At 29.7% G+C, this 461,373-nt stretch carries 374 protein-coding genes, 3 tRNA genes and 1 other RNA gene (2 of these 378 running past the window's edge); 167 read left to right on the top strand and 211 right to left on the bottom strand.

From position 1 onward, the window contains the following. Window positions 1-1,477: the 5' portion of a replicative DNA helicase gene (gene dnaB / locus H0I27_RS08940; protein ID WP_218733826.1), read on the bottom strand. The gene continues 41 nt to the left of window position 1, outside the view; only the first 1,477 of its 1,518 coding nucleotides appear in the window; the start codon lies at window positions 1,475-1,477; its stop codon lies off the left edge, out of view. Window positions 1,478-1,691: 214 nt separating this feature from the next. Between dnaB and H0I27_RS08935 the strand changes: the two genes are divergently transcribed. From H0I27_RS08935 to H0I27_RS08925, 3 genes are all read left to right on the top strand, one after another. Beyond that, a complete protein-coding gene (locus H0I27_RS08935; RefSeq protein ID WP_218730379.1) occupies window positions 1,692-2,768 on the top strand; it encodes a DUF3810 domain-containing protein in 1,077 nt (358 codons plus the stop codon). 95 nt (window positions 2,769-2,863) lie between these two features. Next, a complete protein-coding gene (locus tag H0I27_RS08930) occupies window positions 2,864-5,821 on the top strand; it encodes an amidohydrolase family protein (protein ID WP_218730378.1) in 2,958 nt (985 codons plus the stop codon). Window positions 5,822-5,833: 12 nt separating this feature from the next. Continuing rightward, entirely contained in the window at window positions 5,834-7,129 is a 1,296-nt protein-coding gene (locus H0I27_RS08925; protein ID WP_218730377.1) for an amidohydrolase family protein, read from the top strand. A gap of 147 nt (window positions 7,130-7,276) precedes the next feature. On the opposite strand, the gene H0I27_RS08920 is transcribed toward H0I27_RS08925, so the two are convergent. The 5 genes from H0I27_RS08920 to H0I27_RS08900 form a co-directional block, all read right to left on the bottom strand. Continuing rightward, window positions 7,277-7,468, bottom strand: coding sequence for a cold-shock protein (locus H0I27_RS08920; RefSeq protein WP_068448022.1), 192 nt, complete (start codon window positions 7,466-7,468; stop codon window positions 7,277-7,279). 154 nt (window positions 7,469-7,622) lie between these two features. Beyond that, entirely contained in the window at window positions 7,623-7,889 is a 267-nt protein-coding gene (locus H0I27_RS08915; protein ID WP_218730376.1) for a hypothetical protein, read from the bottom strand. A gap of 185 nt (window positions 7,890-8,074) precedes the next feature. Further along, the gene (locus tag H0I27_RS08910) at window positions 8,075-9,610 is read right to left on the bottom strand and encodes an SDR family NAD(P)-dependent oxidoreductase (protein WP_218730375.1); all 1,536 of its coding nucleotides are present in this window, start codon (window positions 9,608-9,610) and stop codon (window positions 8,075-8,077) included. A gap of 4 nt (window positions 9,611-9,614) precedes the next feature. Then, on the bottom strand, window positions 9,615-10,922 hold the full coding sequence (locus tag H0I27_RS08905; protein ID WP_218730374.1) for a DEAD/DEAH box helicase: 1,308 nt from the start codon (window positions 10,920-10,922) through the stop codon (window positions 9,615-9,617). 2 nt (window positions 10,923-10,924) lie between these two features. Beyond that, window positions 10,925-12,265, bottom strand: coding sequence for a DEAD/DEAH box helicase (locus H0I27_RS08900; protein ID WP_218730373.1), 1,341 nt, complete (start codon window positions 12,263-12,265; stop codon window positions 10,925-10,927). 174 nt (window positions 12,266-12,439) lie between these two features. On the opposite strand from H0I27_RS08900, the gene H0I27_RS08895 reads away from it, so the two are divergent. The 4 genes from H0I27_RS08895 (at window position 12,440) to H0I27_RS08880 (ending at window position 15,881) form a co-directional block, all read left to right on the top strand. Beyond that, window positions 12,440-13,009 (top strand): Crp/Fnr family transcriptional regulator, encoded by a 570-nt coding sequence (locus H0I27_RS08895; protein ID WP_218730372.1) that lies wholly within the window; start codon window positions 12,440-12,442, stop codon window positions 13,007-13,009. Between the two features lie 155 nt (window positions 13,010-13,164). Continuing rightward, window positions 13,165-13,905 (top strand): acyl-CoA desaturase, encoded by a 741-nt coding sequence (locus H0I27_RS08890; protein WP_218730371.1) that lies wholly within the window; start codon window positions 13,165-13,167, stop codon window positions 13,903-13,905. Window positions 13,906-14,085: 180 nt separating this feature from the next. Continuing rightward, a complete protein-coding gene (meaB, locus tag H0I27_RS08885) occupies window positions 14,086-15,099 on the top strand; it encodes a methylmalonyl Co-A mutase-associated GTPase MeaB (RefSeq protein WP_218730370.1) in 1,014 nt (337 codons plus the stop codon). Window positions 15,100-15,128: 29 nt separating this feature from the next. Continuing rightward, window positions 15,129-15,881 (top strand): acyl-[acyl-carrier-protein] thioesterase, encoded by a 753-nt coding sequence (locus tag H0I27_RS08880; protein WP_218730369.1) that lies wholly within the window; start codon window positions 15,129-15,131, stop codon window positions 15,879-15,881. 307 nt (window positions 15,882-16,188) lie between these two features. On the opposite strand, the gene scpA is transcribed toward H0I27_RS08880, so the two are convergent. The 8 genes from scpA to mce all read right to left on the bottom strand — a co-directional run bounded on the left by scpA (window position 16,189) and on the right by mce (window position 25,665). Continuing rightward, complete coding sequence (gene scpA, locus H0I27_RS08875; RefSeq protein WP_218730368.1) at window positions 16,189-18,321, bottom strand: methylmalonyl-CoA mutase; 2,133 nt, start codon at window positions 18,319-18,321, stop codon at window positions 16,189-16,191. Further along, on the bottom strand, window positions 18,318-20,117 hold the full coding sequence (locus H0I27_RS08870) for a methylmalonyl-CoA mutase family protein (RefSeq protein ID WP_218730367.1): 1,800 nt from the start codon (window positions 20,115-20,117) through the stop codon (window positions 18,318-18,320). The genes scpA and H0I27_RS08870 overlap by 4 nt, the downstream gene beginning before the upstream one ends. Before the next feature lie 77 nt (window positions 20,118-20,194). After that, window positions 20,195-21,481 (bottom strand): acetyl-CoA hydrolase/transferase family protein, encoded by a 1,287-nt coding sequence (locus H0I27_RS08865; RefSeq protein WP_218730366.1) that lies wholly within the window; start codon window positions 21,479-21,481, stop codon window positions 20,195-20,197. A gap of 66 nt (window positions 21,482-21,547) precedes the next feature. Then, complete coding sequence (locus H0I27_RS08860) at window positions 21,548-22,882, bottom strand: sodium ion-translocating decarboxylase subunit beta (protein WP_218730365.1); 1,335 nt, start codon at window positions 22,880-22,882, stop codon at window positions 21,548-21,550. Window positions 22,883-22,892: 10 nt separating this feature from the next. Beyond that, window positions 22,893-23,312: a biotin/lipoyl-containing protein gene (locus H0I27_RS08855; protein WP_218730364.1), complete on the bottom strand. Its 420-nt coding sequence runs from the start codon at window positions 23,310-23,312 to the stop codon at window positions 22,893-22,895. 3 nt (window positions 23,313-23,315) lie between these two features. Further along, the gene (locus H0I27_RS08850; protein WP_218730363.1) at window positions 23,316-23,675 is read right to left on the bottom strand and encodes an OadG family protein; all 360 of its coding nucleotides are present in this window, start codon (window positions 23,673-23,675) and stop codon (window positions 23,316-23,318) included. After that, window positions 23,675-25,234, bottom strand: a complete 1,560-nt coding sequence (locus H0I27_RS08845; RefSeq protein ID WP_218730362.1) for an acyl-CoA carboxylase subunit beta — start codon at window positions 25,232-25,234, stop codon at window positions 23,675-23,677. Before H0I27_RS08845 ends, H0I27_RS08850 begins: the two co-directional genes overlap by 1 nt. Window positions 25,235-25,260: 26 nt before the next feature. Next, entirely contained in the window at window positions 25,261-25,665 is a 405-nt protein-coding gene (mce, locus tag H0I27_RS08840) for a methylmalonyl-CoA epimerase (RefSeq protein ID WP_068448052.1), read from the bottom strand. A 511-nt stretch (window positions 25,666-26,176) separates the two neighbouring features. Between mce and H0I27_RS08835 the strand changes: the two genes are divergently transcribed. Genes H0I27_RS08835 through H0I27_RS08825 form a run of 3 tightly spaced genes read left to right on the top strand, consistent with a single transcriptional unit; the run spans window position 26,177 to window position 33,023 of the window. After that, window positions 26,177-29,509 carry a DUF2126 domain-containing protein gene (locus tag H0I27_RS08835; RefSeq protein ID WP_218730361.1) on the top strand — a complete coding sequence of 1,111 codons (3,333 nt, stop codon included), beginning with the start codon at window positions 26,177-26,179 and terminating at the stop codon, window positions 29,507-29,509. Between the two features lie 27 nt (window positions 29,510-29,536). Beyond that, complete coding sequence (locus H0I27_RS08830) at window positions 29,537-32,107, top strand: circularly permuted type 2 ATP-grasp protein (RefSeq protein WP_218730360.1); 2,571 nt, start codon at window positions 29,537-29,539, stop codon at window positions 32,105-32,107. A 1-nt stretch (window position 32,108) separates the two neighbouring features. Continuing rightward, window positions 32,109-33,023, top strand: coding sequence for a transglutaminase family protein (locus tag H0I27_RS08825; RefSeq protein WP_218730359.1), 915 nt, complete (start codon window positions 32,109-32,111; stop codon window positions 33,021-33,023). A 110-nt stretch (window positions 33,024-33,133) separates the two neighbouring features. Here the strand turns inward: H0I27_RS08825 and H0I27_RS08820 are convergent, their stop codons facing one another. Next, entirely contained in the window at window positions 33,134-34,147 is a 1,014-nt protein-coding gene (locus H0I27_RS08820; protein ID WP_218730358.1) for an alpha-E domain-containing protein, read from the bottom strand. Window positions 34,148-34,153: 6 nt separating this feature from the next. Beyond that, window positions 34,154-35,620, bottom strand: a complete 1,467-nt coding sequence (locus H0I27_RS08815; RefSeq protein ID WP_218730357.1) for a circularly permuted type 2 ATP-grasp protein — start codon at window positions 35,618-35,620, stop codon at window positions 34,154-34,156. Window positions 35,621-36,081: 461 nt separating this feature from the next. On the opposite strand from H0I27_RS08815, the gene H0I27_RS08810 reads away from it, so the two are divergent. Further along, a complete protein-coding gene (locus tag H0I27_RS08810) occupies window positions 36,082-36,981 on the top strand; it encodes an EamA family transporter (RefSeq protein WP_218730356.1) in 900 nt (299 codons plus the stop codon). Window positions 36,982-37,042: 61 nt separating this feature from the next. On the opposite strand, the gene H0I27_RS08805 is transcribed toward H0I27_RS08810, so the two are convergent. The 4 genes from H0I27_RS08805 to H0I27_RS08790 form a co-directional block, all read right to left on the bottom strand. Next, window positions 37,043-37,933, bottom strand: coding sequence for a carbohydrate kinase (locus H0I27_RS08805; RefSeq protein ID WP_218730355.1), 891 nt, complete (start codon window positions 37,931-37,933; stop codon window positions 37,043-37,045). After that, window positions 37,934-39,433 (bottom strand): mannitol dehydrogenase family protein, encoded by a 1,500-nt coding sequence (locus H0I27_RS08800; RefSeq protein WP_218730354.1) that lies wholly within the window; start codon window positions 39,431-39,433, stop codon window positions 37,934-37,936. A 7-nt stretch (window positions 39,434-39,440) separates the two neighbouring features. Further along, window positions 39,441-41,156, bottom strand: coding sequence for a cytosine permease (locus tag H0I27_RS08795; protein ID WP_218730353.1), 1,716 nt, complete (start codon window positions 41,154-41,156; stop codon window positions 39,441-39,443). Window positions 41,157-41,241: 85 nt separating this feature from the next. Further along, on the bottom strand, window positions 41,242-42,102 hold the full coding sequence (locus H0I27_RS08790) for a hypothetical protein (protein WP_254713063.1): 861 nt from the start codon (window positions 42,100-42,102) through the stop codon (window positions 41,242-41,244). 303 nt (window positions 42,103-42,405) lie between these two features. On the opposite strand from H0I27_RS08790, the gene H0I27_RS08785 reads away from it, so the two are divergent. Together H0I27_RS08785 and hxpB are read left to right on the top strand one after the other, a co-directional pair. Further along, the gene (locus H0I27_RS08785) at window positions 42,406-43,143 is read left to right on the top strand and encodes an NUDIX domain-containing protein (protein WP_218730352.1); all 738 of its coding nucleotides are present in this window, start codon (window positions 42,406-42,408) and stop codon (window positions 43,141-43,143) included. Continuing rightward, window positions 43,143-43,793: a hexitol phosphatase HxpB gene (gene hxpB, locus H0I27_RS08780; protein WP_218730351.1), complete on the top strand. Its 651-nt coding sequence runs from the start codon at window positions 43,143-43,145 to the stop codon at window positions 43,791-43,793. The genes H0I27_RS08785 and hxpB overlap by 1 nt, the downstream gene beginning before the upstream one ends. 99 nt (window positions 43,794-43,892) lie before the next feature. On the opposite strand, the gene fabG is transcribed toward hxpB, so the two are convergent. The 8 genes from fabG to H0I27_RS08740 all read right to left on the bottom strand — a co-directional run bounded on the left by fabG (window position 43,893) and on the right by H0I27_RS08740 (window position 51,956). Then, a complete protein-coding gene (gene fabG / locus H0I27_RS08775) occupies window positions 43,893-44,636 on the bottom strand; it encodes a 3-oxoacyl-[acyl-carrier-protein] reductase (protein ID WP_165731136.1) in 744 nt (247 codons plus the stop codon). 115 nt (window positions 44,637-44,751) lie between these two features. Further along, window positions 44,752-45,624: a succinate--CoA ligase subunit alpha gene (sucD, locus tag H0I27_RS08770; protein WP_218730350.1), complete on the bottom strand. Its 873-nt coding sequence runs from the start codon at window positions 45,622-45,624 to the stop codon at window positions 44,752-44,754. A 180-nt stretch (window positions 45,625-45,804) separates the two neighbouring features. Then, window positions 45,805-46,725 carry a UDP-3-O-(3-hydroxymyristoyl)glucosamine N-acyltransferase gene (locus tag H0I27_RS08765; protein ID WP_218730349.1) on the bottom strand — a complete coding sequence of 307 codons (921 nt, stop codon included), beginning with the start codon at window positions 46,723-46,725 and terminating at the stop codon, window positions 45,805-45,807. Between the two features lie 86 nt (window positions 46,726-46,811). After that, entirely contained in the window at window positions 46,812-47,378 is a 567-nt protein-coding gene (gene efp / locus H0I27_RS08760; RefSeq protein ID WP_218730348.1) for an elongation factor P, read from the bottom strand. A 92-nt stretch (window positions 47,379-47,470) separates the two neighbouring features. After that, window positions 47,471-48,256, bottom strand: coding sequence for an acyl-ACP--UDP-N-acetylglucosamine O-acyltransferase (lpxA, locus tag H0I27_RS08755; protein ID WP_218733708.1), 786 nt, complete (start codon window positions 48,254-48,256; stop codon window positions 47,471-47,473). A 3-nt stretch (window positions 48,257-48,259) separates the two neighbouring features. Further along, entirely contained in the window at window positions 48,260-49,651 is a 1,392-nt protein-coding gene (locus H0I27_RS08750) for a bifunctional UDP-3-O-[3-hydroxymyristoyl] N-acetylglucosamine deacetylase/3-hydroxyacyl-ACP dehydratase (RefSeq protein ID WP_218733706.1), read from the bottom strand. Next, on the bottom strand, window positions 49,644-50,687 hold the full coding sequence (gene lpxD, locus H0I27_RS08745; protein ID WP_218733704.1) for a UDP-3-O-(3-hydroxymyristoyl)glucosamine N-acyltransferase: 1,044 nt from the start codon (window positions 50,685-50,687) through the stop codon (window positions 49,644-49,646). Before lpxD ends, H0I27_RS08750 begins: the two co-directional genes overlap by 8 nt. A 45-nt stretch (window positions 50,688-50,732) precedes the next feature. After that, window positions 50,733-51,956: an HD domain-containing protein gene (locus H0I27_RS08740; protein ID WP_218733702.1), complete on the bottom strand. Its 1,224-nt coding sequence runs from the start codon at window positions 51,954-51,956 to the stop codon at window positions 50,733-50,735. 269 nt (window positions 51,957-52,225) lie between these two features. On the opposite strand from H0I27_RS08740, the gene H0I27_RS08735 reads away from it, so the two are divergent. From H0I27_RS08735 to H0I27_RS08715, 5 genes are all read left to right on the top strand, one after another. After that, window positions 52,226-53,779: a bifunctional response regulator/alkaline phosphatase family protein gene (locus tag H0I27_RS08735; RefSeq protein WP_218733700.1), complete on the top strand. Its 1,554-nt coding sequence runs from the start codon at window positions 52,226-52,228 to the stop codon at window positions 53,777-53,779. 308 nt (window positions 53,780-54,087) lie between these two features. Next, window positions 54,088-54,495 carry a tRNA (adenosine(37)-N6)-threonylcarbamoyltransferase complex ATPase subunit type 1 TsaE gene (gene tsaE / locus H0I27_RS08730; protein WP_218733699.1) on the top strand — a complete coding sequence of 136 codons (408 nt, stop codon included), beginning with the start codon at window positions 54,088-54,090 and terminating at the stop codon, window positions 54,493-54,495. 7 nt (window positions 54,496-54,502) lie between these two features. Beyond that, window positions 54,503-55,699, top strand: a complete 1,197-nt coding sequence (locus H0I27_RS08725) for an alanine dehydrogenase (protein WP_218733698.1) — start codon at window positions 54,503-54,505, stop codon at window positions 55,697-55,699. Between the two features lie 65 nt (window positions 55,700-55,764). Continuing rightward, on the top strand, window positions 55,765-59,658 hold the full coding sequence (locus H0I27_RS08720; protein WP_218733696.1) for a choice-of-anchor L domain-containing protein: 3,894 nt from the start codon (window positions 55,765-55,767) through the stop codon (window positions 59,656-59,658). 55 nt (window positions 59,659-59,713) lie between these two features. Beyond that, complete coding sequence (locus H0I27_RS08715) at window positions 59,714-60,082, top strand: DUF4258 domain-containing protein (protein ID WP_218733694.1); 369 nt, start codon at window positions 59,714-59,716, stop codon at window positions 60,080-60,082. An 87-nt stretch (window positions 60,083-60,169) separates the two neighbouring features. On the opposite strand, the gene H0I27_RS08710 is transcribed toward H0I27_RS08715, so the two are convergent. Further along, a complete protein-coding gene (locus H0I27_RS08710; protein WP_218733692.1) occupies window positions 60,170-60,847 on the bottom strand; it encodes an RNA methyltransferase in 678 nt (225 codons plus the stop codon). Between the two features lie 71 nt (window positions 60,848-60,918). Between H0I27_RS08710 and H0I27_RS08705 the strand changes: the two genes are divergently transcribed. After that, on the top strand, window positions 60,919-61,602 hold the full coding sequence (locus H0I27_RS08705; RefSeq protein WP_218733691.1) for an NAD-dependent deacylase: 684 nt from the start codon (window positions 60,919-60,921) through the stop codon (window positions 61,600-61,602). A gap of 339 nt (window positions 61,603-61,941) precedes the next feature. On the opposite strand, the gene H0I27_RS08700 is transcribed toward H0I27_RS08705, so the two are convergent. Both H0I27_RS08700 and H0I27_RS08695 read right to left on the bottom strand, forming a co-directional pair. Continuing rightward, a complete protein-coding gene (locus tag H0I27_RS08700; RefSeq protein WP_218733689.1) occupies window positions 61,942-62,163 on the bottom strand; it encodes a VF530 family DNA-binding protein in 222 nt (73 codons plus the stop codon). Between the two features lie 5 nt (window positions 62,164-62,168). Further along, entirely contained in the window at window positions 62,169-63,800 is a 1,632-nt protein-coding gene (locus tag H0I27_RS08695; protein WP_218733687.1) for an aminopeptidase P family protein, read from the bottom strand. 131 nt (window positions 63,801-63,931) lie between these two features. Here H0I27_RS08695 and gcvT point away from each other — a divergent pair, with 131 nt between their 5' ends. From gcvT to H0I27_RS08655, 9 genes are all read left to right on the top strand, one after another. Further along, on the top strand, window positions 63,932-65,017 hold the full coding sequence (gcvT, locus tag H0I27_RS08690) for a glycine cleavage system aminomethyltransferase GcvT (protein WP_218733685.1): 1,086 nt from the start codon (window positions 63,932-63,934) through the stop codon (window positions 65,015-65,017). Between the two features lie 137 nt (window positions 65,018-65,154). Further along, window positions 65,155-66,270, top strand: coding sequence for an SDR family oxidoreductase (locus H0I27_RS08685; protein ID WP_218733683.1), 1,116 nt, complete (start codon window positions 65,155-65,157; stop codon window positions 66,268-66,270). Window positions 66,271-66,292: 22 nt separating this feature from the next. Next, window positions 66,293-67,291, top strand: coding sequence for a metal-dependent hydrolase (locus H0I27_RS08680; RefSeq protein WP_218733681.1), 999 nt, complete (start codon window positions 66,293-66,295; stop codon window positions 67,289-67,291). 231 nt (window positions 67,292-67,522) lie between these two features. Beyond that, window positions 67,523-67,831 carry a hypothetical protein gene (locus H0I27_RS17630; protein ID WP_254713161.1) on the top strand — a complete coding sequence of 103 codons (309 nt, stop codon included), beginning with the start codon at window positions 67,523-67,525 and terminating at the stop codon, window positions 67,829-67,831. Beyond that, window positions 67,797-68,231, top strand: coding sequence for a YoaP domain-containing protein (locus tag H0I27_RS17625; protein WP_254713160.1), 435 nt, complete (start codon window positions 67,797-67,799; stop codon window positions 68,229-68,231). The genes H0I27_RS17630 and H0I27_RS17625 overlap by 35 nt, the downstream gene beginning before the upstream one ends. 190 nt (window positions 68,232-68,421) lie before the next feature. After that, window positions 68,422-69,615 carry a hypothetical protein gene (locus H0I27_RS08670; RefSeq protein WP_218733679.1) on the top strand — a complete coding sequence of 398 codons (1,194 nt, stop codon included), beginning with the start codon at window positions 68,422-68,424 and terminating at the stop codon, window positions 69,613-69,615. A gap of 27 nt (window positions 69,616-69,642) precedes the next feature. After that, a complete protein-coding gene (locus tag H0I27_RS08665) occupies window positions 69,643-70,659 on the top strand; it encodes a Gfo/Idh/MocA family oxidoreductase (RefSeq protein WP_218733677.1) in 1,017 nt (338 codons plus the stop codon). Window positions 70,660-70,860: 201 nt separating this feature from the next. Then, window positions 70,861-71,643 carry a YkgJ family cysteine cluster protein gene (locus tag H0I27_RS08660; protein ID WP_254713159.1) on the top strand — a complete coding sequence of 261 codons (783 nt, stop codon included), beginning with the start codon at window positions 70,861-70,863 and terminating at the stop codon, window positions 71,641-71,643. 132 nt (window positions 71,644-71,775) lie between these two features. Further along, window positions 71,776-72,570, top strand: coding sequence for a hypothetical protein (locus H0I27_RS08655; RefSeq protein ID WP_218733673.1), 795 nt, complete (start codon window positions 71,776-71,778; stop codon window positions 72,568-72,570). 48 nt (window positions 72,571-72,618) lie between these two features. Here H0I27_RS08655 and H0I27_RS08650 read toward each other — a convergent pair whose 3' ends face one another. Further along, window positions 72,619-73,806: a hypothetical protein gene (locus tag H0I27_RS08650; protein ID WP_218733671.1), complete on the bottom strand. Its 1,188-nt coding sequence runs from the start codon at window positions 73,804-73,806 to the stop codon at window positions 72,619-72,621. 194 nt (window positions 73,807-74,000) lie between these two features. On the opposite strand from H0I27_RS08650, the gene H0I27_RS08645 reads away from it, so the two are divergent. The 6 genes from H0I27_RS08645 (at window position 74,001) to H0I27_RS08620 (ending at window position 77,535) form a co-directional block, all read left to right on the top strand. Then, window positions 74,001-74,306 (top strand): helix-turn-helix transcriptional regulator, encoded by a 306-nt coding sequence (locus H0I27_RS08645; protein WP_218733669.1) that lies wholly within the window; start codon window positions 74,001-74,003, stop codon window positions 74,304-74,306. Window positions 74,307-74,357: 51 nt separating this feature from the next. Next, window positions 74,358-74,594 (top strand): thioredoxin family protein, encoded by a 237-nt coding sequence (locus tag H0I27_RS08640; protein ID WP_218733667.1) that lies wholly within the window; start codon window positions 74,358-74,360, stop codon window positions 74,592-74,594. Window positions 74,595-74,772: 178 nt separating this feature from the next. Then, complete coding sequence (locus tag H0I27_RS08635) at window positions 74,773-75,180, top strand: OsmC family protein (protein ID WP_218733665.1); 408 nt, start codon at window positions 74,773-74,775, stop codon at window positions 75,178-75,180. Further along, window positions 75,173-76,150: a permease gene (locus H0I27_RS08630; protein ID WP_218733663.1), complete on the top strand. Its 978-nt coding sequence runs from the start codon at window positions 75,173-75,175 to the stop codon at window positions 76,148-76,150. The genes H0I27_RS08635 and H0I27_RS08630 overlap by 8 nt, the downstream gene beginning before the upstream one ends. A gap of 236 nt (window positions 76,151-76,386) precedes the next feature. After that, entirely contained in the window at window positions 76,387-76,824 is a 438-nt protein-coding gene (locus tag H0I27_RS08625) for a nitrophenyl compound nitroreductase subunit ArsF family protein (RefSeq protein ID WP_218733662.1), read from the top strand. Beyond that, a complete protein-coding gene (locus H0I27_RS08620; RefSeq protein WP_218733660.1) occupies window positions 76,825-77,535 on the top strand; it encodes an aromatic aminobenezylarsenical efflux permease ArsG family transporter in 711 nt (236 codons plus the stop codon). A gap of 55 nt (window positions 77,536-77,590) precedes the next feature. Here H0I27_RS08620 and H0I27_RS08615 read toward each other — a convergent pair whose 3' ends face one another. Both H0I27_RS08615 and ychF read right to left on the bottom strand, forming a co-directional pair. Continuing rightward, window positions 77,591-78,379: a transglutaminase family protein gene (locus H0I27_RS08615; RefSeq protein WP_218733658.1), complete on the bottom strand. Its 789-nt coding sequence runs from the start codon at window positions 78,377-78,379 to the stop codon at window positions 77,591-77,593. Between the two features lie 399 nt (window positions 78,380-78,778). Then, window positions 78,779-79,870, bottom strand: a complete 1,092-nt coding sequence (gene ychF, locus H0I27_RS08610; protein ID WP_218733657.1) for a redox-regulated ATPase YchF — start codon at window positions 79,868-79,870, stop codon at window positions 78,779-78,781. A gap of 207 nt (window positions 79,871-80,077) precedes the next feature. On the opposite strand from ychF, the gene H0I27_RS08605 reads away from it, so the two are divergent. After that, complete coding sequence (locus tag H0I27_RS08605; protein ID WP_218733655.1) at window positions 80,078-81,541, top strand: carboxypeptidase-like regulatory domain-containing protein; 1,464 nt, start codon at window positions 80,078-80,080, stop codon at window positions 81,539-81,541. A gap of 280 nt (window positions 81,542-81,821) precedes the next feature. Here H0I27_RS08605 and H0I27_RS08600 read toward each other — a convergent pair whose 3' ends face one another. Next, complete coding sequence (locus H0I27_RS08600) at window positions 81,822-82,637, bottom strand: glycerophosphodiester phosphodiesterase family protein (protein WP_218733653.1); 816 nt, start codon at window positions 82,635-82,637, stop codon at window positions 81,822-81,824. A gap of 343 nt (window positions 82,638-82,980) precedes the next feature. Between H0I27_RS08600 and H0I27_RS08595 the strand changes: the two genes are divergently transcribed. Beyond that, window positions 82,981-86,340: a SusC/RagA family TonB-linked outer membrane protein gene (locus tag H0I27_RS08595; protein ID WP_218733651.1), complete on the top strand. Its 3,360-nt coding sequence runs from the start codon at window positions 82,981-82,983 to the stop codon at window positions 86,338-86,340. 22 nt (window positions 86,341-86,362) lie between these two features. Then, window positions 86,363-88,051, top strand: a complete 1,689-nt coding sequence (locus H0I27_RS08590; RefSeq protein ID WP_218733649.1) for a SusD/RagB family nutrient-binding outer membrane lipoprotein — start codon at window positions 86,363-86,365, stop codon at window positions 88,049-88,051. 94 nt (window positions 88,052-88,145) lie between these two features. Here the strand turns inward: H0I27_RS08590 and H0I27_RS08585 are convergent, their stop codons facing one another. Continuing rightward, on the bottom strand, window positions 88,146-89,033 hold the full coding sequence (locus H0I27_RS08585; protein ID WP_218733647.1) for an AraC family transcriptional regulator: 888 nt from the start codon (window positions 89,031-89,033) through the stop codon (window positions 88,146-88,148). 166 nt (window positions 89,034-89,199) lie between these two features. On the opposite strand from H0I27_RS08585, the gene H0I27_RS08580 reads away from it, so the two are divergent. The 3 genes from H0I27_RS08580 (at window position 89,200) to H0I27_RS08570 (ending at window position 92,761) form a co-directional block, all read left to right on the top strand. After that, window positions 89,200-90,591: a metallophosphoesterase family protein gene (locus H0I27_RS08580; RefSeq protein WP_218733645.1), complete on the top strand. Its 1,392-nt coding sequence runs from the start codon at window positions 89,200-89,202 to the stop codon at window positions 90,589-90,591. Window positions 90,592-90,626: 35 nt separating this feature from the next. After that, entirely contained in the window at window positions 90,627-91,523 is an 897-nt protein-coding gene (locus H0I27_RS08575) for a glycerophosphodiester phosphodiesterase family protein (protein WP_218733643.1), read from the top strand. A gap of 233 nt (window positions 91,524-91,756) precedes the next feature. Further along, window positions 91,757-92,761 (top strand): hypothetical protein, encoded by a 1,005-nt coding sequence (locus H0I27_RS08570; protein WP_218733641.1) that lies wholly within the window; start codon window positions 91,757-91,759, stop codon window positions 92,759-92,761. A 96-nt stretch (window positions 92,762-92,857) separates the two neighbouring features. Here the strand turns inward: H0I27_RS08570 and H0I27_RS08565 are convergent, their stop codons facing one another. Next, window positions 92,858-93,208 (bottom strand): 4Fe-4S dicluster domain-containing protein, encoded by a 351-nt coding sequence (locus tag H0I27_RS08565; protein WP_068448123.1) that lies wholly within the window; start codon window positions 93,206-93,208, stop codon window positions 92,858-92,860. Between the two features lie 70 nt (window positions 93,209-93,278). Between H0I27_RS08565 and H0I27_RS08560 the strand changes: the two genes are divergently transcribed. The 9 genes from H0I27_RS08560 (at window position 93,279) to H0I27_RS08520 (ending at window position 102,935) form a co-directional block, all read left to right on the top strand. Next, window positions 93,279-94,340, top strand: coding sequence for an acyl-CoA reductase (locus H0I27_RS08560; RefSeq protein ID WP_218733639.1), 1,062 nt, complete (start codon window positions 93,279-93,281; stop codon window positions 94,338-94,340). A gap of 108 nt (window positions 94,341-94,448) precedes the next feature. Beyond that, a complete protein-coding gene (gene serC, locus H0I27_RS08555) occupies window positions 94,449-95,516 on the top strand; it encodes a 3-phosphoserine/phosphohydroxythreonine transaminase (protein WP_218733637.1) in 1,068 nt (355 codons plus the stop codon). A gap of 87 nt (window positions 95,517-95,603) precedes the next feature. Beyond that, window positions 95,604-96,557, top strand: coding sequence for a D-2-hydroxyacid dehydrogenase (locus H0I27_RS08550; protein ID WP_218733635.1), 954 nt, complete (start codon window positions 95,604-95,606; stop codon window positions 96,555-96,557). Between the two features lie 161 nt (window positions 96,558-96,718). Beyond that, complete coding sequence (locus H0I27_RS08545) at window positions 96,719-97,378, top strand: YggS family pyridoxal phosphate-dependent enzyme (protein ID WP_218733633.1); 660 nt, start codon at window positions 96,719-96,721, stop codon at window positions 97,376-97,378. 23 nt (window positions 97,379-97,401) lie between these two features. Beyond that, complete coding sequence (locus tag H0I27_RS08540; RefSeq protein WP_218733631.1) at window positions 97,402-98,481, top strand: exonuclease domain-containing protein; 1,080 nt, start codon at window positions 97,402-97,404, stop codon at window positions 98,479-98,481. Continuing rightward, entirely contained in the window at window positions 98,482-100,428 is a 1,947-nt protein-coding gene (locus H0I27_RS08535; RefSeq protein WP_218733629.1) for a DUF3857 domain-containing protein, read from the top strand. Window positions 100,429-100,569: 141 nt separating this feature from the next. Further along, window positions 100,570-101,100: an RNA polymerase sigma factor gene (locus tag H0I27_RS08530; RefSeq protein WP_218733627.1), complete on the top strand. Its 531-nt coding sequence runs from the start codon at window positions 100,570-100,572 to the stop codon at window positions 101,098-101,100. A 3-nt stretch (window positions 101,101-101,103) separates the two neighbouring features. Further along, complete coding sequence (locus tag H0I27_RS08525; RefSeq protein ID WP_218733625.1) at window positions 101,104-101,886, top strand: anti-sigma factor; 783 nt, start codon at window positions 101,104-101,106, stop codon at window positions 101,884-101,886. 308 nt (window positions 101,887-102,194) lie between these two features. After that, on the top strand, window positions 102,195-102,935 hold the full coding sequence (locus H0I27_RS08520) for a YoaK family protein (RefSeq protein WP_218733623.1): 741 nt from the start codon (window positions 102,195-102,197) through the stop codon (window positions 102,933-102,935). Window positions 102,936-103,242: 307 nt separating this feature from the next. Here H0I27_RS08520 and H0I27_RS08515 read toward each other — a convergent pair whose 3' ends face one another. Next, window positions 103,243-103,602: a dihydroorotase gene (locus H0I27_RS08515; protein WP_218733622.1), complete on the bottom strand. Its 360-nt coding sequence runs from the start codon at window positions 103,600-103,602 to the stop codon at window positions 103,243-103,245. 334 nt (window positions 103,603-103,936) lie between these two features. On the opposite strand from H0I27_RS08515, the gene H0I27_RS08510 reads away from it, so the two are divergent. Then, window positions 103,937-104,743 carry an alpha/beta hydrolase gene (locus H0I27_RS08510; protein WP_218733620.1) on the top strand — a complete coding sequence of 269 codons (807 nt, stop codon included), beginning with the start codon at window positions 103,937-103,939 and terminating at the stop codon, window positions 104,741-104,743. 164 nt (window positions 104,744-104,907) lie between these two features. On the opposite strand, the gene H0I27_RS08505 is transcribed toward H0I27_RS08510, so the two are convergent. Continuing rightward, window positions 104,908-107,139 (bottom strand): TonB-dependent receptor, encoded by a 2,232-nt coding sequence (locus tag H0I27_RS08505; protein WP_218733618.1) that lies wholly within the window; start codon window positions 107,137-107,139, stop codon window positions 104,908-104,910. A gap of 420 nt (window positions 107,140-107,559) precedes the next feature. Here H0I27_RS08505 and H0I27_RS08500 point away from each other — a divergent pair, with 420 nt between their 5' ends. From H0I27_RS08500 to H0I27_RS08440, 13 genes are all read left to right on the top strand, one after another. Then, window positions 107,560-108,387 carry an ion transporter gene (locus tag H0I27_RS08500; RefSeq protein ID WP_218733616.1) on the top strand — a complete coding sequence of 276 codons (828 nt, stop codon included), beginning with the start codon at window positions 107,560-107,562 and terminating at the stop codon, window positions 108,385-108,387. Next, window positions 108,388-109,311, top strand: coding sequence for a tRNA (adenosine(37)-N6)-dimethylallyltransferase MiaA (miaA, locus tag H0I27_RS08495; RefSeq protein WP_218733614.1), 924 nt, complete (start codon window positions 108,388-108,390; stop codon window positions 109,309-109,311). Window positions 109,312-109,368: 57 nt separating this feature from the next. Then, on the top strand, window positions 109,369-109,890 hold the full coding sequence (locus H0I27_RS08490) for an OmpH family outer membrane protein (RefSeq protein ID WP_218733612.1): 522 nt from the start codon (window positions 109,369-109,371) through the stop codon (window positions 109,888-109,890). A 597-nt stretch (window positions 109,891-110,487) separates the two neighbouring features. Then, window positions 110,488-110,904 carry a hypothetical protein gene (locus tag H0I27_RS08485; protein ID WP_218733610.1) on the top strand — a complete coding sequence of 139 codons (417 nt, stop codon included), beginning with the start codon at window positions 110,488-110,490 and terminating at the stop codon, window positions 110,902-110,904. A 166-nt stretch (window positions 110,905-111,070) separates the two neighbouring features. Further along, window positions 111,071-111,574: an energy transducer TonB gene (locus H0I27_RS08480; protein ID WP_218733608.1), complete on the top strand. Its 504-nt coding sequence runs from the start codon at window positions 111,071-111,073 to the stop codon at window positions 111,572-111,574. Window positions 111,575-111,762: 188 nt separating this feature from the next. Beyond that, window positions 111,763-112,563 (top strand): DUF695 domain-containing protein, encoded by an 801-nt coding sequence (locus H0I27_RS08475; RefSeq protein WP_218733606.1) that lies wholly within the window; start codon window positions 111,763-111,765, stop codon window positions 112,561-112,563. 113 nt (window positions 112,564-112,676) lie between these two features. Further along, window positions 112,677-113,198, top strand: a complete 522-nt coding sequence (locus H0I27_RS08470) for a helix-turn-helix domain-containing protein (RefSeq protein ID WP_025562376.1) — start codon at window positions 112,677-112,679, stop codon at window positions 113,196-113,198. Further along, window positions 113,117-114,031, top strand: coding sequence for an IS3 family transposase (locus H0I27_RS08465; RefSeq protein ID WP_218733824.1), 915 nt, complete (start codon window positions 113,117-113,119; stop codon window positions 114,029-114,031). Before H0I27_RS08470 ends, H0I27_RS08465 begins: the two co-directional genes overlap by 82 nt. A gap of 117 nt (window positions 114,032-114,148) precedes the next feature. Continuing rightward, window positions 114,149-114,772, top strand: a complete 624-nt coding sequence (locus H0I27_RS08460; RefSeq protein ID WP_218733604.1) for a hypothetical protein — start codon at window positions 114,149-114,151, stop codon at window positions 114,770-114,772. A gap of 143 nt (window positions 114,773-114,915) precedes the next feature. Beyond that, window positions 114,916-116,112 carry a toll/interleukin-1 receptor domain-containing protein gene (locus H0I27_RS08455; protein ID WP_218733602.1) on the top strand — a complete coding sequence of 399 codons (1,197 nt, stop codon included), beginning with the start codon at window positions 114,916-114,918 and terminating at the stop codon, window positions 116,110-116,112. A gap of 150 nt (window positions 116,113-116,262) precedes the next feature. Continuing rightward, window positions 116,263-117,450 (top strand): WG repeat-containing protein, encoded by a 1,188-nt coding sequence (locus tag H0I27_RS08450; RefSeq protein WP_218733601.1) that lies wholly within the window; start codon window positions 116,263-116,265, stop codon window positions 117,448-117,450. Between the two features lie 150 nt (window positions 117,451-117,600). Beyond that, a complete protein-coding gene (locus H0I27_RS08445) occupies window positions 117,601-118,776 on the top strand; it encodes a hypothetical protein (RefSeq protein WP_218733599.1) in 1,176 nt (391 codons plus the stop codon). A gap of 93 nt (window positions 118,777-118,869) precedes the next feature. Next, a complete protein-coding gene (locus H0I27_RS08440) occupies window positions 118,870-119,430 on the top strand; it encodes a DUF1572 family protein (protein WP_218733598.1) in 561 nt (186 codons plus the stop codon). A gap of 1,007 nt (window positions 119,431-120,437) precedes the next feature. Here the strand turns inward: H0I27_RS08440 and msrA are convergent. Beyond that, window positions 120,438-121,097, bottom strand: a complete 660-nt coding sequence (gene msrA / locus H0I27_RS08435) for a peptide-methionine (S)-S-oxide reductase MsrA (protein WP_218733596.1) — start codon at window positions 121,095-121,097, stop codon at window positions 120,438-120,440. Window positions 121,098-121,520: 423 nt separating this feature from the next. On the opposite strand from msrA, the gene dnaX reads away from it, so the two are divergent. Continuing rightward, window positions 121,521-123,218: a DNA polymerase III subunit gamma/tau gene (gene dnaX / locus H0I27_RS08430; RefSeq protein WP_218733594.1), complete on the top strand. Its 1,698-nt coding sequence runs from the start codon at window positions 121,521-121,523 to the stop codon at window positions 123,216-123,218. A gap of 496 nt (window positions 123,219-123,714) precedes the next feature. Here dnaX and H0I27_RS08425 read toward each other — a convergent pair whose 3' ends face one another. After that, on the bottom strand, window positions 123,715-125,535 hold the full coding sequence (locus tag H0I27_RS08425) for a sodium:proton antiporter (RefSeq protein WP_218733592.1): 1,821 nt from the start codon (window positions 125,533-125,535) through the stop codon (window positions 123,715-123,717). A 792-nt stretch (window positions 125,536-126,327) separates the two neighbouring features. On the opposite strand from H0I27_RS08425, the gene H0I27_RS08420 reads away from it, so the two are divergent. Genes H0I27_RS08420 through H0I27_RS08410 form a run of 3 tightly spaced genes read left to right on the top strand, consistent with a single transcriptional unit; the run spans window position 126,328 to window position 127,767 of the window. Next, window positions 126,328-126,909, top strand: coding sequence for a tRNA-(ms[2]io[6]A)-hydroxylase (locus H0I27_RS08420; protein ID WP_165731051.1), 582 nt, complete (start codon window positions 126,328-126,330; stop codon window positions 126,907-126,909). 9 nt (window positions 126,910-126,918) lie between these two features. Then, window positions 126,919-127,332, top strand: a complete 414-nt coding sequence (locus tag H0I27_RS08415) for a hypothetical protein (RefSeq protein WP_218733590.1) — start codon at window positions 126,919-126,921, stop codon at window positions 127,330-127,332. 3 nt (window positions 127,333-127,335) lie between these two features. Continuing rightward, a complete protein-coding gene (locus H0I27_RS08410) occupies window positions 127,336-127,767 on the top strand; it encodes a DUF4268 domain-containing protein (protein WP_218733588.1) in 432 nt (143 codons plus the stop codon). A 404-nt stretch (window positions 127,768-128,171) separates the two neighbouring features. Here the strand turns inward: H0I27_RS08410 and H0I27_RS08405 are convergent, their stop codons facing one another. After that, the gene (locus H0I27_RS08405) at window positions 128,172-128,510 is read right to left on the bottom strand and encodes a DUF4870 domain-containing protein (protein WP_218733586.1); all 339 of its coding nucleotides are present in this window, start codon (window positions 128,508-128,510) and stop codon (window positions 128,172-128,174) included. Window positions 128,511-128,682: 172 nt separating this feature from the next. On the opposite strand from H0I27_RS08405, the gene H0I27_RS08400 reads away from it, so the two are divergent. From H0I27_RS08400 to H0I27_RS08365, 8 genes are all read left to right on the top strand, one after another. Further along, the gene (locus tag H0I27_RS08400) at window positions 128,683-129,183 is read left to right on the top strand and encodes a Dps family protein (RefSeq protein WP_218733584.1); all 501 of its coding nucleotides are present in this window, start codon (window positions 128,683-128,685) and stop codon (window positions 129,181-129,183) included. 49 nt (window positions 129,184-129,232) lie between these two features. Continuing rightward, entirely contained in the window at window positions 129,233-130,108 is an 876-nt protein-coding gene (locus H0I27_RS08395) for a mechanosensitive ion channel family protein (RefSeq protein ID WP_218733582.1), read from the top strand. A gap of 95 nt (window positions 130,109-130,203) precedes the next feature. Beyond that, window positions 130,204-131,598 (top strand): tRNA uridine-5-carboxymethylaminomethyl(34) synthesis GTPase MnmE, encoded by a 1,395-nt coding sequence (gene mnmE / locus H0I27_RS08390; RefSeq protein WP_218733580.1) that lies wholly within the window; start codon window positions 130,204-130,206, stop codon window positions 131,596-131,598. Window positions 131,599-131,838: 240 nt separating this feature from the next. Continuing rightward, entirely contained in the window at window positions 131,839-132,420 is a 582-nt protein-coding gene (locus tag H0I27_RS08385; protein ID WP_218733578.1) for a sigma-70 family RNA polymerase sigma factor, read from the top strand. Window positions 132,421-132,435: 15 nt separating this feature from the next. Next, window positions 132,436-132,717, top strand: coding sequence for a hypothetical protein (locus H0I27_RS08380; protein ID WP_218733576.1), 282 nt, complete (start codon window positions 132,436-132,438; stop codon window positions 132,715-132,717). A 73-nt stretch (window positions 132,718-132,790) separates the two neighbouring features. Beyond that, window positions 132,791-133,258, top strand: a complete 468-nt coding sequence (locus H0I27_RS08375) for an OB-fold putative lipoprotein (RefSeq protein WP_218733575.1) — start codon at window positions 132,791-132,793, stop codon at window positions 133,256-133,258. Between the two features lie 59 nt (window positions 133,259-133,317). Beyond that, complete coding sequence (locus H0I27_RS08370; RefSeq protein WP_218733573.1) at window positions 133,318-133,863, top strand: YceI family protein; 546 nt, start codon at window positions 133,318-133,320, stop codon at window positions 133,861-133,863. Between the two features lie 139 nt (window positions 133,864-134,002). Further along, entirely contained in the window at window positions 134,003-134,461 is a 459-nt protein-coding gene (locus H0I27_RS08365; RefSeq protein ID WP_218733571.1) for a DUF2062 domain-containing protein, read from the top strand. Window positions 134,462-134,693: 232 nt separating this feature from the next. Here H0I27_RS08365 and H0I27_RS08360 read toward each other — a convergent pair whose 3' ends face one another. Next, entirely contained in the window at window positions 134,694-135,944 is a 1,251-nt protein-coding gene (locus H0I27_RS08360; RefSeq protein WP_218733570.1) for an FAD-dependent oxidoreductase, read from the bottom strand. A gap of 103 nt (window positions 135,945-136,047) precedes the next feature. Here H0I27_RS08360 and H0I27_RS08355 point away from each other — a divergent pair, with 103 nt between their 5' ends. Further along, window positions 136,048-136,731: an SDR family NAD(P)-dependent oxidoreductase gene (locus H0I27_RS08355; protein WP_218733568.1), complete on the top strand. Its 684-nt coding sequence runs from the start codon at window positions 136,048-136,050 to the stop codon at window positions 136,729-136,731. Between the two features lie 37 nt (window positions 136,732-136,768). Here the strand turns inward: H0I27_RS08355 and H0I27_RS08350 are convergent, their stop codons facing one another. From H0I27_RS08350 to H0I27_RS08315, 8 genes are all read right to left on the bottom strand, one after another. Beyond that, a complete protein-coding gene (locus H0I27_RS08350) occupies window positions 136,769-137,260 on the bottom strand; it encodes a CIA30 family protein (protein ID WP_218733566.1) in 492 nt (163 codons plus the stop codon). A 121-nt stretch (window positions 137,261-137,381) separates the two neighbouring features. Then, window positions 137,382-138,863 carry a cryptochrome/photolyase family protein gene (locus H0I27_RS08345; protein WP_218733564.1) on the bottom strand — a complete coding sequence of 494 codons (1,482 nt, stop codon included), beginning with the start codon at window positions 138,861-138,863 and terminating at the stop codon, window positions 137,382-137,384. Continuing rightward, complete coding sequence (locus H0I27_RS08340; protein ID WP_218733562.1) at window positions 138,860-138,988, bottom strand: DUF2256 domain-containing protein; 129 nt, start codon at window positions 138,986-138,988, stop codon at window positions 138,860-138,862. The genes H0I27_RS08345 and H0I27_RS08340 overlap by 4 nt, the downstream gene beginning before the upstream one ends. Window positions 138,989-138,990: 2 nt before the next feature. Next, window positions 138,991-139,617 (bottom strand): flavin reductase family protein, encoded by a 627-nt coding sequence (locus H0I27_RS08335; RefSeq protein ID WP_218733560.1) that lies wholly within the window; start codon window positions 139,615-139,617, stop codon window positions 138,991-138,993. Continuing rightward, the gene (locus H0I27_RS08330) at window positions 139,617-141,074 is read right to left on the bottom strand and encodes a cryptochrome/deoxyribodipyrimidine photo-lyase family protein (RefSeq protein ID WP_218733558.1); all 1,458 of its coding nucleotides are present in this window, start codon (window positions 141,072-141,074) and stop codon (window positions 139,617-139,619) included. Before H0I27_RS08330 ends, H0I27_RS08335 begins: the two co-directional genes overlap by 1 nt. A gap of 109 nt (window positions 141,075-141,183) precedes the next feature. Next, window positions 141,184-141,474, bottom strand: coding sequence for a TIGR03643 family protein (locus tag H0I27_RS08325; RefSeq protein WP_218733556.1), 291 nt, complete (start codon window positions 141,472-141,474; stop codon window positions 141,184-141,186). A 1-nt stretch (window position 141,475) separates the two neighbouring features. After that, window positions 141,476-141,877, bottom strand: a complete 402-nt coding sequence (locus H0I27_RS08320; RefSeq protein ID WP_218733554.1) for a DUF2452 domain-containing protein — start codon at window positions 141,875-141,877, stop codon at window positions 141,476-141,478. 13 nt (window positions 141,878-141,890) lie between these two features. Beyond that, window positions 141,891-142,058, bottom strand: a complete 168-nt coding sequence (locus H0I27_RS08315) for a Lacal_2735 family protein (RefSeq protein WP_218733552.1) — start codon at window positions 142,056-142,058, stop codon at window positions 141,891-141,893. 252 nt (window positions 142,059-142,310) lie between these two features. Here H0I27_RS08315 and H0I27_RS08310 point away from each other — a divergent pair, with 252 nt between their 5' ends. Beyond that, on the top strand, window positions 142,311-142,712 hold the full coding sequence (locus H0I27_RS08310) for a hypothetical protein (RefSeq protein WP_218733550.1): 402 nt from the start codon (window positions 142,311-142,313) through the stop codon (window positions 142,710-142,712). A gap of 107 nt (window positions 142,713-142,819) precedes the next feature. Here the strand turns inward: H0I27_RS08310 and H0I27_RS08305 are convergent, their stop codons facing one another. Continuing rightward, window positions 142,820-143,215, bottom strand: a complete 396-nt coding sequence (locus H0I27_RS08305; RefSeq protein ID WP_218733548.1) for a hypothetical protein — start codon at window positions 143,213-143,215, stop codon at window positions 142,820-142,822. Window positions 143,216-143,365: 150 nt separating this feature from the next. Between H0I27_RS08305 and H0I27_RS08300 the strand changes: the two genes are divergently transcribed. Next, window positions 143,366-144,358 (top strand): hypothetical protein, encoded by a 993-nt coding sequence (locus tag H0I27_RS08300; protein ID WP_218733546.1) that lies wholly within the window; start codon window positions 143,366-143,368, stop codon window positions 144,356-144,358. Between the two features lie 63 nt (window positions 144,359-144,421). Here the strand turns inward: H0I27_RS08300 and H0I27_RS08295 are convergent, their stop codons facing one another. The 9 genes from H0I27_RS08295 to H0I27_RS08255 all read right to left on the bottom strand — a co-directional run bounded on the left by H0I27_RS08295 (window position 144,422) and on the right by H0I27_RS08255 (window position 156,017). Continuing rightward, a complete protein-coding gene (locus tag H0I27_RS08295) occupies window positions 144,422-145,057 on the bottom strand; it encodes a response regulator transcription factor (protein ID WP_218733545.1) in 636 nt (211 codons plus the stop codon). Window positions 145,058-145,062: 5 nt separating this feature from the next. Continuing rightward, the gene (locus H0I27_RS08290; protein ID WP_218733544.1) at window positions 145,063-147,030 is read right to left on the bottom strand and encodes a tetratricopeptide repeat protein; all 1,968 of its coding nucleotides are present in this window, start codon (window positions 147,028-147,030) and stop codon (window positions 145,063-145,065) included. 23 nt (window positions 147,031-147,053) lie between these two features. Beyond that, window positions 147,054-149,303 carry a hypothetical protein gene (locus H0I27_RS08285; RefSeq protein ID WP_218733542.1) on the bottom strand — a complete coding sequence of 750 codons (2,250 nt, stop codon included), beginning with the start codon at window positions 149,301-149,303 and terminating at the stop codon, window positions 147,054-147,056. Further along, window positions 149,300-149,959, bottom strand: a complete 660-nt coding sequence (locus H0I27_RS08280; protein ID WP_218733540.1) for a DUF1266 domain-containing protein — start codon at window positions 149,957-149,959, stop codon at window positions 149,300-149,302. Before H0I27_RS08280 ends, H0I27_RS08285 begins: the two co-directional genes overlap by 4 nt. A 3-nt stretch (window positions 149,960-149,962) precedes the next feature. Next, on the bottom strand, window positions 149,963-152,452 hold the full coding sequence (locus H0I27_RS08275) for a hypothetical protein (protein ID WP_218733538.1): 2,490 nt from the start codon (window positions 152,450-152,452) through the stop codon (window positions 149,963-149,965). Window positions 152,453-152,508: 56 nt separating this feature from the next. Continuing rightward, window positions 152,509-153,552 carry an SMI1/KNR4 family protein gene (locus H0I27_RS08270; RefSeq protein WP_218733536.1) on the bottom strand — a complete coding sequence of 348 codons (1,044 nt, stop codon included), beginning with the start codon at window positions 153,550-153,552 and terminating at the stop codon, window positions 152,509-152,511. A 111-nt stretch (window positions 153,553-153,663) separates the two neighbouring features. Next, window positions 153,664-154,800 (bottom strand): adenylosuccinate synthetase, encoded by a 1,137-nt coding sequence (locus H0I27_RS08265; protein ID WP_218733534.1) that lies wholly within the window; start codon window positions 154,798-154,800, stop codon window positions 153,664-153,666. After that, entirely contained in the window at window positions 154,801-155,664 is an 864-nt protein-coding gene (locus H0I27_RS08260) for a hypothetical protein (protein ID WP_218733532.1), read from the bottom strand. It lies immediately after the preceding gene. Between the two features lie 2 nt (window positions 155,665-155,666). Next, window positions 155,667-156,017, bottom strand: coding sequence for a hypothetical protein (locus tag H0I27_RS08255; RefSeq protein ID WP_218733530.1), 351 nt, complete (start codon window positions 156,015-156,017; stop codon window positions 155,667-155,669). A gap of 161 nt (window positions 156,018-156,178) precedes the next feature. On the opposite strand from H0I27_RS08255, the gene H0I27_RS08250 reads away from it, so the two are divergent. From H0I27_RS08250 to H0I27_RS08195, 12 genes are all read left to right on the top strand, one after another. Continuing rightward, window positions 156,179-157,087, top strand: coding sequence for a hypothetical protein (locus tag H0I27_RS08250; RefSeq protein ID WP_218733528.1), 909 nt, complete (start codon window positions 156,179-156,181; stop codon window positions 157,085-157,087). A 125-nt stretch (window positions 157,088-157,212) separates the two neighbouring features. Continuing rightward, complete coding sequence (locus H0I27_RS08245; protein WP_218733526.1) at window positions 157,213-157,860, top strand: hypothetical protein; 648 nt, start codon at window positions 157,213-157,215, stop codon at window positions 157,858-157,860. A gap of 54 nt (window positions 157,861-157,914) precedes the next feature. Further along, window positions 157,915-159,171, top strand: a complete 1,257-nt coding sequence (locus H0I27_RS08240; protein ID WP_218733524.1) for a hypothetical protein — start codon at window positions 157,915-157,917, stop codon at window positions 159,169-159,171. 177 nt (window positions 159,172-159,348) lie between these two features. Beyond that, window positions 159,349-160,080 (top strand): hypothetical protein, encoded by a 732-nt coding sequence (locus H0I27_RS08235; RefSeq protein ID WP_218733523.1) that lies wholly within the window; start codon window positions 159,349-159,351, stop codon window positions 160,078-160,080. 131 nt (window positions 160,081-160,211) lie between these two features. Beyond that, window positions 160,212-160,967: a DUF2314 domain-containing protein gene (locus H0I27_RS08230; RefSeq protein WP_218733521.1), complete on the top strand. Its 756-nt coding sequence runs from the start codon at window positions 160,212-160,214 to the stop codon at window positions 160,965-160,967. Between the two features lie 21 nt (window positions 160,968-160,988). Next, window positions 160,989-161,177 (top strand): hypothetical protein, encoded by a 189-nt coding sequence (locus H0I27_RS08225; RefSeq protein ID WP_218733519.1) that lies wholly within the window; start codon window positions 160,989-160,991, stop codon window positions 161,175-161,177. A 152-nt stretch (window positions 161,178-161,329) separates the two neighbouring features. After that, a complete protein-coding gene (locus H0I27_RS08220) occupies window positions 161,330-161,758 on the top strand; it encodes a hypothetical protein (RefSeq protein WP_218733517.1) in 429 nt (142 codons plus the stop codon). A gap of 32 nt (window positions 161,759-161,790) precedes the next feature. Beyond that, the gene (locus tag H0I27_RS08215) at window positions 161,791-162,246 is read left to right on the top strand and encodes a hypothetical protein (protein ID WP_218733515.1); all 456 of its coding nucleotides are present in this window, start codon (window positions 161,791-161,793) and stop codon (window positions 162,244-162,246) included. Next, window positions 162,246-163,469 (top strand): hypothetical protein, encoded by a 1,224-nt coding sequence (locus tag H0I27_RS08210; RefSeq protein ID WP_218733513.1) that lies wholly within the window; start codon window positions 162,246-162,248, stop codon window positions 163,467-163,469. The genes H0I27_RS08215 and H0I27_RS08210 overlap by 1 nt, the downstream gene beginning before the upstream one ends. An 18-nt stretch (window positions 163,470-163,487) precedes the next feature. Beyond that, a complete protein-coding gene (locus H0I27_RS08205; RefSeq protein WP_218733511.1) occupies window positions 163,488-164,312 on the top strand; it encodes an alpha-ketoglutarate-dependent dioxygenase AlkB in 825 nt (274 codons plus the stop codon). Beyond that, window positions 164,309-164,818, top strand: a complete 510-nt coding sequence (locus H0I27_RS08200; protein WP_218733509.1) for an endonuclease V — start codon at window positions 164,309-164,311, stop codon at window positions 164,816-164,818. Before H0I27_RS08205 ends, H0I27_RS08200 begins: the two co-directional genes overlap by 4 nt. Before the next feature lie 20 nt (window positions 164,819-164,838). Beyond that, window positions 164,839-165,270 (top strand): hypothetical protein, encoded by a 432-nt coding sequence (locus H0I27_RS08195; RefSeq protein ID WP_218733507.1) that lies wholly within the window; start codon window positions 164,839-164,841, stop codon window positions 165,268-165,270. A gap of 79 nt (window positions 165,271-165,349) precedes the next feature. On the opposite strand, the gene H0I27_RS08190 is transcribed toward H0I27_RS08195, so the two are convergent. The 9 genes from H0I27_RS08190 to H0I27_RS08150 form a co-directional block, all read right to left on the bottom strand. Then, window positions 165,350-166,120, bottom strand: a complete 771-nt coding sequence (locus tag H0I27_RS08190) for a hypothetical protein (protein WP_218733505.1) — start codon at window positions 166,118-166,120, stop codon at window positions 165,350-165,352. A 34-nt stretch (window positions 166,121-166,154) separates the two neighbouring features. Continuing rightward, on the bottom strand, window positions 166,155-168,530 hold the full coding sequence (locus H0I27_RS08185; protein ID WP_218733503.1) for a hypothetical protein: 2,376 nt from the start codon (window positions 168,528-168,530) through the stop codon (window positions 166,155-166,157). 77 nt (window positions 168,531-168,607) lie between these two features. Beyond that, the gene (locus H0I27_RS08180) at window positions 168,608-168,982 is read right to left on the bottom strand and encodes a hypothetical protein (protein WP_254713158.1); all 375 of its coding nucleotides are present in this window, start codon (window positions 168,980-168,982) and stop codon (window positions 168,608-168,610) included. A gap of 236 nt (window positions 168,983-169,218) precedes the next feature. After that, complete coding sequence (locus H0I27_RS08175) at window positions 169,219-169,854, bottom strand: DUF1444 family protein (RefSeq protein WP_218733501.1); 636 nt, start codon at window positions 169,852-169,854, stop codon at window positions 169,219-169,221. A 183-nt stretch (window positions 169,855-170,037) separates the two neighbouring features. Next, entirely contained in the window at window positions 170,038-170,649 is a 612-nt protein-coding gene (locus H0I27_RS08170) for a DUF1444 family protein (RefSeq protein ID WP_218733500.1), read from the bottom strand. A gap of 304 nt (window positions 170,650-170,953) precedes the next feature. Beyond that, entirely contained in the window at window positions 170,954-171,439 is a 486-nt protein-coding gene (locus H0I27_RS08165; protein WP_218733498.1) for a phosphoribosylaminoimidazolesuccinocarboxamide synthase, read from the bottom strand. Between the two features lie 58 nt (window positions 171,440-171,497). After that, entirely contained in the window at window positions 171,498-171,821 is a 324-nt protein-coding gene (locus tag H0I27_RS08160; RefSeq protein ID WP_218733496.1) for a hypothetical protein, read from the bottom strand. Between the two features lie 18 nt (window positions 171,822-171,839). Then, a complete protein-coding gene (locus tag H0I27_RS08155) occupies window positions 171,840-172,253 on the bottom strand; it encodes a hypothetical protein (protein ID WP_218733494.1) in 414 nt (137 codons plus the stop codon). A gap of 121 nt (window positions 172,254-172,374) precedes the next feature. Then, window positions 172,375-177,381: a DUF4132 domain-containing protein gene (locus H0I27_RS08150; protein ID WP_218733492.1), complete on the bottom strand. Its 5,007-nt coding sequence runs from the start codon at window positions 177,379-177,381 to the stop codon at window positions 172,375-172,377. Between the two features lie 237 nt (window positions 177,382-177,618). On the opposite strand from H0I27_RS08150, the gene H0I27_RS08145 reads away from it, so the two are divergent. The 4 genes from H0I27_RS08145 to H0I27_RS08130 all read left to right on the top strand — a co-directional run bounded on the left by H0I27_RS08145 (window position 177,619) and on the right by H0I27_RS08130 (window position 185,948). Beyond that, window positions 177,619-180,132, top strand: a complete 2,514-nt coding sequence (locus tag H0I27_RS08145) for a hypothetical protein (RefSeq protein WP_218733491.1) — start codon at window positions 177,619-177,621, stop codon at window positions 180,130-180,132. 78 nt (window positions 180,133-180,210) lie between these two features. Further along, complete coding sequence (locus H0I27_RS08140) at window positions 180,211-182,736, top strand: hypothetical protein (protein WP_218733489.1); 2,526 nt, start codon at window positions 180,211-180,213, stop codon at window positions 182,734-182,736. A gap of 81 nt (window positions 182,737-182,817) precedes the next feature. Continuing rightward, window positions 182,818-185,343, top strand: coding sequence for a hypothetical protein (locus tag H0I27_RS08135; RefSeq protein ID WP_218733487.1), 2,526 nt, complete (start codon window positions 182,818-182,820; stop codon window positions 185,341-185,343). A gap of 239 nt (window positions 185,344-185,582) precedes the next feature. Further along, entirely contained in the window at window positions 185,583-185,948 is a 366-nt protein-coding gene (locus H0I27_RS08130; RefSeq protein WP_218733485.1) for a YchJ family protein, read from the top strand. A 220-nt stretch (window positions 185,949-186,168) separates the two neighbouring features. Here H0I27_RS08130 and H0I27_RS08125 read toward each other — a convergent pair whose 3' ends face one another. The 20 genes from H0I27_RS08125 to H0I27_RS08030 all read right to left on the bottom strand — a co-directional run bounded on the left by H0I27_RS08125 (window position 186,169) and on the right by H0I27_RS08030 (window position 223,618). Further along, a complete protein-coding gene (locus H0I27_RS08125; protein ID WP_218733483.1) occupies window positions 186,169-186,810 on the bottom strand; it encodes a hypothetical protein in 642 nt (213 codons plus the stop codon). Window positions 186,811-186,895: 85 nt separating this feature from the next. Next, window positions 186,896-187,939: a DUF5018 domain-containing protein gene (locus tag H0I27_RS08120; RefSeq protein ID WP_218733481.1), complete on the bottom strand. Its 1,044-nt coding sequence runs from the start codon at window positions 187,937-187,939 to the stop codon at window positions 186,896-186,898. Window positions 187,940-188,025: 86 nt separating this feature from the next. After that, window positions 188,026-189,342, bottom strand: coding sequence for a RagB/SusD family nutrient uptake outer membrane protein (locus H0I27_RS08115; RefSeq protein ID WP_218733479.1), 1,317 nt, complete (start codon window positions 189,340-189,342; stop codon window positions 188,026-188,028). Window positions 189,343-189,352: 10 nt separating this feature from the next. After that, window positions 189,353-192,646 carry a SusC/RagA family TonB-linked outer membrane protein gene (locus tag H0I27_RS08110; protein ID WP_218733477.1) on the bottom strand — a complete coding sequence of 1,098 codons (3,294 nt, stop codon included), beginning with the start codon at window positions 192,644-192,646 and terminating at the stop codon, window positions 189,353-189,355. 3 nt (window positions 192,647-192,649) lie between these two features. Then, window positions 192,650-195,196, bottom strand: a complete 2,547-nt coding sequence (locus H0I27_RS08105) for a zinc-dependent metalloprotease (RefSeq protein WP_218733475.1) — start codon at window positions 195,194-195,196, stop codon at window positions 192,650-192,652. 96 nt (window positions 195,197-195,292) lie between these two features. Further along, window positions 195,293-196,930, bottom strand: a complete 1,638-nt coding sequence (locus H0I27_RS08100; protein ID WP_218733473.1) for a histidine kinase — start codon at window positions 196,928-196,930, stop codon at window positions 195,293-195,295. A 1-nt stretch (window position 196,931) separates the two neighbouring features. Continuing rightward, entirely contained in the window at window positions 196,932-197,702 is a 771-nt protein-coding gene (locus tag H0I27_RS08095; RefSeq protein ID WP_218733471.1) for a LytTR family DNA-binding domain-containing protein, read from the bottom strand. Between the two features lie 258 nt (window positions 197,703-197,960). Then, window positions 197,961-199,787: a T9SS type A sorting domain-containing protein gene (locus tag H0I27_RS08090; RefSeq protein ID WP_218733469.1), complete on the bottom strand. Its 1,827-nt coding sequence runs from the start codon at window positions 199,785-199,787 to the stop codon at window positions 197,961-197,963. A 640-nt stretch (window positions 199,788-200,427) separates the two neighbouring features. After that, window positions 200,428-201,843, bottom strand: a complete 1,416-nt coding sequence (locus H0I27_RS08085) for an MFS transporter (RefSeq protein ID WP_218733467.1) — start codon at window positions 201,841-201,843, stop codon at window positions 200,428-200,430. Between the two features lie 12 nt (window positions 201,844-201,855). After that, window positions 201,856-203,346 carry a glycoside hydrolase family 30 beta sandwich domain-containing protein gene (locus H0I27_RS08080; RefSeq protein ID WP_218733465.1) on the bottom strand — a complete coding sequence of 497 codons (1,491 nt, stop codon included), beginning with the start codon at window positions 203,344-203,346 and terminating at the stop codon, window positions 201,856-201,858. Window positions 203,347-203,357: 11 nt separating this feature from the next. Next, window positions 203,358-204,590 carry a glycosyl hydrolase family 17 gene (locus tag H0I27_RS08075; RefSeq protein WP_254713165.1) on the bottom strand — a complete coding sequence of 411 codons (1,233 nt, stop codon included), beginning with the start codon at window positions 204,588-204,590 and terminating at the stop codon, window positions 203,358-203,360. 149 nt (window positions 204,591-204,739) lie between these two features. Continuing rightward, window positions 204,740-206,371, bottom strand: coding sequence for a glycoside hydrolase family 30 beta sandwich domain-containing protein (locus tag H0I27_RS08070; RefSeq protein ID WP_218733461.1), 1,632 nt, complete (start codon window positions 206,369-206,371; stop codon window positions 204,740-204,742). 94 nt (window positions 206,372-206,465) lie between these two features. After that, window positions 206,466-209,924, bottom strand: a complete 3,459-nt coding sequence (locus tag H0I27_RS08065) for a hypothetical protein (RefSeq protein ID WP_218733459.1) — start codon at window positions 209,922-209,924, stop codon at window positions 206,466-206,468. Window positions 209,925-210,033: 109 nt separating this feature from the next. Continuing rightward, a complete protein-coding gene (locus H0I27_RS08060) occupies window positions 210,034-211,293 on the bottom strand; it encodes a glycoside hydrolase family 2 TIM barrel-domain containing protein (protein ID WP_218733457.1) in 1,260 nt (419 codons plus the stop codon). A 105-nt stretch (window positions 211,294-211,398) separates the two neighbouring features. After that, window positions 211,399-213,078, bottom strand: a complete 1,680-nt coding sequence (locus H0I27_RS08055; protein ID WP_218733455.1) for a family 16 glycosylhydrolase — start codon at window positions 213,076-213,078, stop codon at window positions 211,399-211,401. A gap of 10 nt (window positions 213,079-213,088) precedes the next feature. Beyond that, the gene (locus H0I27_RS08050) at window positions 213,089-215,110 is read right to left on the bottom strand and encodes a PKD domain protein (RefSeq protein ID WP_218733453.1); all 2,022 of its coding nucleotides are present in this window, start codon (window positions 215,108-215,110) and stop codon (window positions 213,089-213,091) included. Between the two features lie 5 nt (window positions 215,111-215,115). Next, window positions 215,116-216,558 carry a RagB/SusD family nutrient uptake outer membrane protein gene (locus H0I27_RS08045; protein ID WP_254713164.1) on the bottom strand — a complete coding sequence of 481 codons (1,443 nt, stop codon included), beginning with the start codon at window positions 216,556-216,558 and terminating at the stop codon, window positions 215,116-215,118. Window positions 216,559-216,610: 52 nt separating this feature from the next. Next, window positions 216,611-219,613, bottom strand: coding sequence for a TonB-dependent receptor (locus H0I27_RS08040; protein ID WP_218733449.1), 3,003 nt, complete (start codon window positions 219,611-219,613; stop codon window positions 216,611-216,613). Between the two features lie 221 nt (window positions 219,614-219,834). Continuing rightward, the gene (locus H0I27_RS08035; protein ID WP_218733447.1) at window positions 219,835-222,612 is read right to left on the bottom strand and encodes a triple tyrosine motif-containing protein; all 2,778 of its coding nucleotides are present in this window, start codon (window positions 222,610-222,612) and stop codon (window positions 219,835-219,837) included. Window positions 222,613-222,823: 211 nt separating this feature from the next. Beyond that, window positions 222,824-223,618, bottom strand: coding sequence for a gluconate 5-dehydrogenase (locus H0I27_RS08030; protein WP_218733446.1), 795 nt, complete (start codon window positions 223,616-223,618; stop codon window positions 222,824-222,826). 352 nt (window positions 223,619-223,970) lie between these two features. Here H0I27_RS08030 and H0I27_RS08025 point away from each other — a divergent pair, with 352 nt between their 5' ends. Beyond that, window positions 223,971-224,330: a hypothetical protein gene (locus H0I27_RS08025; protein ID WP_218733444.1), complete on the top strand. Its 360-nt coding sequence runs from the start codon at window positions 223,971-223,973 to the stop codon at window positions 224,328-224,330. A gap of 9 nt (window positions 224,331-224,339) precedes the next feature. Here H0I27_RS08025 and manA read toward each other — a convergent pair whose 3' ends face one another. From manA to H0I27_RS08010, 3 genes are read right to left on the bottom strand one after another with little or no spacing between them, the layout of a single operon-like run. Then, window positions 224,340-225,557 (bottom strand): mannose-6-phosphate isomerase, class I, encoded by a 1,218-nt coding sequence (manA, locus tag H0I27_RS08020; RefSeq protein WP_218733442.1) that lies wholly within the window; start codon window positions 225,555-225,557, stop codon window positions 224,340-224,342. 10 nt (window positions 225,558-225,567) lie between these two features. Next, complete coding sequence (locus H0I27_RS08015) at window positions 225,568-225,978, bottom strand: hypothetical protein (protein ID WP_218733440.1); 411 nt, start codon at window positions 225,976-225,978, stop codon at window positions 225,568-225,570. Between the two features lie 19 nt (window positions 225,979-225,997). Continuing rightward, on the bottom strand, window positions 225,998-227,170 hold the full coding sequence (locus H0I27_RS08010; protein WP_218733438.1) for a response regulator: 1,173 nt from the start codon (window positions 227,168-227,170) through the stop codon (window positions 225,998-226,000). A 177-nt stretch (window positions 227,171-227,347) separates the two neighbouring features. Here H0I27_RS08010 and H0I27_RS08005 point away from each other — a divergent pair, with 177 nt between their 5' ends. From H0I27_RS08005 to H0I27_RS07995, 3 genes are read left to right on the top strand one after another with little or no spacing between them, the layout of a single operon-like run. Then, a complete protein-coding gene (locus H0I27_RS08005) occupies window positions 227,348-230,437 on the top strand; it encodes a hypothetical protein (protein WP_218733436.1) in 3,090 nt (1,029 codons plus the stop codon). After that, the gene (locus H0I27_RS08000) at window positions 230,437-231,654 is read left to right on the top strand and encodes a hypothetical protein (RefSeq protein WP_218733434.1); all 1,218 of its coding nucleotides are present in this window, start codon (window positions 230,437-230,439) and stop codon (window positions 231,652-231,654) included. Before H0I27_RS08005 ends, H0I27_RS08000 begins: the two co-directional genes overlap by 1 nt. Continuing rightward, on the top strand, window positions 231,648-233,165 hold the full coding sequence (locus H0I27_RS07995) for a glycoside hydrolase family 2 TIM barrel-domain containing protein (protein ID WP_218733432.1): 1,518 nt from the start codon (window positions 231,648-231,650) through the stop codon (window positions 233,163-233,165). Before H0I27_RS08000 ends, H0I27_RS07995 begins: the two co-directional genes overlap by 7 nt. On the opposite strand, the gene H0I27_RS07990 is transcribed toward H0I27_RS07995, so the two are convergent. Together H0I27_RS07990 and H0I27_RS07985 are read right to left on the bottom strand one after the other, a co-directional pair. After that, a complete protein-coding gene (locus tag H0I27_RS07990; protein WP_218733430.1) occupies window positions 233,166-234,350 on the bottom strand; it encodes a glycosyltransferase in 1,185 nt (394 codons plus the stop codon). It abuts the gene before it with no gap. A 112-nt stretch (window positions 234,351-234,462) separates the two neighbouring features. Continuing rightward, window positions 234,463-235,728 carry an oligosaccharide flippase family protein gene (locus H0I27_RS07985; protein ID WP_218733428.1) on the bottom strand — a complete coding sequence of 422 codons (1,266 nt, stop codon included), beginning with the start codon at window positions 235,726-235,728 and terminating at the stop codon, window positions 234,463-234,465. 252 nt (window positions 235,729-235,980) lie between these two features. On the opposite strand from H0I27_RS07985, the gene H0I27_RS07980 reads away from it, so the two are divergent. After that, complete coding sequence (locus H0I27_RS07980; RefSeq protein WP_218733426.1) at window positions 235,981-238,056, top strand: lipopolysaccharide assembly protein LapB; 2,076 nt, start codon at window positions 235,981-235,983, stop codon at window positions 238,054-238,056. A gap of 51 nt (window positions 238,057-238,107) precedes the next feature. Here the strand turns inward: H0I27_RS07980 and H0I27_RS07975 are convergent, their stop codons facing one another. The 11 genes from H0I27_RS07975 to H0I27_RS07925 form a co-directional block, all read right to left on the bottom strand. Beyond that, on the bottom strand, window positions 238,108-239,778 hold the full coding sequence (locus H0I27_RS07975) for a T9SS type A sorting domain-containing protein (protein WP_218733424.1): 1,671 nt from the start codon (window positions 239,776-239,778) through the stop codon (window positions 238,108-238,110). A gap of 98 nt (window positions 239,779-239,876) precedes the next feature. Further along, window positions 239,877-240,587: a LytTR family DNA-binding domain-containing protein gene (locus H0I27_RS07970; RefSeq protein ID WP_218733422.1), complete on the bottom strand. Its 711-nt coding sequence runs from the start codon at window positions 240,585-240,587 to the stop codon at window positions 239,877-239,879. A 5-nt stretch (window positions 240,588-240,592) separates the two neighbouring features. Then, window positions 240,593-240,910 carry an Hpt domain-containing protein gene (locus H0I27_RS07965; RefSeq protein WP_218733420.1) on the bottom strand — a complete coding sequence of 106 codons (318 nt, stop codon included), beginning with the start codon at window positions 240,908-240,910 and terminating at the stop codon, window positions 240,593-240,595. Window positions 240,911-240,912: 2 nt separating this feature from the next. After that, window positions 240,913-241,956, bottom strand: coding sequence for an ATP-binding protein (locus H0I27_RS07960; protein ID WP_218733418.1), 1,044 nt, complete (start codon window positions 241,954-241,956; stop codon window positions 240,913-240,915). Beyond that, window positions 241,956-243,101 (bottom strand): FIST signal transduction protein, encoded by a 1,146-nt coding sequence (locus H0I27_RS07955; RefSeq protein ID WP_218733416.1) that lies wholly within the window; start codon window positions 243,099-243,101, stop codon window positions 241,956-241,958. The genes H0I27_RS07960 and H0I27_RS07955 overlap by 1 nt, the downstream gene beginning before the upstream one ends. Beyond that, a complete protein-coding gene (locus tag H0I27_RS07950) occupies window positions 243,102-245,465 on the bottom strand; it encodes a PAS domain S-box protein (protein WP_218733414.1) in 2,364 nt (787 codons plus the stop codon). A gap of 76 nt (window positions 245,466-245,541) precedes the next feature. Then, window positions 245,542-246,081, bottom strand: a complete 540-nt coding sequence (locus H0I27_RS07945) for a heme NO-binding domain-containing protein (protein ID WP_218733412.1) — start codon at window positions 246,079-246,081, stop codon at window positions 245,542-245,544. A 2-nt stretch (window positions 246,082-246,083) separates the two neighbouring features. Continuing rightward, complete coding sequence (locus tag H0I27_RS07940) at window positions 246,084-246,497, bottom strand: response regulator (protein WP_218733410.1); 414 nt, start codon at window positions 246,495-246,497, stop codon at window positions 246,084-246,086. Window positions 246,498-246,676: 179 nt separating this feature from the next. Further along, window positions 246,677-247,345: a bifunctional 4-hydroxy-2-oxoglutarate aldolase/2-dehydro-3-deoxy-phosphogluconate aldolase gene (locus H0I27_RS07935; RefSeq protein WP_218733408.1), complete on the bottom strand. Its 669-nt coding sequence runs from the start codon at window positions 247,343-247,345 to the stop codon at window positions 246,677-246,679. Between the two features lie 112 nt (window positions 247,346-247,457). Further along, on the bottom strand, window positions 247,458-248,675 hold the full coding sequence (locus tag H0I27_RS07930; protein ID WP_218733406.1) for a 6-phosphofructokinase: 1,218 nt from the start codon (window positions 248,673-248,675) through the stop codon (window positions 247,458-247,460). Between the two features lie 98 nt (window positions 248,676-248,773). After that, window positions 248,774-249,820, bottom strand: coding sequence for a sugar kinase (locus H0I27_RS07925; protein ID WP_218733404.1), 1,047 nt, complete (start codon window positions 249,818-249,820; stop codon window positions 248,774-248,776). A gap of 154 nt (window positions 249,821-249,974) precedes the next feature. On the opposite strand from H0I27_RS07925, the gene H0I27_RS07920 reads away from it, so the two are divergent. Further along, the gene (locus H0I27_RS07920; RefSeq protein ID WP_218733820.1) at window positions 249,975-251,003 is read left to right on the top strand and encodes a LacI family DNA-binding transcriptional regulator; all 1,029 of its coding nucleotides are present in this window, start codon (window positions 249,975-249,977) and stop codon (window positions 251,001-251,003) included. Window positions 251,004-251,055: 52 nt separating this feature from the next. Then, window positions 251,056-251,706 (top strand): peptidoglycan-binding protein, encoded by a 651-nt coding sequence (locus tag H0I27_RS07915; RefSeq protein ID WP_218733403.1) that lies wholly within the window; start codon window positions 251,056-251,058, stop codon window positions 251,704-251,706. Window positions 251,707-251,741: 35 nt separating this feature from the next. On the opposite strand, the gene H0I27_RS07910 is transcribed toward H0I27_RS07915, so the two are convergent. The 9 genes from H0I27_RS07910 to H0I27_RS07870 all read right to left on the bottom strand — a co-directional run bounded on the left by H0I27_RS07910 (window position 251,742) and on the right by H0I27_RS07870 (window position 266,548). Then, window positions 251,742-252,278, bottom strand: a complete 537-nt coding sequence (locus H0I27_RS07910) for a M48 family metallopeptidase (protein WP_218733401.1) — start codon at window positions 252,276-252,278, stop codon at window positions 251,742-251,744. A gap of 593 nt (window positions 252,279-252,871) precedes the next feature. Continuing rightward, on the bottom strand, window positions 252,872-254,524 hold the full coding sequence (locus H0I27_RS07905) for an alpha-amylase family glycosyl hydrolase (RefSeq protein ID WP_218733399.1): 1,653 nt from the start codon (window positions 254,522-254,524) through the stop codon (window positions 252,872-252,874). A 56-nt stretch (window positions 254,525-254,580) separates the two neighbouring features. Then, on the bottom strand, window positions 254,581-256,458 hold the full coding sequence (locus H0I27_RS07900; protein ID WP_218733398.1) for an alpha-amylase family protein: 1,878 nt from the start codon (window positions 256,456-256,458) through the stop codon (window positions 254,581-254,583). A gap of 10 nt (window positions 256,459-256,468) precedes the next feature. Beyond that, window positions 256,469-258,889: a TIM-barrel domain-containing protein gene (locus tag H0I27_RS07895; RefSeq protein ID WP_218733396.1), complete on the bottom strand. Its 2,421-nt coding sequence runs from the start codon at window positions 258,887-258,889 to the stop codon at window positions 256,469-256,471. A 41-nt stretch (window positions 258,890-258,930) separates the two neighbouring features. After that, complete coding sequence (locus H0I27_RS07890) at window positions 258,931-260,862, bottom strand: glycoside hydrolase family 13 protein (protein WP_218733394.1); 1,932 nt, start codon at window positions 260,860-260,862, stop codon at window positions 258,931-258,933. Between the two features lie 58 nt (window positions 260,863-260,920). Further along, window positions 260,921-263,215 (bottom strand): glycoside hydrolase family 65 protein, encoded by a 2,295-nt coding sequence (locus H0I27_RS07885; RefSeq protein ID WP_218733392.1) that lies wholly within the window; start codon window positions 263,213-263,215, stop codon window positions 260,921-260,923. 95 nt (window positions 263,216-263,310) lie between these two features. Then, the gene (gene pgmB, locus H0I27_RS07880) at window positions 263,311-263,964 is read right to left on the bottom strand and encodes a beta-phosphoglucomutase (protein WP_218733390.1); all 654 of its coding nucleotides are present in this window, start codon (window positions 263,962-263,964) and stop codon (window positions 263,311-263,313) included. A gap of 65 nt (window positions 263,965-264,029) precedes the next feature. Next, the gene (locus tag H0I27_RS07875) at window positions 264,030-265,379 is read right to left on the bottom strand and encodes an MFS transporter (RefSeq protein WP_218733388.1); all 1,350 of its coding nucleotides are present in this window, start codon (window positions 265,377-265,379) and stop codon (window positions 264,030-264,032) included. Window positions 265,380-265,525: 146 nt separating this feature from the next. Beyond that, the gene (locus H0I27_RS07870) at window positions 265,526-266,548 is read right to left on the bottom strand and encodes a LacI family DNA-binding transcriptional regulator (RefSeq protein ID WP_218733387.1); all 1,023 of its coding nucleotides are present in this window, start codon (window positions 266,546-266,548) and stop codon (window positions 265,526-265,528) included. Between the two features lie 199 nt (window positions 266,549-266,747). Here H0I27_RS07870 and H0I27_RS07865 point away from each other — a divergent pair, with 199 nt between their 5' ends. The 4 genes from H0I27_RS07865 (at window position 266,748) to H0I27_RS07850 (ending at window position 275,410) form a co-directional block, all read left to right on the top strand. Further along, on the top strand, window positions 266,748-269,660 hold the full coding sequence (locus H0I27_RS07865; RefSeq protein ID WP_218733385.1) for a SusC/RagA family TonB-linked outer membrane protein: 2,913 nt from the start codon (window positions 266,748-266,750) through the stop codon (window positions 269,658-269,660). Window positions 269,661-269,671: 11 nt separating this feature from the next. Further along, entirely contained in the window at window positions 269,672-271,246 is a 1,575-nt protein-coding gene (locus H0I27_RS07860; RefSeq protein WP_218733383.1) for a RagB/SusD family nutrient uptake outer membrane protein, read from the top strand. Between the two features lie 11 nt (window positions 271,247-271,257). Continuing rightward, on the top strand, window positions 271,258-272,577 hold the full coding sequence (locus H0I27_RS07855) for a SusE domain-containing protein (RefSeq protein ID WP_218733381.1): 1,320 nt from the start codon (window positions 271,258-271,260) through the stop codon (window positions 272,575-272,577). A gap of 67 nt (window positions 272,578-272,644) precedes the next feature. Further along, the gene (locus H0I27_RS07850) at window positions 272,645-275,410 is read left to right on the top strand and encodes an alpha-amylase family glycosyl hydrolase (protein ID WP_218733379.1); all 2,766 of its coding nucleotides are present in this window, start codon (window positions 272,645-272,647) and stop codon (window positions 275,408-275,410) included. Between the two features lie 83 nt (window positions 275,411-275,493). Here the strand turns inward: H0I27_RS07850 and H0I27_RS07845 are convergent, their stop codons facing one another. Then, a complete protein-coding gene (locus tag H0I27_RS07845; protein WP_218733377.1) occupies window positions 275,494-275,946 on the bottom strand; it encodes a DUF1569 domain-containing protein in 453 nt (150 codons plus the stop codon). 1 nt (window position 275,947) lies between these two features. Next, the gene (gene holA / locus H0I27_RS07840) at window positions 275,948-276,949 is read right to left on the bottom strand and encodes a DNA polymerase III subunit delta (protein ID WP_218733375.1); all 1,002 of its coding nucleotides are present in this window, start codon (window positions 276,947-276,949) and stop codon (window positions 275,948-275,950) included. 17 nt (window positions 276,950-276,966) lie between these two features. Here holA and H0I27_RS07835 point away from each other — a divergent pair, with 17 nt between their 5' ends. Beyond that, window positions 276,967-277,410 (top strand): type I restriction enzyme HsdR N-terminal domain-containing protein, encoded by a 444-nt coding sequence (locus H0I27_RS07835; protein WP_218733373.1) that lies wholly within the window; start codon window positions 276,967-276,969, stop codon window positions 277,408-277,410. A 152-nt stretch (window positions 277,411-277,562) separates the two neighbouring features. After that, window positions 277,563-278,561 (top strand): glycosyltransferase family 2 protein, encoded by a 999-nt coding sequence (locus H0I27_RS07830; protein WP_218733371.1) that lies wholly within the window; start codon window positions 277,563-277,565, stop codon window positions 278,559-278,561. Here the strand turns inward: H0I27_RS07830 and H0I27_RS07825 are convergent. From H0I27_RS07825 to nusB, 9 genes are all read right to left on the bottom strand, one after another. Beyond that, the gene (locus H0I27_RS07825; protein WP_218733370.1) at window positions 278,553-279,041 is read right to left on the bottom strand and encodes an SRPBCC family protein; all 489 of its coding nucleotides are present in this window, start codon (window positions 279,039-279,041) and stop codon (window positions 278,553-278,555) included. The genes H0I27_RS07830 and H0I27_RS07825 overlap by 9 nt on opposite strands. Then, the gene (locus tag H0I27_RS07820) at window positions 279,041-279,661 is read right to left on the bottom strand and encodes an L-threonylcarbamoyladenylate synthase (protein ID WP_218733369.1); all 621 of its coding nucleotides are present in this window, start codon (window positions 279,659-279,661) and stop codon (window positions 279,041-279,043) included. Before H0I27_RS07820 ends, H0I27_RS07825 begins: the two co-directional genes overlap by 1 nt. 74 nt (window positions 279,662-279,735) lie before the next feature. Further along, window positions 279,736-280,437 (bottom strand): response regulator transcription factor, encoded by a 702-nt coding sequence (locus H0I27_RS07815; protein WP_165730636.1) that lies wholly within the window; start codon window positions 280,435-280,437, stop codon window positions 279,736-279,738. A 10-nt stretch (window positions 280,438-280,447) separates the two neighbouring features. After that, entirely contained in the window at window positions 280,448-282,016 is a 1,569-nt protein-coding gene (locus H0I27_RS07810) for a sensor histidine kinase KdpD (RefSeq protein ID WP_218733367.1), read from the bottom strand. Between the two features lie 103 nt (window positions 282,017-282,119). Then, on the bottom strand, window positions 282,120-282,716 hold the full coding sequence (gene coaE, locus H0I27_RS07805; protein WP_218733365.1) for a dephospho-CoA kinase: 597 nt from the start codon (window positions 282,714-282,716) through the stop codon (window positions 282,120-282,122). 1 nt (window position 282,717) lies between these two features. Continuing rightward, window positions 282,718-283,596 (bottom strand): CdaR family protein, encoded by an 879-nt coding sequence (locus H0I27_RS07800; protein WP_254713157.1) that lies wholly within the window; start codon window positions 283,594-283,596, stop codon window positions 282,718-282,720. 165 nt (window positions 283,597-283,761) lie between these two features. Then, entirely contained in the window at window positions 283,762-284,082 is a 321-nt protein-coding gene (yajC, locus tag H0I27_RS07795; protein ID WP_165730628.1) for a preprotein translocase subunit YajC, read from the bottom strand. Between the two features lie 5 nt (window positions 284,083-284,087). After that, a complete protein-coding gene (locus tag H0I27_RS07790) occupies window positions 284,088-284,552 on the bottom strand; it encodes a DUF1573 domain-containing protein (RefSeq protein ID WP_218733361.1) in 465 nt (154 codons plus the stop codon). A 51-nt stretch (window positions 284,553-284,603) separates the two neighbouring features. Continuing rightward, a complete protein-coding gene (gene nusB / locus H0I27_RS07785) occupies window positions 284,604-285,542 on the bottom strand; it encodes a transcription antitermination factor NusB (RefSeq protein WP_218733359.1) in 939 nt (312 codons plus the stop codon). Between the two features lie 195 nt (window positions 285,543-285,737). Here nusB and H0I27_RS07780 point away from each other — a divergent pair, with 195 nt between their 5' ends. Both H0I27_RS07780 and H0I27_RS07775 read left to right on the top strand, forming a co-directional pair. Then, window positions 285,738-287,492: an ABC transporter ATP-binding protein gene (locus H0I27_RS07780; protein WP_218733357.1), complete on the top strand. Its 1,755-nt coding sequence runs from the start codon at window positions 285,738-285,740 to the stop codon at window positions 287,490-287,492. Between the two features lie 81 nt (window positions 287,493-287,573). Then, the gene (locus tag H0I27_RS07775; RefSeq protein WP_218733355.1) at window positions 287,574-287,951 is read left to right on the top strand and encodes a PUR family DNA/RNA-binding protein; all 378 of its coding nucleotides are present in this window, start codon (window positions 287,574-287,576) and stop codon (window positions 287,949-287,951) included. A 148-nt stretch (window positions 287,952-288,099) separates the two neighbouring features. Here the strand turns inward: H0I27_RS07775 and H0I27_RS07770 are convergent, their stop codons facing one another. Both H0I27_RS07770 and H0I27_RS07765 read right to left on the bottom strand, forming a co-directional pair. Next, a complete protein-coding gene (locus H0I27_RS07770; protein ID WP_254713156.1) occupies window positions 288,100-289,149 on the bottom strand; it encodes a chorismate-binding protein in 1,050 nt (349 codons plus the stop codon). Window positions 289,150-289,159: 10 nt separating this feature from the next. Continuing rightward, window positions 289,160-289,579, bottom strand: coding sequence for a PaaI family thioesterase (locus tag H0I27_RS07765; RefSeq protein WP_218733353.1), 420 nt, complete (start codon window positions 289,577-289,579; stop codon window positions 289,160-289,162). 71 nt (window positions 289,580-289,650) lie between these two features. Here H0I27_RS07765 and H0I27_RS07760 point away from each other — a divergent pair, with 71 nt between their 5' ends. From H0I27_RS07760 to H0I27_RS07730, 7 genes are all read left to right on the top strand, one after another. Next, entirely contained in the window at window positions 289,651-290,154 is a 504-nt protein-coding gene (locus H0I27_RS07760; RefSeq protein ID WP_218733351.1) for a plasmid pRiA4b ORF-3 family protein, read from the top strand. 182 nt (window positions 290,155-290,336) lie between these two features. After that, on the top strand, window positions 290,337-291,236 hold the full coding sequence (locus tag H0I27_RS07755; RefSeq protein ID WP_218733349.1) for an ABC transporter ATP-binding protein: 900 nt from the start codon (window positions 290,337-290,339) through the stop codon (window positions 291,234-291,236). A 22-nt stretch (window positions 291,237-291,258) separates the two neighbouring features. Continuing rightward, window positions 291,259-292,104: an ABC transporter permease gene (locus H0I27_RS07750; RefSeq protein WP_218733347.1), complete on the top strand. Its 846-nt coding sequence runs from the start codon at window positions 291,259-291,261 to the stop codon at window positions 292,102-292,104. 130 nt (window positions 292,105-292,234) lie between these two features. After that, window positions 292,235-296,803, top strand: coding sequence for a T9SS type B sorting domain-containing protein (locus H0I27_RS07745; protein ID WP_218733345.1), 4,569 nt, complete (start codon window positions 292,235-292,237; stop codon window positions 296,801-296,803). A gap of 218 nt (window positions 296,804-297,021) precedes the next feature. Beyond that, window positions 297,022-298,650: an acyl-CoA carboxylase subunit beta gene (locus H0I27_RS07740; protein WP_218733343.1), complete on the top strand. Its 1,629-nt coding sequence runs from the start codon at window positions 297,022-297,024 to the stop codon at window positions 298,648-298,650. Window positions 298,651-298,785: 135 nt separating this feature from the next. Then, the gene (gene pta, locus H0I27_RS07735) at window positions 298,786-300,879 is read left to right on the top strand and encodes a phosphate acetyltransferase (RefSeq protein WP_218733341.1); all 2,094 of its coding nucleotides are present in this window, start codon (window positions 298,786-298,788) and stop codon (window positions 300,877-300,879) included. Between the two features lies 1 nt (window position 300,880). Further along, window positions 300,881-302,065, top strand: coding sequence for an acetate/propionate family kinase (locus tag H0I27_RS07730; protein WP_218733339.1), 1,185 nt, complete (start codon window positions 300,881-300,883; stop codon window positions 302,063-302,065). 78 nt (window positions 302,066-302,143) lie between these two features. Here the strand turns inward: H0I27_RS07730 and H0I27_RS07725 are convergent, their stop codons facing one another. After that, a complete protein-coding gene (locus H0I27_RS07725) occupies window positions 302,144-303,319 on the bottom strand; it encodes a T9SS type A sorting domain-containing protein (RefSeq protein ID WP_218733337.1) in 1,176 nt (391 codons plus the stop codon). Window positions 303,320-303,483: 164 nt separating this feature from the next. On the opposite strand from H0I27_RS07725, the gene H0I27_RS07720 reads away from it, so the two are divergent. Next, window positions 303,484-304,200, top strand: coding sequence for a YebC/PmpR family DNA-binding transcriptional regulator (locus H0I27_RS07720; RefSeq protein WP_218733335.1), 717 nt, complete (start codon window positions 303,484-303,486; stop codon window positions 304,198-304,200). A 298-nt stretch (window positions 304,201-304,498) separates the two neighbouring features. Here H0I27_RS07720 and lpxK read toward each other — a convergent pair whose 3' ends face one another. Continuing rightward, window positions 304,499-305,512, bottom strand: a complete 1,014-nt coding sequence (lpxK, locus tag H0I27_RS07715; protein ID WP_218733334.1) for a tetraacyldisaccharide 4'-kinase — start codon at window positions 305,510-305,512, stop codon at window positions 304,499-304,501. A gap of 441 nt (window positions 305,513-305,953) precedes the next feature. On the opposite strand from lpxK, the gene H0I27_RS07710 reads away from it, so the two are divergent. Beyond that, complete coding sequence (locus H0I27_RS07710; protein WP_218733332.1) at window positions 305,954-307,048, top strand: Nif3-like dinuclear metal center hexameric protein; 1,095 nt, start codon at window positions 305,954-305,956, stop codon at window positions 307,046-307,048. Window positions 307,049-307,050: 2 nt separating this feature from the next. Continuing rightward, a complete protein-coding gene (locus tag H0I27_RS07705; RefSeq protein WP_218733330.1) occupies window positions 307,051-307,824 on the top strand; it encodes a zinc ribbon domain-containing protein in 774 nt (257 codons plus the stop codon). 537 nt (window positions 307,825-308,361) lie between these two features. On the opposite strand, the gene H0I27_RS07700 is transcribed toward H0I27_RS07705, so the two are convergent. The 11 genes from H0I27_RS07700 to H0I27_RS07650 form a co-directional block, all read right to left on the bottom strand. Next, window positions 308,362-310,251, bottom strand: a complete 1,890-nt coding sequence (locus tag H0I27_RS07700) for a DUF349 domain-containing protein (RefSeq protein WP_218733328.1) — start codon at window positions 310,249-310,251, stop codon at window positions 308,362-308,364. Window positions 310,252-310,506: 255 nt separating this feature from the next. After that, window positions 310,507-311,265: a shikimate dehydrogenase gene (locus H0I27_RS07695; RefSeq protein ID WP_218733326.1), complete on the bottom strand. Its 759-nt coding sequence runs from the start codon at window positions 311,263-311,265 to the stop codon at window positions 310,507-310,509. Further along, the gene (locus H0I27_RS07690; RefSeq protein ID WP_218733324.1) at window positions 311,246-312,253 is read right to left on the bottom strand and encodes a DUF368 domain-containing protein; all 1,008 of its coding nucleotides are present in this window, start codon (window positions 312,251-312,253) and stop codon (window positions 311,246-311,248) included. Before H0I27_RS07690 ends, H0I27_RS07695 begins: the two co-directional genes overlap by 20 nt. Continuing rightward, complete coding sequence (locus tag H0I27_RS07685; protein ID WP_218733322.1) at window positions 312,254-313,177, bottom strand: DUF368 domain-containing protein; 924 nt, start codon at window positions 313,175-313,177, stop codon at window positions 312,254-312,256. A gap of 267 nt (window positions 313,178-313,444) precedes the next feature. After that, on the bottom strand, window positions 313,445-314,668 hold the full coding sequence (locus H0I27_RS07680) for an ABC transporter permease (RefSeq protein WP_218733320.1): 1,224 nt from the start codon (window positions 314,666-314,668) through the stop codon (window positions 313,445-313,447). A 1-nt stretch (window position 314,669) separates the two neighbouring features. Continuing rightward, window positions 314,670-315,839 (bottom strand): ABC transporter permease, encoded by a 1,170-nt coding sequence (locus H0I27_RS07675; RefSeq protein WP_302849954.1) that lies wholly within the window; start codon window positions 315,837-315,839, stop codon window positions 314,670-314,672. A gap of 1 nt (window position 315,840) precedes the next feature. After that, a complete protein-coding gene (locus H0I27_RS07670) occupies window positions 315,841-316,833 on the bottom strand; it encodes an HlyD family secretion protein (RefSeq protein ID WP_218733317.1) in 993 nt (330 codons plus the stop codon). 13 nt (window positions 316,834-316,846) lie between these two features. After that, entirely contained in the window at window positions 316,847-318,202 is a 1,356-nt protein-coding gene (locus tag H0I27_RS07665; RefSeq protein WP_218733315.1) for a TolC family protein, read from the bottom strand. A gap of 27 nt (window positions 318,203-318,229) precedes the next feature. Further along, window positions 318,230-318,814, bottom strand: a complete 585-nt coding sequence (locus tag H0I27_RS07660) for a TetR/AcrR family transcriptional regulator (protein ID WP_218733313.1) — start codon at window positions 318,812-318,814, stop codon at window positions 318,230-318,232. A gap of 512 nt (window positions 318,815-319,326) precedes the next feature. Beyond that, on the bottom strand, window positions 319,327-320,013 hold the full coding sequence (locus H0I27_RS07655) for a class I SAM-dependent methyltransferase (protein WP_218733311.1): 687 nt from the start codon (window positions 320,011-320,013) through the stop codon (window positions 319,327-319,329). Between the two features lie 7 nt (window positions 320,014-320,020). Then, entirely contained in the window at window positions 320,021-320,359 is a 339-nt protein-coding gene (locus H0I27_RS07650; RefSeq protein WP_218733309.1) for a hypothetical protein, read from the bottom strand. A gap of 587 nt (window positions 320,360-320,946) precedes the next feature. On the opposite strand from H0I27_RS07650, the gene H0I27_RS07645 reads away from it, so the two are divergent. From H0I27_RS07645 to H0I27_RS07630, 4 genes are all read left to right on the top strand, one after another. After that, entirely contained in the window at window positions 320,947-323,571 is a 2,625-nt protein-coding gene (locus H0I27_RS07645) for a TonB-dependent receptor (RefSeq protein ID WP_218733307.1), read from the top strand. A 404-nt stretch (window positions 323,572-323,975) separates the two neighbouring features. Beyond that, on the top strand, window positions 323,976-324,278 hold the full coding sequence (locus H0I27_RS07640) for a hypothetical protein (RefSeq protein ID WP_218733305.1): 303 nt from the start codon (window positions 323,976-323,978) through the stop codon (window positions 324,276-324,278). Then, window positions 324,278-326,341: a PepSY domain-containing protein gene (locus tag H0I27_RS07635; protein ID WP_218733304.1), complete on the top strand. Its 2,064-nt coding sequence runs from the start codon at window positions 324,278-324,280 to the stop codon at window positions 326,339-326,341. Before H0I27_RS07640 ends, H0I27_RS07635 begins: the two co-directional genes overlap by 1 nt. After that, entirely contained in the window at window positions 326,329-326,859 is a 531-nt protein-coding gene (locus tag H0I27_RS07630) for a flavodoxin (RefSeq protein ID WP_254712633.1), read from the top strand. Before H0I27_RS07635 ends, H0I27_RS07630 begins: the two co-directional genes overlap by 13 nt. Window positions 326,860-326,999: 140 nt before the next feature. Here the strand turns inward: H0I27_RS07630 and carB are convergent, their stop codons facing one another. Further along, window positions 327,000-329,855, bottom strand: coding sequence for a carbamoyl-phosphate synthase large subunit (gene carB / locus H0I27_RS07625; protein ID WP_218733302.1), 2,856 nt, complete (start codon window positions 329,853-329,855; stop codon window positions 327,000-327,002). A gap of 107 nt (window positions 329,856-329,962) precedes the next feature. Beyond that, complete coding sequence (gene rpmH, locus H0I27_RS07620) at window positions 329,963-330,124, bottom strand: 50S ribosomal protein L34 (RefSeq protein WP_036820926.1); 162 nt, start codon at window positions 330,122-330,124, stop codon at window positions 329,963-329,965. Window positions 330,125-330,348: 224 nt separating this feature from the next. Here rpmH and H0I27_RS07615 point away from each other — a divergent pair, with 224 nt between their 5' ends. The 4 genes from H0I27_RS07615 (at window position 330,349) to H0I27_RS07600 (ending at window position 337,355) form a co-directional block, all read left to right on the top strand. Next, entirely contained in the window at window positions 330,349-331,962 is a 1,614-nt protein-coding gene (locus tag H0I27_RS07615; protein WP_218733300.1) for a CTP synthase, read from the top strand. Window positions 331,963-332,173: 211 nt separating this feature from the next. Then, complete coding sequence (gene yidC, locus H0I27_RS07610) at window positions 332,174-334,057, top strand: membrane protein insertase YidC (RefSeq protein ID WP_218733298.1); 1,884 nt, start codon at window positions 332,174-332,176, stop codon at window positions 334,055-334,057. Window positions 334,058-334,305: 248 nt separating this feature from the next. Next, on the top strand, window positions 334,306-336,615 hold the full coding sequence (locus H0I27_RS07605) for an AAA family ATPase (RefSeq protein WP_218733296.1): 2,310 nt from the start codon (window positions 334,306-334,308) through the stop codon (window positions 336,613-336,615). Between the two features lie 383 nt (window positions 336,616-336,998). Then, complete coding sequence (locus H0I27_RS07600; RefSeq protein ID WP_157603543.1) at window positions 336,999-337,355, top strand: DUF6567 family protein; 357 nt, start codon at window positions 336,999-337,001, stop codon at window positions 337,353-337,355. 336 nt (window positions 337,356-337,691) lie between these two features. On the opposite strand, the gene H0I27_RS07595 is transcribed toward H0I27_RS07600, so the two are convergent. Next, complete coding sequence (locus H0I27_RS07595) at window positions 337,692-338,888, bottom strand: class I SAM-dependent RNA methyltransferase (RefSeq protein ID WP_218733294.1); 1,197 nt, start codon at window positions 338,886-338,888, stop codon at window positions 337,692-337,694. A 180-nt stretch (window positions 338,889-339,068) separates the two neighbouring features. Between H0I27_RS07595 and H0I27_RS07590 the strand changes: the two genes are divergently transcribed. Further along, window positions 339,069-339,794, top strand: coding sequence for a class I SAM-dependent methyltransferase (locus H0I27_RS07590; protein WP_218733292.1), 726 nt, complete (start codon window positions 339,069-339,071; stop codon window positions 339,792-339,794). Then, a complete protein-coding gene (locus H0I27_RS07585; protein WP_218733290.1) occupies window positions 339,791-340,468 on the top strand; it encodes a ZIP family metal transporter in 678 nt (225 codons plus the stop codon). Before H0I27_RS07590 ends, H0I27_RS07585 begins: the two co-directional genes overlap by 4 nt. A 106-nt stretch (window positions 340,469-340,574) precedes the next feature. Here H0I27_RS07585 and H0I27_RS07580 read toward each other — a convergent pair whose 3' ends face one another. After that, window positions 340,575-342,758 (bottom strand): ATP-dependent DNA helicase RecQ, encoded by a 2,184-nt coding sequence (locus H0I27_RS07580; RefSeq protein ID WP_218733288.1) that lies wholly within the window; start codon window positions 342,756-342,758, stop codon window positions 340,575-340,577. Window positions 342,759-342,898: 140 nt separating this feature from the next. Between H0I27_RS07580 and H0I27_RS07575 the strand changes: the two genes are divergently transcribed. The 4 genes from H0I27_RS07575 to lptB all read left to right on the top strand — a co-directional run bounded on the left by H0I27_RS07575 (window position 342,899) and on the right by lptB (window position 345,885). Beyond that, window positions 342,899-343,867 (top strand): SIS domain-containing protein, encoded by a 969-nt coding sequence (locus H0I27_RS07575; protein WP_208889010.1) that lies wholly within the window; start codon window positions 342,899-342,901, stop codon window positions 343,865-343,867. Beyond that, window positions 343,867-344,694, top strand: coding sequence for a twin-arginine translocase subunit TatC (gene tatC / locus H0I27_RS07570; RefSeq protein ID WP_218733286.1), 828 nt, complete (start codon window positions 343,867-343,869; stop codon window positions 344,692-344,694). The genes H0I27_RS07575 and tatC overlap by 1 nt, the downstream gene beginning before the upstream one ends. Next, a complete protein-coding gene (locus tag H0I27_RS07565) occupies window positions 344,669-345,013 on the top strand; it encodes a carboxymuconolactone decarboxylase family protein (RefSeq protein ID WP_068448397.1) in 345 nt (114 codons plus the stop codon). Before tatC ends, H0I27_RS07565 begins: the two co-directional genes overlap by 26 nt. 134 nt (window positions 345,014-345,147) lie before the next feature. Further along, window positions 345,148-345,885 carry an LPS export ABC transporter ATP-binding protein gene (gene lptB / locus H0I27_RS07560; protein ID WP_218733284.1) on the top strand — a complete coding sequence of 246 codons (738 nt, stop codon included), beginning with the start codon at window positions 345,148-345,150 and terminating at the stop codon, window positions 345,883-345,885. On the opposite strand, the gene H0I27_RS07555 is transcribed toward lptB, so the two are convergent. Continuing rightward, window positions 345,882-347,114 carry an ATP-binding protein gene (locus tag H0I27_RS07555; protein WP_218733283.1) on the bottom strand — a complete coding sequence of 411 codons (1,233 nt, stop codon included), beginning with the start codon at window positions 347,112-347,114 and terminating at the stop codon, window positions 345,882-345,884. The genes lptB and H0I27_RS07555 overlap by 4 nt on opposite strands. Next, window positions 347,086-347,829, bottom strand: a complete 744-nt coding sequence (locus tag H0I27_RS07550) for a phosphatidylcholine/phosphatidylserine synthase (protein ID WP_218733281.1) — start codon at window positions 347,827-347,829, stop codon at window positions 347,086-347,088. The genes H0I27_RS07555 and H0I27_RS07550 overlap by 29 nt, the downstream gene beginning before the upstream one ends. 168 nt (window positions 347,830-347,997) lie before the next feature. Here H0I27_RS07550 and H0I27_RS07545 point away from each other — a divergent pair, with 168 nt between their 5' ends. The 3 genes from H0I27_RS07545 (at window position 347,998) to H0I27_RS07535 (ending at window position 351,294) form a co-directional block, all read left to right on the top strand. Continuing rightward, window positions 347,998-348,981: a YheT family hydrolase gene (locus H0I27_RS07545; protein ID WP_218733279.1), complete on the top strand. Its 984-nt coding sequence runs from the start codon at window positions 347,998-348,000 to the stop codon at window positions 348,979-348,981. 70 nt (window positions 348,982-349,051) lie between these two features. Beyond that, window positions 349,052-350,122, top strand: a complete 1,071-nt coding sequence (locus tag H0I27_RS07540; protein ID WP_218733277.1) for a PorV/PorQ family protein — start codon at window positions 349,052-349,054, stop codon at window positions 350,120-350,122. A 5-nt stretch (window positions 350,123-350,127) separates the two neighbouring features. Next, entirely contained in the window at window positions 350,128-351,294 is a 1,167-nt protein-coding gene (locus H0I27_RS07535) for a DUF4105 domain-containing protein (RefSeq protein WP_218733275.1), read from the top strand. On the opposite strand, the gene H0I27_RS07530 is transcribed toward H0I27_RS07535, so the two are convergent. From H0I27_RS07530 to H0I27_RS07385, 30 genes are all read right to left on the bottom strand, one after another. Beyond that, window positions 351,288-352,670, bottom strand: a complete 1,383-nt coding sequence (locus tag H0I27_RS07530) for an exopolysaccharide biosynthesis polyprenyl glycosylphosphotransferase (RefSeq protein WP_218733273.1) — start codon at window positions 352,668-352,670, stop codon at window positions 351,288-351,290. The two genes, H0I27_RS07535 and H0I27_RS07530, sit on opposite strands and share 7 nt — an antisense overlap. 106 nt (window positions 352,671-352,776) lie before the next feature. Next, window positions 352,777-353,682: a hypothetical protein gene (locus H0I27_RS07525; protein WP_218733271.1), complete on the bottom strand. Its 906-nt coding sequence runs from the start codon at window positions 353,680-353,682 to the stop codon at window positions 352,777-352,779. A 3-nt stretch (window positions 353,683-353,685) separates the two neighbouring features. Then, window positions 353,686-355,110 (bottom strand): MBOAT family protein, encoded by a 1,425-nt coding sequence (locus H0I27_RS07520; protein WP_218733269.1) that lies wholly within the window; start codon window positions 355,108-355,110, stop codon window positions 353,686-353,688. Between the two features lie 3 nt (window positions 355,111-355,113). Continuing rightward, on the bottom strand, window positions 355,114-356,295 hold the full coding sequence (locus H0I27_RS07515; protein ID WP_218733267.1) for a glycosyltransferase family 4 protein: 1,182 nt from the start codon (window positions 356,293-356,295) through the stop codon (window positions 355,114-355,116). 31 nt (window positions 356,296-356,326) lie between these two features. Beyond that, complete coding sequence (locus tag H0I27_RS07510; RefSeq protein ID WP_218733265.1) at window positions 356,327-357,655, bottom strand: hypothetical protein; 1,329 nt, start codon at window positions 357,653-357,655, stop codon at window positions 356,327-356,329. Further along, complete coding sequence (locus tag H0I27_RS07505; protein ID WP_218733263.1) at window positions 357,652-358,665, bottom strand: glycosyltransferase family 4 protein; 1,014 nt, start codon at window positions 358,663-358,665, stop codon at window positions 357,652-357,654. The genes H0I27_RS07510 and H0I27_RS07505 overlap by 4 nt, the downstream gene beginning before the upstream one ends. Continuing rightward, complete coding sequence (locus tag H0I27_RS07500) at window positions 358,655-359,998, bottom strand: O-antigen ligase family protein (RefSeq protein ID WP_218733261.1); 1,344 nt, start codon at window positions 359,996-359,998, stop codon at window positions 358,655-358,657. Before H0I27_RS07500 ends, H0I27_RS07505 begins: the two co-directional genes overlap by 11 nt. 1 nt (window position 359,999) lies before the next feature. Beyond that, entirely contained in the window at window positions 360,000-361,076 is a 1,077-nt protein-coding gene (locus H0I27_RS07495) for a glycosyltransferase (protein WP_218733259.1), read from the bottom strand. Then, window positions 361,069-362,196 carry a glycosyltransferase gene (locus tag H0I27_RS07490; protein ID WP_218733257.1) on the bottom strand — a complete coding sequence of 376 codons (1,128 nt, stop codon included), beginning with the start codon at window positions 362,194-362,196 and terminating at the stop codon, window positions 361,069-361,071. The genes H0I27_RS07495 and H0I27_RS07490 overlap by 8 nt, the downstream gene beginning before the upstream one ends. Beyond that, window positions 362,193-363,191, bottom strand: a complete 999-nt coding sequence (locus H0I27_RS07485; RefSeq protein ID WP_218733256.1) for a glycosyltransferase family 2 protein — start codon at window positions 363,189-363,191, stop codon at window positions 362,193-362,195. The genes H0I27_RS07490 and H0I27_RS07485 overlap by 4 nt, the downstream gene beginning before the upstream one ends. 3 nt (window positions 363,192-363,194) lie before the next feature. After that, window positions 363,195-364,334 (bottom strand): glycosyltransferase family 4 protein, encoded by a 1,140-nt coding sequence (locus tag H0I27_RS07480; protein WP_218733254.1) that lies wholly within the window; start codon window positions 364,332-364,334, stop codon window positions 363,195-363,197. A gap of 3 nt (window positions 364,335-364,337) precedes the next feature. After that, on the bottom strand, window positions 364,338-365,690 hold the full coding sequence (locus H0I27_RS07475) for a glycosyltransferase (RefSeq protein ID WP_218733252.1): 1,353 nt from the start codon (window positions 365,688-365,690) through the stop codon (window positions 364,338-364,340). Continuing rightward, window positions 365,680-367,257 carry a hypothetical protein gene (locus H0I27_RS07470; protein WP_218733250.1) on the bottom strand — a complete coding sequence of 526 codons (1,578 nt, stop codon included), beginning with the start codon at window positions 367,255-367,257 and terminating at the stop codon, window positions 365,680-365,682. The genes H0I27_RS07475 and H0I27_RS07470 overlap by 11 nt, the downstream gene beginning before the upstream one ends. 7 nt (window positions 367,258-367,264) lie before the next feature. Beyond that, window positions 367,265-367,957, bottom strand: a complete 693-nt coding sequence (locus H0I27_RS07465) for an acylneuraminate cytidylyltransferase family protein (RefSeq protein WP_218733248.1) — start codon at window positions 367,955-367,957, stop codon at window positions 367,265-367,267. Then, window positions 367,957-369,117 carry a UDP-N-acetylglucosamine 2-epimerase gene (gene neuC / locus H0I27_RS07460; RefSeq protein WP_218733246.1) on the bottom strand — a complete coding sequence of 387 codons (1,161 nt, stop codon included), beginning with the start codon at window positions 369,115-369,117 and terminating at the stop codon, window positions 367,957-367,959. The genes H0I27_RS07465 and neuC overlap by 1 nt, the downstream gene beginning before the upstream one ends. Window position 369,118: 1 nt before the next feature. Further along, complete coding sequence (locus tag H0I27_RS07455; protein ID WP_218733244.1) at window positions 369,119-370,126, bottom strand: N-acetylneuraminate synthase family protein; 1,008 nt, start codon at window positions 370,124-370,126, stop codon at window positions 369,119-369,121. Beyond that, window positions 370,126-371,319, bottom strand: coding sequence for a glycosyltransferase (locus H0I27_RS07450; RefSeq protein ID WP_218733242.1), 1,194 nt, complete (start codon window positions 371,317-371,319; stop codon window positions 370,126-370,128). Before H0I27_RS07450 ends, H0I27_RS07455 begins: the two co-directional genes overlap by 1 nt. A gap of 9 nt (window positions 371,320-371,328) precedes the next feature. Continuing rightward, window positions 371,329-372,477, bottom strand: coding sequence for a glycosyltransferase (locus H0I27_RS07445; protein WP_218733240.1), 1,149 nt, complete (start codon window positions 372,475-372,477; stop codon window positions 371,329-371,331). Next, window positions 372,474-373,379 carry a hypothetical protein gene (locus H0I27_RS07440; protein WP_218733238.1) on the bottom strand — a complete coding sequence of 302 codons (906 nt, stop codon included), beginning with the start codon at window positions 373,377-373,379 and terminating at the stop codon, window positions 372,474-372,476. Before H0I27_RS07440 ends, H0I27_RS07445 begins: the two co-directional genes overlap by 4 nt. Before the next feature lie 4 nt (window positions 373,380-373,383). Next, window positions 373,384-374,799 carry an MBOAT family protein gene (locus H0I27_RS07435; protein ID WP_218733236.1) on the bottom strand — a complete coding sequence of 472 codons (1,416 nt, stop codon included), beginning with the start codon at window positions 374,797-374,799 and terminating at the stop codon, window positions 373,384-373,386. 88 nt (window positions 374,800-374,887) lie between these two features. Then, a complete protein-coding gene (locus H0I27_RS07430; protein WP_218733234.1) occupies window positions 374,888-375,778 on the bottom strand; it encodes an alpha-1,2-fucosyltransferase in 891 nt (296 codons plus the stop codon). Window positions 375,779-375,880: 102 nt separating this feature from the next. Next, window positions 375,881-376,684 (bottom strand): glycosyltransferase, encoded by an 804-nt coding sequence (locus H0I27_RS07425; RefSeq protein ID WP_218733233.1) that lies wholly within the window; start codon window positions 376,682-376,684, stop codon window positions 375,881-375,883. Between the two features lie 53 nt (window positions 376,685-376,737). Then, window positions 376,738-378,009 carry an ABC transporter ATP-binding protein gene (locus tag H0I27_RS07420; protein WP_218733231.1) on the bottom strand — a complete coding sequence of 424 codons (1,272 nt, stop codon included), beginning with the start codon at window positions 378,007-378,009 and terminating at the stop codon, window positions 376,738-376,740. A 2-nt stretch (window positions 378,010-378,011) separates the two neighbouring features. Then, entirely contained in the window at window positions 378,012-378,884 is an 873-nt protein-coding gene (locus H0I27_RS07415; RefSeq protein WP_218733229.1) for an ABC transporter permease, read from the bottom strand. Window positions 378,885-379,218: 334 nt separating this feature from the next. After that, the gene (locus H0I27_RS07410; protein ID WP_218733227.1) at window positions 379,219-380,517 is read right to left on the bottom strand and encodes a hypothetical protein; all 1,299 of its coding nucleotides are present in this window, start codon (window positions 380,515-380,517) and stop codon (window positions 379,219-379,221) included. Further along, window positions 380,510-381,613: a dTDP-4-amino-4,6-dideoxygalactose transaminase gene (gene rffA, locus H0I27_RS07405; RefSeq protein ID WP_218733225.1), complete on the bottom strand. Its 1,104-nt coding sequence runs from the start codon at window positions 381,611-381,613 to the stop codon at window positions 380,510-380,512. Before rffA ends, H0I27_RS07410 begins: the two co-directional genes overlap by 8 nt. After that, window positions 381,604-382,275, bottom strand: coding sequence for an N-acetyltransferase (locus H0I27_RS07400; RefSeq protein WP_218733223.1), 672 nt, complete (start codon window positions 382,273-382,275; stop codon window positions 381,604-381,606). The genes rffA and H0I27_RS07400 overlap by 10 nt, the downstream gene beginning before the upstream one ends. Further along, complete coding sequence (locus tag H0I27_RS07395) at window positions 382,272-383,204, bottom strand: glycosyltransferase family 2 protein (protein WP_218733221.1); 933 nt, start codon at window positions 383,202-383,204, stop codon at window positions 382,272-382,274. Before H0I27_RS07395 ends, H0I27_RS07400 begins: the two co-directional genes overlap by 4 nt. After that, the gene (gene aroQ, locus H0I27_RS07390; RefSeq protein ID WP_218733219.1) at window positions 383,205-383,618 is read right to left on the bottom strand and encodes a type II 3-dehydroquinate dehydratase; all 414 of its coding nucleotides are present in this window, start codon (window positions 383,616-383,618) and stop codon (window positions 383,205-383,207) included. Window positions 383,619-383,696: 78 nt separating this feature from the next. Continuing rightward, on the bottom strand, window positions 383,697-384,200 hold the full coding sequence (locus H0I27_RS07385) for a transporter (protein ID WP_218733217.1): 504 nt from the start codon (window positions 384,198-384,200) through the stop codon (window positions 383,697-383,699). Between the two features lie 223 nt (window positions 384,201-384,423). Here H0I27_RS07385 and xerD point away from each other — a divergent pair, with 223 nt between their 5' ends. Continuing rightward, complete coding sequence (gene xerD, locus H0I27_RS07380; RefSeq protein WP_218733215.1) at window positions 384,424-385,320, top strand: site-specific tyrosine recombinase XerD; 897 nt, start codon at window positions 384,424-384,426, stop codon at window positions 385,318-385,320. Window positions 385,321-385,457: 137 nt separating this feature from the next. Here the strand turns inward: xerD and H0I27_RS07375 are convergent, their stop codons facing one another. From H0I27_RS07375 to H0I27_RS07340, 8 genes are all read right to left on the bottom strand, one after another. Then, window positions 385,458-386,567, bottom strand: coding sequence for an alkaline phosphatase family protein (locus H0I27_RS07375; RefSeq protein WP_254713155.1), 1,110 nt, complete (start codon window positions 386,565-386,567; stop codon window positions 385,458-385,460). Beyond that, entirely contained in the window at window positions 386,567-388,153 is a 1,587-nt protein-coding gene (locus tag H0I27_RS07370) for a fibronectin type III domain-containing protein (protein WP_218733213.1), read from the bottom strand. The genes H0I27_RS07375 and H0I27_RS07370 overlap by 1 nt, the downstream gene beginning before the upstream one ends. A gap of 63 nt (window positions 388,154-388,216) precedes the next feature. Then, a complete protein-coding gene (locus tag H0I27_RS07365; RefSeq protein ID WP_218733211.1) occupies window positions 388,217-389,695 on the bottom strand; it encodes a SusD/RagB family nutrient-binding outer membrane lipoprotein in 1,479 nt (492 codons plus the stop codon). A gap of 5 nt (window positions 389,696-389,700) precedes the next feature. Continuing rightward, window positions 389,701-392,862 (bottom strand): SusC/RagA family TonB-linked outer membrane protein, encoded by a 3,162-nt coding sequence (locus tag H0I27_RS07360; RefSeq protein ID WP_218733209.1) that lies wholly within the window; start codon window positions 392,860-392,862, stop codon window positions 389,701-389,703. Between the two features lie 498 nt (window positions 392,863-393,360). Next, complete coding sequence (gene rny / locus H0I27_RS07355; RefSeq protein ID WP_218733207.1) at window positions 393,361-394,929, bottom strand: ribonuclease Y; 1,569 nt, start codon at window positions 394,927-394,929, stop codon at window positions 393,361-393,363. Window positions 394,930-394,977: 48 nt separating this feature from the next. After that, window positions 394,978-395,086, bottom strand: a non-coding RNA gene (ssrS, locus tag H0I27_RS07350) — 6S RNA. A gap of 56 nt (window positions 395,087-395,142) precedes the next feature. Continuing rightward, window positions 395,143-395,433 carry a cell division protein ZapA gene (locus tag H0I27_RS07345; RefSeq protein ID WP_068448476.1) on the bottom strand — a complete coding sequence of 97 codons (291 nt, stop codon included), beginning with the start codon at window positions 395,431-395,433 and terminating at the stop codon, window positions 395,143-395,145. A gap of 13 nt (window positions 395,434-395,446) precedes the next feature. After that, window positions 395,447-395,737 (bottom strand): hypothetical protein, encoded by a 291-nt coding sequence (locus tag H0I27_RS07340; RefSeq protein ID WP_208888974.1) that lies wholly within the window; start codon window positions 395,735-395,737, stop codon window positions 395,447-395,449. A gap of 112 nt (window positions 395,738-395,849) precedes the next feature. Here H0I27_RS07340 and H0I27_RS07335 point away from each other — a divergent pair, with 112 nt between their 5' ends. Further along, window positions 395,850-397,589 (top strand): M23 family metallopeptidase, encoded by a 1,740-nt coding sequence (locus H0I27_RS07335; protein ID WP_218733205.1) that lies wholly within the window; start codon window positions 395,850-395,852, stop codon window positions 397,587-397,589. Window positions 397,590-397,596: 7 nt separating this feature from the next. Then, window positions 397,597-400,044 (top strand): carboxypeptidase-like regulatory domain-containing protein, encoded by a 2,448-nt coding sequence (locus tag H0I27_RS07330; RefSeq protein ID WP_218733203.1) that lies wholly within the window; start codon window positions 397,597-397,599, stop codon window positions 400,042-400,044. 59 nt (window positions 400,045-400,103) lie between these two features. On the opposite strand, the gene H0I27_RS07325 is transcribed toward H0I27_RS07330, so the two are convergent. The 3 genes from H0I27_RS07325 to H0I27_RS07315 all read right to left on the bottom strand — a co-directional run bounded on the left by H0I27_RS07325 (window position 400,104) and on the right by H0I27_RS07315 (window position 404,042). Next, window positions 400,104-402,890, bottom strand: coding sequence for a T9SS type A sorting domain-containing protein (locus H0I27_RS07325; protein WP_218733201.1), 2,787 nt, complete (start codon window positions 402,888-402,890; stop codon window positions 400,104-400,106). 250 nt (window positions 402,891-403,140) lie between these two features. After that, window positions 403,141-403,533 (bottom strand): hypothetical protein, encoded by a 393-nt coding sequence (locus tag H0I27_RS07320; protein WP_218733200.1) that lies wholly within the window; start codon window positions 403,531-403,533, stop codon window positions 403,141-403,143. 101 nt (window positions 403,534-403,634) lie between these two features. Continuing rightward, window positions 403,635-404,042: a helix-turn-helix transcriptional regulator gene (locus tag H0I27_RS07315; protein WP_218733198.1), complete on the bottom strand. Its 408-nt coding sequence runs from the start codon at window positions 404,040-404,042 to the stop codon at window positions 403,635-403,637. 81 nt (window positions 404,043-404,123) lie between these two features. Here H0I27_RS07315 and H0I27_RS07310 point away from each other — a divergent pair, with 81 nt between their 5' ends. Continuing rightward, window positions 404,124-405,950, top strand: a complete 1,827-nt coding sequence (locus tag H0I27_RS07310) for an ATP-binding protein (protein WP_218733196.1) — start codon at window positions 404,124-404,126, stop codon at window positions 405,948-405,950. Beyond that, the gene (locus H0I27_RS07305) at window positions 405,943-406,569 is read left to right on the top strand and encodes a response regulator transcription factor (RefSeq protein ID WP_218733194.1); all 627 of its coding nucleotides are present in this window, start codon (window positions 405,943-405,945) and stop codon (window positions 406,567-406,569) included. The genes H0I27_RS07310 and H0I27_RS07305 overlap by 8 nt, the downstream gene beginning before the upstream one ends. On the opposite strand, the gene bcp is transcribed toward H0I27_RS07305, so the two are convergent. Continuing rightward, window positions 406,566-407,018 (bottom strand): thioredoxin-dependent thiol peroxidase, encoded by a 453-nt coding sequence (bcp, locus tag H0I27_RS07300; protein ID WP_218733193.1) that lies wholly within the window; start codon window positions 407,016-407,018, stop codon window positions 406,566-406,568. The two genes, H0I27_RS07305 and bcp, sit on opposite strands and share 4 nt — an antisense overlap. A 251-nt stretch (window positions 407,019-407,269) precedes the next feature. Between bcp and nth the strand changes: the two genes are divergently transcribed. Beyond that, window positions 407,270-407,932 carry an endonuclease III gene (gene nth / locus H0I27_RS07295; RefSeq protein WP_208888968.1) on the top strand — a complete coding sequence of 221 codons (663 nt, stop codon included), beginning with the start codon at window positions 407,270-407,272 and terminating at the stop codon, window positions 407,930-407,932. Window positions 407,933-407,964: 32 nt separating this feature from the next. Here the strand turns inward: nth and H0I27_RS07290 are convergent, their stop codons facing one another. Continuing rightward, entirely contained in the window at window positions 407,965-408,591 is a 627-nt protein-coding gene (locus H0I27_RS07290; RefSeq protein WP_218733191.1) for an SDR family oxidoreductase, read from the bottom strand. A gap of 304 nt (window positions 408,592-408,895) precedes the next feature. Then, window positions 408,896-409,483, bottom strand: a complete 588-nt coding sequence (locus H0I27_RS07285) for an RNA polymerase sigma factor (protein ID WP_218733189.1) — start codon at window positions 409,481-409,483, stop codon at window positions 408,896-408,898. Between the two features lie 216 nt (window positions 409,484-409,699). Here H0I27_RS07285 and uvrA point away from each other — a divergent pair, with 216 nt between their 5' ends. Together uvrA and H0I27_RS07275 are read left to right on the top strand one after the other, a co-directional pair. Continuing rightward, the gene (gene uvrA / locus H0I27_RS07280; RefSeq protein ID WP_218733187.1) at window positions 409,700-412,492 is read left to right on the top strand and encodes an excinuclease ABC subunit UvrA; all 2,793 of its coding nucleotides are present in this window, start codon (window positions 409,700-409,702) and stop codon (window positions 412,490-412,492) included. A gap of 402 nt (window positions 412,493-412,894) precedes the next feature. Then, window positions 412,895-414,007 (top strand): HTTM domain-containing protein, encoded by a 1,113-nt coding sequence (locus H0I27_RS07275; RefSeq protein WP_218733186.1) that lies wholly within the window; start codon window positions 412,895-412,897, stop codon window positions 414,005-414,007. Between the two features lie 74 nt (window positions 414,008-414,081). Here H0I27_RS07275 and H0I27_RS07270 read toward each other — a convergent pair whose 3' ends face one another. After that, window positions 414,082-415,164 (bottom strand): HmuY family protein, encoded by a 1,083-nt coding sequence (locus H0I27_RS07270; protein WP_218733184.1) that lies wholly within the window; start codon window positions 415,162-415,164, stop codon window positions 414,082-414,084. A gap of 28 nt (window positions 415,165-415,192) precedes the next feature. Next, a complete protein-coding gene (locus H0I27_RS07265) occupies window positions 415,193-417,322 on the bottom strand; it encodes a TonB-dependent siderophore receptor (protein ID WP_218733182.1) in 2,130 nt (709 codons plus the stop codon). A 96-nt stretch (window positions 417,323-417,418) separates the two neighbouring features. Between H0I27_RS07265 and H0I27_RS07260 the strand changes: the two genes are divergently transcribed. The 5 genes from H0I27_RS07260 to H0I27_RS07240 are packed head-to-tail and all read left to right on the top strand — an operon-like array spanning window position 417,419 to window position 422,903. Then, window positions 417,419-418,321: a DUF6607 family protein gene (locus H0I27_RS07260; RefSeq protein WP_218733180.1), complete on the top strand. Its 903-nt coding sequence runs from the start codon at window positions 417,419-417,421 to the stop codon at window positions 418,319-418,321. A gap of 3 nt (window positions 418,322-418,324) precedes the next feature. Further along, window positions 418,325-419,833, top strand: a complete 1,509-nt coding sequence (locus H0I27_RS07255) for an ankyrin repeat domain-containing protein (RefSeq protein ID WP_218733178.1) — start codon at window positions 418,325-418,327, stop codon at window positions 419,831-419,833. 9 nt (window positions 419,834-419,842) lie between these two features. Then, window positions 419,843-420,334 (top strand): DUF2271 domain-containing protein, encoded by a 492-nt coding sequence (locus tag H0I27_RS07250; protein ID WP_218733176.1) that lies wholly within the window; start codon window positions 419,843-419,845, stop codon window positions 420,332-420,334. Between the two features lie 11 nt (window positions 420,335-420,345). After that, entirely contained in the window at window positions 420,346-422,538 is a 2,193-nt protein-coding gene (locus H0I27_RS07245; protein WP_218733175.1) for a PepSY domain-containing protein, read from the top strand. Window positions 422,539-422,549: 11 nt separating this feature from the next. Then, complete coding sequence (locus H0I27_RS07240; RefSeq protein WP_254712631.1) at window positions 422,550-422,903, top strand: DUF6686 family protein; 354 nt, start codon at window positions 422,550-422,552, stop codon at window positions 422,901-422,903. Between the two features lie 82 nt (window positions 422,904-422,985). On the opposite strand, the gene H0I27_RS07235 is transcribed toward H0I27_RS07240, so the two are convergent. Beyond that, entirely contained in the window at window positions 422,986-426,108 is a 3,123-nt protein-coding gene (locus H0I27_RS07235; RefSeq protein WP_218733173.1) for a S41 family peptidase, read from the bottom strand. Window positions 426,109-426,290: 182 nt separating this feature from the next. Here H0I27_RS07235 and H0I27_RS07230 point away from each other — a divergent pair, with 182 nt between their 5' ends. The 4 genes from H0I27_RS07230 to H0I27_RS07215 all read left to right on the top strand — a co-directional run bounded on the left by H0I27_RS07230 (window position 426,291) and on the right by H0I27_RS07215 (window position 431,091). Beyond that, a complete protein-coding gene (locus tag H0I27_RS07230) occupies window positions 426,291-427,385 on the top strand; it encodes a hypothetical protein (RefSeq protein WP_218733171.1) in 1,095 nt (364 codons plus the stop codon). An 83-nt stretch (window positions 427,386-427,468) separates the two neighbouring features. After that, window positions 427,469-429,490: a histidine kinase gene (locus H0I27_RS07225; protein ID WP_218733169.1), complete on the top strand. Its 2,022-nt coding sequence runs from the start codon at window positions 427,469-427,471 to the stop codon at window positions 429,488-429,490. A 4-nt stretch (window positions 429,491-429,494) separates the two neighbouring features. Further along, window positions 429,495-430,340 carry a metallophosphoesterase gene (locus H0I27_RS07220; protein WP_218733167.1) on the top strand — a complete coding sequence of 282 codons (846 nt, stop codon included), beginning with the start codon at window positions 429,495-429,497 and terminating at the stop codon, window positions 430,338-430,340. Then, window positions 430,327-431,091: a LytTR family DNA-binding domain-containing protein gene (locus H0I27_RS07215; RefSeq protein WP_254712825.1), complete on the top strand. Its 765-nt coding sequence runs from the start codon at window positions 430,327-430,329 to the stop codon at window positions 431,089-431,091. The genes H0I27_RS07220 and H0I27_RS07215 overlap by 14 nt, the downstream gene beginning before the upstream one ends. 99 nt (window positions 431,092-431,190) lie before the next feature. On the opposite strand, the gene H0I27_RS07210 is transcribed toward H0I27_RS07215, so the two are convergent. Continuing rightward, window positions 431,191-431,274: transfer RNA gene (locus H0I27_RS07210), tRNA-Leu, on the bottom strand. A 48-nt stretch (window positions 431,275-431,322) separates the two neighbouring features. After that, a tRNA-Lys gene (locus H0I27_RS07205) sits at window positions 431,323-431,395 on the bottom strand. A 97-nt stretch (window positions 431,396-431,492) separates the two neighbouring features. Between H0I27_RS07205 and H0I27_RS07200 the strand changes: the two genes are divergently transcribed. Next, window positions 431,493-432,008 (top strand): shikimate kinase, encoded by a 516-nt coding sequence (locus H0I27_RS07200; RefSeq protein WP_218733165.1) that lies wholly within the window; start codon window positions 431,493-431,495, stop codon window positions 432,006-432,008. Here H0I27_RS07200 and H0I27_RS07195 read toward each other — a convergent pair. Next, on the bottom strand, window positions 432,000-432,503 hold the full coding sequence (locus tag H0I27_RS07195; protein ID WP_218733163.1) for a phosphoribosyltransferase domain-containing protein: 504 nt from the start codon (window positions 432,501-432,503) through the stop codon (window positions 432,000-432,002). The two genes, H0I27_RS07200 and H0I27_RS07195, sit on opposite strands and share 9 nt — an antisense overlap. Further along, window positions 432,500-432,880, bottom strand: a complete 381-nt coding sequence (locus H0I27_RS07190; protein ID WP_218733161.1) for an RNA-binding S4 domain-containing protein — start codon at window positions 432,878-432,880, stop codon at window positions 432,500-432,502. The genes H0I27_RS07195 and H0I27_RS07190 overlap by 4 nt, the downstream gene beginning before the upstream one ends. 80 nt (window positions 432,881-432,960) lie before the next feature. Between H0I27_RS07190 and H0I27_RS07185 the strand changes: the two genes are divergently transcribed. Then, window positions 432,961-433,827, top strand: a complete 867-nt coding sequence (locus H0I27_RS07185; RefSeq protein ID WP_218733159.1) for an FKBP-type peptidyl-prolyl cis-trans isomerase — start codon at window positions 432,961-432,963, stop codon at window positions 433,825-433,827. A 517-nt stretch (window positions 433,828-434,344) separates the two neighbouring features. Here H0I27_RS07185 and H0I27_RS07180 read toward each other — a convergent pair. From H0I27_RS07180 to bshB1, 4 genes are all read right to left on the bottom strand, one after another. Next, entirely contained in the window at window positions 434,345-434,941 is a 597-nt protein-coding gene (locus H0I27_RS07180; protein ID WP_218733157.1) for an outer membrane beta-barrel protein, read from the bottom strand. A gap of 49 nt (window positions 434,942-434,990) precedes the next feature. Next, window positions 434,991-435,944, bottom strand: a complete 954-nt coding sequence (locus H0I27_RS07175; RefSeq protein ID WP_068451827.1) for a transketolase family protein — start codon at window positions 435,942-435,944, stop codon at window positions 434,991-434,993. 369 nt (window positions 435,945-436,313) lie between these two features. After that, window positions 436,314-436,389: transfer RNA gene (locus tag H0I27_RS07170), tRNA-His, on the bottom strand. 54 nt (window positions 436,390-436,443) lie between these two features. After that, window positions 436,444-437,160 (bottom strand): bacillithiol biosynthesis deacetylase BshB1, encoded by a 717-nt coding sequence (bshB1, locus tag H0I27_RS07165; protein ID WP_218733155.1) that lies wholly within the window; start codon window positions 437,158-437,160, stop codon window positions 436,444-436,446. Between the two features lie 379 nt (window positions 437,161-437,539). On the opposite strand from bshB1, the gene pckA reads away from it, so the two are divergent. Beyond that, window positions 437,540-439,150: a phosphoenolpyruvate carboxykinase (ATP) gene (gene pckA, locus H0I27_RS07160; protein ID WP_218733153.1), complete on the top strand. Its 1,611-nt coding sequence runs from the start codon at window positions 437,540-437,542 to the stop codon at window positions 439,148-439,150. A gap of 36 nt (window positions 439,151-439,186) precedes the next feature. Here the strand turns inward: pckA and H0I27_RS07155 are convergent, their stop codons facing one another. Continuing rightward, on the bottom strand, window positions 439,187-440,344 hold the full coding sequence (locus H0I27_RS07155) for a PLP-dependent aspartate aminotransferase family protein (RefSeq protein WP_218733151.1): 1,158 nt from the start codon (window positions 440,342-440,344) through the stop codon (window positions 439,187-439,189). Between the two features lie 171 nt (window positions 440,345-440,515). Here H0I27_RS07155 and H0I27_RS07150 point away from each other — a divergent pair, with 171 nt between their 5' ends. Then, window positions 440,516-441,529, top strand: coding sequence for a glycoside hydrolase family 5 protein (locus H0I27_RS07150; RefSeq protein WP_218733149.1), 1,014 nt, complete (start codon window positions 440,516-440,518; stop codon window positions 441,527-441,529). Here the strand turns inward: H0I27_RS07150 and H0I27_RS07145 are convergent, their stop codons facing one another. The 5 genes from H0I27_RS07145 to H0I27_RS07125 are packed head-to-tail and all read right to left on the bottom strand — an operon-like array spanning window position 441,530 to window position 449,158. Continuing rightward, window positions 441,530-443,110: a hypothetical protein gene (locus H0I27_RS07145; protein ID WP_218733147.1), complete on the bottom strand. Its 1,581-nt coding sequence runs from the start codon at window positions 443,108-443,110 to the stop codon at window positions 441,530-441,532. It abuts the gene before it with no gap. 9 nt (window positions 443,111-443,119) lie between these two features. Next, entirely contained in the window at window positions 443,120-444,970 is a 1,851-nt protein-coding gene (locus H0I27_RS07140; protein ID WP_218733145.1) for a glycosyltransferase family 2 protein, read from the bottom strand. A gap of 5 nt (window positions 444,971-444,975) precedes the next feature. Continuing rightward, on the bottom strand, window positions 444,976-445,803 hold the full coding sequence (locus tag H0I27_RS07135; RefSeq protein WP_218733143.1) for a hypothetical protein: 828 nt from the start codon (window positions 445,801-445,803) through the stop codon (window positions 444,976-444,978). Beyond that, the gene (locus H0I27_RS07130) at window positions 445,793-447,847 is read right to left on the bottom strand and encodes a cellulose biosynthesis cyclic di-GMP-binding regulatory protein BcsB (protein ID WP_218733141.1); all 2,055 of its coding nucleotides are present in this window, start codon (window positions 447,845-447,847) and stop codon (window positions 445,793-445,795) included. Before H0I27_RS07130 ends, H0I27_RS07135 begins: the two co-directional genes overlap by 11 nt. A 3-nt stretch (window positions 447,848-447,850) precedes the next feature. After that, on the bottom strand, window positions 447,851-449,158 hold the full coding sequence (locus tag H0I27_RS07125) for a HAMP domain-containing sensor histidine kinase (RefSeq protein ID WP_218733139.1): 1,308 nt from the start codon (window positions 449,156-449,158) through the stop codon (window positions 447,851-447,853). A gap of 548 nt (window positions 449,159-449,706) precedes the next feature. Here H0I27_RS07125 and H0I27_RS07120 point away from each other — a divergent pair. From H0I27_RS07120 to H0I27_RS07100, 5 genes are all read left to right on the top strand, one after another. After that, the gene (locus H0I27_RS07120) at window positions 449,707-450,063 is read left to right on the top strand and encodes a PleD family two-component system response regulator (protein ID WP_218733138.1); all 357 of its coding nucleotides are present in this window, start codon (window positions 449,707-449,709) and stop codon (window positions 450,061-450,063) included. Between the two features lie 64 nt (window positions 450,064-450,127). Continuing rightward, complete coding sequence (locus H0I27_RS07115; RefSeq protein ID WP_218733137.1) at window positions 450,128-450,826, top strand: Rossmann-like and DUF2520 domain-containing protein; 699 nt, start codon at window positions 450,128-450,130, stop codon at window positions 450,824-450,826. Between the two features lie 61 nt (window positions 450,827-450,887). Further along, window positions 450,888-451,415, top strand: a complete 528-nt coding sequence (locus H0I27_RS07110) for an HAD family hydrolase (RefSeq protein WP_218733136.1) — start codon at window positions 450,888-450,890, stop codon at window positions 451,413-451,415. A 92-nt stretch (window positions 451,416-451,507) separates the two neighbouring features. Continuing rightward, on the top strand, window positions 451,508-451,933 hold the full coding sequence (locus H0I27_RS07105; protein WP_218733135.1) for a DUF2147 domain-containing protein: 426 nt from the start codon (window positions 451,508-451,510) through the stop codon (window positions 451,931-451,933). Window positions 451,934-451,975: 42 nt separating this feature from the next. Further along, on the top strand, window positions 451,976-453,214 hold the full coding sequence (locus tag H0I27_RS07100) for an ATP-binding cassette domain-containing protein (RefSeq protein ID WP_218733134.1): 1,239 nt from the start codon (window positions 451,976-451,978) through the stop codon (window positions 453,212-453,214). Here the strand turns inward: H0I27_RS07100 and H0I27_RS07095 are convergent. Further along, window positions 453,211-453,852: a protein-L-isoaspartate(D-aspartate) O-methyltransferase gene (locus H0I27_RS07095; RefSeq protein ID WP_165730401.1), complete on the bottom strand. Its 642-nt coding sequence runs from the start codon at window positions 453,850-453,852 to the stop codon at window positions 453,211-453,213. The genes H0I27_RS07100 and H0I27_RS07095 overlap by 4 nt on opposite strands. A 209-nt stretch (window positions 453,853-454,061) precedes the next feature. On the opposite strand from H0I27_RS07095, the gene H0I27_RS07090 reads away from it, so the two are divergent. The 3 genes from H0I27_RS07090 (at window position 454,062) to H0I27_RS17620 (ending at window position 456,865) form a co-directional block, all read left to right on the top strand. Continuing rightward, window positions 454,062-455,021: a Gfo/Idh/MocA family protein gene (locus tag H0I27_RS07090; RefSeq protein WP_218733133.1), complete on the top strand. Its 960-nt coding sequence runs from the start codon at window positions 454,062-454,064 to the stop codon at window positions 455,019-455,021. Between the two features lie 278 nt (window positions 455,022-455,299). Next, complete coding sequence (locus tag H0I27_RS07085; protein WP_218733132.1) at window positions 455,300-456,187, top strand: 3-hydroxybutyryl-CoA dehydrogenase; 888 nt, start codon at window positions 455,300-455,302, stop codon at window positions 456,185-456,187. 33 nt (window positions 456,188-456,220) lie between these two features. Further along, the gene (locus H0I27_RS17620) at window positions 456,221-456,865 is read left to right on the top strand and encodes an acyloxyacyl hydrolase (RefSeq protein WP_254713154.1); all 645 of its coding nucleotides are present in this window, start codon (window positions 456,221-456,223) and stop codon (window positions 456,863-456,865) included. Between the two features lie 124 nt (window positions 456,866-456,989). On the opposite strand, the gene H0I27_RS07075 is transcribed toward H0I27_RS17620, so the two are convergent. After that, window positions 456,990-457,463, bottom strand: a complete 474-nt coding sequence (locus H0I27_RS07075; RefSeq protein ID WP_218733131.1) for a Dps family protein — start codon at window positions 457,461-457,463, stop codon at window positions 456,990-456,992. A gap of 104 nt (window positions 457,464-457,567) precedes the next feature. Between H0I27_RS07075 and H0I27_RS07070 the strand changes: the two genes are divergently transcribed. Beyond that, window positions 457,568-458,509, top strand: coding sequence for a hydrogen peroxide-inducible genes activator (locus H0I27_RS07070; protein WP_208888933.1), 942 nt, complete (start codon window positions 457,568-457,570; stop codon window positions 458,507-458,509). 173 nt (window positions 458,510-458,682) lie between these two features. On the opposite strand, the gene H0I27_RS07065 is transcribed toward H0I27_RS07070, so the two are convergent. Continuing rightward, the gene (locus tag H0I27_RS07065) at window positions 458,683-460,302 is read right to left on the bottom strand and encodes an ABC-F family ATP-binding cassette domain-containing protein (protein ID WP_218733130.1); all 1,620 of its coding nucleotides are present in this window, start codon (window positions 460,300-460,302) and stop codon (window positions 458,683-458,685) included. Between the two features lie 189 nt (window positions 460,303-460,491). Here H0I27_RS07065 and H0I27_RS07060 point away from each other — a divergent pair, with 189 nt between their 5' ends. Beyond that, a protein-coding gene (locus tag H0I27_RS07060) for a hypothetical protein (protein WP_218733129.1) crosses the window boundary here: on the top strand, window positions 460,492-461,373 show its 5' portion. The gene runs 507 nt beyond the window's last position; the window shows 882 of its 1,389 coding nt (coding positions 1-882); its start codon is at window positions 460,492-460,494; the stop codon falls past the right edge of the window.

Genomic DNA, 461,373 nt, shown 5'->3' with positions numbered 1-461,373 from the left:
GATCTACTCCACCTTGTCCTGCAAAAGGATCTTCAGGGAAATCTGCATTCATAGATGATTGGAATTCACTACTAAATCCTTCTTCTAAATCTGAGAATTTTGCCAAATGCCCCGTAAATTTTAATCGGATATTTTCTAAACCACCATTTCTGTGTTTTGCTACAATAAATTCTCCTTGTCCTTCACATGGTGAATGATCATCATCATCCCATTCTGTCATTCCGTAGTATTCCGGACGGAAAATAAACGATACAATATCGGCATCTTGCTCAATTGCTCCAGATTCACGTAAATCAGAAAGTAAAGGTCTTTTAGATCCTCCACGAGTTTCTACCGCACGAGATAACTGAGAAAGTGCAATTACTGGCACTTCTAATTCTTTTGCTAAAGCTTTTAAGTTTCTAGAAATCATAGAGATTTCTTGTTCACGATTTCCATTAGATTTTCCACCAGCAGTCATTAATTGTAAATAATCAATTACAATAATTCTAACTCCGTGTTGCGACACCAATCTTCGTGCTTTTGCTCGTAAATCAAATACAGAAAGAGACGGTGTATCATCAATAAAAATAGGCGCATCAGACAAACGTTTTACTTTTACGTTTAACTGTTCCCATTCGTGTGGTTCTAAGTTTCCTTTTCTTAATTTTTCTGATGTTAAGCCTGTTTCCGAAGAAATCATACGTGTAATTAACTGCACAGAAGACATCTCTAATGAGAACACAGCAACACCATGACCAAAATCAATCGCCATGTTTTTCGCCATCGAAATTACAAATGCTGTCTTCCCCATACCAGGACGTGCAGCTATAATAACTAAATCGGATGGTTGCCAACCAGAAGTTAATGCATCTAATTTGGTAAAACCAGTTGCCAAACCAGACATTCCTTCTTGATTACCAATTTCTTGAATCTTAGCTAAGGCTTGTTTTACTAAAGATCCTGCATCTTCAGAACTCTTTTTTAAATTTCCTTGGGTAACTTCAAACAGTTTTGCCTCTGCATCATCTAATAAGTCAAATACATCGGTACTTTCATCATACGCATTTTCTATAATTTCACTAGAAATTGAAATTAATCTACGCTGAATAAATTTTTGTAAAATAATTCTAGCATGGAACTCTATGTGTGCAGAAGATGCCACTTTTTGAGTTAAACGAATTAAAAAGAAATCTCCACCAACAAATTCTAATTTTCCATTCTTTTTTAACAAGTTAGATACAGTTAAAAGGTCAATTGGTTCAGAATTTTGAAATAATTCGTAAATAGTTGCGTAAATATCTTGGTGCTTCTGATCGTAAAAAGCATCGGCACTTAAGATGTCTATAACATCGTCAATACCTTTTTTATCAATCATCATTGCACCCAACACAGCTTCTTCTAATTCCACTGCCTGCGGCGGAATCTTCCCTTTCTCAAGTTGTACTAACCTTGATTTATCTATCTTTTTACCCGTAACAGGAGTCGTTTTTTCCATGGCTACAAATGTACTTTTTTTAGGTTGAAATTGGTCTGTTAAACTTTGCTTTAATTTGTAAACATTTATTGTAAACAAAATTGTTATTATCTTGTTAATAACCAGTCAACTTCCAAAATGAAATCTTATTTTTACAATTAAATTGGGCTTTTTTAAACTAGAACACCCTCTTATTTGAATATATATAAACGCATATTTACACAAAAAAGTATCCTTGAAGATTCAAAAAAAACATTTAATATTTACAGTTTTACTTCCAGTTCAGATTTTATTAATTCAATTGGCTGCAAAAAACGCTCCGTTTATAGAAAAATATTATTCAAACGGAATCTACCCTCCTATTTCATCATTTTTTAGAATTATTTTAGGTTGGATTCCTTTTTCTGTAGGTGATGTATTATTGGCTTTCGGACTCTTTATTTTAATTCGTTTTATAGTTAGGTTGATAAAAACGAGGTTTAAAAATTTAATTCAGAAACTACTTCATTTTACAGCGATTTTATCAGTAATTTATTTTTGTTTTTATCTTTTTTGGGGCTTGAATTATTACAGAGAACCTTTGGCTAAAAACTTACAGTATCAACAAACAAAATATACCACAGAGCAACTTAAAAAAGTAACAACACATGTAATTAAAAAACTAAATGAATATCATTATAAAATTACAAAAAATGATACTTTAAAGGTAGAAAATCCTTATTCTCAAAAAGAGATGTATACAATGGCAATTTCTGGTTATGATAATTTATCTAAAGATTTTCCACAGTTAGAATATCAACATAAATCTGTAAAAAGTTCTTTAATGAGTTTGTTGCAAACTTATAATGGAACCGCTGGATATCTGAATCCATTAACAGGTGAAGCTCAGGTAAACGACAAACTTCCAAAAACAAGTTATCCAACTACAACATGTCATGAAATGGCACATCAAATTGGTTTTGCTGCAGAAAACGAAGCTAATTTTGTTGGTTTTTTAGCAGCTAATTATAATGACGATCTTCATTTTAAATACGCGAGTTATAGAATGGCTTTGGGCTATTGTATTTCTGAATTAAGAAAACGTGACCAAAATTTATCCCAAGAACTTTGGAAAACTGTTCATAGAGGAATTCTAAAAGATTTTAGTGCGAGTTATACATTTTGGCAGCAATACAAAAACCCATTTGAGCCAATTGTTAAAAAAGGTTACAATGCCTATTTAAAAGCCAATAAACAAGATAAAGGTGTGCAATCTTATAATTATGTGGTAGATTTATTTATTTCTTATTTTAATGAAGCAAATCCTTCTTAATCTTCCTAAAATTATGTTAAAATAATTGGTTTTAACATTTTCTAAAAAGCTTCTAATTATTTTAGAAACTTAATTCATTAAAAAACCAAACTTATATGAGAAAATTACTCTTATTTTTCTCCTTATTTGTGGCTTATTCGATGCATTCGCAAGAATATTTCCCTACAGATAGCGGAGTAAAAACTACTGAAAACAGCAGTTTTGCATTTACAAATGCTACTATTTATGTAACGCATAAAAAGATTGTAAAAAAAGGAACTTTACTAATTAAAGACGGTAAAGTTGTTAGCATTGGTAAATCTGTTAAAATTCCGAATGGGACAAAAACAATCGATTTAGAAGGAAAAACGATCTACCCTTCATTTATTGATATTTATTCTGATTTTGGAATTTCTAAACCAGAAAGACAACCCAGATCTAGAAATAGAACAACACAATACGAGCCAACTCGTGAAGGGTATTATTGGAACGATCATATTAGACCAGAAACAAACCCAATTAGTAATTTTAAGTTTGATGACAAAAAAGCAAAGAGTTTAATTGATGCTGGTTTTGGAGTTGTAAACACACATTCTAATGACGGAATTGTACAAGGAAACGGATTATTAATAGCCTTAAACCCGAATACTTCTGATGCTTACCGAATTTTAAACACTAAATCTGCACAGTATTTATCATTTAATAAAAGTGCTAAATCTACACAAGCTTACCCTAGTTCTAGAATGGGTGCAATGGCTTTATTACGCCAAGTTTTTAATGATGCAGATTGGTATGCAAAAGGTAATATGAAAAATAAAGATTTATCTTTAGAGGCATTTAACGATAATAAAGGTTTACTTCAAATATTTGAAACTGCTACTGTTTTAGATGCATTAAGAGCAGATAAAGTTGGTGATGAATTTGGTGTGCAATACACAATTGTGGGTAGCGGAGACGAATTTGAAAGAATTCATGACATAAAAGCAACAAATGCCAACTTTATAATTCCTATTAATTTTAGTGATGCTTATGACGTTTCAGATCCTTTATTAGCACAACATATTTCTTTAAGAGACATGCGTATATGGAATCAAGCGCCTTCTAATTTAAGTGTACTTTCTAAAAACGGAATCAATTTTGCATTGACAACACACACTTTAAAATCTGTAAATACGTTTCATAAAAACCTACAGAAAGCTATAAAATACGGTTTTGATAAAGAAAAAGCTTTAGCTGCATTAACTACAATTCCTGCAACTATAATTGGTAACACCACAATTGGAAACTTAAATACAGGGAGTTATGCAAACTTTATTATTACGTCTGGCGATGTTTTTGATACTAAAACTACCATTTATGAAAACTGGGTTCAGGGAGCTAAAAATGTAGTTAACAACATGAATATTAAAGATATTACAGGTGATTATATGTTATCTGTAAATAACAAAAACTACAATTTATCAATTACAGGTAAAGGAGCTAAGCAAACAGGAACTATTAAAATTGATGATAAAAAAATTAAGTCTAAATTTTCATATAGTGATGATTGGATTTCTATCACATTAAACGATGACGAACATTTTACAAGAATGCTAGGTAAAATTGTTAATGCTTCTAACATAATGCAAGGTGATGCTTTTGATACTGAAGGAAATAAAACCTATTGGTCTGCCAGTAAAAAGGTTCAAAAAGAGGAAGTTTCAAAAAAAGAAAAAAACGAAGAAGAAAAAGCAATTACAGTAGTTCCAGTAAGTTATCCTAATATAGGATTCGGTAATTATATTCAACCTAAAACAGAGACAATCTTAGTTAAAAATGTAACTGTTTGGACCAGTGAAAAAGAAGGTATTTTAGAAAAAACAGATGTCCTTTTAAAAGACGGAAAAATAGAAAAGATTGGTTCTAATTTAAGTGCTAGAGGAGCTACAGAAATTGACGGAACAGGCAAGCATTTAACAGCTGGTATTGTAGATGAACATTCTCATATTGCAGCTTCTGCTGTAAACGAAGGTGCTCAAAACTCATCTGCAGAAGTTACAATGGAAGATGTAATTGATCCTAATGACATAAACATTTACAGAAACATTTCTGGAGGAACTACTACTTCTCAAATTTTACACGGTTCTGCAAACCCTATTGGTGGTCGTTCTGCAATTATCAAACTAAAATGGGGAGAAAATGCAGATGAGATGATTTATAAAAATTCTCCTAAATTTATAAAATTTGCTTTAGGTGAAAATGTAAAACAATCTCGTCATACAAATGGAACACGTTTTCCGCAAACAAGAATGGGTGTAGAACAAGTTTTTACAGATTATTTTACAAGAGCTCATGAATATGATGCTTTAAAGAAAAGTGGAAAACCGTATAGAATAGATACAGAAATGGAAACTTTGGTTGAGATTTTACACGGAGAACGTCATATTTCTTGTCACTCTTATGTACAATCTGAAATTAATATGTTAATGAATGTTGCCGATAAAATGGGCTTCAAAATAAATACATTTACACATATTTTAGAAGGTTATAAAGTTGCTGATAAGATGAAAGATCGCAATATTGGTGCTTCAACATTTTCAGATTGGTGGGCATATAAATACGAAGTAAACGACGCAATACCATACAATGCAGCAATTATGCACAATGAAGGTCTTACTGTTGCTATTAATTCTGATGACAGAGAAATGTCTAGAAGACTAAATCAAGAAGCAGCAAAAACAGTAAAGTATGGTGGAATGACAGAATTAGAAGCTTGGAATATGGTTACTATTAACCCTGCAAAATTATTACATATTGATGATCGTGTTGGTAGTATTAAAGTAGGTAAAGATGCAGATGTTGTTTTATGGAGCCATCACCCAATGTCTATTTATGCTAAAGTTGAAAAAACAATTATTGAAGGAAAAGTGTTTTTTGATAGAAATGAAGATATCAAAAAACGTGAAGCTATTAAGCAAGAAAAGAGCAAATTAATCAATATGATGTTGCAGGAAAAAATGGGAGGAGCAAAAACCCAAATTCCAGCAAAAAGAAAAGATAGAAATTTTCACTGCGATACATTAGAAGAAATATAAAACTAAATAATGATGAAAAAAATAATATATAGTTTGCTATTTTTCTTCTTAGTAGGAAATAGCATTGCGCAACAAACGCCCGCAGACAAACAAACTACAGATTATTCTATAGAAGGTGCAACAGCACATTTAGGAAATGGAAAAATTATAGAAAATGCTTTAGTAATGTTTAGCAATGGAAAAATTGTATTTGTTGGAAATGCAAATGCAAAAATAGCCAGAAGAGGAACCGTCATTAATGCCAAGGGTAAACATGTGTATCCTGGTTTTATTGCGACAAATGCCTCTATAGGTTTGGTAGAAATAGATGCTGTAAAAGCAAGTGATGATGAAGATGAGATTGGAGCAAATAACCCACATATTAGAAGTTTGGTTGCCTATAATGCAGAGAGTAAAGTGGTAGAATCTATGCGTCCAAATGGTGTTTTAATGGCCCAAATTACACCTAGAGGTGGTACAATTTCAGGTACATCTTCTGTGGTGCAATTAGATGCTTGGAATTGGGAAGATGCTAGTATAAAAACAGACGATGCAATTCACATAAACTGGCCAACTAGTTTTACAAGCGGAAGATGGTGGCTAGGAGAAGATCCTGCTTTAAGACCAGATAAAGAGTATCCTAAAAAAATAAATGATATTCAATCTTATTTTGCAAATGCTAAAACCTATTTAGCAAGTGATAAAAATAAAATGCATTTACCTTATGAAGCTACAAAAGGTTTATTTGAGGGAAGTAAGAAATTATTTATTCATGTAAACGGCCAAAAAGAAATTACAGATGCTATCACAATTATTAAAGAATTGGGCATCAAAAACATTGTAATTGTTCATGGTGATGAAGCTGATAAAGTAGCAGATTTATTAGTTAAAAATAACATAGCAGTTGTTTTAGAAAGACCACACAGAAATCCAGAAAATGAGGACGATGCTTATGATTATACGTACACAATTGCAAAAAACTTAACAGATAAAGGTGTTGTTGTTGCCCTTGGTATGGAAGGTCAAATGGAAAGAATGAATACTAGAAACCTTCCGTTTTACGCAGGTACATTTGCTGCTTTCGGATTAGATAAAGAAGTAGCATTGCAATTATTAACTTCTAATTCTGCAAAGATTTTAGGTATTGATGATATGGTTGGAACCTTAGAAGTTGGTAAAGATGCAACCTTATTTGTTTCTGAAGGTGATGCTTTAGACATGAGAGGAAACATTTTAACGGATGCTTTTATACAAGGTAGAAAAATTAGCCTAGAAACACACCAAACAAAACTTTGGAAACGCTATTCTAATAAATACAAAACCAAATAATTTAAAAAAGGCTCGCTAATTACGAGCCTTTTTTTTTAATCCTTAATAACTATCGTATATTTTATTAAAGGTCAATTCAAAAATAATGACACAAAAAAAAGCCCATCAATTAATTGATGGGCTTTTATAAAACTTTAAGTATATTTCTTAGATAACTTTTACGTTAACCGCGTTTAAACCTTTGTTTCCTTCTTGTAAATCGAATTCAACTTCGTCACCTTCTCTAATTTCATCAATTAAACCAGAAACGTGTACAAAATGATCTTTGCTTACTCCTTCTTCAGTGATAAAACCAAAACCTTTTGTGTCGTTGAAAAACTTTACTGTACCTTTACTCATAATAATGTTGTTAAATTTATAATACTAATTGTATTGCAAAGATGGTTCCATTTTTCTGATATACAACCTTATAATTGTTTTCTTTTCTGTTTTTTTATTAAATTTTTATTCCGAAGAATGATATACCTATAAATACAGTCTTTAAAAAGTAGTATTACACTATTATCTTCTCAAAATAAATACCTAAAAAAGTATCTACTTTTTCCTTTAAAGCGTTTATAGAGTGCTTTTCTTTTCTGTAAATCGTTACATTTTCTGCTACCCTATTTCTACTAAAACTTTCTTGTACTTCTACAATACGAACCCCTTTTATGTTTTCTAGGAGATTCTTTAATCCTACAACAAATGACGTATCGCTTAAATAAATTTTTAAAGTTTGTTCTCTTGGTGAGTTTCTAATTTCGGTTCTAAATGCTAACATAATTATAAGTTTTAATGGTTTATAAATAATGTTACAGAAAAGTAACTCTCCTAAGTTACTATTTTAGTTTGATATTTACAAAAAAAGATCTATAATCAATAATAAAAAAAAGGAATACTTATGATTTTAGACCATACGTATTCCTTTTTAAATTTTATTCTACTTGTTATTTTATAATATAAAAACTACCAATCTATCGGAAAATAATCTTTTAAGAATTTACCAGACCAATGTTTACCAGTATTAATTCCATCAATTAATGGGTCCATCACTCTTGCGGCACCATCTACAATATCTAATGGTGGCTGAAAATCGTGCGTTTCTACTTTATGCTTAGACAATTCTGCAGGATCTTCATCTGTAACCCAACCAGTATCAACTGCATTCATATAAATACCTTTCTTTGCAAATGTTGAAGCAGACGTATGTGTTAACATATTTAAGGCTGCTTTGGCCATATTTGTATGTGGATGTCTGTCTACCTTTTTAAATCGATGGAACTTCCCTTCCATCGCAGTTACATTGATAATATGCTTTTTACCCGTATTTTCTTTCATCATTAAATTAGACAAACGATTACATAACACAAACGGTGCAACAGCATTTACCAACTGTACTTCTACCATTTCTGTAGTTTCTATTTCGCCTAATTTTAAACGCCAACTATTGGTTTTTCTTAAATCTACTTGTTGTAAATCTGCATCTAATTCGCCTTCCGGAAAAACTTCTGCAGTTTGTAATGAATTGTCAAAACTATACGGAATTTGAGATAATTCTGCTGAATTTCTTAAACCAATTCCTGGTTCTGGTCCGTGCCAAGTAACTGGCAAAACATTATTTTTATCCGTTTTAGCAGTAGAGACACTTAAATCCGCCAATTCTTCTAAACAACTTTCGTGATCTTGTAATAAAGTCTGTGCCAATTTTGGTAATTGGTCAATTGGTTTCTTTTCATTTTCCATTAAATGGAAATAAAAACCAGACGGACGTCTTACCGTTTGTGCAGCATTGTTGATTAAAATATCTAATCGATCGTATTTTTGTTCTATATAATTACAGAAAATTTCTACACTTGGTATGTGTCTTAAATCTAAGCCATGAATGTGTAAACGATGACTCCAATCTTTATAATCTTCTTCTTTAGAAAAACGAATTGCAGAATCTGCAGGAAAACGTGTTGTTGCCACAACTGTTGCTCCAGAACGCAAACACATTAAGGTAATATGATATCCGATTTTTAAACGAGAACCTGTAATTACTGCTACTTGACCTTTTAAATCTGTCGTTTGAAACCGTTTTGCATAATTTAAATCTCCACATTCGGTACACATTGTGTCATAAAAATGATGCAATTTGGTAAAAACCGTTTTACAGACATAACAATTTCTTGGCGATTCTAATTCTGGTGTATCTTCATTTAATTCTGCTGCTCCTAATAATTTTGGTGCAACAAATAATGCAGCTTCTCTTGCAGAACGTATTCCGGTAGATTTTCTAGCGTGTTTATCGCTTTCAATCATTTTACGTTTTGCCGCTTTTTTAGCGTCTTTACGTCTACGCTGAAATTCATCTCTGTTTGGACGAGATAATTCGCCAGCAACTTTAAAAAGCGCGACTCTTTGCTCCTCAGGCAATTCAAAAAGTTGATTCGTATCCTCCAATAATTTTTGAAGGGTATTGATGCACGAATTTACTTCTGTATTTAATTCTTTATTACTCATATTTTTACACTTCGTAAATACGTACTTTTTTCTTTTTTAAACGAGAATTGTTTAATTTCTCAATTAATTCTGCAGTTAATGTTGATGGTACTGCTACAAAAGCACAATCTTGTTTTAACTCAATGGCCCCTAGCTGTTCTTTGCTTAATTTTCCTTGTTTTATAAACAAACCAGCAATATCTCCTTTCGAAATCTTGTCTTTTCTACCTCCAGAAATAAATAAGGTTTCCCAAAAAACAGGACTTCTTACTGCTTGTTTAGAAATGTCTTGTAAATCAGCATGCTTAATAAAATCTGGTAAACGTTCGTCTTTCCATTTTAAAACAAAGGCTGTTCCTTCTGCAGAAACTCTTGCTGTACGTCCATTTCTATGTGTAAATTCTTCTACTGCTTGTGGCAATTCATAATGAATGATGAAACTCATTTCTGGTACATCGATACCTCTTGCTGCTAAATCTGTAGCAATTAATAATTGATTGGTCCCATTTCTAAATTTAATTAAAGAACGTTCTCTATCTTTCTGCTCCATTCCACCACTAAAGCAACCATGTTTTATGTTCTTGCTTTCTAAAAATGTACTTACATTATTTATAGAATCTTTTAAATTACAAAAAACGATACCTTGCTTATTTCCTAAATGATTTAGTAAATGTAATAAGGTATTCAGTTTGTTTTTAGCAGGAGAAACTACTGTTCTTATTTCTAATTTAGAAGTTACTGCTTTTAAGTAATTAACTGTGTTTGGTTTACTTAAACCTACAAAATCAGGAATTTCAACTCCTTGCGTTGCAGAAGTTAATATGCGTTTATTTAAAGATAGTTGATTGATAATATTACGCATCTCATACTCAAAACCAACCTCTAAAGATTTGTCAAATTCATCTAAAATTAAAGTTTTTATATGCTCTTTAGAAAAACGATCGTTTGCAAAGTGGTCTGAAATTCGACCTGGTGTTCCTATTAAAATTGCAGGAATATGCTTTAATTCTATCTTATCTTTAGACATCGGTCTACCACCATACACCGCATTTACCTTAAAACCAGACCCCATAGAACGAATTACTTGTTCTATTTGAATTGCCAATTCTCTAGAAGGCACTAAAATTAATGCTTGTACTTCTTCTAAATTTGGATCTAAAAATTCTAATAAAGGTAGAGAAAAAGCCAATGTTTTTCCTGTTCCTGTTGGCGAAAGTAAAATTACATTATCATTTTTATGAATGGTAGCAATAGCTTCTTTTTGCATTTGATTTAACTCTTCAATCTGCAATTTTGATAATATATCTTGTTGAGTTTTTATAATATTTGCCATGCTTATTTCTTTTTCTTCTTTTTAATTACTGCTGTTTTTGTTTTTGCACTTGCTGTTTGTGCTAAATAATTAGCCAAAACTTTATCTACCAATTCTTCTTTGGTTAAATGATGAAAAATTGTTTTAATCTCTGCTTTTAAATCTTCTGAAATAGCACGATTTGGTTTTGTTTTAAACACTTTTTTAGCCCACAGAATTGTATTATTGTCTTCTATACTTTGTGCATCTGCTTTTATATATTCTTTAAAAGTCAAACCTAAATCTTCTTCAAATTCAGGAATTTCTTCTAATTCTTCTGGTTGTATCACACTTAAAGAAAGTCCGGTTGCTCCTGCCCTAGCTGTACGTCCACTTCTGTGTACATACGTATCATACCTGTCTGGTAAATGGTAATTTACTACGTAAGATATTTCTTTAACGTCAATACCACGAGCTGCTAAATCTGTAGCTACTAAAATATCGATAGTTCCTTCTCTAAATTGTCCCATTACACGATCACGAATCCCTTGGGTTAAACTACCGTGTAAAGCACCAGATGAAAATTTATTTATGGCTAAGTTTTTAGCTAATTTATTAACGGCTGCTTTTGTTTTACAGAAAATAATTCCGCGTTCTCCTTCTTTAGTCGATAAAAAATGCATTAAAACATTCAATTTTTCAATTGGTTCTACCACCACATATTGATGATCGATTCCTTTATGCCCAACAGAATCCATATCAGTTTCTATATGTTCTACGTGTTTAGACATATAGTTTTGTATCAATTGCTTGATAGTTCCAGGCATCGTTGCTGTAAACAACAACGTTCTTCTAACATTCGGAATTTCTTTTATAATAGCATCTACTTCTTCCTTTAAAGCGCTTACCATTTCATCAGCTTCATCTAAAACAAAATAGTTGATTTTTTTAATGTTGATTGCTTCACGTTTCATTAAATCTACCAATCTACCCGGAGTTGCAATTACAATACTTGGGTTCTTTTTAATGGCTTCAATTTGTGGTTTTATTGGGATTCCTCCGCAAATAGAGACTATTTTTTCCTTTTGTTCATCGGAAGAAAAAGAAAGTAAATTGTCATATATCTGATGACCTAATTCTCTTGTAGGTGCTAAAATTAAAACTTGAATATGTGTTTCATCAGCTTTAATTTTTTGTAATAAAGGCAAACCAAAAGCAGCTGTTTTTCCTGTTCCTGTTTTTGCCAAAACCACCATATCTTTCTTTTTATGTAAGATAAACGGAATGGTTTTTTCTTGAACTGCAGTAGGAACTGTAATTTCTAATTTTGCTAAACGTGCTTCTAGTTCTTTATGAATTCCTAAAGATGAAAAGGTTTTTGACATTAAATATATTTTTTGCAAAGGTAGCAATATCGTTCTTGTTAATTAAATAAATTATGGTTCGTGAATTTAAAATATTTTAATTGAAAATAAAATGATTAGGATACTAAAAAATAAGCCTAAAATAGGCTTTCAGAATCCGTATATTTGCAACTCTATTTTAGTTTAATTATACATTTGAAACAGATAAAAGCATACTTACAGCAAATAGCCAACATATCTCAAGAAGATTGGGACTTTTTTACGTCTAAATTGCAACCTCGTGTTATTAAAAAGAAAGCCGTTTTCTTAAAATTAAACGAAATTGAAAACTACATATCTTTTATAGAATCTGGCGTGGTACGTTTGTATATTCCTAAAGAAAATCCTGAAAAAGAAATCACCTTTGGTTTTAGTTTTAAAGATCAGTTTATTAGTGCGTACGATTCTTTTTTAACTAGAAAACCTTCTGCATACGAATTGCAAGCACTTACAGAAACTACCATTTTAAGTGTTTCGTACACCGATTTACAAGAAATTTATAAGAAAACTCAAATTGGTAATTTAATTGGTCGATTAACCGCAGAACGTTTATTTTTAATCAAATCTAGTAGAGAACAAAACCTTCTAAACCTTACTGCAGAAGAGCGTTATCTTAAGTTATTTAAAGATCGTCCAGAAATTTTAAAAGAAATTCCTTTAAAATATGTCAGTTCTTATATTGGTGTTACTGCACAAGCTTTAAGCCGAATTAGAAAACGTATTTAATAATATTAATACATTTTATAACAGTTTTAAGGTTTCCTTTTTATCAAAAAGATTAGTCTTGTTTCTTGGTTCTTTAAACTCAGCGATATTTTTTATTGATTTAGGTTCATTGTTTCACCTAAAACAGCAAACTATCTTTGTCAAAATTTTTAAATATGGCAGTAGTTATTTTTATTATAGTGCTTTGGTATGGAGGTTTGTTTTTTCAATCTTTCTTTTTACATCGTTATGCAGCACATCAAGTATTTACCATGTCTAAAACCATGGAGAAAATTACCTTTATTTTAACTTGGGTTTTTCAAGGGTCTAGTTATTTAAGTGCTTACGGATACGGAATTATGCACAGAATGCATCATGCATATACAGACACAGAAAAAGATCCACACTCTCCTTCTTACGATGCAAATATGTTTGCAATGATGTGGAAAACGAAAACTATTTATCAAGATATTAACGAGCAACGCATTGCTATTGATGACCGTTTTACTAAAAATGTACCGCAATGGAAATCGTTTGATTCTTTTGCTGGCTCTCGTTTTTCTCGTTTACTTTGGATTACCTTTTACATTTTATTCTTTGTCTTTTTCGTAACCGCTTGGTGGCAATGGTTATTATTACCAATCGCTTTTTTAATGGCGCCTATTCATGGAGTTATTATCAACTGGTTTGGTCATATTTATGGATATGTAAACTTCAAAATGAAGAACACCAGCAAGAATCTTTTTCATTTCGATTTTTTAATGATGGGAGAAGGTTACCACAACAATCACCACAAACATGCTAGTAGCCCTAATTTTGGAGTTAAATGGCATGAAATAGATATGACTTATGTAATTATTAAAGTTTTAGACTTTTTCGGTTTGATTAAGCTGAAAGCTATTAAAGTAAAAGAATAATACTGTGTAAAAAAGATATAGAAATCTGTTAAACATATTTAATAATTATCTTTTTGTAATTAAAAATTATAACTAGAAATATCATTTAAAAACACCCTTTAATAAGTGGTGTTTTTTTCATTTTTAGTATCTTTGTTAGACACAGAAATCTCACCATAAACCTAGCTTTCTAACTCTAAAATGAAAAACTACAAACCAAAAAAAAGATTACCTGCACAAGCTTATATAGATGGTGTTTTAAAAGGTGATAGAGTAATTCTTTCTAGAGCAATCACTATTATAGAAAGTAATTTAGAAAGCGATAAAAGTTTAGCTAAAGAAATCGTTCAAGAAATATTACCAAATTCAGGTAAATCTATACGTATTGGTATTACAGGTGTGCCTGGTGTTGGTAAAAGTACTTTTATTGAAGTCTTCGGGTTGCATTTGGTAAAACTGGGGCATAAAGTAGCTATATTATCAATAGACCCAAGTAGTCAACGTTCTCGTGGAAGTATTTTAGGTGATAAAACTAGAATGGATGAATTGTCTGTTTTACAAGAAGCGTATATTAGACCTTCCGCCTCTGGCGATACTTTAGGAGGTGTTTCTAACAAAACAGGAGAAACCATGCTGCTTTGTGAAGCCGCAGGTTACGATGTTATTCTAATTGAAACCGTTGGTGTTGGTCAGTCTGAAACAGCTGTACACGGCATGACAGATTTCTTTTTACTTTTAATGCTTGCTGGTGCTGGAGATGAGTTGCAGGGAATTAAAAAAGGGATTATGGAAATGGCCGATATGGTGGTTATTAATAAAGCCGATGGCGATAATATCACCATGAGTAAATTAGCTAAAAGACAATACCAAAATGCCCTTCATATTTTTCCAGCTTCTGAGTCTGGTTGGACTCCTGTGGCTAGTACCGCTTCAGCCATAAAAAATATTGGTATAGATAATGTTTGGAATGAAGTTTTAAAATTTAAAAAATTAGTTGATGAGAATGGTTATTTCCTAAAAAACAGAAACCATCAACAAATAAAATGGATGTATAATAATATCAATGAAGAATTGAAACACTTGTTTTATGGTTCAAAAAACATAAAAAGAGAGCTTTCATCATTAGAAAATGATATTGTTACATCTAAAATTTCACCTGTAAAAGCAGCACAACAAATTATAGAAGAATTTAAAAATTCCTTTCAATTGAGTTAATAATTCATGAACCTTAAAAATTGTATGAAATGATATTTAATAATTATTTTGATAAACTATTTGAATTAAGGTATTTTGAAATGAATAAGTTTGGACTTGCAACACCTACAATAATATTGGCTTTGTTAGAAGAAACAGCTGCAGATCATGCTCACTCTATAGGACACAGTATATTTGATCTATTACAAAAAAATGTAGGTTGGGTATTAGTTTCTGGTGTTTTACAAATGAATCGTTATCCCAATTATAAAGAAAAAATAACCATTAGAACTTGGCTATCCCACTACTCTTTTATCAAAGGATATAGAGAAAATATTATTTACGATGAAAAGAATAACATTATAGGTAGTGCAAAAGGTTTATGGGTTTTCTTTGACATAAATAAAAGAAAGCCGATTCCTATTTTTAATGAAATTAAAGAAAAATGGTCGTACTTTAACGAACACTCTATCAATAGAAATATCAAGAAAAAAATAATTGCTATAGACTCACCTCAACATACAAAACAATTTAGAGTAAACCGATACGATATTGATTCTAATAAACACGTGAATAATATTAGATACTTACAATGGTTAATTGAATCGATTCCAGAAGATATTGTTGATAATTATTTTTTGCATGAAATTGAAGGTCATTTTATAGCGGAAGCTCAATATGGAGATACCGTCTTATCTTTAACCAAAGAACTTAAAATAAAAAATACTTTTGCGCATACTATCAAAATTAAAGGAAATAATAAAGTTTGCGCCACAGCTAAAACTATTTGGAAAGCTTATTGACATTTACCGCACACTGTTTGTTTTATTGTTTTTTATGTAAATATTTTATCTAACATTCAACTTTCCATACAGTTTTGTCTTTTCGACCAAAGGGAGAAATCACATAAAGGTGCTCATTTTTGTGTTATCAGTATTATGAGACTTCTCTTCAAGTCGAAGTGACAAGTTCTTATGTTTTTTTTTACCCTTATAATACTGATAATTGCAAACACATAACAATCTAAAATCGTATTTATGTGGATGATAACAACAAAAAAAGCCCAAACAAGTATATATTCGGGCTTTTTTAAATAAATTAATATAGAGTTTATTCTTGCTCTAAGTATTTTTCCATTATCGTAATTGCAGATTCAGAAATTACAGTTCCAGGACCAAAAATAGCAACCACTTTTCTTTCCAATAAATAATCATAGTCTTGTGCAGGTATTACCCCACCTGCAAAAACCATAATATCTGGTCTACCTAATTTTTCTAATTCTTCTATTAATTGAGGAATTAACGTTTTATGTCCAGCCGCCAAACTAGATGCACCTACAAAATGCACATCGTTTTCAATAGCTTGTTTTGCTACTTCTTCTGGAGTTTGAAATAAAGACCCCATATCTACGTCAAAACCTAAATCGGCAAAACTAGAAGCAACTACTTTTGCTCCTCTATCGTGTCCGTCTTGCCCCATTTTAGCAATCATAACCCTTGGTCTACGACCTTCTATTTCTGCAAACTTATCCGTTAACTTTTGCGCTCTTGCAAATGTATCATCACTTTTTACTTCTTTTCCGTACACACCACTTATCAATTTAGTATCCGCTTTATGTCTTCCAAAATGAACCTCTAAAGCATCGGATATTTCACCTAATGTAGCAAAATTTTCTGCAGCTTCTACAGCCAAGGCTAATAAATTACCTTTTCCTGTTCCTGCACAATCCTCTAATGCTTTTAAATTGACTGCAACCACTTCAGAATTACGTTCAGTTTTCATTTTATTTAAACGAGCAATTTGAGAATCTCTTACAACCGTATTATCAACTTCTAAAATTTCAATATTTGATTTTTCTGTCGTTTTAAATTTATTTACTCCTACTAAAATATCTTGACCAGAATCTAAACGTGCTTGCTTACGAGCAGAAGCTTCTTCTATACGTAATTTAGGAACTCCAGTTTCAATAGCTTTTGCCATTCCTCCTAATTCTTCAACTTCTTCAATTAATTTCCACGCTTTCTTCGCAATTTCTTGCGTTAAATATTCTACATAATATGAACCTGCCCAAGGATCTACAGATTTTGTCATTTGAGTTTCATCTTGAATAAAAATCTGAGTATTACGTGCTATTCTTGCAGAAAAATCTGTTGGTAAAGCAATTGCTTCATCCAATGCATTGGTGTGTAAAGATTGCGTTCCTCCCAAAGTAGCTGCCATTGCTTCTACACAAGTACGAGCTACATTATTAAAAGGATCTTGCTCACTTAAACTCCAACCAGAAGTTTGACTATGCGTACGCAATGCCATCGATTTTGGGTTTGTTGGATTGAATGATTTTATAATTTTTGCCCAAAGCATACGTGCAGCACGCATTTTTGCAATTTCCATAAAATGATTCATTCCTACTGCCCAGAAGAAAGATAAACGAGGCGCGAATTCATCAATTTTTAAACCAGATTTTAATCCAGTTCTAATGTATTCCATTCCATCTGCTAAAGTATACGCTAATTCAATATCGGCGGTTGCACCCGCTTCTTGCATGTGATAACCAGAAATTGAAATTGAGTTAAACTTAGGCATATTTTTAGTGGTGTAATCAAAAATATCACCAATAATTTTCATGGAAGGTAATGGTGGATAAATGTATGTATTACGCACCATAAACTCCTTTAAAATATCATTCTGAATCGTTCCCGAAAGTTTATCTAAAGCAACGCCTTGTTTTTTTGCAGCAGCTATATAAAAAGCCATAATAGGTAACACAGCACCATTCATTGTCATAGAAACTGACATTTTATCTAACGGAATTTGATCAAACAAAATTTCCATATCTAAAATTGAATCTATGGCAACACCTGCTTTACCAACATCACCCGTTACACGTGGATGATCTGAATCGTAACCACGGTGCGTAGCTAAATCAAAAGCAACTGAAAGTCCTTTTTGACCTGCCGCTAAATTTCTTCTGTAAAAAGCATTTGATTCTTCTGCGGTAGAAAAACCTGCGTATTGACGAATCGTCCAAGGACGCATGGCATACATGGCACTATAAGGACCTCTTAAAAAAGGTGGTACACCAGCTGCAAAACCTAAATGTTCTGCTTCTGCAATATCTTCTTTTGTAAATTGTTTTTTTACAGGGATTCCTTCAGGAGTATTCCAAACATCTTGATTCTCTGAAGTTGCAACAGTTTGTTTGACTGCTGAGTTTATTTTTATATCTGAAAAATCTGGTTTCATACTTCTAAAGATTTAAAGGTTTTTTGAACTTTTTTCTGAATACTAGAAAGTGAGACAAGAACATCAGTTCTCATATTTACAACACCATCTAAACCAACAGCCGTTAATTCATCAATGTTTTTTGGTGCACCTGCTAGTAACAATACTTTATCTGTATCTATGGCTCTAAATGCTTTTACAAATTCTACAGCAGTTTCATCATAATCTTCATCAGAACTACAAATAACAACTACATTTGAAGTTGATTTAGCACTTTCAGTAGCTGCAACCAAAGCGTTTGCAAAACTTTCTTCTTGATGCACATCAAAACCACTTACACCTATAAAATCATAAGCAAAAGCAGCTCTCGCTTTACGCATTGTTAAATTTCCATAACTCGCTAATTGTACAATTGGGCGCACATTTGTTTCATCCACTAATTCTTCTGTAACCCTACGCATTGCCTCAATTTCTAAAGAAGCTCTTCTTGGAGTTAATACCTTCGGATTCTCACTAATTCCTTTAGAAAGTAGATTAGCAGATATTTTCTCCATTAAGTTAGGATACTTGTTAATTCCAACCATTGGAGTTCTACGTTGGCTAATTAATTTTAATTTTTGAAGACGAATTTCAGCAATTTGTTGTTGAATTATTTCTTTTTCAAAATTGATATAAAAACCACCATCAGCTTCAATTGCTTTAAACAACTCTAATGCTTTTTCTGCTATTTTAGAACTAACCTCTTCAATATAATAAGATCCATCAACAGGGTTTGATACTTTACCAAAATAAGATTCTTCTTTTAAAATAGTGGTAATATTACCTGCTATTCTGCTTGAAAAATCAGAAGAACTTTTAAATTCTTTGTCATAAGGATCAATTAAAACTCCGTCTACATTTCCTAAAATAGCAGCCATAGCTTCTGTAGTACAACGTAATAAGTTGGTTTCTGCATCTGTAATTGACTTACTCCAAATAGAAGTTTTAGCCGTTATCGTATTCGAGAAATCAGCAAGTTGATATTTGGCAGCTACCTCAGCTAATAAATTATTGAATGCTCTAAATTTTCCAATTTCAACAAAATACTCTAATCCAATTGCTAAATTAAAATTTAGGTTGTCGAAAATTTGTTGCACTGCAATCTCTTTTTCTTTCAATTTTTCCGTTAAAAAAACGAGAGAACTTAAAGTATATGCTATTTCTTGCACTTGGTTTGCTCCATTATCTAAATACTCCGTTCCAGAAATAGTGATTGCTTTAAAGTTAGGAAAATCTTTTGTTAACTTTATCAGTTCTGCTGTTACATCTACAAGGTTTTCATTAAAACTACCTGTTGTTACATAGCCAGAAATTAAATTTGCATCAATATATCCCTTTAAATTTTTGCCTTTTGCAAAAGCAACTAAATCTTTGGTAAAAGGAATAGAATTATTAAATAATTTAAACGAAACCGAGATAGTATTTAAGTCTATTCCATTTAAAAGTTCTTCTACAGATACATTGGTTATCATTTGAAAAATAATACCATTTATTCCTTCTTCAATTGCTTTTAAGGCCAAATCATTTCCAGATTTACCACAACAAGCAGCAACACTTCTATAGTTTACTAATGATTGTGAGTTTTCTCCTTTATTTTTTAGCTGTGTAATTGAATTTTCTATATTATAACAAGGCTGAAAATTGATACCAGTTAGGTTTTTCCACACTAGTTTTCTATCAAAATCAGCACCTTTTAAATCTGCGGTCACTCTTTCCATCCACTGTTCAGTAGAAACTGAAGAGAAATCTGAAAAAAGTATTTTATTTTTATCGCTCATTATATGTGAATTTATTTAATACAAAAGGTTACAGTTCTTAAAGTTACAAAATTTAAACCCTACCTTCCGTAAGTTTATTATATCATTAAACTACTTCCAAATCTTTCAAATATAGCTTTGTCCAATTCCTCTCTATGATTTGGGTGCGCAATATCTCTTAATGCTTGAGCTCGTTGTTTTAAATTTTTACCAAATAGTTCTGCTATCCCATATTCTGTAGCTATAAACCTAGCATGCGCACGGGTGGTAACAACTCCTGCTCCTACTTTTAACGCTGGAGTAATCTTAGAAACACCTTTAGAGGTTGTTGATGTAATTGCACATATTGGTTTCCCACCTTTTGATAAAGCAGCTCCACGCATAAAGTCCATTTGACCACCAACTCCAGAAAACATTCTCTGACCAATAGAATCTGCACAAATTTGACCTGTTAAATCTACTTCAATAGCAGAATTTATTGCTGTTACTTTTGGGTTTTTACGAATGATAGAAGTATCATTTACGTATGCAATGTCATTCATTTCAATTTCTGGATTATCATCTATAAAGTCATATAAACGTCTTGTTCCCATAGCAAAACCAGAAACAATTTTATAAGGGTTTGTTTTCTTTTTAGAACCGTTTACAACTCCGTTTCTCACTAAATCTATGACACCTTCAGAAAACATCTCTGTATGTATCCCTAAATTTTTATGGTTGTTTAAAAATGTTAAAACGGCATTTGGAATACCACCAATCCCCATTTGAAGCGTTGCACCATCATCAATAATTTCTGCAATATTTTTACCTATAGATTTCTCTATTTCAGATGGTTCTACAAAATTCATTTCGTAGATTTCTTCTTCTACTTCAACACAGGCATCAAAATGTTTTAAATGAATTTGAGCATCTCCAAATGTACGAGGCATGCGCGGGTTAATTTGAGCAATAATTATTTTACCTTGTTCTATACCAGAAATAACAATATCAACAGAAACACCTAAAGAACAAAAACCATGTTTATCCGGTGGCGATACATTTACCAGAACCACGTCCAACTTCATATATCCTTCACGAAATAAACTTGGTATTTCACTTAAAAAAACAGGAATATAATCTACCGTGTTTCCTACCATTTTACGAACGTTTCCACCAATAAAAAAAGCATTGGTATGAAAACTTTCTCTTAATTCTGGTGCAGTATATCCACAAGCTCCCTCGGTATGTAAATGAACAAGTTCAACATTTCTTAATTCTGACGCTCTTGCAACCATCGCTTTTATTAAAGCTTGTGGTGTTGCAGAACCTCCTTGGATTAAAACTCTATCGTTAGATTTGATTAATTTAACAGCTTCATCGGCTGTCATTTTATTTGGTATTTTCATATTATCAAATTTTAAAAATTGTTGTTTTTGTTCATTCACACACTAAAATGAACTTATAATTATCCTTTATCCTAAGAAACTTAAAATAATACCTGCAGCAATTGCAGAACCTATTACACCTGCAACATTTGGCGCCATTGCATGCATTAATAAATAGTTACTTGGATCTGATTTTAAACCTTCGTGATGCACAACACGTGCACTATCTGGAACAGCAGAAACTCCTGCAGCACCAATAAGCGGATTAATTTTATTATCTCCTTTTAAGAATCTATTCATAAATCTAGCGAATAATAAACCTCCACAAGTTGCAATCACAAATGAGATTGCTCCTAAACCAAATATCAATAATGAATCTTTAGTGATAAAAATATCTGCTTGCGTAGAAGCTCCTACTGTAACACCTAATAAAATAGTTACAATATCAATTAATTTGGTTCTTGCCGTATCTGCTAATCTTTCTGTTCTTCCTGACTCTTTTAATAAATTTCCGAAGAATAACATCCCTAATAATGGTAATGCACTAGGAGAGATAAAAAGAGTTAATAATAAAGCAACTACAGGGAAAATCATTTTTTCCTTTTGAGTAACGGCTCTTGGTGGTTTCATTTTTATTTTTCTATCCTCTTTAGAGATTAACAATCTCATTAATGGAGGCTGAATTACAGGAACCAATGCCATGTAAGAATAAGCAGCAATAGCAATAGGTCCAATTAAGTTTTTAACCGTTGTACCATCTGCCAAAATATTAACTCCGTTTGCTAATTTTGATGATAAGAAAATTGCAGTTGGTCCATCGGCTCCACCAATAATACCGATTGCACCTGCTTCTGGAAGGCTGAATCCTAGATAAAGCGCTCCCATAAAAGTTGCAAACACACCAATTTGAGCTGCTGCTCCTAAAAGCATTAATTTGGGATTTGCAATTAAAGATGAAAAATCTGTCATTGCTCCAATTCCTAAAAAAATTAGCGGCGGATAAATACCTTTTACCACTCCAAAATAGAGATAGTTTAATACAGATCCTGTCTCATAAATACCTGTTTGATTTCCGGCTACAAAAGGTATATTTCCTAATATAACACCGGTACCAATTGGTATCAATAGTAAGGGTTCGTAATCAAACTTAATACCTAGGTAAATGAATCCAATTCCGATGATAATCATTATTAAGTTTCCAGAAGTTGTATTTGCAAAACCGGTATAACTGTAAAACTTTTTAATTCCTTCAAAACCTCCTTCAAAAACACCCACATCTTTTTGAGGAGCTTTATCTACTTGTGTTGTAACAACCGTAGTATCGGTTATGGAATCTGGGCTAGCATCTGCGCTTAATCCTAAAACTGGTCTTATAAAGATCAATAAAGATAAAACACAGAATATTAAAATTACTTTTTTCATATTTAGTGTTTTATTCTAGTTCTATCATTAATTCATCATGCAAAACTTGTTGTCCTACACTTATTTTTATATCGGAAATAACACCTGCTTTTTCACAGACAATACTATTTTCCATTTTCATTGCTTCTAAAACAAGCATTCTATCCCCTACCTTTAGTGTATCTCCAACTTTTACATCAATAGACAAAACGACTCCAGGAATAGGAGCAACAATTCTTGTTTTTGCAGATTTTGGATTTACTTGTAAAGGTGCAGCTGGTTGTTTAGACGCAGATCTAATTAATGTAGGAGTCTTTGTTTTTTTAACCTCCTCTTGCATTTTTACCTCATAGGATGTACCATTAACTTCTAATTGAATAATATTATCTTCATGAGATTTTATATTAACGGTGTAGCCGTTTTCGTTTACTTTAAATTTATAGCTTTTCATTTGTTATAATCTATTTTGAATTCCGTAAATTTTAGAACTCCAAGGTGAATATGTTTTTTTAACTTGTTTAATTGTTAAAATTGCACTTTCATGATCATGTTGTTCATTTTTGTACATGTGTACGGCAGCTCCAATAACCGCAGAAATTTCACCAGTAAAATTGCTATCTCCTTTTACTTTAATTTCACTAATTTTCTTATCCTTCCCTTTTGTAATTATTTTATAGGTATAAAGCAATACTGGTAATCCGTAATTAAAGAAAAGTGCGAGTATAACTAATGCGCTAAAAACAATGAATAACCCGGTAATTAGAATAACATAACCTTCGCTTATTGGATCTGTGTATAATAGTATATTTGTCATTATAATGGAATGTTTGAGTGTTTCTTTGGGGGATTTACATCTTTTTTATTCTGAAGTAATTCTAAAGCTCTAATAATTCTAAAACGAGTATTTCTTGGCTCAATTACATCGTCTATAAAACCGTATTTTGCTGCCATGTATGGATTTGCGAACCTTGCAGTGTACTCATCCTCTTTTTTCTGAATGTACTCTTGCTTTTCATCTGCATCTTCTATTTTTCTAATATTAGATCCTTCTAAAACTTCAACAGCTCCTTTTGCTCCCATTACTGCAATTTCTGCCGTTGGCCATGCATAATTTACATCTCCACGTAGTTGCTTACAACTCATAACATCATGTGCACCTCCATAAGATTTACGTAAAGTAATCGTTACTTTTGGCACAGTTGCTTCACCATAGGCAAATAGTAATTTTGCTCCATGTAAAATAATTCCGCCATATTCTTGACCTGTTCCTGGCAAGAAACCTGGTACATCAACTAAGGTTACAATAGCTATATTAAAAGCATCACAAAAACGAACAAATCGAGCAGCTTTTCTAGAAGCATCAATATCTAAAACACCTGCATAATATTTTGGTTGATTGGCAACAATACCAACTGGACGTCCATTAAATCTAGCAAAACCAACACAAATATTTCTTGCATAATTTCTATGAACTTCCGTAAACTCGCCATTATCTGCAAGTATTGATATTACATCTACAATGTCATAAGGTTGATTTGGATTTTCTGGAATAATATCATTTAAAGCATCTTCTAACCTGTCAATTGGGTCATTACAAGGAAGTATTGGTGCTTCTTCTAAATTATTTGATGGCAAGTAACTTAATAATTTACGAACTAATAATAAGTTTTCTTCATCATTTTCTGCTAAGAAATGAGAAACGCCAGATCTAGTAGAGTGAATTTTAGCGCCACCTAATTCTTCTGCAGTTACAACTTCACCTGTTACGGTTTTTACCACTTTAGGACCTGTAACAAACATATAACTTGTTTGATCCGTCATAATTGTAAAATCTGTTAATGCCGGAGAATACACAGCACCACCAGCACAAGGACCTAAAATTGAGGAAATTTGAGGAATTACACCAGAAGCCATAATATTTCTTTGAAAAATTTCTGCATATCCAGCTAAAGACCTTACCCCTTCTTGAATACGTGCTCCACCAGAATCATTTAATCCAATTACGGGAACTCCAATTTTCATTGCCATATCCATCACTTTACATATTTTTAATGCATAAGTTTCAGATAAAGAACCTCCGAAAACGGTAAAATCTTGTGCAAACACATACACAATTCTTCCGTCTATAGTACCATGACCTGTAACAACACCATCAGAAAGATAAATTTGTTTATCCAATCCAAAAGATTTTGTTCTGTGTGTTACAAACATATCAAACTCTTCAAAACTATCATCGTCTAAAAGAATATCTATACGCTCGCGTGCAGTTAATTTACCTTTAGCATGCTGAGAATCGATACGTTTTTCTCCACCACCCATTTTCGCTTCCGCTCTCTTTTCAATGAGTTCGTTAATTTTATCTTGATTTGCCATTTTTATATAAGTATTTTCTTTTAAAATTATTCTTTAGAACAAAGTTCTGTAAGCACTCCTAATGTTGATTTTGGATGTAAGAAGCCAATATTTAACCCTTCAGCACCTTTTCTAGAAACCTTATCTACAAGTCTAACCCCTCGTTCTTCAGCAGTTTTTAAAGCTTCTGTTGCATTGGGGACAGCAAAGGCAATATGATGAATACCTTGTCCCTTTTTCTCTATAAATTTACCTATTGGACCATCCGGAGAAGTACTCTCTAATAATTCTATTTTTGTGTTACCCACCAAAAAAAAGGCTGTCTTCACTTTCTGATCGACAACCTCTTCTATAGAATAACATTTTAAACCTAAAACTTCTTCGTAATATTTTATTGAAACTTCTAAATTTTCAACGGCAATACCTAAATGCTCTATATGTGAAATATTCATAATTTTTATGTTTAAATTTCATCAAATTTAGCATACATCTTGTTTTTATTATATGATAGTTATCATATTCACAGATTATTACAACTTATATTAAATTATTTTGAGGAATCAAAAAAAGAATCTTTTAATTCATTTCTTTATTTAAAAATTATAAAGTTTACAAATTTTAAAGCAGTCTGTAGATATTACTTTTAAATCGACTAATTATCATTTTAACACTTTTATCATAGAAAAATTATTACAACACCAATAAATAGTATTAATATATATGTATTAATGAAGATATTCTGTACTTTTATTACTAAATTTATAAAAAATAAAAGTATTCTAAAACGATATTAAAAATAGATTTATTATGAAGCTGTAATGCTTTTTGAATCTCTTTTTTATTATGGATTTTAAGTTATTTAGAATAATAAATACTTAAATTTGCCGGCGTTTTTTTTCGCTTTATTTTGAAAGGTTAAGTAAAATTAACTAAGTAATTTGCACTCAAAACATATATGTATACATGGCATTAAAAATCGTAATATCTCACAAGACAACTTATAAATATGATAGAAAAGTATCTTTATCTCCTCATATTTTTAGGCTAAGACCAGCACCACACTCGAGAACACCTATAGAATCTTATTCTATTAAAATTACGCCAGAAGAACAATTCTTTAATTGGCAACAAGATCCTTTTGGAAATTATGTGGCTCGTTTGGTTTTTCCTGAGAAAACAGATGAAATGTCTATTGATGTTGAAATTATTGCCGATTTAAAAACTATAAACCCTTTTGATTTCTTTATTGAAGAGTATGCAGAAGAATATCCTTTTGTGTATACAGAAACTGTAAAGAAAGAATTACAACCTTATTTAGAAATTACTGATAAAGGAAAGTTATTAGAAGAGTTTATAAAAACGATAGATTATACGCCAAGAAAAACTATTTATTTTTTAATTGATATCAATCAAAAAATTTATGAGTTTTTAAATTATAACATAAGAATGGACCCAGGTGTTCAAACTTGTGAAGAAACTTTGAATCAAAAAAATGGTTCTTGTAGAGATTATGCATGGTTATTTGTACAAACTTTACGTCACTTAGGTTTTGGAGCACGTTTTGTTTCTGGGTATTTAGTACAATTAAAATCAGACGAAAAATCATTAGACGGTCCTTCTGGTCCTGAAGAAGATTTTACAGATTTACATGCTTGGGCAGAAGTATATTTACCGGGTGCTGGTTGGATTGGTTTTGATGCCACTTCTGGTCTTCTAGCAAGTGAAGGTCATATTCCGTTAGCGTGTACTCCTTCTTTTGAAAGTGCTGCCCCTGTTTCTGGAATGTCTGATAAATGTGAAACAGAATTCTTTTTTGAAAACAAAGTAACAAGAATTTTAGAATCTCCAAGAGTTACAAAACCGTATACAGAAGAACAATGGAAAGAAGTATACAAGCTTGGGAATAAAGTAGAAAAGCAATTAGAAAAAGGCGATGTTCGTTTAACAATGGGAGGCGAACCAACCTTTATATCTATTGATGATTTAGAGTCTCCAGAATGGAATACAACTGCAGATGGTCCTAATAAAAGAAAATTAGCAGGAGATTTAACCAAAGGTTTGTATGATAAATTTGGTAATGGAGCTGTTTTGCATCATGCACAAGGAAAATGGTATCCTGGAGAACCTTTACCAAGATGGCAAATAGAAATTTGTTGGCGTAAAGATGGTAGACCGATTTGGTTCAACAAAAAATATTTATCCAGCTATGCTGATAATCCTATTGTTCCAGAAAATTCTGATAAATTATTTTTAGAAACGCTTACTAAATATTTACGTGTTTCTGCAGAACATATTTTACCAAGTTTCGAAGATCCTTTTTATCATTTATGGGAACAAGGTAATTTACCGATAGACATAGATCCTGCAAAAGACAAAGACGGCTCTTTAGCACGTAAAAAATTACATGAAATTTATGAAAAAGGCGCATCTACACCTGTTGGCTATTTACTTCCTTTAAATAAAACGGAAGACAAATGGTTTAGTAGTGCTTGGACTTTTAGAAGACAACACATCTTTTTAACTCCAGGAAACTCTCCTATGGGATTAAGACTACCTTTAGATTCATTAATGGAAAAACCAGAACACGAGATTTTCCCAATTCATGAACCAGACTTATTTTCTAAAAAGAAACGTTTACCAAGTTTTAAAAATATTGTTAAAAAAAGACATCAAGAATTTTTAGACTTCGGATTAGAATTAAACCAACCTAACTATTTTGTACGTACCGCACTTTGTGCCGAAATTAGAGACCAAAAATTATATTTATTTCTACCACCTTTAGAAACGGCAGAAATGTTTTTAGATTTAATAGCTTCTATAGAACTTACGGCAAGAGAGTTAAACGTACCTGTTATAATGGAAGGTTATGAACCACCACATGATAACAGATTAGAATCTCTAAAAATAACACCAGATCCTGCGGTTATTGAAGTAAATGTACATCCTGTTACTAATTGGAAAGACTTGTGTAAAAACACATTTACTTTCTATGATGAAGCTAAAAAAGCAAGATTAGGTACAGAGAAGTTTATGTTAGATGGTAAACATACCGGAACTGGTGGTGGAAATCATGTAACTTTAGGTGGTACAACTCCTGCAGATAGTCCTTTATTACGTAAACCAAGCTTACTAAGAAGTTTATTAACTTTCTGGCAACATCACCCAGGTTTAACGTATTTATTTTCTGGCTCATTTGTTGGTCCAACGAGTCAGGCTCCAAGAGTAGATGAAGCTCGTTTAGACAACTTATACGAGTTAGAAATTGCCTTTAATCAAATTCCAAAAGATGGCGAAGTGCCTTTTTGGTTAACAGATAGATTGTTTAGACATTTATTAACCGATTTAACGGGAAATACACACAGAGCAGAATTTTGTATCGATAAATTATACTCTCCAGATTCTTCTACAGGAAGATTAGGTATTTTAGAATTACGTGGATTTGATATGCCTCCACACCCTAAAATGAGTTTAGTACAAATGTTACTTGTTAGAACTTTAGTTGCTTGGTTCTGGAAAAAACCTTACGAACATAATTTAGTGCGTTGGGGAACAGAATTACACGATAAATTCTTAATAGAACATTACGTAAGAGAAGATATTAAAGATATTGTAGACCAATTAAATAAAGCAGGTTACGAATTTAAAGAAGATTGGTTCGATCCATTTTTCGAATTTAGATTCCCATTACATGGGATGGTAGACATTAATAATATTCATTTAGAATTAAGAGCAGGTATTGAACCTTGGAATGTTTTAGGAGAAGAAATGACTGGTGGCGGAACTGCAAGATATGTAGATTCTTCATTAGAAAGATTACAAGTAAAAGTTTCTAATTTTAATGAAGACCGTTTTGTATTAAGTTGTAACGGCGTTAAAGTACAATTAAACAAGACAAGTGTTCATGGAGAATATGTAGCTGGTGTTCGTTATAAAGCATGGGATCCGTTTTCTGCTTTACACCCAACAATTCCAGTAGATACTCCACTTGTTTTTGATATTGTAGATACTTGGAACAAACGTTCTATTGGAGGTTGTACTTATTTTGTTGCACATCCAGGAGGAAGATCTTATGATGAATATCCAGTAAATAGCTATGAAGCAGAATCGAGACGAATTAATCGTTTCTGGGAATTTGGACATACACAAGGTGAAATTGACCCTGTGGAAAGTATCAACCCAAATACAGAAAGCACTAGTAGAAGTGTAGAAACCAACAGTAGTTCTAAGCGATTTAAGTTTAAAGAATTACCTGTTAATTTTGAATTTCCTTATACCTTAGATTTAAGAAAAAAGTAGGGAAATTTATTATAGGTAGCATGAAATATGACGATAGAAGAAAATCAAATTGAAAAAACAATCTTACACGATTATTTTTTAAATAAAAGTAAATATGATGAACTATTAATCTCTAAAATGGAAGACACATCAGATTGGAAAGTTTTATTAGACAATTTACAAAAAATTGGACCTAAAAAATTAGCTTCTAAACAAGTTGATATAGATTGGTTATTGGCAGAAAATGGTGTTACCTATAATGTATATAACGATCCTAAAGGATTAAATAGACCTTGGAATTTAAACGTAGTTCCGTTTATAATTCATCAAAAAGAATGGAGCGAAATTGAAAAGGGAATTCAACAAAGATCTGAAGTATTAAACCTTATTTTAAAAGATTTATACGGAAAACGTGAATTGCTTAAAAACGGAATTATTCCGCCAGAAGTAATTTACGCACATCGTGGTTTTTTACGTTCTTGTGATCAAATTGAATATAAAACAGCAAAACAATTACTGGTACATGCAGTAGATTTAGCTAGAGGTCCGGACGGACGTATGTGGGTTGTAAATGACAGAACACAAGCACCTTCTGGTATGGGATATGCTTTAGAAAATAGATTTTCTACAACTAAAATTATTCCTGAAATATATAAGCATATAAACGTTAGGCAGCCATCTACCTTTTTTAATGATTTTAATAAATTGTTATTAAGTGTAGCTCCGGCTAATAAAGAGAACCCAATGGTGGTTATTTTAACACCTGGTCCACATAATGAAACATATTTCGAACATTCTTATTTGTCTTCATTTTTAGGTCATCCTTTGGTAAAAGGAAATGATTTAGTAGTAAGACATGGCAAAGTTTGGCTAAAATCTTTAAAAGGTTTAAAACAAGTAGATGTTATTTTACGACGTGTAGATGACAGCTTTATGGATCCTTTAGAATTAAGAGAAGATTCTTATTTAGGAGTTGCAGGTTTATTAGAAGTTGTTCGCTTACAAAATGTTGCCATCGTAAACCCTATTGGAAGTGGTGTTTTAGAAAACCCTGCTTTAATTCCGTTTATGGAGAATATTTGCAAATTTTTCTTAAAAGAAAAGTTAATTCTACCTCAAATTGCTTCTTGGTGGTGCGGACAAGAAAAAGAGAGAAAACATGTTCTAGAAGACTTACCATCTTATGTAGTAAAAAGAATAGACAGATCGCATAGAGAACATATCTATTTCTGTGAGTTTTTAAGTAAAGAAGAATTAAAGGAACTAAAAGCTGAAATTTTAGAAAACCCAAATAGATTTGTAGCACAAGAAAAAATATCTTTTTCTACAGCTCCTAATTTTATTGATGATAAATTAGAACCTCGTAAAATTGTGTGCAGAACTTTTTCTATTGCAAAACAAGATAGTTATAGCGTTATGCCTGGTGGCTTAGTCAGAGTTGCCACAGAACGTGAAGAACTTTTTGTGTCTAATCAGCGAGGAGGAACTAGTAAAGATTTTTGGATTGTTAGTGATAAAAAACAAAATTACTTACAAAACTATTCTTGGAATAAGAGCGTTTCTAATCAGGCAGAAAGTATTAATGACGTACCAAGTAATACCGCCGAAAACCTATATTGGTCTGGTAGATACTTGGGGAGAACTTTATTTACAGCAAGGTATTTACGCATGGTTTTAAACCAAATGACCCATGTACAATATAATGATGAAAGAAAATCTGAATCTGAAAGTTTAAAAATATTATTTCAGTCTATTACAAACATTACTTCTACGTTTCCTGGTTTTACAGGAGAAAATGAAGAAGAAGCATTAAAGAATCCTCTTAAAGAATTAAAGTCGCTTACTCTAGATAATCAAAGAATTGGAGGTTTTGCTCAATCTATGCAGAGTTTTAACAATTCTTATTATTCTCTCAGAAATCTATGGTCTAAAGATATGTGGCGTGTTTTTGATGGAATTCAGAAACAACTTACAAAACTTAAAGAAGAAAAGGTTTACACTATTTCTACTTTATCTAAGTTCTTTGATAAAATAATTACAAGATTGATTGCTTTTATGGCTTTGTCAGAAGAAAGTATATTAGTAAGACAAGGACTTCTACTCTACTTTATTGGTTTGCAAATAGAACAAGCATCTATGACTATAGAGAAATTTAGGTCTTTAATTATTGTAAATTATAATGAGGAATTAGAGTATGAAGTTTTAGAATCACTTTTAAATAGTCACGAAAGTTTAAACATCTATAGATACAGTTACAAGTCTTATCTAAGTATAGAAAACGTCTTAAAGTTATTAGTTTTAGATAAAGAATACTCTAGATCTTTAATGTACCAAGTAAAAAGGATTAAGAAAGATATTGATAAGTTACCGAATACAAATACATCTGTAGAAATGACTATTTGTCAAAAAAACATCAATACGGTAATTCATAAAATTGAAAGTTTATCACTAGAAGAAATTCTAGAAATTGATGAAACATCTAATATGCGTAAAAAGTTAGACAATTTACTGTCTGATTTGAGTGATTTATTACACTTAACATCTTTATCTGTTTCAGATACTTACTTTAACCACTCTCAGCAACAAAAACAGTTGGTAGATAGAAAAATTTCTAATTAATATGATTTTTGACCTTTGGCACAAAACAAAATATAGTTATGAAAACGGTGCTTCCTTTTGTCATAATATAACCACCTTAAAACCTAAAAGTTTTAAAGGGCAGAATGTATTAGAATACGCTTTAGAAATTAGCCCAGAACCTACTGATATTTCAGAAAGACTCGATTTTTTTGGCAATACAGTTACTCGTTTTTCAATTCAACAAAGTCACGAAGAACTGGTTGTTATAGCACGTAGTAAAGTTTCTAGAGATTATGATTTACAAATAGAAGGACAAAATTTAACTGAAGGAAAAAAAGTTACCATAGAAGAAGCAATTAAATTATTAAAAGAAACCCAGCCAGACATTATTGAAGCTAGACAATTTGTTTTAGGTTCTCCTTTAATTTCTGATATGAGTACTGTTATTAAAGAATACGCATTGGTTTCCTTTAAACCAGAAAGATCTTTATATGAAGCTTCTTACGAATTAATGCAACGTATTTTTACAGATTTCGACTTCGTTTCTGGATTTACAAACATTGCAACACCATTAAAAGTAGTAATGAAAGAGAAAAAAGGTGTTTGTCAAGATTTTGCTCAAATAGCCATTGCTTGTGTAAGGTCTATGGGATTGCCTGCAAGATATGTAAGCGGCTATATAGAAACACTACCACCAGAAGGAAAAGAAAAGCTGATTGGTACAGATGCTTCTCATGCATGGTTTTCTGTATTTATCCCAACCCTAGGTTGGATAGATTTTGACCCAACCAACAACCAAATCCCAAAAAATCAACATATTGTTGTTGCTCATGGTAGAGATTATTATGATGTACCACCATTAAAAGGAGTTATTTACAGTACAGGTAAAAGTAAAATGGATGTGGCCGTAGATTTAAGACCTGCCAAAAATTATCAAAGCCAAAGTCAGTCTTAAACTTTTAAAGAAAATAAGGTGAAACAATAAACCTCAAAGTTTTAAAAACTTTGAGGTTTATTATTTTTTAAAATAATCGTTTAATAAGACAATTATTTTTACGTTAAATTTTATTGCTTTTGAGTTTGCTTTTTAACTTCAGTAGTAACTTTAACATCTGGTTTTATTGTACAATCAGAAATATTGAAATAATTATCTTCCAACTTATCAGCAATTAAAACTAAATGCTCAATTAAATCGGCAATAAACTCTTCTATATTATCTTCAATATCTGTTATCAGTTTATACTCAAAATCAGCTTTCATTTTACCTATCAAAAAAGCTGCCGAATCATCTGTGATTTGTCTGTTTTTAGAAATAATACAGATGTATTTGTATATTTGATACAAACAATTTTTAATAGATCTTGGACATTTTCCGTTTAAAATAATAAACTCTAATGTAGTTTTTCTAGAAGGCGTTTTTTTATAAAAACTACGCATCATATCATGTGTAGATACACATTTTAAAAGCGTAGACCACTGGTAACTACCATCAATAACATCTCCATAAATTTCTTTAGCTGCCGCAACATCACTTAATTTAGAATTAATAATTCTTGATACTTGTATTGCTCTTTCTAAATATACACCTAACATAATTATAGCATACACTTCATCATGCAAAAGCGTACTTTTAATTTTACTTCTTACCTCAGAAGCAGATTGGGTTACCATTGAAGTAAATTCGTATAAGCCACTTTTTACAAATTTATCTATCGGATATCCTTTATAACTATGGTTAATTCTATTGATACATTCAAATAATTCTGTTGAAATTAAATCTCTAGAGCTTCTTGCATTTTCATGCGCATTAATAAAAGTATTTACAATTGAATAGGGTTGCTCTAAATTTAGACCAACATTAAATAAAACAGCTTCTTCTTCTAATGTAATATCTGCGTCTATAATTTCATTAGCAGACATGTACATTACAGATCTTAATACAAATTGTCTAGATTGTGATAATTCATCTGGTGCGTCTAAAGATGAAAAATAATTTACGTTTAAAAACCTTGCTAAGTGCTCTGAACGTTCAATATATCTTCCCATCCAAAAAAGGTTATTGGCTACTCTTGCTAACATATTTTTTTATTTTTTTAAAACCCAAGTGTCTTTTGACCCTCCACCTTGAGATGAATTTACTATTAAATTTCCTTTTTTAAGTGCAACTCTAGACAAACCTCCTTTTAATACAAAATCGGTATCTTTACCTAATAGAGTAAACGTTCTTAAATCTACATGTCTAGATTCGAAAGACTCATTTTCATCTATATACGTTGGGTGAGTAGATAATGACATTATAGGTTGAGCAATATATTTTCTAGGTGCTGCCAAAATTGTTTTCTTAACAGTTTCTATTTCTTCTTTTGTTAGTTTACTTCCAATAGAAATACCATATCCTCCAGATTCATCCACTGGCTTTACAACCAATTTATCTATGTTTTCTATAACATATTTTAACTCATCTTTTCTACTACAATGATAGGTATGTACGTTATTTAGAATCGGTTCTTCATCTAAATAATATTTAATAATTTCTGGCATATAAGTATACACAGCTTTGTCATCTGCCACACCTGTACCAGGAGCATTTACCAAAGTAACATTTCCTTTTTGATACACAGAAAATAAACCAGGAACCCCTAACATAGAATCTTTTTTAAAGACTAAAGGATCTATAAATAAATCATCTACTCTTCTGTATATAACATCTACTTTTTCTGGTCCATAAATGGTTCTCATATACACAAAACCATTTTCTACAAATAAATCTCTTCCTTCCACTAAAACAACTCCCATTTGTTTTGCAAGAAATGAATGTTCGTAATAAGCAGAATTATAAACCCCAGGTGTAATTATAACACAAACAGGAGCATCTACCCCATTTGGTTTTACAGATTCCATAGTATCTAATAACTTAGAACCATAATCTACAACCGTGTGTGCATTATATTGATTAAAAACACCAAACAATGCATGCTTTACAGCATTTCTGTTGCCAATAACATAACTAACACCAGAAGGACATCTAATATTATCTTCTAGAACATAATACTTGCCATCAGCATGTTTTATTAAATCTGTACCCGAAATATGGTTATAAATGCCTCCAGGAGGATCTAATCCTATCATTTCTGGTAAAAAATTAACAGAAGACTTAATTAAATCTTCAGGTACAATACCTTGTTTTATAATTTTTTGATCATGATACACATCCCAAAGAAAAAGGTTTAAAGCTTTACTTCTTTGTAAAACACCTTTCTCTATTGTAGTCCATTCTTTATTATTAATAATTCTTGGAAATAAATCAAAAGGGAAAATTTTTTCTTTTACCTCCTTATCTCCATAAACTTGAAACGTAATTCCTAGATTAAAAAAAGAATCTTTTGCTTGTTTATTTAAACGATCAAATTCTGATACTGAGTAAGAACCAAATAAATTATATAAGGTTTTATACACCTCCCTAACTTCATTATTATCCTTAAGTAGTTCATCATAAAATCTAGAATCTAGTTCGTAAGTTGAAAATAGCGGTAGTGTTTTAGTTTCTTTCAAATCTTATAATTTTTTAGTAAATATAAATTACTTTTGTGAAAAAAGTAAGCATTTTTAAATTATACTGTGATTATTGTAACAATAATTTTATTTTATTTGATTTATTACATAAATCGTAAAAATTCATTATCATATTTTTAAATAAATAATTTCAAAAATAAGTTTTCTATCCAATTTCTACTAAAATCTTATAATCATTGATAAATAACAAGTACAGGCAATAGTAAAAAGGGCATTTACTTTTATTAAAAGCATCGTTGAAATACTTACAAAAGATAGTTATATTTTTCTTAAAATGATGATAAAAGAGGTAATTAAGAGAATAAACTTAAAACACTCTTATTTTAAAAACACCTAAAACACTACCTATCAATAAAATAAACTAAAAACCTGACTTTTAAAAAAAATAGTAACTATTAAAACTCTTCTATTTTTTTCATTCTATTATCTTCGCGCGCATTATGTGGATGTATTTAGGACTTTTAGCGGCTTTATTTTTAGGATTACATAATTTATGTAAAAAACATGCTGTACAAGGCAATGAAGTATTTCCTGTTTTGTTTGGAACAATTTCTGCTGGTTTTCTATTGATACTACCCTTCTATTTAGGATCTATTTGGAATCCCGATTATATGCAAAAAATAGGTTTCTACATTACAAGCATTCCTTGGAGTACGCACGGATTTATTTTTATAAAATCGATGATAATGGCAGCTTCCTGGGTTTTGGCATATCAAGCATTAAAGCATTTACCAATTACCATAGTAACTCCAATTCGCTCTGCAGGTCCCTTTTTTACATTTATAGGTGCTATCTTTATTTATAATGAAAAACCAAATTCATTACAATGGGTTGGTTTTTTTCTGATTATTCTTTCAGTTCTATTATATTCTAAAATTGGTAAAAAGGAGGGTATCAATTTTAAAAGAAATAAATGGATTTTTGCCATTATCGCAGCTACCTTTTTAGGTGCTTCTAGTGGCTTGTATGATAAATTTTTAATTCAGACTTTAACTTTAAACCCTCAAACATTACAATTTTGGTTTTGCTTTTATACCATTCTAATATTGTTAATTATTTTATCAATTACATGGTTTCCTTATGCTGATAAAAGAAAAGCTTTTAAGTTTAGATGGTCTATACCAGCTGTTGGAGTTTTATTACAAACAGCAGATTACTTTTATTTTAAAGCACTACAAGACCCTGATGCTTTAATTATGTTATTATCGGCTATAAAAAGAAGTCAGATTATAATTGCCGTTGTAGTTGGTGGATTGTTATTTAAGGAAAAAAATAAGCGTAAAAAATTGGTTCCTTTATTCGGAATTTTACTTGGGGTATTTTTAATCTTGTATTCTTAAACAAAAAAGTTTCGTAATAAATTACGAAACTTTTCAATATATATTAATGTGTAATTATATTTTACACAGTTTTTTGTTCCATAAAACCTAGAATCTCACTTTCTTTAATTTCTGGATTTGCACCTTCACTACTTGCCACTATTGCACCTACAGCACAAGCAAAATCTAATGCTTCTTGTGGCGCAACATCTTTTAATAGTTTATTAATTAAAGAAGCTAAAAAAGAATCTCCTGCTCCAACAGTGTCTACAACTTTTACTTTATAACCTTCATTATAATAGAATACATCATTATAATAAAGTATTGCTCCTGAACCTCCTTTTGTAACACAAATAGATTTTGTATTTGTAGTTTTTGCAATAAATTGAATGTTCTCTTCTAAAGAAGTTGAATTAAAATTTAATCCCTTTGAAATTTCAATAATTTCATCATCATTAAATTTAATAAAACTAGCCTCATTCATTAAATAACTCAAACGCGCGATGTTATAATAAGGTGCTCTAAGGTTTACATCAAAAATTTTATATTTTGCTATTTTTAAAAGTTCATATAATGTATTTCTTGACACTTCATCTCTAGCTACCAAACTACCATACACAAAAGCATCTGAAACTTTTACTATTTTCTTTGCACTTTCTGTTAATTCTATTTGATCCCAAGCTCTTGGAAACATAATATCATACGAAGCACAACCTTTGTCATCTAATAAAACTTTTACTTTTCCTGTTTTTAGTTCTTCATCTATTTGTAACGCTGCTTTATTAACGTTATTCTCCTTAATAAAGTCCTTAATTTTTTGACCATTATCATCTTCACCAACCTTAGTTATTATATATACATTATTTTCTAAAGATTGTAATCTTACTGCAACGTTTAAAGGAGCTCCTCCTATTTTTTTATGCGTTGGAAACACATCCCAAAGCACTTCGCCAAAACATGTAATATTTGCCATCTAAATTTCATTTAAAATAGTACTATTAATATCTTTCACAGACTTCTCTATTCCGTTTTTAACAATATTCTGATAAGCATCTGTATAAGCATCTAAAAAGGTTTTAGAGTTTTTAAGTTGACCAAAAATAGATTCTATTTCTAAAAAGGCTGCTGGATTATTTCTTGATAAAATTGCTTTCTCAGTTAAAACTGCTTCCATAGCATCTTTAATCATTAGTTGAGACCCATTTTCATTTACGCCAACACTATAAATTGCAAAAGCAGCAATGATAAAAGCAGCATGATTTATAATTCTATTATTTTCTAACTGATTATAAACTGTAGGTAAAATAAAAATTGGAATTTTAGCAGAACTCTCAGAACAGATTCTTTCAATTTGATCTTTTATATAAGTATTTCCAAATCTTTGGATTAATGAAAATTTATAATTTTTTAAATTCACTCCTTCTAAGTCTCCTAAAGTTGGTGTAACTTCATTCCCCATATAAATTCTTAAGAAAGAACTGATATCAGCATCATTTGCAGCTTCATCAATAGTAGAATAACCATATAATGCACCTAAAATTCCTAATACAGAATGACCTGCATTTAGTAAACTTAACTTCATTTTTTCATACGGCACCACATCTTTTACAAACTGAGCACCAACAGTTTCCCAAGCAGGTCTTCCTGCTGCAAAATTATCTTCAATTACCCATTGTTTAAAAGGTTCACAAACTACTGGCCAACCATCATCAATACCAGAAGTTTCTTTTAATTTTTCGATATCTAATGCAGATGTTGCTGGTGTAATTCTATCTACCATTGCATTCGGAAACGATACGTTTTCATCAATCCAAGAAACTAAGGTTGGTTCTGCTACTTTTACATAGCTTAACAACATTTTTTCTGTCATATGTCCGTTTCCTTGTATATTATCACAAGACTGAATAGTAACACCTTTTAAACCATTTTCTTTACGCAGTTTTAACGCTTGTGTTAAATATCCAAAAATAGTTTTAGGTGCACTTGGCGTTTCTAAATCGTGCTGAATTAAAGGATTCTCAAAATTGAATTCTCCTGTTGCTTCATTATAGTTATAACCTCCTTCTGTAATGGTTAAACTGATGATTTTTACATCTGAACTCGCCATTTTTTCAATGACTTTTATTGGACTCTCTGGCGCATATAAAACTTCTACCATAGAACCGATAATTTGTTTTGTTAACGAACCGTCTAATTCTTTTATAATTAACGTATATAAACCGTCTTGCTCTTTTAGTATATTATAAATTTTAGTATCAAAATCTAACAATGCAACACCACAGATACCCCAATCTTTCTGAGAATCATCGTTTAATAATAAGTCCGTATAAAACGCTTCATGTGATCTATGAAACCCACCAATACCAACATGTACAATACCTGTTTTAATTTCGCTTCTATTATAAGTAGGAGAAGTTATTTTAGTACTAATTTCTGCTAAATTCTTTTGATTTAATTTAATTATATTTTCCATGATTTTATTATTTATTTAAAGAATTACCTCTTTTAAGTGCCCAAATTGATGTTACAAAATATACTACAGTACATACAAATGCGTACGTATAAAATAGTTCTCTATTTTCTATATATACTTTTTCTGTTTCACTACCAAATAACACAATACAAGCCAACACAACTGTTATTGCCAATGCTAGTAATGAAATCCCTTTTAATACCTTTGTAAATAATGATGTATCTATTATAAGTACAACTTCTTTTTGTGCCTTTATTTCTTGAAATTCATCTATGTGCGTATTTCTTACTCTCTCTTTTTCTTCTTCTTCTGGATATTTATCTTTTGCTCCATAACGTCTTGCTAAAAAAGTATAAATAAGTATTGTAAAAATCCATGTTGGTATAAATAAATAGTAAAAAGACATTACATTTAAAATGTTTAAACCAAAACCAAATAACAATCCTAATGCCCAAGAAGCAATAGCAGGAGTACTAAAAGTTAAATTACGATAATGAGACCAATAACGTGTATACCCAATTTTAGGGAAAATTTGATGCTCTGCAAAAACAATACTACCAACTGGTACAACTAATAAACCTGCATACGTTAGTAACGGAAGCATTTGTGAAAACACAAACGGAAAACAAGCGACTACCATAGTAACTAAACCAACAATTATAGTTGTCTTTTTTCTTGAATTTTTAGTAAAAATAGCTTGTGCAGCTAAACCTGCTCTATAAAGATTTGCTACAGCGGTTGTCCAACCAGCAACAATAACAATTACAAAACCAGACCAACCTAAAGCGTAATAAGCTACATCTCCTGGATCTAATTCTACGATAGATTTACCAATAATAACAGCTGCACCAGCACCCATTATTCCTGCCGAGATCCAAGCAACAAAATGTCCGAACATCATTCCTGTACTTGTTGTTAATCCGTAAGATTTCTTTTTAGCAAAACGAAATAAAGCCATATCAATAAGACCAAAGTGGGTAATTGAATTCGCTGCCCAAGCAAAACCAATAACTTCAAGTAATCCAATTCCTGGTTCTCCATCACTGTTAAGACCTGTCCAAATGGATTGATCTCCTAAATTTATAAGTTCTGTCCATCCACTTGGCAATGTTTCACCTAAAACATCTAAAGAAAGTGCTGGTAAAAGTATAAATGCACCACTAATAAACATCACAAATAACCAAGGCGCACAAATTGCAGAGAATTTAGAAACCGCTGTAAAACCATATATAGCAATTGCAACCACAACAATACCAACGAGTAAAACGATTAAAACAAACCAAAGATTTGTTGGGTACCAATCTAGTTGTGCCGGAATATCAAAAGCAAACCGAACTGCTGTAGAAGATACGGTTATCATTGCCGCAGAAATGACTGTAAAAATAACAACATTTGCCCAATTATAGAGTTTTGTCATAGAATCTCCAGCTATTTTATTAAGATACGTGTACAAACTCAATCTAGTATCTACAGCAATTGGAGATGTAATTAACGTCCAACTTAAAACAGCTAATATATTACCAATCAATAATCCTAAAATAATATCTTTTGTAGTTGCACCTAAGGCAACAAACGTTGCTCCAATTACAAATTCTGTGGCGGCAACATGTTCTGCAGCGTACAAACCTGCAAAATGCGTCCAATTATGTAGTTTATTTTTAGCAATTGGTAATTGCTCTATTTCTAAGTCTTCGAACTGCTGATATTGATTGGGAGTTTCCATATGATGTTTATTTAAAGTTAGTTCTTTTTAATTTTAGTGATATTGTTATACATGCTGTAGTAAATATTTAGTAATTATATGTGTCTTAAAATAAAGTTAGATCTAATTGAAGTACCGTTTTTTCTTGTTCTGGATTCCACATTGCAGTAATTCCAATTGGTAAATTATAGTTGCCTATTTTAACATCTTTACTAAATGTTGCTCCTACATTTATAATATTAGCAGCACTTTCTGTATAAAAAGTTTTATCGGTAGTAAAAGACCAAGCACCACCTGCAAATAAAGATAAGCTAGCATCTCCTTTTTCCCAAACTTTACTATTTACTTCAAAATAATGCGTCCATGAATTCTTTAGAGAACCGTCCATTTGAACTTCATAATCTCCTGAACCTCCATTAATTATAGTTGCTAAATATAATAAAGTATTTGGAGATATATTGTATCCAAAATTAACATCTACAAAGTTATACCCTTGCGTTTTATCATAACTCCAAAATTGTAGTTTATCACCTCTTTCTTCTACTCCTGTGTAATTGTTATGTGACACTGCCTCAATAAAAAAACGATCAGAAAAACGATATTTGGTATAAATAGAAACTTCTTTATAAAAAGCACTTTCAGTTTTTCCTGTTGTAATATTATTTACATCTATCGTAGAAAAACTTGCGCCTCCCCAAAGACCAAAAGTAAATTTCTCATTTTTTGAATTGTATTCTAAACTAGTAGCAATCATTGCTCCGGGATGTACAACACTCCCGTGCCATAAATGCATATTTTTAACATGTGCTCCAACACTAAAAGCCTGATATTCATCATTAACTAAATCGATTTGAGCGATTGTATGCTGTACAGATATCAATAAAAATATATTTAAAAGTACGATAGAAACACTTCCCTTTTTAATATAATAACTTAGTGGTTTCATTTCTTTTGATAATTGTCTCATTACTTATCTTTTAAATAGTTATAAATCTTAATATGATATCTTTAAAATAAAACGTCATAATGACGTTTGATAAGCAAATGTAAATAAAAAACTTTTACAAAAACAATAAAAAAGAAAAATAAATATTCTATATTAGCTTTAATATATGTTAAATTGACAACCTAAATAGTCATTTAATCAGTAAAACCGCTATACTAGGAAGTTCTGAATCGTTTTCAAAATTTTAAAAAATATTATACGTAATAAATACGTTTATTTAAAGTAATTAAAAAAAAAGAGTAACTTTACGTTATAATTAAGAATATGAGCAACAAGAAAATATCAAATATATCGGTAGATTGTGTCGTTTTTGGATATGATACAGATACCAAATCTTTAAATGTTTTATTAATAAAACGATATTTAGAATCAAAATCTGAAAATAAAGTACTTGTTGATGATTATGTATTAACAGGATATCATGTCTATGAAGATGAAACTTTAGACGACTCTGCTTCTAGAGTATTAAAAGAATTAACCGGACTTACCAATTTATATAAAAAACAATTTAGAGCTTTTGGTGATCCAAATAGGTTGACGAATGAAAAAGACTTATTATGGATTCAAAATGAGGAATTCAACTTAAGAACTATTACAATTGCTTATTATTTTTTATTAAAAACAGAAGATGTTGCTATCGAAAATAACAAATATAAAGCACAATGGTTTTCAATAAATGACTTACCTGAATTAGGATTTGATCACAAACAAATCATTTTAGAAGCCTATGAAGATTTAAAAACAAAATGCCTACAAGAACCAATTATATTTGAGTTATTACCAGATAAATTTACCATAAATGATGTACAAGACTTGTATCAATCAATATTGGCAATAGAAATAGATAATCGGAATTTTAGAAGAAAATTAATCAATAAAAAATACTTGGTTCCTTTAGACGAAAAACAAGTTGGAGTTTCTAAAAAACCAGCACAGTTGTATATGTTTAGCAAAGATATTTACAATAAAATGTTTCAGAAAAATTACTTAATCAACATTTAATGATATTAAACACTTTTATTTTTGACATGGATGGAGTTATCATAGACTCCGAACCTTTTTGGCGACAAGCACAAATAAAAATTTTATCGACTTACAATGTAACCGTTACTGTAGAAGATTGTATAAAAAACACCATGGGTAAAAGGATAGATGATGTTGCTCTCACTTGGTGTCAATTACATCAATTATCTATAAATCCTAAAATTTTAGAAAAAGAAATTATTACAGCTGTAGTTCAATTAATTACTGAAAAAGGAAAAGCAAAAAAAGGCTTATTCGAGTTGTTAGATTTTTTAACTAAAAACAACTTTAATATTGCCCTTGCTACCTCTTCTAGCAAACCTATCATTAACGCGGTTTTTAACAAACTGAATATTACTCATTATTTTAAGGTAGTTTGTAGTGCAGACGATGAAGCATACGGAAAACCACATCCGGCTATTTATCTGAAAGCAGCAAAATTGTTAAAAGTACCTACTGGAAATTGCTTGGTATTAGAAGATAGTGTTACGGGGTTAATTGCCGCAAAAGCTGCTAGTATGCACACCTTAGTTATTCCTGAAGACAAAAATGATCCGAGATTTACATTAGCCAATAACATTTATACTTCAATGCTAGATGTTGTTAATTATTTAAAAACATTGCAATAATCTAATCATAAAAATAGAACTAAACATCCATATTTAATGACATAAAAAAAGCTTCAAGATAATATTGAAGCTTTTTTATAATTTATAAAGTGTTTAACTTTAGTTCATTCCTCCATCTACAGATAAAGTCTGCCCTGTAATATAAGCACTCATATCAGAAGCTAAAAACACACATGCATTTGCAATGTCTATTGGCTGTCCTCCTCTTTTTAAAGGAATACCATCTCTCCAACTTTGCACAGTAGCTTCATCTAATTTTTCTGTCATTTCTGTTTCTATAAAACCAGGAGCAACTACGTTACTTCTAATATTTCTAGACCCTAACTCTAAAGCAACCGATTTAGAAAAACCAACAATACCAGCTTTTGAAGCAGCATAATTAGTTTGACCAGCATTTCCTTTAATACCAACTACAGAACTCATATTGATAATAGAACCTGCTCTTTGTTTCATCATCGGACGAATTACAGCTTTGGTTAAATTAAAAACAGATTTTAAATTTACTTCAATTACTTTATCAAAATCGTCTTCAGAAATACGCATTAACAAGTTATCTTTTGTAATACCTGCGTTATTTACTAAAATATCTATAGCTCCAAATTCTTTTAAAACCTCCTTAGCTAATTCTTGAGCAGCATCAAAATCTGCAGCATTAGATTGGTATCCTTTTGCAGAAACTCCAAAAGCTTTTAATTCTTCTTCTAAAGCATTCGCTGCGTCTACAGAAGAACTATATGTAAATGCCACATTTGCTCCTTGCTTTGCAAATTCAATAGCAATTCCACGTCCAATACCTCTTGTTGCACCAGTAATGATAGCAGATTTATTTTCTAATAATTTCATATTAAGTCTTTATTTTTAAGATTGCAAAGATACTAAAAATAAAAAAACTCGTAAAACAAAAATGTCTTACGAGTTTATAATTATTATACCTGTGTATTACAGATAAAATTAGTTTTTATTTTAAAACTTTTGCAATCATTTCACCAATCTTAGCTGGAGAACTCACTACATGAATTCCGTTTTCTGCTAAAATTTTCATTTTTGCTTGTGCTGTATCATCAGCTCCACCAACAATTGCACCTGCGTGCCCCATTGTTCTTCCTGCTGGTGCAGTTTGACCTGCTATAAAACCAACAACTGGCTTTCTGTTTCCATCAGCTTTAATCCATTTTGCAGCTTCTGCTTCTAAATTACCACCAATTTCACCAATCATTACAATTGCTTCTGTTTCTGGGTCATTCATTAATAACTCAACAGCTTCTTTTGTTGTAGTTCCAATAATTGGATCTCCACCAATACCTATTGCAGTTGTAATTCCGTATCCTTGTTTTACAACCTGATCTGCTGCTTCATACGTTAAAGTTCCTGATTTAGAAACAATACCTACTTTACCTTTTTTAAAGATAAAACCTGGCATAATACCAACTTTAGCTTCGTCTGGCGTAATTACTCCTGGACAGTTTGGGCCTACTAATCTACAGTCTCTACCATCAATATAAGCTTTTACTTTTACCATATCTGCAGTAGGAATCCCTTCTGTAATACAGATAATTACTTTAATTCCTGCGTCTGCAGCTTCCATAATTGCATCAGCAGCAAATGCTGGTGGTACAAAAATAATTGAAGTATCGGCTCCTACTTCATCTACAGATTCTTTTACTGTATTAAAAACAGGCTTTCCTAAATGCTCTTGACCTCCTTTACCTGGAGTTACCCCTCCAACTACATTCGTTCCATAATCAATCATTTGACCAGCATGAAAAGTACCTTCACTACCTGTAAAACCTTGAACAATAATTTTTGAATTCTTATTTACTAAAACACTCATTGGTTTGATATTTTATTTTGTTACACAAAAATAGTTTATTGATAGTTTCTAAAAAAGGATTCAAACAAATTATTATCAATAAAAAAGTAATAATTATATGTTTTAAGCTCCTTTATTTTTTAGAACAAGACAGTCTTAATGTTTTTATGAGTTTTAATTCTCAAAAAAAAACAATCAAGATTACTTTCTATCTTTTAAAAAACGTTTTATTTCTGCCATTTCTTTTAATTTTTCTCTTGATTCTGAAACTGGAGTTCCGAAATAACTTTTTCCTCCCGCAACAGATTTTGTAACTCCTGTTTGACCAAGAATTATAGCACCTTTACCTATGGTAATTCCGCTATTTGTGCCAACTTGTCCCCAAATTGTTACTTCATCTTCAATAATTACACAACCAGCAATACCTGTTTGTGATGCTATTAAACATTTTTTTCCAATTTTCGTATCATGACCTACATGAACTTGATTGTCAATTTTTGTGCCTTTTCCAATAGTCGTATCTCCTGTTACACCTTTATCTATAGTACAAGATGCACCTAAATCTACATTATCTTCTAAAACTACCCTACCACCAGAAATCAATTTATCAAATCCTTCTGGTCTATTTTTATAATAAAATGCATCTGCTCCTAAAACCGTATTCGCATGTATAGTAACATTATTACCAATAAATGTATTATCGTAAATAGTTACGTTTGGATGAACTACACAGTTTTTACCAATTGTAACATTGTTTCCAATAAAAACATTAGGCTGTATTACTGTATCTTCTCCAATAATAGCGGTTGCAGCAATACTTACTTTAGATGCTATAAAAGGATTAAAATATTTTGTGATTTTATTAAAATCACGAAAAGGATCCTCGGAAATTAATAATGCCTTTCCAACTGGGCAATCAACTTTTTTGTTGATTAATATTGTGGTTGCAGCAGAATTTAATGCCTTGTCGTAGTACTTAGGATGATCTACAAAAACAATATCTCCTTTTTCTACAACATGAATTTCGTTGATTCCTAAAATCTCGAAATTTTCATCACCAATAAATGTAGTATCTATTAGTGTTGCTATTTGCTGAAGTGTTTGTGGTTTTTGGAATTTCATGTTTCAGTTTTCAGTCGCAATAATCAGTCACAGTTTCAGTATTGAGTAAGCACTGCAAACTGCTACTGAATACTGCTCACTAATTCTTACTCTTTAATACGTTCTTGATACGTTCCTTTTGTAGTTTCTACCTTAATTTTATCTCCTTCATTTATAAATAAGGGTACATTTACAGATGCTCCTGTTTCTACTGTAGCAGGTTTTGTTGCATTTGTAGCTGTGTTTCCTTTAACACCAGGTTCTGCATGGGTAACTTCTAAAATAACACTTGCAGGCATTTCAACAGAAAGAGGCATATTATCTTCAGAATTGATGATAATTGTAACAATCTCTCCTTCTTTCATTAATCCAGGATTGTCTAAAGCAGCTTCTAACAAACGAATTTGCGTATAATCTGCTTCATTCATAAAGTGATAAAATTCACCATCGTGATATAAAAACTGAAATTTATGAGTTTCTACACGTACATCGTCAATTTTTCTTCCTGCAGGAAAAGTATTATCTACTACTTTACCGTTACTAACACTTTTTAATTTTGTTCTTACAAATGCAGGCCCTTTACCAGGTTTAACATGTAAAAATTCTATAATTTTATATATATCGTTGTTGTATCTAATACACAATCCGTTTCTAATATCTGATGTTGTTGCCATATTTTATTGATGTTTGCCTTTAGTTATTTACTATAAGCAATAGTTGTTAATTTTATTTTTAAGCTTTATAAACGATACTTTACTATAAAAAGTTAGTTCGCTTTAGAGTAACCTTTCATAATTCCTCTATGAGATTCTTTTATAAATTGTATAATCTCATCGCGTTCTGGAGTTGCTTCCATTTCTGCTTCTATAATATCAATTGCTTGTGAATTGTTATAATTTCTTTGAAAAAGTATTCTATAAATATCCTGAATTTCTCTTATCTTTTCTGTTGAAAAGCCTCTTCTTCTTAATCCTACAGAATTAATACCTACATAAGCAAGAGGTTCTCTTGCTGCTTTTACAAACGGAGGAACATCTTTTCTTACCAAAGAACCACCTGTTACAAAAGCGTGGTTTCCTATTGATGCAAATTGATGCACTGCAACCATACCTGCTAAAACAACATTGTCTCCAATAGTAACATGACCTGCTAAGGTTGTATTATTAGAAAAGATACAATTATCACCAACAAAGGTATCATGTGCTATATGACAATACGCCATAATTAAACAATTGTCACCAATTTTGGTTTTCATTCTATCTGAAGTACCTCTGTTTATGGTAACACATTCTCTAATAGTTACGTTGTTACCTATTTCTACAGTAGTTTCCTCATCATTAAATTTTAAATCTTGTGGAATTGCTGAAATTACTGCTCCTGGAAAAATTCTACAATTTTCACCAATCTTAGCACCTTCCATAATAGTTACGTTAGATCCAATCCAAGTTCCAGAACCAATGGTTACATTATTATGAATGGTAGTAAAAGGTTCTATTACTACGTTTCTTGCTATTTTTGCTTGCGGATGTACATACGCTAAAGGTTGATTCATAGTTTATTTTTTTCTAGCAATTTGAGCCATTAATTCTGCTTCTGCAACTATTTTTCCGTTTGCATAAGCATACGCTTGCATGTGGCAAATACCTCTTCTTATTGGGGTAATTAACTCACATTTAAATGTTAAAGTATCTCCAGGTAAAACTTTTTGTTTAAATTTTACATTATCCATCTTCATAAAATAAGTTAGATAATTTTCTGGATCTGGTACCGTGTGTAAAACTAAAACACCACCACATTGTGCCATTGCCTCAACTTGTAAAACTCCTGGCATTACAGGTGCCCCTGGAAAATGTCCTACGAAAAAGTTCTCGTTCATGGTTACATTTTTCATACCAACAACGTGTGTATCAGAAAGCTCTAGAATCCTGTCAATCAATAAAAATGGAGGTCTATGAGGTAGCACATCCATAATCTGATGAATATCCATTAAAGGAGGTAAATTCAAATCGTATTGAGGAACGTTATTTCTTTTTTCTTGCTTAATAATTTTTGCTAATTTCTTTGCAAATGAAGTATTAATTAAGTGTCCTGGTTTATTAGCAATAACTTTACCTCTAATTCTAATACCCACTAAAGCTAAATCTCCAATTACGTCTAATAACTTATGTCTTGCAGCTTCATTAGCCCAATGTAAAGTAAGATTATCTAAAATACCGTTTGGTTTAACAGCTATATTATCTTTTTTAAATGCTGTTTTTAATTTTTCCATGGTTGCTGCAGACAATTCTTTGTCTACATATACAATAGCATTGTTTAAATCACCACCCTTAATAAGGTCATGCTCTAAAAGCATTTCTATTTCATGTAAAAAACTAAACGTTCTAGCATCTGCAATTTCTGTTTTAAAATCAGAAATCTTTTCTAGATTTGCGTTTTGCGTACCTAATATTTTAGTTCCAAAATCTACCATAGTTGTAACTTGGTATTCATCTGATGGCATTAAAATAATTTCGCTTCCTGTAACTTCATCTTTAAAAGAAATAATTTCTTTTACTACATATTCTTCTATATCTGCATCTTGCTCTTGTATACCCGCACTTTCTAATGCTTCTACAAAATATTTAGAAGAACCATCCATAATTGGTGGTTCTGAAGAATCTAATTCTATTAAAAGGTTGTCTATATCTAAACCTACAGCAGCAGCCAAAACATGCTCTGAAGTCTGAATTTGAACTCCATTGCGTTCTAAGTTAGTTCCTCTTTGTGTATTTACAACATACTCTGCTTTTGCCGCAATAATTGGCGCTCCCTCTAAATCTATTCTGCTAAAAGCAAAACCATGATTAACAGGTGCAGGTTTTATGGTCATATTTACAGTGTTACCAGTGTGTATACCTACGCCAGATAAACTTACCTCTTTCTGAATTGTCTTTTGCTTTTTACTCATTTATTATCAGTTTTTGAGACTTCAACTCTTTTTCTATATTGCTAATTTTCGATGCTATTTTAGGTAGATTCCTAAAATAAACCGAACTTTTATTAAAATCTTGTATTTTAAATGCAGGTGAACCATTTACCATCTCATTATCTTTTAAACTTTTAGAGATACCTGCTTGGGCTAATATTTTTACATTATTACCAATTGTTATATGACCTGCAAAACCTACTTGCCCCCCAATCATACAATTTTCACCAATTTTGGTGGAACCTGCAATACCTGTTTGAGCTGCAATTACGGTATTTTTTCCAATCTCTACATTATGGGCTACTTGTATTTGATTGTCTAACTTTACACCATCATGAATAATTGTAGATCCCATAGTGGCTCTATCAATTGTACAAGCAGAGCCAATATCTACATTGTCCTTTATAATAACATTACCTATTTGAGGTATGGCAGTATATACTCCGTTTTTATCTGGTGCAAAACCAAATCCATCTCCACCTATAATAGATCCAGAATGAATTTTGCAATTATTACCTATAATTGTTTCAGAATAAATTTTTACTCCAGAAAAAATGACGCAATTATTACCAATAATTGAATTATCACCAATATAAGCATTTGGATAAACCTTTACATTTTCTCCTAAAACCACATTTTCTCCTATATAAGAGAAGGCACCAATATACTCATCAACACCAATTTTTGCCGAGTCAGAAATAAAATGAGGGCTTTCTCTACCCATTTTATTATTTTTAACTTCATTGTAAAATGCTAATATTTTAGAAAAAGCTTCATAAGCACTTTCTACTTTTATTAGTGTTACATTCACTTCTTTTTCCGGAACAAAAGTATTGTTAACAATAACTACAGATGCATTTGTAGTATATAAAAAAGATTTATATTTCAGGTTAGAGAGAAAGGTTAAAGAACCTTTTTCTCCTTCTTCTATTTTAGATAATTTAGAAACTTCTACATCAGAATTACCTACGATGTCACCTTCTAAAATATCTGCTATTTGTTGTGCTGTAAATTTCATTAAGCGCAAAAATATAAAATTTATAGTGATTTGGCTAATCTCATTCTATTTTGGATAACAAATAAAGTATTTTATTACCGGATTTGTAAGCGCTTGTAAATTTAATTGATCCGATGCTTTGGCAATATCTCTTAGTTTTCCCTTTTTATTCAGAATAAAAATAGGTTTTTCTTGCTGATATGCTTGATTTTCGATTTTTTTGGTGAAAACAAAATATTTTGCTTCATTTTCTGAAAGCGTCAATTTTTTTGAAACTTTATTTATTTTTTTATTCAATTCTGACGTTTCAAACTCTTTTTGCTGAATTTCTATACGCAACAATTTTCTATTAACAATCATCATAGATAGTAAAGATAAAATTTTATCACTATGATTTGCCCATTCTTTTATGGCAGACATTACATCATAATCATCCAATTTAGAAAACATTTCTAAAGTTTCATCTGTAAAATTATCTTGCGATATTTTTTTATAAAGAAAATAACGTAAAGAAGTACTTGCAAACAATTCTACTCCATCATCCGCCAATTCTTTTGCTCTTTTTAAAACATTAACCAGCATATTTTCTGCGACTAAACCCGTTTTATGTAAATATACTTGCCAATACATTAATCGTCTAGCAATTAAAAAGTTTTCTACAGAGTAAATTCCTTTCCCTTCAATAACTAATTCATCATCCTTTACATTCATCATAGCAATTAACCGATCCGAAGAAATATTACCTTCTGTAACACCTGTATAAAAACTATCACGCTTTAAATAATCTAATCTATCTATATCTAATTGACTCGATATAAGCTTGCACAAAAACTTTCTAGGATATTTTCCCTCAAATATTTCGATAGCTATATCTAACCTTCCGTTAAATTCATCATTCAATTTTCTCATAAATTTTAATGAAATTTCTTCATGAGAAATGCCATTTACAATACTATGCTCTAAAGCATGCGAGAAAGCTCCATGACCAATATCGTGCAATAAAATTGCTATATACAAACCATTTTCTTCTTCCTCAGAAATTTTTACTTGCTTAAAACGTAAAACTCTTACTGCTTTTTGCATTAAATGCATACAACCAATGGCATGATGAAAACGCGTATGATTTGCACCTGGATATACCAAATTAGAAAAACCCATTTGGGTAATCCTTCTTAAACGTTGAAAATAACGATGTTCTATTAAATCAAAAACTAAAGTATTTGGTATTTGTATAAACCCATAAATAGGGTCGTTCAAAATCTTTAATTTATTATGTTTTTTATTCTTCAAATGAGTCTTTTTATCAATCTATGGCAAATTACAAATTAATGCCACGAACTAGCAAATTTAAAGTTTTAGTTTTTTCTGAAAGCAATTATATTTAGAAAAAAGAAACTTTGATAATAAAATATGATTAATAGCCTTATTTCTTTTTAAAAATAACGAATTCATTTATAAGTAGTATCCTCAAAATTGGCAATATTTTATCATTTTTAAAACCTAAAAAGTATAACTTTTAATTACTTTTATACTTAATTGTTAAAATGATAAACAAAAATATGAGCAGTATACAAATTTTATGGGTAGATGATGAAATAGAGTTATTAAAACCGCACATTCTTTTTTTGGAACGTAAAAATTACAAAGTAACTACTTCTACCAATGGTGCAGATGCTATTGATTTAGTAGGTGAAAAAAATTTTGATATCGTTTTTTTAGATGAAAATATGCCTGGATTAACAGGACTAGATACGCTTGCAGAAATTAAACAAATACATGCAAATTTGCCTGTTGTTATGATTACAAAAAGTGAAGAGGAATATATAATGGAAGAAGCAATTGGTTCTAAAATTGCAGATTATTTAATAAAACCTGTAAATCCAAGTCAGATTTTATTAAGTTTAAAAAAGAACTTAGATCATTCTCGTTTAATATCAGAAAAAACTACCTCTAACTACCAACAAGAATTTAGAAAAATTTCTATGGATTTAGCCATGGTAAATTCTTATGAAGAATGGATAGATCTATACAAAAAATTGGTGCATTGGGAATTAGAGCTAGAAAACATTAGCGACCCTGGAATGTTAGGTATTTTAGAAAGTCAAAAACAAGAAGCCAATAGTCAGTTTTTTAAATTCATCAAAAAAAATTATGAAGATTTTCTAACAGCACACGATAAACCTACCTTTTCTCACACACTTTTTAAAAACTACGTGGTACCAGAGTTAAGTAAAGACCAAGGAGTTTTATGGGTAGTTATAGATAATTTACGTTACGATCAATATAGAATTTTAGAACCTTTAATAAATAATCATTACAAAAAGGATCAAGAACATTCTTATTTTTCTATTCTACCAACAGCAACGCAGTACGCTAGAAATGCAATATTTTCTGGATTAATGCCTTCTGAAATGGAAAAACGTCATCCAAATTTCTGGAAAAATGACACCGATGAAGGCGGAATGAATCTGTTTGAAAACGATTTCTTAACGGCACAAATAAAGCGTTTAGGTTTAAATATTACACACGAATATTATAAAATCACCACCTTAAAAAACGGAAAAGAATTAGCCGATAACTATAACGGAACCAAACAAAACGATTTAACCGCTGTGGTGTATAATTTTGTTGATATGTTGTCACATTCTAAAACAGAAATGGAAGTAATTAAGGAGTTGGCAGGAGACGATAAAGCATACAGAAGCCTTACGTTAAGCTGGTTTAAAAACTCACCATTGTTCGAAATCATACAAAAAGCACAACAATTAGGTCAGAAATTAATTATTACCACAGACCACGGAACCATCAATTGTAAAAACCCAACAAAGGTAATTGGTGATAAAAATATTAGTGCCAATTTACGCTACAAAACAGGTAGAAGTCTTTCTTACGAAGATAAAGATGTCTATGCTGTCAGAAATCCAAAAGACATTTTTTTACCAACTGTAGCCATGAATAGTCCGTTTATTTTTGCCAAAGAAGACCTGTTTTTTGCGTATCCAAACAACTTTAATCACTTTGTTAAATACTACAAAAACACCTATCAACATGGAGGTATTTCTTTAGAAGAAGTTATTATTCCATGTGCCGTTTATAGTCCGAAGCAAAAGTAGTTTACTACAGCAGTAAAAGTTATATAGTTTTAATTATTAGAAGCTATTTCCTGCTTTCACTACTCGCTTTTATTGCTAAAAAAAAAGCAATAAAGAGCTCAAACAAACCTTTCAATCAGGGCTAAACTTGTTTGCTAACACAATTAATTATAAAAATAGTCTGACAGGTTTAAACTACTTGTTAGACTTTTTTAATTTAACAAATTGAGCATTAAAAACATAGCCTCTCCTCCTTCATTTATAAAGTTTAAAGATTATTGACTGTAAACAATTACTGTTTACTGAATACTTTTTATATTTTTGTCTTTATGAAAAAAAATTACTCTTTAGAAGATTTATCTGAAGTTGCAGCTGAGATTATTACATCCGCAGAAAATAGAACGTTATTATTTTACGGACAAATGGGCGTTGGTAAAACAACTCTTATAAAAGAGATCTGCAAACAATTAGGTGTTTTAGACAGCATCTCCTCTCCTACTTTTTCATTAGTTAATGAATATCAGACTACAAATAGTGAAAAAGTTTTTCATTTCGATTTTTACAGAATTACAGACGAGGAAGAAGCCCTAGACATGGGAATTGAAGAATATTTAGATAATAATAATTGGTGCTTAATAGAATGGCCAGAAAATATAGAAAATTTACTACCTTTAGAGGCTGTTCAAATTTATTTGACTATTTTAAATAACGAACAACGAAACATTCAACTAAAATAACCTAACTATGAGTTCATTTTCTCCTTTCAGTAAAGAAGAATTGCTTCCGCAAGAAGAAATGTTGGAAATTAAAAGGCAAAAAGGAGAACTTTTTATTGGTTTGCCAAAAGAAACCTATTTAGGTGAAAAACGTGTTTGCTTAACACCAGATGCCGTTTCCGCATTATGTGCTCACGGACATAGAGTTGTCTTAGAAACAGGTGCTGGAGATAACGCAAATTATGCAGATAGAGAATATTCTGAAGCAGGTGCAAAAATTTCTTATGATGTAGAAGAGGCTTTTAAATGTAATATTGTTTTAAAGGTTGCTCCGCCCACTGAAAGTGAAATCGAATACATGAATCCGCAAACAATTCTAATTTCTTCGCTACAATTAAAAACTCAAAATAAAAAATACTTTGAGTGTTTGTCTAAGAAAAGAATCACTGCCGTTGCTTTCGATTATATTAAAGACGATCATAATACCTATCCAATTGTAAAATCTTTAAGTGAAATTGCTGGTACCGCCTCTGTATTAATTGCTGCCGAACTAATGAGTGGAATTAACAAAGGAAACGGTCTATTATTAGGTAATATTGGTGGTGTTCCGCCTTCTAGCGTTGTTATTTTCGGTGCCGGAACGGTTGGTGAATACGCTGCAAAAACAGCTATCGGTTTAGGTGCAAGAGTAAAAGTTTTTGACAATTCTATTAGCAAATTACGCAAACTACAAGATTCTTTAAGCGCACCTATTTACACTTCTACACTACAGCCAAAATCGGTTGCAAAAGCATTAATGCGTGCAGATGTAGCAATTGGAGCCATAAGAGGTAAAAATAGATCGCCCATTTGTGCTACAGAAGAAATGGTAGAAACCATGAAAGAAGGAGCTGTTATTATAGATGTTAGTATAGATAGAGGTGGTTGCTTTGAAACCTCTAATGTTACTACGCACAAAACACCTACTTTTATAAAACACGGTGTTGTACATTACTGCGTACCAAATATCCCTGCTCGTTATGCAAGAACAGCTTCTTTATCTATAAGTAATATTTTTACCCCATATTTATTAAATATTGCAGAAGAAGGCGGTTTTGAAAATGCCGCTCGTTTTGATAAAAGTTTACGAAACGGAATGTATTTCTATCACGGAATTCTTACCAATAAAACAGTTGCCGATTGGTTTGATTTACCATTTAGAGATATTAATTTATTAATTATTTAACCTTCCCCCTAAAATTAACCTTCCCTCATAACATCAATATTTTTCTATTATAAATATTTATTAGTATGAAACATTTAAAATTTAAAACGAGTAACCTAAATAGATTTTTTAAATCTATATTTTTTGTTGCTGCGTTATTACTTACATTTTCTACCTTTTCTCAAACGGTAACGGTAGATGATACCAAAACAACAGAACAACTAGCTAATCAACTTATAGATAACTCTTGTATCAATCTCTCTAACGTAGATATTTCTTCAAGTAAATCTGTTGCCACTTTTAATAATAATGGTGGTGATTTCCCTATAAATAAAGGTATTATTATAAGAACAGGTAAGGCTAAAGATACAGAAGGACCTTTTACAGATACAAAGTTAAGTAGTGAAATTTCGTTAAGTGGAGATCCTGATTTACAAGACATTAGTGATAATGATGGAGGTAATAAAAACATTACCGATGTTGGTTCTCTAGAATTTAACTTCACACCTGTTAGCAAAAACTTTAGTTTTAATTACATATTTGCTTCTAATGAATATGGCGTTTTTCAATGTGATAGTAGAGATTTATTCGCTATTATACTAACCAACCTAGAAACTGGAATAAGTAACAACATAGCAACTATTACAGATATTAAACAAAATGTTTCTGTTAAAAATATAAGAGACATTAATAATAACGGTTTTTGCCCTTCTGTGAATGCAGAATTATTTAGTACTTATTATGTAGATAATAGTAATAACTCAACCATAAATATGAGAGGTTTTACAAAGACACTAAAAGCCGAAGCATCAGTAGTGCCAAATAATAAATACAAAATAAAATTTGTTATCGCAGATTATGATAATTCAGGTTTTGACTCTGCAGTATTTATAGAAGCAGGTAGTTTTAATAATTCTTTAGATTTAGAAGCAGATAAAGAACTTTGTAACGGGGATGATGTTATAATAGATTCTGGTTTTTATGAAACTGATGGTTTTAAGTTTGAGTGGACAAAAAACGGCACTCCATTAACTGATAATGGAACTAAAATTACGGTTAACACTATAGGTACATATGCATTAACAATTACATCTTTAACAGCCCCAAGTTGTCAATTAACCGATGAAATAGAAATTACATCTTTAAAAGCAACAACTCCAGACGATATTGATATTTGTACAGAAGATACAACACTTAATATTCCAGATAAAGTACAAAGTCAAATATTAAATGGAGCACCACTATCTAACTACACTATTGATTACTTTGAATCTATAGATGATGCTAACAATAGCAGAAATCCAATTACAAACCCTACAAATTATCCAATAACAACAAATGCATTTACGCTTTGGGCAAAATTATCTATTACTGATAAAGAGTGTTTTGATATTGTTAGTTTTAATGTAAGCATTACTTCTCCTCCTTTAGTAGACCAATTACCAGATGCTTATGCTTGTAACGAATATGCGTTGCCAAACCTAATACATGGAGAATATTATACAAAACCTGGTGGTGATGGTGATAAATTGGCTGTAGGTAAAAAAATCACAACAGAAAGTACAATTTATATTTACAATAAAAATGAGACTACAGGTTGCTACAGTCAAACAAGTTTTAAAGTATACTTTGCTGAAAATTATAGTATTGCTACAGATCATTGTGAATCTTTTACAATACCTGAGACTCCATTAGGTAAATTTTATACAAAAGAAAATGGAAAAGGAGAATTACTAGCAACTGGTGAAGTTTTGACAGAAGATACAACTATCTATTTTTATTCTGAGTTTAATGGGGAAGCATGTGTAAATAAACAATTTGAGATAGTTTTAAATACAATTCCGCCTGTAGATGATATTGACGACATTATTACTTGTGAATCGTATGTTTTAGACCCATTACCTAGTGGTGGTGCATATTATACAGGATATAATGGTACAGGTACAAAATACTTACCAGGAGATCTAATAGAATCTACAATTCGTTTATTTGTATATAATAAAGATGAAGCTACTGGCTGTACTTCTGGAGGGTTATTATCTAATAGATTATATGTTACCATTATAAAACGTAGTGAATTTCCAGATATCATAAAATGCGGTAGTTATACCATACCAACTACAAGTATAGGGAAATATTATACCGACAATACTTATGGAACAATAATACCAGCAGGAACTCCAATTACTTCAACACAAAAGATTTACTATTATGCAAATGAAATAACCACTACACCAAATTGTACTGGTTATGAGATCTCTGTAACCATTAACCCACTACCAAAAGTAGATGATATTGATGACATTGTAAGTTGTGAAGATGATTTACCTAAATTACCTTCATTAGAAAATGGAAGTTATTACACAAAATCTGGTGGTCCTGATGCCCCAGGACAAATTCTATTATCTGAAGGTGATGAAATAAATAGCTCACAAAAAATTTATATATACAATACTAACACAATTTGTACTTCAGAGACAGATTTTAATGTAATTATTAATAAAAAACCAATAATACCCGATTTTCCTGATGTTAAAAAATGTGACCCTTTTGAGTTACCAATATTAAGTTTTAGTGGAAGATATTTTACTGAATCTGGAGGACCAAACGGAACTGGGACAGAAATGTTTCCTGGAGATTTTATTGAAGAGGGTACACAAACTATTTTTATCTACAGCGAACACCCAGATTTAGAAACTTGCACTAATGAAAAAAGTTTTGAAGTAACTATTTTAGTCAAGGTAGTAGATGAATTAGATGATGTAATATTAGCTTGTGACTTTTTTAAACTCCCCGTTTTAGCCAATGGTAATTATTATAAAAATATTGATAAAACAGAACCTTTAACTGCTGGTGATATCATTAATTCAAACCAAACAATTTATATTATTGGAGAAAATTCTATTAGATATGAACCTTGTCAGAGTATTAGTTCTTTTGAAGTAAACATCTTTGCCAAACCAAATTTAGAAGATTTAGGAGTCATAAATGATATAAACCAATGCAGTTTCGCTACGTTACCTTCGATTACCGCCCCTGAAATTATAGTAGAATATTATAGCGATTTAAATAGAACTACTTTAATACCCCCTTCAGAATATACGATTACAAATAATAGTTCAGAAATTATTACTAATACTATTTATGTACGCGCATACTCTATAGGTTACCCAGGATGTTTTGCCGATGGTACCTTTTTAGTTACATTATATCCATTATTAAATATAGAGGCAAAAGGAGGAACTATTTGTGTTGATTATGACACAAACGAAACAAATAATCCTTTCTTAATAGAAACAGGAATAGATTCAAGTGCTTATGATATAAAATGGTATTTAAATGGCGATTTATTTGACAACTCTAGTGCTGAATGGGAAGCTGATAAAGTTGGTACATACCGAATAGAAGCTACACGAAAGATTGATATAAATAACCCTAATAGTAGTACTGACTGTAATTATCGCCCTACAGAAGTGGTAATAGAAAGTTCTACTCCTAAATTTGAAGTAAATATCTTATCAGAAAATTTCTCTAGTTCATACGAAATAGAAATAAACACAATCGAACAAGGTTTAGGTAATTATACATATTCTTTAAATGGTACAGATTTCTCTACAAACAATATATTTAGAAATATAAGTCGTGGCTCTTATATTGTTACAATTAGAGACCTTGACAATATTTGTAATGATATAGAACTTGAGTTTACTGCCTTAAATAATCCAGTTTATTTTAACCCAGATGAAGGTGATTATTGGAATATTACTGATTTAAAAGATGACCCAACAGCAACAATAGATATTTTTGACAGGTTTGGTATACTCATAAAAACTATAAAACCGAGTGGCCCTGGTTGGAATGGTTTAAGTAGTAACGGTAATAGGATGCCAAGTACAGATTATTGGTATGTATTAAAATACACAAATACAGATGGAGACCCTGCAATTTTTAGATCTCACTTTTCTTTAATAAGAAAATAAGTAATATTGTTTAAAACTGAATAAAAGACTTAAATTTGCACTTCAAAATTTTACAATGCTCATTAAACGAATAGGTTATTATTTAGTAGGTTTATCATTAGGTTCTATTGCTGTATATTTTTTCTGGCAAAAGAAACAAGCTACTTTTGATTATGGAATGGATGCTAGAACACTAAAATCAATCAGAATTAAAGAACGTTTATTTTCTGATGATGCTAGAAGTGCGATGCATAAATTTGATATTGATTCCTTAAAAATAAATACTATTTTATATACAGGTGATGTCAATTTTGGTAAAAGCAAACCAAGACAAGAACCTTGTCCTGAATATTATATTACAGGTACTAAAGACTTAGAAAAGGTAAGTTTATTAGTGAAACGTTGCGAATCTACCGCTACAATTGAGAAAATAATAGTAAAGTAATAATATTTTGTTTTTATCTATAAATTGATAAAACAATCTATACTTCATAAAAAAAGTCATTCCTGTTAAAGTAGGAATGACTTTTTTTTATTTTCCTTTTAAATTTTCATGATAATGTTTTTCTATTTTATCTACATTTTTAATCGTTTTGCGAACCCAATTAAAATACAAAACGTCTTTTTCTTCTTTAGATAATTTCCAATCAACAGAAGAATTTCTCAATTTTGTGGTTACATCTTGTAAAATAATTGCTGCGGCGACAGAAATATTTAAACTCTCGGTAAAACCTACCATTGGTATTTTTAAAAAGCCATCTGCTTGCTCTTTTACGTAATCAGAAACGCCCTCTGCTTCTACTCCAAATACAAATGCAGATTTTTTAGTAATATCAAAATCTTGTAATAAACAAGAATCATTATGTGGCGTTGTTGCTATAATTTGATATCCTTGTTCGCGCAGGTTCTCTAAACAAACTTTGGTATTATCACCGTCTTTTTTATATCTTTTAGAGGTAATCCATTTTTGTGAACCTTTTGCCACATGTCTAGACACTCTATTAGTGTATTTATTTTCTATGGCATGTACATCTTGCACACCAAAAATATCTGCGGTTCTAACCACAGCACTTGCATTATGAGGTTGAAAAATATCTTCTAAAACCACCGCAAAATGACGCGTTCTATCTTCTAAAACCTTTTTAAAAAGATTTTTCCTCTTATCTGTTAAATAAGTTTCGAAGTAATTTAATAGTTTATCATCAATCATAAATACAAACTTAATTTTATTATTTTTACCTTACATTAAGAATTTATAAAAATACAAAAACAGATTATCTAATGAAAAGATTAGTTGTTTTAACTGGAGCAGGAATTTCCGCCGAAAGCGGTATACAAACATTTAGAGATGCAGATGGTTTATGGGAAGGACATAATGTAATGGAAGTTGCTTCGCCTGAGGGTTATGCAGCCAATCCTGAATTGGTTTTAAACTTTTACAACGAACGCAGAAAGCAACTTTTAGAAGTTGCACCAAATAAAGGTCACGAAAATTTAGTGGCTTTAGAACAGAGTTTTAATGTTGAAATCATTACCCAAAATGTAGATGATTTACACGAACGTGCAGGAAGTAAAAAGGTAACGCATTTACATGGTGAACTTTTAAAAGTGAGAAGTTCTGTTGATGAAAATATGGTTATAGACTGGAAAAAAGACTTAGTTTTAGGAGATTTATGTCCTAATAAAAGTCAATTAAGACCTCACATTGTTTGGTTCGGAGAAATGGTACCCATGTTAAATAAAGCGATCGAAATTACTAAAAAAGCAGATATTTTAGTAATTATTGGTACCTCTATGCAAGTATATCCTGCAGCTGGTTTGGTAGATTTTATAAAACCTAATACACATATTTACTTTATAGATCCTAAACCTGCCGTTTCTAAGGGGCGTTTTAATAATTTAATGATTATTGAGGAAGTTGCAAGTGTTGGAACGGAAAAATTGTTGGAATTATTGAAAGGTTAAATTACCCATTTATTCTGTTTTATCTATAATTTTTTCATCACATCTCATTTAGAAGTGAGCTTTTTGGCCTTTCGACTTCGCTCAAGATAAACTAATGAGAGATCTCATAGTGCTTCTAGACTCCTCTTTATACCTCATTCAGAATGACATAGAACATGTTAATTAAAAATAGTCAGCAAACAACTCTAGCCCTGATTGAAGTGGTATCCTTTTTATAGCACTTAAAATTAGCTAATAAATTTCTAACAAAAGATTGCCGTTTCACACAGTAAAAGTACGATTCGCAATGACAGCTATAAAAAGATATAACGAAAAGCAGGAAATAGCTTCAAATAAAAATTAATCAATCATATTTTTTAAGTAAAACTGCTCTACTTTTTCTCTTGCCCAAGGTGTTGTTCTTAAAAACTTTAAAGAAGATTTGTACGTAGGATTGTTTTTAAAGGCATTTATATTTAAACTGTATCCTAATTCTTCCCAACCATATTCTAAGAAAAGTTCTTCTAACATGGTGGCTAATTTTATACCGTGTAACGGATTATTTGGTTGTTCTGTGCTCATAATTATTAATCTAAATTTGGCAATACAAAATCGTCTAAAACAGACTTTTTTGCCATCATTTTTTCTATTTCTTTTAGGGTTCTAGGTGCTTCTGCAGAAAGATTTACAGGACCTTTTTTAGTCACTAAAATATCGTCTTCGATTCGAATACCAATTCCCCAATATTTTTTATCACAATCACTACCTTCAGGAATGTAAATTCCGGGCTCCATAGTAACCACCATATTTTCTTCAAAGTTATTATAATTTCCTGGATCGTGCACGTCTAAACCAATATGATGCAAAACTCCGTGTGGTAAATAGTTGTGTCTTTCCGTAATAGATTTTATAATTCCGAGTTGAAATAAGCCTTCATTAATCACTTTTATCGCTGCCATGTTTGGCGCACTCATTGGTTCGCCTATTTTATACAAGGCAATTCCTGCTTCTTGTGCTTTATAGACAATATTGTAAATTTCTGCTTGTGCTTTTGTGAATTTTCCGTTAGCAGGAATTGTGCGCGTTACATCTGCCGTGTACCCTCTATATTCCGCTCCTAAATCCATTAAAACTAAATCGTTGCCAACTTTTGTTTTATTATTTTCGATATAATGCAAAATGCAACCGTTGTTTCCGGCACCTACAATAGACGGATATCCTTCGTATTCTGCACCATATTTTTTGTACACAAATTCATGGATTCCTTGTAACTCTGTTTCCGACATGTGTGGTTTCATTGCCTTCATTACCTCTATTTGTCCAACAGCAGAAATTCGCACTGCTTTGGTTAATAACTTAACTTCTTCTGCTGTTTTAACCTCCCTCATGGTTGCTAAAGTATTGGTTAAAAAGTAAAAATTGAAGTTATTATTCTTTTTAGCGATTAATCTTATGAAGATTTTTTTCTGATAATCTTTTAATTCATTATCACTTTTCGCTTTTGCAAAATTGGTAATCAATTGGTCGTTTTGTAACTCTGGAAAACGAGTAAGATCTTCATTTATCTTTTTAGAAAGCTCAATCATATTTTTATCAGGAACATTTGCAATCTGATTATATGCTTTCTCTATGTTTTTAGATAAAAATTGAATTTCATTAAAACCTGATTTTTCCTTAAAACTTGCTACTAAATCATAAATTTCAGCATTATTTCTAGATGAATTTCTATAATCATCCTTAAACTCTGTAATAAAAACCTTATTAAATTTCTTAAAATCAATTTGTGACGCTATAAAATCTTCTGCATTCATTGTGGTATTAAAACCTAACTCATCTGCTGCTTTTTCTGCCCCCAAGCGTTTTCCATACCACATTTCTGCTCTTGCATCCTTTTTTTGTACATATAAAACCTCGTTATAAGAATTTCCTTTTTCATCTATTTGAAACTCAGAAAACAATACTAAAACTGCATTTGGTTCTCTGTAACCGGTTAAATAATAAAAATTAGGATCTTGATGAAATACATAATCTACGTCATTTGCTCTGTTTCTTATAGGGTTTGCAAACACAACAGCCACCGAGTTGTTTGGCATTTTAGAACGTAAAATTGCACGTCTTTCTTTATGAAATTCTTTTGGTAAATAATCTGTAGGAGTTTGCGCAATACTATTTAAGGTAAATAGCAAAAAAGTGACAAATAAAAAGTTAAAAACTTTCATAAAGGTGGTTTTATAATTGAGAATTTCAAAAGTAACATTTATTATTTTCTAGGTAAAAATATTAACAAAGTATTCGTGATAGATAATTCCATTTTTTTCAATAATTTAGCTGAAATTTAAGAAATCTATACATGAAAAATATTGCATTAAATAATATTCACGTTGCTTTAGGTGCTAAAATGGTTCCTTTTGCTGGTTACAACATGCCTGTACAATACGAAGGAGTTACAGCAGAACATTTAACTGTTAGAAATGCCGTTGGTGTTTTTGATGTTAGCCATATGGGAGAATTTTTAGTAGAAGGTGAAAATGCCTTAGCTTTAATACAAAAAGTAACTTCTAATGATGCTTCTAAACTAGAGATTGGAGATGCACAATACAGCTGTTTTCCTAATGAAGATAATGGGATAGTAGATGATTTAATTTGTTATAAAATTAAGAAAAACACGTATTTACTAGTTGTAAATGCATCTAATATTGAAAAAGACTGGAATTGGATTTCTAAATACAATGAGGAGTTTAATGCTGATTTAAGAGACTTATCTGAGGGGTATTCATTATTAGCTATTCAAGGTCCTAAAGCTATAGAAGCAATGCAATCTTTAACTTCTGTAGATTTAGCAAGCATTCCTTTTTATAAATTTAAAATTAGTGATTTTGCCGGAATTGAGAATGTAATAATTTCTGCAACGGGTTATACTGGTTCTGGCGGATTTGAAATTTACTGTAAAAATGAAGAAGCTGAACAAATTTGGAATAAAGTTTTTGAAGCTGGAGCAGATTTTGGAATTAAGCCGATTGGTTTAGCTGCAAGAGATACTTTACGTTTAGAAATGGGCTATTGCTTGTACGGAAATGATATTAACGATACAACATCTCCTATTGAAGCAGGATTAGGTTGGATTACAAAATTTACCAAAGAATTTGTAAATGCAGAAGCTTTAGCAAAAGAAAAAGAACACAAACCAGAAAGAAAATTGGTTGCTTTTGAACTTGATGAAAGAGGAATTCCAAGACATGGTTATGATATTGTAGATGGTAGCGGAAACGTTATTGGAGAAGTTACTTCTGGTACTATGAGCCCTAGTTTACAAAAAGGAATTGGAATGGGTTATGTACCAAGAATTTTATCTAAAGTAGGTACACAAATACATATTCAGGTTCGTAAAAAAGCAATTCCTGCAACAATTGTAAAACTTCCTTTTTACAAAGGATAAAATAATATGTTCGTTAGAGCTCATTCAAAAATTTTATAATCAATAAAATTTAGACTGCACTCAAGCAGAAAATAGTTGTCTGTAATAAGACAACTATTTTTTTATTAAATCATCTATTGAAATTTCATCAAAAAAATATGAATTGCTTATTAACTGGAGGAACGGGAATTGTTGGAATTCATATTATTTTTGAATGGCTACACAAAGCCATTGTTCAAAAAACAGTAAATCATCTTTTTGTAGTGATTAGAGCTAATGATAAAACAGCAGAACAACGCTTACTAGCTGTCTTAGAAGATGCTTCTCGTCCTGAATTTTTAAATGACTTTACACTTGAAAATTGTCTAGAAAAAATCACAATAATTCCAAATGATTTAGCAACAATTAGCAGAGAAGTATTAGAAACTTATAATTTTGACACCGTAATTCATTGCGCTGGTTCTACTAATTTATCTAGTACAAGTGATTCTAAGAAAACCGTACACTCACAAAACTATTTGGTAACCAAGCAGCTTTTGGAGCAATTACCAGAGCGAGTAACACGTTTTTTATACATTAGTACGGCGTATTCTTTTGGTATCCAAAATGAAAAAGTATGTGATGCTATTGAAAACTACACCGTTACCAATTTTAGAAATCCCTATGAGCAATCTAAATATGAAAGTGAACGTTTTGTAAAAGAAACGTGCAAACTTAAAAATATAACTTCTCAAATTTTAAGACCTAGTATTATTTGCGGTCGTTTAATTGATAAACCTTTTTACGAAACTCCAAAATATGATGTTTTCTATTCTTGGGCCATCTTTTTAGCAAAGTATGCTACCAAATCTAAAGAAGCTTTCAGAATTTGGATTGACAAAAAAAGTGGTTTAAATATTGTGCCTGTAGATTTTGTATCCAAAGCTATTTTACACGCTTTTTTAAATCCACAAATAAAAGAATTGAATATTGTAAACCCTACACAGATTTTACACAAAGAGTATGTAGGCGATGTTTTAGAGTCTTTTGATGTAAATTCTTATGAATATGTTACAGCTAAACCTAAGAACTTAAATTCTTTTGAAACGCTGTATTACAAAACCATTGGCGATATTTTTCAAAATTATATTTCTATCCCAGATTTACAGTTTAATACTGAACAAATTTTAAACCTTATTCAGCAGTTAAAATTAGAAAATACTTTAGGAGTTCATGAAAACTTTATGAACTTGATTAATTATTCAGTTGAAAAAAAATTTAGAAAGAGTTATTAATTATTAGTAAAAAAATAATCTAATGGATTCATTAACACAAATAGTTTTAGGTGCCGCAGTTGGAGAAGCTGTTCTTGGTAGAAAAATTGGTAATAATGCCATGTTGTATGGTGCTATTGCAGGTACAATTCCGGATTTAGATATTTTCGCTAATTTTTTTGCAGATAAAGTTACTGCCTTAGAAATACATAGAGGTTTTACACATTCTATCTTTTTCTCGGTGCTCTTTGCTCCTATTTTAGCTTTTATTGTCACCCGATATGAAAAATATAAAAATGTAAAAGATTGGTCTTGGCTTTTCTTTTGGGCTTTTATAACGCATCCAATTTTAGATGCACAAACTACTTGGGGAACACAACTTTTTTGGCCTTTAGACATTCGTTTGGCTTTTAAAAATGTTTTTGTAATAGATCCGTTATATACAATACCTTTTTTGGTGCTTTTAATTTTGGCGATGTGTCAGAAAAAAGAAGCTAAAAAAAGACGTTTTTATAATAATTTAGCCCTTATTATTAGTAGTTCTTATTTAGTACTTACCTTTGTTCTAAAAGGTGTTTCTTATCAAACGTTTACTAAAGAATTAGTTGCACAAGATATTCAGTATAAAGAAATACAAACAAAACCAACACCTCTAAACACCCTTTTATGGACTGCTAATGTAGAAACAGAAAATGCTTTTTTAATTGGTCATTCTTCTTTTTTTGATAAAAACCCTGTTGAGTTTTCTAGTTATTCTAAAAATCATGAGTTATTAGGCAATTTAGTAAATCAACCAAAAATGCAACGTATGATTGCTATTTCTAAAGGTTGGTACACCGTCAATAAAGTAAATGGAGTATTGTATTTTAATGATTTACGTTTTGGGGCATTAAGCATGAAACCAAATGCTACAAATTTTGTTTTTAAATATAAAATTGAAATCGATGCTAATGGAGTTCCGTCTTTTATTGAAGAAGCTAAAGATAAAAAAGATGCTAAAAAACTATTATCGGAATTATGGGAAAGAATTAAAGGGAATTAACCTTTTAACTTATAATTTTACTTAAAGAGTTTGCCTAAAAATTAGATATTTTTGTTCAACTGAACTCGTTTCAGTTTCTTATTCTTATAGCTTATCAACTTATTGAGCTTCTGAAATAAATTCAGAATGACAGTCATTTCAGCTTTTCAGACGACCACTTTTTTTTTATTATTATCATTGGTTCTCTTCTTTTCTATTGATAAATTACTCACATTTTAATTCCTATTTAAAATGAGTGATTTTATAACTTTAGATTCAGAGAGCATAGAAAATGAGCATATTTGTTGTGCTATTTCTGATAAAAAATGTTTATCAAGTTATCATGCAAAAAAAGATTGGCTTAAAAATCAATTCGAAAAAGGCTATGTTTTTAGAAGAATAAATGAGAGAGCAAAAGTTTTTATTGAATATGCTGATGCGGAAGAATCTTGGGTTCCTATTACGGCTCCAAATTATTTAAATATCAATTGCTTTTGGGTTTCCGGAAAATATAAAAAACAAGGTCTTGCTAAAAAGCTTTTTACAGACTGCTATTGCTGATGCTAAAAAACAACATAAAAGTGGTTTGGTAACCGTTGTTGGTGCAAAGAAATTCCATTTTATGAGTGATACAAAATGGTTTCTAAAACAAGGTTTTGAAGAAGTAGAAAAAATAGGAAGCGGATTCTGTCTTTTAGCAAAGAAAATATATTTAGAAGCAGAAAATCCAAAATTTAATGATTCTGTAAAATCCGGAACTTGTTCAGAGAAAAACGGAATTGTGGTTTATTATTCTAATAGATGTCCCTTTGCTGGATTCCATGCCAGAAACTCAATTACCGAAACTGCGAAAAAGAGAAATCTACCTCTAAAAATAATCAAAATAAAAACCAACAAACAAGCTCAAAATGCACCAAGTCCTGCAACCATTTTCAGTCTTGTTTTAACGGAAATTTTATAACCACAGATATTAGTGTGTGCATGGATTCTAGATTTGATAAAATTGTAAACAACAATTAAAATAGTCATTTTTCAATTTGATATTTAAACCCAAAAAAGTTAATTTCGTTCGCTTGTTATTAAAGGCATGAATATTGCTTTGTATCAGAATTAATATTTTAAGAAATATGAAACCAAGAACAACGTATCTTATGAAAAAATTACTGACAATTATTACAATTATTTCAGCATCAATAGTAAGCGCACAAAACAATAAAGACTCTTTAAATGTAATTTATAAAAACTATTTTGAGCTTTTGAAAACAAAAGAAAAATTAGACACGATTGTTTTAAAAGTGAATAATTTTGAAGAATTAATGAAGTCTAATAACAAAATAATTAAAGAATTTTCTGATGCAGAGCTTTTTGGTTTAAAGAACCAATTAGAACAAAGAAGAAAAAAAATTATTAATACTACAGAATTTGTTTTTGCTTCAAACGCAAGTTTAAACGCCATAAAACAACTAGATGCAACTAGTGATTATCTTACTCAAATCTCTAGCTTAAACAATCCTGAAAATTCAGATTTAGGTTTTTCTTTATCCGAAGAAATTGCAGAAATTTTAGAGAATGAAATCATAAAAGGGAATCGAAAAATTAATGGCGTAAAAAAATCTAAATTTCTACTTTTTATTGATAACATTATAAAATCTCCTTTAACAGAAGAATTAACCAGTGCAATACCTGTGGTGAGTTCTATAAAGTCTGTTGTAGATTTGGTGATGGGCAATGCGCTAAAAGGAAACGATGTTTCCATAGATGATGTTATAGATTTAAAAAAATCATTAAATGTGTATTTGGTGCATTATGAGGGATTGGCAAAAGCACAAACAGAATTTGAACAAAACCTTGGCAATTTAGATATTAGAAAAGAAGGTTTGGTGCTACTTTTAACACAATACACTACAGAACGCTCTAATACTTTAAACCCAAATGCCATTTCTGAGCAGGATAAAAAATTAACCTTAACAAACGTTATAAATAAGCACTATACCAAAGGTATTGTACAGCAAAGTGTAGATAAAATAATTAGTGCTAAACCCTTAGATTACAACAATCATTTAACAAATAAAAAATTAATGTATCCTACGTATGCGTTAAACCAGGCGAAGTTTATAAGAGATGAAGTAGAGTCTTTAAGTAAAGAATATATATCGATTTTTAGCACTTATCAGTCTGCTTTAAAACAAGTTTTAGAAAAAAGTAAAGCTATTGGTGACAAAAATAAAATTGACAATAAAATATCTGAATTAGAAATAAAACTTTTGGCTGTTCAGGTTGCATTTGATGATAATTTAAATATTTATAACTTAAATAGTAAGTTTAATGCATTAATGGAATATTAAAAATATCTAAAGTTTTAAAATCAGTTTATGAATAAAAATGTATTAAAAACAGGTGTTTTTTCTTTTGGAATGTCAGGACAAATATTTCATGCTCCATTTATTAATGAACATCCTAATTTTGAATTAAGTGCAGTTGTAGAAAGATCTTCTAAAAAAGCACATCTTACCTACCCTACAATAAAAAGTTATGATAATATTGATGAACTTTTAGCAGATTCAGAAATAGAATTGGTTATTATCAATACTCCAAATACTACTCATTTTGAGTTTGCTTTAAAGGCTTTACAAGCAAACAAACATGTATTACTAGAAAAACCTTTTACAGTTAAATCATCCGAAGCAAAGAAATTATTTACAGCGGCAAAAAAATACAATCGTGCTGTTTTAGCATATCAAAACAGGCGTTATGATAGTGATTTTTTATCCGCAAAAAGTGTGTTAGATTCAGGTAAACTAGGGCAATTGGTAGAGTTTCACCTTCGTTATGATCGTTATAAATATGATATCGGTCCAAAAGCAACCAAAGAAACACCTGTTCCTGGAAGTGGCTTAGCATATGATTTAGGTCCGCATTTGTTAGATGCTGTAATCTCTATTTTTGGAATTCCGCTAGAATGGAAAAAACAATTAGGTAAATTTCGTCCGAATACTCAAGTAGATGATTATGCTCATTTTCATTTAATATATCCAAATGGACTGCAAATTTTTATAACTACAAGTTTATTGGTTACCGATCCACAACCTGCATTTATTTTACACGGAACTAAAGGTTCTTATATTAAACAACGTGCTGATGTACAAGAACAACAATTACAAAAAGGCATGAAACCTTCTAACTCTTTGTTTGGTTTAGAAGATATTAATAATAAAGGTGTATTAACCACAATTAATGATGAAGGGATAAAGAAACAAGAAAATATAGTTTCTGAAAAATCTTCTTATATGCAAGTATTTGATGATGTTTATAATACGATTAGGGAAGGAAAACCATATCCAGTAACAGAAGCTCAAATTATGCAACAGCTAGAGATTTTAGAAAGTTAAATAACAATTTCTTCTAAATTTAAAGTTGAAAAATAATATCTTTACAGCTCAATTCAATGATTCTTTTTTAGTTTATTGAATCGGTATGAAAACTAATTATTAAAACGACCAAAACGAATGCAAACTACTAAGCTGAGCACCGAAAGTATATTACCACTCACCTGCTCGCGAGCTGGAACTTGCTGTTTCGGAAAAGCGGTTATGCTAAATCCTTGGGAATTATTCAGTTTTAGTAAAGAGAAAAAAGTAAGTCCGAGAGATTTTCGAGATTTGTATACCGATTTTGGAGGTATTCGATTAACTTTTAACGGAAAACAAGATAAAAAAGGACAGAATGCTTGCAGTCAGTATATAGAAAATCACGGTTGTAGCGTGCACCAAGGTCGTCCGTTAGCCTGTCGCTTATATCCTCTAGGTCGTCAAATTCAATTTAAAAAAGCAGATTATATTTTTGAAGGAGCACAATTTCCGTGTTTAACAGATTGTGCAGAAGTTTTAAACTTACCAAAATTAAGTGTTGGAGATTATCTAAAAGGACAAGGTGCAGCTCCTTTTGAAAAAGCACAAGACGCCTATTTAAACGTAATGCAAAATATTGCTGACATTGCTTTTGAATTGTTATTAGACAGTGGTTTATCCGCCTCTGGCGATACAAAAACATTGACTTTATGGAGAGAAATGGGTAATGAACTTCCTGAGATCTTGGCAGAACGAATTGGAAAAGATTGGATAGACGCCTTAATGATTCCTGAAATAAAAGAAGTTGGAGATAATTCGATAGAATTTGCACAGAAACACAACGAGTTATTACTATTAAAAGCACAAAAACAATTTGATAGTTTGCAAACGCTAGACCAAGTGCATGAAGTTTGTTTGTTAATTATGGGCGTTGCATTGCATTTATCTAGAGGCTTGGGAGCAGACACAAAAGGAATTGCAGAACTCTGGATAGAAACAGCAAAAAGTCACGGAGCAAAAGAATAATCCTTTTACTTTCTTGTTTTATCCTAGTTTTAATTCACATTTTAAAAAAGAATCAAATTTCTGAATATAAAATGTAAGGTTTACATTTTTAAACCGATTACATCTAATTAACATCCATTTAAAACAAACCACATGAAAAAAACATTTATTACATTATTTGCTAGTTTACTACTTGTTGTAAGTTGTAAAAAAGATCCAGCTAAAACAAAACAAATAGAAGAAAAACCAGAACCTGTTGTAGAAAAAACTTTTGCTCAAAAAATAGAAGTAGCTCATAAAAAAGATGCTTTTTTAGCAAAAGAAGCAATACAATTTGATGCTTTTATAGAATTTGGAGGAAACGAGGTTTTTAATGCAAACGTAACTGTTTCAACAACTTCAGATATTGCAAAAATCACTTATAAAAATGGTGATGAAATTTATGTAAATAAAGAAAACATTTTTGTTTCTCCTAGTTTAGAAGCAAATCCAGGGGTACGTTTTCATGCCTATACTTGGAGTTATTTTTTCTTATTTCCTTATAAATTAAGCGATAATGGAACTATCTGGAATGATGCTTTTAAAACTAAAGAAGCTACTCAGAACTATGATACTGCAAAATTAAGTTTCGAAGCAAATACGGGTGATGCACCAGATGATTGGTACGTTGTGTATAAAGACAAAAAAACAGATCTTTTAGAAGATGTTGCTTATATTGTTACCGTTAATAAAAGTACAGAAGCTGCAGAAGCAGATCCGCATGCTATAAAATATATCGATTATACAGATGTTGATGGAGTTCCTTTTGCTGCAAATTGGGAGTTTTATGGTTGGAGTATTGATAAAGGTTTAACCGATAAAATTGGATTTGCAAAAATTACAAATATTAAATTTGTAGAAGGATTTAGAAATGACTTTGCTATTCCAGAAAACTATATTAAAAAATAATTTTTCTTTTTCATAAAAAAAGCCTCACAATAATTTGTGAGGCTTTTTTTAATTTCTAAACTTATTACTTGTAATAATATATTTTAGTTTTTCTTTTAAATCTTCTCCGGTATCATACACCATTTGCTCATTGCTAGGAAAAGGAGCTACTCTTAAAACTACCAAATCTAAATAAGATTTACTTAAAGCTCTTTTATCACCTTTATAATTTGCATAAATGTGTTCAAAAATAAACTCGCTTTCTATAGGATACGTTTCTATTAATTGATGAGAAGTTAAATCTACATATTTTACACGTCCAACAACTTTTGCTGTTTTTAATTGCGTAAATTGATATAAGTAACAACGAATATTTACCATTTTATCAACCTGAACTTTATTGCCTTCATTATCTAAAACATTTTTTCCGTTTTCATCCAAAAGATATTTTAAACCATCTTTAACCTGACTTTCTTTAATAATTTCTTTTTCTTTAACCTGTTCTGGAGAAATTGATATATTTCTAAGATTTAACTCTAAACTAAAATCATAGGTGATTTCTCTATTTTTTCTTCCGTGGTAAACAGTCCAAAAATCATTTAAACCATACGTATCAAAGTTTAATAAATCTTCTTCTAATTTTTTAGGAATTATTTTTTCTGATTCATTTTTCATAGAAACAATCACAAAATCTAATCCATTTTGATGCGCAATTTCCATTAAACTTCTAACATCTTTATAGTTCGGATTTATTTTTTCTAAATACTCTAATTCAGTATAAGCAGTTCTATAATCTAACTTATTATTACTATTAAATAGTTCTTTAGCTTTTTGATATAAATGATCTGATAATTGATTTTTTGTTGCTATAATTTCATTATCATAATTAACAAACTTAAAATCAGCATCTCTATCTTCATCTAAAATAGCTAGAGGTAACAGGGGGTTTATGATTTCTTGTCTATTTTTTAAATTTGCATAAAGTCCGTAAATAATTTCAATACTTTCTGGGTTATTGTCTTTCTTTAAGAAATTAATTTGTGCTAAATCTTTAGAATTTGCTTTTACAAAAGCCTGTTCTAACATAATAACATACGGCTGATTTCCTTTTTTAGTCTTATTTTTCTTTAAGTTTTCTAAAGCTATGTTTATAGCTCCATCATAATTTCCATTATTAATAGCTTCCTGTGTACTTTTAACACTACTGCAAGAAGTAAAAATTAAAAATGATAAAATAAATAGTAATTGTTTTTCCATAATAAGTAGTTTGTAACCTATTTTCAATAGTTGTGCCAAAAATATTATTTTTAAAACTATAATAACTAATTTGACACATGTACTTTATTGTAAAAGGATATTCAAAAAAATTAAAACTTTATTCAAAAAAATGCTATATGTGACAAATGTCACATTTCACCTTAAAAACCAATCGTAAATTTGCGATAGATATTATGAAAAGAAATTTAGACCCCATAGAATACAAAGAAAATACGGAAGCCTTAGCAAGATTTGCAAAAGCTTTGGCACATCCAACTCGTATTGCTATTTTAAAACATTTAGAAAATCAATCCTGTTGTTTTACAGGCGATTTAGTAGAAGTTTTTCCTTTGGCACAATCAACAATTTCTCAACATTTAAAAGAGTTAAAAAATGCAGGTTTAATTCAGGGAGAATTAAAACCACCCAAAATAAAGTATTGTATCAATCAAGAAAATTGGACTGTTGCTAAATCGTTATTTCAACAATTTTTTGAGTGATATTTTTTTAATAATCAAATCGCTTATAGGCGATAAACAAATAAAACTATTATGAGTAAAGTAATTAAAATTTTAGGAACTGGTTGTCCAAAATGTAAATCTATGACAGCCGTTGTTAGTGATGTAATTGCAGAAAACAACATTAATGCCACTGTAGAAAAAGTAGAAGATATTATGGAAATCATGAAATATAATGTAATGACGACTCCTGCATTAGTTATTGATGATGTCATTACCATTAAAGGAAGAGTTCCTTCTAAAGATGAAGTATTGGCACTTTTTAAATAATATAGTAGTAATTTAAATAAGTAATATGTTTGGTTGCTCGCAGTCGAAAACTGTTTATATGGTTTAATAGTTCTCGACTGCACTAGAACTGTTAATAGTAATATTACTATCATTATAAAACAACAAATTATTTAAACAAAAAGTCAGTATTTATTGACTGATCTTTAAATCTCAAGCTATGAATTATCAAATAAAAGCCTCTTCCCTATCAAAGGAAGATGCCGTTATTCATATAAAAAAATCGAATATTAATTTTGGTACAACTTTAAAAAATGCTGATACTTTACCGAATCCGGCTGAATTATTTTTAGGCTCGTTTGCTGCATGCATGCTAAAAAATGTAGAACGTTTTTCTAGTATGATGAATTTTACCTATTTAAAAGCTACCCTTGAAGTAAAAGCAACACGTTTAGAAAGTCCGCCAAGGATGGATAATATCATCTACAATTTAAACATTTACAGTAACGATAAAAAACTAAATGTAGATTTACTAAAAAAGAACATCGAAAAATTTGGTACTATTTACAATACCATAAAATTATCTTGTGCTATTTCTGGAACCATTAAAACTTTAGAAAATGTTTGATTGGATACAAAATTTTGCAGATTGGTTAATTTATTCCATTTTTAATATTGGTGCAGATACGCATTTAGGAACTGCCTTAAATTTCTTTGTGTATGACACCATTAAAATTCTAATTCTTTTATTTTTTATCGTTTTTATAATGGGAATTGTAAATGCATATTTTCCTATTGAACGATTAAAAGAGTATCTACATAGAAAAAAACTTTATGGTTTAGAATACTTTTTTGCATCTATTTTTGGAGCAATAACTCCCTTTTGCTCCTGCTCTTCAGTTCCGCTGTTTATTGGTTTTGTACAAGGTGGAATTCCGTTAGGAGTTACTTTTGCATTTCTAATTACTTCACCTTTGGTAAATGAAGTGGCTATAGCAATGTTTTTAGGATTATTTGGAGTAAAAGCTACCTTAATTTACGCTATTTCAGGTATTTTATTAGGGAGTATTGGTGGCTGGTTATTAGGTAAATTTAACCTAGAACCGTTGCTTTCTGATTGGGTAAAAAAGATTCTTGACAATAAAATAAATCATGCTAAATATGAAGAAGAAGAAAAACAAACTTTCTACCAACGATTACCAGAAATAACAAATGCCGCTTGGGATATTGTAAAAGGTGTTCTACTTTATATAATTATAGGAATTGCTATTGGTGCAGCAATGCATGGTTTTGTACCGGAAAACTTTTTTCATACTTATTTAGGTGGTGGGCAATGGTGGACAATTCCTCTTGCAGTTATCGTTGCAGTACCTATGTATGCAAATGCTGCTGGTATTGTACCAATAATTCAAGTTTTTGTTGCTAAAGGTGTTCCATTAGGTACAGCAATTGCTTTTATGATGGCAACTGTAGGCTTGTCTATTCCTGAAGCTACAATGCTTAAAAAAGTAATGTCATTAAAATTAATTGCTATCTTTTTTGGTGTAGTTACTATTGCAATCATTTTGTCAGGATTTCTATTCAATTTAATACTATAAAATTCTATATGTCACACATACATAATCAGACCTCAGCTTCATTAAGTGTTAAAGATATTAACCACTCTTTTTTTAATGGTATTGCGTTAAATCTTGTGTATGCATATTGTTCTGAAAACTTAAAGAAATAAAATAGAGACATAAAAGAGGAGATAATTAAACATAATAATACACTAGAGTTTGAAACAACAGATGAAAAAGTCTAGAGAAAAGAATAAATTATAAATATATATCAAATGAAAATAATTAAAATTTTATCAGTACTAACATTCGTCTTAATATTAAGCGCTTGCAGCGTAGAAAAGAAAAATAAAGAGCAATCTTTAGATCAATCAACTTCTAAAATAGAGGTTATAGATTTCCACTCTACTCACCGTTGTATGACTTGTAATGCCATTGAAAAAAATACTAAATATACTTTAAACACGTATTTTTCGAAAGAATTAAAAGAAAATAAAATTACCTTTCAAGTGATTAATGTTGATGAAAAAGAAAATGAAAAAGTAGCCGAAAAATTTGAAGCTGCCGGAACTGCATTAATTATAAATGTGATAAAAAACGGAAAAGAAACACAAATAAACTTAACTGATTTTGCTTTTATGAACGGAAATGACCAAGATGCTTTTTCTAAAGAACTAAAATCAAAATTAGACAAGCAACTAAAAATGTTATAAATGGAGTTTTTACAATCTCTTATAGAGAATTATAACATCCCAATTTTATCTGCTTTAATACTCGGATTAATGACTGCTATTAGTCCGTGTCCTTTGGCTACCAATATTACGGCAACCGCTTTTATTTCTAAAAATATAGCCAGTAAGCGAAAAGTTTTTTTAAGCGGATTATTATATTCCTTAGGACGTAGTTTTAGTTATACTGTTATTGGATTGATTTTATACTTTGGAGCAAGTAAATTCCATATTGCACGTTTTTTTAATCAGAATGGAGAAAAATATTTAGGTCCTTTATTAATCATTATCGGTTTGATTATGCTGAATATTATCAAACTAAATTTTTTAGGAAAATCTAATTTTCAAGAGAAATTATCTGATAAATTTAAAGATAAAGGTCTGTTAGGTTCTTTTTTAATTGGTGTTGTATTTGCATTGGCATTTTGCCCATATAGTGGCGCTTTATTTTTTGGAATGTTAATTCCAATGACAATAGCATCTGTAGATGGATTGTATTTACCCATAATATTTGCATTTGGCACAGGTTTACCTGTTATTCTTTTTACATATTTATTAGCTTTTACAGCAGGTAAAGTTGGTCTGTTTTACAACAAAATCACCAAAATAGAAAAAGTAATGCGTACTGTTGCTGGTGTGGTTTTTATATTGACGGGGCTGTATTATATTGCTATTTTTATAGGAATATTGAAGTAGTAAATACGAGTACATAATTGAAACAACATCCTAATAATATTACAATAAAAATTTATTAATTTTTAATTTGTACCACATTAATACGTTGTTCTAAAGAATGAACAACAGGTCCAAATTGATTAAAAATAGCAACATCTACTGCATCAAGACCATAACCTACAGTTACATACCCTCCTTTTTGTCCGATTTGAGTAGCATCAAAAGTATACCATCGCCCACCAACATAAGCCTCAAACCAAGCATGCATATCCATAGGTTGTAATTGGTGTAAATAACCAACGACCATACGAGCAGGAATACTTAAACTTCTGCATAATGCTATACCTAAATGGGCTAAATCTCTACAAACTCCAGAGCGTTTCTGATACACTTCTGTGGCAGAAATAGGGTAATCGCTACTTCCTGGAATATAACTTATATTAGTTCTCAGCCATTCTTCTATTGCAAATACTTGTTTATAACCAGCGGGTTTATCTAGAGTAATAGAATTTGCTAAATCATTAAAACGATCTGACTCACAGTACCTACTTGGTAATAAATAGCAAAGGACATCATTAGGTAGTTGCTCTATTTCTATAAAAGGTGCATCAAAATTGACATCTACAAATTCAGAAGTCTTTACATCTGAACTCGTATAAATAGATAATTTACCTACCGGAGCCACAAAACGCTGATACAAATTACCGTAATCGTCTGTAAATTCAAGGATTTTTATATTGGGTGTTATTTTAAATTCGTCACGCTCAATCCACTGTTCTGCTCCACTTCGAGGGCGTAATCTTAAAATAAAAGGAGTGGGTATATCTATATCAAAAGCCAAATTACAACTAACACGTAACCACATAATTAAATCTTATTAATAACAGTTGATATCGCCAAAATTGGCAATACTTAAATGTAGTGGATTCCTTGTTAAGAAGTGTTGCTTTATATGTTTTAATTACATCATAATTATATGTAAACAACAATAATTAGACCTATAATTAGTGAATTAAAAACTTTAATTATGCTTTGAAAACCCAAAATAGAGCTATAGATTCTAATTGCTGGATATAAAAAACAGGTGGATTCTATCCGCATCTAACAATAATAAAAAATTTGAAATAGAATAAAGTGATTTTATAAAAGGAGAAGTTATTGTAAAGTTTCTATTTAAAATTATCACAAAAAAAATCCAATGAAATTTCATTGGATTTTCTATATATGTAAAATTTTGAACCAAGTTCTGTATTTCGTTTTGTTATTACACGTTGAATCTAAAGTGCATAATATCACCGTCTTTAACAACGTACTCTTTACCTTCTACTTTCATCTTACCAGCTTCTTTTACTTTCGCTTCAGAACCATAAGTAGCAAAGTCTTCATAAGCAATTGTTTCTGCTCTAATAAACCCTTTTTCAAAATCTGTATGTATCACTCCTGCAGCTTGAGGCGCTGTAGAACCAATAGGAATTGTCCAAGCTCTAACTTCCTTTACACCTGCAGTAAAATAAGTCTGTAAGTTTAACAATTTATATGCAGAACGAACCAATCTAGAAACACCCGCTTCTTCTAAGCCAATATCTGCTAAAAACATTTGTCTTTCTTCATAATCGTCTAATTCTGTAATATCTGCTTCTGTACCAACTGCTAATACAATAACTTCTGCATTTTCATCTTTTACAGCCTCTCTAATTTTTTCTACATATGCATTTCCAGAAACGGCAGAACCTTCATCAACATTACAAACATATAACACTGGTTTTAAAGTGATAAACTGTAATGGTTGTACAAATTCCATTTCTTTTTCTGTAAAATCTAAAGTTCTTACAGAAACACCTTTTAATAAAGTTTCTTCAATTTTAAGTAAAACTACTAATTCTGCTTGCGCTTCTTTATTACCAGTTTTAGCTGTTCTCTTTACACGCTCTAAACGTTTTTCTACAGCTTCTAAATCTTTTAATTGCAGTTCAATATCTATTGTTTCTTTGTCTCTAACAGGATCTATAGAATTATCTACATGTATAATATTATCATTATCAAAACAACGAATTACATGTAAAAGAGCATCTGTTTCACGAATATTTGCTAAAAACTGATTTCCTAAACCTTCTCCTTTACTTGCTCCTTTTACCAAACCAGCAATATCTACAATCTCTACAGTAGCAGGCTGAACTCTTTCTGGAACAACTAATTCTTCTAATTTCTCTAAACGTGTATCTGGCACGTTTACAACTCCTAAATTTGGTTCTATGGTACAAAAAGGAAAGTTTGCACTTTGCGCTTTTGCATTTGATAAACAGTTAAATAAAGTTGATTTTCCTACGTTTGGTAATCCTACAATTCCGGCTTTCATCTAAATAATTTTTGCTTCAAAAGAAAGTTTTTTAACTTAAAATTAATAAACTCTCTTAAAGTTTTAAGAATGCAAATATAATACTTTGTTAAACTTAAAATGATTTTTATTTATAAATAAAGAATAACAATACATTTATAAAAAAATCAACATTTTATGACGAAAAAACTACTCTCTTTTTCATTACTATTTTTAAATATTATAGTAATGAACTCTCAAACAATTTCAGGTAAAATCATCAGTCTAAATTCTTCAAATCCAATTGAGAAAGCAGCACTTTTAACAGACAAAAAATCTGGTTCGACTTCAGATGAATTAGGTAATTATACTTTAAACTTAGATAACGTAAAAATTATTACTATTTCTTGCTTAGGCTATCAACCAAAAACCATTACAAAAAGGCAACTAATAAATAATCATTACGTAGTAAACTTACAAGAAGACGTAAATCTACTCGATGAATTTCAACTAAACTTAACCAAAGTTACTTTAGATAGCTTATTGATAAAAACAGCTAAAAACATGAAAGAAAACTATCTTTCATCACCTGTAAAACAAGATGTATATGCTATTGAAAATCAAAATTTAGATTTTAAAAAACTAGAATTCGAGTTAAATTCTAGTTCACTTTTAAGTAGAAAAAAAAGAAAATTAGCAGAAAAAGAATTAATGCAATTTGCTGATAATCTTCAAGAAAAAAATCCTGCTTTTGGTACAGAATTTAAAGCAACTGTTTTAAATAAAAAATTCTATTCTGAAGAACGAAAAAAAGAAGTAGATTCTTACGAAGTAACCGCTATTCAGGGGTTTAAAAAAATAGATATAGGAAACGGTGTAACCCTAGAAAACATAACGGAAAGGCTGCAAAACGTCGTTTTAAAACATTTGAATTCTAAAAACACATATAAAGTAAAATCTGGACTTTTTAAACTAGAAGACTCATTGTCTATGGCGGAAACAGCTAGAGTTACAGATTCAATATCAAAAGACAATACTTTTAGTGATTACAACCAAAGTTATCCACTTAGAAATATAAAATATAGAACTGTATTTTTTAAAGCTTCTAATCAAAAGAATTTTCTTGATCAGAAATATTATGAACATCAATTAGAAGAAAATGAAATATTAGGCACTAAAAAGTATTATGTTGTTTCATTTATTCCTAACAAATCAAAATCTAAATATTCGGGTAAAATGTATATTGATCCTGCAGATTTCTTTATCAAAAAAATAGCATACCAATATGCTGATGGAAAACGTGGACAACATTTGAATTTAAAGTTTTTATTTGGAATCAAATTTTCTGAAAACCAACATCATGTAACTGTTTTTTATGAAAAAAATAAAGATGATAAAATATACACTTCCTACATAAAAGAAACCAAAACGAACTACGCATACATAGATAGACCTATAAAATTTATAGAAAATGCCAAAGATAAAAACAAGGTAAAATTTAATGTTAAAGTAGAAATAAACGTCAGTGAAGACAGAGAAACCTTTGTAAATAATATCACCGATTTTGATGCTGATAGCTTTAAAAAGAAGACCAAAGAAGAAATTAAAGAAGCCTATAAAAAAAGAACTACTTATATGACTAAAGAAGCTTATGACGCTTCTAATTGGAAAAATAAAGTTTTAATTCGTCAATATTTAGAACAATATAATTAAGTATAAATCTACTTTAAAACGCTCTATTAAATAAATACCCAACGTAAACGAACGTTGGGTATTTACTTAAACAAAAACAGTATGCTTTTATGCCTTAAAATATAATTTTATCTAACTATTTTTTAATCACAAATTCATCTACAATTTTACAGAAGTCTTGTTAGGCTCAAATTCTTTTTTATTAGTAGAACAAGAAAAAACAAAAAAGGTTCCTAAAATGATTACATACTTTTTCATAAATTATAATGTTTTTTTTTAAGGTTACTATATATTTAAATACTTATTTTATTAAGGAAAAAGCTTCTAACATTTCTGCCAAATTATCAGTCAAAATAAAATCTACCCCAGCATCTAGTAATTCTTTCACTTGCTCTTTTTTTTCTGAATGAAAATAATTTACACGAACACCATTTTGCTTTAGTTTTTTTAGGTCGCGTAACATGTTTACATCATCTCTACTATTTTTTATTTGAAGAAATGCAAAGTTTTTTTTGATGGTTTGGTCGATATAAGAAACACGAGAAGTTGAACGTTCCATATTACAAATCTTCATGTTTTTACTTACGCTATTTACTCCTTTAGCCGCCTTTTTTCCACATGCAATTACAGATTGTTGAACTCTATTTTCTGCCATTACCATTTTAGCCGTTTCTACACCTACCCTTCTGTCTCCTTTTAAATGAATATTTAACCATATGTTTTGTGGCATTATTCTAAGAACTTCTTGTAGAGTTGGTACTTTTTCCCCATTAAACTTTTCAGCTTTCCAACTACCTCCATCTAATTCTCTAATTTCAGTTAAAGTTAACTCAGATACTTTTCCAAAACCATTTGTTGTTCTATTTACAGTAGCATCATGCATGATCACAAGTTTATTATCTTGTGTTAATTGTACATCAAACTCTATCATTTGAACTCCTAAACGTATGGCTTCTTTAAAAGCGGCAATTGTATTCTCTGGATGTGTCTTATTCGCTCCACGATGTGCACAAATACCTTTTAGAGGTAAACTATCTGCTTGTGCAAAAACAGATAGTTTCAACAAGAGTAATATCAAGAATAAAAAATTCTTATTTAATAGTATAACCTTCTTCATCTTTTATTTTTTTAAAAGAAAACATTCTTCTTATTATTGATTACAAATTAAGTTGAATAAAGAAGATTAAAATGATTAAATCTTATTCGTTTTGTATGATATTTAAACTGCTTTATCAAAAAAAACAGCTCATTTTAATTCAAAAATGAAACTTCAATTAATGCTCTTTTTTACGATGTAACATTATATTAACCTTGTCTGAACCTTAAAATAACAAAGAAAAAAAAAGAGACAAAATATAATCTATAACTAACAATATACATTAAGTTTTAACAAAATTTTTAGAATAGGTTTGTCCGAAATTAACATAACAAATCAACTATTTTATTAATTCATTCACAGTATGAAAAAAAGAAACTTAAGGCTTTTTACCTTCTTTTTAATATGCTTGTTATCTGCAAACATATATGCACAACAACAAGTTAAAGGAGTTATAAGCGACACTAATCAAATACTCTTACCAGGAGTATCTGTTGTTTTAAAAGGAACAACTACCGGAGTAACTTCCGATTTTGATGGTAATTATAATATTACTGTTCCTAACAACAATTCAATACTTGTATTTTCATATTTAGGTATGGCAACACAAGAAGTTAATGTTGGTAGTAAAACAAATATCAACGTTACCTTAGAAGAATCTTCAGAAGCGTTAGATGGTATTGTTGTTACCGCACTTGGAATTTCTAGAGAGAAAAAATCATTAGGGTATTCCGTTGCTGAAGTATCTGGAGATGATATGACAACTGTAACACAAGAAAATGCATTAAACGCATTAAATGGTAGAGTTGCAGGTGTGCAAATTAATGCTACCGGAGGTGCTGGTTCTACTGTAAGTGTAATTTTACGTGGTGCTTCTTCATTAACTACAGATAACCAACCTTTATATGTTGTAGATGGTGTTCCTTTAAGTAGTGGACTTACCAACATTGGAAGTATTGGTGGCGGTGTAGAGGTAGATTATGGTGGTGGTATTAGTGATATTAATCCTGATGATATTGCAAACGTATCTGTTTTAAAAGGGCCTAGTGCTGCTGCACTATATGGAGCAAGAGGTGGTAATGGTGTTATTTTAATTACTACAAAATCAGGTAAAAAAAATAAAGGTTTAGGCATTTCTTTTAGTTCTAGTAATGTCTACGAAATCCCTTATAAATTTATCGAAAAATCTACACTTTTTGCCAACGGTAGTAGACCAAACCCTAATACAACACAAATAGACGAAACTTCTTCTGGTTGGGTTGGTCCTGAATTAGACAAAGGTTTAAGTGCTATTCAATGGCCATATTCAGATCAAGAAATAGCTACGGGAGTTGGTGTAGCAAAACCATTAATTTCTAGAGGTGCCAACAATGCTAAAAATTTCTTTGAAAATTCATTTACTTCTACAAATACTGTTTCTATAGAAAATAGTACAGACAGAATGAATTATAGAATATCTTATACCAATATGCAACATGAAGGTTTTATTCCAAATTCTGATTTGTATAGACATAATTTTGGTATCAATAGTAGTTTTGATGTTAATGACAAATTAAAAATTAACTCAAGTATAAAATATACTATTTCTGGTGCAGATAATCGCCCTTCTACAACAGACAGAGGTGCAAACCCTTTACAAGCACTATATGATATTAATAGCCATATAGATATTCTTGACATGAAAGATTATTGGTTAGTAGAGGGCGTTAGCCAAAATGCACCCTATAATTTTGGGGATGATCCTTCTCAATTTGAATTTAACAACCCTTATTTTTTGGCCAATGAAATAAATAATGGGTTTAAAAGAAAAAGATTGATGGGTAATATTCAAGCCGATTATCAATTTACAGACAAACTTTCTTTAATGACTCGTTTTGCTTATAATGATACTCATGAAGTAAGAGAAACTAAAATATCTAGCGGTTTTAATGATGAACCTAATGGTGCTTACGGATTATCTAACATAAATGGTGTAGAAACAAATGTCGATTTTTTACTTACTTATCAAGATAAATTAAACGAAAATTTTGATTACAGCTTATCCGCTGGAGGTAACAGAAGAGATTTAAATAATAATTCATCATCTGCGCAAACTAAAAATGGAGGTTCTGGTTTAGTGGTTCCTAACTTATTTACATTATCTAATATAGCCTCAGATAATATTAGCTATGGTAGTTCTTCATCTAAAAAACGTGTAAATAGTTTGTATGCTTTAGGTAATATTAGTTTTAAAAATACTGTATTTATAGATGCGAGTGTTAGAAACGATTGGTCTAGCACTTTACCTGAAAATAATAATAGCTTTTTGTACCCTTCAGTTTCATCAAGTATTTTATTAGATAAGATTTTTAATATGGGTAACGATGTATCTTTATTTAAGCTGCGTGTAGGTTGGGCACAAGCAGGTAATGATACAAGTGCTTATAATTTATACTCTGTTTTAAGCAATTCTGGAGACTGGGGAGCTGCTTCACAATTATCTGTAAGTGCTGCTTTAAAAAATGATGAAATTAAACCAGAAATTAATACATCTACAGAATACGGTGTTGATCTATCACTTTTTAGAAATAAAATAACATTGGATTTCACGTATTATGAATCTGATAACAAAAACCAAATCTTTCAAAAATCATTACCAATTTCTTCTGGTGCTACAAGTAAACTATTTAATGCTGGTAATTTAAACAGTAAAGGGTTTGAGGCAAGCTTAGGAAGTGTTTTAGTTAAAAATGATGATCTACGTTGGAATATGAATTTAACATTTACGACCAACAAAACCATTATTACAGAATTAGCTCCAGGCACAGATTATGTTTCTTTTTGGTCTGAAGCAAGAAATGGTGCCTATACTTGGGTTGGTGAAGAAATTGGTCAGCTAGTAGATAGAGCATTTGTTCGTGTAGAAGATGAAAATTCGCCTTACTACGGATGGCCTTTGTTAGATGATGAAGGATGGGATAGTGACGATAGAACTTTATCTGATGCAGACGGAAATAGAGTGGCTCCTGTTACTGGTAATTATAATCCTGATTTTAAAATGGGATTACAAACTTCTATCACGTATAAAAACTGGAATTTATCAATGAATTTTGATTGGAGAAAAGGTGGACAATTTGTTTCTCAAACGTACCGTTATTCAGAATCTGATGTACAAACTTCAAGATGGCTAGATAAAGTTCATGACTTAAGCAACGTCAATGATATACCTGCTTACATTAGAGAAAATTCTGATATATTTTTATCACCAAACGGAGAATTCTATCCACTTGTTGGTGGACCTACTGCAGAGTATGGTGGTTTCCCTTATGATGGTTTAAATGATGGAGTATTTTTACCTGGAGTAATGGGGTATTATGATGACAGTGGTAATTTTGTAGCTACTCAAGAAAACCTAGGTGGAGAAGGTACACAATACCATTCTTATGGAGACAATTATCCTTGGAGCTATTCTAAAGCAGCAACTTTTGATGCAGATTACTTAAAACTTAGACAAATTTCTATTGGATATACTTTTCCTCGTGAAGTGTCAGAAAAAATGGGTATGAACAATTTATCGCTTTCATTATTTAGCCGTAATATTATTTTATGGACAAAAGCAGGCATCAATATAGATCCAGAAAGTGCTTTTCAAAGTTCAGGATCAGGAATGGCACAAGGTGTAGAACGATACAACATTCAACCATGGTCAATTCCTGTTGGTTTTAAACTAAACGCAAGTTTTTAAATTAAAATAAAAAATCAAGAATATGAAATTTATAAAAAATATAGTAATTTTATTTCTATTGATTCCAACTTTGCTTATCGTTTCTTGCGATAGTAATTTGGTAGAAATAAATGAGAATCCAAATGGAATTGAGCCTAATTTGGCAGACCCCAATTTATTAATGAGTACGGTAATGACAGGGCTTGCAACAAGTACAACTTCTAGAGGTTATGCTGGAGACACCGGAGCTGCATCACAGTTTATACAAAAAGATTCTTGGTCTGACAACAGATATGATTGGGCTACAGGATCTATTTGGTCTACTAATTACAACTTACTACGCACTAACAAAGTAGCCAATGACCAAGCTGTAGCATTAGGTTTAGATTTTCATGAAGGGGTAACTTTAATACTAAAATCGATGTTATTTGGTAATCTTACCGATTATTATGGAGACATTCCTTATTCAGATGCTTTACACGGAAATATTTTAAACGGAGAAAAACCAGCTTATGATACACAAGAAGCTGTTTACAAAGGCATTATTGCAGATTTAGAAACAGCGTCTACCCTTTTAGAAGGAAGTAATTTTGAAAATGTTGACGCATCTCAAGATGTTTTTTACGCTGGAGATGCTTCTAAATGGCAAAAATTAGCGAACTCCTTAGCACTACGTTATTATATGCGTTTATCAGAAAAATTACCAAGTTTTTCTCAAGATGGTGTAACAAAAACACTTTTAAAACCATTAATAAGTAGCATTGATAATGAATTATCTCTTAGCTATATTGGAGGTATTACGAGTCAATCTTGGCCAGAAAGCGGGCAATTTGGTTCTGCTTCAGAATTTTATAGAGTAAAGCCTTGCACTACGATTACAGACAAATTAAAAGAATTTAACGACCCTAGAATTGCCGTTTGGTTTGCTCCTGTTGTAACCCCTACTAAAGTTGTACCAGCAGATGAAATTCCTGGAGGTGGTGATATTGCAGAACAAGACGGTATCCGTTATATTAACGAAGATACCTTAGAAGAAAATGGTTATGCAATCTACTCATCAAACACTTATGCAGCAGATATAGAAGCAGGCAAAACACTTATTGATACAAGTAGCGTTTACGTAGGTTTACCAGTAGCTGTAAGTAATGCCGATCCATATACATACAATCTAAATACTGAAGGTTCTAGAGGAGGTACAAATAGTTACGTTTCTAGAATGAATGAAGTATTTAATCTAAAAGAAGATGGAGGAAACTTATTAAAAGCAAGGTTGTTTTCGTATGCAGAAATATCGTTTTTAAAAGCAGAAGCAGCCGTAAGAGGTTGGGGATCGGATGCCGAAACTAATTATTTAGAAGGAATAAAAGCTTCTTTAGAAGTGTGGGGACTCGCGGACAATTATAATGAATACATAACCAATTCAGGAGTTGCCTTTGATGGTAGTTTAGAAATAATTATGCAACAAAAATGGATTGCAAATATGTTTAATGGTGATGAAGCATATTTAGATTGGAGAAGAACAGGTTTTCCATCTTTAAATGCTGGTCCTTTAGCTAGAGAAGATGTCATGCCATTAAGGTTTGTGTATCCTAGTGATGAAATAAATAACAACACATCAAATAATGCTGTTGGAGTTGCTTCCTTAGAAGAAACTCCGTATAGCAATACCGATTCTAATGATAGCCCTTATGCTAAACCATGGATTGTACAAGATGTTACAAAACCTTGGTAATATTAAATACAAAAATAATTTTAAAATGCCTGAGTTTCCTCAGGCATTTTTTATTGTAAATAAAATAAGTCTTTTTTATACTAAAACAAAAACTCTAATGTCTAAAATATTTACGATAATTAGATGGTGTTTTCCCCATTTTTGCTTTAAAATAAAGGTTAAAATTAGCTAAATTATTATAGCCACTTTCATAACAGATTTCAGCTATTTGTTTATCCGTTTCAGCCAACAATTTTGTAGCAATACCAACTTTTACATTTTTTACATATTCCATAAAAGTAAGTCCTGTTTTCTTTTTAAAAAATCGACAAAAAGAACTTGGAGCCATATTTAAAACTGCAGATGCTTCATCCAAATTAATTCCTTCTTTAATATTTAAAAAAACATATTCGTATACCTTATCTATTTTATCTACATTTTTAGAAAAAGCAGTCTTTTTATTTGTAGGATTAGACAGTTGCTCTCTATCTTCTATTTTAATAAGATATTCAAATAATTTCAACAGTTTAATATAGTATTCTAAACCATCCGTTTTTACCATTTCTATTAAAGTTTTATGTATTTCTACATCATCTTTAACTTTAAAACGAATTCCATTACTTGCTTCTTTTAATAATAATTCCACTTGCTTTAATTCTGGGATTTTAAAAAAATCAAAATTAAAAACATTTTCAGAAAAATGCGTCACAATACAAGTTGGAGATTCGTTATGATCACTATTCTGTAAATCCCAACAATGAGGTAAATCAGATCCTATAAGTACGAGGTCTCCTTTTTCAAAATTAGAAATATGATCACCAATTATTCTTCTTCCTTTGCCAGAAGTAACATAATTTATTTCAAAGTTTTTATGTGAATGAATTTTCTTATTTGGCGATAAAGGCAACTCTCTTGATATAAAAGTATGGTTGCTTGGTACAAATATTTTTTCAAAAACAAAATGCATAGTATGGCTATTATTCCAGAATCCAATACTATGCAATTGTTTTAATCTTTAGTTTACTATAATGTAATTTCTTGTTTAATTATATGTAATTTATCTTAACAAATAAACCTAAAAATAATGAATCCTTAACGATTCTTTATTGAAAGGAAATCGCTTTTTACTTCATGATAAAATATTTTTGACTTCAATATAAATTTCAATAATGAAAACACAAAAAAGTTTAATTGTTTTAGTAATCACTATATTATTTAGCGCTCTACTACAAGCACAACACACGCATGATAATGAAAGTACACATACACATTATTCTGCATTCGACTCTATAGTTGCACATAAATTAATATTTCCGTCTAGTACACCAGATCGTATTATAGCAAATCTTACAGCAGATGCAGCGCATAGTTTAGCAGTAAATTGGAGAACAGATCAACAAGTGTCTAATGGAGTTATAGAAATAGCTTTAGCAACAGATGGACCCGAATTTTTATTACGAAATGTTGAAAAAATAAATGCAACCTCACAAAAATTTGAAAACCAAAACAGAAATGAACCTCTTGTAAAAGCGACCTATCATTCTGCAGTAGTTCATAATTTAAAACCAAATACCATTTATGTTTATCGTGTTGGAAATGGAAGTAAAGATAATGGTTATTGGAGTGAATGGTTTCAGTATAAAACAGCAAATGTTGGAAATGAAAAGCCTTTTAGTTTTATCTATTTTGGGGATGCTCAAAACAACGTAAAATCTTTATGGTCTAGAGTCATTCGTAATTCATATCGTCAATTTCCACAGGTCGATTTTATGTTACATGCTGGAGATTTAATTAACGATAGAGATGCCAATTTAGAATGGGGAGAATGGTTTTACGCAGGTAATTTTATTCATGCAACGGTACCAAGTATGATGACGCCTGGTAATCATGAATACCGAAATGGTGTTTTATCTTCGTTATGGAGACCACAGTTTACCTTGCCAGAAAATGGCCCAACAGAAGCTTTAAAAGAAACTTGTTTTGCTATAGATTACCAAGACATGAAAATAATTTCTTTAGATAGCGAAGGTTTTGATGAAAGTGAAGAATCAAAAGAAGCTCAAATACAATGGTTAGACTCTGTATTACAAGCAAATACAAAAAAATGGACAATTATCACAACCCACTACCCTATTTATTCTACCGCAAAAGGACGTGATAATAAAGAACTTAGAGAAGCTATAAAACCTTTAATTGATAAATATGGTGTGGATTTAGTTTTACAAGGTCATGATCATACATATGCAAGAGGATTTCCTAAAAATGAAGGAAAAGGTTTAACTGTAGTAGAAGATGCGGGTGCTGTTTATGCTGTTTCTGTAAGTGGACCAAAAATGTACGAATCTAAAGATCAAGAATGGATGGTAAGACGAGGTGAATACACGCAACTCTTTCAAATCATAACAGTATCTAAAGACACCATTAAGTATGGAGCCTACACACCTATTGGCACTCTTTATGACGCTTTTGAAATTATAAAAAAAGATGGAAAAAAAACATTGATTAATAAAGTTCCTGAAACACCTGTTAGATTAAAAAAAGATCTAGAAAAAGGAGAATAACTCCTCAACTAAAACAACGATAAAAATTGCAAAAAATGAAAATCACAAAACAACTAATTATTTTATTCGTCTTTTTTATAGGGTGGTCTTGTACAAAAGAAAATATACGTCAAAAAGAAACAACAGAAGTAATTGTAAAAGCTACAAATATAACTACAACACTTAAAGAGTTTAAAAATGCAACATCAAAATCAATCTTGGTTGCAGCTCATAGAGGTGCACACATGGGTAATTTTGAAAATTCTATAGAATCTTCATTAAAATCTATTGAATTAGGAGTAGATATAATAGAGGTTGATGTAAAAACAACAAAAGACGGACAACTAATTTTAATGCATGATAGCTCTATAGATCGCACAACTACAGGAACAGGTGAAGTTGAAGACTTAACATTAGCTGAGATTAAAGCTTTTAAACTAAAAGCACCTTATGGCAGAATAAGCAAAGAATCTGTACCAACTTTTGAAGAATTTTTAAAAGTAGTTAAAGGTAAAATAATGGTAGATGTAGATATGAAAACGGACAATGTAGAAGGATTAGTGAAAGCTGTAAATGAATTTGGAAATAAAAACGAGGTATTTTATTTTGATAATGATTACAACCAGTTAGAACGCATTAAAATTTTAGATAAATCCGCTCAATTAATGCCTAGAGCATATTCTTTAAAAATGGCAGATTCGGCTGTTGTAAAGTTTAACCCAGAAGTTGTACATATAGACACGGGCTTTAATACCAAAGAAGTTGGTGATTTGTTAAAAGAAAACAATGCTAGAATTTGGATAAATACCTTAGGAGAAAAAGATGCTGAAATTCGTTATGGAAGTGGAGAAAAAATAATTGAAGAATTGATTAAAGATGGAGCTAATATCATTCAGACTGATGAACCCGAAATGTTATTAGAATTATTAAGAAGCAAAGGTTTACATCAATAATTTGGTGCTATTATTTTTTTTTCATTAATAAACAGTAAATCTAATTAACAATCAGGTGAAATTAAAAAACATTTTATCACTATTACCTCTTCTTTTTTGTTTGATAATTTGCAAACAAGAATCATTTTCTGAAAAAAAGAAGGTACCCGAAATTTATGTAACACCTATTTATAAAGTTGATTATGGAGATGCCACAGCGGATAAATCTCAATCTAAATCATGGGCTACAGAGCATGGCCATTGGTTACTTTGTTGGTGATAAAGATGGACCTAAGTTATTAAAAAAAGATATTTCAGGATGGTCTCCTCAAACGGTAATTAATAAGCAGTTGACAAACTTACCCCGTAAAGCTGATGTTTTTAAGAAAGAGAATGATGTACATATTGTCTTAGTGGATGAATGTAATTTGAGTGTTGTTAAAATGACTTATTCAAAAGAGAAATACAAAATTCAATGGAAACAGACGCTTTCTATTCCTAAAAACTGTCATTCTATAGAAACTGCAACGATTACACAAGATTCTAAAAATGAATTTTGGGTTTGTGCAGATATGAATGAAACCATAATGGTTTGGCATTCTTTAGACGGAAAAAATTGGTCTACACCATTTACGATTGCTGATAATATAAATAAAGATGACATTTCTTTAATTGCGAAATTAGAAAACCAACTATCTGTAATTTGGTCTAATCAAAATACACAAACCATCTACGAACGAATTCATTATGACGGAAATAAATTAGATAAATGGTCTCAACCAATCATTATTCAACAAGGAAACAATAACGCAGATGATCACTTAAATGCGACAGTTTTAGAAAGTGGAGAAATGATGGTGGCTTCTAAAAATAGTGTTGATAAAATTAATCAACCTCAATTTGTATTAAGAATAAGAGATAAAAAAGGAAATTGGACAAACATTCCGTATGAGCCTCTTAAGAGGGGAAAAAGTCCCAGTAGACCAATTATTAATCATGTAACATCCGGAAAAATATTTGAAGCGCATTCTGTAAAAAACAAAGAAAATAATAGATATTATATTTCTGTAAATGAAATTACAAAAACGAAAAACAAATATATTTTTAAAGAACTCATTCGATTAAAAACAAAAATAAAAGGAAAAAATGGTGATGTTACTTCTAGTAAAGATCCTTTCTTTTCTAAAAAATCAAAATTTATCTTTTTCTCTGATGATTTCGGTAATATTTATTCGTTTGATCTAGATTTACTATTCTAGAGATATTTTCTAAACAACTACTATAAAGGTATTTATAAAGTAAAAGCCCCAAATCTGATTGATTTGGGGCTTTTATAATATTATAAAAATATTTTATTAGTCGTTATGCATAAAGCTTTGCTTAGCTAACAACTCTTCTTCTGTTTCTACAACGTCGTCATCTGGTACACAACAATCTACAGGACATACTGCAGCACATTGTGGCTCATCATGAAAACCTTTACATTCTGTACACTTATCTGGAACGATATAATAGATTTCATCAGAAACTGGTTCTTGAACATCGTCGGCATTTACCGATTTACCATTTGGTAAGACTGCATTTCCTTTCAAATCTGTTCCGTCTGAATATTTCCAATCATCTGCTCCTTCGTAAATTGCAGTGTTAGGACATTCTGGTTCACATGCCCCACAATTTATACATTCATCTGTTATTATAATTGCCATAATTTTCTGTTCTGTTTTTGTACCTTTGCAATTGCAAAAATAAAGCCAAAATAATAGACAACCAAAATAAATGGATAGTATTCAAAACAGAATTATTGCTTTCGCAAAATTAGGCGCCTTTTTAGGTCAGTTTTCTATCGATAAAATAAAAAAAATCGATAATATTGAACATAATGAAATCTTTTTTGATGGCTTTTTACATCAAATAAAACTAGCACAAGAAAAGAACTCTTGGTTTACAAAAGATAATGTTTTATTCTCCTTAAATAGCCTACATAAATCACTAACAGAAAAAAACTTAAATACATTTACCAAAAGTTTAGATTCAACTATAAAACCATCAAAAAAAGTTGCGATTGTAATGGCTGGAAACATACCTTTGGTAGGATTTCATGATTTTTTATCGGTATTAATATCTGGGCATTCAGTATTGGTTAAGCAATCTTCTAGTGATAAACACTTATTACCTTTTTTAGCGAAGTATTTAGAGTATGTAGAACCTACTTTTAAGGGAAAAATTACTTTTACAGAAGAAAAGTTGACAGATTTTGATGCTGTAATCGCTACCGGAAGCGATAATACAGCACGATATTTTGAGTATTATTTTAAAAATAAACCAAATATTATTAGAAAAAGTAGAAATTCCGTGGCAGTTATCACCGGAAAAGAAACCGAAGAAGATTTTATTAAATTATCGGATGATGTTTTTCAATACTTTGGTTTAGGTTGCAGATCTGTTTCTAAATTATATGTGCCTAAAGGCTATAATTTTGATGCTTTTTTTACAGGAATGTATGCTAAAAAAGACATGATTGAAAACGCAAAATATGCGAATAATTATGATTATAACAAAGCGGTGTATTTAATGAGCTTGTTTGATTTGTTAGAAAATGGTTTTCTAATGATTAAAGAAGACGAAAGCTATGCCTCTCCTATTGCTACTATTTTCTATGAATATTACGACAATGAAACAGATTTAAAAATAAAATTACATCAAGATAAAGATAAAATTCAATGTATTGTTGCCAAAGACTTTATAGAAAATGAAATCGCTTTTGGGCAAACACAACATCCTAAATTAACAGATTACGCAGATGGTGTAAATACATTAGAATTTTTATCAACAATATAAACCTTACAAAGGGATATTAAATTAAATCGCGAAGACGCTCAGTTTTTCGCAAAGTTCGCAAAGTGTTACAACTTTGAATCTAAAACATTAAATATTGAACTTAAGAGTATGAAAAAACATAATTTCAGTGCAGGTCCTTGTATTTTACCACAAGAAGTATTGCAAAAAGCTTCAGAAGCAATCTTAAACTTTAATGATGATAATTTATCATTAATAGAAATTTCTCACAGAAGTAAACCTTTTGTAGAAGTAATAGAAAAAGCACGTTCTTTAGCTTTAGAATTGTTAGGATTAGAAAATAAAGGTTACAAAGCTTTGTTTTTACAAGGTGGTGCAAGTTTAGAGTTTTTAATGGTTGCTTACAATTTGTTAGATAAAAAAGCAGCGTATTTAAATACGGGTACTTGGGCAGATAAAGCAATTAAAGAAGCAAAAGCTTTTGGAGAAGTTGTAGAAGTTGGTTCTTCTAAAGACAAAGGTTACAACTATATTCCTAAAGGATATACAATACCAGAAGATGCAGATTATTTTCACTGTACAAGTAACAATACCGTTGCTGGTACGCAGATGAAAGATTTTCCGGAAACCAATATTCCTTTGGTTTGTGATATGAGTTCAGACATTTTTTCTCGTCAGTTAGATTTCGAAAAATTCGATCTTATTTATGCAGGTGCTCAGAAAAATATGGGGCCAGCTGGTGCAACTTTAGTCATTATTAAAGAAGAAATTTTAGGTAAAGTAGAAAGACATATTCCTTCTATGTTAAACTATCAAATTCATATTGATAAAGATAGTATGTTTAATACACCTTCTGTATTTGCAATCTATGTTTCTATGTTAACCTTACAATGGTTAAAAGATTTAGGCGGAATTGAATTTATTGAAGAAGTAAATAATAAAAAAGCAGCCCTTTTATACTCTGAAATTGATAGAAACCCGTTGTTTAAAGGAATTGTAGCCAAAGAAGACAGAAGTACAATGAATGCTACTTTTACTTTAACAGATGATTCTTTAAAGGAGAAATTTGATACCATGTGTAAAGAAGCAGGAATTAGCGGAATAAATGGACACAGAAGTGTTGGTGGTTATAGAGCAAGTATGTACAACGCCTTACCTTTATATAGCGTACAAGTTTTGGTTGATGCGATGCAAGAGTTAGAAAGAATTCAAAAATAAAATAAAAATCGTCATTCCGATTGAAATGAAGGAATCTTACGTTAAGATTGCCACATTTCAACATTAAGAATGACCCCAATAGTTAGAATGAAAATATTAGCAAACGATGGAATTTCTAAAAGCGGAATAGATGCTTTAGAAAAAGGAGGATTTGAAGTACTAGACATAAAAGTAGCACAAAATCAGTTAGAAAGTTATATCAATGAAAACAATGTTGATGCAATTTTAGTAAGAAGCGCAACACAAGTAAGACAAGAATTAATGGAAGCTTGCCCAAGTCTAAAATTAATTGGACGTGGTGGTGTTGGCTTAGATAATATAGATGTAGAATATGCAGAAGACAACGGTTTACATGTAATTAACACACCAAAAGCTTCATCTGGCTCTGTGGCAGAATTGGTTTTTGCACACCTTTTTGGGATGGCTCGTTTTTTACATTCTTCAAATAGAGAAATGCCTTTAGAAGGAGATTCTCGTTTTAAAGAATTGAAAAAAGCCTACTCTGAGGGAATTGAATTAAGAGGAAAAACAATTGGTATTATCGGTTTTGGACGCATTGGTCAAGAAGTTGCAAAAATTGCTATTGGTGTTGGAATGAATGTTTTAGCAACTGATGATGAAGTTACAAGTGCACCAATTACTTTAGAGTTTTTTAACGGACAAAAAACTACCTTTATTATTGAAACTGTAGATAAAGAAGAACTTTTAAAAGAGTCGGACTTTATTACTTTACACACACCAGATCAAGAAGATTATATTATTACGGCATCAGAATTTGAAAAAATGAAAGACGGTGTAGGTATAATAAATACATCTAGAGGTGGTATTTTACACGAAGTAGATTTAGTAAAAGCTATAGAAAGCGGTAAAGTACAATTTGCAGGTTTAGATGTTTTTGAAACAGAACCTACTCCAGCAGTACAATTATTAATGAATCCAGAAATTTCTTTAACTCCGCATATTGGCGCTGCAACCAAAGAAGCACAAGATAGAATTGGAGTTGAATTAGCAAATCAGATTATTGCTTTGTTAAAGAATTAGAAAAAATTATTAATACAAGATTCTTAAAAAAATAATTTCATTCGAAATGACAGTTATTTTATAACAACAACTGTCATTTCGAAATTATTTTTTATGTGATTGTGAAATTTCATCCATACCTAATATTTAGAATCTTCGTCTGAATAACAAAAAAAGAAAACATGATTAAAGAAAATCTATTAGAAATAAAACAATCACTTCCAGAAAATGTAACTTTAGTAGCTGTTTCTAAAACCAAACCTTTAGAAGACTTGCAAGAAGCATATGCTGCTGGTCAGCGTATTTTTGGTGAGAATAAAATTCAGGAAATGGTGGATAAATATGATGCTTTACCAAAAGACATTCAGTGGCATATGATTGGTCATTTACAAAGTAATAAGGTAAAGTACATGGCACATTTTGTAGATTTGATTCATGGAGTTGATAAATTCTCTACTTTAAAGGAAATCAACAAGCAAGCAAAAAAACATGATAAAGTTATCAACTGTTTATTACAAGTAAAAATAGCCAAAGAAGACACCAAATTTGGTTTGTCTTTTGATGAAATAAATAAAATTTTAGCATCAGAAGCATTCGTAGAATTAAAGAACATAAAAATTACCGGTTTTATGGGAATGGCCACATTTACAGACAATAAGAAACAGTTACAAGAAGAATTTTCATCACTAAATACCTTTTTTAACGAACTTAAAACTCAATACCCATCACTAAAAACTTTATCAATGGGAATGAGTGGAGATTATATACTTGCTATAGAAAATGGAAGTAATATGGTAAGAGTTGGTAGTTCTATATTTGGTCAAAGAAATTATAATGCTTAATTTTATCATAAAAGAAAAAGACTTTGTACGCAATTTTAGATATTGAAACCACAGGAGGAAAATTTAATGAAGAAGGCATCACAGAAATTGCTATATATAAATTTGACGGCCACACAACAGTAGACCAATTCATTAGCTTAGTAAATCCGGAAAAGCCCATTCAAGAATTTGTGGTAAAACTTACGGGCATTAATAATAAAATGCTTAAAAATGCACCTAAATTCTATGAAGTTGCCAAACGGATTATAGAAATTACATCAGATTGTATTTTAGTTGCTCATAATACCACTTTCGATTACAGAATTTTAAGTACCGAATTTGATCGATTAGGGTACGACTTTAATAGAAATACCTTGTGTACTGTAGAATTAAGTCAGAAATTAATTTTAGACCAACCTTCTTACAGCTTAGGGAAACTTACCAAATCTTTAGGAATACCAATTACAGACAGACATAGAGCTTCTGGAGATGCTTTGGCAACCGTGCAATTGTTTAAATTACTCTTAGAAAAAGACACGAATAAAAGTATTATACAAAGTTCTATAAAGTATTTTGACAGAAGACATCAAAAGCAAAAATTAAGAAGTTTAATAGAGGAAATACCAACTGTACAAGGAGTTTTTTACATTCATGATAAAGAAGGTAGAGTTGTATTTATTGGAAAAGGAAAGAATATTAAATCGGAAGTAAATAACCTCTTTCTAAAGGTAACCAAAAGAGCAGTTAAAATTCAGGAAAGAGCACAATCTATTTCTTTTGACAAAACAGGAAATGAACTTTTTACCCGTTTAAAATATGCTATCGAATTAGATGCTTTAACTCCTAAATTTAATTTTAAGAAGAATCCGAAATTTATTACTCAAGATTTTAATAATGAAGATTTTATTATCATTGAAAAAGGGAGAGAAGTAGAAGAAAATGCCGTAATTTTAATAGAAAAGAACGAGGTATATGGTTGTGGTTACACAAACTTAAGCAATCAAGAAAGTAAGATAGATATTTTAAAAACGATCTTAACTCCTATTGAAAACAAGATTCAAGCAAAAAATATTATCAAAAATTACATCAACAAAAATAAAGTACAGAAAATTATTAGACTGTAAATGAAATCTTTAACCCTATTACTCCTACTCTCATCCACTTTAATTATTGCGCAAAAAAGTAAAACTACTAAAATGGGTAAAACCACTCTAGAAGAATTACAAATGACAATTTACGATAAAGACTCTACGGCAACCGCTGTTGTTTTATACGAACACGCAAATAGATATCCAGATAGAGATAATGATGAAATTCCTAGAACAGATTACTACTATCGAATTAAGATTTTAGATAAGGCTTCTTTTAATTTAGCCGATATTACAATTAACTTATACGAAAAACAGAAAGTTAAAGACATTAGTGCAGTTACTTATAATATTACCGAAAACGGTACTATGAGCAGCACATATCTTGATGATAAGGATATCTTTACTACTAAAGAACGAGATACCTGGACGGTTAAAAACTTTACGCTACCTAATATAAAAGAAGGCTCCGTTATAGAATACACCTACAGTATTTTATCTCCGTATTTAAGCATTAACGATTGGGAGTTTCAATCTGACATACCAAAAATAAAAAGTGAATTTGATGCATCTATCTTAGGGAATTATCAATATAATATAAAAAAAACAGGCTATTTACAATTAGATAAAGACGAACCTTCGATGGATAAAAAATGTGTCTATGTTGATGGTATAGGTGAAGGAGGATGTGCAACATATTCTTATGGGATGAATGATATTCCTGCTTTTAAAGAAGAAGATTATATGTTGAGCAAAAAAAATTACATCTCTAAAATTTCTTTTGATATAAAATCGATTACTAGTTATAGAGGTGTTGTAGACAACTTAACGACTACTTGGAAACAAGCCGATAAAAGCTTAAAAGATCGTTTTTTTAATAATCAGACCTCAAAAAAAACTTTTTTTAGAAAAAATATTTCTGAAGCTATTTTAGAAACTGAAAACAGTTTAGATAGAGCGCAAAAAATTTACACTTTTATTCAGAATCATTACACTTGGAATGAAAAGTATTGGACCAATGAAGATGCAAAAGTAAAAGAAGCTTTTCAGCAAAAATCTGGTGATGTTGGTGAAATAAACATTTCGTTATACAACAGTTTAAAAGCGGCGGATATAGATGCCAATTTAGTCGTTTTATCTACAAGAGAAAACGGAATTCCTACAAAAATATTTCCAGTTATTTATGACTATAATTATGTAATTGTTCAAGCTGTTATAGATGGTACATCTTATTTTTTAGACGCAACAGACAAATTTATTCCTTTTGGAGAAGTTCCGTATAGAGTATTAAATGGAGAAGCTAGAATAATCAACTTTAAAGAAGAAAGCTCTTGGGTAACTTTAAAGCCAAAATACAGATCATCCCTAAACATAAACTCTAGTCTTACGTTAGATGAAGAAGGCGTATTTACTGGATCTTTAATGATGATAAGAAACGGTCTTTTAGCAACAGAGCAAAGAAAAAAAATGTCGTTAACTAATGAAGATAGTTATTTAGAAAATTTTGAAGCTAAATATCCAAACCTAGAAGTTGATGAATATGAAAGAGACAATTTAGAAAACTTAGATAAAAAATTACAAGAAAAATTTACGATCCGATTAGAAATGGATGAAGTCTTAGGTAACAAAATAAGAATAAATCCGTTTCTATTTAATAGAATAAAACAAAATCCTTTTAAATTAAAAGAAAGAAATTACCCTGTAGATTTTGGGTATGCTAGACTGAATAATTTTTACTTAAGCTTAACAATTCCAGAAAATTACACCATTGTAAATTTACCTAAAGACAAAGCAATATCACTACCTAATAAAGGTGGTAGATTCATACTTAAAACAGTAAAAAAAGGAAATACAATTACTGTTTTAACAAGAATGCAAATCTCAAAAAAAATCTTTTCTGTAGCAGAATATTATACTTTAAAGGAGTTTTACAAACAAATTATTATTTCTGAGAGTGGTTATATAATTTTAGAAAAGAACTAATTTATTTTATATCTGTCATAAACATTCAAAAATACTTTTAATTAAGAGTAGTAATCGAGACAATCAAATTATTTTTATGATTGCTATCTTAAAATGACTGCATATCAATTTTATTTAATAGATTAGCGGCTGATACATTTTATGGATTTAGAGCTATTAATTTTACAATTTCAAAAAAAGGACGTTAAAGCCTATGAAAAACTATACAATATGTATTGTGATAGTATTTCTGGTGTTGTAAATAACATTGTTAAAAATGATGATGTTGCACAAGAAATAACGCAAGATGTCTTTATAAAAGCCTGGAATAAAGCAGATTCTTATTCTGCAAAAAAAGGCCGTTTTTTTACGTGGATACTAAACATAGCAAGAAATGCAGCTATCGATTATACACGTTCTAAAAAATTTAAACAGTCTAAACAAAACCATAACTCAGATTTTTTCGTAGATATATTAGAAACCAGTGATAGTTTAGATACTGCTACTGATACAATTGGCTTAAAAGAATTTGTTACCAAATTAGGAGACAAATGTAAAGCAGTAATTGAATTATTATATTTTAAAGGGTTTACACAAAAAGAAGCCTCTGAAGAATTAGAAATGCCAATTGGCACCATAAAAACAAGAAATAGAAATTGCATAGGCGAATTACGCACCATGCTTGGAGTTTAAATAATGAATATAAAAGAATACATAACATCTGGAATTTTAGAACTGTATGTTGCAGGCTCGCTTTCTGAAAAGGAAAACGAGGAAGTGCATGCTAAAATTAAAGAATATCCAGAAGTATTGGCCGAAGTTGTATCCATAGAAAAAGCAATTGCAAAATTAACAGCCGCTGCTAAAAAAGATGCTCCATATTCATTTTCAGAAATAAAAAATCAATTAAAAGTTGAAGAAACAAAAGTAATCTCTATTACAAAACCGAAAACAAATTGGTTACAATATAGTGGTTGGGCTGCTTCTTTATTAATAGGAAGTGTACTTATCTGGACACTTACACAAAACAAGCAACTTAAAGATCAGGTTGCTACAGAAAAACAACAATTAGAAGAACAAATAGACAAAGCTTCTAACAGCTTAGCAGAAGCAGAAAAATTAATTGATATCTTTAGAGATAAAGACATTGTTTCTGTGCCTCTGGCGGGTCAAAAAGTATCTCCAACATCTTATGCAAAGGTATATTGGGATAAAAAAACAAAGAGTATTTACTTAGATGCTAAAGGATTACCAACACCTCCAAAAGGAAAGGTATACCAAGTTTGGTCTTTAAAATTAAGTCCTTTAACGCCTACAAGTTTAGGTACAATAGACACTTTTATGGCAGATACAAATAAAATATTTACCATAGAAAATGCCAACGAATCTGAAGCATTTGGTATTACTTTAGAACCTGCAGGTGGTAGTGCATCTCCTAATTTAGAGCAACTGTATACTTTAGGAGCAGTAGCTTCTTAGGTTTATTATAATCATCATTTTTTTTACAATTTTATTGATTAAAAATATTTTTTTCATACTGAACTTTACTCCGTATCTAATCTACTGAAAGTCAATAATATTATCAAACTAAAAGAAATACAGCTTGATAAATTTTACTACCTTTAAATAACCTTATTCAATAAATTAAAGGACATTTAAAAGTATAATCATCTAAAAAAACTAACTTTGCCCACTACTTTATAATTCTGAACTTTATAGATTTTTAATACATCCGAATATGTATTAATATTACAAGTCTTTTATGAGTACAGGATAAACGAAAACAAATGTTTAGACATCAAGGTAAAAGCAGAACTTTAAAACATAATTTAAGAATTGCAACCATACTTTCTTTTGTAGCTGGTTTTGTAAATGTGAGTGGTTTTTTAGCTTTCAAACAATTAACTACAAATGTTACAGGTCATTTTGCATTGTTTATATATGACGTAGCTAATTTTGATTTTTGGAAAGGAACGATTTACTTCCTCTATATTTTTTCGTTTTTATTTGGTTCTTTTTTATCTAGCTTTCTAATAGAAAGATACAATGAGAACAAAAAACTAAATGTATTTGTATTGCCAACAGTTATTGAATGCCTTGTTTTAATTTCTATAGGGCTTGTTAGTAATTTTATGGAATTAGAATACGCAAACCTTATTACCTGTTTGTTACTTTTTGCTATGGGGTTACAAAACTCGTTTGTAACAAAAATTTCTAATGCAGTAGTAAGAACGACACATTTAACTGGTTTATTTACAGACTTAGGAATTGATCTTTCTTTATTATGTTTTCCTAAATTGGCACCACAAAAAAAATTACTGAAATCTAATATCAAACTTCGTGTTTACATTATTCTATTCTTTTTTGCAGGCGGATTAATAGGTGGGTTTTTCTATTCTAAATTAGATTTAAAATTAAACACTTTAATTCTAGCTGCACTGTTTTTATTAGCAAGCTTATTCTTTGATGATTTTAGGTATAAAGTTATAAAAACGAGGCGAAAATATTATCAAAAAAAGAAAGCCTAATAACGTATAAACTAAAGCATCCCTCCTATTAAATGAATTCTTTAGAAGGAATATAATTAACTGCATAGAATTTAGTTTAAAAATAACTGATATGTCTGGTTGAACTCAGTAGATACCTATTTAATAGTCTAATAGTTCTCGACTAAGCTCGAACTGACAATAATAAATTTAATCACTAAAAAAATATAATAAGTAGAATTAAATAAAGAGCATGTATTTACCTACTTCTAGACTTCTTTTTTTAAATCTTAAACAAAAAAAAAGGCTTCCTAAATAGAAAGCCCAAACTAAAGAAAAAAGAATACTATTAATTTCTTAATAGCTCTTTTTTTAAAATTGCTTCATTAATATTTACTTTAACGTATTTATGACTATTAAAAAATTTCTTTTTAGAAGCTAACTCAATTGTTGCTACTAGATTTCCATTTTTTTTCTCTTTGATTGATTTAATTTGAACTTTTTCTCCTTTTACATTTTTGTAATTTGCAAGCCCACCTTTTTTTATAATAAAGTTTGCTCTAGGAAAATCTATATGCTCATAATTATTATTACTCACCTCTCCAACAACAAAAACATCTCCTATTTTGATGTCTGAATTAGAATTTTGAGAATACATAATACTTGATAAAAAAACGAATAAAAAACTGAATAATAGGTTATACTTCATAAGAAAAAAAATTAATATTAGTAATAAATCAAAAATAACGAAAATCTATAAAATTACAATATCAATAAAATAAGAAATCTTTATTATTGAATAATTAAAAATTATCCTATAAAATAAACGATTTTAGCAATATTTAAGTTTTTTTTTAAACAATTAAATTTGCATAATTCTCAATTTATTTTTAAGAGGTAAGTGCTATTGAAAAGATGACACTTTTAAATATCATAACACACTGATAAATAGCTGTTACAATATTTGTTATAAAAAAAACTATATTAGCTAAAGAATCGTTTTACACCTAAAAACACCTTCACCCCATAAAAAAATCCTATAAATGAGAAATATAATCTTCTACTTTTTACTTGTAACAATTACAATCGGATGTAAAAAAGGTATTGTTTACAATGATACAGTTCCTAAACATGATAGTTTAACGATTGCTTCTAAATTTGTAAATGAAGACCGAATCATTAATATTTGGACGCCACCAAATTACAACCAAACATTAGATAGCTTACCTGTTTTGTATATGCCTGACGGCGGAATTAAAGAAGATTTTCCGCATGTAGCAAATACATTAGCTAAATTAATTAAAGCAAACAAAATACCTCCTTATATTTTAGTAGGAATAGAAAACACCAAACGTGGAAGAGATTTATGTGGCCCCACAAATATTGAATATGATTTAAGTTATATACCAAATGCTGGTGGTGCAAACAACTTTAGAAATTTTATTAAAAATGAATTATTTACAGCAATTGATAAAAAATATAGAACAGCTACTAAAAAAGCTATTATTGGTGAATCTTTAGCAGGATTATTTGTGGTTGAGACCTTCCTTTTAGACAACAACATGTTTGATGACTATATAGCAATAGATCCTTCTTTATGGTTTAATGAAAGCTACTTGGTGAATAATTTTGAGAACTTATCTAAAGACAATTATAATAACAAAAAAAAACTATGGTTTGCTGGTTCTGATGCTGTTGATATTTCTAAACATACTAAAACATTAAACAACAAATTAAAACAACCTGATAAGAACTTAATTTGGAAATATTCAGACGAACCAAACGAGCAACACAATACCATTTTTAGAGCTACCAAAGAAAAAGCATTAATCTGGGCGTTAAACAACTAAATAAACAACATAATTAGTATTTATTACAAACAACAAAAAATGTCTATCACATTGCTGTAATAGACATTTCATCAAACTAAAAATTAACTTATTAATTTTCGCTTTCGCGGAAGTACTAGTTTCTCTTATAAATACAAGAAAAAACCTTTATAAATTTCTTTCAATTAAAACGTATACGTTATGGTTGCTTTGGCAAAAAACGGTGTTCCTGGTGTAAAATGAATTTCTTCTACAGCATCTGTTTCATTTTGTAACCTGCTTTCTGTTGCAAACTGAGTTTCATTCCACTCAACATCAAAAATATTTTCTAAAGCAACACCAAAAGTAACATCTTGATTCACTTTATAATTAATGTTAAAATCACTTACTACATATCCTTCTGCAGTAATAGTGTTATCCTCATTTGCTGCTCTATCGGCTAAATAACGGTAACGCAATCCACCAGAAAACTTCCCTAAATCAGTAAAAGACAAACCACCTGCCATTGTAAAACTTGGTGCTAACGGAATGTAATCTTCTCCGTCTTCTGCTTCTAAACTTCTTGCATGTGTAACTGTTGCATCTGTATCAAAATAAATATGATCTGTTAATTGGTAACGGATTCCTACATCCAATCCAAAACGCTCAGATTCTCCAGATGGTTCAACAATACCAGCATCACCAACATACACAAATTCTTCTTCAGAAAACAAATACCAAGCAGCCGTATTTACCACTAAATTTTTAGTAGGTTTCCAGATATTTCCTAGGTCTGCTCCGTATGCTCTTGGCAAAACTTTATCTGCATTTTCTTGTAAAACAACTCTTGCATCGTTAGAATGAAAACCAATTCCTGATTTTAAAAACCATTGTAAATTATCATTCTGCGTGTATAAAAAGTTCAATTTAGGATTTACAATTGCTTTTGTTTTACTCAATGTTTCATACGTTGTACTTAAAGCATCATTGTATAAAAACTTAAAATAATCTAAACGAACAGAAGGTGCTATTTTAAATTTTCCAATCTCAAATTCTGAGTTAAAAAACGCATATAAATTGCTTTGTTTTACATCTCCTAATTGAATGTTATTTAACAATTCGCTTCTGTTTTTTGTGTGCGATAATTCGTTATCAGAAATTAAATCGTAACGCAAACCCATCCCTTTTGTAAACTTCGCCTCTACATTTCCATACTCTTTAGTACTAATGATCTTGGCATTCATTCCGTAGATACTTCTATCCTCAAATTGTTTAATTTGATCTCCGTTTACAGCATCCTCTAAAAAGAAAGTAAAGTTAGAATACAGTTCAAAATCATATTTAGAATAAAATGTGTTTGCTTCTAAAATAGCACCATTATCTAATGTCTTTTGTAATTGCGCATTTAAATTAGATCTAGAAGTAGAACCACCTTCTGTATCATCAATAGAACCAAAACGATTTATCAATCCGCTTTCTACAGCTCTAACGGGTACTTGACCAGAAGCATCCCAAGAACTTGTAAAGTGAGAAGCTGTTAGTGTTAACTTATCTCTTCCGTTTAAAAACGTATTGTATTTTGCAAAAAGATTTAATCTATTAAAGTTTTGCGGAGATTCATAAGCACCATCAAACTCTATATATTCTACAGCAACATACGCATCGTTGTTTTTAGAGTTTTCTAATAAATTAAACATACCAACGGTTCTTAAAGAATTAAAATCTCCATAACCAACAGATATCATACTTTTATCAATAGCTGTTTTTGTATCAAAATTTACATAACCAGCAGTATTAAAATCTCCTTGATTTGCATAATAAGGTCCTTTTCCAAAATCTATTTTTTGTATGGTTTCTGGTATTACAAAATGCAAATCAGAATATCCTTGTCCGTGTGCATGAGAAACCATGTTTATTGGCATGCCGTCTATAGAAAGCGCAATATCTGTTCCGTGATCTATATCAAAACCTCTTAAAAATATTTGTTCTGCTTTTCCTCCTCCAGCATGCTGACCTATAAATAAACCAGGAACTTTTCTTAAAATTTCTTGAGAATTATTTACTGGATTTACTTGTACATCTATATTTGTTAAGGTTTGTAACGCATTTATTTCTTTACGCAATACCAATTCTTCTAATTGAAAAATTTTTGTTTCTAGGTTTATGGTAATTCCGTTTTTTAAATCTTGTTCAGTTACTTTTAATGTCTTTGTACCAAAACCTAAAATACTTATCTGTAATATATTATTTACAGTTGTTTTTTCAAGAATAAAACTTCCAGCTTCATTTGTATGTGTATGTAAATTAGAATCTTGGTTGATTATATAAACGTTTTCTAAAGGTTCATTTAGCGGATTTAAAACAATCCCTTTTAACTGCTGACCGTAAGAATGTAAACAGCCTGTTATCACAAAAAATAGTAGTAATTTGTTCTTCATATTTTTAAAATTTTCGCGAATTTATATATTTTTTATGTTAATTTCTGTTAAAGGACCTAACTCTTATATAGCACTTATTAATTTAGTTTTTAATTTTTGGCTTCTTAAAAAAATCCATTCATTTTCATTTAAGGCAAGTGCATTTAAATAGGCTTTCTAAGGGCCTTAAATGCTACTTGCATGTCTATAACAATCAACCAAATTGGTATAAATCCACTCCCTTAAATAGATGTTGCTTGTAAATTTTGAAATCTTCAAAGAAGTTTCTAAATATATAGGACGAAAAGATTGTCACGCTTTTAACAAAAGATGTTTTATTTTAATTATTTTTGAAATCCTTTGTAAACAGAGAGAAAACAGTTGAAAAAATACTACATTATTAAAATAAGTGTAGTATTGTAAAAGAAATCTATATAAAATTTGAAGAATAACGATAAAAACACTTCTTGGAAACACCGTATTCATGAAATTATTTATGAAGCCGACACAAAAGCTGGTAAATTATTTGATGTTGTCTTATTAATAGCCATTCTTGCTAGTATTTTATTAGTGATGCTAGAAAGTATTGAAAGCTTCGACACAAGGTATCACACTTTTTTAAACATAGCTGAGTGGGTTATTACCATCCTTTTTTCAATTGAATATATATTAAGAATTATCTCCATAAATAAACCTTTTAAGTATATCTTTAGTTTCTATGGTATTATAGACCTACTTTCTACCATTCCAAAATACCTTTCATTATTTTTAGTGGGCTCTCATCATTTAGCGGCTTTAAGAGCTTTACGACTGTTAAGAGTATTTAGAATATTAAAACTAGCGAGATATGTTGGTGCTTCTAACAGATTATTAATCGCTTTAAAAATGAGTAGAACCAAAATTTCGGTCTTCTTATATTTTGTAGTGATACTATGTGTTATTTTAGGTACAATTATGTACATGATAGAAGGTCCCGAAAACGGATTTACAAGCATACCCACAAGTGTTTATTGGGCAATAGTTACCTTAACAACTGTAGGTTATGGAGACATTGCTCCACACACGCCTTTTGGTCAGTTTCTTGCAAGTATTATTATGATATTAGGATACGGTATTATAGCCATTCCTACAGGAATTGTTACAGCAGAAATGACAAAAAGCGCAAATAATAGCGTAGATACAAATACACAAGCTTGCCCAAATTGCTCAAAAGAAAACCATAAAGATGGTGCTCAATTTTGTTATAACTGTAGTAGTAAATTAAACTAAATGACTTCTAATAATTATTTAATTACCATTGTTGGTCCTACTGCAATTGGTAAAACAGCCTTAAGCATTCAATTAGCAAATCATTTTAAAAGTGCTATAATTTCTTGCGATTCTAGACAGTTTTATAAAGAAATGACCATTGGTACAGCAGTACCAGATGCAGATGAATTGGCAGCTGCAGAACATCACTTTATACAAAACAGAAGTATTTTTGAAGATTATAATGTAGGCTCTTTTGAAAGAGACGCCCTTGCAAAATTAAACGACCTTTTTAAAGAAAACCCAATTCAGATTATGGTTGGTGGTTCTGGTTTGTATGTAGATGCCGTTTTAAAAGGATTGGATTATTTCCCTGAAGTAGATTCTAAAATAAGAGAAGCCTTAACTCTTAAATTAGAAAAAGAAGGTGTAGCAGTATTGCAAGAACAATTAAAAGAATTAGACCCAGAAACTTACAATGTAATTGAATTACAAAACCCTAAACGGGTGATGAGAGCCTTAGAAGTTTGTATTGGTTCTGGCATTCCCTACTCCACTTTTAAAAACAAGCCCAAAGCACCTAGAAATTTTACTTCCATTAAAATAGGTTTAGACGCAGACAGAGAAATTATTTATAATCGTATTAATATGCGCGTAGATATCATGATAGAAAACGGCTTGCTAGAAGAAGCTAAAAACTTATATCCACATAAAAGTCTAAACGCATTACAAACGGTTGGCTATAGAGAATTGTTCTCTTATTTTGATGGTGATTTTACCAAAGAATTTGCCATTTCAGAAATTAAGAAAAATACCCGAAGGTTTGCAAAACGACAAGGCACTTGGTTTAAAAGAGATAAAACAACCTTGTGGTTTGATTATCAAACAGACATAAACACTATTATTGCTAAAATTTCTGATAAAATTAACATATCAAAACCGTAAAAACTTTTGTAATTCATTCGCTTTTATATCTTTGTTGCACAAAAAAATCAAAATAACATGAAATCAAAAATTATATGTATTGCCTTTGCTTTAATTAGTTCTATTTCTATTGCACAATCTAAAGTAGGTACAGTAGATAGTGAATATATTATTAACCTAATGCCTGAAACAAAAATTGTATCAGAAAGATCTCAAAATTACGGAGCAAAATTAGATTCTTCTTTTACCATAAAAGTAGAAACTTATAAAGCTAAAATAGAAGCTTTTAAAAAGAATGAAAAAACGCTTGGAGAATTAGCAAAACAAGCTGAATACAAAGAATTAGCAGAAATGGAAGCTGATATTAAAAAATACCAGCAAAACGGAAACCAATTAATGCAATTAAAGCAAGACGAATTAATGAGACCTTTATATAAAAAATTAAGTAATGCTATTGCTACTGTAGCTAAAGCTGAAGGGTACACTCAAATTTTAACCATGACTGGTAACGAATTTGCTTACATTGATACTAAATTTGATATTACAGAATTAGTCTTAAAAAACTTAGGAATTGCAATTCCTGTTGCAGAAGGGAAATAAATTTTTCTCTCAAAATATTTACTATAAAGCCTCACAGAAATGTGAGGCTTTTTTTGTTAAAAGAAATAAATATTTCTATGACTCTATTAAACTTAAGATAGCTTTACGTGAAATCTCATTAGTTAAATTTTATAAATGATGTTCCTATAAGTGATTTCTCTAAAAGGTCGAAATTATAGAAGTCATCTAATTCGTGGACTATTTTGATTAAATACAAAGGGCACTATACCGTTTATACTCTGATGTATCTTTTTTGGTTTTAATGGTACAAACCCTCACAATTAGAGCACTTTTCGAGAGGAGTCCCATAAAGTTGCTCTGGTTTTTGGTAATACTGTTATGCGACTTCTCTTAAAACCGAAATGACAAAAATGAAGTCTTTTTAAGGTTGATAATTAACAAATTACTGTTAATAAGTTAATCTATATAAACACCATATAAATTGTACTTTTATCATGAAAAATTCTTCCCTTATTTGCTATGAAAGAATTTCAAACAAAAAACTTAAATAATTGAGCATATTTCCCTAATAAAGGAAGATATGAGGAGTTAAAGTAAGTATATAAACAAGTTGTATGCAATGTGAACAGCACCTTTATGATTGACAAAAAGATTTATAGATATTCAAATGTCGAATTATTTGACATCATAAAAAACGGAACTGACAAAACTGAAATTAAAAAAGCAGAATCTGAATTTAATTCTCGGAATTTGACAAAGGAACAAAAAACTGAAATTGAATCTGATTACTTAAAATATAAGAAATTTCAAAATGACCGAAAAGACAAACCTCTAACAAATGAGGAAATGTTTTCTTTTTTCATTTTACCTTTTTTTACGACAAAACCGAGATGGAGAGAAGACCATTTTACGGAATCTGAAATGGAACGATTTGAAAAATATGGTTTTGAAAAAAAATATCGACAAGCACAAAAAATAAGAGCTTATGGTTATTTATTTTGGTTTTTGTTAATTATTTGTGCGACTCTGATTTTTATAAAACTGAATGAATAAAAAACACTGCATACAACATTGTATATAAAAAATTGCTATTTTGTGCTTAACCAATGTTAGTTGCTTTGTTTGCTAGCTTCTGATTTTCCTTCGGAAAATCCTCGCACACAAACACGCAACATTTCATATACGTAACCGTTGTGCATAATTTGAGAAAACTGACGAATTGAATAGAAAAATAGGAATTATATTGACCATTTTACTTCTGATTTCTTGTAAGAATTCGGAAAAAACAGAAACGGAAAACAATTCTGATTCTGAAAATGAAATCACTCAATCGGAATTTAAAAAAGTGGAATCGCAAAATTCGCTGAACTTGGAATACCAACTTTTAGACGAAAATGATGAGCAAATAAATTTTATGAGTTTAAAGAAAATGCCTGAATTTCCTGGCGGACTAGATTCTCTAACAATATTTATTCAAAATAACTTTGCTTTTAAACAAGGGTTTATTGAAAAAGTTGAGGGAAAAGTTAAAGCGACATTTGTTGTTGACACATTAGGAAAAGTTGTTGATATTGAAATTATAGAAGGATTTAAAAATCATATTGACAAATCTTGCTATGATGTAATTTCAAAGTTACCTGACTGGAAACCTGCTGAATTAACTAAAAATAAAAAAGTTAAAGTGAAATTCCTTTTACCATTTAAATTTGTACCGGAGAAATAAAAAACTATGCACAACACAGTATATAAAAAATTGCTGGTTTTGTGCTTAAACAAAGGTCGTTGCACGTTTGCTACATTTGATTTTCCTTCGGAAAATCCTCGCACACAAACACGCAACTTTCCATAGACTAACACGTTGCCCACAATTTGAAAAAACATCATCGAAACATATTAACCTTTATTTTATTTATGGGATTTTTAAGTAAAATCTTCGGACAATCTGAACCGAAAAATGAATATCAACCTGATTGGACATTTTACTTTTCGAATGTAAATGACAAATTAAGTTCAATTGCAACCGATTTGAATTTAATGAATGTTGCGCCAATAAAAGGACAAGAAATTGTAGTTTATGTTTCAATCAAAATGCCTAATCCGAAAGATAATGGATTGTCGAGTAACGAAGATGCGGATGAATTATCGAAAATTGAAGACGTAATAATAAGCGGATTTGACAAAAAAAATCTGAATTACACTTTTGCTGGTCGATTGACTTCTAATGGATTTCGAGATTTGTATTTTTTTGGAGAAAACACGATTTTAATGGAAAAAGAAGTCTCATCTGCAATGACCCAATTTCCGAATCACAAATTTGACTTTGGACATAATGAAGATAAAGAATGGAACGGATATTTTGACTTTCTATATCCTTTGCCAAGACAAATGCAAATAATCCAAAACAGAAGAGTTCTCGAACAATTAGAAAAAGGTGGAGACAAACTAACGAAAGAAAGAGAGGTTTTTCATTGGGTTTATTTTAAAACTCAAAATGAAATTGACCAATTTGAGAAATTTACAAATGATTTAGGTTTTAAGACAAAAAATAAAGGAAAAACAGAACAACCGAACGAATATAAGTTTGTTATTCAAATATCACGAATTGACAAAGTTGGTTATGACGAAATAGATGAATATACATTGGAATTATGGCAAAAAGCATCTGAATTAAATGGAGATTATGATGGTTGGGAAACATCAATTGAGGAATAAAAACTGTGGGCAACACCGTATATAATTTATTGCTTGGTTCTCGCCTACTTACGAAAATCCTCGCGGATTTTGAACTGCTCCCAAAAAGTTAGACACTATTTGAGGGTATTATTATGGGAAGAAAAGTCAAGTATGATTACGCATTTAAACTTCGATGTGTAAAGCAAGTTTTAAAAAATAACCAAACAGTTGAAGATGTGTCTAAGTTATATGGTTGTCATCATACAACCCTTCATGATTGGATTCGATTTTATGAAAAATATGGTAAAAAAGCACTATTACCAAGAAAAACAAAAGTGTATAGCATTCCTTTTAAACTTAAAGTTTTAAAAGCTATTGACAAAGATTCATTATCTTTCAGTCAAGCTTGTTTAGAATTTAATATTCCTACAAAATCTGTAATTATGAAGTGGCAACGTAATTATAAAAAAGAGGGTATTATAGGCTTAAACATTAAACCTAGAGGTAAACCAAAATCTATGCAATTTAAGAGGGCTAAAAAAAAGTCTAATAAACCTTTAACAAGAGAAGAGGAACTTTTATTAGAAAATGAATCATTACGTGCAGAACTGGACTTGCTAAAAAAGTTACAGGCCTTAATTCAACAAGAGCAAAACAAAAAGCAAAAGCCATAACAGAATTAAGGCATAAGTATGATTTAGATATTTTATTATATCATATGAACATGGCAAGAAGTAGTTATTATTATCATCATAAAAGAAGTCTTATAGTTGATAAATATAAAGAGATAAAACTATTGATTCATCAAATATATCATCGTCACAAAGGAAGATATGGTTATAGAAGAATCTCTTTAGAAATCAACAAAACAGGAACTCTAATAAATCATAAAACAGTACTCAAGTTAATGCGTGAATTAGGTTTAAAAAGTTTAGTCAGAGCTAAAAGATACAAGTCTTATAAAGGGCAAATAGGCGAAACAGCTCCTAATATATTACAACGAAATTTTAAAGCTATTAGGCCAAATAAAAAATGGGCTACCGATATTACAGAATTTAAAGTTTTAGGAAAAAAACTATATCTATCTCCAATAATTGATCTCTTTAATAGAGAAATAATAAATTATCAATTATCTGAAAAACCTGATTTTAAACAAGTAGCTATTATGCTGAAAAAGTCTTTTAAGAAAATACCAGATCAAACAAATTTAATATTACATTCAGATCAAGGATGGCAGTATCAAATGAAACAGTATCGAAGATTATTAACAGAAAAAGGAATTACTCAGAGTATGTCTCCTAAAGGAAATTGTTTAGATAACGCTGTGATAGAAAATTTCTTCGGTATTCTAAAATCTGAATTGTTTTATATAAATAAATACAAGTCGATATCTCAATTAAAAAAAGAGATTAAAGTGTATATAAAATATTATAATAATGAGAGAATTAAACAAAATTTAAAGGGAATGAGCCCGATTGAATATCGAGCTAATTATTATCAAAATTAATTATAAATTTGTCTAAACATTTGGGTGCACTTCACTTTCTATTCGGTTTTTATTTGCTAAATTACGTGCTAAACCACGCAACAAACCATATACAAACACGTTGGCATTAATTAAAAAATGAAAATATTTGAATATTACAGAAAAGCAATAATTTCATTTTCATCAATGTTATTGGTGTTTCTTTTTTCGTTTATAATATCAGGAAAATTTAATATAAATGGAATTATAAATATTACTTACTTAATATTTGGAGTTTCTATATTTTTAGGAACACTTTATTATATTTATGATGTTTTTTTTGGCCCAAAAAAGAGAGTAAATGAATTAAAAAAATATCCTTTTACGGAATTAATGAAAATTGGTTTTAAACACAAAAAAGATTATTTAATTGGAAAAATTAATGGATTTACAGTAATTGTTGGTTACAATTGGAGAAATGAAAAAGGATTTCCTTGTGTTTATGGAATTATTCTCTTTGACCCAAGAATAAATGGAAAACGCATGAATAATTACGATCTTAATAAATTACAAAATTCAATAAAAGATGAATATAATTTTTGGGAATATGGCAGATTAAAAACTGAATGGAACTTTACCAAAGAAAAACCAAATCACAAGTCAATAGTTACGAAACTGAAAAAGAATTCTAATCTGATTTTAAATAAAGGAATGAATAAAATTAACTTTGAAAATTGGAAAAATGAAATTGAAAGTAAATATTCTGAAAGTAAAAAAAACTAATGCCAACACCGTATAGTAAAAATTGCTAAATTAGTGCTTTACAAAACTAGTCGCATTTTTGTAAACATCCATTTTCCTTCGGAAAATAGCCGTTCACTTTAAACGCAACTTTCAATATACAACAACGTTGGGCAATATTAAATATGAAAAAGAAAATCTTTATAAGCCATTCATCTAAGGATATAAAAATAGTAAGACTTTTTGTAGAAAAAATTTTGCAACTAGGCTTGAACATTGAATACAATAGAATTTTTTGTACAAGTATAAAAGGCTATGATGTGAAAAGCGGAGAATATATTCCAGATAGATTAAAAACTGAAATTAATTCAGCTTCTATTTCATTACTCTTTATCTCTGAGAACTACAAAAAAAGTGAAGTATGTATAAATGAAATTGGAGCTTCTTGGGTAGCCTTAGAGAAAGATTGTACAATTCCTTTATTATTTCCAGATATAAGCTTCGATAAAATAGGATTTCTTAACTTAAACCGTTTAGGACTTAAAATATTAAATGAAAATGATTTAATTAAATTAATAGAAGATATTAAGAAAATTTTAAACATTGATTATGATTTAAATATTTTGAATGTACAAATAAAGTCATTTATAGAAGAAGCTGAGAAATTAACTAAAAATTTCAGAAACTCTAAAAATGAAAAGGAGATATTTTCGGAATGGGATAATTGCTTTAAAATGAGTTTATACCCTTTTAATGAAATTCTAGCAAAATCTTTTCCAACATTAAATTCTGGAATACATAAAATTAGTGATAAAAAAAGTCAAAATAGACTTTTATTTAATTTAAGCAATTCTGGAATGCTGGAAAATATGTGGTTTAGATTTTCGGGAGGAGATGACTATATAAAACACTTCACTAAATTAAAAAATGGAAATTGGACAACAACTGGCTACAATTGGGAGTTAAATATATCTGACATGTGGATTTCGTTTAATCCAACATTACAAAATGAATTTATATTAATAAAATCTGAAAGTTTAGAACCTTTTAATATAACCTCCGATATTGGAGGAAAAGAAAACTCTGTTGGAATATTAGATAATGGAATAATCGTTAGCCATAATGAAATGGTAAATGGTTATGCGGAAATTAACAACGAAATTATAAATTTAAAAGAATTTGGAGTACAAAGAAGAATGAGAGAAGAAAAATCTTTTTGGATAATTCTGGGAACTAATTACCACAAAGTTGGAAATAATCCAGATGAAACAATAGACTTCTGTGAAAATTTAGATAAAGGAAATATTGAAGTAAGTAGAAATACAATAAAATCATTTTTAAAAAATTTGAGAAGCCATAAAACAGTAGTTAAATATCAATAACATTGCCCAACACCTTGTATAAAAAATTGCTATATTTGGCTTAATCAAAGGTTTTTGCATTTTTGTCAACTCCTATTTTCCTTCGGAAAATAGCCGTCGACTTAAAACGCAAATTTCCATACAAAAACACGTTAGGTAAAATAAAAAAAAATGAAAATAGGAACTATTACAATTACTTTTTTATTATTAGTCAATTCTGTTTATTCTCAAAAAGAAGTTGTAGCAAATGATTTTGGGAAAAACTATAATGGAGTATCTTTTGGAATATTAAAAAATGATGGGTTTGCATTAGTTGATACTCTTGGAAACGTTACAGCTGAAAAGATCACATTTAAAAAATACGATAAGAATTTAACAACCTTCAGTTTTTATGAAGGTGTTACTTATGATTTTGACAATAATACGAAACTATATAGATTAATTGATTTTAACAAAAATCCAATTACCGAGTATAAATTTAAAGAAATAAAACCTTTCATTACTGATAATACTTGGGCAATTACGAATGACGATAAAGAAGTATTTATTGACTTAAAAGGAAACATAATATGTGATTACAACCAAAAGGAAATAAATAAACAATTAGGTTTAAATGAATTGTCTTCAAGTATGAAAGTCTTTGAAGCAATGAGCAGTAAGAACGTTGAAATGTTTTATGATGGATTAAAACAAATTAAGAATCGAAAAACTAAAAAAATAGGCTTTTTAAATAAATCTAATAAAATTGTAATTACACCAGAATATGACAAATCTTCAAATTTTTCTAATGGATTAGTTGCAGTTTGTAAATTATCAGGAAACTATTATTTATGGGGATTTATTGACTCAAAAAATAATGAAAAAATCTCTTTTAAATATACCCAAAAACCTGGTGATTTTCATTCTAACAGAGCTATTGTTACAAATAAAGAAAGGAAAAAAGGCTATATTGATAGTAATGGAGAATTAATTATTCCTGCAAAATATGATGATGTAACTGATTTTTATAAAGGCTTTGCTTTAGTGAAAGACAGTTATTATTCTTCAGATGTCAAATTAATTGACATAAATGGTAAAATTATCAATTCATTTGATAAAGAAATTGAAGTAAAAGCTACTAAATCAAATTTAATTTCTTTAGTTAATGAACAAAAAACGATTGCAGTATTAAGGTCTAATAGAAAAACAGTAATTATAAATTCTAAAAAGGAAATTGTAAGTAAACAGTTTGCCAAAATAATAAACTTAATAAATGGAAAAGCTTTTGCAATAAACTATGATTCTAAAGGAATTAGTGAAAAAGGGTTAATAAACACAAAAGGAGAATTTATAGTTAAAATAATAAAATCTGAATTCTAAAAATTACTTTACCAAACACCGTATAAACTTTATTGCTGGCTATTTGCTTACTTGCGAAATTCCTCGCAGACTTTCTTGGTCTGTAATTATTTAGTAACTTTACTGCTAAACCAACGCAACGAAATCATACACAACCACGTTGTCAATAATATGAAGCAAAGATTATCATTTACATATTTAATTTTTATTTTTATAAATACTCTTTTTGTAGTTAAATATGCTAGCAGAATAGATGTTTTAAATGGCTACGTTGTAGCCTTTATTTATACATTATTGATATCAATAATTAGTATTGTATACATTCGATTAAATTTAAAGAATTATTATAAACCTTTGTTTTATATTACTTCTATACTCTTCTTTGTTTTTACAATTTATATAAACATTAATGTAGATGGTAATTCGCTTATGGTGGACAGATGGTCAGCAATGGAAGTTGGTGTAAAAGCTCTTTTAAATGGTGAGTATCCTTATTCTGCAGTAGACCATTTGAATGGAAGAACTTCAAATTTACCTACCCTTCTTTTCATTGGAATTCCATTCTATTTTTTAGGTAATATTGGATTTTTACAATCCTTTGCATTTTTATTATTTATTTATATTATATCGAAAGTATTTAACACTTATAAGGAAAGGCTATTATGTTTATTACTTGTAATAGGCTCACCTTCATACCTTTGGGAAATATATGTTAAAAGTGATTTGATGTCTAATTTTATTATAATTTTAGCTGTTGTTGTTGTTATGCAAGATAGAATTTTTAGAAACATAAAAAACAACACACTATTAGAATCATTTTTATTGACATCCTTGGTAATGACCAGAATTACTGCTATTATCCCAATTTCAATATTATTTTTCAAGCACTTTTACAGATTTTCCGTACAAAAAAAGATAACTTTTATAGCAGTATCTTTAGCTACCATTATATTATTTTCATATATCTGTTTTAACAAAGTTAGCAGTTTGGAACACTTTTATAAACATAATCCTTTTGAACTTCAAAACAGACAATTACCTAGCATATTAAGTCTTATTTTAATCATAGCGCCAATGATATATTCTTTTCGAGCAAAAAACATAAAATCAATAATATATTTGATCGTTATTTTTCTATTACTACCTGTATCAATAGCATTCTTTACATCAATTTATTATAGTGGATTTAAGACAACTCTATTTGATTCAAGTTTTGATATTAGTTATTTTAATATGGTATTGCCCTTCTTGTTATTGTCTTTGACATTTGATTATAAAATACTATTGCCAACAATGGATAAAAATAATAGCGATTTAGTCGCTAAAACCAAAGTATTGAAAATATAAAAAAGGTCTTTGTTAATCCGGAAAGTTAGTGAATGAAAATCCGCTACTATTCTTATACATCAACGTAGCCAATTTGAAAAAAAGAAACGCTGAATGAAAACCGAATATATAAATAGTGTTAAAAAGCAATTTGAATATTACAAATCTGTCGGAGAAAAAACATTTGACCAATTAGAGGAAAAATACCTTTTTTGGCAGTTTAACGAAGACTCAAACTCAATTGCAATAATCGTAAACCACCTTTGGGGAAATATGAAATCTCGCTGGAACGATTTTTTGACCTCTGACGGAGAAAAAGAATGGCGGAAAAGAGATTTGGAATTTGAATCGGTGATAAAAACTAAAAATGAATTGCTTGAAAAATGGAATGACGGATGGAAATGTCTGTTCGATGCGTTAGACTCTGTGAACGAAGATAATTTTGAAACAAAAGTTTATATCAGAAATCAGGAACACTCAATTTTGGAAGCTATAAATCGACAATTTGCTCATTATCCTTATCATATCGGGCAGATTGTTTACATAGGAAAAATGATTAAAGGAAACGAATGGAAAAGTTTGACTATCCCGAAAGGAAAATCAAATGAATTTAACAAAGACAAATTTTCAAAAGGGAAACATAAGGGACATTTCTCTGATGACTTAAAAAATTAAAAAACTTGCTACAACAATGGCTATAATAAGCAATTGCTTGTTCTCGCCTACTTCTGAAAATCCTCACGGATTTTCAGTTTGGTGTGTACTTGCAAAGTTTAGTGCTAAACCACGCAACTACTAATCGCCGAGACCGTTAGCTGCAATTGCTCACTCATACTCAGAATTAACTCTATGATAAAAGAAATATTTGAAATTGAACCGATACAAAAAAACTCACTAATCATATTTTTAGGAATATTATTTTTAAGTTTTTACAATTATATATTTTTAAACATAATATTCTTGAAGAGGGAATTTTTATAACTGTCGGAGTTTCATTAGCAATTTCAATTTGTTGGGTCATACTTAATATTTTATCAGTTTTTATATTTTTTTACTTATTAGCCGGAAAGGAAAATAATTCTGAATTGTTTTATGATAGAATTGTTTTTTTTGTTGGAATATTAGTTCTTTTTTGGATTTCATTACTCACATATATTGGTTATGAATTTAAATTAAGTTTAAAAGAGTTTTTAAGAATGTCTATAATAGTGACTTTTGTAAGAACATTTTTATGGTTTATATTAAATTTATTTAGCGAAATAAAAGAAAAGAAAAAGACCAATTGAAATTAATTCTATAACAATAATTTTATAAAATATGTTTTTTTTCATTTTACTTGAATCTTAATTAATAATCTGAATTGAAAAAACTACAGCGAACAAAGTACTGTGGTAAAAAACAAGAAAAACTCATTAATTTTTCACTAAAACACTTCTATAATAATTATTATAAGTTAATCCCGATTTAGCGATAGCAAAAGCCTGTTTTAATAGCTTCTAAAAGAAGTTTGGAACTAATATTAAATTGTAACTGAAGATGAAATTAATTATTATTAAATAACTATATAATATTTTCTTCTCATTTACTTTAGTTCTTGAATCATTATATTTAAAGTATAACAGCTAAAAACAAAAAAAAAGCAACTCAATGAGTTGCTTTTTTCAATATATAAAACCTATTCTTTAATGTTTATTTGTCTTCAACAACGCTGGAAACCTTTTTTTAAATTTATTTAATCTTGGTATAGAAACCGCTTTTATATACCCTTGATTCGGATTTCTATGTTCAAAATCTTGGTGGTATTCTTCTGCTTTGTAGAATTTTTTAAGCTTGGTAACTTCGGTTGCTATTTTACCATTGTACACTTCTGCATTTAATTTTTCAATCATTTTTTCTATAATTGCCTTTTCTGCTGCCGTTTCATAAAAAGCAATAGACCTATATTGTGTTCCGTAATCTGGATGCTGTCCATTTTTTGTTGTTGGATCTTGAGAACCAAAAAACACGGTAACTAACGTTTCAAAAGAAACTTTTTCGGGGTTGTAATACACGGCTACAGTTTCTGAATGTCCTGTTTTACCGGTTCCAATACTTTTATATGTTGGGTCTAACGTATGTCCGCCAGCATAACCAGAAACAGCTTCTTCTACTCCACTTACACTTTCAAAAATAGCTTCTACACACCAAAAACAGCCACTTGCAAAATAGGCGACTTTGGTATTTTCTTTAGCAGTATAACTTGCTTTGGTTTCAGTTTGAGTTTCTTTTTTATCAGTAAAACCGAAACAAGAAATTAATAATATTGATAAACTTAGAAAGGTAACAGGCTTTAAAATATTCATTTTACTTACGGATTAGGGTTAAAAAGAAAATTGCACAAAAGACAGTTGGTTGATCTTTAGTACAATTTTCCGAACTTTTAATTAAAAAAATCCCAAGGGTTATATCTTTAAGATATCCTTAGAAACATTCAATCCCATTATTTGGGAATCAAATTTAATTTTAACTTACCTAAGTAGTCGTTATAAATATACATATTTTACACGTTGTTTACAACTTTAGGTTTTTATTAAGAAAATATCTTGTAAAAAATACCTGATACCCCTATTTTTGTTGAATAATTTAGTCACAAAATAAACCGGTCTCGTTAAGCGAAGCAGAAAGTTTACTAATTTTTTAAACTTATAATGCCTTTTTTAATCAAAATTTATTTTTGATTTATAAGAACACTTAAAAAGACTTTAACAATATACAATCTATTATACATGGAGCATTTTATAGTTTCTGCGCGTAAATATCGTCCACAAGTTTTTGCGGATGTTGTTGGGCAACAAGCCATTACAAACACGTTAGAAAAGGCTATAAAAAACAATCATCTGGCGCAAGCCTTGTTGTTTACAGGTCCACGTGGAGTTGGTAAAACTTCTTGTGCTAGAATATTGGCTAAAAACATTAATCAACAAGATGCAGAAGTTTCTGCAGATGAAGATTTTGCTTTTAATATTTTTGAGCTGGATGCTGCTTCTAACAACTCTGTTGATGATATTAGAAGTTTAACAGACCAAGTTCGTATTCCGCCACAAACCGGTAAATATAAAGTATATATTATAGATGAGGTACACATGTTATCTCAGGCAGCTTTTAATGCTTTTTTAAAGACGTTAGAAGAACCACCTGCACATGCTATTTTTATTTTAGCAACTACAGAAAAGCATAAAATTATACCGACAATTTTATCTCGTTGTCAGATTTTCGATTTTAAAAGAATTGGTGTTTTAGACGCTAAAAATTACCTAAAAGTAATTTGTGAAAAAGAAAATATTACGGCAGAAGATGATGCTTTGCATATTATCGCTCAAAAAGCGGATGGCGCAATGCGTGATGCTTTGTCTATTTTTGATAGAGTTGTTAGTTTTTCAGGAAACAATTTAACTCGTGAAGCTGTTACCGAAAACCTGAATGTATTAGACTACGAAACGTATTTTAATATGACAGATTTAATGTTAACCAACAAAATACCACAAGTATTAAATGCTTTTAATACTATTTTAGCAAAGGGTTTTGAAGGACATCATTTTATAAACGGATTGGCAAGTCATTTTAGAGATTTACTAGTTGCTAAAGACAAAGCTACTTTAGAATTGTTAGAAGTTGGTGATGCTGCTAAAAAGAAATACTTAGAACAAGCCACCAAGGCAAGCATTCCGTTTTTAATGCAATCTATAGAAAAAGCAAATCAGTGTGATTTGAATTATAGAGCAAGTAAAAATCAGCGACTGCTGGTAGAATTAACCATTATGCAAATTGCCTCTATCACTTTTGATGGAGAAAAAAAAAAAAAACCAGCTAACTACATAATTCCCGCTACATTTTTTCAGGCACTTTCTCCTGCTGTAAAAGAGGCTGCAAAACTGGTTGAGAAAAAAACTGAAAAACCTGTTATTGCACAAGCTCCAAAGGTTGAACCACCTAAACCTAGAATAAAACCAATATTAAAATCTGTTGGTAGACGTGCATCTTCGTTATCCTTAAAAAGTATTCACGAAAAAAAGGTAGAAAAGAAAGCGGTTGTAGAAGAAAATTTCGACAACCATCCAAAAGACTTTTTTACAGAAGAAGCTTTACAGACTCTATGGAAAGAGTATGTTGCGCTGTTAATTCAAAAAGGAGAGCGTAGTATGGCTTCTATTGTAGGAACAGACGCACCACAATTAGGTAAAAACTATAAAATATCTTTTTCGGTACCTAATAAGTTAATGGAAGAGCAATTTAAGAAAGGAAGATCTGAATTGATAAATTTCTTAAGAAAAAAACTTAACAATTATGGTATCAGTCTTGATGTTCGCTTAAACGAAACCATAGAAAAGAAGTTTGCCTACACTCCGCAAGAGAAATATAATAAGATGAAAGAAATAAACCCTCTTATAGACAAACTACGTCAGGCTTTTGAGTTAGACATGTAACAATACTTCGATTATTGTTACTTATAAATGTAATAATAACAACCTGTTTTTTGATCATCATTTAAAAGAAAGGAAACGAAAGACTAGAAATGCTCTTAAAATTTTAGAGTTGTAAAAATATACTTCTGAAATAATAAAAGATACTAAAGAGATTGAAGATAGTTATATTGTTTGAGTTTTTGTGTTTATTAAATAGTATTCTAATAAGTGAAAACTGGGCGGTTTTAAGCGTCTTAAACTGCACCCTTCGACAGACTCAAGAGGGCATCGTGAGTATATTGGTTTAGCATTTTTAGCTAAGTAAATATCTTTATTAAATTTAAAAAAAAACAATAAAATGCTAATATATTAACACTTACAAACAACTACTTAAACAAAAACTTTAATACTTATAGAATTAAGAATTAAAATAAAATCCTTCGACAAGCTCTGAAAAAAATTGTGAGCTTTCATTTAATTAGTGTTTATAGTTAAGCAAATTGTTTTCACTAAATTATTACACATTTTTACCTAAGTAAATTAAAGTACAACCCTCTTTGGTTAATTCTGTTTTTTCAAATTCAGGGATTAGGTATAATTTATCATCTTTTCTGATAAATAAAAGCACCGATTTAAATTCATTAAACAACCTAGAAACCATTGTTTTGTATTCTTCTTCTGTATTAATTTCTACTTCATAAATTTTAGGATTCTCTCTAAAAGCTTCACTTAAATTAATATAATCACCTTTTGGATTGAATAATATTTGTTGTTGCTCTATACTTAAATTTGGATTTTTTATTTCTTCGGAAGTTGCCAATCGATATGAACCTTGTTCTCCAAAATTATTAGAAAAACTTTCTATAGCATATTTGTTTACCGCTTCACTACCCGTCATAGCAATAAGATAACCTACATCATTTAACTCAATGTTATCCGTTAAGTCTTGGTTGTAAATATCTATTTCAATAGCTTCTAAACCTGCCTTTAATGATTTTTGAATAAAGTTTTTATTAGAGTCTATCAAAATAACCCTTTTGTCATTGTCTTTTAAATATTTTGCAATTAACCTTGCAGGACTAGAGGCTCCAATAATTAAAATAGCATCAGATCTTTTTAGAAAAACACCCACCATTTTTGCAAACAACCTTGCTGTAGTGGCATTAAATAAAACAGTACCTAAAACAATCATAAAAACCAAAGGCGTAATATACTCCGCTCCTTCTACACCTTGTTTTAATAGCTTACTCCCAAATAAAGAAGCAATACCTGCCGCTACAATTCCACGAGGTCCTACCCAACTGATAAATAGTTTTTCATTGAATTTTAATTTAGAATTTCTAGTACTTACAAAAACAGCTAAAGGTCTTATTACAAAGACAACAGCAGCAAAAAGAGTTACTGTTTTCCAGGTATATAACAAGAGTAAATCTTCCATGTTAATATTTGCAGCCAATAAAATAAATAGGATGGAAATTAACAAAACACTTAAAGATTCTTTAAAATAAAGCAATTCTTTTAAGTTGCTTAATTTTCCGTTTCCTAAAACCATTCCCATCACCACAACTGCCAATAAACCAGATTCATGTGCAAAAACTTCCGACTCTATAAACACCAGTAAAACGGTAGATAAAGAGACTACATTTAATAAGTAATGCGGTATCATTTTTTTATTGATAGCATACGCTAAAGCATGTGCAAACGTAAACCCAAAAGTGGTTCCGAAAAGTAATATTTTACCAAACTCTAATAAGGCTGTTTTAGTAAAACCACTTCCACCACCTACACTAATAAACTCAAAAACCAATACCGCCACTAAAGCACCTATTGGATCTATTAAAATTCCTTCCCACTTTAAAACCGTAGAAATATCTTTTTTTAGAGGAATGTTTCTTAAAATTGGCGTAATTACAGTAGGTCCTGTAACAATAATTAAACCCGAAAATAGAAAAGAAAGTTCCCAGCTTAAATCAAAAACATAATGCGCTACCATTCCTGCTCCAAAAAAAGTAATGGTAGAACCTATTGTTATTAGTTTTGTAATTACGGGTCCTACATTTTTAATTTCACTTCTTTTTAAGGTTAAGCCACCTTCAAAAAGGATAATACTAATAGCTAAAGACACAAAGTAGTACAAACTATCTCCAGGAAAAAGACCTTTTTTCCCATTCCAGACTGGCTCTATCCACTTTGTTCCATCTTCACTCAAAAACTCTGCAGCAATTGGTCCTACTAGTAAACCAATTAAAATTAAAGGTAATATTGCTGGGATTTTAAATTTCCATGCTACCCATTGTGCTAATATTCCTAAAATAATTATACCTGCTAATTCTATCATATATCAATCGTTCTATTAAATGTAAAAATAAGAATGTTTGCCTATCATAAAAATAAAATAAGCAGTTTTTTATAATATCTAAATTTTACATTATTCTACAGATAAATGAAACTATATATCTCTTTTTTACATAAAGTTTATAAAATTACAAATAAGGCTACGTTTTCTCAAAAATTTAAACTTATTATTCAACATAGATGTATATGAACTAATGGCTTTAAAAACGAATATATAGATTCAAAAACCTTTAAAAATAGATGCAATAATTAATTTTGAAGTTAAAGCATTAAAGCTAAGTAGTTAATTGGATAGCATTTAGTTAAAAACATATAAAAAGTCTGGTTGAATGCAACCTAAACCTATTTATTAATCTAATAACTCTCTACAGCGTTAGATATGACTATAGTAAGTTTAATAACTGAAAAAAAATATAACAAATTAACTTAAATTAAAAGCAGCTTTTTACCTATCTCCTCTATAATTCTTTTGTTTGAAGACAACTTTTATTGATTTCTAACGAAATACATTTACAAAACGAATATTTTTAAACATAGCACACCACAAGTAAATAAAAAATGTAAGGTACTTTTTAATGAAAATTGCACTATTTTTGACGTTCAATTTTTTTTGAAGGTACACTATTTTGTAAAACAGGTTATTATAGCAACCGTATTACCTAATTATAATACAAATGCTTGCCCTATTTTTAAAGTAGATAGAAAACCTTTGTAAATGCTAAAAAATTAAATCTCTAGCTTATTTGAGCTTTAGATTACAAAAAAATATAAAAGTATGTTAGGATTACAATTTGAAACCGAAACTTCTTGGGCAGAAATAGCCAAAGACAATTTACAGCAAATACTTACAGACCATGCATTTTTAGAGCAAAAAGCAGCTTCCAATGCCGTTTCTATTATTATTAATTATTCTGAAGAGACAGAGTTGGTAAAGGAAATGAGCAATATTGCTATTGAAGAAATGCAACACTTTAAAATGGTGCATTTATTAATGGTAAAACGCGGAATGGTTTTGGGACGTGAGCAAAAGAATGATTATGCTATCCGATTGCAAAAATTCTTTAAAAAGACAGGAGACAGAACCGATGCTTTAATTCAGCGTTTGTTAGTTGCTGCCCTAATTGAAGCAAGAAGTTGCGAGCGTTTTAAAGTCTTTTCTGAAAATATGGAAGATGAAGAATTGTCTAAATTCTACAATAACTTAATGATTTCTGAAGCAGGACATTATACTACTTTTTTACAGTTTGCACGTCAATACCAAGACAAAGAGATTGTTAACGAAAAATGGAATGCCTTATTAGCTTTTGAAGCAGAATTAATGAAAGAACGTGGTAATACAGCTAAAATACACGGATAAACACTAGATATGGATATAGATAATATTTCTAAAATTGAACATTTTTCTGCTTTTGTAGATGTGAGTTTAAAAGAGTTTTGTGAGCAATTTAGTTCGGTTTTATCATTACCTAAAATGACTTTTATTTCCGAAGATGAAACAGAAAGCGCAGAAATTAATTGTAACGGAATTGATTATCATATAAACAAACCTTATAAAGTTGGAGTCTTAAACGAATGGGATGATAATGTACCCAAAGAGCATAATTTTGGAATTGTTTTAAACATTGATAAATCGAATTCTGATTTTAACAACACCAAATTAGAAGCAATTGCCAATCTTATTGCTACTAATTTTAATACAGATCTTTTATATTATAGAACCTGGTTTTCTACTGGGTTTAGCACAGAAAAGGTCCACATATTTACACAGAATAAAAAATAACAAATGTTCTCTAAAGAAGAATCAGCACTTTTACGAAAAGATTTTTGGACTAGTTTTGGGAAATCTTTCCCTAGAAAATGGTTATTATACAACACTAAAATTAAAGGTTTCTCTTTTAAATTTGTTGCCGAAAGAAAACAAGCTATGGTTTGTTTAGACATTGAGCACCCAGATGAATTGGTAAACCTGCTGTATTATGACCAAATGTTATCTTTAAAAACGTTGCTAGAAACTGAATTACCAGAGGTGATTTTTAACGATGAATTTGAGCTAGAAAGTGGTAAAATAATTCATAGAATTTATGTTCCTTTTGAAGGAAAATTTAGCGTTTATAATAAAAATTCTTGGAGAGATTGTTTTGAATTTTACATGGAAACCATGCCTAAATTCGAGCTCTTTTTTTACGAATATGAAGATATTATAAAGAACATTTAATCTTATATATTTTTAAACTTTTACTCAAATAGTTACTTCTTATTTTGTGATTTAAATGGTGTTTTTATTGATCGTATTGTCGTTTACAATGTAATTATTGTGATAAAAAACGACTATAAACTAATAAAAATAAAGTTAAATTAAAACTTAAACGAATAACACTTAACTAATTGACTTTAAAATCCATAAAAATAAAAACAACTATTAAAAAGACAACTATCAATTTTTCTTATAGTCTATAATTTGTTTGCGTTAAGGATTGGAGCGGCATCCTTTTTGTTTTTACAAAAAGATATAGTGTAAAGCCTGACCTTTTTAGGGAACGCCCAACTTAGGAATCATATTTACAACAAAAAAAATCGTCCTAAAAATGGACGATTTTAATAAGCAAATTTCTTCTTTTTCTATTTTATAAATGTAATGCTCAAAGGATAATTTGGAGCTTCATTATTATTTACTTTTATGGCATTTATAATTGGAAAAATTAAATAGAAAATCCCGATTACAATGAACCCTAAAATTCCTAATCCGAAAAGAAAAATTAAGGGAATACAAATTAAGATATAAATAAACATAGAGATTCTAAAATTAAGAATTGCTTTTCCGTGTGCATCCATTCCAAAGATTTCATCCTTTTTTGTGATCCATAAAATTAAAGGAACTATAAAGCCTCCAATGCCGGTTACAAAATCTAATAATTGACTTAAATGTGTAAGTACTAATAGCTGTTTATCTTCTTTCATTTTTATATATAAAGTTTTAGTTGTGTACTTATTAGACTTAAAAAAGTTTGTTTTGTTACATATTTTGAGTTGTTATTTTATAAAAAAGTATTTGAGTTAATATGTATTCTATTTGAGCAAAGACAAACTATGCATTGATTGTAATTTTGTATGGAACTTAAAAACATATATTATGAATTACTTAAATATTGACAAAGACAAAGCATTACCAGTAGTATCAGAATTAAATGTACTGTTGGCAGATTACCAAGTGTATTATCAGAAATTAAGAAATTTTCATTGGAATGTTTTAGGTAAAAACTTTTTTGAATTACACAATCAATTTGAAGACATGTATAATGATACAAAACTTAAAATTGATGATATTGCAGAAAGAATAGTCACCTTAAAATACCACCCAATTAGTAAATTGTCTGATTACATAGAAGTTTCTAACGTTAAAGAATCTAGTCCATTATTAACTGATGTTGAAATGGTAAACATTTTAAAAAACGATCAAAATATAATTTTAACACAACTTTCTAAAGTAATAAAGAAAGCCAATGAGGTCGAAGATGAAGGTACGGCAGATTTAATTGGAGCATACATTAGAGAGCTAGAAAAATCTTCTTGGATGCTGAATGCATGGTCTAAAAACACGAGTGACGTATTGGACAGTAGTTTTGTAGAATAATAAAATTAGCTTACATTACTTCAAAATAATTTCATCACTTAATTAAAAAATGGATAAAATAACTGAAAAACTAGAGATCTGGAAAGATGTCTTTATCAAAAATATTCCCAATATTGCTATTGCAGTAGTTGTACTATTTGTAGCCTATTTTGCTTCAAGAGGAATGAATTCTATTGTAAACAAAACGATAGGAAAAAAAATAAGACAAAAATCTGTTAGAGATTTAGTTTCTAGATTTGCCTCTGCCCTAACTATTTTAGTAGGTCTATATTTGGCAATGACCGTATTAAAATTTGATGACACCCTAAAAGCCATTATTTCTGCTGCTGGTGTGTCTGGTATTGTAATTGGTTTGGCATTGCAAGGTACATTGTCTAACACCATTTCTGGTGTTGTTTTATCCTTTAGGCAAAACTTAAATATTGGTAACTGGGTAGAGACCAATGGCTATTCTGGCGAAGTAATAGATATTAATTTAAATTACTTTGTTATTAAAGAGGCAGATAATAATATGGTTGTTATACCCAATAAAACTATTTTAGAAAGCCCTTTTAAAAACTATTCTTTAACTACCAAAATGAGAATTTCTATAGAATGTGGTGTAGAATATGGTGCGGATTTAGAAAAAGTGCAAGCTTTAACAAAAGAAGTGATTGGCTCTAATTTTAGTCAGAATGAATTGGGTAAAAATGTAGAATTTTACTTCACTGAATTTGGAGACAGTTCTATTAATTTTTTATGTAGATTTTGGATAGATTCTACAAATGCATTAGAAAAACTAAAAGCCAAGAGCGACGCTATTATAAAAATTAAGCAAGCTTTTGATAAAGAAAATATTAGTATCCCGTTCCCTATGAGAACATTAGAGATATTACCAAATCAAAGGTTAGACATCAAGAATATTGTTGATAAAGAGCAATCTTAAACCTATAAACTTTATTCCCCCAATTACTTAAAAAGCTTAGCACATTTTGTGTTGAGCTTTTTATTTTTCTGTAAAATCTTGTGTATTTTTGCAATATGATTAAAAACGATACTATTATTGCTTTGGCAACTCCTGCTGGTGTTGGTGCAATTTCTGTGATTAGACTTTCTGGCGAAAATGCCATTACTATTGTTGATTCTTTTTTTAGATCGATTAAAAAAGGTAAAACACTGAAAAACCAGAAAACACATACCATTCATTTAGGGCATATTGTACAAAACGAAATCCTTATTGATGAAGTTTTAGTATCTGTTTTTAAGAATCCTAATTCTTATACAGGAGAGAATGTAGTTGAAATCTCTTGTCATGGTTCTAGCTTTATTCAGCAAGAAATTATTCAGTTATTTTTACAGAATGGTTGTAGAATGGCTGATAACGGTGAATTTACCATGCGTGCTTTTTTAAACGGTAAGATGGATTTAAGTCAGGCAGAAGCTGTTGCCGATGTTATTGCCTCTAACTCTGCTGCTAGCCATCAAATGGCAATTCAACAAATGCGAGGAGGAATTACAAATGAATTGAAAGACTTGCGTGTTCAGTTGTTAGATTTTGCTGCTTTAATTGAGTTAGAACTCGATTTTTCTGGTGAAGATGTAGAATTTGCTGATAGAACGAAGTTTAAAGAATTGGTTGCTAAAATCACTTTTGTTCTAAAGCGTTTAATTGATAGCTTTTCTTTTGGAAACGCCATGAAAAACGGAATTCCGGTTGCTATTATTGGAGAACCAAACGTAGGAAAATCTACTTTATTAAATACACTTTTAAACGAAGAAAAAGCCATTGTTTCTGATATTGCTGGTACAACACGTGATGCTATTGAAGATGAAATGATTATTGATGGTGTTGCTTTTAGGTTTATTGATACTGCAGGAATTAGAGAAACGGAAGATGTTGTAGAAAGTATCGGGATTAAAAAAGCGTACGAGAAAGCAGAGAATGCCCAATTGATTATTTTCTTAATTGACTCAAATAAATACGCGTATGCTAGTGAAGAGTTTTTAGAAGAAATAGAAACTATAAAAACACGCTTCCCTAACAAGCGCTTATTAGTGATTGCTAATAAAGTTGATACTTTATCTTGTAGCGATTCTTCTATTTTACAGTCTGAAATTGATAATTTAATTCTACTTTCTGCTAAAAACAAAACCGGAATTGAAGAACTAAAAAACGAACTAACTTCTTTGGTTAATATTGGTGCTTTAAGTAACAATGAAACGATTGTTACAAATTCGCGACATTTTGAGGCGCTGAACAATGCTTTAATCGCAATTTCTTCTGTGCAAGAAGGTATCGATCTAGAAATTTCTACTGATTTGTTTTCTATCGATATTAGAGAGTGTTTGCGTCACCTTGGCAATATTACCGGTGAATATGATGTTGATAAAGATATTTTAGGGCATATTTTCGGGAACTTTTGTATCGGGAAATAGATTTGTTATCTTTTAGCTTCCTTTAGTAGGATTTTGTTTGCCATATATCTTAAATATGGTTTCATTACTTAACTAACAGAATGAAATTACTTTCCGTTAGACCAATTTTAAAATGTAGATATATTTATAGCATTTTACTTTGTAAACCATACTAATTTTATTTAGCTGAAAATTAGATACCTTTACCTATAAATTTAAAATAGTATATTTGATTTATAAATAGTACTAACCAATATTTTAATGGAAGTTGAAACAGAAAAACCTAAAATTATTTTTGAAAATTGGGTTAATGAATATAGTGACACATTGTATTCTTGGGCATTATATAAAACTTCTGTAAAAGAAATTGCTGAAGATTTAGTGCAAGACACCTTTATGTCTGCTTATCATAAAATAGATAGTTTTAAAGGAAATAGCCAACCTAAAACATGGTTATTTACTATTTTAAATAACAAAATTATAGACTTTTATCGAAAAAATGCTAAAATTAAAAAGCATGAATTTAAAATTTCTGAAAAAGAAGGTTTTCAATTATCCGATGACTTATTTGATGAAACCAATAGTTGGAAAGATAGAAAAGTAGACCCAATTTGGGATAATGAGGAACATTTATTAGATAATGAAAATTTTAATGGAGTTTTTGCAAATTGCATTAGTGGTTTACCGAAAAAGTGGAATGTTGCCATCACTTCAAAATATTTAACGGGTAAAAAGACCGATGAAATTTGTCAGGATTTGGGTGTAACTGTGTCTAATTATTGGCAGATAATACACAGAGCCAAACTTTTGCTAAAAGAGTGTTTAGAAACTAATTGGGCTTGATAAAGAGATAATTAAATGAAGAATACAATACCCAGAATATTGAATAAATTAACCAACTCTTGTAAAAAGACAGTTGAGTTAATAGATAAAAAAACGTTTTCTAAATTATCGGTAATAGAAAAAACGAAATTAAAATTGCACAAATCTATCTGCAAAACATGCAAAGCTTATGAAGAACAATCAAAATTTTTAGACCAAGCTGTAGTTAAGTTATATAACCAAAAACAGCCTCATAACAAGGTTCAACTCTCAGCAGATAGGAAATCTAAAATCCTCGAAAAAATAAAAAAACAATAATTTTTAATTTTTTTTTGTCAGTAAATTAAAACTCAGAGTCTATTCTATTGTAACCCAAAAAATAGGATATAAAATGAGTATTAAGAAAAAAATAATTATCGCCTTAGGTCTAGGAATTGTAATTGCAGGTATAATAGCTGCAGTACTATTCTTTCAACCTCACAGAGATGTTCAAAACACTACTACAGATTTCAGCTATAATGCAAGTGAAATTGTAAATGAATATCTAACAGATTCACAAAAAGCAAACAATAAATACTTAGACGAAGAAGGCAACTCTAAAGTGCTTGAAATTAAAGGTATTGTTGCTAAAATTTCTGAAGACTTCAATAAACAAAAAGTTATTCTATTAAAATCTGACTCAGATAAAGCAGGTGTAAGTTGCACATTCACAGCAGAAACTAACTCACATACTTTAAACATTAAAATTGGTGACAAAATCACCGTAAAAGGTGTAATACGATCTGGAGCAGCATTTGATGCTGATTTAGATATGTACGAAAACGTGATACTTGAAAAGTGTGATGTTATCACAAAATAAATTAAGAGTAACTACAAAATAATTCAAACAAATAATAATTAAAATTAAATTCTAATAACATGAAAAAATCATTTTTAACAATCGTCGCAGTAATAGCCATTTCTTTAACTGCATTTGCTCAAAAACAAGTAAGTGCTAATACCCACATGAAATTTTTCTCTACAACACCAGCAGAAGATATTGAAGCCAATAATTATAAAGCCGTAAGCACCATAGATCCAAGTACTGGTGATATTGTATTTTCTGTACCAATGCAAAGTTTTGAATTTGAAAAATCTTTAATGCAAAAACATTTTAACAGTAAAAAATTTTTAAATACAAAAGCAAATCCTAAAGCAAAATTAATAGGAAAAGTAGTTAATGTTGAAGCTATAAAGTTTAGTAAAAATGGTACTTATACTGCCAAAGTAAAAGGCAACTTAACTATTAACGGTGTTAGTAAACCAATAACTGAAAATGTAAAATTTACAATAGCTGAAGGTAAAATTAATCTTACTTCTAAATTCAATATTACATTGGCAGATTATGAAGTGGCTTTTGAAAAAGGAAAACCTTCAACAAACATTTCTAAAACTGTGGAAGTAACTGTTGAAGCAAATTATTAATAACTTCCTAAGAAGATCGTATTATTAATTATAATTAAAACCAAGATATCGTATTTTATCTTGGTTTTTTTTTAACTAAAAAGTGTAAGTAATCTAAATAATTAAGTCTATATAATAAAACAATACTAAAATTTTTACAATGCAATTAAATTTTAAAAAGATCTTTCAAAAAATTAAAGCACCTTTTCAACAAGGGTTGCATTGGAAATCGATATTAAAAGCAATTATCATTAGTCTTCTTATTACTATTATTCCTTTTTATGGTATAACAACTATAATACTCACATATGTTTCAATTAAATTTAAATTGAATTTACCAATTATGATTGCAGTAAACTTTATAGCAACTCCATTACAGTTTATGTTATTCTTACCGTTTATACATATTGGTGAAAGCATTATGAATACCAATCATACTTTATTAACAGTAGAAGAAATTAAAACAGCTTTTAATGTCTCTTTTTTAGATACCATAAAGCGTTTATTTTTTGAATTGATTTGCGGCATTACCGGTTGGCTATTAATTGTACTTCCATTAGGCTTTATGACCATAATTTTATTAAAAACGAAAACGTTAAAACCAAATAATCAACTATAAAATCAAAAGAAATTTTCTTTGCAATTGCTATATATTTAATTATTATTATATTTTAAATCAGTCTTTTTTGAACTCCATCAAAAACCTTAATAGATTGATTATAATAGATTAAGATTCAGCAAGTGATCAAACAGGGATACTTCAATTTAGATATAAAGTTGATAACATTTAAGTCTAAATATTGTAGTTAAAAGATTAAACGTGGTTAATAAAATTATCACAGATATAAATATTAAGGCATGTTTGATATCGTTTCTATAACTCCTAGTGCAGCTTTTTCTCCGGAAATGATAGCTGCATTTAACGAACCGTTTAATAATGTGTCTCCGGCCAAAAAAACTCCTCGCGTTAATCTTGTTTCTGATGGTGCCATTTCGTATTTTAAATTGCTTAATTTTGGTAAAGCAAAAGGTATACTATATTGATTTATAAATCTTACAACATCAATATTGCAATATTTCTTTAATTCTATTTGTACACGCTCAAGAAGTACCTTCTTTGATAAATTTTGATTGTCAACCACAGTAACAGAAAGTAATTCTTTATTTGAATGCTTAGTTGTTTTTAAACTTGTATGATAAAAAATGTTATTTATCAAAGTGCCTTTTTTAGGAATAAGACCGATTAAAGGTTTTTTAATAGTTCGAGTTTCGATTTCAAAATAGAATGTATCGCAAGAGCTCCATGCCATTTTTTGATGTTTCATATTAGGAATTAAACCATGCGCTTCTGTAGCCAATATTGTAAAATTACTTTCTAATATTGTATTATTATCCAAAGTTATTTTCCTTTCTTTTATTGAAACTACTTTAGTATCAAACTTAAAAGTAGTTCTCTTTAAGTTTCTATATAATTGATTAGGAATTTCTCCAATACCCTTTTTGGGTAAAGCAGCATAACCTTCCTGAAACATTTTATAGACAAATTCGAACATTCTACTAGATGTCTCTAATTTGTTTTCAAGAAAAATCCCGCTAAAAAATGGGGTAAAGAAATCATTTATCATCCTAAAAGAAAAACCAAACTCTTCTAAATATGACCATGTAGATTGCTCTTTGCAAGAAAATATTTCTGACATCGTTTTTTGCTTCAGCTTCTTATTCAGTTTTAATATTTTAATTTTATCAGAAAAATTGCCTATACCAGAAAATAAAGTTGAAAAAAGTAACGATATATCTCTAAAAGGATCTCCTAAAGTGGTTTGCGTTCCGTTTTTAAAAATAGTGGCACCTGGTAAAAAATATTGTAATTCTAAAGATTTAAAATCAAGATATTTTTGAGCTGCAGGATACGCTGTAAGTAAGACTTGAAAACCATGATCTAATTGATAACCATCTATCAAATCTGTTTTCACCCTTCCTCCAACACTATCTGTAACTTCTATGATCGTAGGAGAATACCCATTTTGTTCAAGTACAGTAGCTGCTATTAAACCACTAATACCCGCACCAATGATATATATTTTATGATCTTCTTTCTTCATATCTTTATTTTGTTTAACTTTTAATAAAAAGTATTAAACAAAATTATGTATTTTTGTTGTAATACAAGAATAATTTATACGTATTTATTTAAAAAAAGAAATAATGAAAAATATATTAATAATAGGCGGAAGCAAAGGTATTGGCCACGAAATAGTAAATTCACTTTTGGATAAAAACAAGGTTATAAATATAAGTAGAACAAAACTCGAAGATGAACACCCTAATTTAACACATTTTAATTGCGATATACTTACTGACGAATTACCAGATTTGGCTAATGTTGACAGTCTTGTTTATTGCCCTGGTAGTATTAATTTAAAACCTATCTCTAGATTAAAATTAAGTGATTTTAGAGACGATTTTGAAATTAATGTTTTAGGAGCCGTAAAAGCGATTCAAAAATATTTACCACAATTAAAAAAAGGAATTAATCCATCCATATTATTATTTAGCACTGTTGCCTCTAAGTTAGGAATGCCATTTCACGCAAGTATTGCAACCTCTAAATCTGCGGTAGAAGGTTTGGTTAAATCATTAGGTGCTGAATTGGCTCCAACAATTAGAGTTAATGCAATTGCACCAACCATAACAGATACAGAATTGTCTTCTAAATTATTAAGAAATGATAAAATGATTGAAAAAATAACAGAAAGACATCCTTTAAAAAGATTTTTAAATCCCAAGGAAGTAGCTGCAACCGCTGAATTCTTATTATCTGACAATGCAGCTTCTTTTTCTGGTCAAATATTTGAAATGGATTGCGGTATTGTATCGTTTAAAATATAATTGAACCTCAACAAAACGATAAAAAATAAGGCTGTTATTATTCTAAAATAACAGCCTCTATTTCTAACTTAAAACCTTCAGCCTTTTTATTACCAATTAAAAAAGCTAATTCTTCTAGACTCTCTTTACTATAATTTGGTTTTTGTAATTTATTACCTCTAAAGGTAGGATACATATCTGATAACAATATTTCAATTTCTTCCCATTCATTAGACGTTTCAAAAAAAGCGATATAAACATGATCATCTGTTACTTTACTTCTTATTCTAAATTGATATCTTTTTCCGTCTCCTTTAACTCTAATAATAACTTTAGAATATTTGTTCGGTACTATTTTATCAAAACGATTCCTCAACAAAGAAAATCCGCCATTATTTTCTAAAGACACAGTTCCACTAAAAACACAATTACCATTTTCTTTTAAAGAAAATAATCCAGACGACTTACCCCCCATTACGGCATCATTAATAATCTTCCAATTATCAGCATTACGATTTGTATTACTATCAAAAATAACTAATTGTTCCATATTTTTTTTAAAATTAAATTATTGAGTATATTTATTTAGCATTCCTTAAAAAAAATAAACCTATACCAATATAACTATTACTATTGTAAGCAATATTTTTTCCTTTCTCTATATGACTTTTTTAAAGTTTTAAAAGATACCTCTCAGCATTTTTAATATGTAATTCTTGTTTTTCTAAAGGCATTTTATCAAACATACGCACTAACATCCCTAATCTTGGGTTCGACAAAAAGAAATCACGATGTGTATTCATAAAACGCCAAAAAAGACCATCCCAAGTTGCTTGCCATTCTCCCTTTTTATAATTACTCATTTTCATAAGATAATTACTACCACTTATATAAGGCTTCGTAGCTATTAAACCTCCATCTGCAAACTGACTCATTCCGTAAATATTAGTCACCATTACCCAATCATAAGCATCTATAAATAATTCCATAAACCATTTGTATACCTCATCTGGATCAAATTCACTTAACATCATAAAATTACCTAACACCATTAAACGTTCTATATGATTACAATATCCTGTTTTTAATACTTTTTTAATCGTCTGATCAATTGGAGCTATACCTGTAGTTCCGTCGTAAAACGATTTCGGAATCTTCTTTGTAAATTTCCAAAAATTGGTAGTCCTTTCTTCACTTCCTCTCGCTTCGTAAATACCTCTTATAAATTCTCGCCATCCGATAATTTGCCTTATAAACCCTTCTGTAGAATTAATAGGAATATTATTTTCTTCTGCAAATAACAAACAAGCATCAACTATATATTTAGGCGTTATTAAACCAACATTAAGCATTGGTGTTAACACGCTATGATTTAATATTGAATTTTCAGCAACAATAGCATCTTCATACACCCCAAACTCAATAAAGCGCTGTTCAAAAAACTGATGTAACCAATTTTTACTCGTTTTAAAATCAGTTGGATATAAAGCGTAATTTGTTAAATCCCCTAAATTCTTTGAAAAATGAGTATTCACATACTGCTGTGCTTCTTTAAAATATGCATCAACATTAGGAAACTGAATTGACGGTGGTGTTTTTTTAGCTGGATATTTCTTTCGGTTTTCGGTATCAAAAGTCCATTTTCCTCCTGTTGGTTTTCCATCGGGTTCTAAAAGAATATTTCGTTTTTTCCTTTGATCGGTATAAAAAGTTGTTTGATGGTATTTCTTTTTATCCTTTCTAAAGAAAACTTGCAACTCTTCTTTTGAGTTTAAAAACAGAGGAGAATCATAAATTGTAGAAGTTATATTATGTTCTAAGCACACTTTTTCTATTCTTTTATAAAGCCAATTATCTGTTGGGTCTATATAGTTAATATGCTCAATTCCTTTTTGCTTTAAAGCAGGAATCAATTCTCTAATATCGGAAGTATATGTTATTGCTTCAATATAATGTACATCAATATTTTTTTCTTTCTGAAGAAAATCAGCATACCGTTTCATGGTAGCTCTATGAAATGCTATTTTCTGTTTATGAAAAGAATACTCCTTAAAAAATAAATATTCTTCTATTAAATAGACAGGTGCATCTACTTGAAAAATTGGAGATTCTTCAAATAATTGATGCGGAAATATTAAATTGATTGTTTTCATTTATTTCTTCTACAACGTTCACTACAATACTTTACAGCTTCCCAATTCTTTTCCCATTTTTTACGCCATGTAAATGGTCGTTCACAAACGATACATATTTTTTCAGGAAGATGTTGTTTTTTCATTCTTATAATTCAGGAACTTCATCTATTCTTACATAAGGATGCTTTGCTATCTTTTTTAGGGAATAATAACTATTTAAGCCAGAAATACCAATACTTTCGGTAGCTTCTAAATCAATATCACCATCTACGATAGCATCATCTGGAAAAATTAACTGTTCTATTTCTCCTATAATTAATTTGGTGCCGTTATGTTTTATATCAATAGCTTCTACAAAGCGCATTCCTATTTTAAAGTTACTTTCTTTTACAAATGGCGCCTTAAAATCTTCCATATATTCTTCAGTAAGATTACAGCGTTTAAATTCAGACGTGTTTGTATCAAACTTTGCTGATGTATAATGCGCATTTTTTATAAAACCTTGATGGATATGATTGATTGTATAGACTTTATTCTCTTTAATATTAGCATACGTATGCCCTACTTCTGCTGTTTGTGGTCTTGTAATAAAACCTAACAATGCAGGACTACTACCTAAATGAACTATAGAACTAAAAATAGCTAAATTACTTTGGCCTTTATTATTTATAGTACCTATAAGGTTTGCTGGCTTTATACCTGTAACCGAATTAATGATTTTTAATTTAGTAACACGGTCAAATCCTTCTATATCTTGTTTATTGTAAATCATTATTTTCTATTTACGTGCATATTTAAAATGCGATTCTTTTCTTTTTCTACTGCAGGATGCTTTTTATGTCCCCATATTTTATCTCGAGCTAATTGCGCACTTTCTTGCAAATTAACAATGGGTAATGGATAATTTTCACCAATTATAACTCCACAAAACGTTTGCTCCATGATTGTCATTTTCCAAGGTTCGTGAATGTATGCTACTGGAACATTTCTTAATTCTGGAATCCATTTTTTTATAAAGACTCCCTCAGGGTCGTGCTCTTGAGAATTCTTTACAGGATTATATAAACGTATTGTATTAATACCTGTAGTGCCTGCTTGCATTTGAAACTGCGGATAATGTATCCCTGGGTCATAATCTAAAAATTGCCTTGCCAAATGGTAGGCTCCATCTCGCCAATCTTGGTCTAAATTGAGTGTTAAAAATGAAACTACCATTGCTCGCATTCTAAAATTAATCCATCCTGTTTGTTCAACGGCACGCATACAAGCATCAACTAAAGGCACACCTGTCATTCCTGTTTTCCATGCTTTAATAAAGGTTTCATTCTTTTGATGTGCTAATAATTCATAACCTTTATTTATACATGCCGTTTCATAACTGCATGCTACCTCAAACTTTTGAATAAAATGACAATGCCAGTGCAAACGTGTTAACATTGCAGAAAATGCTTTATCGTTTTTTGTTCCATTAGGATGCGTACCTACAAACTGAAAAGCTTGCTTTATTGTAATATTTCCCCAAGCAAGATATGGTGATAATCTACTACAAGAGACCCTACTTTCTGTTGGTTTTGAAATATGCTTTTGGTAATTTTTGCCTCTTTCTGCTGCAAACGATTTTAAATAATGCCAAGCATTTCGTTCTCCTGCAGGTTGAAATTGTTTTGGATATTCTTTCCATGCTTTTTCCAATGCTTCAGGTAACAAAAAAGGATGTTTCAGCGCTGCTTCTTTAGAAATTGAATACCTATTTTGAATTACCGGAGTATGCATGGTGATATGCCATTGCTTATTCCAATTATCTCTATTTTTAATACCTCGTAAAATACCGTCACGCTGAAATTCTTGCCAAACTATTTTATTTTGATTAAAGAAAGAGCTAACTGTTTTATCACGTTGCCAAGTTATTTGAATTCCACTTTCTTGATAACTAAAAACATTTTGTATATTGAATTCTTCATTCAAATGATGATATACCTCCATCGCTTCCGCATAAAAAACACTTACATTTCTGTTAAAAGGTTTAAGGGTATTGTTTAAAGCTTTAATAGAATTATAAATAAACTTTAAATGTCTTGGACTGGTATCTGGATATTCAATAATTGAAGGTTCAAACACATAAATTATTTTGTACGGAACACCTGATTTCTCTGCTTTATGCAAAGGTTCGTGATCTTGTGAACGAATATCTCGTTTTAACCAAACAATATTTATAGTTTGTTTTTTCAATAGTAATTTAAATAAATGACCTCGATGTAAACACGAGTTTTTTTTAGATATTATTTTATTTTTATCCTTATAAAATATGGAAAGTAATAACCTTGTTATCTCCCTCTTATTAACGTTTACTAATTCTATTACCCGAAATTTCTTTTTGACGAGAACACTTAAAACGTGTAATACTTGGATTGCGTTTTTTTAAGTGTTTTTGACTTACACCACTATGCACTCGTTTACGCCAACGTTTAAAACTTGATTCTTTTAAATTACCTCGCATTACAAGTATTACTTGCTTTTCTGGTAATCCGAATTGAAATTCAATAGCTTCAAAAGGAGTTCTATCTTCCCAAGCCATCTCTATAATACGATCTAATTCTCTTTCTGTAAATTGTTTTGTTTCTAATTTCATCTTATACCTTTTTCCAAATTTGATCCGCACTTAAATAAAAACTACCTAAAGAATTAAAACGACATTCATTTGGAGCTATAATTGACAAAAAAGTTTCTTCGTTATCTCTTTTGTACAAATGATATATTTCTCCAAGAATAGGTTCAAAAGTAAATTCCGCATCAAAAATCATTTTATTATACTCATACTCCTTCATCATATCTTCATATTCAGCTTTTAACTCTAAATACTTCGACTTCATTTTATGATTCACCTTATTAATACTTCTATTTTTCCAAGCAATACTATCAGAAGTTGTTATTACCGGAGCACCAACAGAAGTTGCATATGGTTTCAGCGATGCATCATACTTTTGAGTTTCTGTATTAAAAACTACATTGTCTGGTTTTTTATCTTCTTTCATATCTTTATAAAATCTATGCCTTAAGAGCTATTAATTGTTTCATCACTTCTTCTGCCTCACATGTCTTTTTATCACTCTTTTTTCTATCCGAAGTAGACAAAGAATAAGCTTCCTTCATAAGGTTTTCATATTTACTTTGTAATTTTTGTACTTCTGTTTTCTTTTTAAATATTCCGAACATCTCTATTTTTTGTGTAAATATACAAAATGTTTAACAATTACTTCTTTTGATTAAACAAAACTACATGTAAGAAGATTTAGTAATAAATAAGGTGATGCTTTTATAGCAGTTAAAAGTTAAGTTTTGTAAAAAAGCATATGCACAACACTCTATTCACACTTCTTATTGTTGATTATAAATATCACTGAAAACAGTTAGAAATATTTAAGTTAATTCCTTCAACTTTGTATTAAATAAAAAAACAATTATAATATGAAAGAATTAAATGTAATTCAGCGTATAGAGTTAAGAATTAAAAAAGACGAACATACAGAAAAGCTATTTAAGCTATCGCAATGTGATTATAATTTATCTTCTACTTTCTATCCAAACGAAGAACAAGACAGAGGTTTAGATGTAAATATATCTGGAGCAATGAATAATGATATTTGTACTTTCTTTTTAGAATGGTTATCTCGTAAACCAGGTGAATGGTCTGGTAGTTTAAAAATTTATCACCAAAACCAAGATGAACCTGTAATTAATTTTGTTTTTGATGATGCTATCATCCATAATTACAATCAATCTTTTTCAGAAAATAACGTACAGTCTCAAGGTACTTATTTTAGTGGAATTTTATCAGGTGTTGTTTTTAATGATGTAAAAATGAATTAAGAAATCTATAGTATAATTATCTAAAAGGCCTTTAAGATCTACATCTAAAAGGCCTTCTTATTCAATTTATAAATCCTATTTAAAACATAAAAAAATAATTAGCACATCTATAAATTACTTTCTAAATATTCGGTAATATCTAAGTCTGTATAATAACCACTTTGATGACCGCCCCAACATGCTGTTAAAGAAAATACACCACCACCTAATTTTAATTCTTTTTTAGTTTCCGCATCTTCATTAGGTACACAATATATTTCTATTGCGTTTATATTTGCTGCAATAACTTCTCTTAATTTATCGTTTCTACAAACTTCTTTTAAACCATCTGTAAGGCGTTGTAAACAGATACTTGGCACAAATTTAATAAAGTATATTTCAAAAGTATCCCAATTAATATTAATAGGGATTTCTTTACCTAGAATCTCATTTACTTCTTTCTGATAAGCTCCTAAATATTGGTCTTCTATTAATTTCACCGCTTTTTTTTCTTCTAATTTCATGATGCTTTTTTTTCATTTCTGTAATCTTTCAAAGATATTAGAAGAGATTCTTAAATTTGTACCATCATTAAGTGAAACTAAAAACTCACTGAATTCCGTGAGTACTTTACCAATAGATTCGTCTACATTTATTTTATAAAATAACAGCATATGAAAATTACAATTATGTCAGTAATTTGTTTAATAATTTTAATACTAATCGTTGTAGGTTGTTCTAATTATATCGGAATTTCTAAAAAGAAAGCTTCTTTAAATTTAGAAACCTATTTGCAAAGAGAATATAATGGTAAACTTGTTTTTAGTGATTTAAATCGTTTTTTTAATGCAGCAACAATGGATCCCAATATATTTGGTGTTCTTATTTATGATAAAGAAATACCAGAAATTGAATTCTATACTCATCTTGATGCTAAAAATATATTAGTAAATGATACTTTACCAATGTATGCTACTACAGATGTAATGACGGTAGATAACTTATACCAAGATGCATTAAAGCAATATGAAACTAGGCAAGAAGTTATTGATGATTTTAAAAATGAAATTTCTGAAGTAAAATTCTCTACAGAAACTATCGAATTAAAGTTTGATAAAAATATAACTCCAACAGCTTTAGAGAATGTAGTAGCACGTTTTACAGATCGATTAAACAATACTATAAAAGAGTTAAATACGGGGTTTCAATTTAGCTTAGTTATTAAAACACCTAAACACCCGGAAGGGTTTATAATAATTCCGTTAGTAATAGAAGATAGTAAATGGGAAAGAAGACCATATTTATTATCAGAATCTATCAATAATTTTGAAGTTTTAGAAACAATGATTCAAAAAAATATAGAAGATAAATTAGAAGTTTCTAATCCTTATTTTAAAATTACGGAGTATAGAAAAATTTATATGGACAAGTCTTCTTTATCTAAAGGTGCTTGGATTCAGTATTTAGACGACAAGAGAATTGTAAATGATGGAAAAGGGAAATGGGAAAACCCACAAACAGGACTTTATGTTCTCTATTTTGATTTAGATTCTAAATTTATTTATAAAGGAGAATTGCTAACAGAAGAAAGTGATAAAAATACTTATGTAAAAGAATTAAGACAAATTGTAGAAACAATAGAAAAAGAAGGAATTAGAACTAAATAATGATTTTTCCGTCAATTTTTAGATAAAAAAGAGGCTTTACAATATGTAAAGCCTCTTTTTTTATTAATCAAATAAACCAGATTCTATGGCGTATTTTACAGCTCCGGTTGTTGTTTTAGAGCCTGTTTTTAAAAGGATATTTTTTCGATGCGTTTCTACCGTATTTACAGAAATAAACAATTTTTCAGAAATTTCTTTAGACGTTAACTCTTCCGATAAAAGCGCTAATACTTCTTTTTCTCGAGGAGAAATTTCTATATTTTTATATTTTTTACGTTTAAAAACGCTTTCCATATAACGTTCTTTTATCAATTTAGAAAAATATTGTTCGTTACCTAAAACAGTACGTACCGCTTTTTGCAATTCGTCTTTACTTGTAAATTTTGGCACAAAACCATCAGCACCTTTTTGTATTACTTTATGTACCGTTCTATGGTTATCTAACATGCTTAACATAATAATTTTTACCTTACTATGCTTTTTCTTTATTTCGGTAAGTAACTCAATACCGTCCATTTTTGGCATGCTAATATCACTAATAATTAAGCCAACTTCAAACTGACTTAACAATCGAATTACTTGTTTACCTTCTGTTGCTATATGTATTTCACCAATTTCTTCCATATCACTTAATATGGTGTTTATGCCTTCTAAAAACATAAGGTGATCGTCTGCGATAATAATGTTTGTTTTTTTCACAATATTTATGTTGTTGGAATGTCTATTGTAATAGAAGTTCCATGATTAGAACTGCTATCTATATCTAAAGTTCCATTTATTTTTTGTAAACGTTCTTTAATATTACGTAGCCCAATTCCTTGTTTTTTATTCTTTACAAACCCTTTACCATTATCTGTAATTACAATATTTAAATGGTCTTCATGCTTGGTTAATTGTACATCTGCACTTGTTGCTTCTGCATGTTTTAGAATGTTATTTAATAATTCTTGTACAATTCTATAAGCATCTGCTAAAAGTGCTGCTGGTAATTTATCTATATCTTCTTCTGGGAAGAAATAGGTTTGAATATCTAGTTTAGATTTCTTTGTTATTTGATCAATAAAATCAGTTAAAAAGCTAGTAAATCCTATTTTAGAAAAAGAAAGCGGATGTAATTGATGAGAAAGACTACGCACATCTACACAAGCATTATTTATAGCATTTGCAATTCTTTTAGATTGTAACTCCTCTTTACTATTTTCTGTAAAGTGTTCAAAAGCTATTTTTATACCCGCCAAATCACTTCCAATTCCATCATGAATTTCACGTGCTAATCTAGAACGTTCTTCATCTTGCCCTTCTTGATAACGTTCTATTACAGATAATTTATGATCCTTCATCATATCTGTAATTTTTTGTTTTGCATTTTCTTCTTGTTGTAAATTTAATTCTTTCTGAATGCGTAAACGTTTAACGTAAGATAATCTAAGTATAATTAAAATGACTACTACAAGTACAAAACCAGCTATAAAAGCATTTCTAACAATACGTTGTCTTTTAACAGTTAATTCTACTTTTTGTAACTCAACTTCACTTATTTTTTGTTCCTTTTCTAAAAGCTGAATTCTAGCTTCTTTTAATTGTGTTTCATACCCTTCTTGAATTTTCGCTACATATTTTTCTTTATCTAATGTCTTTTGCTCTGCAACGGTAGCAACTCCTTTTTGATAAAACTCTAATGCTTTTTCATAGTTTTTTTCTTCTTCATAAAGTTGTGCTAAATTCTTGTAAATATCAGATTTGTAAACGGATAAAGATTGCTCATCTCCAATTGCCAATGCTTCTTTAAAGTAATTAATAGCTTCTTTTTTATGACCTAATTTAGCTTCACATAACCCCAAATCGTTTAAAACAATAGCAATATCAGAATAAAATTTTAGCTCTTTTAAAAGCCTTAATGTTTTCTTTAAAGCAATTACAGCAGCTTCACAACGTTCTTCTTCTACCAACATTTGAGAAAGATTAATGTTTACATAAGCAATAACTGCTTTATTTCCTTCTCTTTCTCTATAGTCTAAAATTGTTTTATAATGCTTACGCGCTTTATCAAACTTTCCTTCTTCTTTTAAAATATTAGCAAAATTAAATAAGGTAGTTAAAACGCCATCATTGTCACCTAATTCTCTGTAAATATTGGCTGCACGATCTAAATTTTCTGCAGATTTTTGATATTCTTTTTGAAGCAAATAAAGGGTTGCAATATTTTGATAAGCATTTGCCTCTTGTACTTTATCATTTGTTTTTTCTGAAAAACTTAAACATTGCATAAAGTTATCAATAGCTTTCGGGTATTCTCCTAAGTTTTTATAAGCAGATGCCATAATATTATAACAAGCTGCTAAACCTTTTTCTATATTTAATTTATGAAGTAAAGAGATTGCTTCATTTGTATACGTAATGGTACTCTTATAATCTCCAGTAATATTACCCAAATTACCTAAAGCATACAATGCACTAACTTCTTGAATATCAATTTTTAATTTTCTACTTTCTTTAAGCCATTCTGTAGCTGCTTTTTTTGCTACTTGCGGATTAGAATTAAGGTTCTTTTGATATTCTAAAGTAAGAGAATCTATACGAGGCGTATTATTTACCGCCTGTGCAAAAGTGAGATTAATTACGCCTAAGAAAAGGAGTATTACTAAAAGATGATGTTTTATAAGTAGCTTCATTAAGTTCTGTAAACATAGTACCTTTAAGCGAAATAAATGTTTCTAATTTTTGTTTTCAATTCTTTTAACATTTCAATTTCTCCGTTTTTAAATTCAATATTTAATTTAGAAACGCTTTCCAGTAAATTATGTTGCAAAAATACATCTTCTTTATAATTTGTGGTTGCAATTTCTAATTGTTCTAACAAAGCATCTTCAGACGGATTATCTTTACTTAGATACATCGCATTGTATTTTGTAAATCCCTCTACATTATTTAACTCTTTAGAAAAATGCTTAAAGACTCTTAACATTACATTATACTCATCTTTAGGGAAATTAAAAAACGATTCTTCCGGATAACGTTGTAATAAATTTTGATGTGCTAATAAAGCTTCTTCATGTTGGTTATCTTCTTTTAATAAGTTAGAATACTCAAAATCTAGTTTCCAATCTCTAGCTTCCGGAGCTTCTTTTTTAATGGTTTCACAAAGTGCTATAGCAGATGGCTTATCAAACCCTTCTGTTAAACACACTAATGCTAATTTTAAATAAGCACCTTTATTCGTAGAAAGTTCTGCTGCCTTTTTTAAAGATTCAGATCCATCCTTAGTATTTCTTAACATCCAAAAGATAAAACCGTTATTTCTGTAATCTATAAATGTAGTTGGGTTTTGTACTAAATCTGCTTCCGTAACTTTCTTTAAATCGTCTGGTTTTTTTAAAAAGGTGTAAAAACAGATCCATTGAAATACAGGATATAAGTCTGCCGATAATTTTCCTTGCTCATAATTATAGATTGCGTATTTATAACTTTCTTCACAATCTCCTTTTTCTATAAGTGCTTCAATACACATATTCATGGTACTACAATAATCGTCATCACCAATTTTATAAAAGTTAATTTCTTCTTGCATATCTTCAAAAAAGGCGGTGTAATTATGGTTTCTTTTATGAATAATCATACGTAAATTATACAACCAAGGTGCGTACGAATGTTGTGGTAACGGAAAATCTAGAAGTGCTTCATTAATAACTTTATAAGCTTCATTAAATCTGTTTAATTTAATAAGCGCACGCGCTTGAAAAAATAAGGTTTTAAGCGTTGGTGCTTTTCTTCTGTGAAATTGTACTACAATATCTAAAATACCTTGCCAACTTTCTATTCTACTATTCACTTCTAGTAAATAAAACAAATATTCACTCATTCTAAGTCCATTTTTAAAGGCCTCATGATAAGCTGCTCCCGTAGCGTTATAATCTTTTACAAAGAAAAAAGACTTCGCTTTTAAAACTAGTAGCAACGGATTTTTCGGGTTTATAGCTAAACCGCGTTCTACACAAATTTCTATGGTTTTTTTGTTTTTTGAATAATAGTATGATGAATTTCCTATTAACAAATATTGATGTTGTGCCAATTGCCAACCAGAGTTTGCTAAGGCTTTCATATAATTTTGATATTCTTGAAAATTGGTGTAATTTTCTTCTGGAAATATAGGTTTTTGTGGTGCTGCTAAAATTTGTGACACCATATCGTACATCATAAAAGATTTAGCATAATCTGCTAATAAAAAACGAGTAATATCTGTTAATTCTAAATGTCTCCATTCTGCAATCCATTGCTTTTTATTTTCGGAAGATTTATTGTCCCATAAGGCCACTTGAATACGTGCTAAATTTTGATCTGCTTGCTCTAAATTATCATCAAATTGTAAGCCTTTTAAAATTTCTTTACGATGAGTATCTGATGCTAAATTTAATAATTCATAAGAATCTATTACTTCCGTAGAAATACGTAATTGCTCTATACGAGCAGTTTCTACTTCCCAAAGTAAAAGTCGTGCTTCGGTTAACGCAGGATAACATTCTAAAATATATTTTAACGTAACAATTGCTTCTTCAAATCGGTTTTCTTCTTGCAGCTTTAAAGCAAAATGGATGTGTAAAGTTTCGTTATACGGATGTGCCATTAATGCCGTTTCATACACCCAATCTTTACATTGTTTATAATAACTACAAACGTATTCATAATCTGAAGGTAAAACTTCATTTATATTGATTAAAGCCTGTAAATAAGACTCTAAAACAGGCATATTTAGTTCTTCAAAAACACCAATATAAAGCATATACATACGATAATATCTGGCAGTATCTGCAGGATAACTCTCCCCTAATATTTCAATATTTTCTTGAATATTGGCCATAATAGGTTGCAAAGGAGCATAAAGATTTGCTTTATAAAGTTCTTCTGCACGCGCTATTTGTGTGATAACTTCTTGTCTTGTTAAACTCATTTTTTCCATGTTTTAAACCAATCGGCATGTTCTATATATAAGCGTTGGTAGCATTCCCAAAGTGTTTCCATACCAGGAAATTTACTAACATCTTGTTCTGTTGTTCCTAAAACATATTCATCTCCTAAACATACATTTCTATGAAATTCTCCCCAACTAGAAAAGGTAGATTTTATAGTTTCGTTCGCTTCTTCTAAACGTAAAATCATTTCTCTTGTATCAATAAAACCTAATACGTGCCCTAAGCGCATTTGAAAAATATAGTACGCCATTTCATACCCAAACAATTTTTGCTTTTTTAGACTAAAACGGTATTTCCAAACCATTTTATAAATGCCTTTCGTTTTTGGATTTTCTTCGGCATTGTATTTTGCATCAAAATCTTTTGTAGTACTCATTCGGAATTCTATTGCAAGTTTTTCGAATGTATTAGAAACCATTTCTCCGTTTTCGTAACGTTGCAAACTATTACGTAAATGCAAACCAGATTTTATGCCATATAAACTTAAAAGACGTTTTGCTTGCTTAACATCCATTTGATTTTCTAAATCGAAACCAGACCAACTTGTTAAGTCGGCACTTTTATAATTTTTCTTCAAAATCAAGGCCGATAAATTTAATTGGTCTTGTATTTTTGGTGTTATTTCTTGTGTCATTATCTAAGCTTTTAAATGGTCAACTACTTCTAATAAAGCCGTTGTTAAATCTTCTGAATAGGCTCCAGATTTTGCCATCGCTTTTAATCCCATTCCGTATGAAGGCGCCATTTTAGTTCCTTTTACCAAATGCACAAATAAACTTCTACAAAGTGTACCGTAGGTTTCTTGTTCCGTTTTTGGTGCTAAATTTGTATCAAGTAAAGTCATATAAAGCGCTTGAATAAGTTTAGCTTCAATTCCTGTTTTATCATTAGCTAACCAAACTTTAAATTCTTCTATTTTTTCATCTAAAGGCTCTAAGAGTTTAGTATCGTAACTTCCATTTTCCTTATAATTTTCTAGATTATAAAGTACAGCATCTACATATTTTTGGTTAATTTCTTTAACTTCCATTTCAACATTAATAGTTTGCAACTCTGCTGCAATACTTTCCATTTCTGTTTGAGGTTCTCCTTTAAAGTGAAAATGATAAAAACCATCAATAGCGGCTAATAATTCTTCTTGATATGTAAAACACGCTATAACACTTCTACTATAATCAGTAAGGTATTTTACCGTGTTTGCATTTAATTTCCTTTTATTTAATGTCGTTAGAAAATCGGTTAAATACGTATCAATTTGCATCGAAATGTAACCTAACATACCGTTGTCCTTTTCTTTGAGTTTGCATTTTCTATGAAAAGCGATAATTCTATTTATAGCTCTATCTAAAAAGTAACTCGCATCTTCTTCTAAGGTATTAAAATAGTTAGCTGTTCGGGTACCTTGCGTACTTAAAACATCTGAAATCCAAACGGCTTCTTGTCTAGAACTGTAATAAAAATCACCTAAATAATTAAACCAAGCTTGAATAATATGTAAGTTTAAAGGACGATCTTCATTAACGTAATGTCCTTTTGCAAAATCGTTACAAGGATCGGTAACGCAAGAATCAATGTTTTTTAGTGCCCAAATTTCATTTACACGCGTAAAATTACCAGGTTCTACACATAAAATAGCTAGTGTTTTTACAATAAAAGGTAAATTTTCTTTTCTAATTTCATCGCTAACATCTCTTGCGGAATAAGTAATTTCTAATAAATACAATTGTAAAATTTCTTGCTGAACTGCATTGTACAAAGTTGATAATTCTTCGCGAGCATCATAAAAAGTGCGAATTAGAAACTGATTTAAAGGATTTTTAATGCCTTCTTTTATAAAGTCTTCAAGAAAACCTTTTAAGTTGTCTTTATTCTGATAAACATTCTGAATTAAAAATGAACCCGTCATTTGAAAATCTTTGTGATCATAACGCATTACAGGAAATTTTCCTTTTCTGTCTTTAATTAATAAATTTGAAAATATAGTATTGAAGGTTTCTGTCTGATTTTTAACACCTGTTTTAGGGTGACATTTATCAAACCAAAACGGAATAAGTTGTAACGGAAGTGCTTCTGCCCTATTTTCAGTAAAAATTTGTTTTCCGTAATCTTTAAAAGTTTCTGAGTAAAAATTGCTTCCGCCATCGGCGTTTAACCAATCTACAAATCTTAAATAGCAAACATCTAATTGCTCTTGCGGAATATTTTTATCACGATTATTGAATAATAAAACATCGCCTGCATCCCATAATAATTTAGGTCCTAAAGCGGCAATTAACGGGTGGAAACCTTCAGTAGTTTTTAGGTTTAATAACTCTAAACTATTTGCTTCTACATAAATAATGCGCTCTTTAATTGCTTTATGCGCTTCAAATATTATTTGTAAATTATTGTAGTAATACGCAGCTAATTCTGTACTAAACCAAGGCAACATTAAATCGTATGCGCCTTTAACATAAACACGGCCTACAGGTAGTATTTGATGAAATTTTGTAATGAATTTTCGCCAATCATTATCAAAAAAATATTGAATAAAGTTGTTGTCTATTTTAAATGGAAACGTAGTTATAGTTTTGTCTGAATTGACGACAGAATAGGTTTCATTTAAAATATTATTTTTGATACAATGCTGAATTAAAAAATCGGAACTAAATACATCTCTAATGTCAAAAATTCTATGAACTAAAAAACGAGCTACAGAAAGAGAAGCCTTAGATTCACTTTTTACCAACATTTTTAAAACATTAAAAATTTGCATTTTCAAATCGTCAGAAATAGCATCGGTTTGTAAATAACTCAGACTAAAATATAAAAACTCAACAAGTTTATCACTACTTTTTTTATCCGGATAAAATCCGTTTTTTAACAACGGTAACCAAGATGCAATAAATTCTAATCCTTCTTTTTCGTTTGCAAAAACAGTAGGATGAAAGTAAATAAGTTGTGCTACTTTTTCTGTAAATTCTGCATGTACACCTTCTGTAGTAGTATTGTTTTTTGCCTTTAGATAAACATCGTTATCAGTAGCATTCATCAACTTTAAAACTTGAAGGATTGCTTTTATTTCAGAAGCCTCTAAAGATGACATCTCTAATTTCGGAACTATTTTCTCTTTAAATATCGTAGACATTTACTAAGTGTTATTCAAATTATATTCTAATATATTTTATTCTTTTTCAGAAGATTTTATTCGATGTAAAACCATTCATTTTCTTCAATTTCGCCTTCGTTACCCATTAAACTTTTTAAGAAAGTATTTAAATCTTCAGCTTCAATATATCCAATTTCTTGATCTGCACCATAACGAATAATTTGTCCGGCTGTACCTTTTGTATTCGGAGCAAAATCGAAGGCTAAAAAATTACCATTCTGTAAATCGAAAAACGGAATCCAATATGGTGTGGTGTACATTAATAATGCTTTTCCTTTGTTTGTCGAGTATGTGTCTAACAACTCTTCTTGCGTCCAATCATCATAACAATCTTTCCATTGTTTCCACTCTTTATAGATATCTTCGGCACTCATTATGGCGCATCGATCAATACCATTATGCAACGTTAAGTACTCTTTAATTATTGTTGGAAAAGGAAAACCCGCTTCTTTTTCAAACTTAACATATATGTCTTCATTGTTTTTTGGTGAATGCATTGTCAATCCTTTTTCTAAAATTAAAGCATTAAAAGATTGTTTTACTTCTTCTAAATTAATTTTAGATTCTAACTGAATAAAAGGGCTTATAAAATCTGTTTTTTCTTTGGCTAATTTTTCTGCTATAAATTGATTCGGAATAAATTCAGCAATAAAAGCACCTGTGTTTTCTTGAAAAGTAATATTCTTTAAATTAGAAACGGGTTGCGAGCTATAACCGTTATTACTAAAGGTATAAATTGTAGCGCTTTTGTGTTGTTCATCATGAATAACTGTAAACCATGCTTCAAATATTGGCGTCTGCTCTATTTCAACAGTAAAAAGCGTTTTGTCTTCTAAATACCCAATACCATAAAATTTATGAATGGTTTCATAATCTGGTGTAATAAATATGAGGTTTAATAAATTTTTTCCAGACGCTTTTTCTACAGCTTTTAAAAGCGCGTCTCTAAACGTAAAAGAATTCTTGTAATGTTCAGGATCTTCAAGAATTGGAAGTGTCTCTATTTTGATAGGTTCAAAATTAAAATCATCCCATTTTAATAATTTAAAATCTTCTGAATATGCAATGCTATTGTTCATTTTCTCTTATATTTTAATACTGCTAAGATACTTTGGATCAATATTTTTTTTATCACTGAAACTAATGATTTTAAATACTACAGAATATTTTTAGCAATAGATATGCAGTAATTATTTTGATAAAATCTGTGTAATACATTCTCGTTTTCGTCCGTAACTTTCGTAAACCATATTGAATTTTACATCTAAATTTTGAAGTAGATTTTTAGTAGAAAAACTAGGTAATTGATCGATGCAAGTTACCATTAGATTTTTCTTTAGTTTTAAATTCTGATGATGAATTGCATCAGCACTTAAAGCATAATTTAATAATTGTGTATCTAAAGCTTGTGTTCTAAATACACCTTGAAATTCGTTTGTAACATTTGCTTCATCTTCATTATTTTGAAGTGAAACAGGTTCTGTGTTAGCCATTGGTCCGTTTCCGTGTCTTGTTTGATAACAGCGTGTAACATAAAAAATAGCTATTTCTGCGTCAACTCCTAAATGAATTTTTATAAGCTGAATTGCATTTTTAGAAGTAGTGTAACTCCACGTGGTATGCGGATGAAAACCATGTTGTGTATCTAATAAAACACCTTGACTTCCTTCGAAAATAAAATTTTTAAAAGAGGTTGCTAAATCAGAAAGAGAGTTTAAATTATAAAATTTCTGAATAGAAAAACAGCTTTCTATAAAATACGCTTCGTTATAGTCCTTTAATTCGTTTTTGTAATATTCCTGAACGCTTTTTGGTTCCGTTTTTAACTTTGTTTCGTAATAGTTTTTTATACTAATCAAACGTTGCTTTAAAACCCAATGAAACTGCAAATCGTTTGCATACAAATAAACTTCTTCTTTATTTCTAGCAATAGTTGTTCCAAAACCCAAACCACAAGAACCATTATTTTGTTGCTTTTCTACCGCTCTATTAAAAGCAATATCATAAAAAGTTGTAATCATCGCAAGCGGATGAAAATACAATTTTGGATGGTATTTTTGTAAGAATACTCCTTCATCTAAAATAGCAGGCGGAAAAAGTGTAGTATGTTCTGAATAATACGTTGGAACGCCTAATAACGTACCAGAACCAAAATTACTAAACGTATGCGTAAGTGTTTCTGTACTTACAGTATGCCCTATTTGATGTCCTCCAGAAAACCGAACTACTAAACTTTCTTTAGAGTTTTGTGATGCTAAATAATCGGTAGTTAACCCTTTTCCAGCATCACCAAAACCTAAATCTATAACAATACTACATTTTGTCATTTATAACATATTTTCTACTTCTATATCATCAGAAGAAGTATTGGTATTTGTGGCTGCATTAAATGGTTTATGATTTTGAATTACCACATCTGCAATACGTTTTGCTACGGTTTTAAAATCTGCAATTTCTAAAAAATTATCTCCTAAAAGCGTTTTCCAATTTCCTTTTCGGTGTTCACTTTTAGACCATTCATTATGCTCTAAATGCATATGAAATACATTGTATTTTTCTTGAGCTTCCTTAATAATATTTTCCGTAGTAATTGTTTCTGCTTCTTCTGCGCTGGTGTATCTTTTTATAATTTCTGCTGGAATTGTAGGAAAAACAGGTTCATCACCAATGGTGAATAAAAAACCTTTTTGCTTTCTTTTTTCCCAACAATCAATCGAAGTATGGCGAGCAGCAAACAAATGTGCCAAGTTGTACCCTTCTTGGTTGTTTCCGCCACCACCGCTTTCTAAATAAACGCGCGTTAACCAACGGTCTAACAATTCTGCTGAAGACTCGAACTGACCAACTTGTAAAGGAGCAGCATCATAAATAAAATCTCCAATCCCTAAAAATAATACTTGCGGATCTTCTATTCCTGCTTCCATTAAAGAACCAATAAGATCTGGCAAAGCTTCCTTAACAATATGTTCTGGTACAAACCCCATACTTCCGGTAACATCTAATGCTACAATAATAGATACCGTTTCTGGATGTTCTTCAGAATCTCTAGATTCTCTTACAATTGCCTTTACAGGATCCATTTCTCCATCTATATTTCTAGCTGTAAATATCTCTTCTCTAGACTTGTTACTATAATCTTTCGTTTTTCTTAATCGTTTATAAGCGTCGTTACTAAATCTTCCTCCTCCCATAATTATAATTCATTTATGATTCCACCAAATAAATGCGTGTAACGCTTTTTGGCTAATTCTAATTTAATTTCTAAATTTCTAATCTTTACAGACATTTCTAAGTCTTTGGCTACATAATCTTTTGCATCAAAATCTGACGCTAAAACCAAACTATTTGTGTCTGTCGGACTCATGTCTAACATGTTTTCTTGCTCGCGTTTTAATCGTTTTAATGATAACGCTAAATCTTCTGTTTCGCGTTTATACATTAACTGTGCGTCTTCTGCAATAGCACTTGCACGATCGTCTCTTATTTTTTCGTTGTTGCGCTTTAATGAATCTAAAAAAGCAGCACTTTTAATTTTATCCTCCATAAAATATATTTTCAACAAAATTATAGGTAACTCTTCATTTTTTTATCCCCGAAAAGGGTGATTTATATTTTTATTTAAAAGATTTATAATTAAATATCACTGAAATCAGGCAGTACCATTTTTAAACGAGTAATTATCTTTGGCATTCTTAAAACGTACTTATGACAACAATACATTTATCTTCAACAGGTTTTTTAATTAATTCAGTTTCTATTCAATTTCCTATTTCTATAAACACTTTAAAGGAATGTTTAAATGATAATTACAGAACAACTAAAAGAAAAAGCAATACTATTTTTACTTGGGATGATTTAGGTCTTCTAGCATATTCTAAAAATGGTGAATGCATAGAATCTTTAACTTTAGAACTACAACTTGATACTTACAGTTTTTGTCCTAAGCATAAATTCTCTGGAGCGTTTTATTTTAATGATCAAGAGATTACCAATTATTATAAAACTAATAAAGAAGAACGTGTACAGCTTTTTAAAGATGATGATTCTGGCGCTTTAGTTCTAAATACTATTTGTGCTTGGTTTAGTGTTAATGAAGAAGAAACTATAAAGGCTATTGAAGTAAGTGCTTATCAACCTTATGTACGTTGGCAAGGTATACTAGACGATAAATATAATATTAAACCTTTAGATGAAGAAGAAATTACTTTTATAGATTTTGGCTTTAAACTGTCTATAATAGAAGAATTAATGTATATGAAAGGCTTACTAGAACCTAAATTCGACATTTATGAATTTGCAGATTGGTATAGAGAGCGTAAAATAGATATTAATGAAGAAGGTTATGAACCCATAGCAGAAGTGGTGCAATATTTTAAAGATTTACCAATTCCTAAACGTTTGGCTACAGAAATTACAGACATTTATCAAGATGGGGGAAACGATATTTATATGAACCTCTCCCCTTTTTCTGGTGGTGGTGAAGATGATTGGGATATGGAAACGACTGTTGATGCCAAACAATTTCCTAACCTTAAAAAAGCAACCTTATGTTATGCTAAAGATTGTGTTTATGATGAGTTTGAAAAAATGGGCATTGACGCAGAATCGTTATAAAAATAAAACCTTTATTTTTTTACTTAATAATGAAATGTATGATTTGATAATATCATTAATTTCAGTGATAAAAAAAAAGCACATTCCCTCTAATTTTGTCTAACAATATAAAAAACAAAATAGTTATGGGATTAACAATTTCTAGTGGAATATTAGTAGATTTTAAAGAAAATGAACCAGAAGGTTACGAGGCTTATAAAGTCATTTTTGATAATATAAATACAATATTAATAAAAAATGGTGTTGAAACTTACCAAGAACCAAATGAAATGGAAATAGAGCCATTACAATTTGGAGGTTTTCCTTATAGTTTTTTACATCATTTAAGACGTTTTGCAGCCCACGTTTGGGAGCATAAAGATAATGAGAATTGGGATTGGACACCAACTCCTTTTTCTTCGGAAGAAGAGCCAGAAGGTGATGCCATTTTAGAAGATCATTATTCTTATATGTCTAGCCATCTTTTAACACATTCAGACGCTGAAGGTTTTTATATTCCTGTAGCATTACCAGAAGTTCTTTTCGATACTGATAAAGCACCTGTACCTGGCGCAATGATTGGGTCTTCTTACGATCTTTTAAAAGAATTAAAAAGTATTACAAAGCATTTAGGTATTAGTTTAGATGAAAATAATGATGTTACCAATATTGACGAATTAAATAAAATTGTAGCAGATGAAGGTGATTTTTGGATTGAAATATTAGTTTGTGTTACTCTTTTAGATGCAGCTAAATTTAGTATCAATAATAAAACAGCTATCGCTTTTAATTAAATAATAACCTCTTTTAACTTTAGGTTCTCTCCAAAAAAGAAAAAAATAGTACAAATGAAATTCACAGACAAGAATACAAAAGATATCAAACAAGCTTGGAATTTATTAGGAAGCAAATATGCTTCTGACGTAAATAAAATGGTGCAGTTTGGTGAAACGAACGGATGGGAAAATTGGAAAGGAGAAGAACCTAAAGACGAAAGAGAGTATTTAGCAGATGCTGTTTATCAGCTTTTAAAAGAGGCTAATAAAAATAATACCATTACTCAATTTAGAGATGATTTTCCGCCTGCACACACGCCTTTCATCAAATTTATACAAGATAAAGGACAAAGTGTAGAGCAGTTACATTTTATAAATGAGCAGAAAATTGTGTTTTTAATAGGTACTGCTTATCAAAAAAGACAAGCATATATTCTTAAAAACGATACAATTATAGAACTTAAAACCTCTATTAATGCAATAGGAAAATCTAAACAAAATAATGTTTTTGCTATTGCATCAAACAATACTATTGTAACAACACAAGGTTGGGAAGGTACTGTTATAGCTGCATTTAATTTAGATAAAGCTAAAGATTTAAGGATTTCAGAATTAATTCCTTTTAACGACGGACATAAAGTTTTACTCACAACATCCGAAGGAATTTATATTATTTCTAAAGGTTCGGAAAACATGATACATCCAATTCCTGATTTAGAAGATGAAGAATGGGAATCTGATATAGATATGGAAAATGCTACTATTTCTAATGATAATAGATACATTGTTGTTGGCGACCAATGCAGCGACCATAGAATTTTAGATAATAATGGCGAAGAAATTGGAGAAGTTGATCCGCAATCTTCTTATCCAGATTTTTGTCTTTTCTCTAAAAATGACCATCAATTAATTACAAATTCTTGTCACTTTTATAATGGTGTAACTATTGGTGTAGATGCTACAAACTTAACAAATATCAATATAACAGCTTATGAAGAAAGCGAAGATTATACCGTTATAGATGACGGAATGAGGGTTTATTGTGGTGTAGCAACTTCTAAATATTATATTTTAGGTGATGCTTTCGGATATATTAAAGCCATTGATACCAAAGGAAATTGCATTTGGAAATACTTTTTAGGTTCTACAATTACTAGTATTACTATTTCTGATGATGAAAACAAATTATGGATAGGTTCTGCATCAGGAATGCTTCATAAACTACAGTTAGATAAAGGTCTTAGAGATAACCACACCATTGGAAATGGAAATCATTATGAAGAATTTAGGTTCATTTTTTGGAAAGAAGAATCCATTATGCAATGGTAATTCTATCAGAAACAAAAAATAGCAAAACACTTTTTGATATTTTAATATCACTGAAAACAGTTAGCTAAAAACATCACTAAAGTTTCATCTTTGTTCGTATAAAAAATCATTTAGAGATAAAACAATTCATTTTTTTAAAGACTTAATAGATGTTTTTTATACAGAAGCTACAATAACATGAAACAATCATTACTAATTATATTCAATTTAATTTATTTAACGGGTTATTGTCAATATCCTTTTGAAGAATTGCCTCAACCTGTTTATGAGGAATTTAATAACTGGACAGAAACCGAACAACAAGCAAATTATACAATTACAATTGATAATTTTTTCGAAACAGAATCTCTAACAATTCAATTAACATCTTATACAGATGATGTAGATCAAGAATCTTCCATAAGAATATTTAGAGGTAAAACTCAAATTCAGAAGCTTTCTGAGGATATGTTTTTTAGTACGTTAAATATTTTTGAACCAATTAGAATAACTGATTTTAATGCAGATAATCTAAAAGACATAAAACTTTTAATTCCGTATATGGGTAACGGAATAGCTGCTTTAAATGTTCGTGTAATATATCTGATACAAAATAAAAACAAAGGATTTTCAAAAATTTCTTATGATGATATGATGGATGGAAATCGTGAAGAAAGAGATTTTAATAAGGATGGAATCTTTGAAACGATTACGATGAAACTTGATTATTATGAAAATAACAATTATTGGACATTTAACATTTTTGAATTTACAGAATTGGGACTTACCAATGCTAATGAAAAAAATAATTACCCAATAATGACACAATACCTTTATAAAAAGAACTTTAAGGTCAGTAATAAAATAAGTCATTCTAAAATGAAGACGTATGCTTTAGAAAAACCTAAAGATTATAACTGGCAAAAATAAAATTGGTAATACAATATAAAGCAAATAAGCTGTTCTTTTTAATCTAAAGATTATTGCTATTTACAAAGTCATCAAATCTTTTGATTTGGTATTAAAATTTAAAAAAATAAATAATTAAAAACAAAGAAATTATGAGTCAAGAAAATAATATATTTTACACAGAACAAAACGAAAAAATGAAAGCTGCTTATCTTAAAGCGCAGTCTACCTTTAACTACTTTTGGCGCGAAATTTATTGGGAAGCTAAAAGAGTTGTTCCTGCTCACGATTTAGCTTTAGTAAAAATTCCTTTTCAACAAAAAATTGAAGGAAAAGAAGAACCTTTGGTAGAACACATGTGGATTAGTGAAATTGATTTTGATGGAGAATTTATTACAGGTATTTTACAAAACGCACCAAATAAATTGACTAATGTTACTGAAGGCGATACCGTAACCAGAAAAGTATCAGAAATATCAGATTGGATGTTGTCTATAGATCGTAAAACTTATGGCGGATATACCATTCAGGCACTGCGTTCTGATATGACAGATAAAGCCAGAGAAAACCATGATAATGCTTGGGGATTAAACTTTGGCGACTACAATACTATTCTGGTTGCACACTTACAAGAAGAGAAAAAAGAGAATCTTATTGAGCACCCAATGAGTAAAGTTATGGAAAAACCTGCAAGAGATTTCTTTACAGAAAACTTAGATGTGGTAGTTGCTGTAAATGAAAATGGAATGACAAGATTACACACAGAAACCATTGCAGGAAACAAAACTGCGGTAGATATTTTATTAGAATTAGGCGCAGATAAAACAGCAAAAACTAAAACAGGTAAAACAGCTTTAGATTTTGCTACCGCTTTAAACTGGTCTCACCTTATACCTGTATTAAAATAAAATAATAAGTCATCATTTTAAATGAAAGCAAAAATCAAATATATTTTTATTGGTCTTTTAGCCATTCTTACGCTTTCTTGGTTCTTTATTAATAACCAAGAAAGCGCTAATACGAATTCAATTTTTAATGAAAAAATTAAAGATGGTGATATTATTTTTAGTGCTCTAAATACTGATAACAGAGCAGTCCTTCAGAAAAAGGAAAAATAGGACAAGTGGTAAGGTTTCTTCACGATCCGAATGAGTTTGAAGTGATTGCAGATAGTTTTGAAGCATATTTACAAATGCTGATTGATACTGAATTCTCTTTTATAAGAGAAGGTTATTTAAGATAAAACACTACGTTAAATAAGTCTTTAAATATGAATAAAAAAGTAGCCTTACTTCTTCTAATACTTATTTCTTTACTAATAGGTATTGTAATTAATTACAGAAGTCTTGAAAAGTTTAAAGAACAAGAAAGTCATATTTCTCAATCTTTAGATGGTCGTTTAGCAATATACTTGGAGTCAGGGAGAATGCATGATGCTGATTATTGTAAAGTTTTTATTTTCGATACAGCGGTTTATCCAAATTTAAAAGAAGCAGGTGTATTTCCATCAAAATTACAGAAGAATAATCCTAAAGCTTTATTCTTTATCCCTATCAAATTTTATGCTCGAATTACAGATTTTGAATGGAATGATAAAAATAACAAAGTAAGTATTAAACAAGCGGCTGTTAACGACGAGAAAGCTTTAAACTACGAAATTGATTTGAATAGTTTTAGCTTTTACAAAAAGGACGAATAAACATATTTAGATTAAAAGTTAAAACGGATTAAATGAATTTAGATAACGCAATCACAAAAATTAAAAACTTCAACGTCAATGACGATATGGAAGATTATGAAATAAGTGAATTTTTTGATGTTATTGGAGATGAATTAACTGATGTAGGTGATTTTACAGATTTGCAAAAAGAACAATTAATTCAAACACTTTTTGATTTTCTAAAACGTCAAGATCCAGAATTAGATGAAGATTTTTCTTTTATCCATTTTATAGAACATATAGACAAGCCAAATTACAAAATTTATAATGCTGAGTTATTAAAGTTCAATACAGAAAACGGAACCATTATGGCTACCCTTTTATTGAATCGGTTTATTAATGGTTTAAAAGAAGAAGAACGTAAAAAACACATCGATTTATTAAAATCGATTTCTGAGAATAGGAATTATACCGATTTAGTGAGAGCGGAAGCATTGAGTTATTACGAACATCAAATAGAAAAATAATGAACATAGAAAATGTACTCTCAAAAACTAAAAATATTTTAATTGATTTAACTAATTCAGCAGATACTTCTGAAGCTTTAAATTATTTAAAAACCAATTTTAATGGTCGTATTGTAAACCATTTTTCTGAGATTAAAAACACAGAAAAAGCAACTAGAATATATGTTATTGGTGATATTAAATTACTAAATACTAATGCTAAAGATGTTTTAATTATTAAAGAATTTTCTTTTAATTATGATGACATTCATACTGATAAATATAAAATTATTGATGAAGGACAAATTCCTATAAATATCCATAATGCTGGTGTGTTTTATCGTCAGTTTTTTAAAGAAGATAATTACTTTTCTAAGGTAGAAAAAGAACATCAATTTCAGCATTTAACAGAATCTACAAAACAATCTGTCGCTTTAAGAAAAGGAATTTATCTAAGTAAAATAACCAAGAAAGAATCAGATAAAAACGAAGAGCAACTTCATTTTAAACTATTAAGATGTTCTAGTAATTTAACCGGACCAACAGATAATTTTAGAGCAACAGACACACATATTGTCAATACAATTAACGAAGCCGTACAATACGATTTTGATAAAAACACCGAATTAAACCACGTATTATCTCAAATTTACGAGAATAAAAAGAAAGACAAAGACCATCCAAAAGATGTAAAAGCGAAGATAAAAGCGCATTCTGATAAAACGAAAGACATGCCAAAAGAAGGTCTAATTGCCTTTTGTACGTTTTACGATACAACTAATTTTGATAAATTAAGTCCTTCTAAAACCAATAAATTTGATAGGGTTTATGGTAAATCTAGCGGCTTATCTAGATTACTTTTTAAATTAAAATCGTCTGTAAAAGATGTTACTTTAGTCAAAGAATTTTCGGTGACTTTGTATCCGAATTCTGTATTTTTAATTCCGTTGTCTACCAACAGATTATACACGCATGAAATTAGACCATCCGTTTTAGACATCGATTTAATTCCCATTAGAATGGGCTATGTAATTCGCTGTTCTAACTTAGAAGCAGTTTATACAAATAACCAAACCTATATAAAACAAGAGGATAAATTAGTACAATTAGAAGCTATGGATACTGAAAATCTTGTTGATTTAAGAACGTCTTATTACGAAGAAAACAAAACAGTAAAACGTGTCGATTATGGTAAAGTCCATTTTAGTATGAATACTGGAGATTATAAAAAACCAATCTATTAATTAGAAAATGTAACCGTTATGAATAACCATCCATTTTATAAAACGATACTTCCTTTAGAAACCAATCTTTTTGAATCTTTATCAAAAGAAATTGTCTTTGAAACTTTAGGAAAAGGACGCGTTGGTAATCATATCGTTAAGTATATGGATGCTATTCCAATAGTAAGAACAATCACTAAGTTTACAATTCTGTCGCATTATTTTACTGTACCTCATCTTAATATTTTAAACCAAATAAATAAGATTTTAGAACAAGAAAATCAACCAAAAACAGCTTTTAATTGTGGTCTTATTGAGATATATGACGATAATTACACAAAAATGGGTTACCATTCAGATTTAAGTTTAGATCTAAAAACGGACTCTTATATTGGTTTGTTTTCGTGCTATAAGCATCCAGAAAAGTTAACAGATACAACCACTCGTACTCTTAGAATTAAAGATAAATCTACCGAAGAAGAATTTGATATCACTCTAACTCATAATTCTCTTGTTTTATTTTCTGTTGAAACGAATGCTAAATATTCTCATAAAATAATACTAGAGAACCCAAACCGTGAAGCATTAAAATTAACAGACAATAAATGGTTGGGCATCACTTTTAGAACCTCTAAAACCTTGGTGAAATTCAATAATGATACTCCTTATTTTGAAGATAATACAATAATGGAACTTGCAAATGAAACGCAAGAAAAAGAATTTTATAAACAACGCGGTGAAGAAAATAGAAGTTTAAACTTTACATATCCAAAGATAAAATACACACTTAGTAAAGCAGATCTTATCGTTCCTAAATTAAAGGAGAACGATACATGCAATAACAAAAAAACACAACAATTATGATACTCGCTTTTGATACTTATTATTACAACGGAAAAGCTAAAACAATTGCGGTAAGCTTTAACGATTGGGAAGACGACGAACCAACAAAAATTTATACGGATATTATTGAAGGTATAGAACCATACGAACCTGGATCTTTTTACAAAAGAGAATTGCCATGTATTTTAAACTTGTTGAAACAAGTGAATTTAGATGAGATAGACTTAATTATAGTTGATGGTTACGTAATTTTAGAAGAAAAACATTTGGGCTTAGGTGGTTATTTGTACCAAGCTTTAGAAGCTAAAATTCCGGTTGTTGGTATCGCTAAATCTGAGTTTGTCTCTAAAACAGCTGTATTTAAAGAAGTGTTTCGTGGCGAAAGTAAAAAGCCATTGTATGTAACTGCTATTGGTACTGATAAAGATGAGATCTGTAACGCCATAAAACGAATGCACGGTAAATACCGAATGCCAACATTACTACAAATTGTAGATACTAAAACAAAAGAAAATATTAAGAACTAATACTTTAAAAAGTTAAAAATATGAATGAAGATTTAATCATAACCTCTGTAGATGAACTAAAACTGATGTTTAGAAAAAATTACAGAGAATTTATTGCGGAAAAACCAAGGGTAGTTGTATTTGAGGAAGAGGAATTTAAGTTATATAATTTTGAAAAAATGATGGAACTTACCAACATAGATAGTATGGAAGTAAGTAAGATTTACGCATTAAATCCGTATGTTAAAACGTTAAGTGAATTTATGAATCCGACATTTAAAGATTTAGATGGGTACAAGTGGAGTTTAGAAAAATTAGCTTTAGGTAAAGCTATTGGTGCTAATTCTGAAGGTGATTTATTGTTTTTTGGATGCTATGATAATACTAAAGTACATCTTTTTCGTCACGATGATGGTAGTATAAAGAGAACTAAATTAACCTTGTTTGAAATTATTAAACAATTTTCTGAGTAAATTTCAGGTATTCATCGTAAATAAAAAAAGCCCAATTATACATTTATAATTGGGCTTTTTAGTTCTTTTATGACTGAAATTATTCGGTGTATCTTAAAAATAAATGGTTTTTATTTTTAATAATCTCTGCTAATTTTTCAAATTCTGATGCTGTTGTATTATACAATTTTGCCAAGTCAGCTATCAATGCTTTTACTTTATTGTCTTCTAATTTTTCATTTTTAATAAATCCTAAAAAGGAAGCGCCAATTCCAAAAAGTTCAAAATTATAGGTTTCAAATAAGTACTTCGATAGCGCGTAATTTTCAAAAGGACTTAAGTCAGCATCAAAATATCCATTCGGAAATCCTGTAAGTCCTTCGTATGGCTTTTCAACGGGAAGAATTTTCAGTATAATTTGTTGGTCTAGAAAGGCTAATGGAGATTCATTAATGTTTTCTAAATCTAAAACTTCGTCTTCAGAAATGGTTAAATCTTTTTCACAAACCGTTTTAAAGTCAATCCCTTTTGTGCGTTTCAAAAAGTTTTCCTTTATAATGAAATATTCAGATGGTGTAGAAAGATGCCCCAAATGTTCGTTGTCTTCATCATAACAAGCTTCATCAAGTCCAGATAAATCATAGCCATCAGTATCTAGCAAAGAATTATAGTCACACGCATGACCACTAGTATATTCGGCTTGACCTAAATCATCAAGGGTTAAGATTATAGTCTTGTCAGGATGATTTTGTTTGTAGTTTTGATAAACCTCCATAAGTTCTTCGTACGATTTTATATTTTCGATTAAGAAACTGTCAAACAACATTTCGTGGTAAGGCGAACGATTATTAGTTAATTTTTCTATTTTCATCTATTTTGTTTTAGATAGCAGATAACCACAAAAGTTAGGCTATAGCTTCTTTGCTAAACTCTTTTTTCAATTGGGTGTAACCTTGCGTTATTAAGTTGTTATACTTATCTGGACTCATGTTATAACCACGAAAACCAGAAAGGTAATATTTTAGTTCTTTCAGCTTTAGTTTTGTAAAGTATTCTGGCACTGCATTTTCAAATGAGCAACCATCAATATCTAAGCGTTCTAATTGAGGTAAATCGGCTATCCAAGTTGGTAAATCTACAAAGTCATTTCCGCCTAAGGATAAGGTTTTTAAAGTTTTAATCTGCTGAATGTATTCTGGTAAAGCGTCGTACTTGTGACCTATTAAAAATTCGGTAAGCTTTAATTCCGTAATACTTTCAGGAATGCTGTTTACATCGCCACTAATTCCCATAAGGTTTAGTTTTTGTAAAGCTTTAAACTGATTTAATTTAGCATAAGCTTCCATTCCAAATTGGTAACTTAATGCGATATACAGAGATTCTAAAACAGGTGCCTCTAAAGTTTCAAGCGTTTCAAAAGACGTATAACTTACATTTAATTTTTTTAGATGTTGCAATTTAACTTTAGGAAATCTAGGTGTAACGTCATAATGGGCCATTTCTAAGGTTTCTAGATTTGGCATATTAGCAATAATATCCTCTAGGTTTTCAGCTTTATAAAAATCTAATTTTAAATATTTTAATTGAGGCGCAGGTTTAGGTGTTAAAGCCAAAAGGCTAGCTTCATTATTATCTAAATGTAAATACATTAAGTTGGTACAATAATGAAGTATATTTTGAAAATGCCCAGTATTAGTATAAGCCTTTAGAGTGGTCAATACTTCCGGTTTTGGCAAATATTGTATTAAGTCTTCTTCTGTGTTTTCACTTTTATTAATACCAGAAAAATGAAGCGATGTTGTAATTAAATTTCGAAATAAAACTAGAGGATCTTCAATCGCTAAATTCCCAAAATAAGCCTGTTCTGTTTCTAATAATTTTTCTGAAGCAATATATTCCTTAATGTCGAATAAATGTAATTCGTTAATTTTAGAAGGTAAATTTTTAGCCTCTAAAACTAAACTTCTACAACTGTTAAAGCATAAATAATCTAGGTGTTGCAAGTCTTTTAAACCTTCAGGAATGCTTTCTATGTTGGCACCGTATAATTTTAAATAGCGTAATTGTGTGCAGTTTTCAATATTTTGAAACAAGGTTTCCATTTGGCTTCCTTGATGAACATCAATAGCTTTAAGTGTTGTTAATTGTCCGAATCCGAGCGTTACATCAGAAAAATCTGTGATATATTGAATTTTTAGTTTTTCTAGATGTATAAAACGTTCCGGATGCGATAACACGTAATTTAAGATTTCGACATCATTAATTAATAATTCTGTATTTAGAATTGGCGAATTTCCTGGTACAATTTCTAAGTCATCATCTAAAGTGATGTTTTCACAATTTTTGGTAAAGATGTTAGTGTCTTCTATGGTTTTAATTAAAGGAATGGCATCTAACTTCAGTACAAATAAATTGTCTAATTGATTGAATCCGTTAGGTATTTCACTCAAATTAGGACACATGTACAAATCGAATTTCTTAAGGTTTTTAAGCATAGAAATATGCGCAGGAAGTTGAGTTAAATGTTTTAAACGAATAAAACTTATTTCCTTTAAACTTGTTGGTAATTGTAATTGAGAGGCATCTTTTAAATTGACTAAAATAAAATCTAATTCTTCTAGTTTTATAAGTTTTTCTAGCTGAAGCGATTCTTGAAAGTCTGTTTCTATGTCGCTTAATTCTAGTTCTTTTATGTTTTTTAAAGACCAAAACGATTCTGGAAATGAAGCGAGTTTTGGTAATTTTAAAGTAACACTTTCTAGCTGTTGTAAATTCCCTATAGAACCTGGTAATACTTGGTAATTGCCTTTAATTTCTAAAGACATTAAAGAGGTAATATCACAAATTTCCTTTGGCAAACCGTTACTAAACAGATCATCTATTTTTAGGTGGCTAATACCATTTAAACGCGAAATAAGATCAGGTTGCTTTTCTAGTGTTTCTGCAATCGTTTCCTCTCTAATAGAAAGTGATGAAAATTGAAAAGCATTGTAGATTTTACCAATAGGAAACAATGGATCTTTTAGTCCGTATTTAAGCAAGGCGTTTAAAACATTTGCTGAATTTTCACCGTTTTCAGGCAGTTTATTACGGGTGTTAAAAGCGCTAAGAAGTTCTGGCGTACCGTGCGCTTCTAAAGTTTTAGAAACCTCATCAATAATAATTGAATCTCTAGAAGTTTTACCAACTGCAAAAAGCTCATAGAGATAAGCTTTAGGGTAATTTTCTTTTTCTTTTAAATTGTTGTAATAACGTTGAAGGTTCGATAGATCTAATGTCATAATGTAATTTTTGAATACAAATCGTGGCTATTTATTAGGCAAATGGAATTATTAAGAATCGTAAATAATGTAAAAATTTATGCAAAAATGTGGTTAATTGCTTCCATACGTTTTAAAATAATAGGTACAAACAAAGCAAACTTAGCATTAAATTCTTCCTGAGTTTTTGCTGTGTTTAAGTTTTCGCCCATCGTTACCCAAGTCACATACAAAGCGTCTTTAATATTAGCTTCATCAGTATCTATATTTAAAGCTTTTATTAGATTAAAGTTTTCATCTTGACTGTAAAAACCAGATTCTTTAACAATTTCGAAAACAAGTTCAAAAATGCTTCTTGTATCTAAAAGCTCACTAATCATTAATGTTGCTTTATCGGAAGCATTTATAGACTCAAAAACATCTACCATTAAGTTCTGTACCCTATAGTTGATACTACAATCTAGATTTTTCAATTTTTATTTTTTAAAGTTTATTTTTAATATGTATCGTTCGCTATTTACAACCAACAAAAGAAATATAAGTGGCAGTAATTTGTTAGACTTATAATACTACATCTTATACATTTACTACAAAATTAAACAAGCACATACGTTTTTTTATCACTGTATTCAGCCATTTGTTTATTTAGTGGTTTATCTGATAGATTTTATAATTTTCAATTGATAAAAGAAATAGTATTTAGCTATTTTTATTCCTCTCTTGTTATATTATCTAAGGCGATATGTCCAGTAATTCGACCTGCTTTCATGGTGAAAAGAATATTTGCTATTGGCGCATTTCCATAACTATCGTCTTCCCAAGCGTCTTTGTGTAAGCCTAAAAAAGCTTCAAGTAATTCTTCTTCAACATTTCTCGAAATTACCATCATACAAGAGCGCCTTGGTACAGAAACAAATAATTCGTCGGCTTTTAACATGGTGTGTGCTTTTAACATATGTGCTTCAGAAAGAATACGTTCACTAGAAAAATCGTTTCCACTAGAGGTTAGAACCTTATTTTGCAGTACTTCTGAATATGTAAATTCTGTTTCATAATTCCCTAAGTTTCTAAAAGCTTCATTTGTAATTTGCTTTTGATCCATAGTTTCTAAATGCTTTTGTGTTAGAAATACAAAATTATCTGGAGTATTTATACCATACGCAATAACTACTTTTGGTCCCGCTTCTGATCTTATTAAGTTAGAATTTAACGCCCCAGCTTTAAGACCAACCCAATCGCCTGGTTTTAAAATAGGATATATTTTCTGATCACTATTTTTAGTCTCTTCAACTATTTTTTCTATTTCTTTTTCTGATTTTTCTTTTCCGTAAAGAGTACCACTCATAATAATGTTTAGTTTTTATTATTTACTACAAAATTAGAGAAGCATATAAAGTTTTTTATCACCGTATTCAGCCATTTCTAGATTTAAGGAATTATTTATGATGTTTAATTAAATAGAATTAGAACCATAAAAAAAGGCATTCTTAAAAATAAGAATGCCTTTTTTGTAATTATTTAAATTGAATTATAATGGAATGTGTCCTACAATAGTTCCTTCTTTTACAATAAAAAGAGAATTGGTAATAGGTGCATTTCCAAAGCTATCATCTTCCCAAGTAAAGTTATGTAAGTACGCAAATTTATTCATTGTTTCTTCATCTACATCTCTAGAAATAATGGTCATACATGTTCTTCTTGGAATAGATACTAATAACTCTTCTGCATCTAACATAGCATGTGCTTTTAACATATGTGCTTTAGAAAGAATTATTTCACTAGAAAAGTCGTTTCCGTTAGTAGCAACCGCTTTATTATCTAATGATCCAACAAATTCTAATTCCGCTTCATAGTTTCCTAAGTTTTCAAAAGCTTCACTTGTAATTTGCTGTCCATCCATAGTTTCTAAATGTTTTTGAGTTAAAAACACAAAGTTATCTGGTGTATCCATTCCATATGCAATTACCACTTCTGCTCCATTTTCGGAAGGAATTAAAGTATTGCTTAAAGCACCTGCTTTTAAACCAACCCAATTTCCTGGTTTTAAAATAGGATATATTTTTTTATCACTATTTTCAGTTTGTTCAATTATTTTTTCTACTTCTTTTGAATTTTCATTTCCGTTTACTGAACCGCTCATAATGTTTTGTTTTTATTATTTACTACAAAACTACAGAGGCATCTAATTTTTTTTATCACTGTATTCAGCTATTTCAAAATTTAACGGTTTATCTATTCTGGACGTTTTCTAAATAAAATTATAAAAAAAAGGCATTCTTAATATTAAGAATGCCTTTTTTTTTATAATTATTTCCTTAGAAATAGAAAACGTTACTAAATCTATAACATAGCGTTTAGATTTATAGATATACGATACCTTCAATATTACCACTTTTTACATAAAAGAGTATATTAACAATGTGAGTTTAGTGTTTCACATTTTTTTATTGCTTTAATAAATTCTCTTCTTTCATTATTTTTATTGCTTTTTCGGTTTCTTTTGTGCCATTTTTCATTGAACCTGGTAACATTATTATACGTTTCTTAATTTTTCCTTTTTCGTCTTTAAAAAGGACTTCAAATCTAGAACGCGTTATTCCGAATATTGCTTTTTTAAATTTGATACTCTTAATATCTATTCGTTCAATTATTGGTGTTGCAGAATTATTAATGCTTTTAAAGATTCCATACAGAAGAAATAAACTAACTATTAAAGAAAATATCGATATCAAAATTTGACCTTTTTGAAAACTATCAAATGCTGAAAAAAGTAAGAAAGCAGCAATTCCTCCATAAATGATAAAAACTCGAGTTATGCTTTTTCCTACCGCCACGTTTGCAACATTTCCAATAATTCCGTCTCTTGTTAGAATAATCTTATCAGGTAAAATATGACAAAATCCTGTTTTAGTATTAAATTGTTTTTCCATTATTTTTAATAGATTTATTTTTTGTTTTCTAATTAATTTTCAACAGCTTCTTAAAACTTTATTCCTCAATTTCAAGCACTGTAAGTTCAATCATCTTCTTGTTTGTAAATTGATAAACTCCTTTACCGGAAACTTGTTTTGTAAAAAGCCTAATATCATCACCCGAAGAAACACCTACATTAACATCAAATAAAAATTCTGCTTTTTTAAAAGTGAAAGAATTAGTTGTAATATCTACAGAAATGTTAGTTGGTTGCAATGTAACAGTCCAATAACTAGAAGCTTCGTTACCAAAGTTTGTATTCGCTAATAAATTTCCCCAGGTTTTATTATGGTTAGAAATTTGTACAGCTAATTGGGTTTGTATGTTTTCTGTTTTCATACTTATTGATTAAAAAAACTACCAATACGTACCTACTAAAAACGTCATTCTTATAAAAGCAATTACACTTTCTGATGTTAGTTCTAAAGATGCTTTTAAATCTGTAATTTCGTCTTCATCTACAAATACCACAAACAACCCGTCTTTAAAAGCGAGTAAAACATTATCGATTGCTTTTTGCAGGTTTGCTAAATCTGTATTGGCTAACTCGCCAAATTCTACTTTACCACTTTCTGCTTTTTCTTGTATTTCGGCCGGACTTAAAAACCCAATTACATTAACTTCTGTTCGTTTTTTATTAAAAGCTTCTACTTGATTTTTTACACAACCAATTAATAATTCTTCTAAATTTTTAGGATTTTCTTCTAAAGTAAAAGGTACTTTTTTTACTTTCTTTTTGCCTAATCTTTTAAGTTGTAACGTTAATTCCATAATATGCTAAATGCTTTTTGCGTTAGGGATTGTCGTGGAAAGCCCACAGTGCGTTAGCACGAGGACTTGCAACAAAAGCCCGACCTCGCCTAAGCGAGGTAACGCCCTTATTATTTTTATATTAGCTATTTATCTGTGCTAAAATTGTTGGATCTTGTATTTTATTATCTTCGGATAAAAGTTTCATTTTAGAAATAATTTCTGCCGATTTTGGATCGTCGTCTACAAATGGTAAAAACATACGTCCTCTGTGCTGACTATGCACCGGAATTATAGACAATGCTAATCCGTTTTTGCTTACTTGACCACTTCCTAAATGAATACTGTATTCGCCAAAGGTTCCTTTAATAAACACAAAACGTTCTTTAACGGTAATGTTTTTAAGCTTGAATAATCTTGCCGATTCTTCTGCCAAAGCAGCACGCATTTGCATGGTACTATGACTTGCTTCTGGATCTACACCACCAACATGCGCAACACTTACCACAAGATCTATATCTCGCATAATTTCACTAAAAATTACAGACGGAATCTCGGTAAGCGGAATTCTTTGATATGTATCTACAGAATGAAAACAGATATCTTCTATGGTTGGCGCTTCTGCTTCTGAGGGCGAATACCAATCTGCCATAGCATACATGGTTGCTATAAAACCTTTTTTGTGATATACTTTTTGCAAACCTTCTTCCATACTAACCGTCCAACCACGACTTCTTAAAAGTGCTATGGTTTTTTTAGGCTGAATTTGATGTCCTTGGTAACGTTCGGAACGATTGCTGTGTTCTCGCTCATCATCTGTAATTAAATACAACTCTCTAAATACTTGTTTAAAAGGCTGTGTTAAACGCTCTGCAAATAAGTATTTCTGATACATATCCCATTCTATAGCTTTGTATAAATGAGAGGCGTGCGCAATAACTAAAAGGTCGTTTTCTTCTAATTGATGCATTTTTCCGCTAGCATCTGTTAAAACACTTTCATTGTAAAAACCAGAAATTTCTTTTTCTGGAACATACATTACCAATTTACTCAACATTACTTTTACAATAGGATGTTGCATCATATTATGAATTTCTAGTGCTGTAAATTCATCTTCATTTACCATTGCATTTTCTAATGATAAACGAGTTCTACTGTATTGTCTAGAAAGGTATGTTTTGCTTTCTTTTAAAGCAATTACTTGTTTGTCTTTACGTAATTTGGCAGGAATATTTTTTAATGACTTCCCTCCTTTTGTAACTTTAATATCTGTTTTACCAAGATTGTTAATGACCAATTCTACCTCCGTTTCTTCTATGGAAATTTTAGAATTCTCCATAATTTTTTGAGTAGCCTTTGCTTCCATTGCCCAACTAAAACGTACACGATCTTGATAACCTGCGTTACGAGATAAATTGTCTAAACCAATTTCTACAGCAATAGCCTCACTTTCTTGACGTTGCGCTCCAAATTGTTTGCTCTCTTTTAAGAAATCTTGCAACAAGTTGTAACGCTTTAATAAATCTTTTTCTGGTATGGTTTTACTTAACGGAATTAAACCTAAAGCACGCACGTAATCTTTATCTCGTTTGTCTTTAATTTTCTTTAAAGTTTCGGTAATTTTTACTTCGCCTAACATTACGCTAGAATATAATTTTACTTGTCTATGTCCGTTTCCGTCAGAAATATATTTGGCTGCATCATGTAATAATTTCCAATTGGTTTTTCCGATGGTTTTATACACTCTATTAAACCAATCTACATCTATGGCACCAAGTGCAAAATCGCTTTTTGGAATGTTAGAATAACGCGAAATAATGGTTTCTTGTTCGCTATTCATACGATCTGAAGCGTGTGCTTGAAACCACCAAACGGCATCTTCTAATTTTTCTAATCCTAAATATTCGCCAATAACACCAGTCCATTGTGTTGCATAACAGGCAAGTTCTATCAAACGTTTTTTAGTAACTTTAGAAGCATCTGCACGTGCAGCAAAATCCGCATAACTTTCAGTATCTTTAAATAGAGATTTTTTAAGCATAGCACTAAAAATAGTTTTTTTACTCTCTCCATAATAACTATAACCACGTTCAAAATTATCTTTACCTAAACGTTCTAAAATTCTAAATACATAATCTACACCCTCTACACAATGAATACCACTCATGTAACCTGTAGCAGTGGTTTCTAAATCTCCACGTTCTAATTCTGTTTCTAATAAATTGGTTTTTAAAGGTGCTAATACGTGTTTAGGTACGCTGTCTCTTTCTATCCATTTATAGTTCATTCTATAATTAAAACCACCGTCCATAATGACCATTAATTCACGAGAATGTAAGGCTTGAAAACATAAATCATCATCGTTAATTAATCCTTTTTTATAAAGTCTTAAGGTTACTGCAATACTTGGGAATGGTACAATTCCTGGTCTACTGAATTGTTTTGTTATTACTTTTACATCTGCAGTAGTATTAGGATGTTCAATATCTTGCGCAACTAAATACATATAAAAGCTCCAATATTTTTGAACTTGTTCTTCTGTAAGAAGTTCTAAATTATTAATACTTAAACTTGGTACAAGTGGTAAAATGATGTTTGCCCAATTGTACGTTTTTTTATTATAGCGGTAATTAGAGGTTTGATATTGTACTAGCTTCAGCTTGTCTGGAAAATTAGCAATCATATCTTCCATAACATCTAGCTTAAAATTAGCTATTGTTTTTTCTTCTACATAAACTTTATATAGACGTTGTAAAATTTCATTATAAGCTTCAGATTTTGAGTTGTAACTATCTTCTTTATCTAAATTTAATCCGCCTAAATCTGGATAATATTGTCTCGCAAAAATGCCTAATTCTTTGTAATCTCCAAATGGATTATTATGGTGAGTTAAATAACGGATTGCAGCGTGCATCTCAAAATCATTCAATTTACTTTGCTCGTACCAAGCAATCCATAATTTTGCTAAAGGAAGGTTCTGTAAATGATCTTCTGCAGTAGCATCATCACCTAATTTTTTTATACTACGAATCCCTTTTTCTATATAAGTGGTTGCTATTTCTCCTCTATATAGTTCTGCTTGATATTCGAAATGTTTGTTTTTAGTAACAATTGCTATTAACTTATTTACCTCTTTTACAATCTTATTAGCGTCTATAAATTCTTTAAATTTAAACCCTGCTGAATCGGATGTGGTAATGCCTAATTTATCGAAGAAACTGGTCTTTTTTTCGAAACGAGATTGTGGTATGTATAACGGTGTTAAGTTATCATAATCTATAGCACCAAAACCATTACTATAATTAAACTCTTCTGCATTGTCAGAAAATTTATCTAAATAAACCTGTTCATTTTTAGAAATTCTAGGTCGTTCGTTATATATACGTATTTGTTCTTCTACAAAGTTAGACTGTCTATTATCGTCGTGTAAAAGCGTTAACATTTCTAAACCACCTAAACGTTGATCTATACTTTTTGCTGTTACCAAATTTGTAGCACTGTTTCTTAAACGATCTGCTGGTAATTTTACCAATAACTGAATTAAAGAGGTGCGTAAATCTTTATGTTTTCTTCTTAATAAATCTTCTGCAATTTCTAAATCTTCATCATAAAGATGCATTCTACTAAACAAATTAAGTCCGGTAGCCATTAACAATTCGTTTCTGTTATAAATTGCTTTTCTTGCTAAAGCTCTTTTCCACGAATTTTTATCAAAATTTAAAGGTTCTTTTTTCTTAGAATCTTGTTGATAATTGTAAAAAGAATAACTGTAATCTATAGGGAAAACTTTACGAATATAACTCTCTCTAAATTCTGTTGGCAACAGTTCTAAATCGTTCGCCATTAATTCTAATTGCTCTTCTGTAGATCCGCTTAAAAGAAACTGATAAAAATAATAAGAGTTAGGTGTAAAACTCCACCAAGAGAATATTTTAGTTTCGAAAGTTTTACCTTTTTCTTCTGCTGCTTTTGCTACATCAAATAATTTTGAAAAAGTGTCATTATCTAATGAAGTATTGTGTGGTAAATTTACTGCCATCCAATGATCTAAAGCATAATCTTTACCAATTTCTTTTTTGAAATAAGCAACTAAAGAATCGTTTGTTCTGTCTGTTTTAGATATAAAATATAATGCTAAAATCTTTTTATTTCTATCTTCTGATGTATACACAAGATCTAACGCTTTGGCATTGGCTTTGTCTACATCTAAAATTGCAATAGACCATAAAGCGACTAAAACCTCTAAATTATCTTTACTTTTAAGAAGTGTATCGACTTCTTTTAAGTTTAAAATTAAAGATTGTGCCAATTCTAAAACTCTGTTGATTACCGATTTTTTAGGCGTATCCCAATTTAATCCAAACCAAGTACTTACTGCTCTAGTAACACTACTAAAACGAGTAAGGTCGTTTTCTAAAACGATATTAATCATGTATTTTAAAGCTCCAAGACCAGCTTCATCTAAAGATTCTAAAATAGTTTGCCTTAAACCTTCTTGACGTTGGGCTGCTAGCAATAATTTACCAACCATTTCCCAATGCTTTTCATTTTCAGAAAGTAATAACGCCTTTATAATATCTATACTAATACCACCAATTTCATCTTCAGCCTGAATAATATCGTCTAATAACTCATCAAACATCCCATCTCCATTATGCAGTAAGGTTGCTAAGAAATAACTACTTGAACCTGGAAAATACGTGCTGTATTGAAACTGTTCTTGCAATGTTAAGCCGCCAAAACCCCTTCTACTTAATCGTAAAAATTGCGTAAAAAACTGTAACTTATTACGTAATGTATCTTGCGTTTTTACAGATCTAAAAGCTTTTCTGTCATATCCTCTTTGATAAGGTAACGTATCCATAAAGTCCCACATATCGGCTAAATATGGAGTTTGAACAATACCATACAACTGTATTCCTAAACGCATTCCTTCTTCGGTTCTCCAAGGATTTATCGTAATTGGATCGTCAAAAATAGCAACAAAATCACTTACATTATAATAGTTTCTTCTTTCACCTTTATCAAAACCTCCTAATATTTTAGCTAAAACTCTATAAGGTTCAGAAAATGCACGAAATTCAAACCGATCTATTGCTGGTTTTTTATATTTTTCTATATATTTTTTAGCGTCTTCTACTGGAATCATATCTTTTAATTCTTTAAATCAATTATAAATGCTGATTATAAACCTTATCAAAAAAAGGAGTTATAATTAGTGGCAAGATAAAAGTACTTCAACTTTTTTTACTCACGGTATTTAGTGATATTTTTTTGTAAAGGTTTAACTTTTTAAAATGAAGGTGTATTATTAATATCACAGAATACAGTGATAAATTACATCTACTTTTAAAATAGGTTTGTAAAACCAAAATTAAACTGCCTCATGATATTTGCTAAACACGAACTTGGTTTCAACTTTTATGAAGATGAAGCATCTTTTGAAAAAATTAAAGGATGTAAAAATTATCCTGAAGATTTTTATTATGAGATTTTTGTACTTGCTAAATCTACTAAAAACAAGCAGATTAGAACCGAATGTGCCAATATCATAAAAAAACAGGCACCAGAAGCTTTACAACTCGCCTTTAAGAGTCGAAAAAAAATAACGACAATACAAGATTCTCAATCTTTTAACAAAAAACTGATTGCTATATTAGAGTACGGCGTACTCTCAGAAGACTTAGACCTTTGTAAACTATACACACTTGTTTGTAAGCGTTTAACGCTTTCGCTTGAATATAGAAGTAAAGAAGTTATTGAACTTTTCATAGAAACACCACATCTTTTAAGTCAGTTTAATGGTATTAAAGAATTAACAATTAGCACCTCTAGACAGAAAGAAGGTTTTAGTAGCGTTGTAAACAACATAACGCAACTTACTTCATTAGAAAAACTTGAGCTTGACATTGATTATAAATACATACCAGAAGAACTAGAACGCTTAGTTAACTTAAAAGAGTTTATACTAGCAGCACCTAATTTGGTATGGGTTCCCGTAGGAATAACAAAACTAAAAACACTTAAAAAGTTGGAGTTTAGAGGAAGTTTTCCTTTTGGTAATGACGAGCCTAACCCTAATATAGTTAACTTTACTTGGCTTAAAGAACTTACCAGTTTAAAGCATTTAAAAATAGGTTCTTTTGCGGTACAAGACCTTTCTGATGTTGAGCTTCCGGCAAGTTTAAAAAAATTAGAGCTTTTTAGGTTTGAGAATCTAACAGCTTTACCCGAAACACTTGGTCACTTACCAAAACTAAAAACATTAAGGCTAAGTGGTATGAGGGAGCTAGAACACTTTCCTGCATCTGTTAGTGAATTTAAAACCTTAGAGGTTTTAGAAGCTATTCATTTATCTAAATTAAAAAAAGTTCCTGCTGCTTTTATTTTTGGACCAAATATTAAACGTTTACTAGGTTTGTATACAGAGTTTATGCCTTATGGTGAAACACCTGTAACTAAGCTAAAAAGAATTGATTTCACCCATCCAGAGCTTCTTAGTTTTGTATTAGATAATGCCTTGTCTTTTACTAATTTAAAAGAGATAGAAATTAATTGTGATGCACCAAAAAGAAGAAGTGCACATACGCTTTCTGCATTTAAAAAACTTAAAAACCTTAAGTATAGATTAGCGCATCATTTAGAATGGGTTTTAGAGGGTATTCACGAATGTAAAAAGCTAGAAGACGTTTTTATTTATGGTATATATAATGGAGCTGATGCTGAAATAACGAACGCTGATGTTGCTAATTTTCCTCAGGCATTTTCTAGAATAGAGCATTTGCAAACCTTAAAAGTACACCGTGCAAAAGCACTTGTTTTAAATACAGATTATTTACCTATAAAGACAGATAGTCTTACCATTACAGATATAAAAGTAATTGAGCCGGGTATTGAAGATTTTGAGGTAACTAATCTAAAAGTAATAGATACACCTATTACCGCATTGCAAAAGTTTTATTCGGTAATACGTGCAAAAAAAATGAAATTAGGCGATGAAAATAGTGTTAAAAATGAGACTTTAGATTTTGATAATTTTAAAGACCCTGAAAGCATTAAAGATTTTATATTTAATAGTAATGTAAAAGGCTTAGATAAGGCATTAAAAGCACTTTGTAACTTACAAACACTAACCATTGATTTTAATGTAGATAATGCCGAACAAAACAATGGTTTAACCGCTTATACACATCATAATTTAAAGAACTTGACTATTAAAAATTTTAATGGTGACACTAGTGTTATTAAATTATTATTAGAGCATACGCCTCATCTAGAGTTTTTAGAAATTTACGATTGTGTAGGCCTTGTAGATCTTCCTAAGGTTACTTTAAATAAACTAAAAACGCTAAAATTATTTTATAGCGATGATATACAGTCTATAGAAAACTTAACAGTGCCCAACATAGAACTTTTTAAAGTTTTATCGTGTGACAATTTTGGTTACAATGCTATGGTTACGGCATCGCATTGGAAAACGCTTAAGTTTCTTTGGTTAGAACACATTAGTAAAGATCTTGAAACCTACCCAGAGACCATTGCAGACTTAAATTTAGACACCTTTTTTATTGATGGATTTTTAACTAAAAGACAAATACCTAAATGGATAGGCAGAATGAAATCCTTACGAGTTCTAGGAATAGAACAGTTTTATTATTGTCCATTACCGGAAGAATTAGCCGAATTAACCCAATTAAAAATAATGAGTATCAGAGGGTGTGATTTTACAGAACAAGTATCTGATAAATTTAAGAATCTGAATTTAGAGGATTTAATTTACAGGTATTCAAAATTTAATGGAAACAATATGAAATCGTCTAAGTTTTACGCATTAGCTAAAAATAAAATCTTAAAAGAGGATTTTGATAACAGAGATGAAAAATATAATCTGTGCTGTTAAAGAAATTAAAGCACAACATACTGTATCTAAAAACCCTGTTTCCAAAAGAAATTTATACCCTAAAAATTAACGATTACTATGACAAAACCAACAGAAATCCCTGAATTCACCTATTATAAAATGGATGAATATTATGAAGAGATTAAAAAGTCTAAAAACTTTCCAGAAGATTTTTATTATGAAATTTTTACGATTGCAAAAGCAACAACAGATAAAAAAAATAGAGCAGAGTGTGCTAACATTATAAAAAAACAAGCCCCAGAAGCTTTGCAACTAGCCTTTAAAAGCCGAAAAAAAATTACACAAAAAGGAAGGAACGCAGCTAGAATGATTTCCTTTTTAGAATACGGGTTGCTATCTAAAGACTTAGAACTTCTTAAATTACACGATCTAATGACGAGAAAGAATAGAGAACTGGGATTTTTTTGGTTTTCGGTACATTTTTTAGATCGCTTGTTAGAACATCCTCATATATTAAGCCGATTTAACGGTGTTAAAAAATTGACAATCCATTTAAAAGATCAAGGTAATAAGTATGATAGTATTATTAAAGAGATATCAAAATTAACGTCGTTAGAAGAAATAGATCTCGAGGGAGAGTTTGAGCAACTACCAGTGGATTTTGGTAATTTATCAAATTTAAAAAAGCTAAAGCTTGTTGCGCCTTGTTTAAAAAGGTTTCCAAGTACAATGTCTCAGTTAACATCCTTAAAAGAAATACGTATTGAAGGCGCTTATTGGACTGGGAAATCTACTCCCAATATGAATCTAACTGATTTTAATTGGATTACAAAATTTACTGAATTAAAAGAGTTGAAACTACGTTTTATCGGCGTTCAAGATCTATCTCAAGTCAAGTTTTCAGCATCCTTAAAAATTATAGAATTTTTTGGCTTAGATGAATTAATAGCATTGCCTAAAGATGTTAGTAATTTAAAGCAACTAAAAGAGTTTCAGGTTTTATCTAAAAGCATAGATAGCTTACCAAATGGTTTTGAAGATTTACCAAAATTAGAACTTTTTAAACTTAATGCTCCTAAGATAGATTCCATATCGTCTACCCTCTTTTTTGGCGATGCGTCTAGATGTTTTGAAGAAACGCCTAGACCTAAATTAGAAACAAAAATTACATATAGCGAAACTAATATATCACCAATGACAGAAGTAAGTCTGCGAGAATCTATAGAAATAGATTCACCCAAACTACTTCATTTTGTGTTAGATAATGCGTCGTTTTTCCCTAATTTAAAGACGATAACTGTAGATTGTGAAGCACCAGAAATTCCGCACAAAACATCGTTAGCAGCATTTAAAAATTTAACAACGCTTAACTACAAACTAGAGCATAAACTAGATTGGCTTTTAGAAGGGATTGAGCAATGTACAAATCTTAAAAATGTAGAATTATACAGGTTTCAAGAGTCAGGTACTAGAGATATAAAATTAGCTGTTAGAATTTTTCCTAATGTGTTTTCAAAAATAGCACAGTTAGAAAACCTGACGATTAAAAATGCTAGTGCTTTAGTTGTAGACACTGACCATTTACCTAAGCATATTACTAATTTAACTATTTCTGAAATTAAAGGCATAAAAGCAGGAACAGAACCTTTTGATGTGTTTAATCTGGAAATTAAAGCCACACCAATTCTTAATTTACAGGAATTTTATGCAGTAATTAGTGCGGCTAAATTTAATCTTGGACATAGAAATAATGATGTCAATAATGTGTTAGATTTTGAAAACTTTAGACATCCAGAAAAAATTGAATCGTTTGATTTTACCAGTGATGTGAGTCAATTAGATAGCTTACTTAAAAACTTCATAAACTTAAAGGAACTTACCATTACATTTAAGAAGGCCAATTCAGAACATAATAATGGATTAACGGCCTTTAAACACAACAATTTAAAAGTGTTAAGAATTGATGATTATAACGGAACTACCGAAGCCTTAGAGCGGTTATTAACACACACACCAAACCTTGAATTCTTAGGGATATTTGAAGCCAAAGGTTTTGATGCTTTTCCAGCTGTAAATTTGCCTCAGCTTAAAAAATTATTAATGCAGAGTGTCGCGCTTAAAACCATAGACAATCTAAACGTTGAAACTATTGAAGCGGTAAAACTGATACATTGTGATCATATTAACGATGAAAGTATTGAAGCAATATCGCATTGGAGTTCTCTAAAACACCTTTGGTTAGAAAGCTTAGATGAAAATGGAGGCACATATCCAGAATCGATTTCTGAATTAAATTTAGAAACGCTTTTTATCAGTGCACATCATAAATATGAAAAAATTCCGACTTGGATTGCCAATCTTAAAAACTTACGCGTATTAGGAATAAACAATTTTAAACAAGTTGTTTTACCAGTAGAATTATCAACATTAATACAACTTGAAGTATTAAGTATTAGTGGTTGTGATTTTTCTGAAAAAGTAGCCGAAGACTTTAGAACCCTTAACCTACAAAAATTGGTGTATTGGACGTCTAAATTTAATGGTAGCAATATGAAGTCTGAAATCTATGAGCCATTAGAGAACAAATTAGTATCTCAACGTAATTTTGATGATATAGATAGTGAAGTACCTTTTAGGGGGTAGCTAAAAAAAAAATTAGAGCGAACCGCAATCTAAAAACCCTATTTCCAAAAGAAATTTATACCCTAAAAATTAACGATTACTATGACAAGACCAACAGAAATCCCTGAATTCACCTATTATAAAATGGATGAATATTATGAAGAGATTAAAAAGGGTAAAAACTTTCCAGAAGATTTTTATTACGAAATTTTTACGATTGCAAAAGCAACAACAGATAAAAAAAATAGAGCAGAGTGTGCTAACATCATAAAAAAACAAGCCCCAGAAGCTTTGCAACTAGCCTTTAAAAGCCGAAAAAAAATAACACAAACAGGAAGGCACGACGATAGAATGATATCTCTTTTAGAATATGGATTGCTATCTAAAGACTTAGATCTTCTTAAATTATTTGATCTAATGACGAGAAAGAATAGAGAAATGAGATCTTTTCATCTTTCAACAGACTTCTTAGATCGCTTGCTAGAACATCCTCATATATTAAGACGATTTAATGGCGTAAAAAGTTTAGAAATCCATTTAATAGGAAAAGGCAATACTTATGATAGTATTATTAAAGAGATATCAAAATTAACGTCTTTAGAAGAAATAGATCTAGAAGGTGATTATGAACAACTACCAGAGGATTTTGGTAATTTATCAAATTTAAAAAAATTAAAGCTTGTTGCTCCTTGTTTAAAAAAGTTTCCAAGTACAATGTCTCAGCTAACATCCTTAAAAAAATTACGTATTGAAGGTGATTATTGGAATAGAGCATGTAAGGACAACCTGAATTTAAATGATTTTAATTGGCTTACAAATCTTACGAAATTAAAAGTATTAAAGCTGTACCATGTTGGTGTTGAAGATATGTCTCAGGTCGTTTTTCCGGCAACCTTAAAACGTATAGATTTTTTTTGCTTAGGTGAATTAAGAGCATTACCTAAAGATGTTAGTCATTTAAAGCAACTAAAAAAGTTTCAGATTTTATCTAAAAGCATAGCTAGCTTACCAAGTGGTTTTGAAGATTTACCAAAATTAGAACTTTTTAAACTTTATGCACCTAAGATAGATTCCATATCAGCTACCTTATTTTTTGGAGACGAATCAAGATGTTTTGAAGAAACGCCTAGACCTAAATTAGAAACAAAAATTACATATAGCGAAACTAATATATCACCAATGACAGAAGTAAGTCTGCGAGAATCTATAGAAATAGATTCGCCCAAGCTACTTAACTTTGTGTTAGACAATGCCTCGTTTTTCCCTAATTTAAAGACGATAACAGTGGATTGTGAAGCACCAGAAATTCCACATAAAACAGCGTTAGCTGCATTTAAAAACTTAACAACGCTTAATTACAAACTAGAGCATAAACTAGATTGGCTTTTAGAAGGGATTGAGCAATGTACAAATCTTAAAAATGTAGAATTATACAGGTTTCAAGAGTCAGGTACTAGAGATATAAAATTAGCTGTTAGAATTTTTCCTAATGTGTTTTCAAAAATAGAGCAGTTAGAAAACCTTACCATTAAAAATGCGAGTGCTTTAGTTGTAAACACCGACCATTTACCTAAGCATATTACCAATTTAACTATTTCTGAAATTAAAGGCATAAAAGCAGGAACAGAAGAGTTTCATGTGTTTAATGTGGAAGTTAAAGCCACACCAATTCTTAATTTACAGGAATTTTATGCAGTAATTAGTGCGGCTAAATTTAATCTTGGACATAGAAATGTTGATGTAAATAATGTCTTAAATTTTGAAACCTTTAGACATCCAGAAAAAATTGAATCGTTTGATTTTACCAGTAATGTGAGTCAATTAGGAAGCTTGCTTAAAAACTTCGCAAATTTAAAAGCGCTTACCATTACGTTTAAAAAAAATAACCCAGAACATAACAATGCATTAACTGCTCACCAACATAAAAATTTAAAAGTATTAAAAATTGATAGTTATAACGGAACTACCGAGGCTTTAGAGCGTTTATTAACACATACACCAAACCTTGAATTTTTAGACGTATTTGAAGCTAGAGGTTTTGATGCTTTTCCTGCGGTAACATTGCCTCAGCTTAAAAAATTAATAATGCAGAGTGTAGCTGTTAAAACCATAGACAACCTAAACGTTGAAAGTATTGAAGCTGTAAAACTGATACAATGTGATCATATTAGTGATGAAAGTATTGAAGTAATATCGCGTTGGAATTCTTTAAAACATCTTTGGTTAGAAGGTTTAGATGAAAATGATAGCACGTATCCTGAAACGATTTCTGAATTAAATTTAGAAACACTTTTTATCAGAGCACATCATAAAGAAGAAGAAATTCCGACCTGGATTGCCCATATGAAAAACCTACGTGTTTTAGGTCTAAACAATTTTAAACAGGTGGTTTTACCTGTGGAATTAGCAACACTAACACAGTTGGAAGTATTAAGTATTAGTGGTTGTGATTTTTCGGAAAAAGTATCTGAAGACTTTAGAAATATGAATTTAAAGAAGTTGGTATACTGGACCTCTAAATTCAATGGTAGTAATATGAAATCTGAACTCTACGAGCCGTTAGAAAACAAATTGGTACCTCAAAGAAATTTTGATAAAGAAGATAGTGAAGTGCCTTTTAGGGTGTAGCTAAAATGTTTATTTTGGAATAAGAATAGGTTTGTTTACTAAAATGAAGTTGTTAGTCTAATTGTTAATCAAATTAAACGAACAATTTCATTTTTACAAAAAATATATTGTTTCGCTGCCCTATCAATTTATAGTAATTTAAGCTATACTAATAAGATGATATACCTTTATATTTGCATTAAGTAATTCACTAAATCCTTCTACTTAAAAGGAAATATTGTATTAGCAAAGAATAAACAATGAAATGTCCGTGTAATCCATCCAAATTATATGTTGATTGTTGTAAAAAAGCGCATCAAAATATACATACTGTAGCTACCCCAGAAATTTTAATGCGTTCAAGATATAGTGCATTTGTTATGGCTAATATTGATTACCTACAAAAAAGTCACCATAGTACAACTAGACCCTCTAACCTTGAAAAAAAGGAAATATTAACTTGGACAAAATCCGTAGAATGGATAAAACTAGATGTTTTAGAATCTACAGAAAATACGGTTGAATTTAAAGCATATTTTTACGAAAATGGATCTTTAAATCTGATACATGAAAATTCCTTTTTTTCAAAGGAAAATGATCATTGGGTATATCAGTCGGCATTGTAAAAGGATTAATATATTCCCTAAAAAACTTATATCACAGCTTTAAAATAAATGATCTAAAGAATAAACATCTTATTTTTTAAAAAAATTTTAAAAGCATCATTTTTCGTTCATAATATTTACATTTAAGAAATATCTTAATTATTACAATAATCTTAAATGACTATAAAACCATTACCGAGCCTTCAATTAGTTTTGATAATTGGTTTCTAACAAGGTATCACTACTCCATTTGCCATATGTTTAGAAACGTATTTTTAAAAGCAATATCATTGCTTGTTACTAATGTATTTTCTAAATAAGTATTTATGCAATTAATTCGATCACTTCCAGAAGGATGTGTAAAAGTAGTATCACCCAATAAATCTTGCAAAAAAGGAAAATTAGAGGTTAACAAATTAAACTCTTTATTCTGTTTGGTTTTAATTAAATGGATAGCTATTAAGTCTGCTAAATATTCTGCTTTTTTATAATCATTTGTTACAGTACCTTTAGGGATACTTCCTTGTAAATCAAAAAGCCTTGCTTGTTTTATAGTTACAATATGAGCAACTTCATGTGTTAAAGCAAATAATTGAATATCTTCTTTGGTTAAGTTTACCAAACCCTGACTCACTTCTACATAACCAAAAGCTGCTCCTGCATTTATACCTAAATCGTTTTTATCTATTTTAAACTGTGTAGGTATTTCTGCACCTGAATATTCTTTAAATAAAGGTAAAACAGATTCGTTATATATTTTAATTATTTCTTCTTCTTTTGTTAATGGAATCTCTTCATTTTCAGGAAGTATTACTTCGTTTGAAGAATTAGAATTACAAGCAAACATCAAAAAAGAAAAGAGTACTAAAAAGGATTTCTTCATTTTAAAATAAGTTTTATAAAAACAAACACCCTTAAAATTAAGGGTGTCTGTGTAATAAATAAAAAAGGGGAATTAATTGATCTAATTAGTTAGCGTAATATGTAAATGTTCTAAGTACCGTTAAGCCAAATTCACTATTAGTATAAGAAGATTCTAAAGGATAATCATCTGTATTATATACATAAGAAACATTAGCATCTGCAGTATCACGAGTAAGAGGATTGTTTGTATTTACAGCATCAAAACCAACATTAATTGCAGCATATGCAGCTGGATAAATTCCTTTAAAAGGATTGTTTTTTGTGTCATAAGTTGCTTCAGAAGGATTTGTTTGAGCTGTTCCTCTGTTCGTTTTTATAACATTACCATTAGCGTCATATTCAAAAGTAGTAATATCATCTACTAAAGCATCATCACCTTCATGATTTGTTCTTTCTTCTTTAATTAAGTTTCCAGATGTATTATAGGTATAGATATAAGTATAAACTAACACATCGTCTTCTTTGTATTCACCTTTTACAATTTGACCATTTTCATAAGAATAAACCGTACTTGTTGCGTCACTTGTTTTTTCAATAACTTGGTTTTTATCATCATAAACTAAAGTAAAAACAGAAGCTCCGAATCCTTCATCTATAGAGATTTTATTTACAAATCCAAAATTATCATCATACTCATAAGTAGTAGTTGTGCTTGCTGCAAAAAAAACATAATCTTCCGTAAAAACTGTTGTTTCTAATTGAGATCCACTACCAACTTCACCACGAACATTAACGGTTACAGTATAGTTTTTAGTAGTTACTTCATCTTCTGCAGTTACTACAAAAGTTTTTGCTTCTCCGTCTACAAAAGTAATTTCTGTACCTGAATTTGGAGAGATAGTTGCATTTTCTGAAACTGTAATAGTAGGTACAACTGCTGTTAAATTTGTTCCGAAAGGGACAGTTACAATAATATCAGTTCCTAAATCGTAAACAATATCATCAGCATTTACGCCATCAATAGCAATTGTAAAATCTGTAATGGTTGCCAAAGACGATAAAATTGGAGCATCATCATCACTAGAACATGAAACAGTAGTTATAGCTAAGGCTAAAAAAACACTAAGGATAGAAAAAATTTTCTTCATAATTTAAAATATTTAATTGGGTTGTTTTTATCTTTTTATTGAAATTGTAACCTATAAGATAACAACAGGTTACAACGGTTTATTATTTATAAATTAGGGTTATTAATAGTTGCATCATTAGGAAAAGGAATGACATATCTGTCGTCATTATTCTCTAATGTGTAGGTAACTCCGTTAAAAACTTTGGTTAATTTAGGTTGTGTAGTTCTTCTTAAATCATTCCACCTTTGACCTTCAATTGCAAATTCTCTTCTACGTTCTTCTAAGATTTCTGCTTTTAGGTCGTTACTATTTAATGAATTTACGTTTGCTTTATAAGCAGTAAAACCATCGGTTGTATATCTATTTTCTGCAAATGATATTAACTTCTCTTTTGCCAAAACATCTTCATTTAATGCTGCCAAACATTCTGCAATGGTTAAATGTAATTCTGCTGTTCTATAAGAAACCTTAAATTTAGTTTCTGCACTTTTATTAGAACTAAAACTTCCGTCTGTATTTTCTTTAAAATAAAGCGAAAAACGGACATCTGCTGTTTGATTATAAGAATCAATTAAAGTCTTAGAAATAGTTGTATTGTTAACCAGATCAAAAGAAGCAACTGTTTCTAATGCCAAAATAGATTCTACAGCGTTATATTCTGATGGCATTATAGAAGTGTCTATATTTAAATTTTGAATTTCTGTATTGATTGCCAAAGCTTCATTTGCCAAATCAATCGCTTTCTGCCAATCTTGTTGGTATAAATAAACTCTAGATTTAAAAGCTTTTACAGCGATCATAGAAAATCTATAGTTATAACCGACCTCTTGTTTTTGGATATTAATTAGAGATTCTGCCATGGTAAGATCGCTTAAAATTAAGGCATACACATCTTCAACAGTTTGTCCTAAAAACTCTTTTTCGGCATCATATTCTAAAGTAATTGGCACACCAGCATCAGTATTTGCTGTTGATTTATTGTAAGGTTTCGCATATAAATTGATCAACTCGAAGTATTGCATTGCTCTTAAAGCATACGCTTCTCCTAACAATTGCTCTTTATCTGATTGATTTCCTTCAATAGTTGCTTCACTATTTATTACGTGATTGGTATAAAAAATAGTATTGTATAAACTTGCATACGGAAAAACACTTGTTAAAAGACTTGGGTTTACATCATTCCAGATAAAAAGATCCTCATATTGTTCTACACCCAATGCATCTGCACTTAAAGCCAATTCATCAGTTCTGTACGTTGTTAATACTTTAGATTCTTTTGTAATTGAATATGCAGAAGTTAAAAAACTTCTATATTCTTCTACAGATTTAGGTATAACTTGTCCTACTGGTTCTATATCTAAGTACTTATCACAAGAGATAAAACTTAAGGTTATAAAGATGCTGTATATTATTTTTTTCATAAACTCTTTTTTAAAAAGAAAGATTAAATCCTGCTGAAATAATTCTAGGAATCGGTTGTGCATACAAACTTCCATAGGTTTCTGGATCAAAGAATCCGTTGTAATCTGTACCAATAACAAATAAATTACGTCCTTCTAGATTGAAATTTAAACTTGATATTTTTAACTTTTTTAATTTCTCTTTTGGTATGGCATAACTAAGTTTAATACTGCTTACGCGGATGTAAGAAATATCTTTAACCCAAATATCTAGATCGTTATAAGTTTGCCCATCATCTGAAGAGTTAAACCAAGTGTACACTAAATCGGTATCGAAACCAGGCGATGTTAATCCTATTAAAGCTGGATAATTCCCTGTACCTGCTTTTAAAATATCTGTATTGTAATTGTTTCCTGGTTGTGCTAAAGCAAGATTGTAACTTGGTGCTGCTTTTACGGTTTGCTTAATATTAAAATTAGTTAATACACGTAAATCAAACTGTTTGTGTTTAAAACTATTTCTAAATCCTCCGCTAAATTTAGGAGTTCCATCGCCTACATAAGAGTATAAGTTTCTATGTTCTTCTCTTGTTAATTGGTTTCCATTTGTGCCTTCTTCTAAATTATAAAAATCTACTGCAGACACTTTTTTACCATCTTTCCAAAACAAAGGCAATCCGTTGCTATCTAAACCTGCTGTTTTAATTGCAAAAATGGCATTTACACTATATCCTTTTAAGGAAGGTTTAAAGTCTTCTTCTCTAATTTCTATATTATCAACAATACTTTTATTGTGAGAAATATTAAATCCACTTGTCCATTTAAAATTAGGTGTATCAATATTTGTGGTATTGATAGAAAGTTCAAATCCTTTATTACTTACAGTTGCCCAATTGGTATTGATAAAATTATAGCCACTCTCTAAAGGCACAGATCTTAAACCAATTAAATCGGTACTTTTTCTTGCATAATAATCTCCGGATATATAGATTTTATTATTAAACAAGCCTAGATCCAAACCAATGTTTGATGATACTGTTTTTTCCCATCTTAAATCTGCATTAGGCGCATTTAAAGCTCTAATGGTTTCTTCACTAACACCTGGTAAAATAGAAGATGTATAATATTCTCCAACTACAAAAGGTGATGTTGTTTTATCTATATTTCCTTGTACTCCGTACGATGCTCTTAGTTTTAAATCGCTTACAAAATCTAAATCATACATAAAGTCTTCTTTATACACATTCCAAGAACCTGCAAAAGACCAAATAGGTAAGTATCTATATTTAGGATTTACTCCAAATAAGTTAGAGCCATCATATCTTAAACTCGTAAAAGCGGTATATTTTTGATCATACGTATAAGAAGCTGTTCCGAAAAAAGAAGCATACGCATTTTCACTATACGTTTTTTGATAAGGATCAAACAAAGAATTTGTTAATGAACGTTCATCTGTAATAGCAATAGAAGTTAAAGTATTGCTATTATAGCCAAAACCTTTGGTATGAATTTGGGTTCTCTTATTTCTTCTAAATTCTGTACCCAACATAACATCTAATTCATGCACATCGTTAAAAGAAGTGTTGTAATTCGCTGTTGTTTTCCAGTTATATTGAAAAACATCTGCATTCCAATTCTGAATAATTCCGCCTTTAGGCATATAATACGAAGTACCTGTAGATGCTGCATATTGAGATCTTTGCTCATATTTACGAGTATAGTAACTTTCTTCACCACTATATTTTTCCGTCTTATCAAAATCTAACTGTAACCCTAGTTGTGTATTAAAATGAATCTCTTCATTTACTTTATAACCTGCGTCAAAAATGGCTTTTAATGAACTCGCTACTAACTCATAATTGGTGTTTTCTCGTTCTTCTAAAATATTATAATTTAGATTTAAATCTGATCTTTCTACCAAATCTGGATCATAAACATAATTACCATCTGCATCTTTTATTTCTAAATATGGATTGGCATTTCTAGAATAGTTAGACGGATTTGTATACGCATCTGCACCAGTAATATAAGATGATGTTATTGTTTGGCTACCAAACAACGCCACACCTACTTTTAATTTATCGTTTATATTAAAATTATCTTTTAACGTAATATTAAATCGTTTCTGACCGGTACCTTTAGTAGCTCCTGTTTCATCAAAAATTCCTGTAGAAAAATAGTAATCATTATTCTCTGTTCCTCCAGAAATACTAACACCATATTGTTGGTTTACTGCCATTTGATATAGCTCGTCTCCCCAATTAGTATTGATGTTTTTTAAATTATTGATGTCATTTTGAGCGGCACTAGAAATACTAGCAAAACCATTATCTCTAAAATTATTATACTCGCCATAATTATTTAAAATTCTAGCAACTCCTCCTCTATCTTGTTGATATTTTAAATCTGGTCTACTTGCCAATAGTAATTCGAAATCTACTTTTTCCGAAGAGTTCATTAAATTCAACTTACTAAAATCTGGTTTTTGAGTTACAAATACATTCGCGTTTACATTGATACGCATTGCACCCTTTTTACCATTTTTACTGGTGATAACAATTACCCCATTGGCAGCTCTTGCTCCGTAAATAGAAGTTGCAGAAGCATCTTTTAAAACGGTAATACTTTCTATATCTTCTGGATTTAAACCTGCAATTGGATACGATTGTAAATTATCGATATTGTCTTTGTCTCTAAAATCTTGTGGAATATCATTTCCGTCTAACGGAATACCATCTAACACCCATAATGGATCTGAAGAGCCATTTAAAGTAGCGGCTCCTCTAATAGATATTTTTGAAGGAGCTCCTGGAGCACCACTTATTGGTTGAATGGCAACACCCGATAATTGACCAACCAACATTTGATCTACACTAGAAACACCTGCCTGATTAATATCTGTCATTTCTACTTTTGCGTAAGCAGATGTTATTTTACGTTTTTCAATTTTTTGATATCCCGTAACAATAATTTCATCTAAACTTTCTGCACTTTCCTTTAAAACAACTGTTAGGTTTGAAGTTACATTAGAAATATCTATTTTTTCTGTTTCATAGCCGATATAAGAAATCAAAATGTATTTAATGTCTGCTTCCACTTTTAAAGAAAACTCACCATCAAAATTTGTGGTAGTACCTAACATGGTACCTTGTATAACTCCTTTGGTATTCGTTTCATTTCCTATTATTGCAGATGACGCGTAGACCGATGCTCCAACAATAGGCATTTGGAAGGCGGCATCCATAACTTTTCCGTTAATTACTTTTTCTTGCTGAGCAAAAAGTAAACTCGGAATAAAAATTAATATGTATATTAATTTATTCATGATTTAGTTTTTCAAATTATATTCAATTCTTGCTATTAAGTCACTATAATGTGCCTGAGTAGCTCTATCTCCTCTATGTTCTTTTTTCTTTAAAAGCTTTAATATTTTTTCTAATGCAGCTCTTTTATTGGTACCTATATCTGCTACTCTTGGTAGGTAAGAAAAGTGTACATTTTTAAAGGTATTGGCATCTTCTGAAATTGTTTTTTCTTTCGTTTTCTCTAATAATTTATTTCGATCTACAGTTAATACATCCACATAATTTTTCTGAGTAATTCTATCAAACATATCTAAAGACTTTCCTTTTTCTGTTTTCTTAAAAATGGCTTCAAATAATTTATCAAATAAATATTGCTCTGTAAATACTTCTTCACTGTCTTTTGATAAAACTTCATTTTCGGTAATTCTCATCAATCTATCTGTTTTTATCAGCGCATAAATTGCATTGGTTTGATGAATGCGTAACATAGAAACAGGCGAATAAAAGCGTTCTCCATCTGGCGCATCTCTTACTGCAAAAACCTTATTGATAATTTTTGGCATAAATAACCATTTTTGAGGTAAAACAGCATTTTTTATGATATAACTCAATGCCTCTTTTTGCCTTTTAGCAGATACTGGTTCAAAAGTGTTTTTGCCATCTCCATAAACCGTATTGTTTACATAAACACCACCAATATTTGCCATTACATGACCATTATAAGTTCCCCATTGGTCTATTACTGCTTTGTATAATTTTGATGCTTTGTAATAATCTTGTCCTTCTGCCGCTGTCCAATCTAAAATATTTGGTAATATTCTTTTTAAGTTCTTCAATCCGTATTCACTCGCTTTTACAGCATTATCGCCTAAATCTTCACTTTGAGATCTCGGGTCAATCACTTGAGCTTGTTGCGGTCCATAAAAATATAAAGGATCATTTTCATGTTTACGAATCCATTGGTTTAAAACCGGAAGTTCTTCATGAGCAGATGTATTTTCAATCCAACGATATCCCCAATCAATTGCATATTTATCATAAACACCAATTTTAGGAGTGATATCTGTAATTTCATCTTCTGGTTGCGCTACATAATTAAAACGAGCATAATCCATAATAGAAGGAGCTGTTCCGCCCATTTTAGCGGTAAACGTTTTAGATCTTAAAGAATCTACTGGGTAGCTAAATGATGCGCCCATATTATGTTTTAATCCGAAGGTATGACCAACTTCGTGAGAAGAAACAAAACGAATTGCCTCTCCCATATGTTGTTCAGAAAATTTATTAGGTCTTGCTTTTGGATCAATTGGTCCTGTTTGTACACGAATCCAAGAATGCAATCCTTTCATTAAATTATGCCACCAAATAATATCTGATTCTAATATTTGTCCACTTCTAGGATCTACTACAGAAGGTCCCATGGCATTTTGTTTTTCTGATGCTGCATAGGTTATTACAGAATAGCGAACATCATCTGCATCAAAATTCCTGTCCTCATCCGAAGGAAACTTTACTTTTAGCACATTTTTAAATCCAGCAGCTTCAAAAGCTACATTCCAATCATACACACCTTGTTCTATAAAAGGTCTCCATTGTTTTGGCGTAGCAGGATCTAAATAGTAAATGATTTGTTCTTTGGGCTGTACCAATTCTCCTCGCTTATATTTTTCAATATCTTCTTCTTTAGGTTCTAATCTCCATCTTGTAATCATTCCTCTAGACTCAACTTCTTGTTGATCATCAGAAAAATAATCCATTGGTTTATCAAAATACCCAATACGTTTGTCTGAAAAACGAGGTTTCATTATATCTGTTGGCAATAAAACAATATTAGTAGTAACTCCAATTGTTAAAGGTAAAGCTGCACTTCCGCCCTCTTTAACAGAAGTCGTTAATAAAGATTTTACAACAATATTTTTAGGGAAAGATTTAATCGTTTCTAAAATAGATAAGTTTGTTTTTAAACTACCGCCCAAACCTATATTGGTTAACAAATCACTAAAACTCTGTTCTTTACCGTTAAATATTTTATTTACTTTAATAAATACGGATGTAGAATCTGTATTTATTGCTTCTATTTTAAACTCTTCTATAATAGACTCACCAAAATTATCTTTTACAGATAAAGTAATTGCATCATTTTCTGGAGATTGAACTCTAGGATTCACCGTTTTAACCCAAACCTTGTTTAGAATAGTATCTTTATAAAACCGAATAAGCTTGGTTTCAAAAGTCATTCCTTTATTTAAACCATGTCCGTTTAAAGCATAAGGAACACTAGATACCTTATTTACAATTAACAAATCTCTAGACAATAACGAATCTGGAATTTCGAAATAATAATCTTCTTTTATAGCGTATACATTAAATAATCCTTCTTTAACATTCCCTTCTTTTAAAAACTTTTGGTAGGAAAGTTTTTTATCATCAGTAGATTTTATAGAATCTTTTTTTTCGTCATTAGCTGTTTCCTTTTTATCTTGAGAAAAACCAGATAAAGAGGTAAATATCAAAAGAGAAGTCATTAAAAATGGAACCAATAAAGCACCTTTAAAAGAGGATGTTTTCATAAATAATAGTGTTAAAACATCAAATTTGCATGATATCAACAACTTAGCAAAACGGAATAGAGTGAACTCTATAAAAAACGGAGTGAAATACTATTTTTAGGTTATATAAGGCAATGTGCAGACAAATTTACCGTCTACAACACCTGTTTTAAAGGTAGCAATTTGATAATATTGGTAGGTATTCTCTAAATAATTCAACCCAATATGATGGCTATCTTTAGCTTTATGCTTTCTTGGTGTAAAATTATTTTTTACAGTAATAAAATCTTTATCAATAATAATCTCTATAATTAAAGGCTTTATTTTAGTGATTTCATTATGTTTTATTGCATTTTCTACCAAGGTTTCTAAAGACAGAAACGGAATATTTCTTCCCAAAATTTCAGCATCACAATTATTAACGATGGATACACTTAAGCTTTTATTAAATCTAATTTCTTGCAAAAAGACATACTGTTCTAAAAAAGTAATTTCCTTTTTCACAGAAATTAAATTTCCTTCACGCTCTTCTAAAAGGTATCGATATACATCAGCCAGTTTTAATACAAATTGCTGAGATAAATCTGGATTTAAATCAATTAAAACATGCAAAGAATTTAAACTATTGAATAAAAAATGTGGATTTATTTTTTTCTTAAGTTGATTTAATTGCAGAATAGCATTTTCTTTTTGATACTTCTCGTTGCTATTTATTAAATGTTCTTTTTCTTCTACAACCTTTATATTCTCTACATATTCTTTTTTTAACTGTAATCTAGAAACCAATAAGATTAACATAAATGTAGAAAAAGCTAAAAAACTAATCCAAGAAAAATACCCTTGTATATTTTTTGTGGTTTCTTTTAAATGAATATCTATAGGAAAACTAATAACTACTATTAAAGGTGAATTTCCGGTCATTATGGTATCAAAATAACGTAAAACTTCCAACCCAAGAAATTCTGATATTGCTTTATCTTTTAACGAATTGACATTATCAGGCACATAATATCCATTAATTTTAAGGGAACTTTTTAAAATTTGTTCAACAGAAATGGTATTAAAATACATGTTTATTTTTTTTCCGATGTATTTTGTATCGGGATGCAGCATACAAATACCGTCTTTATTGGCAACTACCGTATAACCTCCGTCCCCTTTATAAGTTTCAGAAAAATAACTCCATAACGAAATTAAATCTACATCGTAACCCGTATAAACAATCTTATTGTTTCGCAGTTTTTTTGCATAGATTTTTCTATTAATTACATTACCATTCTTAGTTAGAATTGTATCGATTAAAACGTCATTTTTTATAAATTGAATCTCTTTTAGTAATGCTTTTATTTCTTTTTGATACAAGCTATCTTTCTTATTAGAAAAATAATTTTCATTTACATCATTAGAGCTTATTATAGACACAAAACTATTATGAATACTGTGATGCTCTAAGGCTAAATCTGAAGTAAAAAGTAATTTCTCCTTTACAAACTCGAAAGAGTTGTTTTCTAAATTTTGTAAGATTTTTTGTGAATTTTTAAAAGAATTATTCAGTTGATTAAATTCGAATGCAACAATATTCTCTTTAGATTTTAAATTCCCTTGAATTATATCTTGAATTAATTCTTCTGTTACTGATGTAATTTTAGGAGTGATTAACGAATTACCAACAAAAAAAATAGCGATCAACAATAAACTGATATACAAATATTGCTGATTCTTTTTTAATCGGGTACTAAATTTAGATGATCGCATATTAATTATTTAACCATTCTTTAAACTCTCGAACATTTTTAGAACTAATTAAAATAAAATCGTTGCCTTTAGAAAAAGGTTCTAATTCTATTTTTAATCGATTCTGACTGTATTTTATAATTGTTTTTATAGCACTATGTCTTACAATGAATTTTCTATTTATTTTAAAAAAATCCTTTTTAGATAATTTTAAATCTAAATTCAATATAGTATCGTCATACAAATAACTTTCTCCTTTAGTAGTAAATAAAAAAAGTGATTTATTTTCTGCCATAAAATAGGCTATCTCACTATCGCTAATCGAAATTAATTTTTCTCCTCTAGAAACCAAAAATCTTTTTTGATTTGTTTTACTTTCTTTAGAAGTGTTTAAATGAGATAATAAATTTTCTAAATCACTATAATCAGTAACCGGTTTTGCTGTGTAGTTGGTGTATTTTTCTAAAGCAGTATTTAATTTATTTTTATCATAAGGTTTTAATAAATAATCGATAGCAAAAAACTGAAACGATTGTATTGCATATTGATTAAAGGCGGTTGTAAAAATAATAGGAATTTTAATTTTTAAATTTTCAAAAATCTCAAAACTTTCTCCATCTCCTAGATGGATATCACTTAAAATTAAATCGCAACTGTTATTTTTAAACCATTCTATAGATTGTGCAACACTTTCTAATCGTTTTTTAATACGTATCGGATAATTACTTTTTAATAATAACTTTTCTAAAGATGCTGCTGCCAAATCTTCATCTTCAATAATAACAATATCCATTCTAAATTGATTTATAATTTTAAAGCCGAGGGTAACTTACTCAATATTATTATAAATAATTATCGTTATTTATAATGATATTGAAAAGCAAAAATACAAATCTTCATTAGAACTAAATTATATAAAAAATATAGGATTTTTTTATGTAAAAAGTTAGTCATTCAGACGTTTTGTTAAACTTTTATAAATTATTTTATATAATGGACAAAAAAAAGGATACTAAAATAGTATCCTTTTTAAGTTAAATAAAAATATTAATTATTCTTTAATAAATTTTGCTGTTGCAAATACGTTATTTATAGAATACTTAATTAAGTAAATTCCAGAGGATAAATTAGAAACATCAATAGATTCGTTATTTTTATTGATTTCCAAATTCATTATTTGTTTACCCAATAAATTATAGATAACGGCACTTTTAATAGGGTTTTGAGCTGAAATGTTTAATCTACTTGTAGTAGGGTTAGGAAACATCGAAATTTTTATTAATTCATTATCTTTTACATCTGCTGTTGCAGAATTAAATAAAACAACATCATCAATATAAAAGGTATTGTTTGCACTTCCATCTCCCATGGTTCCTAAATCGAAAATTAAAACAACACTGTCATAAGATCCGCTTGGAATTGCTGAATAATCGAACGTAATTGTTTCCCAAGCATTTGCTGTAGATATGGTTACTTCTTTCTCGAAACTAGTAGCTGGACTTGCTGAATTTTCTACTTTTAATAATACTTTAGCGTTTGCTCTTGGAGAATATACTTTCATTGTAAAAGTATCATTCGCTGCAAAATCCATTGCTGAACTTAATTTGACGACACTTCCTCCCCAAGGTTGACCTGCATTTTTCACCATTTTACCAACATTTTCAGAAAAATTCTCTGCATTGTTATAAGGGTTTGTTTCTGTGGTGACAACTCCTCCGTCAAAATTGGTCCATGTTGTTGCACTTTCAAAATCTAGAGGTAATGCTACTGTAGGTAGTACAACGCCTGAAGAAGACAACGTAATATCATCTATATAAAAAGTATAATTTGCGCTTCCATCTCCCATTATGTCATTGTCAAAAATAATAACTAATTTTTCATAAGAAGCCGTTTTACTTATTGCTGCATAATCAAAAGTTAAAGTTTCCCATCCATTAGCAATTGTTGTTAGAACTTCTTTACTATAATTAATTCCTGCATCTCCAGAATTTTCTACTTTTAATAATACTTTTGCTCCTACTCTTGGTGAATATACTTTCATTGTAAAAGTATCATTATTAGCAAAATCCATTGCAGAACTTAAGGTTAACGCACTTCCTCCCCAAGTTTTACCTTCAAATTTTACCATCTTACCAACTTTAGCAGAAGTATTGTCTGCATTGTTATAAGGGTTTGTTTCTGTTGATACAACTCCTCCATCAAAATCTGACCAAGTTATTTCGCTTTCAAAATCTAATGGTAACGAAGCAGTACCTGCAACAGGAGCTGCTGGTGCATCTGTTAATTTTTCTGCATTAAATTTTATATTATCAATATAAATGGTATTACCTTCTGCTCTATCAGCCATATCTTGCCTCCAATCTACAAAAACAACCATTTGACTAATATTTGATAAATCGCCATTAGGATTTATACCAGAAAGATCGAATGTTAAAGTTTGCCATTCATTTACAACTGAATTACCAACATTTTGGTCTGTAATTTGAAATGATGTTCCTGCACTATTTGTTCCCATTTTAATACCTACAGTACCTACGTAATTTTTATGTACATCCATAGTTAAGGTTAAGTTATTTGCAACACTCATATCAATTTTCCAAGTACCAAATTTAGAGTCTTCCCATTTATTATTAACACCTGCATAAAAAGCATTACCAGGTCCCATAACAACTTTCATTACTTTAGAAGCGGTAGTATTTACACCATTTAAATTTGGATTGTCTACTATTTCTGCTGGAGCAGGTTCGTTATCAAAGGTATACCAATTAGACGCTAATCCTGACGGAGTACCTTCTTCAAAATCTAAATGATATTCTTGTTGTTGTGAAAAGCCTATTGAAGTAATTAAAAAGGCTAGTAGTAAAGTAATTTTTTTCATAATTGTTTGTATTTTAAATTTACAAAACAATATTAACCCTATTGTATACTATATTAACATAAAACACTACAGCAAAAAACATACAACCAAAAAATATTATGAATTTTAAGTTTACTTATCAATGAAATAAGTACTTAACAACGTTTTATTTTTCACTTTAAATCACTAATTATTAAACAGATATATTTATTTGTATTGGTAATGTATAGCTAAAGAAACATAATTAGAGTTCTATTTTTGTTTGAGATTGTTCTAAACCAAAATAAAACGAATAACTTTCGACTATACACAAAATAAACAATTCATTTATCAATGATCTTAATTACTTTTATGCAATTTGAATCCCCTTTATGTTCTTAAAGTTAAATAAGGATTAAAACCTGTTATACAACATCCTACACAAAAAGTATAACTATTACCCCCCCTAATTTGGCATCAATAACCATTAAAACCTCAACTTAAACTCCTTTATTTATGCAATACAGATCCTACAAAAAAAACGCTATAAATAATTAATATTCATAGCGTTTAAAAAAATAATTTAAAAAGTAACTTATCTTATTTCTTAATCTTTTAATTTTCCTTTCTTAACCTATTATCTGTTATCCCTAGAAACTTAAACATCATCAATTTCTCTATTTTAGTGTCCCTTACGCTTGTCTAACTCTATTCTAATTTCACCTGAACGTTTTTCAGAAAGGTCATAATTTCTCATGATGTACATTGCAATAAGAGTTCCTGCTATAGGAAAACCTGAAAAGAATAATCTTAATCCAATAAGTGCCTCTTCTGTCTGAATATTAACTGCAGAATCAAACCCTACTACAGATAAAATTGCACCACTTAAACCACCTGCAATTCCAAATCCAAATTTAACCATCCACCAATAAATAGCTCCAAAAACACCTTCTCTACGTTTACCTGTATTTAACTCATCTAGATCGATAACATCTGCAGTCATAGACATCATTAATGTAAATAAGCCACCAATACCAAAAGAAAAGAAAGGCAATGCAAATAGAAACATATAAGGTTTACCAGGAATAAATAAAAACCATAGCATAATATAACCAACCACAGAAATCCCTTGAGAAACCATAAAAGCTTGTTTTTTCCCTAACATTTTAGACATTTTAGCCACAATAGGAATTACTAAAAAAGTAGTTACTAAAGCACCTATACTACCAAATAACGTTGGCCAAATTCCCGCGGCAGCGGCATCTCCTTTAAAAAGATAATACACAATAATAAAAAAGGTAAAACTTGCTACAGTATTAAATGCATTAAAAACAAAAAAGGTAGCAAAACATAATTTCTTAAAAGGTTTAGACTTAAAAGCCTCCACAAAGTTATCTCCTATTTCTTTTAAACTTTTTCCAATATTTTTTAATGTTAAAGAGGCATAATTCTCATTTACAGTAGATTTACTTTCAATAAAAATTGCTGGTATCATTGCACAAATTGCAAAAATAACGCCTACCCAAACGGCCAATTCTCTTACAGCAACGTCCGCAGTTATATACCATTCCGGATCATACATAATAACCCAGAACCAAGGTGCAATAACCCAAGCCCATTGACCAATCCATTGTGCAACTGCCATGATACTTGTTCTCTCATGAAAATCATCACTCATTTCATAACCCATAGCTACATAAGGAACACTAAAAATGGTAAGACCTAAATAAAATGCAAATGAGGTTAATAAGAAATACCAAAAATTATAATCAAGCGAGTTTTCTCTAAACAATTGCCACATAATTATAAAAGAAATTCCCATTACAATTGCCCCAATAAACACATATTGTCTTCGTCTACCCCAGCGAGATTTTGTGTTATCTGAAATATATCCCATAATAGGGTCTGTGACAGCATCAAAAATTCTTGGAACTAAAGAAATAACTCCCCACATCCATCCTGGAAAGCCTAAGTCTTTTACCAAAACGACTATAAAAATACCAATTACAGCTGGAAACATTTGATTTGCAAGCATTCCAACTCCAAAGGCTATTTTTTGGCTCAATGGAACTTTAGAAGACGTTTTATAAGTAGACATATTGTTATCTTTTTAATTTGTTGCAATCATAATAGTTTGCAGTGCTTGGGCATCAATATTAATATTGGTTTCTTTTTCTCCTAAAGAGATTTTAAAACTTTTCTTTGTTTTTCCTTCATTAAAAACCACCACAGCTATAGAACCATCAGTATTTTGTGCTGCTGTAACTTGTAAATCTTTATCTGAATTTTCTAGCTCTATAACTTTTGCTTCTGGTCTAATGTATTTGCTAAAATGAGCCATCGTATAATAAAGTGGTGTAAAATACACCTCATCTTTTTCTGGATCTACAATTACCGGAGCCACACACCAATTCTCAAACCAATTTGGACCACCTTTTGTATCTAAAACCATATTCCAATCTACCCAACCGTCTACCCAATTATTAAGGCAACCAATAATGTCTCTTGCATATCTATTTACAGGAGCATATTTTGGGTGTAAATATTTATTCTCTGGCTCTCTCCAGTCATATCCCCAATCTGTTGCTTCTTTTTTCCAATACCAAGCATCATCTTGCCAAACAGGTATTTCAGAATCGATACATCCTTCTGTTTCAATTAAGTATTTTTCTGGTGCTTTATCATGCGCATATTGTAACGCTTCTGGAAAAATTTCATACGTACTTTCATACCAATGGATAGCAGTTCCGTCAAAATATTTTGATGAACTTTCGCTTCTATACATTTCATCAACCCATTCTTTTAAACCTTCTCTATTTTGGTCATAACCTAAAATAATTTTATCACCATACCCATCTTTTTCTAATTTTGGACCTAAATGAATCTCTACAAAATCGGTCATTTCTTTAGGCGTAAAATGCATGCTCTCCCAGTTATTCCCATTTCCGTGTGGTTCATTTTCAACTGTAAACCCCCAAATATCTATCCCTTCAGCCTCGTAAGCATCTATGTATTTAGAGAAAAATAATGCCCATGTATCATAATATTTTGGTAGTAATTTTCCTCCAACCCACTCATTATTGTCTTTCATCCACGGAGCAGCTGTCCAAGGTGAAGCAAATATTTTAAATCCATCTTTAGACGCGTTCATGGCATCTTTTATCATCGGAATTAAATCATCCATATCATCTTTAATGGTAAAATGCTCTAATTTTACATCATCCGCTACTGGAGAATATGAATACTGACTTAAAGAAAAATCACACGAATTCATATGTGTTCTTGTTAATGAGTAATTTGCGCCTTCTTCTGAGAAATAAGCCTGAATAATGGTATCTCTGTTTTTCTGACTCAATTTATTTAATAAATAAGCAGATGATTCTGTAAATGCACCACCAAAACCTGTAATTGTTTGAAAAGTTTTTTTAGGATTAAGTGTTATGGTAGCTGCATTTTCAACAGGAACAAAATCTGTAATTTGGGTTAACTTATTCCCTGCTTCCGAAGTTTCATAAACCTCTACAGATAATTTATTATCCTTTTGATTACAACTAATCATCACTACTAAAAATAGCGTGTAAAAAAAATAGTTTGTTTTCATTTTTATTATTTTTATCTATTATACTCTGTATTCGGAACCAAAACATCATTCATTAATGCTTCTTTATTTCCATTATATGTTTTTGTAATTGACTTTCCTCCTCTTGTTAATCCGTTAAAAACACCTTTGTCAACTAAATTCCAAATTGGGAATTTTGCTTCTCCTTTTAGGTTGATCAATCCAAAGTGATTTTCCGATCCATTTGGGTTTTCCACATCTTTCCATTGTTCATCAAAAGCTTCAAAATAGAAACAAGAAATACCTTCTTTATTCGTCCATTCTCTAAGATGATTGTAATACAATCCTTGCTTATATTCATCACTAGCCCTAGAACCGTTTACACCATAATATCCGTTAGAAATAGTTGACCAACCTGTTTCACCAATATGAATAGGTTTGTTTACTCCCAAACTTTTCATATAGCTTTTTACAGCATTATATTGCTTTATGGCAAATTTTTTAGACCTTAACATGGCTGCATCAATTTTATCTTTGTCTGATAAATGAAACTCATTATCGGGTACTTTCCAAAATTCTGAATTGTGGTGAGAATTATGATATGGATATGTATGTGTTGAAATATAATCTACCGCTTTTATTAAATCTTCTAAATCTTTAGTGTGATACAAAGAATCTCCGCCACCCCAACAAGAAAAATCGTCTGAACTTGTAATCCAAACATCTTTAGACAACTCTCCCTTTTTCTTTAAATTCTGAAGATAATTTACCCATTTTAAAATCACATTCGGTTGCACAAAATAACTTGCCGCCCATTTTACCATTGCTTCATTACCAACAGCTATTACTTTTACAATGTCTGGGTATTTATTTGCCAAGGCTACAGCTCTTGCTATTTCTCCTTCATTTTCTGGACTTTCAAGATTATGATTTGGCTCTTTGTCTGTCCATGCATTTAAACAATCTATCCAAGCACCCAACATTACATACATTTCAAAATTGGCATCTTCTTTTTTAAGTTGATGAATGGCTTCTAAAACATTTGCAGCATGTGGCAATTTTGGTTGTACGTTATAGGTTCTTAAAATACGAATCCCCATTGCGTGCATCAACTTTAAATCTTCTTTTAGTTGAAGAATTGTTGGCTGATTATCTTCTCTTGATTTTCCTCTATAACCTCCATAGGAAATTGCTAAATAATCAGGATTTCCTAAAATATGTTCTGCAGTAAGATTCTTATCTTTAATTGCTGTTTTAGAATTACAACCAACACCAAAAATTAACATAATAATTACAAAAGATATTTTAAAAATTGAATTCATATTTTTGATGATTAAATGCTATTTATACTCCAAAGCTGAAACTTTGAATATCTTTATTATCTAATATTTCTAATGAAACATAGCACTTAGCTAATGCTATGTTTCTGATTTCTTTACTTACTACGTAAATGAATAGTTTGAACAGATCTAGGTGCAATTCTCGATGTAAAAGTCTTTGTTTCTAATGCAATTGATACTTCTTTAATTTCTTCATTTTTGTTAAAAATAACAACAGCAATTGAACCATCAGAATTTTTAGCAGCAGTGTATATCAATCCATCTACCTCTTCTCCTTTTACACCTATTCTATGTGCATCAGGGCGAATGAACTTACTAAAGTGACTAAGCAAGTAATAAAGTGGCGTGTATGTTACCTCATCACTAACAGGATTAATAAGTACCGGAGCACTATTAAAGTTGTCGTAAGGATTTGGTTGTCCTTTGTTGCTAAGAATACTACACCATTCAATGTAACCTTGAGTTCCATGATTTAAATCTGTAATAATATCGTAAGCATACGTCTCGAAAGGAACAAAAGTACCTGCATAGTCTGTACTTGCTCTCCAATATTGCCCAATCGGGTCATTAGCATCAATATCTATACTTGATTCCGTATGAATCATCCCTTTATTAGGCCAAGTTTTTTCTAACTCAGCTAATTCATTCGAATACCAATTATTTTCTTTTAATTCAGAATTTGTATACCAATGAAAAGCAGTTCCCCAAGCATATTTAGATGCTTCAGGATCTCGGTAGGTTGCTGCAACATAATCATTCATTGTAGATTTATTATGATCATAAATCAATACGCGTAATCCAGCATCCAAATCATCAAGTTTAAGATGGCCATCTTTTACAAGTTGAGGACCAAGATGGTCTCTTAAAAAATCTCTACCTTGTTCAGGAGTAAACCCATTACTATCCCATGCTGCATCATGAGCATGTAGTGGTTCATTCTGTGGTGTTAGCCCCCAAAGAGTAATCCCTTTTTCTTTATAAGCACTTACATATTTTGATAAATATTTAGCCCACAGACCATAATATTTAGGAAGTAACGTACCGTTAGTCATTTTAGCTGTTTCTCCTATTTTCATCCACGATGGAGGACTCCAAGGCGAAGCAATAATTTTAAAATCTGCACCAGGAATGCTAGATGCTTCTAAAATCATTGGGATAATATCATAATTTGGATCTATCAATTCAATACCACGTACCTGATCATTTTCATCACCAGAAAACCCTTTCATATCTTCTTGAATACTGAATGTTGAAAGATCTTCATCTCCCTCTTCAATATACGTATAGTGCGTGTTTGAATAATCACTGCTATTAATGTGTGTTCGTGTAAGGGTGAATCCTGCACCTTCTGTAGGACTAAAAAGTTTGGTCAAAACATTTTTACGTAATTCAACCGGAATTGTAGCTAAATTCCATGCAGAGGACTCTGTAAATGAAGCTCCAAAACCGTAATACTTTTGAAATTCTTGATTAGGAAGAAGCTCTATTCTTACTTTCTTTACTTCAGAAGAAGTTGTCTTAGCAACATCACTTGCTATTAATTTTAGGTTATCTCCAGCTTGAGATGTTTGATACACATCTGATACGTAATCTTGATAAGCACTTTTTTGTGAGCAGCTCGCAAGTAATATAGACATAACCAGAAATTGTAACCAAGTAATCTTTAGAAAATCAGATTGAGTACTCTCTCCTTTATCATTTTCTCTTCTATTTTTGATACTAAACATATTCTTTCTATATTTTTTTCTAATGTTACACACCTACAAAGTAAAAAGACCTTGCAGATGCGTAATACATTATAATTTTAAATACTTCTTTAAATTATTTTTTAATAGCAACTTCTATACGATCTATTTCTCCTGTTCTCTCAAACATCTTTTTTGAAATAGTCGTATTAAGAATTAAGCTTTCTGATGTGACTGTTTCTGTATTTGTAAAAAAGATTGTAACACCTTCACCTCCTGTGTTTTTATAAATAATTGGTACTTGACAATAAGTAAAACAAAGAGTACCTTTTTCTAAATTGATAAATTTTGGTTCTTTATTAATTGCATTATATTTAAAAACCTTAGCAGTTTCTACAAACTCACTTCCTTTTAATAATCTTGGATTAAAGTTGATTTTTCCATCTTTAACAAAAACACCCAACTCCCCTATTCTACTTAACACATCTTCTTTTACCTGACCTGTCATTCCTGGTTGTTGCGCACCTTTTCCTGCTGGTGTATGAGAATATGGATCTGTAGGAAAGGCACCATATAATTGAGGAGATTTATGCACTCCAATTCCTGCCTGAATTTCATAATAATGATCTAATAACTGACCAATTACAGCTTCATCTTCATTATTTTTTATGGCTAATAAACAATTTTCTTGCACTGCCAATAATAATTTAGAAACCATGTGCCAATAAATAGACCCCAAACCTTCATAACCAAAGAAAGTTCCAGAACGACCTGTAAATGCCTTGTGGTTAAAAACTTCTTCGAAAATAGTAGCTAATAAATCAGCTTCTTTTTCTACTAAATCGGCATATACTTCTGGTAAACTTTCAAAAGTTGCTTTTAAACTATTTGCATTGTTAAAGTTGGCATTGAAATGATAGTTACCTAAAACATCTTTATTGATAATTTGTGTATTGTTATCTGCAATTAATTTTGATAATAATTGAGAACCGTCTACCGAAGCTTTCGGAATTACGTTTTTCTCATCAAAACTTGGTAATTCTTTATTTGGATATAAAATATAACTGTATTGATCTTCTCTAAAAAGCGCACTAGCTTTCATTCCGTCTAAAACTTTTAAAGCTTCTTTTGGCGATAAATACCCAGAACTTAATACAGCAACTTGACCTTCTAACATTTCAGATAGATAAGAAACAGACACTTCTGCATCATTTTCAATAGTCATTAAATTATAAGAATGGTATAAATTATCTGAACGCTTATTGGCTTTTATAGTATGCTCTAAATATTGTTTTGTAACTGATAAAAATTCTAAAAGACCTGCTTTAGATAGCATTGTTTTATCACTAGAAAAACCAACCTCATAAACAGTACTTCTATAAGTACTTGCTGCAGAACCCAATCCGTCTAAAACAACTTTTCTATTCTTATCAGATACTTTTCCTTCAAGAATATTTTTATTTTCTTTAAGCGTAGCAACTACCTCATTAAAGAAAGTTGATAATTCTGATGAAATCTCAAATTGCTCAGTATCTGATTTTGAAACTACTTTATCAAAGAAGTTTAAAAAACGATTCAAGTAATTTAGTGTTACCATAGAAACACCATTTCCTACCAAAGCGTTGTTTGCATCATTCCATTCTGGTCTTTGTGTATTCATCCAAATTCCACCTTCAGGAATAAAATTAGAAACTTTTGCTAAAACTGTAGCTAATAATTTTTCAATTAAATTTACTTTATAAATAAAGTAGTTTTCATCCCTTAATAAAGCACCATCAGCACCTAGTCTTTCTCTTCTTTTTTCTATATTTTCTTGCTCTTCAAAATCAAAATCAATAGTATCTTTAGGATTTTTTAGAATGTCATCATACTTTTTAATTCTATAAGGCACATTTGCGTATACAAAAACAGCTTCAGAAAAACGTTTTTCTAATTGATTTGGATAGTGATTCTCTATAAATTCTAAGAATTTTAATAAGTAAATAATTTGATGATCTCCCCAATATCCAATATAAGACCAAGGATCATTCTCTTCAATAACCTCCCAATCGAAACCATCTTTTGTAACTCTATAAGGATTGTAACCATCAAAAGTTGTGGCGTTTAAAAACTTATGAATCATGCTTTCTATAAACTCTGGATATGAATGTGCTAATGTTTCCCAGTTCTGAAAAATATCACGCCAATTACCTTCATAATCTAAAACTTTAGAACCGTCAATTTCATTTTTTGTGTTGATAGAAAACTTATTCCAAGGTCTACTTGGGTCTCCATGTCTTCTACTAAATTTTAATGGTAAATATTCGAAACAAAGTCTTTTAAAGTTTTTATCTTCATCTTTCTCTGCAATAGCTATAATGGTATCTAGTGTAAATAATTCTGGTAACTCATTTAAAACAGCCTCTTTTAATTTTAAAACTTTTTTATTTGCCTTACCAATATATTTTATAAAGTCATCTTTTTCAATTTTATAATCATCATCAAAAGTACCACCTCTCATTAAATTGAAAAGTGTATTTGCAAAGTGTCTTGTGTTTACCAAAGCATCGTTAGATACTTGCAAACCATCTGCTGCACCTGTTAAATCAATTAACTTTTTTGTTCCTAATGCTATATCTTTATGAATAATTTCTGATAAATTTTCATCATCCTTTATTGCTTTAGAAACTCTTTGAATATCTCCAATAGTTTGATTCACATTGGCTATAAAAATCCATTCTTTCGTTTCATCTGCTTCTAAAGTTACCTCTGCACTAATAAAATAAGCTCCTTTTTCGGCTTTAATTGCCACCTCTTGCTGTAATTCTATACCTCTTCTAAAATTATCTAATTGTAATGATGATAACAAATACGTAGGATTCTTAACACCTAAAGACCAAACTATATTTGCTTTTAAAGCTTCACTAGGTTCTGCTTTATCAACAATAATAGCACTTAATGCATAAATACCTAAACCAGCTTCTACTTGCAGTTCGCTCTTTTTATAAGCATCTACTAAATTACTTCTAGAATTTTGTAAGTCTGTTTCTACATCCGAAGGTAAAATATTCTGTAAACCATCTAAAAACGTAACAACTGTTTTATCTGAAGAATTATTTATTAAAGTTGATTTTTTTACAAATCCGAATTTATCAGAAGAACTCCATTGATATCTAAAAGTAACTCCTAAATCTTCATTAATTTCTTCGAAAACAACTTTATTTCCAAAACTGTTTTTATATAAGTTTTGTTTTGTTTTATATAACCCTATTTGTCTTTGAGAAAAAGGTTCCCATAAATATATATTTCCGTTTTTTGAAACTTGAAAAATAGATTTACTACCAGTTACATCTGCAGATTCTGTAATTTTATCATCTGTATAATAAGGAAAAAGTGAGTATTCACTATTTTTTCTACCAGCAGATAAACCTCCATTACTAGAAATAAACATCCAATGATTAGAGTCTGAAACAATACTCATAAAAAAAGGTCTCATTTCATTACTATTCGAAATTTTATAATATACTTCATTTTCGAAGTTGATCATTTCCCCTTTTACCTCTTGTGTTTTAAACTCGGCCTTATTATTTCCTAAAAAAACAGTTTTTTTTGTCATCAAAATTATTTTTTTAACCTCTTATTCTTAATTAAAGAAGTTGTTATTTATTTATCCTGTAAGGCTTTTTTAACCTTGTACGTTTTTGTTATTAATTAGCTAAAAGCTATTAAATTTTAATTTTTCTAAAATGTTTAGAAATTAAATCTGTTGTAATCCCTTTTGCATAGGGATTTAATTGGTGTGCTTTTTGTAAAGCAAAATAAGCAGCTCTTGGTGTTAACGTATAAAAACCTTTTGTATCAGTTGGTCCTTTTGCACAAATACCAAACCACTCCTCACTCATATTATTGGCTCCTTTTATATAATCTAAAGCGTATCCTCCATTTGCCCAAGAAGCTTGGTTATCATGAATATGTAAGTTTGTTGTTTGTCCAAGTTTCCACCAGCCATCACTAAATTGAAACGTAAACCCCCCAATAGCATTTCCTGCCTTTTCTAAACCCGAAACATTTTCATAAATCTCTTTCCAATTTTCTAACATGTAATAGGCTTGCATTTTTTGATCTTCCTTTAGCGTTATTGAGTTAAAAGCATCAGCTCCAAATTCTGTAAATAATATGGGCATATCCAATGTTTTTTTAGCTCTTTCAAAAGCATCTCCAAAAGATTTACCTCGATACATGTTTGTTCCATAAATATCTACGTCTGTACATTCTTCTGCAATGATATCTATATACAAATCATCTCCATTACAAATAGCAACCGGGTGATTTTTATCTATCTCCTTCATTTTAATGGCAGCTTCATTCATTAACTTATACATTGCTCTACCTCTTAACTCTCCTATCTCATTTTTTTCAGACTCTCCTTCAGGAAAATCTTCTGTTTCTGATCCTGCCCAAAAAAGTCCGAAGTTATTTTCATTACCTAAAAGGAATAATAATAATCCAGGAGTATTTTTATATGTTTCTGCCATTTCACTAACCTCTGTTAGCAAGCTTTGTTGTGCCTTAGCATTACTGTAGTCTGTTTCTTGTTTCCAATTTCCATTTATAGCAACACCATATCTACCAAAAGAATGATTTAACATAGTGTAAATACCATACTCTTTATAGATATAAGTAATCCATTTGGGTTGAATACCTTCATAAACACGAATTGTATTAACGCCCATTTCTTTCAATAAATTCATTTCTGCATCTAATGCCGTTTTTATAAACGCATCTGATTGCTCCCATAAACTGTAAGAAAAATTTGTACCAATCGGAAAATAATCCCAATTCATACCATTAATTATAAAATCTTCTCCATTTACAACTAATTTCATTCCTTGCTTATTCTTTAAGATAGATACTTTATCTGTTTTTGTATCACAAGAATTTAAAATAAAAACTAATAGTATAATTGGTAAGAAAATATATTTCATAAATATCAACTTTGACATAAATTTTAAAGTATTGTAGTTATAAAAATATAGAAAAATAAGGCCAGCCATATAAAACTGACCTTATTAAAAAATAACCCAATAATATTATTGAAATACTTTTACATAATCTATTTCCATAGTATCTTCTGTAAATCCATCGTCTACACTTCCTCCAAGTGAACCTCCCATTGCTACATTAAGAATTAAGAAGAAATCTGCATTAAATGGTAAATCTGCATTGTTTGTTAACTCATAAAAAGGAACATCATCTACATATATTTTTACTTTTTCTTCCGACCATTCTAAAGTATATAAATGGAATTCTGAAGATGCGTTAGAAACAGAAGTTGTTTCACCATAACTTGCGTTGGTAGAACTAGCACTATCTAACCAATGTAAAGTACCTAAAGACGTATTTTTATCTGCACCTGTCTGTTCCATAATATCCATTTCACCACATAGAGGCCACCCTACAGTTGGAAAGTTAGAACCCAACATCCAAATTGCTGGCCAAGTACCTGCCGCAGCTGGTAACTTTGCTTTTACCTCAACTCTACCGTATTTAAATTTATACAATCCTTGAGATTTTAACCTAGCAGAAGTATAACCTCCACTACCATCAGCTTTTGCTGTAATAATTAAAGAACCACCTTCTACCTTGGCATTTTCTGTTGTATTGGTATAAGTTTGTAATTCTCCATTACCCCAACCACCTGCACCGAGGTCGTAAGTCCAGTTTGCTGCATCTGGTGCTCCATCTGTATTAAAATCATCTTCCCATACTAAATTATTGTAGGTATAATCTGGAGTACTTGCTCCTTCTACAGGTTTAGTTGATGTAAATTTATGATACCAAGCTGCACCACTACCAGAATTTGAATTTTCTATAATTCTAACAATCATTTCATCATTAGAAATCGAAATAATATCATACGTACTAGCACCTACATACCATCCCATAAATCCACCATCAGAAATTTCAAATTCAGTACCTCTGTATTCCACATTGTTATAAGAACCTTCTGTACCTGCTTTAGATGTTGAAGGTCCAAAAGAAACATTTTTAGTTCCAAACATTGTTGTTACTACAGTTTCATCATGACATTGATCTCCATTTACACCTAATACACCTGCATACGTTCCTGGCACAAAAGCAGGTCCAACAGTTTGTTCAAAAGTAAGTCCGGTTGCTGTTCTTGTAAATACAAACTCATTATCATACATACAAGATTTTTCATCATCCCATGCTTTAATTCCATTCCACCAAGCTTCGTAAGCAAACTCTCCATTTCCATAATCATCTGTAGCTGGTCCCATACCTACATGAACAGCCACATCTGCTTGCCAATACCATTTTTTACTGTCACCAACATTGGCACCACTTAAAAAGTTTTCTGCATCAACATCAGAAAAAGAACTATAAACTTCTACATCTATTGTTTTTGTTGATGAAATCCCACCTGTACCATTTGCTTTTACAACAACTGTATACAAGTTTACACCTACTTTAGAAAATCTATTTGTGAAGATTCCTGAAGGTGCTGCTTCTGCAACTCCGTCAAAATAATATACATAAGAAGAAGCATTGGCAGCAGTAGCTGTAAAATTTACAGAACCGCTTCCGTCTCCATAAGGGTTGTCTACATCTGCACCTACAATTTCTGCAGTAATGACGATGTCTGTTGGTGAAACAATTTCTCCAAATTCGTGCTCATTCTCTTGACAGCCATAAAGTACTGTCATTAAAGAAAATAAGATTATATAAATATTTTTAAGTTTTTTCATAATCATTATTTTAAAATTGTGATATATCATCTAGATAAATAGTATAATTAGCAGAACCATCTCCTTCTGTACCATTATCCATTATTAAAACTAAGTTTGTAAAATCTACAGAAGTACTAATTCCAGAAAAATCGAATGTTAATTCCTCCCAAGCATTAGCTGTTGTTGTAGTTGCTGTAATTTCTTCGGAAGCAACTGTATTTGGCCATGCGGTAGCATCTTCAAACTTTAATAATAAATTTAAACCTGCTCTCGGAGACCAAACTTTAACTTTTACACTTGTTCCAGCTGTAAAGCTAAATGGTGTAGGAACTGTAATTTTAGATCCTGCCCAAGGCTGCCCCGCATTTTTAACAACTTGTGCAACCATTGCAGATGCATTTCCGTTTGTGTCTGGATTTGCAATTACAGAAATTGCTCCACCATCAAAAGAACTTAATATAAATTCTGGTTCAAAATCTAAAACAGGACTTGTAGAAATATCATCTAAATAAATAGTATAATTAGCAGATCCATCTCCTTCTGTACCATTATCCATTATTAAAACTAGATTACTAAAATCTACAGTTGTGCTTATTCCTGAAAAATCAAACGTTAATTCTTCCCAAGCATTCGCTGTAGTTGTTGTAGCTGTAATTTCTTCTGAAGCTACCGTATTTGGCCATGGTGTAGCGTCTTCAAACTTTAATAATAAATTTAAACCTGCTCTTGGAGACCAAACTTTTGCGGTTATTACTGCATTAGAAACATCAAATGTTGATGAAATTGTAACTTTAGAACCAGCCCAAGGTTGACCTGCATTTTTTACAAGTTCTAAAACTGAAGAAGAACTATTACCATTTGTATCTGGATTTGCTACTACAGCAGCTGCACCACCATCAAAAGAACTTAATTCGTAATCCACTTCAAAAGTTAATGGTGTTACACCAGAAACAGGAGTTGAACTCACTTTGTAAAAATAAAGATTGTCTATAAAAACAGTACCAGAACCTTCTAACTTGAATTGGTGAATATCATTTAAGGTTAATCCCTGATCTGTAAATGCTGAAATAGGAATGTTAATCGTAGTCCAAGCATCTTTTGTTAATGCAGTTTTTACCATTTTCTCTCCACTGCCAACACTAATTAAATAGGTATCTAATTCCGTAGCATCTGCTGTCCAAACATCTAAATGAAGAAACTCCATAGTAGAAACATCTTGCATTGAACCTATTTGAATTCCTTGATAGTTTAAATTACTATACTGAATCATTGCATCTCCATTTAATTCAAAAGGAGTATAAATAGTTGATTGGCTCCAGTTTGGATTAAAATCTGTACCCGCAACATCTGTATATTTATCACTAAAAATAGAAATAACATCTACAGCATCTCTTGCCGGTTGTGTACTTGCAGATTTTAAAGGTGCTAAAATAGCAGTAACTTCAAACTCACTCGTGTATTCTGTTGTTTCGATGGCACCACCTTTTGCAATCACTTTTACAGTATACGTACCTGCTGTAGAGTATTGATAATTTATAGCATCACCAATGTTAGCTGATGCTGCTGGTTGTGGTACATCTGCTTCTCCTGAATAAAAATCATAAGTGGCAGCATAATCTGCTTTCGCTGTAATATTTACTTGTTTAGAAATAGCAATATCATTTTCTAAAGTAACTTCTAAATTTTCTGGAGCTTTAAAAGAAACTACTAATTCTTGTGTTGCTTCTGTTGTATCTCCTTTAGTATTATAAGCTACCACTTTTACTGTATAGGTACCTTCCGCATAGGTATGTTGTGCCATTTTACCAGCTTCAACACCCTTTTCTTCTGCCGATGCATCTCCAAAATACACATCAAATGAGGTAGCCCCAACTGCTGTTGGTAAAATAGTAACCAAACCTGAATTATCTTGAGATAAGTTATAACTAGCTGCAACATTTGATGGAGGTACTACATTATCTAAGAAGTCTAAAGATCTATCTTCTTCTGTACAAGCACTAATGATCAAAAGTATTACTAATGCTTTGTATATTATTTTTAATTTCTTCATAATTATTAGTATTTATCGTTTTGTTCCCAATTTCCTTGTGCAAATTGTATTTCTTCAATCGGAATTGGAAAAACCTCATTTTTACCCGTTGTAAAACCTGATATCTGAGATCCTCTACCTGTTCTTACCAAGTCGAAAAATTGATGACCTTCTCCTACTAATTCCACTCTACGCTCTTTATAAATTGCAGCTGTTAAATTAGAACCTGTTGTAACAATATTATGATCTGCATCACCAAAAGCTCTTTCTCTAACCCTATTTAAGTATGTTTTTGCTTTAGCATCATCTGGACTCGGTTTTCTATTAAAAGCTTCTGCTGCCATTAATAAAACATCTGCAAAACGAATAGCTCTATAATTATTAGGGTTTGTTAAGTTTAAATCTCCTGCTGCCTCTTCATTTCTTTTTCTAGGAAGATATTTTCTATTAAAATAACCTGTATGCTCATAACCTGTAGTAAATTTTGCACCTGTAGAAGCTGCCCATGCATCAATATCTAAAATAGCAACCTCTTTTCTGTTATCTCCATCTTCAAATTCATCTACCACTTCTTGTGTTGGTACATTAAAACTAAATCCAGAAGTAAACAAACTACCTTCATAACCTCTTACCCCCTGATACCCAACGGCAACATTTCCTTCACTACACTGTAAACAATCGAAACTTGCACCTTGTGTATCTGTATATTGCACTTCAAAAACAGCACCTGTACCATTTTCTCCGTCAAATTCAAAAATTTTGTTGTAGTCAGACTCTAATACGTATCCTCCGTTATTAATTACATTTTCTAAAATGCTTGCAGCTTCATCAAATTTATCTTGATATAAATAAACTTTTCCTAATAATGCTTGTGCAGAACCTTTTGTTGCTCTACCAACTTGAGGCGCTGTATACGTCATGTTTGCAATTGCATATTCTAAGTCTGCTTCAATTAAAGCATATACATCTGCTTTTGGCGATCTTGGTATTGTTTTTTCATCACCCAAAACAAAACGACCGTCTGCTTTAATAGGAATATCTCCAAACCATTTTACCAATTCAAAATTATAATACGCTCTTAAGAAATAAGCTTCCCCAAGAATTACATTTTTACCTGTAAAGTCTGTTTTATCTTTAAATTCTATTATATAAGCGGCTCTATTAACACCACCATACATTAGGCTCCAAAGGTCTTGAAGTTGATCGTTAACAGGAGTATGAGTCATATCATCTATTTGTTGATATCCAGGAACATCTGTAGCTGTTTCTCCACCACACAAAGTATTGTTAGAAGCTATTTCTCCCATTAATACATTTCTAAATGTAGATTGTAAAGGATCATAAGCTGCTACCAAAGCATTGTAATAATCTGTTTCTGAATTGAAAAAAGATTCAGAATCTTCCGCGTAAATTTTAGAATTATTTAAATAGTCATCAGAACAAGCGCTTAAAATAAATAAGCTTGCCATAAAGATGAATCCTAATTTTATTATTTTATTGTAATTTCTCATCTTTTATTTTTTAAAATTCAACATTTAAACCTAACAAGAATTGTCTAGCAGATGGGTAGTTACCAGAATCGATACCTGCACCAATTGCTCCGTCATTAATAGAAGGATCATAACCAGTGTAATCTGTGAGCGTAAATAAGTTATTGATAGAAGTATATAATCTTAATTTAGACAACCCTACTTTTTCTAATAAATCTGGTGCAAAAGTGTATCCTACTTGTATGTTTTGCATACGTAAGAAAGAAGCATCTTCTACAAAGAAATCTGAAAAAAGTCTGTTATTTGTAGCATCGTTAGTTAATCTTGGTACCGAGTTACTTGTACCTGCACCTGTCCATCTATCTAAGTAATAAGCAGGCTTATTCACATTTGGTAAAAAACGTTCAAAATTTCTAACCATGTCTTTTCCTAGCTCTGCATATAAATAAGAAGTAAAATCCCAATTTTTATATTTTGCAGAAATATTGAATCCCATATAGAAATCTGCTTGCGGATTACCAATGTTCACACGGTCGTCAAAGTCTATAACACCATCGTTATTTGTATCTTTATATCTGATATCTCCAGGAGAAGTAACACTTGCTCCTAGCCCTGTTTGAGAAGGATGTGCATCTACTTCTGCTTGTGTTTGAAAAATTCCGTCTGTTTGTAAGCCTAAGAAATAACCAATTGGTTGTCCTACTTCCATTCTTGATGTTGGAAGGTTACCGATTCCAAAATCACCTCCTTCTACAATAGCGTCGTCTAAAACGTCTGTTACTTTGTTTTTTACATAGGTAACATTGTATCCAATATTTAAAGAAAAATCTTCTTTAGAAATAGCATTATAATTAATTGCCAATTCTCCACCTGTATTTTTAGAAGTACCTGCGTTTACTGTTGGGTTTGATCCTCCTGCTGCACCAGAACCTAACAAACCAGAAACTGGGAAGTCTTCAATTAATAAATCTTTTCTTGTTTCTTCAAAATAATCTGCAACAATTGTCAGTTTATCATCAAATAGATTCATATCTAAACCAATGTCTAATTTCTCTGCCGTTTCCCAAGTTGCTGACGGATTAGACAAAGCACCTTGTGCAGTACCATCTACTAAGCTTCCATTAAAAACATACTCACCTTCACCATCTAATAAAGATCTGTATAGATTATCTCCAACTAAGTTTCCTAAAGTACCGTAACTTGCTCTTAATTTTAAAAAGTTAATCGTTTTATTATCTTTTAAGAAGTTTTCATCAGAAATTTTCCAACCTGTAGTTACAGACCAAAAATTATCTACTCTTTGATCTTCTGCAAAAACAGAAGCTCCGTCTCTTCTAACTAATCCAGAAAATAAATATTTACCTTTATAATCATACTGAGCTCTACCAAAGAAAGAGGTTAACCTAATATCTCCATTCCCAGTATTTAAACTTCTTTGTTCACTTTGTTTATTGGTTAAACTAATGTCCGCAAATTCATACGAGTTATTAGGCACATCAAATCCTGTAGCATAGATACCATCAAACAAATCATTCTGTACACTTGTACCTACAGTAAAAGTAGTATTATGGTTTTCTAAAAATGTTTTCTGATACGTTGCAAATGTTTCCCAATTTACTCTTGTAGAAGTTGCTTTAAATTGATAAACAGAACTTTGTGTTTTATTGTATACTTTAGCTAAACCATATTCTTGAATAGGTGTAAATGAGCGTTGCTTTTCATTATAAATCTTATAACCAACACGTGAAACGATATTTAAACCTTCTATTGGTTTATATTCTAGCTTAAAATTACCTTCTATTCCATTACCATTATTTTCACCAAAAGTATTTTGTAATAATGATAAAGGGTTTACAACCTCTATCCCTAAAAAGTTATTTGTATCATTTTCATTTAGCCCAAAAGTTGGTGCATAATTTAAACCATTAAATAAAAGTGAAGCGTCAAAACCTTGTGAAGCACTTGTGTAATAGTTTGCTATTACAGAGAAATTTAATTTTTCACTAATATCTATACCTAAGTTTAATTTGATATTGTTTCTAATAAAATTAGACTTATCTTTTGCAATAATACCATCTTGCTCTGTTCTAGATGCACTTACAAAGTATCTAAAACTTTCTCCACCACCAGATACACTAATATTATGATTCATTAACATGGCATCATTAAAAAGTTCATCTTGCCAGTCCGTACCTTTACCTAATTCTCCTACATTACTAAAAGGTAATGTTTGCCCACTTGCTGCATACGCTTCATTTAAAACTAAAGCATATTCAGTTGCGTTTAAATAATCTAATTTTTTGGTAGTTTGTTGAAAAGCAGCATACGTATCGTATTTTACAGTTGCTTTTTTATTTTTCTTACCAATTTTAGTAGTTACCAAAACAACACCATTTGCCCCTTTTATACCATAAATAGCTGCTTGTGCATCTTTTAAAACGGTAATAGATTCAATGTCATTTGGATTGATACTATTTAAATCTCCTTCATAACCATCTACAATTGTTAACGGTTGATTATTGGTATTAGAACTAACACCTCTAATTAAAATATTCACTTTTGCACCTGGTGATCCAGACGAAAGGTTAACAGCAACTCCAGAAGTTGTTCCTTGTAATGCACTCGTTGCATCAATAGGTTTTAATGCTTCTAAGGTTTTCTCTCCTACTATAGATACAGAACCCGTAACATCTTTTCTTTTTTGCTTACCATAACCAACAACAACAATTTCATCTAAAGCCTCTGCCGACTCTTCTAAAGAAATATTTAAAGTTTGTTGATTAACCAATACTTCTTTTACAGCGTATCCTAAATAATTAAATACAAAAGTTGCTCCTTTCTCAACTTTAGCAAGACTAAAAAGTCCATCAAAATCAGTTTCAGTTCCAACAGTTGTTCCTTTAATTAATATACTTACTCCCGGTAATGGATCACCCGTTTTAGCATCTTTAACAACACCTTTTACATTTATAGTTTGTGCAGAAGCACAAAAACCTACAAATAAAAGGAGTAATAATGTGATTTGTTTTCTCATGAATAAGGTATTTATTATTTGATTATAAAATTATAGTTAAATTATAGTTAAATGATAAAAACAACCACAACAAAAAACATACATCACAAATAAAATGGCTAAAAAATACCATATCCCTAATAAACACAAGACTTTACACATGTGTTAAATATTAACCTAAAACACAATTAAATTACCAATGTATTGGTGTTGTTGTGGTAAAAAAAGAAGATGTAGGGGTGTTAAATTTCCAAAATATAATTTGTTAAGTTCTCATCATGTGGTAACCCCATTTTTTTCCTTAATCGATATCTTTTAACTTCTACACTTCTAGGAGAAATATTTAATAAAGGAGCAATTTCTTTAGAAGATAGGTTTAACCTAAGGTAGGCACAAAGTCTTAAATCATTTGGAGTTAAACTAGTGTGCTTGTCTTTTACCTTTTTTAGAAAGTTTTTATCAGCATTATTAAATGCTTCTTGAAACATTTTCCAATCGTCTGTATTGTTTAAGTTCTTATCAATAATCTTAACCACTTTTGAGACGTCTTTACTCTCTCCGTTTGTCAATTCTGTTTTAATTGTGTTTAAAAAATCATTCTTCTTAATAATATTCATTGTAGAACTAGCCAACTCTCTACTCTTACTTTCTATATCTACTTTTAATTTATCATTATTAAGTTTCATAATTATTTGAGCACTTTCCAACTCTTTTAACTTTAACTCTTTCTGCGCTTTCTCTAATAGAATCTTATTTTTACGTTTATACCTTCTTCTGTAATAAATATTTATCAATACAATAATAAACACCATAAATATTACATAAAAAACTAAATATAAATTACTTAAATAAAAAGGACGCTTGACAGAAAATTCAAAAGATTTAATATCCGTCATCTGGTTTCCATATTTACCTCTTACGTTAAAAGTGTAATCTCCATAAGATAAGTTTTCATACAATTGTGTAGAGTCCTCTGTCCAATCTGACCATTTATTAGTCAATCCTTCTAACTGATATTGATATTCATTCTTTATCATTTTATCATATTTAGAAATACTATATGAAAACGATATATTATTCTGCTTATTTTCTAATTCTACGGCTTCTGCTAATGAAAGATGAATCTTATCACTATCTATTTTATTGACAAGTATTTGTTGAAAAGAAATATCAACGTTTTTTTCATTTTTTACAAGAGCATCATTTAAAAGTAAATACCCATGAGAGGTACCTATTAAATAATTCTCTGCACTAATTTGGGTTAAGTTCTCAAACCCCAAAACATTATTCCTTATAGTACCATCAATAGGAATCGCTTTTACTTGCGGACTTAAACTAATACTGTTAGAGGTGATAAAAAGAATATTATTTTTAGAGAAACTATATAAAGCATTCTTTTTTTGAGCTAATTTCCTTATCGTTGTTAAGTTATCTAAATCTTTTAAATTTTTTGTAAACAATGAGTCTACTTTAAAACTACCATCGTCTTGTTTTTTATACACACCTTCTGATGATGAGTAAAATAAATTATTGCCAAAAGAAAAAATATTAGATCCATAACCTACTTTTGGAATGATAATTTTCTCTTTTTGTTGAACTTTAACATAACTATTATCAATTTGTAATTCATATAAGCCTTTTAACTCATGGTTTACATATAATCTATCATTATAAAACTCAAAAAACCTACTAGAAACATCAAAACCATCAATTTTATTTCTGAACTGCCAATCCCCATTGTCGTTCTCTAAAATAGACAAGCCTTGATAACTCCCTTGAATTAAATAATTATTGTTTCCTGGTACTTTTTTTATGTTCCAGGTTCCAAGCTCTTCGGTTATAGCATTAATTACCTTTTTGTTTTTAATAATAAAAGTTCCTTTATCATGCCCACAAAAAAGATTCCCATCAATTTCTTTCAAAAACCAAACTTGTCCTTCTGTCTTTTCTATTAATTTAAATTTTAAATTTTCATCTTTAAAAAACAGTCCCTGATTTGTCCCTAAATAAAGTTCATTTTCAAAAAACAAAGAGGTATAAATGGTACCTAAAGTACCTTCTTCATCTTCAAAAATTTTAAATGCTGAAGAAACATTTAAATAATTTATACCGTTATCTAAACCAATCCAAATATTACCAGAATTGTCTTGAAGCAAAGACAACGCTGTATTATTACTTAATCCATTCTTACGGTTAATAATAGACGTAATTACCCCATCTTTACTCAGAAAAACAATTCCATTAGAGATTGTACCAAGCAAAAAACTTTTATCTTCTAATTGAATTGCACTAAAAATTAAAAAGCTCTCATTATTTAAGTCTGTTTCTTGAGACACAACTTTACTTCCTTTTACTGAAACAAAACCTTTTTCTTCAGATAAAAAAACAAGCTCTTTATTATAATAAAAACAATTGATAATATTATTGTTTTTAAAAAACACATCATCTGAATAAATTTTTTCTTCTCCATTTTGTAATGTGAACAAACCAATGCTCTTTTTTTGAAAAAAAATGGTGTTGTTTATTATAAAAAGTCCAGAAATGGTTTCCTCAGAATCAATTATTTTAACTTCATTAGAAATGGTATTTACAAAATAAATTCTTGTTTTAGATTTAAAAAGAATCCAGTTTTGATAAAATTCAACTTCCCAAAACTCCTCTCCTTCTTTTAATTTTATTTGTAACTTTTCTACTAATGAATTATATTCTAATTGGCCTTTTTTATTTTTTTTCCAAAAACCAAAATCCATAAAAGACCCCGTATAGATTATTTTATCTTTTACTTTCACAGATCTTAAAATAGGATTTGAAAAATGAGTATACAATTGCCAATGCTCACCATTGTATTCTAGAAGACCTCCATTATTCGCTACATATATTAGATTATCTTCAGATTGTGAAATTTCCCAATTCTGATTTTGAGCATTGTAATCTTCTGCTGTAAAAATTTTAATTGGCGGTAATTCTTGAGCAGTACTAACAACGTTAATAAAAAAAATAAAAAATAAAAGTCTATACATAACTTGTTATAATATGTTTGGTTACTAAGTTACATTAAATATCATTAAATAAGACTAAAATTAATAAGTTGTATGGTTTTTATTTAAAGAATAAACCTTATTAATAAACAATACATAAATTCCCTTTACCTCACTTATATATTCGTATTAAAAGAATTCTATTTTTTTCAGCTTATTATATCTTTATTTTTTACTAATAAACTATATTTTTTTAATCTTCGTTGAATGGTTTTCCTATGGTTGCTAAAATCCCACCATCTACATATAAAATATGACCGTTTACAAAATCGCTTGCTTTAGATGATAAGAAAATTGCTGCTCCCGCCAAATCATTAGGATTTCCCCATTTTTCTGCTGGAGTTCTGTTTACAATAAAATCGTTAAACGGATGCCCTTCCATTCTAATAGAAGCTGTTTGTGAAGTCGCAAAGTAACCAGGACCAATTCCGTTTATTTGAATATTAAAACGCGCCCACTCAGTTGCCATGTTTTTGGTTAGCATAACCAAGCCTCCTTTTGCTGCTGCATAAGCCCCAACTGTATTTCTACCCAACTCGCTCATCATAGAACATATATTAATAATTTTACCAGATTTTCTTTCCATCATTCCACGAACTACGTGTTTAGAAACAATAAAAGGACTCACCAAATCGATATCTACTACTTGCCTAAAATCAGCAACCTCCATGTCTACCAAAGGAGTTCTTTTAATAATTCCTGCATTATTTACCAAAATATCAATACCCCCCACATCTTTTTCTATTTTTTTAACGGCAGCAATAACTTCTTCTTCATCTGCAACATTAAACTGATAACCAAAAGCTATAATTCCTTCTTTTTGATATTCAACAACTGCATTGTCTACTTTTTCTTGTGATGAATTTCCATTCACTACAATAGTAGCACCTGCTCTCCCTAACCCCATAGCCATCGCCATTCCTAAACCATGCGTAGACCCCGTAATTAAGGCTACTTTCCCTGTAATATCAAATAATGTTTGAGACATATTTTTATCTTAATTTTATGTTTTGTGTGCCCATCTATATTGTTTTTTTCTTCTTCTGATAAAATTAGAAAATAAAAACTTAATTTTTATTGTGGGTGCTTTTTATTTGCACATCAAAATTTAAACTATGTTTGTTTCAACAATACTTATTCCTAACTTTTCAATAATTATACAGACCGTCTAATTCCAATTTCTTAGCCATATAAGCTCCTCAACCCGAATTATCCGGCTTATTTTTTAAATTACATAATATTTTAAAACCATGATTTAGTATATAAAATAGTAAAATTAATTATGAAATTATAAAATAGCTTATTATTGTAAACTTAAAAGTCTAAACCTTTCAAAAAAAATGACAACTCAAGATTTAGCTGGAACATATTCTATTATTGGTAGCAACCAAGATGCTAATGAAAATTCGTATAAAGGAGAGCTACAACTAACTTTAGATGAAAATAACAGAATTGTTGCTAAGTGGAATATTAGTGACTCTCAAGAGCAAACAGGAGTAGGTTTCTTTAAGAATAATATTCTTGTTATCAACTTTAAATATTTAGGTTTTGAAGATAAAGTTTATAAAGGAGTAGTGGTTTACAAATGCTTGAATAAAGATATTCTAGAAGGATTTTGGTCTGAAGAAGCAGGAGATCCTAAATTCTTGGGATTAGAAAATTGTTTTAGAGTAAAGCACTCTAAAACAATTTTAAATTAGTTTATAAATTTATTTTGGCACACTTGCCTTATAAATTTCTACTTCAGAAGTTGTAGTAATTTTATACCTAGTATTTGCTTTTATAAGCACAGACTGCCCTTTATCTAAAGAGATAGATTCATTTTCTTGAGTAACAACAGCAACTCCTTTTAAAGTCATTAATATTTCTACGGAATTTGAAGTTGAAGTATGAGACATTGTTTTAATCAATTCAATTTTACTTAATTCGAAGTCTTTTGCTTTGGTTTTAAAAATAACTTCTCCATTCTCTTTATTTTCGTCACCGAATAAAATAATAGGAATCGTTTCTTCGAATTTTGTGTTTTTTATAAGTTCTTCAACATCTATGTGTTTGCTAGTTAACCCTGCTCTTAACACATTGTCTGAATTTGCCATTAACTCCATATTTACACCTTCTAAATACGCATGCGGCACTCCTGCATCTTGAAAAATTGCTTCTCCTCTACTTAAATTTAAAATATTAAAAAAGTAAATAGAAAAAATACCTTTATCAATATCTTCAGAATCTTTATTGTTTAATGATTTGGCTGCCCAATATGCTGGTGAAGATTTCTCTAATTCATTATTAACAAATTTTGGAAGAATTCTTTTTACCAAAGGTCTCAAAATTGTATTTACTTCTTCTTGTGAGTATTCCATCACTTTTTTATAAAGCCCTAAATAACCTTCTTCTAAGAAAGTATTTAATAAGAAACTTAACTCTATAGTTTCTTTTAAGTTTTTTGCTAATTTTTCACTTTCTAAAAATCCATGTAACAACCAAAAATCGGTTAAAGCCACCATTATTTCTGGCTTATGATTTTCGTCTTTATAGTTTCTATTATCAGCAGTTAAAGGAATTCCTTGTTTATTTTCTTTTTTGTACCCTATTTTAGCAGCAGCAATACTTGGATGTACTTGAATAGATAACATTTTACTTACATCTAAAACTTTGAATAAATATGGTAGTTTACCAAAGTCTTTTGCTACTTCAACGCCTAAATTTTCTGTTATATTTTGTTCTAAAAACTCATCTAATGAAACACTACCTTCTTCTGTAATAACTTTTGAAGGTGCTTTTAAATGTGCTCCTAACCAATATTCTGCATATGTAGTGTTTGGCTCTATAGTTTCTGAAACTAAATTAGGAATGAAGCTTTCTCCTCCCCAATCATAATTTTGCACTTTACCTTCAATTCTAAGTAGTTTGTTTTCTAAGTTTTTCATTATATATTTTTTATAAACTAGTAATTTCGTTTAACGAATACACGCTTCGCAACAAAACCCTTTCATTTTTTTTATTTATGAAATTTTCATCCTTAATACTTTCTAATTTCTTTTTTAAATTGTGTTTAAAAACACTTTTTGGGGTAGTATGCACAAATAACTGAACATCATATAAGTTAGACAAAAACCGCACTCCTGCTTTCATTGCTAACTTTAAAGCTGTTTCTTTTCTCAAGTTTAAAATAGAAATATCAAATTTAGAAGATTCTTTTAACTTAAGTAAGAAATTTAATATTTTATTATTGTTACCATTATTAACGATACATATTTTAAACTCTTTATTAAAAAGTGATTTAAAACGGATTTCCTCTAAAACATCAAGGTCATTCTTATTACATATTATTATGATTCCTTTTTTCATATTTTTTCGATAAAAAAGATTATGCAACAACAGTACTTTTATAATCTTTTTTTCCACTTCTATAATGCCAAGCAATTTGCCCTAGTTGACCAACTATTTTAACAGAATCTTTCATTGATAGTTTAGAACCATCAGCATGAATCCATCTTTTTAATGGCTGTTCACATAATATTTCTTTCGCTTTTTTTAATCCAAAATGAAGCGTTATTCTTCTAAAAATTTCAACATCAAAAATCCATTGGGTAACAAATTTTTCTTTAAAAGAAATATCTATCACATCTTTATGAAAAATTTTAGCACCACATTGGGTATCTTTAAAGTCCATAGAAAGAATTTTTCTAATGATGTAATTAATGGTCAAACTAATAATCTTTCTTGCTGACTCTTTTGTAATATTTGCACCCATTCTACTAATTCTAGAACCACTTACAATCTTATAATTAGATTTTTCAATAGTTGAAACTAAATCATCAAAATCTGCTAAATCTGTTGATAAATCTGCATCTAAAAAACCTATATAGTCTAAATCTTCTTGCTTAGCCATATATAACATACCTTGCCTAACAGCTTCTGCTTTACCTCCATTTTTTTCACAATCATAAACAGTAATAAAGTCTTCTCTACCTTTTCTTAACTTATGTAAAACCTCTAAAGTTTTATCTTTACTTCCATCATTTACAAAACATAAGTGATATCCGGTATTTTTATCTATATAATCTGTAAATTCTTTGCTAAGCAATCTTTCTTCTTCATTATAACAAGGTATTACAACCCCAACACATCTTTGTTGTATAATAGTGTTCTTATATTTTTTTGTAGTATCTGTATTTTCAGGAAGACCAATTAATCTTTTTGTTCTTAACCCAACCTCTGTTAAACTTAGAGGTTTTTTCATATAATCGTTTACACCTAAATCAAAGCCTTTTGTAATCATGTCATCATCTGTATTACCAGATAAAATCATAATTGGTGTATTAGATTTTTTAACTTCCCTAATATGTTTTACAACCTCTAAACCAGAAATAGTTGGCATATTAATATCAACAATCACTAAATCTGGTTTAAAAGAATTGTATAGTTCAATTCCTTTTAAAGCATCTGTTTCTGTTAATACTTCATACCCCATTTCTTTTAACCTACTTTCTAAAGGTATTAGAACTAATTTTTGATCATCAATAGCTAAAATTCTCATAACGATATTTTTATATTACTTATTTACACCTCAAAAATACTTTTGTTTTATTTTTATTTTATAATATGATCTTTAAAGGTTGATTAATTAGGATGAAAGGTAAGTTACTTTAGACAAATAAAAAAAACTAAGCTTAAAATTTTTACCTTTACATGATTCTAAGTCAGATATCTATTAATGAAAGAAAAATCTAATAAATACTTAATTACTGCAATTCTATTGGCAGTTCTTTTTCATGGTTCTACTATTTTCTTTACATTAGAAACTACCTATGACGCTTTAATTCATTTATTTTTTGCAGATCATTATGCAACTAGTTGGTTTGAACCTTGGAATTATAAATGGTATACTGGCTTTACGGTGCAGAGTTATCCTCCATTGGTGCATCAAACAATTGGAGCTTTATCGTTAATCGGAGGCTTAAAATTTGGGATGTTTACAGTGGCTCTAATAGCCATTGTTCTATTTGTTACTGGGGCCTACAGATATTCTTTATTAATAACATCTAATAGAACTGTTGCTGGTTATGCTGCTATTTTAGCTGTTTTTTCGTCTTCTTTTGTAGAGACTTTGCATATATTTGGTCAATTACCCAGTATTATAGGAGTTTCTGTTTTAATGCATTCGTTACCCGAAATATACCTATGGCTTAAAACGGGAAAATATAAATTTTTCTTTACTTCTCTTTCCTTAATCGCTGTTACCGTTACTTCTCATCATGTTACCCCTATCTTTGGAATGTTATTTTTTATATTTCCTTTAATAGGAACAGTTATTATGGATGTTGCTAGAGAAGAAGTTAACTCTTATAAAGAAGTTACTTTATCTTTATTTCTAAAAACATTTATGAAACAACTGAAGAAAAACCTTGCGTTTGGGTTCTCTTCACTGTTCCTTATAATATTTTGTATTTTTCCCTATTGGATGAATTCAAAATTAAACCCAATAACACAAGTACCTATCCCTCACGGATCTAGAGACAGTTTTATAGATATAACATCTTCGGGTTTAGTATTTTTCACAATTCCATGGGGAATTTTACTATTCATTTTTCCTTATATCTTTTACAGATACTTTAGTAAAAGGTATTTATTTTTCGGATTGTCTTTTACCATGTTAGTTATTTTGGGAACGGGTGGCACAACACCAATACCTAAAATGATTTTAGGTGAAACGGCCTTTAATATTTTAACCTTAGACAGGTTTACACTTTGGGGTTCAATCATGTCTATTCCTATATTTGGAGAGTTTATCTATAGGTTTGTAGAAGGAGATTTAAAAGTTCTAATACAAGAACGATTTGGTGCCGTTTATCACCGTTTATTAGGAGGACTTTTGGCCGCTTTTTATGTTTCTATGGTAATTTTTACCATGAGTTTGGGATATTTTAGACCTTCTCAACCTCAAAAGATAAAAATGCTTCCTATTGTAAACTTTCTAAGTCAAGATTCGCATGACCATTGGAGGTATTTAACGTTGGGGTTTGGAGATCAAATGGCGTGGTTAGCGGCCCAAACAAACGCAATGAGTGTAGATGGTAATTATCACTCTGCTAGACGTTTGCCAGAGCTAACAACAAGACCTATAGAACGTTTAGAAAACTCAAAGTTTAAAGGAGTTGCCGGTATTGGTTCTCTGCAACAATTTTTAACAACACCAGAAAAGTATAATTTAAAATATATTTTTTCTAATGATAAATTTTATGACCCCGTATTATTTTTCTGCGGATGGCAGCGTTTATCGCAATTAGAGAACGGCATTATGGTTTGGGAAAAATTAAACGTACCCCCTATTTCATCTATTTTACCCAAAGAAGATGTACCTGCTTGGGTAAAAATAATTTGGGGGATCATTCCTTTTTTAACTGTACTTATTGCATTTATTTTAAATATACAGTCCTTATTTGTTCATAGTTTAAAAACAAAGTTTAAAGCTGTTCCTGTATACTTTAAATTTAAAGTAGATTACAATAAGTTTCCGAGAATTGTATTAAAAGCATTTCATCTCTGGGCAGTTATTTTAATAATTACAATTGGTTATGCATGCTATATGTTTTATATTAAAAACGATACACAAAGATCTCCAGAAAATGTAGTAAAAGCATATTATGACGCTGTCGATTTTAAAGAGTTGAATAAAAGTTATACCTACATAGATCCAAAAGATGAGCTTACAAGAGCACAATATTTACTAGAGATATCTGTTACAGATGGCTTGTTAAGTTCTTATGCAAAGTTAGACGCTATAACCACAGAGATTATAAAGCAGACAGATAGTTTGGCCACTTTAAAGGTAGAAACAAAATGGATTACTCCATTAGAAAAATTATCAAAAACTGAATTTAAAACAACTGTTAAAAGAAACAGTAAGTGGTATTTAAAACCAACAAGAAAATCGATAGATTTACCACCAGATCAATTATATTCTAAGAATTCTACAGGTTATTTTAATCAAGGAAGAAGAAGAATTACTACAGAACAAACCCATCACGAAGATGTTTTAAAACAACCCGTTTTAGAAATTGTTTCTGCCAAACTAATAAAGTTTAACAAACGTTATGCTATTATTGGAGAAGTACAAAATATAGATAATGTTCCATCAGACGTAGTCTTAAAAGGGACACTTTATAATGATGAGAATAAAGAATTGGCTACTTATAATGCTAAACACATTTTAAAACACAAATTAATGCCAAAAGAGATTAGTGCTTTTAGAATTAATTTTGAAGGTATTGCTTGGTCTAAAACAAAAGATTCTATTCCTAAAACTTTTAATCCTGACGAATTTACACCTATAGAACTCAGTGAGCAACCCACAAAATTTAACTTACAAGCTGCAGGAAACACAACCAATTCGGACTTGTTTAAGGATATTGTTTTAAGTGAAATTAATATAAAACCAACTAGCATAAGCGGAACTTTATTTAATAGTGGAATTCAAGAAATTACGGTTCCTCAATTAATTATTACATTTTATAACAAGGATAAAGAAATGATTTGGGTGGATAATTTATTTTTAAAAGAAGGGATACGACAAGAAAGAAAAATTCGTTTTAATTATGCTATTCCTCTAAACCCAACCATTAAAACAATAAGTAAAAATATGGATTTTTGCTTTGTAAACGGTTTACCAAATAAAGATATTGCTTCTAAAATAATGCCAAATAGAATAAAAAACCATACTATTGGTAAACTACAAAAAGTAATCCATCCACTTTTTAGCTATGTTAGAATAGAATTAAGTATGTATATCGGTAATCCTAAATAATGAAATTAAAACAAGTATTTTTTCTACTTCTCTTTCAATTGGTTATTGTTTCTTTTTTTTCACAAGAAACAACAACTAAAAAACCTGCTGTTTTATTAGTATCAACAAAAATAAATTATCTGGTTGGTGATAAAATATCACTCGATTTTAAAGTTAAAAAAGATACCACATTTCAATTATATTGTACTAACAGTTATGGAGCTACAGTAATAGAATCTAAAAGTATCAATAAAAAAGTTACATTTAAAATCCCCGATTTTTTAACAAGAAAAAGAGGAATACTTTCTTGGAAAACCACACAAACAGATACCATAATTTCAGGGAACATTTCTATTTCACCTCTGCAAGAACCAACATCCATAGAAACTTATTTAGGTCCGCCAAGTATAGATGCAGGTGATACCGATTACACAATGCTGGTGGTAATACCAACAGATAGCTTAGACAACCCTATACCGAATAAAAGTAAGGTGGATGTAAAGTATCAATTTCTAAAATCTGAAAAAACCGAAGCTATTTTTACAGATAAGCTAATTGGTCATAAAAATATTTATGCTCCTAAAAAAAGTGGTAGAATGATTATTTCCTCAGAATCTTTCGGTTTAAATTCTAAAGAATTTGATGTAAATGTAATGCCAGCAATTGCTACTAACTTTAAACTATATGTTCGTAGAAATCATGAGTATGCAGATGGAAATCAAATAACAACTTTTTTTACATCAACAATAAAAGACAAAAATAAAAATATTGTTAGTGATGGTAGTTATATTGAATTTTACGTTACGAATAAAAAAGGAAATATTTTAAAAACTGCTGGTACTACTGTAAACGGAGTCGCACACGCAAAAATTATACATCCAGATTTTGAAGATACTTGGAACGTGCAAGCCTATTTTATTGGTATTGCAGAAAGCAATACAATAACAGTAAAGTATAAAAAAGTTGTTGAAGATTATATCGTTTCCTTTTTAGAGAAGAATAGAAGTATTAAAATTGGTCCTTTAAAAAGTTTTATGGATCAAATCATTCCAGATGGTTTATCTGTAAAACTATCTATTTATAAAAACAACGTACTTATCAAAGAAAAATATAATGAGTCTTTAAACGGGATAGCAATTTTTTACTTAGATCCCAATATTTTTGAAAATGATGTTTATGATTTTAGTATTGAAACTGCAGGTCTTAAAAAAGATTTTAAAAGTATTAAATTATGGTAAAAATAAATAAACAAATTCTTAGAGGTGTGTTAATGCTAACTTACCTAGCAATAATTGGCGTTCTTTTATTCTTGGTAAGCTCTCTATACAGTTTTTTAAACACTGGTGCAGATAGAAGCAAAATGTTGCATACAGAAGTTAAAAAAGTAGAACAATACTTACCTAAAGTAACATGGAAAGATGATGGTAATGAAGGCAGAAAAATAAGTCCTCAAAAAATTGCTGCCGTGCAAAACGATTATTTAGACGCGTGGTATGTAAAGCAAATTGCTTACAAAACAAACACAAGAGTTGGTATAGAAGATTACTTTACTAAAAGTGCAAGAAAAAACATCTATGCTAATTTAGATTACAACAAACTGAACAACACTTCTATAGAAGCTACTACATTAGAACATAATTTAGACATCGAGTTTTTTAGTGAAGACGGACAATTAATTGTTTTAAAAGACACCAATGCAATCGAGTATAAAAAGGTTTTTAAAGATGAAAAGTTAATCTTAGAAACTACCGAAGTTACTTCTTACAAATATGTATTATTATTAGAAGATGGCTTTTGGCGCGTAAGACACATGGTAAAAGAAGCTTCGGAAAATTTTAAAAATACTCCTGTAAAAAGATCCTTAGAATTTGCTGATATTAAAGGGATCAATTATTACCCACAAGCGACCCCATGGAATATGTACGGTGATGAATTTGATATTGATATTATAAAAAACGATTTTAAAATTATAAAAGAGGCTGCATTAAATTCTATTCGAATTTTTGTGCCTTATGAAGATTTTGGTAAAGCAAATGTGAAACCAGAAAAACTAGAAAAATTAAAAAACGTATTAGACACCGCATTAGCAGAAAACCTAAAAGTTGTGGTTACTTTGTTTGATTTTTATGGAAATTATGATGTTTTAGACTGGACATTGAACCAAAGACATGCAGAGAAAATTGTTGAAACTTTTAAAGAACATGAAGCTATTTTGGCTTGGGACGTAAAAAATGAACCTAATTTAGATTTTAACTCTAGAGGTAAAGAAAATGTAACCGCTTGGTTAGATTTTATGATTATTTTGATAAAAAATATTGATAAAAAACATCCCGTAACCATTGGTTGGTCTAACACCAAAAGTGCCACTATTTTAAAAGACAAAGTAGATGTTGTTTCTTTTCACTATTATGAAGACTTACTTAATTTTGAGGATGAATACTTAGCCTTAAAAGAAGAAATAAAAGACAAACCTATTGTATTACAAGAGTTTGGGCTATCATCTTATGGTGGTTTTTGGAGACCTTTTGTTGGTTCTGAAGAAAAACAAGCTAACTATTATAAAGAAATACAAAAAGTCCTGACAAAGAACTCTGTTCCTTTTATGTCATGGACTTTATATGATTTTGATGTGGTTCCTAAAGAGGTTTTAGGTAGACTGCCTTGGAGAACTAATCCGCAGAAGAAATTTGGTTTTATCAATAATAAAGGAGAAAAAAAATTATCTTATAAATACATTTCTAAAGAATAATTATGACTTCTTTTTGGATATAATTTTATCAAATTCTTCTAAATAAATATCTGTAATTCTTGCCATAGGGAACGCCGTTGCTGCTTTGTAATTTGCTTCGCCAAGTTCTATTCTATATGTATCATCTGTTACAATTGCTTTAATTGCATTTGCCAAACTTGTTACACTTTCTGGTTCAAAAAACTCACCTCTATAACCTTCATCTTCAATTAAGGTTGCTAAATCTCCTAAATTAGGCATTACCACTGCTCTACCATAACTTCCAGCTTGATGTAATACTCCAGAACTTCCGGTTGTAGACGTATAAGGAAAAACAACTACAGCACTTTCTGTAAACAACGGTGCTACTTCATTTTCTTCTACATACCCAGTAAACGTAAGTTGTGGTACATGTTTGTAAGTTTCTTGAGCATTCTCTAAATAACCAGGTACATTTGGGTTGTCTGTTCCTGCAATTACAATTTCTAAATCTACACCTGTTTCTCTTCTTACAATTTCTACAGCTTCAATCATAGATTCTACTTTTTTGTAGGTCCCAAACTTTCCAAAAGTCATAATCTTTAAAGGACCTTCAGGTAATTTTTGTGATGGATTTTCTGGAATTTCAAAAGTTCCGTGAGGAATCATTTTCACATTATCAACCTTGTATTTATCTACTAAAGTTGTTACATATTTATCCATGGTAACCGCAACTAAATCTGCTTTTAAGATCAACTTTGTTAATGAAGTACCAATAAAATTATATACTTTTTGAGCCAATTTATTTGAGGTAAATCCGGCACTTTCTAAATCTACTTGTTCTAAAATATTATGTAATAAAACAATGGTAGGAATTCCTTTCACCTTACAAATTAATGGCAATGTTAATCCTAATGCAGCAACAACTTTCTTGTCTCCAAACTTCATAAATTGTAAGTTGAATAAAACAGCATCTGGCTTTGTTTCATTAATTGCTTTTATAACATTATTAGTATTAGCGTAGCTATTAAATTGCCAACATTCTTTTACCGTAATTTTACAACCATCTGCTTCAAACTGAATCTCTTTTTCACCTGGAGTTTCATCGGTTAAAAGAATTAATTCTGTAACCTTTTCTTTCAACCTAAAACTTTTAACTAAGTGATATGCATATTCGTTTAGGGTTACTTTACTTGGTGGATACGCTGTTACGATTGCTAATTTCATATTGTTTTTTTATGGTACTACAAATTTCAAAATTTTGCAGCAATTTTAATTAAATAAACTGCTCAAACGCAATTATATATAGTTGATTGGAAAATAACTATAGACATTGCTTCTAGGTTATTTCTTTTGGGTTTTTGGAAGACTTAGAATCTTTAAAAAAGAAGATACTAAGTTGTACTATTAATAATAAAACCATTGCTATAATTTGCACATGTACAACTTGTTCTAAACTTTCATGAAAAAGTACAACTAAAACAATTTGTAACATTCCAAAAATACCAGACAGAACAACGGGCACATACTTGTCTAATGATAAATAATAATAAGCAAATATGTTTGAAATTGCAAAAATACCTGTTGCTGATGCATATTTCCATAGTAATGACGCTACAGACACGTATTCATTACCAAATAAAATATTAATAATTTCATTGGGAAAGAAAAAGCAACTAATTACAATAGTTGCAGCTATAAAGCCAATATATGCTACATATTTTAATAAGATAGGTAACGTATCTTTTCCTTCTTTTTTAAGTTGAACTACTGTTGGCAAAAGTAACATTACAAACATCCAAGCAATAAAATAAACAACTCTACCTATTAAAGCTAAAGAAGCATACAAACCTGCTTCATAAGAATCAAAATAATGTTTTACTAGCAAAATATCACTATTGTTTATAATAATTTGAGTTAACTCATAAAACGCCGTAATAATAAAAAAATTCTTTACCAATTTCTTATTAACATTGTCTAATTTAAAAGGTTTGAATAAAGAAAAGTTACTCGTTCTAAAAGGAATTAACCCAAAAACAAAAGAGAAAAAAATACCAATAGCAATTATCAATGAAGAATCTATGTCTAGAAAATACAACAAGGCAAATGTTAATAATAACCTACTCATCATTTCTGATTGATAAGTTACAGACAGTGATTTCAATTCCTGCTTTCCTTGAAAAACACCTCTATTTACACTCATTAAAAAGTAAAATGGTACACCAACTCCAAAAATAACAAACATTGTAGAAGAAGTCGTTTTAAAAAAATGTTGTAATTGTGTAGCAAAAACAATGATTGCAATACCTAAAATAATTCCTGTAAATAAAGCATTTTTATAAATTTTAGAAATAAAACCCGAAAAAATACTATCCTCAAAAAGTACAGAAAACTTAGCTGTTACCAACTGAAAAGTCATGGCTACAAAAGATAAAACCAATAAAAAAGTAATTAAAATAGCAGCATCTGCAAATTTCTCAGGACCTAAAACCCTTCCTAAAACTAAATTATATATATAATTACCTCCGTTTACTAAGAGCACACTTAGCATAAATAATTGTTCAGGTTTTATACCTTTTTTTACAAACCTTATAATTTCTTGCATTTTTTTGCTAATTTATGATCCTATTTAGGCTTTTAAAATTATTATAAATTTCTTTACAATCACTAGTATTCTTTTATTATTTTACAATTAGTCAAAAATTACTGATATTAGTAACATTCAATTTTTAAGTAATACTTAGACAAATATCATCTAGATCCTTTAAAAATAATACATTTCTAGGTTGAAAAACACTTTTATATAGTTTAATGATTAATTACTAATGCTTAACTTGCCAAAGCTAAATCAAAATCTATGAAATTTTTATATTCAACACTGATCTTCTTTCTTTTCTTTAGTATACAAAGTTTTAGTCAAGACATGCAAGAAGGCTTTACCTATTTAGAAACAGGTAAATACAAGGAAGCCGAAGTTTTTTTTAAAGACATATTAAAAGAGTATCCTACAAATAAAACGGCCAGACTTTGTTACGGAAGAGCTATTGGTTTAAATGGGAAAGATACTGCTGCCGTAACACTTTTTACCAACTTATTAAAAGATTACCCTACAGATTTTGAAGTAAAACTTAATTATGCAGAGTCTTTGCTTTGGAGTAAAAACTACCCTGATGCAAAAATCTATTATCAAACATTATTAAAAGAAAATGATAAAAGCTTTGCTGCATTATTAGGCTATGCTAATACCTTATCTAATTTAAAAGAATTTAAAGCTGCTTTAATAAATGTAGACAAAGCCTTAGAGGTACTTCCTGGTAATCCTAATGCTTTGGTTTCTAAAAAATACATGAGATTAGGCTTGGCAAGTAAGAAAGTAAGTGATCAAAAATATAAGGAAGCAGAAACCATTTTAAAAGAAAATTTCACTTCATTTAAAGACGATAAAGAAACATTACTAAACCTTGCTAATTTATATTTAATTTCTAAACAAATAGAAAAAGCAAAAAACACTTATGAAATTATAGGTAAAAAGCCAGAAGATAAACTTATTTCGTTAAATGGAATCGCTTTAGCACATCACTTAGATGGTGATGATAAAACAGCATTAACTGTAAGCAAAACAGCGCTAAAAAGTATTGATAAAAACACCTCTGAAACCTTAAAAAAACAAACGATAGAAAGATACATTCAAGCTTTAATTTGGAATAAAAAATATACGTCTGCCAAAACTGAAATTGATAAACTATTAGATGATAATAAAACCCCAGAAAACTGGATGCTTTCTTTACGAGCAACACTTAATATTTATAAAAGTGATTTTAAGAAAAGTATTAATGATTATAATTTAATCTTAAAAAAAGACAGTGCTTCTTTTGATGGTAATTTAGGAAAAGCAAATGCTTTAAAAGCATCTGGCTATTATAATAGTGCTTATAAAAGTGCAGAAAACACTTTAGTTTTTTATGAAAAACAAAAAGATGCCTCTAATTTTATTAAGGAACTAGATTTAAGTTTTACTCCGTATGTAGAAACCAAATATTCTTATTCTTATGATAATGGAAATAACGAAGCAAATGCATACGACCTAAAAGCTGAAGTTCCGTTTTCTACAAAGTTTAAAATTTTAGCAAACTATAACTTTAGAACAACTCTTAATAATCAAATTGACTCATTAAAAGCCACTACAAATAACTTATTGTTAGGTGTTTCTTATCAATTACTAAATAACCTAACCTTAAAAGGTAGTTTTGGTGTTACTTCTTCTGATTCAGAATCAAAAAAATACAATCAACTATTAACAGATATTTCACTTAATATAAAACCATTTAAGCTTCAAAGCTTAGAATTAGGATACAAAAGAGATGTTCAGAATTTTAATGCAACATTATTGAATGATGAAATTGTGCAAAATAATCTTATTTTAAATTATAGCTTAAATACCAACTTTAATTTAGGTTGGTTTACTCAGTATTATTATACTTGGCAAAGTGATGACAACGCTAGAAACCTATTATTTACTTCTCTTTACTATAATATTTTTGCAAAACCTTCTATAAAAGCAGGATTTAATTACCAGAACATCTCTTTTAAAGAATCTAGAGATAATTATTTTAGTCCTAGTAAATTTAATGCTGTAGAGATTTTTGTTAATCTTATTAAAGATGAAGCGGCTGCAAAAAACAAGGAGTGGTTTTATGGATTAACGGCGGCTACTGGTTTGCAATACATAGAAGGTGATGACGCACTTAGCACCTATAGGGTTCAAGCTAAATTAGGCTATAAGTTTTCCGAACGCGCACTCTTAAATATCTACGGATTACAAAGTAATATTGCTTCTGCTGTTGCCACTGCAGGTTCTGCTGGTTTTACATATACAGAGTTTGGTGTAAGATTTAAATGGATTTTTTTAAGAAAACCTTTATATAAAAAATAAGGCAAAAGATTTCTCTTTCGCCTAATAACATTCCTTCTAGAAATTGGGGGACTACTTGACGATAAAGGTTCCGGAATGTTGCTTGTATTCATCGTCAATCAAATTATATTTATAAACTCCTTTTTTTAATTGAGGAGCATTGTATTGTACTTTTGTAAAAGAAGAACGGCTGCTTATTTTTTGAATATCTACTACTCTACCCATTAAGTCATAAACTTGAATTTGAATATCATTAGAAGCTGCTGAAAGTTGAATTGTTGTAGAACTCGTAAAAGGATTAGGGTAATTTATTAATTTGTTATTATTTTCTAGGATAAGATCATCTGTACTTAAATTACTATTTGTTGTAAATGCTATTTTATTTATATCAAAATTAAAAGGTTTGTAATTGGTATAATCACCTATAATTGAAAATACAATAGTTTTAATATCTGAAATATTTACATGATTTCCTTGATGATCTACAAAATCTAAGAATGAAATACTATACCTTTTTTCTTCTGAATTTACAGGAATTGTATAACGTAACCTATTTTCCCAAGCTCTATCTTCACCAGACATAAGTACTATTTCTACAGGCTCATTATTTTTAATATTAAAATTAATCAAGTCATATTGAGTTACATTTAAAGTTTTATTTTCAGGTAAAAGGTGTCTAAATAAATTAATATTTCCTTTCACCTCTCCAATAGCCTTAACACTTCTTTCTACCTCATATACATCCTCTTTTAATTCTCTTTCAAAAGTATGTACTTCAAAGTCTGAAACCGTTACATATTCTTTTAAATAATCTAAACCCCATGTTCCACCTGCCAAATACAAATCATCTTTTTGAGAAGAAGAAGAAGTTTCTAAATAAAAACCAATATCAAATAAAACGCCTGTTTGTATTGATAAAACTTCATTATATGCTCCTGATAGAGAAAACGTATTAGCCACTTTAACATGCTCTGCAATCTCAGTTTCTGCTATATTACCAACAAAATTAACAGATTTCTCTTGTGTTCTATTTACCAAATTTAAATGAACAATGCCGTTAGAATAAGTTCCTTTTTTCACAAAAACATTAGGTAATACCTTAGGTACCAAAGTACTTTTTAAGTTATTTTTTTCAGTATGCTGTTCTATAATATAATCTGCTATTGAATAAACCTGAGCGAAAGAACTTCCCCAAATAAAATAATTTTGATAATTACTCGAAGGATATTGGTCTATGTTCCAAAAACTAAACAACTCATGTTCTTTTCTATGTGTATTAATAGAAAAACTTAAAGTATATTCTGTTTCACCTGAGACGTTGCTAATTTTAGTTTTTATTAATTTGTGTTCTTTAATTAAAATTGTATTAATACTGTCTAAACTAACGCCATTAAACCTGTTACAAATTGCTTTAAAATGATTATAAATACCGCCTTCTGTTTCAGTAGCTATAACAGATGCCACTTGTTGATCTCCTTGATGATAAACTACCGATAAAAAATCTTTTATATTTTTATTTACAACAAGTTTTTCAGGAATCGAAACTAATGCTGTTTCTGTATGATTCATTCCTGTTTCTGGTAAATAATCGATAAAAGAATTTGTAGAATTCTTTTTATAAAATTGTTGCTTATTTTTCACACGATCTCCACCAACAAAATTACTTTTGTCTGTTTGAGCATTTGTGTTTCCAATTGTTATTAAAAGGAGAATTAGCACTATTTTTTCTATGATATGTTTCATTATATCACAAAAATAAGCACAAAGTAAAGGTGGTTTATAAACTTTTAGCCACTAACACTTTAACTATAGATGAGCTGTAAGACTTGTTTAGACAAGCATTAAAGTAAGTCTAGTCTTTTCATTAATTCTGGACGTTTAGACCTACTAACAGGGATAACATCTTTTTTGATTAAGACACTATTATCTTCAATATCTATAATTTTTTTAATATTGATGATATATGAACGATGTATTTTTAAAAAAAGGGATTCAGGCAACTTCTCTTCTATCTTCTTAAGTGTAGAGTGAACCGTATAATCTTTGGTTTCTGTTTTTATTTTAATATAATCTCCTTTAGCTTCTATTAAGTAAATACTTGGTAAGTCTATTTTTATTAATCTACGATCGATATTAATATAAAAATCGTTATCAACTTTTTTAGAATCAACAACTTCTTTTTTAGGTTCATTAATAGAAATCGTTTTAGTTTCTGCTTTAAGAATAGCTTTCTTAAATCGAGGAAATTCTAACGGTTTCAATAAATAATCTATAATAAAATCATACTCAAAAGCTTCAATGGCAAACTTAGGATCTGAAGTTGTTAAGATAATTTTAGGTGGGTTTTTTAAGGTTTTTATAAAGTCTAATCCACTAAAACCAGGCATATGGATATCTAAGAAAATTAAATCTACCGTATTTTCTATCAAATATTTCATGGCTTCAATAGCTCCAGAAAACTCTTCAACAACGTTTAACGACTTAACTTCATTACAAAGGGTTTTTATAATAGCCCTTGCCATTTTTTCATCATCAATAATAATACAATTCATAAAACTTATATAGTTTCTATATAGTCTGAAATTGCTTTTAAAATTTTATCAAAATCTTCCTGACCTTCTAAACTTTGTTCTCTAAGATTATGTTCAAACTTATTTGCCATTTCGTAACTCTTTTCAAGTCCCAAAATACTAATTTTATGTTTAATCTTATGAACATTTTCTTCAATTTTTTTAAATTGTTTATGCTCTAAGCTATTATGGTATTCTTTCTTTTCTTCAGGAAACTCTGTTTTAATCACCCCAATAAGCTCTGCTCTAATAGATTCATCTCCTCTTGCTAATTGTTCTATATATATTAAGTTTGGTTGTTCCATCTTTATTTTTTTATGCTAAAGTAAAAAGTAGAACCCACATTTTGCTCAGATTTTAAATAAATTTCTCCATTATATACTTCAACAATTTTTTTTACGATAGACAAACCTATTCCAGTAGATTTATAATCATCTTCTAATTTTTGAAATGCAACAAATATTTTATCAAAATATTTGTTATCAATTCCATTTCCATTATCCTCTATGTAAAATTTCCAAAAATCAGAATCTTCAGTAAAACCTATTTCTACCGTAGGTTCTTTTTTATCATTAAATTTGACAGCATTATCTAATAAATGTAAAAATAATTGCTCTAATCTAAATTTATCACCTTTGATGGTAGGTAATCTTTCAGGAATTATATAAGTAGCGCTATTTAATTTTTCTTCTTTCTTTTTTAAGTTATTTACTAAATCATTTAAATTTACATCATAAATATCTTTTTCCATTCTACCGATTGTAGAGTATTCTAAAATTCCTTTTACAAGTGTGTCCATTTTCTCTACATTGTCTCTAATAAATTGTAAATTTTCCTTTCCGGCAGCATCTAAAACCCCAGAATAATCTTCTAAGACCCATGCAGTCAAAACTTCAATGCTTTGTAGAGGAGATTTTAAATCATGAGAAACCATGTGAGCATAATCATTTAATTCCTGATTTTGTCGTTCTAAATTTCTTAAAAGTTTATCTTTTTGCTGATTAATTTTAATGATTTCTTTAGTTTGATCATCAATAAAGTCAACCAATTTTAAAGAATCTACGCTTTCTTTAGGACGGTTATTTTTTAAATCATAAAACTGTAATTTGTCTATGACACTTTCTAATTTTGAGATTACTTTTTTCTGAGAATCAGATTCTTCTCTAAGCTGCTCATTTGCACAAAATAGCTCCTCAGAACTAAATTTAGTAGCTCTCTGAAGCATTAAAAACTGCTCTTCTGAAGTAGTATAAGATTTATCAACAGCATCTAAGAACCGCTCTAAATCTTCATTAGATTGCAATTCTTGGGGTAGATACTTTCTTATTTGTCTTTTTAATAAAGAATTCATTATTCGCTTATTAGTGTAACTGTCATGGTTTGGTTATGAAGTTGACAACTATTTTCTCCAATAAAAGGAGCAATTTCTCCATAAGAATACAAGCCTGTTATTGTTGTTGTATCTCCTACAACTTCTATCACTTCTTCTACCTCTTCTTCTACTCTTTGGTCTAAAACCAATTTTCTACCAATACAGCTTACTAAAATTGCTAATTCTGGTTTTTTATTTCTAAACTCTAGTGCACTTTTAGCCGCTTTTTCTGCTGCATTTACAATATTATCTACATTGGTCATCATTAATTGTACTTTAGAATTCTCTAAGATATCACCAGCCAAAATCATAGAATTTTCAGCTTCGTTTATATTTAAAATACTTCTTACAATCGTATTGTGTCCATTTTCTGTTTTTACATTTAATGGATACAATAAGGCTGCTCCTGGCAATTCTTTAGATTTTTCTCCTAAATATTTTTTGTATAAATCTAATGCTGGTAAGTTATCTAATTCATATAACGTATTTCCTTCAGATTTTGTTACAATTCGTTCTGGTCCAAAAGGAGTCCAACCTCCATTAATAGAAAATGTTATTTCTAAAGATTCTCCATACAAACCAATGGCAACTATTTCTCCTGGTTTTGGTTTTTCGTTATAAGAAGCTATTGTTTTTTCAAATCTAGCATCATCACCACACAAAGCTCCAGTAATTAATAAGTTATTATCTGTAGCCGAATTCATGCCTTCTGTTAATTGACTACCATTTATAAAACTACCTTCAGAAACTACAAAAATGTGCTTTAGACCTTCTTCAGAAAATTGGCTAATTAAATCCTTTCCAACTTTAAAACTATCTACTTTAGCATCAGAAGCAGCATTTAAAACATTTGTAGTTTTAATAATAAAATTACTTTTTTCAAACTCTATAGCTGTAATAGTAATACTTTCATCATCAATAGATTCTGATGAAATATCTCCACAAGCCGAACCAAAAACTATATGTCCGTCTTTAAATTTGTCTCTAATTTCTTCAAAAATAATTTCATCTTCTAATAAATATCTATTTCCAAATACAAGTACTAACGGTGCTTTTAAAGTTATATTTTCCGATAAGTATTTCCAATCAGCATTTTTATGTTTTTTAAGTTGTACGGTTTTCATTTAAGTTTTTTTAATGGTGAAATAAAAAGTAGTTCCCTTATTTGGTTCACTTTCTAACCAAATAGCTCCCTCATGTAAGTCAATTATTTTTTTTACAATTGACAAGCCTATTCCTGTTGAATCTTCTCTTTTATTTAAAGAGGTAAAAACTTCAAAAATTTTATCATGATATTTCTTTTCAATTCCAATACCATTGTCTCTTATAGAAAATTGATGGAAAGTAGTATCTTCTATATAATCTACTTCTACAATCCCTATTTCTTTGTCACAAAATTTAATTGCATTACTTATAAAATTTTGAAATAACTGCTGAAATTTTGTTTTATCTCCTTTTATTATCGGTAATATTTTTAAGACATTAACAGAAATATTTTCTGGTATAAATAAAACCTTTTGTAAATCGCATAGCGTAGTATTTAAATCTACCTCTTCATCTTCTTGTGTAATAGAACCTGCACTCGAATACTCTAAAACATCAGAAATTAATTTTTCCATAGTTTCTAGTGTAGTTTCTAAAAGGTCAAAATTTTGAAGTGTTATTTCATCAAATTTTCCTTCATTATCTGTTTTAATCCAAGAAATTAAAGCTTCTAAACTTCTAAGCGGAGATTTTAAATCATGAGAAACAATATGTGCGTATTCATGCAAATGTTCATTACTGTTTTCTAATTCTTTTAAAATTTGTTCTTTTTGTAATTCTAATTTTTTAATTTCTGTAATATCAAGACTCAAGGCAATAGACCCAATATTTTCTCCAAATAAATTGTAATTAGGAGCAGCACTTACCAACCAATATTTAGTTTCTCCTTTTTTATTTTCCGTTTTAATTTCATAAGAAGTAGACTCACCTCTAAGTCGTTTTTCTTTTTGATTTTTTAAAACCTCCGGACTACCTTTTAATGTAAAAATATCACGACCTACTTTTCCTAATAATTCTTCTTTGGCATAACCAGACATTTCTAAAAAACTTTGGTTTACCATCGAAATTTGATCATCTATATCAATCTCTAGCAATCCTAAATTCATATTAGCTATAATATTGCTGTATTTTTCTTTTTCTACCTCTAAACTTAAGTTGTATTTCTTCTCTAAGGTTACATCACTAAATGCCCATAAATAACCTTTTATTTTACCGTTAACTATAACAGGTGTATAATTTCGTTCTAAAATTTTACCATCAACCATTTCTAGTTCTTCACCAAAAACAGCTACTTTATTTTCTACAATTTCATTCATTCTTTGAACAAAATTAGAAGAGTCTTTAAATAAAACTTTATTCTGTTCAGATGCTTCTCTACAATCCATACCTATTAAATCAGTTGGTTGTACATCTATATTAAATAGTTGACAAAATTTGGTATTGGATAAAACTATCTTTCTATTTTCATCTTCTAAAATAATACCACTATTTAAATTTAAAACAAGCGCAGATAATCTATTTTCTGATTCTATAATTTTTTCTTTATCTAATCTTTCTTTCTCAATATCTTCTACGGTAACTACATTATAGTTAATAATATTATTGTCATCTTTTACGGCAGTAACTGTAACTTTTGCCCATAAAACATCGCCATTCTTTTTTATATATCTTTTTTCTAAATTGTAAGTACTTATTGCTCCCTTATAAAGTTGATCTGTTAGTTTTTTAGATTTTTCTATATCATCTGGGTGTGTTAAGTCTCCAACTTTAATATTATCAAATTCTTCTGAAGAATAACCTAACATTTCTTTTAAAGAATTATTTATTAATAATAATCCTTTTTGATCATTTCTAGATAAAGTAATACCAATAGGAGAGTTGTTTATAATAATACTTAACTGGTGTTTTTGATCTTCTAATTGCTTTTTCATCCTTACCCATTCGCTAACATCTCTAATAATACCTTGGGCAGCAATTGGTTTATTTTCTTTATTATAAATTAAAGAACAATTTACTTCTATCCACTTTAGATTATTATTCTTATCAACAATTCTTGCGGTATAATCATTAAAAGACCCCTCTGTGTATAATTTATTAAAAGATTTAGCGGTATATTCTAAATCTTCTTTATAAACAATTTTCGAAAGATTAAATGCCTCTTTATTTATATCATAGCCAAAAACTTCTACAGCAACTTCATTCATCTTTAAAACATTTCCATATAAATCCATAACTAAATATGCATCATTAATGTTTTTAAAAACTCCTTCTAGTGTAGATGATTTCTCGTTTAAAAGTTCTGTTAACTCTTCAGATTTAGAATATAATTCTCTAGACTTATCTTCAAGAATTTTTTCGGCAGCTTTCCTTGCTGCTTTTTCGCGTTTTAGAGCGCGTTGTAATATTCCTATTTGGTCTTGATTTTCTTTTAAAGGGGTATTCATTTTATATTTCTTTTATAATATAGCTCTTAAATTTATTTTTAGCTCATAAAAAATTCTGATATAAATAAAACCTTTTTTAAATTTTGTGGACAATAAACCTTACTTCTGTTCCGTCTTCTTTAATTTTCTCTAAAACAATAGATGCCTTTGCATTAAAATGTTCAAAAGTTTTGTTCATTAAACCTAATCCAAAGTGATGCATTGCTCTGCTAGATTTATAAAGCATTATAATAGAGTTATCTGTTTTTTCTTCTACAACAAATGTTGGTAGTTCTGCATCTGGATATATTTTTTGAACTTCTACATGTATATGATTTTCTATAGAAGCTAACATTTCTATTGGGTCTTTATATGTTTCTAAAAGACCGGGATAACTCGTTTTTATAACGGAAAAAAAATGTTCTGCATAAACCAAAAGTAAATCATCTGTAGAGATACCTGTATTACCACTTAAGTTAGTTACCAATTGTAACATTTCAGAAAAACTATAGGTTCCTATAGATGTGTACACTCCTTCAGAGGCTAATTCTGATTGAGAAATAATTTTATCAACCATTTCTAAACCAAACTTTTCCTCAACTAAATCTAAAAACTCTGTAAAAACTATCCCCTTCATCTTTAATATTTTTTTAATTCATTTGTACTCCAATAGGATAAAACTTTTTCAATTTTATGAACATAATCATCATATTTTAAAGGTTTTAAAATATAACCAGAAACCCCAATTTTATAGCATTGGTCTAAATCTCTTTGATTATCTGATGTGGTTAAAATTACAGTAGGAATATGCTGTATACTTTCATCTTTTTTTAAAATAGATAAAAATTCTATACCACTCATTTTTGGCATGTTTAAATCTAATAAAATTAAATCAGGAAAATTACTTTTATCTTCTAAAATTTTTAAAGCTTCCTCACCATTTTTAGCTTCTTGAATTGTATGTTCTAATTTTAATAATGAAAGTGTTCTTTTCATTTTCATTATTTCAATTAGATTATCTTCTATTAATAATATTTTTAAGCTCTTAGACATTTCAGAAGTTTTTAATTTATATATACAAATCTAAGTTAATTTAATTGACCATTATTTAGATGGTTGGTCAGGAATGTTAAAGTATCGACGAAATGCAAAAAAGTATAGACCACATTTAATTGTAAAAACAAAAAAGCTCCAACTTTTCAGTTGGAGCTTTTTGTATTAAATAGTTTAGACTATTTTCTTACTGCTTTTACAATAGCTAAAGCTGCTCTCACATCTTTTTCTAATTTAGCATAATCTTTATTTGCAATAATTTCTTTTGAAATTAATTTAGATCCCATTCCAACACAAGTTACACCTGCATCAAACCAACCTTTTAAATTTTCTTCCGTTGGAGAAACTCCACCTGTTGGCATTAAGCTAGTCCAAGGTTGAGGCCCTTTTACTCCTTTAACAAATTGTGGTCCATAAATATCACCAGGAAATAATTTTACGATTTCACATCCTAATTCTTCTGCTCTAGTAATTTCTGTTAAAGTACCACAACCAGGAGACCATAATACTTTTTTACGGTTACAAGCAATTGCAATATCTTCTCTTAAAACCGGAGTTACAATAAAGTTTGCTCCTAAAGCCATGTATAAAGATGCTGCTCCTGCATCTGTTACAGATCCAACTCCCATAATCATACCTGGTAATTCTGCAATAGCGTATTTAGTTAACGCTCCAAAAACTTCGTGAGCGAAATCTCCACGTGCTGTAAACTCCATTAAACGAGCCCCACCATCGTAACATGCTTTTAATACTTTTTTACTTAATTCTATATCGTTATGAAAAAATAAAGGAATCATTCCTGTTTCTTTCATTACTTGCGCTACTTCTAATCTTGAAAATTGTGCCATTTTATTTTGTGTTTTTTTAACTGTTTGTTTAATCCTTTACTTGGTTATTGTTTAATTACGTAATTTAAAATTGCAATTAATTTAACAATTAAACAATTACACGAATTAAATATTATACCCAGTTTAATATTTTTTTGAAATCGTATGCTTCCGGATTGGTAACATATTTTTTCGCATTTTCATAGTCTTTTTCTTTTAAAAAGAATAAGTTTTGTATGAATAATTGTGCCATATCAGAATTGATATCTACTAATCTTGGTGGAATTTTACCCTTTTCATCTTCAAAATCTTTTAGATATAAAGGTGAAATATCTCCATTAGAATTAGCACTTACAATACAACCTGTAATACCTTGATCAAATAATTTTTTAACTCCAATACCAAGTAAAGTACATAAAGTTAAATCGAACGCTATAGGATTGCAACATCTTAATTCATATCCCAATTCTACTGGTCTAGATTTAATATTTAATCCTATTTCTTTTAATTTAACTTGCAGTAAGTAATTAAATATATGCGATTTACTTACGTTTCCTAATTCTGGATGTCCGTGATCATCATAGGTAAAGTTAATCCCTGAATTGATAATTTCTTTCTCTTCCATAAAGTGAAAAACACCTTCGCTAATTAAAGCGACACCGTATTCTACCCCCATAACCTTACATTTTATAATAGAAGAAATAATCATATTGATTAACTTCTCAAATGTAATCGTTGTTTTGTTAAACATTTCTGGAATAATCACCATTTGAAAATGACATGCCGAAGCAATTCCAAACGCCAAATGTCCTGCAGAACGTCCCATTGCAGACATTACAAACCAGTTTTGACTGGTTCTAGCATCTTCATAAACGGTATTTCCAATACGAACACCTTCATCTTTTGCTGTATGAAAACCAAATGTTGGGTTTCTATCTGGCAAAGGTAAATCGTTATCTATTGTTTTTGGAACATGGATATGTCTAACGTCTAATGCTTCACTTTTTAAATATTTGGTTAATCTATTTGCAGTAGAAGCAGTATCATCTCCTCCAATAGTAACCAATAATTTTACGTTATTTTTCTTAAAAAAATCTGCTTTAAAATCACTGTCTTTAGGTTTAAATCTACTCATTATAAGACTAGAACCACCTCTACTAAAAATACGATCTGCACGATGAAAATCAAAAATCTCCAATTCAGGGTTTTCCGAAAGCAATCCTTGATATCCATGATGAACACCAATAACTTCATAACCATCTTTCATAAAGGTTTTAGCAACAGTACTAATTACTGTATTAATTCCTGGAGCAGGACCACCTCCACACATTATAGCTATAGATTTCTTCATATTATATCGTTGATTTTAAAGTTAGTATATGTACAGTTATAAATTTGTTTAACTGTTAAATAGTGTAAACTACTTAACAGTTAAACAAAAAACTAGATTTATCTAGCTACTCTTCCAGATGCATCACCACCCATAAGTTTATTTACTTCTGCAACTGTAACTAAGTTTGCATCACCTTTAATAGTGTGTTTTAAACAAGATGCAGCAACTGCAAAGTCTAATGCATTTTGATCGTTATCTGGGTATGTTAATAATCCGTAGATTAAACCTCCCATAAAAGAATCTCCACCACCTACTCTATCAACAATATCTGTAATTTGGTATTGACGCGTTTGTAACATTTCATTTCCATCATATAAAACTCCTGCCCAAGTATTGTGAGATGCAGAAATAGAACCTCTTAAAGTAGTAATTACTTTTTTAGCTCTTGGAAATTTTTCCATCATTTGCTTACAAACAGATAAGAAAGCTTCTGCTTTTACATCATGTCCTGCTGTTTGAACTGCCGCTCCATCAGGCTTAATTCCGAAATGCATTTCTGCATCTTCTTCATTTCCTAAAACGATATCACAGTAAGAAGTTAATTCAGTCATAATAGACTCTCTATGAGCATCATCACAGAAATTCCATAATTTTGCACGGTAGTTTAAATCTGTAGAAATAGTAATTCCTTTTGCACTAGCTGCTTTTAAAGCTTCTAAAGTTACATCTGCTGCACCTTGAGAAATTGCAGGGATAATACCTGTCCAATGAAACCATTCACATCCTTCAAAAACTGCATCCCAATCGATCATTCCAGACTCTACTTCTGCAATAGCAGAATGCGCTCTATCATAAACCACTTTAGATCCTCTAGATACAGCTCCAGTTTCTAAGAAATAAATTCCTAAACGGTCTCCTCCATAAACAATCTTATCTACACCAACACCTCTTTTACGCATTTCCATCATTGCACACTCACCAATATCATTTTTTGGTAAACGCGTTACAAAATCTACATCAATTCCGTAGTTTGCTAATGATACTGCTACATTAGATTCTCCACCTCCGTAAACTGCATCAAAATTATTTGCTTGTGAAAATCTTAGAAATCCTTGAGGAGCTAATCTTAACATGATCTCTCCAAATGTTACTACTTTTGCCATTTTAATCCTTTTTTTAATATTATAGTTAATTGGTTAAACGTTTAAGCAATGTTTCAAAATAAAATCAAAAGGAAAGAAATGAACTATCGTTTTGATTATATTAAATATCGAATTATATTTGCTTAATCGATTAAGCAAATATATAAAAAAAAGTATTATCAAAAAGAAAACTACCATAAAAGATATTGCAAGTGTTTTAAACATCTCTCCAGCAGCTGTTTCTAAGGCATTACATAACGATTCTCGAATAAGTGAGAAAACAAAAAAAGCCGTTAGACAAGTTGCAAAAAACCTAAACTACCAGCCAAATCACCTAGCAAGTGCTCTTAGAAGTGGAAAAAGTAAACTAGTGGGTGTGATTGTTCCTAGAACAAATAGCAATTTTTTTTCTTCTGTAATACAAAATATAGAAGAAGTACTAAATAAAGAAGGCTATAACATTATTATCACCCAATCTAACGAATCTTTTAAAAAAGAATGTGCTAGTATAGATACTTTATTATTTACTCAAGTAGATGGTATTATTGCTTCCATGGCAAATGAAACTGTGGACTTAAGTTATTTTGAAAAAGTTAAAAAAGCAGGAATTCCTTTGATCACATTTGATCGTGGAGAAAATGATTTAAATGTAGATTATATCGGTATAGATGATTACAATAGCAGTCATTTAATAGTCGCACATCTTGCAGAACAAGGATGTAAAAGAATTGCACATATTGGTGGTTTTAAACGTACCCGAATTTTTAACAACAGAATTAAAGGATATATAGATGCTTTAAATAAACACAACTTACCTCTCATAGATGAGTTATTGATAGAAAGTAACTTAACAACTGAAGATGGTAGAGAAAAAATGCATCAATTACTAGCGTTAGAACATAGACCAGATGCTGTTTATGTAGCTGGAGATTATGCCGCTCTTGGTGCTTTACAAGTGTTAAATGAAGAAAAAATTAGTATTCCGGATGAAATAGCTTTGGTTGGTTTTGGTAATGAACCTTTTAGTTCTATGGTTACTCCTTCTATTACAAGTATAGAGCAACATAGTGAGGAAATTGGTAAACTAGCTGCACTTTCTTTTTTAGAACATGTTAAAAATGATGTTGTAAAACAAACACTTACCAAAAAGATTTTAGATGTAGAATTACTTATTAGAGATTCTTCTAATAGAAAACACTCCTAACCTTTTCTTTTGCTTATTTTTGTTAATACCTAATAGACAATAATCAAACCTTATGAAACAATTAATTATTTTACTTTTATTGATTATTGCCTTTTTTATTGGTTACGGACAATATTCTCAATATAAAAGATTCAATTCTCCTAATGTTGATTATAAAACGACAAAAGAAATAGATAACGCTTATTACAACCAGGAAACGGTTATCAATTATTATAAAGCTATTGAAGATTTAAATAGTTTTGTAAAACTGCAGTGGACAGCTAATAATATTGATGTTAGAACTCCTGAAGAGGATACAGAAGAAACCAAATTAGCCGTTAAAAAATATGCAGATAAAGTTGCAACTATTAAATTTTATGAAAGTAAATTAGAAAAATCTGCTGTATTAAAAACGAAAGGTTTGTCTAATGAAGAAATTCAGTTTTTAGAAAATACCGGAACCGACTTAAAATCTCACCAAAAATCAATTGCAATCAATAAAATTAAAAGTATGTTTAATCCTGATAAAACAATGCTTTATGGGTATAAAAGTGCTTTGATATTTGAAATTCAAAAGCAATTAAATCAAAAGGGATTCAATATAAAATTAGATGGGTTTTATAAGCTCGAAACTTTAAATTCTATTAAAGATTTTGAAGAAAAAAACAACCTTTTTGTAGATGGTGTTTTAGACGTTTTAACCCTAGACGCCCTATTTGAATAAAAAAGATGTTAGCTTTTTCTGCTAACACCTTTTACTTATTTCTTGTTTTTAGAAGTCTTACCTGGTTTCTTTGTTGCTTTTGCTTTCTTTTTCTTAGGCATTTTTCCTTTTATTCTCTCTTTTTCGATAACAATATCTGCCATAAATTCTGAATTAAAAGTATGCTCTTTTGCTAACTTTATAAAAGTAAGCGCTGTTTTATAGTCTTTTAATTGCTCATGCAAAATTGCTTTCTTTAGATATAAAAGTGCTTTATCAGATCCTTTTACTGTTAAAGCAAAATCTATAAAATCTTCTACTTCTTTATAATCTTCATTCCATAGAAGTGTATTAATATAAGGTGTATATACCTCAAAAGCATGAATATTTTCTGCCAAAGCTTGTTTAAAATACACAATTGCTTCTTCATATTTATACAACTTTTCCGCATAAACCCTACCCATTAAAGTTAATGCCATTGTATTTTTATCATCATAAGATAATGCAAAATTTAAAGCCTCCATTACCTCCTCCAAATCGAAAGGGTAGCTCTCTAATGCTTTAAAAATATAATTATTTACTAATGTCCCCATATTATTTCTTTATTTGTCATTTTACAAAATGACTCTTTATTTTCTCAAAAAAATATCGTTTTAAGTTGACTGCAACCGACTTAAATGATACTTCTTTTTGTGCACTTGATATTATAATTTACAACTTTTTTTTATAATATCTAAATAACACACTTACTTTGTTTATCTATTCATTAATTATGCCAATTTGTAATAGGCACTTACTTTATGAATAATTGCTAGTTAAATTGCTTTTAAATACACTGTTTTTAGCAAGTACAAAAGTACGCTCTGTTTGTGCTATTTTTGTGGATTTTTTTATTATTTTTTTTATAGACTTTTCTTTTTTTTTAAAACAGAAAAATGAAAATAAAATACAATCTAAAAACAGACTTCTTTATATAATTTTTAAAATTCTATTCATTCTTTTATTTTACTCTTTTGTTAGCAAACGTCCTTGCGTTAGGGATTGAAACGGCATCCTTTTTGTTTTTCTCAAAAAGATATAGTGTAAAGCCCGACCTTTAGGTAACGCCCTGAAAATAAATTAGTATACATAAAAACGTCCAAAAATAAATTTTGAACGTTTGTATTACTAGTTTAATAATTAAAATTTACTGTTTTTCTAACAAAACAAGATCAAATTCTGAGTTTACAACGACTTTTCCGTCTTTCACTTCTACAGTTTGGTTAGAATAAAAATCATTCAATTTCTCTCCATTTTTAAATAATGATAAAACCTCAATTTCTTTATTTCCTTTCTGTAAATTGATACCCACAATAATTTTATCTTCTTTTCTAACTCTCGAAAAAACAACTCCATTTTCTTTTGTAATAAGGGAGTGTTTCCCTGCACCTACCCCTGGATGATTGGCTCTAAACTGACCTAATTTTTGCCAATGCTCTAAAATTTTCTGAGTTTCTTCTTTCGATTGAATGTCTTCCCAATTCATAAAAGAACGCAAGGTTGCATCGCCAACAGCGTCTTCTATTATTAAATTTCTTGCCGATTCATCTCCATAATATACTTGTGAAGTCCCCGGAGTTAATAGCAACATAGTGGCTGTTTTATAAGGCTGTTCTCTTTCTTTATCAAAAGGCTGACCATCATCATGAGAGGTTAGATAATTCAAAACTCCGTATCCCTTAAAATCTGTATTTAAAAGTGAATCGTATTTTTGAAAAACAGCTGTTTCTGCCATTTGTTTCACATTCCATTTCAATTCAAAATTGATTAAACTTTGAAAAGCATTGTCATAATAATTAATTTTTTCTCCACCTAAATCAAATTCTTTTCCATCTGATATCGTGTAATTATACACCTCGCCTACTAAATAAAAATTATTTTCATCTAAAACTTTCTCAGGATTATTTTTTTTATAAATAGCAAAAGCGGCATCACACTCTTGCTTAAATTCTTGCCATACAAATTCTTCTGTATGTTTTACGGTGTCTACCCTGTAACCATCAATTCCAAATTCAGTAATATAATCCGTTAGCCATTTCATAATGTAAAAGCGAGGTGCTCTTGGGTGACCAGTTCTTGTAAAAAACTCCTCTAATTCTTTTACTTCTAGCTCGTAACGTCCTTCTGCTTTCCACTTTTCTACCAACTGAATTGGCAATTCTACAGCATTATTACTTTCTGTTTTAATGTCTGGTAAATTCTCTACCAACGTACAAGAAACCGTATGCTCATATGAATCATACGTACACGTAGGCTCTGTTCTTACCCAATCTGAAGGCCATACAGGATCTTTTTCTGTAACAGGCCCTGTGTGATTGATAACGGCATCTAATAAAATACGAATTCCGTTTTTATGCGCAATAGCCACCAATTCTTTCAAGTCTTCCTTAGTCCCAAAATTTGGATCTATACTTGTCCAATCTTTTGTCCAATAGCCATGAAAACCATAAGATACTCCAGTTCCTTCATCGGTTCCACCATGAATTTGCTCTACAATTGGCGTCATCCAAATAGCATTAATTCCTAACTTGGTAAAATAACCTTCTTTTATTTTTTGAGTAATTCCTTTAATATCTCCACCTTTAAAACCACGTAACTTCCCTGTTTCTTTAGTCCTTTCAAAATTAATATCATTGGAGGTATCTCCGTTATTAAAGCGGTCTGTCAATAAAAAATAAATATTTGCGCCTTCCCAAACAAACTCTTTTTGAGCAGTTTGTGTTGCTACTTTTTCTTTTGATAAATTTTCTTTACAACTAAAAATAGATGCTAAGAAGATGAAAAAAACAAGGTTCTTCATAATTATATTTTATGTTTTAAACCTCAAAAGTTTTAAAACCTTTGAGGTTTATGTTATTAATACTTAACTTTAAGGATAAATGATTCTAATGGTTTTAGATCTACTCTAACTCTAGCTTCTCCGTTTTTTACTTTTAAAGTTGATGAATACTCTTTATACAATTGATCTTCTACTTGATATCCCCCCTCTTTTAAGTTCCATTTTGCAATAATATCTTGTGGTAAACCTAACTCGAAACCATAAGTATCATGAGCATTAAAATTAGAAACGATAATTAATTTTTCATCATCACTCCATCTTACATAAGAAGAAACTCTTTCATTATACCATTCTGCATTTTCACGATTAAAATGATGAATATCTTGATACTCGCCCATTAAGGCATCACTTTTAATGGTAAAGTTTAGCAAACGCTTGTAAAAATCTCTTAATGATTTTTCTTGATCTGTAGATTGGCCTCCATCATACTCTTTATCATTTACCCAACGTTGTAATGTAGGCACACCAATATAATCGAAAATTGAAGTTCTAGATGGAGTACCAAACCCCGCATTTTCTGCACCTGGTTCTCCAAATTCTTGCCCGAAATACACCATTGTTGGTGCCGTAGAAATTGTTGCAGAAACCACCATTGCTGGTTTTCCTTTTAAAGCATCTCCCGCAAATTCTGGACTTGCAATTCTTTGCTCATCATGGTTTTCTAAGAAATGTAACATATTGTGTTCAATATCTTTTAGATCTTCTTGAATTGGCGCAATATGATCTGTTAATCCATGACCTTGCATAATATTTTTTATGGTATCATACAACTGCACTTTGTCATACAAATAATCCATTTTTCCTTTTCTAATATAATTTCTATATTCATTTGGGTTGTACACTTCTGCCAATAGAAAAGCATCTTCATTCTTCATTTTAATGGCAGAATTCATAAAACTCCAAAACTCTACAGGCACCATTTCTGCCATATCGTATCTAAATCCGTCTACTCCTTTTGCAGTCCAATACAATGCAATATCTCTAAATTTAATCCAAGAACTAGGCACTTTTTTGTCTTGCCAAAACTCAAAGTGTTTTTTGTAATCTTCATTATCAAAACCTTCTGGTAATTCTTCAAAATCTTTTTTCCCATCAGGAGCAATACCATAATTTACTTTTACAGTTTCATACCAATCATTAAAATGAGGTTTTGCAGCTCGTGAACCATTACCTGTCCATTTTGCTGGGTTTTCATCAAATTTATTATCTGATAATGGATTTTTTTCTCCGCCTAAAGGCGCATATCCATTTAAAAAGTCTGGTACTTGGAAAGCTTTATTAGGCACATAATAAAAGTTATTATCTACATTATACTCCACTGTTTTATCATCATCTGCTCCAAAATCTTTAGTCCCTTCTGGGTTAGATAAGCTTTGATAATTTCTAGCAACGTGATTTGGTACAATATCTATAATTACTTTTAATCCGTTTTTATGAGAACGCGCTATTAAAGCCTCAAATTCTTCTAATCTGTTTTCTACATTTACTGCTAAATCTGGATTAACATTGTAATAATCTTTTACTGCATATGGAGATCCTGCTCTACCTTTTACAATATCTGGATCGTCATTTGAAATGCCAAACGCGGTATAATCTCTAATTACATCATGGTGCGGAACACCTGTGTACCAAATATGTGTAACTCCTAAATCTTTAATTTCAGACAAGGCTTTATCAGTAAAATCATTGAATTTACCAACACCATTTTCTTCAATAGTTCCCCAAGGTTTATTAGTGGTATTTGTATTACCGAATAATCGTGTAAATACCTGATAAACCACTGTTTTTTTCTCTTGATTTGAATTCATCTTCTTAATTTTTGGTGTTTTTTCTGTTGAACAACCAATTATTATTGCTAACACTGAAACAGATATAACGCTGTATATTTTTTTCATAATTGATTTCTTATTTTAATAAAATTTTTACTTTTAATTCTTTCTTAGGATTCCAATTTAATGGAATTGTAAGGGTATTTTTTTCTGATAAAATTCGTTTTCTTTTTCCATCAACTTTTATCTTTTTAGGATTCCAATTGATATTATGCAATACCAACGTAATTTCTTTTTGCTCTGGATTCCAATTTTCACCAAATGCTGCTTTCATTTCAAATTCTAAGCAACGTTTAGTTAATTTAGACTCAAATTCTAGAATTTCATAAGCTCCTTTTTCAAATGCTTTAGAAAGCAAACCATTATCATTATAAAACGTTCTTTTACTTTCTTTAACAGAAGCATCTAAATAATAATGAACTTCTAAAACATCACTTTTATAAGCATCTGTAGTCTGTACTAATTTTGCCATCGGTATAAAAGCACCTCCTCTAACATAAGTAGGAATTGTTGCTTCATCTAATTCAACGGATTTTGTTTGTCCACCAATAACTTTTTCATCTGTATAAAAATTAAACCAATTGGCTGTATTTGGAAAATAAATTTCTTTGCTTGCTACCGAATCTTTTAAAATTGGTGTGATTAAAAAATCTTTTCCCCATAAATAGGTTGATGAATTAGTCATCAATCTTTTATCGTCTTCTTCAAAGAAGATAGGTCGCATCAAAGGCGTTCCTTTTTGATTGTTCTCAAACGCTACATTGTAATTATATGGCAATAATTTATAGCGTAATTCAATTGCTTTTTTTGTCAATTTCTTAGCTCTATCACTTCTAAAAACAGGTTCACTTGCAACATCTTCTTGAGCATGAGGTCTAAATATCGGTTGAAAAACACCATATTGTAACCAACGGATATATAAATTATCATTTAAATTTGCGCCAGCAAAACCGCCTAAATCAGAATGCATGTATCCCAAACCTTGCATACCCATTTGTAAGGAAATTTCTGGTTGAGATTGTAATCCTCCCCAAGTTCTGTTAACATCTCCAGACCAAGGAATCATCCCAAAACGTTGCGACCCAGAATAACCTGCTCGCATTAAAATAAAAGGTCTTTCATTCGAAAAATCTTTTTGATATCCTTCAAAAATTAAACGTGCCCAATCATGCCCGTAAATATTATGAATTTCGTCTGCTTTTTTATCTTGAAAATTGACCCAAGAAGGCAAAACCTCTGGCTCTCCTAAATCTCCCCAAAGTCCTTTTGCTCCTAAATTTATAAGTTCTTTATATATGTTCCAGAACCATTCTTTCCCTTCTTTTTTATAAATATCTACTATACCTGTATTTCCAAAATAGAAATCATATTTTGCAGGATTTCCGATTGAATCTGTTGCTAAAACTTTTTTGGCTACAGCTTCATCCCATTTTTTAGAAGTAGATAAAATAAAAGGTTCTGTAATTAAAACCGTTTTCACACCTTTGTCTTTAAGTCCAGAAATCATTCCTTTCATATCAGGAAAAGAATCTTTGTAAACCTCCAAATTCCCCATGGTTCCTTGCAACTCTTTTCCAAACCAATACAAGTCTAAAATCACTGCATCTACAGGTATTTTTTCTTCTTTAAATTTTGCAATTGTTACTTCTGTTTCTTCTTGAGAATGATAACCAAATCTACTCGAAAAATTTCCTAAAGTCCAACGAGCTGGTAAAGGCTGTTTTCCTGTTAAATCTGTATAATTGTCAACCAATTCTAGCCAAGAATCACCAACAATAACTTGGTACGTTTTTCTTCCTGAAATAGTTTCGTACGTTAATGTGTTGTCTTTTTTACTGTCTAAATCTAAATAACCAATAGGGGCATTGTCAAAATGAAGCATGTATTTTTTTGAAGAAATGACCAAAGGAATCGTAAAATTCATTAACTCCGCATGTGTTTCATAACCATACTGAGCTCTGTTATAAAGCGGCAATCTATTGCCTCTTCTATTCATGCCCAAAGCTCTTGATCCTGCACCATATAAGACCTCATCTGAAGTTAAATTGAATTCAATTTTATCCGTTTTATCGGCAACAATATTGCCTCTAACCAAATCCATTGGTTGGTGTTCCGACTTAAAATAACCTGCTTTTTCTGAGATAACAACCTCATCATTATACTTATAAATAATTTGAAAAGGTTTATGTTTTACAAGTACAGAAATTCCTTTTGAAAAGAAATTACTTTCATTTGCACTAATTACAGGGGTAATATCTACTTCTGATGGTTTTAAAACTACCGCATGAGATTCTTTAATTTGCTGCTCACCAGCAGGAATAAAGCTAGTTTCTATAATTTTTGAGTTTAAAAATGTAACAATGTACAAACCATCATTCACATTAATATTAAAACCATTAGCTGTTTGTTTTATGCTTTTAAAGACTCTGTCTGTATTCTGTGAAAACGAAAAAGTTGTTATAAAAAGTAATAAAAAAAATATTTTATAATTCTTCATATTTTATGTTTAAAAACCTCAAAAGGTTTAGACCGTACTACCTATATTTTTGTTGTTAAAAGAACACTACCTTTTTCAGATAAATGAATTTCATTTCCCCAAATAAAAGTATCGCCCGTAATAATGTTTTTTAAGGTTTTCCCCTCTAATCCAACCTCTTCAAATCGCTTTAAATCTATTGTAATTGGTTGGTCATTTTTATTGATAATATTTACAACCGTTTCATCATCCTTTGTTCTAAACAAGAAATAAGTTCCCATAAAAGGAGCAAAATGAATGGTTTTACCATCATGAATTGCTTTACTCTCTTTTCGATAATTCAAAACCTTTGTTACAAAAGATTGCATGTCTTTTTGGTATTCATTTAATCCTTCACCCGTAAAAGCATTTACAGCATCATCCTTAAAACCTCCTGGAAAGTCACTTCGTATTAAACCATGATCTCCAGGGTTTGCAGAATCATTCATTAAAATTTCTGTACCGTAATAAATTTGAGGAATTCTAGGTAAAGTTAACATATAACTCAACCCCATTTTTACTTTTGAGGTATCTTCCCAAAGCTCGGTAAAAACCCTTGTTTTATCATGATTATCTAAAAAGATAAACACATCTTTTGGCGATGCATAATGAAAATCATTGGCTAAACCTTCATATAGTTTTATCAAACCTTTGTCCCAAGACTCTTCTTCATTGATGCCTTCTACAATAAATTTTTGCATTGGGAAATCCATGGGAGATTTTAAGTTAGATTCATAACCATCTCTATTATTAGCCCCTTTTTGCCAATAACCAACAATTAACGGATTGTAACTCCACTCTTCCCCAACAATAGAAAAATTAGGATATTCATGCATAATAGCTCCTGCCCAATCACTCATAAAGTTTTTATCTGGGTATGGATATGTATCTTGTCGAATACCTCCTAAACCCAAGGTTTCTATCCACCAAATACTATTTTGAATAATGTATTTTGCTAGAAACGGATTTCGCTGATTTAAGTCTGGCATTGCAGGTGTAAACCATCCTTCATTATTTCCTTTTAAATCTGCTTTTGATACGTATATATCTTGATTTGTAGTTCTTCTATGGTTAGACCCAATATTGGTTTCATTGTTCCAATTATCAATATTCTCTTCATAATTTTTTTGATTGTTTAACCAATTACCAAAAGGTAAGTCTTCCATCCACCAATGTCCAATACCACAATGATTGGCAACTTGGTCCATGATTAATTTCATGTCTTTTTTTCTTAATTTATCAGCTAACTCTTTATATTCTGATAAATTTCCGAAACGAGAATCTACTTTATAATAATCTGTAATTGCATAGCCATGATACGAACTTTCTGCCATATCATTTAAAAGTACAGGCGTTGGCCAAACAGTTGTAAAACCAAGGTCTGAAATATAATCTATGTGATTTATAATTCCTTGTATATCGCCTCCATGACGCTTGTAATTATCAGAACGGTCTATATCTGTTTCTTTTAATGCTGCATTGATGTTATTAGAATCATCTCCGTTTGCAAAGCGATCTGGAGTAATTAAATAAATAGCATCAGAACTGTTAAAACCTATAAAATCGTCCGACTTTTTATCTCTTAATTTTAACTCGTAAGTATGTGTTTTTTTTGTGCCATCCGTAAAAGTAAAATCGATATTAAATTTCCCTGCTTTTGTAGACGCATAAATTTTTAAATCAATAAATAGATAATTATTACTTCTAGCTTTGTTCACTTTTTCGAGAGTAACTCCTTCATAAGAAATAGAAGGTATTGCATCACCAATATTTTCTTCTTTTACTAATAATTGCAACGAAGTATCCTTAAAACCTACAAACCAATTTGGTGGTTCTACTCTTTCAATTTCGTTTATTACTGCTGTAATTTCCTTAGTAACCTCCATTTTATTTTGTTCTCTTTTTTGGCATGAAAACAAAAATACAATAACAAAAATTAAGAATAAGTTTTTCATTTTTATTAATGATATAATACCTCAAAGGAGCTAAAACCTTTGAGGTATCTATTTATATTTATTTACTTGGTGATACAATTACTTGTTTTCCATCAACTAAAATATCAATTGCTTCTTTTCCTTCCAATGTAAATTCTGTTCCTGTTTGAGAAACATTTACTGTAATAACTTGATGTCTAAAATTCACTTTAAATGAATAAGCTTTCCATCCTTTAGGAATCTTTGGCGAAAAAGAAAGGGTATTATTTTGCACTCTCATTCCTCCAAAACCTTCTACAATACTCATCCAAGTTCCTGCCATAGAAGTAATATGCAATCCTTCTTCTACTTCGTGATTATAATCGTCTAAATCTAAACGAGAAGTACGTAAATAGAACGTATATGCCTGATCCATTCTATCTAACTTTGCAGCCTGAATACTATGCACACAAGGAGATAATGAACTTTCGTGTACTGTATATGGCTCATAAAAATCGAAATGACGCTCTAATTCTTCTGTAGAAAAATCATCTTCGAACATATAAAAACCTTGTAAAGTATCTGCTTGTTTTATGTACGGCGAACGTAAAATTCTGTCCCAACTCCATTTTTGGTTAATCGGTCTCTGACTTTTATCTAAATCGGCAACTGTTATTAATTCTTTATCTAAGAAACCATCTTGTTGTAAGTACACATTGTGTTTTTCTGAATATGGAAAATACATATCATCTGCAACACTTTTCCATTTTGCCAATTCTTCATCAGAGAAATTTACCTTTTCTTTAATTCTGATGTAATCTGAAATATGGTCTGTTTTTACAATTTCAATATTTTCTAAAGCATAATTAATACACCATTTTGCAATGTAGTTAGTGTAAAAGTTATTGTTGATGTTATTCTCATATTCATTTGGACCTGTAACACCCAAAATCATAAACTTGTTTTTATCTGAAGAAAAAGTAGCTCTTTGTTGCCAAAAACGTGCAATGGCAATTAGAACTTCCAATCCTTTTTCTGGAATGTAAGAATAATCGTCGGTAAAACGGTGATAGTTATAAATGGCAAAAGCGATGGCACCATTTCTATGAATTTCTTCAAAAGTAATTTCCCACTCGTTATGGCACTCCTCACCATTCATGGTAACCATTGGGTACAATGCTGCTCCGTTTGTAAAACCTAACTTCTCTGCATTTTCAATAGCTTTGTCTAAATGATTGTATCTGTATTCTAACAACGTTCTTGCTACAGCTTGGTCTTTGGTTGCCATGTAAAAAGGAATACAATATGCTTCGGTATCCCAATAAGTACTTCCTCCATATTTTTCTCCTGTAAAACCTTTTGGTCCTATATTTAAACTAGCATCTGTACCTAAATACGTTTGGTTTAATTGAAAAATATTAAAACGGATTCCTTGTTGTGCTTTTACATCACCTTCTATGGTAATGTCACTCATACTCCATATTTGTGCCCAAGATTCCTTTTGTTTCTCTAATAAAACATCAAAACCAAAACTTACAGCTTTATCTAAAGCTACCTTTGCAGCAGCAACTAATGCGTCTTTATCATAATCTCTATCAACCACATAACCACCAAATTTATGGATGGTAAATGTTTCATTTTCTTTAATTTCTTGTTGATATGTGCAAGAAATTAAATTTGAAGTTTGCTCGCTTTTACAAGGTAACTCTACTTCTTTATTGTCTACAAACAAACGAGACTCCATAAAAGTACATGTATAAAAATGTGTTTTCATGGTTCTTGCCTCAATGTAAGCTTGTTGCTTATTTTGAGATACTTTTAAGACATCCCAGAACTGATCATCCCAATTAGTATCTTCATTGGTAATTCCTGCATCGATATAAGGAGTATACGTTATTTTAGCACCTGATTTTAATGGAGTTATATTATAACTAATGGCTCCAATTTCATCTAACTCTAAACTTAAAAAACGCTTTGTAGCTACTTTAATCTTGATTCCGTTTTGCAAAACAGCTTCAAAACTTCTAGACAACCAACCTTCTTGCATGTTGAGTTCTCTTTTAAATTTAGAAACCTCTTTACAAGTGTTTAAATCTAATTTCTCATCGTTGATCAATACGTTAATACCAATCCAATTTGGTGCATTTAATACTTTTGCAAAATATTCTGGATATCCATTTTTCCACCACCCAACTCTAGTTTTATCTGGGTAATAAACACCACCAATATAACTTCCTTGAAAAGTTTCTCCTGAATAATTTTCTTCAAAATTAGCTCTTTGTCCCATGGCGCCATTACCAATACTGAACAAGCTTTCTGATGATTTTACTTTGTCTGAATTAAAGCCTTCTTCTATAATAGACCATTCGTTTGGTATGATGTAATCTTGATTCATTGTGTGTTTTTAATATATTAGAACATAGAAGCTATATAGTTAGACTGATTCTTGCTCTATAATTTATTTTTTTCTATTCTATTGTTTCTGTTGACTTATTTATCAATCAACTGCTGTATAAAATCTGTGCTGATTTCAGTAAAGTCATTAAAATTATGCACTGCTTCAGAAAGTATCTTTTTATCTCCAATACCAATGCTGATCATTTTTGCTGCATTTGCCGCTTCTACACCTGCAACTGCATCTTCAAAAACTACACAATCAGCTGAATTTACACCTAATTGTTTTGCTGCCAAAAGAAATACTTCTGGATCTGGTTTTGCTTTTGTAACATTGTTTCCGTCTACAATAGCATCAAAATAGTGTAGTAAACCAACTTTTTCTAAAATAGGTTGTGCATTTTTACTTGCAGAACCTAAGGCTATTGGTATATTTTGTTCTTTTAAAAAGGCCAATACTTTAGGCACATCAGGAAGAATCTCTGAAGCATCCATATTTTCTATATACTTTAAATAATCTACGTTTTTTTCGATCATCCAAGTATCAAACTCTTTTTGAGTTGCTTCTCTTTTTCCAATTTCTAACAAAATCTCTAAACAACGTTTTCTACTTACGCCTTTAAATAATTCGTTTTGTTCTTTGGTAAATTCGAAACCTAATTCGTTTGCTAATTTTTTCCACGCTAAATAATGATATTTCGCAGTGTCTACGATAACCCCATCCAAATCGAATATAAATCCTTTTTTCATCTACTTTTAATATTTTAATTTTGATATAATATTAGTTTTACAACTAATTAATTTTATTTATGTTCTTATAATTTTGCTTGTACAACATCATCTACATCTTTTACTTTATAGACCAATGCTGCAGCAATTAAAAAACTAACACCACTTATCATTAGAGCAAATATTGCTTCATTATTATAAGCATACTTTACTAATGGCCCACCAATTAAAGCATTTATTATCTGAGGAACAACAATAAAGAAGTTAAAAATCCCCATATAAACACCCATTTTTTTAGCAGAAATAGAACCTGCTAAAATTGCATAAGGCATCGCTAAAATACTAGCCCAAGCTACTCCAATTCCAATCATAGAAACTATTAACCAGTTTTCATTAGGCATTATATAAATTAACAATAATCCTAAACCACCAATAATTAATGATATAGAGTGTGTTCTTTTTCTTCCAATTTTCTTTGCGATGTAAGGCAATGCAAATGCATAAAATGCTGATACTAAATTGTAAATTCCAAAAAGAATTCCTACCCAATCTCCTGCATTTTGATACGTAGCACTGCTACTGTCTGTATAAGGTAAACCATAGACGTGTTGTGCAATTGCAGGGGTTGCAAAAACCCACATTCCAAAAAGACCAAACCAAGAAAAGAACTGCACCCAACTTAATTGACGCATTGTTGTTGGCATTTTTTTGAAATCTTCAAAAATATCCATCAAACTAGAACTTTCTTCTTCTATATCTTCTTCAGAATCCACATCAAAACTTGCTAATTCTTCTGGTGAGTATTCTTTTGTAGTGGTTATTGTAACTAAAATAGAAATTATTAAAATTGCAGCACCAATAACAAATGACCAAATTAAATTATCTGGTACAACGCCTAAAGATGTTCTATTAGAAACACCAAACCAATGGTGTAATGCATACGGTAACCAAGAACCAACTACTGCTCCAAAACCTATTAAAGCTGTTTGTACACTAAAACCTTGCGTTCTTTGGTCTGTTCTTAAATTATCACCAACTAACGCCCTAAAAGGCTCCATGGCAATATTAAAAGAAGCATCCATAATCATTAAAAAACCTGCTCCTACCCAAAGTGCTGGTAAGAAAGCAATAAAGATATCGGCTTGTGGCATTAAAACTAAACCTATAGAAGCTAAAATAGCGCCTACTAAAAAATAAGGTTTTCTTCTACCGAATTTCCCCCAAGTTTTATCGCTATAATGCCCTATAATTGGTTGAACAATTAATCCCATTAATGGTGCAATAATCCAAAACCATGAAAGTTCATGAACATCAGCTCCAAAAATCTGTAAAATTCTACTTGCGTTTGCATTTTGTAGAGCAAACCCCATTTGTATTCCTAGAAACCCAAAACTCATGTTCCAGATTTGCCAAAAACTTAATTTACGCTTTTCCATTTATCGTATGCTATTAAGTGAATATAACGATAAGCGTTTAGACTTATCAATTCATAAATTTTGTGGAATGTAATTTATTGATAAATCGTAAATATCTAACAAAGATATGTGTTTTTTATATATGTGAAGAAAAGGAAAGTAAAAATCTACGACGACGGTTTCGTAGATTCTCGTAGTTTTAAATCGCTAGAAATTACGATTTTTTTAGGTTTAAATACTTCAGATTCTTTTTCTATTCGTTCTATTAAAAGTTCAACTGCTTGTTTCCCCATTACAAAACCATGCTGTGCTATTGTTGTAATAGAAGGTGAAGAATATCTAGAGATTAAACCATCTGTAAAACCTATTACAGAAAAATCTTCTGGTATTTTATGTCCTTTTTGTTTTGCTGCTCTCATTGCCTTAGCTGCATAAATTTCATTTACAGCAAACACTGCATCAATATCTTGTTCAAATACTTTTTCTATTTGATCAGAGATATCAGCTTCCTCATCAATTTCAAGGATTAAATTAGAATCTGTTTTAATATAGGCTTCTATCAATGCTTTCTCATAACCTTGCCTTCTTAAAGCTCCAACATTAACGTGCTTTGGTGTTGTTATTAGCGCAATTTTTTTTCTACCATTTTCTAACAAATGCTTCGTTGCTTTATAACCAGCACCAACATCATCTACCACTACTTTATCACACAAAATTTCATCTACGACTCTATCTATTAAGACCAACGGAATTTCTTCTGCAACAAGATCTCCAAAATGTTTAAAGTCTTTATTTTCTAATGTTCCACTTGCAATCGAAACAATTAAACCATCTACACTTCCGTTTGATAACACTTTTAAGGTTTCTACCTCTTTTTTATAAGATTCATTAGAGAAACAAACCATAATATGATATCCTTTTTCAATAGCACCTTCTTCTATCCCCATAATAACCGTAGAGAAAAAATGATGCACTATTTTAGGTAAAATAACACCAATTACTTTTGTTTTTTGATTGCGAAGTTGAAGCGCTAAACTATTAGGTTTGTAATTATAGTAATCTGCATAAGCTTGAATTTTTTCTTTAGTCTCTTTACTAATTTCATGACTGTCCTTTAAAGCTTTTGATACGGTAGACGTAGAAACTCCTAATTCTTTCGCAATTGTTTTTATAGTAATTTTTTGCTTCATTCTTTATTAAATATAAAATATTAGCGTGATTTTTTATCAATATAATGATAATCACATAAAAAAAGTTGTTAACACGAAAACGTTTTCGTGATTTATATCATGTTGTAAACATACTACTAATGGGTATATTTACGGAGTGGAATGTAAGTTTATTGTAATCAAAAAATCAAATTTACAGTTATTATTTAACAAATTATACATGAAAAAATTTAAATTATTGTTAATTGGAATTCTTTTAACATCAACTTTTAGCGTGTTTGCACAACAAACAGTTAAGGGTGTTGTAAAAGATAAAACATCTGGCGATCCTTTGCCTGGTGTTAGTGTAGTTATTAAAGGTACTACTAGAGGTATGCAAACCGATTTTGATGGGATTTTCACTCTAGATAAGGTACAAACAGGAAACGTACTTGTCTTTAGATATTTAGGTTTTTCAGACAAGGAGGTTACAATAGGTACAGATTTTAACCTTTCTGTAGTATTAGAAGAATCTTTAGAATCTCTAGATGAAATTGTAGTAGTAGGTTACGGTTCGGTAAGAAAAGAAGATCTAACAGGTACAACAGATTTATTAACAAGTAAAGATTTTAACAAAGGACCTATTGTATCTGCACAATCACTTATTAGTGGTAAAGTTGCAGGTGTAAATGTAATTGGAGGTTCTGGTGCTCCAGGAGATGGACAAACCATTAACATTCGTGGTACGGGTTCTTTATCTTTAAAAAGCCAACCATTATATGTTATAGATGGTATCCCATTAGACAATGGTGGTGTTGGTGGATCTAGAAATCCATTAAACTTTATAAATCCTAATGATATTGAAACATTTGTAGTTTTAAAAGATGCGTCTTCTACTGCTATTTATGGTTCTAGAGCTGCAAACGGGGTAATTTTAATTACTACTAAAAAAGGGAAAGACAGTGAGTTTAAGTTTAACGTAAGCTCTCAAACAACTGTTTATACATTAAGAGATAAAGTAGATGTTTTATCTGCAAATCAATTTAGAAGCTTAATAAATGATATTGGTACACCTAATCAAGTTGCTTTATTAGGTACTGCTGAAACAGATTGGCAAGAAGAAATCTATACAACTGCTATAGGACAAGATCATAACTTTAGTGCATTAGGTAAAATTTATGGAATACCAATGAGAGCTTCTTTAGGATATTCTGAACATGAAGGAATCTTAAAAGGAGATAACTTACAACGTACTACTGCTTCTATGAACTTATCTCCTACTCTATTTGATGAACATTTAAAGATAGATTTTAATGTAAAAGGAATGTACACAGAAAATGAATTTGCAGATAGAGGTGCAATTGGTGGAGCTGTATCTTTTGATCCTACACAATCTCCTTATGATTCAAATTCTCAATACCGTGGTTACTTTGCATGGTTAGACGCTGGTACCGGAAACCAAAACAACTTAGCACCAACAAACCCTTTAGCTTTATTAGACTTAATAGATGATTCTGCAGAAATTAGACGTTTTGTAGGTAATGTAAAGTTTGATTATAAAATTCATGGTTTAGAAGATATAACTGCAACAGTTAACTTAGGGTATGATACTTCTAACAGTCATGGTAGAAAAGTTACTTCAGAATTTATTCCAACTTCAGATGCAACTTTTAATGGTTCTTTATCAAGATTTACTCAAAATTCAGACAACAAAGTTTTAGACGCTTACTTAACGTACGCAAAAACTTTTAATGAAAAGCATAACTTCACAGCAGTTGCTGGTTATGCATATCAGTCTTTTGAATATGATAACTATAGTTATGATAGTGAAGCAGAAGAAGATGGTAATACCTATGAATTTGTAGATAAATCTAAAAATGTGTTATTATCATATTTCAGTCGTGCTAATTACGATTATAAAGGTAAATACTATTTAACAGCAACAGTAAGAGCGGATGCTTCATCTAAATTAAACCCTGATGATCGTTGGGGATTCTTCCCATCATTTGCTGCAGCTTGGAGCATTCATAAAGAAGATTTTATGGAAGATTCTTTCTTTAATGAATTAAAATTACGTGTTGGTTATGGTGAAATAGGTAATATTAATGGTTTAGGTGATTATCAGTTTTTAACTAGGTATCAAGGTAGTACAGATACTGCTAACTATCAATTCGGAAACTCTTTTTACCAAACATTTAGACCAGAACCAATTAATACAGATTTACGTTGGGAAGTTGGAAGAACTTTAAATCTTGGTGTAGACTTTGCTTTTCTTGATAGAAGAATTACAGGTTCTGTAAATGCTTATTTAAAAGAAACAAACGATCTTATTGCTAGTTCTATTGTAGATCCTTTTACAAATTTTGGAAACAGAATTAACGCCAACATTGGTAATATGGAAAATAGAGGTTTAGAGTTTAACTTAAACACAACCCCTATTAGAACAGATAATTTTGAATGGACAGTAGACTATAACATTTCATTAAATGATAATAAAATCACCAAATTATCTGCAGACCAACCACAAGGAGGAATCTCTACAGGTGTTGGTAATAATGTACAAGTACATAGAGAAGGTGAAACTGCAAATAGTTTCTTAGTTTTTCAACAAGTATACGGTGCCAATGGAAAACCTTTAGAAGGCGTATTTGTTGATAGAAATAACGACAATATGATTAATGATGATGATAAATACATTAATGAAGACCCTTTTGGAGATGTTTTAATGGGCTTTAACACAGGTGCTAGTTACAAAAACTGGGATGTATCTATACAAACTAGAGCAAGTTTTGGTAACTATATGTATAATGATGTTGCTGCGAATAAAGGTGTTGAAAAAAACGCTACAAACAACAGCATATTATCTAATTTACATGCAGATTACTACAATAGTGGTTTTACAGTTATTAATGATAGAACGGCTTTAAGTGATCATTTTGTACAAGACGCTTCTTTCTTTAAAATTGATAATATATCACTTGGTTATACTTTAGACAAGATAGAAAACACAACGTTTCGTTTTTATGGATCATTACAAAATGTTTTAACAATAACCGATTATGATGGTTTAGATCCAGAAATTAACTTAGGAATCGATAATGATTTTTACCCAAGACCTAGATCTTTTGTATTAGGCGTAAACGTTAACTTTTAATAAAAAGAAAAATGAAACAAAAATTTAAATATTTAATTGTAATCATGTTATTCTCTTTAGGAGTTATATCATGTCACGAAGATTTGAATCAATTACCAATTGATCCAGATAGTTTTACAGAACAAGATGTGTTTTCTAATGCTACAGAAGCACAAGGAGCACTTGCTAAATTATATGCAAGTTTAGCTTTAACAGGCCAAAAAGGACCTTCAGGTGAAGCAGACATACAAGATATCGATGAAGGTTTTTCTCAATATTCTAGAATGTTGTTCAACTTAAATGAATTAACAACAGACCACGCTGTAGTTGGTTGGGGAGATGCAGGTTTACCAGATTTACATGGAATGTATTGGTCTGGTAGTAATGATTTTTCTGAAGCATTGTACTATAGGTTAGCACAAGAAGTATCTTTTTGTAACTCATTTATAAATAATGCAGCTGTTTTAACAGATACAGAAGTTGCAAGTTATATTGCCGAAGCTCGTTTTTTAAGAGCATTTTCTTACTATAACTTAATGGATATATACGGTAATGTACCTTTAGTAACTTCTGTTTCTACTGAGTTGCCAATGCAAGCATCAAGAACAGAAATATTCAATTTTATTGAAACTGAATTATTAGAAATTCAAGATGAATTAAAAGTAAGTGGATCTAGCGAGTATGGTAGAGTAGATCAAGTTGCTGCTTGGGCATTATTGTCTAAATTATATTTAAATGCAGAAATTTTTACTGGAACAGCAAAATATGCAGAAGCAGTAACTTTTTCAAACAACGTTATGTCTTCTAGTTACTCTATTAACACTACAGATGCTAATGGAAACGGAAGTGCTTATGACGAACTTTTCTTAGCAGACAACAATACAAACGGGGCACAAAATGAATTTATTTTCGCATTAAATTTTGATGGTCTTAGATCTCAAACTTATGGAGGTACTACATTTTTAGTACATGCTGCAATTGGTGGAAACATGAATGCTACAGAGTTTGGTGTAAACGGTGGCTGGGGAGGCTTAAGAACTACCAAAAACTTGGTTAATAAATTTGATGCAAACGATAAAAGAGGGATGTTCCATTCAGATGGACAAACTTTAGAAATCGAAGAGATTCCTACTTTTGAAAATGGATATGCTGTTACTAAATTTAAAAACATCGATTCTAATGGAAACCAAGGATCTGATGCTGCAGGAGATTTTGTAGATACAGATTTACCGTTAATAAGATTAGCAGAAATCTATTTAAACTACGCAGAAGCATCTCTTAGAGGTGGCGGCGGAGATTTAGGATTGGCTGTAACTAAAATTAACGAATTAAGAGAAAGAGCTTTCGGAAATGCAAGTGGAAACATCAGTACAACAGACTTAACTTTAGAATTTGTTTTAGATGAAAGATCTCGTGAGCTGTATTGGGAAGGACAAAGAAGAACAGATTTAATAAGATACAACTACTTTACTTCTGATACTTATTTATGGCCTTTTAAAGGTAATTCTAAAAACGGATCTGGAGTTCAAGATTATAGAAATCTTTTTCCTTTACCTAACAATATTATAACAACGAATCCTAATTTAACACAAAATCCAGGATACTAATAACTAAAGACATGAAAAAAATAATAAATTCATTATTCGCTCTTATTATTGTATCAATTGGTTTTACCAGTTGTGAAGATATTAATGACAGAGTAATCATAAACCCAGATGTAGCAGCTACAACAGAGTTGATTATTCAAGAAACTACACCTATTGTACTTTTAGAGGAAAATCAAGATGAAATTGCTTTAAATACAAATTGGACAGCACCAGATTTTGGTTTTGATGCAGTGCCAACGTATAAAATTTTAATAGATTTAGCCACAGGAGATTTTAGTAGTGCAGAAACCATAGAAATTGGTGACAAATTAGAGAAATCATTTACAACTTTAGAGTTAAATTCTATTGCATTGGCTTTAGGTACAGAAGCAGATGTTGCTTCAGATTTATCTATAAAATTACAAGGTTTTATTGGCAATCAATTGTTAATTGATACTAATTTACAAACAATTAATATAACTCCATACTCAAGTATTTTAGATTTATCTACTACATGGGGAATTATAGGTTCTGCAGCTAATGACTGGGGTGCAACTCCTGATTTACCATTCTTTACAACAAGTACAGCTGGTGTTTTAGTTGCATATGTTACTTTAATTGATGGAGAAATTAAATTTAGGGAAAACAATGAATGGACCAATGATTTTGGAGATAACGGTGCAGACGGAACTTTAGATACTGGTGGAAGTAACATAGCTGTTGAGGCTGGTGCTTATAAAATTACCATGAACTTAAATAGCAACACCTATAAAATAGAAGATTTCTCATTAGGTATTGTTGGTTCTTCATATAATAATTGGGGAGAAACTCCAGATTTTGCTCTTACTTACGATTCTTATTCAGATCAATTTAGAGGAATTGTAAAATTATTAGATGGTGAAATGAAATTTAGAATGAATAATGATTGGGCTACAGGTTACGGAGCAGGTGCTGCAGGATTCTTAGATGCATCTGGACCTAATATTGCTACTACAGCTGGTAGATATATTGTTACTGTAAACTTAAACGATCTATCTTATTCTTTAGAACCAATAGAAGATATTTGGGGACTTGTAGGAGAAGCAACTCCTAATGGATGGGATGGTCCAGACGTATTATTTACAAGAGATTGGTCTCAACCTAATGATGATATTTGGATATTAAATAATGTTGCTCTTAAAGCTGGTGAATATAAATTCAGATCTAATGGAGCATGGGCATTAAATTATGGAGATGACAATGCAGATGGAATTTTAGATAATGGAGGAGCTAATTTAGTAGCGACTGCTGGAACTTATTCTTTTGTATTAAACTTTACAGATCCAGAAAATCCAACGTATACAATAAATTAATTTTTTTTTAAACTTTACAAAGACTACCCCTAAAAGCGGTAGTCTTTGTTTTTTAACACTATTACTTATGAAAAAAATTACACTACTTTTATTATTAATAACTACTTTAAGCTATAGTCAAGTACAAAATGCTACTTTTTCTGTTTCCCCTACTACTTTTAACGAGAGTGATAACATAACAATTACAGTCTCAGGCATTACAACTGCTTCTTGGGGTGTTTCAGATATCTATTTATGGTCTTGGTCTTATGATATCAATGATGCAAACTCTATAGATTCTCCAACAAATGGAAGTTGGACAAACTCTAACGAAGCTCAAAAACTAACAAACAATAGCGATGGTACGTATTCAATAACTCTTAAACCCTCAACTCTTTATAACAGAACTGGTTTAGGACGTATTGGTATGTTAGTTAAAGCTAAGGATGGTTCTGGAGATAAAAAAACGCAAGACCAATATTTTGAAGTTGGCGCTTATCAACTAACTTTAAATGCTCCTACAACTACTACAACAATACTAAATTCAGGAGAAAGTTTAGCAATAGAAGCAACTACTTCATTATCTGCAAACTTTGTATTAAAAGCAAATGGAGTTGTTATTAATCAACAAAATAATACATCAACATACAACTACAGTCCTACTGTTACAGAAAGTACTTCTTTCATTTTAGAAGCCACAAATAACGCTGAAACTAAAAGCACAACATTTAAAGTAATTGTAAAACCAACCGTTTCAGAAGCGGCAGTTCCTGCAGGATTGAAAGATGGAATTAATTTAAACGCATCAGATAATACAAAAGCTACATTGGTGTTTTATGCCCCCAATAAAGAGTTTGTTCACCTAATTGGTAGTTTTAACAACTGGCAAATCAACAATACTTATTTATTAAAAAAAGACAGTGCTACAGATCGTTTTTGGATAGAACTTACAAATTTAACTCCAAAAACAGATTATACATATCAATATATTATTAATGCAGATTTAAGAGTTGCAGACCCTTACTCTACTGTAATTTTAGATGAATATAATGATCAATATATAAACGCAACAACCTATCCTGATTTACCAAGTTACCCTACCGGGGAAACAAACCACGCAGTTACTTTATTAAGAACTGGAGATTCAGATTATGTTTGGCAAACTACCAACTTTACGAAGCCAGAAAAAACAGACTTGGTTATTTACGAACTTTTAATAAGAGATTTTGATGCATTGCATTCTTATGATGCTATAAAAGCAAGATTAGATTATTTAGAAGGATTGGGTATTAATGCTATCGAATTTTTACCAGTTATGGAGTTTGACGGTAACGAGTCTTGGGGTTACAACCCTTCTTTTCACATGGCTTTAGACAAATATTATGGAAATACTACTTCATTTAAACAATTTATAGACGAATGTCATAAAAGAGGAATTGCGGTAATTATAGATGTTGCTTTTAATCATGCTTCAGGTCAAAATCCGTATTATAGAATGTACAATACAGACAATGGTGGTTATGGCGGACAAGCAAATTCAGATAGCCCTTTTTTCAATCCAACAGCAACACATTCGTACAGTGTTTTTAACGATTTTAATCACTCTAAACAAGCTGTAAAAGATTATGTAAAAAGAGTTTCTCAATATTGGATTGACGAATATAAAATTGATGGTTTTAGATGGGATTTAACAAAAGGATTTACTCAAAACTGTGCTTCTGGTGATGCTTGTACAAATGCATACCAGCAAGACCGAGTAGATGTTTTAAAAGAATATGCTGATAATCAATGGGAAATAGATCCTAATTTTTATATTATTTTCGAACACTTAGGCACCAATGAAGAGGAAACTGAATGGGTGAATTATAAATTAAATGAAGGAAAAGGAATTATGGTTTGGGGTAACCACAACCATCAATACAACCAAGCTACAATGGGTTATGGAACTGAAGCCGATTTTTCTTGGATTTCTTACAAAAATAGAGGTTGGTCTGTGCCAGCAAATGTAAGCTATATGGAAAGCCATGACGAAGAACGTTTAATGTATAAAAACATACAATTTGGTAACGCAAACGGAAGCTACAGTGTTAAAGACTTAAATACAGCATTAGCTAGAGAAGCATTAGCGGGTGCTTTTTATTTTACAGTTCCAGGTCCAAAAATGATATGGCAATTTGGAGAATTAGGGTATGATATTTCTATAGAAGAAAATGGTAGAACAGGTAATAAACCAATTTTATGGAACTACTTAGACAATGTTTATAGAGAAAGTTTAAAAGAAACTTGGTCTAAATTAATTCAATTAAAACTGAAGTATGATATTTTTGAAACTTCAGATTTCACCCTAGATGTTGGCAATGCTAATGGCTTAAATAAAATTCATTTAACAAATACATCTGCTATAGATATACAAAACATTACTATTATCGGTAATTTTGGAGTAACCACGCAGAATATTTCTCCTGCTTTTCAACAAACAGGTACTTGGTATAATTTATTAGAAGACAACACTACAATAACAGTTACAAATACAACTGCTAGTATATCGTTAGCTCCAGGTGAATTTAAAGTGTATGCAAATAATCCGGCTTCTCTTTCTTCTGATGATTTTACGATAGACGATAAAAGTTCTATGAAGCTGTATCCAAATCCGGCTAAAACACACTTTGTTCTTTCTAATAAAACAAATGAAGTTACCATTTTTGATATTACCGGAAAACAAGTAAAATCGTTTTCTAAAGAAGTAATAGACAGCAATTACTTTGAAATATCAGCATTTAAAAAAGGTGTTTATTTTATTAGAATTAAGGATGCAAAGAATCAAATTCTTACTAAAAAATTGATTTTAAACTAACTCAATAATTATTAATTTAAACAAAGAAAGCGAGCAATATATAAATATTACTCGCTTTCTTTATTTATAAAAAATATGCAAACCTAAACTCCAAATTGAGTTAAGTGGTGGTCTAAATGCTTGTAAAATGAATTATTCCATTCTACAGCAGTTAGTTTACCAAAAGAATTAGATTCTTTACCCTCAAAATAAGTTTCTCCTAATTCTTGGGTTTTAATAATATAATCTACTAAAGTTTTCTTTTCAGTTTCAAATTCCTTGTCATCAGCAATAATGAATTGAGCTGCTGTTCTTCCATTTTTAGCATACGGCTTTTCTGACACCACAATCTTTTTGACAATCATTTTTAAAATCCATCTGGTAAAAGCATTTGGTTTTGGATACTTTTCTGTAAAAACCATCTCATAAGTTACAGCACAGTGCGCTAACATTTGAGATACAGACATTTTCCCCCAAGTTGGTTTTGATGTAGCAGATAAATTATTGATTCTTTTAATTACATCGTTTGTAATTTCTTTTTCGAAAATATTTTTCATTTTAATGTAATATTTTAAACAATAATTCTTTTAATATATCTTTTTGAGATTGGCTTGCTCCCACACCTTTACTTTTTACATCTGCATCTCTTAAAAAAGCAATTATTTGTGCCACTTTACGCATTGGGTAATTTCTAGCGGCTAAAAAATATTCATCAACAAAATAAGGATTAACACCTAATGTTTTTGCTACAGAACTTTTAGACTTGTCTTTTAAACCATGAAAAGAAAGGAGTTGTGTAAAATATCCATTCAATAAAGAAATAGTCATCACCAAAGGATTATTCTTTGGGTTTTCTGCAAAGTAATTTATAATTCTATTCGCTTTTACAATATCCTTCTCTCCTACTGCTTTTCGCAATTCAAAATTATTAAAATCTTTAGAAATACCAATATTGTCTTCTATATGCTTATCACTAATAATAGATTCTTTAGGTAGAATTAGCATTAATTTATCTAACTCGTTAGAAATTTTACTTAAATCTGTACCTAAAAACTCTACTAACATCTGAGATGCTTTGGGTTCTATTTTATATTTCTTACCACTTAAAACTCTACGAATCCAATCTGAAACCTGATTCTCATACAGTTTTTTACTTTCATAAATTAAACCTGTTTTTGCAATTACTTTGTGTAGCTTTTTACGTTTATCAAGTTTTTTATATTTATAGTTAAAAACTAAAACAGTGGTTGGTTGTGGCGTCTCTGCATAAGCAACTAACTTTTCTATATTTCTACTTAAATCTTGTGCTTCTTTAACAATTATAACCTGCCTTTCCGCCATCATTGGGTAACGTTTTGCAGCAGAAACAATATCTTCTATGCTTGCATCTCTACCATACATTACTTGCTGATTAAACCCTTTTTCGGCTTCCTCTAAAATATGTTCTTCTATATAGTCAGAAATTTTATCAATATAATAAGGCTCATCACCCATTAAAAAATAAATTGGCTTTATAATTCCTTTCTTTATATCTGAAACAATGTCTTTTATTTCGTTCATTTACTTACTTTTGACTGATGCAAAAACTTAACCTACCTTCTTATAATTTCAAACTCAAAAGTAGCGAAAATAAGACGCTTATTTTTGATAAATTGAGAAAAAAATATATGGTTTTAACTCCAGAGGAATGGGTACGTCAACATTATGTTTCTTTTTTAATTGAAGAAAAAAAATATCCTACTACTTTAATTGCCTTAGAAAAACAGTTAACCATTAATAATCGCAAAAAAAGAACAGATATTTTAGTTTTTAATAAAGAAGGAAATCATGAAATTATTGTTGAATGCAAAGCACCTTCTATTAAAATCACACAAGATACTTTCGATCAAATTGCACGATATAATTTAAAGTTAAAAGCCAATTACTTAATCGTTACCAACGGTTTAGAGCATTTTTATTGTAAAATGGATTTTGAAAAGGAAACTTATATTTTTTTAAAGAATATTCCTGATTATAAATAACAATTGTCATTATTCTAAAAGTAAAACAGAATAAAGAATAGAAAACGTATACTTCTCTTTTGCTTAAATTCATGTGTAAGTTCAATTTATTTATACTTTTATTAAGACAAATTATATAAAAAAAATAACTTATAAATAGTAAATTCGCATTCTTGAAAATAGCAATCGTCATATTAAATTGGAATGGTCAAAAACTGTTAGAACAGTTCTTACCATCGGTTATAGATTTTAGTTCTAAAGAAGCTAATATTTATATAGCAGACAATGCCTCTACAGATTCTTCTGTTACCTATGTAAAAGAAAAATTCTCAACCGTTAAAGTAATAGAAAATACTATAAATGGTGGATATGCAAGAGGATATAATGATGCTTTGCAATCTATAGATGCAGATATTTACTGTCTATTAAATTCTGATGTTGAAGTTACAGAAAATTGGTTAGAACCAATTAAAACTGTCTTTAAAAATGAAGAAAACACCGCTATTATTCAACCTAAATTATTGTCTTTTAAAGACAAAACAAAATTTGAATATGCTGGCGCTGCAGGAGGTTTTGTAGATTTATACGGGTATCCATATTGTAGAGGACGTGTATTTGATCAATTAGAAAAAGACAACGGGCAATTTAATGATGAGGCTACTATTTTTTGGGCTTCAGGAGCATGTTTATTTATTCGTTCTAAAGTATTTCATCAACTAGGTGGTTTAGATGAAGATTATTTTGCACATCAAGAAGAAATAGATTTATGCTGGCGAGCACAAAATAGAGGTTTCAAAATAAAATATGTTGGCACTTCTACAGTATACCATGTTGGTGGCGCTACTTTACAGGAAACAAATCCTCAGAAAACATATTTAAACTTTAGAAATAGCTTATTAAATATTATAAAAAACGTTCCAAAAAAATGGTTTCTATTCGTTCTTTTTTCTCGTTTAATTTTAGACGGAGTCGCGGGGTTAAAATTTTTATTAGAATTAAAACCAGTTCATACCTTAGCAATTGTAAAAGCTCATTTGAGCCTTTATAAAAACTTCTTTAAATTTTTGAAAAAACGTAGAGTTTTACAAAAAAAACAAGACTACAATTTACATACAAGTATTGTTTGGCAATATTTTGCATTGGGTAGAAAAAAGTTTGACGAACTAAAGTAATTCTTTTTCTAAAACATCTCTCCATTTCCCAGACTCTGCATAGTCTTTTATCACCTTATTCCTTTCAATTAAAAAACACTGCATATATTTTTTTAGAAAAATAAAATCAGCAATTTTTCCAAGAATACCAAAAGGAGAAACATAGTTAAAAATATCTTTCACAATCACTTTATCACCTTTCTGCTCAAGAAAATGTTCATGTCTAAAACTTTTAAAAGCACCATGAACCATTTCATCAGCAAAAAAAGTTGATGCTTCAAAATCTGTTATAATAGAAGTTAATTCTTGGGTAACACCTAAATGCTTTGCTCTCCAAGTTACTGTTTCATTAAGTGATATTAATCCAGAATTTTTACCAGCAATTGCTTCTTCTTTAGAGTTTTTTGTAGAAATTTTGTGTAAATCTATACTTCTAATTAAATTGAAAACAATATCAATATCAGTTATATTAATAATGGTTTCTAAGTGAATTTTTGGCATTACAAAATATCTAAACTTCCTTTGCCTTCTCTTATTACTTCTGGATATCCATCTGTAAAATCTATAATTGTAGATCCTTGATTGTCTCCGTAGCCACCATCAATCACAATATCGACACGTTTAGACCATTTTTCAAAGATTAATTCTGGATCTGTAGTATATTCTAAGATTTCATCTTCATCTCTAATAGAAGTAGATACTATTGGGTTACCCAACGTTTCTACTAAAGTTCTAATAATATTATTATCTGGAATACGAATACCTACTGTTTTTTTCTTTTTAAAGACTTTTGGTAAGTTGTTACTTCCTGGTAAAATAAATGTATAAGGACCTGGCAATGCTCTCTTAAGAACTTTAAAGGTAGCACTATCTATTTGCTTTACATAATCTGATAAATGACTTAAATTGTTGCAAATAAAAGAAAAATTTGCTTTTTCTAATTTTACACCTTTTATCTTAGCTACCTTTTCTAAAGCTTTATTATTAGTAATATCACAACCTAAACCATAGACAGTATCGGTTGGATAAATAACCAAACCGCCACGTTTTAAAACAGCAACAACTTTGTCTATTTCTTTTTGGTTTGGATTCTCATTATATATTTTGATAAATTCTGCCATATATTAAATATACAAAAACTCAACCTGATAACCAATCATGTTGAGTTTTTTATTTCTGGGAAACTTATTTTTATTTAAGACTTATCTACCATTCTAAATCCTTCACCATGTATATTTAAAATCTCTACATGTTCATCTGGTTTTAGGTATTTACGAAGTTTTGCAATATAAACATCCATACTTCTAGATGTAAAATAATTGTCATCTCTCCATATTTTTGTCAATGCTAATTCTCTTGGCATTAAATCATTTTTATGAATTGCCAACATACGTAACAATTTACTTTCTTTTGGAGATAATTTTATAGGTTCTCCATTTTCACCAATAGATAAATGTCTTAATTTAGAATTGAAGAAAAAGCCTCCAATAACAAATTCGAATTGTTCTGATTCGGCTGTTTTATCTGTGTCTTTACGTTGTAAAATTGCCTTAATTTTATGTAATAAGACTTCAGAATCAAATGGTTTATTTAAATAATCATCTGCACCAACTGCATACCCTTTTAATACATCTTCTTTTAAGGTTTTTGCCGTTAAGAAAATAATTGGCACTTCTTTATTAGTCGTTCTAATATCTTGTGCTAAAGAAAAACCATCTTTACGCGGCATCATAACATCTAATATACATAAGTCATAATCGCTGTTTTTAAACATGATTAAACCTTCTATACCATCTTTAGCGTGTGTTACATTATAATCATTTAATGCTAAATAATCTTTTAAGACTGTTCCAAAATTTGGATCATCTTCAACTAATAAAATTTTTTTACTTCCCATTGTTATGTTTTTAAATTAAAGGTAATTTTACTGTAAACGTACTTCCTTTTCCTTTTTCACTTTCTACAAAAACAGTACCATGATGTTTTTCTACAATCTCTTTTACATATGCTAAACCAAGTCCATGGCCTTTTACATCATGTATGTTTCCTTTTTGTTCTCTATAAAACTTATCAAAAACTTGTTTTTGAACCGCTTTACTCATTCCTATTCCTTCATCTTTTATTTTAAAGATAAAGAATTTATTAGTACTTTCTGTGTACACATTAATTTTTGGTGCACCTTCAGAATATTTTAAACCATTTTCTAATATATTAACAATTATATTTGTTAAATGAAATTCGTTACCAGGAATTTCTGTTATAATTGCCTCAAAATGTGTATTTATCGTCCCTTTTCTATCTGCAATTAATAAACTTACATGTGTTATTGCATCTTCTATTGTGTCGTGCATATCAATAGTTTCCTTACTAATATCTAACTGATTTTTTTCTAACCTAGATATTCTTAAGACATTTTCTACTTGAGAATGCATTCTTTTATTTTCGTCTCTAATCATTTTTACATAACGCAACACTTTTTCGTTATCATTAATAATCTTTGGATTCTTGATAGAGTCTAAAGCAAGGTTAATGGTAGCAATTGGTGTCTTAAACTCATGCGTCATATTATTTATAAAATCAGTTTTTATTTCTGATATTTTTTTCTGTCTAATTAATTGATACAAAGAACTAGAAAAAGCGATAATAATGATAAATATAAATGACAATGAAAGTATTAAAATTCCAGAAAGACCAGAAAGTATGTGTTTATCTTTAGACGGAAAAGTTACATATAACTCATATTCAACATCTCCATTTTCATTAAAAAAAAGAGGATACGGATAGCTTTCTTTTTTGTTTATAGTATAATATCCAGATTTTAGTTTTGTAGCTAAACCATCTTTACTATAAACACCATATTTAAAATCTAAATATACATTTCGTTTTTCTAACTCTTCCTTAATCGTATTATTTAAATCGTTATTACTTATTCTTTGATGAAGAGGAGTAATTTTCTTATAGTCTTCAAAATATGCAGAATTATAAGCGTTTTCAATTTTCTTAAATCTTTTAGTAAAAGAGTATCTATTTTCATCTGTTGAAGAAAAAGCATTGTCTACTCCTTTAATTAATCTTGAATGAAAAAAATCTTGTTTGCCAGTAACTCTTTTTACTATGATAGAATCATTGTCTAAAAACTCTGTTGGTAATTTAAAATTTTCTTCTAAATAAGTAGTTCCTATAGAAAAACGCTCTTTCGTAATAGTATCTATTTCTTGAAATAAATAATTTCTTATTTGAGCATCGTTAGCCAAACCAACGTTATCAAAGAAATCTTCCATTTTTTTATCAAAAAAAGCTTCCTCTTTATCATTTATTCTCTGGGTTACATTCCCCAAAGATTTTTGAATATCATTCTTAAATTGCTCATTTCTGCTTTCAACCGCATTGTTTATCCAAAACAATTGTACAGCAATAATTCCTATCAAGGAAATGCTCATTAAAACCACAATAAGAACAAACATTTTCTTACCCATACATCAAAGTTACGGCTTTCAAAAGTTGATTTTATTGTTTTTAACCTAAATTAACAACTTTACTTTAAATTTAAGACTATTTTAACAATCCTATTGAATAAAATTAAATTGAAACCTCTTTTTTTGTTAAAATATTATGGATTTTAAGGACCTGAAAATGAGTATTTTCTTTGCTTAAATTGGTAATAACATAATTAGATTGTAGTAACTTTTTATCTTCTAACCATTGGTTTTTTATTCTGTTTTCTACCGCTATTTTAGAACTGTTATCTCTTAGCATTGTCCTTTCTATTCTAACGTTAAGAGGTGCATAAACAGATATTATAATATCGCATTTAAGATTACTCTTACTTTCAAAAAGAATCGCATTTTCATATAAAATATACTCTTTATCTGTATGTAGTTTTACAAATTCATTAAAGTGATTTTTTACTTCAGGATGCACAATTGCATTTAAGGCTGCTAATTTGTTTTTATCCTTAAAAACAAGGTTCGCTATAAAAGGTCGATTTAATTGATTATCTAGGTAAGATTCATCTCCAAACTCTTCAATAATTTTAGACTTTATTACAGGAGAGGTATTCATTAACTTTTTAGCTTCTAAATCTGCATTGTAAATAGCAATCGTATTAAAATTGGCAAAAATATTAGCTACTGTAGTTTTTCCGCTTCCTATACCACCTGTTAAACCTACAACCATTTTATTTCTGAATTAAAAAATCTATTTTATTAGGTATCACTTTAAAACTTTTAACATAATCTGGTTTTCCTATAACTTTAGGTAACAAATACCCAAGCTTATTATCTTTAGAAAGATTATAATCACAAACTACCTCAAAAAAGTTTTTATCAATTTTATTAAAGTTAGAAAGACCTACTACATAAACTATTTCTACAGTTTTATTAAGTATCGTTAAATCGACTCCTCTTGGAAGATTTTTAATTGTAAACGGAACCTCTAAAGTACCCTCTGTAAACTTCTCTACTTTACCACTAATAGTTGTAAATTTAGAATTAAACTTAATGTTACCGGAGTTTTTAGGCAATACAATTTCAACATCTTTAGAAAAATCTTCTCTAACATTCTCTAGTTTTATTACTTTTAAATCGATGGAAGTTATGTTCTTTACTTGTGCTTCTGGACCAGAAATAAAGATACTATCTGGTTCCACACTTACTGGCTCTAAAATATCATAACCAATTTGATATTTAATATCTAAATTTGGTTTTAAGGCGACTTTTTTAGAAGTTAAAGTACCAATATCTAAATAAATAGTATCCAACACAATTTGTTGTAATTCAATGCCAGAATGCAATTGTTTTTGAATTGTGCTAACTTGGTTTCTTGTTAAAAAATAATAGCTCCCAGAAGATTTTTTACGTAAACTATTAGCGTTTAGGGTAATTGTTTTATCACCAAAACCAGATCTTATAATATTAAACCCAGTAGATTTTACAATAATATCTATTTCTTTTGTAGGATTATTCTGTAATAATTTATCTTGAGGAATATTTTTATAGTTTACAGAAAAAGTGAGACTAGTGGTATATTCTTTAGAAAGCGTAATTAAAAACCACATTAAAATAGAGGCTATTAAAAAACTAATAAAACTTTTCGTTATTTTTCTATTCTTTATCAAGGTAATAAATCAATTTTAATGCAATCTACACAAAAGCTTGTTAACAAAAAAGTGAGCTGTATCTAAAAAGACATAGCTCACTTAATATTTTAATTAACTAACTATTTATTTTTTAGCTGGTGCTAATTTTTTGTTTGTTAATTCCATAGAAACAGCAGAACGTTCAAACTTAATTTTCCCTGCTCCAGTTTCTATAGTTACGGTACCTTCCGCTTCATTAATTTCAGCTATTTTACCATGAATACCACTAGAAGTAACCACTTTTGCTCCTTTTTTAATTTCAGATTGAAAAGCTTTTTCTTTTTTCTGACGATTCATTTGTGGTCTTATCATAAAAAAATAAAACACAACAATAATTGCTAAAAAAGGCAACATGCTCATTAAACTACCACTCATTCCTTCTTGTAAAAATATTACAGTATACATATTTTTTATTTTGCTTTTGGTGTTACAGAACCTTTAATTGTTAAAACCTGTCTACCAGCTTCTGTGTTTGTTGTTAAGGTTACTGTTTTCTGTTGTCTATTTGGTCTACCGTTTGTATTAAACTTCACATCAACAATACCTGTTTCACCTGGTTTAATTGGTGCTTTTGGCCAAGTAGGAACTGTACAACCACAAGATCCTTGTGCGTTTGTTATTACTAAGTCTGTTTTTCCAGAATTGGTAACCACAAAACTAGTTTCTACCAAATCTCCTTCATTTACAGTACCAAAATCATAGATTGTTTTATCTAATGAAATTAAAGCTGTTCCTTTTTTAATTTCATTATCTCTAGATGCAGCGTTATCTAAATTTTCTTGATTTACTTTTTTAACGGCACTTCCTCCGTCTTTACAAGCTGTAAAGAAAGATGCTGTAATTACAAATGCTAATAAGATTGTTATTTTCTTCATTATGATTTAATTTTGCGTAAAAATAATAAATTAATTACCTAAAACAATAGTTTAAAGCAATCCTCTACCTATTTTAACAATTCTTTTACTTTCTATAAATTCTTTAGAAATTTTATCTAAAACTCCATTGATAAAGTAGCTACTCTTTTCTGTAGAATAATCTTTAGATATTTCTATATATTCATTAATAGTAACTCTGGTTGGTATAGAATGGAAATTAAAAAACTCTGCAATTGCCATTTTTATTAGAATCATATCTATATCGGCAATTCTATCTGTTTCCCAGTTTGGTGTTTTTTCTTCAATAATAGACTCGTACTCTGTATTATTTAAAACTGTTTTCTTAAACATTTTAGATACAAAATCTTCATCATCCTTATCTTTATATAATTTACCTAAAACAAAAATAGTATTATCTTTTTGCTTACTTAACGTTTTTACAACCCAAGTATTTACAAAAGGAATATCATCTGACCAAGAAATCATAGTGTCTTCAAAATATTCGCCTAATTTTTCATTTGGTGCAATAATTTCTTTAAAGAAATCAATTACAAAAGCTTTGTCTACTTTATAAGAATCTTCTTCAGTAGCTAAATATTTTTTATACAAATCGCTATTTTGCAATTTGTCAAAAATAATTTTTACATACTCATCATTTTCTTCCCAGTTGTTTACATCATTTAACTCAACATAACCTTCTATACTTACGCTTTCTGCGATGGTATTTATAAGTCTATTGTTTAAAAACTTGTTGTTTGGGTTTAAATCTTCTTTGGTAGCAAGAATTTTCTTTTTAGAAAGTGCTATTTTTTTAGCTGCTAATTTTTGTACTTCTACCAATAACTGTAGGTTTAAAACGTACAAATCGTACATTTTTAATATACTATGTTTTAAAAATTTTTCCTCTTTAATGATATCATCATTATAAGAATGTAACATAGCGTACACAGATTGCATTACTTTAACTCGAATATGTCTCCTGTTAATCATTTTCTAAAGAACTTATATATAAATTTGGGTGCAAAAATAGTGTTATTTTACTTTTATTCGACTACCTTTTTATTCTTTTTTAAGAATTAATTCTATCCTGAATCTTGTATCTTTGCATTTTTACTTATTTAACAAAAAAATAATTTATAGATATTATAATTATTGTAATTTTATTTTTTAAAAATTCAATATTCATTGAAGGAACTAAGACACGTAAACAAATACTTTTCTAAATATAAATGGCGATTATTAATAGGGTTATCAATAACCATTTTAGCCAAATTTTTAGCTTTAAAAATCCCTCAAATAGTAGGAGATTCTTTAAACATTGTAGAAGATTACCTAGACGGTACTGTTACTAATCTAGAAGAAGTACAGCACCAATTATTAATAAATGTACTTCTTATTATAGGAGTTGCCATATTATCTGGTTTTTTCACTTTTTTAATGAGGCAAACTATTATTGTTACTTCTAGGTTGATAGAATTTGATTTAAAAAACGAAATTTATCAACAATACCAGAGGTTATCACTCAATTTCTACAAAAAAAACAGAACAGGAGATTTAATGAATCGTATTTCTGAAGATGTTTCTAAAGTAAGAATGTATGTAGGACCTGCAGTGATGTATACCATTAACATGATTGTTTTGTTAGTTGTTGGTTTTACTCAAATGATGAGTATTGATGTGAAACTAACCATGTACACTTTAATTCCTTTTCCTTTATTATCGATTTCAATATTCGTTTTAAGTAAAGTAATACATAAAAGAAGTACTATTGTTCAGCAATATTTATCAAAATTAACCACTTTTAATCAAGAGTTTTTCTCAGGAATTAATGTGGTTAAATCTTACGGAATTGAAGCTTCAATTATAAAAGACTTCGATAAAATTGCAGATAAAAGCAAGGAAAAAAACATCCATCTTCAAAAAGCAAATGCGTTATTTTTTCCGTTGATGGTCTTTTTAATTGGTATTAGTAACTTATTAGTTTTATATGTTGGAGGTCAATTATATATAGAAAATGAAATACAAATAGGTACCATTATAGAGTTTATGCTTTATGTAAATATCTTAACTTGGCCCGTAGCTGTTGTAGGTTGGGTTACCTCTATGGTGCAGCAAGCAGAAGCTTCACAAGCTAGAATTAATGAATTTTTACAGCATGTACCAGAAATACAAAATAGCAGCAATTTGCCAATAGAATTAAAAGGAAATGTTACTTTTAAAGATGTTACTTTTACGTATGATGATACTAATATAACTGCTCTAAAAAACATCAACATTTCTGTTAAATCTGGAGAAACCATTGCTATTTTAGGTAAAACAGGCTCGGGAAAATCTACTATTATAGAATTAATTTCTAGGTTGTATGATACCAAAATAGGAACAATCTTACTAGACGACATACCTATTAAAGAAGCCAATTTAGACGCAGTTAGAAGTCAGATTGGTTTTGTACCACAAGATCCATTTTTATTCTCTGAAAGTATAGAAGACAATATTAAATTTGGTAAAGAAGACGCTACACAAGAAGAGATTATTGCTGCAGCCAAAAATGCGGATGTACATAAAAATATTATCGATTTCCCTAACGGATACAAAACCGTATTAGGAGAACGTGGTGTAACCCTTTCTGGCGGACAGAAGCAGCGTGTTTCTATTGCAAGAGCAATAATAAAGAAACCTAAAATTTTAATTTTTGATGATTGCTTGTCTGCTGTAGACACAGAAACTGAAGAAAAAATCCTTTCGAATTTAGAGAGAATATCAAAAAATATTACCACTTTTATAATTAGTCACAGAATCTCTTCGGCCAAAAATGCCGATAAAATTATTGTTTTAGACCAAGGAGAAATCATACAACAAGGAACTCATAATCAACTAATAACCATAGACGGTTACTATAAAGATTTGTATGACCAACAACTTTTAGAAAAAGAAATTTAATCTTTAACCTTGCTACATAAAATATTTTGTTAGATTTGTTAAGTATAAAAAAAATATTATAATTACTATTTTACAATAATTATGGCAGAGAGAGCAGAGAGAGTTGAACAGGAAGAAATTTTTTCACAAGTATTAAGAGCAGGAAGAAGAACTTACTTTTTTGATGTAAGAGCAACAAAAGCAGATGATTACTACTTAACTGTTACGGAGAGCAAAAAATTTACACATGATGATGGGTCTTTCCATTACCAAAAACACAAAATTTACTTATATAAAGAAGATTTTACAGATTTTCAAGAAATGCTAGGTAAAGCAACCGACTATATTTTAAATGAAAAAGGGAGCGAAGTAATTAGTGAGCGCCACCAAAAAGATTTTAAAAAGGAAGAAGGAACTGAAACAACTGAAGAAATAAAATCTACAGAGAGTTTTACAAATGTTTCTTTTGACGATATATAACAGTCCTAGACTATTTTTGTATTTGCTTAATTGAGAATATCAAAGTAGGAACAAATAAATACGTTAAAAATATTTTATTTCAAGTTTTACACAAAAAGAAAAACCGCAAATTTACTATTTGCGGTTTTTTGATTTTTATTTTTATAAGTTAAAGCACTTTCTTTATTGTCTTTGTTTTAGCAATGGTTTCCTCCCACTCTTTTTTTGCTGAACTATCTTTTGTAATTCCGCCACCAACATATATAGAAGCTATTTTATCTGCTACACTCATGCATCTTAAGTTTACAAAAAGAGAAGAACTATTATTTTCAATATTTAGTTCTCCTAAAAAACCGCTGTAAAATTTCCTTTTATAGTTTTCATATTTAGAGATAAACTCTTCAGCTTTTTCTCTTGGAAGACCACAAACAGCAGGTGTAGGATGCAAACTTCTAATTAATGTTTTTAAATTGGACGTAAACCTCAACTCACCTTCTACACTACTTCTTAAATGCAACAAACTCCCAGCTCTTACCGTTTCTATCTTGTCAATTTTAAGATTGGTAGAAACTGGTTTTAATTGACTTTCAATAAAATCGGTAACCAATTGTTGCTCTTCTAATTCTTTGTTTTTCCAAACAACATCTTCAGAATTTACATAAACCTGTGTACCTGCTAAAGACATCGTTTTAAAACGGGTTCCTTTAATATTTAAAAGGGTTTCGGGAGTGGCACCAAACCACAAACCTACTTTTGGATGAAACCAAACATATACAAATGCATTTGCATAGGTATTTAGTAATTTTTTAAAAGTAAGAAGTACATCAAATTCATCTAACTGAATTTCTTCTTTTCTAGAAACAACTACTTTAATAAGTTCATTATTACTTATATCATCTAGCGCTTTTTCTACCAAATGAAGATGTTTTTCTTTATCAGAATTCACCTCACTTGATATAGTATCATTAAGAGATAAATTTTCTTCAATTAAAATATTTTCATGAATAAATTCTGATTTTTCTAAAGGAAATAAAACAGCTTTTTCATCGGAATTAAAAGGCGCAAAAACAAATCCGGTTTCTTTAAATTGTGTTGTAAAATTCAATGCATCATCCTTCATAAAAAACCCATTAACGGATTCTGTATTCGGTTTTCTATAAACTACAAAAGGGATGTTTCTTTTGTAATTTTCTTCAATTTTATTAAAAATAATATTCAAAGTATTGTATTTATGATCTCTTTGTTAAAACAATATTTGTCATTTTTGCTACGGAAATTAAATCGTCATTTTCATCAACAATTCTAACTTCCCATAAATGCGTTGTTTTACCTTTATGAATATTCTTTGCAGTAGCAAAAACCATACCTTCTCTTTTGCTTTTTATATGATTTATAGACAACTGAATTCCGTTTACAAACTGCGTTTTACTATCTATAAAAAAATTAGATGCAGCACTCCCTACACTTTCCGCCAAAGCCGCCGTTGCGCCTCCATGTAATTGTCCGTAAGGTTGATGAACCTTAGATTTTACAGGCATTTTTGCAGTTAAAAAATCGTCACCAAGAGCAACATATTCAATATCAAGAGTTTCCATTAATGTGTTTTTAGAACTCTCGTTAAATGCTTTTAAAATAGCAACTGTATCCATATCATTCGTTTTATATGGTAAAAGTACATATAAAATTTTGTATTTTTGCAGCAGAAAAACGAAACCATTTCATGTACAAAATACGCATAATTTTAGACACAAAAGAAGATGTAATCAGAACTATTTTAGTTGATGACAGCTTAAACTTAGAAGTTTTACATGCAACCATTGCAAAATCTTTTGGTTTTGGAGGTCAAGAAATGGCTTCTTTTTATAAAACTGATGATGAATGGAACCAAGGTGAAGAAATTCCGTTGTTTAATATGGAAGAGATTGGCGAAGGGCTTTCCATGCAAACTTGTATTTTAAATGAGACGTTACCCCAGGAAGGTGATAAACTAATTTATGTTTACGATTTCTTAAAAATGTGGACTTTCTACGTTGAAGTTATTGAGGTTTCGGCTGATAAAAAAGGTGATTTACCACAAATTATTTTAACTGTAGGAGAAATACCTAGTGAAGCACCAGAAAAAGAATTTATTGCAGAAAAATTAGACGATGGTTTTGGTGATGAAGAAGACATCGATGATGAGTTTGGTCATTTTGATGATGATTACGACTTTACTGAATATTAGGAAATTCGTGTAATTGTTTTAGCGTTTATTAGTGTAACTGTGTTTAAAATTACACTTACAATAATTATTAAGCCTCTAATTTTAACAATTACAACTTTGCACAGTTTAACATTTACCTAAATTTCCCGTAACAAAATTGTAAATTAGTCGTCTTACAAACATAATCGACTAAATCAATTTCTTTGGAAACTATCTTATCACTCAAAAATCTCGATAAAAAATACGGAAAAGTTCACGCAGTAAACAATCTTTCTTTTGATATAGAAAGAGGGAATGTTTACGGAATTTTAGGACCAAACGGAAGTGGAAAATCTACCACTTTAGGTATTATTTTAAACGTTGTAAACAGGACTTCTGGAGAGTTTTCTTGGTTTAACGGAAAACTAACTACACATCAAGCCTTAAAAAAAGTAGGTGCAATTATTGAGCGCCCTAACTTTTACCCTTACATGACAGCTACTCAGAACTTAGCTCTAATTTGTAAGATAAAAGAAATATCAACAGAAAAAATAAACGAGAAACTTGCAACTGTAAATCTTTTTGACAGAAAGGACAGTAAGTTTAGTACGTTTTCTTTAGGTATGAAGCAGCGTTTAGCTATTGCTTCTGCCCTATTAAATGATCCTGAAATTTTAATTTTAGACGAACCCACTAACGGTTTAGATCCGCAAGGAATTCACGAAATTCGTCAGATTATACAAAATATTGCAGCAAACGGAACGACTATTTTATTAGCTTCTCACCTATTAGACGAAGTAGAAAAAGTATGTTCTCACGTAGTGGTTATAAGAAAAGGTGTAAAATTATATGCAGGTCGTGTAGATGAAATGACAGCTTCTAATGGTTTATTCGAATTAAAAGTAGAAACGAACGAAGATAAATTAATGACTATTTTAGAAGAACATCCTGCAATTGGTAAAATTAGTAAAGATCACGAAACCATAATTGCTACTTTAAACAGCGAAATTTCATCAACAGAAATAAATGAATTTCTATTTAAAAATGGAATTATTCTATCTCACTTGGTAAAACGCAAACCTAGTTTAGAGCAACAATTCTTAGATCTAACCAATAATAATTAATCATCTTTTAAACTACAAAGTCATGTTAAGACTACTTACTATAGAATTTCATAAATTAAAACACAACAGCGCCAGTAAAGTATTATCACTTATTTACTTTGGGTTACTTACTTCTATTGCATTAATTGCTGCCATAAAATTTGATATTGGCCCTATAAAATTCCATTTAGCAGATATGGGCATTTTTAATTTTCCTTACATCTGGCATTTTAATACTTACATGGCTTCAATTTTAAAGTTTTTCTTGCTCTTGGTTATTGTTTCTATGATGGCAAATGAATATAGCTATAAAACGTTAAAGCAAAATTTAATTGATGGTTTAAGTAAAAAAGAATTTATACTCTCAAAATTTTATACAGTAGTTGTATTTGCTTTAATTTCAACCATTTTTGTATTTGTAGTTTCTTTAATTTTGGGCTTAGTGTATTCAGATTACAATGAACTTTCAATAATTACAACAGATTTAGTTTACTTATTAGCTTTTTTTATAAAGCTAGTTGGTTTCTTTTCTATGGGTTTATTTTTTGGAATTTTAGTAAAACGTTCTGCTTTTGCTGTTGGAGCAATGGTAGTTTGGCTTATTGTAGAAAGTATGTTTAAAGGGTATTTATTTTGGACTTTTAGAGACGCAGACAAAACAACTGAATCTGTAGATTCCATTATGCAATTTTTACCTCTAGAAGCTATATCAAACTTAATAAAAGAACCTTTTTCTAGATTAGGTGCTGTAAAATCTGTTGCTAGCCAAATAGGTGAAAACTTTACAAAAAGTTACGATGTACATTTTTCTTCTATTCTAATTGTTTGCTTCTGGTCATTTATATTTGTTTACCTATCTTACAGATTACTACAAAAGAGAGATTTATAAGCATATTAAATCTATTAATACTATAATTAAATAAAAAAAAATCAATAAACTTTTGTAATTTGGCATTAAATTATTGTGTTGTTAAAATTGTTTAACCACTAATAATAAGAATACTTAATTTAATGTTACAATGCGCAAAAGTTTCCCCCACGTATTACTATTTTTTATCTGTTTTATTACTTTTCAAAATATAAATGCTCAATTAAGTAAAAAACACTTTATTCCACCATTAACGTATGCGGAAAACGGAAATGCAAATCCAGAAAATCAATATTTTTATATTTCAACTCCAAGCAACCAAAATGTAAGTTATACAATTACCCAAATTGGTTCTAATGATGATATTACAGGTACTGTCACCAACACCTCTCCTCAAGAAATATCGATAGGAACCGGAGATACTCAGCTTTTTATAGATTCGGGACAAACAAGTGTGGTGCATTCTAATAAGGGGTATATAATAGAAGCTAGTGATGTTATATATGTTTCTATACGTGTTTTAGCTGGTGGAGGAGCGCAAGCTGGAGCTTTAGTAAGTAAAGGTTCATCTGCTTTAGGAACCTCTTTTAGAGCAGGAATGTTTACAAATGAAAATCCACAAGACAACTACTTAAATTTTATCTCTGTAATGGCTACAGAAGATAATACTATTGTAGATTTTGATGATTTACCTGCGGGAATTTTGATAAAAAATTATTCTGGTTCTTTACCAATTTCTAATATTCTTTTAAATGAAGGAGAAAGCTATGTTGTTGCTACAAATTCTTTTGATAACACGATAAATAGAGATGGTTTAATTGGTACTTTAATTACTTCAGACAAACCTATTGTTGTAAATACAGGTTCTGTTAACGGAAGTTTTCATAATGGCAACGGGAGAGATTACGGAATAGATCAAATCGTTGGTATCGATAAGGTTGGTTCGGAATATATTTTTGTAAAAGGAAATGGTTCTAATGATTGGGAAAACGTATTAATTGTTGCTCACGAAGATCATACTGAAGTGTTTATTAATGGAAACACTACTTCTGAAAAAACTATAAATGCTGGAGAATATTATTTAATAGAAGGTAATAAATACAGTTCAAATGGAAATATGTATGTAAAAACTTCTTATCAAGTTTTTGCTTACCAAGGAATTGGAGCAAATAACAACGAAGCAAATCAAGGTTTATTTTTTGTACCTCCTTTAAGTTGTGAAAATAGAGGAAAAGTAGATAACATTCCAAATATTGAAGATATTGGTAACACAACTTTTACAGGTGGAATAACTATTGTAACCAACATTGGTGCAACTGTAAATATAAACTCTCAACCAATTGCTAACTACTCTACTTCTGGCCCATTTAATGTTGATGGAAATTCTAATTACGTAACTTATAAAGTAACTAATTTAACAGGTAGCATTTCTATTGATAGCACAGATGAATTATATTGTGCTTATTTCAATCAAAATGGTTCTGCATCTTCTGGTAGTTTCTTTTCTGGTTTTCCTTCTAACCCAGAAATAAAATTTAACGTAGCTATATCTACATTAGGTAACTGTCTTGGGAATGATTTAAAATTACAAGCTGCAAACACAGAATTGTTCGACTCTTTTAAATGGTACTTTAATGATGGAAGCGGTTATATTGATACAAATGAAACTTCTGCTACTCTAATACCAACTGCACCAGGAAGCTATCAACTAATTGGTAAAATAGATTGTACAAATACAACTTTTGAATCTTCAGAAATCCCTGTTAGTATTTGTCCGGATGATTATGATAATGATGGTATTATAGACAACGTAGATGCTGACATTGATAACGACGGAATTTTAAATTGTGATGAATCTTTGGGGAATAAAACCATTGATTTATCTGATATAAACAATCCAACTGTAGAAAATAATTTAACAGCAGTTTCTGCTAGTTTAACTACAGAAAACACAACTTTTACAGGAAACTCAACTGGTGATTTTATTTCTACGGCTAATGCAAGTGGAACATCAAACTCTAAATACACATTAGATTTTGACGACAACATCAACTTTAAACTAACCCAAAACAGTACTACAAATCATACCATTTCTAATAACGAGTATTTTATTATAAAGCTATCACAAACGGAGAAAAACATCACTTTAATAGATCCAGAAAATCAAATTTTAATAGACTCTAATTTTGATGATGAATTTGAAGATGATTTTACGCAATTTTCTGCTTCAGTAATTAAGTTTAAATTTAAAGAAAATCTTGTAGCTGGTACAAGTACATTTCAATTTGTTGCTAATCAAATTACAAACATTTCTTTTGAGCATTATAACAATATTAGTCGTGATATTTCTACTTTTAACGGAACTATCCGTTTAACGTGTTTTACGTTAGATTCTGATGGAGATGGTATAGAGAACATGTTCGATTTAGATGCTGATAATGATGGAATTCCTGACTTGTATGATGCTTATGGTCAAGATATTTCGTTAACAAAAACAGATGCTGATCTTGATGGTTTAGATGATGTTTTTGGTACCATTACAACAAATTTAGATGCAGATGCAGATGGTGTTAAAAACTATTTAGATTACGATGCTGATAACGATGGTATTTATGATGTTATTGAATCTGGAAATGGAGTTTTTGATACCGATAATGATGGAAAAATTAATGGAACAGTTGGTACAAATGGTTTGTTAGATGACTTAGAAACTTCACCAGATTCAGGGGTATTAAAGACTCCTCTCAAAAATTCTGATAGCACTACATTAATCGTTACTAACCAAGACTCCTTCTTTGATTTTGTTGATTTAGATTCTGATGGTGATGATTGTTTTGATGTTATTGAAGCTGGATTTACGAGAGATGCTTCTGGTAGGTTATCTCCAAATTATTTAGATGTTGATAACAACGGAAAAGTTATAAACTCTGACGGCTATATAAATCCTATTAATACCAATTACACAACCTCAGCACCTATTATTATAACAACATTTGAAGATGTTATTTTTTGTGAAGGAGATGTAAACGAAATAGAAATTGAAACAAATGCCTCAACTTTTCAATGGCAAATATCCGTTGATGATGGAATTAGATTCATAAATATTATCGAGAATTCAATTATTGATGATACTAAATTTAATAATGTAGATACTTCAAAATTAAAAATTACAGCAGCTTCTAAAGAAATAAACAATTTTCAATTTAGAGTACAACTTAACAAACTAGGTAATACTTGTGGTCTAATCTCTAATACAATTACTTTAATAGTAAACCCAAAACCTGCTATTGAAAATAATTCTGCAGAATTATACCAATGTGATAATGATGCAGACCTGCAAACAACATTTAATCTTACGGAAGCAGAAATTAACATTACAAATGAAACTGATGTAACTTTTAAATACTATGCTACTGAATTAGACGCCAAAAATGACTCACCAGAAGTTGCAGATAAAACAAGTTATTTTGTAGACAATACAGGAGAATCTTGGGTAAAAACCATTTCTAATACAACAGGATGTTACAGTATTTCTAAAATTAATTTAATCGTTAGTTATGCTCCTAACGAAACTTTTAATGACACCATTTATCAATGTGACGATTTTTTAGATACGGAAGGAAATAACACCATTAACAACGACGATAAAGACGGAATTACTTTTTTTGACTTAAGCAGTATACCTAATAAAATCTCTACAGATTCTGATATAAAAATTGAATTTTATGAGTCTGATGATGATAGAACAAGGTCTTTAAATGAAATTACAGAAACTCAAAATCTAAGTAATTATAGAAACAAAAACAATCCATATACAACCGGAAACCCTGTTACTATTTTTTACAAATTAATCAGTATTACAAATAACAATTGTCAAGGAATTGGTGAGTTTTATTTAGAGGTAAATAAGATTCCAGAATTTAATGTTGATGAAGAAGCACCAAATGATCCTATAATTATATGTACAGAAAATATTCCTTACACATTATCAGTAAATACAATAGGTGATTACAATTATGAATGGTTAAAAGACGGAACACCATTTGGTGGAAATGCAGAAGAAATCATAATTGCCGATGCAGGAATTTACACCGTTACAGCATTTAGTAAAACAACTCCAACAAATACAAAAACTTGTTCTAAACAAAGAACCATCACCGTTTATAAATCAGATTTCGAGAATTTAGAAGAAAGTTTTGTTACCATTACAGATGATCTTTCTATTATAAATTCTAATTTAAATATCCGAATAGACATTCCTAGAAATCCACTAATTAACGAAGAATTTCTATATGCGCTAGAAGATGAAAACGGAATGACAATTCGCTCTTATCAAGATAGTAATGTTTTTGAAGATATAGAAGGCGGAATTTATAAAATAATTGTTGAAAATAAAAATGGTTGTGGTTCTTCAGAACTAATGGTTTCTGTTATTCAATTCCCTAAATTCTTTACGCCAAATGGCGATAGAAAAAATGATACTTGGGCAGTAAAAGGAATTAATACCAGCTTATATCAGTCAAACAGTACTATTAACATCTTTAACAGATATGGCAAGTTAATAGCACAAACAACCATAAATAGTGACGGTTGGGATGGTACCTACAATGGTAAACTCCTCTCTTCTAATGACTATTGGTTTTCTGTACAACTAATACCTATTGATACTGAAAAAAAGCCAATTCTTAAAAAAGGCCATTTTTCTTTATTAAGAAAATAAAAGCGTCTTTAAAAAAATAAAAGAGGTCTTCTAAAAAGTTTTAAACCTTGTCATACTGAACTTGTTTCAGCATCTAAACTTACTAAATTTAGGTAATTCTAAGATTCTGAAATAAATTCAGATTGACAAAAAAACTCCTTTTTAGACAACCTCTTTTTTTTATCATTTTAATCAAAAGAATATTTCTTAAATTAGCATAAATTAAGAAATAAATTTCGATGGATATCAACTTCAATAAAAACGAAGATTACAATAAATTGTTAGCATCAGATCTAAAAAGAAGATTTGCCAAAGTAAAACTAGGTGGTGGTCAAAAAAGAATTGACAAACTGCATGAAAAAGGTAAAATGACCGCAAGAGAAAGAGTCGATTACCTTCTTGATAGCAATTCTAAATCTATAGAAATTGGTGCTTTTGCTGGTGAAGATATGTATGCAGAACATGGCGGTTGCCCTTCTGGTGGTGTAGTTGTAAAAATGGGATACGTAAAAGGAAAACAATGTATTGTTGTAGCAAACGATGCTACTGTAAAAGCAGGTGCTTGGTTCCCTATTACAGGAAAAAAAAATTTACGTGCTCAAGAAATATCCATAGAAAATAGATTACCAATTATTTACTTAGTAGATTCTGCGGGTGTTTATCTGCCATTGCAGGATGAAATTTTTCCAGACAAAGAACATTTTGGACGTATTTTCAGAAATAACGCCATTATGAGCAGTATGGGAATTACTCAAATTTCTGCCGTTATGGGAAGCTGTGTTGCTGGTGGTGCTTACTTACCAATTATGAGTGATGAAGCTTTAATAGTAGATAAAACAGCCAGTATTTTTCTTGCCGGAAGTTATCTTGTAAAAGCAGCTATTGGCGAATCTATAGACAATGAAACTTTAGGTGGCGCAACTACACATTGTGAAATTTCTGGAGTTACAGATTACAAGGCAAAAGACGATAAAGATGCGCTTGATAAAATAAAATTCATTATTGATAAAATTGGTGATTATGACAAAGCTGGTTTTAGTAAAACCGAAGCTTTTCCGCCAAAAGAAAATGAAGATGATATTTTCGGAATCCTTCCGAAGGAAAGAAATGCACAATATGATATGTTAGAAATCATAAAGCGTTTGGTAGATAATTCTGAATTTGAACAATACAAAGAAGGCTTCGGAAAAACAATTATTACTGGTTACGCTCGTATTGATGGTTGGGCAGTTGGTATAGTTGCCAATCAACGTAAATTAGTAAAAACACAAAAAGGAGAAATGCAATTTGGAGGAGTAATCTATAACGATTCCGCAGATAAAGCTACCCGTTTTATCGCCAATTGTAATCAGAAAAAAATACCGTTGGTCTTCTTGCAAGATGTTACTGGTTTTATGGTCGGTTCTAAATCTGAACATGGTGGAATTATAAAAGATGGCGCTAAAATGGTAAATGCTGTCAGTAATTCTGTAGTTCCTAAATTTACAATTGTTATAGGAAACTCATACGGAGCAGGTAATTACGCAATGTGTGGTAAAGCATACGATCCTAGATTAATTGTTGCGTGGCCAAGTGCAGAATTAGCAGTAATGAGCGGAAATTCTGCTGCAAAAGTATTACTACAAATAGAAACGGCATCACTAAAAAAACGTGGCGAAGAAATAACTCCAGAAAAAGAAGCTGAATTATTTGACAAAATAAAATCGCGTTATGACAAGCAAATTTCACCTTATTATGCCGCTGCCAGAATCTGGACAGACGCTGTAATTAATCCGTTAAGAACTAGAGATTGGATTTCCATGGGAATTGAAGCAGCAAACCACGCTCCTATTACAAAACAATTTAATATGGGGGTTTTACAGGTTTAAATATCTGCCAACATTTTGTAAATAATATCTAAACAGGTATTTTTTTTTCTATAAAATCAACATCCAAAAATGACTATTATCATACTTAATAGTTCCTTTAAAACATATTTTTGCAAATACAATTAACAAAAAAAAATGAGTAAAGCTATATATATTGCCGCAATTGAATCCGACAGTGGTAAATCTTTGGTATCATTAGGTCTTTTAAGAATGATGTTAACCAAATCATCTAAAGTAGGATATTTTAGGCCTATTATCAACGAAGTTAAAGACAGTAAATTTGATGATCATACCAATACTGCTATTAACTTTTTTAATTTAGATATTGATTATGATGACTGTTATGCATATAAGCACAACGAGGTTGTAGAACTTTTAAGTGAAGGAAAAACAGATGACGTTATTCATAAAGTAATTAAAAAATATAAAAAGCTTGAAGCTAAATATGATTATGTTTTAGTAGAAGGTACAGACTTTTCTGGTGAAGGTGGTTTTACAGAGCTAGATGTAAATTTAATGATTGCCAAAAACCTAGGTATTCCTGCTTTAATAGTGGGTTCTGGAAATGGCAAGAAAAAGAAAGATTTTGTAAACACCATGCAACTTACTTATAAGTCTTTTATCAAAAAAGAAGTAGATGTAATTGGTATTATTGCTAATAAAATTGAAGGTGATGAGGTAAACTACATTCAACAAGAATTAGAAAAAAGTTTTCCAGAAAACTTACAAATAAACGTAATTCCTAAAATTGACTTTTTAGCATATCCAACCGTTAGAGAAGTTTTACAAGCTTTAGAAGGTAAAGTATTATTTGGAGAACAATTTCTAGACAATGCCATAGGAAGTTATAGTACTGGAGCTATGCAACTGCGCAACTATTTAACAAGAATTAGAGAAAATGCTTTAGTAGTTACTCCTGGGGACAGAGCAGATATTATTTTGGGTGCTTTACAAGCTAATGCTTCTACCAACTATCCAAAAATTGCAGGAATTGTTTTAACAGGTTCTTTACTACCAGAAGAATCCATTACCAAACTAATTGAAGGTGTACAATCTACCGTGCCTATTATTTCCGTTAAGGGAGGTACTTTTGGTATTACCAATAAGATTGGCGCAGTAAAATCTAAAATTTACGCAAGCCATAACAAAAAAATATTACTATCTCTAGATACTTTTGATACATATGTGAATGCAGAAGGTTTAACAAATACACTTACTTCATACAATTCCGTAAAATTAACACCAAGTATGTTTCAATACAACTTGCTACAAAAAGCAAGAGCTTATAAAAAACATATTGTTTTACCAGAGGGTGATGATGAAAGAATTATTACTGCAGCAGCGCGTTTACAATTATTAGATATTGTAGACTTAACCTTATTAGGAGATAGAAGTACAATTCAACTTAAATGTGATCAAATTGGATTACAAATAGATTTAGATAAAATAAACATTCTAAATCCGGAAGACTCTATACATAATGGTGCTTTTGTAAAAACATTATATGAAGCACGTAAACATAAAGGCATGACAGAAACCATTGCCGAAGACTTAGTAAACGATGTTTCTTATTTCGGAACCTTAATGATTATGAATGGTCTAGCAGACGGAATGGTGTCTGGTGCAGTGCACACTACTATGCATACCATAAAACCATCTTTACAGTTAATTAAAACTAAACCAGGTGTATCTGTAGTTTCTTCTGTATTTTTTATGTGTTTATCAGACCGAGTTTCTGTAATGGGAGATTGTGCTGTAAACCCAAACCCTAACGCAGAACAATTAGCAGAAATAGCAATTTCTTCAGCGCAATCTGCAGAAGCTTTTGGTATAGATGCAAAAATAGCAATGTTATCATATTCTTCTGGAAGCTCTGGAAAAGGAGAAGAAGTAGAAAAAGTGAGAAAAGCTACAGAAATAGTGAGACGCTTACATCCAGAGTTAAAAATTGAAGGACCTATACAATATGACGCAGCCGTAGATATGTCTGTGGCAAAAACAAAAATGCCAGATTCTGAAGTTGCTGGACAAGCCTCTGTATTAATTTTCCCAGATTTAAATACAGGAAACAATACCTACAAAGCTATACAAAGAGAAACAGGAGCTTTAGCAATTGGCCCAATGTTACAAGGTTTAAACAAGCCAGTAAACGATTTAAGTAGAGGTTGTACAGTAGAAGATATCTTTAACACCGTTTTATTAACAGCAATACAAGCACACCAAGGATAATATGAATATTTTAGTTATAAATGCAGGCTCTTCATCTTTAAAATACCAATTAATAGAAATGCCTTCTCAAGCTGTAAAATGCGTTGGTTTGGTAGAAAGAATTGGTATGGAAGATGCCATTTTCACACACAAAAAAGAAGATAAAGAACACTCTGAAGTCGCACCAATATTAAATCATGAAGTTGGTTTAAAAAAAATAGCAAAAGCTTTATTAGATCCAGAATTAGGTGTTATAAATTCAGTTGATGAAATAAAAGCAATTGGACATAGAGTTGTGCATGGAGGAAGCAGATATAGCGGTACTGTTCTTATTACTGAAAAAGTAAAATTTAATATTAAAGATTTATTTGATTTAGCTCCTTTACACAATCCTGCACATTTAACTGGTATAGAAGTTGCTGAAACCATTTTTACCTCTGCAAAGCAAACAGCTGTTTTTGACACTGCTTTTCATCAAACAATGCCAAAGGAAGCGTACCAATATGCAATTCCTACTATTTATTTAAAAGAAAATAAAGTAAGAGCTTATGGTTTTCATGGTTCTAGTCATAAATATGTTTCCGAAAAAGCAATAGAACATTTAGGTGAAAAATCATCAAAAATAATTACGATTCACTTAGGTAATGGTTGTAGTATGTCTGCAATTAAAGACGGAAAATGTATTGATACCACTATGGGATTTTCACCAACCAACGGTTTAGTTATGGGAACTCGTGCTGGAGATATCGATCAATCTGTTATTTTCTTTTTAATGAAGAAATTTAGTAAATCTGCAGATGAAGTAAATGATATTTTACAAAAAGAATCTGGAATGAAAGGTTTAACTGGTTATTCTGATTTAAGAGAAATTGAAGAAAAAGCAGGTAATGGTAATGAAGAGTGCCAAATCGCTTTAAATTTAGCAGGTTATAGAATTAGGAAATTTATAGGTGCTTATACTGCTGCTTTAAATGGATTAGATGCTATTATATTTACAGCCGGTATTGGAGAAAACTCAATTTTAATGAGACAAATGTCTTGCGAAAATTTAGAGTTTTTTGGTATTGAATTAGATGAACAAAAAAACGACATTCGTTCTAAAGAAATTAGAGAAATTCAGAAAGATACAGGCAAAGTGAAGATTTTAGTAATTCCTACCAACGAAGAACTAGAAATTGCAAAAGAAACGTACGATCTTTTAAAATAACCATACGTTTATGTATTAAAAGAGCCTTCTAGTAACACTACATGAAGGCTCTTTTTGGTACATAAAATAATTTTACTTTTAATTTTTTATTATTCTTTTTGTAACCACATTACCTTTTTCTGATTCTATTTTCAATAGATAAACGCCATTCACTAAATGTGCTATATTTATTTCATTTTTAGTTGATACAAATACTTTTTTTCCTAAAACGTTAAATAATTCTATATTTTTTAAAGCAAAACTAGTATCATCAATCTTTAAAATTGAAGAAGTTGGGTTTGGAAACACTGCAAAATCAATAGAACTAAAATCTTTTACACTTGCTGTAGCTTCTCCATAATTGTAAGTCGTTCTATAATCTTCTTCCTCATACCCTAGTATTTTATTTACATAAAAATTCTCTTGCCCTGTTAACGCATCAAAACCAAATTGATCTTTAAATGGATGCGTAAAACTACTCATCATTTGAGTTGAATCAAACGTATAACTTGTTTCATAAGAAAGCTCATAAGAACCATTACTATAATCAAAACTTTTTTCTAAGATTAAATTACCATTTGCATCATAAGTATACTCTTCCTTAAAGTAGGTTTCATAGGCAGCCCCATTCCAATCATAAGATATAATACGAACAATTTTATTATTTGTATTATATGTATACAACTCTTTATCAACTAAACTCCAAGAACTACCGTTCCAATCAGCATAAATAAATTCTGAAACCAAATCATTTGCACCATAACTTATGGTAATTTTAGAAGAAGCGTCTTGCTGATCCCCATCAGTAACATAAACCCAAGAGGAACCATTCCAATCTTGACCTACGACACTAGTAATTTTTCCATTAGTATATGCATAAGTACTTTTATATTGGTTTACCCAAACTCCATTAGTAAATTCTAAATCAATTGATTCCGTAACTTGATTATTACCATTATACGTATAGTTTGATTTATAACCATAAGATATATTGCCTGAAACATCAAAACTTTCATAAGTACTACTAACAACCCTATTGGCAGCATTATACACATAGGTTTCACTACTACTAAATTCCCAACTAGTAGTACTACTATCCCTATAATAAGATTTTTCTGAGACTAGGTTATTGTTTGCATCATAAGTAAACGTTCTTTTATAATTATTCTCCCAACTTGTACCATTGTAATATTCTTCTGTAGCAGAGGTTAGCTTTACTTGCGAAAAAGCAGTAATTGAACAAAGAAGTAAAAGTAATAAAGTAATTTTTTTCATAATTTATATATTTAAAAGGTTCACCTTAAAACTATAAAAAATAGTTACTCAGAACAATACCTACAAATAGGTATATTTCTAAAAAATCCTTGTTTAAAAAATTGTGAATCAACTTGCTAATTTTTACATTTGTATTTATAATTTTTATAAAAACATCATTAGAAATGGGAAGAGCATTCGAGCTTAGAAAAGGACGAAAAATGAAACGTTGGTCAGCAATGGCAAAAACCTTTACTAGAATTGGTAAAGATATTGTAATGGCTATTAAAGAAGGTGGTCCAAATCCCGATTCTAACTCTAGATTAAGGGCAGTTATGCAGAATGCAAAAGCTGCAAACATGCCTAAAGATAATGTAGAACGTGCAATTAAAAAAGCTACCGATAAAGATACTGCAGACTATAAAGAAGTTTTGTTTGAAGGGTACGCACCTCACGGAATAGCGGTTCTTTTAGAGACTGCAACAGATAATAATAATAGAACTGTAGCCAATGTAAGGTCTGCTTTTAATAAGTGTGATGGTAATTTAGGTACTTCTGGTTCTGTCGTTTTTATGTTCGATCATGTATGTACTTTTACAATCAAAAAAGAAGATATTACAATCGACTTAGAAGAGTTAGAGTTAGAATTAATCGATTTTGAAGTTGAAGAAGTTTTTGATGATGAAGAAGGAATTATCATTTATGCTCCTTTTGAGCAATTTGGAGCTATCCAAACTTACTTTGAAGAAAATAGTACAGAAATTTTATCTTCAGGATTTGAAAGAATCCCTACTACAACCACAAAATTAAACGAAGAGCAACAAGCAGATGTAGAAAAATTGTTGGAGAAACTAGAAGAAGATGATGACGTGCAAAACGTCTTTCACTCTATGGAAATGTAAAAAGTATTTGGGCGTTACCACAAGGGTCGGGCTTATTCGTTACAAGTACTCGACCTTTCTGGGCTGTGGGCTTTCTACTTCTATCCCTAACGCAAGAAATTTTAGTTTTTAAAATAGTATAATAAATACAAAGACCTTAGATATTAAAACCATCTGAGGTCTTTATATTTTATAAATTCAGAGAAAAAAACATCATGTGACTTATTAAAAAAAATGGTGTCCTATAAATGAGGTGTTCTTAAAAAGATACTTCTAACAAAAATCAAAAAAAGAAACCAGCGTCCTAACAACGCTGGTTTTATTGTATATGGTTTTTAAGTATTGAATTAAACACTTCTTGTCCTTCTAAAAAAGAAGTTTGTATTCCTAAAAATGAAAGTGCTTCCACCCTATTTTCTAAACGCACGTAATCTTTTTCTGTTGTTAAAATAAGCTTTTTAGAAGACTTTAAATTCGTGTATTCCTTCTTAATTATTTCTATTTCATTATCTGTAAAATGATGATGATCTGGGAATTTTAAATGTTTAAAATTCACGTTTTTCTCCGTTAAAAAAGATAAAAGTGGTGTTGGATTTGCAATTCCTGTTATTAATAAAACATCGTAGTCTTTTAAATCATTCACCAAAATAGATTCAGATCCAGCCGTTTGATCATCATAAGAAATCGTTGTAAAAAACACCTTTTTATGGAACTTCTTTAACTTCTGTTTAATACTGTTTTTGGAAGACTCCGTTAAATTTACAGGGCATTTGGTAACCAAAATAACATCCGCTCGCTTTGCTCCACTACTACTTTCTCTTAAATTTCCTGTTGGTAATAAAAAATCATCCGTAAATAAATCATCATACTTTGTCAATAAAATGTAAAAACTACCTTTTACTTTTCTATGTTGATAAGCATCATCTAATAAAATAACTTCAGGAGCATTGTCTGTAATCAACTTAGTAATTCCTGCTACTCTATTTGCATCAACAGCAACATCAATGGTATTAAACTTTTTATAGTATTGTAAAGGTTCATCTCCAACATCTTCCGCAGAATGCGTACTATTAAGCAATACAAAACCTTCTGTTTTACGTTTGTATCCTCTACTTAAAACAGCTGTCTTAAAACCATCTTTTAATAAACGGATTAAATATTCTATTTGCGGAGTTTTCCCAGTTCCTCCCACACTTAAATTGCCAACCACAATTATCGGAATCTTAAAAGAAGTCTGTTTAAAAAAACCTACTTCAAAAAAAAAGTTTCGTATGCTAGTGACCACATCATAAATAATGGCAAACGGAAAAAGTAAAAATCTTAGAAATTTCATTGATTCAAAAATAAGCAGGTTACACACATTAAAAAAGAAAAAAAACACGAATTTCACGTAAATTTCTTTTGTAAAGTTTATCGATTATTTTGATTGCTGTATTCTTTAAAGCGGAAATTAGTTCGTTATATAAATTATTAGTGTCAATCTAAATGTATAGTTAATGTTAATCGAAACTTATTTTAGAAACCTAATAATTCTCGACAGCGCTCAAACAGACACTACAAAAACCTGCAATTGTTTTAAAACAAATAAGTTTAATCAAAGAAAAGGATAAATTTGTCTACGCAACTTTCTTTTAAAATCTACTTTAAAGAGTTTCCATAGGCTATAACGCAATTATTTTAACAAATTGAAGAAATTCACATCCAAAAAGTAAGTCATTATTATGAATTTATAAACAGAAATGTTAACTTTGATTTTTTGACACAATATTTATTTATGATCATAAAAGACATCACCAACTACTTAGAAGAATTAGCTCCCTTAAATTATGCTGAAGACTTTGACAATGTTGGTTTATTAGTAGGGAATTATAATACCACCGTTTCTGGTGTACTAGTAACTCTTGATACCTTAGAAAAAACGGTAGATGAAGCAATTGCTAAGAACTGTAATTTAATTGTTAGTTTTCATCCTATTATTTTTGGAGGTTTAAAAAAACTAAACGGAAATTCGTATGTAGAACGCGTAGTTTTAAAGGCCATAAAAAATGACATTGCTATTTATGCAACGCATACTGCCTTGGATAATTCTAATAATGGTGTTTCTGCTAAAATGTGCGAAGTTTTAGGTTTAGAAAATCCTAAAGTTTTAATTCCTAAGAAGGGAATTATTAAAAAACTAACCACTTATGTTCCTACTAAAGATTCAGAAGCAGTAAGAAATTCTCTATTTGCTGCAGGCGCAGGAAATATTGGGAATTATGATAATTGTTCTTTTAATATTTTAGGTGAAGGAACTTTTAGAGGAAACGAAAAATCGAATCCGGTTATTGGTATAAAAGGAAAAGATACAACTGAAAAAGAAACTTTAATTTCTATCACTTTCGAAAGTAAGAATGAAGCTGCTATTTTAAAAACTTTAAAAGCAAATCATCCTTACGAAGAAATAGCATATGAAATTATAACCACAGAAAATATACACCAAAATATTGGAATGGGAATGATTGCTGAACTTCCATCAGAGATGGATGAAACCGACTTTCTTTTATATTTAAAAGCCACAATGAAAACGGATTGTGTGCGCCATTCTAATTTAATCAATAAAAAAATAAAAAAAGTAGCTGTTTTAGGTGGATCTGGTAGTTTTGCCATTTCTAATGCAATAAAAGCAGGTGCAGATGCATATGTGAGTGCAGATTTTAAATATCATGAGTTTTTTAAAGCTGAAAACAGTATCCTTTTGGCAGATATTGGACATTATGAGAGTGAACAGTTTACAAAAAACCTTTTGGTAGACTATCTTACGAAAAAATTTAGTAATTTTGCAGTCATTTTATCAGAAGAAAGTACAAATCCTATATATTATATATAAACATGGCAAAGAAGAAAGAAATTTCGGTTGAAGAAAAGTTAAGAGCTTTATACGATTTACAATTAATCGACTCTAGAATTGACGAAATTAGAAACGTTAGAGGTGAACTACCTTTAGAAGTTGAAGATTTAGAAGATGAAGTTGCCGGATTAAACACGCGAATTGCGAACTTAAACCAAGACGCAGCAAACTTAGAAACTGACATTAACAACAAAAAATTAGCTATTGATGAGTCTAATGGGTTAATGAAAAAGTATGATGAACAGCAAAAGAAAGTTAGAAATAACAGAGAATTTGACTCTTTATCTAAAGAAATTGAATATCAAGATTTAGAAATTCAATTAGCTGAAAAAAGAATTATTGAATACAAAGCAAAAATAGCTCAGAAAAAAGAGGTAATTGATGCTACTAACGAAAAGTTAGCAAAACAAGAAAAACATTTAAGCCATAAAAAAGCTGAATTAGATGCAATCTTAAAAGAAACTGAAAAAGAAGAAGAGTTATTAGCTCAGAAATCTGAAGAGTTTTCTCAAACTTTAGATGCACATTTATTTGCTGCTTATACAAGAATTAGAACTAAAGTAAAAAACGGTTTAGCAGTAGTTGCTATTGAGCGTGGTGCTTCTGGAGGTTCTTATTTTACAATTCCACCTCAGGTGCAATTAGAAATAGCAAATAGAAAGAAAATTACTATCGATGAACATAGTGGTCGTATTTTAGTAGATGCTGCTTTGGCTGAAGAAGAAAAATTAAAAATGGAGAAATTCTTTTCTTAATCTTTCTACTCATAAATTATAAAAAACTCGAAGCTTTTAGGCTTCGAGTTTTTTGTTTTATATAGAAAATGTTTCAAAACTGCTTCGCTAAAAAATACAAGAATCAAGACTAAATTAACTTTTCTTATTCTTTTTTCACACATAGATTGTCATTCAGAAAAGAATATTTTACCCTATGTTTACCCTTTTGGAGAGAGAAACTATTCAGAGATACTAACCAAGTAGAAAAAAGAACAAAACTCCAACTTATCACTTCGGATGGAATGAAAAGTCACATAAAGAAGAGAACACAGCGTTGAGCAACTTTGTGTGATTACTCTCTACCTCGAAAGGTCAAACTTTGAGAAAAATTATTTAAAAATATAAAAACCTCCCAAACTTCAAAACATGTCACTTCGGCATTTTGGAAATAGTAAATTAAAAGTAAGCACACTAAATAAATAGTTATACTTATACAATTTTTGGGCACCGTATATAAACAAAAAAACTCGAAGCAAATTGCTTCGAGTTTTAAACTTCATATACTTTATAAGTAAATTAGTAATCTAAGTTCTTAATATAACTTAACTTTTCTTTCCAAATAGTCAAATCTGCTTTAAACTCATTTACTCTATTTTTTACATTTAATACTAAAGGATTATCATCTGTTGCGTTAGAAAAGAAACCTAAATTATTTTCTAATTGTTGAATTTCTTTAACAACTTCATCAATCTTCTTTCTAACAAACATTTGTTCAGAATCTAACTTTCTAACATCGTTATCTGCTGCAAGACTATCTACAACATGTGTAAATTTTAACATAGCAACTTCATTCTTGTCTAAATCTAAACCACTTAAAGCTCTATCGATTAACTTGTTAAATTTACCATCAATGTGTCTTGCATTTCTTGGCAATGCACCTAAATTTCTCCAGTTATTTATAATTTCGAAAATACCTTCTTTAGTAGGATCTTTTAATTCTTTAACCGTTTCCAAGAATTCTTTTTTAGCATCTACAACCTCTTGTTGCTCTTTATTTAAAGAGTTTTTCTGTTCGTGGTATCTATCAAAATAATGATTACAAGCTGCTTTAAAACGCTTCCAAATATCATCAGAAAATTTACGAGGTACATGCCCTATTTTTTTCCAATCTGCTTGTATTTTCTTTAAAGTATTCGTCGAAGACTCCCAATCTTCACTTTCTTTTAAAGATTCTGCAAGCTCAATTAACGCCATTTTCTTCTTTAAATTCTCTTGCTGATCGTTTTTTTCATGCTTATAAAAAACATTTTTAGCGCTGTTAAATTTCTTTGTAGCCGCTTTAAATTTTTGCCAAACTTCTTCACTTTTAGAATACGGAAGTTTACCTGCATTAAAATATTCTTGTCTTAATTCTTCTATATCTTTAATACTTTTTTGCCAATCGTTATGCGTTTTATTATTAGAAGTATCAAAAGCATTTAATTTTTCTACCACCAATAATTTCTTCTCTATAATTTCTTGATGCTTAGAACGCATTTCTCTAAAGTGATCATGCCTTCTATCGTGAATTTTTTTAGTTGCTTCACTAAATTTACCCCATACATCTTCCCTCATTTCTTGAGAAACAGGTCCAATATCTTCTTTCCAAATTTTATGTAAATCTTGTAACTCTTTAAAAGCAACATTAATATCAGCTACTTCTGCCAATGCATTTGCTTTTTCTATAATTTTTAATTTTTCTTCTAAATTATGTTTAAAGTCTAAATCTCTAAAATCATTGCTTAAATGTAATAAATCATAAAAACGCTCTACATGATGATGGTAGGTTTTCCAAGTATCATTATAATGGTTCTTAGAAACAGGTCCAATCGTTTTCCAAGAATCTTGTAATTCTCTAAAACTTTTATACATTGTTGCTGTATCTGCATTTTCAATTAAATCTTTTAATTGCTCAATAACAGAAAGTCTTTTTTCTAAATTAGAAGAAAGTTGCTTGTCTAAATCATTATAATGTGCATCACGTTGTTTTTTATAATCAGACAACAGCGTATTATAATCCGTTTTTATAGGGCTAGAAAATTGAAAATCGATAGAATTACCTCCTTCTTCTAAAAAAGCTGCTTTCTTTTCTGCTAAAAGAGCTCCAAATTTCTGATTAAAAGCACTTTTAATACCTTCAACTTGAGTTTTTATTTTTTGAACAGGATTATCAGAAAGTGTTTTTTTAAGTTCTAAAACTAAATCTTCTAAAGATAATTTTGAATAATCTACAACATCAGATTCTGCATCTTTATCAGTATCTTTTTCAGCATCCTTAGCAATAGATTTCTCTATTTCATCAACTGCATCAACAGTATCATCTGTTTTTTCAAGATTTTCTACAACTTCAACTTTTTTAGTTTCATTTAAAACTTCTTCTACTTTCTTTTCCGTCTTATCAACGTTTACTTCATTTTTTTCTAACATATCTACAATGTTTAAGGTCTACTATAATACTACTATTATATATCTTATAAAGATACTGACAACTTACTAAATCTACAAACTATCTAACTATAAAATAACATAGATAATTTACTTTTGGGCGTTCCCTTACAGGTCGGGCTTTCCTTTACAATCTTTTTATTTATTCTTCATAAAAAGGATTTCCAATGCTCCCCCTAACGCACTGCGCTAATTGCCAACTATTCTTTTAATATTAAATAAATAATATCATTCTAATTATGCTTTATTCCAAATTCTCCAAGATTCTTCTGCTTGTAATTGCAACATTTCATATCCGTTTTTAATTGTAGCTCCTTGTGCTTTTCCTTTTGCTAAAAAAGTTGTCACTTCTGGATTGTAAATTAAATCGTACAACAAATGTTTTTCTGTAATAAACTGATACGGAATATCCGGACATCTATCTGTATTTGGAGATGTACCAACTGGAGAAGAATTGATAATAATTTGATATTTCTCCATGATTTCTTCCGTTAAATCTTGATAAGAAATTTCTTTTTTACCTTCTGGGTTTCTAGAAACAAATTTAAACTTAATATCATTCTTTTTTAAGGCATATGCAATTGCTTTAGACGCACCTCCTGTACCTAAAATTAAAGCTCTTTTATGGTGTTTTTTTATCAATGGAAATATTGATTTTTCAAAACCAACAACATCAGAATTATATCCTTTTAAATTTCCTCTTTTAGTAAATTTAATAGTATTTACAGCGCCAATAGCTTTTGCTGTTTCATCTAATTGATCTAAGTATTTCATTACTTCTTCCTTATAAGGAATGGTAACATTTATTCCGCCTAAACTATCTCCTCCTTCTTTTATTACAGCAGTAAAATCTTCTATTTTTTGAATATCAAAATTAACGTACTTACATTTTTGTAAATCTAATTTTTCAAACTTTTCTGTAAAATACCCACGAGAAAAAGAATACTCAATACCTTTTCCTAATAATCCAAAAACTTTATTTTTTCTTTCTCCCATAAAAATCTATTCCTAAAATTAACAAAATACCTAACACAATATAAAACACAGCTGTCCAGGTTTCTAAATTTGAAAAATCAGGAACAAATCGTTCATAATTTTCCACGATTTTATTTCCTTTTTTATCTATTAAAAAACTTCCTTCTTCTTGTAAATACACAGCCTTTTTCCAAGGCCAAACAATCCCTAATGATCCCGTAATAAAACCTATAATAACTGCATTTACAATTTGATTCCACCGTTTTAAAACATAGCCTAAAACATGACTAATAGAAACCAAACCAAAAGCAGAACCTACCGTAAAAACACTAATTATTTTTAAATAACGTACTTTTACAGGATCGGATAAAACTTTAAAATCTCCCGATAAAAGACTTGTAATAACATTGAATAATACATTTACAGAATCTACCAATAGTAACACATAATTCCCTAAAAGAATTAAGATAAAAGACCCAGAAAGTCCTGGAAGCGTCATCCCAGAAACACCAATAATTCCGCATACAAAAACAAACCAAAGATTGTCGTTTTCTGTTGCTGGCGTTAAAAAACTAATTCCAATTCCTATAGACGCTCCAATAACTAAAGATAGTATGTTTTTAAAATTCCACTCTCCAAAATCTTTTCCAATATAATAGATAGATCCTATAATCATTCCAAAAAACCAACTCCAAACATACAACTCAAAGTTGTCTAAAAAATAATCTAGTATTAAAGAAATACTAAAATAACTAAAGACACTTCCGCCCATAACTAAAAGCAGAAAAGAGCCATTAATGTAGCTATAAAAACTTTTAAATCGACCATTTAGAAGCAACCTAAATGCTTTTAAGTTTACCTTTCTAAATGAGTAAATTAATTCTTCATAAAAGCCAAAAACGAAAGAAACTGTTCCGCCAGAAACACCAGGAACCTTATTTGCAGCCCCCATTGCCAACCCTTTAAAAAAAAGGATTAATTTCTGTAAAAAAGTTCTTTCTACTAACATTTATTTTTTCGCTACAGCTAATTTTTCCATTCCTAGAATAATTACAAAACCAACAACTGCCAATACAATTGCCATGGTTAACTCTGCATCTCCATTAAAAGAAAAAGGACTTACACTTTGTTGATTAAATGGAACTTCTACTCCATGAGAATTTGTACGCCATGTTAAGGTTTGTTTCCAAGGCCAAATTTTATTTAAAGATCCAATTATAAAACCTGTTAAAGCAGCTAACGTTATGTTTTTATAATGTTTAAACAACCATTTTAAAACTCTAGAAAATGTTAATAGACCAATAATTGCACCAGCCATAAAAACTAAAATAGTTTTAAAATCTCTATTATTTAAAGCATCTAAAACAGGTTTATATGCACCTAATAACACTAAAATAAAAGAACCTGAAATTCCAGGTAAAATCATTGCACAAATAGCAATTGCTCCTGCAAGGAATATAAATAACGGAGAAGAATTTTCTGAAACTAAAGGATTTAGAGTCGTAATATAATACGCTAAAAAGGCTCCTAAAACCAAGACTATTACAGAAATAACATTCCATTTTGTAATTTGCTTAGCAATGTAAATTATACTAGCCAATACCAAACCAAAAAAGAACGACCATAATAAAATAGGCTCATTTTCTAATAAATATTTAATGACTTTTGCTAATGAAATTATACTTATAAAAATCCCTATAAATAATGAAGCTAAAAAATTACCGTTTAATTGTGTCCAAGCTGCTTTTAATCCGTCTTTTTTTAATGTCTTAAATAAGTCTAGATTTACATTGCTAATAGATCCTAATAATTCTTCATAAATACCAGAAATAAAGGCAATTGTACCACCAGAAACTCCAGGCACTACATCTGCTGCACCCATTCCCATTCCTTTTAAACCAATAACTATATAGTCCTTTATATTTCTACTCATTTTCTGTCTCTTTTTTTTAGAAAAACGAAGATAATAGAAATTTGAGAAAGATTATGAAAAGCTTAGTAATTTCAAGGTCTTCAAATCAAAAAAAAGCGATGTATAGATTTTATAATCACTTTTATATATCAGTAAATAAAAACCTGCTTTTTATTTACCTTAACTTCTTGTTTTATAGTAGCTACTTAATTTATTTTTGTCAGTTAGATCGCAGTTGAGAACTAATTCGATTACTAAAATAGTTTTCGACTCTTATAATCTATATAATTAACTATTTACCTCTAATCCTTTTTTTAACATTACTTCCTTTTTTGCTCTTAATTTTAAAGAGATGGCAGCAATGACAAAATAAATTACCGTTAACAACCATAAGTGATTCCATTCTTTTATTACATCTAAAAATGAAGCTTCCATTTGTGTTAATTTAACAAAGCCATTCATACCTGGTGTTGATGGAATGATGTCTGAAATAAATTTATAAAACTTAGAAAAACCTTCAACAGGAAAAGACAACCCGCTTAACATTAATGACGGAATAGAAAGCAATACTAAAAATACAATAGAATCTTCCCTTCTTTTAAAAAAGGAACTGATGGATATTCCTAGAAACACCACAGAAAATATATAGGGAATTATAAATACGTAAATTGATAATAATGAAGAACGCACCGGAATTCCAAACAACGTGTACACAACGCCAACTTGAATAGGAATAATAACGATATAAATTAAAGTATATAAACACGCTTTGGCTAATAAAACAGATAGCACGCCTCCTTTATGTAGTATCCTTGGAAATTCTTTATGTGTAGATTTAGATTCTCGTCGAGATCCACTTAAAAGACCAATTCCCATCAATAAAACTAATTGAATAATTAAAGCAGTTAACATCGGAATTAAATAAGTTGCATATCCAGAATTTGTGTTAAACAAACTGGTGGATATTGCTTTTATTGGCGTATAATTTTTCTGAGCTTCATCAAAAGAAACTCCTTTTGCCATTTCTTTTTTTACTGCAATTCCTGCACTAAAATATCCGTTAACCGCAGTAACATCTCCTAAAACACGTTTGTAAAATAACATATTAGCAGCATCAGAAAAAGTAGTAATGGTTGTTTGTCTGCCACTTCTAATATTCTTTTCAAAATTCTTTGGAATTATAACAATTCCTTGCACTTCTCTAAAATAGTAAGCTACTTTAGCTTCTTCTAAATCGGCAAATGATGTTATTGTTTTTGTACCTTCTGTAGCCGCTAACATAGCAATATAATCTCTACTCATTCTGGTACCATCTTGATTTACAATTGCAACCGGAACTTCTTTAATTATTTGATTTGAATATATATAAGTATACACCACCAAAATAATAAGGGTTACAGATAAAAAAGTACTTGCCACCGCTTTATCCGATTTAATTGAATTCCATTCGGTACGGAATGTATTCTTAAATGAAATGATGCCTTTGTAAAATAATTTATATAAATTCTTCATTTTAAATACTGTGATTAAACTTCCCTTTTAAAAACAATCTTTTTAACTTAAACCAACTTATTGAAATTGGCACAATACACAGAACAACTAAAATAATGATTGCCTTTAAAGAGTAAAATGCAGGAAACCCTCGTTGCGATTGATCTAGTAATAATTCAAAGAAATGGGTAAACGGAAAAACCTGACTCAGCCATTGCAATATTTCTGGCATTCCAAAAATTGGAAATGTAATTCCTGAAAAAGAAAGACTTACAGCTCCAAAACCAGATCCAATTGTTAAGGCTTCTCTAAAACTACCACTAATAGCAATAAAGAATAATGCAAATGACTGATTTGCTAAAATCAATAAAAGTAAACCTGTTAAAACGGTTGTTTTACTTCCAAAAAAAGGAAAATCTTGCCATACGTACATACTTAATAATGTAACAATACCTACAAATAAAAACCAAATTGTATAAGGTAAAACTTTTCCTAAAATAATAGCAGATAAGCTTCCGTTTGTAATGCTCAATAACTTATTTCCTTTGCTATACTTTAGATCTGCCCCAAAACAATAAATAGTGGTTAGCATGACAAATAATTGAAAAAACATCGTTAAAAACCCGGTGTTTAAGTAATAGGAGTAATTTGTATACGGATTAGACAATATATGATTATTTGCTTTTATAGGTTGATAATTCACCAATGCTTGTTGCTTTGACACTCCTTTTTTACGTTGCTTTTCTATGTTTACACCAGCCGAAATTGTGCCAATAACTTTCCGAAATGCTTTATATTCTAATCCACCAGCCAATAAAAAATTACTATTGTACTGGTTGATGATGTTTACTTGTTTTCCTCTTTTTAAATCTGCTTCAAAGTTTTGAGGAATTGTAACGACACCATACGCTTTTCCCAAGCTAATTAACTCTTCTCCTTTTTGCTGATTTATAGGAAAAAAACCAATTTTAATATCCGGCGCAGCATCTAACTGAGCAATAACATTTCTTGAGGTTGCGGTATGATCTAAATCTACCACAGCAACAGGTAAATCTCTAGCAACACCTTCACTTAAAAGCGTATTGAAAAACAAAATGGACACAAAAGGCAATATTACTGCAAGAACAAAAGTCGACTTACTGTTAAATAACAGTGCGATCTCTCTTTTTGCAATCCGTAAAGAGGGTTTCATTTTACTCATTAAATTGAGAATAATCAATTAAAATACTCATTCCAGGTCTTAACTCTACTTCTTTTTCAACAGGCATCGCCTTAATTTCAAAAGTTCTAATATCAAAATCTCCAGTAGCTTTTGTTGCACTCCAAGTAGCATAATCTCCTAAAGCAGCAACATAATAAATTTTAAATTGTACTTTTTTATTGTTTAAAGCAGGAATCGTTGCTTCAAAAACACTTTCTTTTTTAAAATTGAAAAGACTCGTTTCTTTGATATTTAAGATAGCGTAACTATTTGTTAAATCAACCAAATGAACAACTGGGTAACCTGCTCCTATTAATTCTCCTTCTTCTGGTAAAAAATCAAGAACTTCTGCATCTATAGGTGCAATAATATTACGCTCGTTTTTATAACCTTCTAACTCAATTAAAGCGCCATCTGCCTGTTTTACCATTGCTGTTGCAGCATCTATATCTTCATTTCTAGCACCTTTTTTTGCCATTTGATACATGCTTAACGCTGCTTCTTGGTCTTTTAACGCAACTTCTTTTTTTGCAAATATTTCATCTCTTTTTTGTTCAGAAATTACGCCATCCTTAAATAAGTTTGCCATACGAGTGTATGTCTTATTCATTACATTGGCTGCTGCTGTTGCTTTTTCATAGACACTTTTTGCTGCTCTAATTTCTTCTGACCTTGCTCCATTTTGTGCTTTATTCTTTTGAGCATTTGCAGCATCTCTTAAAGCTAACGCTTGTTGCTCTTTTGCCATAATTTCTGGACTTAAAAGCGTTGCTATCAATTGTCCTTTTTTTACACTTGCTCCTTCTTTCACTTCAAAAGAATTGATACGTGTAGGTATTTTAGAAGACAAATAAATTTCTTTTGCTTCAATTCTACCTTGTAAAACAACCGATTTAGGTTTCGTTAAAAACCACACACCTGTAAGAACTATAATTGAAATAATTACAACACCTATTAATGATTTTATAAATTTTGAATTTCTCATTTTAATTTTATTATTAATTTTGATTTAAGAAAGAAGCTGTTTTTCCTGTAAGTACCATTAACTCTCCGTAAGCTACATTGTACTCATATAAGGCTTTTATTTTATGTAATTTAATTTCTGATAACTTTAGAGTTGCGTCCATCACTTCTAGTGAAGTTCCAGTTCCTTCTTCAAAGGCACGTGTTCTCATAAATTTTAGTCTATTTGCCAATGCTTCATCTGTATGTAAACTTTCGTATTGCTCCAGTTCTTTTTGCATGGTATTGTACAGTTTTTCTGTATACGTCGTTAAATTTAATCGAGCTTGTCTATCAATTTCTTCTACTTGAGAAATTTTATATTTTGATGCTTTTATTTTATGTTCTCTTTGAAAACCATTAAACAATTCCCATTCTACACCAACACCAACAAACCATTTTGTATCTACCAATGGTAAATTATCTTTCCAAAGGATATATTTTCCAGAAACTCCTACTTTCGGAAAATAATCACTCTTTTCTACTTGTACACCTACTTTTGCTAGCTCATGATTTTTTTCAATGATTTTTAACTGTTCATTGTCAGTCAACATATCATTGGTAAAATCTTGCAAAGGTTTTACAATGGTGGGTTCCTTAAATTCACTACTGAAACCAGAAATGGATTTTACTCCTATTAAGTTCTGAACAGCCGTAGTAGCCAAATCGACATCTTTTTTAGCACCTAACAACTCTCTATTTGCATTAGACAAAGCTACTTTAGCGTTTAAAGTTTCTACTTCTGGAATAATACCATTTTCGAAAAACTTAGTTGCTTGGTTATTATGTAACAAAATAACATCATATACTTCTTGTCTTAACTGAACTGCTTCTTCGGCTAATTTTAACTTAAAAAAGTAATTGATTAACTGAATCGTCAATGCATCTTCTTTAATTTTATGCTTGGTTTCTGACAATGCTAATTTTATTTCTGAAGCTTTGTTAGCGGCATTAATCTTTCCTCCTGCATAAATTGGCATCGATATATCTGCAGTGGCAAACCCCATATTTTTTTCTTGCAGAGTAAAATCCCAACTCCCTAAAACGGCTGTAGGATCTGTAATCCCTAACAAGCCACCTACCATATTTCTTTGCTCATTTAAATCAGCCGAAATATCTTTATCTAAATGCATATAAGTACCAGAAACACCTACCGTTGGTAAACGCAATCCTTTTGTAGCTTTATGCTCTTCTTCCATCGCTTTTACTTCAAAGCTAGAGGCTTTTGCATCTCCGTTTTTAGACAACATTAAGTCATACGCTTGCCTTAAGGTAATATCTTGGGCGTTTGTAAATGTTGTTATAAAACCTAATACAACAGAGAAAAACACTCCTATTCCATTCAATTTCATTGATTTATTTTTTAAATTGATATTCACTTATTTTAAAATATTTAAAATATTATCAGTTAGTTTATCTACATCATCTATAGTAACTTCTTGTTCTCCAAAAATATTTTTTCTTGTAAAATTGATATAATCCACGGCATAGACCAAAATGTGATAATGCAATTGATACACCGTTGTTTCTTTCGAAATCTCACCAGATTTCACTCCAATTATTTTGATGCTATTCATTAACTCAGCACTTTTTTCTTTAATGATTTCTGATGCAAAAAAGTTTTCATTATGTAACAATTGATAAAAAAATTTTGAAGCATTTGGCTCTTCTAAAAAGTAAGTAACTCTATTTCTAATAAACTCTTCTATAAGTGGTTTAATAGTATCTGTGTTTATGGTTAATAAATATTCTAGCTCTTTATATAAAGAGTTTACCTTATCACGATAGAGTTCATTTATTAAATCTTGTTTACCCGTATAAGTTCTATACAAATACCCACCACTTACGTTTGCTTTTTTAGCAATCATAGCAATTGTAGTTGCTTCAATACCATGTTCTACAATGGTATGCATAATCGCATCTTTAATTCTTGCTATTTTATCTTCATCAATTTTACGCGCCATACTTAGAATTATTTTCCAATACAAAGTTATGAATAAATGTTCATTCATTTATTAAAAGTGAATAATTTTTTATAAATTGTAATTAACTTAAATATTTTACTATAAATATATAATCATAAAATTTAAAACATTATTGTCAATAAAAGATATAAAACCGCTTCTTTTTTAGATATAAAAACATAGATTTATGAAAAAAATATGTTCCAACTAAATAAAAAATAATCTCTATTCAAAGCTTACTGTTATATAAAATAGTAAGCTTTGAATGGAGAAAATATGAAGTTTAAATATTTCATCTTTTATTGATAAATAAGAAATTTATATGGAAGAGAAAAACAGTAGTGCTAATAAACACATTGAATACAAAACTTTAAGGAGAAGATTATAAAACATATTAAAATAAGCTTTAATTCCTAACGGATGAAGCTGTAATCAGATCTGTTCTGTTAGTTATTTTTATTGTTTGTATAAATAAAGATTCTTAGACATTTTTTGATTGAAAATAAAGAGATTTAATTTTTTCGTAATACTGCAATAGAATACTCTCTACTGACCCACTCTCCCGTTTTACTTTTTACTGTTTCTGTTTTATTTTTAATCTTTACTAACTTAAAATCAGTCTCAGCTATTAGGTTTATAAACGTTTCATGATCATAAAGACTAAAAACGTTTGTATTAGCAACAAAAGGAAGTTGTTTCATAAAACTACTATTGGCAAAAGACACTACAAAAACACCATTAGATTTAAGTACTCTGTGTATTTCTGTTAAAAAATCTATGGGATTTGTCCAAAAATATATAGTATTTACAGTAATAATTTTATGAAAAAAATTAACAACATATGGAATGTTTAGTCCATTGTATAATAAAAATAATGCAACCCTTTTCTTAATGTATTTTGCATTTATTTTTACTGCTTGTTGTTGCATAATTTCAGATATCTCCATTCCAAAATATTTCAATTCACTAGCCTGTTTTAGTACATCGGGTAAATGAGAAGCATTTCCATGCCCCAATTCTAATACCCTATCTTTATCTTGTACATCAAGTAATTTCACACTTTCTAAAACCATACCTTTATTAGTGTCGCTTAATAACTCACCTATAAAAATACCCTTTTCTCCCTTTGGACAACGAAGTTGCTGTGCCAATTGATTTAATTCTTCTTTATCAACCGATTCTATTAATTCTTCTTTCATAAATACTCTATTTAATTCTATACTCATCTAAAATATCGTCTATATTTAAAATAAATTGAGTACCTAAAATTAAATCCTCTAAAAGCCCTAAAATTGTGTCATCCACTTTAATACAAGTATCAACTAATTCACTTGTAGTCCAAATTTTATTACATCGTTCTCCTTTGCAGCTGTCACAATTACAAGGAACATGAGATCCTCGAACAACATCTAATAAATTATCTAGTTCATTTTCTGCCATAAAAACTCCTACAGAGCCAATAACTATTTGCATTTCATAATTTTGGTTTGGGTATTTATTTACTTTATAACTTGCTCCATATTTATTTTTATAAATTAATTCCATATTTAATTTTAAAGGTTTTTGCCTAGCTCTATTTAGAACAACTCTAAATAATATTTAGCAAATATAGTTTTTAATTTTATTTAGAACAATTCTAAATAAAATAAAACATCAATTAATAAATATTGAAGAAATCTAATTGTAAATACATGTTAATACGCATACTAAAGATGAAGAAAGCAAAAAAATTAAGAGTTAGAACGACATATAATTTATGAGTAACGATTATCAAGCATTATGATAAATATATTTAGGAACTAATAAAATAAACCATTGTGTATTTATACAATATTATTTTTTTTGATTAGAATATAATTTAAGTAAAACTTTAAGTCAACACTTGTATTTCTATATAAACACAGAAAACATGTGTTACGATTTCCACTTGAAATTGTTTTAAAAAACAGTTAATTTTAAAACTCAAATACAATTCAGATAAACACACACAAATAAAGTACTAAAATACAGAAACATAAATATAATTTAAAAACAAAACTAACCTTATTTAAATTTAATCTAAATAAATTTTGATGTTAAATTTAGTTAAAATACATTTGTGAAATAATTTATAATTTAATTTTTATTTAAAAATGGTAATAAAAAAAATAGTAACTTTTTTTATATTAGTACTAACATTAACCGCAGCTGTAGCGCAACAGAATACTATAAAAGGTACAGTTTTAGACAATAAAAAAACACCTCTTGCAGGAGTAAGTGTAACTATTAAAGGTACAAAAAAAGGTTCTGAAACCGATTTTAAAGGTAATTTTGAAATTAAAAATACTCAAAAAAATCAAACCTTAGTGCTTTCATACCTTGGTTTTAAAACGAAAGTAATTGTAATCAACGATAAAACAAACTTAGGAGAAATTGTACTGTTTGAAGGTAATGAGCTTTTAAGTGAGATTGTATTAAAAAGTAGAAATAATAAATTTTCTCGTAAAAAAACCGCTTATGTTTCTAAATTACCTTTAAAAGATTTAGAAAACCCTATAGTATACAGTACAATTACAAACGAGTTATTAGAATCTCAAATTGTAACCAATTTTGATGATGCAATGACAAATGCTACCGGTATTACAAAACTTTGGGAATCTACAGGACGTGCTCCAGGAGAAGGTACTGCTTATTTTTCTACCAGAGGGTTTTCTGTACAACCTTCATTAGTTGATGGTATGCCAGGCTTTACATTTAGTGCTGTAGATCCATCATATATAGAAAGGATCGAAGTTATAAAAGGACCATCTGCAACATTGTTTGGTAGCACAGTTTCTTCTTTTGGAGGTTTAATAAATGTGGTAACAAAAAAACCTTATAAAGGTTTTGGAGGAAGCGTTTCTTATACAGGAGGATCTTTTGGAATGAATCGTGTATCTGCGGATGTAAATACTCCTTTAGGCAACAATGACGATTTATTTTTTAGAATTAATACCTCTTACTTAACACAAGATAGTTTTCAGGATGCAGGGTTTAGAAACACATTTTTTGTTGCTCCTTCTCTATCTTACACTGTAAATAATCGTTTAAACATATCTGTAGGTATCGAATATTCTAATACAGAACAAACGAATCCTTCTATGTTATTTTTAAGAAGAGGGTTGCCTTTGGTTTCTAATAATATTGAACAATTAGGCATAGATCCAAATAAATCTTTTACTTCTAATGACATCACTTTAACTAGCCAGATTTTTAACACACGTGCTATTGCTGATTACAAAATTTCAGATAATTGGACTTCTCAAACCGTATTTGCATCAACTTACTCTGAAGCTAAAGGATACTATCAATATTTAATTGACGGCGCAAGTGCTGCTTTTTTTACTATTCCTAATTTATTAGGGGATGCTGCTGCTTATGTACAAAATGATTTAGATTTAATTCTTGGAGAATCTGCCATTCTATTACAAGATGATGTATTTGCTCGTTTGTATGACAAAAGAGATGCGGATGCAGTAAAAACAAATATTCAACAAAATTTTATAGGTGATTTTAAAATTGGAGAGGTTCGTAATCGATTAATTTTAGGCTTAGATTATGTTTACAGAAATGCAAATTCAAGAAATAAAAATGGAAATCCTACATTAGCCCAAAACTCACAATTCCCAAACATAGTGAATACTTTTAACTATGCAATTCCAGGAGCTGGTGATGCTTTTGCTGCTCAATTAGCTAGTTTTCCTTATTTTGATGGTTTCTTTTCTTCAAACGGAGAAGTAGTAGCAACTTCCTTTACCCCAAATGCAACTTATAAGACTACTAAATCTGATTTGGATGCAATTTTTGATCCACTAACAGCAAACCACATTAGTACAAGTTCTCAAACTTTTGCTTTATATGCCTCTAATGTAGTTAATATTACTGATAACTTAACGGTTAATCTAGGACTTCGTTTAGATCATTTTGACCAAGATGGTAATGATGATGATCTTTTAGATGATTATACTAAAACAACGTTTTCTCCAAATGCAGGGATTCTATACCAAGCAATCCCTAATAAATTGACTTTATTTACCAATTACCAAACAGGCTTTGTAAATAACGATCCTTCTGTAAATTCTGATGGAACTGTAGACACTTTTAAACCAACAAAAGCCATTCAGTTTGAAGGTGGTATTAAAACAAACTTTTTTAAAGGAAAGTTAAATGTTGGCGCAAGTTATTACAATATTACAGTAGAAGATTTTGTAGGATCAGATCCTAATTCAGTTTTATTTCCAGAAAGTTTAATTCTTAATGAATCACAAAGTGAAGGTATTGAGTTAGAAGTGAACACAAATCCTTTAGCTGGTTTAAATTTACGCGCTTCATATTCTTATAACGACAGTAAAATAACGGATGCGTATAGCGAAACAACCGGATTACAATACGATGAATTACAGGACAGAAGACCAGAATCTGCCGGACCGGATGCTACTTATAACTTTTGGGCAGACTATAGATTAGTAAATTCTGATAATAAATTTTTACAGAATTTAGGTTTTGGAGCAGGTTTTAATGGTACTTCAGAACACATAACAGCAAATAATGCAGTGACAGGTACCTTTACATTACCAAGTTATACAGTATTCAATTCAACAATATACTATAATACAGATAAAATTAGAATCGGATTAAAAGTAAATAACATTACAGATGAAACCTATTATAAAGGTTGGAGCACTGTTAACGCACAAGCACCTAGAGCATTTTTAGGAACGATACAATACAAGTTTTAATATTTATTTGAGTTGATTTTTAAACAGCTCTAAATCTAATGGTTTAGAGTTGTTTATTTTTAAATGATTAAAATGATTACAATTAGTTTATTATTAATTTTATTAGCAAGTTTAGTTTTTTATAACACTTCTAAAAAAGCACTATTGCTATATAATTCAGCAATAGAAACCTGGATTCAAGTAAATAAAAATTATTCAAAAGCTATAGCCTTACTGTTTTTAATAGTTAGTTTACTATCTATAATTTTAATCTTTGGTTTTACCTCTGGAATTATTTTTTGGTTAATCTCATTCATCTCTTTTTTAAGTACTATCGTTATTATTTATCCTTTAAAGATCGTCAACTATAAACATTTAATCATTTTATTTTTAATACTACTCGTTTTAGAATTAATAACATAAATATGCCTGCAAATACTAAATACTTAAACAAATCTCCTTGGCAACAATTTGCAAAAATTTCTGCTGGTATTATAGGAGGCTATTTAATTGCCGCACTTTTTCATATGTGTTTGTCATTATTACTTCCAAATCCAAAAGAAGTTTTAATAACATCTACCATAACCATATTTATTGTTTGGTGCATACTTTTAATTGTCCCTTTTTTATTTAAAAACGGATGGAAAGCATGGTTACTTTACCTTTTAACAATTCTAATTCTTTTTAGTGTTTATTATTTAGCATCTAAAAACAATCCTTTTATATAATGAGTAATAAAAATTACAACGTTTTTTTTAATACACATACTGTAAGTGGTATTGTTATTAGTTTTGCCTTATTTGTTATTTTTTTTGCAGGTGCTTTTTCTCTATTTAAAGAAGAAATTGCTATTTGGGAAAATGGAAACTCAATAACTCATACAGAAAGACAAGATATTGATTTCGATAAAATTTTTAAATCTTTAGATGAAGATCATCAATTAACAGGAAGAGATTTGCAATTAAATTTCGGAGAAAAAGACGACCATATTTATGTTTCTCTAGGCAAAAATAGAGACTCTTTAGCCACGGAAGAAACAAAAAAAACAAATTACTTTTCTGTTAACATCAATACAAGTGAGGCAAAAAATTATGAAGAACATTATAGCTTAGGAGAATTTTTATATCGATTACATTTTCTTGCTCAATTTCCATATATAGGTATTTACTTAGCTGGTTTTGTTTCTCTATTTTTCTTGTTTGCTATTGTAACGGGAGTTATTGTTCATTGGAAAAAAATAATATCAAACTTCTATTCTTTTAATCCTAAAGCTGCATTAAAACGAGTTTGGACAGATGCTCACACAGCATTAGGTGTAATTGGCTTACCTTTTCAATTTATGTTTGCCGTAACTGGAGCTTACTTTTGCTTAAGTTTATTGGTCTTAATACCTGCTAACTTTTTATATAATGGAGATCAAGCTAAATTAATGGAAGATGTAAGACCTGATCGAAAAATTTACGAATGGGTTGCTAAATCAGATAAAAACATTCCTAGTTTTAACCAATTTGCAGAAAAAGCAGTAAAAGAATGGGATCATTTTCATTTAACCAGAGGTTTTGTAAGAAACTATGGAGGTACTAATATGAAGTATATTCTTATTGGAGACCTAAAAGATAGCGAACGTTTTATAGGTATTGGACGAATTATTTACAATCCATATACAGGTGTTGTTGAATCTATAAAAAATCCTAATAAAATTAATTACATAGAAGATTTTCAGAGGGTTTTAGGACGTTTACATTTTGCTGATTTTGGCGGAACCCCCATTAAAATCATCTATTTTCTACTTTCTTTAATTACTTGTTTTGTAATAATTACTGGAGTTTTAATTTACGTAGAGGCCAGAAACAAAAAAAGCATCACTTTAAAACAACGATTATATACAGCTAAAGTTGGTCATATTTATTTAGCAATATGCTTATCTATGTTGCCGGTTACAGCCTTATCTTTTTTGTTTGTTAAAACATGTATAGGTTACTTTAACGATAATCAAGCTGCTATTTATTGGTTTTACTTTATTACATGGCTTTTATTTATTCTATTTTTTAGATTTAAAAGAGATAATTATTACACCAATAAAGTAAGCCTTCTTTTAGGTGCTATATTCGGATTTTTAGTACCAATTACAAACGGAATTATCTCTGAGAATTGGTTATGGAAAACCTTTGCAAAAAACCAATTTGATATTTTAACAATTGATGTGCTTTGGATTATTATTGCTTCAATTTCATTACTGTTTTACTTAAAAATAAAACCTAAAGTGAAAGAACAAAGTGCATTTACAAAACATCCTATTGACTATAAGAATCGAAAAAAATTATTATCAGAAGAAAAGAATAAACTATCCAATACTAACAAAACAGAAATTACAGATAAAGATTTACTAAATAAAAACGAGATTCCTATGAGAACAAAAATTATAATCCTTTGGATATTTTTAGCAATCGGTTGGATTGTTCATCACATTTATGGTCTTTTTAATATCTATTATAACGAAACTTTAATTATTGAAGGTGCAACAGGAGAAACTCCTTTTAATCATCATATTTACAGAATTTTATTCGAAGGTCTTTGTCTACTTTTTGGTTTATTAACCATAGAGGTTTCAAAAAAATGGTTTAAATGGACTTCTTTTATTTGGGCTATTATTGCTGGAATATATAATATTTATCATTTTATTGAAGCACTAATTTTTGAAAGTGATAATATTTCTGAAATTTTTATGCTTGCGCTAGTTTCTCTAGCTAGTATTTTCCTTGTAAGAAACTTGTATCTATGGAAAAAATAAAAGACATTGGCTTAATTTACGGTTCAGACACTGGAATGACCGAAGAAATTACAAGTTCTATTATAGATAATTGGAATTTATGCAACATAGACGTTATAGAAGTTTCTCAAGTAAAAAAAGAAGATTTTAATAAATTCGACATCCTAATTCTTGGCCTTTCAACTTGGTATGACGGAGACTTACAAAGCGATTGGGAGTCTTATTATGATGAATTTAAAACAATAGATTTTACAGGTAAAACAGTTGCTCTTTATGGTTTGGGAGACCAATATGGTTATGGAGAATATTTTATTGATGGCGTTGGAATGTTAGCAAAAGTTATTTTAGAGAATAATGGAAAAATAACAGGTTATTGGTCCACTAATGGCTATGATTTTGAACAATCTAAAGCATTATACAATGATGATTTCTTTTATGGATTAGCTATTGATGAAGACAATCAATCGGAATTAACCGAAGAAAGGTTAAGCGATTGGCTTTCTGTTTTAAAAGATGAATTTTCTATTCTTTTAAATTAGAAGAGATAACCTTAAACTAATAGATAATTCTCTTAACTTTTAGAACTAATCTTTTATATTGCTATTAAAATAAGTGGTTTATTATAAAAACAAAAAGCATCCAAAATTTGGATGCTTTTTTATGTTCTAATAATTTCTAATTACTTATTCAAATACATTTTACGTCTTGCGTACAAATCATAAAACTGATCGTCTCTTAAACTATCAATAAATAAAATACTCTCTCCAGTAGACTTCATTTCTGGTCCTAGTTTCTTATCAACGTTCGGGAACTTGTTAAAAGAAAATACAGGTTGCTTAATTGCATACCCTTCTAATTGAGGGTTAAAATTAAAATCTGTTACTTTATTATGACCCAACATTACTTTAGTTGCATAATTTACATACGGTTCTTTGTATGCTTTTGCAATAAAAGGTACTGTTCTAGATGCTCTTGGGTTTGCTTCAATTATATAAACAATATCATTTTTAACAGCAAACTGAACATTAATCAATCCTACCGTTTTTAATTCTGTTGCAATAGTACGTGTATGATCTTTAATTTGTTGTAAAACTAAATCTCCTAAATTAAATACAGGTAAAGTAGCATTAGAATCTCCAGAATGAATTCCACAAGGCTCTATATGTTCCATTATTCCTATAATATACACATTACCATCAGCATCACAAATTGCATCTGCTTCTGCTTCTATGGCTCCATCTAAATAATGGTCTAACAGTAATTTATTACCTGGCATTCTTCCTAATAAATCAACAACATGCTTTACAAGCTCTTCTTTGTTGATCACAATTTTCATCCCTTGCCCTCCTAATACATAAGAAGGTCTTACTAAAATAGGGAAATCTAATTCATCTGCTAAAGCCAAAGCTTCATCCGCAGTTTCTGCGATACCAAACTCAGGATAAGGAATGCTATTCTTTTTTAACAATTCAGAAAAAAGCCCTCTATCTTCAGCTAAATCTAATGCTTCAAAAGAAGTACCAATAATTTTAATTCCGTATTTCGTTAACTTTTCAGCTAATTTTAAAGCGGTTTGTCCTCCTAATTGTACAATAACCCCTTCTGGTTTTTCATGACGAATAATATCATAAATATGTTCCCAAAAAACAGGTTCGAAATATAATTTATCAGCAGTATCAAAATCTGTAGAAACCGTTTCTGGATTACAGTTGATCATAATGGTTTCGTAACCACATTCTGCAGCTGCTAAAACACCATGCACACAACAATAATCAAACTCAATTCCTTGTCCAATTCTATTTGGTCCAGATCCTAAAACGATGATTTTCTTTTTATCAGTTACAATACTTTCGTTTGCAATGATAATTTCTCCGTCTGCTGTTTCAATTTCATTTTCGAAAGTTGAATAGTAGTAAGGAGTCTTTGCTTTAAACTCTGCAGCACAAGTATCAACTAATTTAAAAACACGTTGTACTTTTAATTCTTCTCTTTTTGTATATACTTCACTTTCTAAACAGCCCAACATGTGTGCTATTTGTCTATCTCCGTATCCTTTTTGTTTTGCTTCTAATAATAAATCTCTTCCTAAAGTATCAATTTTGTAGGTAGAAATTTCTTTTTGAAGTTGAAATAACTCTTCATATTGTTTTAAATACCACATGTCTATTTTTGTGATATCGTAAATCTGAGTTAATGGAATTCCCATTGCAATTGCATCGTAAATGGCAAATACACGATCCCAACTTGCATTGGTTAATTTTTCTATAATTTGGTTGTAGTCTGTATACCCTTTCCCGTCTGCACCTAAACCGTTTCTTTTAATCTCTAAAGACTGTGTTGCTTTGTGTAGTGCTTCTTGGAACGAACGTCCAATTCCCATTACCTCTCCAACAGATTTCATTTGTAAACCTAAAGTTCTGTCTGAACCTTCGAATTTATCAAAATTCCAACGAGGTATTTTTACAATTACATAATCTAAAGTTGGCTCAAATAAAGCCGATGTAGATTTTGTAATTCCGTTTTCTAACTCATCTAATGTATACCCAATCGCTAATTTTGTAGCTACTTTTGCAATAGGATACCCTGTTGCTTTAGACGCTAAAGCGGATGAACGAGAAACACGAGGATTAATCTCGATAGCAATAATATCTTCTTTTTCGTCTGGCGAAACTGCAAACTGTACGTTACAACCACCTTCAAAATCTCCAATAGAACGCATCATTTTTATAGACATGTCTCGCATTTTCTGATATGTTTTATCAGAAAGTGTCATTGCAGGTGCTACTGTAATAGAATCTCCAGTATGAATTCCCATAGGATCCATATTTTCGATAGAACAGATAATAACAACATTATCGTTTTTATCACGTAATAATTCTAATTCGTATTCTTTCCATCCCATCATCGCTTTGTCAATCATCACCTCATGTATAGGAGATGCTTCTAAACCGAAACTTAATAGTTGGTCAAAATCTTCTGCTTTATAAACAATAGAAGCTCCAGCCCCTCCCAAGGTATAAGAAGAACGAATAACTAAAGGAAAACCAAATTCTTGTGCAATTTCTTTTCCTTTTAAAAATGAAGTAGCTGTTGCTTGAGGCGCCATTGGCACATCAATCTTTAACATTAACTCTCTAAATTGCTCTCTATCTTCAGTAATATTAATGGCATCGATATCTACACCAATTAATTTTACATTAAAGTCTTCCCAAATTCCTTTATCATCTGCTTCAATACAAAGGTTTAATGCAGTTTGCCCACCCATTGTTGGTAAAACAGCATCAATTTGTGGATGCTCTTTTAAAATTTGAATGATAGACTTGGTTGTTAAAGGCAACAAGTAAATATGATCAGCCATAGATGGGTCTGTCATAATTGTTGCAGGGTTCGAGTTGATTAGAACTGTTTCTATTCCATCTTCTCTTAAAGAACGTAAAGATTGTGAACCAGAATAATCAAATTCACAAGCTTGTCCAATAACAATTGGTCCAGATCCAATAATTAAAACTGATTTGAGGTCTTTTCTTTTTGGCATTGTAAGTTGTTGTGTTATGTTGTTTTACAAAAATAGTTAGTGCTTGGGTATAAAAAAAGGCATTACTTAAAAAAGTAACACCTTATATATTAACAAATGTTAATCATTTATTTTTTATGTCTAGTTTCAGTAGAAACAGAAATTTTCTTTCTTCCTTTAGCTCTTCTACGAGCTAACACCTTTCTACCATTAGCAGAAGCCATTCTTTCCATGAAACCATGTTTATTTCTTCTCTTTCTCTTTGACGGTTGGTAAGTTCTTTTTGGCATTATCTGTATTTTTAAATGTCTTCTATTATTATGTTATTGCTTTAAATTCTACTCTTTTAAAGCGTTGGCAAATATACAACTGTTTTTATTTATGACAAACACTATTTTAAAAAAAAATGAAATATTTTTTAACGAGACAAAAGTACAAGTTTTGTAAATCTTTTCACCTTTTTTATTTGACAGAATTTTTAGAGTTAGTACTTTTGCGCAAACCTAAGAATACCATGAGTAATACTAAATATGTTTTTGTAACAGGAGGCGTAACATCATCCCTTGGAAAAGGAATTATTGCTGCATCATTAGCAAAATTATTACAGCAAAGAGGATTTTCTGTAACTATCCAAAAATTAGACCCTTATATTAATATAGACCCAGGAACTTTAAATCCGTACGAGCATGGAGAATGTTATGTTACAGATGATGGAGCAGAAACAGATTTAGATCTAGGTCATTATGAGCGTTTTTTAAACATTCCTACAAGTCAATCTAATAACGTAACTACAGGTAAAATTTATCAATCTGTAATTAATAAAGAGCGTAAAGGAGAGTTTCTAGGAAAAACGGTACAAGTTATTCCTCATATTACAGACGAAATTAAACGTAGAATCCAGATTTTAGGAGAAACGGGTGATTATGATATTGTAATTACAGAAATTGGTGGAACTGTTGGTGATATTGAATCTTTACCTTATGTAGAGTCTGTAAGACAAATGCTTTGGGAAAAAGGAGAAGATAATGCCATTGTTATTCATTTAACATTAATTCCTTTTTTAGCTGCAGCAGGTGAATTAAAGACAAAACCTACGCAACACTCTGTAAAAATGTTAATGCAAAGTGGTGTAAGCCCAGATATTTTAGTGTGTAGAACAGAACATGAAATTTCTGACGACATTAAACGTAAACTAGCTTTATTTTGTAATGTGAAGCAAGAAGACGTAATACAGTCTATAGATGCAGAGACTATATATGATGTTCCTAATTTAATGTTAGCACAAGGTTTAGATACCGTTGTTTTAAATAAATTAAAGCTTTCTTCTAAAGGAGAACCAGAATTAAAAGTTTGGAACAACTTTTTAGAGAAACACAAAAACCCAAAGCACGAAGTAGAAATTGCCTTAATTGGTAAATATATTGAGTTGCAAGATTCTTATAAATCTATTACAGAAGCTTTTATTCATGCAGGTTCTACTCATGAAACTAAAGTAAAAGTACGTTGGGTACATTCAGAAAGTTTAACACCTAAAAATGCAGAGAAAAAATTAGCAGGTGTTAATGGTATTTTAGTAGCTCCTGGTTTTGGTGATAGAGGTATTGAAGGTAAAATTAGAGCTGTAAGATATGCAAGAGAAAACAATATTCCTTTCTTCGGAATTTGTTTAGGAATGCAAATGGCAGTAATAGAGTTTGCTAGAAACGTTTTAGGTTTAGAGAACGCAAGTTCTACAGAAATGAACAAAAGCACTAAAGACCCTGTTATTAATTTAATGGAAAGTCAGAAAGATGTTACCGAAAAAGGTGGAACCATGCGTTTAGGTGCTTGGGATTGTGAACTGAAAAAAGATTCTAAAATATACAAAGCTTATAAATCTGAATTGATTAGTGAACGTCACAGACACCGTTTTGAGTTTAACAACGCATATTTAGAACAAATTGAAGCTGCAGGAATGAAAGCAACAGGATTCAACCCAAAAACAGGATTGGTAGAAGTTGTAGAAGTACCTACACACCCTTGGTTTGTTGGTGTACAATACCATCCAGAATATAAAAGTACCGTTTTAAAACCACATCCTTTATTTGTAGATTTTATTAAAGCTGCCTTAAAACAGTCTCAAAAATAAAAAATAATTTAATTAATAGCAGTCGAAACTTTAATATTTCGACTGCTATTAAAGTGACATTATAAAAATTAGGAATACTATTTGAACTACATAGTTAGTATCAAAAATAAAGTAGCAAAAATTATATAAAGCTGCTTTTTAACTACATTTGTCGCTTTTTAATCAAAAGACATTTTTGGTTTAATGACAAATTGACATTTTAAAATAACACATGGAACAAAAAAAATTCGATATCAATTCTTTTATAGGAATGTTATTATTAGGAGGTATTTTATTATACTGGATTAACTCTACCAAACCAGATGAAACTACGGATCCTTCTACGAATACAGAACAAATTGTAGACTCTACAAACAACACATCGAATACTTTTACTGAAAACACACCTGTTTTTGAAAACGATTCTTTAAAACAAATTGCTTACACAACTAAACTTGGTGCTTTTGCACAAAGTGCAATAAAAGGTACTAACGGTACTTCAGTTTTAGAAAACGACTTGGTTAAATTAACCGTTAGTAATAAAGGTGGACAAATCATAGAGGCTGAAATTAAGAATTATAAAACTCATGATTCTTTACCTTTATATATGATAAAAGACAAAAACGCGTCTTTTAACATCAATTTTGGTACTACAGACAATAGAATTTTAAACACTAAAGACTTATTCTTTGAACCTACAGTTTCTAAAAATGGAGAAACGACTGTTCTTTCTATGAAATTAAAAGTTTCAGACACTCAATTTCTAGAATATAGATATGAGATGAAACCAAAAAATTACATGGTTAATTTTGCTGTTCGTTCTCAAGGTTTAAGTACTGTAATTAACTCTTCTAACCCAATTAATTTAGATTGGTCTTTAGATGGTTATGCGCATGAAAAAAGTGTAAAAACAGAAAACACCATGTATTCTCATCTGTACTATAAAACAGAAGATGATGTAGATTATTTGAATGCTGGTAAAACAGAAATTTTAAATGATGTAGATTGGATTTCTTATAAACAACACTTCTTTACGTCTATTTTATTAACTGATACTCCTTTTAATAATAGTACTGTAACTTCTACAGATCTTATTAAAAATGAAGAATTAGATACAGTATTCACAAAACGATATGAGTTAAAAACTCCGTTAGAATTAGCTAGTGGTGAGTTAAATTATAACATGAAATGGTTTTACGGACCAAGTGATTATAACTTATTAAAAACTTTTGAAGGTACAGATTTAGATCATACAGCAGATTTAGGTTGGGGAATTTTTGGTTTCTTAAACAGAACTGTATTTTACCCAGTATTTAACTTCTTAAAAGGTTTTTTATCTAATTACGGATTAATTATTATTTTAATGACAATTGTTGTTAGAATCATCATGTCTCCGTTAGTATATAAATCTTATTTATCGAGTGCTAAAATGAAGGTAATAAGACCTGAGTTAACAGCTTTAAATGATAAATATCCAGGGAAAGAAAATGCAATGAAACGTCAGCAAGAAACCATGGCTATTCAGCGTAAAGCTGGAGTTAGTATGTTATCTGGTTGTATACCTGCCATATTGCAAATGCCAGTATTCTTTGCTTTATTTAAGTTTTTCCCTACAAACCTAGCATTAAGACAAGAAAACTTTTTATGGGCAAATGATTTATCTTCTTACGATATGATTTATCAATTACCTATTAAGATACCATTTTATGGAGATCACGTAAGTTTGTTTCCAATATTAGCTTCTGTAGCAATTTTCTTTTACATGAAAATGAACCAAAGTCAGCAAGCAAATATGCAACCTCCTACGCAAGAAGGAATGCCAGATATGGGGAAAATGATGAAGTACATGATTTACTTCTCTCCTATTATGATGTTGTTTTTCTTTAACAACTATGCAAGTTCTTTAAGTTTGTATTACTTTATTTCTAACTTGTTAACTATTGCAATTATGTTAGTAATTAAAAACTACGTAATTGATGAAGATAAGATACACGCTCAAATAGAAGAAAACAAAAAGAAGCCAGAAAAGAAGAAGAGTAAATTCCGTCAAAAAATAGACGATGCTATGAAACAAGCGCAAGAACAACAAGCGCAACAACAGAAAGGTAAAAAATAAAAAGCAATGCCTTTAGATAATTTTAAAAATCCAAAACTTAATTGTTTTGGATTTTTTTTGGTTGAAATGTTTTGATATATGAGCTCTTATTAGTTTATTTCAACATAAAACAGGTGTTATTCCTAATCCCATTTTGATTTAAAAATATTAACTTAGCTTACTTGTGATAGTTTGTATTTAAATTAAGTCTTAGCCAATACTTAAGCTAAAACGAAATTATAATCTAACTCGAAATAAGACTAAATTAAATGATTGAGAAAATTAAAGGAGTATCAAATTTTGGAATATTCAAAAAAATAGAAAGTAACCCAACATATAGTGATTTTAATAAACTAAATCTATTTTACGGATTAAATGGGAGTGGAAAGTCAACAATATCTCATTTATTTTCTTTAATTGAATCAAATGAATCCATATCTAGGTTTCCAGATTCAAAATGGAGTTTTGAAAAAGGCGGAAAAATTTATTCCGAATCAGACAAATTTGAAAATGATTTTAATATTAAAGTTTTCAATGCTGATTTTATAGAGCGTAACATTAATTGGAACGATACAATTAAAGGAATTCTTGTCGTTTCAAATGATAAAAATGAAGAAATATTAAAACTAAAGGATAAGAAAAAAGAAGAATCAAAAATTAGTTCGTCGATAACTCAAAATGAATTAATACTTAACGGAGAAAAGAAAGGAAACAAAGGATTAATAAGAAACAACAGTAATTTCCTATCAGAATCTGCAAAAAATATTAAACAAAAGTTTCAATTAATTGAGGTTGAAGACAAACACTTGTCTAATTACAATAAAACAAAAATTGAAAGTTCTTTAAATAAAAATAGAGATAATATTAGAAAAGCTTCATTGACTAATAAAGAAATTGAAAAGTTAGCTCAAACTATAAAGCCACAAGACAAAGATAGAATTGAAACACCTGACTTTTCAGTTTTATCTCAAATACCTTCTGGCTATAAACAAATAATTTCATTATTAAATTTAAAAATAACATCAGAAGTTATTGATGGTTTAAAGAATGATTTTAAAAAATCTGATTGGGTTAAATTAGGACTTGAACTGCATAAAGCCGAAGAAAATTGTGCTTTTTGTGGAAACAACATCTCTAAACAACGTCTTTCTATTTTAAACAATCATTTTAGTGATTCTTTCAAAAATCTACAAGAACAACTATCTAAAGCCATTACTTGGATAGATGAACTAAAAATAACAGAATTACCAGCTTACAAAGCACTTTATAAAGAATATCAATCTGAATACGAGGAAATTAAAAAGAACATTGATTTTGAGAATGAAAAACTAATAAAAGCACTTGACAAATGGAAAGAAATACTTAAAACTAAGGTATCAAATCCATTTGAAATTCCTAAAACTTCAGTTTTAAATTTTGATGAAACCGATTTAATTAAGTTTTATAAAAAGGCAACAGAAATAATTAAAAGCCATAATAAAAAATATTTAAGTGCTTCGACAATTATACAAGAGGCAAAGAATAATCTTGAAATTGAGTACATTAAAGATGAAATTAAAAGATATGATTTTTATAAGCAAAAAAACATTGAACTACTTACTATTCAAAAAAACAAGGAACTTCAATTAGAACTTGAAAAAATAAAAATCGATATAAAACAATTGAATTCATTAATTTCTACGGAAGCTCTGGGGGCTACCAAGTTTAATAATGATTTATGTAAATTCTTAGGAAGAAAAGATATAGCTTTAGATCCACAAGAAAAAGGAGGTTATAAGTTACAAAGAAATGGAAACCCTAACACAAACGGGAATCAATTAAGTGAAGGAGAAAAAACCGCAATAGCTTTTGTTTATTTTATAAATAAAATATTAGAACAAGACAATAAGATAAAAGATACAACCATAATAGTTGACGACCCAATTTCAAGTTTTGATTCGAATAATTTATTTAGTTCGTATTCATACCTAAAACTAAATTGCAATGAAGCTAAGCAATTATTTATATTAACACATAATTTCAATTATTACAGACTTGTAAGAGATTGGTTCGAAACCAAAAATAAAAACCAAAATAAGAAACACCGAAAAGACCCTACTAAACCAGAAACCATATGTAATATTTACTCAATAGAATCGAATTTTGATACTAATCAAATGCGTTTTTCTTATATTAAAGATGCAGACCCTACTCTCTTAGAATATACCTCAGAATATCATTACTTATTTAAAAAACTAATAACTTATTCCAATGACACTCATTTAGATTTAGACAAAGCCTATTTATCTGCAAATGCTTCTAGAAAAATACTTGAAACTTTTCTAAAATTCAAACACCCTAAAAGGTTAGGTGATTTTAGACAATTATTACAAAAAGGGATTCAAAAAACATCATTTAAAGACAAAGAAGAATATATCTATCGTTTTATAAACAAATATTCTCACGCACAGGACTTTGATAATGATTCCTCTGACAACAAACTGGACGAAGGTTCCAATGTTATAAAAGATATTTTGGATCTAATTAAAGAAATTGACGAAATTCATTACAAAGAAATGATTGAAGTTTGTGAAAATTAGGATAACAAAATTAAATATTTAATTAAAAGTTAATAAATTAACCTAAACCAGGTAAACAAGTCCAGCCTTGATTAAAGTTTATCTTTTTTGTTTTTTACAAAAAGATATAACGGAAAGTAGCAAATAGCTCCCAAAAAACTAATTTCGTTTAATAATTATGTGTACTTATACTATCACTACTTAAAGTTAAAAATCAACCATACAAATAGGTCTAATATTTCACAAAATGTTAAATAAAATTACGGAAAACCGTAGTCTCAATTTAAAGAATTAAAGTAATTTTAGAAAATTAAAATAGTGAATCAATCATATTTAAATTACGTCTGAACAAGCTGAAAAAAGACTTAAAAAAGAAGTAGGCATAATTATATAACATTTCTTAAATGAAAAAAACTTTTTTTATCATGGTTATTGCTGCAGCACTAACCTCTTGCAAAACATCTAGCCTTTATAGTGGTGGTTATCAACAACAAAATCAAACTCAAACAATCTTATCAAGTTCTAATTTTAACGTATTAGGTAGTTTTACTGGTACTGTTACAGAAAAAATATTGACAGGAAACATCACAAATAAAGTAGGAATTATCGCTAGAGCTAAAGCAAAAATGTTAGAAGATGCAAAAGCTGCAGGTGTAGAATTAATAGGTAGTAGAGCTCTTGTTAATGTATCTGTTGATTTAATTGAAACAAAAAAAAGAATTTCAGCAACTATGACTGCAGAAATAATAGAGTTTAAATAAAACACTAAATTCAGGTTTTCTTTAAACAATCTAATTTTAAATAAATCTCAACAAAAGCAGAAAACAACTTTATACAAATTAGATTAGAAAACTAAAAATGTCTTAAATAAATCGAAATTATTCAATTTATTTAAGACATTTTTTAATATTTAGCTTTTCTTATATAGGTTTCCTAACTTTTACAAACAAGTCTAGCCCTGATTGAAGTGACATCCTTTTTGTTTTTTACAAAAAGATATAACGGAAAGCAGGAAATGGCTTCTAATAAAGATTCCCCAATCGTTAAAAGAACTTATTTCTTAATAATTAACAGATTGCTTCGTTCCTCGCAATGACTTAATCATTTGTATCTTCCTCTGTATCCGTATCGTCTTCTTTACGTTCTTTAAACTTACGCGTTCCTTCGTACAAATCATACTTTACAAACTTACAGTTTAAATCTCCGTTTTTAAGAGCAATTCTTTTAGAGGTTCTTAGGCCCACACATTTTAAAGCATCTGTATCCGATGTAATTAACCAAGCCGTAGAACCAGGATAATTATTTTTAAGTGTATCTCCTATTTTTTTATAGAACTCTTCTGTATCAATGTTTAAACGCTCGCCATAAGGTGGGTTAAACAAAATTGTAGTGTTTCCAAAAACTTCTTTTGTTGAGTTAAAAAAGTTAACATGATGCACACCAATAAAATCATCTAAATTAGCATTTGCAACATTGTCTTGTGCTTTTTGTACCGCAGAAGGCGCTTTATCAAACCCCATTATTTTAAAATGAGAAGAACGTATTTTCTTTAATAAGGATTCTTGAATTGTAAAATATAAATCCTCATCGTAATCTTTCCAATTCTCAAAAGCGAATAATTTTCTGTTAATGTTTGCCGGAATATTATTGGCAATCATAGCAGCTTCAATTAAAATCGTACCAGAACCACACATTGGGTCTATAAAGTTTTCCTCACCCGTATAACCAGATAATAATACCATACCTGCAGCCAAAACTTCGTTTATTGGCGCAATATTAGTCGCTGTTCTATACCCTCTTTTATGTAAAGAATCTCCAGATGAGTCTAAAGAAACGGTTAACCAGTCTTTTTGAATGTGAATGTGAATTTTTAAATCTGGATAATCTAAATCTACATTAGGTCTTTTACTATATTTATGTCTAAAATAATCTGCAATTGCATCTTTAGATTTTAAAGAGATATAATGTGAGTTAGACGTAAAGTTCTTAGAATTTACTACTGCTCCTATTGCAAAAGTACCTTCAGTTTCTAAATAGTTTTCCCATTTAATTTTCTGAATTGCTTCATATAAATCTTCTTCATCGTAGATTTTACAAACTTTAATCGGTTTTAAAATTCTTACAGCTGTTCTTAAAGCAATATTTGCTTTGTACATAAAACCTGTATCTCCTCTAAAAGAAACCATTCTAACTCCCTCATTAACATCTTGTGCTCCTAGGTCTCTTAACTCTTTTGCCAAAACACCTTCTAATCCAAAAAGTGTTGTTGCTGTCATTTTAAAATCTTTGTTCATGCTCATAAAATTGACTGCAAAAATACTATTTATAAATAGCTTTTATACTAATTAAGAAATTCATTTTACAGAACGTAAGATTTGGTTACTTTTACAGACTGAAATGTCTATAATGGCACAAGGCTAAGAATGGCCAATAGCAATGAAAGTAATTCGCTGGTTATTGCAAATTTTATAAAAATGAAAACAAAAGATTGGTTTACAGATTGGTTTAACACCCCTTACTATCACACACTTTATAAGGAACGAAATGACAATGAAGCGCAATTGTTTATGAAGAATATTACTTCTTTTTTAAACTTGCCAAAAACAACGCATATTTTAGATTTACCATGTGGTAAAGGGCGTCATTCTGTCTTTTTAAACTCTTTAGGCTATACTGTTACGGGTGGTGATTTGGCAGAAAACAGTATTAGTGCTGCAAAAGAATTTGAAAATGATACGTTAAAATTTAATGTGCATGACATGCGCAAACCTTTTCATCATACTTATGATGCTATTTTTAACTTATTTACAAGTTTCGGTTATTTTAAAGACGATAAAGAGGATATTTTAATTCTAGAGAATATTAAAAATGGCTTGAATAAAGACGGAGTTTTTGTATTTGACTTTTTAAATGCCGAAAAAGTAAAGCTGAATTTAGTTAAGAAAGAAACAAAAACTGTAGATAATATCACCTTTCATATAGAAAGAGAAATTAAAGATGGTTTTATCTTAAAGCATATTTCTTTTTTTGCTGATGGAAAAAACCACTCTTATACAGAACAAGTTAAAGACTTAGACCTTATTAAAATGACCACATTTTTAGAAAAAGTAGGATTTACAATTACAAGCGTTTTTGGAAATTACAACTTAGATACGTTTGAATCAAAAAATTCTGATCGATTAATTATTATTGCAAAATGAGTTATGTCTTATTATTAACAGCAGTTTTTATTGGTTCTTTACTTGTCTATATAATAAAACCAAGTAAAAAAGCTGTTCGTCTATTATTAGCTTTTAGTGGCGCTTATTTATTATCTGTTACTATTCTGCATTTACTACCAGGAGTATATGCTGAAACTACAGAATATAAAAAAATAGGAATTTTTATATTAATCGGAATTATTATTCAGTCTATATTAGAATCTTTTTCTAAGGGAGCAGAACACGGACATATTCATATTCATTCTGATGGTAAAGAGTTTCCAACCTTGTTATTCATAAGTTTGTCTTTACACGCATTTTCCGAAGGTTTACCTATTCATCATGCAGGAGATAATTTGTTATGGGCAATTATAGTGCATAAAATACCAATTGCATTTGTTTTAACAACCTTTTTAATTCAGACAAAATATTCTAAAAAAATAACGTTTATTTTCCTTATTGTTTTTGCATTGATGAGTCCTCTTGGATTATTATTAGGAGATAAAATTCCATTTTTTACAACCTATGCAAAAGAAATAACAGCTATAATTATTGGTGTCTTTCTTCATATTTCTACCATTATTCTTTTTGAAGGCTCTGAAAATCATAAATTTAATTTAAAAAAATTTATTGCCATTATTTTAGGGGTATTACTTACTATTTTTACTTTATAGAATTTTACTTCTTTCACAATACAAAAAAGCACCTATTTCTAGGTGCTTTTTTGTATTGTAATAAATATTCTACTAATATTTTTTTTATTCTCTATAAGAACCTGTATTAATTAGCGACTTCGTTTATAAATTTAATTCTCATTAACCTTAATTCCTCTTCATCATAATCACCATCAAACTCATCTAAAGACTCTTGTATATTATCAGAATCTGCTTCCATAAAATAATCATGAATTTCTTCTTGTTGATCTTCGTCTAGCAAATCATCTAAAGCATAATCAATATTCAGCTTCGTTCCAGAAAAAATAATTCCTTCCATAGCCTTAATTAATTCTCCCATTTCAAGTCCTTTAGACTTTGCAATATCTTCCAAAGGCAATTTTTTATCCGTATTCTGAATAATAAAAAGCTTTAAGCCAGAGTTTGTCCCCGTACTTTTTACTATTAAATCATCTGGTCTTAGAATTTCATTTTCTTCTACATAAGAAGCAATTAATTTTACAAAATCCTTTCCAAATTTTCTTGCTTTACCTTCTCCTACTCCATGAACTGTAGAAAGTTCCGCTAAGTTAATTGGGTATTTTAAAGCCATATCATCTAATGATGGGTCTTGAAAAACAGCAAATGGAGGCACTCCTTGTTTTGTTGCTACACTTTTACGTAAATCTTTTAATAGTTTTACTAACTTATCATCAGCAACACCACCTGAAGATTTGGCATTTGTAATAATAGAGTTATCATCTTCTTCACTATAAGAATGGTCTTCTGTCATCATAAATGAAGTAGGATTCTTTATAAAGGCATCTCCTTTTTCAGTTAATTTAACAACACCATATTGTTCTATTTCTTTCTTTATTAAATTAACCACCAAAATCTGTCTGATAAGTGCCATCCAATAAAGTGCAGATTTATCTTTACCACTTCCAAAAAATGGTTGTAAATGTGTTTTATGAGATGTTAATAAAGCATTTTCTTTTCCTACAATTGTATTTACAATCTCTTTAGATTTATATTTTTGCAAGGTCTTTTTAACAACATTTAATAAGAGTTTAACGTCTTCTTTTGCTTCGTGTTTTTTCTTCGGATTTCTAGAATTGTCATCCATATCTGCTCCCTCTCCATTTTCAACGTCAAATTCTTCGCCAAAATAATGCAACAAATATTTACGTCTGTTCATAGAGGTTTCTGCATAACCAACAACTTCTTGCAATAATGCATGCCCAATTTCTTGCTCTGCAACAGGCTTGCTAGCCATAAATTTCTCTAACTTCTCTATATCTTTATAAGCATAGAACGCTAAACAATACCCTTCTCCGTCATCACGACCCGCTCTACCAGTTTCTTGATAATAACTTTCTAAACTTTTAGGAATATCATGATGAATTACAAAACGAACATCTGGCTTGTCAATTCCCATACCAAATGCAATCGTTGCAACAACCACATCACAATCTTCCATTAAAAACATGTCTTGATGTTTTACTCTTGTTTTAGCATCTAAACCTGCATGATACGGAACAGCTTTAATTCCGTTTACCTGTAAAATCTGAGCAACTTCTTCAACTTTTTTCCTGCTTAAGCAGTAGATAATTCCAGATTTACCCATTCTTTGTTTTACAAAGCGAATAATATCTTTTTCTACTTCCTTTGTTTTTGGTCTTACTTCATAAAATAAATTAGGTCTATTAAATGACGCTTTAAATCTATTCGCTTCCGGAATTCCTAAAGTTTTTAAAATATCTTCTTGTACTTTTTCTGTTGCAGTTGCCGTTAAACAAATAACAGGTACATTATCTATTGCTTTAATGATATGTTTTAGATTTCTATATTCAGGTCTAAAATCATGACCCCATTCAGAAATACAATGAGCTTCATCAATCGCTACAAAAGAAATCTTTTGAGTTCTTAAAAAAGCAACATACTCTTCTTTTATTAAAGATTCTGGCGCTACATACAAAAGTTTTGTAATTCCGTTAGCAATATCTTCTTTAACTTGAGCGATTTCAGTCTTATTTAAAGATGAATTTAAAACATGTGCCACACCATTGTGTTCAGAAATACCTCTAATTGCATCTACTTGATTTTTCATTAAAGCAATTAATGGAGAAACTACGATAGCAGTTCCTTCTGTCATTAATGCAGGTAACTGATAACAAAGAGACTTTCCTCCACCTGTTGGCATTATTACAAAAGTGTTGTTATTCTCAACAATACTTTTAATTACTTGCTCTTGTAAACCTTTAAATTTATTAAATCCAAAGAACTTTTTTAGAGGGGTATATAAATCCATTTTTATTAAATATTATTTTAACTTTAAAATCAACTCACAAACATACTATTATATTTGCTCTAATTATTATTTATAGTAAATTTGCTTGTTTCTTAATCTAAAGATATAACTTTTTTTTATTCTGATAAAACACCAAACATTTGAAAAAGACAAACACAATTATAAATACTGCCAGAGAAACTATTTTAACAGAAAGTAATGCTATTGCTAATTTAGCAAAATTAATTGATGCGGACTTTGAAGAGGCCGTTAATTTTATTTTAAATTCTAATGGAAGGGTTATTGTAACCGGAATTGGTAAAAGCGCAAACATTGCTGCTAAAATAGTTGCTACATTTAATTCTACAGGAACACCTGCTATTTTTATGCATGCTGCAGACGCTATTCATGGAGATTTAGGAAATGTACAACAAGACGATGTTGTTATTTGTCTCTCTAAAAGTGGTAATACTCCAGAAATTAAAGTTTTAGTTCCATTGATAAAAAATTATGGGAATAAAATAGTAGCAATTACAGGAAATGTAGACTCCTATTTAGGCGAACATGCAGACTTTACATTAAATGCTTATGTAGAAAAAGAAGCGTGCCCAAATAATTTAGCACCAACAACAAGTACCACTGCACAATTAGTTTTGGGTGATGCACTGGCTGTTTGTTTACTAGATTTACGCGGTTTTACAAGTAAAGATTTTGCAAAATACCATCCTGGAGGCGCTTTAGGTAAGCGTTTGTATTTAAGAGTAGCTGATTTGGTAGAAAAAAACCAAGTTCCTGCTGTTAACGAAACAGATAGTATCGCAAAAGTTATTGTAGAGATTTCTGAAAAAAGATTAGGGGTTACTGCTGTTTTAAATAAAGAAAAATTAACAGGTATTATTACCGATGGAGATATTAGAAGAATGCTTTCTAAATCTACACAAATTTCTCAAATTACAGCAAAAGATATAATGGGTAAAAACCCAAAAACTATTTTAGAAGATGCAATGGCGGTAGATGCATTAACTCTAATGGAAAAAAATAGCATTACACAAATGTTAGTTGTAGACCATAAAAACAAATATGTTGGTGTTGTACATTTACATGATTTAATTAAAGAAGGTATTTTTTAATGGCAGAGCAACAAAAAGAAATGTCCTTTTTAGGTCATTTAGAGGAATTAAGATGGCACTTGGTAAGAAGTGCTGCCGCAATATTTATCATAGCAATTGTATTATTTGTGTTTCAAAAAGAAGTGTATGAAAACTTCTTATTAGCACACAGAAAATCCGATTTTATAACCTATCAACTATTTTGTGATTTTTTCACTTTTTTTAAGTTGGATAGTAGCTTTTGTAATGTTGTTTTTAAAGACAACTTAATAAGTTTAAAGCCCACCCAACAATTAATGAATTCTATTTGGTCTTCATTTATATTGGGTATTATTTTGGCTTTCCCTTATCTATTATGGGAAATTTGGCGTTTTGTGGCACCTGGATTAACAAAAAAAGAAGTAAATAAGTCTAGAGGATTTATTTTTATAGCTTCTTTTTTATTTTTCTGTGGTATCGCATTTAGCTTTTATGTAATTGCACCTATTTCTATACACTTTTTGTATAATTATCAAATTACAGATTTAATTCAGAATAACTTTACAATGGACTCTCATATAGGGCTAGTCACCAATATGTTATTAGGTGTTTCAATTTTATTTGAACTACCCGTTTTAGTTTACTTTTTAACTAAAATTGGTTTGGTAACACCAGAGTTTTTAAAAAAATATAGAAAACATGCTTTAGTAGTTGTATTAATTTTAGCAGCTATTATTACGCCACCAGATGTTGCTAGTCAAGTAATTGTGGCCATTCCTATTCTTATTTTATATGAGGTAAGTATTAGAGTTTCTAAAATAGTAATAAAAAAACAAAATAAAAATGCACGAAAAGGTACAGGAGTTTAATGACTATCGTCAGAAAATGAACGATAAAATTTTAGATTCTGATAATAAAGTAATAAAAAGAATATTCAATTTAGACACAAATACCTTTAAAGAAGGTCATTTACCTGTTAAAACAAAAGAACTTTTAGGCTTAGTTGCTTCTGCAGTTTTACGATGTGATGATTGTGTACAATATCATTTAGAAGCTGCTATGAAAAATGGAGTTACTAAAGAAGAAATGATGGAAACAATGTCTATTGCTACCTTGGTTGGTGGTACTATTGTAATTCCGCATTTAAGAAGAGCTGTTGAGTATTGGGAAATGCTAGAAAATAAGTAAGCTCTTTTGAGTTGCAGTAATCAGTAAAAATGAATGTTGTGAATCTATTAAGATTAAAAAAAACATAATTTATTACTTTTACACAAACTAACATTACACGTTTCAACAATTAAACAATTACATATTTATAAAATATGATTTTAAGAGCAGAAAACATAGAAAAAATCTACGGAAGTAGAAAAGTTGTTACCGGGATTTCTTTAGAGGTAAAACAAGGTGAAATCATCGGACTTTTAGGTCCTAATGGTGCCGGAAAAACAACTTCTTTCTATATGATTGTTGGGATGATAAAACCAAATTCTGGTAAAATTTTCTTAAATGATGAAGAAATTACTGAAGATGCCATGTATAAGCGTGCTCAGAAAGGGATTGGTTATCTAGCACAAGAAGCTTCTATTTTTAGAAAATTATCTGTTGAAGAAAATATTATGTCTGTTTTACAATTTACAGATTTATCTAAAAAAGAACAAAAAGAAAAATTAGAGTCTTTAATTGAAGAGTTTAATATCGGCCATGTTCGTAAAAACAGAGGAGACTTATTATCTGGAGGAGAAAGACGTAGAACAGAAATTGCACGTTGCTTAGCTTCCGATCCAAAATTTATTTTATTAGATGAACCTTTTGCTGGTGTAGACCCTATTGCTGTAGAAGATATACAAAGCATTGTGGCTCATTTAAAAGACAGAAATATTGGTATTTTAATTACAGATCATGATGTACAAGCAACTTTAGCGATTACAGATAAAACCTATTTAATGTACCAAGGAAGTATCCTAAAAAGTGGGACTCCAGAAGAGTTGGCAGCAGATGAAATGGTTAGAAAAGTATATTTAGGTAAAGACTTCGAATTGAAAAAGAAGAGAGTTTTTTAATCTTTACAGATTGATAATTTATCTTCTTTTTTAGAAATATTAAAATAGAAACAAACTCCTTTTTTATTATTTTCTCTTTTCTTTAAACCAACATTACCTCCAAGTCTTTTTACTATAGATTGTACTGTTGATAAACCAATACCGGTATTATTATCATTTGTACTTCCTAAAGTTTCAAACATTTCAAAGACTTTTTTAAAGTATTTTTCTTCTATACCAGGACCATTGTCTTCATAAATGAAATAATAGCTTTCTACATCCTCTTTAAAACTAACAGTAATAATAGATTTTTCTTCGTCAAAAAATTTCCTTGAATTAGATATTAAATTCTGAAAAACTTGTAGAAGCCCAATTTTAGAAGAAAAAACATTTAGATTTAAATGAGAAGTGTCTAAGAATATCTTATTTTCAAAATCTATATTGGTTATAATACTATCTAAAAATAATTTTAAATTAAAATGTTCGAAAACAATATTTTCACTGGTTACTTTAGAATAATTTAGAATTTCGTTTATCAAAGTATTTATATATACAACTCTATCTGAAATTAAACCAATGTACTCTTCTGCTCCCGTATTTTTAAAAAGAGCAATATGATCTTCTTTTAAAACATCTAATAAAAAACTAACACCATTTATTGGCGATTTTAAATCGTGTGTTAATCGATAAGCAAAACTATTTAGTTGATCGTTTAACTTTTTTACCTCGCTATTAGAAGTAGATAATTCTTTGTTTTTTTTTCGAAGTTCTAAAAGTACAACTACTTGTTTAGATAATAATTTTAAAGAATCTTTTTGATTACCTGTTAAAATCTTTGGTTTGTTATCAATAACACACAAAGTACCTAAAGGAACCCCTTCTGAACTATTTAATGGAGCGCCTGCATAAAAAATTACATTCGGTTCATTAATCGTTAAAGGATTATCAAAAAAACGTTTATCTTTTGATGCATCATTTATTATAAATAACTCGTTGGGGTCTAAAATTGCATGTGAACAAAAAGCGACATCTCTAGGTGTTTCTGTTACGCCTTCTATACCGTGTGTAGATTTAAACCATTGCCTATTTTTATCAATAATAGAAACGAGGGCAATTGAAGTATTACATATACTCGATGCTATTTTTGTAATTGCATCATATTCATCTTCCGGTAAAGAGTCTAAAATATTATAACTTTTTAAAACATCTAACCTTTCTTGTTCATTTTGGGGGATTCTGGCTATTTCCATTAAATACAATTATTTTGTTAATAAGTGATATTATAATGTACAATATAATAATAAATGGAATAGAAAGGAAATGTAAAGTGTAAATTAAAATTAAAGATGCAAAAAGAAAAGAATATACAATTATGTTCTTTTTAAATGAATAATCTTTAAATTTTAAAGAAAATAAAGGTAATTCTGCATTCATTAAATAGGTTAAAATCAAAGTAACTGCAATTAAAAAGTAATTACTTGCTATTAACTCCTGAGCAAATGCTACCGTTGAGTATTCTTGAATTAGAGGTAAAGAAATGATAAATAAACTCATTGCAGGTGTTGGCAAACCTATAAAAGAATCTGATTGTCTTGTATCAATATTAAATTTAGCCAATCTATAACAAGCTCCTAAAGTTAATAGTAAACCTAAAAAAGGCAAATAACTTTGCTCATTAAAATCTTGTATCCCTGCAGCATTCTCTATCAATAATTTATAAACGATAATTCCCGGTACAACTCCACTTGTAACCATATCCGCCAAAGAATCTAATTGTTTACCTAACTCTCCAGAAACATTTAGTAAACGCGCTGCAAAGCCATCAAAAAAATCAAATAAAATTCCTAAAACAACAAATAAACCTGCATATATATAATTACCTTCAACCGCAAAAATAGTAGCTACTGTTCCACAAAAAAGATTACCGAGCGTTATTAAATTAGGAATGTGTTTCTTTAAATTCATTTTTTAGTTTAATTGAAAAGCTAAAATAAGAAATCAAATTTGCGTGGTTTAAATTATTCTTTATTTTTTTATGATATTTGTAAGTATTTTTTAGAAAAAATTACAATTCATACTATACAACGAGCAAAACTTTTAATTTCAATTTTTAAAATAGTTTAATTTCAATATATGCCTGTATTTACGTCAGACTTCACTCCTACTTTTCTCTTTAAAAGTGGTCATTTTAATACTATTTACAGATCTGTTTTTACCAAAGAACATTGTAATTATCAACGAAAAAGAATTACTACTTGGGATAAAGATTTTATTGATTTAGACTTTTCTTTAGTGGGCTCTAAAACCTTGGTTTTATTAATTCACGGTTTAGAAGGAAGTTCTAATTCTAAATACATCATATCTACCACCAAACATTTAAATACAAAAGGATTAGATACTGTTTGTTTTAATTTAAGAGGTTGTTCTGGTGAAGATAATTTACTTTTAGGAACGTATCATAGTGGTAAAACAGAAGATGTGGATTTTGTTGTAAAGCACCTTTTAGCCCATTATGACTATGAGAATATTGTACTAATTGGTTTTAGTTTAGGCGGTAATTTAACCTTAAAATATATAGGTGAACAATCTGAAAACATATCTTCTAAAATAAAAGGAGGAATTGCTGTTTCTGTTCCTATTGATATTGCTTCTGGAGAAAATGAATTAGAAAAATTAAAGAACAAATTGTATTTAGAGCGGTTTTTGAAAAGCATGAAGATTAAAATTTTAGAAAAAGCAGCAAAATTTCCTGAATTTCATGTAGATAAAGATCAATTGTCAAAGGCTACCCGATTTAAACATTTAGAAAACCTATATACTGTGCCTGTTTTTGGTTTTAAAAGTCCAGAAGATTACTGGGAAAAAGCGAGTGCCAAACCGTATTTATCAAAAATAAAAATACCAACTTTACTTATCAACTCTAAAGATGATACTTTTTTATCTGATAAATGCTTTCCTTTTGAGGAAGCTAATAATTCTAAAAATTTCTTTTTTGAAACTACAAATTATGGCGGTCATTGTGGCTTTATTTCTTCTTTTTACAACGCTAAAAACAACTGGCTAGAACTTAGAATTGAAAGATTTATCAAACAAAATATACAGATTAATCTATTGTAAACAATATCTTTAAAAAACTACTGTTATTTTAGTATGTTTTTAGATATTTGTTACTGATAATTTTCACTCTTTGAAACAAAAAATATTATTTTTTATACTACTTAGTCCGCTCCTTTTATCTGCACAAGCATTTAGAAGTTACTCTAATGAATTTTTAACAATAGGAGTTGATGCGGCAGGCTTAGGAATGAGTAAAAGTGTTGTTGCTACAACTAATGATGTAAACTCTATCTATTGGAATCCTGCGGGATTAGTAGGTATAGAGGACTATCAAGGATCGTTAATGCATGTTTCTTACTTTGCCGGAATTGCAAATTATAATCACGCTAGTTTTGCAATGCCAATAGACAAAGAAAGTGCCGTTGGAGTTTCTATAATTCGTTTTGGGGTAGATGATATTTTAAATACCACAGAGTTAATTGATAGTGATGGAAACATCGATTATAACAGAATTCAACTATTTTCTTCCGTAGATTATGCTTTTAACTTTGCGTATGCTAGAAATTTAATTTTTAAGGATGTTAAATTTGGTGTAAATGCTAAAATTGTTAGAAGAATTATTGGTGATTTTGCTTCTTCTTACGGATTTGGCTTTGATGCAGGAATTCAGTTTGAACGAAATTCTTGGAAATTTGGATTGATGGCAAGAGATATTACCACTACTTTTAATAGTTGGGCAATTAATGAAGATGAATTTAACAAGATTAAAGACGCCATTCCTGGAGAAAATCAAGATTTACCAGAAACAACAGAAATTACCAAACCTAAATTACAATTAGGAGTGGCTAAAAGTTGGAGAATAGGCCGTCTGTTTAATCTACTTTCGGAAGCAAATGCAAATATGCGTTTTACCAAAACCAATGATATATTTTCTTCTGATGTAGTAAGTATAGATCCAGCAATAGGTTTTCAGTTAGATTATGATGAATTAGTTTTCTTAAGAGCTGGTGTTGGTAATTTTCAATACATAACAGAATTCGACAATTCAAAATCACTTTCTATGCAACCCAATTTTGGTGTTGGCTTTAAATACAATGGTATAAAAATAGATTATGCTTTAACAAACATTGGTAGTGTTGGTAATGCATTGTATTCAAATATTTTTTCAATTACAATCGATTATAGTTTCTTTAGACCTTAGTTTTTATGAACAAAAAGTACTTTCTCTTACTATTTTTACTTTCCATATTTTCACCCTTAAAAGCACAACTACAACTTTCTGAATATGCAGAAGTAAGTATTGTTACTGCAGGACCAGGAGAAGAATTATATGAAGCTTTTGGACATTCTGCCATTAGAATTAAAGATCCCGTTTTAAAATTAGATTTAATTTACAATTACGGAATGTTTGATTTTAATCAGCCTAACTTTTATACAAATTTTGCAAAAGGAAATATGATTTATAGCTTAGCTCGTTATGATTTTAAATACTTTATAGCAAGTTACAGAAGAGACAAACGTTGGTTAAAAGAGCAAGTTTTAAATTTAACAACGCAAGAAAAGCAACGCTATTTTAAATTTCTAGAAAACAATGCTTTGCCAGAAAACAGCAACTATCAATATGATCCTTATTTTGATAATTGCGCTACCAAATTAAGAGATATTACTAAAACTATTTTAGGAGATAAAGTTGTTTTTGACGATAACAACCTAGAAAAAAACCTCACATTTAGACAATTAACAAACAATGAAATTCCTTGGAACTCATGGGGAACTTTTGGCTTAAATTTAATAGCAGGTACAAAATTAGATGAACAAGCTACTTTTGAGCAATATATGTACTTACCAGACTATGTCTATAGTTCTTTTAAAAGTGCTACCGTTTTTATTAAAAATCAACCACAAAAATTGATAAAGAAAGAAATAGTACTTCTAAACTTTAAAGAAAAAAAAGCTAAGACAACTATTTTTAATCCTTTTTTAATCTTTAGCCTTTTAGCCTTATTAGGTATTTACATTACATATAAAGACTTTAAAAATAATAAAAGAACAAAGTCTTTAGATTTTACCTTATTCTTTGTTACAGGTCTTATAGGTTGTGCATTATTTTTTCTTTGGTTTTTCTCTACACACTCCACAGCACCAAATAACTTTAACTTATTATGGGCATTTGCTCCTAATGTAGTGGTTGCTTTTCTATTGTTAAAAACACATCAACCAAGATGGTTGAAAAAATACATGCAATTATTACTATTATTTCTAGTTATAGTTCCTATTTTGTGGATCATAGAAATTCAGGTGTTCCCTGTAGTTATAATCCCTTTATTAGTGTTCCTTGCAATAAGGTATTACTATTTATCAAAAAATTATTGACCTTTAAAATATAAGACCGTAGTAAATGTCTTTATAAAAATTTTGAAATCTAAAAAAGTACTACGCTCTTTAATATAATACAAATCGTAACGTAATTTAGTTTCTTGCTCTTCTATAGTATTTGCATACGGATAATTCACTTGCGCCCAACCTGTTAACCCAGGTCTAATAACGTGCCTAATTGCATAAAATGGTATCTTATCTTCTAAATCTTTTACAAACTCTGGTCTTTCTGGTCTAGGACCAATTAAACTCATATCTCCTTTTATAATATTAAAAAACTGAGGCATTTCATCTAGTCTAGTACGTCTTAAAAACTTTCCAAAAGCAGTAATTCTAATATCATTTTTTTTAGCCCAAACTGCTCCTCCTTTTTCAGCATCTCTAACCATAGACCTCAGCTTAAAAATTCTAAAAGGTTTACCATTCTTCCCAACTCTTAATTGAGTGTAAAACAAAGGACCTCTGTTTGCGATAATGTTACCAACAAAAATTAATGGAATAACACATAAAAAACCTATAGCTCCAATTAATGAAAGTAATATATCTACAATTCTTAAACCAAAAAGATAAAAATTATTAGAATTATTCTTACTAAAATTGATGTGCCTATAAAAATTATGGTCTAAATATTCTCTAGGAATTCTAACATTTACATCTTCATAAAAAGTTTCATAACTCACAATATTTACGCCTTTCTCAAATAACAAAATAAGCTCTTTGTTTAGACGGTTTACAACTTCTTCAGAAAGATCTCTTTTAGATACAACTACTTCAGTAATAGAATTGTCTTCCAAAATTGAAGATATGGTAGTTTTAGAAATATCTATAAAACCATTAATTCCTTTAATTTCTTGATCAGATAAATAAGCAGAAACATCATGATAAGAATCACTATATACTTGAGTAAGTAATTTTTTAATTCTTTCTGAATTACCAACGAAAATGATAGATTTAAAGTATTTTGGAGAAAATATTAATGATATATATATAAAACGCCAAAGTAAAATTGGAATAAAAGAAAGCAAAAAGAAATAGCCTATTTGTAATCTATTAGGAGGTAATTCTGGCGAATAATAAGGAGTAAAAATATAAAAAATGGTAGTTGCAAAAACCGTAAGAACAGCCGCTCTAACGGTTAAATACCTATTATTAGAGACGTTTAAACCATACAGTTGAAAAATTTGACCAAAAATTGAAAAATAAAAAATTAATAATAATAACCAATTAAAAATGGCATTGCTGTTAAATTTTATGTAGGTAAAATTGATAAATAATGAAGCTAGGTACAAACTAGAAATAAGAATAATAACATCTATTATTCTTAAAAAAAGTTTTCTTTCGGATACATTAAAGTAGGATATTTTTGTTGCCAAATGATGCTGTTTTTTTAACCTGTTTTAATTTATTCAATTACATAAATGAGATTGAAAAAAGATTACTAAAATACTTTTTGGGAGTTGGTAAATTTATAAAAAAATATTAATTGATTAACATTTTAAAATTATTTATAAAAAATAATGTACTCTGTTTTCTTCCTTTAGTATTTACATGTATTCCATCATAAAATAATTCATTTTTATCTTCTAAAACTGATGAATGGTTTATAATAGTATATTCTAATTTATTATTAAAAGTAAACTTTTCTTGCTGATAAGGAGCGATATAAATTATTAATTCGCAATTATTTTCAATCAAATAATTTTGAACCTCTTTAATTATTGGATTGGTAATTTCTGTATTTATATCTTTAATTTCAGAATTAAGGTTAACCTCTTTATGACTAGAAGATGGGTATGAATAGTTACCAAACTCATCAAATTTATTTCTAAACTTAGGTTTTATTGCACTCAACGTTGCAGGTAATAATAATTCTAAATTATAATATGAATAAGCAAAAAAAGGATTAAAATTAGAATTAGTTAATATGTTTAAAGCACTGTTTTCATATTTTTTAAAATGATTTCTCACATAATCTCTATTTACAAACGGTGCAAATCGATAGTCATTATTACCTAATTCTAAAGACGTTTTTGTAAAATGATTGGCATCTAAAACTAAAACCAAATAATCTGCTTTAAAATTAGATCTAAAAAAATGTTGAATCATTAAAAATTGAGTCTTTAAATCGGTATCATCCATAGATAAGTTAACACCTTTTACGCCTAATTTTTCATCAATTAAACCGCTATTAAGAGTCGTTAAACCTCTACTTGAACCTACTACAAAATAATCTAATTTTTTATCGGGATTAAATCCGTTTACTAAAAAAGAACTTTTATAAAAAGTAGATTTTCTTAAAAAATAATTAGTACCAAAAGCAATAATATTACCTATAATTAAAGTTAAAGCCGAAAAGTAAATTATTTTTTTTATAAATTTTTTCATCTTTTAAAATTGAAAATAGATAAAATCTGCATGATTTTTTATCGCTCCCAAGAAAGCAGTAAATAAACATAAGAAAATTAAAAAATAAGAATTAAAATACGTTTCAACTCTTCCTTTTTTATCGTTATAAAGCTCTGTTGCTATTAAAAAAACAATGCTACAAAACGTAATACCTGTAATAATTAAATACTTACTTGTAGAAGCATAAAAACTTCCTCCGTTAGTTAAACTTAGAATTCTTGAAATATAATTAAAAGCATCAGTAATAGAAAGAGACCTAAATACAATCCATGAAAACATCACCAAAATAAAAGTAACTGCAATTTTTAAAATATTTAAATTGATATTCGTTTTCTTTACGTCTATTTTTTTTTTTTTTAATGCTATAAAAAGAGGAATATACAAAACTGCATGTATAAATCCCCAGAAAATAAAGGTCCAATTAGCACCATGCCAAAACCCACTAACTATAAATACAATGCCAACATTTCTTATAGACTTAAGTAAAGTTCCTTTACTTCCTCCTAGTGGAATATATAAATAATCTCTAAACCAAGTAGAAAGAGAAATATGCCAACGTTTCCAGAATTCCCCAATATTTTTTGATAAATAAGGAAACTTAAAATTGGTCATTAAATCAAAATTAAAAAGTCTAGCTGTACCAATTGCAATATCTGAATAACCAGAAAAATCTCCATAAATTTGAAATGAAAAAAGAAAAGCTCCTATTAAAAGAGATTCAAAAGATTGATTTTCATAGTTGTTAAAAATACCATTTACAATAATGGATGCATTATCTGCAATTACTATTTTCTTGAAAAATCCCCAAACAATTAGTTGTACACCAGAAACTGCTTTTTCATAAGAAAATGTTCTTTTCTTATAAAATTGTGGTAATAAATTTGAAGCCCTTTCTATGGGGCCCGCAACTAATTGCGGAAAAAAACTTACAAATGATAAAAAAGCTAAAAAATTATTGGTTGGTTCTAGTTTCTTTCTATAAATGTCTATTGAATAACTTAAGGTTTGAAATGTATAAAAACTGATACCAACAGGTAAAATAATTGTAAGTCTTTCGGCTGAAATAGAACTCCCAAAAAAGGTAAATGCTGATGTAAAACTCTCTAAAAAGAAATTATAGTATTTAAAAAAACCAAGTAAACCTAAATTAACAACAATACTTATTGTTAAAAATATTTTTCGTTTAGACGAGTCTTCTACTTTTCCTAGTTTTTTTCCAATAAAAAAATCTATGATAGAACTAAATAGTATTAAAATAAGAAAACGCCAATCCCAAAAACCATAAAAGACATAACTAGCAATTAAAACAACCCAATTCTGTCGTGTATTTGTTTTTGAAAAAACAAACCAATAAAGAATAAAAACTATTGGAAAAAAAACAGCAAAATCTATAGAGTTAAAAAGCATTTTTTAATTTAAGTTTATAAAATGTTGAAGTTTCTCCATTTGTAACTCTAAGTTAAATTCATTTACGTGAGCATTAATGTTATTTTTAGAACACATAATATAATCACTATTATCCATTTGTTTAAAAATAGAAATGTTTTTACATAAGCTTTTAAGATCGTTGGGCTCAGAAAATAAGCCAGATTTTTTAGAAGCAATAATCTCTTCTGCTTCACCAGAACCTACATATAAAATAGGAATACCTAATTGCATTAATTCAAATATTTTAGAAGGTAGAGCTCCATAAATTTTATTTTTTAAAGGAACAAAACCAATATCGAATTTTCTTATTTCATCTTTAATTTCTTTGGCCGATTTTACTCCATGAAAAAAAATATTGTTATCAGATTTTTCTGAAAACTGCTTAATTTCATTTTCTTCCATTCCTGCACCATAAATATGTAATTCTACACCAATTTCTTTAAAATTTATTTCATTACAAATATTTAAAATACCTTGTGCATAACCTAATAAGCCTGCATAGACAATTTTTAAATTGCCCTTGCTTTTTTCCTTAACCGAATACTTTCTGTAATTAGGTACATTTCTATAAATTAAAAAATCTGTATCAACAACTCCCTTTATATGCGTTAATATTTCTTCGGATTGTCCTATAATCTTATCAGCTAATTTATAATTTATTTTTTCAATTTTTTCTAAAAAGCTATAAAAGCTCCCTTTTTTAATCACCTCTAACTCTAAAGCCGACAAAGGCCAAATATCAGAAACATTTAAAATATTTTTACATCCTAAAACCTTACTCAAAAGTAAGCCAGATAGCGCAACTAATAATGGTGGAGACTGAATAATAAAAACATCTGGTTTTTTTCTTACTAAACTAAAAATGGAAAACCAAAAAGCCCAAGCAAATGATAACATACTAAATAAGCGTACAATTGCTTTTTTTGATTTAGAAGGAAATATCCAATATCTTTTTACAATAATCTCTTCTACTATTTCTTCTACAAAAAACTTTCCGCTATATTTTTCAAAAATTTTACCTTTCGGGTAATTAGGCAATGGGCACATAACAGTAACCTTATTCCCTTTACTTTTTAAGCCTTCTGCTAAATTTTTAATTCGATTGGCAGCTGCCCCCATTTCTGGAGGATAATAATTAGAAATAATGACAATATTTTTACTCACAGTTATAAATAGGTATTTTGTTAATGAATTTTTATTTTTTTAAAAGCTTTGATTCAACTATTTGTGGTTTTCCAGATTTTGAAGCAGCTATATAGGTTACTTCTTTATAACGTATTTTAAACTCTTCATCTAAAATATACTTTTGCAACTCCTTTGTTACACTTACTAAAACATCTTTATTAAAGCCCTTATCTTTAATATATTCAATAGTTATTTCACCTAGTTGTTCTTGAATTACTTTAAATTGTTTTATTTCAAGAACATACTCAAAAATACCAGTAAAGGAATGTACGGTCAGTTTTTTATTCTCAGACAAAAGTACAATATCAGTATCTCTACCAATAATTTTTTCTAATAGAGGATAATTAAAAGCTCGATTTTCGGGGTATTTTTCTTTAGGTAATTTAATCGCTAAATCTCCAATTTTATATCGTATTAGTGGCATCGAAAAACCATCTAATCTTGTAACAACTACATGTCCTAACTCTCCATCAGGTAAAGGATTATTATCATCATCTAAAATTTCTAAATATACATGTGGAGACATAATATACTTATATTCCAAATCTTTTTGACTCGCAATTAAAAAGCCTTCATTACAGCCATAAGTATCATAAACTTTAGTTGTAAAAGCTTTTTCTACATTTTTTTTATAGTGATTAAACATTTTATCTCCAAAACTAATGGCTGCCTTAAAATGTATATTGTAATTGTGTTCTAAAGCATATTCAGCAATAATATTCAAAGAAGATGCGTAACCTGCTAAGTAATAATTATTAGTATTATTCAACTCTTTAAAAAGGGTTTCTAACTGTTTTTCGGTTAATGAAAAAGCGGTTATATACTTTGTTTTAAACAAACTATCTTTTATAGATTTTAAAAAACCTCTATTGGGAGACATCCCCGTTTGTACAATAGAATCTCCTACTTTATAACCACTCCACTCCCACCAATGAGATAAAATAGCTCTAATAATTGACTGCTCTTTTTTATCCATAAAAACAGTGCTTTGAATACCTGAAGAACCACTACTCGAGTAAGATATTAAATTAGCTTTGTTTACTTTATTAGAAAGTAAGCTATCTGAATTACCTCTAATATCATCCTTTGTCAAAATAGGAAAACCTTCTAACCAGCGATAAGGATCTTTCCCTTTTAATTGAATGGAATTGTATTTAGAAACTGTATTTACCGTATGTTCTAAAATATTTTTTAGATTCTTTTTTTGAAGATTTTCTAATTCAATTTCAGATAAACCGTCTACCTTTCTCCAATATTTTAATTGCTTTAAATATGAAGATTTATTCATAAAATCTCCTAGAGGTAAAAATAGATTTTCAATTAATTTATTATAAATCATTTTAAAATTTTAAACCATTTATACTTTATAATATCCCAATCGAATGTTTCTGCTTTTTCTCTAGCCTTTTTGGATAATGTTGGATATTTACCTTCAATAACATCAATAATAGCATTTGTCATTGCATCAACATTCTCTTTATCAACCAGTAAACCATCTACCTTATTTTCTATTAAATACGGCATTCCTCCTACATTGGTACTCACAATAGTTAAACCTAACGCCATTGCTTCAATCACACTTATCGGAGTATTATCAAAATTAGTAGTATTTATAAAGACATCATATTCTGTAGCTTTTTTATGCCAATCTTCTTTTGTTAAAACGCCTGTAAACTCAACAGAGTCCTCTAAATTATATTTTTGAACTAAGTTTACAGTTTCTTGATATGAATCATCTAAAAATGGACCAACCATACACAGAACTGCATCAGGGTATTTCTTTTTTAATTCTAAAAGTACTTTAATCGCTAAAGTTGGATTGTATAAATGTTTAAAAGATCTTACCCATAATAATTTAGGCTGAATGTTTGTTCTTTCTAAGTATTTATAGTCTTCTAAAGGAATTGTATTAGGAATAAATTCTGTGTTAAAGTTCTCTTTTTTAAATGCAACTTTTAAATAATTAGAAGGCGCTACATTTTTATAAGCATTTTTAAAAATAGTTTTTGATAATACTGGATTTTTGATAAGTCTTTTAGGCAAATCTCCTCCTCTTAGAATAGGAATATATTTTAAAGAAAATAGTTTACATATTAATGAGATGATATAAGCATAATAAAAATTTAGCGTACTAAATGTATCCATCAAAACAAAATCGACCTTATTCCTTAACAGTATTGTCTTATAGATCATATCTAACAATCTAATTAATTTATTAGTCTTATTAGAGACTACTGTTAATTGATAATGTTCTTTTTCTAATAACTCAGAAAGTATCGCTATTGAAGTTTTGTATTTAGATTTCTTAGAAAGATTATTGCCTATATATAAAATTCTTTTATTCATCATCTATCAAATCATTTTCTATCTCCGTAATTCTTATCAAACTTAAAGCATATATAAAACCAGGTAAAGCAACTCTCATTGCCGAATGGTTAATCGTTAAAAACCACATTATATAAAATGCTATTATAAATGCTTTTTGAAAGTTATTTGCTTTAAAAAAGTTAATGAGTGGTACAATTAATAATAATAGTAACAAAATAAACCCAATTAGACCATGTTCTTCCACTAACCTCCCCACCTCATTATGAGAGGCTGCCGTAAGTCTTTCATGAGATTTCATTCTTTCATACTTACCATTTCCTACACCAATACCCAAAGGATTCTCAAAGAAATTTATAAACTGATAAGCTAATATATCTATTCTACCAGTAGTAATATCTTTTTTTTGTATTCCAGCTGCATTTTTACCTGTAAATCTATTATCTAACATTCCACCAGTTATATTAGAGGTATAAACCCAAATAGCGACAAGAAAGAATCCAAGAATTAACGCATATTTAAACACTACCTGCACACTCATTTTTTTATATAAAATAAAAAAAAACGCAAACAAAATTAAAGCTATAGCTGCCGTAAAAAGTCCACCTCTAGAAAAAGTTAATAAACCTCTGTATATAAAGTAAATTAAAAAAAAAGAATCTAAATAAATATACCCTGTTAGCTTCTCTTTCAATAGTAAAAAAATAGCTATAATAAGTATACCAAGTCCAACAGCTGTAGCAACTTGATTAGGACCAAATCCCCCTGAGGTTTCAGCTAACGCAGCCCCTCCAAAAAGAATTTCTTTTAAATCTGGAGTTCTAAAATACATAAAAGTAATCATCGAAAACAAAGGCAGTAACATAAAAAACAAAGCATCTAGTAATTGTTGTTTACTTATAGGTCTATAATAGAAATATAAAGCACAGACACCTAATACAATAGGACCACTTAAATTAAACACAATATTTGTTCGTAAAGACTCTCCTTCTGGTACTTGTGTAAAAACAATACCCAATAATAAAAGTAAAATATAAAAAAGATAATGGATAGAAAACCTTTGTTTAAAAGGTCCTAAAAAGATTCCCAATACTAAAAACAGTATTACTCCGTATTTACCTGTTTCATAAAGAAAAAGCCCTTTAATCATTCTTAAAAAGATTTCTCCTCCTGCCATATAAGAAGCAAATAAAAAAGCTTCTTCATTTCTATTATTCGAACTAAAAATAACTATTAAAGGAATAATAAGACATACCAATCCATAAATTTTCGGGAATAAAGGAAATGTACCTAAATACCCTATAAGAATATGAATAGCTATAAGTTTTAATTTATTATTTAATATATATTGAATCAAATTATAAAGTATATATTTTTATTAATTGTGTAATAAAATGTTTTTGTGAGTATTTTATTTGCACATTTTTATGATGTAATTCTCCATAAATATTTCTTTTATCTCCTGAAAGAATATATTCTTCTAAGGCTTCTGCCAATTCTAAACTATTTTCTTTGTCTACAACGATACCAGATTTTCCGTTTTCTATCACCTTATTACATTCGCCTACATTAGTTACCACTACAGGTAGTTTCGCCAATCCATATTCTAATAAAGAAACTGGTAAACCTTCTGACTTAGAGGACAAAGCCCCAATTGTAGCTTGGTTAAGTATGTTTTCTATATCTAAACACAAACCATATAAAAAAACAGAATTCTCTAAACTTTTTTCTAAAATAAATTGTTTTATTTTTTTTGAATAATTGTCATTAAAATCCTTACCTATAATATGTATGGTCCAGTCGGTGTATTTACTATGTATTTTATTAAATGATTCTAAAAGGTTTAGATGATCTTTAACTTCTCTCAAAGAAGCCAAAATTACAATTCTTTTATTTTCTTTCCCAAGTAACTGTGTTGTTTTATTTTTATTTATAAATTGAGGAAAATTATCTAATTTTATTGATTTTTTATGTTTTAGTTCGTTTTTTGCCCAAATATTAAGTTCTTCATTAACGTTAATAATTCCGTCAAAAAAAAGACTCATAAACTTAATTATAAAAAATTTAAATCCTTTTAAATTCACATAATTACCGGTGTGGTTATGCCAAATTATTTTTACTTTAGGATAGATAATCTTTACACAAAAGGCAAAAAAATAAGATGTAGTATGAGCATGAATAATACCAATATTATTTTTCTTTAAATACTTCTTAAATCTAATAATTGCAGAAAAATCGATACTTTTTTTTCTTTCTAAAAATAAAAACCCTATATTTTCTTTGAAATTATTTTTTAAAACTCCTTCTTTTCTTGTTGTACATAAATGTGAATTTATACCTTCATCACCAAGAGCGTTTACAATATTAACAGCTAACACTTCTGCTCCACCTGCATCTAAAGAATCTATAAGCTGTATAACTCCTATTTTATGCATTTAAAAGTATTTTTTTTATTTCTGATGAAAATTTTTCTAAAGTATATTGTTGCGACCATTTTTTAGCTTCTAAAACTTGTTTTTGATAGCCATCTTTGTTTTTGATATAGTTTTCAATAACAGTCACAATTTCATTTTCTTTTACATTACTTTCTACTATGGTTCCTCTAGTTCCAGAACCTAACATACTCTCAATACAAGAAACTTTAGATGAAATAGGTAAGCAGCTCCAAAACATGGCTTCTGCAACTACTTTTGGCCAACCTTCAGATTTAGAAATGAAAATTAAAAAATGCGCTTTTTGAAACCCTTTTTTAACGACTTCTTTAGATTGATTGCCATGTAAAATAATATTGTCTTCGAGATTATTTTGTTCAACATATTCTTGAACTTTTAAAAACTCTCCCCCATGACCATACATATTTAACTGTGCTTTTATATTATTTGCTAAAAGTTTTTCTATAACTTTAACGCTTAACAACGGTTGTTTTCCCTCTGTAAAAGCACCAACAAAGATAAAATTAATTTTAGAAGAAAAATCTTTTTTAGGTACTTCTATAATTTCATCATTCACATAAGATGCTGTAAAAAATGGAACAATATTCTTTGATTGATTCTCCCATTCTCCATACACCAAAACTTTACAATTTTTAGTTAAAAAAGTATTTGAAATTATCCATTTTTGAATTCGATAACTTACTGGTTGTTTACTTTTAGGATCCCAATTACCTGCATATTTTACCGTTTTGGGTTTAGAAGGGAATAAAATTTGCACAAAACAACCTAATAAACCTACATTACCAGGGCAACGTAAATGAATGTGATCTGCCCAAAAACAAGCCTTTATAATTTGAATTAAAATGAACGGAATTTTAAATATAGAAACTAATTTAGTTTTTAAAGACAATACATTAAAACTAGGAATTTCCTTTAAATGAATATTACTTCCTTTATAAGCTACTTCAATAGCTTTCATTTTTTCTTCGGATATAGGGGCTACTATTCTAGTTTCAGAAACATTTTCTAGCCAAAGATTCATTTCACGAACATAAGGTTCGTAAGCAAAGAGTTTTTCATTCTTCCTTTTATGTAAAGTATGTGTTATAATCGCAAACTTCATACTTTTAATGGTTTGTTAAAAATTAAACTAATCCACCCCATTTTTCTACCCAAAGCTTCTGTAAATGCTTCTTTTTTCTTATTTCCTTTTAAGCAATTAGAAAAACGAATTGTCATTAATAGCAATACAGTAGCATTCCATTTTAATCTTGCTTTTAAAGATGGCTTAGGAAATTTTGTTCGCCAAACATACCACCCATTTCTAATTACCATTTTTCCGTAAGAATACTTATTGGGCCTTCCTCCGTCTTCATGATAATGATGCAAAGTAGCTGATGTATTTACATATAAATTATAGGTTTTAGAAACCCTTAAACAATATTCTAAATCTTCATACAAACCATAGCCTTCAAAATATTCTGAGAATTTTATGGTATCTACCACTTCCTTTTTAAAGGAAGAAACGCCTCCCATAAAATATTCTGCATTATAGATTTTATTGTTTGGAGGTAAACTTCCTACAGAAAATCCGTTTGAAAATTCTGGCATTAAACAAGGTGCTTTATCAGATAATAATCCTAATCGTTTTCGTAAAACATTTCTACTTCCTAAATCTCTAACATAACCATCAATTTCATACTCTTTAAAACTTGGCTTATCACCTTTGTTTAAACCCCTCCATTTAACTTCATTTAAAATATAACCTCCAACTCCACCAGCTGCTGGATATACTTTATATGTATCCATTAAATTTTTAAAATACGGTTCTTCTAAAATAATATCATCATCTAAAAAACAAACAACTTCTATATTTTCTGATACTCTATCAATACCAAAATTACGTTGTTTTGTTAATCCCCTATTTGCATCATCAACTTTAAAATAGTTAAGGTTTTTAAACTTATTTTCCTTTAAAACAATGGTTGTTTTATCATCTGTAGAACCATCAATAATTAAAATCTCATTAGGATACAATTCTTGTTTTTCTACAGATTTCAGCAACTTTATAATTGCTTCTGGACGCATGTAGGTGCAAATAATTAAACTAAATTTCATCTATTAAAGTTTAATATGATTATACAGTTTAATATTCTCTATTATTATCTTATTCATATCAAATACATCTACAATTCTTTGTCTCGCATTTCTAGCCATTTTATCCGCTTCTTCAGGATTATTTAGTAAAGTTAAAGTCTTATTTTTAAAATCTTCTGTATTTGTAGGATCAATCATAAAACCAGTAACTCCATCAATCATTAATTCTTTAGCCCAACCTATATTAGAGGTTATTAGCTTTTTTTCCATAGACATGGCTTCTAACCAAGTCATAGGAAAAGCCTCTGCAAAACTAGGTAACAAAACCACTTCTGCTTGTTGTATATAATTTATTACTTGGTTATAAGGAACAGCTTCTACATAGCTTACTTTTTGTTTTGCTTTTTCTGAAAGAACATCTTCTATCATACTTAAAGTAGAAGCTCTTGTAAATATATCTTTATTATCTTTCCCTAACAAAACAAGAGTAACCTCCTCATCTACTACTACTAATTCATTAAACATTTTGGCTATTTCTAACACTCCTTTTTTACGAATAAGAGTACCAAAATACAAGAGTGACTTTGCTTTTATCTGTTGATGATTGGGATTAAACCCACAAGAAGAAATAGCATTGTAAATTGTATCTATTTCTTTCTTAACACCAAACAATTCTTTTGTTTTTAAACCAACAAAACTGCTTACCCCAATAATTCTATCAGCTCCATTAAGTGCTGCTTTTTCAAAAAACTTATTCTTCTTTTTAACAGGTCTATTTTCTAAATCACAAAAATAAGTATCAGATCCATGCAAACGTATTAGCAATGGGCACTTAAAATTCATAAACGCAGTAAAACCTGTCCATTCGGGAGCTTCAATTACCTCTATCTTATTTTTTAAAATAATTTTATTTACATACTTATTAAAAACCCTTCTATTTGTATACCAAGTAATTCCTTTTACCCTTTTTTTAATAACAAAATGAATTTCAATTCCATTTTCGTTATAAACCTCAGCTTTATTTTGGCTATGAACAAAAACGGTGACTCTTTCTCCTTTTTTAACCAATTCATCTGCTAAGTTTTTTGTAAACGTCCCAATTCCGCCAATACTTCCTTTAAAGTTGGGGTGTGGGTATTCTGGAGTAATAAAAGCAATATGCATATTTTAAATTATTTCATTTAATACATTCATATAATTAGTAGCAAAACCTTCTATTGGATGCTTCACAATAGTTTCTGCCCATTTTTGTTGTTTTACGATTGCTGTTTTATTTTCTGCGGATATTCTTTTAAAAATTTCCGTAAAGTCATTCTTACTTTTAAGATGATAAATTGCGTTATTATATTCTTTTAAACTTTTAAAATGAACCAATTTATAAATTTCATCAATAGAAAATAAAGGAGAACTATTTTTAACCGTATAATCTAAATAAAAAGCAAGTTTACCTAATAAAGTTGCATCTAACCCCATGGTAGAGCCAACATTAACCATAGCATCTGTATAATATAATGTAGAAAATAAAACTTGAGAAGCATTAAATTTAGACTCTTTTTGATGTATCACTCTAGTAACATCTTTAGGCTTTTCTTTTAATAAAGCATCAAATCGATTAGAACCTTCAGTTGGGTGAGGTCTAAATATTATATGAATATTCTCTTCATTTATAGAATTGTATTTTTTTACTTCTACAATTAAATCTTCTAAATATTGAGGTTCATCTTGCCCAATAGCTTTAAAGTTTGCCGAAAAACAAATATAAAATTTAGCTTTTGGAATTTTAAATTCATTGAAAAAATCTTCTTTGTGTATTAACTTCTGATTAGAATTATAATCATGAAATTGAGGTGTACCAGTTGTAAAAATAGTATCTACTTTTACATTAGGATAATAATCTAACAATTCATTTTTCATGTAATCACTCCAAACTGCATAATAATCTGCATTTACTAGTTTGTTACCTTTAACAATATTATCCCAAGAATGAATAGAACTTAATACCGGTAATTCTATCTTGTTTGCTGCTAATGAAATACCTAAAGTTATGCTCGTAGATTGATGCGTTATTAATAAAATATCTGGATTTTCTTCTTTTAAAATTTTAGTAGCTTCTTTAAAAAAACGTGTTTTTTCCACATAACTATTCAGTTTATTTTCTAAAAATGAAATTCCTTTATCTGATTTAAAAAAATTAGAAAATAAAAGAATGCTTTTAAATTTTAATATATTTTTAAAACCTTGTACTCTTTTAAATCGCCTATAATAAGTATGTGTACGTTGTTTCTTCGTTTTATCGAAATACTTTAAACTCGCTTTTTCTTTTAAATACTTTAAATATTCAATTTTACCATTAAAATCTAAAGAAGGTAATTGAATTGAAGGAAAACGAGTTTCTCCATCATACCAAATCTTTAAATCATATTTGTCATGTAAGGATTTTAAAACGCCAGAGTTTTCATAATTCTCATAATTAGACTTATTTACAAAAACAATTACTACTTTTTTCTTTTTAATTGACATTGCTCGCTTTATTTTTAAAATTCCTTAAAAATAATAATAGAGAGATTAATCTATGTAAAAAATAAATTCCCCTTCCTGGGTTTTTAATCTGTTCTTTACACAATTCTATAGTAGCTTCTTTGTCTAAAAATTCATTTAAAACATCAAAGTTTTTTTCAATGATTTTAATATAAATATCACCAATATAGGTTGAAAATCTATGATTCCAATCTTGTACCGTAGTGTCTGTTTTTTCTAATGGAAATTTAAAATATTTTTCTAATGAATTGTTAGATTTTAAAATTATTTGATGATGCAAATTATCATCTATAAAATTACTTTTCTCCAGCCCATAACTATGTTTCATAAAGTTATACGCCAAAAAAGGTGATGTTTTATCTGCATAAACATTAAGAATTTTATGTCTATTTCCAAAATTACCAGGCATTCTTGCTTGCCTGTAAAAGTTAATAGAAATAGCACTATTATCATCCTTACAATACGTATCTTCTAATAAACCTAAAAGCTCGCTTCTTTGTGTAGAAAACAACTTTTTGTGCTTATCATTTATAACTTTGTTTACAAAAATATCTGGAGTTAAATATTCATCAAACTGTTCCTTATTAGATAAATTATGATCTAACAAAAGACGTACACAAGCACCAGCTTCTCCCATAAGGTAATTGCTATTACCAGGAATATTAGATGCAAAACTAACCATATCTACATATGACAAAGTAGATAAACCACCTGAAACATTTGAGATGCTATTCGCAAAATTTAAAAAATTAGCTTCACTTACATTATCAAAATTTTTAAATGGAAGATTTAGTTTTTCACTTATAATTTTTCCTTGCTTCACATCTGCAGCATCTTCACGTCCAAAATTACAAAGCTCTATATTATTTTTATCATTTAAAGTACTTAAAATTGTTAAACAATCTCTACCTGCTGTTATACCAACAGTAACGTTTTTAAATTTATTAGACTCTTTTGCAAAAGCTTTAATTGCTTTATTTAAGTTAGGTTTACTTTCTAAAAAAGTAAATTTATTCTCAACTATTTCATTACCTTTTATAGTATATTTAATAGCTGCTTTTACTTTTTTTAATTCTTTATATAATTCTGGAAAAGGGTCTACTCTATAGCCAAAAGTAAGTTGAGAAAACAAACCTAATGGAGAAACTGGTAACTCTTGTTGTAGTTTTTCTATCTTATAGAAATTTTCGAAAAACACAAAAGAATCATCCTTTTTTAAATAGTAAAAAGCACCAATACCTAAAGCATCAGAAAACACTTCGGTCTTGTTGTTCTTTTTATCATGTACAAAAACCTGAAAAATTCCATCTAAATTTGAAAGATTCGATTTTAATACTTTTCCTTTACTAGAAATAACATTTGAAATAAACTTTTTAAATTGCTTTTTTTTATTATCCGAAGAAATTAGTAAAAAAACAAAACCATCTGTTTTACAACTTAAATGTTTACTCCCTTTTAAATCCTTTTTTGGTTTAAAAAAAGTGTATTTAAACTTATTTTTAGAAATAGTTACATGCGTATTAATTGCTTTTTTTATGACTACATTCATACTTTAACTATTTATTATTTAATATACTTTCTGCTTTTTCCCAATCTTTTAAAGTATCAATATTTACATAATCTTCTTTAGGAGTAACCATAAAAGCCATACTATCGCCGAATAAAGAATTATGCTCTTCAATAACGTTCGTTTTTGTTAAATAAACACTTCCGTCTCTATGATATGTTATTGGTAATTCTTGTCTTCTAGAAATAATGTTTTTTTCTCCTGTAGTAATTTTTAAATTCCCTTCATCATTCATTTTAAATGTCCAATGAGGGTTGTATTCATGTGGTACTTCTTGTACTGATACTAATGAATCTGTTCCTTTTTTTAGAAATTTGTTAATCGCTTCATCTAAGAACTCTAATGTTCTAAAAGGGCTTGTTACTTGTAATAAACATACAGCATCAAAATGTTCTCCTTTATCTTTATAAAACTGCAATGCATGCTTTATTACTGGTAAAGTAGGTGATGCATCTTCAGCTAAGTTTGAGGGTCTTTTAAAAGGTACTTCAACACCTAATTCTTTTGCAATAGCTATAATAGCATCATCATCAGAACTTAAAACTACTTTAGATAAATATTTAGAAGCCAAAGCGATTTCTGAAGTATATTGCAGTAAAGTTTTTTTTCCTAGTAATTTTATATTTTTACCAGGAACTCCTTTAGATCCGCCTCTTGCAGGTATTAAACCAAGAATTCTCATTAATACGTAATTGTTTTATGAAATAATAAAGGGATTTCTGCTAAAACGTCTGCTATTTTTTCTCCTGAACTACCATCGCCATAAATTGCCGAAGAAGTAATATTTTTATTATTAATTTGGGCTAATATAGCGTCTTTTATAGTGTCTTTTTCATAAGTTACATCCAATACATTATCTCCTCTTTCTCTTCTATTTTGACGGCTTCCTAAGTTAACAACAGGAACTCCTAAATAAGAACATTCTCTAATACCAACACTAGAATTCCCTATTAAACATTTAGAATTCACTAACAATCTTAAAAAATCATGAGGTTCCATATTTTTAAAGAAATGAATATTTTGAGGTTTATTTATTTCTCTAAATTGTCTAATTCCGCTTGATGTTCCGTCTGAACCTGCGTCTACATTTGGCCAAAACCAAAAAGTAGGAATATCTAATTCTGCAACGGCATGTAATGTTTTTATAACATCTGATTTTGCAGCTTTATATTCCGTTGTTACCGGATGTTGCATTACAACAATATACCCTTTTTCTTTCCATTCTAAAGATGTACCTACCCCTCCGTATTTCTCTATTGGATTAAAATCTAATAAAGGTTTTTCTTTAATTTCTTTTGCTAAATCTATAGATGGACAACCAGTATTTATTACATAATCTGGACTTTCGCCTAACTTTATGACACGCTTTTTTGCATCTTCTGATGCTACCAAATGAATATCTGCTAACTTGGTATTTGCATGTCTCACTTTTTCATCAATATTACCTGTTACCTCTCCCCCTTGTATATGTACTAAAGGTATATTTTGATAAGCAGCCGCAATAGAAGTTGCAATCGTTTCAAACCGATCTGCAATAGTAATTACAGCATCTGGTTTTAAATTATAGAAAACCGTTGCCAATTCCATAACACCTAAACCAGTAGTTTTAGCCATGGCCGTAGGGTTTTCTCCCTCTAAAACCATAAACACTTTTTCATCAATATGAAAACCATCTTTTTCAATAAAATCTACGGCATTACCATATCTACCTAACAAAGCAGAACCTGCAATAACTAATTGTAATTCTAATTTAGGATGATTTTTTATAGCTGTAAGTGCTGTTTTAATTCTACTGTAAGATGGTCTTGCAGTTACAACAACACAAATTTTTCTCTTTGACATATTATTCTTTTAAATCTTTAAAAGTTAAAAAGTCCCATTTATTTAGATCTTTGTTTAACTCTTTACCAATTATACGCTGATAATCGCTGGCTAAAATACCAAATCCCTTTGGTTTTTTTGCTTCAAGATCTGAAAATTTTATAACGTGTCCTTCAGTTAAATCTTTATTAATTGCCAAAGATTTTTCGAAAATCTGTTTTAATTCTTTAAAATTAGAATTATCGTTTTTATCGATAGGATTATTTAAAGCCTTTTTGATATTTCTTACTGCTTTTACTAACTTTTTAGTTTCCTTAAAGTTTAAAGAAGCTTTGGCGTCTGGCCCAAACATTTCCTTATTAAAAACAACATGAAATTCTAAAATATCGGCACCTAAAGCAACCGCTGCAATACTTGCTTCAATTGAAGAGGAATGATCAGAAAAACCAACAACAACATTGTATCTTTCTTTTAATTCTTTAAGTACATTAAAACCAAATTGCGATGGTTTTGTTGGGTAAGCAGTTGTACATTGTAAAATAGAATAATTAGCATTTCTATTTTTTAAGAATGCAACGGTTTTGTCTAACTCTTCAAAAGAACTCATTCCAGAAGAAATTATGATAGGCTTACCAGTCTGAATAATTTTCTCTAATAAAACAAAGTTATTAACCTCTCCAGAACCTATCTTATAACGATTTACGCCCACTTCTTCTAACAAATCTACTGCAGTATTACTAAACGGAGAACTGATAAATTCTAAACCAACTTTATCACAATGGGCTTTTATTTCTTTCCACTGTTCTAAAGTAAATTCCATTCTTTTCCAATAATCATAACGCGTTTTATCTTCAAAAGAAAAATTTACACGAAAAGGTTCCTCTAAACTACTTTCTGCTTCTGCAATATGTGTTTGAAATTTTATGGCATTACAACCTGTTTTAGCTACAGCATCTATATAAGAATGTGCTAAACCTAAACTTCCATCATGTGCTTGTGCAATTTCTGCAATTATAAATGTCTCTTTCATTATAGTTTGTGTAAAAACTTTTTTAAATTTTCTTTTTGTGATACGGTTGTAAAGTGATTTTTAAATAACTTTTTACCTTCAATAGCTATTTTACTCCTCTTATCACTACTTTTATATAAGGCAACAATCTTTGTGCTCATATCTAATAAATCATCGCATAAAACAGCATTTTTTACTGTAACTTCTGGGTAACACTCTACTGCTGCTTTTGTTGAAACTAAAACTTGCTTGTAATTAAAAACTACCGGAACTCTTGTTCTTGTTCCTGTATTAAATTCCCAAGGAATAATATGAAAATCTCCTGGTAATAAAACAGCATCTAATTCTTTAACAAAACCTAATGAAATAATCTGACTGTCTAAATTAATAATATCTAATAAGTTTTTAGAAGCTCCTTTTAATTTTCCCACAACCACCAATTCTACATTAGGGATTTCTGCCTTTATAATATCCCAACAAACAGTAATAAACCTTTCTAAACCGATTCTGTTTGCTGTTGTTCCCATACCTCCTAAATGTACTATTCTAGGAAATTTACTTGGTTTTATATCTGATTCTATATTTATATAAGTTGTTGGTAAATAAAGTGCATTTTTTTGATGTTCTAAAACTTCATTTGTTTCTGTATAAGAACCAGAAACTACACCAGATACACTTTTAATTAAGTTGATTTCAACTCGTTTCTTTTGATACGTATGAAAACGTTTCTTTAAATTCTGATTAGGACTTCTTAGTTTTGCTAATTTATATTCCCAATCATGATGACTGTAAATACTTGGAGTTTTTAAATTAAAAGCAGCAATCATAATTGCATTCCATCTCCATTCCGCCCAAACAAAATCGATTTTATGTTTTAAAATAATGTCCTCAAAAAAAAATTTATTTTCATTATTGATAAAATAATACTCGAATTTTGTAGGATTAAAAACAGCTTCTCCTAATCGTTTTAATCCTTTATTTGGTTTCTTTTTTACAACAGAGTAAGATACAATTGTATCTATTTTATCTCTAACATCATTATAATCTTCATCATTAAAAACACTTACATCATTCCATTGTGTCGCTAATAATATAATTCTATAACCTAAAGCATGTAGTAAATCTACATGACTATAGTACACAGAAGCTCCACCACTGGAGTTTAAATCTATTTTACTATTATTTACAACAAATAAAACTGTTTTTAAGCTCATGTTATACTGTTAAAGTTTATTCTCAATTTTAGAATAGGCATCTAAAACCTTTTTTCTAATTACATTATACTCTAATTTAGTAGCAATTTCTTGATTTAATAAAAATACACTATCTAATAATTCTTCATTATTTAATACCTTAGATATTAACTTAGAAATTTCAATAGCATCTTCAGGGTTTTGAATTAAAAATCCATTTTCACCATCTTTTATATAATCTTCAGAAACACCTCCAGGATTAGATTGTATTGGAAAAGCACCTAAAATAATAGCTTCTAAAAGTGTGTTTGGTATGCCGTCTGAAATATTATTTCCAATTGCTATTTTAGCTTTTGCAAATAACGTTAATAATTCAGTCTGACTTACTTCTTTTTTCCGACTAATATATTCTATATTCCATCCGTTACTGTTCATTTCTGTAATCTTATCGAGAACATTATCATGAGCAGAATATACTAAAATCTTATAATTTACTAAATCTTTCTTTATAAAATCTAATGCTTTTAAAACCACTAAAGCTCTACCTGCCCAATGATGATATCCTTTAATTATGATTAAATTTTCTTTTTTTATTTGAGTAACACTTTCTTTTATTTTTTCTAATTGATAACCTCCTCCTCCAGGAAAAACACCTGCAACTTCATTTATAAACCCTAACTTTTTAGCGATATCAATATCTCTATGATTATCAACAAATAAATAATTCAAATTAAAAAGAACTTGCTTTATCTTTTGTTGATGTTTTTTTTCATTTTGATATAAATACAAGTCACTTCCCCAAGAAAAATAAGCCCATTTAAAATGGATTTTTTTTCTAACTTTTAACAAAGGATATGTTTGTGATTGCATCTCTAAAGAATGTACCAAATCTGGTTTGAGTTCTTTAATCAATGCCTCTAGTTTTTCTGAAGCTGTTACTTTTAAATATGGTTCTATTTTATTAAAAACACTTGGCATTTTTTTTTCAAGAAAATATTCACCTTTTAAATAAGGTACTTTTCTTTTACTCCAACCCGTAATATTATTCGTCCACAATAAATCTTTATGAATAGGTCTATCTAAGCAATCGAAAACATAAATTTCATGTTCTGTATCTTTTAATTGATTGATCCACCTAGCTGCATGGATATATTGGAGACAAACAAAAAGGATTTTCATAAACTAAGTTTTAAAATACTATCTAATTTTTTGGTAAATAACTTTGCTCCTTTTACGTTTAAATGATCTGAATTTTCATAATATTCTAAGTCTGTAGGCATAAAATTTACCGCATCTAATACTTGAACATCCTTTAGGTTTTCTGAAAGAATATTATTGATAATTTTATTATATTTATGATTAGTCAAAGAATAAAAATATGCTGAATATGGAGGTAAAACTAAAATTAACTTCACATTATTTATGTTACATTCTGTATTTAATTCTTTAATCCTTTTTATATTTTTTTCTATTAAAGATTTATTTTTAATACTTTCTTTTAATCTTTTTAATTTACCAATAATTTCAGGATCTTTTACAAATAAAGTATTATTTGCTCTCCAGCCTTTTTTAGATATTTTTTGTTTTTTCATAAAAGAAAGAAAAAAACTATCATTCATTAATTCTCTAAAGGGTTCGTTAATAATTAAGCTGTTTTTAATAAAACCTTGATCGTATTTTTCTAATTTGAAAAAATTATAATAAAGACGCATTTGACTTTGATGGTATTCATTAGTCGAACTTAATTCACCAAACAGTGAATAATAAGAGATTGGAATTAATACTGCTTTAAGCTTTTCCTTATTTTGAACATTACTAACGAGCAAATCAATATCGGTATTTAGCTCTCTTGCTTTTGTCGCTATATTTACAGTGTTGAAATTAAAAATGCTATCCGCAAATACACCAAAACCTAAATGAGAATTTCCGGATATTAAAACTTCTACCTCTTTATTTTGTAATAAACTAGCTTTGTAATTATATGTGTTTTTATTATTGGGAAATACAAAAGTATCGAGAACAAAAAATAAGCAAACTACAATTACTGAAAGTATTAAAATGTTTTTTAAAAATAATTTCATTTTATTAAAATTGAAAATATATAAATGATGTTTTTTCTGCAGATGACATTGAATAGAGGATTACAAAAATAAAAAATACATAGAAAAATTTTCTAAACTTGTTTTTAAAAACAACTACAATTTCATCTCTTCTAGAAAGCCATTCAATTAAAATAAAGATAAACAATACCGGAAACATTCTTTTTTGACGAATAACTGACGGTAAAAAATTAGAAACATCAAATATGCTACCAATATACTGTATCGCTTCTGTTATTGTTTCTGCTCTAAAAAACACCCATGCTAAACAAGTAACTGAAAAGGTTGCTATAATGCTTAAAATTTCTTTTATGGAAGTGTTTTTATGATTGACATCAATATTTTTTCTATTTCTATTGGTTAATAACAAAGGAACAAATAACAACGCATTTATAATTCCCCAAGCCATAAATGTCCAATTAGCACCATGCCAAAAACCACTAACTAAAAAGATTATAAAAACGTTTCTTAACTGAAATATTTTAGAACCTTTAGAACCTCCTAAAGGAATGTACACATAATCTCGAAACCAAGTAGTTAAAGAAATATGCCAATTACGCCAAAACTCCGCAATATCTCTAGAAAAATATGGATATTTAAAATTCCGCATTAAGTCGAAACCAAATAACCTTGCAGTACCAATGGCAATATCTGAATACCCACTAAAGTCTCCATAAATTTGAAATGCAAAAAATACCGCACCTATAATTAAAGTGAACCCGGACTGTTCTTGATAATTATCAAAAATCTGATTTACATAAACAGCACAATTATCAGCAATAACCACTTTTTTAACCAACCCCCATAAAATTAACTTCATACCAGAAACCGCATAGTCATAACTAAACTTTCTTTCTCTATGAAATTGAGGTAATAAATTAGAAGCTCTTTCTATTGGGCCTGCAACTAACTGAGGGAAAAATGAAACAAAACTAGCAAAAGACACAAAGTTATTTGATGGCGTTAACTTTTTTTGATATACATCTATCGTATAACTTAATGTTTGAAAGGTATAAAATGAGATCCCTACTGGCAGAATAATCTGTAAGCTGGAAACATTCATTTGAATACCTAACTGTTGAAACCCAATAACAAAGTTTTCTATAAAAAAATTGTAGTATTTAAAGAAACCTAACATGCCTAAATTAAAAAAGAGACTTAATCCTAATGCCCATTTTCTTTTTCTTTTTTCATCAGTAATTTCTAAGTATTTACCTATGGAAAAATCTACAAGCGTACTTAAAAAGATTAAGGACAAAAATCGCCAATCCCACCAACCGTAAAAAATATAACTGGCTAATAAAATTAAGATATTTTGTTGCTTCGTTTTTTTAAAAACAAACCAATACAAAACAAAAACAATAATCAAAAAGATTAAAAATTCGATGGAGTTGAAAAGCATAAATTAAGCTTGGTAAAGTTTATTAAAAATTTAGAAATAATTATTTTTTAAATATGCACGCTGAATAAAGTTATTAGTTCAAAAAAAATTACATTTTAATCCATTCATTTGGAATTATATCATCATCCTCTGAACCATTACACCATTTTTTTGGTCCTATTATATTTTTTTTTGAATTTTCTATCAACCAAGCTCCCCACCAACTAAAAGTACTATTAGCTATAATACCGTGTTTAGCTTGAGTCATTAAATACATATCTTGCCACGAATTATCTCCATAGTTAAACTGAACGTAAGTAGCTGATTCAATATTTAAGTTTTCTTTAACCCATTCTTGATCATCTGAAAAAAAATAAAACCTTGGATTGTTAATACTCTTCGACAAATATTGTATAGATTTCTCATAATAACTCAAATTACAAATATTACCTAACGCTGTAACGTATTTTTCGCTTAGATAATCCCCTCTTCTAATATGGACAAAGACACTATTACACTCTTGCATTTCTATAGCAAGTAATTTTGTGTCTTTAGACAATAAGTTTTTATTAAACTTAAAGCAGTCTCTAACTTCTTTTTTTGCATTTAGGAAATATTTCTCACTCTGCCATGTACCTAAATATAATTGATTTAATGATTTATTTTGATTAAATACTTTTTTATAAAAACAAAAACTTTTAGGTTCTGTAATAACCTCTAATTGAAGTATTTTGTATATTTTAAGTCTACGTCTTGATGAAAATTTCTTTAAGACTTTTATTAATAATTGTATATACCATTTATACCCATACGATTTATGTTCAGATTTATTTATAGAAAACAACTTCTCCAATTCATATCCCTGATGACCGTAAGAATGTGAATTATAATCCTCTGATACAAATACAAAAGTTTTATTGCCTTGTTTTCTAAAAGCCAGACAAAGAGCATAATCAAACATTTGATTACCTAAACCACCAGCAACATTTACAAGCTTCATATTTATTTTATAAATTATTTATTTTAAATTTAGAGCGTTTTTTTTTAAAACTCTTTCCTGAATGTTCCTCAATTCTCTCTTTATTATTATCCCTAAAATCATTTAACAGTTTAAGCTTTTAGGTTTTAAAATGGATTCCTTTATAGCTGATAATATCTTTCTTAAATATTTATAATTTATTTTTTGTTCGTGATTTACATTTTTCACTAACTCAACAAAACCTTTATTATATTTTCTTGCCCTAATATATTGAAACTCATTAAAATCTACCCATGATGCATCCCAAAGATGCACGGCATAACTATTTGCCGTTAAATAATTTTTATAATTATTTTTTTCTGAAGACTTATTGGACGGTAATGGATAGAAATAATCGGTAGGATAAACGATAATATCTTCTTTTTCTATTTTAGATAAAAAAAGATCATTATAATTATATGTTTTTTTAAACGTCTCAGTGATTATTTTAGGAATGGCAATGGAAAATAAGTTCACAAATCCTCCAATTTTTAAATTACTATACTTTTCTAAAATTTTAAAAATAAATAGATGGTTTTTAGTTGCTCCAAAAATAGCTGCATTAATAGTTAATTTATCTTCAATTCCAACAAACATTTTATTTTTTAAAAGTTCATCAAAGTTTTTTACGACCAACACATCTGTATCTAAATAAATACCTCCATATTCATATGTTTTTTGTAACCTAACATAATCAGAAACAAATGCCCATTTTTTTAATTTATAAGCATTTTTAACAAAGCGATGTTCAAATTTAGTGTTTTTTTCATTCCATTCCATAAACTGGTAATCTGGTAAATACTTTTTCCAAGAAGAAATACAGTCTTTTACCAAATCTGGTTTTGGTGCTCCGCCAAACCAACAATAATGTATTATTTTTGGAATCATTAATTAAATTTAAATCTATAATTAAACATAGCACTAAATTAGAGTTTTACTTTTTAAGGTTGTGAATAACTTATTGCTTTATGGATAATTAAATTATGTTTATTTTCCAAGATTCTACTTGAATTAAACACATTATCTTCTTTAACTTTTATAGAAAATGCATCTTCCAGTGCTTCAAAATTAGATAAACTTCCAAAGTAAATTGTTATGTAATATTCCCCCTCTCTGTAAATTGGAAAGTTAGATATAATTAAATTTACAATATTAGTTCCTTTAGTTATTTTAAGAGGAAAACCTACATGTAGATTATTAAACCTCATAATAGACTCTCTCTTGTTATTACAAATTCCTATACCTAATTCTGGAGCAAAATAATCTTCTTTTACATTATAAGTAAATTCTATTTTAAATTCAGAACCAGCTTTTATAATTCTTGTTTGTTTATTATTGCTAAAGGTTTTTATAGATTGTATTCCAAATTGTTTTTTAAAATCAAAAAAAGCGGTATCATTTTTTAATACTTTTTTCAAATTTAAACTTTCATATTGGTTGAGGACTTCTTCTATTTCACCTATACAAGAAACCTTACCATCTTCTAATAAAACACCTCTAAAACAAAGGCTTTTTATTGCAACTAAATCATGACTAACAAACAATACTGTTCTTCCATCACTATTAGAAATATCTTGCATCTTACCAATGGCTTTCTTTTGAAACTCTGCATCTCCAACAGCCAAAACTTCATCTACAATTAAAATATCTGGTTCTAAATGAGCTGCTACAGCAAAAGCCAAACGAACCTTCATTCCGCTAGAATAACGTTTTACAGGTGTATCTATATAACGTTCACAACCAGAAAACTCTACAATTTCATCTAATTTTTCAGAGATTTCTTTTTTAGTCATCCCTAAGATTGCACCATTTAAAAAAACATTTTCTCTCCCTGTCATTTCTGGATGAAAACCGGTACCAACTTCTAATAAAGAAGCAATTCTTCCTTTAGATTTGATAGAACCTGTAGTTGGGCCCGTTACTTTTGATAAAATCTTTAAAAGAGTAGATTTCCCTGCACCGTTTTTACCAATAATACCTAGAACTTCTCCTTTTTTAACTTCAAAATTAATATCTTTTAAAGCCCAAACATATTCAGATTCACCTTTTGTAGCCCTATTATTAGATTCTCCTACTTTTAAATATGGGTCTTCTTTACCTCTTATTTTTGCTAAAAACCGGTTAAAATCATGACTAATTGTACCTGTACCAACTGTTCCTAAACGATATTGCTTAGATAAATTTTCTACCTTTAAGATTACTTCTTTTTCCATATCTAAATTGTATCTATAAACGTTTTTTCAGTTTTATTAAAAATTAATAATCCTAAAAAGAAAACTATAATGGTAAATATAGATGTATAAATAATTCCGAAAGTAGAGTAATTACCATCATTTAAAAGTATAAATCGACCAAACTCTATTAAGTGAGCAATCGGATTAAAATCTACAATCCAAGAATAATCTGTTCCTTCTTCAGTATTAATTAATTTTTCTCTCATTAAATCTAAAGGATACATTACCGCAGATATATACATCAATAGTTGAACACCAAAAGAAACTAAAAAAGTTAAATCTCTATATTTGGTAACCATAGAACTAATTATCATTCCTAATCCCAAGCCCATCATCCCCATTGCAATGATTAATAAAGGGAAAAATAAAATGTATGCATTAGGTAAAACCTGAAAGCCATTAAAATAATAGTAAATATAAAAACATATAAAAATAAATATTTGAATCCCAAATTTCAATAAGTTAGAAACAACTATAGACATAGGCATTATTACTCTAGGAAAATACACTTTTCCAAAAATTGCTTCATTCTTTTTAAAAGTATCTGATGTTGCTATTAAACATTCTTTAAAATAGTTCCAAATAGTAATACCAGCTAAATTGAATAAAAAAGGAGGAACTGAACCTGTTGAAATTCCTGCTATATTATTAAAAACTAATGTAAATATAATAGAAGTAAATAAAGGTTGTATTAAATACCATAAAGGACCTAAAATTGTTTGCTTATATAATGTAACAACATCTCGTTTTACAAAAAGCATTAACAAATCTCTATATTGCCAAACTTCTTTTAAGTTTAAGTCTAAAAGACTTGTTTTTGGCGTTATTTCAAAAAGCCACTTTTCTTTCTCCATTTATTAAATTTTCTAAAAAACAAATATAATTTATTTAATGATTTTAACACTTAACATCAACCATAATTATATCTTTTTATGCATTAAAAAAAAAGAACCTTATCAAATCATAAAAAAATAACTTATAGAGTTTTATAAATATTAATAGGGAATAAAACTAGCAAAACTAACACCAAAGCAACTATATTATAAACAGTATATAACATAAAACTATTAAACGTAAATTTATATTAGTAATCAAAAAGCAGTGTTATTCTTATTGAATCCATTAAAACAAATATTAAAAGTAGTTTTAAACTCTTTACTTATTTTTAAAAAAAATGTCAATTCTAAATTATATAAGATATTTATAATTATTAATTATAAACTTCATATTCATCAATCCCAATAACAAAAAATGTGCTACAAAAAATAAAAATTCAAGCTTATTTTTGTTTTTACTTTTTACATACTTATAAAAATAAGAAAAAAACAAAATTGGTATTAATACAATTATAGGTAAAAACCATCTAGCTTCTACATAAGAACAAATAATTAAAACAATAATTATGTTATAATTTATAAAAAAAACAGCTATTTCATTATTAATAATTTTGTTTAAAGTAATCTCTTTTTTAAAAACACCTTTAAGAAAGAAAAATAAACCAAAAACAAAAACGAGTCCAAGTATTCTTGTATAAGGTTTTATCAAATAAACAGCTTCTCTAGTTGATGTTTTTATACTTCTAGGAATATTAAATGTTATTGTTTCAAAAACTGAATTAGGTAATGAATTACTCCCATTTTCATCAATATAAGCAACAACATCTTCTGGTTTACAATGTTTACCATATTTTAATTTACCTTCCTCTAACCAAATTGCTGTTAAGTATTGTACTTGAGGCCAAGAAACATTTTTATATTCTATCTTTTTTTCCATAAAAGAAAGTTTCCCTTTTTCTTTTATAGAGGGGTAATTTAATAACAATAAACCAATTATAAAACTAACTACTATGAATGTGCTTTTATGAATAATGAGTTTATAATTTATTTTTTCTTTATAAAAATAGACACCTAAAATAAGAAAAAATGTTGGAAAGATTAAAACACTCATCATTCTTGTTGACAACATTAACGCGAGAATAAGCCCCAAATAAATATAAAGACTTTTACTTTCTCTATTTTTTTTTATGTGGAAAAAAATTATAAAAAATAATAACGTAAAAAAAGTTAATACGCTATCGTTAATGCCTTTAAATATAAAAGATAATAATACCATGGCATTAACAGAAGTAATTATAATGGATCTTCTATAGAGTTTGGGTAAATAACTATAATTTCTTTTAACAAACAACCAAAGTAATAAAATACTAGCCAGACCAAAAAACAAGCTAGTCATTCTCATTGCCATTACCCTTTCTACACCTACTTGATAAAATAAAAAGGAAATACAATTAAAGAAAGTTGAATTTCCTAAAACATTTGCCTCTGAAAACCCAGAATCTATAAAAACATCAAATCCTTTAATAAAAAAAACTTCATCTCTTATAAGTCCTGTCTGAATAAATATTGACAACAATCTTATAGCTGCATAAACACTAGTGGTTAGAATACTAAAACCTACAAATAAATTTAAAATATTTTTCTTATTCATAAATAACACAAGATTGTTCCAACTCATAATACAAAGGCATTCTTACCAACGTATCTGCATATCTATCACAATTAGGTAGTTGCCTGCCATCATGTTTGTCTTTAAAATAAGGACTAGAATGCAAGCTTACATAATGAAAAACAGGATTTATTGCTCTTTCTTTATAACTTGCAATAAACTCATTTCTTTTCTTTAAAGATGTTAAAAGCACATAAAACATGTGTGCATTATTTGTTGCATAATCGGGCACCACTGGTAATGACACCTTTTCCTCTTCTTTAAAAAACTTATAATATGTATTCCAAATTTCTTTTCTTCTTTGCTGAATATCTTCTAAATTTTCTAATTGTGCCCATAAGAAAGCCGCAATGATTTCTGATGGTAAAAAAGAAGACCCCACATCTACCCATCCATATTTATCTATTTCTCCTCTAAAAAAAGCAGAACGATTGGTGCCTTTTTCCCAAATAATTTCTGCTCTATCTATAAATTGCTCATCATTAATACCCAACAAACCACCTTCTCCACTAATTACATTTTTTGTTTCGTGAAAAGAAAATGCCGACAAATGACCAATACTTCCTAATGCTTTTCCTTTGTAAAAAGATTCTATCGCTTGGGCGGCATCTTCAACCACATAAATTCCATATTTTTTAGCCAATGCCATAACTGTATCCATTTCGCAAGCTACACCTGCATAATGTACTACAACAATTGCTTTTGTTTTTGATGTAATTAAGTCTTCTAGCTTATTTTCATCAATATTAGGTTGATCTGCTCTAGAATCTGCAAACACAATTTTAGCGCCTCTTAACACAAAAGCATTCGCTGTAGACACAAACGTATAAGAAGGCATAATAACTTCATCTCCTTCTTTTATCCCTAATAAAATAGCACACATCTCTAGTGCATCTGTACAAGAAGTTGTAAGCAGTGTTTTTTTTATTCCATATCTTTCTTCAAAAAAATGCTGACATTTTTGCGTAAAAATTCCATTACCAGAAATTTTACCAGAAGCTACCGCTTGTTCTATATATTTTGTTTCGTTACCTGTTAGGTAAGGCTTGTTAAATGGAATTACAGTATTTACCTCCATAAATGATAGATATATTCTTTTTGCACAATATTATATTTCATTCTCTTATAAAATGCGACAGCAATTTTATTTTGTTCTTGAGTTTCGACCAATATTTCTTTACATTCATTGTCTTGTGCCCACTTTTCTGCTGCCAACATTAACTTACTCCCTATTTTTTTACCTCTCTGAACTTCATCAACAGACAACAAACCAATTTTACAGGTTTCTTTATCCTTTTTTAAGGTAATCAGACCTACATCAATTCCGTCAATTTTATAGGTAAATACCTCATCACTAAAACTTCTATTTACAGAGTTTAAAATCCATAATTTATAAAATTCTAAAAATTTATCATTGGGTATTTTAGGGTCTATTTTAAATCTTGAATACTGACCACTTTGATAAGTTAAATTAAGTAATTCTCTAGAAACCTTATTACCTAAAGGATAAGAAATTATTTTAGGATCTATCCCTATTCTTCTATGAGTCAATATTTTAGTAAAAGTAACTTTAACATCAAATAAATATTTCTCTAATAACTTTACCTCTTCTTCACAAAACAAATAAGTCAATCCTTTATTAAGTTGTATTTCGTTAGCTTTTACAGCACTTTTGCATTTACCTCTATAAACATCAACTCCAAAAAAAATCGAATCCCATTCTAAGTATTCTACTATCATATATTCTTTTTTTGATATACAATATAAGAGGGTCTTGCTTTTACTTTATCAAATACTTTACCTAAATACACGCCGATAACCCCCATAATAGAAATTAAACAACCCGATAAAAACCATATTGAAATAATAATAGTTGAATATCCTTTAACAACAATATGATTAGATAAACTTAAATATAAGTTGTAGACAATCATTAATACAGAAATAAATACAAGCAAAAACCCAAACTTTACAAAAATCTTTAAAGGCTTATTAGAAAAAGACACAATATTATCAAACGCCAAACTTAATAGTTTGCCAAAACTGTAACTAGATGTACCCGCTAGCCTTTTTGCATGTTTTACAGGTACAGTTATTTTCTGATACCCAACCCAATTAATCATGGTAGGTAAAAACTTTATAGCATCTCCTAATGATAAAACAGAAAGAATAACATTTTTATGATACACCCCAAAATTACCTACTTGATGTGATAAATTAGACCCTGTAAAAAAGTTTAAAATTTTATAAAATATTAACGAACCTAACTTCTTTGTAAACGTATCTTTTCTTTCTTCTCTTGCTCCTAAAACAATAGGAAATCCATCTAAGGCTTTGTTGTATAATTTTTCAATTTCCTCTGGTACATCTTGTAAATCTCCATCCATAACCACAACCCATTCTCCTCTTGAAAATTCCAATCCACAAAAGATTGCTGGGTGTTGACCAAAATTTCTACTTAAATTGATAGATTTTATATTATTATTTCCTTCGGATAGTTTTAAAGCTACTTCCCAATCATTTTCTGGACTTCCATCATTTATTAAAATAATTTCATAAGAAATATTTAATTTTGAAAAAACTTTTATTAATCTTATAGATAGCTCTTCTATAGTGTTTGCACATCTGTATAAAGGAATTACAACCGATATTTCTTTTTCTTTTTCCACCTACAAAAAACTCTCAATTCCCAACTCATAACTCTTTAGACCAAAACCTAAAATAACTCCTTTACAAACAGGAGATAAATAAGATTTATGTCTAAAAGCTTCTCTATTGTGTACATTAGAAATATGCACTTCTACAACTGGAGTTGTAATACCACTAATTGCATCTGCAATAGCCACAGATGTATGCGTATATGCACCTGCATTCATAACAACACCATCAAAACTAAAACCAACTTCGTGTAATTTATCGATGATAACACCTTCACTATTCGATTGAAAATAAGACAACTCTACATCATTAAACTTTAATTGAAGAGTTCTAAAATAATCTTCAAAAGTTTCTGAACCATAAATTTCTGGTTCTCTTTTTCCTAATAAATTTAAATTAGGTCCGTTTAGTATAAGTAGCTTCATAAATCAAAAATACATTTTTTCAACAAAAAAACGGAAGCTTTTCAGCTTCCGTTTGTAAATATAATCAATATTTCTATTTTAGATTCCGAACATTACGCCCAAACTAACATTATTCATTTCTAAACCATCATTTGAAATTCCAGAATAAGAGACATTCAATTGTGTGGTATCATCAATTTTATAACCAACTACGGGTCTATAATAAAAACCACCATCTAAATCTTCACTTAAACCTATTGCATAACCAAGGTTTGCTCCAACTACAAATTTTTCTGAAACATTAAATCTTGCAGCACCAGATATTGGCAAAAAAGAAGCGTCTGAAACCTCAATAGAACTCCCTCCTAACACATCAACATCTTTACCAAAAAAGTGAGAATATTGTATCGATGGACCTAAAGTAAAACCATCTGCAACAGGATACATATAATTTAACTCTGCTCCTAAAGTTAAACCATAAAAGTCATTGGCATCACCTGTAGGCACTCCTACATTTAGCCCTCCATTTAAAATACCTTCTTGTGCATTTGCAGCACCTACACCCATTATTGTTACAAAAGCAACTATCAATAATTTCTTCATAATTTTTAAATTTTTAAGTTCTCTACAAAAGTAAATCAGTACTACTTTTTACATGAACGGAAAAGATTTAAAAGTTGACTCAAATGAAATTGAGTAAATTTTTAACATAAAAAGAACTACTCAACTAGTTGTATTAGTAGGTTTCTTTTAAAAATAATTTTATAAGAAACCCTAGTAAAATTCTTTAGCTATCTTTTCTGCTAACTTTTAATATCTTTATCCCATGAAATGGCAAAACGCAATTAGAGATTTTCAACTCTTTTTAAAGATAGAAAGAGGGCTTTCTAAAAACACAATTGAGAGCTACACGAGAGATTTAGAAAAACTGATGTTGTTTTTAGAAGAAAATGAAATCAACCACACTTCTATTACTATTGACGGAGAGTCCATTCAGCAATTTATTTATGAAGTTGCTAAAAAAGTGAATCCTAGAAGTCAAGCGCGTATTATTTCTGGTTTGCGTAGTTTTTTTGATTATTTAATTTTTGAAGATTATAGAGAAACCAATCCGACAGATTTAATTGAAGCTCCAAAAATTGGAAGAAAATTACCAGATACCTTGTCCGAAGATGAAATTAACAATCTTATTTCTGCTATCGATTTAAGTCATCCTCAAGGCGAAAGAAACAGAACTATTTTAGAAACTTTGTACAGTTGCGGTTTGCGTGTGAGTGAACTTATTACACTACAAATTTCTGATTTATTTTTTGAAGAAGGTTTTGTAAGAGTGATCGGAAAAGGGAATAAACAGCGTTTTGTACCGATTCATTATGCTGCTCAAAAATATATTTCTAGTTATATAAAAGACATTAGAACTCATATCACACCGCAAAAAGGTTTTGAAGACACGGTTTTCTTAAACAGACGCGGCAGAGGATTAACCAGACAAATGATTTTTATCATTCTAAAAAATCTATCTCTAGAAATTGATTTAAAAAAGAAGATTAGTCCGCATACGTTGCGTCATTCTTTTGCTACACATTTGTTAAAAAACGGAGCAGACTTAAGAGCTATTCAACAAATGTTAGGTCATGAAAGTATTACCACAACCGAAGTGTATGTGCATTTAGATAAAAGTTATTTAAAAGAAGTGGTAGAAACCTATCATCCTAGAAAATAAAAAAGACTGTCTAAAAAAGTTTAAATCTTGTCATACTGAACTTGTTTCAGCATCTAGTTCTAAGAACCTAAAATAAATTCAGGTTGACAAAAAAAACAATTTAAAGACAGCCTTTTTAACTTGTTAAAAACAACTTCTTACTTTATAAAAGAAAAAGGTTTCCCAATTGAATCTGTTGTTACTTCTATATCTAAAAGCTTTCCTACAGAAGCAGCTACTTGATTTGTATACAATTGTTCTTCCAATACAATTTCTCCTTTTGCTTCAATTTTATTTCCAAAAGCAATTACCCAAACTTGGTCTGTATCTTTTATGGAGTCTCCATGATGTTTCCAGGTTTCTAAAGGTTCTGTACCTCTACCATGATCTGTCGTAATTATAAAAGTCGTTTTTCCTTTATAAAAAGGATCTTGTACTGTAAAGTCCCAAAGTTTTTTAAGGAATGCATCTGTTCTTTGTGCCGATTTTAAATACGCATCATATTCTCCGTCATGTGCAAAATCATCGGTTTCTCCGTAAGAAATAAACACCAACTTCGGATGTTTTTTCTTGATTGTTTCTAAAGCATAATGATGTGTAAAAACATCTAAACGAACACCTCCCCAAGGACTCGGAGTTTCTGCTTGTAATTCATTTAAGAAGACTTCTTTATCTGACAAATCAGTACCTTTTGCTTCTCTAAAACCTGCATTTACATATAAACCGCTTCTTTCTTCATTGATAATCGACGGAAAAACATCCCAACTACCAAAAGCAGCAACTTTACCTTTATAAACGTCCGATTTTTCTGCTATTTCTAAAAACGTAGTATTCGGATTCGGAATTTTATTGTTGCTATTAATCCTTACATCATCTGCCTTTCCTGTTAAAATCTCATTATAACCCGGATACGAAAAATGCATTCCGTTGGTTAAATTCATTTTACTTCCTTCCCAACGATTTCCGTGAATTTGCCCTGTTTTAGCAACTTTACTCCAAATAAAAGGAAGCAACACTTCTCTTCTTTTGGTTGCAGATTCCCTCCAAAATTCTTTTTTCAAACTTTCAGGATTCCCAACATATTCTTTATTTCCTACCAATAAAGAATCGGCACCAGCAAACAATTCTTGCCAACGTAAACCATCTAAAGTAATTACAAAAACCTTATTAGAATCGTCTTCTACAAAGGTTATTTCATTCTTTTTTTCTGAAGAACACGCGGCTAACATCAACAAAAAAAAGACACTTAATAATTTTAATATTTTCATTATTTAATTGTTTTAAATGTTTTTATCGCAGACCAATTACTCCAATTTAAAAATTGATCTCTGTAACGTACACGAACAAAATAGGTGGTATCATTTTGTAATTTTCTATCTAAAATCTCATCCGTTAAATCATCATCCTTTTGTCGGTTTTCTCTGTAATACCAATTTTCATGTTGTTTCCATGAATCATAAGTTGGTTTTGCAAAATCTTCTGTGGTAGATACTTGCCAATTTGCTCCTGCATGAAAAGCATCTTTTTTATCACTTGTAAAAGAATTTGCTTTTAAAACTACTTTATAAATAGGTTGTTCTTCTTTGCTAAAACCAACTAAAACAGGTGTTTTTGGCTGAATCGTTTTTTTAAAAACCGTAATACTATCTCTTAATTCGTTATTTCTAAATTCAATATTATTACCTCTACTTATTCTTTTTAAGGTAAAAGAAGGGTTCTCTTTATCTGGATCTATGGTTGCTAAAACAAAACCATATTCGTCTTGTGTTACTGTAAATTCGTCGTAATCTCTACCTTCAAATTCGCCCCAATTATCAATTGCACCTCCGGCGGAAGCAACATTTACCCATAAGTGTTTGTGTTCTTTAGATTGTCCTCTAGAATAGCCATGTGTGTGTCCGAAAAAGTGCAAACTTGGTTTGTTGGATTCTTTTGTAAAGTTTTCTAATAATTCTACCACTTTTCCTGAGAAATCTTCTTCACCAGGAATCCATAGTTCAGATTTATGTGGATGATGTAATTGTGCAAAAACAAAATCTATCGAATCATTTTGGGCTGTTTTAGCCAAAAGCTCTTTTAACCAAGTTAATTGTTGCTTTATATTTCGATAACCATCATTAGAGTCTAAACCAATAATTCTGGTATTAGCATAATCTTTAAACCACCAATGTTCTGCATATTCTGGACTTCCGTTTTTAGGAAGGCTAAAATACTTAAAGAAATAATCTGAATTCCGTTCATGATTCCCAGGAACTGGATACACAGGCACTTGAGAAAATAATTTTTCTGATTGTTTAAAAAAATGTTCTTCCCATTGATTAAAAGTACTGCCAGTAACTACCAAGTCTCCTGGAATTACCACCATTGCAAGATTGTCTGAAATATCGCCTTCAAAATTCTTTTTAAAATAAGGTAAAACTCCTTCTTCTACAATTTCTTGAAATTTTGTTGGATGCTGCCAATCATTTTGCATATCGCTCATAGCAACTAGATTTATCTTTTTAGAGCCGCCTGCAAAAGGAGGTGTTTTAAATTGATATACTTCAGAAACGGCTTTACCTGTTTGTACTTTATAAAAATAGGTTGTAAACCTTGTTAAGTCTGTTATTACAACTTCATGCACTCTTTTTTCTGTAAAATTAATATCAAAAGAAGTTCCTGAAGCTTTATTTTTTAACTTGTTCTTTTTTGTTCCCCAATAAACAATAGATTCTTCTCCAAAATCAGTTTGCCACATAATTTTAATAGAAGTAGGTTCTGCATCTTGTAAATAAGGTTTTATCTCTATTTTTTGCGCCCACAAAAACGGAACACAAAACAATATAGAAAATGTAATGAATATCTTTTTTTTCATTTTTCTTTAAATTAAAAATAAGGCCATAATTAAAATTACAACCTTATTTAGTTTGTTTTTCTTTTACTTTAACCACCAAGTCAATTCTCTAATTCCGTCATTAGAACCTCCAAATTGTCTATCAATAGCTTCCGTAACATTGGTAGCATTGTTATTGTATTCATCTAAAGGATAAATCCATCTTGTTGGAGGTGTATCTGAACCTAAATATGGAAATTCTGGATAACCTGTTCTTAAATGATCAAAATACATGTTCCATCCACCTTGTAAAAAAGAAGTCAAATATTTTTGAGTAAGAATTAATTCTAATTTTTCTTCGTCTTTAGTTGCATTTAAAAAGTTCACTTTTGTTCCTTCAATATAATTTACAGCTTCAGCTTGCGTATAATACGCTTCATAACCTTTTGCATACGTATTATAGAATTGGAAGTTTGCTTTAATTCCGTTTTCATAATAAATTTGAGCACTTGTTGAAGAAATCCATCCTTTTACTGCTGCTTCTGCCAAAATAAATTGAACCTCTGAAAAACTTAAAAGATTATGTGCCTCTGTTGTTGCGTCTGCTGTATACCTATCATTTACTTTAGATATATCTCCGGCTGCTGCCACTAAATTCACATCATTATAAGCCGCAATAGGATTTCCTCCTGCGTACGCAGTAAAATCATCTATAGACAAACCTGCTTCTTTTGCATTTTTAGTCTGACCTGCAATAGCAAATAATCGTTTATCATCTCTTTCTACCAACATATCTATAAAAGTAGATGCCATGTATAAACCAGAACCATACCCACTAGAATTGAATTCTGTATATCTAGAATCTACCACATCTACAAATTCTAAACGTGCACTTTCTTCTGGAGTTGCTATTATAGATTCTGAGTTGTAAATAGAAGCAAATTCATTTTTAATATTTATAGAAGAACTTCCTTCCTTTTTAGAAAGTGTCAACAAAACTTTTAAACGAAAAGAGTTTACTAACTTTTTCCATTTGCTAACATCTCCATTAAAAATAGGATCTCCAGTAATAATACTTGTTCCATCTAACAAAGTGTTTGCCATTTCTAACTCAGCTAAAACCCCTGTAAAAACCTCTTCTTGTGTACTGTATTTTGGTTGATATAAATCTTCCGTTTCTCCTTTTAAAGCGTCTGCATAAGGAACATCTCCAAAAGTTAACGCCAAATCATAAAAATAATAAGCTTTAAAAAAGTAACCGATTCCTTTGTAAGAATCATCTTCTATTCTATCTGCTTCTTCCATCATTTTGGTAACCTGTCTTAAGCTATTGTATCCATCAAAACTAGCTCTGTCCCATTTATAAAATTGCGAAGTACTCTCGCCATCCGTTTGTACAATCATTCTTGAAGCATACATTGCCCCTGTTCCTTTTACCTGAAAAGCAGATGTTACAATGTTAGTTAGTAATAAATCTGGATGTGTTACACTTACTTTATTTGGATTGTCATTGATGTCTAAATCTTCACAAGAAGAGACTACAACAGTCATCATTAAAAATAATATTATCTTAAAATTTTTCATTTTTATTAAAATTTAAAAGTTAAACCTAAACCTAAATATCTTGTAGAAGGATCTTGTAAATTATCATCATTTCCGTAATCTGGATCAATGATATCTGCCTTTTTTAAGATGAATAAGTTGTAACCATTTATACTTGCATTAATTTGTTTAATTCCTTTTACTTTTAACACATTTGTTAAATCGTAACTTAAAGCAACGGTTCTTAATTTAAGGTAAGATCTGTCGAATACATTGGCAAAAGTTTCGCTTTCTTCTTCTGTAACTTGCGCTCTATATGGATAGTTTTGAGACCAAGATTGCCAGCTTACTGGAGAAATATGTGTTGCATACGTTCTTGTATCTGATGTTACATTTCCGTTTAAATCTCTTTGCACAGAACCACCAGTTACATTTACACCTGTTGGCACATATACTGTTCCAATTCCGTTTGCATATTCTGAATCTCTATATTCTGTTGAGTTTGGATGTTTACCACCCCACCACATTTTTTCTACAGTTAAAGATCTCATTAAACCTCCCCAAACACCATCAACACCAACTTTTAATGAAAAGCATTTGTATTTAAAAGTGTTTTCTAAACCAAATCTAAAGTCAGGGTTTTTATTTCCTATATTTTGTTCATATGGATTTTTAGTTGGCATCCCTGTATTAGAATCTAAAATTAATTCTCCTTCTGCAGATTTTTCCCAAACGGTTGCATAATATGCATCAGTTCTATCATTTAAACGTAAACTATTGTATTGTTCTGCTCCTTCATCTAACCTTGTTAAACGCTGTACCTTTTTAGACCAGTTTGCTAAAACATCCCATCTAAAATCTGTATTTTTAATTGGAGTTGCTCTTACAGAAACTTCAAAACCATTGGTTGTAAATTGGTGTGCATTTTCTTTTCTTGATGAAAAACCAGAACCCAAAGAAATTGGTAAATCTATAATTGAATTTTCGTCAATAGCATTATAATACGCAAAATCTAACCCTATTCTATTATTTAAAAAACCTGCACTTAAACCTAATTCTACATTGGTTGTTAAAGATCCTTCTATATCTGGATTTACCAAACTCCCTGAATACGACAACTCTGGACTTCCATCAAAAGTACCCGCGTTGTCATAATAAGAATTTATTTGATATGCACTTAAAGATCTCTTTACTTGCGCCCAAGAACCAAAAGCTTTTAAATAGTTGATAGATTCTGGTAATTCAATCCATTCTGAAACAATAGTACTTAATGAAACTGAAGGATAAAATAAAGAATTATTATCTGTTGGTAATGTAGAGTGCTTATCTGTTCTACCTGTAAATGTTAAAAATAACTTGTTATCAAAATCTAATTCTAACATTCCGTATAAACTGTTTACAGACCTTTCAGAAAAATCTGTACTTGCTATAACGTTTCCTTTTGTATTATTTAAACTATATAATTCTGGTACAATAATACCATCTGTAGCATTGTATTCTTGTTGGTATTTATGATATTCTGATGAAGCTCCTGCATTTAGACTTAAAGAAAATTTATCTGTAATTTCTTTATTATAGGTCGCTAATACATTATAATCTACATCCACAGAATTGGTATTCCAAGTTTTGTAATCTCCATCTCTAGGGTCACCATAGTTTAAATAAGATTTCGGACTTTCTCTGTTTTCAAAACGGTCTTTCATAACTGCAGAACCCATTGCCTGAATACTAAAATCGTCTGAAATTTGATAATTTAATTTTAATTGTCCGTTTAAAACATTAGAGTCGTATCGCTGATTTAATTCATTAGCAGCAAAATACACGTTATTATACCAAGCGTAATTAAAGTTTGCTTGTCTATATCCTTCTTGACCTGGAATGTATCTGTGTTCATTTAATTCTTGACCATTTACATCATCTCCCATCCAAATTAAGATAGTGTACATGTGATTTTTTGGTCCGTAACCATGTCTTGGATAATTAGGAGAGAAAACTTTGTTATACGCCAATTTACTATCTAAGGTTAATTTATCTGATAACTTTGTTGTTGAATTAAAAGTTAATCCTCCTGTTTTTAAATCGGTATTTGGCACTCTACCGGTATGCGATTTGTAGTTACCAGATAATCTATAAGACCCATTTTTAGAGGAATTTGCTACAGAAAAAGAAGTCGTATTGATAACTCCTGTCCTTAAAAAGTCTTTTAAATTATTATGATATTCCCAATCAATTGGCACTCTAGAATAACGAGATTTATCATCATATTTTGTTCCACTTACATCTCCCCACCAAGGAGTAACATCACCAGAAATATTGTCTTTAATAGGACTATTCCATTGTGCTATTTTTACTCCAGGCTCAAATTTTGGTCCCCAAATCATATCTCCATCAGAAATACCACCATCCTGTCCGTCCCAAAACTCATATTGACCGTTAGAACCATTTCCATATTCTGTTTGTGTTTCTGGAAACACAGTAAAACCAGCACTCACCATGGTATTATGAGAAACTGTTATTTCTAATCCGTCAGATTTTTGACCTTTAGATGTGGTAATTTGTATCGCCCCATTTCCTCCTCTATATCCATATAAAGCAGATGCAGAAGTTCCTTTTAAAACCGTAATATCTACAATATCGTCTGGAGAAATGTCATAAAAATCTGTGCTAACAGGAATCCCATCCACCACAATTAATGGAGATTTCCCTCTTAAAGAAAAAGAAGGTGCCTGAAATAAACCTGTTGGATTACTAACTGTTAAACCAGCAACTTTACCAGTAATTAAACCAGCAGCATTTGGAGCAACAACTTCTTTAATAATAGAAGCATCTACTCTTTGAGTAGCATAACCAACTTTCTTTTGTTCTCTTTTAATACCTAAAGCCGTAACAATTACCTCACTTAAAGCATTAACCTCTGGTAACATTGTAATGGTAATATTTTTTCTATTTCCAATAACAATATCTTGACTTTGATACCCAAGAAATTCTACTCTTAAAATACTGTTTTGATCTGTAAATTCTATTTTAAAATTCCCATCAAAATCAGAGGTAGTCCATTTATTATCTTTAATTATATGAACACTTGCTTCTGGCAACAAAGCGCCTGTTTCATCTATTATTTTCCCTGTTAAGACTTGCTGAGAAAAAGCTGCAGTCCCAAGAAAAAGTGACATTAAAATTAAAAATTTACTTAAAATTTTGTGTTTCATTTTGTAGTTAGTTTAGTTTTGTTATTGAACTACAAAGCAAAAAATATTAAGTTAAATCAACCTAAAATGAACGTTAGCATACTGCAAGTAAAACCACTAATTAGCTTACCATTTTGTTAAGTAGAGATGGTTTTCTGATTTTATATTAACATTAATTTAAGAAACATGGAGATAAAAAAACCTTAAGAATACACTAAAGGCTAATTAATTTTTAATTTATCGGGTTCTCCAACACCTTTCTTATAAGGCATTTAAAATCCTAGTTTAAGAAAATATTTACTTATTTTCAGTGGGTTTTATCTTAGTAAATACTACAAATATTTACTCTATAAAAAAGCTTCGCTAATGTTACAACAAAGAAGGTAAAGGACTAGAAACACAAATATTAAGAAATGTATATAAGCAAAAATCCCCACCATAAACATGGTAGGGATTTTTAAAAATATTTTGATAATACAAAAGTCTACCTTCTTTGGGAAGGATAAGAATGGGCTTTATCTACTTCGCCACATTAACCGCTCTTGTTTCTCTAATAACAGTTACTTTTACTTGACCTGGATATGTCATATCGTTTTGTATTTTCTGAGAAATACTAAAAGATAACTCAGCAGCTTTGGTATCATTTACCTTACCACTCTCTACCATTACACGTAATTCACGTCCTGCCTGAATAGCATACGCTTTTTGAACACCTGGAAAACCAAATGCAATATTTTCTAAATCTTTTAAACGTTGAATGTAAGAATCTAAAACCTGACGTCTTGCTCCTGGTCTTGCTCCTGAAATAGCATCACAAACTTGTACAATTGGTGCTATTAAAGTTTTCATTTCAATTTCATCGTGGTGCGCTCCAATTGCATTACAAACATCCGGTTTTTCACCATATTTCTCAGCCCATTCCATACCTAACAATGCGTGTGGAAGTTCGCTTTCTGTATCTGGCACTTTACCAATATCGTGTAATAAACCAGCGCGTTTTGCTACTTTTGCATTTAAGCCCATTTCCGAAGCCATAATACCACAAAGATTTGCTACTTCACGCGAGTGCTGTAATAAATTCTGACCATAAGAAGAACGATATTTCATTCTACCCACCGTTTTTATCAATTCTGGATGCAATCCGTGGATACCTAACTCTATTACAGTTCTTTTACCAACTTCAATAATTTCTTGGGTAATTTGATTCTCTGTCTTTTTAACAACCTCTTCAATTCTTGCTGGGTGAATTCTACCATCGGTTACTAACTTATGCATAGACAATCTTGCAATCTCTCTACGAACAGGGTCAAAACAAGAAAGGATAATTGCTTCCGGAGTATCATCTACGATGATTTCTACACCAGTTGCTGCTTCTAAAGCTCTAATGTTACGTCCTTCTCTACCAATAATTCTACCTTTAACATCGTCTGACTCTAAGTTAAATACAGACACACAGTTTTCTACTGCTTGCTCTACACCTACTCTTTGTATGGTTCCTAAAACTACTTTTCTAGCTTCTTGTTCTGCTGTTAACTTCGCTTCTTCAATAGAAGTTTGTACAAAAGCCATTGCCTCTGTTTTTGCTTCGTCTTTTAAAGAAGTAATCAATTCTTTTTTGGCTTCTTCTGCCGATAAACCAGAAATTTGCTCTAGCATGTCTACATGACGCTTGTGCATTTTTTCTAATTCTGATTCTTTATTTTCTAAAAAGTCTAATTTTTTATTAAACTCTCCTTCTTTGTGTTCTAAAGATTTATTTAACCTTTTATTTTTATCTACTTCAGAGGCAACTTGAGACTCTCTATCTCTAATACGTTTCTCTACATCAGAAATCTTTTTCTCTCTAGTAAGAATTACTTTTTCATGCTCAGCCTTTAATTCAATAAATTTTTCCTTTGCCTGTAATATCTTTTCTTTTTTTACAGAATCGGCATCTATCTTAGCTTCTTTTAAGATTGTTGCGGCCTCTTTTCTAGTGCCACTAAGTATTTTTTTTCCTTTTGCTTTTTCCATCGCTTTAGCGATCAAAAATCCACCTGCAATTCCTATCAAAACTCCCACAATAATGGGAAGTATCATTCCATCCATAATTTAAATTTAATATATAAAAAAAAGCCTACATTAGTGAGGTTTTTTAAACTCCAAATATGGTTACTTATAGGACTAACTAACTGTTCAAGGATCCATTCTAGATGGCTTGCTATAGTAGTTAAGACTCATCCTTCATAATTGAATCGTGTTGAGTTTAATAAACAATGTACTAACGTAGGCAGTGTGTTGTTAATGTATATTTTAAAGAACTTATTTTAAATGAGAATCAACCAAATTAGTCAACTCTTTTATTTTATCTACTACTTCTCTATCTGTAGAATCCTTTTCTAATGAAGTTATTTCTGCTTTTGATGCAAACTGTAACGCACACATAGCTAAAACATCTTGTTTATCACTTACTGCGTAATTTTCTTCATACATAGAAATTAATTTATTAATAGCAGTTGCGGCTTTTCTCATGCCTTCTTCCTCTTTAGTGTTGTTCACACTTAAAGGGTAAGTTCTACCTGCTATAACAATATTAATTTTAAGTTTTCCCACAATTTAATGAACTTTATTTGTGTAACTGTATGATACACTTGTCGATTTCTCGAATTAAAGTATTTATTTTGAGTTTTGTATCTCTTGTATTTGTACCACTGCCGTCTATAGTTTTGGCAACCTTAAGCAATTCATATTCTTTTTTCTGCGCTGCTAATAATTGCTCTCTTTCTTTTAATTGATGTTGTAATTTACTTGTATTCTGAAGCAGAATTTCATTTTCATTCTTCAAAAATTCATAATTTGACAATAAGCTTTCTAACTTATCTTCCAGTAAATGAATTGCCTCAATTGTATTACCCATCTATATTTTAAGAATAAAACTATAACTACAAAGTTAACATTCTGTTTTAAACTTTACAACATTTTGTTGCTTATTTTATTAAAAAACTAAAGATTAACTCTTTAACTAAAAAATGATTTTCCCTATTTTTGCAGAAAACATTTTCATTTTGAGACAAACCCTATTGTTATTCACATTCTTATCTGCTTTTTTTAGTTTTTCACAAGAAAAATACCCAAAAGACTATTTTAGAAACCCCTTAGGCATCCCTACTATTTTATCAGGTACTTTTGGCGAATTAAGAAGTAATCACTTTCATTCTGGAGTAGATATAAAAACCCAAGGAAGAGAAGGCTTAAAAATATATGCAGCTGCAGAAGGTTATATTTCTAGAATAAAAGTTGCTCAATATGGTTTTGGAAAAGCGATTTATATTACGCATCCAAACGGATTTACAACCGTGTATGCCCACATCAGTAAATATGCTGATAAAATACAAGAGTATGTAAAAGCGATACAATACAAAAAGGAAAATTATGAAACCGGTAATTTATTTTTAAAACCAGATCAATTTCCTATAAAAAAAGGAGAAATCATTGCTTTTTCTGGTGATACTGGTAGTTCTGGTGGACCTCATTTACACTTCGAAATAAGAGATACAAGTACAGAACACATTATTAATCCTTTGTTTTTTGGGTTGAAACCTATTGATACAAATCCACCTACTTTTTTAGCATTAAAAGTGTATCCACTAGACCAGAATGCTAGAATTAATAATAAAAATAGAAGTACGGTTATATCTCTAAAGAGTATAGAAAAAGGAAAATATAAAGTGGGTAAAATTGCTGCTTCTGGACATATTGGTTTTAGTGTAAATGTTTTTGACCAATTAGACAAAGCATACAATAAAAATGGAATATTTAGTTTAGAAATGCTTGTTAATGGAAAACGTTTTTATCATCATGATGTAGAAACATTTTCTTTTGCAGAAAGTAAATTCATCAACTTACATATAGATTATCCGCACTATAAAAAATATAAGAAAAAATATCAGAAAACCTATAAAGAAAAAGCCAATAAACTATCTACATATAAGGGATTAATAGATAATGGCATATTAAATATTGAAAATGGATTGAATTACAATATAGAAATTATTGCAAAAGACTATAAAGGAAATACAAGTACCTTAAAAATTCCCATTACTGGAGTAAAAAACAACACCATTTTTACACAACCAAAAGACACCACTGCCTATAAAATAGTTGCTAAAAACTTTCAAAAGTTTAAAGAAGAAAATGTTACAGTTGCTTTTCCTAAGAATACTTTTTATGAAGATGTATATTTAGATTTTAAGGTTGATAAAGGCGTTGCTAAAATTCATACTCCTAATATTCCTTTAGATAAAAGTTTTACATTAACTTTTAATGTTTCTAAATATTCTGAAGCCGAAAAAAAACAACTTTATATAGCGAATGTAGAAAACTCAAAATATCCATATTACCTGAGCACTCGAAAAAAGGACAGTACGTTTTATACAACCACTAAAACATTGGGGAAATATGCTTTAGTTTCAGATACTCATAAGCCTAAAGCTAGCGTCTTGTATTTTAAAAATAACGATTGGATTTCTAAAAGAGAAACTATTAAAGTAAAGATTTCTGATATTGGTTCTGGAATTAAAAACTATAGAGCTACTTTAGATGGAGAATGGATTTTAATGGAATACAATCATAAAAAAAGAATATTAACCTATAACTTTAGTGATAAAAAATTGGTTGGTAGCAAACATATCTTTAAAATTGTAGTCTCAGACAATGTTGGGAATACGAATACACTTTCTACAACGTTCTTTAAAAAACAAGTAAACTAAAACCTACGTGAAAAAAATCTTACTCTTTTTATACTTTCTCCCTGTTTTTGCTTTTGCTCAAAAAACAACAATCCTTAAAGGAACTGTTAATGATAAAAACAAACAACCTATTGAACAAGTTTCTATAAAGTATAACAACGTTGGTACTACCACAGATAAAAATGGAAACTACTCTATTCGAATTCCTTTTAAAGAAGAAATCACCTTAGTTTTTAGCCATTTATCCTATAGAACTTTTACTAAAAAATATATTGGAAACAGCAGAAACGGTGTCCGTTACTCTGTTGTTCTTTCTTCAAAAACAGAAAAATTAAAAGAAATTATAATTAAAGACAATGTAAGAAATGCCCAAGGTATAAAGAAGATTGATGTTGCTGTTGTTAAAAATGTAATTGGACCCAATGCGGGTGTAGAAAACGTATTAATGACTTTACCCGGTGTTAGCAATAACAACGAATTAAGCACACAATACAATGTAAGAGGTGGTAATTTTGATGAAAACTTGGTATATGTAAACGGAATTGAAATTTACAGACCTTTTTTAATTAGATCTGGTCAGCAAGAAGGCTTAAGTTTTATCAACTCTAATATGGTGCAGAATATTAATTTTTCTGCTGGTGGATTTCAAGCAAAATATGGAGATAAATTATCTTCTGTTTTAGATATTACCTACAAGAAACCTACAGAAACGGCTACGACAATAGATGCAAGTTTACTAGGTGCAAGCGTTACTTTTGAAGGTAATTTTCTAAATAAAAAACTAAGTACAATTACAGGTGTTAGATATAGAGACAATAGCTTATTTGTAAATAGTAAACAAATTGAAACTAATTTTAGACCACAATTTACAGACGTACAAACCTATTTATCTTATGAGTTTTCAGAAAAATTTACATTAAATTTTCTAGGAAATTTTTCTTTGAACGATTATAATTATCAACCAATTTCTAGAAGAACACGTTTTGGTACGGTTGCAGCCCCTTTAGAATTAATCGTTTTTTACTCAGGACAAGAGCAAGATAAATATTTAACGATGTTTGGTGCTTTTTCTGCGGATTATAAAGTGAATGACAACTTTACATTAACAACTACAGCGTCTAGATACAACACACAAGAAGAAGAGCATTTTGATATTGCTGCAGCCTATAATTTAGGCGAAGTTGACGCTAATATTGGTTCAGAAAATTTTGGAGAAGTAGATTTCTCTCAAGGAATTGGCTCACAGTTAAACCATGCTCGTAACGATTTAGATGCAGTAATTACCAATATTCAAATAAAAGGAACTATCAAGAAAGATGATATACAATGGAGTTTTGGAGCAAAATATCAAAAAGAAGACATTAGAGATCGTATTAGAGAATGGGAAATGATCGATTCTTTAGGCTTTTCTATAAGACCTCCAAACCATACCTCTAACAATCAACCTTATGAAGCTTTTGAAGGTGAAATCACTCCTTATCAAAACATCAGAAAAGATAATAACGTTGCCATTAATAGAGTTTCTGCCTTTGTACAATTTAATCAACGTTCATTTTGGAATGAACATGAAGTTTTTTATAATTTAGGACTTAGAGCTCAAAGTTGGTCAGTTACAGGAAACGATATCGAATCTAAAAACCAGACAATTATTAGTCCTAGAGGTCAACTTGCTATCAAACCAAATTGGGACAAAGATATGCTGTTTCGAATTTCTGGTGGATGGTATTCTCAACCCCCTTCATATAGAGAATTAAGAGATTTTAATGGTGATATTAATGTAGATGTAAAAGCTCAAAAATCGATTCACTTCGTTACAGGAATGGATTATAGTTTTGATATGTGGGACAGACCTTTTAAATTAACTACAGAATTCTATTACAAAGATTTATCTGATGTAAATGCCTATTCTATAGACAATGTTAGAATACGATATAGAGCAGATAATGTTACCAAAGCTTATGCCACCGGATTGGACGTTCGCTTAAATGGTGAATTTGTTCCTGGTAGCGAAAGTTGGGTAAGTTTAGGCTATTTAAAAACAGAGGAAAATATTGATAATCGAGGTTATATTGCAAGACCTTCTGACCAACGTATCAAATTCGGAATTCTTTTTCAAGATTATGTACCCAATTTACCTAATCTAAAAGCGTATTTAAACTTGGTGTATAATACAGGAGTTCCTGGAGGCTCTCCTTCTTATGCAGATGTGTATAACTACCAAAGTCGTTTAAGAGATTATAAACGTGCAGATTTAGGCGTTTCTTATATTTTTGTGGATGCTAATAAACAATATGAAACAGGTTGGTTATCTAAATTTAAAGAATTATCCGCAGGTTTAGAGCTTTTTAATATGTTTGATATTCAAAATTCAATTACCAACACTTGGGTAAGAGATGTATATTCTAAAACACAATTCGGGATTCCGAATTATATGACAGGAAGAGTTTTAAACTTTAAAGTTGGCATGAAATTTTAAATAAAAGAAAACGAGTTCAATTAAATTGAACTCGTTTTTTATTTAAAGACTACTTTACTTTAATCTTTTATAACTTTTTTAATTAATACCCCTTTGTCCGTTGATATTTTCAAAAAATAAACACCTGTTGAAAATTTTTCAACATTTATCAACTCTTTTTTACTCAGTAACATTTTTTTTCCCATAAAATTATATATTTCTACACTTTGTAACTGTATACTATTTAATAATGAAATTTGAATCTTTGATAGTATCGGATTAGGATAAATAGCAATATTTTCTTTCAAAAAACTATCAGTAGATAAAGCTGCTGCTGCACAATCTGTACTGTAATTTGCTGTTGTATCTTTCTGCCAGTTTGTATTAGCCGTTGCAATAGCAACATCATCAACCTGAATACAGCTTAAATTAGGATTACCGATAGCACTAAAGGTTGTTAAACTACTATTTGATTCGTTATTTAAATTTAAATACGTTAATTTATTATTAGATATATCAAAATCTATAATACTTGTTATGTTAGAAATATCTGCTTTTTCTATTAAATTATTAGCAACATTTAAAACTTTTATTCCGGTACCTGTTCTATTAACCACTCTTTTTTCTGCAGTACTTTTTGATGAAAGTATAACAGATTCTCCATTTAAAAAACTACTAATATCTGTAATACTATTTTCTGAAACATCAATACTTGCTGCGTTTGAAAAAGCCTCTAATCCTATTACAGAAATTATATTTTGACCACTTAAATCTAAATCACCTGTAAATTCTTGAGCTTCTTCATAAGTAATTACTCCATCACTATTAGCGTCTAAACCAACTACTGTTAATAAAGCTGTTTCAAGGTTTTCATCTTCTGTATATACCTCCCACTCTGCACCACAATTTGTATTAAAGTTTACAGATTCGTCTATACTTGTCCAATTAATTGCAGAAAACGTAACATCATCAACGGCAATACAAGATAAATTTGCATTGTTAGTAATATCAAACTCAACAATTGCTGTATTATTTCCGTTTTTTAAATAAGCTCTTTCTAGTAAGTTGTCGTTTAAAAATAATTTTGTGACACTTGTATTTTTAGAAATATCAATATTTTCTAGTTTATTATTATTTAAATAAACTTCCTGTAATAATGTGTTTTTAGAAATATCTACAGTTCTTAAATTGTTTTGTCCTAATAATAGTTGTGTTAAATTTATATTCTTAGAAACATCCACATCGCTTACATCTGAGTTTGATAAATCTATTCTATTTAATGCTGTATTATTAGAAAAATCATAAGTAGGTATTTCTGGATTATCTGTAGATCTAAAATCATATAGTTTTATGTTATTAGAAATATCTATTGTTTTTAAATTAGTTTCAGAAACATACAATCTTTGTAAATCTACTAGCTGCGTAACATCAATGGTAGAAATTGCCGTTTTCCATAAATGAATTCTATATAATTTTAAATTATTTGAGAAATCTATAGCAGATAAATTATAATTCCAATCTAGTTCTAATTCTTCTAAATCTGTGTTATTAGAAATATCTAAAGCACTTAGGTTATTTATGTTTAACCATAATTTTTTTAATAGTAAATTATTTGTTACATCTATTTCTGTTATCTGATTACTACCTGCATATAGAGATTCTAAACTTGTTAGAGAAGTAATATCTAAAGCTGTTAATTGATTGGTATAAATACTTAAATAAGAAAGCTTAGTATTATTAGATAAATCTACCGTTGTTAAGTTGTTTTCGCTAACATTTAAACCCGTAATATTCTTAAATGCTGCTATACCAGTTAAATTATCTATACCTAAAGCCTCTAAAGTTATAGTACCTGTTACTGCTTCTGCTTCAGAAACTTGAATCTCAGTATCTCCATTACTATTTATAGTATTGTCTGCCACTAAAGCTGTTTTCATATTATAATCTGGTATACTAACAGGGGCAGGAATATTACAATCTGTATTAAAATTAGCTACTGTGTCAATTAACTCCCAATTTGTAGTAGAAAAACTTACGTCATCTACTTGTATACAAGTTAAATTAGCATTATTATTTGCAGAAAAATAGGTGAAATAAGAGTTATTGCCATTTTTCACATTCAATGCTTCTAAATTATTATCATTAGAACTAAAAGCAAATAATTTACTATTCTTAGAAACATCTAAATAGGTTATTTGATTATAACCTACTCTTAAATCTTCTAAATCTACTAACATAGAAACATCTATAGACGTAAGTAGATTACCATAAATGTCTATTCTTCTTAATTTTGTATTTTTTGATAAATTAATTGTTGACAGTTGATTATTACTAGTATATAACCATTCTAATTCTTTATTATTTGTAACATCTAAATTTGATATTAGATTCTCATGCACAAATAAATCTACCAAATTCACCAACATAGAAACCTCTATAGTTGTAATTTGATTTCTCATAATTCCAAAACGTTCTAAAGCTGTGTTGTTAGACACATCAATAGTTGTTAATTGATTGTCATTTAAAAACAAATTGGTTAACGCTGTGTTTTGACTTAAATCTATTGAAGTTAATTCATTTATTCCTGCTTCCAAGGAAACCAAATTAGCCATTGCTTCAATTCCTTGTAAACTTTTAATTTTAGCTGAAACGTTAGGTAACAAAGTATTATTTTCCGGATCTTGAATATTTAAACTATCTATAACTTGTGCTTCTGATATTAAAATATTTCCATTTAATCCATTCGAATCAAAACCTAAATCGATTAAAGCTTGTTCAAAGTTTGTATCTGGAATCGCAATTGTTTGAGAAAATAAATTAAGACTCAAAAAAAATAATGTTGCGAAAAGAAGTATTTTTGTTTTCATTTTTTATATAAGTTAAATTAGTATTTAAAATAAATAAAAATGAAAACAATCTACAATACCTATATATGAGTATTTTTAACAAAAACAAGCGCTGACAAAAAGTAATTCTTTTAATTCTATACGCTGTTTTAATAATTTTATTCTAATAGCTAAGCAGCATGTGCTTTCATTTTTACTTTAGTAATAATATCTTCAATCACCTCTTTTTCATCAATTAGAAAAGTTGGAATGAAGTTTTGGTTTTAGACTACTATTTAAAACAATCAGACTTTTTAGGAAAATTGTTAGGATTTACCAAATCTCTTCTATAAAATAAAACCTGACCAATAGAAATGTTAGATTTCTTTGCAGACATACCTAAAAACAACTCCTTTTTACCTTTTTTGGCAAAATCGTAAGTTAAATCTTGATGCAACGCTTTTTGAACGCCTTTATATCTATAACAAACTAAAAGTCCATAAACACCAGAGGTTTTGGTAGGTTTTTTCGCTGTCATATCATAAGTATTTGGTGTTATTATTAATCGAGCATTACCATATTCATTTTCCTCTAACAGGGTTTTTACGTTTGTAATTGCCTGTGAATTGATATTTTGAGTTATAAACATTAAGCTAACTATAAATAATATTATTACTTTTTTCATTTTATTTAAATTTAATAATTATTACACTCTTTTTTTAATATAAAAAGTGAACACGTTTTAATTTGCCCACTTTTTTCATTCAAACAAATTTACTTCTCCTTTTATAATTTATCAAAGACATTAAATGCATTTGCATATTTATACAAATCAAAAATGGATTCTAACTCCAATTTTTGTTTTATATTTTTTCTATGCGTACTAACAGTTGTCGGCTCTATGAAAAGCTGTGTTGCAATCTTATTTGTTGTATTTCCTTGAACAACCAATTTAAAAATTTGAAGTTCTTTGTTTGTTAATGAATTAAATTTAGATTTATTCAATTTTTTAAAACGCTTTTCTTCTTGTAAATTTTCAGAAAACTTACTAAGCGTAGACAAATCGTGTAAATTTAAATTATAAAAACTAAGAAAATCTTCTATAAGGTTTATTGGTATTTCTTTATCTTTAATTTGATATTTATTACCAATAATTTTTAATTCATTATAATCATATAATTTTTTAACTTCCATATTTTTTTCTTTTTCATCTACAAAATTAAGAGGAAGTCATAAAAAAAAACCATACTTTAGTAGGGTATTTAAATTCTATTTGTGAAAATAAAACTAATCTTCCTCCTACTATTGCTCACTTTAAATTCTTTTTCACAAGAGGAATCTTCTTCAATATATCATTCAATATCCTTTTTTAAACAACCTTCTAAAAATGCTGTTTCCATTTCAGAAATTATAAAAAACTATGAATTAGGTAATTTTGAAAAGGAAGAGCATCCTAAAATTTATAAACATTTAGGAGGAAATACTTTATGGAATCACTTTTCATTATTACCAGCAACTTCAACAAAAACAGCATACAAGTACTTTACAATTGCAAACCCATATTTGCCTTATGGAAAAATTTATTTAAAAAAGGAAAATCAAATCGACACACTTTACAAAGTCTCTAATAACAAAGAATTTCCGCATAAAAATATTTTTTATAGATACCCTGTTTGGAAAATACCAGTAGATAATAATATAAAAACAGATGTTTTTCTGGAGGTTAAAAATAAGGATACTAGAACAAGAATGTCTTTCTTTTTAGAAACAGAAAATCAATTTTTAAAGCGTGTAGAAACAGAATATTTTTATTTCGGAATGTTTATCGCGTTTCTAATTTCGATGGCATTTATACTGGTCTTTTTTGCCATTTTAAAAAAAGAGTACACTGTTTTATTTTATCCATTATATATTTTTACTGTTTTAATAGAATTTCTAGCAGGTAAAGGAATTGGAGTACAATATTTCTGGTCAGGAAGTGAGTTTGCTATCAACAATATTAGAAGTATTAGCCAAACAATAGGAGTAGCTTGTATTGGTTTTTTTTATCTGAAGTTTTATAAATTAAATAAATCTCAAGTAATTCCTAAACTACTTTTTAAGATAGGAGCCTACATTGCCTTAACACTTTTACTATTCTATATCTATAAATTTTTATTTGGCGGATTAATTGTTTTATACCTCTATGTTTGGACAATCTTAAAAGTAATTGCTTTTATTTGGGTACTAAATCACCTCTATTTAACCATTACAAAACAACTACCAATTTATTTAGTTATCGCTTTTATACTGCCAATTTTAGCAATAATAAGTGGTCAAATTATAAACCCAAGTGTCCACAATAGTTTGTATATAAAGTTTAGCGGATCTACAATTTATTATATCACGTTGGTTATAGAAATATTACTATTTACTCGATTTATTTTTGGTTCGGTCATAGAAACTCAATTTAAATATTTTAAACTCAAAAAAGTGAGTAATGAATTAAAATATAATTTTCAAAATAAAACATTAGCCTTTCAACACACAGAAAGAAACAACTTAGTAAATAATGTTCATGATACTTTTGGAGGATATTTAGAAGCTTTAAAACTACGTTTATTACAGAAAGATGAAAAAACACCAGAAAAAGTAGAAGAAATTTTAGATGCTTTTTATAAAGATTATAGATATTTATTAAACAGCTTATACGCACCAAAAGTAAATGCAGATAATTTTATTGATAGTTTAATAGAATTCTGTACTAAAATAGACCATTTAACAAAACACAAAATCAGTTATAATTTCAACCTTAAAAACATCGAATTATCGCAAGATAAATGTGTACACTTATATCGAATAATCTCTGAGCTTACTACAAATGCTATAAAATACTCTAAAGCTTCAGAAATTAAAATAACGCTAAACCAACATAAAAACCAACTAGTTACACTAAAAGTAAATGATAATGGAATTGGTTTTGATGAAAAAATAATAACCAAGAAAGGTTTGGGTTTAGAAAGTGTAAAAAACAGAGTAAAACAAATTAACGGAACTTTACAAATAAACACCAATAAAAAAGGTTCTAATTTCGAAATCAATATCCCCATTACAAATGACTAAAACCCCAATAAGAATAGTTATTGCAGACGATAATCGTTTTTTTTGTGATGCTTTAAAAGACAGCTTAAATGTTCATTCGGAATTAAATGTGACCAATACTTTTATCACACTAAAAGAACTAATTGTATTTACAAATTATCAAAACTTAGATGTTTTAATCTTAGATGTAAATTTTAATGGAACATGTTCTTTAGATTTTATTGATGAAATAAAAAAAGTAAATAATCATTTTAAAATCATTGCATTAACCACCATGAATAATAATTTCATCAAAGAAAAAGCGATAAATAAAGGGGTAGATGTTTTTGTAGGAAAAGATGAAGACTTACAAAATTTTAAAAAGGTAATTCTAAATTGTTTCGTTCATCAATCTATAAAAAAAGGTAAAACCTCCTCAAAAATAAATATTGATAATTACACGTTTACAAAACGAAAGTTAGAAATATTACAGGCATTATTTGTGCATTCTGATAAAAATGAAAAAGAACTTTCTGCAATATTACATATTACAGAAAGTTCTTTAAAATCTCATAAAAGAGAGCTATTTGAAATTACGAATACAAAAAGTACTCCTGAACTCATAAAATTCGGAATTCAGAAATCGTTAATCATTGCTTAATCTAAAATCTGAGCAGCATGTGCCTTTGTTTTTACTTTTAAGATAATATCTTCAATCACTCCTTTTTCATCAATTACAAAAGTAGTTCTGTGAATTCCATCATATTCTTTCCCCATAAACTTCTTTGGTCCCCAAACATTAAAAGCTTCAATTACAGCTTTGTCTTCATCTGCTAAAAGCGGAAAAGGCAATTCATTTTTATTGATAAAATTTTGTTGTCTTTTTTCAGAATCTGCACTTACACCTAAAACATCATATCCTTTTGCTAAAAAAGATTGATAGTTGTCGCGTAAATCACAAGCTTCGTTAGTACAACCTGGAGTGCTTGCTTTTGGGTAAAAGAATAAAACTAATTTTTTACCTGTATAGTCAGAAAGTTTAATGATATTTCCTGCGTTGTCTTTTGCTTCAAACTGCGGAGCGTTATCTCCTATTTTTAGTGATGTCATTTTTTTATTTTTAATTACAAAGATACAAAGTAACAAAGTATTCTTGAAGTCTAAAGTAGGTAGCTTAATAAATAGTGAATATGTTTTTAAAGTGCCATTTTAATCATCCATAAATCAATTAAAGTTTCTAATATCACACTGAGCTTGTCGAAGTGTATTTTTTTCAATCTAAAAGTTAATTCATAAAAACAAATAAGGTTTCAACTAGAACTTTGTAACTTGCAGACTTGTAAATTTTGTAACTTCAAATAATGACAAAAAAAGAAAAAGTACAATTTGTAATTGACACACTTCAAGAAAAATATCCTGAAATACCAGTTCCTTTAGACCATAAAGATCCTTATACGTTATTAATTGCTGTTTTATTGTCTGCGCAATGCACAGATGTTAGAGTAAATAAAATAACACCTTTATTGTTCGCTAAAGCGGATAATCCTTTTGATATGGTAAAAATGACCGTAGAAGAAATTAAGGAAATTATTCGTCCTTGTGGTTTATCACCAATGAAAAGCAAAGGAATTTACGGATTGTCTAAAATTTTAATTGAAAAATATGATGGAGAAGTTCCGCAAACTTTCGAAGGTTTAGAAGAATTACCTGCGGTTGGTCATAAAACGGCTGGAGTTGTATTGAGTCAAGCTTTTGGTATACCTGCTTTTCCCGTTGATACTCATATCTTAAGATTAATGTATCGCTGGAACTTAAGCAACGGTAAAAGTGTTGCACAAACAGAAAAGGATGCAAAACGATTGTTTCCAAAAGAAATTTGGAACGATTTACATTTACAAATTATTTGGTACGGAAGAGAATATTCTCCTGCTCGTGGTTGGGATTTAGATAAAGATATTATTACAAGTACAGTTGGTAGAAAATCTGTTTTAGACGAATATCATAAAAAAAATAATACACCTTAATTAAGGTGTATTATTTATACTAAAAAGAAGTTTTATGAACTAGGTATTGCTTCACCTATTAACGTTTCTCCTGCTATTATTTCAAAAGTATTATTAACAGCTGCAGTGTCATATAAAGCATGTACTAAAGTTTGTGCAACATCATCTCTACTAATTTCTCCATGTTTGTTTAATTTACTACTCAACTCTATTTTACCTTTCCCTTTTTCATTATTTAATGCTCCAGGTCTCACAATAGAATAAGGTAATTTACTTTCTCTTAAATAAACATCTGCATTTTGTTTTGCCTTTAAATAATCTTTAAGTTTGTCTGAACTTTCTGGATTATCTGCCCCCATAGAACTTAACATTACAAACTTTCTAACTTTTGTATGCTTACCAGCGTCTATTAATTTTTTAGCACCTTCTTGATCTACTGCTACTACTTTTTTGCCACCAGAACCGGCAGCGAAAATAATTTTATCAATATTTTCTGTTGTAAATGAAACGTCCTTTTCTAAATCTGCTAAAACAGTGGTTACATTTTCATCTTCAAATTGCTTTTTCTGACTCTCTTTACGAACCATAGCAATTGGATTAAAATATTGTGATTTTTGTAATAAGTTTACTATTTTTTTTCCTGTGGTACCATTGGCACCTGCTACTAATATATTTTCCATGATTGCAAGTTCCGTAAAAGTCAAAGACTATATTAACTCATATAACATAAAAAAAGATGCATACAAAAAAAAGCCCCAACGTTAGTTGAAGCTTTTTCCTCTCTTAATTCAAATTCAATTCAATGAAGTCTTTTGATTTCGTTTTTACAAAAGTTAGCGATTTGGAAAAATTAATCAAAAATTGAACTGTTTCTTGTTTGGGTTGCATCTGTAAATCAGAAGGCTTTTTTGAGTAAAGTTGCATCATATAGTTTGTTTAATAAATTGGTTATAAACTACTAACGACAACTTTTTTCATTTATTGTTAATCTACTAAAATAATTTTATGTTTCTCTATTAACTTACGCATATTTATAAGTGCATAACGCATTCTACCCAATGCAGTATTGATACTAACACCTGTATTTTCGCTAATTTCTTTAAAACTCATATCTTTATACATACGCATTACCAAAACCTCTTTTTGCTCTTCTGGCAATTCATTTATAAGTTCTCTAACATCCGTATGAATCTGATCTTTTATAATTTGTTTTTCAGCATTTAGGTTTCCATCACCTAAAACAGAAAAGATATCAAACTCATTTGTATTCTTAAAGGAAGGCATTCTATTGGTTTTTCTAAAATGATCTATCACCAAATTATGAGCAATTCTCATAACCCAAGGTAAAAACTTACCCTCTTCGTTATAGTTTCCTTTTTTTAAAGTTCTAATAACTTTTATAAACGTGTCTTGAAAAATGTCTTCTGTAATATCTCTATCGTGTACTTTACTATATATAAAGCTAAACAATCTTTGCTGATGTCTTTTTATTAAAACTGCTAAAGCAGCTTCATTACCTTTAATGTAATCGCTTACTAAAGTACTATCTGTATTTGAGTTTTTCTGCGTCATAACTACTATTGAAGAACAAGTTGCTCTTCTTTTTTTATTATTAAATTAATAATTTAAAAGTAGTTTTTTATGTATATGCGTCTAATTTAGTGGTGCTTATGAAAGCCAAATATCAATATTATTTTTTAAATCGACAAATATTTTAACAAAATTCATTCACATTTCTTTCAAAATGGTTTAAAAAAACGGTATTTTTATAGCTTATATTTTTCATGAATGAAGACTGACATTTCTAAAGTAAATCCGAAAGAAAATATTATTATTAAAGGAGCTAGACTCCACAACCTAAAGAATATAGATGTAGTTATACCAAGAAATAAATTGGTGGTAATTACAGGTCTTTCTGGTTCTGGAAAATCTTCTTTAGCTTTTGATACGCTATATGCAGAAGGTCAAAGACGTTATGTAGAGAGTTTATCTTCTTATGCGCGTCAGTTTTTAGGAAAATTACACAAACCAAAAGTAGATTATATTAAAGGTATTGCACCAGCAATTGCCATTGAGCAAAAAGTAAACTCTACAAATCCACGTTCTACCGTAGGAACCTCTACAGAAATTTACGACTATATAAAATTATTATACGCAAGAATTGGTAGAACCTTCTCTCCTATTTCAGGAAAAGAAGTTAAAAAAGATACCGTTTCTGATGTTGTTAATTTTGTAAAAGAGTTTGATGATAAAACAAAACTGTTATTATTAGCACCTATTACAATTGATGAAAACCGTGATTTAAAAACGGTTTTACAAGTTTTAGAGCAACAAGGATATGCGCGTTTAAAATGGAATGACAAAGTATATAGAATATCAGATTTTCCGCAAGCAGAATTTAAAAATGAACTTTTATATTTAGTAGTAGATAGAATTGTAACAAAAGATGATGAAGATTTTTACAACCGATTAGCAGATGCTATTCAGACTGCTTTTTTTGAAGGAAAAGGCATTTGTTTTATAGAAAATTTAGAAGACAATAAAGTTGCTGAATTTAGCAATAAATTCGATTTAGACGGCATTTCTTTCTTAGAACCTAACACGCATTTATTTAGTTTTAACAATCCCTATGGTGCTTGCCCAACTTGTGAGGGCTATGGAAATGTAATTGGTATTGATGAAGATTTGGTCATCCCAAATACTGGTTTATCAATTATGGAAGATTGTATTTTTCCATTTAAAACACCTTCTTATATACATTATAAAGAAGACTTAATAGATGTTGCGTATCAATTTGATATTCCTATTCACAAACCTTGGTTTCAACTTACAGAAGAACAAAAAGAATTAGTTTGGAACGGAAATAAATCATTCAACGGAATTCATCATTTCTTTACCGTTTTAGAAGAAAAGAGTTATAAAATACAGAACAGAGTCATGCTTTCTCGCTACCGCGGAAAAACAAAATGTACATCGTGTAACGGAAAACGTTTAAGGCATGAAACTAATTTTGTTAAAATAAATGAAAAGACAATATCCGATCTAGTAACGCTTCCTTTAGATGAATTAGCAGTCTTTTTTAAGAACATCAAACTAGACAAATACGAAGAAAAAATAGGAAAACGTTTGTTAACGGAAATTAACAATCGTTTGTTATTTTTAACCGATGTTGGCTTGTCTTATTTAACCATTAACAGAACCTCTAATACACTTTCTGGAGGTGAAAGTCAGCGTATCAATTTAGCTACTTCATTAGGGAGTTCTTTAGTAGGTTCTATGTATATTTTAGACGAACCTAGTATTGGTTTGCATCCAAAAGATACCGAAAGATTAATTGGTGTTTTAAAAGATTTACGAGATCTTGGAAATACCGTTGTAGTCGTAGAACACGACGAAGATATTATGCGAGAAGCCGATTATATTATTGATATTGGTCCGGAAGCAGGTACTTATGGCGGACATGTAGTTGCCGAAGGAAATTTTGACGAAATCTTAAAATCAGAATCTTTAACCGCTAAATATCTAAACGAAGAATTAAAAATTGAAGTACCTACAAAACGTAGAACTTCTAGAAATAAAATACAAATTATTGGTGCTAGAGAAAACAATTTAAAAAATGTAGATGTTACATTTCCTTTAAATTGTTTATCGGTAATTACAGGCGTTTCTGGTTCCGGAAAAAGTACGTTGGTTAAAAATATTTTGTATCCAACCATGCAAAAAAAACTGATTGGTCATGGAGAAAAAATCGGTCAGCATACAGAAGTAAAAGGAGATTTTGACACTCTAAAACATGTAGAATTTATCGATCAGAATCCTATTGGACGTTCTTCTCGTTCTAATCCCGTAACGTATATAAAGGCTTATGATGACATTCGTTCACTATTTGCAAATCAGAAATTATCGGGTATTAGAAACTACAAACCAAAACACTTCTCTTTTAATGTAGAAGGCGGTCGTTGCGAGGTTTGTAAAGGTGAAGGAGAAGTTACTATCGAAATGCAATTTATGGCAGATGTGCATTTAGAATGCGATGTTTGTAACGGAAAACGCTTTAAAAAAGAAGTTTTAGAAGTAAAGTTCGATGGAAAATCGATTGATGATATTTTAAACTTAACCATCGATGATGCTGTTGCTTTTTTCTCGGAAAATTTAGTTCCTAAAATAGCGAGTAAATTAAAACCGTTGCAAGATGTAGGTTTAGGTTATGTACAATTAGGGCAGTCTTCTTCTACTCTTTCTGGTGGAGAAGCGCAACGTATAAAATTAGCGTCGTTTTTAGTTAAAGGAAACACCAAAGACAAAGCATTATTCATTTTTGATGAACCTACAACAGGTTTACATTTTCATGATATTAAAAAGTTATTGGCGTCGTTTAATGCCTTAATCGAAAAAGGGCATTCCATAATCGTCATAGAACATAATATCGAATTGATTAAATGTGCAGATTATATAATTGATTTAGGTTTAGAAGGAGGTAAAAATGGTGGAAACCTTATTTTTGAAGGAACTCCAGAAAAATTAGCTAAAAATAAGGAGTCTTATACAGCTAAATATTTGGCGGAGAAACTAGTTTATTAGAAGCTATTTCCTGCTTTACACTATATCTTTTTATAGCCGTCATTGCGAAGTTTACTTTTTTGTAAACTGTAGCAATCCCTTAATTAAGGAGATTGCTTCGTTCCTCGCAAAGACACCTATTAATAAAGGCTATAAAAAGGATGTCATTTCAATCAGGGCTAGACTTGTTTGCAAACAAGGTGAAAAGGAGCGTTTATTTATCATTCCGAGTAGAAAATAAAGAGTAATCTAAAAAAAATGGAGTTATAATGATGAGATTTCTAATTAGTTTATCTTGAGCGGAGTCGAAAGGCTGAAAAACTTATTTAGAAATGACAAGCTTTATAAAAATAAAATAAATAGATTATAAAGACCTCTCAGGTTTTTTAAAACCTGAGAGGTCTGGTTCAATAAATAATTAAGATGATCACAAATCTAACAGACAAACAGAAAATAAACTGGGTAAGAATCCTTGCTATTCTTGCTGTTTTAATAATGATGGTGTACGCTCCAAAATTATGGGTCACCACAAAAAACTTCCCAATAATCCCGTTATTCGATTGGTTGCCAGTACCAACATATCCGTTCGATTATATTTTAGCCGGATTCTTTTTTGCGATACAAATTGTCTACATTTTTCAGAATAAAAGATGGCAAGGTTGGACTATTCTTGGTTTATATCTCTTTTTAGCGCTCGTAGATCAAAACCGACTACAGCCCTACTTTTATCAGAGTTTTTTAACCATTTTTGCAATAGAAGTTTTCAATAGAAAAGCAAATCCAAAGAAAATATTATACGCCATTATCCTTATCTTTTTCGCTACTTATTTTTGGAGCGGAATTCAGAAATTAAATGAAGCCTTTTATATACAGTGGTTGGGTGCTATCAATAAACATTTTAGTTTTTTACCTCAATGGTTTTTAGTTGCTTTTACGTATGCTGTGCCTTGGTTAGAAGCTTTAATGGGCATTTTATTGCTCTTTAATAAAACAAGAAAATTTGGAGTCGTGTTTATTCTTTTAATGCACGGTACAATTACCGTTTTACTCTTTTATTTAGGATATGGTTACAATGTGGTGCCTTGGAATATTCAGAACATGGTAAGTGTGGTAATTCTATTCTGGACGTTAAAAACATCGAACGCCTTTGAGTTTTTTATACAGTTTTTCAATACGCAAAAATTGGCCATTTTGGTTTTTACGATTATGCTGCCGTTAGCAAACAACCTAACTGGTTTTTATGACAATCTGTTATCATTTCATTTTTTTACAGCAGATTTAAAATATTACATTATTTATCTTGATGAAGAATTGCAAGAAAAACTGCCAGAAAGCGCACAAAGTTTCTATAGAACTTTTGAAAGTAAAACTTATATAAACGTTATAGAATGGTCTACCGACCAAAACAAAGTTTTGTTTTATCCAGAAGATAGAGCCATCGAATATTTAGATACTTATCTGCGTTCTTTTGCCGAAGATCCAGATAAAGAAGGTTTAACAGAATTGGTAAATTACAACCAAGTAATTAAGAAATAAAAAAGCCATTTAAACTTTCGTTTAAACGGCCTTTCCAACTAAAATAACAATCTAAAGATTGCTGAGGGACTATTTTATTGTAATAAACTATATACAAATTCAGGATATCCACGCTCTCCTGCTTCATTAGTTAGTGCTAAAAATTTTAATTTATATAAATTACCATCAGTATCATTAACAACATAAAACACATTGTCTTTTAAAGAAGGTAAACTACCTGGTCCTCCTCCATTTCTCCAACTACTACCAATACTTCTTTGGTCTGTAGTAAATTTTGTAGCCTCTACATCGGTAATAGAAAAATCTTCATAAGTAAACCCATCTTCTTCTGTATCTAGCATATAAACTTTGGCATCTGATTTTATATTATTTGTTACATAATCTGGATATACATAAGGTCCTGCAGTAGGAATTAAGTTTGTGAAAATTGTAAAATTTAAATCCCATTCGTTTTTTAAAGGTTCTACACTAACTTCATTTTCAGTATTAAAACTAAAAAAAGTAAAATGATATGCTTCTTTTTTAGAGATAGTAATTTCTTTGTGTGTAGTAGCATCTAAATCAGCATACTGTAAGATATAATTGTTAGCATCTTTCAAGATTCTAATTTTTTTCCAACCTCTAGCTTCTCCATTTGCCGAATAGCTACCTGTTGCAGGTGAAGTTGTATCTACTTCATACCCAAGATTTACTAAATATACTTTGTTCTCAGAATCCGTATCAGAAATTTCAGAAATCGCAGTTTCAAGAATATCTCCATTTGGAGCATCAACAAAAGGAACACTTTCATCTGTATACGTATTTGTTCTTACCAATGGTTGTAAATCGATTACTTCTTGATCGGAAGATTTAACAGCATCAATATTTGTTGTAGATAGTTCAGCGGTTGCCATAGAAATTGATCCATTTAAGCTAACTCTAAATTCTGATCCTGAATAGAAACCTAAATCCCAAGAATCTCTTTTTACAACAGTAGTTGTATTTGTACTTAAGTCTACATATACTTGATTTGGTTCATTTGGTCCACCAACTTCAGGTGAAATAGCTGCTCCGTCTATAACTACAACTATTGGTGCTATTGGTGCATCTTCAGAGTCACAACTTGTAAAAGAAAATACAGCTGCACATAAAATAAAAGTTAAAAATTTGTTTGTCATGATTTTAATGTTTGGTAATTATTAGTGTTTAAAAATTAAGGTTATATAATAGCTTTAAGTAATAAGAACGTCCGTAGCCCAATAACAAAGAATTGTTGTTAGAAGCATGTGCTACTCCGTCTGTGCTTGCATTACTAACATTTACGTTAGTAACATCAAATAAGTTTCTACCGCCTAAAGTGGCTTGAATTTTATCATTAAAGAATGATTTTTTGATAGAAGCATCTACCCAATTATAAGCGCTTGTGGTAGATTCAGAAAATACAGCATTCCCTTTATCATCTACACCAGATGAAATATAATTTTGCTGATTACCATTGTGTTTAAACAATACAGTAAGTGCTGTTTTCCATTTTTTGATGTTATAATTGGCACTTGTATTTAATTGAAAAGAATATAAAAAGTCGTTTTCTGCATGTATTTCATTGGTAGCAATTCTAGAAATACCTTGTAAAGTAGCACCTAAATTAAAAGTCCAATTCTCTTTTTTAATACTATTTTCAGAAGAGATTCCCCATAACTTATAAGCATCAATATTAATGTATTGATATTGTAAAGGAGTAGGATTTACAATAGCCAAATCTATTTTATCGGCAACATCTAAATAACTAACTTTTAAAGTATTTAATAAAGACAACTCATTAAAGTAACTGTGTTTTTTTAGGTTGATAAACGCCGAAAAGCCATTTTCTGGATTTAGGTTTTCATTTCCTCGCACATCATGGTTAGAATCTACAAAGTAATAGTACAACTCTTCAAAATTTGGCGTTCTGTAAGATGTACCAATGTTACCACGCAACTCAAAACCATTATTCATTAAATAACGAGCACTAATAGACGCTAATACTTTAGACTTAAATAAAGAATTATATTCATAACGTATTCCAGGTCTTAGTAAAAATGCATCAGAAAACTTAAATTCGGCAGAACCATAAAAAGCATAATTACTCTGAGATTGCGTCTTATCTTGTTGTGTAACATCGCCAGAAGCTTGTGTATCAAAACCATTGATAAACCTTGTTTCGTATCCTAATTGAAAATTAAATAAATCACTCTTAACAAGGTTGTTAATACTTCCTTTAGAAAAGAAAACTTTACTAGATTGATATACATCATCCGTTTCATTACTTTTTTCTCTACTTAAAATGTAGTAGTTAAACTCGTTTAAATAACGTTTTTGTTGCTGGTAAGAAAGTGAAACATTGTAATTAGCGCCTGTGTTTAAACTCCCTACAAGATTTAAGTTGTTTACAAACCGATGCGTTCTAAAAACTCTATCCGTTGCAGACGGATTACTCGTTTGCGCCTGTGTATCTATATTTGCTCTAACCGCTTCATCATAATAATTTATTAGCTCATTAAAGTATTCAAATTTGTAAAACAGCTTAAAATTTTCTTTTTGATATTGTACAAAAGCAGTTGAATTAAATTGTTCTTTTGGTAACCAATCATATCCTCTTAAACCATCATTTTGATAATAGTTTTTTCCTTGTCTATCATTAAAAAAGCCTGCAAACTGATTGCGGTTTACACCAACTCTAGCAAACCAATTCTTATCTATATTATGAGATATATTAAATGCTTGTATATGCCTTCCTTCATCAAACCAAGCATATTCATCACTTACCGTTTCTTCTTGTAAAGAAGCATTAATATTCCACTTATTTTTTATCGATTTTTTAGTAATAATATTGATCACTCCAGATACCGCATTTGCGCCATACTCTACGCCCATTGCACCTTCTACAATTTCTATTCGCTCTATATCATCTAAATTTACTTGCGTTAAATCGATGTTATTTCCAAGTCCATTATCACTTACTAAAGGAATATTATCAACCAAAATATTAAAATATTGAGCATCTAATCCGAAGAAAGAAATCGTAGACTTACCTGTTTGAGAACTAGGTACAATTGTTAAGTTTAAATTAAAGTTTAATAAATCGGCTAAATTATTGGCTGCCTGACTTTCTATTTGTGCTCTTTTTATAACAGTAACATTATGTACAGATTTTTTTACAGATTGAGGATTGTACTGCCCAGTAACCACAACTTCATCTAAAACAGTTATTTCTGTTGAATCCTTTTTTACTTCTTGACTAAAAGTAGCAATAGAAAACATTAGTAATACAACTGTAATTTCTTTATTTAGAAACATTCTTAATAATTTTCGACAAATATATACCTTATTTTTAATCAGTCTAAATAAATTGTATATTTTTGTAAAAATATTTATAACCAAAAATTTTAAAAAATGAATAAACTATTATTGAGTACACTACTACTTTTCCTTTCCATTTCTGTAAATGCACAAAGCAAGAAAAAGAAAGATCAAAATGCGATAAAAGAAATGTGTGGTTGTTTTGAAGTAACCTTCAATTTTGCTGAAACTTTTAATTATAGTAAAGACTCCACTTACAAACCTTCTAAAACTAAAGTAGATAAAGGTTTAGAATGGGCTGGTTTGGTAGAAGATAGTAATAACAAAATATCAATTCAACATTTATTACAAGTTGGTAACCCAAAAGACCCAATGATTATTAAACACTGGCGACAAGATTGGTTGTATGAAAACAACGATTTCTACATGTATAATGGTGATAATAACTGGACTTTTGAGCAAAAAAGTAAAAGCGACATAAAAAAACAATGGACACAAAAAGTATATCAAGTAGATGACAGTCCGCGTTACGAAGGTTCTGGAACTTGGGTTCATGTAGACGGAAAAAGCTATTGGGAAAACGAAACTACCGCTCCTTTACCAAGAAGAGAATACACCAAAAGAAGCGATTATAACATCACTTTAAGAGGAAACAGACATGAAATTACAAGCTACGGTTGGCTTCATGACCAAGATAACAGTAAAATTATCCGTGAATCGGGAAAAGAAGATGTTGTTTTAGCTAAAGAAAAAGGATACAATACGTACGTAAAAGTTGATGATAGCAAATGTAAAGCGGCTTCTGACTGGTGGAAAGCAAACAATAACAAATGGCAGTTAGTTAGAAATAAATGGAACGAAGTTTATGGTAGAAACACCAATTTATCTTTAGAAACTAAAGTTGAGTTTAAAGAACTTTACAAACATTTATTTTCTGATGAAACAACAAAAGAAAAAGAAATTAATACCATAATAGAATCATTTGTAAAAAAATAAAAAATGAAAAGAACTAAACTAATAGCCCTTGTTGCTATATTATTTATTAGCACAGTAGTTGTAGCACAAAGAAAACAACAGCAATCATCAAATATATTTTTAGATAGAGATTTTTGGGATACAAACCCAAGCATCGAGATTATTGATCAAAAAATAGCACAAGGTAACAACCCAAGTGAAGCCAATAAAGGTGGTTTTGATGGTGTAGTATATGCTATTTTGCAAAAAGCACCAAATGCATCCATTAAATATTTACTTTCTAAAGAAGGGAATGATGTTAACAAAATTACACACGATAAGCGAACATATGTTTTTTGGGCTGCCTATGCAGATAATTTAGAACTTACTGCTTACTTAATTAAAAACGGAGCGGATTTAAGTCTAAAAGATTCTCATCAATCTTCTCCATTAACGTTTGCTGCAAATGCAGGAAATACCAATACCAAAATCTATGATTTATTTATTGAAAATGGATTAGACATTGCAACCGACACCAACGGACACGGTGCAAACGCTTTACTTTTATTACTTCCGTCATTAAATAACTTAGATTTATTAGACTATTTTACATCAAAAGGATTGGCTTTAAACAGCACTGATAATGATGGAAACGGTGCATTTAATTATGTTGCTAAAAAAGGAAATAAAGAAATGCTAAACTTATTAATAAAGAAAGGTTTACCATACAAAAACTTAAATAAAAATGGTGAAAATGCACTTTTATTAGCAACAAGAGGTGGCCGTGGCGGTTACAATTCTTTAGCATTTTTTAAATACTTAAATAGCTTAGGTCTTGACGCAAATGTTACGAATAAAGACGGACAAAATGCATTTCATTTTTTAGCTTCTGGTAATAAAGACATTGCTACTTTTAATTATTTTTTAAGTAAAAATGTTGATATCAATCATGCTGATAAAGAAGGAAACACACCTTTATTAAACGCAACTGGTAGAAATTCTTTGGAGATTGTTACTTTTTTAACTGAAAAAACAAAGGATATTAATCACACAAACAAGCAAGGAAACTCTGCTCTTTCAGTAGCTGTAGAAAGAAACTCTAGTGATGTTGTGGCTTATCTAATTAACCAAAAAGCGAACATAAATGTAACTGACAAAGACGGAAATACTTTAGCGTACTATTTGCTTAATAGTTACAACGAAAGAAGAAATGATAATTTTGCTACAAAAAAGAACCTACTTGTTAAAAACGGATTAAAATTAAATCAAATTCAGGGTGGTAACAACACATTATTTCACTTTGCTTTAGACAATAAAAATATCAAATTATTAAAAGAAGTAAATTCTTATGGTATTGATGTAAACGCAAAAAATAACGAAGGTTATACGGCACTGCACTTAGCAGCTATGAAATCTAAAGACACTAAAATTATCAATTATTTATTAAGTATTGGTGCAGATAAAAATATAAAAAACGAATTTGAAGAATCTACTTATGATTTAGCTTTGGAAAATGAGTTATTAAAAAATACTGATATTAAATTTTTAAAATAAAACTTAAGAATGAAAACTAAAAATATATTTAAAATAACACCTATTATAATTGCAATCGCATTTGCATTGTTCAGTTTTAAAAGTAGCGAAACAAGTTCATACAAATGTATGATTCAGTTAACTAATTACACCGGAGAAGGAGCTTATATTGTAATTTCTCTAATAAATTCTGATGGAGAATATGAAGAAACCCTAAATGTGTTAGGAGACGATGATGAATGGTACTCTAACCTAGAAGAATGGTGGAAGTTTCAAGGAACAAAGCATAGCGATATTGATGCTATTACAGGAGCAACAATTAGTGGAGGAGAACGTGCTATTAGTGTTCTAAAAATTGATGACAGTAAAATTGATGCAGGATATAAAATCCGTTTTGAAACTTCTGTGGAAAACCAAGCATATTACAAAGATGATGTAGAGTTTGAATTAACATCAGAAAACGTTAAATCTAAAGTTGAAGGAAAAGGATTTATTCGTTATATAAGAATCATGCCACAATAAAAAAAATTATAATGACGATTTCCATTTGGAGATATAGCCACTTAACCCTGGCTATATCTTCTGCTTTATTTATTATTATCGCTTCTGTAACCGGAATTATATTGGCTTTCGAACCAATTTCTGATAAACTTTCTCCTTATGATGTTGTAGATATTAATACAGTTTCTATTCAAGAAACAATTGTTGTATTGCATCAAAAATATGATGAAGTAATCACCATAGAAGTTGATGAAAATGGTTTTGTAGCTGCAAATGTTGTTTTAACAAATGGTAAAAGCGCTACTTTTTACATCAACCCAAAAACAGGAGAAAAGATTGGAGATATCATAGAGAAAAAACCAATTTATGAATTTGCAACAAACCTACATCGTTCGTTATTTTTAAAATCTACGGGTAGGTTTATTATTGGATTTGTATCTTTTTTACTGCTGCTAATTTCTGTTACCGGAATTGTATTAATTGCAAAAAGACAAGGTGGTATTTCTAAATTCTTCTCTAAAATAATTAAAGAAGATTTTAATCAATATTACCATATTATTATTGGTCGATATACGCTAGTACCTATTATAGTAATTACATTAACAGGTGTATATCTATCTTTAGACCGTTTTTATGTATTACCAAAAGACAATAGTAAACATGTAGAAATTACACAAAATAAGACACTACAAAACAATGCTATTATTGATTTTTTTGAGTCTACAAAATTAGATGAAGTAAAAAGTATAGAATTCCCATTTTCTACAGATGAAGAAGATTATTACTATGTAAAACTTACTGATAAAGAAGTTGCTGTACATCAAATTACGGGACAAGTTATTAGCCTAAAAAAACAACCACTCGTTACTTTTGGTTCTTATTATAGCTTATTACTTCATACCGGAAAAGGCTCTATCTTATGGTCTATTGTTTTATTATTAGCTTGTTTTGCTATTTTATTCTTTATTTTTTCTGGCTTTGCCATGACTTTAAAAAGAAGGAAGAAAACTAGCTTGGTTAAAAATAATTTTACTAAAGATGAAGCCGAATATATAATTCTAGTTGGTTCTGAAACCGGAAGCACCTTTAATTTTGCTACTGCTTTTTACAAGGCCTTAATCGCTTCTGAAAAAACGGTATTTTTATCAGAATTAAACCAATATACAAGCTATAAAAAAGCAACAAATATTATCATATTTACAGCAACTTATGGTGAAGGAGAAGCCCCTATAAATGCGAAGAAATTTATTTCTAAAATTGAAAACACGTCGCAAAACAATCTCTTAAATTTCTCTGTAGTCGGTTTTGGTTCTAAAGAGTATACACAGTATTGTAAGTTTGCTATTTTGGTACATGCTCATTTACAAATGCAAGACAAATTCACTCCTATTCTACCTGTTTTTAAGATCAATAACCAATCTTTTTCTGATTTTAACCAATGGTTACAAGAATGGAATGCTTTCTATAAAACAACACTTATAGTAACCACAGAAAGTCTTTTAACAACAAACAAAAAAGAACAAGAATTTACGGTAATAAATAAAACACCTATTAATACTGATGATACTTTTTTAATTCAATTAAAGCCGAATAAAAAAACAACTTTCGAATCTGGAGATTTACTTTCTATTACTCCAAAAAATGAAACAAGAAGTCGTTTGTATTCTATTGCAAAAATAGATAATACTATTCTGTTAAGTATTAAGAAACATGAATTCGGACTTTGTTCTACTTATTTTAATAGTTTATGTAAAGCCGATAAAATGGTAGCAAGTATTCAAAAAAATACAGCATTTCATCTTCCAAAAAAAACAAAAGAAGTTATTTTAATTGCCAACGGAACTGGAATTGCACCTTTTTTAGGAATGATTAATAGAAAAAAATCAAATACAAAAACTCATTTATTTTGGGGAGGAAGAACAAAAGAGTCTTTTAAAATTTACAAAAACAATATACAGACAGCCATAGAAAATAATACGCTCAACTCGTTCCACGCTGCATATTCTCAAGAAGAAAAAGAGAAAATATATGTTCAAGATTTATTAATAAATCACGGAACACTAATTGCGAATACCATACATAATGGAGGTTTAATTATGATTTGCGGGTCTATATACATGGAAAAGGGAGTCACAAAAGCATTAGAAGAAATAACTAAAAAACATTTACAATCTTCATTACATAAATTTAAAGAAAACAATCAAATAAAAACTGACTGTTACTAAAAATTAAAACAATGTGTCAAAAATCTAAAATAATAGCTAGCGTTAAAAACGGAGAAATATCAATTTGTAAAGATTGTAATAATTATAACCTCATTTTTAATAATATCTTTTTTCAATTTGATAAAGAACAACTGAATAAGTTTAGAGAATATGTTGCAGAAATAGATGTTAATTATTGGTTAGACTATAGCGCAAACACAACACAAAAAAGAAAAATACCTGTACCTACTTTTCATCAGAATTTAGTGTTGGTTTTTGATACTTATGAAATTGAAGAACTTAAAATACTATTAGGGATTTACTCTGGTAATAAAAACAAAATGATATCTACGGCAGACATAGATTATTCTTTAATTTTAAATTAATAAAAAAAACTCAAGATTGAATTTAATCTTGAGTTTTTTATTAAAAATTATATATTTTTTGATATTTAACAACTAAAGAAAGCTACTTAATTTCTTTTAAAATAACATCAATAGCTCTATCTAATTGTGGTGTTTTATTTTCTAATCTATCAGTAAAACTTTTACCTACATAAATATCTGGCGAAACTCCATTTAGCTCTAAATCTTTACCATCTAAAGTATAACATCCCCAAGATGGTAATCTATAACTAGAACCATCTACTAAAGATTTACTGGTTGTAAAAATAATCCACCTATAAGTTTCTGTACCTATAATTTTACCTAAACCTAATTCTTTAAAACCTGCTGCTGTCATTTCTGCATCAGAAAGAGATTGTTCATTTATTAATAATACAATTGGCTTATTGCCGTAATTAAAGTTAGATTGACTTGCTAGTTTTCCTTCTCTATATTTCCAACTTAAATATTGTTTTTGTTGTAAAAAGTTAAGAACAGCATCGTGTACATTTCCTCCTGTATTATATCTTAAATCTAAAATTAAACCTTTTTTATAAGCTTCATCACTCATTAAATCTTCATAAAACTTAGTTAACTCACCACCACTCATATTTTTCATGTGTACATAAGCAATATTATTATTAGATTTTTGATCTACATATTTCTGATTTTCATTTTGCCAATCATCGTACATTAAATTTTTAATTTGCCCATAAGTTGTAGCATGTACAAAAACGGTAAACACTTTTTTTCCTCTAGAGAAAGTCAGTTTAATTTCTTCTTTAAAATCAGGATTTATAAAATAGGATTCTCTATTTTTATTCTTATCAATTTTTACATTATTTACAGAAATTAAAACATCATTTTTTCTGATATCTTTACTTTCAATATCTGTTGGACTATTTAAAACAATGCTTTCTACTTTATAGGGATTCTCATTATTAAAAATAATTCCTGTAGATGAAGTTTTGGTACCGTAATATGTTTTCTCTTCAGAACCTTTAGAATTAAATCCAAAATGTGATGTATTTAATTCTCCTAACATATCATTAAAAATTAAACGTAAGTCTGACCTTTTTGTAATAAAAGGTAAATACTTTTTATAACTATCTCTTAATTTTTGCCAGTTTTGTCCGTGAAAATTTTCATCATAAAAATTCTCTTCCATTCCTGCCCAAGCTTCAAAATACATTTGTTCAAATTCATTAGATAAAGTTTTATTAAATTTAAAATCAATCGAAATTGCTTTTAATTTATTAGAACTTAAATTTAAAGTTTGAATTGATCCGTTTACAAGTATATAATGTTTCTTTTTTATCGTTATTTGTTGATAATTAAAAACTCTTTTATCATCAATTTTAACGGTTTTATTTGCTTCAAATGGTTCTAATGTTGTTTTCCATAACTTATTCTCACCTTTATCATGATTAGATACATATAACACATGCGTCTTTTGTCCTTCATTTATAATTGTAATATTTTTTTGATTACCAAATCTTGGACTGATTCTAGTAAGCCTTGTCATTAAACCTTTTTGGTTTATTTGAACATTAACAGTTGTTTTATTTTCTTTTTTATTTGCTGTATCTTTTTTAGAAAATAATTCATTTGCCTTTTCCATTTTAAAAGGTTTTTCATATTTATCTAAAGCCATTTGGTATATTTTAGACTCACCATTTCCTCCACTAGGAAAGTTAGGAGCTGTTCTTTCTGATGAAAAATAAATATACTTTCCATCATTAGACCAAACTGGTCCAGATTCTGAAACCTTTGTATTGGTTAGGTTTATTTTCTTTTTAGTTTCTAAATTATATACTAAAATTTCTGCTTCAAAATCTTTGTAAGCATTATAAACGATGTATTTACCATCGGGTGAAAAATATGGTTTAGAGTTATAGAATCCCCAAAGTTCATCTTGTACAACTAAACTACTTTTAAAACTCTTTAAATCTATCGTATAAATTTCGTTTCTACCTCTTAAATAAACACCTTTAGAAATTTCTTTATTAAAAGTAATAAACCTATTATTCTTACTATTTTTTGTAATTTGTTTTGTTTCAGTTAAATTATTAACATCAACCGTAAACCAATTATAATAACCGTTATAAGATCTAGAATATAAAAGTGATGTGTTATTTTTTAACCATTTTACTTCTTCAACTGCTTCTGTTTTACTTGTAGGTATTTCTTTTACAAACTTCCCTTCAATATCAGAAATAAATAATTTCCCTCTAGATACAAATGCCATCTTTTTTCCATCAGGAGAAACATCAAAATAAGTAATTTCACCTTTTATATTGTATGATTGATTTTTATTAACGGTTGTATTATTGTTGATATTTATATTTAATTTATTCGATTTTTTTGAGGCTACATCATAGATATACAACTGATAATCTTTTCTAAACACTATTTTTTCTCCATTAGCACTCACTTTTGGCCACATAATAGAAGTATCAAACTCAGTGAGCTGTTTTTTAACACCATTATTTAAAGTATATAAATTATATTCTCCATTATATTCATCAGATTTAAAGTAAATATTTCCTTTAGAATCTATAGTTGCTCCAAAATCTTTTCCTTTATAAGAAGTGTGCTTTGTATACTTTTTAGTAGCTGTGTTGTACGATTTAATATCTGGGTTATAATCTCCTTTATATCTTTTTCTATTTGCATAACTTGAGCTTTCCCAAGATTCATTAAAGTAAATGTCTTTAGTTTTAGGATGCTGAACAACATTATGAATGGTATTAAAATAATGATTAAAGGTTCTTTTTGCTGTTTCTCCTTTAGTTGAAATAGTATAGTTTGTTGTTCTATTATATCTATTAGAAGCAAAATTAATTGTTTTACTATCCCAATTCCAAGAAGCAACTCGATCATCACTTTCATGAAAAGTAAGTTGTTTTATTTCACCTCCGTTTAAAGGCATTAAATACACATCATAATTACCATACTGATTACTAGAAAAAGCCAACCAATTTCCATCAGGAGAAACAGAAGGATCTGTCTCAGTTCCATCCATTGCAGTTAATCTAAAAGCAGTTCCTCCATCAGAGTTAACTCTCCATAAATCATCTTGATAACTAAAAACAACAACATCTCCATTAGGTGTTAATGTTGGTTTTAAAGTAAAATAAACATTCTCTTTTTGAGAAAAGAGAGAAATCGAAAATAAAAAAATACTAATTTTTAAAAAAAACTTCATTACTAATTAATTTGGTTAAGTTTTTAAAAGTAATCAATAATTTTTCTACAGTAAAATATCAAAAAGTTAAAGTTTTTTTTAACGAATTCTAATTCATAAGCAACGGATTCTAAAATCGGTAAAATCAACATCAACTTCTCCTCTACTTTTACAGTGTATTAACACTTAAAAACGTAGAAATTATGAAAACTATATTAAAAAAATCAGTATTTGCAGCAGGTATAATCTTATTAAGCAGCCCGTTTATTAGTTGTGATAATAAGAAAATAATAAAAGAAAATAAAGCAATAGTTCTTGCAGAAAATGTTGCTACTATTAAAAATGAAACTACTATAAAAATTACTTCTAGAGAACCCATTGTTTTTATTACAGGTTTTGACGTCGGAAATGAAACCTATTACACCAACGCTAGAGCTTATTTTGAAGAGAAAAACATCAAAATAATAGACGGACAATATTCTCTAGAAGAAATAATTGTTTGGCTAAATAAAAATGCTAACGAAAATCCTTACGGAGATGTTCATATTGTAAATAACAGCAACCCGTATAAAGGCATGAATTTAGAAACTATTGTTAAAGGTGATAAAATTACCGCAGCAACTTTAAGAAAAACGATAACTCAAGGTACTTTACCAACGCTAAAAAATGTAGTTAATAAAGATACTAAAATAGTTTTTCATGCTTCTGGATTGGTTGAAAACACAGCATTATTAAAAACGCTAAAAGACGCTTTATCGGCTCCAACATTACCAAAAGTTATTGCATCTCCTTATTACACCATTTTTAGTGGTAAATTTTCTAACTATTATTTAGCACAACCTTATTACGTATTTTATCCTACAGCTCATTCTCCTGGAAAAATAGATTTATCTAAAGAAATTGCGAATAAATATCCAGAAGAAAAAGACATTAACTGGTATGATGCTTTAAATAATGAAGAAGAAAGATATGTTGGCGATGCGTATACCACTCAGTTCTCTATACCAATTAAATGGGAGTTTGGTTACCACCATACAGATAATGAAATGCCAATATTTACTTCAGAAAAAGAGGTAATCGATTGGATTGAGCAAAACGAAGAATTAATGGTAGAAATTAATAACTATAACATTCCGTTAAATAAATACAGATGGACATGGAATAGTAAAAACAGTACCTTAATTATTAGAGGTAGAACAACGGGTTTGGTGGTATTAAAACCCTTAATTAAACCGTATGGAGATTTAAAACACATAGAGCCAGACACCAATAACAAACGTTTGTATGCTATAAAGTAAATTGAAATAGAAATTGTAGATTAGACGCCATTACACAAAACTAAAAATGAGGTAATGGCGTTTTAATTAGTAAGTTTGTAATTATGATAATATTTTTTGAAATTTTATATTCATTAAGTCATTCTGTAAAGGGTATACCTAAGAACCGACTGATTTTATTGTTTTTCTTTTTTTTTATTCTGATAAACCAAACGCATTCACAAAACCTTCAGCTACAAAATTTCTCTATTTCTGATGGATTACCATCTACTATTATAAATGATATTCAGCAAGACGAAATAGGCTATTTATGGCTAGCAACAGATAATGGTTACTCTAAATTTGACGGTGTAAATTTCACCAACTACAAACAAGAAAATGTAAATTGTATTTTTATTGAAAAGAATAAAATTTATATCGGTTTAAAAAACGGACTTCTCGTATTACAGCATCATAAATCTACCTTTTTTGAAAGCAAAGAAATTCTAAAAATAAAATCTATTGACAATAAAATTATTTTAGCCACTGTACAAGGTGTTTGCGAACTAAAAAAAGACACAATACAGCCTATAGAAATACAAAACCAAATAGATTTTTCTATAATTCATGATATCATTTCTTTTAAAAACATTATTTACATAGCTTCTACAAAAGGCTTATGGAGTATAGATAAACTATACAAACCTTTAAAAATGGATAAACTTATAGAAGAGAATACCACTTCCTTTTTAATAAATAATAATCAATTAATTGCTGTAACAGATACTAAGGGATTAAAAATTATTGATGATCATACTGTTTTAAAAAATATCTTAACAATAGAAGACATTTCTTCCATAAAAAGAATAAAAGATGAAATTTGGGTGGCTTCTAAAAAAAATGGGTTAGATATTTTAGATGCCAACACCTATATTTTTAAAAGGAAAATAAACAAATACAATACATTTATTTCTAGCCAAATAAACACTATTTTTAAAGACAAGCAAAACTCAATTTGGATTGGTAGCTTAAATAAAGGTTTATATAGATATAATACCGCTACAGAAACGGTTACACCTAAAGTGTTCATTGAAAATATAGCAGTTAATTATAAATTTATAGATTCCTTAAACGCAACCAAACTTGCCTTAAAACCAAATGAAAACAATATTTCCTTTTCTTTTAAAACAATCGATTTAAAGAATCCTAAAAATATCGAATACCGTTATCTATTAAAGGATGATTTTACACCTTGGAGTCCTCAAAATAAGGTTGATTTTGCTAATTTAAAGTCAGGAAATTATCAATTTACTGTTCAGTCTAAAGAAGGTAGTTTACTTAGTAAAAAAGTATCTTTTTCATTTTTTATTGACACTCCAATTTATCAAAAAGCATGGTTTATAATATTATGTGGCGCAATTTTATGTCTACTTTTAGCGCTTTTTGTTGAGCTGCATATAAGAAAGTTGAATAAAAAAAATCAGAAAAAGATTCATACTTTAAAAGTAGAAAATCATTTACTTACTTTAGAACAAAAAGCATTGCAGTTGCAAATGAATCCGCATTTTATTTTTAATGTTTTAAACGGAATAAAAGCACTTGGCAATTCTGGGAACTCTAAAGAATTAAATAAGACCATTTCACAATTTTCTGTACTTTTAAGAAGTGTTTTAAACAACTCAAGATTAGAAGAAATTAGCTTACAAGAAGAAATGGATACCCTAAAAAACTATTTAGATTTAGAGCAAAAAATGAATTCAATGTCTTTTGAATACGCTATTGAAACCTCTTTAAATAACATCGATTCAGAAGAAATTTTAATTCCGCCAATGCTATTACAACCTTTTGTAGAGAATTGTATTAAACACGCTTTTCAGCCTAATAAAATCGATGCAAAAATTAAACTTCTTTTTGAAATTAGAAATAGATTCTTACATTTTACCATAGAAGATAACGGGATTGGTTTTCATCAGTCTAAAAAAGAAAAAGTAAAATCGAATCATCAATCTGTCGCTTTAGAAGTTACTAAAGAACGAATTCAGCATTTATCGAAATACAACTCATTTTCTATTGAAGAAATAAAAGACAAAAAAGAAGTAAAAGGAACCAAAGTTGGGTTTAAGATTCCACTAAAAACAGATTATTAAAAAAATGGAAAGAAGAAAATTTATAAAAAACACTTTACTTACAGGAGTTGGAGCAAGTATTTTAAGTGGACTTTATTCTTGGCAAATAGAACCTTTTTGGTTGGAATTTGTACACGTAAAAATGCCCATTAAAAATTTACCAAAAAACTTAATAGGAAAAACATTAATGCAAATTAGTGATGTTCATGTTGGTAATAAATTTGATTACAACTATATTATAGATTCGTTTAAAAAAGCACGCCTTTATAACCCCGATTTTGTTGTTTATACAGGAGATTTTGTTTCTTATGAAACACCAGAACAGTTTGATCAATTAGAAGAAGTGTTTAAATATGCCGTAAACGGAAAATTAGGAACTGCAGGTGTTTTAGGCAATCATGATTATGGTATAGATTGGCTAGAACAAGATGTTGCTGATAAGATTTCTAATATTTTAGATAAAAAAAACATTACAATTCTAAGAAATGAACAAGTAAGTTTTAGTGGTTTAAATATATTAGGTATTGATGATTATTGGGGTTCTAATTTTAACCCAACAAAAATTATGACCAAATATGATGCAGAAAAAGCAAACCTTGTTTTATGCCACAACCCAGATGTTTGTGATTTAAATATTTGGAGCAATTACAAAGGGTGGATTTTATCTGGACACACACATGGCGGACAAGTAAAACCTCCATTTTTACCCCCACCTATTCTTCCTGTAGAAAACAAAAGGTATTCTTCTGGCGAGTTTGATTTGTATGATGGTAGAACATTATACATAAATAGAGCACTAGGTAATTTATACCAAGTAAGATTAAATGTAAGACCCGAAATAACCATTTTTGAATTAGATGAAGAAATATAACATGAAAGAACTAACTGCAATTTTAGTAGATGATATGCCAGTAGCACTAGAAATGTTAGCAACTGATATTACTAACAATCATCCAGAGATTAAAATTATAGGAAAAGCAAAATCGGTTGTAGAAGCAGCAAAATTATTGCGCAAACAACAACCAGAGATCTTGTTTTTAGATATTATGTTAGGAGACGGAACAGGTTTTGATATTCTTGAAATTTTTCCTGATTTAAAATCGAAAATTATCTTTGTTACTGCAAGTGATGCTTTTGCTATTAAAGCATTTAAGTTTGCAGCAATCGATTATATTTTAAAACCTTATTCCAATGAAGATTTGGCAGTTTCAATAGAAAAAGCGCAAAGCCAAATTCAGCCAGATAAAGAACAGCTACATGTTTTGCAAGAAGCGGTAACTGCCCCTAATAATAAGCCTAATAAAATATCTTTACATACTTCAGAAAAAATAATTGTTGTAAATATTGAAGATATAATCCGTTGTAAGTCTGATAACAATTACACTACCTTTTATTTTAAAGACAATTCAAAAATACTCGTTTCTAAAACATTAAAATATTATGCAGATATGTTAAAGGAAGTCGGTTTTTTAAGAGTACACCAAAGTCATTTAGTAAATACTACCTTTATTAAAGAGTTCATTAAATCTGATGGTGGTTATCTAATGCTTAGTGATGGATCTAATATTCCAGTTTCAGTAAGAAAACGAACTGAAGTATTGGAAGTGCTAAATTCTTTCTAAAAGAGAGAATAAGGATTGTTTATTACTATTTCAGTTAAAGCTGTTAACTTTAAGATAAATAAAAGAAATTAAACAACTAATACGGAAGAAGTAGTTAAGTGCGCACGAGAAGATTCGAACTTCCACGTTCTTGCGAACACAGCCCCCTCAAGGCTGCGCGTCTACCAATTTCGCCACGTGCGCATTTGTATAAACCAAAAATGTTAAGCATATTGCTTAACATTTTCTTTGTGACCGGGCTGGGGCTCGAACCCAGGACCCTCTCCTTAAAAGGGAGATGCTCTACCAACTGAGCTACCAGGTCATTTTTGTAAACCGGTTGCAAATATACTATCAAACATTGGAATAATAAGCATTAAATTGATTTTTTTTTATAGATATTTGCATAAAAACACAAATAGATGAAAATAGTACTTTTAGGTTATATGGCTTCAGGAAAATCTAGTATTGGTAAACGACTTTCTAAAAAGCTGTCAATGAATTTTTTAGACTTAGATGATTACATTATTGAAAAAGAAAAAATGTCTATTTCTGAAATATTTAAAACTAAAGGAGAAGTCTATTTTAGATTGATAGAAAACAAATATTTAAAAGAAATTCTAGCAAAAGACAAAGATTTCATCCTTGCTTTAGGTGGCGGAACGCCTTGTTATGCAAATAATATGGAAGAAATTAATAATTCTGATGCAAAATCGATCTATTTACAAGGTAGCACAGCAACCATGATAGAAAGATTAATTAGAAAAAAAGCTAAAAGGCCATTAATAGCTTCTTTAGGAGATGATCAAATTCCAGAGTTTGTAGCAAAACACCTTTTTGAAAGACGCCCTTTTTATGAACAAGCAAAGACTATTGTAAAAATAGACAATAAAACTAAAGCAGAAGTTGCGGAAGAATTGGAAAGCTTATTAAGCTAAATAAGCAATTGCTTCATTTGCCGAAAATTCTACTTGTATATGTTCTTTTATAGAAGTAGACAGAGAAATTCCTTTAAAATCTGCCTTAACAGGATATTTTTTATGATTTCTATTTACCAATACAGCTGTTTTAAATCTCTTTAAAGGAACGTCTAAAAAATGCTTAATTCCGTAAATTAGCGTAGTTCCAGAGCTTAAAACATCATCAACTAAAACCAAAGATTTATTTTTATAATCTTCAATATTTAGAGAAGTGGTAATAGGTTTTAAAGGATTTTTTTTATCAATATTAACTTTACAAAGAGTTACTTTTAAAGGTGATATTTCTTGTAAAACTTCCATTAATTTTTCAGCAAAAATAAAGCCATTACCTACAATACCAGCAAGAATAACTTCTTTCTCCGAACTATTTGTTTCATAGATCTGATAAGCAATCCTTCTTATTTTTTGAGAAATTTGCAATTGATTTAATATAATGCTACCTGATGTTGTCATATTTCTTCTGTTGTATCTTCTTGATAATCGTCTATATCTCGCCTGTCTTTTTTGGTTGGCCTACCTGTACCCTTTTTTCTGTAATAGTCTTTAGCGTATTTTAAGAGGTCTGTTTTCTCAAACTCCTCTTTAGGCGTTACATCTTTTCTATAAAGATCTACTATTTTAGCTCCAACTCTACTTTCCGGTAAATCTAAAACTTTTATTTGATAGTTTATTTGATTTTTTCTTACTAAAATCAATTCATCTCCAAACACTTCTTTAGAAGGCTTTAAGCTTTTATTATCTATCTTAACTTGCCCTTTCTTACATGCTGTAGATGCTAAACTTCTTGTTTTAAAAATTCTAATACACCACAAATATTTATCAATTCTCATATAAATAGTTAAAATATAACGTTTGTCTTTTTACAAAGGTATAAAATTGGTAAATTGCACGCTCAAAAATTATAGATTAAATGAATAAAATTAAAAGTATTTTTGCATTTACAATTATTTCAATTGTATTATATTCCTGTAGTAACACAAGTTCTGTAGCAGTAGATGATTTTGATTATGAAGCACAAGCTTTAATAGATAATGATACTTTAGTTCTATTTTTAAAAAATCATTATTTTGATACTTCTGTAGACTCTGTAAAAGCAATAGTAGCAGGCCAAACACCTCTTTATGAAACAGTAAGAACCATGAATATTACTGAAAATGATATAGATTATAAACTATATTATTATGTAAATAGCGAAGGTACACCTAGTATAGAAAAAGGCTACCCTACAGTAATGGATTCTGTTTTTGTAAAGTATTCTGGTCAAAGAATTGTGGCAACAGATAGCATTAGTACTGTTTTTGACGCTAACGATGGTGTATGGTTTACGCTTAATGGCGTTATTAGAGGTTGGTCTCATGGTTTTACGAACTTTAAAGGCGGAGACAATGTAACTGAAAACGGACCTATTACTTATGAAAATGGAGGAAAGGGAGTTTTATTTATTCCTTCTAGCTTGGGATACGGAAATATAGGAAGTGGTAGTATTTTAGCAAATGAAAGTATTTTCTTTTATATTGATTTATTTGATTTTGTAAAGGACACCGATCATGACAATGATGGAATTCCTTCTATAATGGAGGACCCTGATGGAAATGGAGATCCTAGAGATGACGATACGGATTTAGACGGTGTTGCTAATTATTTTGATGCTGATGATGATAATGATGGTGTTTCCACTATAAATGAAGATGCAAACGGTGATGGAAATCCTGCTAACGACCGTAACGATCCTAACAATCCTGACTTAGCGGATTACTTAAATCCTGATATTAATTAAGGAATTGAAAAAATAACAAAGAACTCTTGATTTCTCAAGAGTTTTTTTTTGTCCTAATTTTTCACTTTTCACCAAAACAACGATATTAGAAACTTTAATAAATAGAGTTGATAAAAAAACTTAAATAAGCACATTAAAAAAGGTTGATATACTTCTTCATATATAATCTTATCAATTGAATACACAGTACTTTAGAAATGTTTTAATGGATAAATAGTAACTCTAAAGATTTACAGCTTTTAAATGAATAGAGTTTTCATCAACATAACCATTTTAAGGAGTTTTAGATACATCTAGCTTAAAACATCACAAACCGATTTTACTAAAGTTAAAATAGAAATACACAACTTGTTGCCTAATATCCACTTTATAAAATCGTAGAATAAATAATAATAGAAAGAGGATTCTAATACCTAATAAACACCTAAAGTTCTATTATACCTATATGGAAAACAACAGAAAACAAAAAAGCTCTTGAAAATTTCAAGAGCTTTTTAATATTAAATATCCTATTTGTTTACAACTTTAAAGAAAGTCCAAATATTATTTGATTCGTTCTGTTATCTACGGTAAATTTATCAGCAAACTTAGCTTCGTTTCCAGATAAACCTCTTTCCCAACGTACATCTATACCTATATTACCAAACTCTACTCCAGCTCCCATTTGAAGTCCTACAGAGAACTTATCAAGTTCATCAGAAGTCAAATCTTGAAAAGTAATTTCATCATCTAAAATGTATTGAAAAGAAGGACCAATAAAAACATTTGCAAATCCTAAGAATTTTTTACCTACTAAAACAGGTACATCTAACTTCTTAAATGAATAATCCTCTGAACCGATTGCTTGCTCAAACTCTGTTTTAACTTGTGTATAAACAATTTCTGGTCTTAAGTATAAACCACCTAAAACAGGAATATCTCCTCTAAACCACAAACCTACATGATAACCAGTCTTAGCTTCTGCTCCATCTGCAATATCATTTGCAGAGTCTTTAAAGGCGTCTTCTCCTGCATTATTATAGTTTACACCTGCTTTTAAACCAAAATCTATCTGAGCATTTGAAAATTGTGTAAATCCAACGGCCAAACAAAACATTAAAATTACTTTCTTCATCATTTATTATTTTAAGTTACTATTAAAGATCTTTAAAATACTAACGCTTTTATTTTCTAGAAATTACTTTTTTAACAGCTTTTACAACTGCGGCAGCATCTAAACCATATTTAGCCATTAATTGTTCTGGTGTCCCAGATTCTCCAAAAGTATCATCTGTAGCAACAAATTCTTGAGGTGTAGGTGTGTTTAAAGCCAACGTTCTTGCAACACTCTCTCCTAATCCACCTAATTTATTATGCTCTTCTGCAGTAACAATACAACCAGTTTTAGCAACAGACTTTAAGATAATATCTTCATCTAAAGGTTTAATGGTATGAATATTAATTACCTCTACAGAGATTCCTTCTGCTTCTAATTGTTCGGCAGCTTGTAAAGATTCCCAAACTAAGTGTCCTGTTGCAACAATAGTTACATCTGTTCCTTCTGTTAATTGTATTCCTTTACCTATTTCAAATTTTTCATCTGTTGGCATAAATACTGGTACTTTCGGACGACCAAAACGTAAATATACAGGTCCATCAAAATCTGCAATTGCAATTGTTGCTGCTTTTGTTTGGTTGTAATCACACGTATTAATTACGGTCATTCCTGGTAACATCTTCATCAACCCAATATCTTCTAATATTTGGTGTGTTGCGCCATCTTCTCCTAAAGTAACTCCTGCATGAGATGCACAAATTTTTACGTTTTTACCAGAATACGCCACAGATTGACGAATTTGGTCATACACTCTACCTGTAGAAAAGTTAGCAAATGTACCTGTAAAAGGAATTTTACCTCCAATTGTTAATCCTGCAGCAATACTAATCATATTTGCTTCTGCAATACCAATCTGGAAAAATCTCTCAGGGTTTTCTTCAATAAATTGATCCATTTTTAAAGAACCAATTAAATCTGCACATAAGGCAACTACGTTTGGGTTTGTTCTACCTAATTCTGTTAAACCATCTCCAAAACCTGAACGAGTGTCTTTTTTTTCTGTGTACGTGTATTTTTTCATTATAAATTTGTTGTGTTGTAAAATTTGCGTAAAAATAAACTTTTATTTTACTTTAGAGAAGAGAAAACACATAATAGGTAAAGACTTTTCTAAATATTACAAGCAAGCTTGATAAAAAGCATAGATAAAAGTATTTTAAATTGGTTTTTAGTTTTTTTTAACCAACAGTTCATCATTTTATAAAACATCATCAGAAAAAAGTAAGGACACAAAAAAACCTCTTATTTCTAAAAAACTTTATTTTTTTTTGGGGATGGAAGACGGGACTCCTTTCGACTCAGCTCAAAACAAACTTATCGTCCCAAACTAATTTCAAAAAAACTATGGGCACAAAAAAAGCTTCTTATTTCTAAGAAGCTTTGTTTTTCTGGGTGGAAGACGGGACTCGAACCCGCGACACTCGGTACCACAAACCGATACTCTAACCAACTGAGCTACAACCACCATATAATTGCGGCTGCAAATATATATCTTTTTTCTAATTCAACAAAATAAAATATTAAATTAATTTACTTAAATTTTCTACAGCCACATAACGCTCTGTAGTAAAGCCTTCTGCAGATTCCACTCCAATCAATCTTCCTAAATCTTTTGCTCTATAATCTACACTATCTGTAAAATTCTTACTTGTAATAGGTGTTTCAGGCTCATTACTTGTTGGATCATAGAACTGAGAAGTGTAGGCTAATACAGATTTCTTCTTAATATCCATAAACCCGGTAACATCAATTACAAAGTCTGGAGTTATATTTTTCCATTGTATATAATGATATACTAATTTTGGTCGCCATTTTTCTTGCAACTCTCCTCCTACTTCTGTTTCAATTTTTAATAGACCACTTAAAAAGCATGCATCAGAAACTAAACTACTTCCTTTTGGGTGATCTATATGACGATCATCAACAGCATTACACAAAACAATTTCTGGTTGGTACTTTCGTATCATTTTAATAATGGCTAATTGATGCTTTTTATCATTGGTAAAAAAACCATCAGAAAACCTTAAATTTTCACGTACAGAAACCCCTAAAATCTTTGCTGAATTAGCGGCTTCAATATCTCTTAAATCTGCAGAACCTCGAGTACCTAATTCGCCTCTAGTAAGATCTATAATTCCTACTTTTTTTCCTAAAGAAATTTCTTTTGCAATAGTAGCTCCACAACCCAATTCTACATCATCTGGATGGGCCCCAAAAGCCAAAATATCTAATTTCATATATAATGTACTTATTTAATATAAATTAATTTTTTATCAGTTTTTACTATAAAAAACATTCTGTTGTCTTAAAATAGACAACAAATTCATCGTTTTATTAATTAATCTACAACAAAACAATAAATTGAATCATCAAAAATAATCATTTTTTAAAGAAACGTAATAAGAAATTATTTCTATTACGTTTTCGTATTTAATTTTATATAAAGTGGGCATCTTTTTGTTAGGATTATCATAAAAATTTGCTGTTCGGCGCCAGTATGATATATGTCATAAAACAACCTCTATAATGTGAGTAATTTTACAGTATAGAAAAACAATAATATAAAAGCCAACAAATTGGCAATTGTAATACACATTAATTAATAAATATAAAATTATGGAAACCAACAGAAACATGGAAACCTACGGATTAAAAAACGTAACTGTAAAATGGAACTTATCTCCTGCTGAACTTCAAAAAATTACTATTGAAAAAGGAATGGGTAAAGAAACCAAAAATGGAACTTTAGCTATTAATACAGGTAAATTTACTGGTAGATCTCCTCAAGATAGATTTATTGTAAAAGATGACTATACAGCAGACAAAGTTTGGTGGGGAAAAACCAACAAACCAGTTTCTCAAGAAAACTTCGATAAATTAAAAGCGAATGTTGTAGATTACTTATCTAACAGAGAATTATATGTAAGAGATGGTTATGTTTGTGCAGATCCAACTTACAAAACAGATATTAGAACAGTAACAGAATATCCTTGGTCTAGTTCATTTGTATTTAACATGTTCTTAAGACCTTCTGAAGAAGAGTTAGCTAATTTTGATGAAGAATGGTTAGTTTTATGTGCACCAGGTTATGTTTGTGATGACCCAAAAGCGTACGGAATTCGTCAAGGAAACTTCTCTATCATTAACTTTACAGATAAAATTGCTTTAATTGGAGGTTCTGCTTATACAGGAGAAATTAAAAAAGGTATTTTCTCTGCATTAAACTTAGTATTACCAGTAGAAAGAGATGTATTACCAATGCACTGTTCTGCAAATGTTGGTGAAGATGGAGATACAGCAATTTTCTTCGGATTATCTGGAACAGGAAAAACAACTTTATCTGCAGATCCAAAAAGAAAATTAATTGGTGATGATGAGCATGGATGGACAGCAGAAAACAATATCTTTAACTTTGAAGGTGGATGTTATGCTAAAGTAATTGATTTATCAGAAGAAAAAGAACCAGATATCTTTAGAGCAATTAAACCAGGCGCTTTATTAGAAAACGTAGTATTCAATAAAGATGGAGATGTAGATTATATGGATAGCACAATTACACAAAACACACGTGTAAGTTACCCAATTTATCACATAGATAACATTGCAAAACCTTCTTATGCAAGTAACCCTAAAAATATTTTCTTTTTAACTGCAGATGCTTTTGGTGTATTGCCTCCAGTTTCTAAATTAACTCCTGGACAAGCTGCATACCACTTTATCTCTGGATATACTGCTAAAGTTGCAGGTACAGAAGCAGGAATTACAGAGCCAGTACCATCTTTCTCTGCTTGTTTTGGTGAGCCTTTTATGCCATTACACCCAACAAAATACGCAGAAATGCTAAGTAAAAAAATGACTGAAGCTGGTGTAAATGTTTGGTTAATTAACACAGGTTGGTCTGGAGGTCCTTACGGAACTGGTTCTCGTATTAAATTAAAATACACAAGAGCAATGATTTCTGAAATTTTAAACGGAAGTTTAGATAACATCGAGTTTGAACAACACCCAATTTTCGGATTATTTATGCCAAAATATTGCCCTAACGTACCAACAGAAATGTTAAACCCAATGAATACTTGGATAAACAAAAGTGCATATATTAGTAAAGCAATTCACTTAGCACACTTCTTCCACTTAAACTTTGAGAAATTTGCAAATGAAGCATCAGAACACATTATTGAAGGTGGACCATTAATTGACGAACACCACCAATTAGATCACATGTAAAATTTATTATTCCTTTTTACATTAAAAGCAAAGAGTTTAACTCTTTGCTTTTTTTATTGCTTGTAAAATATCTTCAATTAAATCTTCTGATTCCTCTATACCAACAGAAAAACGAATTAAACCATCTTTAATTCCTCTTGCCAAACGCTCTTCTACACTTAATAAAGCGTGTGTTGTTTGTACAGGACTTACTGTGGTACTTTCTAAACCTGCTAAACTCATTGATGGTTTTATCAATTGTAAATGATTCTGAAATTTCATTGCATCAATTCCTTTAGATAACTCAAAAGACATCATTGCTCCAAAACCTTTCATTTGTTTCTTTGCCAATTCATACTGCGGATGACTTTTTAATCCGGGATAATAAACCCTATCAATGTCTGCGTTATTTTCTAAGAACTCAGCCATTTTTTGGGCGTTTTTAGTCTGTTCTTTTACACGTAAATTCAGTGTTTTTAAACTTCTTTCTAACAACCAAACGGTTTGATCACTTAGATTTCCTCCAAAATTGATGGCCGTTTTCCATATTCTTTCAATATGCTCTGTAGTTGCGGCAATGGCTCCTGCAGAAATATCAGAATGACCTCCCATATACTTAGTAGCAGAATGCAACATAATATCAATTCCGAAATCTAAAGGATTTTGATTTATAGGTGATGCAAACGTATTATCTATCATTGTTAGTATACCATTTTCTTTTGCCAAAGCAGCAATTGCTTTCATATCTGTAATACCTAATAACGGGTTAGAAGGCGTTTCTATATACAAGACTTTTGTGTTTTCTTTAATTAAAGCCTTAAAATCTTCCACTTTATCAGATTCTGTAAAAGAATATTCTATTCCGAATTTATCAAATTCTGAAACTATAAAATTATAAGTTCCACCATAAATTACTTGCTGTATAACTACATGATCTCCTTTTTGTAAAAAAGCAAATAATGCTGCAGAAATAGCTGCCATTCCAGAACCAAAAATTAAAGCATCCTCTGTTTTTTCTAAGGCAGCAATTTTCTTGTGCAACATTTCTTGATTTGGCGTGTTAAAATAACGCGGATAACGTTTAACATCTACACCATCAAAAGCATAAGAAGTAGATGTGTAAATAGGAGAAACAGCTCCTTTAAACTGTTCGTCTTTTACTTCTCCAACGTGAACACAAGTAGTATTTATTCCTAGTTTCTTAGATTCTTTCATTTCTATCATTATTTTATGATTGCTAATTTAGTAATTCCTTGTGCAATCCACTAAAAAAACAAATATCTTCACAGAATAGAATATTTTGTATATAAATATTTTATAAAATTAATTAGATTTTAAAAATGATCTATAAAAGCATAATATCTTTACTAAATTAATGTGCATCCTATGAATTTTTTAAAAGCCCTTTGTATTATGCTTTTATTATTAACTAATAATAAATTACAATCTCAACAAAATAATTTTGCACCAGGAATAAATCTAACAGGTTATGAGAGGTTTTGGGAGGATAAAGAACTAAATTATAAGGATATTATTGCTGATATTGACAAACTACACAAACAAGGTATTAAGGATATTAGATTACCTGTTTCTTTTGAATATCAATTCGAAAAAAAATCTAAACGTAGATTTTTAAGAGATTTAATTAAAATTGTAAAGTACATCAGAAAAAAAGAAATGACATTAATTGTTTGTTATTTTGATCATACTTTAGATCGAGAAACAAATTATACGAACATTAAAACTATTAAAAAAAACTGGAAATATATTAGCCATAAATTAAAAAAATATTCTAATAACGTTTATTACGAAATTGTAAACGAGCCTAATTTATATCCTACTCAATGGGATGAAATGGTGCATGAAATTGTTTCTGAAATAAGAACTGAAGACAAAAAAACAAAGATACTTATAGGCGCTACCAATTACAATAGCATTTATGAATTGGCTAGAAAAAAGCCTTTTCCTTATAAAAACCTTGTTTATGTCTTTCACTTTTACGAACCTTTTATTTTTACGCATCAAGGAGCAGATTGGGGTGGAAATCAAACTAAAACGGTAGCTATTCCATATCCATACGATTCTATTAAAATGCCTGAAATCAATTTAAAAACACTAGGAACTCCTGGGGAAATTAATTACAAAGATTATAAAGACATGGCAAATAAGACGTCTTTAAGTCATAAAATAAATACAATTGTAAAATGGGCGCAACAAAATAACGTTGAATTATGGTGTACAGAGTTTGGTGCTATTAATTCTATTGATCCAGCATATAGATGCCAATACTTTAAAGATGTTATCAGCATCTTTAAAGAAAACAACATAAAAAGTTATTTATGGGAATACAACGGAAATTTTGGTATTGATAATATTACTGAAATTTTTGATTGTATGTAATTATTTTATAATCTTAACAATTTTAAAAGTACTGCAAAAATAGACTACCTTACTTCTGTAACTACTAATACTTGCCCCATTTTTTTCGATACTCTTAAGATTTGATGCTACCTTATCTAAAAAATAAAAAGGAGATTTGGTATTTGAAATAATTAAGTAATCACAGTATTTTTTTGGATTGTAAAATGCTTTATCATAATCTACTGATGCATTAGATATAAAATAGTTGTTTTTTTCGCTGTAAGCTACTATAGGGTACATAATAGATTTATCACATAAAACTACAGAGTTTTTAGGTGTGTTAAGTGCCAAAAACCTACCTCCGCTTTTATAATCTTGTAACACATTATTTTGTTTTTTTTCTACTACACTTTTAAAGAAAACTTGCTCTGAAGTATACGATGATTTTTCTAAATATAAATATTCACCATAGATACTAATTATAAACAAGCATGCGTAACTAAAATAAGTTACCCTTTTTAACTTAAAATTTTTAAGTGATGTAGTTGCTATAGACGCAATACCAGCTGCTATAATAATAACATAATAAAATAAGCCCATATAGTCAATTTGACTACCTCTTACCAAAACATATAACAATAACGGAACTAATAATAAAATAAAGACTTTTAGACCTCTCTTGTAATGACTTATCAATTCAAACAGATAAATAGGTACTATAAAAGCAACTATAAAAAGAAAAGAAAAATCGTTTACTGCTTTATTCTTTAAACTTGTAATACTATCTGAATCTATTAAGCTTAAAAAACTATTACCATTCCATCTAGTTTCTAATGAATTATAAAAATAAAAAGAATCATCTCCCATTAAATAATTGATAAATAAATACAATAATAAACTTGTTATAGGAAAAAAACCAATAATAAACACCATAGATCCTAAACGCCCTCTAAACTTTCTTCTTAATGATTTATGTTGTGTAATTTTAATATACTTAATAATAACATTTGAAGATAACAATCCTTTTACTCCGTATATACTAAAAACAAATACATGAAAAACTAGAAGAAGAAGTATCCATAAAATTCTATAATCTAAAAATATTGCTAAACTTAAAATAATACTAAGTATTGCTATGTGATACGTTGTAAATTTTTTAATGTAATTAAATAGATAATAAAAAATTAAAAAATATAAGATGTAAAAAGCATACAACGATGTACCAGAAGTTGCTGTATAAAATGTTATTGGACTAAATAAGAAATATAAAAACAAAAGTACTTTAATTACTTTATTTTTCTCTTTCCCTACAATAGTTACTACCATTGTTGTAAACAATGAAGTATAAAATATCGATGCAAAAAAAGGAGCATCTACTGCGCTAAATACAGAAAAAGGATAAGATAACACATTCGTTAACAAAGGATAAGATAAAAAGAAATTTTTAACCAACTCTCCACTATCAAACAATGTATTTATATGGCTTGTAATAAATAGAGGTTCAAAATTTAAATATCCATCTTCACGAATTACCATTGTTACAAAACTGTAAAAAGCTAAGTAAACAAACCATATTATAAAAAAAGATAGCGTTGAACTCTTTGTCTTAATTTTATCCATACCTTTTTTTTAATTCTTCTTTTTAGTTAAACCATGATTGGTTTTTTCCCAATAAAAAGGTTTGGTTATTAATTGATGTAACCCTTTGTATGCAGAGATAGAATGCATTAACCAATAAACAGGGTTTGCTAAAGCGTATATTATTAATGAGTATGATCTTCTTTTAAAAATAGCAATCATATTGGTATAAATCATAATTAAGTTCCCTAAAGTAAAGTTAACTAAAGAAATAATAATTAACCAATCTGGAAACAACAACTCTATCCACTTACTTTTAAAACATATATAAATCAATAGAAAAAGTAATAAAATAGGATAACTTAAGAAAGTAAATACCGTTCCTCCAATAAAAAACTGAAATCCAAAAAAACCTCTAGTCCCAATAGATTTGTACAACTTTATAGGATTTCTCATGTGAACCAAATAGGTTTGCATGTATCCTTTAATCCATCTAGAGCGTTGTCTTATCCAATTAAAAAACTCGTTATTTGCTTCTTCATAAGTAGTAGAATCTAAAACTGTAATTTTATAATCTTTAGCATAACAACGTAACCCTAAATCTGCATCTTCTGTTACATTAAAACCATCCCATCCACCAAGTTCCATTAATTTATCAAACTTAAAATGATTACTTGTACCGCCTAACGGAATCGGAATTCTAAGACTATCTAACCCAGGAAGCATATAATCAAACCAATAAGAGTACTCTAACGTAAACATCTTCGTTAAAAAGTTTTCACTCTTATTAAAATAGTTTAAAGCACATTGTATGGCTATATAATCTTCTGGTAGTTTCTGAAATAATTTATACGTTTGTTTTAATTGATCACTATCTGGTATATCCTCTGCATCGTATATAGTTAAATATTTTCCTTTAGAAAAATACAGCCCATAGTTACATGCTTTTGGTTTTGTTTTAGGTTGTGCATAAGGAATTATAATAGGTTCGAAATTAGTAGGGAATTTCATCTCTCTAATTGCATTGTATGTCATCTCATCATCTGACTCAATTAACAATTTTGCATCTAATTTTTCTATCGGATAATCAAGGTTATTTAAGTTCCACACTAATTTCTGAATCACTTCAGATTCTTTAAACACCGGTAAATGAATTGTATATATAGGTAACTCTTCATCTGTAATTAATTCTATTTCTTCTTTACTTACTTTGCTTTCTAGCTCTGTTTTAGAGCCATGAATAGTAAGCATAAACTTAAAAAGAATAGAGAATAGCAAAAATAAATTTAATACTAAATTTGTTCCAATTAATGTATCTACAAAGTTAAAATATAAAAAAATTAAAAAGATAAAAAAGAGCACTCCTAATGCTATAACCTGCTTAAAAGTAAAAGTTTCTATAGCACAACTATCAGGGTCTTTTTCATATAAATTAAAAACGGATTTATGTAAAGTCTCACCTCCATACTTTAAATGTAACGCTTTATTTAAATCTAACTCATTGGTTACAAAAATCTCTGAAACAGTTACTTGCAACTCTTCTTCTACTAATCTAATGTTATTAAGATCTGATGGATCTGCCACCACAAAAGCAACTTTATTATTGTGCTCTATTGGAAAAATTAATGTGTTTAAAAATAAATTGAATCGTTCGTGAGTATCAGAAAAAGATTTGTATTCCTCTATTTCATCACAGTTTATATTATAAGTTGGAAGCTCTAAGCCTACGATTACTTTATTATAATGAAAACGTGATATAAACCCGTGGTTAAGTGCTATTTTAAGAAATGACTTATTTAATTTAACTTTAAATCTTTCAATTTCAGAAACTTGCTTATTAGAAAGCAATTCACTCTCTACAAACAGCTCTTTTCTATGAAGGTCTATATTAAAACTTCTCATAACGCTTAAAGTTTTATGACACTAAATATTTGCCAACCTTTACCTACAGAAATATTTCTATTCCATAAATCACTAAAACCACCTGCATATAAAGCAAAATTAGGAGAAAATTCATACCCAAAATTTAAGGTTGTTTTTAAGATATCAAAATCTGGTGTTATTCTAATATTTTCTTGAGAAACAGTAAAATCATCACCTCTAGAAAGTAGTACTTCTACGTCTCCCATTACAAGAAACTTATCTGTAAGTCTATAAGCTTGTGATCCATAAAGTTTAAATTGATAAGGTCCTCCATCAAAAAACTTTTTAATACCAAATTCTAATTGATGAAAGTTATCATTAATTCCCATCCATTTAGAGTTTCCAGAAATATTAACCTTTAATTCGGTTCCAAATTTATCGAAACCAACAAATGGCCCAACATCGTTACTATACATTGGTATTATCGTTGTTAATGATCCCATTAAATAATGATATTCACCAATCTTTTTTAAATGCATTTTTACACCTAATTCCACATCACCTAATTCGTTATTGTTATCTAAAGTAGAATCATCTCCATAGGTACTTTTAATGTATGGTATGTTTCCTATTAAACTTAATTTATTACTAATTAATGATGTAGAAAAATATAGTTTATAAACATAGTTTTCATAAAAACCATTATTACTAAAGTCTGACTTATTACTACTATTATCACTATTGGTATCTGTATAATAATGAGTTACAGAAGGAGACAACAATACGTCTCCTTTACCTTGTAGCCATGGGTTTTGAGAATAGCATATGCATGTATTCAATAATAAAAAAAGAATAAGAAACTTAATTTTCATTTTTAATTTTTGCTTTAGACTCTTTAGATTTTTGAAAAATAAACACCAAGACCAATATTCCTAAAATTAACAATACAGAAACAATAAATAGTCTATATTTTCCCCAGAAATCATCTAACAAATAGTTGATATAATTTTTATCATGATTCTCATTTACCAATCTTAAATCAAAAAAGTAAGAATTTTCATTATCAGAAACAATTACATTTCCTGTATTTGAGATCGTTTGTTCTCTAATATTAGAAACTAATGACAATAACGTACTTTCTTTATAGTCTTCAGGAACATTAACCAACATTATTGGAATTTCTTTATGATAAAAAAGCTGATTGAACCCCATACTTTTTTCATACTCTACATTAAAGAAAGGATTGATTTCTTCTGATTTATATTCTACTGTATTATCTTTAAATTTTATAAATGTAGATGCTCCAAAAAAGTCTGAAAACTTATCCCTATTAGAACTAATAATAATTTTAGAAGTTGCTAAGTCTTTTTCGATCTCTTTTAAACTTGCATGTTTAATTGCCGGATAAATAAAACCAGACAAACCTGCTTCTCCTGGATTAATAATATCAATTAACTCAGATATTGGAGCAATTAATTTATCATCTGCTTCTAAATCTGTATAAACTGTTAAAGGTTTAGATTGAAAGTTTTCTGGAAATCTAAAAAATGATAATGAAGAAGAATTCTCGTAACCAATAGGTTTAAAATAAGAGTTTACAATATCTATTTGCCCATAAAATTTAGCTTCTGTTGTTCCACACAAACCTCCTTTTGGCACAAAATAAAACTCGTACTTAAAGTTATTTTCTTGTTGCATAACAATATCATCAAAATCAAACTCTATATCTAAATTTCCTGTAGCGTTTAATTTATAAGAACTTAAAAAATTATCATTAAAATAAAGGTTAAAGTAGCCTTGCTCTCCATCTGCTAAAGGTCTGTATTTTCCATTTATCTTTACATCCATTTTTTTTACATTAGACCCAAAATTAGACCTTGGCATAGCAATATTAGATTGTATATATCCAATTCCTTTTAAAACATTGTTTTGGGCACCTAACTCTTTAAAATAGATAGGCTCATAATCTTTCCTTTTTGGTATATCTAGTAATTTTGCTTGTTTTCTTACAAAAACATAATCTACATAAGAAGAGTTTAATAAATGCTTTTGCAGCAAATAGTGTGCAGCTTTACCAAAACCTAATGCTGTTTTTCCGGTAACCACAATATTTTGTCCTTGACTAACTTCTAAACTAATTGAGTCTTTATTTTGATCTCTATATACACTAATTAAACCTGCGTCTTTGTCTTTAAAGTTTGGTAACTCTTTTGTTATTTTTTCACTTAAATGATCAAAAGGCATTAATATAATTGCATTACTTATAACGCTATTATCAAACTCTTTAATATTTTTAACTTTAATATCTAAACCGTAAACTCTCTTTAAATAAAACTTAATGTAAGCTGCATATTTTATATCTTCAATGTTATTTTTTTCTGATAAAACAACATACTTAATATCTGGTACAGTATAACTAATTGTTTTTTCTACAAGTGTTTTCTTTGTTGGTAGAATTTTATAAGAGAAAAAAGAGTTTTCTGTTAATTTAACCCAAAAGCCACCTTCAGAATATATTTCACATGTTTCTGCACCTATTTTTAAATTGGTTTTAACAGTAAGTTTTATAAAACCAGAAACTATATACTTTTTTTTGACAGGTATTTTAAAACTAATTAACTGATTCTGATTTTTAAGAAAACGTGTTTCTATTGGAGTATCTGCTAATAATACCGAAATATGACTATTGTTAAAATCTATAACACTAGAGCTCGCAAATTCTAAGTTTACATAACTGTTTAAATTATCTATATCCTCATTAATAGGTATATAAATATCTTGCATCCCTTTTGCTCCATTAATAGTAATTTCATCATTATAATCATACTCATTAAAGTGCTCAATTATTTGACTAAATCCTTTTGTATGTATACCTAACAAGATTGCCAATACAATAAAATAATATTTTCTCATCATCACTTACTTTTGTTTATATGTTTTAAATTGCACTTTAAGTTCAAACCCCATTTTTACTGAAGAAACGTAACTAAAATACCCTTTCATTTTTTCTGTTAATTGTTTAGAAATTCTTAACCCTATCTTTAAACTATCGCTATGCTTCTTATAGTCGTAATTAACAAACTCTAAATCTCTAAAATAAGATTCTATTTCGGCTGTATCTATTCCTGCAGTTTTATTAGACACACTAAATATGGTCTCGTCTTTTCTGTTACCTATAGTTACTTCTATTTTATCATTCTCGTTAGAAAAAGTAACCATAAAATTTAAAATATTATATAATATAGTTTTAAAGACTTTTTCATTACCAAGAATTAATGTATTAGTTGCTGGATAGTTATCTATACCTGTAATATTTTTTTCTTTAATTTTATTTTCAAATGATTTAAAAATCTCTATATAAACTTGTTTTACATCTATTGTATCTGTTGCATAATTTTTATCTACAGTATTTATATTAATCGGTTTAAAATAAATAGAACTTTGATTTCTTAGATTCTGTATTAAAGCATCTAAATCTTTCTTTTCTTTTTCAGAACAACTATCTTCAACTCCTATTAAAGTTTCACTAAGGTCGTTTAAATCACTACTAATCTGCTGAAAAAGAAATTTAGATTCATTTTCTTTCTTTAAAACCTTCTTTTGTAATAATGCGTAATTAGCATTAACTTCAGACAATTCTCCGCCTAAATAATTAATTCTTTCATCTGCTCTAACTCCTATATCTATTCTTTCTATTAATGCTTTTTTTCTGATTTTTGGAAAGAAAAAACTAATAAAACCTAATGATAAAAAAAGATACCCGCCTTCTCTTAATATTTGAAGAGGTTCTGTTATAACATTCATTAACACCAATATTATAAAGGTTACTATAACCAATAAATACTGAATGAAACTATTTACAATAGACCATAAAACAATGGTATTAAAAGCAACAAATAAAACGATAAGTAAAGAAGTATATACAATTCTATTACCTATACCAGAATAAGAAATAGAAATTAATGATAAAAAATTAAAACTGAATAATACTAAATGAATTAAAATATTAGGTGTCGCATGTTTTTTTTTGAAAACATTGTACGTAAAATAGAAAGAAAAAAGAAGAAATAATTTTAACAGAACAAAATCTAACCAATTCTTACTTAAAATAATGACATCTAAAATAATTGTTAATAAAATTACAGCATTTAAACTCCAAAATATTGTATTACCAATTTTCCATAGTTCTTTTTGTAATTCTTTTATTTTTAGTTTCTCTTTTTCCAAACTTTTTAAGGGTATAAGTCTTGTTTTTATTAAAATTAAATATTCAATAAATATAGCACAACAATACGAATAATACTACGTTTACCAACATTAAACAACAATTACTTAATAAATATTGCTTTTTTACAAAAAAACAAAGATAATGTGTAAAAAAAACAAAGATTAGTTGAATGGACGTTTGTTTGTGATGAATTACTTTTTGATATAGTTTAATGAAATCTAAAATAGTTAGTATCTACAAATACTCTAAGCTAAACACCACCAATAATAAGCCTACTATTTTAACTAATACTAATTAGTAAAAAAAGTAGTTCCTTAAAAAAGGATTTATATAAATAAACTTTTATAAGCTCATTAAAAATATCACTATAGATATAACAATAAATAAGAACACGACTAATTCTATTACCTTTCTACAAACAAAGCAGGTAGATAAATAACTATTAAATACATATTACTTATTTTTACTTGCCTTATTTTAAAGTTATCTCATCATTTTAATAATAGTAATTGTATACTTTAGTACCCTTAATTTAAAACATCACTTAATGAAAATATTAATAGCAGATGATAGTGGTTTTGTAAGAAGATCATTAGAATTTAGTTTAAAAGACAGTAATCACACAATTTCTGTAGCTATTGACGGAAGAGATGCAATAGAAAAAATTAAATTAGAAACACCAGATTTAATAATAACAGATCTTATGATGCCTTTTATAACTGGGTTAGAATTGGTAGAGTGGATAAAAGAAAACTATGGCGATCAAATAAAAATAATTATTCTAACATCTCTTGGGCAAGAAGATGTGGTTTTAGAAGCTTTTTCTTTAGGAGTAGACGATTTTCTTACAAAACCTTTTAACCCTACAGATTTACTTTTAAGAATAAAAAGATTCGAATATTAATACACTACTATTTAATTTTAGAATTGCTTGTTTAATCCTCTAAAAAAAACAATATCTTCGTTTTATGATATCTGTATTACTCGTAGGAAAAGGAAATGTTGCCACACATTTATATAATGCTTTTTTAAAAGCTGATACTATTTCAGTTACACAAATAAACTCTAGAGATTTAGAAAAAATTCCGAAAGCAGATATTACTATAATTGCCGTTTCTGACGATGCAATTGCAGAAGTTTCATCAAAAATAAATAACAAACTTGTAGTACACACCTCTGGTGGATGCTCAATTGACGAGTTGAAAAATAAAAATAACAAAGGTGTTTTTTACATGCTACAAACTTTTTCTAAAGGAAAAGAAGTCAATTTTAATAACGTTCCTTTTTGCTTAGAAGCCACCAATAAAAAAGACCAACAATTACTTGATAAAATTGCAAAATCTATAGGCGAAAAAACTTATGAAGTAGATTCTGAACAACGAAAAGCATTGCATGTTGCTGCTGTTTTTGTAAACAACTTTACCAATCACCTCTATAAAATTGGGAATGATATTTGCACAGAGCATAAAGTACCTTTTGAGGTTTTGTTCCCTTTAATTAAGGAAACGGCTTCTAAAATAGAATCTTTATCACCAAAAAAAGCACAAACAGGACCTGCAGTTAGAAAAGATAAAAAAACAATAAAAAATCATTTAGATTTGTTGAATCTAAAGCAACAAGAAATCTATCGACTTTTAACGGGGTCAATTCAGAATTCGGTTGATTAAATTTACTTTAAACAAACAATACCACTTCTAACAACGTGTAGAAGTTTTATAAAATATAAATATGGAAATTAGTTACAAACAATTATTACCACAAATAAATACTTTAATTTTTGATGTAGACGGTGTACTTACCAACGGTATGGTTACAATTATGCCTGATGGAGAATTAGTAAGACACATGAATATTAAAGATGGTTATGCTCTAAAAACGGCAGTAGATAAAGGCTTAAATGTTTGTATTATTTCTGGAGGAAAAAACGAAGGAGTTAGAACTCGTTTGGCGAATTTAGGAATCAAAGACATTTATTTAGGTGCTCACGATAAAATTAAACAATACAACGAATTGGTAGAAAAATACAATTTAAAACCCGAAAATGTATTGTATATGGGAGACGACATTCCTGATTACCCGGTTATGAAATTGGTAGGAATGCCTTGTTGCCCAAATGATGCTGCTCCAGAAATACAAGGCGTTTCTAAATACATTTCTTACAAAAAAGGAGGAGAAGGCTGTGTAAGAGACGTTATTGAACAGATTTTACGTGTTCAAGGAAAATGGGAAAATAATTTTAGTGCAAAATATGACTAAATGTATATTTGTTTAATATAAAACTATAACTTACAAACCATTAAAATAAATTAGACCTCGCTTATCGATGTCTTTATAAAAAAAATAAAAACATGAAAAAATCTCTTTTTACATTCGTACTATTAATTATTTCTTTTTCTATGAGCTCACAAACCATTTTTGGAAAATGGAATTCTAAAAATGATGAAACGGGTAAAGTTGACTCTGTTGTAGAAATCTATGAAAAAAACGGAAAAGCCTTCGCTAAAATAATAGATATAAAAAACCCTGACAGAAAGACTGCTGTTTGTAGTTTATGTGAAGGTGAAAATAAAGACAAGCCTATTTTAGGCTTAAATATTTTATCTGGTTTAGAAAAAGATGGTAACGAATGGTCTGGAGGTACTATCTTAGACCCAAGAAACGGTAAAGTATACAAAAGTTATGTTGAATTAGTTAAACCTAATAAATTGAAAGTTCGTGGATATATTGGTCTTTCATTATTCGGTAAAACTACTTACTGGGAAAGAGCTATATAATTAATAATTTCAGTTTTTTTTTCAAAAATTCATAAAATTACCATGGAGAACATCCATTTTACAATTGAAAATAAAAGTCTTTCTTCTAAAAGTTCTTTAGTAGAAAACATTTTAAAAGGGATACATAGTTTCCCTAATTTAAAAAACAAAAAAGGACTTTTATTTTCAAATTCTATTTTAGATAAATTTATAGACGAAGAAGCAAAACACAGCAAGCAAACCTTAACAAGTAAAGAAAATAGAAGCATAAGAACCTTGTCTAGTGGTGAACAAAAAAAGGCTTTACTGAACTATTTGTTACAACAAAAACCAGACTTTCTAATTTTAGATAGCCCTTTTGAAAGTTTAGATATTGCCTCTGTTTCTAATTTAAAAGAAGACCTTATTGCGTTATCTTCAGAAATTATTTTAATTCAGGTTTTTAATCGAAAAGAAGAAATTTTACCAATAATAACACACGTCTTAGAAATTAAAAATGATGAGATTATTGAGAATATTCCTATAGAAAAATATACTTTTAAAGAAATTGACTTCGAGTTTATGGGCGAAGTTCCTAAACCGATTACGTTCTACAAAAACATACCAGAAGAGCTTATAAAGCTTCAAAATGTAAATGTAGAGTATGATGAAAGATCTATTTTAAAAAACATTAATTGGACCATCAATAAAAATGAATTTTGGCATTTAATTGGTCCTAATGGCTCTGGAAAAACCACCATTTTATCCATGATTTATGGAAATAATGTAAAAGCTTTTAGACAAGAAGTCTATTTGTTTGGCAAAAAAAAAGGATCTGGTGAAAGTGTTTGGGAAATAAAAGAAAAAATAGGCTATTTTAGTCCTGCAGTTTTAGAATTATTCAAAAGAAGAATCAGCATTTCACAAATGGTGATTTCCGGTTTTTTTGACAGCGTAGGCTTATACCAAACTCCTACGACACTTCAAATTAAAATAGCTGATGATTGGCTTAAACTATTAAATTTAAAAAGCAAAAGAAACACCTCTTTTCAGGATCTTACTACTACAACTCAAAGATTGGTTTTAATAGCAAGAGCTATGATTAAACATCCACCATTATTAATTTTAGATGAACCATTAATCAATCTTGATAATCAAGGAACAGCTATTGTGGTTGCTTTGATTAATAAAATTGTAAAAGAAAGTGACACCACCATACTTTTTGTTTCTCATAGAGAAGTAGAAAACCTACAACCTAATTTTATTTATGAGTTAACACCTAGTAAAAATGGATCCACAGGTAAAATAAAAGAAAATAGTTAGTTTTTCTCTTCTAACATTGGTACAAAAGCAAAATCTCCTAATTCGTGTTTTTCGAATTCTGTTGCAGATTTTCTAATAAACAAAGTCATTATTTGTGTTTGATCTCCAACAGGAATTAACAATCTACCTCCTACTTTTAATTGAGACAATAAAGGCTTAGGCACAAAAGGAGCACCTGCAGTCACTATAATTTTATCGAATGGTGCTTCTACTTTTAAGCCAATATATCCATCTCCAAAAATAAATCTTTTTGGATTATACCCTAACTTCGGTAAAAACAGAGACGTTTTCTTAAACAACTCACGTTGTCTTTCTATAGAATACACTTCTGCTTTTAACTCTAATAAAACAGCGGTTTGATACCCTGAACCAGTTCCAATTTCTAACACTTTTTCACCAGGCTCTACTTGCAATGTTTGCGATTGAAAAGCCACTGTATAAGGCATAGAAATAGTTTGCTCTGCTGCAATAGGAAAAGCTTTGTCTTGATAGGCATGAGACTCAAAACTACTATCAATAAATAGATGACGTGGAATTTTACGTACTGCATTCAATACATTTTTATCAATAATCCCTTTTGCGTTTAGTACTTTAGCAAGTTGGTTTCTAAGGCCTTGGTGTTTAGAAGTATCTTTCAATTTTTATAAATTTCTGGAGTCTAAAAATAGTAATTAATCCATATACATAAGCATAAAATTGTATCTTTGTTTTTGGCTGATTTTTAAATCAGTAAAACTAAACTAACGTCCTTATAATGAGCATCGTTGCTACAAAGCAAGTAATCTAAAATAACAACGATATTAAAAGAGTTATTTTACTTTGTTCTAAAAGACTAAAAATATAATATATGCTTAAAGTAGGAGTATTAGGTGCTGGGCACTTAGGAAAAATTCATTTACGATTATTACAACAATCAGACAAATACAACTTAGTCGGTTTTTTCGACCCTTCTAAGGAAAACGCAGCAAGTGTTGCAGAAGAATTTGGCTACACCGCTTTTGATTCTGTAGAAGCCTTAATAGATGCTGTTGAAGTTGTAGATATTGTAACACCTACTTTATCTCATTTTGATTGCGCTAAATCTGCTATTGAAAAAGGACGTCATATTTTTATTGAAAAACCTATTACTAAAACTGTTTTAGAAGCGGAAGCTTTAAAAACCTTGGCAAGTCAATTTCATGTTTTAGGACAAGTTGGACATGTAGAACGTTTTAACCCAGCCTTTACAGCCGTAAAAGACCAAATTGAAAACCCAATGTTTATTGAATGTCATCGTTTGGCAGAATTTAACCCAAGAGGTACAGATGTGCCTGTAGTGCTAGATTTAATGATTCATGATATTGATATTATTCTTTCTGTTGTAAAATCTCACGTTAAAAGTGTGCACGCAAGTGGGGTAGCTGTTATTTCTGAAACTCCAGATATTGCAAATGCAAGAATTGAATTCGAAAACGGTTGTGTCGCTAATTTAACTGCAAGTAGAATTTCTATGAAAAACATGCGTAAATCTCGCTTTTTTCAAAAGGATGCCTATATTTCTGTTAACTTTTTAAGCAAGGAATCTGAAGTTGTTAGAATGAAAGATGTTCCTGCAAACCCAGATGAATTTGCAATGATTTTACAAAATGCTGAAGGCGTTAAGAAGCAAATTTATTTCGAGAATCCTGAAGTAGAAAACAACAATGCAATTTTAGATGAATTAGAGTCATTTGCTGGTTCAATTAAAAGCAACACATCTCCTGTAGTAAGTCTAAGACAAGGAACAGAAGCATTAAAAGTTGCACAAATGATTATTGATTGTTTTTAATTTCAGAGCGATAGTCTATTATTTTATCCTATCTAAGTATGGCTTGAAATGAAAAGATTTGTTGCAGAAGTGTGCCTCTTCATTTTGGGTCTAGATTATTGATTTAAAAATAACAAGGAACCGATATTTACTTTTAAAAAGCGAATAGTTTTTTGACTAAATAATGGAGTTTATAAGTAATTGCGTTAGGGATTGAGCGGTTTGTTTGAGCTCTTTTGAGGTACGAAAAAAGCGAGTAGCGAAAGCCTGTAAAAACGCCCAAATAAAATAGAATATACATGAAAAACATAGCTATTATTGGAGCTGGAACCATGGGAAATGGAATTGCTCACACCTTTGCACAGTTTAATTATAAAGTAAGTTTAATAGACATTTCTGAAGTTTCTTTAGAAAAAGGAATGAATACCATTGCTAAAAATTTAGATAGAATGGTGGCCAAAGAAAAAATTTCTGAAGACGATAAAACCCAGACATTAAAAAATATTAGCACTTTTACATCTATTAAAGACGGCGTTAAAAATGCAGACTTAGTCGTGGAAGCTGCTACTGAAAACGCGGTTTTAAAAGAGAAGATTTTTAAAGAATTAGATGAAGTTTGTGGTGAAAACACCATTTTAGCAACCAATACTTCTTCTATTTCTATAACCCAAATTGCAGCAGCAACTAACAGAGCTGATAAGGTTATTGGAATGCATTTTATGAATCCGGTGCCAATTATGAAATTGGTGGAAATTATTAGAGGTTACAACACTTCTAATGCCGTTATGGAAACCATAGTAGCACTTTCTAAAAAGATTGGTAAAATTCCGGTGGAAGTAAATGATTACCCTGGTTTTGTTGCAAACAGAATTTTAATGCCAATGATAAATGAATCTATTGAAACTTTGTACAATAATGTTGCTGGCGTAGAAGAAATAGATACCGTAATGAAGCTTGGTATGGCACACCCAATGGGACCTTTGCAATTGGCAGATTTTATTGGTTTAGATGTTTGTTTATCTATTATGAATGTTTTATACGATGGTTTTAAAAATCCAAAATACGCTCCTTGTCCTTTATTAGTAAACATGGTAATGGCAGGGAAATTAGGTGTAAAATCTGGAGAAGGTTTTTACGATTATTCAGAAAGTAGGAAAGCAGAAAAAGTTGCAAAAATGTTTTCATAATCTCTATTTTCTAGAGCAATAATTTTCTATTAAATGCACAAAAAGCACTATCTATTTTTCTTATTCTTTATACTGATATACACTGTAAAAGCACAAGAAAATAAAAAAGGAATTCTAAACATTAAAAAGGTTGGGGTTTTATATAATACAGTAAATGCTAAAAACTTTATATTTGAAGATGAAGATTATAAATACACCTCAAACACCTTAAAGTTACAAGCTTTTTACAACTTAGGAAAATGGAGGTCTTTTGATTTTGAGTTGATTGTTCAACCGCAAATACAGGTTATAAAACATCAATTATTAAACTCCTATTTTGTATTACCTTCAGAAGAAAATTTTGAGGATAAAATAATAGAATTTACAACGCCTAAAACAATGCACTTATATGCTTTTGAATTGGGATTTGTGGTAAAGAGAGAGTTTCTTAAAAACTTAGATTTTCAGTTTACAGCAGGTTTAGGAGTTGCAACTATAGACACCAGAACAGAGCGTTTGGCAAAAGGTTTTACTTTTTTAGAAAATGCTTCTCTAGGGTTCTCTTATAAAACTACTAAAAAAACAGCTTTATATATTGGAAGTAATATAGGACACATTTCTAACCTTGATTTTCAATCTCCAAATAATGGATATACTTTTCTAGGCTTTGAAGTTGGTGTTTCTTATTTCCTAAAATAAAGATTACACTTTAAATAAAATTCCTATTAGAACTAACATTTATATTAGTTTTAATAGGAATTAAATAGTGTAGTAATAAGATACTGAAACAAGTTCTACACAACAAGTTTCTTTCTTTTATTAATTATTTACCTAACCAAGAATTTAACATCCAGATAGTTTTTTCTTGCTCTGCAATAAAATCACTCATCATAGAGTTTGTTCCTTCGTCATTTGCCTCATCTGAAGATTCTAGTATCGTTCTTTCGATTTTTAATAATTCTGAAAGTGAGTTTACAACCAACTCTACTCCTTCCACATCATTAGAAATATTTTTTCCAACAGGAACTGTTGCCAAGTTTATATAATCTGTAAAAGTATGTAATGGCTTGCCTTGTAATGTTAAAATACGTTCTGCAATCTCATCTATTTTTACTTGAGAATCTGTATAAAACTCTTCGAACTTTACATGTAATTCAAAGAAGTTTTTACCTTTTATGTTCCAGTGCAATCCCCTTAAATTCTGATAATAAATTTGAAAATTTGCTAATAAACCGTTTAATTCTCCTACTAAATTTGCAGTTTCTTTTTTATCTAATCCTAATATTGACTTGTTCATGATATTGTTTTTTTTTGGTACATCAAATTTATGAGAAATTTAACCAGATAATGCATCATTATAATTGATAGTTTTAATATCTTTATCAAAAAATTTTATACATAATGACTATTACCCAATTAAAATATGTTTTGTCTGTTGCAGAATACCAAAATTTTACGGTCGCTGCAGAGCACAGCTTTGTAACACAACCAACGCTGAGTATGCAAATTCAAAAATTGGAGGACGAATTAGGTGTTAAAATATTTAATCGATCTAAGAAACCAATTGAGCTAACTGAAGTTGGTAAAAAAATCGTAGAACAAGCAAAAGTAATTGTAGATGAAAGCAATAGAATTTTAGATATTGTTCATCAACAAAAAGGATATATAGGAGGCGAATTTAAACTGGGAATTATCCCTACAATTATGCCTACATTATTGCCAATGTTTTTACAAAACTTCACTAAAAAATACCCGAAAGTAAAGTTGATTATTGAAGAATTAACTACGGAAGAAATTATAAGAAAATTAACTGATGGACACATCGATGCAGGTCTTGCTGCGACTCCGCTAGAAAACGAAGCTATAAAAGAAAGACCTTTATATTACGAGCCTTTTGTTGGGTTGATACCACAAAACCATAGATTATCTAAAAATAAAACCATCACAGCAGAAGAGTTAGAAATGGAAGATATTTTACTTTTAGAAGATGGACATTGTTTTAAAGACAGCATCATTAATTTATGTAGCACTCGAAAAGTAGATAATAAAAAAGGATTTCAATTAGAAAGCGGAAGTTTTGACACTTTAATTAAACTATCTAAAGAAGGATTAGGAATGACCTTATTACCTTATTTACACACTTTAGACTTAAATGATGAAGATAAAAGTCATTTAAGAGAATTTACAACACCTCCTCCAGCAAGAGAAGTGAGTTTAATTTATCATAAATCTCAATTGAAAATGCAATTAATTGAAGCTCTAAAGAAAACAATAGATGGTGTTGTTAGAGGCGCAATTTCTTTTTCTGATGTCAAGATTATTAGTCCGTTACAGAAGAAATAAAAAGACACGAATTTCGCAGATATTTATGTTATCAAAGACACTCTTTTATAGCATTCAATATTCTTAAAAAATTTAATCTAAATAATAAAAAAAGACCTCACAAATTTTAAAAATTTGTGAGGTCTTTTTTTATTAAAGTATTGAATACTTCTAAAACTCGTGTCTCTTAGAAATTAAGAATACATTTTATCTCTTAATTCTTTAATTTTTGGATCTGATAAATAATCATCGAAAGTAGAGTATCTATCAATTGCACCTTTTGGCGTTAATTCAATAACTCTGTTAGCAACCGTTTGTGCAAACTCATGATCATGGGTTGTAAACAAAATCGTTCCTTTAAAATTGATCAATGAATTATTTAAAGCTTGTATCGATTCTAAATCTAAGTGATTTGTTGGCTCATCTAAAACTAATACATTTCCTCTCTTCATCATCATTCTAGAAAGCATACAACGTACTTTTTCTCCTCCAGAAAGCACATTACTTTTCTTTAAAGCTTCTTCTCCTGAAAAAATCATTTTCCCTAAGAAACCTCTTAAAAAAACCTCTTCACGTTCTTCTTCTGTTTGTGCATATTGTCTTAACCAATCTACCAAATTTAACTCTCCATCTTGGAAAAAAGAAGAATTATCTAACGGTAAGTAAGACTGTGTTGTTGTAACTCCCCAATCGAATTTACCAGCATCTGCCTTTTCATTGTCAGTAATAATTTGATAAAAAGCTGTTACTGCTCTAGAGTTTCTTGAAATTACCGCAATTTTATCACCTTTATTCAAGTTGATATGTACATCATCAAATAATTTATCTCCTTCAAAGTTTTTAGACAAACCCTCTACATTTAAAATCTGATCTCCAGCTTCTCTATCTCTATCAAAAATAATGGCAGGGTAACGTCTACTTGAAGGCTTAATTTCATCTACATTTAATTTCTCGATCATTTTTTTACGAGAAGTTGCTTGCTTAGATTTTGCCATGTTTGCAGAAAAACGACGGATAAACTCTTCCAATTCCTTTTTCTTTTCTTCTGCCTTTTTATTTTGTTGTGCTCTTTGTCTTGTAGCTAACTGGCTAGACTCATACCAAAACGTATAATTCCCAGAATAGTTATTTATTTTACCATAATCGATATCAGAAATATGCGTACAAACTGCATCTAAAAAGTGTCTATCATGCGAAACCACAATTACACAGTTGTCAAAATTTGCAATAAAGTTTTCTAACCAAGCAATGGTTTCAAAATCTAAATCATTGGTAGGCTCATCCATTATTAAAACATCTGGATTCCCAAAAAGTGCTTGTGCAATTAATACACGTACCTTTTGCTTACCATCTAAATCTTTCATTAATGTATAATGTAAATCTTCAGAAATACCTAAATTAGATAACATTGCTGCGGCATCAGAATCGGCATTCCAACCATTCATCTCTTCAAAAATTATTTGAAGCTCACCAATCTTCTCAGCATTTTCATCTGTATAATCTGCATACAAATCATCAATTTGCTTTTTAATTTTAAACAGCTCTTTGTTCCCCATTACCACTGTCTCTAAAACTGGGAATTCATCAAAGGCATAATGATCTTGCGTTAGCACAGACATTCTTTTACCTTTTTCTAAATGAACTTGACCAGAAGTTGGTTCTTGAACACCTGAAATAATTTTTAAGAAAGTGGATTTTCCTGCTCCGTTTGCACCAATAATCCCATAACAGTTTCCTGTTTGGAATTTAGTATTAACATCATCAAACAAAACTCGTTTTCCGAATTGAACAGATAAATTAGAAACTGATAACATACTCTATTATTTTTAATTTTGTGCAAAAGTACAAATTTGATTTATCTTTTACCCCTTGATTTAAAACGGTTTTCAATAAATTATAATTTGGTTTTTATGACCAATTTAAGAACTATTTTAACAATGAATTAACAACAATAGCCTAGATGAATACCTAACTTTGTTATAAAGAATAGATCCCTAGAGTAAATGATTAAAAATCTACTTCATATAATTTTATTAATTACAATTACCGCCTTTGTAGGCTGTACTTCTAATTCTAAAAAAACAGCAACTTATTTTGGTGGTAAGATTATAAACCCAAAATCTAAATATGTTGTATTATTTTCTATGGAAAAAGTAATCGATACTTTGTTCCTAAATAAAGACAATAGGTTTTTAGGGAAATTAGAAAACGCCAACGAAGGTTTGTACTATTTTGCACATGGTAATGAAAACCAATTTATCTACTTAGAACAACAAGATAGCTTAATGCTGCGTTTAAACACCTGGGATTTTGATGAATCTATTGTTTATGCTGGTAAAGGTGCAGAAAGAAATAATATTTTAATAGATTGCTTTTTACAAGAAGAAAGAGACAATAAAATGTTTTACAAATTAAATCAATTAACGCCTGATAATTTTATTAAAAAGACAGATTCTCTACTCGTGTTAAAAGATAAAACATTTAAAGAATACGCCGAGAATCATCCAGGAGAAACTAAAGGATTTAAACGCGTTTTAAATGTAGCACTTACCTACCCTATATTTTCTAGAATAGAAAGATATCCTATTGCTCACCTAAGATATAACCATAAAAAAGACTTTCATAAAGTGAACAAGTCTTTTTATAAGCATAGAGCATCTGCAGGTGTAAATAATGATTCTTTAATGTATTATCAACCTTATTCTAAATACGTTAGAAATTTTTTATATAACAGCACCTATTCTTTAGGCCATAAACCAATGACTAATGAGTATTCTTCTGACTTTACAGTAGATTTATTAAAAACAATAGACAAGAATATTACATCTGATGCTTCTAAGAATGCTTTTCTAAAACAAACAGTTATTAGTCATTTTTATAAAAAA

The sequence above is a fragment of the Polaribacter sp. HaHaR_3_91 genome (genome assembly GCF_019278525.1).
In the GTDB taxonomy this organism is placed as follows: Bacteria; Bacteroidota; Bacteroidia; order Flavobacteriales; family Flavobacteriaceae; genus Polaribacter.
This window is presented reverse-complemented; position numbering and strand designations above follow the sequence as displayed.

Excerpts from the sequence above, each read along its gene's own strand:
- H0I27_RS08930 (WP_218730378.1), top strand. The coding sequence starts at position 2,864 with ATGAGAAAATTACTCTTATTTTTCTCCTTATTTGTGGCTTATTCGATG.
- H0I27_RS08925 (WP_218730377.1), top strand. The coding sequence starts at position 5,834 with ATGAAAAAAATAATATATAGTTTGCTATTTTTCTTCTTAGTAGGAAAT.
- H0I27_RS08920 (WP_068448022.1), bottom strand. The coding sequence starts at position 7,468 with ATGAGTAAAGGTACAGTAAAGTTTTTCAACGACACAAAAGGTTTTGGT.
- H0I27_RS08915 (WP_218730376.1), bottom strand. The coding sequence starts at position 7,889 with ATGTTAGCATTTAGAACCGAAATTAGAAACTCACCAAGAGAACAAACT.
- H0I27_RS08910 (WP_218730375.1), bottom strand. The coding sequence starts at position 9,610 with ATGAGTAATAAAGAATTAAATACAGAAGTAAATTCGTGCATCAATACC.
- H0I27_RS08905 (WP_218730374.1), bottom strand. The coding sequence starts at position 10,922 with ATGGCAAATATTATAAAAACTCAACAAGATATATTATCAAAATTGCAG.
- H0I27_RS08900 (WP_218730373.1), bottom strand. The coding sequence starts at position 12,265 with ATGTCAAAAACCTTTTCATCTTTAGGAATTCATAAAGAACTAGAAGCA.
- H0I27_RS08890 (WP_218730371.1), top strand. The coding sequence starts at position 13,165 with ATGGCAGTAGTTATTTTTATTATAGTGCTTTGGTATGGAGGTTTGTTT.
- meaB (WP_218730370.1), top strand. The coding sequence starts at position 14,086 with ATGAAAAACTACAAACCAAAAAAAAGATTACCTGCACAAGCTTATATA.
- H0I27_RS08880 (WP_218730369.1), top strand. The coding sequence starts at position 15,129 with ATGATATTTAATAATTATTTTGATAAACTATTTGAATTAAGGTATTTT.
- scpA (WP_218730368.1), bottom strand. The coding sequence starts at position 18,321 with ATGAAACCAGATTTTTCAGATATAAAAATAAACTCAGCAGTCAAACAA.
- H0I27_RS08870 (WP_218730367.1), bottom strand. The coding sequence starts at position 20,117 with ATGAGCGATAAAAATAAAATACTTTTTTCAGATTTCTCTTCAGTTTCT.
- H0I27_RS08865 (WP_218730366.1), bottom strand. The coding sequence starts at position 21,481 with ATGAAAATACCAAATAAAATGACAGCCGATGAAGCTGTTAAATTAATC.
- H0I27_RS08860 (WP_218730365.1), bottom strand. The coding sequence starts at position 22,882 with ATGAAAAAAGTAATTTTAATATTCTGTGTTTTATCTTTATTGATCTTT.
- H0I27_RS08855 (WP_218730364.1), bottom strand. The coding sequence starts at position 23,312 with ATGAAAAGCTATAAATTTAAAGTAAACGAAAACGGCTACACCGTTAAT.
- H0I27_RS08850 (WP_218730363.1), bottom strand. The coding sequence starts at position 23,675 with ATGACAAATATACTATTATACACAGATCCAATAAGCGAAGGTTATGTT.
- H0I27_RS08845 (WP_218730362.1), bottom strand. The coding sequence starts at position 25,234 with ATGGCAAATCAAGATAAAATTAACGAACTCATTGAAAAGAGAGCGGAA.
- mce (WP_068448052.1), bottom strand. The coding sequence starts at position 25,665 with ATGAATATTTCACATATAGAGCATTTAGGTATTGCCGTTGAAAATTTA.
- H0I27_RS08835 (WP_218730361.1), top strand. The coding sequence starts at position 26,177 with ATGGCATTAAAAATCGTAATATCTCACAAGACAACTTATAAATATGAT.
- H0I27_RS08830 (WP_218730360.1), top strand. The coding sequence starts at position 29,537 with ATGACGATAGAAGAAAATCAAATTGAAAAAACAATCTTACACGATTAT.
- H0I27_RS08825 (WP_218730359.1), top strand. The coding sequence starts at position 32,109 with ATGATTTTTGACCTTTGGCACAAAACAAAATATAGTTATGAAAACGGT.
- H0I27_RS08820 (WP_218730358.1), bottom strand. The coding sequence starts at position 34,147 with ATGTTAGCAAGAGTAGCCAATAACCTTTTTTGGATGGGAAGATATATT.
- H0I27_RS08810 (WP_218730356.1), top strand. The coding sequence starts at position 36,082 with ATGTGGATGTATTTAGGACTTTTAGCGGCTTTATTTTTAGGATTACAT.
- H0I27_RS08805 (WP_218730355.1), bottom strand. The coding sequence starts at position 37,933 with ATGGCAAATATTACATGTTTTGGCGAAGTGCTTTGGGATGTGTTTCCA.
- H0I27_RS08800 (WP_218730354.1), bottom strand. The coding sequence starts at position 39,433 with ATGGAAAATATAATTAAATTAAATCAAAAGAATTTAGCAGAAATTAGT.
- H0I27_RS08795 (WP_218730353.1), bottom strand. The coding sequence starts at position 41,156 with ATGGAAACTCCCAATCAATATCAGCAGTTCGAAGACTTAGAAATAGAG.
- H0I27_RS08790 (WP_254713063.1), bottom strand. The coding sequence starts at position 42,102 with ATGAGACAATTATCAAAAGAAATGAAACCACTAAGTTATTATATTAAA.
- H0I27_RS08785 (WP_218730352.1), top strand. The coding sequence starts at position 42,406 with ATGAGCAACAAGAAAATATCAAATATATCGGTAGATTGTGTCGTTTTT.
- hxpB (WP_218730351.1), top strand. The coding sequence starts at position 43,143 with ATGATATTAAACACTTTTATTTTTGACATGGATGGAGTTATCATAGAC.
- fabG (WP_165731136.1), bottom strand. The coding sequence starts at position 44,636 with ATGAAATTATTAGAAAATAAATCTGCTATCATTACTGGTGCAACAAGA.
- sucD (WP_218730350.1), bottom strand. The coding sequence starts at position 45,624 with ATGAGTGTTTTAGTAAATAAGAATTCAAAAATTATTGTTCAAGGTTTT.
- H0I27_RS08765 (WP_218730349.1), bottom strand. The coding sequence starts at position 46,725 with ATGAAATTCCAAAAACCACAAACACTTCAGCAAATAGCAACACTAATA.
- efp (WP_218730348.1), bottom strand. The coding sequence starts at position 47,378 with ATGGCAACAACATCAGATATTAGAAACGGATTGTGTATTAGATACAAC.
- lpxA (WP_218733708.1), bottom strand. The coding sequence starts at position 48,256 with ATGAATCAACCTTTAGCGTATGTACATCCGCAAGCAAAAATAGCAAGA.
- H0I27_RS08750 (WP_218733706.1), bottom strand. The coding sequence starts at position 49,651 with ATGAGTAAAAAGCAAAAGACAATTCAGAAAGAGGTAAGTTTATCTGGC.
- lpxD (WP_218733704.1), bottom strand. The coding sequence starts at position 50,687 with ATGAAATTTACAGCACAACAAATAGCAGATATTTTAGAAGGTGACATC.
- H0I27_RS08735 (WP_218733700.1), top strand. The coding sequence starts at position 52,226 with ATGAGCAGTATACAAATTTTATGGGTAGATGATGAAATAGAGTTATTA.
- tsaE (WP_218733699.1), top strand. The coding sequence starts at position 54,088 with ATGAAAAAAAATTACTCTTTAGAAGATTTATCTGAAGTTGCAGCTGAG.
- H0I27_RS08725 (WP_218733698.1), top strand. The coding sequence starts at position 54,503 with ATGAGTTCATTTTCTCCTTTCAGTAAAGAAGAATTGCTTCCGCAAGAA.
- H0I27_RS08720 (WP_218733696.1), top strand. The coding sequence starts at position 55,765 with ATGAAACATTTAAAATTTAAAACGAGTAACCTAAATAGATTTTTTAAA.
- H0I27_RS08715 (WP_218733694.1), top strand. The coding sequence starts at position 59,714 with ATGCTCATTAAACGAATAGGTTATTATTTAGTAGGTTTATCATTAGGT.
- H0I27_RS08710 (WP_218733692.1), bottom strand. The coding sequence starts at position 60,847 with ATGATTGATGATAAACTATTAAATTACTTCGAAACTTATTTAACAGAT.
- H0I27_RS08705 (WP_218733691.1), top strand. The coding sequence starts at position 60,919 with ATGAAAAGATTAGTTGTTTTAACTGGAGCAGGAATTTCCGCCGAAAGC.
- H0I27_RS08700 (WP_218733689.1), bottom strand. The coding sequence starts at position 62,163 with ATGAGCACAGAACAACCAAATAATCCGTTACACGGTATAAAATTAGCC.
- H0I27_RS08695 (WP_218733687.1), bottom strand. The coding sequence starts at position 63,800 with ATGAAAGTTTTTAACTTTTTATTTGTCACTTTTTTGCTATTTACCTTA.
- gcvT (WP_218733685.1), top strand. The coding sequence starts at position 63,932 with ATGAAAAATATTGCATTAAATAATATTCACGTTGCTTTAGGTGCTAAA.
- H0I27_RS08685 (WP_218733683.1), top strand. The coding sequence starts at position 65,155 with ATGAATTGCTTATTAACTGGAGGAACGGGAATTGTTGGAATTCATATT.
- H0I27_RS08680 (WP_218733681.1), top strand. The coding sequence starts at position 66,293 with ATGGATTCATTAACACAAATAGTTTTAGGTGCCGCAGTTGGAGAAGCT.
- H0I27_RS17630 (WP_254713161.1), top strand. The coding sequence starts at position 67,523 with ATGAGTGATTTTATAACTTTAGATTCAGAGAGCATAGAAAATGAGCAT.
- H0I27_RS08670 (WP_218733679.1), top strand. The coding sequence starts at position 68,422 with ATGAAAAAATTACTGACAATTATTACAATTATTTCAGCATCAATAGTA.
- H0I27_RS08665 (WP_218733677.1), top strand. The coding sequence starts at position 69,643 with ATGAATAAAAATGTATTAAAAACAGGTGTTTTTTCTTTTGGAATGTCA.
- H0I27_RS08660 (WP_254713159.1), top strand. The coding sequence starts at position 70,861 with ATGCTAAATCCTTGGGAATTATTCAGTTTTAGTAAAGAGAAAAAAGTA.
- H0I27_RS08655 (WP_218733673.1), top strand. The coding sequence starts at position 71,776 with ATGAAAAAAACATTTATTACATTATTTGCTAGTTTACTACTTGTTGTA.
- H0I27_RS08650 (WP_218733671.1), bottom strand. The coding sequence starts at position 73,806 with ATGGAAAAACAATTACTATTTATTTTATCATTTTTAATTTTTACTTCT.
- H0I27_RS08645 (WP_218733669.1), top strand. The coding sequence starts at position 74,001 with ATGAAAAGAAATTTAGACCCCATAGAATACAAAGAAAATACGGAAGCC.
- H0I27_RS08640 (WP_218733667.1), top strand. The coding sequence starts at position 74,358 with ATGAGTAAAGTAATTAAAATTTTAGGAACTGGTTGTCCAAAATGTAAA.
- H0I27_RS08635 (WP_218733665.1), top strand. The coding sequence starts at position 74,773 with ATGAATTATCAAATAAAAGCCTCTTCCCTATCAAAGGAAGATGCCGTT.
- H0I27_RS08630 (WP_218733663.1), top strand. The coding sequence starts at position 75,173 with ATGTTTGATTGGATACAAAATTTTGCAGATTGGTTAATTTATTCCATT.
- H0I27_RS08625 (WP_218733662.1), top strand. The coding sequence starts at position 76,387 with ATGAAAATAATTAAAATTTTATCAGTACTAACATTCGTCTTAATATTA.
- H0I27_RS08620 (WP_218733660.1), top strand. The coding sequence starts at position 76,825 with ATGGAGTTTTTACAATCTCTTATAGAGAATTATAACATCCCAATTTTA.
- H0I27_RS08615 (WP_218733658.1), bottom strand. The coding sequence starts at position 78,379 with ATGTGGTTACGTGTTAGTTGTAATTTGGCTTTTGATATAGATATACCC.
- ychF (WP_218733657.1), bottom strand. The coding sequence starts at position 79,870 with ATGAAAGCCGGAATTGTAGGATTACCAAACGTAGGAAAATCAACTTTA.
- H0I27_RS08605 (WP_218733655.1), top strand. The coding sequence starts at position 80,078 with ATGAACTCTCAAACAATTTCAGGTAAAATCATCAGTCTAAATTCTTCA.
- H0I27_RS08600 (WP_218733653.1), bottom strand. The coding sequence starts at position 82,637 with ATGAAGAAGGTTATACTATTAAATAAGAATTTTTTATTCTTGATATTA.
- H0I27_RS08595 (WP_218733651.1), top strand. The coding sequence starts at position 82,981 with ATGAAAAAAAGAAACTTAAGGCTTTTTACCTTCTTTTTAATATGCTTG.
- H0I27_RS08590 (WP_218733649.1), top strand. The coding sequence starts at position 86,363 with ATGAAATTTATAAAAAATATAGTAATTTTATTTCTATTGATTCCAACT.
- H0I27_RS08580 (WP_218733645.1), top strand. The coding sequence starts at position 89,200 with ATGAAAACACAAAAAAGTTTAATTGTTTTAGTAATCACTATATTATTT.
- H0I27_RS08575 (WP_218733643.1), top strand. The coding sequence starts at position 90,627 with ATGAAAATCACAAAACAACTAATTATTTTATTCGTCTTTTTTATAGGG.
- H0I27_RS08570 (WP_218733641.1), top strand. The coding sequence starts at position 91,757 with ATGGCCATTGGTTACTTTGTTGGTGATAAAGATGGACCTAAGTTATTA.
- H0I27_RS08565 (WP_068448123.1), bottom strand. The coding sequence starts at position 93,208 with ATGGCAATTATAATAACAGATGAATGTATAAATTGTGGGGCATGTGAA.
- H0I27_RS08560 (WP_218733639.1), top strand. The coding sequence starts at position 93,279 with ATGGATAGTATTCAAAACAGAATTATTGCTTTCGCAAAATTAGGCGCC.
- serC (WP_218733637.1), top strand. The coding sequence starts at position 94,449 with ATGAAAAAACATAATTTCAGTGCAGGTCCTTGTATTTTACCACAAGAA.
- H0I27_RS08550 (WP_218733635.1), top strand. The coding sequence starts at position 95,604 with ATGAAAATATTAGCAAACGATGGAATTTCTAAAAGCGGAATAGATGCT.
- H0I27_RS08545 (WP_218733633.1), top strand. The coding sequence starts at position 96,719 with ATGATTAAAGAAAATCTATTAGAAATAAAACAATCACTTCCAGAAAAT.
- H0I27_RS08535 (WP_218733629.1), top strand. The coding sequence starts at position 98,482 with ATGAAATCTTTAACCCTATTACTCCTACTCTCATCCACTTTAATTATT.
- H0I27_RS08530 (WP_218733627.1), top strand. The coding sequence starts at position 100,570 with ATGGATTTAGAGCTATTAATTTTACAATTTCAAAAAAAGGACGTTAAA.
- H0I27_RS08525 (WP_218733625.1), top strand. The coding sequence starts at position 101,104 with ATGAATATAAAAGAATACATAACATCTGGAATTTTAGAACTGTATGTT.
- H0I27_RS08520 (WP_218733623.1), top strand. The coding sequence starts at position 102,195 with ATGTTTAGACATCAAGGTAAAAGCAGAACTTTAAAACATAATTTAAGA.
- H0I27_RS08515 (WP_218733622.1), bottom strand. The coding sequence starts at position 103,602 with ATGAAGTATAACCTATTATTCAGTTTTTTATTCGTTTTTTTATCAAGT.
- H0I27_RS08510 (WP_218733620.1), top strand. The coding sequence starts at position 103,937 with ATGAGAAATATAATCTTCTACTTTTTACTTGTAACAATTACAATCGGA.
- H0I27_RS08505 (WP_218733618.1), bottom strand. The coding sequence starts at position 107,139 with ATGAAGAACAAATTACTACTATTTTTTGTGATAACAGGCTGTTTACAT.
- miaA (WP_218733614.1), top strand. The coding sequence starts at position 108,388 with ATGACTTCTAATAATTATTTAATTACCATTGTTGGTCCTACTGCAATT.
- H0I27_RS08490 (WP_218733612.1), top strand. The coding sequence starts at position 109,369 with ATGAAATCAAAAATTATATGTATTGCCTTTGCTTTAATTAGTTCTATT.
- H0I27_RS08485 (WP_218733610.1), top strand. The coding sequence starts at position 110,488 with ATGATTGACAAAAAGATTTATAGATATTCAAATGTCGAATTATTTGAC.
- H0I27_RS08475 (WP_218733606.1), top strand. The coding sequence starts at position 111,763 with ATGGGATTTTTAAGTAAAATCTTCGGACAATCTGAACCGAAAAATGAA.
- H0I27_RS08470 (WP_025562376.1), top strand. The coding sequence starts at position 112,677 with ATGGGAAGAAAAGTCAAGTATGATTACGCATTTAAACTTCGATGTGTA.
- H0I27_RS08460 (WP_218733604.1), top strand. The coding sequence starts at position 114,149 with ATGAAAATATTTGAATATTACAGAAAAGCAATAATTTCATTTTCATCA.
- H0I27_RS08455 (WP_218733602.1), top strand. The coding sequence starts at position 114,916 with ATGAAAAAGAAAATCTTTATAAGCCATTCATCTAAGGATATAAAAATA.
- H0I27_RS08450 (WP_218733601.1), top strand. The coding sequence starts at position 116,263 with ATGAAAATAGGAACTATTACAATTACTTTTTTATTATTAGTCAATTCT.
- H0I27_RS08445 (WP_218733599.1), top strand. The coding sequence starts at position 117,601 with ATGAAGCAAAGATTATCATTTACATATTTAATTTTTATTTTTATAAAT.
- H0I27_RS08440 (WP_218733598.1), top strand. The coding sequence starts at position 118,870 with ATGAAAACCGAATATATAAATAGTGTTAAAAAGCAATTTGAATATTAC.
- msrA (WP_218733596.1), bottom strand. The coding sequence starts at position 121,097 with ATGAATATTTTAAAGCCTGTTACCTTTCTAAGTTTATCAATATTATTA.
- dnaX (WP_218733594.1), top strand. The coding sequence starts at position 121,521 with ATGGAGCATTTTATAGTTTCTGCGCGTAAATATCGTCCACAAGTTTTT.
- H0I27_RS08425 (WP_218733592.1), bottom strand. The coding sequence starts at position 125,535 with ATGATAGAATTAGCAGGTATAATTATTTTAGGAATATTAGCACAATGG.
- H0I27_RS08420 (WP_165731051.1), top strand. The coding sequence starts at position 126,328 with ATGTTAGGATTACAATTTGAAACCGAAACTTCTTGGGCAGAAATAGCC.
- H0I27_RS08415 (WP_218733590.1), top strand. The coding sequence starts at position 126,919 with ATGGATATAGATAATATTTCTAAAATTGAACATTTTTCTGCTTTTGTA.
- H0I27_RS08410 (WP_218733588.1), top strand. The coding sequence starts at position 127,336 with ATGTTCTCTAAAGAAGAATCAGCACTTTTACGAAAAGATTTTTGGACT.
- H0I27_RS08405 (WP_218733586.1), bottom strand. The coding sequence starts at position 128,510 with ATGAAAGAAGATAAACAGCTATTAGTACTTACACATTTAAGTCAATTA.
- H0I27_RS08400 (WP_218733584.1), top strand. The coding sequence starts at position 128,683 with ATGAATTACTTAAATATTGACAAAGACAAAGCATTACCAGTAGTATCA.
- H0I27_RS08395 (WP_218733582.1), top strand. The coding sequence starts at position 129,233 with ATGGATAAAATAACTGAAAAACTAGAGATCTGGAAAGATGTCTTTATC.
- mnmE (WP_218733580.1), top strand. The coding sequence starts at position 130,204 with ATGATTAAAAACGATACTATTATTGCTTTGGCAACTCCTGCTGGTGTT.
- H0I27_RS08385 (WP_218733578.1), top strand. The coding sequence starts at position 131,839 with ATGGAAGTTGAAACAGAAAAACCTAAAATTATTTTTGAAAATTGGGTT.
- H0I27_RS08380 (WP_218733576.1), top strand. The coding sequence starts at position 132,436 with ATGAAGAATACAATACCCAGAATATTGAATAAATTAACCAACTCTTGT.
- H0I27_RS08375 (WP_218733575.1), top strand. The coding sequence starts at position 132,791 with ATGAGTATTAAGAAAAAAATAATTATCGCCTTAGGTCTAGGAATTGTA.
- H0I27_RS08370 (WP_218733573.1), top strand. The coding sequence starts at position 133,318 with ATGAAAAAATCATTTTTAACAATCGTCGCAGTAATAGCCATTTCTTTA.
- H0I27_RS08365 (WP_218733571.1), top strand. The coding sequence starts at position 134,003 with ATGCAATTAAATTTTAAAAAGATCTTTCAAAAAATTAAAGCACCTTTT.
- H0I27_RS08360 (WP_218733570.1), bottom strand. The coding sequence starts at position 135,944 with ATGAAGAAAGAAGATCATAAAATATATATCATTGGTGCGGGTATTAGT.
- H0I27_RS08355 (WP_218733568.1), top strand. The coding sequence starts at position 136,048 with ATGAAAAATATATTAATAATAGGCGGAAGCAAAGGTATTGGCCACGAA.
- H0I27_RS08350 (WP_218733566.1), bottom strand. The coding sequence starts at position 137,260 with ATGGAACAATTAGTTATTTTTGATAGTAATACAAATCGTAATGCTGAT.
- H0I27_RS08345 (WP_218733564.1), bottom strand. The coding sequence starts at position 138,863 with ATGAAAACAATCAATTTAATATTTCCGCATCAATTATTTGAAGAATCT.
- H0I27_RS08340 (WP_218733562.1), bottom strand. The coding sequence starts at position 138,988 with ATGAAAAAACAACATCTTCCTGAAAAAATATGTATCGTTTGTGAACGA.
- H0I27_RS08335 (WP_218733560.1), bottom strand. The coding sequence starts at position 139,617 with ATGATTTACAATAAACAAGATATAGAAGGATTTGACCGTGTTACTAAA.
- H0I27_RS08325 (WP_218733556.1), bottom strand. The coding sequence starts at position 141,474 with ATGAAATTAGAAACAAAACAATTTACAGAAAGAGAATTAGATCGTATT.
- H0I27_RS08320 (WP_218733554.1), bottom strand. The coding sequence starts at position 141,877 with ATGAAAGAAGATAAAAAACCAGACAATGTAGTTTTTAATACAGAAACT.
- H0I27_RS08315 (WP_218733552.1), bottom strand. The coding sequence starts at position 142,058 with ATGTTCGGAATATTTAAAAAGAAAACAGAAGTACAAAAATTACAAAGT.
- H0I27_RS08310 (WP_218733550.1), top strand. The coding sequence starts at position 142,311 with ATGAAAGAATTAAATGTAATTCAGCGTATAGAGTTAAGAATTAAAAAA.
- H0I27_RS08305 (WP_218733548.1), bottom strand. The coding sequence starts at position 143,215 with ATGAAATTAGAAGAAAAAAAAGCGGTGAAATTAATAGAAGACCAATAT.
- H0I27_RS08300 (WP_218733546.1), top strand. The coding sequence starts at position 143,366 with ATGAAAATTACAATTATGTCAGTAATTTGTTTAATAATTTTAATACTA.
- H0I27_RS08290 (WP_218733544.1), bottom strand. The coding sequence starts at position 147,030 with ATGAAGCTACTTATAAAACATCATCTTTTAGTAATACTCCTTTTCTTA.
- H0I27_RS08285 (WP_218733542.1), bottom strand. The coding sequence starts at position 149,303 with ATGAGTTTAACAAGACAAGAAGTTATCACACAAATAGCGCGTGCAGAA.
- H0I27_RS08280 (WP_218733540.1), bottom strand. The coding sequence starts at position 149,959 with ATGACACAAGAAATAACACCAAAAATACAAGACCAATTAAATTTATCG.
- H0I27_RS08275 (WP_218733538.1), bottom strand. The coding sequence starts at position 152,452 with ATGTCTACGATATTTAAAGAGAAAATAGTTCCGAAATTAGAGATGTCA.
- H0I27_RS08270 (WP_218733536.1), bottom strand. The coding sequence starts at position 153,552 with ATGAACAATAGCATTGCATATTCAGAAGATTTTAAATTATTAAAATGG.
- H0I27_RS08265 (WP_218733534.1), bottom strand. The coding sequence starts at position 154,800 with ATGACAAAATGTAGTATTGTTATAGATTTAGGTTTTGGTGATGCTGGA.
- H0I27_RS08260 (WP_218733532.1), bottom strand. The coding sequence starts at position 155,664 with ATGGGAGGAGGAAGATTTAGTAACGACGCTTATAAACGATTAAGAAAA.
- H0I27_RS08255 (WP_218733530.1), bottom strand. The coding sequence starts at position 156,017 with ATGGAGGATAAAATTAAAAGTGCTGCTTTTTTAGATTCATTAAAGCGC.
- H0I27_RS08250 (WP_218733528.1), top strand. The coding sequence starts at position 156,179 with ATGACAACAATACATTTATCTTCAACAGGTTTTTTAATTAATTCAGTT.
- H0I27_RS08245 (WP_218733526.1), top strand. The coding sequence starts at position 157,213 with ATGGGATTAACAATTTCTAGTGGAATATTAGTAGATTTTAAAGAAAAT.
- H0I27_RS08240 (WP_218733524.1), top strand. The coding sequence starts at position 157,915 with ATGAAATTCACAGACAAGAATACAAAAGATATCAAACAAGCTTGGAAT.
- H0I27_RS08235 (WP_218733523.1), top strand. The coding sequence starts at position 159,349 with ATGAAACAATCATTACTAATTATATTCAATTTAATTTATTTAACGGGT.
- H0I27_RS08230 (WP_218733521.1), top strand. The coding sequence starts at position 160,212 with ATGAGTCAAGAAAATAATATATTTTACACAGAACAAAACGAAAAAATG.
- H0I27_RS08225 (WP_218733519.1), top strand. The coding sequence starts at position 160,989 with ATGAAAGCAAAAATCAAATATATTTTTATTGGTCTTTTAGCCATTCTT.
- H0I27_RS08220 (WP_218733517.1), top strand. The coding sequence starts at position 161,330 with ATGAATAAAAAAGTAGCCTTACTTCTTCTAATACTTATTTCTTTACTA.
- H0I27_RS08215 (WP_218733515.1), top strand. The coding sequence starts at position 161,791 with ATGAATTTAGATAACGCAATCACAAAAATTAAAAACTTCAACGTCAAT.
- H0I27_RS08210 (WP_218733513.1), top strand. The coding sequence starts at position 162,246 with ATGAACATAGAAAATGTACTCTCAAAAACTAAAAATATTTTAATTGAT.
- H0I27_RS08205 (WP_218733511.1), top strand. The coding sequence starts at position 163,488 with ATGAATAACCATCCATTTTATAAAACGATACTTCCTTTAGAAACCAAT.
- H0I27_RS08200 (WP_218733509.1), top strand. The coding sequence starts at position 164,309 with ATGATACTCGCTTTTGATACTTATTATTACAACGGAAAAGCTAAAACA.
- H0I27_RS08195 (WP_218733507.1), top strand. The coding sequence starts at position 164,839 with ATGAATGAAGATTTAATCATAACCTCTGTAGATGAACTAAAACTGATG.
- H0I27_RS08190 (WP_218733505.1), bottom strand. The coding sequence starts at position 166,120 with ATGAAAATAGAAAAATTAACTAATAATCGTTCGCCTTACCACGAAATG.
- H0I27_RS08185 (WP_218733503.1), bottom strand. The coding sequence starts at position 168,530 with ATGACATTAGATCTATCGAACCTTCAACGTTATTACAACAATTTAAAA.
- H0I27_RS08175 (WP_218733501.1), bottom strand. The coding sequence starts at position 169,854 with ATGAGTGGTACTCTTTACGGAAAAGAAAAATCAGAAAAAGAAATAGAA.
- H0I27_RS08170 (WP_218733500.1), bottom strand. The coding sequence starts at position 170,649 with ATGAGCGGTTCAGTAAACGGAAATGAAAATTCAAAAGAAGTAGAAAAA.
- H0I27_RS08165 (WP_218733498.1), bottom strand. The coding sequence starts at position 171,439 with ATGGAAAAACAATTTAATACTAAAACAGGATTTTGTCATATTTTACCT.
- H0I27_RS08160 (WP_218733496.1), bottom strand. The coding sequence starts at position 171,821 with ATGAAAACAGAAAACATACAAACCCAATTAGCTGTACAAATTTCTAAC.
- H0I27_RS08155 (WP_218733494.1), bottom strand. The coding sequence starts at position 172,253 with ATGGAATTAACGTTACAACTTAAAAGATTAGGCAAAAAGAAAGTAAAA.
- H0I27_RS08150 (WP_218733492.1), bottom strand. The coding sequence starts at position 177,381 with ATGATTCCAGTAGAAGACGCTAAAAAATATATAGAAAAATATAAAAAA.
- H0I27_RS08145 (WP_218733491.1), top strand. The coding sequence starts at position 177,619 with ATGATATTTGCTAAACACGAACTTGGTTTCAACTTTTATGAAGATGAA.
- H0I27_RS08140 (WP_218733489.1), top strand. The coding sequence starts at position 180,211 with ATGACAAAACCAACAGAAATCCCTGAATTCACCTATTATAAAATGGAT.
- H0I27_RS08135 (WP_218733487.1), top strand. The coding sequence starts at position 182,818 with ATGACAAGACCAACAGAAATCCCTGAATTCACCTATTATAAAATGGAT.
- H0I27_RS08130 (WP_218733485.1), top strand. The coding sequence starts at position 185,583 with ATGAAATGTCCGTGTAATCCATCCAAATTATATGTTGATTGTTGTAAA.
- H0I27_RS08125 (WP_218733483.1), bottom strand. The coding sequence starts at position 186,810 with ATGAAGAAATCCTTTTTAGTACTCTTTTCTTTTTTGATGTTTGCTTGT.
- H0I27_RS08120 (WP_218733481.1), bottom strand. The coding sequence starts at position 187,939 with ATGAAGAAAATTTTTTCTATCCTTAGTGTTTTTTTAGCCTTAGCTATA.
- H0I27_RS08115 (WP_218733479.1), bottom strand. The coding sequence starts at position 189,342 with ATGAAAAAAATAATATACAGCATCTTTATAACCTTAAGTTTTATCTCT.
- H0I27_RS08110 (WP_218733477.1), bottom strand. The coding sequence starts at position 192,646 with ATGAATAAATTAATATACATATTAATTTTTATTCCGAGTTTACTTTTT.
- H0I27_RS08105 (WP_218733475.1), bottom strand. The coding sequence starts at position 195,196 with ATGAAAACATCCTCTTTTAAAGGTGCTTTATTGGTTCCATTTTTAATG.
- H0I27_RS08100 (WP_218733473.1), bottom strand. The coding sequence starts at position 196,930 with ATGCGATCATCTAAATTTAGTACCCGATTAAAAAAGAATCAGCAATAT.
- H0I27_RS08095 (WP_218733471.1), bottom strand. The coding sequence starts at position 197,702 with ATGGATATTGTTATTATTGAAGATGAAGATTTGGCAGCAGCATCTTTA.
- H0I27_RS08090 (WP_218733469.1), bottom strand. The coding sequence starts at position 199,787 with ATGAAAAAAATTACTTTACTACTAGCCTTTTTAATTACTTCAATAGGC.
- H0I27_RS08085 (WP_218733467.1), bottom strand. The coding sequence starts at position 201,843 with ATGTCTACTTATAAAACGTCTTCTAAAGTTCCATTGAGCCAAAAAATA.
- H0I27_RS08080 (WP_218733465.1), bottom strand. The coding sequence starts at position 203,346 with ATGAAAACAAACTATTTTTTTTACACGCTATTTTTAGTAGTGATGATT.
- H0I27_RS08075 (WP_254713165.1), bottom strand. The coding sequence starts at position 204,590 with ATGTTAATTTTTGGTGTTGGTTGTAATTCTAAAACAGCAATTAAAGAT.
- H0I27_RS08070 (WP_218733461.1), bottom strand. The coding sequence starts at position 206,371 with ATGTTTAGTATCAAAAATAGAAGAGAAAATGATAAAGGAGAGAGTACT.
- H0I27_RS08065 (WP_218733459.1), bottom strand. The coding sequence starts at position 209,924 with ATGACAAAAAAAACTGTTTTTTTAGGAAATAATAAGGCCGAGTTTAAA.
- H0I27_RS08060 (WP_218733457.1), bottom strand. The coding sequence starts at position 211,293 with ATGAAATATATTTTCTTACCAATTATACTATTAGTTTTTATTTTAAAT.
- H0I27_RS08055 (WP_218733455.1), bottom strand. The coding sequence starts at position 213,078 with ATGAAAAAACTTAAAAATATTTATATAATCTTATTTTCTTTAATGACA.
- H0I27_RS08050 (WP_218733453.1), bottom strand. The coding sequence starts at position 215,110 with ATGAAGAAATTAAAAATAATATACAAAGCATTAGTAATACTTTTGATC.
- H0I27_RS08045 (WP_254713164.1), bottom strand. The coding sequence starts at position 216,558 with ATGGCAAGCTTATTTATTTTAAGCGCTTGTTCTGATGACTATTTAAAT.
- H0I27_RS08040 (WP_218733449.1), bottom strand. The coding sequence starts at position 219,613 with ATGAGAAAACAAATCACATTATTACTCCTTTTATTTGTAGGTTTTTGT.
- H0I27_RS08035 (WP_218733447.1), bottom strand. The coding sequence starts at position 222,612 with ATGTATAGACTTTTATTTTTTATTTTTTTTATTAACGTTGTTAGTACT.
- H0I27_RS08030 (WP_218733446.1), bottom strand. The coding sequence starts at position 223,618 with ATGTCTCAAACATTATTTGATATTACAGGGAAAGTAGCCTTAATTACG.
- H0I27_RS08025 (WP_218733444.1), top strand. The coding sequence starts at position 223,971 with ATGACAACTCAAGATTTAGCTGGAACATATTCTATTATTGGTAGCAAC.
- manA (WP_218733442.1), bottom strand. The coding sequence starts at position 225,557 with ATGAAAAACTTAGAAAACAAACTACTTAGAATTGAAGGTAAAGTGCAA.
- H0I27_RS08015 (WP_218733440.1), bottom strand. The coding sequence starts at position 225,978 with ATGAAAAAAGGAATCATAATAATATGTAATAAGAATGACCTTGATGTT.
- H0I27_RS08010 (WP_218733438.1), bottom strand. The coding sequence starts at position 227,170 with ATGAGAATTTTAGCTATTGATGATCAAAAATTAGTTCTAATACCTTTA.
- H0I27_RS08005 (WP_218733436.1), top strand. The coding sequence starts at position 227,348 with ATGAAAGAAAAATCTAATAAATACTTAATTACTGCAATTCTATTGGCA.
- H0I27_RS08000 (WP_218733434.1), top strand. The coding sequence starts at position 230,437 with ATGAAATTAAAACAAGTATTTTTTCTACTTCTCTTTCAATTGGTTATT.
- H0I27_RS07995 (WP_218733432.1), top strand. The coding sequence starts at position 231,648 with ATGGTAAAAATAAATAAACAAATTCTTAGAGGTGTGTTAATGCTAACT.
- H0I27_RS07990 (WP_218733430.1), bottom strand. The coding sequence starts at position 234,350 with ATGAAATTAGCAATCGTAACAGCGTATCCACCAAGTAAAGTAACCCTA.
- H0I27_RS07985 (WP_218733428.1), bottom strand. The coding sequence starts at position 235,728 with ATGCAAGAAATTATAAGGTTTGTAAAAAAAGGTATAAAACCTGAACAA.
- H0I27_RS07980 (WP_218733426.1), top strand. The coding sequence starts at position 235,981 with ATGAAATTTTTATATTCAACACTGATCTTCTTTCTTTTCTTTAGTATA.
- H0I27_RS07975 (WP_218733424.1), bottom strand. The coding sequence starts at position 239,778 with ATGAAACATATCATAGAAAAAATAGTGCTAATTCTCCTTTTAATAACA.
- H0I27_RS07970 (WP_218733422.1), bottom strand. The coding sequence starts at position 240,587 with ATGAATTGTATTATTATTGATGATGAAAAAATGGCAAGGGCTATTATA.
- H0I27_RS07965 (WP_218733420.1), bottom strand. The coding sequence starts at position 240,910 with ATGGAACAACCAAACTTAATATATATAGAACAATTAGCAAGAGGAGAT.
- H0I27_RS07960 (WP_218733418.1), bottom strand. The coding sequence starts at position 241,956 with ATGAATTCTTTATTAAAAAGACAAATAAGAAAGTATCTACCCCAAGAA.
- H0I27_RS07955 (WP_218733416.1), bottom strand. The coding sequence starts at position 243,101 with ATGAAAACCGTACAACTTAAAAAACATAAAAATGCTGATTGGAAATAC.
- H0I27_RS07950 (WP_218733414.1), bottom strand. The coding sequence starts at position 245,465 with ATGAATACCCCTTTAAAAGAAAATCAAGACCAAATAGGAATATTACAA.
- H0I27_RS07945 (WP_218733412.1), bottom strand. The coding sequence starts at position 246,081 with ATGAAGGGGATAGTTTTTACAGAGTTTTTAGATTTAGTTGAGGAAAAG.
- H0I27_RS07940 (WP_218733410.1), bottom strand. The coding sequence starts at position 246,497 with ATGTCTAAGAGCTTAAAAATATTATTAATAGAAGATAATCTAATTGAA.
- H0I27_RS07935 (WP_218733408.1), bottom strand. The coding sequence starts at position 247,345 with ATGGCACAATTTTCAAGATTAGAAGTAGCGCAAGTAATGAAAGAAACA.
- H0I27_RS07930 (WP_218733406.1), bottom strand. The coding sequence starts at position 248,675 with ATGAAGAAATCTATAGCTATAATGTGTGGAGGTGGTCCTGCTCCAGGA.
- H0I27_RS07925 (WP_218733404.1), bottom strand. The coding sequence starts at position 249,820 with ATGGCAAAAGTAGTAACATTTGGAGAGATCATGTTAAGATTAGCTCCT.
- H0I27_RS07915 (WP_218733403.1), top strand. The coding sequence starts at position 251,056 with ATGAAACAATTAATTATTTTACTTTTATTGATTATTGCCTTTTTTATT.
- H0I27_RS07910 (WP_218733401.1), bottom strand. The coding sequence starts at position 252,278 with ATGGGGACATTAGTAAATAATTATATTTTTAAAGCATTAGAGAGCTAC.
- H0I27_RS07905 (WP_218733399.1), bottom strand. The coding sequence starts at position 254,524 with ATGAAGAACCTTGTTTTTTTCATCTTCTTAGCATCTATTTTTAGTTGT.
- H0I27_RS07900 (WP_218733398.1), bottom strand. The coding sequence starts at position 256,458 with ATGAAAAAAATATACAGCGTTATATCTGTTTCAGTGTTAGCAATAATA.
- H0I27_RS07895 (WP_218733396.1), bottom strand. The coding sequence starts at position 258,889 with ATGAAGAATTATAAAATATTTTTTTTATTACTTTTTATAACAACTTTT.
- H0I27_RS07890 (WP_218733394.1), bottom strand. The coding sequence starts at position 260,862 with ATGAAAAACTTATTCTTAATTTTTGTTATTGTATTTTTGTTTTCATGC.
- H0I27_RS07885 (WP_218733392.1), bottom strand. The coding sequence starts at position 263,215 with ATGAATCAAGATTACATCATACCAAACGAATGGTCTATTATAGAAGAA.
- pgmB (WP_218733390.1), bottom strand. The coding sequence starts at position 263,964 with ATGAAAAAAGGATTTATATTCGATTTGGATGGGGTTATCGTAGACACT.
- H0I27_RS07875 (WP_218733388.1), bottom strand. The coding sequence starts at position 265,379 with ATGGAAAAGCGTAAATTAAGTTTTTGGCAAATCTGGAACATGAGTTTT.
- H0I27_RS07870 (WP_218733387.1), bottom strand. The coding sequence starts at position 266,548 with ATGAAGCAAAAAATTACTATAAAAACAATTGCGAAAGAATTAGGAGTT.
- H0I27_RS07865 (WP_218733385.1), top strand. The coding sequence starts at position 266,748 with ATGAAAAAATTTAAATTATTGTTAATTGGAATTCTTTTAACATCAACT.
- H0I27_RS07860 (WP_218733383.1), top strand. The coding sequence starts at position 269,672 with ATGAAACAAAAATTTAAATATTTAATTGTAATCATGTTATTCTCTTTA.
- H0I27_RS07855 (WP_218733381.1), top strand. The coding sequence starts at position 271,258 with ATGAAAAAAATAATAAATTCATTATTCGCTCTTATTATTGTATCAATT.
- H0I27_RS07850 (WP_218733379.1), top strand. The coding sequence starts at position 272,645 with ATGAAAAAAATTACACTACTTTTATTATTAATAACTACTTTAAGCTAT.
- H0I27_RS07845 (WP_218733377.1), bottom strand. The coding sequence starts at position 275,946 with ATGAAAAATATTTTCGAAAAAGAAATTACAAACGATGTAATTAAAAGA.
- holA (WP_218733375.1), bottom strand. The coding sequence starts at position 276,949 with ATGAACGAAATAAAAGACATTGTTTCAGATATAAAGAAAGGAATTATA.
- H0I27_RS07835 (WP_218733373.1), top strand. The coding sequence starts at position 276,967 with ATGCAAAAACTTAACCTACCTTCTTATAATTTCAAACTCAAAAGTAGC.
- H0I27_RS07825 (WP_218733370.1), bottom strand. The coding sequence starts at position 279,041 with ATGCCAAAAATTCACTTAGAAACCATTATTAATATAACTGATATTGAT.
- H0I27_RS07820 (WP_218733369.1), bottom strand. The coding sequence starts at position 279,661 with ATGGCAGAATTTATCAAAATATATAATGAGAATCCAAACCAAAAAGAA.
- H0I27_RS07815 (WP_165730636.1), bottom strand. The coding sequence starts at position 280,437 with ATGGGAAGTAAAAAAATTTTATTAGTTGAAGATGATCCAAATTTTGGA.
- H0I27_RS07810 (WP_218733367.1), bottom strand. The coding sequence starts at position 282,016 with ATGGGTAAGAAAATGTTTGTTCTTATTGTGGTTTTAATGAGCATTTCC.
- coaE (WP_218733365.1), bottom strand. The coding sequence starts at position 282,716 with ATGGTTGTAGGTTTAACAGGTGGTATAGGAAGCGGAAAAACTACAGTA.
- H0I27_RS07800 (WP_254713157.1), bottom strand. The coding sequence starts at position 283,596 with ATGTGGTTTTTAATTACGCTTTCTAAAGAATATACCACTAGTCTCACT.
- yajC (WP_165730628.1), bottom strand. The coding sequence starts at position 284,082 with ATGTATACTGTAATATTTTTACAAGAAGGAATGAGTGGTAGTTTAATG.
- H0I27_RS07790 (WP_218733361.1), bottom strand. The coding sequence starts at position 284,552 with ATGAAGAAAATAACAATCTTATTAGCATTTGTAATTACAGCATCTTTC.
- nusB (WP_218733359.1), bottom strand. The coding sequence starts at position 285,542 with ATGATTAACAGGAGACATATTCGAGTTAAAGTAATGCAATCTGTGTAC.
- H0I27_RS07775 (WP_218733355.1), top strand. The coding sequence starts at position 287,574 with ATGGCAGAGAGAGCAGAGAGAGTTGAACAGGAAGAAATTTTTTCACAA.
- H0I27_RS07765 (WP_218733353.1), bottom strand. The coding sequence starts at position 289,579 with ATGGATACAGTTGCTATTTTAAAAGCATTTAACGAGAGTTCTAAAAAC.
- H0I27_RS07760 (WP_218733351.1), top strand. The coding sequence starts at position 289,651 with ATGTACAAAATACGCATAATTTTAGACACAAAAGAAGATGTAATCAGA.
- H0I27_RS07750 (WP_218733347.1), top strand. The coding sequence starts at position 291,259 with ATGTTAAGACTACTTACTATAGAATTTCATAAATTAAAACACAACAGC.
- H0I27_RS07745 (WP_218733345.1), top strand. The coding sequence starts at position 292,235 with ATGCGCAAAAGTTTCCCCCACGTATTACTATTTTTTATCTGTTTTATT.
- H0I27_RS07740 (WP_218733343.1), top strand. The coding sequence starts at position 297,022 with ATGGATATCAACTTCAATAAAAACGAAGATTACAATAAATTGTTAGCA.
- pta (WP_218733341.1), top strand. The coding sequence starts at position 298,786 with ATGAGTAAAGCTATATATATTGCCGCAATTGAATCCGACAGTGGTAAA.
- H0I27_RS07730 (WP_218733339.1), top strand. The coding sequence starts at position 300,881 with ATGAATATTTTAGTTATAAATGCAGGCTCTTCATCTTTAAAATACCAA.
- H0I27_RS07725 (WP_218733337.1), bottom strand. The coding sequence starts at position 303,319 with ATGAAAAAAATTACTTTATTACTTTTACTTCTTTGTTCAATTACTGCT.
- H0I27_RS07720 (WP_218733335.1), top strand. The coding sequence starts at position 303,484 with ATGGGAAGAGCATTCGAGCTTAGAAAAGGACGAAAAATGAAACGTTGG.
- lpxK (WP_218733334.1), bottom strand. The coding sequence starts at position 305,512 with ATGAAATTTCTAAGATTTTTACTTTTTCCGTTTGCCATTATTTATGAT.
- H0I27_RS07710 (WP_218733332.1), top strand. The coding sequence starts at position 305,954 with ATGATCATAAAAGACATCACCAACTACTTAGAAGAATTAGCTCCCTTA.
- H0I27_RS07705 (WP_218733330.1), top strand. The coding sequence starts at position 307,051 with ATGGCAAAGAAGAAAGAAATTTCGGTTGAAGAAAAGTTAAGAGCTTTA.
- H0I27_RS07700 (WP_218733328.1), bottom strand. The coding sequence starts at position 310,251 with ATGTTAGAAAAAAATGAAGTAAACGTTGATAAGACGGAAAAGAAAGTA.
- H0I27_RS07695 (WP_218733326.1), bottom strand. The coding sequence starts at position 311,265 with ATGGGAGAAAGAAAAAATAAAGTTTTTGGATTATTAGGAAAAGGTATT.
- H0I27_RS07690 (WP_218733324.1), bottom strand. The coding sequence starts at position 312,253 with ATGTTAGTAGAAAGAACTTTTTTACAGAAATTAATCCTTTTTTTTAAA.
- H0I27_RS07685 (WP_218733322.1), bottom strand. The coding sequence starts at position 313,177 with ATGAGTAGAAATATAAAGGACTATATAGTTATTGGTTTAAAAGGAATG.
- H0I27_RS07680 (WP_218733320.1), bottom strand. The coding sequence starts at position 314,668 with ATGAAGAATTTATATAAATTATTTTACAAAGGCATCATTTCATTTAAG.
- H0I27_RS07675 (WP_302849954.1), bottom strand. The coding sequence starts at position 315,839 with ATGAAACCCTCTTTACGGATTGCAAAAAGAGAGATCGCACTGTTATTT.
- H0I27_RS07670 (WP_218733317.1), bottom strand. The coding sequence starts at position 316,833 with ATGAGAAATTCAAAATTTATAAAATCATTAATAGGTGTTGTAATTATT.
- H0I27_RS07665 (WP_218733315.1), bottom strand. The coding sequence starts at position 318,202 with ATGAAATTGAATGGAATAGGAGTGTTTTTCTCTGTTGTATTAGGTTTT.
- H0I27_RS07660 (WP_218733313.1), bottom strand. The coding sequence starts at position 318,814 with ATGGCGCGTAAAATTGATGAAGATAAAATAGCAAGAATTAAAGATGCG.
- H0I27_RS07655 (WP_218733311.1), bottom strand. The coding sequence starts at position 320,013 with ATGAAAGAAGAATTAATAGAATCGGTTGATAAAGAAGAATTAAATCAA.
- H0I27_RS07650 (WP_218733309.1), bottom strand. The coding sequence starts at position 320,359 with ATGGAATTAATTTATAAAAATAAATATGGAGCAAGTTATAAAGTAAAT.
- H0I27_RS07645 (WP_218733307.1), top strand. The coding sequence starts at position 320,947 with ATGGTAATAAAAAAAATAGTAACTTTTTTTATATTAGTACTAACATTA.
- H0I27_RS07640 (WP_218733305.1), top strand. The coding sequence starts at position 323,976 with ATGCCTGCAAATACTAAATACTTAAACAAATCTCCTTGGCAACAATTT.
- H0I27_RS07635 (WP_218733304.1), top strand. The coding sequence starts at position 324,278 with ATGAGTAATAAAAATTACAACGTTTTTTTTAATACACATACTGTAAGT.
- H0I27_RS07630 (WP_254712633.1), top strand. The coding sequence starts at position 326,329 with ATGGAAAAAATAAAAGACATTGGCTTAATTTACGGTTCAGACACTGGA.
- carB (WP_218733302.1), bottom strand. The coding sequence starts at position 329,855 with ATGCCAAAAAGAAAAGACCTCAAATCAGTTTTAATTATTGGATCTGGA.
- rpmH (WP_036820926.1), bottom strand. The coding sequence starts at position 330,124 with ATGCCAAAAAGAACTTACCAACCGTCAAAGAGAAAGAGAAGAAATAAA.
- H0I27_RS07615 (WP_218733300.1), top strand. The coding sequence starts at position 330,349 with ATGAGTAATACTAAATATGTTTTTGTAACAGGAGGCGTAACATCATCC.
- yidC (WP_218733298.1), top strand. The coding sequence starts at position 332,174 with ATGGAACAAAAAAAATTCGATATCAATTCTTTTATAGGAATGTTATTA.
- H0I27_RS07605 (WP_218733296.1), top strand. The coding sequence starts at position 334,306 with ATGATTGAGAAAATTAAAGGAGTATCAAATTTTGGAATATTCAAAAAA.
- H0I27_RS07600 (WP_157603543.1), top strand. The coding sequence starts at position 336,999 with ATGAAAAAAACTTTTTTTATCATGGTTATTGCTGCAGCACTAACCTCT.
- H0I27_RS07595 (WP_218733294.1), bottom strand. The coding sequence starts at position 338,888 with ATGAACAAAGATTTTAAAATGACAGCAACAACACTTTTTGGATTAGAA.
- H0I27_RS07590 (WP_218733292.1), top strand. The coding sequence starts at position 339,069 with ATGAAAACAAAAGATTGGTTTACAGATTGGTTTAACACCCCTTACTAT.
- H0I27_RS07585 (WP_218733290.1), top strand. The coding sequence starts at position 339,791 with ATGAGTTATGTCTTATTATTAACAGCAGTTTTTATTGGTTCTTTACTT.
- H0I27_RS07580 (WP_218733288.1), bottom strand. The coding sequence starts at position 342,758 with ATGGATTTATATACCCCTCTAAAAAAGTTCTTTGGATTTAATAAATTT.
- tatC (WP_218733286.1), top strand. The coding sequence starts at position 343,867 with ATGGCAGAGCAACAAAAAGAAATGTCCTTTTTAGGTCATTTAGAGGAA.
- H0I27_RS07565 (WP_068448397.1), top strand. The coding sequence starts at position 344,669 with ATGCACGAAAAGGTACAGGAGTTTAATGACTATCGTCAGAAAATGAAC.
- lptB (WP_218733284.1), top strand. The coding sequence starts at position 345,148 with ATGATTTTAAGAGCAGAAAACATAGAAAAAATCTACGGAAGTAGAAAA.
- H0I27_RS07555 (WP_218733283.1), bottom strand. The coding sequence starts at position 347,114 with ATGGAAATAGCCAGAATCCCCCAAAATGAACAAGAAAGGTTAGATGTT.
- H0I27_RS07550 (WP_218733281.1), bottom strand. The coding sequence starts at position 347,829 with ATGAATTTAAAGAAACACATTCCTAATTTAATAACGCTCGGTAATCTT.
- H0I27_RS07545 (WP_218733279.1), top strand. The coding sequence starts at position 347,998 with ATGCCTGTATTTACGTCAGACTTCACTCCTACTTTTCTCTTTAAAAGT.
- H0I27_RS07535 (WP_218733275.1), top strand. The coding sequence starts at position 350,128 with ATGAACAAAAAGTACTTTCTCTTACTATTTTTACTTTCCATATTTTCA.
- H0I27_RS07525 (WP_218733271.1), bottom strand. The coding sequence starts at position 353,682 with ATGAAAAAATTTATAAAAAAAATAATTTACTTTTCGGCTTTAACTTTA.
- H0I27_RS07520 (WP_218733269.1), bottom strand. The coding sequence starts at position 355,110 with ATGCTTTTTAACTCTATAGATTTTGCTGTTTTTTTTCCAATAGTTTTT.
- H0I27_RS07510 (WP_218733265.1), bottom strand. The coding sequence starts at position 357,655 with ATGATTTATAATAAATTAATTGAAAATCTATTTTTACCTCTAGGAGAT.
- H0I27_RS07505 (WP_218733263.1), bottom strand. The coding sequence starts at position 358,665 with ATGATGAATAAAAGAATTTTATATATAGGCAATAATCTTTCTAAGAAA.
- H0I27_RS07495 (WP_218733259.1), bottom strand. The coding sequence starts at position 361,076 with ATGCATAAAATAGGAGTTATACAGCTTATAGATTCTTTAGATGCAGGT.
- H0I27_RS07490 (WP_218733257.1), bottom strand. The coding sequence starts at position 362,196 with ATGAAGTTTGCGATTATAACACATACTTTACATAAAAGGAAGAATGAA.
- H0I27_RS07485 (WP_218733256.1), bottom strand. The coding sequence starts at position 363,191 with ATGAAATTTAGTTTAATTATTTGCACCTACATGCGTCCAGAAGCAATT.
- H0I27_RS07480 (WP_218733254.1), bottom strand. The coding sequence starts at position 364,334 with ATGCATATTGCTTTTATTACTCCAGAATACCCACACCCCAACTTTAAA.
- H0I27_RS07475 (WP_218733252.1), bottom strand. The coding sequence starts at position 365,690 with ATGTCAATTAAAAAGAAAAAAGTAGTAATTGTTTTTGTAAATAAGTCT.
- H0I27_RS07470 (WP_218733250.1), bottom strand. The coding sequence starts at position 367,257 with ATGAATGTAGTCATAAAAAAAGCAATTAATACGCATGTAACTATTTCT.
- H0I27_RS07465 (WP_218733248.1), bottom strand. The coding sequence starts at position 367,957 with ATGAGAATTCTTGGTTTAATACCTGCAAGAGGCGGATCTAAAGGAGTT.
- neuC (WP_218733246.1), bottom strand. The coding sequence starts at position 369,117 with ATGTCAAAGAGAAAAATTTGTGTTGTTGTAACTGCAAGACCATCTTAC.
- H0I27_RS07455 (WP_218733244.1), bottom strand. The coding sequence starts at position 370,126 with ATGAAAGAGACATTTATAATTGCAGAAATTGCACAAGCACATGATGGA.
- H0I27_RS07450 (WP_218733242.1), bottom strand. The coding sequence starts at position 371,319 with ATGAGCTTAAAAACAGTTTTATTTGTTGTAAATAATAGTAAAATAGAT.
- H0I27_RS07445 (WP_218733240.1), bottom strand. The coding sequence starts at position 372,477 with ATGAAAATCCTTTTTGTTTGTCTCCAATATATCCATGCAGCTAGGTGG.
- H0I27_RS07440 (WP_218733238.1), bottom strand. The coding sequence starts at position 373,379 with ATGAAATTATTTTTAAAAAACATTTTAATACTTTCAGTAATTGTAGTT.
- H0I27_RS07435 (WP_218733236.1), bottom strand. The coding sequence starts at position 374,799 with ATGCTTTTCAACTCCATCGAATTTTTAATCTTTTTGATTATTGTTTTT.
- H0I27_RS07430 (WP_218733234.1), bottom strand. The coding sequence starts at position 375,778 with ATGAAGCTTGTAAATGTTGCTGGTGGTTTAGGTAATCAAATGTTTGAT.
- H0I27_RS07425 (WP_218733233.1), bottom strand. The coding sequence starts at position 376,684 with ATGATTCCAAAAATAATACATTATTGTTGGTTTGGCGGAGCACCAAAA.
- H0I27_RS07420 (WP_218733231.1), bottom strand. The coding sequence starts at position 378,009 with ATGGAAAAAGAAGTAATCTTAAAGGTAGAAAATTTATCTAAGCAATAT.
- H0I27_RS07415 (WP_218733229.1), bottom strand. The coding sequence starts at position 378,884 with ATGGAGAAAGAAAAGTGGCTTTTTGAAATAACGCCAAAAACAAGTCTT.
- H0I27_RS07410 (WP_218733227.1), bottom strand. The coding sequence starts at position 380,517 with ATGAATAAGAAAAATATTTTAAATTTATTTGTAGGTTTTAGTATTCTA.
- rffA (WP_218733225.1), bottom strand. The coding sequence starts at position 381,613 with ATGGAGGTAAATACTGTAATTCCATTTAACAAGCCTTACCTAACAGGT.
- H0I27_RS07400 (WP_218733223.1), bottom strand. The coding sequence starts at position 382,275 with ATGATAGTAGAATACTTAGAATGGGATTCGATTTTTTTTGGAGTTGAT.
- aroQ (WP_218733219.1), bottom strand. The coding sequence starts at position 383,618 with ATGAAGCTACTTATACTAAACGGACCTAATTTAAATTTATTAGGAAAA.
- H0I27_RS07385 (WP_218733217.1), bottom strand. The coding sequence starts at position 384,200 with ATGAAGAAATTATTGATAGTTGCTTTTGTAACAATAATGGGTGTAGGT.
- xerD (WP_218733215.1), top strand. The coding sequence starts at position 384,424 with ATGAAATGGCAAAACGCAATTAGAGATTTTCAACTCTTTTTAAAGATA.
- H0I27_RS07375 (WP_254713155.1), bottom strand. The coding sequence starts at position 386,567 with ATGAAAATATTAAAATTATTAAGTGTCTTTTTTTTGTTGATGTTAGCC.
- H0I27_RS07370 (WP_218733213.1), bottom strand. The coding sequence starts at position 388,153 with ATGAAAAAAAAGATATTCATTACATTTTCTATATTGTTTTGTGTTCCG.
- H0I27_RS07365 (WP_218733211.1), bottom strand. The coding sequence starts at position 389,695 with ATGAAAAATTTTAAGATAATATTATTTTTAATGATGACTGTTGTAGTC.
- H0I27_RS07360 (WP_218733209.1), bottom strand. The coding sequence starts at position 392,862 with ATGAAACACAAAATTTTAAGTAAATTTTTAATTTTAATGTCACTTTTT.
- rny (WP_218733207.1), bottom strand. The coding sequence starts at position 394,929 with ATGGATGGAATGATACTTCCCATTATTGTGGGAGTTTTGATAGGAATT.
- H0I27_RS07340 (WP_208888974.1), bottom strand. The coding sequence starts at position 395,737 with ATGGGTAATACAATTGAGGCAATTCATTTACTGGAAGATAAGTTAGAA.
- H0I27_RS07335 (WP_218733205.1), top strand. The coding sequence starts at position 395,850 with ATGATTTTCCCTATTTTTGCAGAAAACATTTTCATTTTGAGACAAACC.
- H0I27_RS07325 (WP_218733201.1), bottom strand. The coding sequence starts at position 402,890 with ATGAAAACAAAAATACTTCTTTTCGCAACATTATTTTTTTTGAGTCTT.
- H0I27_RS07320 (WP_218733200.1), bottom strand. The coding sequence starts at position 403,533 with ATGAAAAAAGTAATAATATTATTTATAGTTAGCTTAATGTTTATAACT.
- H0I27_RS07315 (WP_218733198.1), bottom strand. The coding sequence starts at position 404,042 with ATGGAAGTTAAAAAATTATATGATTATAATGAATTAAAAATTATTGGT.
- H0I27_RS07305 (WP_218733194.1), top strand. The coding sequence starts at position 405,943 with ATGACTAAAACCCCAATAAGAATAGTTATTGCAGACGATAATCGTTTT.
- bcp (WP_218733193.1), bottom strand. The coding sequence starts at position 407,018 with ATGACATCACTAAAAATAGGAGATAACGCTCCGCAGTTTGAAGCAAAA.
- nth (WP_208888968.1), top strand. The coding sequence starts at position 407,270 with ATGACAAAAAAAGAAAAAGTACAATTTGTAATTGACACACTTCAAGAA.
- H0I27_RS07290 (WP_218733191.1), bottom strand. The coding sequence starts at position 408,591 with ATGGAAAATATATTAGTAGCAGGTGCCAATGGTACCACAGGAAAAAAA.
- H0I27_RS07285 (WP_218733189.1), bottom strand. The coding sequence starts at position 409,483 with ATGACGCAGAAAAACTCAAATACAGATAGTACTTTAGTAAGCGATTAC.
- uvrA (WP_218733187.1), top strand. The coding sequence starts at position 409,700 with ATGAAGACTGACATTTCTAAAGTAAATCCGAAAGAAAATATTATTATT.
- H0I27_RS07275 (WP_218733186.1), top strand. The coding sequence starts at position 412,895 with ATGATCACAAATCTAACAGACAAACAGAAAATAAACTGGGTAAGAATC.
- H0I27_RS07270 (WP_218733184.1), bottom strand. The coding sequence starts at position 415,164 with ATGACAAACAAATTTTTAACTTTTATTTTATGTGCAGCTGTATTTTCT.
- H0I27_RS07265 (WP_218733182.1), bottom strand. The coding sequence starts at position 417,322 with ATGTTTCTAAATAAAGAAATTACAGTTGTATTACTAATGTTTTCTATT.
- H0I27_RS07260 (WP_218733180.1), top strand. The coding sequence starts at position 417,419 with ATGAATAAACTATTATTGAGTACACTACTACTTTTCCTTTCCATTTCT.
- H0I27_RS07255 (WP_218733178.1), top strand. The coding sequence starts at position 418,325 with ATGAAAAGAACTAAACTAATAGCCCTTGTTGCTATATTATTTATTAGC.
- H0I27_RS07250 (WP_218733176.1), top strand. The coding sequence starts at position 419,843 with ATGAAAACTAAAAATATATTTAAAATAACACCTATTATAATTGCAATC.
- H0I27_RS07245 (WP_218733175.1), top strand. The coding sequence starts at position 420,346 with ATGACGATTTCCATTTGGAGATATAGCCACTTAACCCTGGCTATATCT.
- H0I27_RS07240 (WP_254712631.1), top strand. The coding sequence starts at position 422,550 with ATGTGTCAAAAATCTAAAATAATAGCTAGCGTTAAAAACGGAGAAATA.
- H0I27_RS07235 (WP_218733173.1), bottom strand. The coding sequence starts at position 426,108 with ATGAAGTTTTTTTTAAAAATTAGTATTTTTTTATTTTCGATTTCTCTC.
- H0I27_RS07230 (WP_218733171.1), top strand. The coding sequence starts at position 426,291 with ATGAAAACTATATTAAAAAAATCAGTATTTGCAGCAGGTATAATCTTA.
- H0I27_RS07225 (WP_218733169.1), top strand. The coding sequence starts at position 427,469 with ATGATAATATTTTTTGAAATTTTATATTCATTAAGTCATTCTGTAAAG.
- H0I27_RS07220 (WP_218733167.1), top strand. The coding sequence starts at position 429,495 with ATGGAAAGAAGAAAATTTATAAAAAACACTTTACTTACAGGAGTTGGA.
- H0I27_RS07215 (WP_254712825.1), top strand. The coding sequence starts at position 430,327 with ATGAAGAAATATAACATGAAAGAACTAACTGCAATTTTAGTAGATGAT.
- H0I27_RS07200 (WP_218733165.1), top strand. The coding sequence starts at position 431,493 with ATGAAAATAGTACTTTTAGGTTATATGGCTTCAGGAAAATCTAGTATT.
- H0I27_RS07195 (WP_218733163.1), bottom strand. The coding sequence starts at position 432,503 with ATGACAACATCAGGTAGCATTATATTAAATCAATTGCAAATTTCTCAA.
- H0I27_RS07190 (WP_218733161.1), bottom strand. The coding sequence starts at position 432,880 with ATGAGAATTGATAAATATTTGTGGTGTATTAGAATTTTTAAAACAAGA.
- H0I27_RS07185 (WP_218733159.1), top strand. The coding sequence starts at position 432,961 with ATGAATAAAATTAAAAGTATTTTTGCATTTACAATTATTTCAATTGTA.
- H0I27_RS07180 (WP_218733157.1), bottom strand. The coding sequence starts at position 434,941 with ATGAAGAAAGTAATTTTAATGTTTTGTTTGGCCGTTGGATTTACACAA.
- H0I27_RS07175 (WP_068451827.1), bottom strand. The coding sequence starts at position 435,944 with ATGAAAAAATACACGTACACAGAAAAAAAAGACACTCGTTCAGGTTTT.
- bshB1 (WP_218733155.1), bottom strand. The coding sequence starts at position 437,160 with ATGAAATTAGATATTTTGGCTTTTGGGGCCCATCCAGATGATGTAGAA.
- pckA (WP_218733153.1), top strand. The coding sequence starts at position 437,540 with ATGGAAACCAACAGAAACATGGAAACCTACGGATTAAAAAACGTAACT.
- H0I27_RS07155 (WP_218733151.1), bottom strand. The coding sequence starts at position 440,344 with ATGAAAGAATCTAAGAAACTAGGAATAAATACTACTTGTGTTCACGTT.
- H0I27_RS07150 (WP_218733149.1), top strand. The coding sequence starts at position 440,516 with ATGAATTTTTTAAAAGCCCTTTGTATTATGCTTTTATTATTAACTAAT.
- H0I27_RS07145 (WP_218733147.1), bottom strand. The coding sequence starts at position 443,110 with ATGGATAAAATTAAGACAAAGAGTTCAACGCTATCTTTTTTTATAATA.
- H0I27_RS07140 (WP_218733145.1), bottom strand. The coding sequence starts at position 444,970 with ATGAGAAGTTTTAATATAGACCTTCATAGAAAAGAGCTGTTTGTAGAG.
- H0I27_RS07135 (WP_218733143.1), bottom strand. The coding sequence starts at position 445,803 with ATGAAAATTAAGTTTCTTATTCTTTTTTTATTATTGAATACATGCATA.
- H0I27_RS07130 (WP_218733141.1), bottom strand. The coding sequence starts at position 447,847 with ATGATGAGAAAATATTATTTTATTGTATTGGCAATCTTGTTAGGTATA.
- H0I27_RS07120 (WP_218733138.1), top strand. The coding sequence starts at position 449,707 with ATGAAAATATTAATAGCAGATGATAGTGGTTTTGTAAGAAGATCATTA.
- H0I27_RS07115 (WP_218733137.1), top strand. The coding sequence starts at position 450,128 with ATGATATCTGTATTACTCGTAGGAAAAGGAAATGTTGCCACACATTTA.
- H0I27_RS07110 (WP_218733136.1), top strand. The coding sequence starts at position 450,888 with ATGGAAATTAGTTACAAACAATTATTACCACAAATAAATACTTTAATT.
- H0I27_RS07105 (WP_218733135.1), top strand. The coding sequence starts at position 451,508 with ATGAAAAAATCTCTTTTTACATTCGTACTATTAATTATTTCTTTTTCT.
- H0I27_RS07100 (WP_218733134.1), top strand. The coding sequence starts at position 451,976 with ATGGAGAACATCCATTTTACAATTGAAAATAAAAGTCTTTCTTCTAAA.
- H0I27_RS07090 (WP_218733133.1), top strand. The coding sequence starts at position 454,062 with ATGCTTAAAGTAGGAGTATTAGGTGCTGGGCACTTAGGAAAAATTCAT.
- H0I27_RS07085 (WP_218733132.1), top strand. The coding sequence starts at position 455,300 with ATGAAAAACATAGCTATTATTGGAGCTGGAACCATGGGAAATGGAATT.
- H0I27_RS17620 (WP_254713154.1), top strand. The coding sequence starts at position 456,221 with ATGCACAAAAAGCACTATCTATTTTTCTTATTCTTTATACTGATATAC.
- H0I27_RS07075 (WP_218733131.1), bottom strand. The coding sequence starts at position 457,463 with ATGAACAAGTCAATATTAGGATTAGATAAAAAAGAAACTGCAAATTTA.
- H0I27_RS07070 (WP_208888933.1), top strand. The coding sequence starts at position 457,568 with ATGACTATTACCCAATTAAAATATGTTTTGTCTGTTGCAGAATACCAA.
- H0I27_RS07065 (WP_218733130.1), bottom strand. The coding sequence starts at position 460,302 with ATGTTATCAGTTTCTAATTTATCTGTTCAATTCGGAAAACGAGTTTTG.